This is a genomic window from Aeromonas sp. SG16, from assembly GCF_024436135.1.
GTDB classification, from domain to species: Bacteria; Pseudomonadota; Gammaproteobacteria; order Enterobacterales; family Aeromonadaceae; genus Aeromonas; species Aeromonas jandaei.
The window spans coordinates 1-459073 of sequence record NZ_JANFNW010000002.1 but is presented as its reverse complement, the minus strand read 5'-3'; the positions used below and the strand labels follow the sequence as shown (position 1 = coordinate 459073).

The 459073-nt window shown below is 59.1% G+C and carries 417 protein-coding genes, 6 tRNA genes, 3 pseudogenes, 1 riboswitch and 1 other annotated feature; of the genes and pseudogenes, 210 read left to right on the top strand and 216 right to left on the bottom strand.

Going from position 1 to position 459073, the window contains the following annotated elements; genetic code table 11:
* Positions 1–67 precede the first annotated feature (67 nt).
* From NOM67_RS09230 to NOM67_RS09175, 12 genes and pseudogenes are all read right to left on the bottom strand, one after another.
* Positions 68–388: a hypothetical protein gene (locus NOM67_RS09230; RefSeq protein ID WP_255936264.1), complete on the bottom strand. Its 321-nt coding sequence runs from the start codon at positions 386–388 to the stop codon at positions 68–70.
* Positions 389–456: 68 nt separating this feature from the next.
* Positions 457–705, bottom strand: a complete 249-nt coding sequence (locus NOM67_RS09225) for a hypothetical protein (RefSeq protein WP_255936262.1) — start codon at positions 703–705, stop codon at positions 457–459.
* Between the two features lie 103 nt (positions 706–808).
* The gene (locus NOM67_RS09220) at positions 809–1165 is read right to left on the bottom strand and encodes a hypothetical protein (RefSeq protein WP_255936260.1); all 357 of its coding nucleotides are present in this window, start codon (positions 1163–1165) and stop codon (positions 809–811) included.
* A gap of 115 nt (positions 1166–1280) precedes the next feature.
* A complete protein-coding gene (locus NOM67_RS09215) occupies positions 1281–2231 on the bottom strand; it encodes a transposase (protein ID WP_255936258.1) in 951 nt (316 codons plus the stop codon).
* A gap of 94 nt (positions 2232–2325) precedes the next feature.
* The gene (locus tag NOM67_RS09210; RefSeq protein ID WP_255936256.1) at positions 2326–2628 is read right to left on the bottom strand and encodes a hypothetical protein; all 303 of its coding nucleotides are present in this window, start codon (positions 2626–2628) and stop codon (positions 2326–2328) included.
* 1119 nt (positions 2629–3747) lie between these two features.
* Positions 3748–4131, bottom strand: a complete 384-nt coding sequence (locus NOM67_RS09205) for a hypothetical protein (RefSeq protein WP_255936254.1) — start codon at positions 4129–4131, stop codon at positions 3748–3750.
* Positions 4132–5117: 986 nt separating this feature from the next.
* Positions 5118–5483, bottom strand: a pseudogene (locus NOM67_RS09200) (transposase); the annotation flags it as partial.
* Between the two features lie 541 nt (positions 5484–6024).
* The gene (rluB, locus tag NOM67_RS09195; RefSeq protein ID WP_042032448.1) at positions 6025–6948 is read right to left on the bottom strand and encodes a 23S rRNA pseudouridine(2605) synthase RluB; all 924 of its coding nucleotides are present in this window, start codon (positions 6946–6948) and stop codon (positions 6025–6027) included.
* Entirely contained in the window at positions 6941–7528 is a 588-nt protein-coding gene (scpB, locus tag NOM67_RS09190; protein ID WP_033113297.1) for an SMC-Scp complex subunit ScpB, read from the bottom strand. Before scpB ends, rluB begins: the two co-directional genes overlap by 8 nt.
* 24 nt (positions 7529–7552) lie before the next feature.
* Positions 7553–8422, bottom strand: coding sequence for a ScpA family protein (locus NOM67_RS09185; protein ID WP_041208297.1), 870 nt, complete (start codon positions 8420–8422; stop codon positions 7553–7555).
* Complete coding sequence (locus tag NOM67_RS09180; RefSeq protein WP_041208296.1) at positions 8415–9035, bottom strand: L-threonylcarbamoyladenylate synthase; 621 nt, start codon at positions 9033–9035, stop codon at positions 8415–8417. The genes NOM67_RS09185 and NOM67_RS09180 overlap by 8 nt, the downstream gene beginning before the upstream one ends.
* Before the next feature lie 110 nt (positions 9036–9145).
* A complete protein-coding gene (locus NOM67_RS09175; RefSeq protein WP_255936251.1) occupies positions 9146–10027 on the bottom strand; it encodes a PHP domain-containing protein in 882 nt (293 codons plus the stop codon).
* Between the two features lie 448 nt (positions 10028–10475).
* Here NOM67_RS09175 and NOM67_RS09170 point away from each other — a divergent pair, with 448 nt between their 5' ends.
* The 7 genes from NOM67_RS09170 (at position 10476) to NOM67_RS09140 (ending at position 18490) form a co-directional block, all read left to right on the top strand.
* Complete coding sequence (locus NOM67_RS09170) at positions 10476–12110, top strand: anthranilate synthase component 1 (protein WP_255936249.1); 1635 nt, start codon at positions 10476–10478, stop codon at positions 12108–12110.
* Positions 12103–12717, top strand: a complete 615-nt coding sequence (locus NOM67_RS09165; RefSeq protein WP_100646427.1) for an aminodeoxychorismate/anthranilate synthase component II — start codon at positions 12103–12105, stop codon at positions 12715–12717. The genes NOM67_RS09170 and NOM67_RS09165 overlap by 8 nt, the downstream gene beginning before the upstream one ends.
* 15 nt (positions 12718–12732) lie before the next feature.
* Positions 12733–13761, top strand: a complete 1029-nt coding sequence (gene trpD / locus NOM67_RS09160) for an anthranilate phosphoribosyltransferase (protein WP_042032441.1) — start codon at positions 12733–12735, stop codon at positions 13759–13761.
* Positions 13761–15269, top strand: coding sequence for a bifunctional indole-3-glycerol-phosphate synthase TrpC/phosphoribosylanthranilate isomerase TrpF (gene trpCF / locus NOM67_RS09155; RefSeq protein WP_255936243.1), 1509 nt, complete (start codon positions 13761–13763; stop codon positions 15267–15269). The genes trpD and trpCF overlap by 1 nt, the downstream gene beginning before the upstream one ends.
* Positions 15270–15345: 76 nt before the next feature.
* Positions 15346–16554, top strand: coding sequence for a tryptophan synthase subunit beta (gene trpB, locus NOM67_RS09150; RefSeq protein ID WP_159163166.1), 1209 nt, complete (start codon positions 15346–15348; stop codon positions 16552–16554).
* Positions 16551–17357, top strand: a complete 807-nt coding sequence (gene trpA / locus NOM67_RS09145) for a tryptophan synthase subunit alpha (RefSeq protein WP_042032437.1) — start codon at positions 16551–16553, stop codon at positions 17355–17357. Before trpB ends, trpA begins: the two co-directional genes overlap by 4 nt.
* Positions 17358–18022: 665 nt before the next feature.
* The gene (locus tag NOM67_RS09140) at positions 18023–18490 is read left to right on the top strand and encodes a hypothetical protein (RefSeq protein WP_255936237.1); all 468 of its coding nucleotides are present in this window, start codon (positions 18023–18025) and stop codon (positions 18488–18490) included.
* A 173-nt stretch (positions 18491–18663) separates the two neighbouring features.
* Here the strand turns inward: NOM67_RS09140 and NOM67_RS09135 are convergent, their stop codons facing one another.
* Positions 18664–19197, bottom strand: a complete 534-nt coding sequence (locus NOM67_RS09135; protein ID WP_255936235.1) for a metal-dependent hydrolase — start codon at positions 19195–19197, stop codon at positions 18664–18666.
* Positions 19198–19412: 215 nt separating this feature from the next.
* On the opposite strand from NOM67_RS09135, the gene NOM67_RS09130 reads away from it, so the two are divergent.
* Together NOM67_RS09130 and NOM67_RS09125 are read left to right on the top strand one after the other, a co-directional pair.
* Positions 19413–20189, top strand: coding sequence for a BPL-N domain-containing protein (locus NOM67_RS09130; RefSeq protein ID WP_255936233.1), 777 nt, complete (start codon positions 19413–19415; stop codon positions 20187–20189).
* A 447-nt stretch (positions 20190–20636) separates the two neighbouring features.
* A complete protein-coding gene (locus tag NOM67_RS09125; protein ID WP_255936231.1) occupies positions 20637–22736 on the top strand; it encodes a hypothetical protein in 2100 nt (699 codons plus the stop codon).
* Positions 22737–22813: 77 nt separating this feature from the next.
* Here NOM67_RS09125 and NOM67_RS09120 read toward each other — a convergent pair whose 3' ends face one another.
* From NOM67_RS09120 to NOM67_RS09090, 7 genes are all read right to left on the bottom strand, one after another.
* Positions 22814–24022: a NupC/NupG family nucleoside CNT transporter gene (locus tag NOM67_RS09120; protein ID WP_021230483.1), complete on the bottom strand. Its 1209-nt coding sequence runs from the start codon at positions 24020–24022 to the stop codon at positions 22814–22816.
* Positions 24023–24380: 358 nt separating this feature from the next.
* On the bottom strand, positions 24381–24806 hold the full coding sequence (arsC, locus tag NOM67_RS09115) for a glutaredoxin-dependent arsenate reductase (RefSeq protein WP_255936221.1): 426 nt from the start codon (positions 24804–24806) through the stop codon (positions 24381–24383).
* A 75-nt stretch (positions 24807–24881) separates the two neighbouring features.
* Positions 24882–25946 (bottom strand): ACR3 family arsenite efflux transporter, encoded by a 1065-nt coding sequence (arsB, locus tag NOM67_RS09110; RefSeq protein WP_255936219.1) that lies wholly within the window; start codon positions 25944–25946, stop codon positions 24882–24884.
* Positions 25947–26054: 108 nt separating this feature from the next.
* Entirely contained in the window at positions 26055–27818 is a 1764-nt protein-coding gene (arsA, locus tag NOM67_RS09105; RefSeq protein ID WP_156852233.1) for an arsenical pump-driving ATPase, read from the bottom strand.
* 27 nt (positions 27819–27845) lie between these two features.
* The gene (arsD, locus tag NOM67_RS09100; RefSeq protein ID WP_156852234.1) at positions 27846–28214 is read right to left on the bottom strand and encodes an arsenite efflux transporter metallochaperone ArsD; all 369 of its coding nucleotides are present in this window, start codon (positions 28212–28214) and stop codon (positions 27846–27848) included.
* Between the two features lie 4 nt (positions 28215–28218).
* On the bottom strand, positions 28219–28587 hold the full coding sequence (locus NOM67_RS09095; protein WP_156852235.1) for a helix-turn-helix transcriptional regulator: 369 nt from the start codon (positions 28585–28587) through the stop codon (positions 28219–28221).
* Between the two features lie 196 nt (positions 28588–28783).
* Complete coding sequence (locus tag NOM67_RS09090) at positions 28784–29182, bottom strand: META domain-containing protein (RefSeq protein ID WP_156852236.1); 399 nt, start codon at positions 29180–29182, stop codon at positions 28784–28786.
* A gap of 157 nt (positions 29183–29339) precedes the next feature.
* On the opposite strand from NOM67_RS09090, the gene NOM67_RS09085 reads away from it, so the two are divergent.
* Positions 29340–29819 carry a hypothetical protein gene (locus tag NOM67_RS09085; protein WP_255936215.1) on the top strand — a complete coding sequence of 160 codons (480 nt, stop codon included), beginning with the start codon at positions 29340–29342 and terminating at the stop codon, positions 29817–29819.
* A gap of 1 nt (position 29820) precedes the next feature.
* On the opposite strand, the gene NOM67_RS09080 is transcribed toward NOM67_RS09085, so the two are convergent.
* Both NOM67_RS09080 and NOM67_RS09075 read right to left on the bottom strand, forming a co-directional pair.
* Positions 29821–30300: a putative 4-hydroxy-4-methyl-2-oxoglutarate aldolase gene (locus NOM67_RS09080; protein WP_041208276.1), complete on the bottom strand. Its 480-nt coding sequence runs from the start codon at positions 30298–30300 to the stop codon at positions 29821–29823.
* A 42-nt stretch (positions 30301–30342) separates the two neighbouring features.
* Positions 30343–30750: a DUF3293 domain-containing protein gene (locus tag NOM67_RS09075; protein ID WP_255936532.1), complete on the bottom strand. Its 408-nt coding sequence runs from the start codon at positions 30748–30750 to the stop codon at positions 30343–30345.
* A gap of 394 nt (positions 30751–31144) precedes the next feature.
* Between NOM67_RS09075 and arcA the strand changes: the two genes are divergently transcribed.
* Positions 31145–31864 carry a two-component system response regulator ArcA gene (gene arcA / locus NOM67_RS09070; RefSeq protein WP_005338193.1) on the top strand — a complete coding sequence of 240 codons (720 nt, stop codon included), beginning with the start codon at positions 31145–31147 and terminating at the stop codon, positions 31862–31864.
* A 146-nt stretch (positions 31865–32010) separates the two neighbouring features.
* Here the strand turns inward: arcA and NOM67_RS09065 are convergent.
* Positions 32011–32085 (bottom strand) — tRNA-Gly (locus NOM67_RS09065).
* Between the two features lie 15 nt (positions 32086–32100).
* Positions 32101–32174, bottom strand: a tRNA-Gly gene (locus NOM67_RS09060).
* Positions 32175–32375: 201 nt separating this feature from the next.
* On the opposite strand from NOM67_RS09060, the gene cydD reads away from it, so the two are divergent.
* From cydD to NOM67_RS09040, 4 genes are all read left to right on the top strand, one after another.
* Positions 32376–34145: a cysteine/glutathione ABC transporter permease/ATP-binding protein CydD gene (gene cydD / locus NOM67_RS09055; RefSeq protein WP_255936212.1), complete on the top strand. Its 1770-nt coding sequence runs from the start codon at positions 32376–32378 to the stop codon at positions 34143–34145.
* On the top strand, positions 34138–35868 hold the full coding sequence (gene cydC, locus NOM67_RS09050; RefSeq protein ID WP_255936210.1) for a cysteine/glutathione ABC transporter ATP-binding protein/permease CydC: 1731 nt from the start codon (positions 34138–34140) through the stop codon (positions 35866–35868). Before cydD ends, cydC begins: the two co-directional genes overlap by 8 nt.
* Before the next feature lie 162 nt (positions 35869–36030).
* Positions 36031–36402: an Rcs stress response system protein RcsF gene (rcsF, locus tag NOM67_RS09045; protein ID WP_033113362.1), complete on the top strand. Its 372-nt coding sequence runs from the start codon at positions 36031–36033 to the stop codon at positions 36400–36402.
* A gap of 6 nt (positions 36403–36408) precedes the next feature.
* Positions 36409–36795 carry a DUF488 domain-containing protein gene (locus NOM67_RS09040; protein ID WP_255936208.1) on the top strand — a complete coding sequence of 129 codons (387 nt, stop codon included), beginning with the start codon at positions 36409–36411 and terminating at the stop codon, positions 36793–36795.
* A 97-nt stretch (positions 36796–36892) separates the two neighbouring features.
* Here NOM67_RS09040 and NOM67_RS09035 read toward each other — a convergent pair whose 3' ends face one another.
* Entirely contained in the window at positions 36893–37873 is a 981-nt protein-coding gene (locus NOM67_RS09035; protein WP_255936206.1) for an NAD-dependent epimerase/dehydratase family protein, read from the bottom strand.
* A 227-nt stretch (positions 37874–38100) separates the two neighbouring features.
* On the opposite strand from NOM67_RS09035, the gene tsaA reads away from it, so the two are divergent.
* Both tsaA and NOM67_RS09025 read left to right on the top strand, forming a co-directional pair.
* Complete coding sequence (gene tsaA, locus NOM67_RS09030) at positions 38101–38805, top strand: tRNA (N6-threonylcarbamoyladenosine(37)-N6)-methyltransferase TrmO (RefSeq protein WP_043851404.1); 705 nt, start codon at positions 38101–38103, stop codon at positions 38803–38805.
* Between the two features lie 282 nt (positions 38806–39087).
* Complete coding sequence (locus NOM67_RS09025) at positions 39088–39636, top strand: cytochrome b (RefSeq protein WP_139396253.1); 549 nt, start codon at positions 39088–39090, stop codon at positions 39634–39636.
* 60 nt (positions 39637–39696) lie between these two features.
* On the opposite strand, the gene NOM67_RS09020 is transcribed toward NOM67_RS09025, so the two are convergent.
* Positions 39697–40371, bottom strand: coding sequence for a polymer-forming cytoskeletal protein (locus tag NOM67_RS09020; RefSeq protein ID WP_370689161.1), 675 nt, complete (start codon positions 40369–40371; stop codon positions 39697–39699).
* Between the two features lie 212 nt (positions 40372–40583).
* Between NOM67_RS09020 and NOM67_RS09015 the strand changes: the two genes are divergently transcribed.
* The 3 genes from NOM67_RS09015 to NOM67_RS09005 all read left to right on the top strand — a co-directional run bounded on the left by NOM67_RS09015 (position 40584) and on the right by NOM67_RS09005 (position 43470).
* The gene (locus NOM67_RS09015) at positions 40584–41258 is read left to right on the top strand and encodes a response regulator (protein WP_033113361.1); all 675 of its coding nucleotides are present in this window, start codon (positions 40584–40586) and stop codon (positions 41256–41258) included.
* Positions 41258–42643: an ATP-binding protein gene (locus NOM67_RS09010; protein ID WP_255936530.1), complete on the top strand. Its 1386-nt coding sequence runs from the start codon at positions 41258–41260 to the stop codon at positions 42641–42643. The genes NOM67_RS09015 and NOM67_RS09010 overlap by 1 nt, the downstream gene beginning before the upstream one ends.
* 146 nt (positions 42644–42789) lie before the next feature.
* Complete coding sequence (locus tag NOM67_RS09005; RefSeq protein WP_255936199.1) at positions 42790–43470, top strand: hypothetical protein; 681 nt, start codon at positions 42790–42792, stop codon at positions 43468–43470.
* 93 nt (positions 43471–43563) lie between these two features.
* On the opposite strand, the gene NOM67_RS09000 is transcribed toward NOM67_RS09005, so the two are convergent.
* Entirely contained in the window at positions 43564–43908 is a 345-nt protein-coding gene (locus tag NOM67_RS09000) for a DUF805 domain-containing protein (RefSeq protein ID WP_033113334.1), read from the bottom strand.
* A 506-nt stretch (positions 43909–44414) separates the two neighbouring features.
* On the opposite strand from NOM67_RS09000, the gene NOM67_RS08995 reads away from it, so the two are divergent.
* The 4 genes from NOM67_RS08995 to NOM67_RS08980 all read left to right on the top strand — a co-directional run bounded on the left by NOM67_RS08995 (position 44415) and on the right by NOM67_RS08980 (position 46149).
* A complete protein-coding gene (locus tag NOM67_RS08995; protein WP_215803379.1) occupies positions 44415–44882 on the top strand; it encodes a hypothetical protein in 468 nt (155 codons plus the stop codon).
* A gap of 145 nt (positions 44883–45027) precedes the next feature.
* A complete protein-coding gene (locus tag NOM67_RS08990; RefSeq protein WP_239104606.1) occupies positions 45028–45306 on the top strand; it encodes a putative quinol monooxygenase in 279 nt (92 codons plus the stop codon).
* Positions 45307–45351: 45 nt separating this feature from the next.
* Positions 45352–45783 (top strand): N-acetyltransferase, encoded by a 432-nt coding sequence (locus NOM67_RS08985; protein ID WP_255936192.1) that lies wholly within the window; start codon positions 45352–45354, stop codon positions 45781–45783.
* Positions 45784–45900: 117 nt separating this feature from the next.
* Positions 45901–46149, top strand: coding sequence for a DUF3297 family protein (locus tag NOM67_RS08980; RefSeq protein ID WP_005347440.1), 249 nt, complete (start codon positions 45901–45903; stop codon positions 46147–46149).
* 90 nt (positions 46150–46239) lie between these two features.
* On the opposite strand, the gene NOM67_RS08975 is transcribed toward NOM67_RS08980, so the two are convergent.
* Both NOM67_RS08975 and puuR read right to left on the bottom strand, forming a co-directional pair.
* A complete protein-coding gene (locus NOM67_RS08975; protein WP_033113332.1) occupies positions 46240–47517 on the bottom strand; it encodes an FAD-binding oxidoreductase in 1278 nt (425 codons plus the stop codon).
* 45 nt (positions 47518–47562) lie between these two features.
* Entirely contained in the window at positions 47563–48096 is a 534-nt protein-coding gene (puuR, locus tag NOM67_RS08970; protein WP_370689162.1) for an HTH-type transcriptional regulator PuuR, read from the bottom strand.
* Between the two features lie 422 nt (positions 48097–48518).
* Here puuR and NOM67_RS08965 point away from each other — a divergent pair, with 422 nt between their 5' ends.
* The 5 genes from NOM67_RS08965 (at position 48519) to NOM67_RS08945 (ending at position 55498) form a co-directional block, all read left to right on the top strand.
* Positions 48519–49982 carry an NAD-dependent succinate-semialdehyde dehydrogenase gene (locus NOM67_RS08965; protein WP_255936183.1) on the top strand — a complete coding sequence of 488 codons (1464 nt, stop codon included), beginning with the start codon at positions 48519–48521 and terminating at the stop codon, positions 49980–49982.
* 254 nt (positions 49983–50236) lie between these two features.
* On the top strand, positions 50237–51526 hold the full coding sequence (gene gabT, locus NOM67_RS08960) for a 4-aminobutyrate--2-oxoglutarate transaminase (RefSeq protein ID WP_255936181.1): 1290 nt from the start codon (positions 50237–50239) through the stop codon (positions 51524–51526).
* A gap of 366 nt (positions 51527–51892) precedes the next feature.
* Complete coding sequence (locus NOM67_RS08955; RefSeq protein ID WP_041208437.1) at positions 51893–53236, top strand: APC family permease; 1344 nt, start codon at positions 51893–51895, stop codon at positions 53234–53236.
* A gap of 775 nt (positions 53237–54011) precedes the next feature.
* Complete coding sequence (locus tag NOM67_RS08950) at positions 54012–54152, top strand: hypothetical protein (RefSeq protein ID WP_167334751.1); 141 nt, start codon at positions 54012–54014, stop codon at positions 54150–54152.
* On the top strand, positions 54152–55498 hold the full coding sequence (locus NOM67_RS08945; protein ID WP_041208258.1) for an APC family permease: 1347 nt from the start codon (positions 54152–54154) through the stop codon (positions 55496–55498). Before NOM67_RS08950 ends, NOM67_RS08945 begins: the two co-directional genes overlap by 1 nt.
* 93 nt (positions 55499–55591) lie before the next feature.
* Here the strand turns inward: NOM67_RS08945 and NOM67_RS08940 are convergent, their stop codons facing one another.
* On the bottom strand, positions 55592–55966 hold the full coding sequence (locus NOM67_RS08940; protein WP_225315422.1) for a hypothetical protein: 375 nt from the start codon (positions 55964–55966) through the stop codon (positions 55592–55594).
* Between the two features lie 249 nt (positions 55967–56215).
* On the opposite strand from NOM67_RS08940, the gene NOM67_RS08935 reads away from it, so the two are divergent.
* Both NOM67_RS08935 and NOM67_RS08930 read left to right on the top strand, forming a co-directional pair.
* Positions 56216–57364, top strand: a complete 1149-nt coding sequence (locus tag NOM67_RS08935; protein ID WP_209298109.1) for a Na/Pi cotransporter family protein — start codon at positions 56216–56218, stop codon at positions 57362–57364.
* 172 nt (positions 57365–57536) lie between these two features.
* Positions 57537–58007, top strand: a complete 471-nt coding sequence (locus NOM67_RS08930) for an FKBP-type peptidyl-prolyl cis-trans isomerase (RefSeq protein ID WP_033113327.1) — start codon at positions 57537–57539, stop codon at positions 58005–58007.
* Positions 58008–58193: 186 nt separating this feature from the next.
* On the opposite strand, the gene rdgC is transcribed toward NOM67_RS08930, so the two are convergent.
* Positions 58194–59105: a recombination-associated protein RdgC gene (rdgC, locus tag NOM67_RS08925; RefSeq protein ID WP_201930168.1), complete on the bottom strand. Its 912-nt coding sequence runs from the start codon at positions 59103–59105 to the stop codon at positions 58194–58196.
* Positions 59106–59285: 180 nt separating this feature from the next.
* On the opposite strand from rdgC, the gene NOM67_RS08920 reads away from it, so the two are divergent.
* From NOM67_RS08920 to NOM67_RS08910, 3 genes are all read left to right on the top strand, one after another.
* Complete coding sequence (locus NOM67_RS08920) at positions 59286–59714, top strand: GNAT family N-acetyltransferase (RefSeq protein WP_041208255.1); 429 nt, start codon at positions 59286–59288, stop codon at positions 59712–59714.
* A gap of 103 nt (positions 59715–59817) precedes the next feature.
* On the top strand, positions 59818–61044 hold the full coding sequence (locus NOM67_RS08915) for an exonuclease SbcCD subunit D C-terminal domain-containing protein (RefSeq protein ID WP_255936167.1): 1227 nt from the start codon (positions 59818–59820) through the stop codon (positions 61042–61044).
* Positions 61041–64793: an AAA family ATPase gene (locus tag NOM67_RS08910; RefSeq protein WP_255936165.1), complete on the top strand. Its 3753-nt coding sequence runs from the start codon at positions 61041–61043 to the stop codon at positions 64791–64793. Before NOM67_RS08915 ends, NOM67_RS08910 begins: the two co-directional genes overlap by 4 nt.
* Positions 64794–64858: 65 nt before the next feature.
* On the opposite strand, the gene NOM67_RS08905 is transcribed toward NOM67_RS08910, so the two are convergent.
* On the bottom strand, positions 64859–65623 hold the full coding sequence (locus NOM67_RS08905) for a class III extradiol ring-cleavage dioxygenase (RefSeq protein ID WP_255936163.1): 765 nt from the start codon (positions 65621–65623) through the stop codon (positions 64859–64861).
* 218 nt (positions 65624–65841) lie between these two features.
* The gene (locus tag NOM67_RS08900; protein ID WP_255936161.1) at positions 65842–66087 is read right to left on the bottom strand and encodes a hypothetical protein; all 246 of its coding nucleotides are present in this window, start codon (positions 66085–66087) and stop codon (positions 65842–65844) included.
* A 308-nt stretch (positions 66088–66395) separates the two neighbouring features.
* Here NOM67_RS08900 and pykF point away from each other — a divergent pair, with 308 nt between their 5' ends.
* From pykF to NOM67_RS08885, 3 genes are all read left to right on the top strand, one after another.
* The gene (gene pykF / locus NOM67_RS08895; protein WP_042033075.1) at positions 66396–67808 is read left to right on the top strand and encodes a pyruvate kinase PykF; all 1413 of its coding nucleotides are present in this window, start codon (positions 66396–66398) and stop codon (positions 67806–67808) included.
* A gap of 150 nt (positions 67809–67958) precedes the next feature.
* Positions 67959–71294: a mechanosensitive channel MscK gene (mscK, locus tag NOM67_RS08890; protein ID WP_255936158.1), complete on the top strand. Its 3336-nt coding sequence runs from the start codon at positions 67959–67961 to the stop codon at positions 71292–71294.
* Positions 71295–71699: 405 nt separating this feature from the next.
* Positions 71700–72638: a sensor domain-containing diguanylate cyclase gene (locus tag NOM67_RS08885; protein WP_255936524.1), complete on the top strand. Its 939-nt coding sequence runs from the start codon at positions 71700–71702 to the stop codon at positions 72636–72638.
* Between the two features lie 107 nt (positions 72639–72745).
* Here NOM67_RS08885 and crr read toward each other — a convergent pair whose 3' ends face one another.
* The 4 genes from crr to cysK all read right to left on the bottom strand — a co-directional run bounded on the left by crr (position 72746) and on the right by cysK (position 76738).
* Positions 72746–73255 (bottom strand): PTS glucose transporter subunit IIA, encoded by a 510-nt coding sequence (gene crr / locus NOM67_RS08880; RefSeq protein WP_005303134.1) that lies wholly within the window; start codon positions 73253–73255, stop codon positions 72746–72748.
* 42 nt (positions 73256–73297) lie between these two features.
* Entirely contained in the window at positions 73298–75025 is a 1728-nt protein-coding gene (gene ptsI, locus NOM67_RS08875; RefSeq protein ID WP_041208245.1) for a phosphoenolpyruvate-protein phosphotransferase PtsI, read from the bottom strand.
* 44 nt (positions 75026–75069) lie between these two features.
* Positions 75070–75327, bottom strand: coding sequence for an HPr family phosphocarrier protein (locus NOM67_RS08870; RefSeq protein ID WP_005303128.1), 258 nt, complete (start codon positions 75325–75327; stop codon positions 75070–75072).
* Between the two features lie 442 nt (positions 75328–75769).
* Positions 75770–76738 (bottom strand): cysteine synthase A, encoded by a 969-nt coding sequence (gene cysK, locus NOM67_RS08865; protein WP_005347490.1) that lies wholly within the window; start codon positions 76736–76738, stop codon positions 75770–75772.
* A gap of 159 nt (positions 76739–76897) precedes the next feature.
* Between cysK and NOM67_RS08860 the strand changes: the two genes are divergently transcribed.
* From NOM67_RS08860 to exeN, 18 genes and pseudogenes are all read left to right on the top strand, one after another.
* On the top strand, positions 76898–77740 hold the full coding sequence (locus NOM67_RS08860; RefSeq protein WP_156852256.1) for a MoxR family ATPase: 843 nt from the start codon (positions 76898–76900) through the stop codon (positions 77738–77740).
* Positions 77741–77743: 3 nt separating this feature from the next.
* On the top strand, positions 77744–78907 hold the full coding sequence (locus NOM67_RS08855; protein WP_156852257.1) for a VWA domain-containing protein: 1164 nt from the start codon (positions 77744–77746) through the stop codon (positions 78905–78907).
* Positions 78908–78961: 54 nt separating this feature from the next.
* Complete coding sequence (locus NOM67_RS08850) at positions 78962–80083, top strand: beta-ketoacyl-ACP synthase III (protein WP_255935992.1); 1122 nt, start codon at positions 78962–78964, stop codon at positions 80081–80083.
* Between the two features lie 56 nt (positions 80084–80139).
* Complete coding sequence (locus NOM67_RS08845) at positions 80140–81585, top strand: HD domain-containing phosphohydrolase (RefSeq protein WP_255935991.1); 1446 nt, start codon at positions 80140–80142, stop codon at positions 81583–81585.
* Between the two features lie 249 nt (positions 81586–81834).
* On the top strand, positions 81835–83403 hold the full coding sequence (locus NOM67_RS08840) for an ExeA family protein (RefSeq protein ID WP_255935989.1): 1569 nt from the start codon (positions 81835–81837) through the stop codon (positions 83401–83403).
* Positions 83403–84089 carry a GspB family T2SS assembly factor variant ExeB gene (gene exeB, locus NOM67_RS08835; protein WP_255935987.1) on the top strand — a complete coding sequence of 229 codons (687 nt, stop codon included), beginning with the start codon at positions 83403–83405 and terminating at the stop codon, positions 84087–84089. The genes NOM67_RS08840 and exeB overlap by 1 nt, the downstream gene beginning before the upstream one ends.
* Positions 84090–84359: 270 nt before the next feature.
* Positions 84360–85202 carry a GspC family type II secretion system variant ExeC gene (gene exeC, locus NOM67_RS08830; protein ID WP_255935984.1) on the top strand — a complete coding sequence of 281 codons (843 nt, stop codon included), beginning with the start codon at positions 84360–84362 and terminating at the stop codon, positions 85200–85202.
* A gap of 22 nt (positions 85203–85224) precedes the next feature.
* Positions 85225–87255, top strand: coding sequence for a GspD family T2SS secretin variant ExeD (exeD, locus tag NOM67_RS08825; RefSeq protein WP_198506422.1), 2031 nt, complete (start codon positions 85225–85227; stop codon positions 87253–87255).
* On the top strand, positions 87255–88760 hold the full coding sequence (gspE, locus tag NOM67_RS08820; protein ID WP_219270071.1) for a type II secretion system ATPase GspE: 1506 nt from the start codon (positions 87255–87257) through the stop codon (positions 88758–88760). Before exeD ends, gspE begins: the two co-directional genes overlap by 1 nt.
* A gap of 1 nt (position 88761) precedes the next feature.
* Positions 88762–89982 (top strand): GspF family T2SS innner membrane protein variant ExeF, encoded by a 1221-nt coding sequence (exeF, locus tag NOM67_RS08815; RefSeq protein WP_042033052.1) that lies wholly within the window; start codon positions 88762–88764, stop codon positions 89980–89982.
* A gap of 96 nt (positions 89983–90078) precedes the next feature.
* Positions 90079–90510, top strand: coding sequence for a GspG family T2SS major pseudopilin variant ExeG (exeG, locus tag NOM67_RS08810; protein WP_033113031.1), 432 nt, complete (start codon positions 90079–90081; stop codon positions 90508–90510).
* 44 nt (positions 90511–90554) lie between these two features.
* Positions 90555–91127, top strand: coding sequence for a GspH family T2SS minor pseudopilin variant ExeH (gene exeH / locus NOM67_RS08805; protein WP_255935958.1), 573 nt, complete (start codon positions 90555–90557; stop codon positions 91125–91127).
* Complete coding sequence (exeI, locus tag NOM67_RS08800) at positions 91124–91483, top strand: GspI family T2SS minor pseudopilin variant ExeI (RefSeq protein WP_033113033.1); 360 nt, start codon at positions 91124–91126, stop codon at positions 91481–91483. Before exeH ends, exeI begins: the two co-directional genes overlap by 4 nt.
* A pseudogene (gene gspJ / locus NOM67_RS08795) lies at positions 91480–92118 on the top strand (type II secretion system minor pseudopilin GspJ); the annotation flags it as partial. The gene exeI and the pseudogene gspJ, both read left to right, overlap by 4 nt.
* A gap of 121 nt (positions 92119–92239) precedes the next feature.
* Entirely contained in the window at positions 92240–93247 is a 1008-nt protein-coding gene (exeK, locus tag NOM67_RS08790) for a GspK family T2SS minor pseudopilin variant ExeK (protein ID WP_255935951.1), read from the top strand.
* A 114-nt stretch (positions 93248–93361) separates the two neighbouring features.
* The gene (exeL, locus tag NOM67_RS08785; RefSeq protein ID WP_255935949.1) at positions 93362–94546 is read left to right on the top strand and encodes a GspL family type II secretion system protein ExeL; all 1185 of its coding nucleotides are present in this window, start codon (positions 93362–93364) and stop codon (positions 94544–94546) included.
* Positions 94543–95034, top strand: a complete 492-nt coding sequence (gene exeM, locus NOM67_RS08780; RefSeq protein ID WP_041208225.1) for a GspM family type II secretion system protein ExeM — start codon at positions 94543–94545, stop codon at positions 95032–95034. Before exeL ends, exeM begins: the two co-directional genes overlap by 4 nt.
* The gene (exeN, locus tag NOM67_RS08775; protein WP_255935944.1) at positions 95031–95798 is read left to right on the top strand and encodes a GspN family type II secretion system protein ExeN; all 768 of its coding nucleotides are present in this window, start codon (positions 95031–95033) and stop codon (positions 95796–95798) included. The genes exeM and exeN overlap by 4 nt, the downstream gene beginning before the upstream one ends.
* 63 nt (positions 95799–95861) lie before the next feature.
* Here the strand turns inward: exeN and NOM67_RS08770 are convergent, their stop codons facing one another.
* The 4 genes from NOM67_RS08770 to NOM67_RS08755 all read right to left on the bottom strand — a co-directional run bounded on the left by NOM67_RS08770 (position 95862) and on the right by NOM67_RS08755 (position 99637).
* On the bottom strand, positions 95862–96506 hold the full coding sequence (locus NOM67_RS08770; protein WP_043851370.1) for a 3-keto-L-gulonate-6-phosphate decarboxylase UlaD: 645 nt from the start codon (positions 96504–96506) through the stop codon (positions 95862–95864).
* A gap of 125 nt (positions 96507–96631) precedes the next feature.
* Entirely contained in the window at positions 96632–97324 is a 693-nt protein-coding gene (locus tag NOM67_RS08765) for an L-ribulose-5-phosphate 4-epimerase (RefSeq protein ID WP_139406016.1), read from the bottom strand.
* Between the two features lie 40 nt (positions 97325–97364).
* Entirely contained in the window at positions 97365–97841 is a 477-nt protein-coding gene (locus NOM67_RS08760) for a PTS sugar transporter subunit IIA (protein ID WP_255935940.1), read from the bottom strand.
* A gap of 44 nt (positions 97842–97885) precedes the next feature.
* Positions 97886–99637: a PTS ascorbate-specific subunit IIBC gene (locus NOM67_RS08755; RefSeq protein WP_021229098.1), complete on the bottom strand. Its 1752-nt coding sequence runs from the start codon at positions 99635–99637 to the stop codon at positions 97886–97888.
* 512 nt (positions 99638–100149) lie between these two features.
* Between NOM67_RS08755 and ulaG the strand changes: the two genes are divergently transcribed.
* The 4 genes from ulaG to ulaR all read left to right on the top strand — a co-directional run bounded on the left by ulaG (position 100150) and on the right by ulaR (position 103905).
* On the top strand, positions 100150–101217 hold the full coding sequence (gene ulaG, locus NOM67_RS08750; RefSeq protein WP_021229099.1) for an L-ascorbate 6-phosphate lactonase: 1068 nt from the start codon (positions 100150–100152) through the stop codon (positions 101215–101217).
* Positions 101218–101337: 120 nt separating this feature from the next.
* Complete coding sequence (locus NOM67_RS08745) at positions 101338–102162, top strand: Cof-type HAD-IIB family hydrolase (protein WP_255935930.1); 825 nt, start codon at positions 101338–101340, stop codon at positions 102160–102162.
* A 14-nt stretch (positions 102163–102176) separates the two neighbouring features.
* Positions 102177–103049: an L-ribulose-5-phosphate 3-epimerase gene (locus NOM67_RS08740; RefSeq protein WP_255935927.1), complete on the top strand. Its 873-nt coding sequence runs from the start codon at positions 102177–102179 to the stop codon at positions 103047–103049.
* 97 nt (positions 103050–103146) lie between these two features.
* Positions 103147–103905 carry an HTH-type transcriptional regulator UlaR gene (gene ulaR, locus NOM67_RS08735; RefSeq protein WP_021229102.1) on the top strand — a complete coding sequence of 253 codons (759 nt, stop codon included), beginning with the start codon at positions 103147–103149 and terminating at the stop codon, positions 103903–103905.
* Between the two features lie 114 nt (positions 103906–104019).
* Here the strand turns inward: ulaR and NOM67_RS08730 are convergent.
* A tRNA-Ser gene (locus NOM67_RS08730) sits at positions 104020–104107 on the bottom strand.
* Between the two features lie 198 nt (positions 104108–104305).
* Between NOM67_RS08730 and NOM67_RS08725 the strand changes: the two genes are divergently transcribed.
* From NOM67_RS08725 to NOM67_RS08715, 3 genes are all read left to right on the top strand, one after another.
* Complete coding sequence (locus NOM67_RS08725; RefSeq protein WP_033113039.1) at positions 104306–104962, top strand: Bax inhibitor-1/YccA family protein; 657 nt, start codon at positions 104306–104308, stop codon at positions 104960–104962.
* 164 nt (positions 104963–105126) lie between these two features.
* A complete protein-coding gene (gene yccS, locus NOM67_RS08720; protein ID WP_255935922.1) occupies positions 105127–107292 on the top strand; it encodes a YccS family putative transporter in 2166 nt (721 codons plus the stop codon).
* 24 nt (positions 107293–107316) lie between these two features.
* Entirely contained in the window at positions 107317–107667 is a 351-nt protein-coding gene (locus tag NOM67_RS08715; protein ID WP_019446869.1) for a TusE/DsrC/DsvC family sulfur relay protein, read from the top strand.
* Positions 107668–107731: 64 nt separating this feature from the next.
* Here the strand turns inward: NOM67_RS08715 and NOM67_RS08710 are convergent, their stop codons facing one another.
* The 3 genes from NOM67_RS08710 to NOM67_RS08700 form a co-directional block, all read right to left on the bottom strand.
* Positions 107732–108472 (bottom strand): hypothetical protein, encoded by a 741-nt coding sequence (locus tag NOM67_RS08710; protein ID WP_255935920.1) that lies wholly within the window; start codon positions 108470–108472, stop codon positions 107732–107734.
* Positions 108473–108638: 166 nt separating this feature from the next.
* On the bottom strand, positions 108639–109544 hold the full coding sequence (locus NOM67_RS08705) for a Gfo/Idh/MocA family protein (RefSeq protein WP_255935918.1): 906 nt from the start codon (positions 109542–109544) through the stop codon (positions 108639–108641).
* A gap of 208 nt (positions 109545–109752) precedes the next feature.
* A complete protein-coding gene (locus NOM67_RS08700) occupies positions 109753–110139 on the bottom strand; it encodes a hypothetical protein (RefSeq protein ID WP_043849411.1) in 387 nt (128 codons plus the stop codon).
* A 729-nt stretch (positions 110140–110868) separates the two neighbouring features.
* Between NOM67_RS08700 and NOM67_RS08695 the strand changes: the two genes are divergently transcribed.
* On the top strand, positions 110869–111513 hold the full coding sequence (locus NOM67_RS08695) for a hypothetical protein (protein ID WP_255935915.1): 645 nt from the start codon (positions 110869–110871) through the stop codon (positions 111511–111513).
* 178 nt (positions 111514–111691) lie between these two features.
* Here NOM67_RS08695 and NOM67_RS08690 read toward each other — a convergent pair whose 3' ends face one another.
* Positions 111692–112873: a M28 family metallopeptidase gene (locus NOM67_RS08690; RefSeq protein ID WP_108614072.1), complete on the bottom strand. Its 1182-nt coding sequence runs from the start codon at positions 112871–112873 to the stop codon at positions 111692–111694.
* Positions 112874–113496: 623 nt separating this feature from the next.
* Here NOM67_RS08690 and NOM67_RS08685 point away from each other — a divergent pair.
* Entirely contained in the window at positions 113497–115608 is a 2112-nt protein-coding gene (locus NOM67_RS08685; RefSeq protein WP_255935910.1) for an AAA family ATPase, read from the top strand.
* 84 nt (positions 115609–115692) lie between these two features.
* Here the strand turns inward: NOM67_RS08685 and NOM67_RS08680 are convergent, their stop codons facing one another.
* The 3 genes from NOM67_RS08680 to NOM67_RS08670 form a co-directional block, all read right to left on the bottom strand.
* Complete coding sequence (locus NOM67_RS08680) at positions 115693–118092, bottom strand: YgiQ family radical SAM protein (RefSeq protein ID WP_255935909.1); 2400 nt, start codon at positions 118090–118092, stop codon at positions 115693–115695.
* Positions 118093–118286: 194 nt separating this feature from the next.
* Entirely contained in the window at positions 118287–121415 is a 3129-nt protein-coding gene (locus NOM67_RS08675) for an efflux RND transporter permease subunit (protein ID WP_041208206.1), read from the bottom strand.
* Positions 121415–122464, bottom strand: coding sequence for an efflux RND transporter periplasmic adaptor subunit (locus tag NOM67_RS08670; protein ID WP_201910285.1), 1050 nt, complete (start codon positions 122462–122464; stop codon positions 121415–121417). The genes NOM67_RS08675 and NOM67_RS08670 overlap by 1 nt, the downstream gene beginning before the upstream one ends.
* A gap of 200 nt (positions 122465–122664) precedes the next feature.
* Here NOM67_RS08670 and NOM67_RS08665 point away from each other — a divergent pair, with 200 nt between their 5' ends.
* Both NOM67_RS08665 and NOM67_RS08660 read left to right on the top strand, forming a co-directional pair.
* Positions 122665–124218 carry a sensor domain-containing diguanylate cyclase gene (locus tag NOM67_RS08665; RefSeq protein ID WP_255935908.1) on the top strand — a complete coding sequence of 518 codons (1554 nt, stop codon included), beginning with the start codon at positions 122665–122667 and terminating at the stop codon, positions 124216–124218.
* Between the two features lie 33 nt (positions 124219–124251).
* Positions 124252–125124: a patatin-like phospholipase family protein gene (locus tag NOM67_RS08660; protein WP_071912094.1), complete on the top strand. Its 873-nt coding sequence runs from the start codon at positions 124252–124254 to the stop codon at positions 125122–125124.
* A gap of 71 nt (positions 125125–125195) precedes the next feature.
* Here NOM67_RS08660 and NOM67_RS08655 read toward each other — a convergent pair whose 3' ends face one another.
* Together NOM67_RS08655 and NOM67_RS08650 are read right to left on the bottom strand one after the other, a co-directional pair.
* Positions 125196–126536: an APC family permease gene (locus NOM67_RS08655; RefSeq protein ID WP_071912096.1), complete on the bottom strand. Its 1341-nt coding sequence runs from the start codon at positions 126534–126536 to the stop codon at positions 125196–125198.
* Between the two features lie 204 nt (positions 126537–126740).
* A complete protein-coding gene (locus tag NOM67_RS08650; protein ID WP_026456659.1) occupies positions 126741–127007 on the bottom strand; it encodes a DNA-binding transcriptional regulator in 267 nt (88 codons plus the stop codon).
* Positions 127008–127265: 258 nt separating this feature from the next.
* On the opposite strand from NOM67_RS08650, the gene NOM67_RS08645 reads away from it, so the two are divergent.
* Both NOM67_RS08645 and NOM67_RS08640 read left to right on the top strand, forming a co-directional pair.
* On the top strand, positions 127266–127862 hold the full coding sequence (locus NOM67_RS08645) for a hypothetical protein (protein ID WP_255935905.1): 597 nt from the start codon (positions 127266–127268) through the stop codon (positions 127860–127862).
* A 303-nt stretch (positions 127863–128165) separates the two neighbouring features.
* On the top strand, positions 128166–129194 hold the full coding sequence (locus tag NOM67_RS08640) for an OmpA family protein (RefSeq protein WP_156852288.1): 1029 nt from the start codon (positions 128166–128168) through the stop codon (positions 129192–129194).
* A 47-nt stretch (positions 129195–129241) separates the two neighbouring features.
* On the opposite strand, the gene NOM67_RS08635 is transcribed toward NOM67_RS08640, so the two are convergent.
* On the bottom strand, positions 129242–129544 hold the full coding sequence (locus NOM67_RS08635) for a hypothetical protein (protein ID WP_255935903.1): 303 nt from the start codon (positions 129542–129544) through the stop codon (positions 129242–129244).
* On the opposite strand from NOM67_RS08635, the gene ompA reads away from it, so the two are divergent.
* Positions 129531–130529 (top strand): porin OmpA, encoded by a 999-nt coding sequence (ompA, locus tag NOM67_RS08630; protein WP_255935901.1) that lies wholly within the window; start codon positions 129531–129533, stop codon positions 130527–130529. The genes NOM67_RS08635 and ompA overlap by 14 nt on opposite strands.
* Positions 130530–130702: 173 nt before the next feature.
* Complete coding sequence (locus tag NOM67_RS08625) at positions 130703–131524, top strand: alpha/beta fold hydrolase (RefSeq protein WP_255935898.1); 822 nt, start codon at positions 130703–130705, stop codon at positions 131522–131524.
* A 68-nt stretch (positions 131525–131592) separates the two neighbouring features.
* Here NOM67_RS08625 and NOM67_RS08620 read toward each other — a convergent pair whose 3' ends face one another.
* The gene (locus NOM67_RS08620) at positions 131593–133287 is read right to left on the bottom strand and encodes an NAD-dependent malic enzyme (protein WP_041208193.1); all 1695 of its coding nucleotides are present in this window, start codon (positions 133285–133287) and stop codon (positions 131593–131595) included.
* A 69-nt stretch (positions 133288–133356) separates the two neighbouring features.
* Positions 133357–134214, bottom strand: coding sequence for a helix-turn-helix transcriptional regulator (locus NOM67_RS08615; protein WP_255935895.1), 858 nt, complete (start codon positions 134212–134214; stop codon positions 133357–133359).
* 120 nt (positions 134215–134334) lie between these two features.
* Between NOM67_RS08615 and NOM67_RS08610 the strand changes: the two genes are divergently transcribed.
* Positions 134335–135714, top strand: a complete 1380-nt coding sequence (locus tag NOM67_RS08610; RefSeq protein WP_005338381.1) for an MATE family efflux transporter — start codon at positions 134335–134337, stop codon at positions 135712–135714.
* Between the two features lie 123 nt (positions 135715–135837).
* Positions 135838–136086: a YciN family protein gene (locus NOM67_RS08605; RefSeq protein WP_005338382.1), complete on the top strand. Its 249-nt coding sequence runs from the start codon at positions 135838–135840 to the stop codon at positions 136084–136086.
* Positions 136087–136119: 33 nt separating this feature from the next.
* Here NOM67_RS08605 and NOM67_RS08600 read toward each other — a convergent pair whose 3' ends face one another.
* Positions 136120–137241, bottom strand: a complete 1122-nt coding sequence (locus NOM67_RS08600; RefSeq protein WP_255935866.1) for a diguanylate cyclase — start codon at positions 137239–137241, stop codon at positions 136120–136122.
* Between the two features lie 248 nt (positions 137242–137489).
* Between NOM67_RS08600 and NOM67_RS08595 the strand changes: the two genes are divergently transcribed.
* Positions 137490–138887 carry a nucleobase:cation symporter-2 family protein gene (locus tag NOM67_RS08595; protein WP_255935864.1) on the top strand — a complete coding sequence of 466 codons (1398 nt, stop codon included), beginning with the start codon at positions 137490–137492 and terminating at the stop codon, positions 138885–138887.
* Between the two features lie 78 nt (positions 138888–138965).
* Here NOM67_RS08595 and NOM67_RS08590 read toward each other — a convergent pair whose 3' ends face one another.
* The gene (locus tag NOM67_RS08590) at positions 138966–140342 is read right to left on the bottom strand and encodes a sodium:alanine symporter family protein (protein ID WP_255935862.1); all 1377 of its coding nucleotides are present in this window, start codon (positions 140340–140342) and stop codon (positions 138966–138968) included.
* Positions 140343–140449: 107 nt separating this feature from the next.
* Positions 140450–140560, bottom strand: a riboswitch (glycine riboswitch).
* 507 nt (positions 140561–141067) lie between these two features.
* Here NOM67_RS08590 and NOM67_RS08585 point away from each other — a divergent pair.
* Complete coding sequence (locus NOM67_RS08585; protein WP_185227522.1) at positions 141068–142219, top strand: type III PLP-dependent enzyme; 1152 nt, start codon at positions 141068–141070, stop codon at positions 142217–142219.
* Between the two features lie 70 nt (positions 142220–142289).
* On the opposite strand, the gene NOM67_RS08580 is transcribed toward NOM67_RS08585, so the two are convergent.
* Complete coding sequence (locus NOM67_RS08580) at positions 142290–143258, bottom strand: calcium/sodium antiporter (protein ID WP_255935859.1); 969 nt, start codon at positions 143256–143258, stop codon at positions 142290–142292.
* A 125-nt stretch (positions 143259–143383) separates the two neighbouring features.
* Positions 143384–143857 (bottom strand): peroxiredoxin, encoded by a 474-nt coding sequence (locus tag NOM67_RS08575; protein ID WP_255935857.1) that lies wholly within the window; start codon positions 143855–143857, stop codon positions 143384–143386.
* Between the two features lie 142 nt (positions 143858–143999).
* On the opposite strand from NOM67_RS08575, the gene NOM67_RS08570 reads away from it, so the two are divergent.
* On the top strand, positions 144000–144926 hold the full coding sequence (locus NOM67_RS08570; RefSeq protein ID WP_255935854.1) for a phenylacetate--CoA ligase family protein: 927 nt from the start codon (positions 144000–144002) through the stop codon (positions 144924–144926).
* 53 nt (positions 144927–144979) lie between these two features.
* Here the strand turns inward: NOM67_RS08570 and yfcD are convergent, their stop codons facing one another.
* On the bottom strand, positions 144980–145462 hold the full coding sequence (gene yfcD, locus NOM67_RS08565) for an NUDIX hydrolase YfcD (RefSeq protein ID WP_255935851.1): 483 nt from the start codon (positions 145460–145462) through the stop codon (positions 144980–144982).
* 197 nt (positions 145463–145659) lie between these two features.
* On the opposite strand from yfcD, the gene NOM67_RS08560 reads away from it, so the two are divergent.
* The gene (locus NOM67_RS08560) at positions 145660–145878 is read left to right on the top strand and encodes a DUF1107 family protein (RefSeq protein ID WP_033115747.1); all 219 of its coding nucleotides are present in this window, start codon (positions 145660–145662) and stop codon (positions 145876–145878) included.
* A 53-nt stretch (positions 145879–145931) separates the two neighbouring features.
* Here the strand turns inward: NOM67_RS08560 and NOM67_RS08555 are convergent, their stop codons facing one another.
* The 12 genes from NOM67_RS08555 to NOM67_RS08500 form a co-directional block, all read right to left on the bottom strand.
* Entirely contained in the window at positions 145932–146246 is a 315-nt protein-coding gene (locus tag NOM67_RS08555) for a DUF2845 domain-containing protein (RefSeq protein WP_041208180.1), read from the bottom strand.
* A gap of 190 nt (positions 146247–146436) precedes the next feature.
* Positions 146437–147048, bottom strand: a complete 612-nt coding sequence (locus NOM67_RS08550; protein WP_033115749.1) for an FKBP-type peptidyl-prolyl cis-trans isomerase — start codon at positions 147046–147048, stop codon at positions 146437–146439.
* Between the two features lie 171 nt (positions 147049–147219).
* Positions 147220–147942 carry a copper homeostasis protein CutC gene (locus NOM67_RS08545; protein ID WP_104015411.1) on the bottom strand — a complete coding sequence of 241 codons (723 nt, stop codon included), beginning with the start codon at positions 147940–147942 and terminating at the stop codon, positions 147220–147222.
* Positions 147943–147983: 41 nt separating this feature from the next.
* Positions 147984–148886 (bottom strand): ROK family protein, encoded by a 903-nt coding sequence (locus tag NOM67_RS08540; protein ID WP_201911841.1) that lies wholly within the window; start codon positions 148884–148886, stop codon positions 147984–147986.
* Between the two features lie 103 nt (positions 148887–148989).
* Complete coding sequence (locus tag NOM67_RS08535; RefSeq protein ID WP_255935842.1) at positions 148990–149496, bottom strand: GNAT family N-acetyltransferase; 507 nt, start codon at positions 149494–149496, stop codon at positions 148990–148992.
* Positions 149484–150290, bottom strand: coding sequence for a M48 family metallopeptidase (locus NOM67_RS08530; protein WP_042032971.1), 807 nt, complete (start codon positions 150288–150290; stop codon positions 149484–149486). The genes NOM67_RS08535 and NOM67_RS08530 overlap by 13 nt, the downstream gene beginning before the upstream one ends.
* Positions 150291–150468: 178 nt before the next feature.
* Positions 150469–151443 (bottom strand): PstS family phosphate ABC transporter substrate-binding protein, encoded by a 975-nt coding sequence (locus NOM67_RS08525; protein ID WP_215803331.1) that lies wholly within the window; start codon positions 151441–151443, stop codon positions 150469–150471.
* 177 nt (positions 151444–151620) lie between these two features.
* Positions 151621–152916, bottom strand: a complete 1296-nt coding sequence (phoR, locus tag NOM67_RS08520; RefSeq protein ID WP_255935835.1) for a phosphate regulon sensor histidine kinase PhoR — start codon at positions 152914–152916, stop codon at positions 151621–151623.
* Between the two features lie 8 nt (positions 152917–152924).
* On the bottom strand, positions 152925–153614 hold the full coding sequence (phoB, locus tag NOM67_RS08515; RefSeq protein ID WP_033115756.1) for a phosphate regulon transcriptional regulator PhoB: 690 nt from the start codon (positions 153612–153614) through the stop codon (positions 152925–152927).
* Positions 153615–153709: 95 nt separating this feature from the next.
* Complete coding sequence (locus NOM67_RS08510; protein WP_041208172.1) at positions 153710–154129, bottom strand: VOC family protein; 420 nt, start codon at positions 154127–154129, stop codon at positions 153710–153712.
* Between the two features lie 62 nt (positions 154130–154191).
* A complete protein-coding gene (locus tag NOM67_RS08505) occupies positions 154192–155472 on the bottom strand; it encodes a GGDEF domain-containing protein (protein WP_104015415.1) in 1281 nt (426 codons plus the stop codon).
* A gap of 132 nt (positions 155473–155604) precedes the next feature.
* A complete protein-coding gene (locus tag NOM67_RS08500; protein ID WP_255935817.1) occupies positions 155605–156432 on the bottom strand; it encodes a helix-turn-helix transcriptional regulator in 828 nt (275 codons plus the stop codon).
* Positions 156433–156646: 214 nt separating this feature from the next.
* Here NOM67_RS08500 and NOM67_RS08495 point away from each other — a divergent pair, with 214 nt between their 5' ends.
* Positions 156647–157546: a DMT family transporter gene (locus tag NOM67_RS08495; RefSeq protein ID WP_033115760.1), complete on the top strand. Its 900-nt coding sequence runs from the start codon at positions 156647–156649 to the stop codon at positions 157544–157546.
* A gap of 81 nt (positions 157547–157627) precedes the next feature.
* Here NOM67_RS08495 and NOM67_RS08490 read toward each other — a convergent pair whose 3' ends face one another.
* From NOM67_RS08490 to NOM67_RS08470, 5 genes are all read right to left on the bottom strand, one after another.
* Positions 157628–158320: a response regulator gene (locus NOM67_RS08490; protein ID WP_041208165.1), complete on the bottom strand. Its 693-nt coding sequence runs from the start codon at positions 158318–158320 to the stop codon at positions 157628–157630.
* A 3-nt stretch (positions 158321–158323) separates the two neighbouring features.
* On the bottom strand, positions 158324–159889 hold the full coding sequence (locus NOM67_RS08485; protein ID WP_071912140.1) for an ATP-binding protein: 1566 nt from the start codon (positions 159887–159889) through the stop codon (positions 158324–158326).
* Between the two features lie 17 nt (positions 159890–159906).
* Positions 159907–161457 (bottom strand): NAD-dependent malic enzyme, encoded by a 1551-nt coding sequence (locus NOM67_RS08480; RefSeq protein ID WP_255935813.1) that lies wholly within the window; start codon positions 161455–161457, stop codon positions 159907–159909.
* A gap of 23 nt (positions 161458–161480) precedes the next feature.
* Positions 161481–162797: a 2-hydroxycarboxylate transporter family protein gene (locus NOM67_RS08475; RefSeq protein WP_071912144.1), complete on the bottom strand. Its 1317-nt coding sequence runs from the start codon at positions 162795–162797 to the stop codon at positions 161481–161483.
* Positions 162798–163296: 499 nt separating this feature from the next.
* Entirely contained in the window at positions 163297–163479 is a 183-nt protein-coding gene (locus NOM67_RS08470) for a hypothetical protein (protein WP_236764995.1), read from the bottom strand.
* Positions 163480–163786: 307 nt separating this feature from the next.
* Between NOM67_RS08470 and slyA the strand changes: the two genes are divergently transcribed.
* The 5 genes from slyA (at position 163787) to NOM67_RS08445 (ending at position 167759) form a co-directional block, all read left to right on the top strand.
* Positions 163787–164293: a transcriptional regulator SlyA gene (slyA, locus tag NOM67_RS08465; RefSeq protein WP_041208161.1), complete on the top strand. Its 507-nt coding sequence runs from the start codon at positions 163787–163789 to the stop codon at positions 164291–164293.
* 1 nt (position 164294) lies between these two features.
* Positions 164295–165350: an HlyD family secretion protein gene (locus tag NOM67_RS08460; protein WP_201930217.1), complete on the top strand. Its 1056-nt coding sequence runs from the start codon at positions 164295–164297 to the stop codon at positions 165348–165350.
* A complete protein-coding gene (locus tag NOM67_RS08455; RefSeq protein ID WP_050490033.1) occupies positions 165340–166407 on the top strand; it encodes a DUF2955 domain-containing protein in 1068 nt (355 codons plus the stop codon). The genes NOM67_RS08460 and NOM67_RS08455 overlap by 11 nt, the downstream gene beginning before the upstream one ends.
* A 99-nt stretch (positions 166408–166506) precedes the next feature.
* Positions 166507–167265, top strand: a complete 759-nt coding sequence (locus NOM67_RS08450) for an ABC transporter substrate-binding protein (RefSeq protein ID WP_255935791.1) — start codon at positions 166507–166509, stop codon at positions 167263–167265.
* A 137-nt stretch (positions 167266–167402) separates the two neighbouring features.
* On the top strand, positions 167403–167759 hold the full coding sequence (locus NOM67_RS08445) for an MliC family protein (RefSeq protein WP_042032947.1): 357 nt from the start codon (positions 167403–167405) through the stop codon (positions 167757–167759).
* A 50-nt stretch (positions 167760–167809) separates the two neighbouring features.
* Here NOM67_RS08445 and NOM67_RS08440 read toward each other — a convergent pair whose 3' ends face one another.
* The 3 genes from NOM67_RS08440 to nrdD all read right to left on the bottom strand — a co-directional run bounded on the left by NOM67_RS08440 (position 167810) and on the right by nrdD (position 171120).
* On the bottom strand, positions 167810–168202 hold the full coding sequence (locus tag NOM67_RS08440) for an energy transducer TonB (RefSeq protein ID WP_041208157.1): 393 nt from the start codon (positions 168200–168202) through the stop codon (positions 167810–167812).
* A gap of 190 nt (positions 168203–168392) precedes the next feature.
* A complete protein-coding gene (gene nrdG / locus NOM67_RS08435; protein ID WP_255935782.1) occupies positions 168393–168902 on the bottom strand; it encodes an anaerobic ribonucleoside-triphosphate reductase-activating protein in 510 nt (169 codons plus the stop codon).
* 100 nt (positions 168903–169002) lie between these two features.
* Positions 169003–171120 carry an anaerobic ribonucleoside-triphosphate reductase gene (gene nrdD, locus NOM67_RS08430; protein ID WP_041208156.1) on the bottom strand — a complete coding sequence of 706 codons (2118 nt, stop codon included), beginning with the start codon at positions 171118–171120 and terminating at the stop codon, positions 169003–169005.
* A gap of 445 nt (positions 171121–171565) precedes the next feature.
* On the opposite strand from nrdD, the gene NOM67_RS08425 reads away from it, so the two are divergent.
* Positions 171566–172540 (top strand): ABC transporter substrate-binding protein, encoded by a 975-nt coding sequence (locus tag NOM67_RS08425; RefSeq protein ID WP_104015425.1) that lies wholly within the window; start codon positions 171566–171568, stop codon positions 172538–172540.
* A 61-nt stretch (positions 172541–172601) separates the two neighbouring features.
* Here NOM67_RS08425 and ligA read toward each other — a convergent pair whose 3' ends face one another.
* The 3 genes from ligA to NOM67_RS08410 form a co-directional block, all read right to left on the bottom strand.
* A complete protein-coding gene (gene ligA, locus NOM67_RS08420) occupies positions 172602–174608 on the bottom strand; it encodes an NAD-dependent DNA ligase LigA (RefSeq protein WP_255935777.1) in 2007 nt (668 codons plus the stop codon).
* Between the two features lie 98 nt (positions 174609–174706).
* Positions 174707–175855 (bottom strand): cell division protein ZipA, encoded by a 1149-nt coding sequence (gene zipA, locus NOM67_RS08415; RefSeq protein WP_255935775.1) that lies wholly within the window; start codon positions 175853–175855, stop codon positions 174707–174709.
* Positions 175856–175870: 15 nt separating this feature from the next.
* Positions 175871–179245: an AAA family ATPase gene (locus tag NOM67_RS08410; RefSeq protein WP_255935773.1), complete on the bottom strand. Its 3375-nt coding sequence runs from the start codon at positions 179243–179245 to the stop codon at positions 175871–175873.
* A gap of 110 nt (positions 179246–179355) precedes the next feature.
* Here NOM67_RS08410 and cysZ point away from each other — a divergent pair, with 110 nt between their 5' ends.
* Positions 179356–180120 (top strand): sulfate transporter CysZ, encoded by a 765-nt coding sequence (gene cysZ / locus NOM67_RS08405; RefSeq protein ID WP_104015429.1) that lies wholly within the window; start codon positions 179356–179358, stop codon positions 180118–180120.
* A gap of 144 nt (positions 180121–180264) precedes the next feature.
* Positions 180265–180879, top strand: a complete 615-nt coding sequence (locus tag NOM67_RS08400; protein ID WP_033115777.1) for a trimeric intracellular cation channel family protein — start codon at positions 180265–180267, stop codon at positions 180877–180879.
* Between the two features lie 85 nt (positions 180880–180964).
* On the opposite strand, the gene NOM67_RS08395 is transcribed toward NOM67_RS08400, so the two are convergent.
* The 3 genes from NOM67_RS08395 to NOM67_RS08385 all read right to left on the bottom strand — a co-directional run bounded on the left by NOM67_RS08395 (position 180965) and on the right by NOM67_RS08385 (position 183460).
* A complete protein-coding gene (locus NOM67_RS08395) occupies positions 180965–181216 on the bottom strand; it encodes a lipoprotein (RefSeq protein ID WP_255935767.1) in 252 nt (83 codons plus the stop codon).
* Positions 181217–181266: 50 nt separating this feature from the next.
* Positions 181267–181812: a YcbK family protein gene (locus NOM67_RS08390; protein WP_208738152.1), complete on the bottom strand. Its 546-nt coding sequence runs from the start codon at positions 181810–181812 to the stop codon at positions 181267–181269.
* A gap of 163 nt (positions 181813–181975) precedes the next feature.
* On the bottom strand, positions 181976–183460 hold the full coding sequence (locus NOM67_RS08385) for a murein L,D-transpeptidase (RefSeq protein ID WP_255935764.1): 1485 nt from the start codon (positions 183458–183460) through the stop codon (positions 181976–181978).
* Positions 183461–184117: 657 nt separating this feature from the next.
* Here NOM67_RS08385 and NOM67_RS08380 point away from each other — a divergent pair.
* The 5 genes from NOM67_RS08380 to NOM67_RS08360 all read left to right on the top strand — a co-directional run bounded on the left by NOM67_RS08380 (position 184118) and on the right by NOM67_RS08360 (position 189586).
* Positions 184118–184663: a hypothetical protein gene (locus NOM67_RS08380; RefSeq protein ID WP_033115781.1), complete on the top strand. Its 546-nt coding sequence runs from the start codon at positions 184118–184120 to the stop codon at positions 184661–184663.
* Between the two features lie 53 nt (positions 184664–184716).
* Positions 184717–185724, top strand: a complete 1008-nt coding sequence (locus NOM67_RS08375) for a glycosyltransferase family 2 protein (protein ID WP_042032891.1) — start codon at positions 184717–184719, stop codon at positions 185722–185724.
* Positions 185724–186095 carry a GtrA family protein gene (locus NOM67_RS08370; protein ID WP_033115783.1) on the top strand — a complete coding sequence of 124 codons (372 nt, stop codon included), beginning with the start codon at positions 185724–185726 and terminating at the stop codon, positions 186093–186095. Before NOM67_RS08375 ends, NOM67_RS08370 begins: the two co-directional genes overlap by 1 nt.
* Positions 186095–187261, top strand: a complete 1167-nt coding sequence (locus tag NOM67_RS08365; protein ID WP_033115784.1) for a hypothetical protein — start codon at positions 186095–186097, stop codon at positions 187259–187261. The genes NOM67_RS08370 and NOM67_RS08365 overlap by 1 nt, the downstream gene beginning before the upstream one ends.
* 213 nt (positions 187262–187474) lie before the next feature.
* Positions 187475–189586 (top strand): alpha-amylase, encoded by a 2112-nt coding sequence (locus NOM67_RS08360; RefSeq protein ID WP_255935759.1) that lies wholly within the window; start codon positions 187475–187477, stop codon positions 189584–189586.
* Positions 189587–189654: 68 nt separating this feature from the next.
* Here the strand turns inward: NOM67_RS08360 and NOM67_RS08355 are convergent, their stop codons facing one another.
* Complete coding sequence (locus NOM67_RS08355) at positions 189655–190281, bottom strand: glutathione S-transferase (RefSeq protein WP_156852317.1); 627 nt, start codon at positions 190279–190281, stop codon at positions 189655–189657.
* A gap of 168 nt (positions 190282–190449) precedes the next feature.
* On the opposite strand from NOM67_RS08355, the gene NOM67_RS08350 reads away from it, so the two are divergent.
* The 4 genes from NOM67_RS08350 to NOM67_RS08335 all read left to right on the top strand — a co-directional run bounded on the left by NOM67_RS08350 (position 190450) and on the right by NOM67_RS08335 (position 193971).
* A complete protein-coding gene (locus NOM67_RS08350) occupies positions 190450–191094 on the top strand; it encodes a response regulator transcription factor (RefSeq protein WP_033115787.1) in 645 nt (214 codons plus the stop codon).
* Positions 191095–191181: 87 nt separating this feature from the next.
* The gene (locus NOM67_RS08345; protein WP_033115788.1) at positions 191182–191763 is read left to right on the top strand and encodes a TetR/AcrR family transcriptional regulator; all 582 of its coding nucleotides are present in this window, start codon (positions 191182–191184) and stop codon (positions 191761–191763) included.
* Positions 191764–191834: 71 nt separating this feature from the next.
* On the top strand, positions 191835–192713 hold the full coding sequence (locus tag NOM67_RS08340) for an alpha/beta hydrolase (RefSeq protein WP_255935756.1): 879 nt from the start codon (positions 191835–191837) through the stop codon (positions 192711–192713).
* Positions 192714–192825: 112 nt separating this feature from the next.
* On the top strand, positions 192826–193971 hold the full coding sequence (locus NOM67_RS08335) for a patatin-like phospholipase family protein (protein ID WP_043849361.1): 1146 nt from the start codon (positions 192826–192828) through the stop codon (positions 193969–193971).
* 6 nt (positions 193972–193977) lie between these two features.
* Here NOM67_RS08335 and NOM67_RS08330 read toward each other — a convergent pair whose 3' ends face one another.
* Positions 193978–195930, bottom strand: coding sequence for a monovalent cation:proton antiporter family protein (locus tag NOM67_RS08330; RefSeq protein WP_165791375.1), 1953 nt, complete (start codon positions 195928–195930; stop codon positions 193978–193980).
* A 120-nt stretch (positions 195931–196050) separates the two neighbouring features.
* Between NOM67_RS08330 and NOM67_RS08325 the strand changes: the two genes are divergently transcribed.
* Positions 196051–196953 carry a GGDEF domain-containing protein gene (locus tag NOM67_RS08325; protein WP_033115791.1) on the top strand — a complete coding sequence of 301 codons (903 nt, stop codon included), beginning with the start codon at positions 196051–196053 and terminating at the stop codon, positions 196951–196953.
* A 54-nt stretch (positions 196954–197007) separates the two neighbouring features.
* Here NOM67_RS08325 and tilS read toward each other — a convergent pair whose 3' ends face one another.
* Positions 197008–198366, bottom strand: a complete 1359-nt coding sequence (gene tilS / locus NOM67_RS08320) for a tRNA lysidine(34) synthetase TilS (protein ID WP_255935752.1) — start codon at positions 198364–198366, stop codon at positions 197008–197010.
* Between the two features lie 221 nt (positions 198367–198587).
* Between tilS and NOM67_RS08315 the strand changes: the two genes are divergently transcribed.
* The 3 genes from NOM67_RS08315 (at position 198588) to NOM67_RS08305 (ending at position 201836) form a co-directional block, all read left to right on the top strand.
* The gene (locus NOM67_RS08315) at positions 198588–200621 is read left to right on the top strand and encodes a M13 family metallopeptidase (protein WP_255935750.1); all 2034 of its coding nucleotides are present in this window, start codon (positions 198588–198590) and stop codon (positions 200619–200621) included.
* Between the two features lie 50 nt (positions 200622–200671).
* Positions 200672–201343, top strand: a complete 672-nt coding sequence (locus tag NOM67_RS08310) for a hypothetical protein (protein WP_255935748.1) — start codon at positions 200672–200674, stop codon at positions 201341–201343.
* Positions 201344–201404: 61 nt separating this feature from the next.
* The gene (locus tag NOM67_RS08305; protein ID WP_156852321.1) at positions 201405–201836 is read left to right on the top strand and encodes a PliI family lysozyme inhibitor of I-type lysozyme; all 432 of its coding nucleotides are present in this window, start codon (positions 201405–201407) and stop codon (positions 201834–201836) included.
* A gap of 80 nt (positions 201837–201916) precedes the next feature.
* Here NOM67_RS08305 and pdxY read toward each other — a convergent pair whose 3' ends face one another.
* The 4 genes from pdxY to cadC all read right to left on the bottom strand — a co-directional run bounded on the left by pdxY (position 201917) and on the right by cadC (position 208747).
* Positions 201917–202780 carry a pyridoxal kinase PdxY gene (gene pdxY / locus NOM67_RS08300; RefSeq protein ID WP_255935746.1) on the bottom strand — a complete coding sequence of 288 codons (864 nt, stop codon included), beginning with the start codon at positions 202778–202780 and terminating at the stop codon, positions 201917–201919.
* 71 nt (positions 202781–202851) lie between these two features.
* A complete protein-coding gene (locus tag NOM67_RS08295; protein ID WP_005349824.1) occupies positions 202852–204984 on the bottom strand; it encodes a lysine decarboxylase CadA in 2133 nt (710 codons plus the stop codon).
* Positions 204985–205061: 77 nt separating this feature from the next.
* A complete protein-coding gene (gene cadB, locus NOM67_RS08290) occupies positions 205062–206396 on the bottom strand; it encodes a cadaverine/lysine antiporter (RefSeq protein WP_041208134.1) in 1335 nt (444 codons plus the stop codon).
* 818 nt (positions 206397–207214) lie between these two features.
* The gene (gene cadC, locus NOM67_RS08285) at positions 207215–208747 is read right to left on the bottom strand and encodes a lysine decarboxylation/transport transcriptional activator CadC (protein ID WP_255935742.1); all 1533 of its coding nucleotides are present in this window, start codon (positions 208745–208747) and stop codon (positions 207215–207217) included.
* Between the two features lie 630 nt (positions 208748–209377).
* Here cadC and NOM67_RS08280 point away from each other — a divergent pair.
* Both NOM67_RS08280 and NOM67_RS08275 read left to right on the top strand, forming a co-directional pair.
* Positions 209378–211111 carry an ABC-F family ATP-binding cassette domain-containing protein gene (locus NOM67_RS08280; protein WP_255935740.1) on the top strand — a complete coding sequence of 578 codons (1734 nt, stop codon included), beginning with the start codon at positions 209378–209380 and terminating at the stop codon, positions 211109–211111.
* 64 nt (positions 211112–211175) lie between these two features.
* On the top strand, positions 211176–211712 hold the full coding sequence (locus tag NOM67_RS08275; RefSeq protein WP_255935738.1) for a GNAT family N-acetyltransferase: 537 nt from the start codon (positions 211176–211178) through the stop codon (positions 211710–211712).
* A 42-nt stretch (positions 211713–211754) separates the two neighbouring features.
* Here the strand turns inward: NOM67_RS08275 and yjeH are convergent, their stop codons facing one another.
* Together yjeH and NOM67_RS08265 are read right to left on the bottom strand one after the other, a co-directional pair.
* Positions 211755–213032 (bottom strand): L-methionine/branched-chain amino acid transporter, encoded by a 1278-nt coding sequence (gene yjeH, locus NOM67_RS08270; protein WP_255935735.1) that lies wholly within the window; start codon positions 213030–213032, stop codon positions 211755–211757.
* A 101-nt stretch (positions 213033–213133) separates the two neighbouring features.
* Positions 213134–214033 carry a LysR family transcriptional regulator gene (locus NOM67_RS08265; protein ID WP_005347867.1) on the bottom strand — a complete coding sequence of 300 codons (900 nt, stop codon included), beginning with the start codon at positions 214031–214033 and terminating at the stop codon, positions 213134–213136.
* 156 nt (positions 214034–214189) lie between these two features.
* Here NOM67_RS08265 and NOM67_RS08260 point away from each other — a divergent pair, with 156 nt between their 5' ends.
* The gene (locus tag NOM67_RS08260; RefSeq protein ID WP_255935730.1) at positions 214190–215212 is read left to right on the top strand and encodes an MBL fold metallo-hydrolase; all 1023 of its coding nucleotides are present in this window, start codon (positions 214190–214192) and stop codon (positions 215210–215212) included.
* 91 nt (positions 215213–215303) lie between these two features.
* A complete protein-coding gene (locus tag NOM67_RS08255) occupies positions 215304–216023 on the top strand; it encodes an ABC transporter substrate-binding protein (protein WP_208736794.1) in 720 nt (239 codons plus the stop codon).
* A 79-nt stretch (positions 216024–216102) separates the two neighbouring features.
* On the opposite strand, the gene NOM67_RS08250 is transcribed toward NOM67_RS08255, so the two are convergent.
* Positions 216103–217395, bottom strand: coding sequence for an HAAAP family serine/threonine permease (locus tag NOM67_RS08250; RefSeq protein WP_041208124.1), 1293 nt, complete (start codon positions 217393–217395; stop codon positions 216103–216105).
* A gap of 494 nt (positions 217396–217889) precedes the next feature.
* Between NOM67_RS08250 and NOM67_RS08245 the strand changes: the two genes are divergently transcribed.
* The gene (locus tag NOM67_RS08245) at positions 217890–218828 is read left to right on the top strand and encodes a LysR family transcriptional regulator (RefSeq protein ID WP_255935727.1); all 939 of its coding nucleotides are present in this window, start codon (positions 217890–217892) and stop codon (positions 218826–218828) included.
* A 73-nt stretch (positions 218829–218901) separates the two neighbouring features.
* A complete protein-coding gene (locus NOM67_RS08240; protein ID WP_255935725.1) occupies positions 218902–220314 on the top strand; it encodes an MATE family efflux transporter in 1413 nt (470 codons plus the stop codon).
* A gap of 87 nt (positions 220315–220401) precedes the next feature.
* Here NOM67_RS08240 and alsS read toward each other — a convergent pair whose 3' ends face one another.
* The gene (alsS, locus tag NOM67_RS08235; protein ID WP_033115810.1) at positions 220402–222072 is read right to left on the bottom strand and encodes an acetolactate synthase AlsS; all 1671 of its coding nucleotides are present in this window, start codon (positions 222070–222072) and stop codon (positions 220402–220404) included.
* An 18-nt stretch (positions 222073–222090) separates the two neighbouring features.
* The gene (budA, locus tag NOM67_RS08230) at positions 222091–222885 is read right to left on the bottom strand and encodes an acetolactate decarboxylase (RefSeq protein WP_255935723.1); all 795 of its coding nucleotides are present in this window, start codon (positions 222883–222885) and stop codon (positions 222091–222093) included.
* Between the two features lie 108 nt (positions 222886–222993).
* Here budA and NOM67_RS08225 point away from each other — a divergent pair, with 108 nt between their 5' ends.
* Complete coding sequence (locus tag NOM67_RS08225) at positions 222994–223905, top strand: LysR family transcriptional regulator (protein WP_255935722.1); 912 nt, start codon at positions 222994–222996, stop codon at positions 223903–223905.
* Positions 223906–223927: 22 nt separating this feature from the next.
* On the opposite strand, the gene tyrS is transcribed toward NOM67_RS08225, so the two are convergent.
* On the bottom strand, positions 223928–225127 hold the full coding sequence (tyrS, locus tag NOM67_RS08220) for a tyrosine--tRNA ligase (protein ID WP_041208119.1): 1200 nt from the start codon (positions 225125–225127) through the stop codon (positions 223928–223930).
* 109 nt (positions 225128–225236) lie between these two features.
* Between tyrS and NOM67_RS08215 the strand changes: the two genes are divergently transcribed.
* Both NOM67_RS08215 and NOM67_RS08210 read left to right on the top strand, forming a co-directional pair.
* A complete protein-coding gene (locus NOM67_RS08215; RefSeq protein ID WP_042032862.1) occupies positions 225237–226574 on the top strand; it encodes a peptidoglycan DD-metalloendopeptidase family protein in 1338 nt (445 codons plus the stop codon).
* 124 nt (positions 226575–226698) lie between these two features.
* The gene (locus NOM67_RS08210) at positions 226699–227817 is read left to right on the top strand and encodes an anhydro-N-acetylmuramic acid kinase (protein ID WP_255935717.1); all 1119 of its coding nucleotides are present in this window, start codon (positions 226699–226701) and stop codon (positions 227815–227817) included.
* Between the two features lie 81 nt (positions 227818–227898).
* Here the strand turns inward: NOM67_RS08210 and NOM67_RS08205 are convergent, their stop codons facing one another.
* The gene (locus NOM67_RS08205; protein ID WP_033115814.1) at positions 227899–228360 is read right to left on the bottom strand and encodes an N-acetyltransferase; all 462 of its coding nucleotides are present in this window, start codon (positions 228358–228360) and stop codon (positions 227899–227901) included.
* 912 nt (positions 228361–229272) lie between these two features.
* On the opposite strand from NOM67_RS08205, the gene NOM67_RS08200 reads away from it, so the two are divergent.
* Positions 229273–230538, top strand: a complete 1266-nt coding sequence (locus NOM67_RS08200) for a RidA family protein (protein ID WP_255935714.1) — start codon at positions 229273–229275, stop codon at positions 230536–230538.
* A gap of 72 nt (positions 230539–230610) precedes the next feature.
* On the opposite strand, the gene NOM67_RS08195 is transcribed toward NOM67_RS08200, so the two are convergent.
* The 3 genes from NOM67_RS08195 to NOM67_RS08185 form a co-directional block, all read right to left on the bottom strand.
* Complete coding sequence (locus NOM67_RS08195; protein ID WP_255935712.1) at positions 230611–231333, bottom strand: PA1136 family autoinducer-binding transcriptional regulator; 723 nt, start codon at positions 231331–231333, stop codon at positions 230611–230613.
* Entirely contained in the window at positions 231330–232193 is an 864-nt protein-coding gene (gene hchA / locus NOM67_RS08190; protein ID WP_255935710.1) for a glyoxalase III HchA, read from the bottom strand. Before hchA ends, NOM67_RS08195 begins: the two co-directional genes overlap by 4 nt.
* A 145-nt stretch (positions 232194–232338) precedes the next feature.
* The gene (locus NOM67_RS08185) at positions 232339–233211 is read right to left on the bottom strand and encodes a LysR family transcriptional regulator (protein WP_255935709.1); all 873 of its coding nucleotides are present in this window, start codon (positions 233209–233211) and stop codon (positions 232339–232341) included.
* A gap of 134 nt (positions 233212–233345) precedes the next feature.
* Between NOM67_RS08185 and NOM67_RS08180 the strand changes: the two genes are divergently transcribed.
* Entirely contained in the window at positions 233346–234374 is a 1029-nt protein-coding gene (locus NOM67_RS08180) for an NAD(P)H-quinone oxidoreductase (RefSeq protein WP_255935707.1), read from the top strand.
* A 221-nt stretch (positions 234375–234595) separates the two neighbouring features.
* On the opposite strand, the gene NOM67_RS08175 is transcribed toward NOM67_RS08180, so the two are convergent.
* Both NOM67_RS08175 and tkt read right to left on the bottom strand, forming a co-directional pair.
* A complete protein-coding gene (locus NOM67_RS08175) occupies positions 234596–235222 on the bottom strand; it encodes a hypothetical protein (protein ID WP_255935705.1) in 627 nt (208 codons plus the stop codon).
* A gap of 180 nt (positions 235223–235402) precedes the next feature.
* Positions 235403–237394 (bottom strand): transketolase, encoded by a 1992-nt coding sequence (gene tkt, locus NOM67_RS08170; RefSeq protein WP_139396297.1) that lies wholly within the window; start codon positions 237392–237394, stop codon positions 235403–235405.
* Positions 237395–237744: 350 nt separating this feature from the next.
* Here tkt and metK point away from each other — a divergent pair, with 350 nt between their 5' ends.
* From metK to gshB, 5 genes are all read left to right on the top strand, one after another.
* Positions 237745–238896, top strand: coding sequence for a methionine adenosyltransferase (metK, locus tag NOM67_RS08165; RefSeq protein WP_042030287.1), 1152 nt, complete (start codon positions 237745–237747; stop codon positions 238894–238896).
* A gap of 68 nt (positions 238897–238964) precedes the next feature.
* Positions 238965–239504 (top strand): SprT family zinc-dependent metalloprotease, encoded by a 540-nt coding sequence (locus tag NOM67_RS08160; RefSeq protein ID WP_255935702.1) that lies wholly within the window; start codon positions 238965–238967, stop codon positions 239502–239504.
* 73 nt (positions 239505–239577) lie between these two features.
* Positions 239578–240282: an endonuclease gene (locus tag NOM67_RS08155; protein ID WP_255935699.1), complete on the top strand. Its 705-nt coding sequence runs from the start codon at positions 239578–239580 to the stop codon at positions 240280–240282.
* Positions 240283–240409: 127 nt separating this feature from the next.
* Positions 240410–241141, top strand: a complete 732-nt coding sequence (rsmE, locus tag NOM67_RS08150) for a 16S rRNA (uracil(1498)-N(3))-methyltransferase (protein ID WP_005343824.1) — start codon at positions 240410–240412, stop codon at positions 241139–241141.
* A 182-nt stretch (positions 241142–241323) separates the two neighbouring features.
* The gene (gene gshB, locus NOM67_RS08145) at positions 241324–242277 is read left to right on the top strand and encodes a glutathione synthase (protein WP_255935686.1); all 954 of its coding nucleotides are present in this window, start codon (positions 241324–241326) and stop codon (positions 242275–242277) included.
* A 108-nt stretch (positions 242278–242385) separates the two neighbouring features.
* Here the strand turns inward: gshB and NOM67_RS08140 are convergent, their stop codons facing one another.
* Complete coding sequence (locus NOM67_RS08140) at positions 242386–244011, bottom strand: methyl-accepting chemotaxis protein (RefSeq protein ID WP_255935684.1); 1626 nt, start codon at positions 244009–244011, stop codon at positions 242386–242388.
* 118 nt (positions 244012–244129) lie between these two features.
* On the opposite strand from NOM67_RS08140, the gene NOM67_RS08135 reads away from it, so the two are divergent.
* Together NOM67_RS08135 and ruvX are read left to right on the top strand one after the other, a co-directional pair.
* Entirely contained in the window at positions 244130–244684 is a 555-nt protein-coding gene (locus NOM67_RS08135; protein ID WP_043849418.1) for a YqgE/AlgH family protein, read from the top strand.
* A gap of 37 nt (positions 244685–244721) precedes the next feature.
* Complete coding sequence (gene ruvX, locus NOM67_RS08130) at positions 244722–245144, top strand: Holliday junction resolvase RuvX (RefSeq protein ID WP_033116074.1); 423 nt, start codon at positions 244722–244724, stop codon at positions 245142–245144.
* A 56-nt stretch (positions 245145–245200) separates the two neighbouring features.
* Here the strand turns inward: ruvX and dtpB are convergent, their stop codons facing one another.
* The 5 genes from dtpB to NOM67_RS08105 form a co-directional block, all read right to left on the bottom strand.
* Complete coding sequence (gene dtpB / locus NOM67_RS08125; RefSeq protein ID WP_255935677.1) at positions 245201–246706, bottom strand: dipeptide/tripeptide permease DtpB; 1506 nt, start codon at positions 246704–246706, stop codon at positions 245201–245203.
* Positions 246707–247186: 480 nt separating this feature from the next.
* On the bottom strand, positions 247187–248152 hold the full coding sequence (gene yidZ / locus NOM67_RS08120) for an HTH-type transcriptional regulator YidZ (protein WP_255935675.1): 966 nt from the start codon (positions 248150–248152) through the stop codon (positions 247187–247189).
* Between the two features lie 451 nt (positions 248153–248603).
* Entirely contained in the window at positions 248604–248954 is a 351-nt protein-coding gene (locus tag NOM67_RS08115) for a Bor/Iss family lipoprotein (RefSeq protein ID WP_156852341.1), read from the bottom strand.
* Positions 248955–249369: 415 nt separating this feature from the next.
* Complete coding sequence (gene yidZ, locus NOM67_RS08110; RefSeq protein WP_041208095.1) at positions 249370–250341, bottom strand: HTH-type transcriptional regulator YidZ; 972 nt, start codon at positions 250339–250341, stop codon at positions 249370–249372.
* An 18-nt stretch (positions 250342–250359) separates the two neighbouring features.
* Entirely contained in the window at positions 250360–251532 is a 1173-nt protein-coding gene (locus NOM67_RS08105; RefSeq protein WP_255935672.1) for an MdtL family multidrug efflux MFS transporter, read from the bottom strand.
* Between the two features lie 117 nt (positions 251533–251649).
* Here NOM67_RS08105 and NOM67_RS08100 point away from each other — a divergent pair, with 117 nt between their 5' ends.
* Complete coding sequence (locus NOM67_RS08100) at positions 251650–251829, top strand: hypothetical protein (protein WP_255935670.1); 180 nt, start codon at positions 251650–251652, stop codon at positions 251827–251829.
* On the opposite strand, the gene ampC is transcribed toward NOM67_RS08100, so the two are convergent.
* Positions 251826–252974, bottom strand: a complete 1149-nt coding sequence (ampC, locus tag NOM67_RS08095) for an FOX/MOX family class C beta-lactamase (RefSeq protein ID WP_255935668.1) — start codon at positions 252972–252974, stop codon at positions 251826–251828. The genes NOM67_RS08100 and ampC overlap by 4 nt on opposite strands.
* Before the next feature lie 212 nt (positions 252975–253186).
* Between ampC and NOM67_RS08090 the strand changes: the two genes are divergently transcribed.
* Genes NOM67_RS08090 through NOM67_RS08080 form a run of 3 tightly spaced genes read left to right on the top strand, consistent with a single transcriptional unit; the run spans position 253187 to position 257044 of the window.
* Complete coding sequence (locus NOM67_RS08090; RefSeq protein WP_255935667.1) at positions 253187–254107, top strand: AAA family ATPase; 921 nt, start codon at positions 253187–253189, stop codon at positions 254105–254107.
* On the top strand, positions 254104–255087 hold the full coding sequence (locus NOM67_RS08085; protein WP_255935666.1) for a DUF58 domain-containing protein: 984 nt from the start codon (positions 254104–254106) through the stop codon (positions 255085–255087). The genes NOM67_RS08090 and NOM67_RS08085 overlap by 4 nt, the downstream gene beginning before the upstream one ends.
* The gene (locus tag NOM67_RS08080; RefSeq protein ID WP_255935664.1) at positions 255074–257044 is read left to right on the top strand and encodes a DUF3488 and transglutaminase-like domain-containing protein; all 1971 of its coding nucleotides are present in this window, start codon (positions 255074–255076) and stop codon (positions 257042–257044) included. Before NOM67_RS08085 ends, NOM67_RS08080 begins: the two co-directional genes overlap by 14 nt.
* 71 nt (positions 257045–257115) lie before the next feature.
* On the opposite strand, the gene NOM67_RS08075 is transcribed toward NOM67_RS08080, so the two are convergent.
* Positions 257116–258546: a sodium:alanine symporter family protein gene (locus tag NOM67_RS08075; protein ID WP_156852347.1), complete on the bottom strand. Its 1431-nt coding sequence runs from the start codon at positions 258544–258546 to the stop codon at positions 257116–257118.
* A gap of 711 nt (positions 258547–259257) precedes the next feature.
* Between NOM67_RS08075 and tal the strand changes: the two genes are divergently transcribed.
* Both tal and NOM67_RS08065 read left to right on the top strand, forming a co-directional pair.
* On the top strand, positions 259258–260208 hold the full coding sequence (gene tal, locus NOM67_RS08070; protein ID WP_043849330.1) for a transaldolase: 951 nt from the start codon (positions 259258–259260) through the stop codon (positions 260206–260208).
* A gap of 159 nt (positions 260209–260367) precedes the next feature.
* A complete protein-coding gene (locus NOM67_RS08065; RefSeq protein ID WP_005338547.1) occupies positions 260368–260550 on the top strand; it encodes a DUF3545 family protein in 183 nt (60 codons plus the stop codon).
* 150 nt (positions 260551–260700) lie between these two features.
* Here the strand turns inward: NOM67_RS08065 and accA are convergent, their stop codons facing one another.
* The 17 genes from accA to rpsB form a co-directional block, all read right to left on the bottom strand.
* A complete protein-coding gene (gene accA / locus NOM67_RS08060; RefSeq protein ID WP_033116084.1) occupies positions 260701–261651 on the bottom strand; it encodes an acetyl-CoA carboxylase carboxyl transferase subunit alpha in 951 nt (316 codons plus the stop codon).
* Between the two features lie 15 nt (positions 261652–261666).
* Positions 261667–265146 carry a DNA polymerase III subunit alpha gene (dnaE, locus tag NOM67_RS08055; protein WP_156852550.1) on the bottom strand — a complete coding sequence of 1160 codons (3480 nt, stop codon included), beginning with the start codon at positions 265144–265146 and terminating at the stop codon, positions 261667–261669.
* A gap of 68 nt (positions 265147–265214) precedes the next feature.
* Complete coding sequence (gene rnhB, locus NOM67_RS08050) at positions 265215–265805, bottom strand: ribonuclease HII (RefSeq protein WP_255935657.1); 591 nt, start codon at positions 265803–265805, stop codon at positions 265215–265217.
* 75 nt (positions 265806–265880) lie between these two features.
* A complete protein-coding gene (lpxB, locus tag NOM67_RS08045) occupies positions 265881–267020 on the bottom strand; it encodes a lipid-A-disaccharide synthase (protein WP_255935655.1) in 1140 nt (379 codons plus the stop codon).
* A complete protein-coding gene (lpxA, locus tag NOM67_RS08040) occupies positions 267013–267804 on the bottom strand; it encodes an acyl-ACP--UDP-N-acetylglucosamine O-acyltransferase (protein WP_041208083.1) in 792 nt (263 codons plus the stop codon). The genes lpxB and lpxA overlap by 8 nt, the downstream gene beginning before the upstream one ends.
* 5 nt (positions 267805–267809) lie before the next feature.
* On the bottom strand, positions 267810–268271 hold the full coding sequence (gene fabZ, locus NOM67_RS08035) for a 3-hydroxyacyl-ACP dehydratase FabZ (protein WP_005338559.1): 462 nt from the start codon (positions 268269–268271) through the stop codon (positions 267810–267812).
* A gap of 24 nt (positions 268272–268295) precedes the next feature.
* The gene (gene lpxD / locus NOM67_RS08030; RefSeq protein ID WP_005343790.1) at positions 268296–269315 is read right to left on the bottom strand and encodes a UDP-3-O-(3-hydroxymyristoyl)glucosamine N-acyltransferase; all 1020 of its coding nucleotides are present in this window, start codon (positions 269313–269315) and stop codon (positions 268296–268298) included.
* A 3-nt stretch (positions 269316–269318) separates the two neighbouring features.
* A complete protein-coding gene (locus NOM67_RS08025) occupies positions 269319–269831 on the bottom strand; it encodes an OmpH family outer membrane protein (RefSeq protein WP_033116088.1) in 513 nt (170 codons plus the stop codon).
* Positions 269832–269980: 149 nt separating this feature from the next.
* A complete protein-coding gene (bamA, locus tag NOM67_RS08020) occupies positions 269981–272521 on the bottom strand; it encodes an outer membrane protein assembly factor BamA (protein ID WP_156852351.1) in 2541 nt (846 codons plus the stop codon).
* A 34-nt stretch (positions 272522–272555) separates the two neighbouring features.
* Positions 272556–273908, bottom strand: a complete 1353-nt coding sequence (gene rseP / locus NOM67_RS08015; RefSeq protein WP_156852352.1) for a sigma E protease regulator RseP — start codon at positions 273906–273908, stop codon at positions 272556–272558.
* Positions 273908–275104 carry a 1-deoxy-D-xylulose-5-phosphate reductoisomerase gene (gene ispC / locus NOM67_RS08010; RefSeq protein ID WP_255935645.1) on the bottom strand — a complete coding sequence of 399 codons (1197 nt, stop codon included), beginning with the start codon at positions 275102–275104 and terminating at the stop codon, positions 273908–273910. Before ispC ends, rseP begins: the two co-directional genes overlap by 1 nt.
* Positions 275104–275961, bottom strand: a complete 858-nt coding sequence (locus tag NOM67_RS08005) for a phosphatidate cytidylyltransferase (protein ID WP_041208079.1) — start codon at positions 275959–275961, stop codon at positions 275104–275106. The genes ispC and NOM67_RS08005 overlap by 1 nt, the downstream gene beginning before the upstream one ends.
* Before the next feature lie 27 nt (positions 275962–275988).
* Positions 275989–276765, bottom strand: coding sequence for a polyprenyl diphosphate synthase (gene uppS, locus NOM67_RS08000; RefSeq protein ID WP_033116093.1), 777 nt, complete (start codon positions 276763–276765; stop codon positions 275989–275991).
* 72 nt (positions 276766–276837) lie between these two features.
* A complete protein-coding gene (gene frr / locus NOM67_RS07995; protein WP_041208078.1) occupies positions 276838–277395 on the bottom strand; it encodes a ribosome recycling factor in 558 nt (185 codons plus the stop codon).
* A gap of 48 nt (positions 277396–277443) precedes the next feature.
* Positions 277444–278178 carry a UMP kinase gene (gene pyrH / locus NOM67_RS07990; protein WP_041208077.1) on the bottom strand — a complete coding sequence of 245 codons (735 nt, stop codon included), beginning with the start codon at positions 278176–278178 and terminating at the stop codon, positions 277444–277446.
* Between the two features lie 71 nt (positions 278179–278249).
* A complete protein-coding gene (tsf, locus tag NOM67_RS07985; protein WP_041208076.1) occupies positions 278250–279131 on the bottom strand; it encodes a translation elongation factor Ts in 882 nt (293 codons plus the stop codon).
* A gap of 104 nt (positions 279132–279235) precedes the next feature.
* Positions 279236–279964 carry a 30S ribosomal protein S2 gene (gene rpsB, locus NOM67_RS07980; RefSeq protein ID WP_005303470.1) on the bottom strand — a complete coding sequence of 243 codons (729 nt, stop codon included), beginning with the start codon at positions 279962–279964 and terminating at the stop codon, positions 279236–279238.
* Between the two features lie 371 nt (positions 279965–280335).
* On the opposite strand from rpsB, the gene map reads away from it, so the two are divergent.
* The 4 genes from map to NOM67_RS07960 all read left to right on the top strand — a co-directional run bounded on the left by map (position 280336) and on the right by NOM67_RS07960 (position 285358).
* On the top strand, positions 280336–281124 hold the full coding sequence (map, locus tag NOM67_RS07975; protein WP_041208075.1) for a type I methionyl aminopeptidase: 789 nt from the start codon (positions 280336–280338) through the stop codon (positions 281122–281124).
* 85 nt (positions 281125–281209) lie between these two features.
* Positions 281210–283846 (top strand): bifunctional uridylyltransferase/uridylyl-removing protein GlnD, encoded by a 2637-nt coding sequence (gene glnD / locus NOM67_RS07970; RefSeq protein WP_255935635.1) that lies wholly within the window; start codon positions 281210–281212, stop codon positions 283844–283846.
* Between the two features lie 173 nt (positions 283847–284019).
* On the top strand, positions 284020–284847 hold the full coding sequence (dapD, locus tag NOM67_RS07965; protein WP_033116099.1) for a 2,3,4,5-tetrahydropyridine-2,6-dicarboxylate N-succinyltransferase: 828 nt from the start codon (positions 284020–284022) through the stop codon (positions 284845–284847).
* Between the two features lie 127 nt (positions 284848–284974).
* Entirely contained in the window at positions 284975–285358 is a 384-nt protein-coding gene (locus NOM67_RS07960; RefSeq protein ID WP_033116100.1) for a DUF3461 family protein, read from the top strand.
* Between the two features lie 172 nt (positions 285359–285530).
* On the opposite strand, the gene ptsG is transcribed toward NOM67_RS07960, so the two are convergent.
* From ptsG to NOM67_RS07930, 6 genes are all read right to left on the bottom strand, one after another.
* Positions 285531–286961: a PTS glucose transporter subunit IIBC gene (gene ptsG, locus NOM67_RS07955; protein WP_041208073.1), complete on the bottom strand. Its 1431-nt coding sequence runs from the start codon at positions 286959–286961 to the stop codon at positions 285531–285533.
* Between the two features lie 420 nt (positions 286962–287381).
* A complete protein-coding gene (locus NOM67_RS07950; protein WP_198037932.1) occupies positions 287382–288353 on the bottom strand; it encodes a MalM family protein in 972 nt (323 codons plus the stop codon).
* Positions 288354–288444: 91 nt separating this feature from the next.
* Positions 288445–289776, bottom strand: coding sequence for a maltoporin (locus NOM67_RS07945; RefSeq protein ID WP_156852357.1), 1332 nt, complete (start codon positions 289774–289776; stop codon positions 288445–288447).
* Positions 289777–290302: 526 nt separating this feature from the next.
* Positions 290303–290737: a flavodoxin domain-containing protein gene (locus NOM67_RS07940; protein ID WP_255935628.1), complete on the bottom strand. Its 435-nt coding sequence runs from the start codon at positions 290735–290737 to the stop codon at positions 290303–290305.
* A 77-nt stretch (positions 290738–290814) separates the two neighbouring features.
* Positions 290815–291588 carry a tRNA pseudouridine(65) synthase TruC gene (truC, locus tag NOM67_RS07935; protein WP_041208070.1) on the bottom strand — a complete coding sequence of 258 codons (774 nt, stop codon included), beginning with the start codon at positions 291586–291588 and terminating at the stop codon, positions 290815–290817.
* Positions 291585–291920 carry a YqcC family protein gene (locus tag NOM67_RS07930; protein WP_033113715.1) on the bottom strand — a complete coding sequence of 112 codons (336 nt, stop codon included), beginning with the start codon at positions 291918–291920 and terminating at the stop codon, positions 291585–291587. Before NOM67_RS07930 ends, truC begins: the two co-directional genes overlap by 4 nt.
* 259 nt (positions 291921–292179) lie before the next feature.
* Between NOM67_RS07930 and NOM67_RS07925 the strand changes: the two genes are divergently transcribed.
* The 5 genes from NOM67_RS07925 (at position 292180) to NOM67_RS07905 (ending at position 295388) form a co-directional block, all read left to right on the top strand.
* On the top strand, positions 292180–293220 hold the full coding sequence (locus NOM67_RS07925) for a DUF3549 family protein (RefSeq protein ID WP_255935622.1): 1041 nt from the start codon (positions 292180–292182) through the stop codon (positions 293218–293220).
* A gap of 110 nt (positions 293221–293330) precedes the next feature.
* On the top strand, positions 293331–293630 hold the full coding sequence (locus tag NOM67_RS07920) for a DUF3301 domain-containing protein (protein ID WP_041208068.1): 300 nt from the start codon (positions 293331–293333) through the stop codon (positions 293628–293630).
* 341 nt (positions 293631–293971) lie between these two features.
* Complete coding sequence (locus tag NOM67_RS07915; RefSeq protein ID WP_043849317.1) at positions 293972–294208, top strand: DUF2789 family protein; 237 nt, start codon at positions 293972–293974, stop codon at positions 294206–294208.
* A gap of 94 nt (positions 294209–294302) precedes the next feature.
* Positions 294303–294599, top strand: a complete 297-nt coding sequence (locus NOM67_RS07910; protein WP_255935619.1) for a DNA-binding protein — start codon at positions 294303–294305, stop codon at positions 294597–294599.
* Positions 294600–294602: 3 nt separating this feature from the next.
* Positions 294603–295388 (top strand): Zn-ribbon-containing protein, encoded by a 786-nt coding sequence (locus NOM67_RS07905; protein WP_255935618.1) that lies wholly within the window; start codon positions 294603–294605, stop codon positions 295386–295388.
* A 128-nt stretch (positions 295389–295516) separates the two neighbouring features.
* Here NOM67_RS07905 and syd read toward each other — a convergent pair whose 3' ends face one another.
* Positions 295517–296065 (bottom strand): SecY-interacting protein, encoded by a 549-nt coding sequence (gene syd / locus NOM67_RS07900; protein ID WP_033114237.1) that lies wholly within the window; start codon positions 296063–296065, stop codon positions 295517–295519.
* Positions 296066–296247: 182 nt separating this feature from the next.
* Here syd and queF point away from each other — a divergent pair, with 182 nt between their 5' ends.
* The 7 genes from queF (at position 296248) to NOM67_RS07865 (ending at position 305387) form a co-directional block, all read left to right on the top strand.
* Positions 296248–297096 (top strand): NADPH-dependent 7-cyano-7-deazaguanine reductase QueF, encoded by an 849-nt coding sequence (queF, locus tag NOM67_RS07895; RefSeq protein ID WP_203977284.1) that lies wholly within the window; start codon positions 296248–296250, stop codon positions 297094–297096.
* A 135-nt stretch (positions 297097–297231) separates the two neighbouring features.
* Entirely contained in the window at positions 297232–299505 is a 2274-nt protein-coding gene (locus tag NOM67_RS07890) for a hypothetical protein (protein ID WP_203977286.1), read from the top strand.
* A gap of 88 nt (positions 299506–299593) precedes the next feature.
* Positions 299594–301210 (top strand): diguanylate cyclase, encoded by a 1617-nt coding sequence (locus NOM67_RS07885; RefSeq protein WP_201909578.1) that lies wholly within the window; start codon positions 299594–299596, stop codon positions 301208–301210.
* Between the two features lie 151 nt (positions 301211–301361).
* Positions 301362–302717, top strand: a complete 1356-nt coding sequence (ppnN, locus tag NOM67_RS07880) for a nucleotide 5'-monophosphate nucleosidase PpnN (RefSeq protein WP_033114234.1) — start codon at positions 301362–301364, stop codon at positions 302715–302717.
* A gap of 131 nt (positions 302718–302848) precedes the next feature.
* Positions 302849–303649, top strand: a complete 801-nt coding sequence (gene xni / locus NOM67_RS07875) for a flap endonuclease Xni (RefSeq protein ID WP_156852365.1) — start codon at positions 302849–302851, stop codon at positions 303647–303649.
* 158 nt (positions 303650–303807) lie between these two features.
* Positions 303808–304815 carry an isocitrate dehydrogenase gene (locus tag NOM67_RS07870; protein WP_033114232.1) on the top strand — a complete coding sequence of 336 codons (1008 nt, stop codon included), beginning with the start codon at positions 303808–303810 and terminating at the stop codon, positions 304813–304815.
* A gap of 116 nt (positions 304816–304931) precedes the next feature.
* A complete protein-coding gene (locus NOM67_RS07865) occupies positions 304932–305387 on the top strand; it encodes a hypothetical protein (RefSeq protein WP_225628279.1) in 456 nt (151 codons plus the stop codon).
* 74 nt (positions 305388–305461) lie between these two features.
* Here NOM67_RS07865 and rlmM read toward each other — a convergent pair whose 3' ends face one another.
* The 6 genes from rlmM to dinB form a co-directional block, all read right to left on the bottom strand.
* Entirely contained in the window at positions 305462–306556 is a 1095-nt protein-coding gene (gene rlmM, locus NOM67_RS07860; RefSeq protein ID WP_042030238.1) for a 23S rRNA (cytidine(2498)-2'-O)-methyltransferase RlmM, read from the bottom strand.
* On the bottom strand, positions 306549–306935 hold the full coding sequence (locus tag NOM67_RS07855) for a DUF423 domain-containing protein (protein WP_255935616.1): 387 nt from the start codon (positions 306933–306935) through the stop codon (positions 306549–306551). The genes rlmM and NOM67_RS07855 overlap by 8 nt, the downstream gene beginning before the upstream one ends.
* Positions 306936–306966: 31 nt before the next feature.
* Positions 306967–307605: an alpha/beta fold hydrolase gene (locus NOM67_RS07850; protein WP_255936519.1), complete on the bottom strand. Its 639-nt coding sequence runs from the start codon at positions 307603–307605 to the stop codon at positions 306967–306969.
* A complete protein-coding gene (locus tag NOM67_RS07845; protein ID WP_005338622.1) occupies positions 307598–308518 on the bottom strand; it encodes a transcriptional regulator GcvA in 921 nt (306 codons plus the stop codon). Before NOM67_RS07845 ends, NOM67_RS07850 begins: the two co-directional genes overlap by 8 nt.
* 283 nt (positions 308519–308801) lie before the next feature.
* Positions 308802–310943 carry a methyl-accepting chemotaxis protein gene (locus tag NOM67_RS07840; protein WP_255935589.1) on the bottom strand — a complete coding sequence of 714 codons (2142 nt, stop codon included), beginning with the start codon at positions 310941–310943 and terminating at the stop codon, positions 308802–308804.
* A gap of 67 nt (positions 310944–311010) precedes the next feature.
* Complete coding sequence (dinB, locus tag NOM67_RS07835; RefSeq protein WP_156852368.1) at positions 311011–312066, bottom strand: DNA polymerase IV; 1056 nt, start codon at positions 312064–312066, stop codon at positions 311011–311013.
* A 132-nt stretch (positions 312067–312198) separates the two neighbouring features.
* Here dinB and NOM67_RS07830 point away from each other — a divergent pair, with 132 nt between their 5' ends.
* Positions 312199–312405, top strand: coding sequence for a hypothetical protein (locus NOM67_RS07830; RefSeq protein WP_043849305.1), 207 nt, complete (start codon positions 312199–312201; stop codon positions 312403–312405).
* A 111-nt stretch (positions 312406–312516) separates the two neighbouring features.
* On the opposite strand, the gene NOM67_RS07825 is transcribed toward NOM67_RS07830, so the two are convergent.
* Both NOM67_RS07825 and NOM67_RS07820 read right to left on the bottom strand, forming a co-directional pair.
* The gene (locus NOM67_RS07825) at positions 312517–313077 is read right to left on the bottom strand and encodes a DJ-1 family glyoxalase III (RefSeq protein WP_156852369.1); all 561 of its coding nucleotides are present in this window, start codon (positions 313075–313077) and stop codon (positions 312517–312519) included.
* 31 nt (positions 313078–313108) lie between these two features.
* The gene (locus NOM67_RS07820; protein WP_071912276.1) at positions 313109–314050 is read right to left on the bottom strand and encodes a ketopantoate reductase family protein; all 942 of its coding nucleotides are present in this window, start codon (positions 314048–314050) and stop codon (positions 313109–313111) included.
* Positions 314051–314249: 199 nt separating this feature from the next.
* Here NOM67_RS07820 and NOM67_RS07815 point away from each other — a divergent pair, with 199 nt between their 5' ends.
* On the top strand, positions 314250–314732 hold the full coding sequence (locus NOM67_RS07815; protein ID WP_005303589.1) for a YajQ family cyclic di-GMP-binding protein: 483 nt from the start codon (positions 314250–314252) through the stop codon (positions 314730–314732).
* Positions 314733–314833: 101 nt separating this feature from the next.
* On the opposite strand, the gene NOM67_RS07810 is transcribed toward NOM67_RS07815, so the two are convergent.
* The 5 genes from NOM67_RS07810 to NOM67_RS07790 all read right to left on the bottom strand — a co-directional run bounded on the left by NOM67_RS07810 (position 314834) and on the right by NOM67_RS07790 (position 319710).
* Positions 314834–315706 carry an outer membrane protein OmpK gene (locus NOM67_RS07810; protein ID WP_156852370.1) on the bottom strand — a complete coding sequence of 291 codons (873 nt, stop codon included), beginning with the start codon at positions 315704–315706 and terminating at the stop codon, positions 314834–314836.
* Positions 315707–315863: 157 nt separating this feature from the next.
* Positions 315864–317237 (bottom strand): AmpG family muropeptide MFS transporter, encoded by a 1374-nt coding sequence (locus NOM67_RS07805; RefSeq protein ID WP_108571658.1) that lies wholly within the window; start codon positions 317235–317237, stop codon positions 315864–315866.
* Positions 317238–317401: 164 nt separating this feature from the next.
* The gene (locus tag NOM67_RS07800) at positions 317402–317977 is read right to left on the bottom strand and encodes a peptidylprolyl isomerase (protein WP_033114219.1); all 576 of its coding nucleotides are present in this window, start codon (positions 317975–317977) and stop codon (positions 317402–317404) included.
* 2 nt (positions 317978–317979) lie between these two features.
* Positions 317980–318564 (bottom strand): YajG family lipoprotein, encoded by a 585-nt coding sequence (locus NOM67_RS07795; RefSeq protein ID WP_033114218.1) that lies wholly within the window; start codon positions 318562–318564, stop codon positions 317980–317982.
* A gap of 12 nt (positions 318565–318576) precedes the next feature.
* The gene (locus NOM67_RS07790) at positions 318577–319710 is read right to left on the bottom strand and encodes a methyltransferase (protein WP_255935557.1); all 1134 of its coding nucleotides are present in this window, start codon (positions 319708–319710) and stop codon (positions 318577–318579) included.
* Positions 319711–319915: 205 nt separating this feature from the next.
* On the opposite strand from NOM67_RS07790, the gene NOM67_RS07785 reads away from it, so the two are divergent.
* The 9 genes from NOM67_RS07785 to nqrM all read left to right on the top strand — a co-directional run bounded on the left by NOM67_RS07785 (position 319916) and on the right by nqrM (position 327778).
* Complete coding sequence (locus NOM67_RS07785) at positions 319916–320230, top strand: BolA family transcriptional regulator (RefSeq protein WP_255935556.1); 315 nt, start codon at positions 319916–319918, stop codon at positions 320228–320230.
* A 437-nt stretch (positions 320231–320667) separates the two neighbouring features.
* Positions 320668–322011 (top strand): Na(+)-translocating NADH-quinone reductase subunit A, encoded by a 1344-nt coding sequence (locus NOM67_RS07780; RefSeq protein ID WP_041208046.1) that lies wholly within the window; start codon positions 320668–320670, stop codon positions 322009–322011.
* 3 nt (positions 322012–322014) lie between these two features.
* Positions 322015–323244 carry an NADH:ubiquinone reductase (Na(+)-transporting) subunit B gene (locus NOM67_RS07775; RefSeq protein ID WP_041208045.1) on the top strand — a complete coding sequence of 410 codons (1230 nt, stop codon included), beginning with the start codon at positions 322015–322017 and terminating at the stop codon, positions 323242–323244.
* A complete protein-coding gene (locus NOM67_RS07770; protein WP_041208044.1) occupies positions 323234–324022 on the top strand; it encodes a Na(+)-translocating NADH-quinone reductase subunit C in 789 nt (262 codons plus the stop codon). The genes NOM67_RS07775 and NOM67_RS07770 overlap by 11 nt, the downstream gene beginning before the upstream one ends.
* A complete protein-coding gene (locus tag NOM67_RS07765) occupies positions 324015–324647 on the top strand; it encodes an NADH:ubiquinone reductase (Na(+)-transporting) subunit D (RefSeq protein ID WP_033114212.1) in 633 nt (210 codons plus the stop codon). Before NOM67_RS07770 ends, NOM67_RS07765 begins: the two co-directional genes overlap by 8 nt.
* Before the next feature lie 3 nt (positions 324648–324650).
* Positions 324651–325247, top strand: coding sequence for an NADH:ubiquinone reductase (Na(+)-transporting) subunit E (nqrE, locus tag NOM67_RS07760; RefSeq protein WP_041208043.1), 597 nt, complete (start codon positions 324651–324653; stop codon positions 325245–325247).
* 32 nt (positions 325248–325279) lie between these two features.
* The gene (nqrF, locus tag NOM67_RS07755; RefSeq protein WP_033114210.1) at positions 325280–326503 is read left to right on the top strand and encodes an NADH:ubiquinone reductase (Na(+)-transporting) subunit F; all 1224 of its coding nucleotides are present in this window, start codon (positions 325280–325282) and stop codon (positions 326501–326503) included.
* A 3-nt stretch (positions 326504–326506) separates the two neighbouring features.
* Positions 326507–327544 (top strand): FAD:protein FMN transferase, encoded by a 1038-nt coding sequence (locus tag NOM67_RS07750; protein ID WP_255935555.1) that lies wholly within the window; start codon positions 326507–326509, stop codon positions 327542–327544.
* Positions 327545–327553: 9 nt separating this feature from the next.
* Complete coding sequence (gene nqrM, locus NOM67_RS07745) at positions 327554–327778, top strand: (Na+)-NQR maturation NqrM (protein ID WP_041208041.1); 225 nt, start codon at positions 327554–327556, stop codon at positions 327776–327778.
* Between the two features lie 74 nt (positions 327779–327852).
* On the opposite strand, the gene NOM67_RS07740 is transcribed toward nqrM, so the two are convergent.
* The 17 genes from NOM67_RS07740 to NOM67_RS07660 all read right to left on the bottom strand — a co-directional run bounded on the left by NOM67_RS07740 (position 327853) and on the right by NOM67_RS07660 (position 340915).
* Positions 327853–328416: a DUF3833 domain-containing protein gene (locus NOM67_RS07740; protein ID WP_255935553.1), complete on the bottom strand. Its 564-nt coding sequence runs from the start codon at positions 328414–328416 to the stop codon at positions 327853–327855.
* A gap of 14 nt (positions 328417–328430) precedes the next feature.
* Positions 328431–328973, bottom strand: coding sequence for a chalcone isomerase family protein (locus NOM67_RS07735; RefSeq protein ID WP_255935551.1), 543 nt, complete (start codon positions 328971–328973; stop codon positions 328431–328433).
* Positions 328930–329148: a TIGR02450 family Trp-rich protein gene (locus NOM67_RS07730; RefSeq protein ID WP_033114239.1), complete on the bottom strand. Its 219-nt coding sequence runs from the start codon at positions 329146–329148 to the stop codon at positions 328930–328932. Before NOM67_RS07730 ends, NOM67_RS07735 begins: the two co-directional genes overlap by 44 nt.
* A complete protein-coding gene (locus tag NOM67_RS07725) occupies positions 329148–329624 on the bottom strand; it encodes a DUF2878 domain-containing protein (protein ID WP_255935549.1) in 477 nt (158 codons plus the stop codon). Before NOM67_RS07725 ends, NOM67_RS07730 begins: the two co-directional genes overlap by 1 nt.
* 2 nt (positions 329625–329626) lie before the next feature.
* Positions 329627–330883, bottom strand: coding sequence for a cyclopropane-fatty-acyl-phospholipid synthase family protein (locus tag NOM67_RS07720; protein ID WP_255935547.1), 1257 nt, complete (start codon positions 330881–330883; stop codon positions 329627–329629).
* Complete coding sequence (locus NOM67_RS07715) at positions 330883–331665, bottom strand: DUF1365 domain-containing protein (protein WP_255935545.1); 783 nt, start codon at positions 331663–331665, stop codon at positions 330883–330885. The genes NOM67_RS07720 and NOM67_RS07715 overlap by 1 nt, the downstream gene beginning before the upstream one ends.
* Positions 331662–332921, bottom strand: a complete 1260-nt coding sequence (locus NOM67_RS07710; RefSeq protein WP_255935543.1) for an NAD(P)/FAD-dependent oxidoreductase — start codon at positions 332919–332921, stop codon at positions 331662–331664. Before NOM67_RS07710 ends, NOM67_RS07715 begins: the two co-directional genes overlap by 4 nt.
* Positions 332918–333652, bottom strand: a complete 735-nt coding sequence (locus tag NOM67_RS07705; RefSeq protein ID WP_255935540.1) for an SDR family NAD(P)-dependent oxidoreductase — start codon at positions 333650–333652, stop codon at positions 332918–332920. Before NOM67_RS07705 ends, NOM67_RS07710 begins: the two co-directional genes overlap by 4 nt.
* Positions 333649–334077, bottom strand: coding sequence for a nuclear transport factor 2 family protein (locus NOM67_RS07700; RefSeq protein WP_064337133.1), 429 nt, complete (start codon positions 334075–334077; stop codon positions 333649–333651). The genes NOM67_RS07705 and NOM67_RS07700 overlap by 4 nt, the downstream gene beginning before the upstream one ends.
* Position 334078: 1 nt before the next feature.
* The gene (gene phrB, locus NOM67_RS07695) at positions 334079–335500 is read right to left on the bottom strand and encodes a deoxyribodipyrimidine photo-lyase (RefSeq protein ID WP_255935534.1); all 1422 of its coding nucleotides are present in this window, start codon (positions 335498–335500) and stop codon (positions 334079–334081) included.
* Positions 335497–336384: a MerR family transcriptional regulator gene (locus NOM67_RS07690; RefSeq protein ID WP_255935533.1), complete on the bottom strand. Its 888-nt coding sequence runs from the start codon at positions 336382–336384 to the stop codon at positions 335497–335499. The genes phrB and NOM67_RS07690 overlap by 4 nt, the downstream gene beginning before the upstream one ends.
* A 69-nt stretch (positions 336385–336453) precedes the next feature.
* Positions 336454–337401 (bottom strand): DUF523 and DUF1722 domain-containing protein, encoded by a 948-nt coding sequence (locus tag NOM67_RS07685; protein ID WP_255935532.1) that lies wholly within the window; start codon positions 337399–337401, stop codon positions 336454–336456.
* A gap of 180 nt (positions 337402–337581) precedes the next feature.
* Positions 337582–338238 (bottom strand): autotransporter outer membrane beta-barrel domain-containing protein, encoded by a 657-nt coding sequence (locus NOM67_RS07680; RefSeq protein WP_071912309.1) that lies wholly within the window; start codon positions 338236–338238, stop codon positions 337582–337584.
* Positions 338239–338412: 174 nt separating this feature from the next.
* Entirely contained in the window at positions 338413–338985 is a 573-nt protein-coding gene (locus tag NOM67_RS07675) for a DUF3157 family protein (protein ID WP_255935529.1), read from the bottom strand.
* 97 nt (positions 338986–339082) lie between these two features.
* The gene (locus NOM67_RS07670) at positions 339083–339919 is read right to left on the bottom strand and encodes a 7-cyano-7-deazaguanine synthase (RefSeq protein WP_042032130.1); all 837 of its coding nucleotides are present in this window, start codon (positions 339917–339919) and stop codon (positions 339083–339085) included.
* Positions 339920–340006: 87 nt separating this feature from the next.
* Entirely contained in the window at positions 340007–340285 is a 279-nt protein-coding gene (locus NOM67_RS07665) for a DUF6482 family protein (RefSeq protein WP_033114194.1), read from the bottom strand.
* Positions 340286–340303: 18 nt separating this feature from the next.
* Positions 340304–340915, bottom strand: coding sequence for an HAD family phosphatase (locus NOM67_RS07660; protein WP_182927369.1), 612 nt, complete (start codon positions 340913–340915; stop codon positions 340304–340306).
* A gap of 169 nt (positions 340916–341084) precedes the next feature.
* Positions 341085–341206, top strand: a sequence feature (Phe leader region).
* A gap of 38 nt (positions 341207–341244) precedes the next feature.
* Between NOM67_RS07660 and pheA the strand changes: the two genes are divergently transcribed.
* The gene (gene pheA / locus NOM67_RS07655; protein WP_043851727.1) at positions 341245–342417 is read left to right on the top strand and encodes a prephenate dehydratase; all 1173 of its coding nucleotides are present in this window, start codon (positions 341245–341247) and stop codon (positions 342415–342417) included.
* A gap of 318 nt (positions 342418–342735) precedes the next feature.
* Here the strand turns inward: pheA and NOM67_RS07650 are convergent, their stop codons facing one another.
* Positions 342736–343161 (bottom strand): LPP20 family lipoprotein, encoded by a 426-nt coding sequence (locus tag NOM67_RS07650; protein WP_041208020.1) that lies wholly within the window; start codon positions 343159–343161, stop codon positions 342736–342738.
* Positions 343162–343171: 10 nt separating this feature from the next.
* Positions 343172–343792, bottom strand: a complete 621-nt coding sequence (locus NOM67_RS07645; protein WP_255935518.1) for a FlgO family outer membrane protein — start codon at positions 343790–343792, stop codon at positions 343172–343174.
* A 218-nt stretch (positions 343793–344010) separates the two neighbouring features.
* Between NOM67_RS07645 and NOM67_RS07640 the strand changes: the two genes are divergently transcribed.
* The 6 genes from NOM67_RS07640 to NOM67_RS07615 all read left to right on the top strand — a co-directional run bounded on the left by NOM67_RS07640 (position 344011) and on the right by NOM67_RS07615 (position 351305).
* On the top strand, positions 344011–345165 hold the full coding sequence (locus NOM67_RS07640) for a flagella assembly protein FlgT (protein ID WP_255935515.1): 1155 nt from the start codon (positions 344011–344013) through the stop codon (positions 345163–345165).
* 50 nt (positions 345166–345215) lie between these two features.
* Positions 345216–345292 (top strand) — tRNA-Arg (locus NOM67_RS07635).
* Positions 345293–345475: 183 nt separating this feature from the next.
* Positions 345476–346360 carry a DMT family transporter gene (locus tag NOM67_RS07630; RefSeq protein ID WP_255935512.1) on the top strand — a complete coding sequence of 295 codons (885 nt, stop codon included), beginning with the start codon at positions 345476–345478 and terminating at the stop codon, positions 346358–346360.
* Between the two features lie 117 nt (positions 346361–346477).
* Positions 346478–348415, top strand: coding sequence for a methyl-accepting chemotaxis protein (locus tag NOM67_RS07625; RefSeq protein ID WP_255935511.1), 1938 nt, complete (start codon positions 346478–346480; stop codon positions 348413–348415).
* Between the two features lie 500 nt (positions 348416–348915).
* Complete coding sequence (locus NOM67_RS07620) at positions 348916–350355, top strand: OprD family outer membrane porin (RefSeq protein WP_156852416.1); 1440 nt, start codon at positions 348916–348918, stop codon at positions 350353–350355.
* 122 nt (positions 350356–350477) lie between these two features.
* Positions 350478–351305, top strand: a complete 828-nt coding sequence (locus NOM67_RS07615; RefSeq protein WP_255935509.1) for an SDR family oxidoreductase — start codon at positions 350478–350480, stop codon at positions 351303–351305.
* Between the two features lie 34 nt (positions 351306–351339).
* Here NOM67_RS07615 and NOM67_RS07610 read toward each other — a convergent pair whose 3' ends face one another.
* Positions 351340–351672, bottom strand: a complete 333-nt coding sequence (locus tag NOM67_RS07610) for a DUF1904 family protein (RefSeq protein ID WP_255935508.1) — start codon at positions 351670–351672, stop codon at positions 351340–351342.
* Between the two features lie 86 nt (positions 351673–351758).
* Between NOM67_RS07610 and NOM67_RS07605 the strand changes: the two genes are divergently transcribed.
* The 4 genes from NOM67_RS07605 to NOM67_RS07590 all read left to right on the top strand — a co-directional run bounded on the left by NOM67_RS07605 (position 351759) and on the right by NOM67_RS07590 (position 355178).
* Positions 351759–352649: a TraB/GumN family protein gene (locus NOM67_RS07605; RefSeq protein WP_255935507.1), complete on the top strand. Its 891-nt coding sequence runs from the start codon at positions 351759–351761 to the stop codon at positions 352647–352649.
* A 134-nt stretch (positions 352650–352783) separates the two neighbouring features.
* A complete protein-coding gene (locus NOM67_RS07600; RefSeq protein ID WP_071912328.1) occupies positions 352784–352933 on the top strand; it encodes a DUF3149 domain-containing protein in 150 nt (49 codons plus the stop codon).
* A gap of 145 nt (positions 352934–353078) precedes the next feature.
* Complete coding sequence (gene smrA / locus NOM67_RS07595) at positions 353079–353660, top strand: DNA endonuclease SmrA (RefSeq protein ID WP_139394145.1); 582 nt, start codon at positions 353079–353081, stop codon at positions 353658–353660.
* A gap of 39 nt (positions 353661–353699) precedes the next feature.
* Positions 353700–355178 (top strand): carboxypeptidase M32, encoded by a 1479-nt coding sequence (locus tag NOM67_RS07590; protein ID WP_255935505.1) that lies wholly within the window; start codon positions 353700–353702, stop codon positions 355176–355178.
* A 70-nt stretch (positions 355179–355248) separates the two neighbouring features.
* Here NOM67_RS07590 and NOM67_RS07585 read toward each other — a convergent pair whose 3' ends face one another.
* Positions 355249–355650, bottom strand: a complete 402-nt coding sequence (locus NOM67_RS07585; protein ID WP_215807335.1) for a VOC family protein — start codon at positions 355648–355650, stop codon at positions 355249–355251.
* 207 nt (positions 355651–355857) lie between these two features.
* Between NOM67_RS07585 and NOM67_RS07580 the strand changes: the two genes are divergently transcribed.
* Both NOM67_RS07580 and NOM67_RS07575 read left to right on the top strand, forming a co-directional pair.
* A complete protein-coding gene (locus tag NOM67_RS07580) occupies positions 355858–357402 on the top strand; it encodes an AlkA N-terminal domain-containing protein (protein ID WP_255935501.1) in 1545 nt (514 codons plus the stop codon).
* Positions 357399–357893, top strand: coding sequence for a methylated-DNA--[protein]-cysteine S-methyltransferase (locus NOM67_RS07575; protein WP_255935498.1), 495 nt, complete (start codon positions 357399–357401; stop codon positions 357891–357893). Before NOM67_RS07580 ends, NOM67_RS07575 begins: the two co-directional genes overlap by 4 nt.
* Before the next feature lie 135 nt (positions 357894–358028).
* Here NOM67_RS07575 and NOM67_RS07570 read toward each other — a convergent pair whose 3' ends face one another.
* The 4 genes from NOM67_RS07570 to NOM67_RS07555 form a co-directional block, all read right to left on the bottom strand.
* Positions 358029–360050 carry a bifunctional 2',3'-cyclic-nucleotide 2'-phosphodiesterase/3'-nucleotidase gene (locus NOM67_RS07570; protein WP_255935496.1) on the bottom strand — a complete coding sequence of 674 codons (2022 nt, stop codon included), beginning with the start codon at positions 360048–360050 and terminating at the stop codon, positions 358029–358031.
* 752 nt (positions 360051–360802) lie between these two features.
* A complete protein-coding gene (locus NOM67_RS07565; RefSeq protein WP_255935494.1) occupies positions 360803–362662 on the bottom strand; it encodes a U32 family peptidase in 1860 nt (619 codons plus the stop codon).
* A 97-nt stretch (positions 362663–362759) separates the two neighbouring features.
* On the bottom strand, positions 362760–363368 hold the full coding sequence (locus tag NOM67_RS07560; protein WP_041207998.1) for a LysE family translocator: 609 nt from the start codon (positions 363366–363368) through the stop codon (positions 362760–362762).
* A 128-nt stretch (positions 363369–363496) separates the two neighbouring features.
* Complete coding sequence (locus NOM67_RS07555; RefSeq protein WP_255935491.1) at positions 363497–364438, bottom strand: LysR family transcriptional regulator; 942 nt, start codon at positions 364436–364438, stop codon at positions 363497–363499.
* Between the two features lie 227 nt (positions 364439–364665).
* On the opposite strand from NOM67_RS07555, the gene NOM67_RS07550 reads away from it, so the two are divergent.
* The 11 genes from NOM67_RS07550 to NOM67_RS07500 all read left to right on the top strand — a co-directional run bounded on the left by NOM67_RS07550 (position 364666) and on the right by NOM67_RS07500 (position 376910).
* A complete protein-coding gene (locus NOM67_RS07550; protein ID WP_255935489.1) occupies positions 364666–365754 on the top strand; it encodes a ketoacyl-ACP synthase III in 1089 nt (362 codons plus the stop codon).
* A 251-nt stretch (positions 365755–366005) separates the two neighbouring features.
* The gene (locus NOM67_RS07545; RefSeq protein WP_255935487.1) at positions 366006–367223 is read left to right on the top strand and encodes a methyl-accepting chemotaxis protein; all 1218 of its coding nucleotides are present in this window, start codon (positions 366006–366008) and stop codon (positions 367221–367223) included.
* A 9-nt stretch (positions 367224–367232) separates the two neighbouring features.
* Positions 367233–367601: a response regulator gene (locus tag NOM67_RS07540; protein ID WP_033114172.1), complete on the top strand. Its 369-nt coding sequence runs from the start codon at positions 367233–367235 to the stop codon at positions 367599–367601.
* 13 nt (positions 367602–367614) lie between these two features.
* Positions 367615–367941, top strand: a complete 327-nt coding sequence (locus NOM67_RS07535; RefSeq protein ID WP_255935484.1) for a lipid asymmetry maintenance protein MlaB — start codon at positions 367615–367617, stop codon at positions 367939–367941.
* A 22-nt stretch (positions 367942–367963) separates the two neighbouring features.
* On the top strand, positions 367964–370174 hold the full coding sequence (locus tag NOM67_RS07530; protein ID WP_255935482.1) for a chemotaxis protein CheA: 2211 nt from the start codon (positions 367964–367966) through the stop codon (positions 370172–370174).
* 10 nt (positions 370175–370184) lie between these two features.
* Positions 370185–372119 carry a methyl-accepting chemotaxis protein gene (locus tag NOM67_RS07525; RefSeq protein ID WP_255935480.1) on the top strand — a complete coding sequence of 645 codons (1935 nt, stop codon included), beginning with the start codon at positions 370185–370187 and terminating at the stop codon, positions 372117–372119.
* A 12-nt stretch (positions 372120–372131) separates the two neighbouring features.
* Positions 372132–372701: a chemotaxis protein CheW gene (locus NOM67_RS07520; protein WP_042032153.1), complete on the top strand. Its 570-nt coding sequence runs from the start codon at positions 372132–372134 to the stop codon at positions 372699–372701.
* 41 nt (positions 372702–372742) lie between these two features.
* Positions 372743–374497, top strand: a complete 1755-nt coding sequence (locus NOM67_RS07515; RefSeq protein WP_156852432.1) for a methyl-accepting chemotaxis protein — start codon at positions 372743–372745, stop codon at positions 374495–374497.
* A gap of 57 nt (positions 374498–374554) precedes the next feature.
* On the top strand, positions 374555–375358 hold the full coding sequence (locus NOM67_RS07510; protein ID WP_156852433.1) for a protein-glutamate O-methyltransferase CheR: 804 nt from the start codon (positions 374555–374557) through the stop codon (positions 375356–375358).
* Between the two features lie 5 nt (positions 375359–375363).
* A complete protein-coding gene (gene cheD, locus NOM67_RS07505) occupies positions 375364–375855 on the top strand; it encodes a chemoreceptor glutamine deamidase CheD (protein ID WP_042032155.1) in 492 nt (163 codons plus the stop codon).
* Entirely contained in the window at positions 375852–376910 is a 1059-nt protein-coding gene (locus tag NOM67_RS07500; protein WP_033114164.1) for a chemotaxis response regulator protein-glutamate methylesterase, read from the top strand. Before cheD ends, NOM67_RS07500 begins: the two co-directional genes overlap by 4 nt.
* A gap of 106 nt (positions 376911–377016) precedes the next feature.
* On the opposite strand, the gene pnp is transcribed toward NOM67_RS07500, so the two are convergent.
* From pnp to rlmE, 15 genes are all read right to left on the bottom strand, one after another.
* The gene (pnp, locus tag NOM67_RS07495) at positions 377017–379158 is read right to left on the bottom strand and encodes a polyribonucleotide nucleotidyltransferase (protein WP_104015564.1); all 2142 of its coding nucleotides are present in this window, start codon (positions 379156–379158) and stop codon (positions 377017–377019) included.
* Between the two features lie 169 nt (positions 379159–379327).
* Positions 379328–379597: a 30S ribosomal protein S15 gene (rpsO, locus tag NOM67_RS07490; RefSeq protein ID WP_005338797.1), complete on the bottom strand. Its 270-nt coding sequence runs from the start codon at positions 379595–379597 to the stop codon at positions 379328–379330.
* A gap of 145 nt (positions 379598–379742) precedes the next feature.
* Entirely contained in the window at positions 379743–380693 is a 951-nt protein-coding gene (truB, locus tag NOM67_RS07485; RefSeq protein WP_033114162.1) for a tRNA pseudouridine(55) synthase TruB, read from the bottom strand.
* Position 380694: 1 nt separating this feature from the next.
* Positions 380695–381132 carry a 30S ribosome-binding factor RbfA gene (gene rbfA, locus NOM67_RS07480; protein ID WP_033114161.1) on the bottom strand — a complete coding sequence of 146 codons (438 nt, stop codon included), beginning with the start codon at positions 381130–381132 and terminating at the stop codon, positions 380695–380697.
* 55 nt (positions 381133–381187) lie between these two features.
* Complete coding sequence (infB, locus tag NOM67_RS07475; RefSeq protein ID WP_041207983.1) at positions 381188–383890, bottom strand: translation initiation factor IF-2; 2703 nt, start codon at positions 383888–383890, stop codon at positions 381188–381190.
* Positions 383891–383914: 24 nt separating this feature from the next.
* A complete protein-coding gene (nusA, locus tag NOM67_RS07470) occupies positions 383915–385414 on the bottom strand; it encodes a transcription termination factor NusA (protein ID WP_041207982.1) in 1500 nt (499 codons plus the stop codon).
* Positions 385415–385428: 14 nt separating this feature from the next.
* Entirely contained in the window at positions 385429–385887 is a 459-nt protein-coding gene (gene rimP / locus NOM67_RS07465) for a ribosome maturation factor RimP (RefSeq protein WP_005343544.1), read from the bottom strand.
* 166 nt (positions 385888–386053) lie between these two features.
* Positions 386054–386130 (bottom strand) — tRNA-Met (locus tag NOM67_RS07460).
* Positions 386131–386221: 91 nt separating this feature from the next.
* Positions 386222–386306 (bottom strand) — tRNA-Leu (locus NOM67_RS07455).
* A gap of 7 nt (positions 386307–386313) precedes the next feature.
* On the bottom strand, positions 386314–386640 hold the full coding sequence (gene secG, locus NOM67_RS07450; protein WP_005343541.1) for a preprotein translocase subunit SecG: 327 nt from the start codon (positions 386638–386640) through the stop codon (positions 386314–386316).
* Positions 386641–387405, bottom strand: a complete 765-nt coding sequence (gene tpiA / locus NOM67_RS07445; protein ID WP_156852436.1) for a triose-phosphate isomerase — start codon at positions 387403–387405, stop codon at positions 386641–386643. It lies immediately after the preceding gene.
* Positions 387406–387536: 131 nt separating this feature from the next.
* A complete protein-coding gene (glmM, locus tag NOM67_RS07440) occupies positions 387537–388871 on the bottom strand; it encodes a phosphoglucosamine mutase (RefSeq protein WP_033114157.1) in 1335 nt (444 codons plus the stop codon).
* Positions 388872–388887: 16 nt separating this feature from the next.
* On the bottom strand, positions 388888–389733 hold the full coding sequence (gene folP / locus NOM67_RS07435; RefSeq protein WP_255935469.1) for a dihydropteroate synthase: 846 nt from the start codon (positions 389731–389733) through the stop codon (positions 388888–388890).
* A gap of 60 nt (positions 389734–389793) precedes the next feature.
* Positions 389794–391746 (bottom strand): ATP-dependent zinc metalloprotease FtsH, encoded by a 1953-nt coding sequence (gene ftsH, locus NOM67_RS07430; RefSeq protein ID WP_041207977.1) that lies wholly within the window; start codon positions 391744–391746, stop codon positions 389794–389796.
* Between the two features lie 45 nt (positions 391747–391791).
* Positions 391792–392421: a 23S rRNA (uridine(2552)-2'-O)-methyltransferase RlmE gene (gene rlmE, locus NOM67_RS07425; protein ID WP_255935466.1), complete on the bottom strand. Its 630-nt coding sequence runs from the start codon at positions 392419–392421 to the stop codon at positions 391792–391794.
* 97 nt (positions 392422–392518) lie between these two features.
* On the opposite strand from rlmE, the gene yhbY reads away from it, so the two are divergent.
* Together yhbY and NOM67_RS07415 are read left to right on the top strand one after the other, a co-directional pair.
* Positions 392519–392815 (top strand): ribosome assembly RNA-binding protein YhbY, encoded by a 297-nt coding sequence (gene yhbY, locus NOM67_RS07420; RefSeq protein WP_033114153.1) that lies wholly within the window; start codon positions 392519–392521, stop codon positions 392813–392815.
* A 103-nt stretch (positions 392816–392918) separates the two neighbouring features.
* Positions 392919–393503 carry a PilZ domain-containing protein gene (locus tag NOM67_RS07415; protein WP_104015571.1) on the top strand — a complete coding sequence of 195 codons (585 nt, stop codon included), beginning with the start codon at positions 392919–392921 and terminating at the stop codon, positions 393501–393503.
* 50 nt (positions 393504–393553) lie between these two features.
* Here NOM67_RS07415 and greA read toward each other — a convergent pair whose 3' ends face one another.
* The 3 genes from greA to pomA form a co-directional block, all read right to left on the bottom strand.
* Entirely contained in the window at positions 393554–394030 is a 477-nt protein-coding gene (gene greA, locus NOM67_RS07410; RefSeq protein WP_041207974.1) for a transcription elongation factor GreA, read from the bottom strand.
* A 146-nt stretch (positions 394031–394176) separates the two neighbouring features.
* The gene (locus NOM67_RS07405) at positions 394177–395070 is read right to left on the bottom strand and encodes a flagellar motor protein MotB (protein WP_104015572.1); all 894 of its coding nucleotides are present in this window, start codon (positions 395068–395070) and stop codon (positions 394177–394179) included.
* Between the two features lie 8 nt (positions 395071–395078).
* On the bottom strand, positions 395079–395837 hold the full coding sequence (pomA, locus tag NOM67_RS07400; RefSeq protein WP_208736885.1) for a flagellar motor protein PomA: 759 nt from the start codon (positions 395835–395837) through the stop codon (positions 395079–395081).
* Between the two features lie 209 nt (positions 395838–396046).
* Between pomA and xseB the strand changes: the two genes are divergently transcribed.
* Genes xseB through dxs form a run of 3 tightly spaced genes read left to right on the top strand, consistent with a single transcriptional unit; the run spans position 396047 to position 399079 of the window.
* Complete coding sequence (gene xseB, locus NOM67_RS07395) at positions 396047–396298, top strand: exodeoxyribonuclease VII small subunit (RefSeq protein ID WP_041207970.1); 252 nt, start codon at positions 396047–396049, stop codon at positions 396296–396298.
* Complete coding sequence (gene ispA, locus NOM67_RS07390; RefSeq protein ID WP_033114147.1) at positions 396299–397189, top strand: (2E,6E)-farnesyl diphosphate synthase; 891 nt, start codon at positions 396299–396301, stop codon at positions 397187–397189.
* 21 nt (positions 397190–397210) lie between these two features.
* Positions 397211–399079 (top strand): 1-deoxy-D-xylulose-5-phosphate synthase, encoded by a 1869-nt coding sequence (gene dxs / locus NOM67_RS07385; protein ID WP_255935454.1) that lies wholly within the window; start codon positions 397211–397213, stop codon positions 399077–399079.
* Between the two features lie 73 nt (positions 399080–399152).
* Here dxs and NOM67_RS07380 read toward each other — a convergent pair whose 3' ends face one another.
* From NOM67_RS07380 to glyA, 14 genes are all read right to left on the bottom strand, one after another.
* A complete protein-coding gene (locus NOM67_RS07380; protein WP_041207967.1) occupies positions 399153–400094 on the bottom strand; it encodes an ABC transporter permease in 942 nt (313 codons plus the stop codon).
* A 4-nt stretch (positions 400095–400098) separates the two neighbouring features.
* Entirely contained in the window at positions 400099–401073 is a 975-nt protein-coding gene (locus tag NOM67_RS07375; protein ID WP_041207966.1) for an ABC transporter permease, read from the bottom strand.
* A 99-nt stretch (positions 401074–401172) separates the two neighbouring features.
* Entirely contained in the window at positions 401173–402729 is a 1557-nt protein-coding gene (locus tag NOM67_RS07370) for an ABC transporter substrate-binding protein (RefSeq protein ID WP_042032165.1), read from the bottom strand.
* Positions 402730–402804: 75 nt separating this feature from the next.
* A complete protein-coding gene (locus NOM67_RS07365; protein WP_108571707.1) occupies positions 402805–404529 on the bottom strand; it encodes an ABC transporter ATP-binding protein in 1725 nt (574 codons plus the stop codon).
* Between the two features lie 486 nt (positions 404530–405015).
* Positions 405016–405510 carry a phosphatidylglycerophosphatase A gene (locus tag NOM67_RS07360; protein WP_104015577.1) on the bottom strand — a complete coding sequence of 165 codons (495 nt, stop codon included), beginning with the start codon at positions 405508–405510 and terminating at the stop codon, positions 405016–405018.
* Positions 405507–406466 carry a thiamine-phosphate kinase gene (gene thiL / locus NOM67_RS07355; RefSeq protein ID WP_041207962.1) on the bottom strand — a complete coding sequence of 320 codons (960 nt, stop codon included), beginning with the start codon at positions 406464–406466 and terminating at the stop codon, positions 405507–405509. Before thiL ends, NOM67_RS07360 begins: the two co-directional genes overlap by 4 nt.
* A 57-nt stretch (positions 406467–406523) precedes the next feature.
* Positions 406524–406937, bottom strand: a complete 414-nt coding sequence (gene nusB / locus NOM67_RS07350) for a transcription antitermination factor NusB (RefSeq protein ID WP_033114140.1) — start codon at positions 406935–406937, stop codon at positions 406524–406526.
* Positions 406938–406951: 14 nt separating this feature from the next.
* Positions 406952–407422, bottom strand: a complete 471-nt coding sequence (ribE, locus tag NOM67_RS07345) for a 6,7-dimethyl-8-ribityllumazine synthase (RefSeq protein ID WP_033114139.1) — start codon at positions 407420–407422, stop codon at positions 406952–406954.
* 199 nt (positions 407423–407621) lie between these two features.
* Positions 407622–408731 (bottom strand): bifunctional 3,4-dihydroxy-2-butanone-4-phosphate synthase/GTP cyclohydrolase II, encoded by a 1110-nt coding sequence (gene ribBA, locus NOM67_RS07340; RefSeq protein ID WP_043850107.1) that lies wholly within the window; start codon positions 408729–408731, stop codon positions 407622–407624.
* Positions 408732–408878: 147 nt separating this feature from the next.
* Positions 408879–409532: a riboflavin synthase gene (locus NOM67_RS07335; RefSeq protein ID WP_033114137.1), complete on the bottom strand. Its 654-nt coding sequence runs from the start codon at positions 409530–409532 to the stop codon at positions 408879–408881.
* A gap of 55 nt (positions 409533–409587) precedes the next feature.
* The gene (gene ribD / locus NOM67_RS07330; RefSeq protein WP_208736898.1) at positions 409588–410697 is read right to left on the bottom strand and encodes a bifunctional diaminohydroxyphosphoribosylaminopyrimidine deaminase/5-amino-6-(5-phosphoribosylamino)uracil reductase RibD; all 1110 of its coding nucleotides are present in this window, start codon (positions 410695–410697) and stop codon (positions 409588–409590) included.
* 304 nt (positions 410698–411001) lie between these two features.
* Positions 411002–411451: a transcriptional regulator NrdR gene (nrdR, locus tag NOM67_RS07325; RefSeq protein WP_033114135.1), complete on the bottom strand. Its 450-nt coding sequence runs from the start codon at positions 411449–411451 to the stop codon at positions 411002–411004.
* Between the two features lie 136 nt (positions 411452–411587).
* Entirely contained in the window at positions 411588–412064 is a 477-nt protein-coding gene (locus NOM67_RS07320) for a hypothetical protein (RefSeq protein WP_370689160.1), read from the bottom strand.
* Between the two features lie 79 nt (positions 412065–412143).
* A complete protein-coding gene (gene glyA / locus NOM67_RS07315; RefSeq protein ID WP_040068624.1) occupies positions 412144–413397 on the bottom strand; it encodes a serine hydroxymethyltransferase in 1254 nt (417 codons plus the stop codon).
* 324 nt (positions 413398–413721) lie between these two features.
* Between glyA and NOM67_RS07310 the strand changes: the two genes are divergently transcribed.
* The 5 genes from NOM67_RS07310 (at position 413722) to NOM67_RS07290 (ending at position 418211) form a co-directional block, all read left to right on the top strand.
* A complete protein-coding gene (locus tag NOM67_RS07310) occupies positions 413722–414018 on the top strand; it encodes a hypothetical protein (RefSeq protein WP_124241348.1) in 297 nt (98 codons plus the stop codon).
* Between the two features lie 27 nt (positions 414019–414045).
* On the top strand, positions 414046–414444 hold the full coding sequence (locus NOM67_RS07305) for a GFA family protein (protein ID WP_033114131.1): 399 nt from the start codon (positions 414046–414048) through the stop codon (positions 414442–414444).
* A gap of 135 nt (positions 414445–414579) precedes the next feature.
* On the top strand, positions 414580–415245 hold the full coding sequence (gene torD, locus NOM67_RS07300; RefSeq protein WP_198506519.1) for a molecular chaperone TorD: 666 nt from the start codon (positions 414580–414582) through the stop codon (positions 415243–415245).
* Positions 415246–415249: 4 nt separating this feature from the next.
* On the top strand, positions 415250–415618 hold the full coding sequence (locus NOM67_RS07295; protein ID WP_198506520.1) for a hypothetical protein: 369 nt from the start codon (positions 415250–415252) through the stop codon (positions 415616–415618).
* 187 nt (positions 415619–415805) lie between these two features.
* Entirely contained in the window at positions 415806–418211 is a 2406-nt protein-coding gene (locus NOM67_RS07290; protein ID WP_370689159.1) for an EAL domain-containing protein, read from the top strand.
* 56 nt (positions 418212–418267) lie between these two features.
* On the opposite strand, the gene NOM67_RS07285 is transcribed toward NOM67_RS07290, so the two are convergent.
* Positions 418268–418546, bottom strand: a complete 279-nt coding sequence (locus tag NOM67_RS07285; protein ID WP_043850100.1) for a hypothetical protein — start codon at positions 418544–418546, stop codon at positions 418268–418270.
* A 170-nt stretch (positions 418547–418716) separates the two neighbouring features.
* Between NOM67_RS07285 and acs the strand changes: the two genes are divergently transcribed.
* The 7 genes from acs to NOM67_RS07250 all read left to right on the top strand — a co-directional run bounded on the left by acs (position 418717) and on the right by NOM67_RS07250 (position 426641).
* Positions 418717–420663: an acetate--CoA ligase gene (gene acs, locus NOM67_RS07280; RefSeq protein ID WP_255935430.1), complete on the top strand. Its 1947-nt coding sequence runs from the start codon at positions 418717–418719 to the stop codon at positions 420661–420663.
* Between the two features lie 286 nt (positions 420664–420949).
* Positions 420950–421399, top strand: a complete 450-nt coding sequence (gene aroQ / locus NOM67_RS07275) for a type II 3-dehydroquinate dehydratase (RefSeq protein WP_255935429.1) — start codon at positions 420950–420952, stop codon at positions 421397–421399.
* 36 nt (positions 421400–421435) lie between these two features.
* Entirely contained in the window at positions 421436–421894 is a 459-nt protein-coding gene (gene accB, locus NOM67_RS07270) for an acetyl-CoA carboxylase biotin carboxyl carrier protein (RefSeq protein WP_033114124.1), read from the top strand.
* A 15-nt stretch (positions 421895–421909) separates the two neighbouring features.
* Positions 421910–423250, top strand: a complete 1341-nt coding sequence (accC, locus tag NOM67_RS07265) for an acetyl-CoA carboxylase biotin carboxylase subunit (protein ID WP_033114123.1) — start codon at positions 421910–421912, stop codon at positions 423248–423250.
* 163 nt (positions 423251–423413) lie between these two features.
* Positions 423414–423677, top strand: coding sequence for a YhdT family protein (locus NOM67_RS07260; protein ID WP_033114122.1), 264 nt, complete (start codon positions 423414–423416; stop codon positions 423675–423677).
* The gene (gene panF / locus NOM67_RS07255; protein WP_255935428.1) at positions 423667–425118 is read left to right on the top strand and encodes a sodium/pantothenate symporter; all 1452 of its coding nucleotides are present in this window, start codon (positions 423667–423669) and stop codon (positions 425116–425118) included. The genes NOM67_RS07260 and panF overlap by 11 nt, the downstream gene beginning before the upstream one ends.
* Before the next feature lie 95 nt (positions 425119–425213).
* A complete protein-coding gene (locus tag NOM67_RS07250) occupies positions 425214–426641 on the top strand; it encodes a PTS transporter subunit EIIC (protein ID WP_041207944.1) in 1428 nt (475 codons plus the stop codon).
* Between the two features lie 4 nt (positions 426642–426645).
* Here NOM67_RS07250 and NOM67_RS07245 read toward each other — a convergent pair whose 3' ends face one another.
* On the bottom strand, positions 426646–427518 hold the full coding sequence (locus NOM67_RS07245; RefSeq protein ID WP_215803140.1) for a LysR family transcriptional regulator: 873 nt from the start codon (positions 427516–427518) through the stop codon (positions 426646–426648).
* Between the two features lie 100 nt (positions 427519–427618).
* Between NOM67_RS07245 and NOM67_RS07240 the strand changes: the two genes are divergently transcribed.
* From NOM67_RS07240 to NOM67_RS07225, 4 genes are all read left to right on the top strand, one after another.
* Positions 427619–428635 (top strand): zinc-binding alcohol dehydrogenase family protein, encoded by a 1017-nt coding sequence (locus NOM67_RS07240; protein ID WP_255935425.1) that lies wholly within the window; start codon positions 427619–427621, stop codon positions 428633–428635.
* A 489-nt stretch (positions 428636–429124) separates the two neighbouring features.
* A complete protein-coding gene (gene prmA, locus NOM67_RS07235; RefSeq protein WP_041207941.1) occupies positions 429125–430003 on the top strand; it encodes a 50S ribosomal protein L11 methyltransferase in 879 nt (292 codons plus the stop codon).
* Positions 430004–430222: 219 nt separating this feature from the next.
* Positions 430223–431200 (top strand): D-2-hydroxyacid dehydrogenase family protein, encoded by a 978-nt coding sequence (locus NOM67_RS07230; protein ID WP_255935412.1) that lies wholly within the window; start codon positions 430223–430225, stop codon positions 431198–431200.
* Between the two features lie 66 nt (positions 431201–431266).
* Positions 431267–431830 carry a sugar O-acetyltransferase gene (locus NOM67_RS07225; RefSeq protein ID WP_043850094.1) on the top strand — a complete coding sequence of 188 codons (564 nt, stop codon included), beginning with the start codon at positions 431267–431269 and terminating at the stop codon, positions 431828–431830.
* Between the two features lie 368 nt (positions 431831–432198).
* Here NOM67_RS07225 and NOM67_RS07220 read toward each other — a convergent pair whose 3' ends face one another.
* Together NOM67_RS07220 and NOM67_RS07215 are read right to left on the bottom strand one after the other, a co-directional pair.
* Positions 432199–432747 carry an NAD(P)H nitroreductase gene (locus tag NOM67_RS07220; RefSeq protein WP_156852451.1) on the bottom strand — a complete coding sequence of 183 codons (549 nt, stop codon included), beginning with the start codon at positions 432745–432747 and terminating at the stop codon, positions 432199–432201.
* A 105-nt stretch (positions 432748–432852) separates the two neighbouring features.
* Entirely contained in the window at positions 432853–434880 is a 2028-nt protein-coding gene (locus NOM67_RS07215; protein ID WP_255935409.1) for an NADPH-dependent 2,4-dienoyl-CoA reductase, read from the bottom strand.
* 209 nt (positions 434881–435089) lie between these two features.
* Here NOM67_RS07215 and sppA point away from each other — a divergent pair, with 209 nt between their 5' ends.
* Positions 435090–436934 (top strand): signal peptide peptidase SppA, encoded by a 1845-nt coding sequence (gene sppA / locus NOM67_RS07210; protein WP_255935406.1) that lies wholly within the window; start codon positions 435090–435092, stop codon positions 436932–436934.
* 93 nt (positions 436935–437027) lie between these two features.
* Here the strand turns inward: sppA and NOM67_RS07205 are convergent, their stop codons facing one another.
* Positions 437028–437948, bottom strand: a complete 921-nt coding sequence (locus NOM67_RS07205) for a L,D-transpeptidase family protein (RefSeq protein ID WP_041207935.1) — start codon at positions 437946–437948, stop codon at positions 437028–437030.
* Between the two features lie 517 nt (positions 437949–438465).
* On the opposite strand from NOM67_RS07205, the gene NOM67_RS07200 reads away from it, so the two are divergent.
* From NOM67_RS07200 to NOM67_RS07185, 4 genes are all read left to right on the top strand, one after another.
* A complete protein-coding gene (locus NOM67_RS07200) occupies positions 438466–439491 on the top strand; it encodes an ABC transporter permease subunit (RefSeq protein ID WP_255935403.1) in 1026 nt (341 codons plus the stop codon).
* Positions 439492–439603: 112 nt separating this feature from the next.
* Entirely contained in the window at positions 439604–440641 is a 1038-nt protein-coding gene (locus tag NOM67_RS07195; RefSeq protein WP_041207933.1) for an ABC transporter permease, read from the top strand.
* A gap of 10 nt (positions 440642–440651) precedes the next feature.
* Positions 440652–441638, top strand: coding sequence for an ABC transporter ATP-binding protein (locus tag NOM67_RS07190; protein ID WP_255935398.1), 987 nt, complete (start codon positions 440652–440654; stop codon positions 441636–441638).
* Entirely contained in the window at positions 441635–442633 is a 999-nt protein-coding gene (locus tag NOM67_RS07185; RefSeq protein ID WP_156852457.1) for an ABC transporter ATP-binding protein, read from the top strand. The genes NOM67_RS07190 and NOM67_RS07185 overlap by 4 nt, the downstream gene beginning before the upstream one ends.
* Before the next feature lie 83 nt (positions 442634–442716).
* On the opposite strand, the gene NOM67_RS07180 is transcribed toward NOM67_RS07185, so the two are convergent.
* Positions 442717–443328: a YitT family protein gene (locus NOM67_RS07180; RefSeq protein ID WP_042031690.1), complete on the bottom strand. Its 612-nt coding sequence runs from the start codon at positions 443326–443328 to the stop codon at positions 442717–442719.
* 241 nt (positions 443329–443569) lie between these two features.
* Here NOM67_RS07180 and NOM67_RS07175 point away from each other — a divergent pair, with 241 nt between their 5' ends.
* From NOM67_RS07175 to NOM67_RS07155, 5 genes are all read left to right on the top strand, one after another.
* Positions 443570–444919 carry a UDP-glucose/GDP-mannose dehydrogenase family protein gene (locus tag NOM67_RS07175; RefSeq protein WP_255935391.1) on the top strand — a complete coding sequence of 450 codons (1350 nt, stop codon included), beginning with the start codon at positions 443570–443572 and terminating at the stop codon, positions 444917–444919.
* Positions 444916–445929, top strand: a complete 1014-nt coding sequence (locus NOM67_RS07170; protein ID WP_255935388.1) for an NAD-dependent epimerase — start codon at positions 444916–444918, stop codon at positions 445927–445929. Before NOM67_RS07175 ends, NOM67_RS07170 begins: the two co-directional genes overlap by 4 nt.
* Before the next feature lie 112 nt (positions 445930–446041).
* Positions 446042–446647: a DUF2076 domain-containing protein gene (locus NOM67_RS07165; RefSeq protein WP_071912423.1), complete on the top strand. Its 606-nt coding sequence runs from the start codon at positions 446042–446044 to the stop codon at positions 446645–446647.
* A gap of 204 nt (positions 446648–446851) precedes the next feature.
* Entirely contained in the window at positions 446852–447040 is a 189-nt protein-coding gene (locus tag NOM67_RS07160) for a hypothetical protein (RefSeq protein ID WP_255935383.1), read from the top strand.
* Between the two features lie 155 nt (positions 447041–447195).
* Positions 447196–448047 (top strand): lytic transglycosylase domain-containing protein, encoded by an 852-nt coding sequence (locus NOM67_RS07155; protein WP_041207925.1) that lies wholly within the window; start codon positions 447196–447198, stop codon positions 448045–448047.
* Between the two features lie 8 nt (positions 448048–448055).
* Here the strand turns inward: NOM67_RS07155 and NOM67_RS07150 are convergent, their stop codons facing one another.
* Both NOM67_RS07150 and NOM67_RS07145 read right to left on the bottom strand, forming a co-directional pair.
* Positions 448056–448619 carry a YgjV family protein gene (locus NOM67_RS07150; protein WP_255935379.1) on the bottom strand — a complete coding sequence of 188 codons (564 nt, stop codon included), beginning with the start codon at positions 448617–448619 and terminating at the stop codon, positions 448056–448058.
* Positions 448620–448676: 57 nt separating this feature from the next.
* Positions 448677–449252 carry a Crp/Fnr family transcriptional regulator gene (locus tag NOM67_RS07145; RefSeq protein ID WP_255935376.1) on the bottom strand — a complete coding sequence of 192 codons (576 nt, stop codon included), beginning with the start codon at positions 449250–449252 and terminating at the stop codon, positions 448677–448679.
* Positions 449253–449494: 242 nt separating this feature from the next.
* Between NOM67_RS07145 and ettA the strand changes: the two genes are divergently transcribed.
* From ettA to NOM67_RS07130, 3 genes are all read left to right on the top strand, one after another.
* A complete protein-coding gene (gene ettA, locus NOM67_RS07140; protein WP_139461202.1) occupies positions 449495–451162 on the top strand; it encodes an energy-dependent translational throttle protein EttA in 1668 nt (555 codons plus the stop codon).
* 126 nt (positions 451163–451288) lie between these two features.
* Positions 451289–451606: a hypothetical protein gene (locus tag NOM67_RS07135; protein WP_005349395.1), complete on the top strand. Its 318-nt coding sequence runs from the start codon at positions 451289–451291 to the stop codon at positions 451604–451606.
* Between the two features lie 267 nt (positions 451607–451873).
* Positions 451874–453217, top strand: a complete 1344-nt coding sequence (locus NOM67_RS07130; RefSeq protein ID WP_255935359.1) for an NCS2 family permease — start codon at positions 451874–451876, stop codon at positions 453215–453217.
* A gap of 170 nt (positions 453218–453387) precedes the next feature.
* Here the strand turns inward: NOM67_RS07130 and NOM67_RS21740 are convergent.
* Together NOM67_RS21740 and gltX are read right to left on the bottom strand one after the other, a co-directional pair.
* Positions 453388–453471 (bottom strand): annotated as a pseudogene (locus NOM67_RS21740) (glutamyl-tRNA synthetase); the annotation flags it as partial.
* 61 nt (positions 453472–453532) lie between these two features.
* Positions 453533–454948: a glutamate--tRNA ligase gene (gltX, locus tag NOM67_RS07125; protein ID WP_124930141.1), complete on the bottom strand. Its 1416-nt coding sequence runs from the start codon at positions 454946–454948 to the stop codon at positions 453533–453535.
* 276 nt (positions 454949–455224) lie between these two features.
* On the opposite strand from gltX, the gene NOM67_RS07120 reads away from it, so the two are divergent.
* From NOM67_RS07120 to NOM67_RS07110, 3 genes are all read left to right on the top strand, one after another.
* Positions 455225–457327, top strand: a complete 2103-nt coding sequence (locus tag NOM67_RS07120) for a methyl-accepting chemotaxis protein (protein WP_181364322.1) — start codon at positions 455225–455227, stop codon at positions 457325–457327.
* Positions 457328–457427: 100 nt separating this feature from the next.
* The gene (locus NOM67_RS07115) at positions 457428–458096 is read left to right on the top strand and encodes a LysM-like peptidoglycan-binding domain-containing protein (RefSeq protein WP_042031703.1); all 669 of its coding nucleotides are present in this window, start codon (positions 457428–457430) and stop codon (positions 458094–458096) included.
* A gap of 272 nt (positions 458097–458368) precedes the next feature.
* Positions 458369–458578, top strand: a complete 210-nt coding sequence (locus NOM67_RS07110; protein WP_005297820.1) for a cold-shock protein — start codon at positions 458369–458371, stop codon at positions 458576–458578.
* Positions 458579–459073 lie beyond the last annotated feature (495 nt).

Here is a 459073-nt window from a genome sequence, read left to right as displayed (position 1 = left end):
TGCCAGCATGGCTGGCCGATAAAATAAAACACCGGCGCTAGGCCGGTATCTGGTTATGACTATGTCTTTACACCCCGCTAATACGCGTTAACAACCATAATAAAAGAGCATAAAAAATGACACCAAGAAAGCCGACACAATAAGAAATAATTCGTTGATGAGGCTCACCATTAACCCATGACAAAGCTAATCCCATAGCACATGATATAAAAAAGAATATAGATGCCAGATTAGTCAGCCAACAAGACTTAAACATCACGCTATCCATAAACAAAAGCACAGCTCTAGAATCATTAAATTTTAATTTATTCCTAACATAAAAAACACCTGACAAAAAAATCAGCAAAGCAAGAAAAATTATCATTCCTGATGCAAACAATATCTTCATCTGGCCTTCCTTTTAATACGTATTAAAAAATATGGGCGCAAAATAATCCTCCTAATCGAGACTACGCCCTAGTCTTTCTGTTTTTGTCGCTCTTGTAATTTGTGTTTGAGCCAAAGACCAATACCCAACACGGTTCCTCCTGCGAGAGCTTTATCTAAAGAACCATATAAAAAAACATCCAAGTCAAATATAAAAACACCAGTTTTAAAATATACCATAACTAATACCAGCGCATTACCAAAAACATCAAGAAAAATCATAAAAACATTACTTGATATAATAAGTCTGATTAGATCCCAGAGGTTAATTTTTTTCATTTTTTCTCCGCACCATCAAACAAAAAGGTGGGTGTCCTGGATTTCCCCTGATTAATTAGCATGAAGGTGCGAGCAACTTTTTCGCACCTTCAGTAAGAAGGGTTTAGGCTCTACTGACCCTAAATAAAAGAATTATACAACCTGATATCCCAATAATCACACCGAGCGCAATGCCCTTGGATGCAAAAAATAAATACTCATCCAAAACATTAAAAGTGTGACCATATCCAAAATAGATATAAGTATCAATAACGATACCGGCAAACCCAGCCAATATAGGTGTAAAAAACATCGAAGTGGCAATCACCCCTATACACCTTGCAACAAAAATGAAAATTCTACTTTTTAAATTCATCTTTAATTTTTTCCTCAAAACGATTAGGACACCCACCTTTTGTAGCAAGCCACTATCGAACTGCTTGCAGGCATTATAAGGGTGTGTACATTCGAACTGATGCATGTAAAACTCGGCTGGCAGGAGAAATTTTCAGGTTTAGAAAGCAACACCCCCTGCACAACCATTTACTGGACTATATGCAATACCCGGAGCTATCAGCAAGGTAAATGCAAAGCAATCAAATCCGTGGTTGATGGCATCGCCACTGGCCACAGTGGCGGGCAAACTGCTGACATTGATCTCTGCCTCCCACCACTCTGATCCCTTGTCGCCTGAATAGCACCACCTGTTTCAACCAGAGAACACCATCAAGGCCCAACAGTTCCAGAATGGGTCCAAGTTGAGCCGGAATATGACCCCGTTTGTCGGGCCGAATAGCACGGCCTGTCCAATCAACCAGCATCAGGTAGTCGGTGAAGGCATAGGGTAGTTCTTCAGGCTTCCCCTGGCTGGCAAACGGCAATAACAGTGGTGGCAATACCTCAGGGGCAGCAGGCTCGTCAAGGCGCTGTTTGATACTGGTGTAGTCACTCTGCTCTGGCCGATCGGTCAACGCGGCTCGTATCGGATTGAGGTCAACATACGCCATACAGGCCAACAAGGCAGATTCGGTGAGCAAAGCCTGACTCTTGAAGCGGCCCTCCCAGAAATGGCCCTTGCAACCATCTTCCTGATTGGCCTGACGGGCCAGATTTTCATTGAGTAGCCGAATAAACCAGCTGATGGAGTGAAGCCGCTCTCGCCATTGGGTAAGCAATTGCTGCACAACAGCCAGTTCAGGCTCGATCAACATCTCCCCCTGATACCAACGCCTGACCAAATTCGGCCACTGGAAAAGCGCCGCCCAGCGCTCAGCCACCTCCCGCTCACTCCAGTTGGCCGCAGTATCTGGCTCCACCTTGAGCACCAGATGATAGTGATTGCTCATCACCGCGTAAGCACAAATGCCGATAGCAAACAGCCGCGACAGTAGCCCCAACTTGTCGACCACCCATTGGCGTCGATGCTCGTAACTCTGGCCGGAGTGGGAATCCTCTCCGCACAGAAAAGCTCGCCGCACACAGCGACTGACCACGTGGTAGTAAGGCGTATCCTGCAAGCTGATTTGACGTGAACGGGCAATGGTCATGGCACATCCCTCAACGGTGACCTCTCAAGGCAACAACAGCACTACGCCTCTGTTAAAAAGGTGGGTGTCCCGGATTTCCTTCATAATAATTTAGTTATTGATTGAAATTTAATTTCACCTGTTCACCATGTCTATAAGACATAATTAACGTTCTCCAATCCTCACCTCTAGAAATAGAATTCTCTTTAAGTTTAAGTATTATCCCAAACACTTCAGCATTATTAACACCCCTCTTTGCATCAGTAGTTACCACCCCTTCATTCTCCACAGTTAAAACGGCATCTATATATCCATCGCCAATATCAACCTTATAAGAGAAAAAATCATACCCATCAACAATCCCTTCATCAACAATTGTAAAAAGCCTGTTAGCCAAAGCAAAGTCTTCAGTTATCATTTTGATGTACCCGGCGGTTTTCCGGCCTCATTTAAAAAGGTTCTTTCAGTAACAACACCATCGATTTTAAATGTTGTCAAAAAGGTGGGTGTCCCGGATTTCAATAGCACTACGCCTCTGTCAAAAAGGTGGGTGTCCCAGATTCCCCCTTCAAATATCAGAATCCCTTTAGCTTTAATAATCGAGCCCCCCACATCACCACACCAACAAAGCTCCCAACACCAAAACTAATCTGACAGATTATAAAAACATTATCTATTGTAAAATTAACAGGTATACATCTAAAATAAAAAAACAATAGCTCGCCTGCAACATATAGAGTAAAAGAAGTCAAAAAAATAGAGGTGGCACTTAATGCAACAAAAAAAATCAGAAGCGTAAACGTATTGTTCTTCCTCATTGTTTGCCATCCTTTTTCGAAGATTTTTGTTCAATATATTTCCCGCTTAGCTCTGCCCCTAAGCCACCTCCAATATCACCTGTTGTCAAAAAGGTGGGTGCCCCAGATTTATTCCTGCTCATAAGAGTGGTTACCAGACGTAGCAACTACCACTGTCGTCTGTCTCATAACGCCAAGAGCGAATGACCCCTTTGTCATCAACCAGTACGGAGTATTTACACTTTTTCATCCAAGTAAGATAATATCTTTTCCATGAACTTTCATAGACTACTTTATCTGCAAACCTTTTTTCTTTATTAGAGTAAATTGGAGCCCAAAAAAGACTATGTGGATTTTTGTAATGTCTTTCAAAGGCATCTCCAATCACCTCATTCAACCCCCCTTCCCAGGTTGAATATGATGGAGCACATCCTGATAATCCAATGAAATAAAAAACATGACAACAAGTACTTTATTGATCACCAACATCCTGAGCCCCTTAAACCATATTGATTTACTTATCACACAACGCACTATATTTAATTAGTAACGCAGGGGGAATTGAACCTATATTTCCTAAACATTCATTTCCCCACCATTAAAAGCAATTAATTTATCCATGAATCATGCAAGGTAGCAAACAAAAAGGTGGGTGTCCCAGATTCCCATTACCCCTGAAAATAAATATTCCCCTTCCCTGTACATGAATCATGTATACGGTACTGTTCTTTACATATAAATCACCACCATTTAGGGAAACTTCTGAAAGCCATGCATATCTCCTCCTTATTATCGAAATTTAATTTTTCACTACCCTTTGATGAGATAATGCCACCATTAACATCGTCTTTTGCACATGACCATTCAAACTTTCCAATCGCCAGATCTAAGACCAATGCAAAACAATTATTCATATCTTTCAGGCAAGCGATCTTATCTCTACCAAGACATCTAACAAACTCATCAAAAAAATGACACTCTATCCATATTTGAAAGTGTACTTCCGAGCTATAGCCAAATTTTTTCACTATGATTGTGACATCAAAATTCAACGATGGAATATGCTCATCAATTCCGATGAGTTCAAACGTAATTTTTATCGGATTTTTAATCTCTATGTCCATTTAATGTGATCCTAGGTAGCGAGCATGGATGATTATAGGCGACTCACCTTCCGCACGAGGTGGCTTAATTTACAACGACCAACCCTCAACAGTTATTTTTTCACCATATGGCATTTTGTTTTTGGTCGCAGTGTTTACTGCAGCTTGAAAACTTCTTAGTTTTTCTTGGTTAACAACCCGCACAGCTTCAGGTGTATGCGTCACCACTACCATACTTATCTAACCAGTTTGTTATTTGTTTATTTCAAAATTCATATATACTTTATCTCACTGTTTTTTCACTTTTTTAAAAAGAGAGACAACAAAAACATATATTAATATCGATGTTCCCGCTATAAAGCCAAATATAACAGCCCGTTCAACCTCTCCTTTAGGAACAAGAAGCTCGCCTTCTTTAAAATAAAAAAATATGGAGTTTGTCCCTCCAATTAAAAAACATAAAAGGACACAAAAAAACATGAGTAAAGCCATAACCCAAGATAATACTTCATTTCATGACCTCTTTTTTCAACTCTCTCTAAAAGCAACTTATTAGAGTACCCAGTAAAAAACTCACCACGAAAACAACGATTAGGGCACCCACCTTTTGTAGCAAGCCACTATCGAACTGCTTGCAGGCATTATAAGGGTGTATGCATTCGAACTGATGCATGTAAAACTCGGCTGGCAGGAGAAATTTTCAGGTTTAGAAAGCAACGGCCCCTGCACAACCATTTACTGGACTATGTGCAATACCCGGAGCTATCAGCAGGGTAAACGCAAAGCAATCAAATCTGTGGTTGATGGCATCGCCGCTGGCCAAAGTGGCGGGCAAACTGCTGACATTGATCTCTGCCTCCCACCACGCTGATCCCTTGTCGCCTGAATAGCGCCACCTGTTTCAACCAGAGAACACCATCAAGGCCCAACCGTTCCAGAATGGGTCTAAGTTGAGCCGGAATATTACCCCGTTTGTCGGGCCGAATAGCACGGCCTGTCTAATCAAGCGAGTCGATAACCAAATCGGTAATACGTTCTTTTTGGGGGATACGATAAGCCACGGTCACCGTGCCTGCACGCTTGCTGGCATAGCTATAGTCCTGTGCGTACAACGGCACATTCATCAACTGGAGCAGAGAGTCGAGTAGTCCCTGAGTGACCCGCAAAGTGAGGTTGAAAATCCCCTTGAGCATCAGGAATGTACAGATGGTCTGGTCAGTATCAAGCTGGCTGCGGCCCCGTCGTCCGTAATGGCTTTGGTGAAACCAATTGTTCATTGCCTCGGTATCAACCCAGAAGGTGAGTGAACCACTGTTGAGCAAAGACTTGTTATATTGAGGCCAGTTGGTGATGGGGTGAAGCGACGCGCCCATAATGCAGACTTGAAGAGGATGGCGGGATCAGACCACCAAGTTATCAGTTAGTTCCATTCAAGCTGTATCGATTTGGGCAACAACGCCGCAAGCAGAGCTAATTCTAGCAAATAGCTACCGCAGTCCCTGAGCATATTTAATTGCTCGGCGACACTGCTGTAAGCCCAATAACAGTAAGACGACCCTTCGGCGCGAGTCATGTATCACTATTGGCAAGCAGAACTCTTCAACGAAAAACTCATGCATCCGGCATGAAAAGTCGCGCTTGGAACCCGGCCATATTATTCACCAATCCATCCGGTGTTGTGAATAAAAAAGAACCGTTTATCTGTTAACTGAGCCACAAAAAATAACCATGAAACAAGAAAAACGTTTTCTCATTGAGATCAACAAATAAGCGCCTTTATTGATAAAAAGCCAAATAAATATTTATTTGTCCAGGTAGTTATATTGTTAAGGATATAAAAAAGCCCGCACCAGTTGGTGCGGGCTTTTTGGCAAGTTTGCACGTCTATCAGTGTGCGTTACTGGCAAACGGCGCTTATTTGCTGCCGGTACCTGAGTTGCGGGTAGAGGCTTGCGGCTTGCGACGGGCGGTGGTGGCGCGAGCGCGGGGCTCCTTGCCCTGCAGCTCCTTGTGGCGCTTGACGGCGCGACGGATCTGGGCGGCCTGCTTGTGGCGGCTGCTCTTGCCATCCTGCTGCAGATCGACCTTGGATTCGGTCTCCGGCGGCAGGTTGACCAGACCGCGCAGGTAGTTCACTTCCGGCAGTTTCAGCTCCTGCCAGCCGCCGCGCGGGATGGCGCGATCCAGCTTGACGTCGCCGTAGCGGATCCGCATCAGGCGGCTCACCTGCACTTCCTGGGATTCCCACAGGCGGCGCACTTCACGGTTGCGACCTTCGGTCAGGGTGACGTTGAACCACTGGTTCAGACCCTCGCCGCCAGCCGGCTTGATCTTGTTGAACTTGGCCATGCCGTCTTCCAGCTGCACGCCCTTGCGCAGGCGCTGCAGCATGGCTTCGGTGATCTCGCCAAACACGCGCACCGCGTATTCCCGCTCCACTTCGTGGCTCGGGTGCATCAGGCGGTTGGCCAGTTCACCGTCGGTGGTAAACAGCAGCAGACCGGAGGTGTTGACGTCGAGGCGGCCGACCGCAATCCAGCGGGCCCCTTCCATCTTGGGCAGGCGATCAAACACGGTAGGACGACCTTCCGGATCGTGACGGGTACACATCTCCCCTTCCGGCTTGTGGTAAGCCAGCACGCGGCAGATCACTTCCTCTGCGGCACGGGTCTTGACCTGGTGACCATCCACCCGGATCACGGCGTTCACTTCGACGCGATCCCCCAGTGTGGCGACCTTGCCATCCACACTGACCCGACCTGCGGTGATCAGGGCCTCCATCTCACGACGGGAGCCGTGACCCGCGCGGGCCAACACTTTTTGCAGTTTTTCACTCATCGGGGTTACCTGATTGTTGATCGCTGCCCGTAAACATGGCGGACAACGGGGGTTGCAGCTCGGGATCCAGCTCGGGGAGCTGCTCCAGACTCTGCAGATTAAAGTAATCCAGAAACGCTCTGGTGGTGGCGAGCAGCTCGGGGCGACCCGCCACCTCTTTGTGGCCTATGCTGCGCACCCAGCCACGATCTTTCAAGGTATTCACTATCTGGCTCGAGACCGCGACCCCGCGGATCGCTTCGATCTCGGCCCGGGTGATGGGTTGACGATAGGCGATCAGCGTCAGCGTCTCCATCACGGCGCGCGAGTAGCGGGGCGCCCGCTCGCTCCAGAGCCGCGAGAGCTCTTCGGCATAATCCTGACGAGCCTGAAAGCGCCAGCCGGAGGCCACTTCCTTGAGCTCGACGCCCCGTTCGCTGTAATCCTGTTTGAGCTCCGCCAGCAGCAGTTGCACATAGCGGGTGGTGACCGGATAGTCGGCCAGCACGCTGCCTTTGAGCTCGCTGACGTTGAGCGGACGCCCGGCGACAAAGAGGGCCGCTTCGATCAGCGTCTTTAATCGTTCAGCTGGCAGCGCCATTGGGCGTTCCTCACAAAAGCCATCTCAATGGGCAAGACCACGCTCCCCCTCCTCGCTCTGGCTGGCCAGGGCAAAATGGATCGGACCCAGAGGCTCTGCCTGCAAAATCCAGATCAGCTGCTCCTTGCACAGCTCCAGCAGCGCCAGAAAGGTCACCAGCACGCCCATGCGCCCCTCTTCGGCACGCAGCACCTGCTCAAGACGCAGGGTCTGGCCAAGCGAGAGCATGGCGAGGATCTCCGCCATGCGCACCCGGGTCGGGATCTGTTCGCGGCGGATCTGGTGATGCTCAAAATGAGTCGCGCGTTTTACCACACTTTGCATGTAAAGGGCGAGCTCAACCAGCGAAACATCGGGCGCCAGCGGCTTGAGATCGCCAAAATCGGGCGGCAGGGCGGCGGCGATAAAGATCTCCCGCTCCACCCGTGGCAACTCGCTGACCCGCTCCGCCCCTACCTTGTAGCGCTCGTACTCCTGCAGCCGACGAATAAGGGTGACGCGGGGATCTTCCCCCTCCTCTTCGTCCTCCAGCTCGGGGGCCTTGGGCAGCAACAGGCGGGATTTGATCTCGGCCAGCCAGGCGGCCATCAGCAGATATTCGGCCGCCAGCTCCAGATTGAGCCCCTGCATCAGCTCCACGTACTCCATGTACTGGGCGGTGATCTGCAGGATCGGCAGATTGAGGATATCGAGCTGCTGGCGCCGGATGAGGTAGAGCAGCAGATCGAGCGGCCCCTCGAAGGTATCGAGGAACACCTCCAGCGCATCGGGCGGGATGAACAAGTCCTGGGGCAGCTCGTGGTAGGGCTGCCCCAGGACTTTCGCGATGGGAGGTGTGACGCCCGCGCCGTTATCGCCGGTGCTGGTCGTCACAGGATCTGCGGTATCACTCAAACGGGGTCGGGTCTCCGGCACCACGACGGCGCACTACCGGGTCGTCGTCGGAGAAGTCCACGACAGTGGTGGGCTGCTCACCCAGATAACCACCGTTGACCACCAGATCGATCTGCTTGCCCAGCTTGTCGTAGATCTCCTCCGGGTCGAACTCCGCCATCTCTGAATCCGGCAGGATCAGCGAGGTGGAGAGCAGCGGCTCGCCGAGGGCTTCCAAGAGCGCCTGGGCAATCTTGTTGTCCGGCACCCGGATCCCGATGCTCTTCTTCTTCTCGTTCATCAGGCGACGCGGCACCTCTTTGGTCGCCTTGAAGATGAAGGTGTAGGCGCCCGGGGTGTTGTTCTTGATCAGGCGAAACGCGCCGTTATCGACCTTGGCGTAGGTGGCGATCTCGGAAAGATCGCGGCATACCAGAGTGAAGTCGTGGTTGGCGTCGAGCCGACGGATGCGGCAGATGCGCTCCAGCGCCCCCTTGTCACCCATGTGGCAGCCCAGCGCATAGCCGGAGTCGGTGGGATAGACGATAACGCCGCCGTTCTGGATGATCTGCACCGCCTGGCTGATCAGACGCGCCTGCGGGTTTTCCGGATGTACGTAAAAGTGCTGACTCATACCTTGTTCTCGCAATGGGGGCAGCAACATCTGCCCGCTTGATGGCCATGGAGCCGGGCTCCACGGCACTCACTTACTATTCTGCTTTAAAATTCGTCTCTTGCCGCCGGTCAGCGGCTGGCCACCAGAGCGGCATGCTCTTCCTGACTCAGCCCGAAGTGATCGGGAGAGACCAGCCAGAGCGGCGTCCCCTCTTTGGGTAGCCAGAGGTGGCGGCCCAGCTCGGTCCAGTTGGAGGGGAAGTGAAAATCGGACCCCACCGAAATGGCCAGACCATATTCGTTCGCCCACTGGCCCAGATTGGCCCGCACCTGCGGACTCTGCTGGGGCAACGAGACCTCCATGGCATCGCCGCCTGCCGCCTTGAAGGCCACCAGCAACCGCTTGATCCACTTGGCGGTGAGATCGTAACGGCTGGGATGGGCCAGCACCGCCAGCCCGCCCGCGGCGTGAATCGCAGTGATCGCGTCGCCCATCTCGAGCCACTGGGCAGGAGCATACCCCTTGTTGCCCCGGCTCAGGTACTTCTTGAATACCTTTTGCATGTTGTCGGCCACCCCGCGCGCCACCAGCACCCGGGCAAAGTGAGCCCGGGTCACGGCCGCATCACCGGCAAGCGCTTTGGCCTCTTCATAGGTGCCGGGGATGAGGCACTTCTCCAGACGGCGCCCGATCTCCTGCGCGCGCTCTTCGCGGCGGGCCTGCTGGCCGGTCAGAAAGTCGCTCAGCTGCGGATTTTTTTCATCCACTCCCAGCGCCACGATATGGATCTCGTGATGCTCCCAGCCGGTGGAGATCTCGACTCCGCTCACCAGTCGCAGCGGCAGTTGCTCGGCGGCGATGGTGCTGCGAGCCTCATCAAGGCCGGCAAGGGTGTCGTGGTCAGTGATCGCTAACACTTCGACCTCTTTCTCGGCGGCGCGGCGCACCAGCTCTGCGGGGCTCAGCACGCCATCCGAAGCGGTAGTATGACAGTGAAGATCGAATCTCATCGGGTTATTCCGCTCTCGTGGTCAGGTCACCATTCATGAAAAATCGGTGAAAGAAGGCTAAAAAGCGACTTGACTTGGCCGCGGCTTTATCGTTTTCTGTAGGCACTTCATTGCAAACATCTTTTTACAGGACTTTATCATGCAAACGACTTCCATCCTGACCATTTGGTGGTGGCACACTCCCTGACATGCGGGCGTGTGGTCGTTGCTGTACCTGTAAACTGACAGCAAATTAAGAACCCAAAGAAAAAGCCCGCTGACCCCAGCGGGCTTTTTTATTATCCGGCAAATGGAGCTGTGATGAAACCGAGAATTCAGACAAGCGTAATGACCAGGCGATGGCGCCCCTGCTGAAACCGCCAGAACCCACCTCATTTTCAAGGCACTTTTTCAAGGTATTAGACGTCATGAACATCGGTAACACGCATCACACGCAAGGGAACGCACTATGACAGCCACGCACCGCCTTCCTCTGGGTGAATTCGATACCCTCAAACTCAACGCCCCCTATGTGGCCGATCCGCTGGCACTCTACAGCGAGTTTTGCCAGCAGCGCCCCAACACCCTGCTGCTGGAATCGGTCGAGATCGACTCCAAGGCGGGCAAACAGAGCCTGCTGCTGGTCGATGCCTGTCTGCGCATCGAGTGCCGCGGCCGCACCGTGCGGGTACGCAGCCTCAATGACAACGGCGCCCAGTTGCAGAGCCTGCTGACAGAGCGCCTGCCCGCCGCCGTTATCCAGAGCCTGGTGGCCAGCGAGCTGCAGCTCGACTTCCCGGCCTCCGATCGGGAGCAGGATGAAGATAGCCGCCTCAAGGGGGTCAGCGTGCTGGACGTGCTGCGCACCCTGCAGCGGGAGATCGATTGCCAGCTCGGCAAAGAGGCGCTGTTTATGGCGGGCAGCTTTGCCTACGACCTCATCGCCTCTTTTGAAGATCTGCCCGAGGTGCCGGAAGGGAGCAACGACTGCCCCGACTACTGCTTCTACGTGGCCGAAACCCTGATCACCATCGACCATATCGAACGCACCACCCAGCTGATTGCCTGCATCTTTGGCGGCGACAGCGACGAGAGCCGGGTGGAGGACAGATACCACCGCCTGAGCGAGCGTCTCGCCCGGTTCAAGCAAGCCTGCCAACAGGCGCCGCAACAGGAGCCGGTCACGCCAGCCCTGAGTGGCGGCATCAGCGTGGACAAGAGTGACAAGCAGTTCTGCGCCGAGGTGGAGAAGCTCAAGGGCTTTATCCGCCGTGGCGACATCTTCCAGGTGGTGCCGTCCCGCTGCTTCTCCCTGCCCTGCCCCAGCCCCATCGCCGCCTATCGCCGCCTCAAACAGACCAACCCCAGCCCCTACATGTTCTACGTGCAGGATGAGGGCTTCACGCTGTTTGGCGCCTCCCCCGAGAGCGCAGTGAAGTTCTGCGCCACCAGCCGCGATGTGGAGATGTACCCCATCGCCGGTACCCGCCGCCGCGGCTTCAACCCCGATGGCAGCATCAACCGGGATCTCGATGGCCGCATCGAGCTGGAACTGCGTCAGGACGAGAAAGAGGTGGCCGAGCACCTGATGCTGGTAGATCTGGGCCGCAACGACATCGCCCGCATCTCGGAGCCCGGCACCCGCTACGTCAAGGAGCTGCTGAAAGTGGATCGCTACAGCCACGTGATGCATCTGGTCTCCAAGGTGGTCGGCACCCTGCGTTCCGACCTTGACGCCCTGCACGCCTATCAGGCCTGCATGAACATGGGTACCCTCACCGGCGCCCCCAAAATTCGCGCCAGCGAACTTATTCGCATGGTGGAAGGCAAGCGCCGCGGCAGCTACGGCGGCGCGGTCGGCTACATCAACGGCGCCGGCGAGATGGATACCTGCATCGTCATCCGCTCCGCCTTTGTCAAAGAGGGCGTGGCCCACGTACAGGCCGGTGCCGGGGTGGTCTATGACTCCAAGCCCCAGGCCGAAGCGGACGAAACCCGCGCCAAGGCGGCCGCCGTACTGGCCGCCATCGCCGCCAGCCATGGCACCTCCCTGCAAGCCCTGAGCGCCCAGCAGGAGCAACATAAGGACGTGAGCCATGACTAACATCTTCCTGCTCGACAACTTCGACTCCTTTACCTACAACCTCGTCGACCAGTTTCGCTCCCTCGGCTATCCGGTGCGGATCTACCGCAACAGCCTGCCGGCCAGCCGCATCATGAGCGAAATCGCTGCCTGTGAAGGAGACGCCGTGCTGGTGCTCTCGCCGGGCCCGGGCGCCCCCCACGAGGCGGGCTGCCTCATCGACCTCATCAAGCTGGCCCGCGGTCAGGTGCCCATTCTCGGTATCTGCCTCGGCCATCAGGCCCTGTGCGAAGCCTACGGCGGCACCGTCGGCGCGGCGGGCGAGATCGTCCACGGCAAGCGTTCGCTGATTGAGCACAACGGCCACGGCGCCTTCGCCGGTCTGCCGAGCCCGCTGCCGGTAGCCCGCTACCACTCGCTGGTTGCCACCTATGTACCGGAAGAGCTGACGGTGATTGCCCACTATCAGGGCATGCCCATGGCCATCGAGCAGCAGGATGAGCGGGTGCTGGGCTTCCAGTTCCATCCCGAATCCATCATGACCTCGGAAGGGGCCCGCCTGCTGACTCAGGCGCTCGCCCATATCACCCGTCCAGAAAGCATTTTTTCGACACGCGGCGCGCGGTAAGGTAAGGAGACCAACATGCATCATCATCTCAACACCCTCTATCAGGGTCAGTCTCTGAGCCGTGAAAGTACCCGCGACGCCTTCGGCCAGGTGGTACGTGGCGAAGTGGACCCCATAGTTCTCGCCAGTCTCTTGACCGCTCTCAAGATCAAGGGGGAGACCCCGGAGGAGATCGCCGGTGCCGCCGAGGCCCTCTTGGCTGAAGCGCGCGACTTCCCGCGTCCGGACTATGAGTTCTGCGACATCGTCGGCACCGGGGGCGATGGCCTCAACACCATCAACGTCTCCACCACTTCGGCGCTGGTCGCCGCCGCCTGCGGCCTGAAAGTGGCCAAGCACGGCAACCGCTCGGTCTCGAGCAAGTCGGGGTCGAGCGATCTGCTCGACAAGATGGGCATCAAGCTCGACATGAGCCCGGCGCAGGCGCGCCGCTGCCTCGATGAGCTCGGCATCTGCTTCCTGTTCGCCCCCCAGTACCACGCCGGGGTGCGCCATGCCATGCCGGTGCGCCAAGCCCTCAAGACCCGCACCCTGTTCAACGTGCTGGGGCCGCTTATCAACCCCGCTCGCCCCACCTATCAGCTGATGGGGGTCTATGCCCCCGAACTGGTGCGCCCCATCGCAGAAACCCTGCTGGCACTGGGGCTGAAAACCGGTATGGTGGTGCACGGTGCCGGGCTGGATGAAATTGCCATCCACGGCCCGACCCAGGTGGCCCAGATCCGTGACGGCGAGATCCGCGAATTTATGATCACCCCGGCTGACTTTGGCCTCGAGACCTATCCGGTCAGCGCCATTCAGGGCGGTGAGCCTGAAGAGAACCGAGCCATCACCGCCGCCATTCTGGAAGGGCGTGGCACCCCGGCCCACAACGCCGCCATCGCAGCCAATGTGGCGCCGCTGCTGCTGATGGCGGGCAAGGCGAAGGATCTCAAGAGCGCGGCAGCCGAGGTGCTGGCGGTGCTGGCGAGCGGCAAGGCAGCGGATCTGGCTGCTCGGCTGGCTACTCTGAGCCATCAGGAAGCGGGCCATCAGGAGGCATGATGTCAGCCACCACGTTGCACAACAGTCATTCAGAACGCCCACTGGGCAAGAGCCAGTTTCGCAAGGATAACGAGATGTCAGACCTTATTGCCCCCCATGCTTTTCTGAACATGGCCTCCATCAGCCAGACCATTCTCGGCAAGATCGTGGCGGCCAAGCAGGAGTGGGTCGCCGCCCGCAAACTGGCCCAGCCGCTGGAGAGCTTCCAGAGCGCGCTGACCCCAAGCGATCGGGATTTCGTCGGCGCGCTCAAGGCGGGCTCCACCCGCTTTATTCTGGAGTGCAAGAAGGCCTCCCCGTCCAAGGGTTTGATCCGCGACGATTTCAGCCCGGAGGCGATCGCCGACATCTATGGCAAATACGCCACCGCCATCTCGGTGCTGACCGACGAGAAGTTCTTTCAGGGGGATTTTGCCTTTTTGCCGCGGGTGCGCAGCCGCGTATCGCAGCCGGTGCTCTGCAAGGATTTCATGATTGACCCCTATCAGGTCTATCTGGCCCGCCACTATCAGGCAGACGCCATCCTGCTGATGCTCTCGGTGCTTACCGACGAGGGGTATCGCGCCCTGTTCGCGGTGGCCAAGGAGCTGGGTCTGGGCGTGCTGACCGAGGTAAGCAACGAGGAGGAGCTGACCCGCGCCATCGCGCTGGGCGCGCCGGTGATTGGCATCAACAACCGGGATCTGCGCGATTTGAGCGTCGATCTCGCCCGCACCAAACAGCTGGCTAAAGATATCCCGAGCGATCGGGTGGTGATCAGCGAGTCCGGCATCAACCACCGCGCTCAGGTGGCGGATCTGCGCCACCACGCCAAGGGCTTTCTGGTGGGCTCATCCCTGATGGCCGAGCCGGATTTGGAAGCGGCTGTGCGCAAGCTGGTACTGGGCCAGAACAAGGTGTGCGGCCTGACCCGCGCCGAGGATGCCGCCGCAGCCCATCAGGCGGGGGCGGTGTTTGGCGGCCTGATTTTTGTTTCCAAAAGCCCGCGCTATGTGGACATTCCCGCCGCTCGCGCCGTGATGGCGGGCGCACCGCTCTCCTACGTCGGGGTATTTCGCAACGCCCAGCCCGCCACCATCGTCAAGACGGTGGAAGCGCTGGGGCTCGCCGCGGTGCAGCTGCACGGGGATGAAGATGCCGCCTATATCGAGGGGCTGCGCGCGCTGCTGCCGGCTGGCTGCCAGATCTGGAAAGCGGTAGGCGTCTCTCTCGGCAAAGAAAGTGGCGAGCCGCTGCCTGCCCTCGACTATCCGGCCGATCGTCTGCTGCTCGATACCAAAGTGGGCAGCCAGAGCGGCGGTACCGGCCAGGCATTTGACTGGGCCATGCTGGCCACGCTCGACAAGAGCAAACTGATGCTGGCGGGCGGCCTTAATCCCGACAACGCCCTGCAGGCGGCGCAAGTGGGCTGCCTCGGTCTTGATTTCAACTCCGGGGTGGAGAGTGCCCCGGGCCAGAAGGATGCGCACAAGATTGCAGCCGCCTTCGGCGCTCTGCGCCAACTGTGAAAGAGCGCTACGAACCCGCTAAACACATGCACCAAATGAATGAATCGCTTAAGCCTATAAATACAAGGAATAGTCTATGACCCTGCTCAACCCGTTTTTCGGTGAATTTGGTGGCATGTATGTGCCCCAAATCCTTATCCCGGCCCTGCTCCAGCTGGAAAAAGCCTTTGTCGATGCCAAGGATGATCCGGCCTTTATCGCCGAGTTTCAGTCCCTGCTGACCGAGTATGCCGGTCGCCCGACTCCGCTCACCCTGACCCGCAATCTGACCAAGGGCACCAAGACCCGTCTCTATCTGAAGCGTGAAGATCTGCTGCACGGCGGCGCCCACAAGACCAACCAGGTGCTGGGTCAGGCGCTGCTGGCCAAGCGGATGGGCAAGAGCGAGATCATCGCCGAGACCGGTGCTGGCCAGCACGGCGTGGCGACTGCGCTGGCCTGCGCCCTGCTCGGCCTCAAGTGCCGGGTCTATATGGGTGCCAAGGATTGCGAGCGCCAGAAACCGAACGTATTTCGCATGAAGCTGATGGGCGCCACCGTCATTCCGGTGCACTCCGGCTCCAGCACCCTGAAAGATGCCTGCAACGAGGCACTGCGCGACTGGGCTGCCAACTACGAGTCGGCCCACTACCTGCTCGGCACCGCCGCCGGCCCGCACCCCTTCCCCACTATCGTGCGGGAGTTCCAGAAGATGATCGGCGAAGAGGCCAAGGCCCAGTGCTTCGAGAAAGAAGAGCGCTTGCCCGATGCGGTGATCGCCTGCGTCGGCGGCGGCTCGAATGCCATCGGCATGTTTGCCGACTTTATCGATGAGCCGTCGGTGCGCCTCATCGGCGTCGAGCCAGGTGGTCACGGCATCGAGAGCGGCGAGCACGGCGCACCGCTGGGTCACGGCAGCAAGGGGGTCTTCTTTGGCATGCACTCCTACCTGATGCAGGACAATCAGGGCCAAATTCAGGAGTCCTACTCCGTCTCGGCGGGTCTCGATTTCCCCTCCGTTGGCCCACAGCACGCCCATCTGGCCGCCATCGGCCGCGCCGAGTACCCCTCGGTGACCGACAAGGAGGCGCTGGACGCCTTCCAGGAGCTGGCCAAATCCGAAGGCATCATCCCGGCACTGGAGTCCTCCCACGCGCTGGCCCACGCCCTCAAGATGGCCCGCAGTGAACCGGAAAAAGAGCAGGTGCTCATCGTCAACCTCTCCGGCCGTGGCGACAAAGATATCTTCACCGTGGCTGACATCTTGGAAACAGAAAGCATCGAGAAAGAAGGAACCTTGTCATGAACCGTTACGCACAACTCTTCTCCCGTCTGGACGCGGCCAATCAGGGCGCCTTTGTGCCGTTCGTGATGCTGGGTGACCCCACCCCTGAACTCTCGCTGGCCATCGTCGATGCGCTGGTTGCAGGGGGTGCCGATGCCCTCGAGCTCGGCATTCCCTTCTCCGATCCGGTAGCGGATGGCCCCACCATTCAGGGCGCCGCCCTGCGCGCCTTTGCCAGCCACACCACTCCGGACGACTGCTTCGAGCTGCTCGGCCGCATCCGCGCCAAGTACCCGCAACTGCCCATTGGCCTCCTGGTCTACGCCAACCTGGTCTATGTGCGCAAAATTGACGGCTTCTACGAGAAGTGCCAGCAGGCGGGCGTGGACTCAGTGCTGGTTGCCGACGTACCGGTGCAGATGTGCGCCCCCTACAAGGCGGCCGCTGACAAGTTCGGCATCGACAGCATCTTTATCGCCCCGCCCAATGGCGACGCCGAGACCCTGAAACAGGTGGCGGAGCTCGGCAATGGTTACACCTATCTGGTGAGCCGCGCCGGCGTCACCGGTGCCGAGACCAAGGCCGGCATGCCGGTGGAGGGGCTGATCAATACCCTGCGCGAGTTCAACGCCCCCCCCGCCCTGCTCGGCTTTGGCATCAGCGAACCGGCTCAGGTGCGTGAAGCGATCGCAGCTGGCGCCGCCGGAGCCATCTCCGGCTCTGCCGTGGTGAAGATCATCGAGACCCACCACCAGAACCCGGAACATATGCTCACTCGTCTGAAAGAGTTTGTGGAAGGGATGAAGGCTGCGACCAACCGATAAGTGGCGGCATGGGTCACATGCCATTATCCGTAGTGATCCGGCTGCGTATCCACATTACGCATAGCAGCCATCGTTGCATCACCGCATCAAAGGGAGCCTGACCGGCTCCCTTTCTTTTTATCGCTTGTCCCAGCTTGCAGCTCTCGGCGTCTTGCCCCCTCTCCCTCCGGGAGAGGGCTGGGGTGAGGGCGGCTTTGCATTTCATGCCAAATGAGTTGCTCTCTCAACCCACGCCTTAATGACTAATTTATTGATCCAACACAGATTCCCGCCAAAACACGCTTCTCAACGCACCACCCTCCCCCTTAAGATACCCGAATGACAATCAACCTCTCGGAAGAACGCCATGACAGCGATTGTTGCTATCTCGCAGGTTAAAAGCAGCGGGCTGGGGGCTGAAACCCAGGGGCGGTAGCGTTGTAAATACTCACTATTACCGATACCTTCACTGTTTATTTAGGTAGTGCGTAGCAGCATTAGTAGTGATCGTGTTAAAAGAGGATATTTACCGAATATATTTATGTATTAAAGGGAGCTCGGTAATATTATTACTTGAATTTTCTCATGGTGAACCTTAGGGAAAATATAGTTATATTGAAAGCGATTTTCATAAAATTAACGGCACCTTCAACTCAATAAACCTCAAGAATAAAAAAGGAATGAATATGTCTGAACATATGACACAAATTTTTAATTTTGATAATATCATACAAGGAGCGCTTGGGTCTGGGCTATTTGCTTTAATACTCTACATACTCACAGTAGCTATACGATACTCTATCAAGCACACTATATTGTTCAGCAAAAAGACAAAACGAGAGTTACTAAGCAATGAACGCCTTAGATATCAAGGAATTACATCTGATGATATGAACTTTACGAACCTCACAACAACTGCACTAATCTATATTAGTCTCAATTTTTTCTTTAAAGCTGTCACTGCTCTAGTCTTAGGGTATTTTCTAAGCTATTTTAATGAAATGTTTAAACACATTAGTTGCTTGTTCTCACTATACTATTTATTTCTAGCTGTTGATTCAGTCAGAGACTTGCACTCCCAAGATAAAGATGAGTTATTGAAGCGACTAAAAGAAGTTAAGGCCAAGATTGCAGAACTTGATAAAGCCTCCTAGCAAATCACTCAAACTGTAGTACTCTAATCATCACTGATATCCTTTTAGGAAAAAATTTGGGACACCCACCTTTCTGAGCAAGGCGTCACATAGCCAGAATCAAAAAGATGGGTGTCCAATTTTTGATTTTTTACTCAACCACGATATATCCAGAACCCTTCCCAATCCCACGCCTACCGCCCCCTGCCCCACACCCGCCATCCCATCAACACCAGCATCAATACAATCCCCGGCAGCCAGACCCAGTAGAGCTCGGAGAGGATCACCGCCTCGCCCCGGGCGGTGAGATAGGCCTCCAGCTTGAAGGGGGCAACCCGGATCACCTGCCAGGGGGCAAAGAAACGCTCGTCCCGCCACGGCCAGAGCCAGCCAACCCCCTTGCCGCCGGTGGTGAGGGAATCGAGCAGGCTGTGGGAGAGTAGCGAGACCAGCAGAAACGACCAGACGGTGGCGGCGCTGGCCCTAAACTGGCGGTGAAACAGCGTGACCAGTGTGGGCAGGGCAAAGGCAAACAACAGGGAGTGGGTAAAGCCGCGGTGGCCAAAGACATGGCCGTAGGCGACCCCCAGTTTAAAGGCGAGCACGTCGGCATCGGGCAGCATGGCGATGGCGACACCGGCCAGCAGCAGGCGTGGCGGGATAATCCGGCTGCCAAGCCCCAGTCCAAGACAGAGAGGGACAGCGGCGTGAGTGACTATAGTGGGCATAGGATAAAGCTCCAACTGAAAACGTGAGCCTACCCTACCCCCGCTCGGTGAAGTGAAGGTGAAGTGCACCCACTGTATTGGTTCGCTGTTAGCTAAACGCAGCTCCCATAGCCTTGGTGCGTTAACTTGAAATGTTCATTTAACAGCGGCTGACATGCAGAACGGGATCGTGATAAGTAGTCTCTTCGATTCACATCACAGGGACAGTGGCAGCGATGAATGTACCAAAAAGCCTCGTGCGGATTGCGAGCGTTATCAGCCTTTGGTTAATGACAGGATGCATGGCAGAGGCCGCCTCTGCGCAGCCGCAGCAAGAGCCATACGCGCTGATCTATAACGGGCCGGTTTCTGATGGGGATAGCACGAAGGCGATTGCGGATGTGGTCAAGCAGGTGGGCTTGCCGGTCAGGTATATCTCCAATATCGGGGCGCTGCCTGCAGAGCTCAATAATGCCAGGGTGTTTATCGTTGGCGGTACTGAGGACGATGTGGAGCCGCTCCTCAAGGCGTTTACCCCGCAAGCGCGTTCGGCGTTAAAAACCTATTTGCTAAGCGGTGGCCGATACCTCGGGATCTGTGGGGGGGCATTTGTGGCATCCACCGGCTGGTCTGAAGAAGAGGGCTTTGTATCGGCGCTGGGCCTTGTTCCTGCGACATCCGATGATTATGACGGCGACTTTAGCGCCAGGATCTTCCCGATCAGCTGGCTTGGTGAAGAGCGCCAGATGTATTACCAGGCCGGCCCGCAATTTACGCCGGTGCCAAGCCCCGAGCAGGTCAAGGTCATCGCCCATTTTCAAAACCATCAGATTGCCGCGCTGATCAGCTCATACGGCAAAGGCAAGGTGGCCGTTTCCGGGCCACACCCCGAAGCCCCCGAATCGTGGAAAGAGAATGCGGTGGGCGGCGACAAGATGGAGTCGAATATTCATTTATCCGTTGGACTCGTCAACGAGTTGCTCTCCGAAGAGCCCGTTACCCATTCGAAGTAGGCGCATCCCTACGCCCCTGGATTTGCTCCCATTGCTCGGCCCGGAAGTCAGGGTACCCAATCAGCCGCGATCCATAAAAAACCACCGACCTGCAAAAGGTCGGTGGTTTTTTTATCGGTGGCAGATAACGGGTAGCCGATACAAAGGGTTCGCTACCTCAACTTTCGCCCGGGAGCGAGCACTACTCTTCCTGCACCTGCGGTTATCTCCTTGTGTGAACGCGTAAAGAGCGGCTAACGACGCGTTGACCAACCTTTAAAGGAAAATGCTGCGCCGTTGCCAAGTGAGGCGTACCGGCAGATTTGCGGGGTGTTGCTGTGCCCATGATCACACAGTCACAACTCTCACCCTCCTCTCACCGCGCCCCCGCTTTTTATCATCTAGAGTTAGCGGGCAGTCCAAAGCTGCTGATTTATATACATTCGCCGCCAAGAGGGATCTTTTTTCATGACCGAGCATATCGATCTGCTACCTATCAGCACGGATGATGAGCAGGACGCAGGCAACCGTTACCTCTACTACACCGAAGGGGATCTGGCCCGCATTCTCGCCAATCTGGAACAGCTGCGCCATGCGGTGTTTCCGGCCGCCATCGGAGAGAGCGAAACGGGCGCCGCCGTGCCCCACAACTTTCCGTCCGTCTGTCTGGTAGGGCTGGGACGCTGCGGCTCCAACATCGCGCAAGATGTGGCCTCGCTGGTCTACAACGCCCGCAGCTTTTATCTCAATGAGTTCAACAGTGAAGAGCAACGCAAGCGGGAAAAGGAGTTTGGCCCGGTGAGCTGGATCCGGCGCAATCTGCGACTGCCAAACAACGGGGCCCGGCCGGTCTTTCTGATCGAGCCCATGGTGATGCTGGGGGATCTGGACAAGGACATCGATGGCCGCATCCGCCACTCCAATCGCAGCGGCGAAGGTGGCTCCTTGCGTGACTACGCCAAGATGCGGGTGATGGACTTGTCAGAGATCCACGCGGGAGGCGCGGGTAACGCCCCCATCCTTGGCCAGTATCTGGCCAAGATCATCCTCAACAAGAGCCCCCACTACTTCGCCAACTCCGAGTGGCAGGCCATTCATACCTATCTGGTGGACTCCTGCGGCATCAAGGCCAACCAGTCCCGCCTCTATTTCTACATCTTCAGTGCCGGGGGCGGCACCGGTTCCGGCATGGCCTCCGAGTTCGGGCTGGCCCAGCAGTACTCCTACATGAGCAAGACCTTTTCACCCCCGTCAGAAGAGGAGGAGCACCTCTCCCTCGGGGAGCACTTCATGTTCGACCCCATCTTCACCAGCGGCATCTGCATCCTGCCCAATATCTGTGATCGGGGTATCGAGATCTCGGAAGCACTGCACATCAACGCCGGGCGCCTGCTGTGCAAGTATCTGGCCGAGGAGTGGGACTTCTCCTATCACTTTGACAACGAGCAGGCGTGCGATGCCAGTATGCTCAAGCGGATCAGGCCCTGGAATGCCATGATGCTCATCTCCAACGACATCATGCGCTACGCCGAAGAGAGCGACGATGGCGAGATCCAGCATGTTGATGTCAACACCATGGAGAAGTACGCCAACCAGTACATCTCCCAGCAGATCTTCAACATTCTTACCGCTCAGGCCGTCACCACCGACTACGATGAGAACTACTTTCGCCGGGCGGGCATCGACATCAGCGAAACCATTCGGCTCGATGCCAACGACCTCTTTATGAGTCTGGCGGGGCCGGTGGCGGTGGCATATGCCGAGTCCATCTCGCCCCCCGGCGGCCTGTTTGACAAGGAGGGCGGGCTCAATGTGGACGATCTCTTCACCCGTTCCATCGAGCTGCCTCACTTCAACAAGATGACCCAGGCCATCGAGGGGATCAGTCTGCTGCCCATCGAGGCGGGCAACTATCGGGAGTATCTGGACGACTATGTGAAAAGTGGCCATGACCCGGCCCACCTCAACGAGCTGCACTTCTTCAAGAACTGCTCCTCTGTGGTGTCGATCATCTCCCTGCCCAAGGAGTACAAGCTCTCCTATATGGATCTCAACCGGCTCAAGTCTCACCTCAACGGGCTCTTCCCCAACACCACCCTCAAGCGCTATGCACTGGTCATCGGGGCGTCGGCCAACATCTCCCTCACCACCCTGATCGTCAAGAGTCCCTGCCTGAGCGATGACTTCCTGACCCTGATCGTGGCCTTTATCAAGCGCTGCTTTGCCAAGGATCACTATCGCTTCGATGAACATCTGGACAAGGCGGTGATCGAGATGATCAGCAATGAGGAGTGGAACGACACACTGCTCGACAGCATGCTCAACGAGTTCGAGAATCCGGCCAAGATCCTCGACACCAACTGGTACGCCATCAAGCCCATGTATGAGAAGAAATATCGGGAGCTTATCCGCGAGAAGGAGAAGTTCGTCTCCATCAACGATATCCGCCTCAGTCGCGAATCGGTGAAAAAGGCGCTGCTCTATCTGCGGGAGATTTATCGCCACCGGGTCAGCAAGACCCGGATCCTCTCCCTCAACCCAAGGTTGGGGGAAGCGAACTCTCGCTAGCACCCTGCCCATAAAGCAAAGCGCCCGCCCCAGATGGGGCGGGCGCTTTTTTACTGGCGCAGCCTGGCTTTATCTCATCAGAGGGAGACAAAGATCCCGGCCAGGGTGGCGCTCATCAGGTTGGCCAGGGTCGCCGCCAACACTGCCTTGAAGCCCATATTGGCCACATCGTGACGGCGTTCCGGCGCCATGGTGCCGATGGAGCCAAGCTGCACCGCAATGGAGCCCAGATTGGCGAAACCACAGAGGGCAAAGGTGATGATGATCTGGGTGTGGGCACTCAGGTCAGCCTTGATATTGGCAAAATCCAGATAGGCGACGAACTCGTTCATGATCACCTTCTGACCAATCAGGGATCCTGCCGCCATCATCTCGCTGGCGGGCACACCAATCAGCCAGGCCACCGGAGCGAAGAGATAACCCAGCAACTGCTGCAGGGAGAGATCGGCCCAGCCAAACCACTCGCCAACCGTGGTGAGACCGGCGTTGATCATGGTGATGACGCTGACAAAGGCCAGCAGGATAGTACCGATGGCCACAGCGATCTTCATGCCGCCCATGGCGCCGCCCGCCAGTGCGTCGATGGCGTTGCTGTAGTCGCTCTTGTCGAGGGTGATCTCGGTCTGATCGCTCACCTGCTGCTGCTCCGGCACCAGCAGTTTGGCCATCAGTAGGCCACCCGGCGCCGCCATAAAGGAGGCGGCGATGAGGTATTTCAGATCCACACCCAGACCGGCGTAACCGCCCAGTACCGAGCCCGCCACCGAGGCCATGCCACAGGTCATCACTGCGAAGAGTTCGGAGCGGGTCATACCGGCGAGGAAGGGGCGAATAAGCAGCGGCGACTCCCCTTGCGACAGGAAGATATTGCCGGTGGCCACCAGTGACTCGGCGCGGCTGGTGCCGAGCAGGCGATGGATGGCGCCGCCCAATACCCGGATCACCCACTGCATGATGCCGAAGTGGTAGAGCACGGCGATCAGCGCGCTGATAAAGATCACCAGCGGCAGCACCCGCACGGCGAAGATAAAGCCGTTGCTGGCGAGATCGCCAAACACGAAACGGATGCCGCTGTCGGCAAAGCCGAGCAGGGCGGAGACGCCATTACTCATGGCACCGAGCATGATTTGTCCGGGGGGGAAATAGAGCACCAGAGCAGCAAAACCGGTTTGCAGGGCGAGCGCACCCAGCACGGTTCGCCAGCGGATGGCTCGGCGGTTTTCACTCGCCAGCCAGGCGATAAACATCAGGGCCAGCATACCGACCAGACTCAATAACAGTGTCATCTTGCACCTATGAAGAGAGGAGTTTCATATGGCAAGTCTGCAGACAGGCGTCGCGGGCGATCCGGCGGGAGAGGTGCCGACCCACGCGACACGCAGACCACAAACCTACAGGTTAGTGGCGGGTCCCATCCTGGGGTCATTCACGTTCCGGGTGACAGCATGTATCGGGTGACGCCAGCGCCGTCGCAGGGGGAGATGCGGCCGGGTGGCAGGTCGGGCGGCGATGGTACAGTGATCATCGTCACAGAAAAAGCGGTAAAACGATTGGCCGGAGTAACTTTTTCAACTTGTTCACACAACGAAACAGAGCCAGCGTGATGCTGGCCCTGTTTCAATCAGTACTTGAGTACTCAGATGATTACTTGAGGCGCTTGCCGCTCGCATCCACCACCTGCTCGCCATCCTCCTTGGCAAACGCTCCTTTTTGCTGATCGGGCAATATATCGAGCACCAGTTCCGACGGGCGGCACAGCTTGGTGCCGAGGGGGGTGACCACGATAGGCCGGTTGATGAGGATGGGGTGGGCCAGCATGGCATCGATCAGTTCATCATCGCTGAAACGATCTTCCGCCAGCCCGAGCGCCTCGTAAGACGGCACGTTCTTGCGCAGCAGATCCCGCACCGGCATGCCCATGGCGGCGATCAGCGCCACCAGCTGGTCACGGGAGGGGGGAGTCTCCAGATAGTGGATAACCGTGGGCTCGACGCCGCTGTTGCGGATCAGCTCCAGGGTGTTGCGGGAGGTACCACATTCCGGGTTGTGATAGATGGTGATTGCACTCATTTGCGTGTCTCTCATTAATCAAGTGAATAGAAAATGGATTGCATCAGTTCGCGGCCATCTGTTAGCGGCCATCTGTTAACTGCTCAGCCCCGCTTCGTACCAGGGTTTGCTGGCATTGACGATGCGCACCACCAGCAGCATGACCGGCACCTCGATCAACACGCCGACCACGGTGGCAAGCGCCGCGCCGGAATGAAAACCGAACAGGCTGATGGCGGCAGCCACCGCCAGCTCGAAGAAGTTGGAGGCGCCGATAAGGGCGGAGGGACAGGCGACCGAGTGCTTCTCCCCCACCTTGCGATTAAGCCAGTAGGCGAGCCCGGAGTTGAACAGCACCTGGATCAGGATCGGCACCGCCAACAGGGCGATAACCAGCGGCTGTTCAATGATGGCGTTGCCTTGGAAGGCGAACAGCAGCACCAGAGTGAGCAGCAGGGCCGCCACCGACCAGGGCTGGATGCGGGTCATAACGCCGTCAAAATGGGCCTCCCCCTTTTTCAGCAAGGCCTTGCGCAGCAGCTGGGCGATGATGACCGGAATGACAATGTAGAGCACCACAGAGGTGAGCAGGGTATCCCAAGGCACCACTATGCTGGAGACCCCGAGCAGCAGCGCCACCAGCGGAGCGAAGGCAAACACCATGATGAGGTCGTTCACCGCTACCTGCGACAGGGTGAAGTAGGGATCACCGTTGGTCAGCCGACTCCAGACAAACACCATGGCGGTGCAGGGGGCCGCCGCCAGCAGGATCAGCCCCGCCACATAGCTGTCGAGCTGATCCGCCGGCAGCCAGTCGGCAAACAGCACGCGGATAAAGAGCCAGCCAAGGAAGGCCATGGAGAAGGGTTTGACCAGCCAGTTGATAAAGAGGGTGACCCCAATGCCCTTCATGTGCCCCTTCACCTGATGCAGGGCGCCAAAATCGATCTTGAGCAGCATGGGGATAATCATCACCCAGATCAGCAGCCCCACCGGCAGGTTGACCTTGGCCACTTCCATGGCGCCGATGGCCTTGAAGAGATCCGGCAAACCCTGCCCAAGCCCAATCCCCACCAGAATGCAGAGGGCGACCCAGGCGGTCAGATAACGTTCAAAAAAGCCGATGGCAGGCACGGCCTTGGCATCACATGTTGCAGACATCACAGCTCCCGATACGGCGCAATCCCGCATCTTCTATTGTTTCAAAACAAAGGGTTATAACAAGTAACGGCATATTCAAGCCCCCCGGCAGCAGACCGGGGCGGCGACTCACTGGTGCTGGCAGAGGCGGCGCAGGGCATCGGGCCCCACCGGCTCCTCGGCGAGTAGCGGCACCACGGCGTAGCGGCTGGCATGTTGCTGCTCGACCGCCTCGATATAGGGCAACTGGCGCTCGGCCCGCAGTTGCAGCAGTGGCGAGCTGACCGCGGCTTGCTGCAAGCTGTGGTTGATGAGCCAGCCCCAGGGCTCGATGCCCGCGCGGCGCAGATCGGCCTGCAGATTGGCCGCCTCCTGCACCGGCGTCGGCTCGGGCAGCGTCACAATCAACACCTTGGTCTGCTTGGGGTCCTGCAACTGCATCATGGGGGTGGTGAAGTGCAGCCCCTTGCTTCCCATCTGGCGAGCGATCTCCCTGTGGTAGGCGCCGGTGGCGTCGAGCAGCAGCAGGGTGTGGCCGGTGGGAGCAGTATCCATCACCACGAAGCGCTTGCCCGCCTCGCGAATAATGCGCGAGAAGGCCTGAAACACGGCGATCTCCTCGGTACAGGGGGAGCGTAAGTCCTCCTCCAGCAGTGCTCGCCCCTGCTCGTCCAGCGCTGCCCCCTTGGTGGCCAGCACCTGGGCGCGGTAACGCTCGGTCTCGGCGTGGGGGTCGATGCGGCTCACCTCCAGATGGGGCAAACTAGCTGCCAGCGTCTCGCTCAGGTGCGCGGCGGGATCCGAGGTGGTGAGGTGCACCGGCAGGCCGCGGCTCGCCAGCTCCACCGCCACGGCGGCCGCCAAGGTGGTCTTGCCCACCCCGCCCTTGCCCATCAGCATGATAAGGCCGTGACCGTCGGCGGCCAGCTCGTCCACCAGCGAACTCAACTCGGGCTGGGCTGGCAGATGGGCTGACGTTGCCAGTGATACCTGCACACCTGCATCCTGTGGTTGCAGCAGCTGGCGCAGGCTCTCGACCCCCACCAGATTGGTGCCCAGCAGCGGGATATGATCCTGCGCCAGCCCCTTGATCCCTTGCGGCATCTGGGCGAGAGCCTGTTGCTCGCGCTGCCAGAGCGCCATTGCCAGCGGATCTCCGGCAATGGCGCCTTCGGGGAAGAGGCCATTAATCACCAGTTGCTGATTCAACAAGCCGATGGCGGCCAGCTCCTCGTGGGTGCGGGCCACTTCCCGCAGAGTGGATTGCTGGGCGCGCGCCACCAGCACCAAGCGGGTGCGGGCAGCATCAGCCAGGGCAGCGACCGCCTCGCCATACTGGCTGCGCTGTTTCTCCAACCCCGCCAGTGGGCCGAGGCAGGAGGCATCCCCCTTGCCCTGCTCCAAAAATTCGCTCCAGGCGCCCGGCAATTGCAGCAGCCGGATGGTGTGGCCGGTTGGGGCCGTATCAAAGACGATATGGTCATACTCGGCCAGCAGCGTTTGGTCGGTCAGCAGCGCAGTGAATTCGTCAAAGGCGGCGATCTCGGTGGTGCAGGCGCCGGAGAGCTGCTCCTCGATGCTGCGCACCACGCTCTCGGGCAACTTGCCGCGCACCGGCCCGACGATCCGCTCCCGATAAGCTTTGGCCGCCGCGGGGGGATCTATCTCCAGCGCCGACAAACCGGGCACAGCGGCGATGGCGGTGACGCGATTGCCGATCTCGGTGGCAAACACCTGCCCCACGTTGGAGGCAGGGTCGGTGCTCACCAGCAGTACGCGCTTGCCAATATCACAAAGAGCCACCGCACTGGCGCAGGCCAGCGAGGTCTTGCCCACCCCGCCCTTGCCGGTGAAAAAGAGAAACGGCGGTGGATTGGTCAGAAAATGGTACATAGCCTCTCCCGAATGGTGCGTCACGACTCAGCAGCAACCGCTGCCAGAGCAGCAGCCGCCCTTGACGATCCCCTTGATGGCCGCTTGCGGCGCAGGCAGCCCGGCATAACGAGCCAGCTCGCTGCGGCTCGGATAACGGCCGGTCAACACCACCTGCCCCTCTACCAGCACCAGCGGCAACCCCTCCTCCCCGGCGTGGGTCAGAAAAGAGCTGACGGCAGGCGTCTCGGCAAACTGCATCGGCTGCTGGGCCAGATTGAAACGCTCGATGGCAACGCCCTGCTCCTTGGCCCAGGCGAGGTCTGCTGCGAAGGTGACCAGTGCCTGATCAACCTCGGTACCGCAGACACCGCTGGAGCAGCAGAGGGCGGGATCAAAAATCTGAATGGAGGACATGGCATTACTCCTTGTTGCAGCAGGGCTGCGCAGGCAGAACATGGGGGGAGCAGGCTGACTCGGCACGCATCACGCCGCACGCCTCGGGATGACCGGCGCAGCACTCCTCGGTGAGGTAGGCGATCACATCCAGCATCAGGGGAATATTGGCGCGGTAGCGCAGAAAGCGCCCCTCCTGCTCCACCGACAGCAGACCGGTGTTGAGCATCGCCTTGAGGTGAAACGAGAGGGTATTGGGGGCAATATCGAGCTCGCTGGCCAGTTCACCGGCGACCAGCCCCTCCAGCCCGGCCTTCACCAGCAGCCGCCATACATCGAGCCGGATGCCGGATGCCAGCGATTCAAAGACCTTGGTGGCCGTCTCTTTGTTCATAGTTGCCTCTCGTTGGATGCTCTTTTATTTCAACTATACAAGAATTATTGAAATGATCAATTTACAGACTCTCATTTTGCAATGATGCGAGGGAAGAGCAAGGAATCGGAAGGAGAAGCCGGGAGGGGATTGCTGTGGGTAAAACAGAGACGCCCTCCGGCAGGGAGGGCGTCAGCCAAGGGTCTGCAACAGACTCTTACTTGGTCACGGGAACGGCGTTGAAGGTAAGCAGGGCCGCCTTGTTGGCGTCGCTCAGAGTCAGCTGGTTGCCGTTGATGGTGTAGGTGGCCACCTTCTCCAGCTTTTGCAGGAACTCAGTCTCTTTGTTCATGGCGTCACCGATGCACATCATGCGAGTGGAGCCCATGGCCCCCAGCGTCAAGACACCGTCACCCTGCTTGGTGATACCGCCAAAATAGCGGTTGCAGCCACCTTTTCCCGCCACCTTGCCGTCGGCAATGTGCAGGGTAAAGGTATCGCCAGTGGCACCTTGCAGTTGCCAGCCGGATGCCTGCAGTTGAGTCATGGTAGAACCGGTCGCCATGGCGCAGCCTCCCAGTGCCAGCGCGGCCAGCAGAGTCAGTTTCTTGTTCATGGATTCACCTCTTAATGATTGGACTCATCAATATGGCAGCCTGTTTAACATGGTCGGCGCCTCAGCCAAAGCGATTTATTGTGATCAGAGTTCACTTAACTCCGCTCTGGCATGTGCCATGCTTAAGCTCAGTTCCGGACCCAGGGAGGGGAAAAGAATGACCAAGGCGCTTCTCATCACACTGCTCGCATCCTGCACCAGCGTGGCCGCTCAGGCTGCCGACTGGGATCTCTTCAAGCAGCCAGCCGACCCCGCACTTTATGTCAAAAGTTACTCCGGGGTACTGCTCAACAGTCAGAACCATCACAGCGACAGTTTTGATCTCTGGCTGGTCAACAGCGGCTATCAATATCCGGTGATGGATGATGTGACCCTCTTTATGGAAGCGGGGCCGGCTGTTGCGGATCAGAACCGCCAATCAGGTTTCAACATGAGCTCGGGGGTACGTTATCAACTCTCCCCCGCCTTCAATGTCGGCAGCCAGATCCGCCATCTGGAACTCAATCAGGGCAGCACCCTGCTGGAGCTCAACTCCAGCCTGATGCTGACCCCCAGACTCTCCCTGACCGCCAATTACGGCGTCAGCGCCTCTACGGCCGATCAGGCGCTGAGCCTGGGGGTGGGTTTCAACTTCTGAATCAGATCAGCGGCGTGGCACTCACCACCACGCCGTTGCGATCCGCGTAGATGTAATCCCCTTCATGAATGGTCACGCCGGCGAAGTTCACTACGGCGCCAAGCTCGCCCTGCCCGCGCTTCTCGGTCTTTACCGGACAGGCCGCCAGCGCCTTGACCCCAAGCGCCAGCGTCGCCAGAGTGCCCACATCCCGCGCCGCACCGTGGATCAGGATCCCCTCCCACCCCTGCTCCACCGCCTTGATGGCCAGTTGATCACCAAGCAGTGCCCGGCGCAGTGAACCGCCACCGTCGATCACCATCACCTTGCCTTGGCCGGGACGATTCACCAACTCCCGCACCAGACTGTTGTCTTCGTAGCAGGAGAGGGTCACGGCGCGACCGTAGAAGATGGCTTTGCCACCGAAATCGTGAAAACAGGGTTCAGCCACTTGCAGCATATCGCCGTGCTGATCGCAGAGGTCGGGCAGAAGATCCAGCATGATTTGATTCCTTTCAGATGCATGAAGATGTTCATTCTTTCATCAACAATTGGCTCTGACAATCCAGAAAGCAGCGATATCTCCCAGACAAACTGCTGATTTATCGCTTAATACCGGCACCAGCCAGAGTTGCCCGCCTTCTATCCAGTAGATGGCATTCTGGCCAAAGCGGGCAGCCAGTGCGCAAGCCTCTGATAGGGGCAGCGCCACGGCGAGCGAGGACTCACGCCAGCTTTCGTCCGGTGCGGCTCCCCATACAGGGCCAGCCATATTGACGCCTGGCATGGACGCCAGATGACGCCAAAGTGCCCGCTCGCGACGCTGGTTGCGACGCTCTCCGACCCATTGGCTGGCAGGATTCCAGGCTGTAACGATGGCAAATTCGGGCCAGGAAGGCATTCCAAATGGCGCTAAAAAGCAAATTTTCTTGTAGTTTTCCCACAAAATCATGTCAATCACATGTTACATTCCATTACATTTTATAGGGGCGAAAACCCCGTTAAGGCCAAGTATGATGCTGTTGTGCCACGGTTTGACCTATATCAAAACAGAGTTAAAAAGTTGCTATCTGACGGCAAAGGGTGTTGTTATGCTCCTGTTAACTGATAAAATGCGGCAACTTCGTAATGGACGACCTTTCCAGGCTTGCTCGAGTAGTCTTCTCGGGAACCTATAAGTGGCACAGGGATATTTGCCGATACTGATGCCAAATTCACACTATGCCGACCTGACCTTCATACCCAGGATGACGTAATTAATTTTCAGGATCAGTCAGGAAATCGGCTTGAAACGCCAAGAAGTGTTAAATTTAAGATAATTAACTGATAAGAATCTGGGAATACTCATGCAAACACCACACATTCTGATCGTCGAAGACGAACTGGTCACTCGTAATACCCTGAAAAGCATTTTCGAGGCAGAAGGCTACATCGTACTCGAGGCCAACAACGGCGACGAGATGCATCAGGCCCTCACCTCTCACACCATCAATCTGGTGATCATGGACATCAACCTGCCGGGCAAGAACGGCCTGTTGCTGGCCCGCGAGCTGCGCGAGAACGACAACATCGCCCTGATGTTCCTGACCGGTCGCGACAACGAAGTGGACAAGATCCTGGGTCTGGAGATCGGCGCCGATGATTACATCACCAAGCCGTTCAACCCCCGTGAACTAACCATCCGTGCCCGCAATCTGCTGAGCCGCACCATGAATGTGGCCGCCGGTGGCGAAGAGAAGAAGCTGGTTGAACGTTACCTGTTCAACGGCTGGGCGCTGGATATCAACAGCCGCGCGCTGGTCAGCCCCACCGGCGACATGTTCAAGCTGCCGCGCTCCGAGTTCCGTGCCATGCTGCACTTCTGCGAAAACCCGGGCCAGATCCAGACCCGTGCCGAACTGCTGAAGAAGATGACCGGCCGCGAGCTCAAGCCCCACGACCGTACCGTCGATGTGACCATCCGTCGTATCCGCAAGCACTTCGAAAGCGTCAACGATACCCCGGAGATCATCGCCACCATCCACGGCGAAGGTTACCGTTTCTGCGGCGAGCTGGAGCAGGAGTAATTCCGTACCGCTTACCCATCCGAAGAGGCGCCTGTGGCGCCTTTTCTTTTTTCTGGCTCCCGATGCGCCATCAAGAGTGACAAAGAGAAGCAAATCGCGGACAAACAAAAAGCCCACTCGCAGGAGTGGGCTTTTTGCTTTGAAGCTGGAGCGGGCAGCGGGAATCGAACCCGCATCATCAGCTTGGAAGGCTGAGGTAATAGCCATTATACGATGCCCGCCTGGCATCTGAAATTTGGAGCGGGTGATGGGAATCGAACCCACGTATGCAGCTTGGGAAGCTACCGTTCTACCATTGAACTACACCCGCGTCAGGGCTCCTACTATATGCATTTTGCCGGTGAGCGCAATGCCGTCCTTGCCACTTTTTTCAATAAATCAATCTGTTCGGACAAGGATTGAACAGTCGGTTGCTTTTTCAAGCAAACATTTTCAACACAGATAATTTACAAGGTTGCCAAGGCCAAACGGCGAGGATAGTCTTGCGCCACTCGACGCGAGGATGGTGGTAATGGATAAAAAAACGCAAAAACGTCTCTATGGCTGGTTGCGCACGCAATCGAGTCACGGTCGCCGCTGGATCACGATTTCCATCGCCTTTGGCTTGGGTCAGGGCATTCTGATGGTGGCGCAAGCCTGGCTGCTGGCGACCCTGCTCCACGGCTTCATCATTGAGGGCAAACAGCCGGAACAATCCATCCCCCTCTTTATTACCCTGCTACTGGTAACCCTCGGCAAGGCGGCACTCGCCTACGGCCGCGAAGTGGCCAGCTTCAAGGCTGGCAGCGCGGTGCGCCAGACCATCCGCCAGCTGGTACTCACTCGCTTAAGCCGTCTCGGCCCTGCCTATATCCAGCGTCGCCCGGCCGGCAGCTGGGCCAGCCTGCTGCTGGAACAGATTGAAAACATGCAGGATTTCTTCTCCCGCTATCTGCCGCAGATGGCCATCGCGGTCTTTATTCCGATGGTCATTCTGGTGGCCGTATTCCCGGTCAACTGGGCGGCGGGCCTGATCCTGCTGGGCACAGCACCGCTTATCCCCATCTTCATGATCCTGGTCGGTGTCGGCGCCGCCGATGCCAACCGCCGCAACTTTCAGGCGCTGGCTCGTCTCTCAGGCCACTTCCTCGATCGCCTGAAGGGGCTGCGAACCCTGCAACTCTTCATGCGCACCCAGGCGGAAGGCGACGCCATTCGCGACGCCTCGGAAGATTTTCGCGAGCGCACCATGGAAGTGCTGCGCCTTGCGTTCCTCAGTACCGCCGTACTGGAGTTCTTCGCCGCCATCTCGGTCGCGCTGGTCGCCGTTTACTTCGGCTTCTCCTATATCGATCACCTCGATTTTGGCCACTATGGCAGCAAAGTTACTCTCTTTACCGGCCTGTTCGTGCTCTTCCTTGCCCCCGAGTTCTACGCACCGCTGCGGGAACTGGGTGCCCACTACCATGCCAAGGCACAGGCCATCGGCGCAGCCGAACAGCTGCTCGAATTCCTCGAAGCCGAGGTGAGCGAGCCAGCCGCAGGCAGCACCTCTTTCAACGCCGACAGCCCCATCAAGGTAGAAGCCAAAGGTCTGGAAGTACTGAGCGCCGAGGGCAAGGTGCTGGTCGGCCCCATCGACTTCACCCTTGCAGCCGGTTCACGCACCGCCCTGGTCGGCATCAGTGGCGCCGGCAAAAGCTCGCTGGTCAACGCCCTGCTCGGCTTTACCCCCTATCGCGGCGAGCTCAAGGTAAATGGTCAGGAGCTGGCCACCCTCGACATGAGCCAGTGGCGTCCGCAACTGGGCTGGCTCTCGCAAAACCCGCAACTGTTCCACGCCTCTCTTCGCGACAACCTGCTGCTGGCCAAGCCAACAGCCAGTGATGCCGAGCTGGAGGAGGCTCTGAAACGGGCGCAGGCATGGGAGTTTGCCATGGAGAAGGGGTTTGACTATCCGGTTGGCGATCAGGCGGGCGGCCTCTCGGTCGGTCAGGCCCAGCGCCTCGCACTGGCGCGCACCCTGCTCAAGTCAACCCAGCTGATGGTGCTGGATGAGCCGACAGCCAGTCTGGATCGCCACTCGGAGCGGGCCATCATGGCCACCCTTGAAGAGGCGATGGCCAACCAGACCCTGCTGATGATCACCCACCGCCTCGACCAGCTCGGCCAGATGGATCAGATCCTGGTGCTGGAGCGCGGTCAGCTGGTGGAACAGGGCAACTTCCAGCAACTTTGTCAGGCAGAGGGGCCCTTCGCCCGGCTGCTCTCCCAACGTTCCGAGGGCTCTCTCGATGACTGATCTCTTGCCGTTTTTGCGCCTCTACCGTCAGCACTGGCTCAGCCTCTCCCTCGGCCTGCTGCTGGCACTGGTCACCCTGATCGCCGGGATGGGGCTGCTCTCCCTCTCCGGCTGGTTCCTCTCTGCCGCCGCCGTTGCCGGGATGGCAGTCGCCAGTCGCGACAGCTTCAACTACATGACGCCGGCTGGCGGGGTGCGCTTCTTCTCCATCATCCGCACCGCCGGTCGCTGGGGTGAGCGGGTGGTGAGCCACGATGCCACCTTCCGGGTACTGACCCGGCTGCGGGTCTGGTTCTGGCAAAAGCTCTCGCCACTCTCCACCGGTACGCTGGCAGGCTTTCGTCAGGCGGATCTGCTCAACCGGCTGGTGGCCGACATCGATGCGATGGACCACGTCTACCTGCGCCTGCTCACCCCCATCGGTGCCGCACTGCTGGGCACGGGTGCCATGGTACTGTTCCTCTCCCTGTTCGACAGCCGTCTCGCCCTGATCCTTGGCGCCATTCTGCTGTTTGGCATGATCGCCCTGCCGCTGGTGTTCTACTTCCTCGGCCGTCGCCCCGGTCAGGCACTGATCGCCGAAAAGGCCAGCCTGCGCACCCGCATGGTGGACTATCTGGATGGTCAGGCCGAGTTGCAGATGTTTGCCGCCGCCCCCAAGGCGCTGGGTGAACTGCAACAGGCCGAGCAGGCACTGCTCACTGCCCAGGCCCGCATGGCCAAGGTGAGCGGGCAGGCCAACTTCTCGGTGCAACTGCTGAGCGGCTGGACCCTGACCCTGATGCTCTGGATGGCAGGCCACGGCGTTGCGGGAGCTGCGCCCGATCCCGTTACCGCCCTGATGGTATTTGCCACGCTGGCGAGCTTCGAAGCGCTGATGCCGCTGGCAGGCTCCTTCCAGCACCTCTCCACCAGCCTCACCTCGGCACGCCGCCTGAACGAGATCCTGCAAGAGGCCAAGGCGCCCGAGTGGGGCAGCGAGCAGGCTCACGCCAGCCAAGGTTCGCTGCAGATCAATGACCTCTACTTCGGTTATCCCGGCAATCCGCAGCCGGTGCTGCGCGGCTGCACCCTGCAACTGCATGCTGGCGAGAAGCTGGCGCTGCTGGGCCAGACCGGCTGTGGCAAATCGACCCTGATGGGCCTGCTGACCCGCGAGTGGAGCCCGCAGGCGGGCAAGATCCTGCTGGGTGGCAAGCCGCTGGCCGACTACAGCGAAGGGGCGCTGCGCGCCTCCATCTCGGTGGTGAGCCAACGGGTACACCTGTTTGCCGATACCCTGCGCGGCAACCTCAAGTTGGCTGCACCGACCGCCACTGACGAGCAGCTGATCGAGGTGCTGACCCGGGTTGGCCTTGCCACCCTGCTGGAAGATGAGGCGGGTCTGGATGCCTGGCTCGGCGATGGTGGCCGCCCGCTCTCCGGTGGCGAGCGCCGCCGTATCGGCATTGCACGCGCCCTGCTGCACGACGCGCCGCTCTGGCTGCTCGATGAGCCGACCGAGGGGCTCGACAGCCAGACGGAGCGGGAGATCATGGCGCTGCTGTTCACCCTGGGGGCCGACCGCTCCATGCTGCTCATCTCCCACCGTCTGCTGGGACTGGAGCAGATGGATCGCATCGCCCTGATGGAAGAGGGGCAGATCCGCCTCTGCGCCCCTCACGATGAGCTGCTGGCGGATGAGTACTATCGCAGCCTGCATCAGCGGCTGGCACCGGTCTGATATCCGCCTGATGGCGGTCACACCCTGACATTCGAGGTCAAAACGGGGCTGGCCGCCACAGGCGACTGGCCCCTATAATGGCCCCTCATTATTCAACAAGATGCCGACATGGAGCGCCTGCGCCTTTCTACTGTCCTCATCACCGACACAAGATACGAGATGATGAAACGCCTGATCCTGATGATGCCCCTGATTGCCTCCGGCTGTGCCAACTACGCCTTCAACAGCAATCTGGATAAAGAGAACTTCGACGACTACTTCAAACCCGGTAGCGTGCGGATTTACGAGCAAGCTCAGCTGGCCGATCTCAACTACCTCTACCTCGGCACCGTCGAGGGGGAATCGTGCCAGGCCGATGCCAAGCAGCCGGTGCCCAACGCAGGTGAAGCGCGCACCCTGGCTCGCCGCCGCGCTGCCGACATGGGCGGCAACGGCGTCACCTTCGACAAGTGCAGCGAATTCAGCGATACCCCCGGCTGCCTGAAGCAGGTCATCTGCTACGGTCAGGCGCTGAAAGTGGCTGAAGAGAAGTAACGGCTCATGGCGCTCGCCATCGTGCGTCTCGGCTCGCCCCGCCTCCCCGACGAGGGGCTGCGGATCGGCACGGTACGTCGCCCGCCCCGCGGCGTGCCAAAAACCGAGTTTGCCAGCCAGAACTGGTATGACGTCTGGTTCCCAAACCTGGCCCCTAGCAGCGAAACCATGAAGCTGGGGCAGGCCGCGGAGACCCCGGCCCAGTGGGCTGCCTTTGGCAAGGCGTACAAGGCGGAGCTGGCGACCCCGGCAGCCAAACACGATCTGGCGCTGCTGGCCGCCCTCTCCCACACCACCAACCTGTCGGTAGGTTGCTACTGCGAGCAGGAGTCCCGCTGCCACCGTGCCATTTTGCGGAAGTTGCTGGCGGCCGCAGGTGCGGACATCCGCTAGCACCCGCATGCCATGCGGGTAAAAATAAAAACAGGAGGGCATCATTACGATGCCCTCCTGTTTTCAGGTATTGCATAACGCGCCAGTTCGCTATGCGCTATCGCACCTGCTGGCGCAGCAGCATCTCTTGATCAATGGTCATCCCTTCGGCCACCGCCGCATCCGGCGTCCGTGCCAGCCACTCGGCCAGATCGGCGGCCGTCTCCTCCAGCGGCCGGAAGTTGAGACCGTGCACGATGGCCGCCTCGGCGCTGATGCGGCCATAACCGGCATACTCCGGCAACATATTGGGCAGCAGGGTCGGATAGCTCAGCCAGGGCTCGACCCCGGCCGCCAGCAGTACCGGCCAGGGCACCCAATCAGCCTCTATGGGGGAGGCAGCTCCCACTCTCGCCGCCAGCCGCTCGACCCAATCTGCCAGCGCAATGCCCGGCTTGACCAGATTGAAAACTCCCGTCAACTGCTGCTCGGCAGCCCGCAGCACAAACTCGGCGCAGTCGCGCACATCCAGATATTGCAGTCGATCCTGCCCCGCCCCCGGCAGCAGCCAGCGCCCGCCCTGCTGCACCCGCGTCACCCACCAGGCCATGCGGCCGGTGTGATCATGGGGGCCGCACAATACGCCCGGGCGCAGAATGCAGAGCCGATCCCCCCAGCGGGCGCGATACACCTCTTCGCACAACACCTTGAGCGGGCCATACTCCTCGGGCTGCTCGCCCGCACCGATGACATGCAGAGGCGCCGATTCATCCATTCCGGGTTGGGCGAAGTCGCGATAGACGCTGATGGTGGAGATAAAGATGAGCCGCTCGCAGCGCCCGAGCAGGGCCGCCGACAGGCTCGCCGCCTGCTCTGGCCGATAGCAGCAGGTATCGATAACGAGATCCCACTGCCGCCCCTCTCCCTGCAGCGCACCCAGATCGCCATTGCGATCGCCGATGAGCTGTACCAGCTCCCGCCAGTCGGGATGCTGGTGATGGCCGCGATTGAACAGGGTCACCTCGTGCCCCCAGTCAAGCGCCAGCGCAGTCAGGTGGCGCCCCAAAAATCCGGTACCACCGATAATCAGCAGTTTCATCCCTCTCCCTCCCCATCCGGCTTACTGTTGCGGTCTTCGCACCGTGGCGAGCCAGCACCGCTCCTCCTGTTTGTCCCACCCTACGCAACTTGGCGCCAAGGCACAGCCCTCGGTATACCGGGATGGGACGGGGATCACGGCAGTCGACGGCGAGGGCGCCGCACGGGGAAGCCTGCGTTTTGGGGCCGCATGTGCTAAATTGCCAGGGTTTTCAGCCAGGATCCGCCATGAAGTTCGAAATCGACACCCTCGGAATTATCCGCTCTCCCTACAAGGAGAAGTTCGCCATTCCGCGCCAGCCCGGCCTGGTCAAATCGGCCCGTGCCCGCCTCGAGCTGCGCCCTCCCTACGATCAGCCGGACGTGCTGCGCGGCATCGAGCAGTTCTCCCATCTGTGGCTCAGCTTCGTCTTTCACCAGACCATGGAGCAGGGGTGGAATCCGACGGTGCGCCCGCCGCGCCTGGGCGGCAACGAGCGGGTCGGGGTCTTTGCTACCCGTTCCACCTTTCGCCCCAATCCGCTCGGCCTCTCGGTGGTCGAGCTGCACGGGGTGGGCCGCGAGCGCGGCAAACTCTGGCTGGAGCTGGGTGCCGTCGATCTGCTCGATGGCACCCCCATCGTCGATATCAAACCCTATATTCCCTATGCCGACAGCCTGCCGGAGGCCCGTGGCGGCTTTGCCCCCGATGCCCCGACCCCGCCGCTGGCGGTGAGCTTCAGCCCGGACGCTGAGTTGCAGCTGCAAACGTGGAGCCAGCGCTACCCCGAACTGCGCCAGCTGGTGAGCGAAGTGCTGGCACAGGATCCACGCCCTGCCTACAAGAAGGGCAAGCCTGACGAGAAGGAGTACGGCGTGCGGCTGTTCAACTGCAATGTGCGTTTCCGGATCAGCGAGCCCGCCTGTCTGGTCATTGCCATCGAACCGGCCTGACCATCAGGGTCTGGCCGATCTTTTCACGGGCGCTTCACACTGCTCACGCTTTAATTAACCTGTAAATTGTGTGGTATTGATCAGCTCCTCAACGAGCCGGCAGTGATACCATCTCCATGGCAGTATCATGCGGAAAATACAGACGATTTTCCTCTAACAGGCGCTCCGGCCTGCACCTGTGTGCATCCGGCAGGCGTCGCCAATGGCACTGGCCTCCTCCGATCGTTTCGCTCATCGGGAGATGCCACACGGATGTGACTCTTTGACTGAAGGAAACCAACCATGCTGATGAACAGTGAACAACGCTACGGCACCCTGAGTCTCGGGCTGCACTGGCTGACCCTGTGGGCCATGATCGCCGTCTATGCCCTGATCGAATTTCGCGACATTTTTCCCAAAGGAGACCCGGGCCGGGACCTGATGAAGGAGTGGCACTTCATGCTGGGGCTGCTGATCTTCGCACTGGTCTTTATCAGACTGGCCCTGCGCTGGATGAGCCCGACGCCGCGTATCGTGCCCGAGCTCTCCCCCCTGATGCACAAGCTGGCCAAGCTGGCCCATATTGCCCTCTACGGCTTCCTCATTCTGACCCCGCTGTGTGGCTGGCTGCTGCTGAGCGCCGCTGGCAAGCCCATCCCCTTCTTCGGGTTTGAATTGCCTGCGCTGATAGCGCCTAGCCCTGACGCCAAAGGGTTTATCAAGGAGGTGCACGAAACCCTGGGCAATCTGGGTTACGCCCTGATCGCCCTGCACACTGTGGCCGCCCTCTTCCACCACCATGTGCTCAAGGACAACACCCTGACCAATATGCTGCCGCCGCGCCGCAGCTAAGACGTTGCAGACAGACAAAAGAGGGGGCCACCATGGCCCCCTCTTGCTATCCGGCATCCATCACGCCTGCTTGGCCAACGGCTCGCTGCCTTTGCCACGACCCTCTTTGGCCAGCGCCTTCACATTTCCTTTCCCTTCGACGGGCACGCTCTCCAGCTCCTGATTGGCTGGTACCGGTGCGGGAGAGCTGGCAGAACTCTCATCCGGACGAGAGTGACCGATAAAGTTGCCTCCCTTGCTGATGGAGAGACTGCCGCCCTTGAACGTCCCCTGCATGCGGCCACTCTCGAGTATTTCGACTTCGGCGGCAGAGCAGGTACCATCCAGCAGGCCATTGATGATGACGCGGGGAGCCTTCACCTCTCCCTCGACACGGCCACCCGCCATGATGCGCAGGATCCCGTCGCTCAGCACTATGGTGCCGACCAGCACTCCACGCACCTCCAGATCCCCCTCAAGCTGCAACTCCCCCTTGAAGCGGGCCCCTGCGGCGATCACCGTTGCCTTTCCCGGCACAGAGCCCTCGCCCTTGGCTTTTCGTCCAAACATTCCGAATCTCTCCCCCAACCAGACAAGCAGAACCAGCGGCATGGGCGCCACTGGCCATAAATAGGCATCCGACCCCAGTACATAGAGCAGCAGTGCCGCTCCCCAGCAGAGCCAGACCAGATAGAGAAGGTCGCTACGCTCCCGCTCCTGCAGGTGGCATCGCCACCTGATGGCCATCTCTCTCATCACCACACCCTTTGCAGCATGGCCAGTCAGCAAACGCCGATGCGATGGCCATCGATAACAACATGCTCGGGATAGACGACCAATCGGAGGAAACTCTGAAGCCCGGGTGATTCAGTCCCGATACAGGCGGGAGGCATTAGGATACGGATTGACTCCGCATAGCGAACACCTTCTAATTGACTGCTTGGATCCCTATGACCGCCGCACACACCATGAAAATTCTCCTGGTCGAAGACGACAAGCTGCTCAATCACCACCTCTCCTCTCTGCTGACCGAAGCAGACAATCAGGTCTACAGCACCGATCAGGCAGGGATTGCGCAGCACTATGCAACGGATTACCCCATCGACGTGGCCATCATCGATCTGGGTCTGCCCGATATGGATGGCCTGCAACTGATCCGCGAACTGCGCGAGAAGCAGATCCCCTTCCCCATCATCGTCCTCACTGCCCGTGGCAACTGGCAGGACAAGGTGGAAGGACTGGAAGCGGGTGCCGATGACTATCTGGTCAAACCGTTTCAGAAGGATGAGCTGCTGGCTCGCCTCAACGCGCTGGTGCGCCGCAGTGCCGGCTTTATCTCGCCGCGAGTAAAAGCGGGCGACTATGAGCTCGATCTCTCCCGCAAGGAGCTGACCATCGCCGGTGAAGTGGCCGTGCTGACCAGCTTCGAATACCTCATTCTGGAGTACCTGATGCGCAACGCCCGTCAGGTGGTCTCCAAGCAGCAGCTGCTCGACCAGCTCTACGGCGATGGTGAAGGGGATCCCAACACCATCGAGGTCATGGTGAGCCGCCTGCGCAAGAAACTGGATCCGGAGGGGACAATTCAACCCATCTCCACCATCCGCCGTCAAGGTTACATCTTCAACCTGTCGTGCAACTGATGCGATTCTGCCCGCTACTGCGGATGGTGTGGGTGCTGCGCCGCTCGCTGCACATCAAGCTGCTGCTCAGCTCTCTGCTGGTGATCGCCCTCAGCATGGGCTTTGCCGTCTATGCCCTCTACCTCGGCCATGTCGAGGAGCAGACCCAGAAGGCGAGCGCCCGGATGCAGGAGAACCTGGCCAAGCTCTTCTCATCGACCGAGCCGAGCAATGGCGGCCCGACCGATCTCAGCCACATCTCCCGCAATGCCGGGGATGCCGACCTCGATACCCTGATTTGCCGCGCCGATGGTGAACGGATCTGGTCGAGCCTGCACATGCCGGAGGTGATCAAGGCCAAAGAGAGTATCTGCGGCGACCTGATGCAGTATCTGGGGGGGATGGATCTCGACTACTTCTTCAAGAAGCACACCATCAAGAACGGCGAAAGCTACTTCGTCTACAGCCTGCGTTTTATCCGCAACCCCGGCACTGGGACCACCGCCTACTACGTGGTGATGATCGATTCGGCCAAGCGCTATCACGCAGAATCCCTCGCCTATCTCGGCCATATCGCCCGGCAGGCGGTGCTCGCCTACATGCTGCTGGCCAGCCTGCTGCTGCTCACCACCTACTGGAGCCTCGGCTCCCTGCGCACCATAGCCCGCCAGATCGATGACATTCGCTCCGGCAAGCTCGACTCTCTCTCCAGCGATTTTGAACAGGAGCTCACCCCGCTCACCGAGTCGGTCAACCAGCTGCTGGAGAACGAACGCCAGCAAACCCAGCGCTACCAGCACGCCCTGAACGATCTCGCCCACAGCCTGAAAACCCGGCTGGCGCTGATCCAGATGACCACCCGCGAGCTGGAGCTGGGCCGGGAGATCCACGACAACATCAACGAGCAGATCCTTACCATGGATCAGATGATCCAGTACCAGCTCAGACGCGCCGTCACCGGCCGTCAGCGCCTTGCCAGCAAGGGCACCGAGCCGGTGCCGCTCATCGAGAAGCTGCTCGCCAGTCTGACCAAGGTCTACCGTCACAAGAAGCTGCAAACCCACTTCACGTTCGATGATGATGCCCTGTTCCACGGCGAGCAGGGGGACTTGATGGAGTTGATGGGCAACCTGCTCGACAACGCCTGCAAGTTTGCCATCAGCGAGGTGCGGGTGACCCTGCGTCGCCATCTCGAGCGCCTGCGTATCGAGGTGGAAGATGATGGCCCCGGCATCGATGAGGCCAAATCCGAACAGATCTTCCAGCGCGGCGTGCGCGCCGACAGCTCCCCCGGTCAAGGCATCGGTCTGGCGGTAGTGACCGAAATCGTCCACAGCTACGGCGGCCAGATCCGGGTGGATGAATCTCCTCTAGGCGGTGCCCGTTTTACCCTGGACTTGCCCTGACTTCCGGCCAGCCTCCCTGCAAAACCTCTGCGTTGCGGCCCCTTTAGCGGCCCGCAACCCTTTGCTCATCAGACCACATATTGGTCGCATTCATGTCCCTCGATGTTACAATCCGGTCACAAAAAATCGGGAAAGGTAATGAAAACATGAAGATCCGAATGCTATTGCTGGCCGCCCTGCTCTGCCACGGCGCCGTACAGGCGCAAGAGAAGGCCCCCGATGGCTGGCAAGATGGCCCCATGACCCGTCTCAAGGCACAGGCCCTGCTGCAAACCCTCAACGCCACCTTGCTGAGCAACCCGAGTGCTACCGTCACCCTGCAAAACTGGTGCGCCGACCACAAGATGGCGGGCGAACCGCGCATTCGCGCCCTGCGTGACCAGACAACACGCAAACCAGCCGATGCCGCCACCCGCGAGCTGTTCAAGATCGGCGCCGATGAGCCGGTGGGCTATCGCCGGGTGCAGCTAACTTGCGGCGATCATATCTTCTCGGAAGCGGACAACTGGTATGTCAAAAGCCGCCTCACTCCGGAGATGAACCAGCTCCTCGACAGCAGCGACACCCCGTTCGGGCTCGCGGTCAAGGCGCTCAACTTCAGCCGCAAGACACTCTCCTCCACCCTGCTCTGGTCGCCCCTGCCGGCTGGCTGGGAGATGAAGATGCCCGTCATTGCCACCAGCAAGGCACCGCTGACCATCCCCGAGCAGGTATTGCAGCACCGCGCCCTGCTTTCACGGGAGGATGGCACGCCGTTCAGTCTGGTGGTCGAGACCTACCGCCGGGATCTGTTCGCCTTCCCGCTGGATGCGAACAACGGTCAATGATCCAGCGCTGGTAAGCGGCCAATAAAAGAGGCCGGACTATCTCATTTCGTCCGGCCTGCTTGCTACACGGGAGAGCTTTCTGTCGGTGTTTATTCAGATAAAAGGGACGGCACCATAGCGATTTGAATAGGGATTGCCGCGCTTTGCCTTGAAAAAAAGCACCATCAGCGGGCCGATAATCGGGATTAATCCCAGCAGCAAAAACCAGCCATTGCGACCAATGTCGTGCAGACGGCGCACGCTCAATGCCCAGCAGGGCACAATAATAAAGAGACCATATACGCCCATCAGTTTGTAGCCATAATCCAGCTGTTTGGTCAGCAGCGAGAGGATGACACAAATAACGGTATTGATAAGAACGAACATCCAATATTCTTTGCGCGAGGCCCGTCCTTTGAAATCAGCAAATTTCTGAAATGCACGAAAATACCAGTTCATAAAAACTCCAGCTTCTGCGTCTATGTTGATTTTGCACGAAGGAGACAGAAATAAGCGATAGCAAAACCATCAGTATTGGTATTGGTCGCTTGTCATAACCTGCTGCGGCCAGACAAAGATAATTGGACATTGTGATATTCAGCAAGACAATTAGGATTATAAAATATAAAAGAGAATACCCCGTTAATCGCCGATATGGCCAATGAGCGCCGCCAACGGTGCCAGCTCTGGCTTTGCGCAGTGTGACAGGCCGCGGGTTTTAAAGATTTTTGATAATTTTTGATAACTTTTCATCGTGCAAACACGCACAATAAGGGCTTTGCAGCAGAGCCATAGGCGGTGTTTCCGGCCGATACTGGTCCCGAAAGCTACAAAGGGAGTCAGAGTAAAGCATGGCAGCGGAAGAATGGAAGCTGGATAACGGCAGCCAACAGTGCGGTAACTGGATAAACGCTACGTTGGCAAACCAGGCTCAATAACAGCGCATGGATATCAGGGATGACCAGATGAACAAGACAGCGGCTATATTCTCCATTCTCTTCAGCATGAATCTCCATGCTGGCCAGAACCTTGTGACCATTAACAGCGATGCTCATCCGGTTATCGGGGTATGGCGCCTCAATTTTGCCGATACCAGCTGTTATGAAGAGTACGACTTCAGGGCGGATGGTCGTCTCTATACCTCGTCAAATCAACAGCAGATCGAATCATCCTATATTATTGAGCGCGAGCCATCAGCTTCCGGGTTTTACCGACTGGAAGAGCATATTCTCAAAGAAAATGGTGGCAAAGACTGCCTGGACATGTCCCAGAATGAGGATACCGACTACGTCTACTATCTGAAATTTTCGCCGTCGGAAGATCAGTTTTTAATCTGTCTCGATGAGAGCGATGAAGAGTGCATTGGTTATTTTATTCGCCAGTCCAGTCCGCACCAACAAAAAATACAGCAGATCGCGGCAACCACCATGTAGCCCCCTGGCTTTATGGATTTAATTTATTTGTTACTGGCCAGACCTTTAAAATATAAAAAGAGGTTGGGTGAGTTCACAGCAAATAAAAACATCCGACCTTGATTCGATAATACATCCAACAATGTTGCCCACCAAAGAGATAAATATGGTTGTGCTAACCGGTTATATCATTGTGCCCGCCTCCGATTTACCAGCCATCATGGAGGAGCTTGATAACCATATCCAGCTGACCCGACAGGAACATGGCTGCCTGCAGTTCGAGGTGACGCAAAGCAGACTCAACCCCGGCCGCTTCGAGGTCTGCGAGACCTTTCGCGATCCCGCCGCCTTTGCCGCCCATCAAGCCCGGGTCAAAGCCTCCCGCTGGGGGGATATCACGGTCAATGTCGAGAGACACTATACCGTGACGGGACTTGGCGAATAGCCATAGCCCCTCGCCTATTTTCCACCTTCAACAATTGAGAGACTTATGATCCGCCCATTATCCAAATCCGATCTCGATGCCGCAGTCGAGCTCTGGTATCAGGCCTCGGTCAAGGCCCACGGCTTTATTCCCGCTGAGTTCTGGCATGCGCAGCGTGCAGCGATGCGGGATATCTATCTGCCTGCCAGCGAGAGCTGGGTTTATGAGGAGCAGGGGCTGCTGGCAGGGTTTATCTCCTGGCATCAGGGCTCTGTTGCCGCCCTCTTCATCGCCCCGAGCTTGCAATCACAGGGGCTGGGTCGACAGCTGCTAGACCACCTCAAGTCACGGCATGAGCAACTTGAGCTCACCGTCTACGCCGAGAATGCGCAGGCGCGGCGCTTTTACACCCGCAACGGCTTTCACGAGGGGGAGCAGAGAATATGCGAGCATAGCGGCCACGCCGAGATCATCATGCAGTGGCAGCGGGGCATCTGACGTCAAAAACAGTGGCTGATTGCTGACATGCTGCGGCAGGGCAGGCAGGCGTTGCCTTGAATGCCATGACGCCATTCTCTACAATGCCCCACTTTATATCCATTTCGGGTCATAGCCATGAGCGATACCAGCACCAAGCCGGCACTGCCGGATCACCTCTCCTGCAATCCCCGCAGCCCCCACTATGTGGCGGCCTGCTTCGAGCATCCGATCGGTATTCGCCTGAACGGCAAAGAGCGCACCGACGTCGAAGAGTACTGCATCAGCGAAGGCTGGGTGAAGATCCCCTCCCCCAAGGCGCTGGATCGCCGCGGTCAGCCCATCCTGATCAAGCTCAAGGGCACCGTCGAAGCCTATTACAGCTAATTGCAGCTGCCCGCTTCGGTTAAAAACAAGGCCACCCTCGCGGTGGCCTTGTGGTTTGCGTCGGTCTGCACGACGACAAGCTGCTCGGGTTTATACCCCCAGCCGATCGCGCAGGGTGTACCAGGCGGCGCCCGCGGCGGTGAAGGGGATGCGGAACAACCGACCACCCGGGAAGGGGTAGTGCGGCAGTTTGGCAAAGGCATCGAAGCGCTCCGCCTGACCGCTCAGCACCTCCGAAAGCAGCTTGCCCGCCAGATGGGTGCAGGTGACACCGTGGCCGCTGTAGCCCTGCATGTAGTAGATGTTGGGGCCGATGCGGCCAAACTGCGGCAGGCGCGACAGGGTGAGCAGGAAGTTGCCGGTCCAGGTGTACTCCACCTTGACGTCGGCCAGCTGCGGGAAGGTCTTGAGCATCTTGGGGATGATCAGCCGCTCGATATCCGCCGGATCCCGCGCGCCATAGACCACGCCGCCGCCATAGATCAACCGGTGATCGCCGGAGGTGCGGTAGTAGTCGAGCAGGTAGTTGCAATCCTCCAGACAGTAGTTCTGCGGCAAGAGTGAACGGGCCCGCTCCTCTCCCAGCACTTCGGTGGCGATCACCTGGGTGCCGCAAGGCATGCTCTTGCTGGCCAGTTCCGGCACCAGATTGCCGAGGTAGGCGTTGCCGGCCACCACGATAAAGCGCGCCTTCACCGCCCCTTTGGCAGTCTTGACCAGCGCCGGCTGGCCCGGAGTAATGCTGGTGACGGCGGACTGTTCGAAGATCTGCCCTCCCTGGATGCGGATCGCTTCCGCCTCCCCCAGCGCCAGATTGAGAGGGTGAATATGGCCGCCGCTCTTGTCGAGCAGGGCGCCGACGTAGCGATCGCTCGCGACCACCTCGCGCACCCCCTTGGCATCGAGCAGCTCCAGCTGCTCATTGCCCCACTTCTCCCAGCGCGCCTTCTGCGCCTTGAGCTCGTGCAGCTGCTTCTCGGTCTCGGCGGCAAAGACGCCCCCCTCCTGCAGATCGCACTGGATGTTGTAGCGCTTGATCCGCTCGCGGATGATCTGCCCCCCCTCAAACAGCATGGAACCGAGCAGCCTGGCCTGATCCGGCGGGCAGTTCGCTTCTATGGTGTCAATGTCGCGGCTGTAGGAGTTGACGATCTGGCCGCCGTTGCGGCCGCTGGCGCCAAAGCCGACCCGCGCGGCCTCCAGCACCACCACCTTGTAGCCCTTCTCTACCAGATGCAGGGCGCTGGAGAGGCCGGTATAACCCGCCCCGATGACGCAGACATCGCACTCCAGCTGTTCGGTCAATGTCGGGTAGGGCGCGTGTTTATTGGCGCTGGCTGCGTAGTAACTGTTTACATGTTCGGTCATGATCCCTGTTTCCTTACCGGTTCTGTTGCCAAACTACTGTCAGGATTAAAAGCTCGCCGGGGTGTGGGCGCTGACGATGCGGCAGGTCTGCCCCGACGGATTGCTGAAACTGTGGGGCTCGCCGGTGTCGATCACATAGCTGTCGCCCGCTCCGAGTTGATAACTCTGGCCTGCCACCGTCAGGGTTACCGACCCCTCCAGCACAGTGCCGACCTCCTCTCCCTGATGCTTGACCTGCCCACCGGTGTCGGTGCCGGGGGGATAGGTCTCCAGCATAAAGCCGAGCTGGCGGCGGTTGTTGCCGTTGTGCACCAACTTCATCGAGACCCCCTGACTGCCCAGCTCGATAAGCTGTTCAGCCTTGATCACCACACTGCAGGGGCGGCTCTCCTCCTCGGCGAAAAAGCGCGACAGCGGCAGGCCATAGACGGTGAGCAGCTTTTGCAACGACGCCACCGAGGGGCTCACCTTGTCCTGCTCTATCATGCAGATGGCGCCGTGGGTCAGGCCGCTCAGCTCCGCCGCCCGCCGCTGGGAGAGCCCCAGCTGGTGGCGCACTGCCGCCAACCGCTCGCCCATGGTACGGGCACCACTCTGCGGCACCAGCTGCAGACGAGCCTCGCTCTCACTGCTCTGTGACCCGCTCATGGCAGGCCCCCTCTCATCTTCTGCCTGCACTCCCGCAACATGGGTCATCTCCCTCTTCCCTCTGGTTAAAATAGCGGACCAGCACCATCCCTGGCTGTTTGCGATGCTACACACGCATCGTTAATTATTTTGCACACCCCAACCATCACACCAAGCCACCGGATCGGGGTAAACTGCGCTACACAGCCCATTTTCTAGCACGCAGCACACCAACAATTCAAATATATTTAACACTTGAAAAACATTTCAGCTCAATTTATGGTCTCCCTGTGCTTATTATTTTATACGGCAGCACCACAGGATGAGCCGCATCATCGCCACCTTGCTGCCAGGTTTCACCATTGAGGCTTGCCATGTCCGCTACCAGCTCCAATCAAAGCTTGATCAAATCCCGCGCCTATATAGATGGTCAGTGGTGCGAGGCCGCCAGCGGCCGCACCTTCGAGGTCACCAATCCGGCTACCGGTGCCGTGATCACTCAGGTGCCCGACATGAATGAAGAGGATACCCGCCGCGCCATCGCGGCCGCCCATGCGGCGCAACCCGCCTGGGCTGCCCTCACCGCCAAGGAGCGCAGCAACAAGCTCTACGCCTGGTTTGCCGCCATCACCGCCCACAGCGACGAGCTGGCCCGCATCATGACCTGCGAGCAGGGCAAGCCGCTGGCGGAAGCCAAGGGGGAAGTGACCTACGGCGCCAGCTTTATCCAGTGGTTCGCCGAAGAGGGCAAGCGCGCCTATGGCCGCACCATCCCGGGCTTTAGCGGCGATCGCCGGCTGGCCACCATCAAGCAGCCGGTAGGGGTGGTCGCCGCCATCACCCCGTGGAACTTCCCGATTGCCATGATCACCCGCAAGGCCGGCCCGGCGCTGGCCGCCGGTTGCACTATCGTCATCAAGCCGGCCGCCGAAACACCGCTCTGTGCACTGGCGCTGGCGGTACTGGCCGAGCAGGCGGGGATCCCCGCCGGGGTCATCAATATCGTCACCAGCCACCAGCCGAGCGCGGTGGGCAACGAGCTGTGCAACAACCCGACTGTGCGCAAGCTCTCCTTCACCGGCTCGACCCGCATCGGCAAGCTGCTGATGCGCCAGTGCGCCGACACCATGAAGCGCCTCTCGCTGGAGCTGGGCGGCAACGCCCCCTTTATCGTCTTTGACGATGCCGATCTCGACGCCGCCGTGGCCGGGGCGCTCGCCTCCAAATACCGCAACGCCGGGCAGACCTGCGTCTGCGCCAACCGCATTCTGGTGCAGGCCAGCGTCTATGACGCCTTCGCCGAGAAGCTGACTGCCGCCGTCGCCGCCTTCAAGGTGGGAGATGGCATGAGTGAAGGTACCCAGATCGGCCCGCTCATCAATCCGGCCGCCGCCAGCAAAGTCGCCGAACTGGTGCAACAATCTGTTGCCGCCGGTGCCGAAGTGCTGCTGGGTGGCGAGCCCCACCCCGCCGGCCCCCTCTTCTACCACCCCACCATTCTGGGCAAGGTCGCCAAAGACAACCCCATCCTGCAGGAGGAGATCTTCGGCCCGGTCGCGCCGCTGGTGCGTTTCGAGAGCGAAGCCGAAGCCATCGCGCTGGCCAACGATACCCCCTATGGTCTGGCCGCCTACTTCTATGGCCGCGACATCGCCCGGGTATGGCGCGTCGCCGAGCAGCTTGAATACGGCATGGTCGGCATCAACGAGGGGATCATCTCGACCGAATTGGCCCCCTTTGGCGGCATCAAGGAGTCGGGTCTGGGTCGGGAGGGGGCAGCCGAGGGGCTGGAGGAGTATCTGGAGACCAAATACCTCTGCTTTGGCGCCATTCGCTAGGGCAGCAGAGGGCTAAAGCATCGTATTAATCGATGTTTTAGCCGCAAGATTCATCGCTTTTACAGATAGATGCAGACGTTCACCCGAGGCGGCAAGGGGCATAATTTGGCCTGCGCTGCCTCGCAAGAGGTCTTCTGCAACACACACCACACGCCGCCGATCTGGCCCGATGGGCTAATTGGCGGTGATGGGCGCCAGATCGCCCGCCACATTTTCAGGGAATATCCGGGGCTGCGGCCCCTCAGGGAGGAAAGATGAGTCAGTCAGAATCAAACAAAGCGTGGCAAGCGCGCCGCGAAGCGGCCGTGGTCAACGGCGTTGGCACCCTGCTGCCGGTCTTTATCGACCGTGCGCAAAATGCCGAGCTGTGGGATGTGGAGGGCAACCGCTACATCGACTTTGCCTCCGGCATCGCCGTGCTCAACACCGGCCACAACCACCCGAAAGTGGTGGCGGCGGTGCGCGAGCAGCTGGAAAAATTCAGCCACACCTGCTTTCAGGTCACCCCCTACCCGGGCTATATCGAGCTTGCCGAAAAGCTCAACGCCCTGGTGCCCGGCCCGACCCCGAAACGCACCCTGTTTCTCTCCACCGGCGCCGAGGCGGTGGAGAACGCCATCAAGATTGCCCGCGCCCACACCGGTCGCAGCGGCACCATCGCCTTCAAGGGGGGCTTTCACGGTCGCACCATGATGGGGATGGCGCTCACCGGCAAGGTGGTGCCCTACAAGACCGGCTTTGGCCCCTTCCCGGGCGAGGTCTACCACATCCCCTTCCCCGCCGACTATCTGGGGGTGAGTGAAGAGGATGCCCTGCATGCTCTCGACCTCTGCTTCAGCGCCGACATCGAGCCAAGCCGGGTGGGCGCCATCATCATCGAGCCGGTACAGGGCGAAGGGGGCTTCTATCCCGCCTCCCCGAGCTTTATGCAAAAGCTGCGCAGCATCTGCGACCAGCACGGCATTCTGCTCATCTGCGACGAGATCCAGAGCGGCTTCTGTCGCACCGGCAAGACCTTCGCCACCGAGTATGCCGGCATCGAGCCGGACATCATGACGTTGGCCAAGAGTCTGGCGGGCGGCTTCCCCCTCTCCGCCGTGGTGGGCAAGGCAGAGATCATGAACGCAGCCAAGCCGGGCGGCCTTGGCGGCACCTATGCCGGTTCCCCCATCGCCTGTGCCGCCGCGCTGGCGGTATTGCAGGTGATCGAAGAGGAAAAACTCAACCAGAAAGCACTGGATCAGGGTGAGCAGATCAAGGCGGGGCTGCAACGCATAGCCGAGCGTTTTGACTGCATAGGTCAAATTCGCGGACCCGGCGCCATGGTGGCCATGGAGCTGGTGAAACAGCGCAATGCCGACCAGCCCGATCCCGACCTCACCAAACGTCTGGTAGCCGAGGCGGGCAAACGCGGTCTGGTCCTTCTCTCATGCGGGGTGCGAGCAAATGTCATCCGTTTTCTCGCCCCGCTGACCGCCCCGGCGGCAGTGATTGACGAAGGGATGCAAATCCTTGAAAAATCACTGGAGGCCGCGCTGGCCTGACCAGCAGGAAAGTAACCGCTAACCTGTGCAAAAAAATGCAGTTTTGCCCCCTTTTTTTCTTGTCAAGGGGGCCCTGCAAATGCACAATGCGCCGCCACTGCAAGGACCGGTATTACCACATCTCACCGGTCCTTTTTTGTACAGTGAACAAACCCATAAACGAGGCCGGATCACCCCCGGAAAAGATAGCGAGATTGGCAGCAATCTCCCGACACCACATTCAGTGAGGAACAACATGGGGCATCTCAATGCTTTCCGACCGGCTCTGCCCGGTGCGCGCCACCCCGGCGCCCTTGATTCCCGGGCCTCTTTCCCGGTTTCGTTGATGGAGTGTGCCGCCCCGGCACCGCGTGAGGAACAGGCATGATGAACGCCCAACCGGTTGGTCTGAAAAAGACCCTGAAACTGTGGCAGGTCGTGGTCATGGGTCTTGCCTACCTCACCCCCATGGCAGTGTTCGACACCTTCGGCATCGTTACCGAGATCACCGAAGGCCATGTCCCTACCGCCTACCTCTTTGCCCTGATCGGCATGCTGTTCACCGCCCTGAGCTACGGCCATCTGGTGCGCAAGTTCCCGTCGGCAGGCTCCGCCTATACCTATGCCCAGAAGGTGTTCCACCCCTATGTCGGCTTTATGGTGGGCTGGACCTCCCTGCTCGACTACATGTTCATGCCGATGATCAACATGCTGCTGGCCAAGATCTATCTGCAGGCGCTCTTCCCGAACGTAGAGCCCTGGACCTATATCTTCGGTCTGGCGGCGGTGATGACCGCCCTCAACCTGCGCGGCATCAAGCTGGTTGCCAACTTCAACAGCGTCATCGTCATCATGCAGTTCAGCATCATCGCCGTCTTTATCGGCCTGATCGCCTGGGGCGTGCACAATGGCGAGGGGCTGGGCACAGTGGCCAGCAGCCGTCCCTTCTTCTCCGAGCAGATCAACATCTCGCCGCTGCTGATGGGGGCCTCGATCCTCTGTCTGTCGTTCCTCGGCTTTGATGCCATCAGCACCCTGTCGGAAGAGACCCCGGATGCGGATCGGGTGATCCCCCGCGCCATCGTGCTGACGGCGCTGATCGGCGGTGTGCTGTTTGTCACCACCTCCTACTTCCTGCAGCTCTTCTTCCCGGACATCTCCCGCTTCCAGCATCCGGATGCGGTGCTGCCGGAGATCGCCCTCTATGTCGGTGGCAAGCTGTTCCAGGCGGTGGTGCTGGTCTGCACCACAGTAGCGGTACTCGCCTCCGGGCTCGCCTCCCACGCCGGCGTATCGCGCCTGCTCTACGTGATGGGACGGGATCGCGCCCTGCCGAGCCGCTTCTTCTCCTATGTGCATCCGAAGTGGCAGACTCCGGCCTGCAATGTGCTGCTGGTCGGCCTGCTCGCCCTCTCCGCCGTTTCGTTCGATCTGGAGATGGCGCTGGCCCTGATCAACTTTGGCGCCCTGGTGGCCTTCACCTTCGTCAATCTGGCGGTGATTGCCCACTTCTATGTGAAGCTCGGCCGCAACAAGAGCCTCAAGGATCATCTGATCTATCTGCTGCTGCCGCTCTGTGGCGCCGCCTGTATCGGGGTGCTGTGGCTCAACCTTGAGCCCTCCTCCTTCGAGCTGGGGCTGATCTGGGCGGCGCTCGGTGCCATCTACCTCTTCCTGCGCCTGACGGTGTTCCGCATTCCGCTGCGCACCAGCGAGGAGATGGCGCAATAAGCCAGCCGCGCGGATAAAACGATAAAGGAGCCTGCGGGCTCCTTTGTTTTTACTCTGTCATGCTGATTGTTTAGCGCGTTGCTCTCCGTTTTAACGCTTTGCGGTTGCTCTCCTTCATCGCGCTGGCGATCCCCTGATCTGCTGTATGTGATGCGGTTATGGCCGCCACCTTTTGATAGCCACGCATGTTTTGCCATTGCGCTTTTTGCTGAAAATGTGACTGATTTCAAATCGGCGCCCACCACTATTGCCCTCCGTGATTTTGATCCGACTCAGTAAACCACTTTTACCAGTCATTTTAATGACTAAGTATGCAACTGCTATTTTCTCCCGCCAACCCCCTTATTCCCGCCAGCAAAGCCCCCAGGAGGTTGGGCTACAGTCCGGGGAATGGCGGCAAATATGATCAGGATCAATCTTGAGGCGCAATGCGCCCTGCAGGGACAATCAGGACAAATTTCGCACAGCAGGAAAATAGTGCGTCGCCCCCCTCTATGCCCCCGTAAAGAGGGGGGCGGCACGGGGTCGGCCACAGGGGGCGAGTGACCACTTACCTTCGCTGCGATTATGCAAAAAAATGCGATATTGAGCCGATTATTGCTTGTCAAGGGGGAATCCCGAATGCACAATACGCCGCCAATAAAGGACCGATGTTCACTGCGACATCGGTTTTTGTATTTTGAAGAGCAGTGCAAACCCACCACAAGAGGCCGGAAACGTTCCGGAAGTGATACCCGAGATTGCCAACAATCTCCCGACGTTAATGAGGAAAAACATGGGGCGTTTCAATGCTTTCCTGCCGGCTAATACCGGTTTGCGCCTCCCCGGCGCCTTTGATCTGCAGGCCTGCGAATCCACCGCGATCCTGTACTCGTTGCAAGCACGTGCTGCGGCACTGATTGAGGAGAAAGCGTAATGGCATCTCAAGGCGCCAAGCTGCTCAAAACCCTGACCCTGACCCAAGTGATCGTCATGGGTTTGGCCTACCTGACCCCCATGGCTGTATTCGATACCTTCGCCATCGTCGGTGACATCACCGAAGGCCGGGTCGCCACTGCCTATCTGCTGGCCCTCGGCGGCATCCTGCTGACCGCCTTCAGCTACGGCCATCTGGTGCGCAAGTTCCCCTCTGCGGGCTCTGCCTATACCTACGCCCAGAAAGTGTTCAACCCCTACATCGGTTTCATGGTCGGCTGGTCCTCCCTGCTCGACTACATGTTCATGCCGATGATCAACATCCTGCTGGCCAAGATCTACCTGACCGCCATGTTCCCGGGTGTCGAGCCCTGGGTGTTCATCTTCGGTCTGGTGACCGTGATGACCTTCCTCAACCTGCGCGGCATCAACCTGGTAGCCAACTTCAATGGCCTCATCGTGGTGATCCAGCTGGCCATCATCACCATCTTCATCGGTCTGATGGCATGGGGCATCTATCACGGCGAAGGCGCCGGCACCCTGATGAGCAGCCGTCCGTTCCACTTCGAGTCAGCACAGCTGGTACCGCTCTTCACCGGCGCAACCATTCTCTGCTTCTCGTTCCTGGGCTTTGACGGCCTGAGCTCTCTCTCCGAAGAGACCCCGAACGCCGGCAAGGTGATCCCCAAGGCGATCGTGCTGACGGCCCTTATCGGCGGCATCATCTTCGTGGTGGTCTCCTACTGCCTGCAGCTCTACTTCCCGAGCCTCTCCCGCTTCCAGCATCCGGATGCGGTACTGCCGGAGATCGCCCTCTACGTCGGCGGCACCTTCTTCCAGTCAGTGGTACTGGTCTGCACCACGGTCGCGGTACTGGCCTCCGGCATGGCGGCTCACGCCGGTGTGTCGCGCATTCTCTACGTGATGGGTCGTGACCACATGATCCCGGAGCGGGTATTTGGCTACATCCACCCGAAATACCGCACTCCGGCCATCAACGTGCTGATGGTTGGTGCGCTGGCTCTCTCCGCCGTGTCGTTTGATCTGGATACCGCGCTGGCGCTGGTCAACTTCGGTGCGCTGGTGGCATTCAGCTTCGTCAACCTGTCGGTGATCGGTCAGTTCTGGGTGCGCGAGAAGCGCAACAAGACCCTCAAGGATCACATCGTCTATCTGCTGATGCCGCTGCTCGGTGCCGCCACCATCGGCGCCCTCTGGATCAACCTGGAGCAGAGCTCCCTCGAGCTTGGCCTGATCTGGGCTGGCCTCGGTGTGACCTATCTGTTCCTGCGTCTGGCGGTGTTCCGTATCCCGTTCCGTCAGTACGAAGAGGCGGCCGACGCCTGATCGCCTGCGGATAGCGCATAACAAAAGGGGAGCCATGGCTCCCCTTTTTGCTGCCGGTCTGTTGCCGGTCACACGGGCTTGTGCCCGGTCTGCTTACTGCTTATCCAGCACGGCGGTCGCCGCAGCCTTGAGCGGATCGCGAGCGATGGTCTTGGCATCCTGCTCCGCCTTGTGCAGTTGCTGGTTTGCCTTGTCCATCTTCTGCTGCATACCGTTGCCGCTCTCCTTGAGGTCGGCGCGCTTCTCGCCCAGCAGGTCGGTGCGGCCTTTTTGCACCTCGGCTTTCACCTTCTCTTTCTCCTGCTTCACCAGCTTGCTGGTATCACAGTTGCCCTTGACACCCAGAGTGGCATTCACCGCTTCGTTCTTGAGTGCCTTGTCGAGGTTGCAATCTGTTTTCAACAGGCTGGCCTGTGCCCCTGCCGAGAGCAGCCCCAGCGACAGAGAGAGGATCCATGCACGCATCATCTTGTTTACTCCTGCTTGCCAATAAAGGGGCGCAGTGTAGCGATCACGTCCCGACTGGCAAGGCGGCAGTGCCTTCATTCCCCCTTTTGTCACCCCAGAGCCAACCGGCTCGGTCAGCGCCTGTCGCCGCAGCTCGTCGTCATAAAAACATCATCGAAATGTCACGTTGTCATATTTCTGTCATTAACCACTGATTAAATGCGCGAGTCATCAACAACCCAAGACGGCACGGCCGTCCCAAGAGGCTTTATGCAACAGAGTGACTCCCAACAGCAGCAGTCAGCGACCCGCGCCCTGTTCAACTGGATGAGTGTCATCGCCCTGGTTTACCTGATCCTGGTAGCCGTCGGCGCAGTCTCCCACGGTTTCAAAGGTTTCTCCGGCGGCGCCGAGGGCGCAGCCCAGATCTTCGCGTTTGCCAACAACCCCTTCGTCGCCCTGCTGCTCGGCATCCTGGCGACCGCGCTGGTGCAATCCTCCAGCACTGTGACCTCGGTGATCGTCGGTCTGGTTGCCGGCGGCCTGCCCATCGGCATGGCCATCCCCATGGTCATGGGTGCCAACCTCGGCACCACCATCACCAACACCATCGTTTCGCTGGGCCATGTCCGCGACCGTACCGAGTTCCGCCGCGCCTTCGCCGCCGCCACCGTACACGACTTTTTCAACCTGCTAGCCGTGGTCATCTTCCTGCCGCTGGAGCTGATGTTCGGTCTGCTGCAGCATAGCGCCGAATGGCTGGCCAACATGCTGGTGGGCTCTGCCAACATGTCGATGAAGGGGATGGATTTCATGAAGCCGCTCACCGCACCGGCTCAGCAGCTGATCGACAGCGCCGTCGCCTTCCTGCCAGGCAAGGGTGCCGCCATCGCCACCATCGTCATCGGCATCCTGCTGATCCTTGCCAGCGTCACTTATCTGGGCAAAGTGCTGCAGAAGGTGCTGGTTGGCCGCGCCAAAGAGGTGCTGCACAAGGCGCTGGGCCGTGGCCCGCTGAGCGGCATCACCTCCGGTGCGCTGGTGACCATCATGGTGCAGTCCTCCTCCACCACTACCAGCCTGATGATCCCGCTGGCCGGCGGCGGTGTGTTCAGCACTCGCCAGCTCTACCCCTTCACTCTGGGCGCCAATATCGGTACCACCATCACCGCCCTTCTGGCTGCCACCGCCATCAGCGGAGCCGGTGCCCAGCTGGCCCTGACCATTGCGCTGGTCCACGTGTTGTTCAACGTCTTCGCCGTGGTGTTCATCTATGGCCTGCCGTTCCTGCGTGACCTGCCGGTGCGCGCCGCCGAGGGCTTGGCCCGGGTAGGCAGCGAGAACAAGCTGCTGGCTCTCGGTTATGTGGCGGGTCTCTTCTTCGCCCTGCCAGCTCTGATGATGGTGGCCGCCAAGTAAGCGCTGCCGCCATGACAAGGGGCGAGTCACCGACTCGCCCCTTTTTACGTCTGCGCTACCCTGCTTTGCCTGCCCGCTCACATCCTCCCGCCCTGTGGCTCGCCATGAGGAGCGGTGCGCGATAAGATGGCCCCTCATTGCACACTTTGTCTTTCTTGGAATAGGAAAACCGATGAAATTCATACTGATCGCGCTGCTGGTTGCCGGTGTCGCCTACTACTTCTACTCCAGCAGCAATAACAAGAAGCTGGCCGAAGATAATGTTCGCAAGGGGGCCGAGTTCCTCGCCAGCAACAAGGAGAAACCGCTGGTGACCACCACCGCCTCCGGCCTGCAGTACGAAGTGCTGACCCCGGGCACCGGCACGGTTCACCCCACCGCCACCAGCAAGGTGAAGGTGCACTACGAGGGCAAGCTGCTGGACGGCACCGTCTTTGACAGCTCGGTCGCCCGTGGCGAGCCCATCGAGTTTGGCCTCAACCAGGTGATCAAGGGGTGGACTGAAGGAGTTCAGCTGATGGTGGAAGGGGAGAAGACCCGCTTCTATATCCCGGCCAACCTCGCCTACGGTGACCGCGCCGCCGGCAAAATTCCGCCGGGATCCGTGCTGATCTTTGATGTGGAGCTGTTGGGTATCAAATAATCCCCTGTGGCGAAATCCCACGCCCGAGTTGATCTTCAACGTGGAGCTGCCGGGTATCCAGCCAACCGCCGCTCGGATAGGGCCGACCATTATCGGCCCTCTCTGTTCGGGATTGCCTCCGGCCATCAGCGCCCATAAAAAAACCGCCCTCGGGCGGTTTTTTGCAATCAGGCTGAATCAGTTCGCCTAGATGGACTGCTCTTCACCACCCAGGGCGGCAAACAGCGCCGGAATGAACTGGGAGAGCTCGGCGGTCACCAGCGCAAAGTCTGCATCCAGACGGGCGGCCGGATCTTCGCTGGTCACGTCGTCGTTCTGCTCGCGCAGCTCTTCGCTGAACTTCAGGCGCTTGATGGAGAGGTCATCCCCCAGCACGAAGCTGACGGTCTCGCCCCAGTTGAGGGCCAGCTTGGTCACCAGCTTGTCGTTGGCCAGGTGGTTCTTGATCTCGTCCGTCATCAGATCCTGCTGCTTGCAGCGGATGATGCCGCCGTGCTCCATGGCACTGCGCAGCTCGGCTTCATCTTCCAGGGCGAACGAAGCTGGCAGATTGCCCTCGTTCAGCCACTCGGTCATGGTGATTTCGGGCGGGTTCTTGAGCGCCACCGGCACCACTGGCAGGGAACCGATGGATTTGCGCAACAGTGCCAGCAGGTCATCCGCCTTCTTGGCAGAGCCCGCATCCACCACCATCAGGTTGTCGGCCGGGTTGATCCAGGCGAAGGTCTGGCTGGTACGGCTGAAGGCGCGCGGCAGCAGGGTGTGGAGGATCTCCTCTTTCAGCGCTTCCTTCTCTTTCTTCTTGAGGGCGCGGCCCTGCTCGAACTCGATCGCCTCTACCTTCTCCGCCAGCATCTCCTTGACCACTGTACCGGGCAACATCTTCTCCTCCTTGCGGGCGCAGATGAGGATGTGGCCAGAGGCGCTGTGGGTCAGGGTTGAGCCGAATTTGCCAAGGGGCTTGACCCACCCGAACCGGGAGATGTCCTGACTGCCGCAAGGGGTGAAGGCACAGGCCTCCAGCTGGGTTTCCAGCTGCTCCACAGTCAGGTCGAAGGGGCGGGTAAAGCGATAAATCTGCAGGTTTTTAAACCACATGGCGTCCTCGGTCTCGATAGATTGTCCGGCGGGCATTGTACTAGAGAGGCGCTTTGTGATCAGCCAATCATTCTTGCTAAATAAAGGGCGATCGACTTCACAGGGTGCCATCCCGGTTACCGGAACTGCCATCAAGTTCCCCTAGACTGCGAAGGTGAAGTTGTTAACAAGGATGAAGATATGTTGCGGCCCAGTCGCCCCGAAGACATGGACGAGATCGTCGAAATCTGGTTGCTGGCCTCCCTGCAGGCCCACGATTTCGTCGATGCCTCCTGCTGGTGGCAGGCTCAGGAGGATCTGCGTACCCGCTACCTCGATCACGCCCATATCTGGGTGTTCGAGGAGCGCGGTGACCTGCTCGGATTTATGGCGCTGGTAGACAACTACCTCGCCGCCCTCTTTGTGCGCCCCGACCGACAGGGACGCGGCGTCGGCCATGCCCTCTTGCAGGAGGCGAAGCGTCAGGGCGCGTCGCTCCACGCCAGAGTCTTCGTGGAAAATTCCCAGGCGGTGCGCTTCTACCGCCGCCACGGCTTTGTCATCGAGGCGGAGGAGTCCGATCCCCTCACCGGCCACCCCCAATACAAGATGTGCTGCGAACCCGCATGAACTGACGGCAGCCCCCTGTTTTACTTGAAAAAAGCATGGGGCATCCTCATCTTGTCACCATCGGGTGCCACCGGCACCATCCCAGGATCCGGGTTGCTTTCTCATGAAAATCCTCCATACCGCCGACTGGCATCTTGGCCATCAACTCCATGGTCACGACCGCCGTTTTGAACACGATGCCTTCCTCGACTGGCTGACCGACACCCTCAAGGCGCGCGAGATCGACGCCCTGCTGGTGGCGGGTGATCTGTTCGATACCGCCAATCCGCCCGCCAGCGCCTGGCAGCAGCTCTACCGCTTTCTGGCGCGGCTGCGCGCCGAGCTGCCTCACCTCAACATGGTGCTGATCGGCGGCAACCACGACTCCCCCTCCAAGCTGGATGCCCCCCACGAGCTGCTGCGCGCCTTTGATCTGCATCTGGTAGGCAGCATCAGCCGCGACAGTGAGGGCAAGCTCGAGACCGACCGTCTGCTGGTACCACTGCAAGACCGTGAGGGCAAGATTGCCGCCTGGTGCGCCGCCGTGCCGTTCCTGCGCAGCAGCGACTTGCGGGTGGAGCAGCTGGCAGAGGGGCAAGACAGGCTGATCGAAGGGGTGCGTCAGGTCTACGCCGAGGTGCTGACTGAAGGGCGCGCTCGCTGCGGCGAGGATCTGCCGCTCATCGCCATGGGCCACGCCTATCTGGCGGCGGGCCAGCTCTCCGAGCTTTCAGAGCGGCGGGTGCTCGGCGGCAACCAGCACGCCCTGCCTGCCGAACTCTTTGCCGGTGCCGACTACACGGCACTCGGTCACCTCCATCTGGCCCAGAGCCCGGCCGAGGGGGTGCACTACAGCGGCTCGCCGCTGCCGCTTTCGCTCGCCGAAGCCAACTACAACCATCAGGTGCTGGAAGTGACCTTTGCGGGGGGGAAACTGGCCGAGCTGGAGCGGATCCCGGTGCCCCGTGCAGTTGAGATGATCCGCCTGCACCAGAGCCCTCTCGACGAGGCACTCGAAGCAATCGAGGCACTGACGCTCCCCCCTTGTCCACAAGAAGCACAGCCCTTCCTCGAAGTGCGGTTGCGGCTGCCCAAGCCAGAGGCCCGCATCCGCGAGCGGATCCTCGCTGCCATCGCCGACAAACCGGTGCGGCTGGCCCGCATCAGCACCCAGTATCAGGGATCGGGCGAAGGACTGGCCGATGGTCGCGAGCGGCGCAGGCTCGATGAGCTCTCCCCCACTGAAGTTTTCCGCCTCTGCTATCAGCGCCAGTTCGAGGGGGAGCCCGAGGCACAGCTGGTCGCCTCGTTTGAAGAGATCCTGGAGCAGGTGAAGGAGTCTAACCAATGAAAATCTTGTCTCTGTCTGGTGAGAATCTGGCCAGTCTGACCGGCGCCTTCACCATCGACTTTACCCGCGGGGCACTCGGCGCCGCGGGCCTGTTTGCCATCACCGGCAATACCGGCGCCGGCAAGAGCACATTGCTCGACGCCATTTGTCTCGCCCTCTACGACGAGATGCCGCGCTTTATCGCCAATCGCAAGAACGTGGCCGAAGTGGGCCGCATGGATGACGAAGAGAAGCTCAAGGCCAACGACGTGCGCGGCATCCTCAGTCGCGGCCACGCCAGCGGCTTTGCCGAGGTGCAATTTCGTGGCTGCGATGGCCGCATCTGGCTGGCCCGCTGGGCGGTGCGCCGTGCCCGCAACCGCGCCGAAGGGCGCTTTCAGGCACAGGAGCGCACCCTGACCGATGTCGAATCGGGGCAAGTATTCAGTGCCAGCAAGCGGGAGCTGCAGGATCGCATCGACGAGCTGGTGGGTCTCTCCTGGGAGCAGTTCCGCCGTGCGGTGATCCTGCCGCAGGGGGAGTTTGCCGCCTTCCTCAAGTCGGATGCCAACGAGCGCTCCGCCCTGCTCGAACGGATGACCGGCACCGAGCTCTACTCCGCCATCTCCATCCAGACCTATGAACGGGCGCGGGAGGAGCAGCAGAAGCTGGCCGCCATCACTCAACGCCTCGGCGACGTGGCGCTGATGGACGAGGCAACCCGCGAGCAGTGGGTAAGCCGGCAGGTGAGCCTCGCCACCACCCTCAAGCATGAGCAGCAACAACAGCAGCTGATGCAGGATCTGCGTGACCTCAACGGTCGCATCGCCACCCAGCAGCAAGGTTGCAGCGAGGGTGAAGCCGCGCTGGAGGCCGCTCTGCAGGCCCACGGCGCCGCAGCTCCCGAGCGCGAGGAGTTCGCCCGCGCCGAGCAGGCACAGGTGGCCCGCGCCGATCACGACGAGCTGGCCCGCCTCACTCTTGAGGTGCAGCAGCAGGAGAAGGTGATCGCCGAGCTGGGGCCGGAGCTGGGCAAACTCGAGGAGCAGACCCAGCAGAGCGCCCTCACCGAACAGCAGCTGCTGGCAGAGAAGATCGCCGCCGAGCGCGAATGGGGCGCCCTGCAACCCGAACTCAAGCGGGCACAGGAGCTGGACACCCGCATTCGGGAAAAGCTGCAGCAGTTACAGAAGATCCAGCAGGAGGGAACCCAGGAGCGGGAAGTGCAGCTCACCCTCGAGCAGGGGTGGCGCGAACAGAGTCAACAGGTGGAACAGCTCAGACGCCAGCACCAGCAGTGGAGCCTCTGGCTGGAAGAGAACAAGGAGCTGGAACCGGTCGCGCGCCAGTGGCAGCCCCTGCTCACCGCCATGCAGGATTGGGCCGGGGATGCCGACAAGCTGCAGCAACTGCTCACCCTGCGCGATCACAAGCTGCGCGCCCTGCAGCAACTGCAACGCCAGCTGGAACAGGGCCAGCAGGAGCGCGACTACTGGCAGCGCGAGCAGGAGCGGCTGCAGCAGCAACAGAATGAGCTGCAGGAGCTGCAGTGGGAGAGCCGCCTCGCCAAAGCGCAGGAGCAGTGGCAGCAACAGACCGAACAGTTGGGCCAGCTGCGCCAGCTGCTGGAGCTGGCCGACTATGGCCGCAATCACGGCGAGCAGCATACCCGCTTGCAACAGGAGATTGCCCAGCTGGAGCAGGCGCTCGGCAAACTCGCCACCCTTGGCGACGAGCTGGCGCCAGCCCGCGAGCGGCTCGCCCTGCAGCGGGACGAGGCGCGCCACGCGCTGGAGCAGTCCCGGGCGGTGGCCACGTTCGAGCAGTATCGCCATATCCTGAGCGATGGCACCCCCTGCCCGCTCTGTGGCGCCGAGGAGCACCCCTACAGCCAGAGCCAGCCACAGGTGGCGGGTATTCTCGGTCAACTGGCGGAGCGGGCCCGCAGCCTGGAGCTCGAATGGGAGCGGCTCAACCACCAATACATTCAGTGCGAGAGCGAGCGTCAGGAGCTGGCTCGCCAGCTGGCAGTGCGCCAGCAGCACCTGCCGGAGCTGGAAGCGCGCGCCGAGCAGCTGACCCAGCGCTGGCTGCAGCTGGGAGGCGATACCCTGCTGGGCCATCCGCTGCCGCTGCGCCAGAGCCCCATCGAGTGGAACGAACTGATGAGCACCCTGCTCGGCCACGGCCAGACGCTGGAGCAGGGGCTGGCCCAGAGCCAGCAGCTGCTGCGTCAGGCCCAGCTAGGCCAGCAGCAGTTGCAGGGAGTGCGTCAGCAGCTGAGCCAGCTGGGCGCCCAGCACCAGCAGTTCGAGCAGCAGTGGCAGGAGGCCGACCGTCATCGCATCGCGCTGGAAGGGGAAGTGAAAGCAATGGGCGAGCAGGAGGCGACCCTGCGCCAGCGCCTCGAACAGGGGGGCAACCGTCTCGATGAACAGATGGCTGGCCAACCCTGGCGCCAGTGGCTCGGCAGCCAGCAGTGGCGCGAGTGGCAGCGGGCCTGCGAGGCCTGGCTGCACGGCCAGAGCGAGTGGGAGCGGCTGGCCAGCGAGATCGCCAGTCTCACCCCGGCCCTGAGCGCGCAGGAGGCGCGTCTGCAGACCCAGCGCGAACTGCTGCACAAGCTAGAGCGGGACTACAAGGAGCACGAGCAGCAGCGGCAGGGACTGCTCACCAGCCGCGCTGCCTGTCTGGGTGGCGAGGAGATCGCACTGGTAGAGAATCGCTGGCAACAGCGGCTGCAGCAGCTCGCCAGCGAACTGGATGCGATGCAACAGAGCGCCCGCGCCCTGCGCGAGCGGCAAACCGAGCTCAAGACCCGCCTCACCCATGTGGAGCAGGAGAAGCAGGTGAGCAGCCGCCGCAAACGGGAGGTGCTGGGTCGCTGGGCTGCCCACGCCAGTACCCTCGGCATCGCCGAATATGACCTGCGCCGCCTGCTGGCCATCAGCCCCGATGAGCTCAAGGCGCGCCGCGCCGCTCTGCAAGGGCTGGAGGATGCAGTTGGCGAGGCGCGCACCCGCCTTGCCGAGCGGCAGCGGGCACTGGCGCTGGAGGAGAGCAAGCGGGAACGCTATCGCGAACATCACCCCGAGCTGGCCGCCCTGCCGCAGGAGGAGCTGCTGCTGCGGCTCACGGCGCTGGAAACCCACTGCCGCGAGCTCGACGAGCAACTGTTCGAGTGCAAGAGCACGCTGGCGCAAGCCGAAGCGGCCGCCCTCAAGGCGGGCAGCCTGCAGCAGGAGCTCGCCAACCAGCAGGCTGTTGCCGATCACTGGCAGCAGCTGTGCGATCTGATCGGGCAAGCCAACGGCGCCAAGTTCCGCACCTTTGCCCAGAGCCTCACCCTCGAACGTCTGTTGCTGGAGGCCAACGCCCAGCTCGCCGAGCTCTCGCCCCGCTACCGGCTGGAGCGGGTACCCGGCACCGATCTGGCGCTGCAGGTGGTGGATCTCGATATGGGGGACGAGGTGCGCTCGGTGGACTCCCTCTCCGGCGGCGAGAGTTTTCTGGTGTCGCTGGCGCTGGCGCTGGCCCTCTCCAGCCTCTCGTCGCGGCAGACCCAGGTTGAGTCGCTGTTTATCGATGAAGGGTTCGGCACCCTGGATCCGGACAGCCTGGATCTGGCGCTCGCCAGCCTCGACTCCCTGCAGGCCGCCGGTCGCCAGATCGGGGTTATCTCCCACGTCCAGACCCTGGTGGAGCGGATTGGCGTCCAAGTCAGGGTCGAAGCCCTCGGTGGCGGCGAAAGCCGGGTTATCGTCCCCTGACCGTAGCCAATCCCCAAAACGACAAGAGCCCGCCAATTGGCGGGCTCTTGCTTGCACGGCGTTCGTTAATCGAAGCGGTAAGCCCCCATGTAGAGGCTGCCGCCATCCCAGCTCTCGTGCAGCAGGGTCGGTGCTTTGCCCTGCGCGGCTCCCAGCGCCACAAAGAGCGGGCGCAGGTGATCGTCATGGGGGTGGGACTCCACCGCCCCGGGGGCCAACCGACGATAGTCGAGCAGCGCCTCCCGCTCCCCTGCCGCCATCGCCCCTTCCAGCCAGTCGACAAACTGGCTCGCCCAGCGCGGCACCGGCGACCCCTCGGGCCCCAAGGCCCGCAGGTTATGGGTGATGGCGCCGGAGGCGAGGATGCCTATCCCCTGACTGCGCAATTCGGCAAGCGCCTCCCCCAGCTGCCAGAGCTGGTTCGGGGTGAAGCTGGCAGGGATGGAGATCTGCACCAGCGGGATCTCGCTGTCCGGGTCGATCAGGGAGAGCGGCGACCAGACCCCGTGGTCCAGTTCGCGCCGCACCGGGGTAGTTGCCAGCCCCGCCAGCGTCAGCTGATCGCCCACCGCCTGCTGTAACCATTCGGGGCTGCTGGCTGGCCAGCGCATCCGGTAGAGCGGCTCGGGGAAGCCGTAAAAGTCGTACATCAGCGCCGGTTTGGGCTCGACGTTGATCTGCAGCTCGCGACTGAACCAGTGAGCGGAGATGACCACCAATCCCTTGAGCCCCCCCAGCCGCAGGGTGCTCAGAAAACGGGTGGCAGGTTGATCACGCAACACCAGATCCGGTGCGCCGTGAGAGATAAACCAGACAGGGGCGAGGGACATAACAGTGACTCCAGCAAGGGTTTGGATGGCGATTTTTGCCGCAAGGCAACGCCGCTGAACTCATTATCAGCCCGCCTAAACAGGTTAACAATCAGGCTAAATGGATAAGCACTATCAACCTATTTTTGATAATCAGATGACCAGCACCACCACTGTCAAAAGAGGGCAGCCCGGCTGGTTAGCCCGCTTTGCGGTTCCCCCCGCCACCTGATGACCTTTCAATGCCTCTCACCGGAAAGGGCTATGCCGGTCGCTGCCCCCTGCGCCTGCCACTCCTGTAACAGCAGTCGCTCTGCGGCCACCTCTGCCGAGACAGGTGCCGCACCTTCGGCCGAGTGGTTGCCGGTAAAAGATGAGCGCCAGTGGTGATTGCCCGGCCAGCTGGCGTCAGGCATGGCATGGGCCAGCAACAGTGCCCCCGCCAGCAAAAGCAGTACCGGGCCACCCCATGGGCTGTTTTCCATCTGTTTCCCCTTCACAAGCGCGCCAATGGGCTAACATCTTTGCGCAAGCTGGTGACAAGACGGTGACAGTGAGCAGGTGGTCATTTTACAACATCTGAACCTTCTCTCCGCCAATAAGACACAGATGGCAACATTTGTCGTCAATCAGCTCAGACCAGTGGATGCATGCTCTAAAAAGTGACCAACAGGAAAACGTTATCCCTGAAAAGAAAACGTTATCTGGTCAAAACGTTGTTTCTGGATCATAAAAAGAATCCAAAAACTGGTGTATATTGCTCGGCGGAAACTCCTTAACCATGAAGACTGACATGAAAAAGACCAAAATCGTCTGCACCATCGGTCCCAAGACCGAATCCAAAGAAATGCTGGCAAAAATGCTGGACGCCGGCATGAACGTCATGCGCCTGAACTTCTCTCACGGTGATTACGAAGAGCACGGCACCCGTATCCGCAACCTGCGCGAAGTGATGGCCGAGACCGGCAAGCGCGCAGCTATCCTGCTGGATACCAAGGGTCCGGAAATCCGTACCATGAAGCTGGAAGGTGGCAATGACGTAGCACTGGTTGCTGGCCAGACCTTCACCTTCACCACCGACCAGACCGTGGTTGGCAACAAAGACAAAGTGGCCGTGACCTATGCAGGTTTCGCCAACGATCTGCGCGTCGGCAACCGCATCCTGGTTGACGACGGCCTGATCGGTCTGGACGTCATCGAAATCACCGAGCGCGAAGTTGTTTGTAAAGTACTGAACAACGGCGATCTGGGCGAGAACAAGGGCGTCAACCTGCCGGGCGTCTCCATCAAGCTGCCGGCCCTGGCCGAGAAAGACAAGCGCGACCTGATCTTCGGTTGCGAGCAGAGCGTTGATTTCGTTGCTGCTTCCTTCATCCGCAAGAAAGAAGACGTACTGGAAATCCGTGAGCACCTGAAAGCCCACGGTGGCGAGAACATCCAGATCATCTCCAAGATCGAAAACCAGGAAGGTCTGGACAACTTCGACGAGATCCTGGCTGTGTCCGACGGCATCATGGTTGCTCGTGGCGACATGGGTGTCGAGATCCCGGTTGAAGAGGTTATCTTCGCCCAGAAGATGATCATCGCCAAGTGCAACAAGGCCCGCAAAGTGGTTATCACTGCCACCCAGATGCTGGACTCCATGATCAAGAACCCGCGCCCGACCCGCGCCGAAGCCGGCGACGTGGCCAACGCCATCCTGGACGGTACCGATGCAGTCATGCTGTCCGGTGAGTCCGCCAAGGGTAAGTACCCGCTGGAAGCCGTGACCATCATGGCCACCATCTGCGAGCGTACTGATGCCGTGATGCCGTCCAACCTGTCTGCTTCTAACGACAGCAACAAGCTGCGCATCACCGAAGCCGTATGTAAAGGTGCGGTAGAGACCTCCGAGAAGCTGGATGCCCCGCTGATCGTGGTTGCCACCGAAGGCGGCAAGTCTGCCAAGGCTATCCGCAAGTACTTCCCGAAAGCCTGGATCCTGGCTATCACCACCAACAAGAAGACCGCTGCCCAGCTGGTTCTGACCAAGGGTGTGGTTGCTCACGTGGTTGACAGCATCGCCTCTACCGACGATTTCTATCGCATCGGTAAAGAAGCCGCGCTGGAAATCGGCATGGGCCAGAAAGGTGACGTGGTTGTGATGGTCTCCGGTGCTCTGGTACCGAGCGGCACCACCAACACCGCTTCTGTTCACGTTCTTTAATCGGAACTGAACAAGCTGAAAACGGCGCCTGCGGGCGCCGTTTTTTTTATCCCTCCCCCCTGCTTCGCAAAGAGTGCCGGTGTTAGAATCCCCGCGGATTTAATCCAGGTGGGAAATTTCCCAATTACCGCGCAATAACCCGGAAGTTATATGCAATCAACACCCTTCAAGAGAGCATCGGCCATCCTGTTGCCGCTGCTCTGCCTACTCGTCAGCCTCTGCGGTGCCCCGCAAGCCATGGCGCAGGATGTTCCATCCCGCGCTTCCGTCCAGCGGGCGCTGGACAATCTGGGCAAATCCGAGACCCTGACCGTCAGCCAGCAGGCCGACCAGAAGTTTCTGACCGACACCCTCACCCTGCTCGACAGCATCGACAAGGAGGAGGCGAAAGCCAAGGCGCAGGCCCAGCGCATTCGCAATCTGCCGGGTGAGCTGCGCGACATCAGCGCCAAGCTCAACGACCTGACCCAGGGCAAGAGCCCGGAGCAGATCAAGAGCGAGTACGCCAGCATGAGTCTGGCCGAGCTCGACAACCGCCAGCCCGATGTGCTGGCCAACATGCAGGCCGCCCAGGAGGCGCTCGGCGCCATCGGCAGCCAGCTCACCAACCTGCAGACCCTGCCGGAGCGCGCCCAGAGCAGCATGAGTCGCGCCTATCAGCGTAGTCAGGAGATCCGCAGCCGCCTTAATGCCGGCGAGAGCGTCAGCAGCGCCGAGAAGATGAAGCTCAACACCGAGCTGGCACTGCTCGACCTGCAACTTTCCCAGTTGCAAAAGGATCTGGACAACCGTACCAGCATGCAGGATCTGGCGGTCAAACAGCGCGACTACCAGAACGCCCGCCTCACCAGTGAAGAGCAGAAGCTGCAACTGTTGCAGGAGCAGAGTAGCGCCAAGCGCCTCGGCGACACCGAGAAGACCGCCGAACAGACCGGCGAGCTGGTAGCGACCGAAGACAGCCCGCTGGTACAAAAAGAGCAGGTTCTCAACCACCAGCTCAGCCAGCAACTCATCAGCGCCACCACCAACCTCAACTCGCTGGTCCAGAAAAACCTGCAGGCCAAGAGCTGGCTGGAGCGCGGCACCCAGACCGAACGCAACCTCAACGAACAGGTGCAGATGCTCAAGGGCAACCTGCTGCTGTCACGCATCCTCTATCAGCTCTATCAACAGCTGGAAGCGGCGCCCACCATCGCCGTGAAAAACCTGGAAGAGCAGATCGCCGATCTGCATCTGGCCCAGTTCGAGCTGAGTCAGCAGCGTGACCAGCTGTTCCAGAAGAACCTCTATCTGGACAACCTGATCGCGAGCAGCAAGGAGCCGGTCAGCGAGGAAGACAAGGAGAGCCTTGCCAAACTCATCGATACCCGCATCAACCTGCTCGATCAGCTCAACCGCCAGCTCGACAGCCAGCTCACCAACGCCATCAGCCTGCAGCTGACCCAGCAGCAGCTGGCGCGGGTCTATGCCTCTATCGAATTTACCCTGCAACAGCACATCTTCTGGGTAAGCAGCAACAAACCGATCGACTTCAAGTGGTTTATCAGCTGGCCCGCCCAGGCCTACAAACAGGCCTCCGACTGGGTGCTGAAACCGGACTGGAGCCAGTGGCGCGAAGAGCTGCTGGGGATCTCCCTGCTCGCCTTCCCGCTGCTGCTGATCGGCGGCCTGCTGATGTGGAAGCGTCCGGCACTGGCCGAACGCCAGAAAAAGATTGCCAAGGATCTGGGCCGCTTCCGTCAGGACAGCCAGTGGCACACCCCGCGCGCACTCTTCTTTACCCTGTTGCAGCGCCTGCCGGGCAGCCTGTTCATTCTGGCGGGCGGCCTGCTGCTCACCTACTGTGGTTTGCTGAGCCCCAAGCTCATTTTCCAGATCACTCTCAACCTGGCACTCAGCTATCTGGTCTTCAGCATCTACATGGCGGTAATGCGCCCGGGCGGACTCGGTGAATCCCACTTCCGCATCCCGCGCGCCGAGCTGCAGGCCAAGCGCAACAGCATGCGCTACCTCTGGTTGCCGCTGCTGCCCCTTATCATGCTGTCGACCAAGGCGGTGGTAGAACCCTCCTCTCTGGGCAACGACGTGATCGGTCAGGCTCTCACCCTGATCCTGCTGGCGCTGGCCGCCTATCTGGTGTTCCCCATCTCCCGCGCCCGCATCAAGGGTGAGGCGAGCATGGCCCAGACCATGACCGCCATTGCGCTGGCCCTTGCCCCGGTGGCGCTGATCGTGCTGGCGGTGCTCGGCTACTACTACACCGCGCTCAAGCTCACCGGTCGCCTGATCGAATCCTTCTATCTGCTCATCATCTGGAGTCTGGTCTACCGCACCGCCCTGCGCGGGCTGGAGCTGGCGGCCCGTCGTCTGGCCTACCGCCGCGCGGTGGCCAAACGTGAGCACAAATCTTCGGAAGATGCGGAAGGTGGCGAGTCCATCGAAGAGCAGCCGATGGATCTGGAGGATGTCAGCCAGCAGTCCCTGCGTCTGACTCGCACCGTGCTGATGCTGATCTTCGGCGTCGCCTTCTACTGGCTCTGGTCCGATCTGGTCGCGGTATTCTCCTACCTCGACAGCATGGTGCTGTGGCACCGCACTGAAGGCACCGGCGCCAATGCCGTGCTCTTCCCCATCAGCCTGAGTGACGTGCTGATCGGCCTCCTGCTACTCGGCGGCGCCTGGTCGCTGGCGCGCAACCTGCCGGGCTTGCTGGAGGTGCTGGTGCTCTCCAAACTCAATCTGGCTCAGGGGACGGCCTACGCCATCACCACCATGCTCAACTACGTACTGATCGGCTTCGGCTCGCTGACCGCCCTCTCCATGATGGGCGTGCAGTGGGACAAGCTGCAGTGGGTTGCGGGTGGTCTGTCAGTCGGTATCGGTTTTGGCATGAAGGAGATCCTCTCCAACTTCGTCTCCGGCATCATCATCCTGTTCGAGCGTCCGGTGCGGATCGGTGACACCGTCACCATCGGCTCTTTCTCGGGTACCGTCTCGCGGATCCGCATTCGCGCCACTACCCTGACCGACTTCGATCGCAAAGAGGTGATCATCCCCAACCAGCAGCTGATGACCGAGCGGCTGATCAACTGGTCGCTCAGTGACACCGTGACCCGGGTCATCGTGCGGGTAGGCGTGGCATACGGTTCCGATCTGGAGCTGACCCGCACCCTGCTGAAACAGGCGGCGGACGAGAACAGCCGGGTGCTGAAAGACCCGGCGCCCATCGTCTACTTCCTCACCTTCGGTGCCAGCACTCTGGATCACGAGCTGCGCTTCTTCGTGAGCGAGCTGGGGGATCGCAACCCGGCGGTGGACGAGTTGAACCGCAAGATCGACCAGCTGTTCCGCGAGAACGGCATAGAGATCGCCTTCAACCAGATGGATGTCTACATCAAGAACATGCAGGGAGAGGAGCAGAAGGTCGAATCCAACTCCGGCGCCCTGCCGCCACCTCCTGCCGAAGAGGGCAAGCAGCCCGCTTAAGGGAAGAGAAACCAGCAAAGCCGCTCACCTGTGTGAGCGGCTTTTTTATTGCGTTCACATGATCGGTCAGCGGATCGGAGAAAGCTCGGCAAGCCCCGGGGAGATGGCCACCCGGCAAGTGTTGCCCTCTGTGGCGCCAGAATACCGTTATTTTATAAACAAAAAAGTTTATAAAATAAGCTGCTAAACGCGTTGAATCATTGCCGCAAGCCGCTCTGGTGACATCGGCAGACACCCAGCAACCCCCTCCGAACCGGTGCAACATGCTGCTCCAGCCCCCTTTTCCCCTGCTTTCAGATGAGACGATAGCTCTCCCCCGCCGCGCCCCAGAAATCCATTTACCACCTGCGCTGGCTAACCTATGTTAGAGAAAGTGACAAAAGGATCAGGGAGCACCATGTGACGATGGAAGAGAGAGAACTGCAGCAGATCCTGTTTCGCTCCTTTGACGTGATACCGCTCCCCATTCTGGTGTCAGAATCGGTGGCGCGCCGCGAGGGTCTGCCCGATACCGGTGACAGCATCCCTGTGCGTCGCCATCGCTTTCTCAACCGCGCCTTTCGCGAGCAGCTCGGGTATGACCTGGCCGATCTGCCCGATATGGCCAGCTGGTTCCGCCTCGCCTATCCGGATGCAACCTACCGCAGCGCGATCATTCAGGCCTGGCACACCGAGGTAGAGCGCTCTTTGCAAGAGGGGCGAGAAGTGGCGGAGATGCCAGCCCTGATCCGCTGCAAGAATGGCCAGCACCGCTGGTTCGTGGTGACGGCCCAGCTGGGGGCCGATGCCATCCCGAATGGCCATATCGTCACCTTCCGCGACATTCACGACCTGCAGTGCATGGTGGAAGAGGTGAGCCGCCTCTCCTGTACCGATCCCCTCACCGAGCTGTGCAACCGTCGTGGTGCCGAGCAGCAGCTGCAATCCCACCGGATGCAGGGCGATGCCTTTGCCCTGGTTCTGGGCGATATCGACCACTTCAAGCAGATCAACGACCGCTACGGTCACCCTGCCGGGGATGCGGCGCTCTGCGCCGTTGCAGAGACCATGGCAGAACTGCTGCAACCGGGGGAGTGCCTGGCCCGCTGGGGCGGCGAGGAGTTTCTGCTGATCTTGCCGGATCACACGCTGGAACAGGCCGCCTGCCGGGCAGAACGGCTGCGCCAGCAGGTCAGCGAGCTGGCCATGCCATGGCAGGGACAGACTATCACTCTTACCATCAGCCTTGGCTGCGCCGCTACCCGGGGCGATCAGAGCATCGACTACCTGCTGATGATGGCGGATCGGGCGCTTTACCTCGCCAAGGAGCAGGGACGTAACCGGGTAGTGGTCGCGAAAGAGTAAGAGAGGAGGAGAGGAAACAGGTTCTGGGCCGGATCGCAGCCATAAAAAAACCGAAGCACAAGGCTTCGGTTTTTTATTGCAGTAACAGGCACTTGGCCCGTCACGGCTTATTTCTTGATGCGGATCACCGGGGTCTCGCCCACAGTCACGGCACCAGTCATCTTCACCAGCTCTTTGATCTCGTCCATGTTGGAGATGACCACCGGAGTCAGGGTAGATTTGGCTTTCGCTTCCAGAACGGCCAGATCGAACTCGATGATGGTGTCGCCGCGCTTGACCTGCTGGCCTTCCTGAGCGATACGCTTGAAGCCTTCGCCTTTCAGTTCAACGGTGTCGATACCGAAGTGAACGAACAGCTCGATGCCGGAGTCAGATTCCAGAGAGAACGCGTGGTTGGTCTCGAAAATCTTGCCGATGGTGCCATCGCACGGAGCAACCATCTTGTTGCCAGCCGGCTTGATGGCGATACCGTCACCAACGATCTTCTCGGCGAAGACGACATCAGGCACATCTTCGATCGGCACGATTTCGCCAGACAGCGGAGCAAAGATTTCGATGCCACCGGTGTCAGAGCTATCGTCGGAAACCAGTTTCTTCAGTTTGTCGAACAGACCCATATAAAGCTCCTAGAGATGATTTGTCGCTGTTTGCAGCCGATCTTAGCAGACTGCCTTCTGCTTAATAAAGTTATCTACGCATGCTTCGATTTCAGCAGCGGTGGCAAAGCTCAGTGCTTGATCAGCCATTGCCTTCACATCTTCGAAGTTGGTGTTGCGGATAAGCTTCTTGATACGCGGTACAGAGATGGCGCTCATGGAGAACTCATCCAGACCCATACCCAGCAGCAGCAGGGTGGCACGCTCGTCACCAGCCAGTTCACCACACATACCGGTCCACTTGCCTTCGGCATGGGATGCATCGATAACCATCTTGATCAGGGTCAGGACGGAGGGTGACAGCGGGTTGTACATCGCGGAGATCATCTCGTTACCACGGTCGACAGCCAGGGTGTACTGGGTCAGGTCGTTGGTACCGATACTGAAGAAATCCACTTCCTTGGCAAGATGATGAGCCATGACGGCAGCAGCCGGGGTCTCGATCATGATACCCACTTCGATGGATTCATCAAAGGCTTTGCCTTCAGCGCGCAGTTCGGCTTTCAGCGTCTCTACGGTAGCTTTCAGGCTACGGAACTCTTCGACAGAGATGATCATCGGGAACATGATGCGCAGTTTGCCAAAGGCAGACGCACGCAGAATGGCCCGCAGCTGAGCGTGCATGATGTCTTCGCGGTCGAAGAAAATACGCACGGCACGCCAGCCCAGGAAGGGGTTCATCTCTTTCGGGAAATTCATGTACGGCAGCTCTTTATCGCCGCCAATGTCCATGGTACGCACGATGATCGGCTGATCCGGCATCGCTTCGGCCACTTCTTTGTAGGCTTTGAACTGCTCGTCTTCGGTCGGCAGCGCGTCACGATCCATGAACAGGAACTCGGTACGGTACAGACCCACGCCTTCGGCGCCATTGCGGATGGCACCTTCGGTATCCTTGACGGTACCGATGTTGGCGCACACTTCGACCTGATGACCATCCAGAGTGATGGCAGGCAGATCTTTCAGCTTGGCCAGCTCGTCCTTCTCGGCCTGATAACGGGCCTGAGTCTCTTTGAACTGGGTCAGCTCGGCTTCGCTCGGATTGATCACAACTTTGTTGTTGATGGCGTCGAGCAGGATCATCTCACCGTTCTTGACGCGATCGGTGATGTCGTTGGTGCCCACGATGGCCGGCAGCTCCAGGGAGCGAGCCATGATGGAGGTGTGGGAGGTACGGCCACCGATGTCGGTAACGAAACCCAGCACATATTTCAGGTTGATCTGAGCAGTTTCGGACGGGGTCAGGTCTTTGGCGACCAGAATCACCTCTTCGTCGATGGTGCTCAGGTTGACAACGGCGATGCCCAGTACGTTCTTGACCAGACGGGTGCCGATGTCACGGAAGTCGGTTGCGCGCTCGCGCAGATAAGGGTCGTCCAGCTCGGCCATCATCTTGGCGTACTGTTCGATCACCTCGTAGATGGCTTTGTCGGCGGATGCCTTGTTATCTTTGATGAAGGATTTGATATCCCCTTCCAGCTCTTCATCTTCGAGCAACATGATGTGGCCTTCGAAGATGGCCTCTTTTTCTTCGCCGAAGGTGCGACCGGCCATCTCTTTGATGGCTTCCAGCTGTGCAGCTGACTTGGTGCGGGCTTCGAGGAAGCGGTTGATCTCGGCATCAATCTGGTCAGCAGAGATCTTGCCCTGATTGATAACGATTTCATCTTCTTTCAGAAGAAGCGCCTTACCGAATGCGATACCGGGGGACGCAAGAATGCCAGATATCATAATCCTTCCTATTAAAACGACTGTGGGGGAGGAGTAAAGCTGGATTACTCCAGCTCGTCCATCAGGGCAACCAGCTTCTCAACGGCTTTCTGAGCGTCCGGGCCGTCAGCCTGGATGGTCACGTTGGTGCCTTTGGTCAGACCCAGAGTCTGCAGCTTGAACAGGCTCTTGGCGCTGGCGGATTTGCCACCGGAGACCACAGTGATCTCGCTTTGGAATTCTTTGGCTTCTTTCACGAACTGAGCTGCCGGACGGGTGTGCAGGCCGTTTTCAGCAGTAATAACAACAGACTTCTCGTACATGGTTTCACCCCATATTATTGATATTTTTTAGTGAGCTGGTCGCTTTTCAGACAACCTGACCCACCGTGTCAGTATGGATATGTTGTAAAGTAACGAAAGCAGACCCGCAATGGTTTAATCCAGGTCAATTTTCTGTGCAGTATTTCGGTGTCTTGGTCGGGATTTTTCCGTTATTGGGCTACAAGCCGCATCAGGACTGGCCTGAAATTATTTTATAACGAAAAATAACACTTTGTTACTTTGTGATACCTGACCATCAGACACCGCGTGACGCCGCACAGGATATGAGATTTATCACAGAATGTCTGCTTTTTTTCTCGCTCCGGAGCTTGTTATTTTACCCCAAAAAATAAGGGCCCGAGTGGCGCTGGGCGATGCAGAGTCTAGTCCATAAAAAAACGGCGCTCCTGGGAGCGCCGTCTGGTCAATGCAATCTTGTTGTTTACTGCTGCAATTCCTGTTCGCTGAATACGCCGGCAAACAGGGCGCTGGAGAGGTAGCGCTCCGCGGCGCTCGGCAGGATGACGACAATCGTTTTTCCTTCAAACTCCGGCAGCTCGGCCAGACGGCTGGCAGCCACCACAGCAGCACCGGAGCTGATACCTGCCAGGATCCCCTCCTCCTCCATCAGGCGGCGAGCCATCTCGATAGCTTCGTCACTGGTCACCTGCTCGACACGGTCAATCAGGGAGAGGTCGAGGTTGCCCGGAATAAAGCCGGCACCAATACCCTGGATCTTGTGGGGGCCCGGTTTGATCTCTTCACCGGCCAGCTTCTGGCTGATGACCGGCGACTCGGCAGGCTCAACGGCGACAGAGACCACCGCCTTGCCCTGAGTCTTCTTCAGGTAGCGGGAGACGCCGGTAATGGTGCCACCGGTACCAACCCCGGCCACGAACACATCCACCTCACCGTCAGTGGCATCCCAAATCTCGGGGCCGGTGGTCTTTTCGTGGATCTCCGGGTTGGCCGGGTTTTCAAACTGTTGCAACAGCACATACTTGCCCGGCTCGGACTCGAGGATCTCGTTGGCCTTGGCAATGGCCCCTTTCATGCCGAGCGGCCCTTCGGTCAGCACCAGATTGGCACCGAGTGCCTTGAGCAGCTTGCGGCGCTCCAGACTCATGGTGGCCGGCATGGTCAGGGTAATGGGATAGCCGCGAGCAGCCGCGACAAAGGCCAGAGCAATACCCGTGTTGCCGCTGGTGGGCTCGATGATCTCCTTACCCTTGGTCAGGATGCCGCGCTTCTCGGCATCCCAGATCAGGTTGGCACCGATACGGCACTTGACGCTGAAGCTGGGGTTGCGGCTCTCAATCTTGGCCAGCACGCGGCCTTTGGTAACACGGTTGAGACGAACCAGCGGGGTGTGACCGATAGTCTGGCTATTGTCCTCAAAAATTTTGCTCATGGTGCTATCCCTGTGTTTGTTACGACGATGAAACAAGATTACCCTGTGGTTTCTGAATGAGAAGTGACTATTCGTTATAACCATATGGTATTACAACATATAGAGCTTATTCTCTCTGGCCCCTGACTCCGGGAGCCAATCGTCAAAGGAACCGACGTTATGGGATTTTCAGGAAGCAGCCAGTATCTCGCCTCCGATGCATTGAAGATGGCGGTCAATGCCGCCATCACCCTCGAAAAACCGCTGCTGATCAAAGGGGAGCCGGGCACCGGCAAGACGGTGCTGGCGGAAGCGGTCGCCGACCATCTCGGCACCAATCTCATTGCCTGGCATATCAAGTCCACCACCAAGGCCCAGCAGGGACTCTACGAATATGATGCTGTTGCCCGGCTGCGCGACTCCCAGCTCGGCGACCCCAGAGTGGCCGATATCAGCCACTACATTCGCCAGGGCAAGCTTTGGCAGGCCTTCAGCGCCGAGCAGCGACCGGTGCTGCTGATCGACGAGATCGACAAGGCCGACATCGAATTCCCCAATGATCTGCTGCTGGAGCTGGATCGGATGGAGTTCGACGTCTATGAGACCGGCGAGCGAGTCAGGGCGCGCCAGCGGCCGGTGGTCATCATCACCTCCAACAACGAAAAAGAGCTGCCGGATGCCTTCCTGCGCCGCTGTTTCTTCCACTACATCCGCTTCCCCGACAAGGCCGAGATGCAGGCCATCGTCAAACTCCACTACCCCGACCTCAAGGAGAGCCTGCTTGGCGAGGCGATGGATCTCTTCTTCGAGCTGCGCGAGGTAGAGGGGCTGCGCAAGAAGCCCTCCACCTCGGAGCTGCTGGACTGGATCCGCCTGCTCCTGGCCGACGATATCGCCCCCGAGGCGATGCGCGCCCGCGAGCCCGGCAAGCTGGTGCCCGCGCTATATGGCGCTCTGCTCAAGACCGAGCAGGATCTGCATCTATTCGAGAAGCTCGCCTTTCTGGCCCGGCGCGGCAGCTGACTCATGCTGATCGACTTTTTTACCCATCTGCGCCGCCACAAGCTCCCCTGCAGCCTGCGCGAACTGCTGGACTTGCACGCTGCACTGGCTGCCCGGTTGGTCACCATCGATATGGACGAGTTCTACCAACTCTCCCGCTGCCTGCTGGTAAAAGACGAGGCTCACTACGATCGCTTCGATCGCGCCTTCGCCGAATACTACGAGGGGCTGGAAGCCATTCCCCTGCTGCCGGAGAGCCTGCCCGAGGAGTGGCTGCGCAAGGAGTTCGAACGGCTGTTGAGCCCAGAGGAGAAGGCGTTGCTCAAATCCCTCGGCGGACTCGACAAACTGCTGGAGACCCTCAACCAGCGGTTAAGTGAGCAGAAAGAGCGCCACGCCGGTGGCAACAAGTGGGTGGGGACCGGTGGCAGCAGCCCGTTTGGCCACGGCGGTTTTCACCCCGAGGGTGTGCGCATGGGGGGAGAGGGGCAGCACGGCAAGGCGGCCAAGGTGTGGGAGGCCAGACATTATCGCAACTTCAGCGACGACTCGCCGCTCGGCCAGCGCGCCATTCAGCTCGCACTGCGCAAACTCAGGCGTTGGGTGCGCAAAGGCAATCCCGACGAGCTGGATCTCGACGACACCATAAAAACTTCGGCCCGCCAGGGCTGGCTCGATGTGAAGCTGCGGCCCGAGCGCCACAACGGGGTGAAGCTGTTGGTTTTCTTCGATGTGGGAGGCTCCATGGATGCCCACGTGGCCGAGGTACAACGCCTCTTCTCCGCGTTGCGCCACGAGTTCAAGCATCTGGAGTACTTCTATTTTCACAACTGCCTCTACGACTTCGTCTGGAAGGATAACGCCCGCCGCTTTGAGGAGCGGTTCGATACCCTGCGCCTGCTGCGCACCTATGGCAGCGACTACCGGGTAATCCTGGTGGGGGATGCCACCATGGGCCCCTACGAGATCACCTGGCCGGGCGGCAGTGTCGAGCAGTGGAACGAGGAGTCGGGTCAGGTGTGGCTCACCCGCCTGCAGCAGCACTTTCCCAAACTGGTGTGGATCAACCCCACCCCGCGCCGGGAGTGGCTCTGGCACCCCTCCATCAAGCTGATGAATGATGTGGTTGGCGGACGGATGCATCCGCTGACTCTGGCGGGTCTCGCTGCGGCGATCGACCAGCTCTAACCCTCTCTACCCTATAAACCGACAAGCCGGGAACGCACCCGGCGAGGAGCAAAGATGACCTCTATCGTGATCAGTGGCTCAGGCCTATATACCCCACCCTTTGCCGTCAGCAATGAAGAGCTGGTGGCCGCCTTCAACCAGTATGTGGATCTCTACAACGAGGAGAACGCCTCCGCCATCGACGCCGGCCAGCTCCCTGCCAAGCAGCACTCCAGCTGCGAGTTCATCGAGAAGGCCTCCGGCATCAAGAGCCGTTATCTGGTGAGCCGCGAGGGAGTGCTCAACCCCGACATCATGCAGCCGCTGCTGGCGGAGCGGCCCGATGAGATGCCCTCCATCATGGTGGAGATGGCGGTGGCCGCCGCCGAGCAGGCGCTGATCGCCGCCGGCCGCGAACCGGGAGAGATCGATCTGGTCATCGTCGCCGCCTCCAACATGCCACGCCCCTATCCAGCGCTGGCCATCGAGCTGCAGCACTATCTGGGGGCGAGCGGCATGGCCTTTGACATGAACGTGGCCTGCTCGTCTGCCACCTTCGGTATCAAAACAGCCGCCGACATGCTGGCGGCAGGCAGCGCCAAACTGGCGCTGGTGGTCAATCCGGAGATCTGTTCGGGGCACCTCAATTTTCGCGATCGGGATAGCCACTTTATCTTCGGTGATGCCTGCACCGCGGTGCTGCTGGAGCGGGAGGCCGATTGCAAGGTGGCCAATCCGTGGCAACTGGTAGCCAGCAAGCTGGTGACCCGGTACTCCAACAACATCCGCAACAACTTCGGCTTTTTGAACCGGCTGAGCCCGCGTACCCGCTACGGCGACGACAAGCTGTTTCGCCAGCAGGGGCGCAAGGTGTTCAAGGAGGTGTTGCCGCTGGTGTGCGACCAGATTGCCGGCCAGCTCGACGAGCAGGGCTGGCCCGCCGAGAGCCTTAACCGGCTCTGGCTCCATCAGGCCAACCTCACCATGAACCAGTTCATCGGCCGCAAGCTGCTGGGCCACGATGCCAGCCAGCAGGAGGCGCCGGTCATTCTCGACAGCTATGGCAATACCAGCTCGGCGGGTTCCATCATCGCGTTTCATCTGTACAATCGCGACCTTCCTGCGGGGGCGCGCGGCGTTCTCTGCTCGTTTGGCGCCGGCTACTCCATCGGTAGTCTGCTGCTGCAACGGTGCTGAGGATGGTGCGCCTGTCGCGGCGGCCATAACAACAAAAATGCTGTTCAGGTGAAATCATGATGAGAATCTCGGGGCGCTGCGTCCTGCACTACGGGGTAACCCTGTCACTCTTTTGTCTCTATGGCTGGCAGGTCTGCCCGTTTCTTGAGAGCCTCACCCTGCCCCAACTGCTGGGGCCGACGCTGGTGACGTTCGCCATCATGTTCGCCGTGCGCAACCGGCTGCTCTCAAGGTGGCCCCTGCCGCGTAACGGGCTGGACGGGTTCGGACTGGAGGTAGGTTTCTACCTGCTGGGAGCACTGCTGCTCTCGGGCTACAACGCTCTGGCCCACGACTTTCCGCTGGAGAGTCACCTCAAGGTATTGCTGGGGATGACCACCCTCGGCTTTCTGGTGGCGGCCGACCTGACTCTGGAGCGGGATTGGCATCGGGCCAGAGCACGGCAAGCCGAGCAGAGCCTGGCACTGAGCCATCCGCTGGCCATGCCGCTGCCACGCAAGTTCACCCTCTTTACCCTGGCAACCCTCACCTTATTGGGGTGCGTATTCTTCTTGCTGTTCAACAAGGATCTGGAGTGGCTGGTGACGGTGGAGCGCAGTCTGCCGAGGGTCGATGCCCAGCACTACATCCTGTGGGAGATCGCCTTCGTGATGACGGTGACCTTCAGCTATCTCGCCCTCATCATTCACGGCTACGGCCGCAACCTTGGCCTCTCCCTACGCCACCAGACCAGCACCATGGCCAGAGTGCAATGCGGTGACTTCGATGCCCGGGTGCCGGTCACCCGGGATGACGAGTTTGGCCTGATTGCCGCCAGCACCAATCAGATGATCGGCGAGCTGAAATCGCGCAGCGACGAGCTAAACCTGACCCGCGACGTGGCTATCCTCGGCCTCGCCTCGCTGGCGGAGACCCGGGACAACGAGACCGGCGCCCATATCATCCGTACCCAGCACTACGTCAAGGCGCTGGCGGAGTATCTGAGCTTCAGCGACTGGGATCGCTATCCACTGGATGACGCCACTATCGATCTTTTGTTCAAATCAGCCCCGCTGCACGATGTCGGCAAGGTGGGCATTCCCGACGCCATCCTGCTCAAGCCGGGCAAGCTGACCGATGAGGAGTTCGCCATCATGAAGCGCCACCCGCAGATCGGTGCTGATGCGCTGGCGAGCGCCGAGGCGCAGCTGGGCTCCAACTCCTTCCTGCGGCTGGCGCGGGAGATATCCCTCACCCACCACGAGAAGTGGGATGGCAGCGGCTATCCGGCAGGGCTGGCGGGTGAGGCTATTCCCCTCTCCGGGCGGCTGATGGCGGTGGCGGATGTCTACGATGCCCTCATCTCGAAACGGGTCTACAAACCCGCCTTCAGCCATGAGGAAGCGAAGGAGATCATTGTGAAAGGAAGCGGCAGTCACTTCGACCCGAATATAGTCAAGGCGTTTCTCGCCTGCGAGGCGCAGTTCAAGGAGATAGCGGCCAAATTTAAGGACCATCGCTGAGTCGGCAAACCCGTTAACGAACCGACAGGTGAAAACTTCGCCTCCCCAAGCTGTTGACAATAAACTTATTTTTGCAAATCACCGCTATTTTTTGACCGTTTGAGCGGCACAATCCCGACTCTGGATCACAAGATGAAGGGAAAGTGCCGTCATTTGTCTCTTGTCCACTCGGATAGCTTCCAATGAATGCGAGGTTTGCTATCATCCGGAAATATTTTTTACCTGTAACTGGTCACAAAAGAATCCCTCATGTACACACAGTTCTTTGGCCTCTCGGAACACCCGTTCTCCATCTCGCCCAATCCCAAATATCTCTATATGAGCGAGCGGCACGGGGAGGCTCTGGCCCATCTCAGCTATGGATTGCAGGATGGCGGCGGCTTTGTGCTACTGACCGGCGAAGTAGGCACCGGCAAGACCACCGTCTCCCGCTGCCTGCTGCAACAGCTGCCCACCGAGACCGAGATCGCCTATATCCTCAATCCCTCGCTGACCGAGCGGGATCTGCTGGCGGCCATCTGTGACGAGTTTCAGCTTGCCTACCCGACCGAGGCGGGGATCAAGCTGCTGTTCGACCTTATTCGCGACCACCTGCTGGCCAATCTGGTGGCAGGCAAGCGCAGCGTGGTGCTGGTGGATGAGGCCCAGCATCTGCTGCCAGAGGTGCTGGAGCAGCTGCGCCTGCTGACCAACCTCGAAACCGACGAGAAGAAGCTGCTACAGGTGGTGCTGATCGGTCAGCCAGAGCTGCAGCAGATGTTGCGCCAGCCCCTGCTGCGCCAGCTGGCCCAGCGCATTACCGCTCGCTACCACCTGCTGCCCCTGGTTGCCAGCGATGTCGATGCCTATGTTCGCTTCCGGCTGCAGGTCGCCGGCTGCGTGCAGCCCATTTTTACCCCCAGGGCAATCCAGACCCTCCACCGCCTGAGCGGTGGCATCCCCCGTCTTATCAACCTCATCTGCGACCGCGCCCTGATCGCCGCCTTTGCCCGTGGCAGCTACAAAATTGTCCATGGCGACATCAGTCAGGCCGCCTTTGAGGTGAGCGGGATCCGCGACGAGGGGAGCTGGCTCTCCGGCCTTGCGGTCGCGCTGGCTGGCGCCCTGCTGGTGGCGGCTGGCTGGTGGGGCTGGCAGTTCTTCGGCGTCTTCCCCACCCGCCCGGTGGTCAAGGTCGAGGTACCGGTTACCGTCGATGAGACTGCCGAGCAGCAGGAGCAGCTTACCGAGGCGATCAATCAGGCGCTCGACCCCGAGGGCGCAATGCAGAATCTCTACCGGGTCTGGGGCTACGAGCCCGAGCTGGAGGATGCCACCTGCGACAACGCCCCCCGCGCCGGCCTGCGCTGTCAGGAGGGGGAAGCGAGCCTCGACGAGCTGCGTAATCTGCAATACCCCGCCATGGTCAGCCTTACCGACGAGACGGGCGGCATCTACTACGCCACCCTGGTCACTCTCGGCCCCAAGCAGGCACGCCTGATGATCGGCAACCAGAGCTGGCAGGTTGAGAGACAGTGGCTCAGCGACAACTGGGGCGGCAGTTACACCCTGCTCTGGCGCATGCCCAAGGGGGGCGCCAGCCTGATCGGCAACAATGCGGGGCAGGCCCAGATCCAGTGGCTCGACAATGCCCTGAGCCGCGCGCTGCAACAGCCCGAGCGCAAGGTGCGCCGCTTCGATGGCGAGCTCAAGAACAAACTGCTGCAGTTCCAGCGGGATCAGGGGCTCAACCCTGACGGCATCGCCGGCAGCAATACCCTGCTCCGTCTCAACGCTCTCTCCGGTGAACCCATGCCCAGACTGGAGGAGGCCTCCTGATGTCTACCCTGCTCAAGGCGCTGCACCGTGCACAGCAACCGCAGCCACAAACCTGTATCCCCGCCATGGGGCTTGCCATGCCCCGCGAAGAGGCGCGGACATCCCGCCGCCTCGTCTGGCTGCTCGCTCCGCTCGCCCTGCTGCTAGGTGCTGGCGCCAACTATGGCTGGCACCTGATCCATCTGCGCCCCATCGAGGAGAAAGTCGAGGTGAAAGAGGTGGTCACCCCGCCCTTCGTGCGAGTGGAGCCCAAGGCGATGGTGACACGGCCGCTGCCGCCTCCCCTGCCGGAGCCGGTGGTGCAGCAGCCCAAGGTTGCAGTCGCCACCAGTAACCCGGCCGCCAGTCGACCTACCCTGGCCGAACAGCTGATGCGCGCCCTCAACGAAACACCGCTGCAACAGGAGTCGGGTACAGTGCCCCAGAGCGTGCAGCCGGCCCAGCTTATGCCGCTTAATGCCGCGCCGCTTTCGATCCGCCAGCAGGTGCCTGCATTCAGCTATGGCTCCCATGTGTTCTCATCCAACCCTGCCAAACGGGCGGTGGTGCTCAATGGCCGTGAATACCGGGAGGGGAGCGAGATTGCCCCCGGAGTGCGCCTCGCTACCATCGCTCAGGAGTACATGGTGCTGGATGTGGGTGGCCAGAGTGTCACCCTCAAGGCGCTGCAGGATTGGCAGGGGTAAGCGCGTCATGGCGACGGATTGCCTGACCCCAATCGATGCAGAGAGCTTCCCCAAAGCCTCTGATTCACGGCTCGTAGCCCATTTCATGCAATGGCGAAATTGGTGTTTTTATCACCACAGCTGCCTGCCGGCTGTGATGAATTATCCAATTTTGCCCATTGGCGGTTTCAGAAAGTTGTATCCATACGAACAGCCGTACACAATAACCAGCCGCACCAGAACACATGAAACATGTTGATTTATATGAGCCGACTATCCAGGGATGAGATATTGACCAAGCTGCAGGCCCAGTGCCGGCAGCTGCCCATGGCCCGCATTACTCAGGCGCTCTTCCTGATATTGCTGATCCTGCTAGCCCAGCAGTGTGCCAATCTCACCTGGCGTCTGGTCACACTTGCCACACCTCTGGCCAACGAACCCTGGCAACCCTCCATGATTGCAACTGTCGGTCAAAGTGCCCCCCGCCTTGAACTGGGTGAAGTGAGCAGTCTCTCCCTGTTTGGCAAGGCCATAGCCAAGGCGCAGCAGAGCAAGGAGGTCGCCGCCAACGCACCGCGAACCCAGCTCAATGCCCAGCTCAACGGCGTGCTGGCAAGCTCCGATCCGGCCAAATCGATCGCCATCATCGCCATGTCGGGGATCCAGAACTCCTACAGCGTGGGGGATCTCATCGACGGCACCCAGGCTCGGATCCGTCAGGTCTACCCCGACCGGGTCATCATAGAGCGCGATGGCCGCGACGAGACCCTGATGCTCGATGGCGAAGAGTACGGCAAACCCCTGCCCCAACAAGGCGGGAGCGCGCAGCTCTCTTCCGTGCGCAGCGAGCTGATGAGCGATCCCGGCAAGATCACCGATTACCTCACTATTTCACCGGTTCAGGTGGATGGCCGCCTGGCTGGCTATCGCCTCAATCCGGGCAACAATCCGGAACTCTTCAACCAGAGCGGGCTGCAGGCCAATGATCTGGCCCTCAGCATCAACGGCCTGGATCTGCGTGACAACATGCAGGCCATGCAGGCGATGCAGCAGCTGGCTGGCGCAACCGAATTGACAGTGACCGTCGAGCGACAGGGTGAACAGTTCGATGTCTATGTTCGCTTGTCAGAATAATGATTTTGGAGTCGTACCAAGAATGACCAATAAAGGGAAAGGCTGGCGTCTGGCCACCATAGCGGCGGCACTGATGATGGCAGGATCAGCCTGGGCCACCGAGTATTCGGCCAGCTTCAAGAACGCCGATATCGAAGAGTTCATCAACACGGTGGGCAAGAACCTCAACAAGACCATCATCATCGAGCCCTCGGTGCGCGGCAAGATCAACGTCCGCAGCTACGACCTGCTCAACGAGGAGCAGTACTACCAGTTCTTCCTGAGCGTGCTCGACGTCTACGGTTTTGCCGTGGTGCCGATGGATAACGGCGTGCTCAAGGTATTGCGCTCGCGCGATGCCAAGACCTCCGCCATTCCGGTGGTGGATGGCAGCAATCCGGGCATGGGCGACGAGATGGTGACCCGGGTAGTACCGGTGCGCAACGTCTCGGTGCGCGAACTGGCCCCCCTGCTGCGTCAGCTCAACGATAACGCCGGCGGTGGCAACGTAGTGCACTACGAGCCCTCCAACGTGCTGCTCATCACCGGCCGCGCCGCCGTGGTAAACCGGCTGGTGGAAGTGGTCAACCGGGTCGACCGCGCTGGCGATCAGGATGTGGACATCATCAAGCTCAAGTTCGCCTCAGCGGGTGAAATCGTGCGGCTGGTGACCAATCTCAACAAGGATAATAACCCGCAAGGGGGCACCACCAGCCTGCTGTTGGCCCCCAAGGTGGTCGCCGACGAGCGCACCAACTCGGTGGTGGTCAGTGGTGAACCGAAAGCGCGCGCCCGCATCATCCAGATGGTACGCCAGCTCGACCGCGACCTGCAGAGCCAGGGCAATACCCGGGTCTTCTACCTCAAATATGGCAAGGCCAAGGACATGGTCGATGTGCTCAAGGGGGTCAGCTCCAGCATCGAAGCGGACAAGAAGGGGGGCGGCAACGCCGCCATGGGCGGTGGAGCCAGTATCGGCGGTGGCAAGCTGGCCATCTCTGCCGACGAGACTACCAACGCGTTGGTCATCACCGCCCAGCCCGATGTGATGGCAGAACTTGAACAGGTCATCGCCAAGCTCGATATTCGCCGCGCCCAGGTGCTGGTAGAGGCAATCATCGTCGAGATGCAGGATAGTGATGGCCTTAATCTCGGCGTCCAATGGAATCATGCTGACTATGGCTCGATCCAGTTCCCCGATACTGGCGTCCCCATTACCGCAAAAGTGGCGGCAGACAAGCTCAATAAAAATGGCAACCCCGAGCCGATCACCAAGCTGATGTCCTCGGTAAACGGCATGGCCGCCGGTTTCTATCACGGCGACTGGAGCATGCTGGCTACGGCCATCGCCTCCAATACCAAGAACGATATTCTCTCGACCCCGAGCATTGTCACCATGGACAACAAGGAGGCGTCGTTCAATGTGGGTAAAGAGGTGCCAACCCCGACAGGTAGCCAGAGCTCGACCAGTACCGACAGCATCTTCAACACCATCGAATACAAAACGGTCGGTACCAAGCTGACGGTCACTCCCCAGATCAACGAAGGGGATTCGGTGCTGCTCACCATCGAGCAGGAGGTCTCCAGCGTCGCCAAGCAGGCCGATGGCACCGCCGGACTGGGCCCGACCTTCGATACCCGTACCGTAAAAAACGCAGTCCTGATCAAGAGCGGCGAGACCGTGGTGCTGGGTGGTCTGATGGATGAACAGACCAAGGAAGAGGTCTCCAAGGTACCGCTGCTCGGCGATATCCCCGGGCTGGGTTACCTGTTCCGTTATACCTCCAACAGCACCTCGAAACGCAACCTGATGGTCTTTATCCGGCCAACCATCTTGCGCGATGCCAACGTCTACTCCGGTATCTCCAGCAACAAGTACTCCTTGTTCCGTGCCGAACAGCTAGATGCGGCCGCTCAGGAGGGCTATCTCACCTCGCCCAAGCGTCAGGTACTGCCGGCTTATGGCCAGGATGTGATGGTGTCGCCTGAACTGCAAAAACAGCTGGAGCAGGTGAAGGTTCGCCAGCAGAGCGCGGTAGAAAGCACCACTCCCTTTGTGCAGAGCCGCCCCTGATGAGTGCCTATCATCTCGACGGGAGCAGCCTGCCTCCCCCGCTGCCCGAGCTCCCCTTTGCGTTTGCCCGCAACTTCGGGGTGATCCTCAGCGAACGTGACGGCGCACCTGTGCTGCAGTGCCGTACCGGCGTTACCCCACAGACCCTGCTGGAAGTTCGCCGGGTGGCGGGCTGTGCCTTTGCGGTGGAGCAACTCGACAACGACGCCTTCGAAGAGCTGCTGATGGCCCACTATCAGCGTGACTCCTCCGAGGCGCGCCAGCTGATGGAAGATCTCGGCAACGAGATGGACTTTTTTGCGCTGGCCGAAGAGCTGCCCCAGAGCGAAGACCTGCTGGATGCCGATGACGATGCCCCCATCATTCGCCTCATCAACGCCATGTTGAGCGAGGCGATCAAGGAGGAGGCTTCCGATATCCATATCGAGACCTTCGAGCGGGCGCTGGTGATCCGGTTTCGCATCGATGGGGTGCTGCGGGAGATCCTGCGTCCCCATCGCAAGCTGGCCTCGCTCCTGGTCTCGCGGATCAAAGTCATGTCGCGGATGGATATCGCCGAGAAGCGGGTGCCACAGGATGGCCGCATCTCGTTGCGCATCGGCGGTCGCGCCGTCGATGTGCGGGTCTCCACCATGCCTTCCAGCTACGGCGAGCGGGTGGTACTGCGTCTGCTCGACAAGAACACCATTCGCCTCGAGCTCAAGCAGCTCGGCATGACGGCGCGCAACCGCAGCATCATCAGCGAGCTTATCCGCAAGCCCCACGGCATCATTCTGGTCACCGGCCCGACCGGTTCCGGTAAATCCACCACCCTCTATGCGGCGCTCTCCGAGATCAACTCGCGGGATCGCAACATTTTGACGGTGGAAGATCCCATCGAATATGACCTCGAAGGGGTGGGCCAGACCCAGGTCAACAGCAAGGTGGACATGACCTTCGCCCGCGGCCTGCGCGCCATTTTGCGTCAAGACCCGGATGTGGTGATGGTGGGGGAAATCCGTGACCTCGAGACCGCCCAGATCGCGGTGCAGGCATCGCTCACCGGTCATCTGGTGATGTCGACCCTGCACACCAACACCGCCATCGGCGCCATCACCCGGATGCGGGACATGGGGATCGAGCCCTTCCTGCTCTCCTCCTCCCTGCTGGCGGTACTGGCCCAGCGGCTGGTGCGCACCCTCTGCCCCGATTGCCGCGCCTCGCGTCCGGCCACCGAGCAGGAGCGCCTCTCCATGGGGATCAAACTGGAGCCGGATCAGCATATCTGGCATGCGGTGGGCTGCGAGCAGTGCAACCACACCGGTTATCGCGGTCGAACCGGCATCCATGAGCTGGTGGTGGTCGATGAGGCGGTTCGCGAGGCGATCCACGGCGCCAGCGGCGAGATGGCCATCGAGCGGTTGATCCGCGGCCACACCCCCAGTATTCGCCGCGACGGTATCGACAAGGTCCTCAAGGGGCAGACCAGCCTCGAAGAGGTGCTGCGCGTGACCCGGGAAGATTGAGATGGCGGCATTCGAATACAAAGCCCTCGACGGCAAGGGGCGCAGCAAGAGCGGCGTGATGGAGGGGGATTCGGCCCGTCAGGTGCGCCAACTGCTGCGCGAGCAGGGGCTCACCCCGCTCGAGGTGAACGAGACCACCGAGAAGGCGAAACGGGAGGCGACCCGCTTCGCCCTGTTTCGTCGTGGCGCCTCCACAGCCGAGCTGGCCCTGATCACCCGTCAGCTGGCGACTCTGGTAGGCGCCGGTCTCACCATTGAAGAGGCGCTCAAGGCGGTGGCCGAACAGTGCGAGAAAGCCCACCTGCGCAGTCTGGTCGCCACCGTGCGCAGCAAGGTGGTGGAAGGGTATTCGCTGGCCGACTCGCTGGGGGCCTTCCCCCATGTGTTCGACCAGCTGTTTCGCTCCATGGTGGCGGCCGGTGAAAAGTCGGGTCATCTGGAGAAGGTGCTCAACCGCCTCGCCGATTACACCGAACAGCGCCAGCATATGCGTACCAAGCTGCTGCAGGCGATGATCTACCCCATCGTGCTCACCTGCGTCGCCATCGGGGTTATCTCAATCCTGCTTACCGCCGTGGTGCCCAAGGTGGTGGCCCAGTTTGAGCACATGGGCCAGCAGCTACCGGGCACCACCCGTTTTCTCATCGGTACCAGCGAGCTGATGCAGGCCTATGGCCTCTGGTTCCTGCTGCTGCTCTTTATCGCCAGCTTTGTCTGGCGCTGGTGGCTCACCGACGAGAAGCGCCGCCGGCGCTGGCATCAGGTGCTGCTCGGCCTGCCGGTGATTGGCCGGGTCAGCCGCGGTCTCAACACCGCCCGCTTCGCCCGTACTTTAAGCATCCTCAACGCCAGCGCGGTGCCGCTGCTGGAGGGGATGAAGATCGCCGGTGAAGTGCTCTCCAACGACTTTGCCAGAATGCGCATTCTCGAGGCCGCCGAACGGGTGCGCGAGGGGACCAGTCTGCGCAAGTCGCTGACCGAGACCAAGATTTTCCCGCCCATGATGCTGCACATGATCGCCTCCGGCGAACAGAGCGGCGAGCTCGACAGCATGCTGGAGCGGGCGGCAGACAACCAGGATCGGGAGTTTGAATCCCAGGTCAATATTGCCCTCGGGGTGTTCGAACCCATGCTGGTGGTCTCCATGGCCGGGGTGGTGCTGTTTATTGTGATGTCGATCCTGCAGCCGATCCTCGAGCTCAACAACATGGTGAATATGTAAGTTTCCGGCGTTCGGCGACCCGTTGGCGGCCCGTCGAATCCACCCAGTAATCACTCTCTGATGGGCCATCCCATCTCATTCGTTACGGAGCAACTCATGAACAAACGTCGTCAATCCGGTTTTACCCTGCTGGAAGTTATGGTGGTCATCGTGATCCTCGGCATTCTGGCCAGTCTGGTGGTGCCCAACCTGATGGGCAACAAGGAGAAAGCTGACCAGCAGAAAGCGGTCTCCGATATCGTGGCGCTGGAAAATGCCCTCGACATGTACAAGCTGGACAACAATCGCTACCCGACCACCGAGCAGGGTCTGGAAGCACTGGTGACCAAACCCTCCATCGACCCGGCGCCGCGCAGCTACCGCGATGGCGGCTACATCAAGCGTCTGCCGCAAGATCCCTGGGGCAACCAGTATCAGCTGCTGAGCCCGGGCCAGTACGGCAAGATCGACATCTTCTCCATGGGTCAGGATGGCGAAGCCGGTACCGATGACGACATCGGCAACTGGAACCTGAAGGATTTCCAATAAGTGATTAGCCGCCGCGTGCACTCTGCTTTGCTGGAGCAGTCCGAATGAGGGCTGCACCATCTGCCCGTCGCCAATCCGGCTTTACCCTGCTGGAAGTGTTGCTGGTCGCCATGCTGATGGGGCTGGTGGCCACCGCCGTCACCCTCAGTATGGGTGGCGCAAAAGGTGACAGGGAGCTCGACAAGCAGGCGCGCCGCCTGATTGCAACCCTGCAGCTGGCGCAGGAGTACGCGGTGATGGATGGCCGGTTGGTGGGCATTCGCATCGAGGAGAATGGCTGGCAGTTTATGCAGCGCCAGGCAAAGGATCGCAAGTGGCTGGCCCTGACCGGTGACAAGCAGCTGGGTCAGGTGCAACTACCGGAGAACATGGCGCTGACCCTGGAGCTGGAGGGATTTGGCTGGCAACCCGATCCCGATGAAGAGCGCGAAAAAAAGCGGGATGACAAGGAGCGCACCCCGCAGCTCCTTATCTTCCCCGGTGGCGAGCTGACTCCCTTTACCCTCACCTTCAGCCAGCAGGATGACGAGGTGCGCTACACCCGCATCGTCAAGGGGGACGAGTTCGGCCGCCTGACCCTGCTCACCGGCGATGAGGATGAAGAGGTGAGCGAATGAACGCCCGAGGCATGACACTACTCGAAGTCATGGTGGCGCTGGCCGTCTTTGCCATTGCGGGTCTCGCGGTGATGAAGACCGCCAGCGAGCACCTCTCGGCCCTCAACTATCTGGAAGAGAAGACCCTCGCTACCTGGGTGGTGGAGAACCAGCTGGTGCAGCAGAAGCTCGAGAACAAGTGGCCCGGCGACAGCTGGGTAGAAGGGGATGAGCAGATGGCCGGGCAGACCTGGTACTGGCGCTATCGCGGCGTCGCGACCAGCGACAGCAACTTCAAGGCGCTTGAGATGGAAGTGCGCACCGAGGCCAAGGCCGAGAACCCGATCGCCATGATGCGGACCTATATCAACCGATGATCCCGAGCAACACCCGCCCTTCCCGTCACCGTGGTTTTACCCTGCTTGAGATGCTGGTGGCCATCGCCATCTTCGCCACCCTCAGCATGGGTGCCTATCAGGTGCTGCAAGGGGTGCTCACCAGCGACGAGGTAGCCAAGCGCAAGGAGGCCCGCCTCTCCGAGTTGCAGCTCGCCTTCACCCTGCTGGAGCGGGATGTCACCCAGATGGTGCCGCGCAGCGGCCGCATCGAGGGAGAGAACAACAAGGTGCTGCTGGCCGCTTCCCGTTTTGGCCAGCAGAGCGATGACTGGGGCATGGCCTTTATGCGCAGCGGCTGGCTCAACCCGGACGGCATGCTGCCCCGCTCTCATCTGCAGCGGGTCGGCTGGCGACTCAAGGATCAGAAGCTGGAACGTCTCAGCTACCTCTATCCGGATCCGGTGATCGGCACCGAGCCTCGCACCCAGCCGCTTCTGACCGGCGTCACCGCGTTTCGCCTCTACTTCTACGACAAGGGGAGCTGGAAGGAAGAGTGGACCCAGCGCAGCGTGCTCCCCTACGGGCTCGCGGTCGAGCTGGATCTGGAAGATTACGGCACCATTCGCCGGCAATTTCTGATTGGCGCCGGCGGCCAGCGCGCCGAAGAGAACAGCCAGAGCGGCAATCCCAATCCGGGCGGCGACAGCAATAACGGCAACAACGGCGGCAACGGCGGCAACGGCAATAACAGTGGTAACAACAGCAATGGCGGCAACCAGAACGGGGGGAGCGCCAATGCGAACTAACCCTGTACGCCCCGGCCGCCAGAGCGGTATGGCCCTGCTGGTGGTGCTGCTGATCCTCTCGGTGATGGTGATCATCGCCAGCAACATGAGCGGCCGCCTGCAGCTGGAGCTGCGCCGCACCAGCAATGTCACCGCCGGCAAGCAAGCCTGGTGGTATGCCCTCTCGGCGGAGGCGCTGGTGAGCAAGGTGCTGGCACAGGATTTCAAGGATGACCCCGAGGTGGTGAGCCTCGGCCAGAAGTGGGCCAGCAAGAACACGGTGTTTCCGGTCGATGATGGCCAGCTCAAGGGCGAGGTGACCGACCTGCAATCCTGCTTCAACCTCAACAGCCTGAGCGTACCCAATCAGGCGGGCAACAACGGGGAAGAGCTGGAGCAGCAACCCTATCCGGTGCAGGTGTTTCGCGCCCTGCTCAAGGAGCTGGCGATGGATGATTACGAGGCGGCCCAGCTCACCGACGCCATTCGCGACTGGACGGACAAGGATACGGTGCTGGTCTCCAGCCTCGGCGCCGAGGATGCCTACTACGAGGGGCTCAAGCCTCCCTACCTCACCGCCAACCAGTGGATGCTGGGCAAGGATGAGCTGCGGGCGGTGCGCGGCGTAACGGCCAGGGTCTATGCCAAACTGGCCCCCTATGTCTGCACGCTGCCAAGCGACAAGCTGAAGATCAATATCAACACCCTGCTGCCGGAACGCCCCGAGCTGCTGGCTGCGCTCTATCTGGGCAAGATTGGCAGCGATGACGCCAAGCGGGTACTGACCGAGCGGCCAAAAAAGGGGTGGAAAGATAGCAAGCAGATGACAGATCAGCTGCCCGTACCTCTTGAAACCGTCAAGGGGCTCAAGGAGGCGCTGGTGGTCAAGAGCGACTTTTTCGAGGCCCGCGTGGTCGCCGAAATAGGCGACAGTCGTGCCTGGCTGGAAAGCATCTTCCAACGGGGCAAGGACAACAAGCTGGTCATGCTGCGCCGCCTCAACAGTGGCGCCGAATAAACAAGCGCTGGCGGGAGCGACTCCCGGCAGGGCAAACATTGGATGCAGCCTGCGGGCTGCGCACCGGTTGCGTCGGTCTGGCCCGTACGAACCGGTATCGCTGGAGAGAGATGCGTGAGCGAGAGTCTGGTCATCCGTCTGGGGACCACCAAACAACAACCGGTCGCCTGGCTGGTCTGGTCGAGTCAGGAGCAGGAGATCATCGCCTCCGGCGAGCTCCCCTCAGCTGACGCGCTGGGCGAGCTGCAGGAGCGCGCTGGCGGCCGCCCCGTGGTCACCCTGGTGCCGGGCAGCGATCTGATCTTCCGCCGCGTCACCCTGCCGGGGCGCTACAACCGCCAGTCGGCGGCGGCCCTACCCTATCTGCTTGAAGAGCAGATCGCCTCCGACGTGGATGAGCTGCATCTGGTGGTGCTGGCCCACGACGGCCCGCAGGTCGACCTGATGGCGGTGGATCGCCAGAAGATGGCCGAGTGGCTCGGCTGGCTCGAGGCTGCCGGCCTTAGAAGTCAGCAACTGCTGCCCGATGTGCTGGCACTGCCGCAGGCGGCTGATGGCTGGTCTGCCCTGCAGCTCGGCAGCGAGTGGCTGATCCGCCAGAACGCCTGTCAGGGGATTGTGGCCGACGAGTCGCTGCTGGCCATCTTGCTGGCCGCCGAAGCCGACCCCGTCACCATTCACAGCCATACCCCGGCGCCCGCCATTGCGGCGGCCAACTGGCAGCCGGCCGAGCCCGAGCTCCCCATGCTGCTGCTGGCCAGGGGTGCCCTCACCTGCCGCGCCAACCTGTTGACCGGCCCCTACCGGCCACAGACCGAATATGCCCGCTACTGGTTGCAGTGGCGCAAGGTGGCGATTACCGCCGCCCTCTTGCTGCTGGTGGCCCTCGTCCAGCGCGGTGTCCAGCTGCATCAACTGGCGGAGCAGGACAAGGCGCTCAAGGCGGAGATCCGTCAGGTCTACAGCCGCATCTTCCCTAACGAAAGCCGCATCGTGAACGTGCGCAGCCAGATGACCCAGCACCTGCGGCTGATGGGGCAGGCACCGCAAAACGGCATGCTGCTGATGCTCACCGAACTGGCCCCCACCTTTGCCGAAGTACCCGGCCTCAAGCCGCAGGTAATGCGCTTTGATGCCAGCCGCCGCGAGCTGCGGCTGCAGGTGACCGCCCCCGGCTTTGCCGAGATAGAGCGGTTCCGCGAACTGGCGGGCAAGCGCTTCGAGGTGCAGCAGGGCGAGGTGCGCAGCACCGATGGCAAGGTTGAAGGGGCGCTGGTGCTCAAGGGTAAATCATCATGATGGAAAAATTGCAGAGCTGGTGGCAGGGCATCACCGCACGAGAACAGCGACTGGTGGTGGCAGGCAGCATCCTGCTGCTGGTCGGCCTCTTCTACTGGAGCGTCTGGCATCCTCTCGACAACCGCATCGCCGAGCGCGAACGTCAGGTGCAAAACCAGCAACAGACCCTCGCCTGGCTCAAGGAGAAAGGGGAAGAGGTGCTGGCCATGCAGGGCGGTCAGGGTCGCCAGATAGACACCAGCGGCACCCTGGAGGGGGTCGTCAACCGTACCGCCTTCAACCACAAGATCAAGATTGCCCGCCTGCAACCACAGGGGCAGGAGCTGCAGGTGTGGATCGATACGGTTCCGTTCGATGATCTGCTGCTCTGGCTCGCCACCCTGGTAGAACAGCACGGCATTCAGGTTCAAATCATCGAGCTGGCCCGCGAGGAGCTGGCCCCGGGTCTGGTCAAGGTCAGACGTTTGCAGTTGAGTCGTCCCCAATGAAAAAACGCATCCTGATTGCCAGCCTGTTTCTGGCAGCCTACTTCGTCTTCCTGCTGGCGACCCTGCCTGCGGCGCTGGTGGTGCGCTATCTGCCGCTGCCCGCCAACGTTGCCAGCCTGCTGAAGATGGAAGGAGTGAGCGGCACCCTGTGGAGCGGCCAGATCGCCCGGCTGCAATATGCCAGCGAATCCATCAGCCAGCTGCGCTGGGATCTCAATGGCTGGTCACTGCTGCGCTTCGCCCCCGAAGTAGCCATTCGCTTTGGCGAGCGCAACGGCCTCAACGGTCAGGGCGTTGTCGGCTGGAATGGTGCCGCCTTCGGCCGCGACCTGACCCTCAATGCCCCGGCCCCCTGGGTAATGGCGCGCATCCCGCTGCCACTCCCCTTCCCGGTCACCCTCACCGGTCAGCTGCAACTCAAGGTGGATCAGTTTGCCCAGGGCACCCCTTGGTGCGACAACCTCTATGGCAACCTCGACTGGTACAACGCCAGCGCCGATACCCCGGCGGGCAAGCTGGATCTGGCCGACCCCGAGGTGAAACTCACCTGCCTCGACTCCAGACTGGTGGCCGAGCTCAAGCAGGGCTCGGATGCGGTACAGACCAGCGGTCGCCTCGAGCTGCAACCCAATGGCCAATACCTGTTTCAGGGCAATATGAAACCCGGCCCGGCCATGCCAGAGCAGATGCAGCAGCGGCTCCCCTTCCTCGGCCAACCCGACAGTCAGGGCCGCTTCCCCCTGCGCTATCAGGGGCGGATCTAACCCCTTCAACGACAAGGCCCCGGACTATTTCCGGGGCCTTTATTCGCTAATAACCAGCACCTGTTACCAATATTTGCTTATCTCTCGGCGCAACGCTTCTGCGGTTGCCTGACCGCTTTCCGATGCCAGTGCCCGTCCGGCGATAAAAGTCTTGGCCCTAATCCCTTCAAACAGATGGATATCCTCCGGCACGATACCGCCGGTGATCGACAGCTCCAGCCCCAGCTCGGAGAGTGCCCGCATCTTGCTCAAATCGGCCTGGGTCCAGCTGACCCCGGCCAGCTCGGCATCCCGCGAGCGGTGATAGATAGCCTGGGTGATCCCCATATCGGCCCACTGTTTGGCATCATCCAGCGTCCAGTTGCCATAGATCTCGATCTGGATCTCCCCGCCAAACTCATCCGCAACTTTCTTGCAGGCAGCAATGGTAGCAACATGTGCGGCGGCCGATACCGTGATCCAGTCAGCTCCGGCCGAGAAGGCCATGCGAGCCAGAATGGCACCACCATCCGTGGTCTTCATATCACACACGATTATGTGATCAGGGTGACGCTCGCGCATGGTGCGTACCGCAGACATCCCTTCTGCAAAAGCCAGAATAGTGCCGACCTCGATCACTTCGACATAACTGGCGACGCGATCGGCAATATCTACGGCGGTAGCAAGATCGGTAGAATCCAGAGCAATCTGTAACATGGGTTTGGTCATACTATATTTCCTCAATTTAAAACCTTGGCAGAATGGATTGGCCCATTGATTTAAAGTCGATAAAGGGCCGTAACCTGACGTCACTAACATAAATAGATGGGCAATTTAAATAACGGGTCGACTAATTAGCGCTGGCCGTAATAGGCATTCTCACCATGTTTTCTGAAATAGTGTTTATCAGACAACTCCTGCGCAATATGGATGGCCGGATTCAATGCTCTGGTTGCCAGCGCCATGGTGGCAACCTCCTCCAGCACCAGCGCATTGTGCACCGCATCCACCGCACTCTTGCCCCAGCAAAACGGGGCATGACCGGTAATGACCACGCCTGGCAAGGCCTGTGGATCCAGATCCCGTCGCTGAAATTCTTCGACAATGACCTTGCCGGTATTTTTTTCATAGTCAACGCGAATTTCATCTTCGGTCAGCGGACGGGTGCAGGGAATATCGCCATAGAAATAATCGGCATGTGTGGTACCCAAGGCGGGAATATCCATTCCCGCTTGCGCCCAAATAGTGCCATGACGGGAGTGGGTGTGCACAATACCGGAAATGCCTTTAAACGCTTTATATAAAACCAGATGGGTTGCGGTATCACTGGACGGGGATAAATGCCCATCGACGATCTGGCCAGCCAAATCAACCACCACGATATCGTCAACGGTCATATTGTCGTAAGAGACCCCGGATGGCTTGATGGCCACCACGCCCAAGCTGCGATCTATCTGGGATACGTTGCCCCATGTCAGGGTAACCAGACCGTATCGGGGCAACAGCAGGTTGGCCTCCAGTACCGCCTCTTTCAATGAGTTGTACATTTCGTTCTCCTGGGCCCCTTGCGGGGCCGCGTTGGGTGCCTCAGACCACTTGCGCCAGCGCCTGATCAATGACGTTGAATACATCTGCGGTGCTCTGGCACGCTCGCAGCTTGTCGAGGTTGATCCCGCTCTCGCTGTTTTCATCCTCCAGCACCTGAGTCACCTCCATCAGCCCCTCCATGTGTTCATCCGAGGTGCTGCCCGCCAGCGTCACCAACACGTCCACCGGCTCCTCTTCCCCCTCAAACTTCACCGGCGTGGTCAGGGTGACCAGTGCAAACGCCGTGCGATTGACTCCATCCTCTGGCCTCGCATGGGGCATCGCGAATTGGGGGGCAATCACGATATAGGGCCCCATCTTTTCAATGCTGCCGATGATTGCGTCATGGTAACGCGGCTCCACGGCACCGGAGCGGATCAGCATGTCGGTGCCCAGCTTGATGGCGCTGCGCCAGTCGCTGGCGGCCACATTGAGCAATACAGAGTTGTTTTCCATCAGAGATTGTTTGAATTTCATCTTGTTCTCCTTGCCCGCGGCCACATGCCGCGAGGCTCATCGGCTTAATTTGCAAAGTTGTTCTTGATGATGCCCAGCAGTTCATCACCAAACGAATTGGGGTTGAGCATGTTCTGCACGCCCAGCACGAATTTGCCCTCACCGGGGCTCATCTCGCCGGCCAGATGCTTGGAAGAGACGATGATGTCGGTGGTCTGCAGCTTGGTTTTGTAATCGGCCACGGCGCAGGAGTCCATGATATGGGGCACGCCACGCTGTTCGAGAAACTTGCCGATCTTCATCTTCATCATCATGGATGAGCCCTGACCATTGCCGCATACCGCCAGGATCCGCACTGCATGTCCCCCTTTGGCACTCTCGACTGGCGAGGCTGGCTGATCGGCCGCTTCTTCTGCCACGGCGGCACTCGGGACAGCCATATCCTCTTCCATCCGCAGGGTGCGGGAAGCGAAGTACATATAGAGCCCGGCGCCAGCCAGTAACACCACGAAGAACAGGGAAGATAACGAGAGGCCCTGCATGATCACCGGGAATACCAGCGCCCAGTCAGCCATCCCCATCCAGCCGTTGAAGCTGGTGCCATTGACCGCGAACAGGTGGATAGCCCAGGCAGAGCCAAGCACCTCGATGATCCCCATGACGAAGCAGATCTTCATCACTGCGCGCCAGCCGCCAAAGTGGTTGGCGAACACCCCTATGGTGGCGTTGGAGAAGAACATGGGAATGAAGCCCGGGATAATCATGATGGGCGCCTGGAATGCCAGCAGGGCAAGCACCGCCAGAAACTGACCGATAGCCCCCCACATGAAGCCAAAGACCATGGCATTCGGCGAGTAGGCGTAGATGGCGGCGCAATCGATTGCCAGGACGGCGTTGGGAATGACCCGTTCGGAGATCCCCTTGAAGGCCTCGGAGAGTTCGGCAACGAACATCCGCACCCCCACCACGATGACCTGAATGGCGACCGCAAACTTGAGACCGGTTTCGAGAATGTAGATGGACCAGTGAGTCTGACCCGCCATCTGTTGCAGATTATCGAGGCCAAACGAGAGCAGGATGATACCGAAGAAAATGGTCATCACGATGGCGGTCGCCGTGATGCTGTCGTGGAAGATGTGCAGCCACTTTGGCAGCTTCAGGTGATCGACGCTCTCTTCCTTGTTGCCCAGTTTCGGCGCCACCTTGGTGGCAATCCAGGAGGCGACCTGTTGCTGGTGACCGATGGAGAACCCCGCGCCACCAGTTACTTCCTGAGTCGGCTTGAACATGATGTTGGAGGAGATCCCCCAATAGAGCGCCATGATAACGGCGGAATAGAGGATGGTTTCCCACATCGAGGCCCCCATCACCATATAGAAGACCGCGATGAGGCCCACCTGCTGAAACATGATGTGACCGGTCAGCATGATGGTGCGGATCCCGGTATAGCGCCGCAGCAACACCAGCAGAATATTGAGGGCAAGGGCCAGCAATACCGCATAGCCGACCCAGGAGTAGTTCTCTCCCATGGTTTCCATGGTCGCCATCATGGTGGTGTAGGGATCAATCACTGAACCGGTGAGGTGATGATATTCCGCAATTTTGTCCACCACCGGCTTGAAGCCTGCCACCAGCGTACTGGCGCCCACCTGCACCAGCATGAAACCGACGATGGTCTTCACGGTGCCCTTGACGACCGTCGTGCCATCCTGCTTGAGCAACAGGTAGCCAATACAGGTCACCAGCCCCAACAGCAGGGGTGCCTTGGTCATCACCTGACTGTAAAAGATGTAAAAAGCGTTGTAGAGGGTTTCCATATTTATGCTCCGTCCAGATGAGGACAACTCATGGCTATTGGATTGGTGCGGACATCTCACCATTCATATGGGCATTGCTTTACCTGACGCCCCGCGAGCAGATTCAACTGCCACCACTCACTATCAAATCCAAAATAATCATACATAATCACATTGTGATTTATTGTGATGAAGATCGAGGTCGGGAGAATCTCTTTTTTCCACCATCCGGATGTGAAATTTCGGTTAAAAGGGTACTCAAAGCTGCATGAAAGGATTCAAAGAATCCCTTGAAATAGGCAGCAAATAAGTAAACCCAATAAATACAACCACTTAAAAACATGCTCACCTCTTGATTGTGATGTGCCGCAATTAATCTCACAAAACAATCACCACAATCATTGATAATCACAAAAGCGAGTAATATAGTCACAACCAATCAAAGCAAATCACTGGCTCGCAACCATGCAAGTCATGTCATCACCCGATGAATCACCACTGTGTGAACCATCCAAATCAGAAAGGTATGTGAGATGAGCAAGATTGAAGAAATCACCCGTGAATCGTGGATCCTCAGCACCTTCCCCGAGTGGGGCACCTGGCTGAATGAAGAGATTGAGCAGGAAGAGGTCAAACCGAATACCTTCGCCATGTGGTGGCTGGGTTGCACCGGTATCTGGCTGAAGTCTGCTGGCAATACCAACATCTCCATCGACTTCTGGTGCGGCACGGGCAAGCGAACCCATGGCAATCCCTACATGAACAAGCAGCACCAGATGATGCGGATGGGGGGCGTGCGCAAGCTGCAACCCAACCTGAGAACCTCACCTTTCGTGCTCGATCCTTTCGGGATTAAAGATATCGATGCAGTGCTCGCTACCCACGATCATGCCGACCATATCGACGTCAATGTGGCGGCTGCCGTGCTGCAAAACTGTGGGGAGCATGTGAAGTTCATCGGCCCGAAAGCCTGTGTCGACCTCTGGTTGCGCTGGGGGGTGCCTGCCGAGCGTTGCGTGGTAGCCCGCGTAGGTGACGAGATCCCGGTGGGCGATATCGTGATCCAGGTACTCGATGCCTTTGACCGTACCGCGCTGGTCACCCTGCCGGCGGGGGTCTCCTCCACCGACAAGAGCATTCTGGATGGCATGGATGATCGGGCAGTGAACTATCTGGTCAAGACATCCGGGGGCAACCTCTACCACTCGGGTGATTCTCACTACTCCAACTACTACGCCAAGCATGGCAATGACTACCAGATCGATGTGGCGCTGCTCTCTTATGGCGAGAACCCCCGCGGCGTGACCGACAAGATGACCTCATCAGACATCTTGCGGGCCGGGGAGTCCCTCAACACCAAGGTGGTGATCCCGTTCCACCACGATATCTGGGCCAACTTCCAAAGCGATCCCCGCGAGATCGAAGTGCTCTGGAACATGAAAAAAGATCGCCTCGGCTATCGCTTCAGCCCCTTCTTCTGGCAAGTCGGTGGCAAATACACCTTCCCGACCGACCAGAGCAAGCTGCACTACCAGCACCCGCGCGGGTTCGATGACATCTTCATCGATGAGCCGGAGCTGCCTTACAAATCCTTCCTGTAAGCACGCCCTGTCAGACGTCGGGTAATACGAGGGATGGTGATGGAGATGGGCCAGCAAAGCTGTCATCTCAATCACCCCCTCTATTACCCCCACCTCACCGGATAACAAGAAGATCAGACGATGCGCTATCACGCCCTGGCCCTCGATCTCGATGGCACCACCCTGACCAGTGCTCACACCATCATGCCGGCCGTCAAAGAGGCCATCATGAGGATCAAGGAGCAGACCACCGTCATGCTGGTCACCGGCAGACACCACACAGCCGCCCACCCCTATCACCACGAACTGGGGCTGACCACTCCCATCATCTGCTGCAACGGCACCTACGTTTACGACTACGACCGGCGCGTAGTGCTGGCAGAGAACGCCATTCCCCATCAGCTGGCACAGCGATTTATCGCGCTGGCAAGGGAGTACCGGCTCAACCTCGTCATGTATGTCACTGACCGCATGGTCTACTCCGCTCATCAGCCGGTGCGCTACGTGGCGGCCCTGCAGCAGTGGGCCAGTGGCTTTGCGCCGCCGATCCAGCCGCAGGTAGCCAGTGTTGACTCGTTTGAAGAGGAGCTGGCCAACAGCAGCCATGTCTGGAAGTTCGTGGCCGAGGGAGAGATCACCGCCATTCAGGCCTTCTCACATCACCCTTGGGTACGCGAACACTTCAGTGGCGAGCAGTCATGGGCCAATCGGGTCGATTTTGCCCGCCGCGGCAACAGCAAGGGAGCGCGACTGCAGGATTATCTGGACCAGCAAGGGATCAGCCCGGCTCGACTGGTCGCCATCGGCGACAACCACAACGACACCTCCATGCTCTGCCTCGCGGGGATGGGCATCGCCATGGCCAATGCCGAGCCGGAGATCAAGCAGATGGCCAACCGGGTCACCAGCGAGAGCAATGACGAGGGCGGGATCCTCGAGGTATTGAACCGCTATTTCCCTATCTGACTGCAGGAGCTTGTATGCACCACTTTGACCATGCCTTACGCCTCGGCCTTTATGAAAAAGCGATGCCCTCCGCGCTGGAGTGGCAAGAGAAAATTCTGTCGGCCAAGGAGCTTGGCTTTGATTTCATCGAGATATCCATTGATGAATCAGATGAAAAACTACAACGGCTCGACTGGTCAGATAGCGAAATCTATCAGCTCAGACGCTTGTGCGAGCAGCACAGCTTGCCGTTGCACTCCATGTGCCTGAGCGCCCATCGCCGCTTTCCGTTTGGTTCGCAGGATCCGGCCATCCGCGCGCAGGCGGCCATCATCATGGAAAAAGCGATCGATCTGGCGTACAAGCTCGGCATTCGCTGCATCCAGCTGGCGGGCTACGACGTCTATTACGAACCGCAAAGCGACGAGACCCACCGCCACTTCATCGACGGGATGAAGGCGGCAGCCAAAATGGCGGAACGGGCAGGCATCATGCTGGGTGTGGAGATCATGGATACCCCCTATCTCAACTCCCTCAGCAAATTCGAGGTGCTGAAAAAGCAGATCCCCTCCCCCTACTTCATGGCCTATCCGGATGTCGGCAATATCACCGGCTGGAACTATGACACCTGCACCGAGCTGCAATTGAGTGCAGACCATATCGTGCAGATCCACCTCAAAGACACCCGCAAGGTAACGGCCAGTTGCAGCGGGCAGTTCCGTGATCTGGTCATTGGCGAAGGAGAGGTCGACTTTGCCGCCATTTTCCACACTCTGGCAAAAATCGGTTACAACGGCCCCTTAGTGCTGGAGATGTGGGCCAGGGATGAAGAGTGGGCCAGCAACCTGAAAACGGCCAAGGGGCGACTGGCCGAACACGCGCGGCAAGCCGGTCTGGCGATCGCCTGAACGCCCATTATCAGAAGAGTTAACAAGGTTGCTGTCATCGACACCTATGCGCGATATAATCACCACCCAATCAGATTCAATCATCATCAGGCATGATATGACAGAAGCACATCGCCATAACGCCATTTTGGAACTGCTCAATCAGAAACGTCATCTGTCGGTCAACAGCATAATGCAAGCCTTTGATATTTCTCCGGCTACTGCGCGCCGCGATATCAACAAGCTCAATGACTCCGGCAAGCTGCGCAAGGTGCGCAACGGGGCCGAAGCCCTGATGCAGGCCAGAAAGGCCCACTGGTCTCCTCTCGACAGCAATGAAAGCCTCAATCACAGCGAAAAGGTGCGCATCGCCCAGGCGGCGGCTGCGCTGATCAAACCGGGGGAAAGCGCGGTCATCAACTGTGGCTCCACCGCCTTCGTGCTGGGTCAGGAGATCTGCGGACAGGATGTTCAGGTCATCACCAACTACTTCCCGCTCGCCAACTACCTGATCGAGAATGACCATGACGGCGTGGTGATCATCGGTGGTCAATACAACAAGTCGCAATCCATCACCCTGGCACCGCAGGACGAGATCTCCTCCCTCTATGCCGGGCACTGGATGTTTACCAGCGGCAAGGGTGTCACCGCCGATGGTCTCTACAAGATGGATATGCTGACCGCCATGGCGGAGCAGAAGATGCTCAACCACGTCGGCCGGCTGGTGGTACTGGCTGACAGCAGCAAGGTGGGACAGCGGGCAGGCATGCTGTTTTGCGCCGCCAGCAAGATCGACATTCTGATCACCGGCAAGGATGCGGATAAAGAGGTTATCGAGCAGATCAAAGCCAAAAATGTGCAGGTCATTCTGGTCTAGGACATAAAGAGCCAGGGCGCTTTGTCGGCGCCTTCATTCAAGGCCATTTTCGGCCGGAAATCGCAGATACGAAAAAGCCCAAGCGGGTGACCGCTTGGGCTTTCTCTTTGAATATGGCGGAGGAGGTGGGATTTGAACCCACGGATGGTCGCCCATCGCCGGTTTTCAAGACCGGTGCATTCAGCCGCTCTGCCACCCCTCCGAACGGCGAGCATACTACGTCAAGCGCTTGTTCATATGCAATACATATTTCCTGTGGGATAGTGTGCGGGAGCAAAATGGCAGGTGGCTTGAAATTGTTCCTCGTCATCCCTATTTGTTCTTCATAGAATGCTTAGGCTTTAAGTGATGACGAGACGGCCGCTCGCCGCCTCAACAGGACACCAAGAGGACACCCAAGATGGATACCCGTTCTATCTACACCGGCACCCAGAGTGCCGCACGCGATACCAACAAGGTGCTGCGTAACACCTATATGCTGCTCTCCCTCACCCTCGGCTTCTCTGCCGTGGTGGCGGGCATCGCGACCGTAATGAACATGCCGCCGCTGCACTGGGCCATCTTCCTCATCGGCGTATACGGTCTGATGTTCCTGACCGAGAAGAACCGCAACAACAGCATGGGCCTGGTATTCACCTTCGCCCTGACCGGTCTGCTGGGCTATAGCCTGGGGCCCATCATCAACATGTATATGAACAATGGTGGTGGCGAGATCGTGATGACTGCCCTTGGCGGCACCGCGCTCACCTTCTTCGGTCTGTCGGCCTACGCCCTGACTACCAAGCGTGACCTCTCTTTCATCGGCGGTATGCTGTTCGTCGGTTTCTGGGTACTGCTGGTGGCCATGATTGCCAACATCTTCCTGCAGATGAGCGCCCTGAGCCTGGCTCTTTCCGCCATGTTCATGCTCTTCTCCTCCGGGGCCATCCTGCTTACTACCCAGCAGATCGTGCGCGGCGGCGAGACCAACTACATCTCCGCCACAGTCACCCTGTATGTCTCCATCTACAACATTTTCCTGAGCCTGCTGAGCCTGCTTGGCGGCAACCGCAACTAATCAAAAACCCCGCTTCGGCGGGGTTTTTATTGGCTCCTGTTTCTGTCAGGATAAGTTGCAAATCAAGGATATGATGCGAAGCGGCCCTGATCCAAATCAGGGCCGCTTCTCGCTTGGCGGGGTAACATCCTGCCCTCGTTTCGTTCAAGGGTTGTTCCTGTTTCATGCCGATGGATCTCTCTGGCCTGCTGCGCCGACTGCTGACCGATAGTCACATCTACTTCGCCCTCAAGGTGCTGCTGGCCATTCTCGGTCTGCTCGCCTTCACCCTGGCCACCGGCAATATCCAGCTCACCGTGCTGCTCTCCCTCGGGGTAGTGGCCGGCGCCATCGCCGAAACCGACGACAGCCTGTGGGGACGCCTTAAAAACCTCGCCATGACGCTTATCTGCTTCATGTTTGCGTCCCTGTGCGTGCAGTATCTCTACCCCACCCCCTGGCTGTTTGCCATCGGGCTCGCCAGCTCCACCTTTATCTTCGTGATGGTGGGGGCGCTCGGCGCCCGCTATGCCACCATCAGCTTCGGCTCGCTGCTCATCGCCATCTACACCATGCTGGGCGCCGCCAAGGCGCCGGACCTTTTCTACCAACCGCTGGCGCTCGGCGCCGGCGCCCTCTGGTACGGGCTGGTCTCGTTTATCTGGCTCTGGCTGCTGCCCTACAAGACCCTGCACGAGCAGCTGGCCCAGAGCTACTTCGCCCTTGGCCGCTACCTGCTGGAAAAATCCCGCTTCTTCCCGGCGGACGAGCACGGCGCCCAGGCCATTCGCCACAATCTGGCCCAGCTCAACATCAATCTGGTGAGCGCGCTGACCCTCACCAAATCGGCCCTCAACGCCCGCCTGAGCCGCCGCCATCCGGCGAGCCCCGAGCTTGCCAGCCTGCTGCGTCTCTACCTGCTGGCGCTGGAAATTCACGAGCGTGCAACCTCCAGCCACTACCCCTACAGCCGGCTGGAAGCGGAGCTCAAGCAGGGCATCGTACTGGAAGGATTTCAGGAGGTGTTCCTGCAGCTCTCCGAAGCATGCCAGCGGCTCGGTTACGCCATTCTGGTGCACAAGCCCTACGCCCATAACAAGCGCATTCACTGGACGCTGGAGGCCCTCGGCGATCAGCTGGAGTTCACCAATCTCAAGCAGCACTACCCGAAAACCCTGCTGACGCCGATGAAGTTCCTGCGCCGCAATCTGGCCAGCATCAACCAGCTGCTCGGCAGCGCCGAAGTGCTGCAAAATCCCGGGCAGCCGGAGCAGGAGCTGCCCGCGCTGGCGCGCCCGCCCCGCCTGCCGCTGCTGACCCAGCTCAAGCAGCACCTCACCTTGCACTCCATGGTGTTTCGCCATGCGCTGCGCCTCTCCTTGGGGCTGGTGATCGGCTACGGCATACTGCAAGCCTTTGATCTGGAAAAGGGCTACTGGATTTTGCTGACCGTGCTGTTTGTCTGCCAGCCCAGCTACAGCGCCACCCGCCGCCGACTGGTGCAGCGGATGCTCGGCACCTTCGCCGGTATTCTGGTGGGTATTCCGGTGCTCTGGCTCTTCCCCGAGCTGCACGTCCAGCTGGTGGTGATGGGGCTGGCCGCCTTCCTGTTTTTCACCCAAGTGCGCAACAACTACAGCGCCGCGGTCTGCTTTATCACCCTCTACGTGCTGATGGCGTTCAACCTGCTCGATGGCATCGGCTTTGCCATTCTGGGGCCCCGTCTGCTCGATACCCTGCTCGGCTGCCTCATCTCTTACGGGTTGGTGGCCTGGCTCTGGCCGGACTGGCAGTACAAGCGGCTGCCGACCCTGATCGCCAACTCGCTCTCGGCCAACGCCCGCTACCTCTCGGCGGTGCTGGCGAGCCTCAAGCAGCAGCGGGACGAGTCCATCGACTATCGGGTGGCGCGCAAGAGCGCCCATCTGGCAGACAGCGAGCTGGCCACCGCCTGGCAGAGCATGCTGGTGGAGCCGCAAAAGCGCCGCCGCTTCCTCGATCTCTGCTTTACCCTCACCTGGCGCAACCACGCCCTGCTCTCCTACATCTCGGCGCTGGGAGCCCATCGCGACAAGCTGGAGGCCATCAGCGGGCTGGATGAGGTGCGCCACCACATCTGCCACACCCTGGAGCAGGCCGCCGGTCATCTGGCGGGCAACCCCTCCAGCTCCATCGGTGGTCAGTGTCCGATTCTTTGCACGGACAGCAGCCCGGATAGCAGCGAGGAGCAGCTGATGCTGACCCAGCAGCTCAACCTGATCAGCGAGCTGGCGGATCAGCTGCTGCATCTGGCCAACGAGAGCCGGTTGCTCACCGGGGATCAAGGCGCTACCATGCCCGCCCAATCCTGATAGCCCCATTAGCGAGGAGCCCTCATGTCTGCGTCCGAAAAACATCAGCTGGAATTCAACGGCCAACTCATCGAGACCGATGCCAAGGGCTATCTGCTCAACAGCAACGACTGGAGCGAGGAGCTGGCGCTGGTACTGGCCGCGCAGGAGGGGATCACGCTTGAGGAGCCGCACTGGGAAGTGGTGCGCTTTGTGCGCGCCTTCTATCTGGAGTTCAACACCTCCCCCGCCATCCGCGCGCTGGTCAAGGCGATGGAGAAGCAGTACGGCCCCGAGAAGGGCAACAGCCGCTACCTCTACAAGCTGTTCCCGGAAGGCCCAGCCAAGCAGGCAACCAAGATTGGCGGCCTGCCCAAACCGGTCAAATGCATCTGATCCCATAAAGCGGGCGGAGCAAAAGCACCGCCCATTCCATTCGTTGTTGGCAACCAAAAGCCATTTATCTACCAAACAACCTTGCAAAGAATCCCTTCTTTTTTTCTTGTGTTACTGGCTCAGTCATACTTTCTATCTGAGCAAGTTGTTCAAGGCTCGCCTCTGCATACAGCAAGGCTCCATCAGGATAACAATTAAATAAATTTGTCAAACTTCGAGTTGAGTTCAAATCTAGTGGATTCGGCTCAACTATTTCTGTCGCCTCAACCAGTGCCAGGTCATTTTCTATAGCGTCATCAACTGCACGCCAAAATATATCCAGACGACCATGAGAAAAAACATCGTCCAGTTTGTCACGAACTGCAGAGTTACAACTGTAATCACTGCGTAATGCTTTCAGTGCCTCGTTGGACAAGAAAACACCTCCACAGTAATTTTCTGTCAGGCGATTATCAAATACGCAGTTTTTAAAATCTTCTGGCACTAATTGTTTCCAGTCACTAACATAGCGTGACATTAATTTATCATCAGCTAAAAATGAAAATCCAGCTCCTCTGAGGTAATGATGTTTGCGTAAAAACCCAGAAATAATTGCTATATAAAAGGCATGACCTTTGTTAAAAGGCAAATCTTTTTCGATAGTTCTCGCTTCTTCGAATCTTGACTTTAATTGTTCAGTATAAAAATCATCCACTCCAAATTGCGAAGCAATGGTCTTGTAATGCTCAAGATCTTGCAGACCTTTAAAATAAATTGAATGAACTTCTTCTTTACTGATTGGGTGATAAGTAATATCCCATCCCATAACACCGCCTCGAATAATAACTTTTATTCACCTTGAGATGAATTTGAGTGTAACAAAGAACCAAGTATCCTGTCCGATATGGAATATGATTCTTGCCAGTGCAATAAAACTACCAAGGATGTCATATCACTCAGCATGGTAGTTATCATTTTTCCACCTCTATTCGTTAAACCGCAAGCGCGACCAGTTGCTCTGCCAGCCGGTGACCGTGCAGGTAGGAGGCGATCAGCTCGCTATCTGCCTTGCCGATCTCAATCTGCTGATACCAGTGCTCCAGCATGGCGGCAAAGCCGCGCTGGGCCAGCACCGGCTGCCAGTCGTTGGGACTAAGCATCTGTGCCTGCTTGTCGCGGGCGATGCTGCCGCGGGTACAGTTCTCAAGGTGCAGGGAGAGGTTGTCACCGTAGGCATCGATGCGCTCCTCGGTGATCCCGGTGCTGCGGTTCATGCTGCCGCTGATGGCGCGATCGCCGCTCTGCCAGCTGATGCTCACCCCGGCCAGCAAGCTGTTGTCCTGCGCACAGGGGCGCAATACAGCATGAAAGTCGCCGCCCGGCACGCCGCCATAGAAACAGAGGCTGTCGAGCACATGGATAAAATCGTCGAACATAAAATCCCGCGCCTTACCCGGCAGGGCGAAGCGGTGTTTCTGCCAGTTAAGCTCGGTGAGCGGCTGGGCGCGCGCCTCGGCCATGGCGGGCAGATAGCGGCGGTTGAAACCGGTAAAGAGGGCGCAATCTTGCGCGATGGCGAGATTGGCCAGCGCCTCGGCCTCGGCCAGATTGTCGCACAGGGGCTTGTCGACAAAGGTGGGGATCCCTGCCCGCAGGCACTGCTCGGCCAGCTCGCGATGGACGGCGGTGGCGGCGTGGATCATCACGGCGTCGGGGCGGCTGGCCAGCATGGCCGCCACATCGGTAAAGCACTCGGCGACCCGATACTGGCGGGCCAGCTTTTCCAGCACCGCTGGATTGCGGGTGCAGAGCAGCGGGGTGACCCGCTCATCGCTGGCAAGCAGCGGCAGATAGGCTTTTTGGGCGATATCCCCCAGACCAATCATGGCAATGCGCATGACAACTCCTTGTTTTATATGGCAAGCGTGTGAAGGGGCTACGGCAACGACTCTTGCGGCAACCCGGCAATGCAAACTGGCCGACAGGGTAACACTCCCCTCGGGCCGCCTCCATCGGCTGCACCAAAAACAGCAGGGGCGACCCGCTGGTCGCCCCCGTCTCTGCATCTGTTGCATGCACTACACGCCGCGCGGCGGCCTGCGGGCATCAGCCCCGTGACAGCCCCTTGAGGGACTGGCAGTCGTAGTAGGTGATGCGCGGCTTGTCGTTGTAGTTAAGATCGATCACCCCGAACAGCATCTTCTGCGCCGGCAGATAGATGTGAACGTAGTTGGCCTGCTTGGCATCGGCGACCTTGAGACTCTCCTGACTGTTGTTCATGTAGGAGTTGAGCATGCCGGCGGTGCTGTAGCGCTCCAGCAGGTTCATCGGCATCTCTTCGTTGTGCTTGAGGGTGCAGTTGTTCTCCGGCTTGGGCGGGAACTGACCAATAACCACTTTGCGCCCTTCCGGGCTGGTCTTGTCAACAGAGGTCATGCTGCCGGCACAGGCCGTCAGCAGCAGAGCTGGCAATAACAGAAACAGTTTTTTCATGGAACCTGAACTCACAAAATGAGGCCATCCCGGCCCGGGTTTTCGCCGCGGTGGGGGCCGGAGCGTCTGCCGCCAGCCTCACCGCCGTCGCTTGTTATATAGGTCTCGCCAAGGCAAGTGGCGCGCATCTTCACACCCCGCCCGTCGATATTCAATCACTATTCAATCAATAGGGCGGGAAGAGTGTAACCAGATATTTCATGGGGTTATCCAGCCCGCGCAGGACGCGCTTTGCCGCCCTTTTCCGCCAACCAGCCGATCGGCGCCAGGCCCCACCCTTGCTGGTCTTGGGGCCGACTCCCCTTGCCTCTTTTGGCCGCTGTTAGCCGATGATCGGGGGGATAATTTACCTCGCCCCTCCCCCTTGGTTCGCCCCTGCCTGCGGCCAATCGTTTCACCTATGTAACGCTTTAAGTGATTTGTGTTTCACCTGCGCAAAAATCAGGGTTTGGCTACTAGCGGCGGTTGGCTGGCATGGGCTGCGGGTAGATGCCCGCCAAGAGAGCTTTTCAGGCTCTTATGGTGTCCAGCTCACAGTCATGATGGCTTCGTTTGGCTTACCATGGCGCTCTTGTCCCTGCTGCCGTGCAAAGGGCTGTTGCAGGCTATTTGCCGGAATGGATTACCGCTGACCAAGCCCTGTTTGGCTGCTGCCGTTTATTGGCGACGGCCATGATGGCCTGTGCGCTATCAGCCCCTATAAGACGCGTTATTTATGGATATATAGCGATGAAATCATCAATTGCTGTCAGGGCCCTGTCGCCCTATATATTCGCCATTTTGTCAGCTGGGCTGATATCCAGCGGATACAATGCGCTGCCGATCTATTGCGGCCTCGCCGTGGTGCTCTATCCGGTGCTGGTTGCCATGCTGGCCAACGACTGGGAAAAAGCGGGGCTGGTCTATCGCGAATCAACTCAGGTCGAGGTGGATGTCAATGTGCGCGGGATCCTTATCACGGAGCAGAGACGGCATCTGGAGAACCTCTACTTTGTCTCGCCGGAAATAATGCAGGGCAAGCTCACCCGCCTCGCCCGTATCAAACTGTTGCTCTGCGGCGCCATGTTTGCCGTGTCGCTCTATGAACTCGCCCTGCAAGCCGAGGCTCAATTTGCCCTGCCCGCCGTCAATCTGCTGGATATCAATCTGCTGGATATCTGCGGCCTGATGATCGGCCTTGGCGCCGTGCTGTTTCTCGGCCACTGCGCGAGAAAAAGCCTCTCCCTCTATGAAGCCTGTCGCCACAAAAACTATCTGGTGCACTCTTATGACGAGCCCGGTGCCCAGCTCTATAGCGCCACCATTGCGCTCAAGGTGGACAACCTGCAGGTGCGCCATACCCGCATATTCGATGCACTGCTGGCGTGGTATTGAGCAAGCGTTACCTGAAATAAGGACGACTGGGGATAACGACCTTGCGGGTTTTTTCCTCATCCCCAAAAGCGCCAGCTCTCGGGGCTTTTTGTATGACGGGGGCAAGGCCGCACAGAAGATAGAAAAAAGGAAGGAAGTCGAGACGTCCCTCCTTTTGGCTTGCGCAGCGGCCTGTGTCTCAGTTTATCTTGCCCATTTCGACGGCAAAGCTGGTCGCCAGCTGGGCAAACTTGAGTGCGTGGCCAGCCGAGGGATCCGAGTTTTGCAACGTATCCTGCGCCGTGTGGATCCTGGGGTTGTATTCGCTAAAGCGTGACTCGAACGGCATGGCGGCGGGGTAGCCCTGATTGTGCCAGGAGGCGTGATCCGAGCAACCATAGCCACAGCTGTCATAGCCATAGCTGACTTGCGGCAGGTAGGCATCGATCAGCTGGGTGAGGTAGCCGGTCAGCCCCTTGTCGGTGTAGTCGGTCATAAAGACGATGTCGTTCGCCGAGCCCTTGTAGTTGGTCATATCCAGCTGGAGCGCGGCCAATACCCTGGTGTTGGCCGCCTTGTAGCGGCTGGCGATATCCTTGGAGCCCCGCAAGCCTACCTCCTCTGCCGCATAGCCGATAAATTGCAGGGTACGCTCCGGCTGGCGGCCCTGTTCGGCGATGACCCGCAGCACCTCGGTCAGGGTAGCGATGCCGGAGGCGTCATCATCGGCGCCGGGGGCCAGCGTCTTGCTGTTGGGGGCCGAGCCTGCGGTGGAATCGAGATGGCCACCGAGCACCACCACTTCGTCAGGATAGCGGCTCCCCTTGAGGGTCAGCACCACCGATTGTTGCGGGTAACCGCTATGTTTGACCCGGCTGACGCTGGCCCATGGCAGGGTGCTGCCGAGGCTCTGCCACTGGCTGGCTACCCAGTCGGCGGATTGCGTGCCGGTGGGGGTGGTGTAGTAGCGGTTGCGCCAGCCGGATAGCTTGCTGATGGTGCTGGCGATATTGCCTTGATCCAGATGGGGCAGCAGCCGGTTGACACTGGCCCCCTGGGTCAACGGCGGTGCACTGAACAGGTTTTGGCTAAGGGGCTGGGCCATGCTCTGCAGCGCATCGGCCAGGGTCGTGTGCACCACATAGCCACCGCAGCGCTGGTGCCCTTCGTGCATCAGGTGCGAGAGGGATCCAAGCTCGCTTGCCTCAATCTGGGCCAGCTGGACGGGCGCCCCGCTGGCACTGAACAGGGGGGAGAGCTTGGCATTGACCTGCTTGAGTTCAACCCCGCTATCGGCCCCAATCGTGATCCACACGGGCGCCCCCGCCTGAACGGCAAGGGGAATCAGGGGGAGTAAAAGGGCTGCAGTCATCGCTTTCATGTCGGATCCTTCCGGTTATGGTTAACAGTAAACAGATTTAATAGGTCTCATAAGAAGACCAAGCTAGTCTAGTCACCCACTGCCATTAAATCGACCACTCCCTGCACCAAATGGCACCACCTGATGTAAAGCGCGCCAGCCGGGGGTTTTAACTCTACCGGACTTCCTGCTTTTCCCTCCCCGCCCCTGTTGCCCTGCTTGTACAGACCCTTGATTGTTCCGCCTGCGCAACAGCTGCTCGCTGATTCGTTGCACCAGTAAAACAATTTAAGGGGTGCCAGCACCCGGCCATAACCGCAGAATGGCCAGCAGCCAGCGCCCGATCACTGTCCGGTTAGCGCAAGGTCGCAGAGAATGAAGAGTTTGATAGAGGTCAAAAAACGAGACGTTTCTGATAGTTACATCATTTTAAGGCTCGCCTCGGCAGTTTCGTTTGGCTTACCATGGCCATCCAGAACCTGTTGAGTTGCGATGGGTTGCTGCCAGCGCAGGTCAACGGAGCAAGTAATCCATGAGCAGTAGCATGATATTTGGTGGCGTTACGCCTTGCTCAAAAAGGTGGATGTACCAGATTCCCCTTACCAATAAACTGTATTTAGTTAAAATATTATGGGGATATTTATATGCAGATACAAATAAGAAACTGTAATAGCATTGACAATGCTGAACTAACTATCGTAGAAAAAAAGCTTAACATAAAGTTTGCGCCTAATGGCACAGGTAAAAGCACTATAGCAAAAGCGATTCTTTATAGTGCAAACAGCGTAGATAGAATATCGGAATTACTTCCATTTAAATTAAGAAAAGAAAACCCTGATTCTTTGAAACCAGAAATAAATAACACATCGGCAATCAATGGCGTTATGTGTTTTAACGAAGAGTATGTAAATCAATTTACATTTCAAAAGGATGAATTGATTAGCAATAGCTTTGATATCTTCATTAAAAATGAAGCCTATCGTAAAACAGAATCAGAGATAGAAGAGATAGTAAATAAAATTAAAGTGCTATTTCTTGATAATGTTGATTTAGATACTTTCATAAAAAATCTCACTGAATTAAGCGATGCATTTAAAATAACTAAATCAGGACTTTCAAAAAGCTCCACAGGAATGAAAGCTCTATCTGCAGGGAATAAAATACAACATATTCCACAAGGGCTTGAAGCATACAAACCATTTATATCTAGCACAAATAATGTCAACTGGATTGACTGGCAAACAAAGGGGTTAAAGGATTTCTATAGTCTTTCTGAATGCTGCCCATTCTGTACCGAACAAATATCAGGTAAGAAAGATACTATCGAGCTAGTAGGTAAAGAGTATGATAAGAATGTAATTAAAAATCTCGTTTCCATAATTAATGTAATTGGAAAACTAGGTGAGTATTTCTCTGATGAGGCAAAAGAAAAATTAAACATCATAACAACATTGCCTAATTGCTTAGAGGAAGAACATGAGGATTTTCTTAAAAATATTAAAAAACAGATTGATCTGCTAGTTAATAAATTACATAAATTGAAACAGTTAAATGGCTTTGACTTTAAAACTGGTGATAAAGTATCCGAAATACTAGATGGCTATAAACTAAATTTACAGTTCTTTTCTGATATTGACTCAGAGAAAACAAGGGTATCATTGGCATCAATAAATAATTCTATTGATGAGGTATCTAAGCAAGCAGGTCACCTTCAAGGGAAAATTGCAATTCAAAGAAGTGGCATGCAGAAATTAATTTATAAGCATCAATCTGATATTAATAACTTTCTCGCATATGCTGGTTATAAATATTCAGTTCAACTAAATGGTGATGATGAAAAAGCACAGCTTAGATTAATGCACGTTGATCATGATGAATTTCTTAGTGGTGGAGATCAACACTTAAGTTTTGGTGAAAGAAATGCTTTTGCTATCGTCTTGTTTATGTATGAATGTTTAGCAAAAAAACCGGATTTAATTATTCTAGATGACCCAATATCATCATTTGATAAAAATAAAAAATATGCCATTTTAGAGATGTTATTCCGACGTGAAACGAAAGACTGTTTGAAAGGCGAGACTGTTTTAATGTTAACTCACGATGTTGAACCAATTATTGATACAGTAAAATCAGTCTCTTCTCAGTTTTCTAATCAAGTTAATGCTTCTTACTTAAGATATATTGATGGTGAAATAAAAGAACAACACATCACTAAGTCAGACATTAAAACATTTACCCAAATATGTAAAGGTATCTTAGCGTCAGAAAAAAGCATAATCCTAAAGTTAATTTATTTACGTCGATATTATGAAATCACTGACAATATAGGCGATGAATATCAAATTCTTTCCAATCTATTACATTTGAGAGAAAAGCCTATTGATACAAGGGAGTCTCTGAATGCAGATGAGAGCTCACCAATAATGGATGAACAAAAATATGAATCGGGGTGTTTAAATATCAAAAATTTGATACCTCAATTTGATTACCCTACTTTACTTTCAAGTATTGGCGATATTTCTAAACTTACTGCATTATATAAAGATTGTAGTAATAACTATGAAAAGCTGCAAGTGTTTAGATTATTTGAACCATTTGGTTTAAATACTAGCAATTCTGTAATTAGAAAATTTATAAACGAAACATATCATATTGAAAATGAATATATATGTCAGTTAGACCCATCTCAATTTGATTTAATTCCAGACTATGTAAGGCATGAATGTGATAAATGTTTAGCTAGTGTTCTTCAATAAATAATCACAGACTGAAAATATAACTATATAAAAAGGCGACCATCCTGTCGCCTTTTTATTTAAATCGCTTTCCAATCAGGAAACTCACCGAGCCGGTCGCTTGGCACCATTGCCTTTGGCCGCAGGCTTGCCGCCTTGAGTGGCGGGTTTGGCAGAACCGGCGCGGGTCGGCGCCTTGCCCTTGTGGGCGGGTTTACCGGTCGGTTTGCCCTTGCCTGCACTCTTACCAGCACTATGACCTGCGCCTTGTCCGGCGGGCTTGCCGTTCCCCAGCTTGAGCTCGGAGCCCAGCGGCTTTCCGTTACCCTTGCCGCTCTTGTTGGCGCTGCTGTTGGCGTGCTGGCCGTTGCTCTGGCCCGCAGCCTTGTTGCCTGCGCCGTTGCCACGCTGATGGGCAATGTTACTGTGGCGAGTCAGGGCCGGTTTCAGCCCCTTGCCGCTGGCAGCGCGCTCGTTGCGCCCTTCCGGCGGCACCAGACAGCCGGGACCGTTGCCAATCAGGTGGCCCTTGCCCATGGCGAGCAGGGCTTCGCGGATCATCGGCCAGCCAGCGGGGTCGTGGTAGCGCAGCAGCGCCTTGTGCAGGCGGCGACGGCGCTCGCCCTTGGCGACAAAGACATCGCCCCCTTCGCGGCTCACCTTGTTTAACGGGTTTTTCTCCGTGTAATACATGGTGGTGGCGTTGGCGAGCGGCGACGGGTAGAAGTTCTGCACCTGATCGAGCTTGAAGCGGTTCTCTTTGACCCAGAGCGCCAGATTGACCATGTCTTCATCTGTGGTGCCCGGGTGGGCGGAGATGAAGTAGGGGATCAGGTACTGCTGCTTGCCCGCCTCTTTGGAGTATTTGTCGAACAGCTCCTTGAACTGGTAGTAGCTGCCCATGCCCGGCTTCATCATCTTGGAGAGCGGTCCCTCCTCGGTGTGTTCCGGCGCGATCTTGAGGTAGCCGCCGACGTGGTACTTGGCCAGCTCCTTGATATAGCGGGGATCTTCGACCGCGATGTCGTAACGCACGCCGGAGGCGATGAGGATCTTCTTGATCCCCTTGAGGTCGCGCGCCTTGCGATAGAGGTTGATGGTCGGGCTGTGGTCGGTGTCCATGTGCGGGCAGATGGTGGGCCAGACACAGGAGGCGCGACGGCAGGTCTGCTCGGCCTTGGGGCTCTTGCAGCGCAGCTTGTACATGTTGGCGGTGGGGCCACCGAGATCCGAAATGACGCCGGTAAAGCCCGGCACCTTGTCGCGGATATCTTCGATTTCCTTGAGGATCGACTCTTCCGAGCGGCTCTGGATGATGCGCCCTTCGTGCTCGGTGATGGAGCAGAAGGAGCAGCCGCCAAAGCAGCCGCGCATGATGTTGACCGAGGTCTTGATCATGTCGAAGGCGGGGATCTTCTCCTTGCCATAGGCGGGGTGCGGCACCCGCTGGTAGGGCAGGCCGAAGACGCCGTCCATCTCCTCGGTTTCGAGCGGGAAGGCGGGCGGGTTGACCCAGACGATGCGATCGCCGTGAGCCTGCGCCAGGGCGCGGGCGCAGCCGGGGTTGGTCTCGTGGTGCAGAATGCGCGAGGCGTGGGCGTAGAGCACCTTGTCCTCTTTGACCCGCTCATAGGCGGGCAGCTTGACGTAGGTCAGCTCCCACGGCTTGGGCTTGGCCGGCTGCACCAGCACGGGTTTGGCCTCTTGCGCGGCGGGTGCCGCTTCGCTGGCGTCATCGGCGCAGGGCGCCCCTTCCATATAGGGGTTGGGGATGGGATCGATGCGGCCAATCTGGTCGAGCTTGCTCGAATCCACCCCTTTCCAGCCCGGCAGCGGCTCCTTGCGGATCACGGCGGTGCCGCGAATATCCTGCATGGTGTCGATGGTCTCCCCCGCTGCGATGCGGTGGGCGACTTCCACCAGCGGCCGCTCGGCGTTGCCGTAGATGAGGATATCGGCCTTGGCATCGAGCAGGATGGAGCGGCGGATGGTCTCGGACCAGTAGTCGTAGTGGGCGATGCGGCGCAGGGATGCCTCGATGCCGCCGATGACGACCGGCACCTCCTTGAAGGCCTCCTTGCAGCGCTGGGTATAGACCAGTGTGGCGCGATCCGGCCGCTTGCCGCCCACATCCCCCGGGGTATAGGCGTCGTCGTGGCGCAGCTTTTTGTCGGAGGTGTAGCGGTTGATCATGGAGTCCATATTGCCCGCGGTCACCCCGAAGAAGAGGTTCGGTTTGCCCAGACGCATAAAGTCATCCTTCGATGACCAGTCCGGCTGGGCGATGATGCCGACCCGAAAGCCCTGCGCCTCCAGCATGCGGCCGATGACCGCCATGCCGAAGCTCGGGTGATCCACGTAGGCATCCCCCGTCACCAGAATGACGTCGCAGCTGTCCCAACCGAGCTTGTCCATCTCTTTGCGGGACATGGGCAGGAAGGGCGCCGTGCCGTAGCACTCGGCCCAATAGCGGGGATAGGAAAAAAGGTTGGTAACCGGCTGCATTTTAACCACCTGGAACAATTCGGGTCGCGCATTATACCGGTTGCGGCCAAGGGGGGCGATGGCTTTTTGCCCCCAGAGTTCGCACGGGATAAGGGCTGGCCATCCATTCAGCCAGCAACTCCACCTGCAATCGGCCAAAAGCAAGGGCGCCCGCAGGCGCCCTTGTTGGCAACGCTCACCCCTGACGGCAGTCGTCAGTGGGCCGGGGTCTGTTCGTCCCCCTCCCCTTTGGCGGTCAATTTGGCGGCCAGCGCCTCGTCTACCTGCTGATCCCGCTGCCCGGTCATACCGGCGTGGCGGGCAATCAGGTGGTAGGTGGCGGGCACCACCAGCAGGGTAACCAGAGTCGCCAGCGACAGTCCAAAGAAGACCACGGTCCCCACCGCCATCCGGCTCTCGTAGCCCGCCCCCATGGAGAGCATCAGCGGCACCGCGCCGATAATGGCGGTGAGCGAGGTCATCAGGATCGGCCGCAGGCGGCGCACCGAGCCTGCGATGATCGCCTCTTCGAACCCCTCCCCGCGCTGGCGCAGCTGGTTGATGAACTCGACGATGAGGATGCCGTTCTTGGTCACCATGCCGATCAGCATGATCATGCCGATCTGGCTGTAGATGCTCATCTCCTGCCCCGTCAGCCAGAGGCCGAGCAGGCCGCCGAAGATGCCGAGCGGCACCGTCATCATCACCACGGTCGGGGTGAGGGTGCTCTCGAACTGGGCCACCAGCACCAGATAGACCACCAGCAGGGCGAGGCCAAAGACCATCGCCATCTCCCCCTGATTGTCGCGGTAATCCTTGGAGTCACCGGCGTAATCAACCGTCATGCCGCTCGGCAGATGCTCGTTGGCCCAGCCGTCGAGGAAGTCGAGCGCCTCGCCCAGAGTGTGATCCGGTGCCACGTCGGCGGTCAGGGTCACCGCCTTCTGGCGCTGGTAGTGGTTGAGGCGGTTGGCGGTCGCCACCTGCTTCACCGTCGCCAGCGTCGAGAGGCTCACCATCTCGCCATTGGCCGCTTTCAGGTAGATGCGGCCAAGATCGGAGATACCGTTGAACTCCTTCTGGTTGGCGCGCAGGTAGACGTCATACTCCTCGCCCCTGTCCACATAGGTGGTCTTGCTCACCCCGCCCAGCATCGCCTGCAAAGTACTGGCGACGGTGGAGACCGGAATGCCGAGCTGGCTGGCGCTGTCGCGCGAGACGGTCACCTGCAGCTCCGGGGTCTTCTCGGCGTAGTCGAGATCCGGGCTTATCATCAGGCCGCTGGCCTGCGCCGCTTTTTGCAGCTCCAGCCCCTGCTGGTAGAGCTCGGCATAGTCGTTGCCCTGCAGCACGAACTGCACCGCCGCGGTGGAGCCGCCCCGAAAGCCCGGCTGGAAGGTGCGGATCATTACGTCGGGAATGCCGGCGAGCTTGGCCCCGAGCGAGCGGGAGAACTGGGTGGCGGTGATGTCGCGCTCGGCCCAGTCGGTGAGCTGGATGATCACCATGCCGGTCTGATCACCGCCACGGCCAAAGGCGGGGGTGCTGAAGCTCATCGCCTTGACCACCCCCTTGCCCAGCATCGGCATGATGGCGGACTCCACCTGCTGCATGTTGCGCTTCATCCGCTCGATACTGGTCCCCTCCGCCCCCTTGACGAAGACGAAGACCACGCCGCGATCCTCGGTCGGGGTGAGGCTGCTCGGCAGCTGGGTAAAGAGGGCGCCGATACCGGCCAGACAAAGCAGCAGCGCCAGCGGCATCCAGCGCGAGCGGCGCAGCAGCCCCTGCAACAGGCGGCGATAGTGCCCCTCCACCCAGCCAAGGCCGCGATCGAGGGCCGCCGTCAGCCGGTTTGGCTTGTCGAGCGGGCGCATCAGCCAGGAGCCCATGGCCGGGGTGAGGGTCAGCGCCACCAGCGAGGAGCAGAGCACCGCCAAAGAGAGCAGAATGGCAAACTCGGTAAAGAGCCGGCCCACCATGCCATCCATAAAGGCGATGGGAATAAAGACCATCACCAGCACCGCAGTGGTGGCGATGACCGCAAAGCCCACCTCGCGGGTGCCGTGCCAGGCCGCCAGCAGAGGGGGCTCACCCCGTTGCAGATGGTGGTGAATGTTCTCCACCACCACGATGGCATCATCCACCACCAGACCGATGGCGAGAATAAGGGCCAGCAGGGTGATGAGGTTGATGGAAAAGCCGAGATACCAGGCGCCGATAAAGGCTGAAATCAGCGACACAGGTACCGTGATGGCCGGAATAAGGGTGGTGCGCCCCTGACCGAGGAACAGATAGAGCACCGCCACGACCAGCACGGCGCAGATGGCCAGTGTTTCATACACCTCGTCGATGGCCTGCTTGATAAAGATGGTGGAGTCGTAATCGACCTCCAGCTTGGCCCCCTCCGGCAGGAAGCGCTGCATCTCCACCAGCTTCTTCTCCACCCCCTGTGCCACCGCCAGCGGGTTGGCGGTGGACTGGGCGACGATGCCGATACCCAGACTCTCGCGGCCGTTGCGCTGGTAGGCGCTGTCTTCGTTCTTGGCCCCTACCTCCACATCGGCGATGTCGGAGAGATAGACGCTCTGGCCGTTGGCGGCGGTGCGCACCTGCAACTGCTGGAAATCTTCAGCCGTGTGGTAGAGCCGGGCAATCTGCACCGACATGGTCATGGAGTTGTTGCGGATCTCGCCGCCCGGCAGCTCGATGTTCTCGCGCTTGAGGGCATCCTGCACATCTGCCACCGTGACGCCGCGCGCCGCCATGTCAGCGGGGCGCAGCCGCACATACATCACCTGGGTGAGATCGCCGGAGAGCTCCACTTCGCTCACCCCGTCCACCAGACTGAGGGGGTCGACCAGCACCCGGTTGGCGTAATCGGTCATGGCGGTGCGATCCATCTGGCTGCTGCTGAAGTTGAGCCAGACCGCCACATCGCCACTGCCGCTATCCTTGGTCACCAGCGGATCGTCGGCATCCTCCGGCAGCTTGCTCTTGGCGCGGGTCAGGGCATCGCGCACATCGGAGACCCCCTCCACCATGTTCCAGCCGAGCTTGAACTCCACCGTGATCATCGAGCGACCCTTGCGGGTCACCGAGTTGATGTTCTTGATGCCGCTGATGCCGGAGAGCTGATCCTCGATGGGTTTGGTGACCTGGCTCTCCATCACCGCCGGCGCTGCCCCCTCATAGGTGGTGGTGATGGTGACCGACGGAGTCTGTACATCGGGCATCTCCCGCACCGTCAACTTGCTGAAGGCGACCAGACCGAACACGGTGAGCAGAGCGCTGAGCACCACCGCCACCAGCGGGCGGCGCACTGAAATATCGGAGAGCCACATCAGCCGTTTACCTCCGCCAGATCGCGGACCTTGGCGCCATCACGCAGATTGACCAGCCCCTCGACCACGATGCGATCGCCGACTTTCAGCCCCTCGGTGACCCAGACGGTCTCCCCCTCGGTCTCGCCAAGCACCACCGGCACCCGCTTGACCCGGCCATCGGCCTCGAGGCGGTAAACGAAGCGCTGCTCGCCGGCATACTCCACCGACTGGGCAGGAATAAGGGTGAGCTGGCGGGAGGGGAGCGAGAGCTCGACGTTGAGCAGCATGCCCGGGCGCAGCTGGCCGTTGTGATTGGGCAACTCGACCCGTGCCTTGATGTTCTGGGTCTCGTTGGAGATGCGGCTGTCGAGGGTGGTGAGGGTGCCGTTGAAGTGCTGATCCGGCCAGGCTGCGCTGGTCGCCGTCACCGCCATGCCGGGGCGCAGCAGGGCGAGGTAGCGCTCCGGCACCGCCAGATCGAGGCGCAGGGTGTCGATATCGTCGAGGTGCAGCAGGGTATCGCCGCTATTGACCAGCGCCCCTTCGCTGAGATCAATCAGGCTGACAGTACCAGCAAACGGTGCTTGCAAGTTACGCAGGGAGAGCTCGTAGCGGGCGGCATCGACGCGCGCCTGCACCTGATCGACGGTAGCCTCCTGCCCCTCCAGCACCGACTGGGTGACGGCGCCACGGGCGACCAGCTTGCGCATCTCGTTAAGCTTGCGGTGCTCGTCGCGCAGGCTGGCGCTCTGCTCGGCCAGCTCGGCGCGCTGCTTGCCGTTGTCGAGGGCGATCAGGGTCTCCCCTTTGGCGACGCCCTGCCCGGACTTCACGGCGATGGTGACGATGCGACCGGTCACCTCGGGACTGATAACGACGGAGCGGTTGGCCTCCAGCTTGCCCACCAGCTTGAGGGTCGGCTCAGCCAGACTCTGCTTGACGGTCTGGGTGCGAATATTGATCTCGCGGGTCGGGGCCTTGGCTGCCGGTTGAAAGTGACCCACCGCCCACCAGATGGCAGCCACCAGAGAGAGCAGGCCGAGGCCCAGCCAGATACGCATTTTCATCGAGCAATCCATGAAGAGTTGAGAGAGGGAAATCTGATTGGGGGCCATTTTAGCCCCAGACTATGCCGTGACTATGTATAAATGTGACAAAACGTAACAGGAGTGGCGCAAGATCACTGCAATCATGCCTTTTCGATCCCTTTTTCAGCAGAGTCGCATACACTAGCGACAGTTTTCTTCGCAATATAGCCAAATCGCCTATGCCAAATGTGTCTGACCGACGTTTCCTCTCACGCCTGACCTGGCTGCTGTTTGCCTCCGTCATCCTGCTGGTTGGTCTGACCCTGCGGCAAAGTCTGAAACAGATAGAGGACCTCTATCTTAGCGATACGGCCAACAGCGCCATTCGCCTGCGCGATCAGTTCAAGCAGACCGAGACCTTTCTCGAGGCGATGCGCGGACAGGCCGAAGAGCGACTGCGCAGCGATCCCCAGTCGGTACTGACCCGCCAGCTCTATCGCCATCTCGAACAGCTGCCGGAGGGACTGGCACTCGATCACCCGCCAGCCGACCTGCCCGCAGGGCTGGTCGGCAACCTGACCGGATTTGGGCCCCTGCCCCCCCGTGGCAGCGAGCGGGAAGCTCGCATTCATCTGGCCCTGAGTCTCTCGCCCCTGCTCTCCACCGCCAGCCAGCGCCTCGGCAAGGAGATCGCCTGGGTCTACTTCACCGGCGCAGACAACTTTGTCTACCTCTACCCCTGGCGCCCCTCCAGCCAGTACCGTTTTACCAATGCCATCTATGAGAAGTCTTACTGGCAGGATGCACAGGCAACCCCCAATCCGGGCCGCACCACCATTCTCTCACGCCCCTATGAGGACTTTGCCGGCCTTGGCACCATGATCACCATGTCGCAACCCCTCTACAAAGGCTCGACACTGGTGGGGGTCATCAGCATGGATGTGCTGCTCTCGCGGCTGCACCAGCAGTTGCAGGCGCTCACCCCAAAGCTCGGTGGTTACCTGCTCATCAATCAGTACGATCAGGTGCTGGCCTGCAGCAATTCGGATCCCCATCCCCAGCAGCATCTGGCACCGGACGATCAGTACCGCTGGAATCAGGGAGGCTTTCAACTTACCCAGGCGCTGAGCGATACACCGCTGCGACTGGTGCATCGCATCCCCCTGTTTGAGCTGCTCATTGCACTGACCTGCCAGTCGGCACCGACCCTGCTCGCCATCGCCTTCATGTTGCTGGCGGCCCTCTCCAGCCTGAGATCTCGCCGTCTCAACCTGCAGCTCAACTACCTCTCCTGCCACGATGCGCTCACCGGCGCCTTCAATCGGCACTATCTGACCCAGCAGGAGCAGAGTGGCCAGCTGGCAAAACAGATGCCTGTCGGGGTGATCCTGTTCGATGCGGATCACTTCAAACGGGTCAACGACCGCTTCGGCCACGGAGTGGGTGATATCGTGCTGATCCGGCTGGTGCAGATCTGTCAGCAGCAACTCAGCCCATCGGATTGCCTGATCCGCTGGGGTGGCGAGGAGTTTTTGCTGCTGGTCGCCCGCTGTGACGACGCTCGTCTCGCAGCGCTGGCCGAACAGATCCGCCTCGAGGTAGAGCATTATGACTGGCGTGCCATAGTGCCCGAGCTGGCCGTCACCATCAGCCTCGGTTACCACCCCCACGCAGACTCCATCCCGCTGCACGAGGCGATCCGCCGCGCCGATGTCGCCCTCTATCAGGCCAAAGGCAATGGCCGCAACCGCTCGGAAAGATGGCAGGGTGACGAGACCCAGCTCACAGAGTAAGCTGGGCCCTCCACACTTTTCAGGAGTCACTTCGTGCCACGAAAACCCCGCGTAGGGCTCGCTCTGGGGAGCGGCGCCGCCAGAGGATGGGCCCATATCGGCGTCATCCGCGCTCTTGAACGACTCGGCATCAAGCCCGATCTCATCGCCGGCTGCTCCATCGGCAGTTTTGTCGGCGCCGCCTATGCCGCGGGCGAACTGGACAGACTGGAGAGCTGGGTACGCGGCTTTACCCGCCTGCAGGTGGTGAGCCTGCTCGATCCGGCCCTCTCCGGCGGCCTCTTTCGCGGCGAAAAGGTGTTTGGTATTGCCGCCAACCATCTCGGGGATCCCGAGCTGGAGAGTCTGCCCATCCCCTTCGCCTGCGTGGCGACCGAACTCGATACCGGCCGCGAGATCTGGCTGCAACGGGGGCCACTGCGCCAGTCGGTGCGCGCCTCCTGCGGCATGCCGGGGATCCTCACCCCGACCCGGGTCAACGACCGCTGGCTGGTGGATGGTGCCGTGGTCAATCCGGTGCCCATCTCGCTGGCGCGCGCCATGGGAGCCGAGGTGGTTATCGCAATCAACCTCAACACCGACATGCACCAGCCCTGGACCGACGAGCCGGATCAATCCGGCGGCGGCCTGCTCAGCCAGTGGCTCAATCGCGGTGAGGCAACCCCGGCCACGCCCGGTATGTGGAGCGTGATGAGTGGCTCCATCAACATCATGCAGGAGCGGATCACCCGGGCGCGGATGGCAGGGGATCCCCCGGAAATCCAGCTCTGTCCGCGCCTTGGCAGTTTCTCCATCATGGACTTTCATCGCGCCAGCGATGCCATCGAGGAGGGTGAGGCCTGCGTCGAGCGCAACCTCGACCAGCTCAAGGATGAACTGGGCCGGCTCGGGGTGCTGGGCAATTAGTTCTCGACATGCTGCGGTTTACAAATGAAAAAAGCGCCATTCGGCGCTTTTTTTTCAACTTCCTTACCCGGTCACTCCTTACGGTAGAAGAGCAACCCGAGCAGAATCACCCCCACAGAGACCAGCAGATAGAGCCCCAGACTGGGATTGGTGATACCGCCATACAGAATGATGAGCGCGCCCAAGGTGGCGCAGGTCGGGATCACAAACCGCTTTATCCAGCCCAACTCGCTAAAGGTGCGCATGTACCAGACATAGAGGAACAGATAGAGGCCATAAATCAGCACGATCGGCATCTCGTCCAGGGCGATGTAACGACCGAATGTCTCGTTGATGCTGCAGTACCACAGCACTGAGTAGATCACCGACAACAACGCTGCCGCGAGGGCCGAGTTGATTGGCATGTGGTGATGCGGTTCGATACGGCTCATCCACTTGGGAGCTGGCCCCTGATTGCGGATCGCCAGCGAGTAGGGAATACGCATGGTCGCCAACACCAGACCATTGAGGGTTCCGAGGCAGGAGATAATCACGAACACGGTCAAAATAGTCGAGGCAGTCCCGCCAAACAGGCTGGTTGTCGCGAGATTTACCGCGTTATCCCCTTGCGCCACTATCTCGTCCGTCGGCAAGACGCTGGCGATCCCCAGGAAATAGGTGACGTAGACCACAAAGACTATCAGGGTGCCAATCACCAGCGCTCTGGGCAGATTCTTCTTGGAATCGCGAATTTCGCTGTTGATGGTCACGGCGGCAATCCACCCCTCATAAGCGAAGGCGGTGGCAACCACGGCCGTAGCCAGAGTGCCTCCGGTGCTTCCTATCCCATCCATTGCCTGCACAAAGTTGGTCACGGTGACACCATTGAGCAAGCCTGAAATGGTGCCCACAATGGCAACCAGGATCAGCGGGATCAACTTGATCAGGGTAGAACCCACTTGCAGCTTGCCCGCCAGGACCGGGGTATAGAAGTTGATCAGATAGGTGACCGTCATATAGACAGCCGCCAGTATCCAGGTCGCACCAGAGTTGGTCGGATTATCACTGCCGAGCAAGATCATTGTGTACAGAGCGGCGACCCAGGCAAGGATGGCGGAAAGAGGGGCGTAATAGAGTACGCCTTTAAACCACCCCACCAGATAACCAAACATTTTGCCGTATGCCGCTTCGGCATAATCGACGATACCGTTGGACTTTTCGATCCTCTGGGCAAACTCGGCAAACACCAGCGCGCCGAAGATCATCGAAAATGCCCCCAGCGCCCATGCCAGCAGCGCAATGGCCAGATTACCGCCAGTCAGACGCAGTACATCATCGGCCTTGAAGAAGACACCGGAGCCGATCACCACGCCGACCACCATCGCAATGGCAGTCATCAGGCCATAGCGTTTATCCAACTCGTTACTGCTCATACCCATACTCCATACCGATTGCTCATATCATCCTGAATGTAATAGTGTTCGGGTGGCCAGATACCACCAGGGGGCCCACTTTTCGGGGCCGCTTATTCTCGTTGGCCTGCATGGATAATTCAAAGCGTGTTAAATCAAAATATCGATCAGCGACCCAAAAAAATACCGCCCGAAGGCGGCATTTCCTATCTGTCACAGTGACGATTACGCCTTGGCGAGATCGTCCGGACCAATCTGGCCGATTTCGGCGACTTTTTTGTCAGCCAGCAGCCAGAGAGTGAACTTGTGCAGTTCCGGGTGATGAGCCAGGGCAACCAGGAAGGCACCACCGACTTCACGATAACCCAGTTCGTAGTTCTTCAGGGTTGTGGGGGGAACACCCAGCAAATCAGCAAACTTCGGACGGCTCAAACCAACCGCTTCACGGATCTGACGGATCTTCTTGCCAACAGTGACGATATTTGAATTCATATTGTTCCATACTCCGTTTGGCGGATTTAATCCGCCTTTATTTTTCGCGACGACTCGTAGTCAAGTGTATCAGTTTTGTTCGGACTCGTTATGGTCGAGCCTCTATCTTTATGAGCGCCTTTCGGCGACAACCCTTGCCTTCAAGGGGGGATGGTAATCGCTCAGCCGCCTCAGGTAAACAGTCTCGAAAAGAAACCTTTATTGTTGCCATCCCAATAAACCGTATAATTCGCCGGCTACCCATTAAGAGGAATAAGTATGGCGTTTCCCGGCATTATCTCTCGCCTGCACACGGTTTCCAGCGACATAGAATTGCAACTGCAGCTCCAGCAGGGAGCGCAATATCGCGCCGAAGCATTCTGGCTTCCCGCCTCACTGAGCGATCAGAGCGGCACCATTCTGACAACCCTGTCAGAGAAATGTTCACTCTTTCTGGAGCAGGATGAACCAGCCCTTCAACTGCGCAGTCATGACGGCGTGTTGCAGCAAAATGGTCTGCTGCTCACCGGCAATGGTCAGGAGATGATGCTGGCCGTCACGCCGGGAGATAAAGGTGTAGTGCCGGAATCAGAATTGGCTGACATGGCCAAATGGCTGGAAGCGGGCCACCTGCACTTTGTCTGCCCGGCAGCCATCCAGCCGGTCGCCCGTGCCATCCTCAATATCTGGCCACTGGATCCCTATCTGGCCCGCCATTTTCTGGCCAGTCTCACTCCACTGCTGCAAAACGCGACCGAGCAGGATTATCTCGCCGTCTTTGCCGCCAGGGCGAATCCGGCCAACCCGCAGCCAGACTGGGTTCAGGCCTATATGAAGCTCGAAAAGCGCCTGCACAGGGCCTATCTGGATCACTAATTAATCTGGATAAACAGCCAGTTATCGACACGACACAATTTGCCATCAGGTTCATTTGTGAGCTTGATCATGTTTCAAAATCGGCATAGAGTGCGCCTCGTCATCGGAATGACATCGTTGCCTGGCTGCGGTTTTTCACGCTCAGCGTGCCCTGCCAGCGCATCTGACACACCAGGAGAGTGTGCGACCCGACACCGGGTCACTGCCAGACTCGACGCCAGCAGTACGGCGGAGCCTGCAGCTTACATAAATTCAATAGTGCGAAGCATGTGAACAACGTGCGATCTCAACGAGGATTTTTTTATGATGAAAATGGCTCCTTCCCTGATTGCCATCACCATGGCTGCTCTGGGTGCCACCGCTGCTCACGCCGCTGACGACATCTACTTCGGTGCCGGTGTTGGTGCTGCTCACTTCAACGGTCTGAACAAGATCAACGGTGGCGGTTACGAAGGTACTGAAGATGCTGCTGCTGTAAACGCATTCGCAGGCTACAACTTCAACGAAAACTTCGGTACCGAGTTCGGCTACCAGTATGCTGGTCGTGGCAACACCGAAGGTGAGCGTTACGAGAACCAGGGTGCCACCCTGTCCGGTATCGCCCGTCTGCCGGTTGGCAACGGCTTCTCCCTGTTCGCTGAAGGCGGCGCCTACTGGGCCCACACTGACGGTCTGACCGTTAGCGACACCAAAGTATCCCCGCTGGCTGGCCTGGGCGTGACCTACAAGGTTAACGACGCTCTGGATCTGCAAGCTCGCTACCGCTACATGTGGGACGTGGCTGACCTGCACCCGGCTGACGACGTACGTTACAAGTCCAACCAGAGCGTTGCTACCCTGGAAGCCGTATACCACCCGTTCCGTTCTTCCTACGTAGCTCCGGCTCCGGCTCCGGTTGTTGAAGAAGCTCCGGCTCCGGTTGCTCCGCAGATCGTTGAGAAAAACTTCGCTCTGAACTCCGACGTCCTGTTCGCCTTCGGCAAAGACAGCCTGAAGCCGGAAGGTGTTGCTGCCCTGAACGCTCTGTACCAGCAGATCGTTGAGTTCCAGCCGAAAGATGGCAACGCTGTTGTTGTTGGTTACACCGACCGTATCGGTTCCGACGCTTACAACCAGAAGCTGTCTGAAGCGCGTGCCCGCACCGTTGCCAACTTCCTGGTCAGCAAAGGTATGGCTGCCAGCAAAGTTGCCATCGAAGGTCGTGGCGAAGCCAACCCGGTTACCGGCACCAAGTGCAACGGCGTGAAAGCTAAAGCTCAGCTGATCTCCTGCCTGGCTCCGGACCGTCGCGTAGAAGTTCGCGTATCTGGCGTACAAGAAGTTCAGAAGTAATCTGACTCTTGTGTGCGAAAAGGGGGAGCCAAGGCCCCCCCTTTTGTTTATCCCCTGTCATTTTTCCCCGCTTCATACTTCCCTTCTGCTTCTGACAATCCTGTCACCTTTTCCCGTGAACTTGCCTGCTCAGAGTCAAAGGCATACAGTAGTTGCGCCTGTAAGGGATTGGATAAGCGCGAGATAACGCTTCCCTTCCGGCCTGTTGTCCATGATGCCAATGCCTCATGAGTGTCCCGAAGCCATCCGCTATCCACTTTGCTGGCGAATTTTTCGCAGCTAATAAGAACGACTGTTTCGAATGCCCGCAAGGGCTGATGCAACGAGGATAATTCGATGAAAATCAACATGGCACCAACTCTGATCGCACTGGCGCTCGCCGCCGCAGCTACCACGGCACAGGCCGCCGATGACTGGTACGGCGGTATGGGCGCAGGCTGGGCCTATGCCCACAATCTCGACGATTTCGGCAAAGATGCCGACAAGGATGCCACCGCGCTGAACCTGTTCGGTGGCTACAACTTCAACCAGAACTTCGCCGCCGAGCTGGGCTATCTCTACGCTGGCAAAGCTGGCGTAGACGGTACCGACTTCAAGACTCAGGGGGGCACTTTATCCGGTATCGCTCGCCTGCCGCTGGGCGATATCTTCTCCGTATTCGCTGAAGGTGGCGCCTACTTCAACCACGTCAACGGTAACGGCAACGACGCCAACGGCACTGCGCCGCTGGCAGGCCTTGGGCTGACAGCCAAGCTCTCCGACCTCATCGATGTGCAGGCTCGCTACCGCTACCTGTGGAATCTGGGTGACAAGCAGAAAACCTGGGAGAGTGACATGAGCGTCGCCACCCTGGAGCTGGTGCTGCACCCCAACCGGACATCTTATGTCGCACCGGTTGCTGCTCCAGCTCCTGAACCCGTTCCCGAGCCCGTGGTCGTCGACAAAAACTTTGCCCTGAGCTCTGACGTGCTGTTTGCCTTTGGCAAATCCAGCCTCAAGCCAGAAGGTGTCGCAGCGCTCAATACCCTGTATCAACAGATCGTCGACGTGCAGCCGAAAGATGGCAGCGCCGTGGTGGTCGGTTACACCGACCGCATCGGCTCCGATGCCTACAACCTGAAGCTCTCCGAAGCCCGTGCCCGCACCGTGGCCGACTTCCTGGTGGGCAAGGGTCTGCCGGCTGGCAAGGTCTCCATCGAGGGTCGTGGCGAGGCTAACCCGGTCACCGGCACCCAGTGCGACGGCATCAAGGCCAAAGCCAAACTGATCGCCTGTCTGGCCCCGGATCGCCGCGTCGAAGTGCGCGTCACCGGCGTCCAGCAAGTAACCAAGTAACCAAGTTCTGTTTGCGTAGCGAACGCTCTATTACCTGAATCAAGGGGGGATGTCTGGGCATCCCCCTTGTTATTTATCCTTCGCTTCCACACCGCTCAAACCAGCTTGCCGTCGTTGCCTTGCCAGCATAAAGGCTGCACTCCCGACCGGTTCAAATCATAGATAAATTCACAATGCATGACGTGCGTTATACCCCCTCCCGCATTCGCATGAGATGCGTCTCGCGCTCGGCAGGCAAATACAACTGGCTGCTGCTTCCAGGTGGTCCGGGGCTCGGCTCGGAAAGCCTGCAGATGCTGGCAGAGCAGCTGACGGTCAACGGCACAGTCTGGCTAATTGATCTGCCCGGCGATGGCAGCAATACCGACATGATCGATCATACGACTGCGTACGAGCGCTGGCCGGATGTACTCATAGAAGCCGCCGATGCACTTCCCAACCCCGTTTTCATTGGTCATTCAACCGGTGGCATGTATCTGCTCTCGGTATCTGAACTGGCTACGCGGCTGGCTGGGCTGGTGTTGATAAGCTCGGCCCCCTCTGCTCGCTGGCAGGCCGACTTTGCAAGCATGTGTGAACAGCACCCCTTGCCCGAGAGCGAGACTGCCGCGCACGCTTTTTCCCGCGAACCAAATGTCGCGACCCTCAGGGCGCTCGTCATGGCAAGTGCTCCCTGGAACTTTTCGACGCACACATTGGCCATGGGGCGGGCCATGCTGGCGAGCCTCCCCTTCAACCTTGCGGCCATGAGCTGGTCGGCAGACCACTTTGATGAAACGTACGAGGCCCGCTGGTGGCCAGCGACTATCCCGGTGCTTATTATTTCCGGTGGTGATGATCGAGTAATCGCTCAGCAGCAGTGGCAGGATCCCCGCTATCAGGGGGATAACGTTCGACAGGTAACCATCCCCAACGCAGGCCATTTCCCTTGGTATGAAGCACCAGATGAGGTCATGGAAGCAATCATTCAGTTCGAGCACTCACTATCGCAATAACTCACCGGATGCAAAAAGGGATGCCTGGGCATCCCTTTGTTTTTATAGCTATTTAGCGCTGAGCTGTATCAGAAGGAGGTGCGGCGGTAGCGGCGATACTCCGGATGCCAGAAGTTCGCTTCGATGGCCTGATCGATCACCTCGTCCGGGGTCTGCACCGCCTTGCCCTGCAGCATGGCGGTCTTGGCCACCATCTTGGCGATGTAGCGGGAGACCTGATGGATATCCGCCAGATCCGGCAGCAGGGAGCCCTCCTCCCCTTTCACCAGCGGCGAGCACTCCGCCAGCGCACGGCTGGCCGACATCAGCATGGCATCGGTCACCCGGGTGGCGCCAGAGGCGATGACGCCAAGGCCGATCCCCGGGAAGATGAAGGAGTTGTTGCACTGGGCGATGACGTAGCGCTTGCCCTTGTACTCCACCGGTGCAAACGGGCTGCCGGTTGCCACCAGCGCCTGACCGTCGGTCCAGCGGATGAGGTCTGCCGGCGTCGCCTCGACCCGGGAGGTGGGGTTGGAGAGCGGGAAGATGATGGGACGGGCACAGTGCTTGTGCATGGTCTTGACCACCTCTTCGGTGAACAGCCCCGGCTGGCCGGAGACCCCGATCAAAATGTCCGGGCGACCGTGCTCCATTACCTCCAGCAGGGAGATATTGTCCCCCACCGGCCAGTCGGCAATGCGCTCCACCGGCTGGGAGAGGCGGCGCTGGAAATCGAGCTGGTTGGGGATCTTGTCGGTGATAAGACCGAAGCGGTCCACCATAAAGACCCGGCTGCGTGCCTGCGCATCGGTCAGCCCTTCGGCCTTCATCTGCGCCACGATCTGCTCGGCGATGCCGCAGCCGGCGCTGCCTGCGCCGAGGAAGGCAACCCGCTTCTCGGAAAGCTTGGCGCCGGAGGCCTTGCAGGCGGCGATCAGGCTGCCCAGGGTCACGGCAGCAGTACCCTGAATATCGTCGTTGAAGCAGCAAAGCTCGTTCTTGTAGCGGTTGAGCAGCGGCATGGCATTGTTTTGGGCGAAGTCCTCGAACTGCAGCAGGATATCGGGCCAGCGGCGCTTGACCGCCTGAATGAAGGCATCGACGAACTCGGCATACTCTTCACCGGAGATGCGCGGATTGCGCCAGCCCATGTAGAAGGGGTCGTTCAGCAACTGCTGGTTGTTGGTGCCCACATCCAGCACCACCGGCAGGCAGTAGGCGGGCGAGATGCCGCCACATGCGGTGTAAAGCGACAGCTTGCCGATGGGAATGCCCATGCCGCCGATGCCCTGATCGCCGAGGCCCAGGATCCGCTCGCCGTCAGTCACCACGATCACCTTGACGTTCTGCTTGGTGGCATTTTGCAGCATGTCATCGATCCTCTCCTTATCCGGATAGGAGATGAACAAGCCACGGGCGCGGCGATAGATGTTGGAGAACTCCTCGCACGCCTTGCCGACGGTCGGGGTGTAGATGATGGGCAGCATCTCGGTCAGGTGGTTGTGCAGCAGCCGGTAGAACAGTGTCTCGTTGGTGTCCTGGATGTTGCGCAGGTAGATGTGCTTGTCCATGTCGTTGCCAAACGCCATGAACTGGCGATAGGCACGCTCGGCCTGCTCCTCGATGGTCTCGATATTCTGGGGCAGCAGCCCCTCGAGGTTGAAGTTGCTGCGCTCTTCGCTGGTGAAGGCGCTCCCCTTGTTGAGCAGCGGGGTCTCCAGCAGGGCGGGACCGGCGTAGGGAATGTAGAGAGGACGTTTCTGGTTATTATCTTCAAACATGGATCTTGATACCTAAACGGTTAGCTAGACGCAGGAACCCGCCGATCCTAGGGGCTTGTGTCATTAATTTCAAAGAGTTTGCATATCCGTTGCAAAAGGTTTGCGACCGAGTCGACGAAATGTCCCCGGGGTCTGACCAGTCAGGCGTCGAAACGAGTTGGCAAAGTTGGCGCCATCGCTATAACCGACCCGGGCGGCCAGCTCGCTGAGCGGCCAGTTGGTGTAGAGCAGCAACTGGCGTGCCTTGTTCATTCTGAGCTCGGTCACCCTTGCCATCGGCCCCATGCCAAAGTGCTGCTGACAGAGGCGGTGCAGATGGGGCACCGAGCAGGCCATCTGGTCGGCGAGCTGGGCCACACTCCAGGGCTCGTCGAGACGCGCCTCCACCCGGCGAAACAGCGCCTGCAGGCGCAGCTCCGGCGTGCCACGCACTTCCCCTTGCAGGGTGCGCTCCAGCAGTGCCAGCAGCAGAGTGAGCAACTGGGGCTGGAGCGGGGAACGAACCCCTTCGAGCTGGATCAGGCTGAGCAGATGATGCAGCTGATCACCGCCATCCCCCAGCCAGATACGATGACCAAGCCGGTGTAGATGCTGCCAGCGCGGCACGTCATCGAGCAAAATCCAGCTCATCTGCCACTGCTCCCCCACCAGCTTGAGGCCACCGGGCACGGCGGCGGGCAAAAAGATGAGCGAACCGTTCGGGACAGGCTGCTCGCCCCGGTCGGTGAGCAGCGCCCCCCCCTCGCTGTGGCTCGCCATCAGAATGTGAAACTCGGGCCGATTGCGTCGAATGAGGTAGTGCTCCCGAATGGTCGAGAGGCCGGTCAGAAAGATACCGGCCTCGCCGAGCAGCGGCAGCCCTTCGCGCCCCAGCATTCGCTCATCGCAGGAGGGCGCTATCTCCAGACACTCGCTGACAAAGGGCATAACACCTCAACAGGATAGTTTCACACAATAAACCCGAGAGAGCCTCACAGTGAAGCCACTCGCAACTCCCCCTATCATACCCATGACAAACCTTGCTTTTCTCATACCCGGTTAACACTAATGAATTATTGGCAAGCGATTTTAAAACAAACCACCGATCGCGAGTTCATGACCCGATTGTGGCGGCTGGCCCTGCCGGTTTCGCTGCAATCCATGATGTTCTCCCTGCTTGGTCTCATCGACATCATGATGGTGAGCCAGCTTGGCACCACGGCTGTGGCGGCGGTCGGCTTGGGTAACCGGGTCTTCTTCTTCAATCTGCTGGTGATAGCGGGCCTCGCGGGCGGGGTCTCGGTATTGGCAGCACAATACTTCGGGCGCGGGGAGATGGCCGGGGTACGCCGCTCCCTGGCGCTGGCAATAGTGGGCGCCCTGCTGGTCACCCTACCCTTTGCCTTCATCTATGTGTTATCACCGGGCAGCGTACTGGGTTTTGCCAGTCAGGATCCGGCGCTGCGGGCTCTGGCGGATCAATTCTTGATGATCACCGGCGCCACCATCCTCTGTACCGCCATCGTAGTGCCGCTGGAATCAGCCCTGCGCTCGGTCGGCAATGCCGCCGCGCCAACCCGCATCGGCATTATCGCCATCATCGCCAACGTCATCCTCAACTACGCCCTCATCTTCGGTCACTTCGGCTTCGAGGCGATGGGGGTCGCCGGTTCGGCCTGGGGCACCACCATTTCCCGGCTGCTGCAGACAGCCCTGCTGCTGCTCTACGTAAAGCGTTATGAGGCGCGCCTGATCCCGCGTGCACCAGACTGGCTGGCCGCCTTCAAGCGCAAGGAGGTGGTGCGCTTTACCCTGATCGCCCTGCCGCTGCTGTTCCATGACGGCCTCTGGGCCTTCGGCATGCTGATTTACGGCTTTCTCTATGCCCATCTTGGCACCGATTCGCTGGCCATCATGACCACCCTCGGCACCCTGGAGAGCATCCTTATCTCCCTCTTCTTCGGACTGGCGGTGGCCTGCTCCACCCTGCTCGGCCACCGGCTCGGGGCCGAGGAGTACGAGGTCGCTTGGCAGCACTCCCAGCTGTTCCTGCTGCTGGCACCGATTGGCGCGCTGCTGGTGGGGATCATCGTCTGGCTGCTGCAAGCCAACCTGCTGCAGTGGGTCGGCAACCTGCCCCCCGAGCTGATGACGGAAGCGGGTCAGGTGCTCGGCATCATGTGTCTCGGGATGCTGCTCAAGGTGTTCAACATGGTGGGGATCATCGGAGTGCTGCGCTCTGGCGGTGATGTGAACTACAGCATCTTTATCGACATCGTCGGCATGTGGTGCATCGGCATCCCGCTCGCCTGGGTGGCTGTCACGCTGCTCGGCTGGCCCCTCTCCTGGGTGGTGGCGGTGGTCTTGCTGGAGGAGCTCAGCAAGGTGTTGCTGGTGCAGCGCCGTATTCGCCAACGCTGCTGGTTGAAGAATCTGGTGATCGGATAAACAGCCACAAATCGGGGTCATATCAATGACAGAAAATCCCCGTTTGCAGTATGCTGGGCGCCTCTTCAATCAGAGGCAGGGATCCACGGTTTCCCTGTCCAGTAGTCGTTTAAGGAGACGAGCATGCAACCACAGAAAGAGCTGATCACCGAGACGGCCCTGCTTGAGATGGCCAACAAGATCATCAAGGAGCATGAAGACTTCATCCACGGTATGCGCGCCGATTCGGTGGAGCAGAAGGGGGATATTCTGGTGTTCAAGGGGGAGTATTTCCTGGCCGAAGACGGCACCCCGACCGGCAAGACCATGGCGGTCTTCAACATGTTCAAGCTGCTGGCCCAGCAGCTCTCCGGCAAGTACAAGCTGGCCTGATCTCGCCAGCTCATTGCCAACAGGATGCCGCCCTCAGGCGGCATCTGTTTTTGCGCGGTTTTGCCCCTCGACCACCACGCAGTTGCGTCCCGCCATCTTGGCCTGATAGAGACACTCGTCGGCACGGTTGATCAGAATATCGATGGTGTCATCGGAACGAGCCATGGCAATCCCGATACTTACCGTCACCTCCAGCAATTCGTCCGAAGTGGGGCTCTTCACCAGCCGCGCCTCGACGGCAATGCGCAGCCGCTCGGCCATTTTGCTCGCCAGTGCCGGATCGGCGCAGTTGTGCATCAGGATGGCAAACTCTTCGCCGCCATAGCGCCCCAGCACCATATCAGGCTCAAGCTGCTCCCCCAGGGTGGTAGCCACCTCCTTGAGCACCGCATCCCCCGCCAGATGGCCGTAGATATCGTTGATCCGCTTGAAGCGATCGAGATCCAGCAGCATCACCGCAAAGGGCTTCTTCTTGAGTTGCAGCCGGATTCTGGCCTGCTCCAGCTGCTTCATCAGCAGGCGGCGGTTCATCATGCCGGTCAGCTCGTCGGTGGTGGACTCCCGATAGAGCCGCAGCAGCATATTGAGCTGACCGCACTGCACCCAGCAGCTGGCCAGGGTAAACATGCCAAGCACCCAGATCTGGTTCAGAGTGGCCTGGCTCCAGAGACTCTGTCCCACCAGCAACCAGTACCCCAGCAGCATGGTCACCAGCACCACGCCAGCCAGCTGTAGCCCAAGGGAGAGCGGGATGGGAAAGATGGCAAACAGGGTGATGAGCAGATAGGGGAAGACGGCATAACCGGCCTGCAACTCCTGCTCGCTGCCAAAACTGTGCAGACAGAAGAGGGAGAAGATCATCATCACCATCATCAGGTAGCCGAGCGCCAGCTTCATCCGCTCGCGACGAAAGTGAATAAGGTAAGAGAGGGGGATCAGCGGAGAGAGCGCCAGAGTGCAGAAGATGCGGGCCTGAAACAGCTGCTCGAAATGGGGGGCAGGCAGGGTAATCCAGTCCACCACGGCCCAGGCTGGCAACCCGGCCATCAGCAGACAGGTCAGCAGGCGCAACCGCACCGTCATAAAACCCATACGGGTACGGGTAAAGTCTTCGGAGTGAACCCTCGCACTCCAGAACTCTGACAACTTAAGCATCCAGAGTCTCCACGATTAATTACCGAGGGCTCATTCTACACCTACAAAGTGGTAAAAATGTCATTAGCGAGGGGAATAAAAAGGAGAGGACGATCACACAAACCGACAGATGATAACGACACTGCGCAAACGTTTCAATATGCAGAAAAATAAACCTTTTTTCTCTTCATTAACGCTGGTCATCCCCCTCTCGATCACTACAATAGCGCCCAATTTTTCCCCCCTCCCCCCACACAGTCGAGGTACATATGGAACAGGCAGCAGTCACACGCGCCAATCGAGAGGCACATCCACCCAGGCGAGCCCATAGCGAACTGGTCTATGGCATAGAGGATGTCCCGCCTCTGCCCCAGACGCTGTTCGCCGCCCTGCAGCATATGCTCGCCATGTTTGTCGCCATCATCACCCCCCCTCTCATCATCGCCAATGCCCTCGGCCTCCCTGCCGCCGACACTCGCTATATCGTCTCCATGTCGCTGGTCATGTCCGGCATCGCCTCCTTCATCCAGACCCGCCGCTTCGGCCCCATCGGTTCCGGCCTGCTCTCGGTACAGGGCACCAGCTTCAACTTCCTCGGCCCCATCATCGCCTCCGGTCTCGCCCTCAAGCAGGCAGCCATGCCCACCGACGATCTGCTGGGCACCCTGTTCGGCACCATGCTGGCGGCCGCCCTCACCATAGTGGTGATGAGCCGCTTCCTCCATCTAGTGAAACGGATCATCACCCCGCTGGTGACCGGCATCGTCGTGCTGCTCATCGGCCTGACCCTGATCAAGGTGGGGCTCATCAGCATGGGTGGTGGCTACGGCGCGCTGGCGGACGGCAGCTTCGCCAGCCACACCAACCTCTTCCTCTCCCTGCTGGTGCTCGGCCTTATCGTGTTGCTGCAGCGCAGCCGCAACCCCTGGTTGCGCCTATCCGCCATCATGATCGCCATGCTGGCGGGCTATGCCGTCGCGCTGCTGCTGGGCAAAGTGAGCGCCCCCACCTTCGATGGCCCGCTGGTGATGGTGCCCATTCCGCTCCACTACGGTCTCGGCTTTGACTGGCAGCTGTTCGTACCGCTCGCCATCATCTTCGTGGTGACGGCGCTCGAGGCTATCGGTGACATGACCGCCACCTCGGACATCTCCGGCGAACCGCTGGAAGGGCCTGTCTATATGGAGCGGATCAAGGGCGGCGTGCTGGCCGATGGCGCCAACTCCATGCTGGCAGCGCTCTTCTCCACCTTCCCCATGTCCACCTTCGCCCAGAACAACGGCGTTATTCAGCTGACCGGCGTCGCCAGCCGCCATGTCGGCCTCTTTATCGCAGCCATGCTGGCCCTGCTCGGCCTGTTCCCGGCTGTCGCCAGTCTGGTACAGCAGATCCCCGAACCTGTGCTGGGCGGCGCCACCATCGTCATGTTCGGCACCATTGCCGCCGCGGGTGTGCGCATCATCTCCCGCGAGGAGCTGGATCGCCGCGCCCTGATGATCCTGGCGGTGTCGCTGGCCATGGGCCTCGGGGTAGCGCAGGTGCCGGAAGTGCTACAACACCTGCCTGAACTGGCCAGAAGCGTGCTCTCCTACGGCGTCGCCACCGGCGGCATCACCGCCATCGTGATGAACCTGCTGCTGCCCAAGCGCAACAAACCGCCTCTCTGATCCCGCGACGAACAGAGCGCAATAAAAAAGCCACGACCCGGGTCGTGGCTTTTTCCGTTTAAATAGATTGTTGCAGGATCAGGCGGTCTGCGGTTCCGGCTCGGCTTCGCCATCCTGTTCGCGGCTAAAGTAGGCGCGGGTCTCAGCGATCACCACATGGCGCAGACCGATCAGGCCGATGAGGTTGGGCACCGCCATCAGGCCGTTGACGATGTCGGCCAGCAGCCAAATCATGTCCAGATGCAGGAAGGCACCGCTCGCCACCAGCACCAGATAGATGAGGCGGTAAGGTTTGATCGCCTTCACCCCGAACAGGTACTCGGTGCAGCGCTCGCCGTAGTAGTTCCAGCCAAGGATGGTAGTAAAGGCGAAGAACAGCAGGCCAATGCTCACCAGATACTGGCCGATATGGGCATCAAGCCCCTGGGCAAAGGCCTGACTGGTCATGGCGGCGCCGCTCACATCGCCGCTCCACACCCCGGTCACCACCAGGGTCAGGCCGGTCATGGTGCAGATAATGATGGTGTCGATGAAGGTACCGGTCATGGAGACTAGCCCCTGCTCCACACAGGAGTCTGTCTTGGCCGCCGCCGCCGCGATGGGCGCCGAGCCCAGTCCCGACTCGTTGGAGAAGACCCCGCGCGCCACCCCGGACTGAATTGCCAGCATGATGCTGGCACCGACGAAACCGCCGGTCGCCGCATGGCCGGTGAAGGCACTCTCGATCACCAGCGCGATAGTCTCCGGCAGAGCAGCAGCATTGTTCACCAGCACACCGAGGCAGGCGACGATGTAGAAGATTGCCATGAAGGGCACTACCTTGCTCGACACGCTGGAGATGGACTGGATGCCCCCCAAAGTCACCAGCGCCACGATCAGGGTCAACACCACGGCAGTCGCTTCACGGGGCACCGAGAAGGAGAGGCTCATGGCATCACTGATGGCGTTAACCTGCGGGAAGGTGCCGATGCCGAAGAAGGCGACACCGATGCCAAACAGGGCAAACAGCTTGGCGAGCGGTTTGGAACCGAGCCCCTTCTCCAGATAGTACATGGGGCCGCCCGCCATCTGGCCGTTGGCGTCCTGCTCGCGATATTTGACCGCCAGCAGGCACTCGGCGTACTTGGTCGCCATACCAAACAGCGCTGCCATCCACATCCAGAACAGGGCTCCGGGGCCGCCGAGCTTGATAGCGGTGGCGACCCCGACGATGTTGCCGGTGCCGATCGTTGCCGAAAGTGCAGTACAGAGGGCACCGAAGCTGGAGACATCCCCCTGCTTGCCCTGGCCCTGATCGCGGCCAAAGACCAGACGCAGAGCGAGCGGCAAGCGCACGACCTGAAGCAGACCCAGACGAAGAGTGAGGTAGATACCGGTCCCGACCAGCAGGATCAGCAGGGGTGGCCCCCAGATAAAGCTATCGATGGCGGTTAACGCCGATTGAATTGATGACATGCATCCTCCTTAAGAAACAAAAATTAAGGAGGAGAAGGATGATCTTCCCATAGGTGTCGCGATCGGCCATGGGCGATCGGATGCGGGCCAAGCCCAGGTACAACCATCCCATCCCCTCTGTCCTTTTGCCTGAGAGTTTCCGGCGCCAGATTGCGATGCAATCATGGTGCCTTGCTCCTTCGGCGCCCGATTAAACGGGTCTCTCCAGAGTATCGTCCAGTAGCAGTCCACACCGGTTGCCCGGTACCTGAAAGATTCACTTCTTCGGTGGATGGTTGCCCATCACTCTCCTGCTACCTTCATCCGAACTAATTTGGATTAGGAAGCGGGCATGTTAATCCAAAAAATGTGAGCTGTCTCGCACTTGGAACCCCGCTGCCGCACTTTTTTGTCCTGCGCTCAAACCCTCGCCAACATGTTAAATTTTAGTTAACCATCAACAAGTTAAGCCCGAACGGCAGCGAAACGGTTCGATCAGGAAAGTGGCTGAATTGATAGCAATCCTCTCAATCGTTTCGGCCAGAAAAACTTGCCAACATATCCAATCAAATCGCTTGCACACAGAGTCAATAAGCAGATAATCCGACGCATAACCAAGCACTTTGTCATCAATTTATGCACTGTGTTCGGTTGGTCCCACCGGACCGCTCGCCTGACCCGGCCGTCGCCGGTTCAATCGCATATGGCTTGGGCATATCACGCCCCCTAAGGATGACCAAAAGAGAATGAACGAGACCCTGGTAGCACAAGATTACCGTCAGCTGGTTGAACAATTCGGCTCCCCCCTGCTGCTGCTCGACAAGGCAGCCGTCCGCAAACAGTATCGGGCCCTGGCCGCCGCCCTGCCCGATGTACGATTGCACTATGCACTCAAACCCCTGCCCCACGAGGCGGTGGTCTCTGTCTTGAAGGAAGAGGGGGCCTGTTTCGATCTGGCCACCAATGGCGAAGTGGATCTGGTGCGCAGTCAGGGGGTTCGCCCGGGACGCTGCATTCATACCCATCCCATCAAGCGCGACAGCGATATCCGGTATGCGCTGGAGTTCGGCTGCACCGTGTTTGTCTACGACAACCCGCTGGAGCTGGAGAAGTTCATTCCCTACAAGGACGAAGTGAAACTGCTGCTGCGGGTCAGCTTCCCCAACCCCGAGACCAAGGTCGATCTCTCCAAGAAGTTCGGCTGCACTCCTGAGCAGGCGCTGCCACTGTTGCAACTGGCGCACGCCAAGGGGATCAAGGTGATGGGGCTGTCGTTCCACGTCGGCTCACAAGTGCCTCACGCCCGTCGCCATGTGCAGGCCATCGACGCCTGCCGCGAGATCATGGAGCAGGCCTGGGCGCTCGGCCTCAAACCCTGGGTGCTGGATATCGGCGGTGGCTTCCCGGTCGATTATGAGGGTGGCGAGTTCGATATCGACGGCTTCTGTGCCCCGATCCGCGAGGCGCTGGCCAAGCTGCCCGCCACCGTACAGAAGATTGCCGAACCGGGCCGCTTTATCAGCGCACCGGCCATGACCTCGGTCGCCAGCGTGATGGGCAAGGCCCACCGCGGTGACAAGATCTGGTACTACCTGGATGACGGCCTCTATGGCAGCTACAACGGCCAGCTCTACGACCATGTCACCTATCCGGTGAGTACGCCCTATGCCAGCGGCGAGCTTCACAACTCGGTGCTCTCCGGCCCCACCTGCGACAGCGTGGATGTGATCCGCGAGGGCATCATGCTGCCGGACCTCGAGCTTGGCGAGCTGGTAGTGGGCAAGGTGATGGGCGCCTACACCTGGGCCTCCGCCTCCACTTTCAACTTCTTCCCCAAGGCGAGCATCCTCATTCTGGACAGCAGCCAGAAGGGCCAGAAACTGGTGGCTGTCGCTTAAGGGCCGTCAACCGAATGCAAAGAGGGGAAGCCATGGCTTCCCCTCTTTCGTTGCATCATGCCCGATATGGCTAGACGAACTGGCTACCCAGTAACCAGCCGGTGTAGGCGACGAAGCAGGTGAGCAGCACGCCCCCCTCCAGCCGGTTGATGCGGCCCAGCCCCTTGCGGCCCAGACACATCACCAGCAGCAGCAGGGTCAGCCCCATCATGATGCTCCAGTCGCGGGAGAGCACTTCCGGCGCTACATCGAGCGGGTGAATACCGGACGCAATCCCCACCACAGCCAGGGTGTTGAACAGGTTGGAGCCGAGCACGTTGCCAAGGGCCAGATCGTGCTCATTCTTGCGAATGGCGATAAGGGACGAGGCCAGCTCCGGCAGGGAAGTACCGATAGCGACGATGGTGAGACCAATCACCAGATCGCTGATACCAAGCGCCTGAGCGATGGTCACCGCCCCCCAGACCAACAGGCGGGAAGCGCCGATCAGCAACACCAACCCAACCACCAGCCAGAAGATGGCGCTCTTGAGGGACATCCCCTCACTCGCGATATCCTCTTCGGTCTCTACATCCAGCGCATCTCCCTTGCCATTCATGCCAGCCCAGATGGACCAGCCCATCAGGCCAACAAAGACGACACCCAGAATGGCGGCATCCATCCGGCCAAGATGACCATCCAGCAGCAGGGCACCGGAGAGCAGGGTAATGCCGAGCAGGATCGGGATCTCCTTGCGCACCACCTGAGAGGCGACCGCGATGGGGCTGATAAGCGCCGTCAGACCCAGGATCAGCGCAATATTGGTGATGTTGGAGCCATAGGCGTTGCCAAGGGCCAACCCGGGATTACCCTGAGAGGCTGCCAGCGCCGACACCACCATCTCGGGGGCCGAAGTGCCGAAACCGATGATCACCATGCCGATCAGCAGTGGCGGCATGCCAGCATAACGGGCGGTTGCCGCCGCCCCGTCCACAAACTTGTCAGCACTCCAGACCAGCAGCGCCAGTCCGGCAATCAAGGCAACAAAAGCCAGGGTCATACAGTCTCTATCCCATCGCCAGTAAACAGGAGCGCCAGCAAAAGCTGCTGGCGCCATTGGAAAGTGGCGCCCAGTGTAACGGCGCCGCCTGTCAATTCAAGGGAAAATCAAACAACGATTAATCGCTACAGTCTGCTCAGCAGACTCGCCGCATCGGAGACCTCGAACTTGCCGGGCTCCTCCACAAACAGCTGCTCTACCACGCCATCGTTGGCGATCAACGCAAAGCGCTGGGCACGAACGCCGCCAAAGGCACCGGTATCCTTGGCAAGTCCCAGCGCCTGGGTCCAGCTGCCGTCGCCGTCGGCCAGCATGGTGATGGCCCCGGCGTTTTGGGCATCCTGCCACGCCTTCATCACGAAGGCGTCGTTGACCGACAGACAGCAGAGGGTATCGACCCCCTTCTCCTTGAACTTGTCCGCCAGCACCACGTAACCCGGCAGATGGGCGTTGGAGCAGGTGGGGGTAAAGGCGCCGGGCACAGCAAACAGCACCACCCGCTTGCCGCCAAACAGGCTTTGGGTATCTCGCTGCTGCTTGCCCTCGGCGGTGATGAAGGTGAATTCGCCCGCAGGCAGGGTCTGACCAATCGCGATCATCGTGCTCGTCCTGTAGTTGAGGGGGGATCTGTGGATGAAACGAGCCCCAGTCTACCTCACGCCTGCCATGTGACACAGGCCCCTCTCTGCCGGGGCCATTTGAACTAACCTTGAGCAGGATCTGCCGACTCAGGAGGCCTTCATGCATAACCATTACGACGGGCTGGAAATTCGCCCTCCCGCCCTGCGCTCACAACAGCAGCTGGATCAGCTCAATCATCAACTCGCCCATGTCAGCCAGTATTGCTCCGGCTACTCCAGCGCCTATCGCCACTGCCGTCTCGACGATTTGGAGCAGCTCGCCTCCCTGCCGCTGCTCGACAGCACGGATCTCTTTGCCGCCCAGCAAGCCTATCCCCCCTTTGCCGGACTCACCGGTCGGCCAGCCAGTCAGGCGTTGCGGGTCTTCTCCTGCCCCGGGCAGCTGGCCATTCCCGAATATGCCGGGGCAGACTGGTGGGGCGCCGCTCGAGCGCTCTTTGCCGCCGGCTTCAAGGCAGGAGAGGTACTGCTCAACTGCCACGACTATCACGCCGGCCCCACCGCCTTCATCTTTGACAACGGGGCTCGCCAGCTTGGCTGCCCCGTGGTGCCCTGCGGCCCCGACGACACCCAGCGCCAGCTCGAAGCACTGCGGCGCTATCAACCCACCGGGTTCGTCGGCCCGCTGGTCACCCTGCTCGATCTGCTGGAGGCCGCCGAGCTGGCCGAGACCCCCACCGAGTGTCTGCGCCACGCCCTGCTATGCGAGGTGACCCACCCCGAGACAGCACCGCTCGAAGCTATCCACGGCATTGCCGCCTTCAACTGTCTGGTGTGGCAGGATGTCGGGGTGGTTGCCTACGAGAGCCGCCCCGGTCAGGGCTTTATCGTCAACGAGAGCTGCATCGTCGAGATCATCGACCCGGCCAGCGGCAAGCCGGTAACGGGGGAAGATCCGGGACAACTGGTGGTGACCAGGCTCGATCTGGAGTATCCGCTGCTGCGCCTTGCCACCGACTGGCAGGGCTACTGGCTGGCCAGACCCAGCCGTTGCGGGCGCACCAACCGTCTGCTCAAACTTGTCTAGCCCGCAACAAAAACGGGCAGCCCGAAGGCTGCCCGTTTTTTGTGGCGGCGCTCTTAACGCCGCGCCTGCCAGGTGGCGATAGCCAGCAGGGAGTCGGGGGTAAACTCGGCGGCGCAGGCCGCTATCTCGGCCAGGCTCATCCACTGCACCTCGCTCACCTCTTCAGCCTGCAGTTGCAGCGGCCCCTGATAACGGCAGCTGAAGAGACCACCCCAGACCCGATACCCCTCCCCTTCGGCATAGAAGTCACCGAATGCCTCGAGCGGCACATCGCGGATCCCCAGCTCCTCGGCCAGTTCGCGCCGCGCCGAGGGTTCCATCTCCTCCCCGGTGGTGACCACGCCGCCGGCGCAGGCATCCAGCATACCGGGGCAGAAATCCTTGCTGAGGGTGCGCCGCTGCACCAGGATGCGGTTCGCCTCGTCGAGCACCAGAATGTAGCTGGCCCGATGGCAGAGATTCTCGCGCCGCACCCTGGCTCGCTCGGCCACGCCAATCACCCGGTTATCCGCATCCACTACATCAACCCATTCCACGCGCAGGCCCTTTTGCTCATCCAGTCAAAGTGCTCGCAGTATATCGGGGCCGGGCCGCTGCACCGCACAACTTTTTCATGGCCGCATTGCCGCGCGTGACCGTGACCGGATTAATTGAACGCGTACAAAACCGTCATCAGTATGTCACATAAGAGTCCCATTATCTCCCCCGTCCGGTTCAATCAGGGTTTGTTGTGATGAAGGTGTTCAAGCAGTTATCCCCGCGCCAGATCGCTCGCTACATCAAGAGCTTTCACCGAGGTTACTTTGCCATCGAGGCATTGGGGACATTTGAATTCAACGCCGGCAGGATCAGCCTTCACGGCCTGACCTGTCGCCAGCGACTGAGGCTGGCCCGCCAGATCAATCTGGCGGTCAGACAACTTGGTCACCGCGATCCCTTGCCGGACATGTGAGTCAAGGGACTTGCCCTTCTGTCTGTTGTGCATCCATGCCTTTCGCCCGCCGGCTACTCGCCGCGCGGGCCATTTTCGATGTCAATCACCTTGCCGTTGCGAACGGTGACAAAGCGCATGAACTCGTTCTTGCCGAAGTTGTAGGTCCAGCGTTCGCCATATTTGACCTCGACCACGTTGCCGTACTGATTCTCCTCGTTACGGGTAATATCTTCCCGCAACATCGGCTCGCCGCACTTGAGCAGCATCTCGGCGGTGCTGTCCCCTTCGGTTATGAGCGCATTCTTGCAGCGCATGGCGTCGGCACTGGCCGGAATGCTGAGCAGCAGCAATGCGGTCAGCACGGCGTTGTTCATGTATCTGTTCATCCGGGGTTCCTCGATTTGATCTGACGGTTTGCAGTATGCCTGCTGCCAGAGTGAAAAAATCAATCAAGAGTCGAAAAAGCTGGCTGGCACACTCCCCGATTTAATCTGATCGCGACAACCGGTGTCTATTGAGGGGCCCCAAAAAACAGACGGCGACCCGAGGGTCGCCGTCTGTTTCATGCCAGCCGGATTACAGGATATCCAGCAGCTCGACTTCGAATACCAGTGCGGAGTAGGGCGGGATGGAACCGGCACCACGGGCACCGTAGGCCAGATCGTGCGGGATGTAGAGCTTCCACTTGGAGCCAACCGGCATCAGTTGCAGCGCTTCAACCCAGCCAGCGATAACGCCGGTCACCGGGAACTCGGCCGGCTGACCGCGCGCAACGGAGCTGTCGAACACGCCACCGTGGGTGAAAGTACCGTGGTAGTGCACACGCACGGACTGACCGGCTACCGGAACGGCACCATTGCCTTCTACCAGCACTTCGTACTGCAGACCGGAGTCGGTCACAGTCACTTCGTCGCGCTTGGCGTTGTCGGCCAGGAAAGCTTCGCCAGCAGCAGCAGCGGCCTTGGCAACCGCTTCCTGCTCTTCCTGCATGCGAGCGGTGATGACCTGGAAGGCATCGTTGATATCGTCACGGCTGACCGCGAACTCCAGACCGTTCAGGGCATCTGCCAGACCTTGCTGCAGGGCCGGGATATCCAGACCGGCGAAGGCTTGCTGCGCCAGCTGATCACCCATGTTGCGGCCGATGCCATAACTGGCTTTCTGTTCGATAGAGTCGTATTGGGACATTGAGATGTGCTCCGGGTCCAGATGATAAAAGAGACGGGATGATATCAGACTTTTTCGCGAGGTGCTGCCGACCTCGCACCTGATTTCCCCGAGTGTGGGAGAGAGTTCACACAAGCAAAAAGAGGGGCGCCAGCAAGTGGCGCCCCTCTTTTGTCCGTTTTGTCCGAAAGGTTATCGATCCAGCAGGGCCCGCACCGCAGCTACCTTGGCGCCATCGGTGATATTGACCCGGCCATCATCCGAGGTGCCCATATTGACGCCATGGGGCACCATGCCGCCGCGCCAGCCCATGCCGGACATATGCACTTCGCTCACCCCGGTAAACTCGATGATGGTGCGCACGTTATCGGCATTGACCCCCGCCCCCGGCATCAGGCTGGCTCGCCCCGCCAGCGCCTGTTGCATCGCCTGCAGATTTTCCAGTCCGGCCAGCGCGGTCGGTGCATGGCCGGAGCTGAGAATACGCTCGCAGCCGGCAGCGACAATGATCTCCAGATCGAGCCGCCAGTCAGAAGAGAGATCGATGGCGCGGTGGAAGGTGACACCCAACGGTCCGGCGGCATCCACCAACTGTTTAAGTTTAGCGGCGGGGACCCGCCCCTCCTCATCCAGCAGACCGACCACGACCCCTTGCAGACCGGCAGAGCGGGCCGCCGCGATATCTTGCAGCATCATCTCGAACTCACCGTCGTTGAAACAAAAATCTCCGGCGCGCGGCCGGATCATGGCATAGACAGGGACGGTGGCGTGACGAGCGGCCAACTGCATGAAGCCATAGGAGGGGGTCAGCCCCCCCAACCCCAGCGCAGAGCAGAGCTCGATGCGATCGGCGCCAGCCTCCTGGGCAGTGAAGAGGGATTCCAGATTGTCGATGCAGATTTCAAGAGAGGTCATGAGGACTCCTTTTATCGGGGAGATCAGACCTGCATCTGATCTCATAGATTGAGCAAGGCTGCGCCCCGCACGCCACCGGCACCGCCAAAACGGGCTTCGCGGATTTCGGGCACTGCCACCCCGGGCAGCAGATGGCCGGGCAGGCGCAGCGGCAACTGTTCGTAAAGGGCAGGCAGGCCGCTCAGGCCGCCCCCCAGCACCACCACCTCGGGATCCATCACCGAAATGGCGGTAGCAAGTCCGGCCGCCAGGATCTCCAGCCAGCAGTCGATGGTGGCAACGGCATGGGGCTCATGAGCCTCAAAGCGCGCCACAATCTGATGGCCGGTGGCCCGGTGGCCGTGAAAATGGTAGTAGAGGCGCTCAAGGCCTGTACCGGATCCATAGGTTTCAAAACAGACCAGACGGCCACAGCCGCAGCGGGGACGAGGCAAGTCGGGATACTTCATCAGGATGGTCGCCGGCAGCGGATAGTGGCCGATTTCGCCAGCCAGCCAGTTACGCCCCTGGATCAGGGTACCTGCCAGATAGATGGCACCACCTATGCCGGTGCCAATGGTCATACCAAGCGCACTGCTGGCCCCATCGGCTGCCCCCTTGTGCACTTCCGACCAGAGGAAGCAGTTGGCATCGTTGTCCACCTTGACCGGCCGCGCCAGCAGCTCGGCCAGATCAGCCCCCAGATGGCGACCATTGATGGATGGGAGGTTCGCCGCCACTATGCTCTGGTCGTGACGATTTAGAATGCCGGGAAAACCGATACCGACCGCCCCTTTGACACCAAAGCGGGTATCGGCCTGCTCGACCCGGGAGCGAACCAGCTGCAACAGCCCCTGATAGTCATCGCCGGGCGTACTCATGCGCTCTTCATGGCAGAGGTTCAGGGCGCCGTCGTAGACAGCGAACGCAATCTTGGTACCACCGATATCAAAGCCGTAATACATGCCGCACTCCCTGTCAGCGAGTTCTCATCCCATCTGTTTCGGGTGACATTGTATTAATTCGCTAAAAAAATAAAGTGACCGGGGGCGAAAAACGGGAGAGAGATCAGAGCAAACGGGACATTTCCCGCTGCAGACAGGGGTGGCCAAGGCTCATCAGGGTGCGCTCCTGACCATCAAACATGAAACCGCGGCGCAGGTAGAAGCCCTCGCCGATGTGGTTGCCATCGAGCAGCCACAACTTGACGCAACTGCAACCGGCGCGGCGCATCTGCATCGCCACCGCCTGCCACAGCCGCTTGCCATAGCCCTGCCGCCAGTGATCAGGGTGAAGATAGAGTGCGCGGATCCAGGCAATGGTCTCATCACCCTCCTGCACCGGTTGCCAGTAGAGCAACCCGATAACGACGTCGTCGAGACAGAGCAGCATGGGCCTTGGCCCAGCGTCAGCCAGCCGCTGCTGCCAGATCTGCAGATGGGAGGTCACCGCCAGCTGCTCCAGCAGATCCGGGCCCAGCACCTGACCATAGGCAGCGAGCCAGCTGGCTCGCTGCATCACCGTCATGGCGGCAGCATCCTCGGGCCGCGCCATGCGCAGGCTTATGCCTTGCATTGGGGCACCAGACCCGACGCGCGAGCCTGTTGATAGAGCGGCTCGACCTCAGCCTGCTGCGCCTGCAACTCGGCAATCCGGCTCTCGTTGCTCGGGTGGGTGGAGAGCAGCTGAGGCGGATTGTTGCCACCGGAGGCTGCGCTCATGTTTTGCCACAGCGGAATCGCTTCAGCCGGGTTGAAACCGGCACGCGCCATCAGCTCCAGCCCCAGCCGGTCCGCTTCGCTCTCCTGGGTGCGGCCATAGGGGAGCATCACCCCCACCTGCATGCCAAGGCCTAGCGCCGCCATGGTGGCGCCGCGGTACTCGCTGCTGCCGAGGGCAACATCGGCGGCCGCCATACCAATACCGGCCAGCTGGCTGCGGGAGAGGCGCTCGTTGGAGTGCTGGGCCAGCACGTGGGTCAGCTCGTGACCGATAACGGTCGCCAGCTGATCCTGATTCTTGGCCACCTTGAGCAGGCCGCTGTAGACCCCGATCTTGCCGCCGGGCAGCGCAAAGGCATTGACCTGCTTGGAGTCAAACACCACAACTTCCCAGTTGGTGATGCCGTAGCTGGCGGGCACCTGGGCTGCGACCGCCTTGGCGACGCAGGAGACATAGGCGTTCATTTTGGCATCCGTGCTCACCTTCTCCTGCTGCTTCATCTGGGCAAACGAGTCGGCACCCAGCTGGTTCATCTGCTGGGGAGAGTAGAGCAGCATCTGGCTGCGGCCGGTCGGTGACTGGGCACAAGCGACCAGCAGGGAACTGCAGAGGGCTACCAGGCCAAACTTGGAGAGAGACGCAATCATGAAGGGGTCCTTTGCCATAACGTTGCCCTATTCTCGGAAATGCCGCCCTGCTCTGCAAGGGAGCCGGAGCCATGCCGATGCAAAAAGATCCCGCGCCAACTATTAACAACATTGACAGTCACCAAAAACAAAACGAGCCCCGCAGGGCTCGTTTTTACACTCTCTGGATATCGAACTGTCAGTTGATACCCAGTTTTTTCAGGTCAGCCTGTACAACCTTGGCCGGTACCGGTACGTAGCCATCTTTGGCAACGATATTCTGGCCCGCCTTGGAGAGCATCATCTTGACGAACTCTTGCTCCATCGGGGAGAGCGGCTTGTTCGGGTGCTTGTTCACGTAAACGTAGAGGAAGCGGGAGAGCGGATACTTGCCGGTGATGGCGTTGTCAGCGTTCGCTTCGATAAAGGTCTTGCCATCCTTGGAGAGCGGAACAGCACGCACGCCGGAGGTGACGTAGCCGATGCCGGAGTAACCTATGCCGTTCAGGGAGGCAGAGACGGACTGCACCACGGAGGCAGAACCCGGCTGCTCGTTCACACCGCTCTTGAAGTCGCCGTTACACAGGGCGTGCTCCTTGAAGTAACCGTAAGTACCGGATACGGAGTTGCGACCGAACAGTTGCAGATCCTTGCCGGACCAGTTACCGGTCAGACCCAGATCAGACCACTTGCTGGCCGCCTTGGCTTCACCGCACTTGAGGGTGCTGGAGAAGATGGCGTCGATCTGCGGCATGGTCAGCCCCTTGATGGGGTTGTCCTTGTTGACGAATACGGCCAGGGCATCGACTGCAACGCGGATGGCAGTCGGCTTGTAGCCGTAGCGCTTCTCGAATGCTTCCTCTTCACCGGCTTTCATGGCGCGGCTCATCGGGCCAAACTGGGCAACACCCTCGGTCAGGGCAGTCGGCGCGGTAGAGGATCCGGCAGCCTGGATCTGCACGTTGACGTTGGGATACATGCGCTTAAATTCTTCAGCCCACAGGGTCATCATGTTGGCGAGGGTATCCGAGCCGACAGAGGACAGGTTGCCCGAGATGCCGCTGGTCGGGGTGTATTCCGGCAGGTTTTTATCGACACCATAGGCCAGGGTGCTGGCAGAAAAGAGGGTTGCTGCGGTGAATCCGATTACACCAGCCAGTTTGTTGAGTTTCATCCAATCTCTCCAAAGTTACAGAAGGTCCGTTCTTAAAACGGCGCCAGTATCTGACCTGGCAGTGACAAATTTATGGATTTAATGTGACACTTTAATGACATGGCGGCGCTTTTGTCCAAATGGCAAAGGGCTGCCAACGCAGCCCTTCCCGTATATCTAACACCTTGTCATAAAAGACTATTTTATCACCACCATCCGGCAGGGGATGAGAAAGCTGAAGCGACTGCCAAAGCCGACCCGGCTCTCGATATCGAGCTGGCAGTCGTGGTGGCTCAAAGCATGCTTGACGATGGCAAGGCCGAGGCCGGAGCCACCGGTGTGGCGCGAGCGCGCCTTGTCCACCCGATAAAAACGCTCGGTGAGCCGGGCCAGATGCTCGGGCGGGATCCCCTCCCCCTCATCCTGCACTGAAAACAGCGCCATCGCCCCCTGCTTGCGCCACTCCACGGTAATTTTTCGCCCCGCCGGGGTGTAGTGAATGGCGTTGTAGACCAGGTTGGAGACGGCACTGCGCAGCTGCTCCTGATCCCCGCGCACCAGAAGATTGGGCTGCACCACGAACTCGATCTGATGGGCCCGCTCGCCCGAGAGCGCCCGCGCCTCCTGCTCCAGCAGCCCCAGCATGGCGGGCATGTCCACCAGATGGGAGAGATCAACGCTCGGAGCCGCCTCGATGCGTGACAGGGTGAGCAGCTGATTGACCAGATTGTCCATCCGGATGGTCTGCTCCATCATCACCCGATGTGCCTTGGCCCACATGGCGGGCGGCGGCGGCTCCTCGGTCATCTCCAGATAGCCCTTGAGCACGGTGAGTGGCGTGCGCAGCTCGTGGGAGACGTTGGAGACAAAGTGTTTGCGGGTCTTCTCCAGACTGCGCAAGCGGGTGACATCGCGCACCACCAGCATCGCCTGATCGGAGGCGTAGGGCATGATGCGAAACTCGAGAAACTTCTCCTCGTTGACCGGGGAGTGCATCTCCAATGGCTCGTCAAAAGCCTGTTTCGCCAGATAGGCGGTAAAAGCCGGATTGCGGATCAGGTTGCCGATATGTTGACCGGCATCTTCCGGCCAGCGAAAACCGAGCAGCTGCTCCGCCAGCCGATTGCACCAGAGGATGCTGCCATCATCGCGCAATACTACGGCCGCGTCGGGTAGCGCCTCGGCCCCTTCCCGAAAGCGGCGGATCAGGCCCGCCAGCTCGCGGCGCCGGGCGCGGTGGCGCTGCTGCAACTTGTAAATGCCGTTGAAGATGTGCTCCCAACTGCCTTTGCCGTTGGGAGGAACCAGGCTGCGATCGTGCCACAGCCAGTCCGACAGCCGCTTCTGGAAGCGGTAGTGCCAGCCAAGATGGAGCAACGCAGCGACCAGCAGAGTGAGCGAAAGGTGATCAATCAGCCAGCCAACCAATGCGAAGGGCGCGTAAAAAAATGCCATTCGCCACAACTGTCGCCGCCAGGCGTAGGGTTGCAACATAACAGCCTCTAGAGACGGGTTGAGAAGCGGTATCCGGCTCCACGCACCGTCTGGATCAATCTATCGTGCCCTGTCTCTTCGATCGCCTTGCGCAGGCGGCGAATATGGACATCCACGGTTCTGTCCTCGACGTACACATTGGTACCCCAGACATTGTTGAGCAACTGCTCGCGGCTGTAGACCCGCTCCGGGTGGGTCATGAAGAAGTGGAGCAGCTTGAATTCGGTTGGCCCCATGTCGAGGGCTCTCTCTTCGGCGCTGACCCGGTGCGAAACAGGATCCAGCTTGAGCCCCTGCACCTCGATCACCTCGTCCACCGAGGTGGGAGAGACGCGGCGCATCACCGCATGGAGGCGGGCAGTCAGCTCCTTGGGAGAGAACGGCTTGGTGATATAGTCATCGGCCCCCGCTTCGAGGCCGCGGACCTTGTCCTCCTCCTCGCCGCGGGCGGTCAGCATCACCACCGGGATCTGGCGGGTCACTTCATCCTGCTTGAGCTGCTTGATGAACTGGATGCCGCTGCCACCGGGCATCATCCAGTCGAGCACGATGAGTTCCGGGTAGGGTTCGCGCACCTTCGCCAGTCCATCGGCAAAATCTTCCGCTTCAATCGTCTCATATCCCTTCTGTTCCAGCACGAAACAGAGCATTTCGCGGATCGGTGCTTCGTCCTCGACCACCAGAATTCGCTTAGCCATTCCCTTCTCTCTCCTCTGTGAAGATGGGTGCGCCAATTATTAGAATTTTCTGTGACACTTTTATGACTTTGTGACAGACGGGATGATAAACGTTTTCAAATGCCACTGGCAGATATCCGTTGCAGCAGATCCCAGCGGTTGCCACTGATATCTTCAAATACCACTACGGTGCCGTAAGGCTCGTCACGGGGCTGTTCACAAAAATGGACACCATACTGCTGCATCCGCCGGTAATCCCGCCAGAAGTCATCGGTCTCGAGAAACAGAAATACCCGCCCGCCGCCCTGCTTGCCGATGGCGGCACGCTGCTCTTCACTGGCGGCGCGGGCCAGCAACAGCGCAGAGCCTTGGCTGCCAGCCGGAGCGACCCGTACCCAGCGCTTGCCCGGTTTGCCCGGCTCGTCGAGCCGGGTATCTTCCAACAGCGCAAACCCCAGTCCCTCGGTGAAAAAAGCGATGGCCTCGTCGTAATCTGCCACCAGCAGGGTCAAGGCCCCGATGGTTTGTCCTGTCATAGGGTTCTGCCCGTTTTATAAGAAGTTGTCGAATGGTGATCTACACGGCGTGCTGCCCGCTCTCACTGCGCTTCCACCCGATTGCGGCCACGCTTCTTGGCCTGATAGAGCGCCTCATCGGCCCGCTTGAGCACCCGCTCCGGGCTATCTCCCGCTCGTTCGGCCACCCCGAACGAGGCGGTCACCTGCAGGGAGGCGGGCCAGTGGGGATACTCTTCGAGCCGGGAACGCAGCCGCTCGGCCAATGCACAGGCCCGCAGCAGGTCGTAATGGAGGCAGAGCAGCACGAACTCCTCGCCCCCCCAGCGCACCAGATGGCAGAGCGCATCGCTGTTTAGCTGGATTTCGCTGACCAGATGCTTGAGCACTTCGTCCCCCACCGGATGACCGTGGGTGTCGTTGATCTGCTTGAAGTGATCCACGTCGACATAGATGAAGGCAAACGGCAGATCGCCGATATCGGCCAGCAGCCGCTCCCCGCCTAGACGGTTGAGGGCGCCGGTGAGCGGATCGTAACAGGCCAGCTCGCGGGAGCGGCGGCTCTCTTCGCTCAGACTGCGGTTGAGCGCCTCCACCTCCTCTTTGGCGCGATTGGCGTGGCGCAGCCGCTGCTTCATATGCAGGTGGTTGACCATAAAGGTGGCGCAGCCATAGAGAAACCAGACCAGCAGGATCAGGCGGTAGAAGAGGGTGGCATCCAGCCAGTCACCATGAAACTGCAGCTCTTCAATCACCACGCCGTGCTCGCCCGCCGACATGTCGGACCCCGCCGCAATCTCGATGGCGTAGACCCGGCTCAAATCAGGCCCCTGCAATTGCAAGGGCACCTTGTAGCGCTTGATCCACCAGGTGGCCGGGGTAAACACGTCGAGCGGCACCTCATGGCTTCTGCCGTAGTCGGCGGGGCGGAAGATGATTTCGTTGAACTTGGACGACATGGGATCGCCGGGGATATTGGATGCCCGGTTGTAGTTGCGCAGATAGAAGCGCCAATCCTGCTGGCCATCGCCGGTCACGCTCAGACGCACATGGAGGGTCTTGAAACGCCCGAGATTGAGCCCCTGCTCGGGAGCAGAAAGCGTCAGGATCAAACCGCAGCCGGGATAGGTGTTGGGCTCGTCAGAGCGCGTGCAGCTCACGCCGGGCTCTCCTTCCAGCGAGGGGGCATAGCGGGCCGATGCTTCGCTCGCACCGGGAGCCCGCGTCACTTCGACGGTGTGGGGCCAGTTTTTGATATCCAGTACCCGCTCGGGGCCGAACTCAAACAGCAGAATGGAACAGCCTGTCAATGCCAGCAGATACCAAAAAACGGACTCGGCAAAACGGGAACCGGAAGCGAGCATGCTTACCCCATGGCATCAGGATGGATACACAAACCTCAGGATCAAGCCGGGCAACATAGCCCGCGCCTCATCGTGGAATCTCGAAACAAGCCACTATGATACCCTCGATAACGACAATAAACATGTAGCTTATCAAGATGTTCGCGACTCTTTGCCCGGCACTCCCGCCAGCGAACTGCCTCGTGATTGCTGCCGATAGCGCTGGGGCGAGCAGCCCAGCTCCCGGTTGAACATGGCAATGAACGCGGAGGTGGAGCCATAGCCGAGCCGCCAGCTGATCTCCTGAATGGGCAGCTCCCCCTTGAGCCAGGCCAGCGCCTTGATAAGCCGCAGCCGCGCCCGCCACTGGCCGAAGTTCATCCCGAGCTCGCGCAGACAGCGGCGCGCCAGAGTGCGCTCTGTGGTGTGCAGCTGCTGCGCCCACTGGGCCAGCGTGCGGGGATCGGCCGGATCGTTGTGCAGCACTGCCAGCATGGGGGCCAGCAGTTTGTCCTGACTCATCGGCAGGTAGCTCTCCTGACAGCGGGTACGAGTCAGCTTGGCCACCAGCAGCTCGGCCTGACGCTGATCCCACTCATCCATCATATGGCCCACCTTGCGCTCGCAAAAATCGGCGAGCAGGGCGCGGATGAGCGGCGTCATCAGCAGCAGGCGTGGCTCGGCCGGCAAGCGGGCGGCCAGCTCGTGACTGACATAGATGGAGGTGTAGTCGAGGGCCTGCTCGTTGTAGGCGGCGTGATCCAGATCTGCCGGCACCCAGATCAGGTAGTCGGCAGGCACCTGCAAGCGCTGGTTGGCCAGCCCCATCTCCATCACCCCCAGACTGATCATGCTGAGCTGCCCCCAGGGGTGGGAGTGCATCGCCATGACGTTCTCCGCCTGCAACTGCTGGTAGCGAAAGTAGAGGGGATTGGGCGCTGGCAGCTCGCTGTCTGCCGGATGGTAGTGCCGGTTTGTCATGGTCTCTTCGTTCTCCTCTCGATGCCTGCCTCTATACCCGCCTGATGTTCAATCTCGGCCCGTATCAGGCCGGCGCCATACCCTAACCGGTGGCGCTGGCCTTGCAACAGATAACGGGGAGTTGTCTTTTCTGCGGGATAGTTTGTCAGTTTTACGCTACTTGACAACATACAGACAAGGTTAAACTTGTCGCATCTACTCCAAGGAGCCTTTGATGCGACTCTTCTCCCCCCTCCTGTTTCCGCTGATGGCGGTACTGATCTGGGCCACCAATACCGTGGTTTCCAAAGCGGCGGCCAGCGTGCTCGACCCCGCGGCCATCTCCTTCTATCGCTGGGTGATCGCCGCCCTGGCGCTGACCCCCTTCTGTCTGCCCACCCTCTGGCGGCGACGCAGCGAGGTTCGACCCTGGCTCGGCAAGCTGCTGGTGCTGGCGGCGCTCGGTATGGTGCTCTACCAGTGTCTGGCCTACTACGCTGCTCACAGCACCTCCGCCACCAACATGGGGGTGATCGGCTCCCTCATTCCACTGCTCACCCTGCTGCAAGGGGCGCTCTTCTTCGGCCAGCGTCCAGGCAAACAGGCGCTGCTCGGCATGAGTCTCTCCCTGTTCGGGGTGCTCTGGCTGCTGGGCAAGGGCGAGCCGCTGGCTCTGCTGCACAACGGCATCAACCCGGGGGATGGCATGATGTTGCTCGGCTCCGCCAGCTATGCCCTCTACGGTCTGCTGATCCGCCGCTGGCAACCCCCCTTCGGCCCCTGGCTCAACCTCTACATGCAGATCCTGCTGGCCGTACTGCTGCTGGTGCCGCTCGCTCTCAGCGCCGACTCGATGGCGGTGCCGGCCGAAGGGTGGGGACTGGTGCTCTTCGCCGGGCTCGCCTCCTCCCTGCTGGCGGCCTACTGCTGGATGCGCGGCCTCGCCTGCATGGGCGCCGAGCGCACATCGGTCTTTATGAACCTGATGCCACTCTGTACGGCGCTTATCGCCGTCGTCGGTCTGGGTGAGCCGATCCACGGCTACCACCTGCTGGGCGGCGGCCTTATTCTGGGGGGCGTGATGATCTCCCAGCTGAAAAAGCGTGTCCCACTGCCGGAGCGCAATGCGGCCTGACGGGCAACATGCCAAAAACAACAAGGGAGCCGCTGGCTCCCTTGTTCATTTCTATCGTGTTCTGGCGACTGTGAACCGGCTTCACCCCGCCCGGCGCCAACGGTAGCGCCGCTCCGGTCGCCCTCGCTGGCCGTAGTTGAGATCCACATCCACCCGATCTTCCGACTCCAGATACTCCAGATAACGGCGTGCCGTGGTGCGACTCAGCGACAACCGCTGCGCTACCGTATCGGTCGAGAAGACGCTCTCGGGCTCCGCAGCAAGCAGATCGAGCACCTGACGCAGGGTAATGCTGTCGATCCCCTTGGGAGTAGTACGTACCTCCTTGGGTTGGGCACGGCCCTTGCCGAGCAGGCGATCGAGATCCTCCTGCTCCAGCCGTCCCGGCTCGGAGAGCTTCTGATGCAGTTGCAGGATTTCGTCGAGACTCTGCTGAATGCGAAACAGCCGCAGCGGCTTGATGATGTAGTCATGCACCCCGAGATTGAGCGCCTGCTGGATGGTCTCCACATCACGCGAGGCAGTCACCATGATCACATAGGCCTCGCGGTTGTGGCTGCGCAGGCGGCTCACCCACTCAAGGCCGGAGCCGTCAGGCAGGGAGATATCCACCAGCAGCAGCTGCGGCACCACGCCGGCCATCATGGCATCGGCCTGGGCCAGCGTACCGGCCCGCCCCAGCAGGGAGAAACCGGAGGTGGAGGCCACCAGCTCGGACAAGATGGCACCAATCCGATCGTCATCTTCAATAACAAGGGTGAGTATTGGATCCATGGCTCACATTAATTTGTTTTTATTCAGGTAGATGCCAAACAGGGTGGTCTGCTCGACAGTTCGGCGCCATTCTATCACACCCTCGTAGCGCCCCACGGTTTCCTTGACCAGAAAGAGTCCTACGCCATGATCACCGCTCTGGCGGCTCACCCCGTAATCGAACAGGTGATCGGCCAGATCCTCGTCCACCCCCTCGCCGCTATCCTCCACCTCGATCACCAACCGGCGCCCCACATCGCACAGCGAAAGCAGTACCCGCGGCGGACACTGCTGACGATTGCGCCAGGCCGCCTGCAGACCGTTGTCCAGCAGGTTGCCGATGAGGGTGATGAGATCGGCCGAGACGGCGGCCGGATACTCGCCGAGCGCCGAATCGGGATCGAGCTCAAGCGTGACCCCCAGTTCGCGCGCCCGGCTGAACTTGCCGAGGATAAGACCGGCCACCGGCTTGTTGTCGATAAGTTCCAGCAGCTCCTGCAGCAGGGTCTGGCACGCCTCGTTCTCCTGCTGGATAAGCTCGACCGCCTGATCCACATGGCCCAGTTGCAGCAGGCCGGAGAGACTGCTCAGCTTGTTGGCAAACTCGTGGCTCTGCATCCGCAGCATCTCGGCGTACTGGCGCAGGTGGGTGACCTGCACCCCCAGACTGGTCGCCACTTCGGGACGACTGAAGATCAGGAGACGCCCTGGCTCCTTGCCATGCACCACCTGCCAGCGACCGACGAACGATTCGCCCTGAATGGTGAAGGCCACCTCGCCCTCCTGCTCGAGTACGGGCGCGAGCGGTGGCACCAGCTCGGCCAGCGCCTGCCCTTGCAGGGCGTGACGACCGGTGGCAGGCAGCCGCAGCTGATAGATGGCGGTGCTGTTGATCATGGCGATGTGGCCGCGGCCATCCAGCGCAATCACCCCTTCGGCGATCTGCTCGAGCACCAAATCCTGCAGGGTGAAGCGGCGGACGATCGCCTCCGGCTCCAGATCAAGCAGAGTCTTGCGCAGCAGATATTGCACCCAGAGCGCCAGCAGCAGGCCGCAACCAAAGACGGCGCCGATGGCGCTGATGAGCAGGGCAATTCGCTCCATGTAGATGCCCTCCACCTGCTGCATCAGGTAGCCGACCACCACGGCCCCCATGGCGCGCCCGTCAGCCCCCACCACCGGGGAGAAGCAGCGGATCGCCGGCCCCATGGTCCCCATGTCGCGCGAGCAGTAGCTGCGCCGCTCGTGGATCGCAGGCCAGAGATCCTCACCGCGAAACTGTCCCCCCACCAGAGCGGAGTTGGGGTGGCTGAGACGACGGCCATGCTCGTCGGTCACCACCATATAGGCGGCATCGGTACGGCGGCACACCTCCTCCATGTAATCGCGCAGCGCAGGCTCGCTCCCCTGATGCAGCGCCGCCACCACCCGGCTGTCAGCCGCCATGATGCGGGCCAGATCGCCCCCCTTCTCCTCCAGATTGCTCTCCAGCAGGTGGCGGATAAAGAGCGCGAGCAGGCTGCCCAGAATGATGATGAGCAGCAGGGAGAGCCCAAGGGAGAGGGTAACCAGCTGGTGGCGAAGTTTCATGCACGGACCTTGCAACGTCAGGAAGCCACCCAATAGTGCGGATGCCACCAGGTCTGGTCAATCAAAGGTGCCGGATCACCGGCAAAATCTGCCAGCCCCTCCTCACGGGCGCAGAGCGCTACCGCTCTGGCGACGGCGCGAGCCACCTCCCCCACCTGTTCGATGGGAGGCAGCAACCGACCCGCCAACAGCGGATAGGCACCGACCGCCCGTACCGCGGCCAGCAACATGCCATCGCTGATACGGCGCGCCTTCACTGCGCAGGCCCCGAGACCAATCCCCGGGAAGACATAGACGTTGTTGCACTGGGAGACCACCCGCCGCTCACCGGCCACCGTCACCGGCGCAAACGGGCTGCCGGTGGCCAGCAGGGCGCGGCCATCTGTGGCGGCCCACACCTGCTCGGGGGTGGCCTCGGCGCTGCGGGTCGGGTTGGAGAGCGGCAGGATCACCGGCTGATCGCACACCTCCCCCATCGCCTGCAACACCTCGCGGGTAAAGAGGCCCCCCTGACCACTCACGCCAATCAAGACCGCCGGTCGCACCTGGCGGATGGTCTCCAGCAGCGAGCTGTTACCCTCCTCCACGGCGCGGGCAAACGGCTGCTGGGCGCGGGTCAGGTTGGGACGATCGCAGCAGACCACCCCATCCTGATCAAACAGCCAGACGCCGTCATGACTCCCCGCCAGCTGGGCCAGCATGGCGGCAATGCCGCAACCGGCCGAGCCCGCCCCGACGATCAGCACCGGGGCATCGCACAGGGCCGTGCCCGCCTGTTGCAACCCGGCCAGCACGCAGGCGGAGGCTACTGCCGCCGTCCCCTGAATGTCGTCGTTGAACATGCAGAGCTCGTCGCGATAGCGGGCCAGCAGGTTGGCGGCGTGCTTGCCGGCAAAGTCTTCAAACTGCAGCACCACCTGCGGCCAGCGCTTGCGAATGGCGGCCACCACCTTGTCCATGAAGTGGTAGTAGCTCTCGCCGTCGATGCGCGGGGATTGCCAGCCGAGGTAGGAGTCATCCTCCAGCAGCTCGGGATTGTTGGTGCCCATATCGACGCAGAGCGGCAGGGTCCGTGCCGGGTTGATGCCACCCGCGGCGGAGTAGAGCGCCAGCTTGCCGATACAGATCCCCATGCCGCCGATACCGAGATCGCCGAGCCCCAGCACCCGCTCACCGTCGGAGATGACTATCACATCCACCTCCTGCTCCACCGACTCAAGGATGTCGTCAAGATCGTCCCTGTCGTGCCAGGAGAGGTAGAGGCCGTGGCTGCGCAGATAGAGGTCGCTGTGGCGCTGGCACGCCTCCCCCACCACCGGGGTGTAGATGATCGGCAGCAGCTCCGGCAGGTGGTGGCGCACCAGATCGTAGAAGAGCACCGGGTTGTCCTCCTGCAGCTGGCGCAGCAGCAGATGCTGGTCAAACGGACTCTGCATGGCGCTGACCAATCGGTAGATCCGGCGCCGCTGCTGGGAGAGGGACTCCTCCTTGTGCGGCATGCGGCCGCGTACACCCTGACGCTTGCGTTCGGCATAGGGCAGGCTGGTGCCCATCATGATGTCGTTCATCTTGTTTGTTCCTCAATCCGGTATCAGGCAAGCAGGGAGATAAGCGCGGTCGCCAAAATCAGCATCACGGCACCGCCGAGACGGGAGGAGATCTGGGCAAAGGGCATCAGCTTCATGCGCTGGGCCGCCGAGAGCACGGCCACATCGCCGGTGCCCCCCATGTTGGCCATGCAGAGCCCGCCTGTGATGGCCGCCTCGATGGGATAGAAGCCGATCAGCTTGCCGACCAACGCAGCACCGAGGGCGCCGCCAATCACGGTGACCATGACCAGCACGAAGTAGCTGATGGAGAAGGCGCTGATGAGCTCGGGAATACTGGTATAGGCGACGCCGATCCCCACCAGCAGTGAGGGGGTGAGGTTGCTCACCACAAACTGATACCAGTCGGCTGCCGCCTGCTCATAACGGCGCGGCAGCAAACCGCTCACCTTGATAAAGGCGACAGCCAAAATCATCAGGGCGAAGGGGTGCATGGGGATAAAGTTACCAAGCAGGGAGCCCAGCACAAACATGCTGGAGCTGATGAAAAGGCCCATACCGAGACTCTGCAGGGTCGGCGCTTCGGCCTGCTCGTCAGCAATGCTCTGACTATTCTCTTTGACCATCAGCTTGCCGTTGCCGGTCAGGGAAGGGTAACGGCGACCAAGGCGCGCCAGCAGGGAACCCACCAAAATGGCCAGGGTATTGGCGATCACCACCGCCGGTACCATGCGTGACAAGAGATCCGCACTGGACATCTGCATCGGGCCGGAGAGGATCTCCACCAAAGGCACCGCGCCAGCGCCCATGCCACCGCCCATGATGGGCAGGCCGATCAGCAGCACCGCATTCTTGAAGCCATATCCCATCAGGGAACCGACCAGCCCCACGCTCAGCAGCGCCAGTGCGACGCCACCAAGAATGACCGGCAGGTAGCGCATGGCGGCATTTTTCAGCAAAGCGCCGCTCATGCCGAACACCGAACCGGTCACCAGACTGGCGATAAAGAAGTTGAGAAAGCCCCCCTCCTTCATGAAGTTGGTGATGACCTGCCCCGCCTGCACCGGCAGCAACTGATATTCAAACAGGGCGGCACCGCCGAAGATGGCGAGGATAGTGCCACCACCCAGATATTCGCGGATCGGCATGATCCGCTCGCCCAACTCGGTCAGCAGGGTGCCCAGCACAAACATCAGCGCCAGCGCACCGACCATGCCGAGCGGCAGCGAGCCGTTCCAGCCGGAAAAGAGAACGCAGGTCGCCAGCCCGAGAAATATAAAGAGCGGCATACCGGCAATTTGGTGGCCACCCATAAAAGCGGCCTTTTCTTGTGTGGTTGGTAGGGTAGAGAGGTTTTTCATTGTTATGGACTCTGCGTGTGATTGTGGCCGCTACTTTATTGATCCCCCTCACCCCTGTCGGTTAGCCAGACTGCAAAGCCATATAAAAACATTAAAAACTTAAACGTCACGCCTCGAACAAATGTCATACATCCTGTATGGCAAGCGGGCGTTATATGAAGCTCAAGCGAACAAACCGGACAATTATTTTCCAGCCCATCCCGGCTTGTGGATCGGGATAAGCAGAGGAGTCGGTGAAAATAGCAGAACCGGATGACAAACCCTGTGGGCAAATAATCTACGCTGGCAGTGAAACATATGGTCGGGGTCGGAGCCTGTCGACCAGCCTCGCCGCAGTCATCCGTGGCTATGGCCACAGAGACGCAGCAAGAGCAAGGCATCGCAAAAACTGGCGGCTTGGCCAACATCAGGAAAGGGGAATATCGATATAGAGTGATGAGCCAAGCCAGTGCATACATCGGCACCGGCTTGAACTCACAAGGACTACACGTGGTCAGATCTATTCCATCAGCAGCAATGGAATATTGGCAGGGTCAAAATCATGGCAGATATCGACATGCTTGCTGGCGCCCTTATTGGGCCCCTCCCGACTCACACCATAATGGGACTCTGCACCATATTCTCCATCACTCAGCAGAGCTTCTATTGCCAGATATACACATCCACTGTCATAGCCATCCACAACCCGTCTCTCCCTGTTTTATAACCTCATCAATATTAGCGGATAAAAAATACGCTGCGCGAGCGGTACAGATATTTTCTGAAAATAGCCTCGAAATTATTACGGTATTTCGTCACATATTTTCGCTCTTCCCCTTTTCCCCCGGCTCCGGTCACGCCACAGCCAAGAAGTTCCAATCAAGCCCCACCCGTTCACGATTTGCTGTCATCAGCTGAAAAAGAGATCTGCATCACACTATTTACTTAGCCTGCTAAACAAACGATAATGGTTAGCATGCTAACAATTTTATGTGAGTGAGGAACAAGGGATGACGGATCTGGAGAGGTTGCGCGAACTGTCGCTCGCCGAGCAAATCGCACGCATGCACCGGTTGTGGCGTACCGCCGCCGATCTGGAACTGGCCCCCCTTGGCCTGACCCACCCGCGCTGGACTGCGCTCTGGAAGCTCTCCCGCATGGGCAACCATGTCAGCCAGAAGACCCTTGCCGACGCCCTCGAAATCGAGCTCCCCTCCCTGATGCGTACCCTCGGCCAGCTGGAAGAGCAGGGGCTGATCGAACGCCACTGCTGCAGTCAGGACAAACGGGCCCGCATCGTCTCGGTCACTCCCACCGGCCAGACCCTGCTCGACCAGATCGCCAACCGCATCATGAATATTCGCAGAGAGCTGCTGGCCGGTATCGACGAAGAGACTCTAAGTCTGTTTGAGGCGACGGTGCAGCGCATCTCGGCCAATGCCCTGAGCAAGATTGAAACACACAACGAGAACGGTGGGCAGAGCACCCCGCCCGATGCACAACCCGCAGAGGAATAAAATGACCCCGGATCAACAATTCAGCCGCTGGATCAAATGGTCCATGGCCGGCTTTACCGCCCTCTTTGCCTACTTTCTGATGGCAGACCTGCTGATGCCACTCACCCCGCAGGCCATGGCCACTCGGGTTGTCACCAAGCTGGCCCCGCAAGTGAGCGGCAAGGTGGTCGAAGTAGCGGTACACAACAACCAGCAGGTCAAAAAAGGCGACCTGCTCTTCAGGCTGGACCCGGTTCCCTTCGAGCTGGCGGTCGAGCAGGCCCGTCTTGCCCTGGCGCAAGCAGAGCAGCAGAACAGCGAGCTGGATGCGGCCCTCAGTGCCGCCAATGCCGAGCTCTATGCCAAGGAGACGCTGGCCAGCCAGAAGTGGCGTGAAGCTGAGCGGATCAATGCTCTGTTCCAACGTCGCATGGTCTCGCTGCAGCAAAAAGATGAGGCAGACAGTGCCCTGCGCAGTGCACAGGCCAGTCTGCGTGCCAGCAAGGCGAAGCTGACCCAGCTTGAGACCAGCCGTGGCTTGACCGGGGATGACAACCTGCTGCTGCGCCAGGCTCGCAACAAGCTGGCGCAAGCCGAGCTGGCACTGGCTTACAGCCAGGTACATGCGGATCAGGACGGTACCATCACCAACCTGCAACTCAAGCCAGGCAGCATCGCCAGTGCAGGCAATCCACTGCTGGCGCTGGTGTCGGAACAAGTTGATGTCATTGCCGATTTTCGTGAAAAGAGTCTGCGCCACGTTGGTGACCAGACCAGGGCGCTGGTCGCCTTCGATGGCGAACCGGGCCAGCTCTATCCCGCCCGCGTCAGCAGTCTCGATGCGGGTGTGAGCGCCGGTCAGTTTGATGCCAACGGTCGGCTGGCCGCTCCGGTCGAATCGGATCGCTGGGTACGGGATGCCCAGCGGATGCGCCTGCATCTGGAGCTGGATGATCTCCCATCCCATCTCCCCGCCGGTGCCCGGGCCACGGTACAACTGCTGCCGGACAACCCGCTGACCGCCATGCTGGCTCGTGCCCAGATCCATCTGCTCAGCCTGCTGCACTATGTCTACTAATCAAGCTGCGTCACCCAGTCCAGCCACAACCCATCTGTGGCATCGCCCCCTGACCGGTAACGAGCTGCGCCAGTGTCTGCGTATCGCCTTTGGCTGCACCACCGGCTTTCTGCTCTGCAAGCTGTGTGGCTGGAATTACGGGGTCTTCTACACGGTTACCCCCGTGCTGCTGCTTGGCATGGTGCCGGTGATGAATGGTCATGCCGCGCGCCAGCTGATCGCTGCGGCAGCCATCTGCGGGGTGGAGGTGGCTCTGTTGGGGGGGCTGTTCGGCAGCCACCCCGGGCTGATGACCCCCATCGCCTTTCTGCTGTTTCTCTACCGCTTTGCCGCCATGTCGCGGGGCAGCCTGTTCCTGTTTGGTGCCAACGGTGTGCTGAGCCTCAGCATCATGCTCCACTTTGCCAGCTATCCGCAGACCGACCTCAACGACCTCATCTTCAATAACCTCTTGGCCAGCGTGCTGTCGGTGTTGATCGCCTACCTGATGACGGCCCTGATACCGGATGTGGAGGCGCGCCCCAAACCAGCCCCTGCCCCCAAGGCACCGCACCGGATGCGCCATGAGGCTCTGCTGGGAGCAACGGTCGCCACCCTCTCGTTTCTGGTGTTTCAGGTGTTTGATCTGCGTGACTCCATGTCGGCGCAAGCCACCACCCTGCTGGTGCTCTTTCCCATGCACTGGAACGGGGCGCTGAACTACGCCCGCAAACGGGCCATGGGCACCTTGCTCGGTGTCACCTTCGGTCTGCTTGGCCAGTTGCTGCTCTATGACTGGTCGGGTCAACTGCTGCTGGTGGCTCCGCTGCTCTGGCTCGGCGCCATGCTGTTCAGCCATGCCCATGTGAAGGAGGCGAGCGGTTCCGGCGTCGGTTTTGGTGCCCTGACCACCCTCGGCATCCTGTTCGGTCAATATCTGACGCCGGGAAACGATCTGGTATTCAGTGCGCTCTACCGGGTCAGCAGCATCCTCTTTGCCATCGTGGCCACCCTGCTGATCTGCTATCTGGTGCACCAATTACTCAACCGCTTTGAGGCAACCCGCTTCGGCTGCTGACGGTTGGCGTACTCGAACGCCACTAACCACCTTGACCAGGCGGAGCAAGGACGCTAGCTATGCTTGTAGAGCTGCAATGTATGGGTGAGGAGCCGCGCTATGGTCGCAGGGTGGGGAAAATGGTTGGCAGGGGGGCTCTGGCTGGCGGCAAGCCAGACCGGCGCAGCACCATTGCTGATTGGCGCCGAAGATGACTGGGCCCCCTACAGCGTGCTGAACAGGGAGACGGGTCAGCCGCAAGGGCTGGCACCCGAGCTGGTTCGGGCGGTATTCGCCACCGAAGGTATCGAGGTCGCCTTTCGAACCCTCCCCTTTGCCCGCTGCATGCACGATGCCAAGAGCGACCAGCTGGCAGGCTGCTTCGATGCCACCATCACGGATGAGAATCGCGACCAGTACTTTTGGCACAAGACTCCCATGTTCAGCGAGGATCTCGCCATCTTTGCCCTTGCCAGCGAGCCACGTCGGGACCTAGACCTCGCCTCTCTCAAGGGCAAACGGGTCGGCATCACCCTTGGTTACACCTACCCCACCAACTTTATGACAGATCCGCAGATTGCCCGTTTTCAGGCCAAATCCGACGCCCAGATCCTCGATATGCTGGCACGGGGCCGAGTCGACTACATCCTGATGAACGGCATGCCGGGCTATCTCAAGATCCGGGAGAAAGCGCTGACGGGGCAGGTGGTCAAGGTTGGCAAGCTCTCTACCGATGGCTTCTGGGTCGCCTTCTCTCGCCAGCACCCTCAAGGGGAAGAGATGGCCAGACGGTTCGAGAAGGGGCTGCAGAAGATCAAAATGAACGGCACCTACGAGGCACTAATGCAGCAGTTTGAAACCCGGCTCGGGGCACGCTGAAAGGCGCTCCGGCCACATTCTGCCCCAGTCAGACATCAATCGACGCAACCCTCGCACAAAGTGATTACAGCAGAGCGTTGAGCTGTTAGGCTCACGCCCGTATGACACCACCGTATAACATCAGGGGAGCTGTAACCATGAACAAGGTCCATATGATGAGCGCGGGGGCACTGGCTCTCTCGCTGCTTGCCGGCTGCAATCAGGGCAATACCCTCACCGTTACCGGCGGTAACCCCGTCAGCTATCAGTGTGAACAGGGCAAGAAGGTGCAGGTGCGCTACTTCTCCCTCTCCGACGAGAGCCTCAGCTTTATCAAGTTGTCTCTACCGGACGGCAAGGATTACACCCTGCCGCAGGCCATCTCGGCCTCCGGCGCCCGCTATACGGATGAGCGTGAAGCCGTCTGGTGGAACAAGGGGGATGAAGGGTTTGTCGAGATGCGTGGTCAGGACGATGATTGGCAGATCGTCTACAACAACTGCAAACAGCAGTAAATAGAAGAGACCCCGGCCAGGCCGGGGTCTCTCTTTTGGTTGTTCGGGGATCAGTTGAGCTCTATTTCAAAGCGGTTGGTCACCACCACGGGAATGGCATCCGGATTGCTGTCCGCCGGACTGTAGCGCAGCCGTGAGAGGGTTGCCAACGCGCTCTGCTCCAGCTCTCCGGGCGGCTCGGCGGCGACGATCTCTGGTTTTATCGGGTTACCATCGGCATCGATCTGGTAGCGTACATCCACATATCCCCTGACCGGTTTGGCAGGCACAACGACAGGCACGTCATCACCAAAGAATGAACGGCGGTTTTCCTGAATCCAGTAACTGGAGAGCTGCTCGAGGGGAATCGCGATCGGTGTACGGTTAGCGGCGACCTCCTGCCGGGAGCTGCATCCTGCCAGCAGCAACACGGCACACCCCAACCACAATGCTTTCCATCCCATGCCAAGCTCCTTTTCGTCTCTCATGCTGGTTGTTTATTGTTCTGCTCTTGGTCAGCAGACTGGCCGTCCACTGGTCAGTGACCCATCCTAGCGAAAAAGACCCGAGCTGGACATAAACAAAGGGCCAATCTGTGAAGATTGGCCCTGAAAACATCAAGTTGGCGAAAGTTAACCCGGCATAATGCCGGACTCAGGAGGCAAACAGACAGGGGATGTGCTCCCCGCCCTCACGCCAGGCATTGAGGTTATGGATCTGCTGGTTGCTGCTGCCACGCCAAAGCAAACCGGGATCCGCCAACTCCTTCTCAAACTTGCCATCCACCAGCACATCAAGCAGAGCTACCAGCTCCCGTTGAGCTGCAGTGAGTTCGCCCAGCAGGTAACCGGTCCAGCACCAGATATCCTTGCCGGGACACTCGCCACGCACCCGTTTCACCAGCGCCAACACATCAGGAACGTTGGCCGGGTGGAGCGGATCGCCGCCGGAGAGCGAGAGCCCGCGCCGCTTGATGCGGCTGTCGTTGAGATCCGCAATGACGCGATCGCTCATCGCCTCATCGAACGGCTTGCCGCCGTCAAGGCGCCAGGTGCTCTGGTTGTAGCAGCCGGGGCACTGATGTTCGCAGCCCGAGACAAACAGGGTGGCACGGGTGCCGGGGCCGTTGATCACATCGACCGGATAGTATTGGTGGTAGTACATCGCTTGTTTCCTGCCTTGTTCACGGGACTGCGGCATGACTGCCGCCCTCCAATGAAAATGGCCCCTTGAGTCAGGGGCCAGCTCTTCATCATTGCAGCGCTTACATATGTTTGACGCGGCGCTTCACCTCTTCCTGCTTGCCCGCATTGAAGGGGCGGGCATCCGGGCTGCCGAGGTAGCCGCAGACACGGCGGGTCACCGACACCTTAGCGGGGTCGTGGTTGCCGCAGCGCGGGCAGGTAAAGCCCTTGGAGGTGCACTCGAACTCGCCGGTAAAGCCGCAGTCGTAGCACTCGTCGATGGGCGTATTGGTACCGTAGTAGGGCACCTTGTCATAGCTGTAATCCCAGACGTTTTCGAGCGCTTCCAGATTGTGCTGAATGTTGGGGTACTCGCCGTAGCAGATGAAGCCGCCGCTGGCGATGGGCGGATAGGGCGCCTCGAAGTCCAGCTTGTCGTAGGGGTTGACCTGCTTCTCCACATCGAGGTGGAAGCTGTTGGTGTAGTAGCCCTTGTCTGTCACACCAGGCACCACGCCAAACTCTTTGGCATCGATGCGGCAGAAGCGGGAGCAGAGGTTCTCGCTCGGGGTCGAGTAGAGGCTGAAGCCGTAGCCGGTCTCCTCCTTCCACTCATCGGTCGCGGCCTTGAGGCGCTCGATGATGGCGATGGCCTTCTGTTGCAACTCGGCGCTGTCGAACAGGTGTACCGAGTCACCAAACAGAGCGTTGATGGTCTCGTGTACCCCGATGTAGCCAAGGGAGATGGAGGCGCGGCCGTTCTTGAAGATCTCGCTGACGTTGTCATCGGCCTTGAGACGCACACCGCAAGCACCTTCCATATAGAGGATGGGAGCGACCCGAGCCTTGACCCCGTCAAGACGTTCGATGCGATACATCAGCGCCTTCTTGGCCACCCGCAGGGCTGCGTCCAGCTTGTCCCAGAAGTCCGCTTCATCGCGGGATTTCAGGGCAATGCGTGGCAGGTTGAGGCTCACCACGCCGAGGTTGTTGCGACCTTCGTGGATCAGCTCGCCATTCTCCTCGTAGGCACCGAGGAAGGAGCGGCAGCCCATGGGGGTCTTGAAGGAGCCGGTCACCTTCACTACCTGGTCGTAGTTGAGGATATCCGGGTACATCCGCTTGGAAGCGCACTCCAGCGCCAGCTGCTTGATGTCGTAGTTGGGATCGCCCTGCTTGTGGTTGAGACCATCCCTGATGGCGAACACCAGTTTCGGGAACACGGCGGTCTTCTTGTTCTTGCCAAGGCCGGCGATGCGGTTGCTGAGGATGGCGCGCTGGATCATCCGCGACTGCCAGCTGTCACCCAGGCCAAAGCCGAAGGTAACAAACGGGGTCTGACCGTTGGCAGTGTGCAGAGTGTTGACTTCATACTCCAGCGACTGGAAGGCGTCGTAACACTCTTTCTCGGTGCGGGCCATGGCATAGGCTTCTACATCGGCAATGCCCCACTCTTCGGCCACTTCACGGTGCTTCTGCCAGCTGATGGTCACATAGGGGGCCAGCACTTCATCGATGCGGTTGATGGTGGTGCCACCATAGATGTGGCTCGCCACCTGAGCGATGATTTGGGCGGTGACCGCAGTGGCGGTGCTGATCGATTTCGGGGTATCGATCTCCGCATTGCCCATCTTGAAGCCGTGAGTCAGCATCCCCTGCAGATCGATCAACATGCAGTTGAACATCGGGAAGAAAGGGGAGTAGTCGAGATCGTGGAAGTGCAGATCGCCGCTCTCGTGGGCCTGAACCACATCACGGGGCAGCATGTGGCTGGTGGCATAGTGCTTGGCGACGATACCGGCCAGCAGGTCGCGCTGGGTCGGGATCACCTTGGAGTCCTTGTTGGCGTTCTCGTTGAGCAGGGCCGCGTTGGTCTGCTCGACCAGACCACGGATCTCCTGCGCCAGACGACCGCGCGCCTCGCGGGCCTGATCCCGATCGTGACGATATTCGATATAGGCGCGGGCAATGACCTTGTCATCGGAGGCCATCAGGTGGTTTTCAACCAGACGCTGGATCTCGTGGATATCAACCTCACCACGCCCCTCCAGCTCCTGACTCACCGCGCTTGAGATACGCTGTGCCAGTGCCGGATTGGCCTGATTGACCGCTTCCGCAGCACGACTGACCGCCTCGCTAATCAACTGGGCATTGAATGGTGCGCGACAGCCGTCACGTTTGATCACAACCGGTTTCATGAATTTTCCCCGTTAAAAGGCCAGGCAATCTGCTCTGGGCTTACCCTTGTTGGTTCCCCTCCAACGTCTCGTCCTAGACGCAAACAAATTCAGCCGAGGCTTGACAAGCCTGGGCTGAAGAGAGGAAGGGAACAGCTTATACACAGCTTAATAACACAACATATAGGTATTTAAAATGAATGCAGCCCTATATGTGGTGTCTATTAGGCACCAAAGCAGGTAGTCATTTATTGATCCAAAACAGGTTTTACAGCGAGTGGGACAGTTCACGACCAACCAATAAAAGCCTCAAACAAGGCCATCCTCAACGGTGGTGCGGGCTGGCGTCCGATCTGCCCAAGCAGAAAAAAATTCGCAATAAACACTCTGGATGGCGGCGTGACAGTGCCAAGCAAAACCACTCATACTGAGCGGGTAGAGACGACGGTTCGACACAGGACACCCTATGCGTAAATCCCTCTTGCTGCTACTGCTGACTACCCTCTCCCTGCCTGTGTGGGCAGCCCGCATACTGGTGATCAGCAGCTACCACCCCGACTATCTGTGGGACATCAGTTACAACCAGGGGCTGGTAGATGGTCTCAAGGAGAAACACCAGATCAACCACTTCTACATGGATACCAAGCGCCGGCCACGGGAAGAGTTCGACGGGATCGCCCAACAGGCAATCGCTTTCTACCTCAAGAGCAAACCGGATATTGTGGTGCTCGGCGATGACAACGCCATCAACTATCTCGCCAGCGAGATCTCGTCCCTCGGTACCCCCGTCGTCTTTCTCGGCATGAACGAAAATCCCCGGCTCAAGGGCTTTGTCGGCCACCCCAAAATCACCGGAGTGTTGGAACGCCCGCTGCTCAAACGCAATATCAGCGAGATGAGCCAGATGATGGGCGGTCTCAGCAAAGCACTGGTACTGTTTGATTCCAGCAATGTGGCCCTCACCGCCATCGAGGATGAGTTCAAAACCCAGACCGAGCTGCGCGTCGGCCAGACCCGGGTCTACAGTCAGCTGCTCGGCGAGTATGACCTCTGGCAGGAGGCGGTACTCAACAGCAAGAAAAACGGCTATGGCGCCATCTTCCTCGGTCTCTACCACACGCTGCTGGATGAAAATGGCAAGCATGTGAATGAGAAAACGGTACTGGAGTGGACCAGCCGGCACAGTCCGGTGCCGGTTTTCTGCTTCTGGGAGTTCACCGTCGGCAAAGGGATGGCCATCGGTGGTCTGGTGCTCGATGGCAAGGATCAGGGGTTACAGGCGGCGGCGCTCATCAACAACATACTGGCGGGAGCGCTGCCTAAAACCCTCTCCCCCCGGGCGGCCCTGCGTGGCGAGTATGTCTTCAGCAAGAGCGAAGTCGCCCGCTGGCACCTCACAGTGCCGGAGAAGTGGCGCAACAAGATCCTCTGGCGTGAATAACACCCAATAAAAGAGAACCCGGCCATGCCGGGTTCTCTTTTTATCTCAGCTTGCGGGCCACTCAGCCCTGCAACGCCTGTTGCAGCTCCTCTTCGCTCCAGACGGTGATCCCCAACTCCTGCGCCTTGGCGAGCTTGGATCCAGCCGCCTCCCCCGCGACCAGCACATCGGTCTTGGCAGACACAGAACCAGCTACCTTGGCGCCCAGCGCCTGCAGTGCCGCCTTGGCATCGTTGCGCGACAAGGTGGTCAAGGTGCCGGTCAGCACGAAGGTTTTGCCGGCAAAGGGTTGCTCCGCGGCCTCTTTCTTCTCGATAGCTGGCCAGTTGATGCCGGCAGCCAGCAAGGCTTCCAGCACCTCCACGTTATGGGGCTGACGCAAGAAGTAGTAGACATGCTTGGCCACCACATCGCCCACATCGGCCACTTCGAGCAGCTGCTCCACCGAGGCTGCACGCAGGGCATCCAGGGTAAGGAAGTGGTTGGCAAGATTGAGCGCAGTCGCCTCCCCTACTTCGCGGATCCCCAGAGAAAACAGGAAGCGCGGCAGGGTGGTGCTGCGGGCCGCATCGATGGCGGCTACCAGATTGAGGGCCGATTTTTGCCCCATCCGCTCAAGACCTGCCAGCTGGATGGCATTGAGGCTGAACAGATCTGCGGGAGTCTTCACCAGCCCCTTGTCTACCAGCTGCTCGACAATCTTGTCGCCAAGGCCGTCCACATCCATGGCGCGACGGGCGGCAAAGTGCTTGATCGCCTCCTTGCACTGCGCCTCGCAGAACAGGCCGCCGGAGCAGCGGGCAACCGCCTCTCCTTCCAGCCGCTCTACTGCCGAGCCACAGACAGGGCACTCGGTCGGGAAGCGAATTTCCCGCGCATCAACAGGGCGCTGTGCCTCTACCACGGCCACGATCTGCGGGATCACGTCCCCTGCCCGGCGCACGATCACGGTATCACCGACCATGACGCCAAGGCGCTCGATCTCGTCGGCGTTGTGCAAAGTGGCGTTGGAGACAGTCACGCCGCCGACAAACACCGGTTTGAGCTTGGCCACCGGCGTCACGGCGCCGGTACGGCCAACCTGAAACTCGACGTTCTCAAGCAGGGTCATCTCCTCCTGCGCCGGGAACTTGTGGGCGGTCGCCCAGCGCGGCGCGCGGGCCACAAAGCCGAGCTCCTCCTGCAGAGCGATGGCATCCACCTTGTAGACCACGCCGTCGATCTCGTAAGGCAGCTCGCCACGGCGGGCCAGAATGTCGTCGTGGAACGCCTGACAACCGGCAGCCCCCTCTTTGAGTTTCACCTCGGGACTAAGCGGTAGCCCCCACTCCTTGAGCTGATTGAGGCGACCGAAGTGAGAGCCACCGAGCTGCTCGCCGCCGACACCGACGCCGTAGGCGTAAAAGCTCAGGGGACGGCTGGCTGTGATACGTGAATCGAGCTGACGCAGGCTGCCGGCGGCGGCGTTACGCGGGTTGACGAACACCTTCTCGCCTGCGGCCAGCGCCTTGGCGTTCATCGCCTCGAAACCGGCTTTGGGCATAAAGACTTCGCCACGCACCTCAAGCCGCTCGGGCCAATCAGAGCCCCGCAATGCGAGCGGAATGGCCTTGATGGTACGCACGTTCTCGGTGATCTCCTCACCGGTCGCGCCATCGCCCCGGGTAGCGGCCTGCACCAGCTGACCATTCACATAGAGCAGGCTCACCGCCAGGCCATCCAGCTTGGGCTCGCAGCAGAACTCGAAACGCACTTCACGCTTGAGGCGATCGCTCATCCGCTGTTCAAAGGCCAGCAGCTCTTCGCTGCTAAAGACGTTATCCAGACTCAGCATGGGGATCTCGTGACGCACCTGCCTGAAGGCAGTCAGCGGCTGGCCACCGACCCGCACGCTCGGGGAAGCCGGGGTTTTCAGCTCGGGGTGGTCAGCCTCCAGCGCGATCAGCTCGCGCATCAGACGGTCGTATTCGGCATCCGGTACCGTCGGGTTATCCAGCACATAGTACTGATGACCATATTCGGTAAGCAGCTCACACAGTTGACGGTGGCGGGAGAGGATATCGCTCATGAAAAAGTCTCGAAGTGTGATTGAAAATCCGGTCGGGGTAGAAACAAAAATGCGGTACCAGGGTACCGCACTTTGATTCATTCGACCCGCATGGCGTATTAGTCGCGGCTGGCCTCGTAGGCAGCCAGCTCATGACGGTAACGGGCGATAGTCTCGTCACTCAGCGGGCTGCGCTCCATATCGGTGAGCATCGCATCGAGATCGCTGGCCAGCTGATCGGCTGCCTGCAGCATGTCCTCGAAGGCAAACGCGGCATTGCTGCGCAGGGGCAGCTGCATGAACAGGGAGACACCCGGCGTGGTGAACTGCTCCATCCGATAGGGATTGAAGGTGCCCGGCTTGACCATGTTGATCATGGAGAAGAGCACCTCACCCTTGCCGTTGGCATCTTCGTGACGGTGGAAGATATCCATCTCGCCAAACTTGAAGCCAAGCGCCATCAGGGAGGAGAGCAGGGTCGCCCCTTGCAGCTCATGGCCCGGACGTCCCATCAGGTTGATGACATAAACATCCTGCCAAATCTTCTCGACCGGCTGGGCAGCAACGCGCGGCTCTTCGACCGGCGCTTCGTAGACCGGCTCCTCATACACGGGCTCGGGAGCGACGTGACGGGCCTGCGGCTTGTATTCGGGTTCGGCAGCACGCACCGGCTCGGCACGCACGCTCTCGTTGCGCACGCCAAAAGTCGGCGCAGTTGCATAGGCTGGCTCGACCAGCGGCTCGTCATCCTGAACCTGCATGACAGGCTCACGCTGGGGACGGGAGCGGTAAACCGGGGTACGACGATTGACCTGCGCCGGCTTGCGCACGGGTGCAGCAGGCTCTTCCTCTACCACTTCGGGCTGAGGCTCATCGTATGCTTCCTCTTCTTCATAGACAGGAGGCGGCGGGGGAACCGGACGGGCAGCAGGCTTGCGCACAACGGGTGGCGGCAGATCGTCCTCGTCATCTTCATCATCAAAGGCGGGCAATGAGGAGCGACGGCTGAGTTCCGGCTGGCGGCTCTCTTCGTCACGATGGAGCTTGGGCTCGGCGCGACGACCACTGCTGACCACACGCACCTGACCGATGCCATCGCTGTCGAACGCATCATCGTCACGATTACGTGACTTGGACTCCATCCGGCCAAGCGGTTTCTCTTTGATCGGTGCCTGACGATTCTTTTTGTTGCTCCACAACCCGTGAATGAGCAATGCCGCAATAGCAATACCGCCCAGGGCAACCAAGATGTAACGCAATTCCTGCATTAGCTGCTTCTCTTTCTAGTTTTGCTCAGCCAAAGCGACGGCTTCACCGATATCGACCGACACAATGCGAGAAACTCCGGGCTCTTGCATTGTGACGCCAACCAGCTGCTCAGCCATCTCCATGGAGACCTTATTATGACTGATGTAAACGAACTGTACTGTGCTCGACATCTCTTTGACAAGAGAACAGAAGCGACCGACGTTCACTTCATCGAGCGGTGCATCCACCTCATCCAGCAGACAAAAAGGTGCTGGATTGAGTCTGAAGATGGCAAAAACCAGCGCAAGTGCGGTTAACGCCTTCTCCCCCCCGGAAAGCAGGGCAATGGTAGCATTCTTCTTACCCGGAGGTCTCGCCATGATGCTCACTCCGGCCTCCAAAAGATCATCGGAGGTAAGCTCAAGCCAGGCACTGCCCCCACCAAACACTTTTGGAAAGAGGGATTTTAAATCTTCGTTGACCTTATCGAAAGTGTCCCGGAAGCGTATTTGTGTCTCTTTATCAATTCTTTTAATGGCTTGGCTCAAGGTTTCCAGCGCTTGCTCAAGATCCTGGCACTGGTTTTCCAGATAAGTTGCTCGCGTTTTCGCCTCTTCGTACTCTTCCAGCGCAGCCAGGTTGATGGCGCCAAGTGCTTCCACTTGCGTCTCCAACGTCTGGATCTCCTGGCGCAGCTTGCCGCGATCAGCGGCAATCAGCACAGCCTGATCGAGATCCACCAGTCGAACACCCAGCTCTTCGAACTGTTCGTGCAGCCCTTGCCGGCGGGTGAGGTTGCGCTCGCGCTCAAGGCGCAGGGTCGCCAGCTTCTCCTGCAGCACCACCAGCTGCTTGTGATCGGCGCTGCGCGCCTGATCCAGCTCGCTCAATTGACGTTCCAGCTCCGCCAGCCGTTGATGGCAGGCCAGTTGCTGCGCCTCCAGATTGCGCTGCTCCGCCAGCAAAGGGGCGAGATCAGGAATCGCTTCATTCTCCGGGTTCTTGAGTCCGGCCAGCTCCAGCCCGAGCCTTGCCAGCTCCTCCTCACCAAGCGCAATCAGCTGATGCAGGTTGCCAAGCTCAAGCTGCAAACGCTGACAGATCGCCTGCTGCTGCTCGCGCCGCCCGCGCGCCTCTTCCTGCGCTCGCTCGCAGCGCCCCACCAAATCCTGAGCCGCCTGCAACGCTTCGCTCAGGGGCTCGCCCTGCTCCTGCAACTCGGCCAGACGCGCCTCTTCAAGCGCCAGCTGTTGCTCAGTCTCGGCCAGCCGCAGCGCCTCTTCGGCCTGCTCTTTATCGAGGCGGATCAGCTCTTCGCCAAGCTGGCCGAGCCGCAGCAGCCGCTCTTGTCGCTGACCTTGCTGCAAGCTCCAGGCTTCGCGCAGTTGCTGCCATTTTTGTTCCTGCCCGCGCAGGGTTCGCTGCGACAACTCCTGCGCATTAACGATGCGAGCCCGCCGTTCATCGGCGGCTGCCAGCTGCTCGCTCAATTGTGCCAGTGCGTCGGCTGCAGCGCGTTGCTCGGTGTGCAACCGCTCACGTTCACCCAGCAGCGCCATGGTACCGAGCGCAGCGCCCTGTCCAATATCCGCCCAGTTCGGCCCCAACCAATCGCCGGCAGGAGTCAGTACCGACTCACCGGCCAGCAGGGTTGGCTGGCGAGCCAGTGCCTCTTCCCTGTCATCGGCCAGCCAGATGGCGTTGAGGAAGGCGGGAACGTGATCACCGCTGATCAAGGAGGCTAGCGTGCCGGCAACGGCTGGCAGTGCCGGGCCAATCCAGAGTCCGTCCAAAGCCGGATTGCACTCGTCCGCAGGGGTCGCGGTAAGCCAGCGACCCAGCACCTTGTCGAGCGCCTGTGCCCATTCGGGGACAACTTGCAGCCGATCAGCCAGAGTCGCCCCCTCCATCTGCTCGCCAAGGATCTGATCCAGCGTCGTTAGACGCGCCTCCAGTTCCCGCAGCAACCCCTGCTGCTGGCTGTGGGCGAGTTTGAGCGCTTCATGCTCCTCAATGGCCTGCGCAAGCTGCGCTGCCAGCTCCTCGGCCGCCGCCCGGCCCAACTCCAGTTCGCCCCCCAGCATATCGAGGGCCGGTTGCAGATCTGCATCCTCTGCGCCGATGGGGCCGGAGCGCTCATCCTCCAGCTTGAGGCGGGCAAGTCGGGTTTTGGCTTGCAGCTCATGCAGGCCACCGAGCCGGGCCCGGGTCTGGTTAAGCTCGCCCTGCAGTCGGGTCACCTGCTGCTGCCACTGTTGCTGCTGCTGGCGGGTCTGCTCAAGCTGCTCGCTGGCCCGCAGTCGCGCTTCCTGTTGCTCGGTGAGCAACTGCTCACACTGCTCCAGCCGCGCCTCTTCCAGCTCGCCTCTCAACACGCCTTCGGTCAGCTGCTCCTGCTGACTGGCCAGCTGCGCCTTGCGGCTGGTGATGCGCTCCCCGAGAGCCTGGGTTCGCGCCTGCAAGTCACGGCCAAGCTCGCTCTGGTGCAGCTGTTGCTGTTCAAGACGGGCTATGGCCTGCCCGCCAAGGAAAATCTGTTGTTGCCGATTGGCTTGCTCGGCCTGCGCCTCTTGCCGGGCCACCGAGAGGGTGACGTGGCGTCCCTCGTCGGCGGTACGCTTGGCATCGAGCGCCGCCAATGCCTGTTCGACCTGCGCCAGCTCGCTCTTGGCCTCGCCAAGACGAGTCTCCAGCGCCCACAGCTCGGAGCCAATCAACTCGGCGCGAGCGGCGCGTGAACGGCTCTTGAGCTGTTTGTAGCGCTCTGCGGTTTCGGCTTGGGCCTTGAGGTGGTCGAGACGGGAGCCCAGCTCGCCGCGGATATCGCCCAGACGCTCCAGATTCTCCTGGGTATGGCGAATGCGCTGTTCGGTTTCGCGGCGCCGCTCCTTGTAACGGGAGACGCCGGCCGCCTCCTCCATAAAGAGCTTGAGATCGGCGGGACGGGACTCCACCAGCCGGCTGACCGTGCCCTGCTCGATGATGGCGTAGCTGCGGGGCCCGAGGCCGGTACCGAGGAAGAGGTCGGTCACATCCTTGCGGCGGCACTTCTGGCCATTGATCTGATAGTGGTTGGTGCCGTCACGCAGCACTTCGCGACGCACCGAGATCTCGGTAAAGCGACCGAACTCGCCGGGCACCCGGTTATGGGGATTGTCGAACACCAGCTCGACCGAGGCGCGGGCATGGGCGGTGCGGTTGACGGAGCCGTTGAAGATGACATCCGTCATGTTCTCGCCGCGCAGATGGCGGGCCGAGCTCTCGCCAAGCACCCAGCGCACTGCGTCGATCACGTTGGATTTACCACAGCCATTGGGCCCGACCACTGCGGTCATGTCGGCATTGAGCTCGATGCGGGTCGGCTCGACAAACGACTTGAAGCCGGCGAGTTTGATCAGTTTCAGACGCATGGCGACCTGTATCAGTGGCTAAATAAAGGGGAGGCGGGCAGGCGACTTTACCAAATCAAAAGCTTGTTTGTAATATGCTGACTGTCTTCCCATGCACAGATGGAGCTCATATGAGCCAATCACCCCATATGGTCAAAGCGTCAATCAGCGGTGCAGATTACTTCCTGCGCGGTTTTTCCCTCATCCGCCAGCCCGGCATCCGCACCTTCGTGCTGATCCCCCTGCTGGTCAACTTCGTGCTGTTCGCCGGCGCCTTCTATGCTCTGCTGTTGCAACTCGACAGCCTGTTCGCCTGGCTGCACCAGCAGATCCCGGCCTGGCTCAACTGGCTGGACTACCTGCTCTGGCCAATCGCCCTCATCACCATACTGGTGGTCTTCTCCTTTATCTTCAGCTCGGTCGCCAACTGGATTGCCGCCCCCTTCAACGGGCTGCTGGCTGAAAAGGTGGAGCAGATCCTGACCGGCGAGACGCCCAACGACAGCGGCATGCTCGATATCATCAAGGATGTGCCACGCACCTTCGGTCGCGAGTGGAAGAAGCTCAAGTACTATCTGCCCAAGGCGATCGGCTGTCTCATCCTCTTCCTTATTCCCGTGGTCGGCCAGACTTTAGCCCCTGTGCTCTGGTTCCTGTTCAGCGCCTGGATGATGGCGATCCAGTACATCGACTATCCGTTCGACAACCACAAGATCGACTTCATCACCATGCGCGATGCCTTGAAGCAGCGCCGTGGCCAGTGCCTCAGCTTTGGCGCTTTGGTGACCCTCTTCTCCGCCATTCCGGTGGTGAACCTGTTCGTGATGCCGGTCGCCATCTGTGGCGCCACCGCCATCTGGGTCGATCACTACCGGCAGGAGCAGCTGCGCCGCTGATCCTCAAACAGTGATTAAAAAGGCACCTATTAAGGTGCCTTTTTGCTTTTTCGCATGAATTAAAATAATGGATATATTGCTTTGCTTGTCCCATATAGTCCGAGTTGTTAGGATGCTCGCCTTTCTCGTACCCTGGGATATCTCATGTTACATGCACTCTTCTTGCTGGGCCTGGTGGCCGAAGGGATGACTGGTGCGCTGGCAGCGGGCCGGCGACGGATGGATCTGTTTGGTGTGGTAATCATCGCCTCGGCAACCGCCATCGGCGGCGGTACCATCCGCGATGTGTTGCTGGGGCACTATCCCCTGCTCTGGGTCGAGCATCCGGAATATGTGCTGCTGGTTGCGGGCTCGGCCATGGCCGGGGTCATCTCGGCGCCGCTGATGCGCTACCTCGGCAAGCTCTTTATGGCACTCGATGCGCTGGGTCTGGTGGTCTTCTCCATTTTCGGCGCAGCAAGGGCGCTGGAGATGGGACATGGCGCCGGCATCGCCTGCATCATGGCGGTAGTGACCGGGGTCTTTGGCGGGGTGCTGCGGGATCTGCTCTGCCAGCGCATTCCACTGGTGTTTCGCCGCGAGCTCTATGCCGCCATCTCCCTCATCACGGCAGCACTCTACTGCCTTGCGCTGGATCAGGGGCTGCCGACCAACTGGGCGGCCTTTGGGGCGATTGGCATCGGCTTTGTGTTGCGCCTCCTGGCGGTTCGCTTCAAGTGGGGATTGCCCACCTTCAACTACCAGTACGCAACCCACTGAGTACGCCAGTTTTTGACGAGACAGTCCGGATTGCGGACAACAAAAAAGCGCCGGTATGGCGCTTTTTTCATGGGCTCTTGCAGCCTCAGTTAATCCCTTCAGAACTGAAGAAGGTCGCCTTGTCGGCGATGAAGCGGATCTTGATGTTCTTGCCATCACTACCCCAGATGCAGCTGGTGGTACCCAGTGCATCATCACAACGCTCTGCTTTGCCCAGAATAGCGCTGGCCTCGGCGTAGCTCATCCCCATCTTCAGTTTGTCGTAGTTGTTGCGGTTGAGCTTGCTGCAACCGGTCAATGCCAGGGCGATCAGAAGCCCCGTTACCAGACGTTTCATCTGTCTCTCCTCTCTACAATCATTGGAGCCTAACAGGTTGGCCCGGGTGATCACCAGCTTCGTACAGGGCCGGTATCGAGGTGAACAAAGTTGTCATGGGGGTAGTAGCCGACGCCACCGACCTTGAGATGGAGCGCAGCCTTGCGCAGATTGGCCAGCTGAACGCCGGGAATGCGCACATCGACCGCCTGTCCCAGGGTGTGGTAGCTATGCTTGGCAACCCCGCGGCTTCTGCGGTGCTTCTGGCGATTGGTCGCTGGCGCCCGATAACCGGAGATGAGCTGGATCTCCCCTCGCCGCCCCAGCTTGTGCTGCAGCAGGAAGAGCTGATCGAACAGCTTGGTATCGATGTCGAACACTTCATTGCGACGATAGTCGCGGAAGATATGGTTCAGTTCGGCCAGCCCGTCATTGAGATAGCGGCCATTTTCCCAATAACTGACCCTTGCCCGCTCACCGGTGTTGAGATTGAAAAAGCTCAGTTCACGACCAGTGGTACTGCGGCTTGCCAGCGCCGGGAAAGAGACCAGCGAGCTGCCCAACAGGCAACCGGCTCCCAGCAACAGGCGACGACGACTTATCTCTTGTTCCAGCATAAGGGGTCCGTCCATCGCAGATTCAAGCGACATGGTTGAATAAAGATTGTTCAATGAATTCGGTTCAGGCGCTTGAAACTACCTCCCGACCGGGATCATGTCAAACCTCTCTCGCCCATGAAAAAGCCCGGCTATGGCCGGGCTTTTCACTCTGTGGCAGGGATCACAGCAGACGGCTCTGGAAGCTGACTCGATCAAATCCGTAGATGTCGTTGCGAAGTTGCTGACGACCATCTTCGTCAATCCAGCTGCTCCAGTAGACAGTAAACACCGGGATCGGCTTGGTCAGCGGCAACCACTTGGTCTCGCTCTCCTTGAGGATCGACGCCACCTTGTCCGGCTGGTAGCGGGAGTCAGCCAGCAACAGTTCGGCCAGATCATCGGCATGCTCGACCCGGATACAGCCCGAGCTAAAGGCGCGAGCCCCCTGCTCAAACAGGGATTTGCGTGGGGTCGAGTGGAGGTAGATGGCCTCGTTGTTGGGCAAGTAGAACTTGTAGCGACCGAGCGCGTTGTGATCGCCCGGCTTTTGCCGCAGACGATAAGGGAAACCGGCGGCCAGCGCCTGACGCCACCCCTCTTCGGTGAACTGGACCGGATTGCCCTCGCCATCGATCACATCGAACTGCTCACGACTCAGATAGGCAGGATCGCGACTCAGCTTGGGCAGAATATCCTTGCTCAGAATGGAGCGCGGCACATGCCAGGAGGGGTTTAGCACGATGGAACGAATTTCGCTGGCGAGGATGGGCGTAGCGCGCTGCTCCTTGCCGACGATGACCCGGCTGGTAAAGACCTCGTTACCGGACTCCACCACGCTCAGACGATAGTCAGGAATGTTGACCAGTACATAACGGGGCTTGCTCAACTGATCGACCAGATCACGGCGCCAGAGGTTACGCAGCAGCAGGCTGGCACGTACTTGCGGCCCGGTATTGAGCCAGGAGCGGGTCTGACGGCCGATCACGCCATCGGCGGTCAGACCGTGACGACGCTGGAATTGCTTGATGGCCTGCTCGGTATCGGCGTCATAGATGGCATCGCCATGCCTGGGCGCGCTATCTCCCAGCTCGTTGAGCATGGTACGGATCTGGCCAAGCTCGTCCGAGCTCTCGCCGGCACGCAGGGTCGGCATGTCGAGGGTGGGCCACTTGTTGGCCATTGGCATCGCCAAAAGCTTGTGGACCTTATCCCGAACCGCATCATATTCAGCCACCTGAGGGCGCAGCGATTTCACCTGAGTGAGCAGGTCATCATCGCTCGGTTTGGTGACCACGGGACGGTTCAGATCGAACTTGAGCGTCTTCATCTGTTCCCGGGAGACCAGATCCATCGAGCGCCAAGCATACTGAAAGCGACTCAGCTTGGCGAACGCTTCATCATAGATAGCGCCCCGCGCCGCAGCAGGGGTTGCCTGCATCCGTCGCCAGAGCTTGAAAAAATCGGGATGGAGCTGGGCAAGTACTGCTTCCTGCAGCTGCTGCTCCAACTCGATACGGGCCTGTTCGGCCTTGCTGCCCTGATACCAGTCATGCTGGGTTTTGCTGGCAGCGACTACCACCTGTGCCTCGGCCGCATGCACTACTCCGGCAGGCAAACAGCCAAACCAGACCAGATTGGCAAGGGCCAGCCAATACTTCATCCCCATGGATACCTCAAAACGATGTGTTCACTCTGTCAGACCCTCTGGTCCGGCTGCTCATGATGCGTGAATGGCTATCACTTTGCCAGCACCCCGGAACATAGCGCCACCAGATAATTTTATTGTCATTGATTGAATCGCAATCGGCCAATTCACCCGTTGCTGCGAGCGGAAGAGCCAGCATCCGACCGCCAATTGCCAAATAAAAGCAAGGTGCTCACCAGTGCTGCACCGACATGCGTAAAGCCGCTACAGAGCAGGTGGTCAGCCGGTGTGTGATAACCACGCCCTGGCTAATGAGGTCAGCCCGAAACGCTCCAGGTTTATCGACTGCCACCTCGACTGACTGAAGGGGTAAACCGGTAAAAAGGGGCTCATATCAGTGCTATTGAAACTATCAGTAACGCCAGTAACGCCATCCGCAAGAAAATGACGCAGCAAAGAGCACCCTTTTCTTATGCCAAAGAGAAGCATTCCTTTGTAATCAGCCACTTCCATAATGTTTGTTTTATCAACAAACAGTCGAGTAAGGTTTGGCGCATCGAGCAAAAGGGGTTAATATGTGACCAAATATTTTTTTGTGATCCACTATGCTTTTTTTGCAATTGGATTAGCATATGCGCGAGATCTGCCTACCAATTTCAGTCAGGCGTAGAGAGTGATATGACGTATAAAAAGTTTGGTTTTCTGACCGCCATCCTGGCGCTGAGCGGTTTCTATCTTTACACCCTCTATCTGGCGGCTCACCCCAACGTGAGTCTGGCCTACCGACTCTATTATCTGGAGGGGAAAACCCGTTTCTGGGAACACAACTCCAGCATGACCTATCTGCCGGGCAACGAGCTCAACCTCACCAAGCCGAGCCGTTTCCTGTCGAGCGAAGGCTGGGCTAAAAAGCCGAGCGAGGAAGGCACCCAGCTGAGCGGCAAGGGCGGCCTCTACTTCGTGCTGCCCAAGCAGGCAGCCAATCCGGAAGAGCTGACCATCCACGCTCGCGTCAATAGCCCGCAAGCGGGGGCTCTGCTGCAGGTGGCGCTCGGTCACGACTTTACCACCACGGTCAAGCTGGCCAAGGCCGGGATTAACGAAATCCGTCTCAGCCTGCCGGGGGACTCACTCACCGCAGATCCCAAGCGCCCAAATTTTCTGGCGCTCTCGGCACCAACCCCCATCAACGTTCAATCAGTGCGCCTGACCGTTGCCCAGTGATATTTGCCCTGAACACCGTTTTATAAAAACTACTATCCAATAAGGACGTTCTTATGTCGTATCCAGATTTTCGACTCTCTCTGGTCGTTCCCGTTTACAACGAGGAAGAGAGCATCGATGCCTTCATCAACGCGATAGACAACGAACTGGCCCCGCTGAAAGACCAGCTTGAAATTGTATTCGTCAACGATGGCAGCCGTGATCGCACCCGTGAAGTGGTCGAGCAGGCCATCGCCCGCGATCCCCGCGTAACCCTGGTCAACCTGGCCCGCAACTTCGGTAAAGAGGCTGCCCTCACCGCCGGTCTGCATCAGGCCAAAGGGGACGCCATCGTGCCGATGGACGTGGATCTGCAGGATCCTCCAGCCCTGATCCTGGAGTTCGTCAAACTGTGGCAAACCGGTGACTACGACACTGTCTACGGCATCCGCGTTGATCGCAGCGCCGATACCCCGATGAAACGCCTGACTGCCGGTGGCTTCTACCGCTTCTTCAACGCCCTCTCCACCAGCACCAAGCTGCCGGAGAACGCCGGTGACTTCCGTCTGATCGACCGCAAGGTGGTTGAGGCTATCAAGCAACTGCCCGAGCGCAACCGCTTCATGAAGGGGCTGTTTGCCTGGGCCGGTTTCCGTGCCGTTGGCGTTCCCTACGAGCGCCCTGCCCGTCACGCTGGCGAGACCAAGTTCAACTACTGGAAACTGTGGAACTTCGCCCTCGACGGTCTGCTCAGCTTCTCCAGCTGGCCGCTGCGGGTGTGGAGCTACGTGGGCGTGAGCGTCTCTCTGGTTGCCTTCCTCTATATCCTGAAAATCATCACCCAGGTGCTCTTCTTCGGTATCGACGTACCGGGTTATGCCTCTCTGATGTCGGTGGTGCTGTTCCTCGGCGGTATCCAGCTGCTGTCCCTCGGTATCATCGGCGAGTATATCGGCCGCATGTTCGTCGAAGTGAAACAGCGCCCTGTCTACCTTATCGAGGGAGTCTACGGCCAGTACGCCAAGGAGGCGGGCAACAAGCAGGATGACGAGCAACAAGAGCAGCAGGAGCAAGCGTCCTGATGATCTCCCGCGAGGAATTCTGGCGGCTGGTTCGTTTCGGTTTTGTCGGCGGGGGGGCTACCCTCGTCGATCTGGGCACCTCCATCGCCCTGTTTCACACCTGGCCAACCATCTCCGAACATCTGGTGACGACACTGGCTTTTGCCGTCGCCTTCTGGTTTTCGTTCTTCGGTCACCGTTACATCACCTTCCAGAAGCAGGGAGCCGCCAGCAAGTTTCTGCTGGTCGCCCTCTTCTCGCTGGCGGTGCGTAACCTGATCCTGAGCGGTCTGCTGTTTGCGGGTCTCTCCGGTCTCGTCCCGGTGGTTATTGCCACCCTGACCGTCACTGTACTCACCTACATCCTCTCTCGCGTCTGGGTTTTTGCCTGATGAATGACATGACCAATACCGCTTCCCTACCCGGGGACAGCCTCCCCTATCGCCCGTCACTGCGCATCAGCGGCCGTGACTGGCTGATGATCATCGCCGCCTTCGTGCTGAGCCGCGTGGCCCTCTATGGCATGGGTTACTTCGGTGTCCAGCTCTATGGCACTCCCGGTATCGGGCCACTGCAAGCCTATTGCCAGTTCGACTGCGTCTGGTTCCAGCGCATCATCGAAAACGGCTACGACCTCTACCCGCGCTGGCTGAGCAAGGGCAATGCGGCCAACTGGGCCTTCATGCCGCTCTATCCGATGGTCTCCGGCGCCATCTCCAACCTGCTCAATGTCGAGAGCCTGATCGGCCTCATCATTGTCGCCAACGCCTCCTTCTTCGCCAGCCTGCCGCTGATGCTGCTGGTGCTGCGCCAGCTCAAGCTGGGTGATGACACCGCCCGTTTCGGCGTCTGGCTGCTGGCCTTCTCCCCCTTCTCCGCCTACTTCGTCTCCGGTTATACCGAGTCAACCTTTATGGCGCTGATGCTGGGGATGTTCCTGTTTGCCTACCGGCAGCAGTGGCTGATGGTAGCGCTGCTCGGAGTGTTCATCTCCGCCACCCGCAACCTGGGTGTGATGATGGTCTTCCCGGTGCTGATCCTGGCGCTGCAGGCTTACGGCTGGCGCGAGTTCTTCCGCTTTACCGAGCGCGCCTTCAAGGTGGTGTTCACCCTCTGGATGATCCCCTTTGGCCTGTTTGCCTACATGCTCTACCTCTATCACCTCACCGGTGATGCGATGGCCTTCAAGCACATTCAGGTGGCATGGGGCCGTTATATGGACAGCCCGCTGGACTGGTGGCTGAGCGGTTTCGAGCTGGGTGGTCGCAAGGCCTACCTCTCCATCATGGTGATCTTCGGCTGGGGTCTGAACCTCTACCTGTTCAGCCAGAAGCGCTGGGCCGAAGCGACCCTGATGTTCATCTGCTGCACCATTCCGCTGATGACCGGCCTCAACGCCATGCCGCGTTACATGTTCGGTCTCTACCCGACCATGCTGGCGCTGATCCTGCTGACCCATCGCTGGCCCGCCATGCGCCCGGCTGTGCTCTGCATCAGCGGTATGGTCGCCTCCTTCATTGCGGTGGCCTTCGTCAATTTCAAGTTCTTCACCGTCTGATATAACGGCGATGTCTGAAACCTAAAATGCCGGTCAACTGACCGGCATTTTTTATGGCCAAACCTTGTCATCCGGTCGCCGTCACACTTTGCTCTGCTTGAAAACGTAACCATTTGAACTGATGTCACAAATCGGCATTTTGCCGATCCAAGGCTCTCTTTGCTCCTCCTAGAATGGGCCCTTGTCCGAACTGCCCTGCTCAAGGAATGGCTTATGCGTCGCGCTCCCAACTTGTCCCCTCTCTGGCTCACCCTGCTGGCCAGCCCTCTGCTGATCGGTCAGGCCATGGCCGCTCCCGAGGTTCACCTCTATGTGGATGGCCAACCGGTAGCGACCCCGATCGCGCTGGACAAGGGGGCGGTCGAGCTGACCCACACCCTCACCAAGGGGAGCCACCAGATCCGCATCAGCGACGCGGGCAACAGTTGTGGTACCAGCTTCGGCCCGAGCGAAAGCAAGCCTCTCCCCTTCGGCACCGCCCAGCCCATGGACAAGTGCAGCAAGGGGCAGAGCTTTAACCTGCGAGTGATGCTGGCGGGGGATTATCAGTTCACCTTCAACCCGGATACCCCCAGCCTCAAGGTGCTGCGGGCGACCAAGAAGAGTGAATTCAAACGCCAGCCGCCGGAAGAGCCCTGCATCAGCTGGGATGGCGGGCCGGTCACGGTGTCGCTGAAAGGAGTCTGGCCCGACGGCACCCAACTGCGGGATGCCTACTCCGGTCAGGAGAGTGTGGTCAAGGGCGGCAAGCTGACCCTGACGCCGAGCAAAGAGAGCGGCGGCCTGCTGCTGCTTGAGCCGGTCAAGGCGGCCAAGCCAGCGCCATTCAGCTGGGATCAGGCGAGCGTCTATTTCCTGCTGACCGACCGCTTCAACAACGGCGATCCCGCCAACGACCACAGCTTCGGCCGCCAAAAGGATGGTCAGGATGAAGTGGCCACTTGGCACGGCGGCGACTTCAAAGGGCTGACCGCCAAGCTCGACTACATCAAGCAGCTCGGCATCAACGCCATCTGGATCACCCCCATGGTGGAGCAGGTGCACGGCTTCATTGGCGGCGGCGAGCAGGGCAACTTCCCCTTCTACGCCTATCACGGCTACTGGGCGCTCGACTTCACCAAAATTGACCCCAACTACGGCGACGAAGAGAGCCTCAAGACCCTGGTGGACGAGGCCCACAAGCGCGGCATGCGCATCATCCTCGACGTGGTGATGAACCACGCTGGCTACGCCACCCTCGCCGACCTGCAGGATTTAGGGCTCACCGATCTCACCCGGAACACAGACAAGCTGCCGACCGTCTGGAACCAGTGGCACCCGAGCGGTGGCCTCAACTGGCATGGCTACAACCAGTTCATCGACTACCAGTCGCCGAAGTGGGACAAGTGGTGGAGCGGTGACTGGGTGCGTGCCGGTCTGCCCGGTTATCCGCAACCTGGCACCGACGACGTCACCGGCTCGGTGGCGGGGCTGCCGGACTTCCTGACCGAATCAACCAAGCCGGTGGGGCTGCCGCCGCTGTTGGCGGCGAAAAAAGATACCAAAGCCAAGCCGCTGCCCAACGCTACCGTGAGCGACTATCTCATCGCCTGGCACACCGACTGGGTGCGCCGCTTTGGCATCGACGGTTTTCGGGCCGACACCGTCAAGCATCTGGAGCCCGAGGTGTGGGCAAAGCTAAAACAGGCGGGCACTGCCGCACTCAAGGAGTGGAAGGCAGCCAACCCGGCCAAGAAGCTCGACGACCTCCCCTTCTACATGGTGGGCGAGGTGTGGGATCACGGGGTCGCCAAGGATTTCTGGTATCAGAACGGCTTCGATTCGCTAATCAACTTCGACTACCAGCGCGAGTTCGCCCTGCCCCAGGCCCAGTGTCTGGCCAGCGCCGAGCCCACCTATGCCAGCTACGCCAGCCGCATCAATCAGGATCCCGAGTTCAACGTGCTGAGCTACATCAGCTCCCACGACACCAAATTGTTCTTCGGCGACTATCAGGACGTACCGCTACAGCGCCGGGTCGCCAGCAGCTTCATGCTGCTGCCGGGCGGCATCCAGATCTACTACGGCGATGAGTCAGGGCGCGGACTCGCCAGGGATGGCGGCGTGTTCGATCAGGCACTGCGCTCGGACATGAACTGGCAGGAGCTGGCCGGCGGCGACAAGGCCGATCTGGTCAAGCACTGGCAGCGGCTCGGCCAGTTCCGTGCCGCCCACCCGGCGGTGGCGGCGGGCAGTCACAAGAAACTGGCCGACAGCCCCTATGCCTTCGTGCGGGAGAAGGGGGAAGACAAGGTGGTTATCGTGTTCGCCGGCCGGCAAACATAGAGGCGAAGAGGCTGAGAAAACAAGAGAGGGGAGCCAGTGGCTCCCCTCTCTTTTGCTCGTCTATCGGCTTACTGCGTCTGGCGTACAGCCGCCGGCCACTGCAGGCGCGCTTTGACCAGGGTCTCCTGCCACAACGGCCAGGCCAGCAGTGCCTGCTGATAGACCCCCGCCTGACCGGGCAACTGGATGCCATAGCTGGCCAGCCGATAGGCCATCACCGCATAGAAGGCGTCGACAATGCCCGCCTCGCCAAAGTAGAAGGGGCCCCGCGCCTGCGACCAGACCTCCTGCAAACGGGCCAGCTCGCCCACCGCCTCAACCGGCGGCTCGCTGCGGGTGGGAGCACCGAGGAAGAAGGGGAGCAGAGTGCGGAGCTGGCGAAAACCGGCGTGCAGCTCGGCGCAAAGGCTGCGAGCCACTGCCCGCTCGGCCTGAGATGCGGGATAGAGCTGGCGATCGGGACACAGCTCGTGAACATATTCGGCGATAGCCAGCGAGTCGTGTACCCGCACGCCATCGTGTTCGAGCCAAGGCACCAGCCCGGCCGGCGCCACCCGCTTGAGCCGCGCCAACGACTTGGCATCTTCCAGATCGAACACCTGCTCCTGCCATGTCAGGCCGCTCATGGCCAGCACCAGTGCCGCCCGCATCGCCCAGGTGGAACCCGTGCCCACCGTCAATACCAGAACTCCCATCTTTGCCTCCTGCAGGGACTTGCGCTTTACGCCCCGTCGGCCTCTTGGCACGACATCCGGCGCCCGCTTCACATTTGCGCACAGGCAGGTTTGACCCTCCCGATGAGCGATGCTAGTTTGATTTTTCAAAACAATCAGTTAGCAACCATGTGAGCCATTAACTGAGATATGGACAGCCAATTTACCATCGTCATCGCAGATGACCACCCCCTGTTTCGGGGCGCCCTCTATCAAGCGGTGCACATGGCCATCAACGATGCCCATCTGCTGGAAGCGGACTCCATCGACAGCCTTACCCACCTCCTCGGCGAGCATCCGGAGGTCGACCTGCTGCTGCTCGATCTCAAGATGCCGGGCGCCAACGGCTTTGAAGGGCTGGCTCACCTGCGCGGCCAGTATCCCGACCTGCCGGTCGTGGTGGTATCCGCCTCGGAAGATCCCGCCATCATCCAGCAGGTGCTGCGCCTTGGCGCACTCGGCTTCATCCCCAAATCAGCGCCGATGAAGGAGCTGGTCACCGCCCTCAATACGGTGATCGGGGGTGATAACTGGGTGCCGGAGGGGATCTCGCTTCATCCCGAATCGGAAGATGGCCCCGATTTCGCCAGCAAGCTGGCAAGCCTCACCCCCCAGCAGTACAAGGTGCTGATCATGCTGCGCGACGGCAGCCTCAACAAGCAGATTGCCTGGGAGCTCAATGTCTCCGAGGCCACTATCAAGGCCCATATCACGGCGATTTTCCGAAAACTGGGCGTCAAGAACCGTACTCAGGCGGTCATCGCGTTGCAGCAGATGGATATCAAGGAGGGTTGAGCCCTCCCATCCAGCCCGCCACTTATCTGCCGCTCGACAAATAGCACGATCGTACTTTATGCTGCCACCAGCCATGAGGAGATCGTGATGAGCAAGGGGCGCCTGACCCGGGAAAACATTTTGCAGACAGCCTTCGAGCAGGCGAGCCAGCAAGGGCTGGAGAGCCTGACCATCGGCTCGCTGGCCAATGCCTGCGAGATGTCGAAAAGCGGCCTGTTCGCCCACTTCCACTCTCGCGACAATCTGCAGATCGCCGTGCTGGAGTACGCTGCCGAAGTGTTTCGCGAGCGGGTGATCCAGCCGGTGCGCCAGCAGGAACACCAGAGCCAGCACGACAAGCTGATCGCCCTGTTGCAGGCCTGGCTCGCCTGGAACCAGAGCTTTGCCGGACGCTGCATGTTTCTCGATGCCTGGACTTCGGCGCAGGAGGGCGAGGTACAGCAGGCCGCCCGCCAGCTGGTGCGCTTCTGGCTCGACTATCTGGCTCGTCAGGTCGCACAGGGACAGCTGGAGGGGGAGTGGCGCGAGGGGATGGATCCCTGGCGTGCCGTCTACCGCCTCTATGGCCTCTATCTGGCGGATCAGGTGTTCAACGCCCTCAATCTGTGTCAGGATCCGGCCCGCCACTTCTGGCCCGAAGTGGAAGATCTGCTCGCCAGCTGGTGCTGATCTCCTGGCAATCCTTTTTTAAAACCGACAAAAAAGCACGACCGTTCGAACATAAAAGCCACAGGATGACCATGAGCAGCAAGATCTACTTCAACACCCGCCGCTTCAGCCCGAGCAAATGGCTGCTGGGGATCGGCACCCGATTGCACCATACCCTGGCCCCCGGCCATGCCAAGCGCACCGCCAGCAAGTTGCTGCTGACCCCCCAGCGCAACCAGCGGGACAACGCAGCGCCAGCCGGTCTGGTCAAGCAGGCCGTCCATACCAGCGAAGGGACGCTGATGAGCTACCAGCTCGGTCAGGGGCCGCTCTGGCTGCTGATGCACGGCTGGTCAGGCAGTGCCAGCCAGTTCTATCCGCTGATGAGCCATATCGCCGCGCAGGGTTTTACGGCCATTGCCTACGATCACCCTGCCCACGGCCACAGCGCCGGCCATACCGGCCACCTGCCCCGCTTCGTGCGCGCCTTCGACGAGTTGACCGCCCGGCTGGCTTCGGAAGTGGGCCCTGTCCATGGGGTTATCGCCCACAGCATGGGGGGCGCCGTCACCCTCTCCAGCCGCCAGCAGGATCTTGACGGGCTGCCGCTGCTGCTCATCTCGCCAGTGCTCGACTATGTGCCCCAGCTCTACGGCATGGTGGCACGCTCCGGCTACTCCATCCGGCTGTTCGATGCGGTGGTCAAGGAGATTGAACAGGAGTATCAGCACCCATTGAGCACGGTCGATCCACTGGGTCGCCTTGCCAGCCGCAGTGGTGAGGCCATCATAGTGCATGACGAAGAGGACAGATTCGCACCGCATAGCGACTCCCTGCGGGCCAGTCAGGATGGTCATACCCGGCTGGTAAGCACCCGGGGTCTGGGCCATGGTCGCATTCTTGCCAGTGCGCCGGTATTCGCCGCCTTCGATCAGCTGGCACGACCGGAAAATCCGCTCCGGGCCCTTTGATCGGGGGTCATGAAAAAAACGGGCAAGCGCCCGTTTTTATATTTGATACAGCGCCTTATAGTTAATTTGTCAGTGGGAGCATCCTTGTCAGAACACTATAAGGCGCCAGCATATGGCCAGACCCAATACAGCGTTGTTGCTCACCGGAGGCGGAGCGCGCGCCGCCTATCAGGTCGGCGCCCTCAAAGCCGTGGCGGAGCTCTACCCGCGTAATCTCGGCATCCCCTTTCCCATTCTGTGCGGCACCTCGGCCGGGGCCATCAACGTCACCGCGCTCGCCTGCTACGCCTCCAGCTTTCATCTGGGCGTGCGCAAGCTGGAGTGGGTCTGGCGCCGCTTCGAAACCCACCACATCTTCGATTTTCACCCGGGGCGCCTGCTGTGGCGACTGATGTACGAAGGCTCGGCTGGCCTCATCAATCCCGACACCAACCACGCCTTTCATCTGTTCGACAATGCGCCGCTGCGCCGCCTGCTGGATCAGCTCATCGACTATCACCGCATCGATGACAACATCCTCTACGGCAGTCTGGAGGCGCTCGCCATCACGGCATCCGACTACGACGACGGCCTCTCCACCACCTTCTTTCAGGGGCGAGCCGACCACCATCCCTGGGAGCGGGCCAGACGGCGCGGGGTGCGCACCCTGCTTACATCGGATCATCTGCTCGCCTCCTCGGCGCTCCCCTTTGTCTTTCCGGCAACCCATATCGGCGACAAGTTCTACGGCGACGGCTCCATCCATCAGCTGAGCCCGCTCAGCCCCGCCATCCATCTGGGGGCGGAGCGGATCCTGCTGATCACGCTCGATCCACCAGCGCACTCGGCACCGACCCATCATCACGGCCATCTCACCAGCTCCAATATCGCCAGCCATCTGCTCGATACCGTCTTTACCGACACCCTCAACTCCGATCTGGAGCGGCTGTGGCGCATCAACCAGACTCTGGACCTTATTCCTGAGCGGGAGCGCAATCGCCTCAAGCTGAAGCGGGTGGAGACCTGCGTGCTCAAGCCAAGCGAAGATCTCGATGCCATCGCGCTGGCCTATCTGCGCAAGCTGCCGGTGCAGTTGCGCCGCCTGTTACGCGTGTTGGGGGTAAAGGGGGATGAGACCAGCAGTCTGGCCAGCTTTTTGATGTTCTATCCGGGCTACTGCCAGCAGCTGATCAAGCTGGGCTATCGGGACACCCTGAGGGAGCAGGCCCGGGTGATCGACTTTCTCGGAATCGAGCCTCAGCCGAGGGAGAGAGAGTAACCCTTCTCAGCGCCCCTCCAGCAGGCGCTGCTCCGCCTGCTCGATGGCGACCGCGGTACCAAACAGGATCAGCCGATCACCAGCCTGCAGGGTCAGCTCATCCCGAGGCTCCAGCATCTGATCGCCACGCTGAACCTCCTTGATCCTCACCTCATCCAGCGGCAACTCCCGCACTTCGCGCCCCACAGCCCACGCCTGATCATGCAGCATCAATGGGTGGAGGCGCTCCAGCAGCTGGTCAGCTTCCAGATTGTTGGCGCTCTGATCCCCCCAGTAGAAGCCGTGCAGAAAGCGGTACTGGCTGCTGCGCTCATGCTCCATGCGCCGGATCACCCGCCCGAGGGGAATATCGCAATTGACCAGCAGATGGGAAACCAGCATCAGAGCCCCCTCCTGGGATTCCGGGATCACCTCGAAGGCCCCCGCCTGCTTGTACTGCTCGAGGAAGCTGTCATCCCGGGTGCGTACCAGCACCTTGAGCTCCCCCGCCAGCTCGCGGATCAGCGCCAGCATCGCCTCCACCCGCTTGCGATCGTCGAAGGTGATGATCACCAGTCGGGCCCGCAGCAGACCGGCAGCCAGCAGGATGTCGCGCCGACTGGCATCGCCAAAGGCCACCTGCTCCCCTGCCTGCTTTGCTTCGCTCACCCGCTCGGGGTCAAGGTCGAGCGCCAGAAACGGGATCTCCTCGAGCTTGAGAAAACGGGCGCAGGTCTGCCCCGCCCGGCCAAACCCGGCGATGATGACGTGCTGGCTCTTGCTGAGCCCCGACTGGGCGACTTCGGAGCGGGTCAACAGCGCCGGATCGGTCAGACTGCGGGCCAGCGAGTGGGCCTGAGTAACCAGCCAGGGGGTCATGGCAATGGAGATGATGCCGATGCCGATCAACCGGGAGACCAGTTGCGGATCCAGCAGGCCGTGGTGGAGTGCCAACGCCAGCAGCACAAAGCCGAACTCTCCCACCTGACTCAGCATGATGCCGGCCGCCATGCTGTCGCGTTTGCGCTCCCCCATCAGCCGGCCGGCCAGCAGCACCAGCAGGGATTTGCATAGCACCAGCACCACCACGCAGAGCAACACCTGCCACCAGGCCTGCGCCACCAGCACCCAGTCCATATTCATCCCGATGGTGATGAAGAAGAGCCCCATCAGCACATCGCGAAAGGGCTTGATGTCCACCTCAAGCTGATGGCGATAGTGGGACTCCCCCAGCATCATGCCGGCCAGAAAGGCTCCCAGCGCCATCGAAAGACCGAGCGAATAGGTCATGAAAGCGGCCAGCAACGCCACCAGCAGGGCGCTCAGCACGAACAGTTCATCGGAGCGGGCCCGCGCCACCTCGTGAAACAGCAGCGGCAACAACCACTTGCCCACCGCCAGCAGGCTCAGGAGGGCGAAGAGCCCCTTGAGAATCGCCCAGGCGATCTCGGCAGCCAGCGCGCTGCCCTGCACCTGTGGCTCGGCCAGAATGGGGATCATCACCAGCAGGGGCACCACCGCCAGATCCTGAAACAGCAGCACACTCACCCCCAACTGGGCACGACGGGTGTGGAGCTGCTTCTGCTCGCCCAGCTGCTTGATCACCACCGCCGTAGAGGAGAGCGCCAGCGTGCCCCCCACCACCAGCGCCTGCGCCAGACTCAGCCCCAGATGCCAGCCAAACCAGAAGAAGAGCAGCGAGGTGAGCAGCACCTGCAAGCCGCCTACTCCCAACACCAGATAGCGCATAGCCAGCAGCTTGGGGAGGGAGAACTCCAGCCCCAGCGAGAACATCAGAAAGACGATCCCGAGCTCTGCGATGGTCTGCATGATCGACTGGCCGGTGATCACCGCCAGTCCGTGCGGGCCCAGGAGTACGCCGGCAATCAGGTAGGCGAGGATCACCGGCAAGCCAAAGCGTCGGAAAATTGCCACCAGCAGGACGGCGGCGAAGAGCAGGATCAGCAGGTCTGTGTACAAATTTTCCCCTCCTTTTTATCAACTTAAGTCTAGTCAGCCGATCCTTGGCTCAGGAAACATATATTGGGCATGCCAATTGCAGGTGAAGGGGAGCAGTCAAGTGGTTACAGGTGGAAGACCATGGAAAACAGATCGTCACTCAATGGCTTTAGCCATGGCATCGAGCAGTGGGTTCGCCAGATGGAGCGGCTCACGCCCTTGCCCAGCGTAGAACGCAATCAGTTGCTGGAGCAGTTGCTGGGGCAGCACGAGCTCGGCGGCCTGCTGACAACTTTTGCCGATCGAGCGGCAAAAATTGTCAGGATCCACAGTCTCTATATGGACGGTAGCCACCCCCATGTACTGATCCAGCACCCACCGATGGCCACCCTCAACCTGCACAGCTACCTGTTCGAGCTGCGCGGCCAGCATGAGCAGCTGCTCGGCCAACTCCACTACGAGCTGGAACACCCGCTCAGCGGCAGCCAACAGCGTGTGCTGCTGCAGTACCATCAGCTGCTCAGCCTGTTGCTGCCCCTCTACATGCGACTGGAGAAACTGGATCAGCAGGTGCGCCTCGATCACCTGACCGGCCTTGGTAACCGCTCCTATTTTGACGAAGCCATTGGCCGCGCCATCGAGCAGCACAGCCGCGAGCCCCATGGTCTGGTGCTGGTGCTGCTGGATCTCGACCGCTTCAAGCAGATCAACGACACCTGGGGCCACCCGGTCGGGGATCTGGTGCTGAGCCGCTTCGCCCAGCTGCTCAAGGGGTGCATCCGCAGTACGGATCAGGCCTTCCGGCTCGGGGGGGATGAGTTCGCCCTGCTGTTGCAACCGGCCGAACCCGAGGCGTGGCGTCCGGTCTGGCTGCGCCTGCAGCACATGCTGATGACCAACAAGGAGCTCAGCACCTTCTCGGTCGGTTGCAGTCTGGGGGCCGCCAGCTGGCAATCAGGCGTCAGTGTACAAGCTCTTTACGAGGCGGCAGACAGCCACCTCTACGCCCGCAAAAAAGCCGGCAAAGCCGGCCTCGCGGAATAACCGGGTACTCTTCTTTGCTCCGGCACATGCAGTCATGTGACCGGAGCCCTTTTTTTACTCAGTTTCCTGCTCAGGCAACAGCAACCCCTCTTGCGTTGGCAACCATTGATATGAAAGCCCCTCCTGCTCTGCCATAAATCCGTCGCAGACAAAGAGTCCGACCACAGCAGCTACCTGCTCGCCATAGTAGAGGATAGGGATCCGCCCCCGCTGCCACGAAGGAACGCCGTACTCCTGCAGCAGCTTCTTCAAGCGGCGGCTGCCACCACGTCCCACCGGCTTCAGCATGGCGCCCGGCACCACGCCAAAGCGCACCGACAGAGGCTCCTCTGGTCGGGGCAAACGCAGCAACCCCTCTCCCGCTTTCTCCATACGCACCACCAGCTCACCCAACCCATCCGGCAGGGTCAGCGGCTCGCCCGGCGTCAACGGCAACACCTGATGACAAGGTTGCAGATCCGGGGCAACCAGATAGAGGCGCTCCTGAAAACGGCGGCAACTCAGGTCGCCCCAGTTGAGCTGCGGATTGGCATCGGGCCGCGCCAGCGCTACCTCCTGCCACAGCCGGGCAAGCTGCTCGCGCGATGGCATCTCCCCCCCCTGACGGCGGATCCAGTAGCGCAGCAGGTTGTTGCGCCGAGTCGGCGAGAGTGCATGCAGCGGGCCGATATGGAGCGCCTCCCCTTCGCCGGCCAGCTGCCAGTCGCTCTCGGCCAGCTCGTCCAGCAGCGCCTCCTGCTCGGCGCACAGCGCCATGCTGCGGACGGCTGTGCGGGCAATGGCAGGCCAGCGCGCCTTGAGCTGGGGGATAAGCGTCTGGCGCAGAAAATTGCGGTCATAACTCACATCCTGATTGCTCTCATCCTCGACCCAACCATAAGGCAGGGTAGCGGCAACCTCGGCCAGTTCGGCCCGGCTGATATCGAGCAGCGGCCGCAGCAGCAGACCGCCAGCAAAGGGTTGGCTTGGCAGGATGCCGGCCAGACCGCGCAGACCGGCGCCGCGCTTGAGGGCCAGCAGCAGGGTCTCCAGCTGATCATCCTGATGGTGGGCGGTGAGCAGCCACTCTCCCTCCGTCATGTGCGCCATCAGCTGCTGGTAGCGGGCGGTGCGTGCCTGCGCTTCCAGACTCTCACCATTGCCGCGGGCAAGGGTTACCCGCTCGACAATGAGCGGCACCGCCAGCTGCTGGCAGACCGACTCGCAGTGAGCCACCCACTCATCGGCATGGGCGCTGAGACCGTGGTGCACGTGCAGCGCCCGAAGCGGCAAGCCGTGCTCACGGGCAAACTGCGCCGCCAGCACCAGCAGCAGGGTGGAGTCGAGGCCACCGCTGAAGGCCACCAGCAGGCGAGTGGAACCTTCCGGCTCTGGCAGAGTCTGACAAAAGCGAGAATAAAGATGAGAAATCATAGGCTTCCCCAAAACGGACCGGCCGATCTTAGCAGAGTCGCGGCTGGCAAGCTGCACTGTGGCGACTCGGGGCTCGTTCGGGAGCATTCATCCTGACGACGCCGCTTGCGCCGGCACGGCAACCCACCCTAGAGTAGGGCTCGCCTGTGCAGACCCGAAAGTCACCAGTTCAAAAGAGGCGCAGGCAGGGAAGCAAACAACCCGATGTGGAATCAGATCCCATGAACAACAAGAAAAGCATTCTGGCCGGCCTTATCGGGCTGGCCCTGTTGGCTGGTTGCAGCCAGGCGCCCGAGAGCGCGCCGAAACACTCCGGGCTGGCGCTGGCCAATATGGACACCCGGGTCAAACCCGGCGATGACTTCTTCCGCTACGTCAACGGCAAGTGGCTCGCCACCGCCAAGATCCCCGACGATCGCCCCGCCGATGGCGCCTTCTACATGCTGCGGGACAAATCCCTCGCCGATGTGCGGGTGCTGGTCGAGGGGCTGGCCCATCAGCAGGCTGCCACCGGTACGCCGACCCAGCAGATCCGCGATCTCTACGCCAGTTATCTGGACCAAGCGGGCCGTGATGCCAAGGGGCTCACCCCGCTGGCACCGGCGCTGGCCGACATCGACCGGATCGGTGATCAGGCGGCGCTGGCCCGCGCTTTTGCCCAATCAGGCCGCATGGGCGGCGGCGCACCGTTCGGTATCTGGATCGATGCCGACGCCAAGGCGCCGGATCGCTATGCGGTCTACCTCTATCAGGGCGGGCTGGGGCTGCCGGATCGCGACTACTACCTCAAGCAGGATCCCGACAGTCAGGCGCTGCGCCAGAAGTACCAGCAACATATCGCCGCCATGCTGAGTCGCCTCGGTGAATCTGATCCGAGCGGCAAGGCCAAGCGAATTCTGGCCCTCGAAACCCGGCTCGCCACCATCCAGTGGGACAACGTCGCGCTGCGGGATCGGGAGAAGAACTACAACAAACGCCCCGCCAGCGAGCTGGTACGTTTAGCCCCTCACCTCGACTGGCAAGCCTATCTCGATGCGGCCGGCATTGCCGCCCAACCGGAGCTCGTCATCGGTCAGCCGACCTATCTGAGCGCGCTGGATCAGGTGATGGCCCAGACCCCCATCGCCGACTGGCAGGCCTACCTCAAGTGGCAACTGCTGACCGACTACGCCCCCTATCTCGATAGCGAAACCGACCGGGCCAACTTTGCCTTCTACGGCACCACGTTGAGCGGCACGCCCAAACAGCGCGCCAACTGGGAGCGTGGACTGGGGGTGTTGAACGATCATCTGGGTGAGGCGGTTGGCCAGCTCTATGTGGCCAGCTACTTCCCGCCTGCGGCCAAGGAGCGGATGGAGCAGCTAGTGGAGAACCTGCGCACCGCCTATCGCCAGAGCATCGAAGAGCTCGACTGGATGTCGCCGGAGACCAAGACCCAGGCGCTCGAGAAGCTGGCCAAGTTCCGACCCAAGATCGGCTATCCGGACAAGTGGAAGGATTACAGCGCCATCGCCATCAAACCGGACGATCTGGTGGGCAACCTGCAGCGCTCGCAGGCCTTCGAGTATGCCGACAATCTGGCTCGCCTCGGCAAGCCGGTCGATCGGGACGAGTGGCACATGTCGCCGCAGACAGTGAACGCCTACTACAACCCGAGCAACAACGAGATCGTCTTCCCGGCGGCCATTTTACAGCCCCCCTTCTTCGACATGACAGCGGATGACGCAGTCAACTACGGCGCCATCGGCGGGGTGATCGGCCACGAGATGGGCCACGGTTTTGATGATCAGGGGGCCAAATCCGACGGCGACGGCATGATGCGCGACTGGTGGACGCCACAGGATCTCAAGGAGTTCCGCTTCCGCACCAGCCGGCTGGTGGCCCAGTACAATCGCTTCGAGCCCATCAACGGTCAGTTCGTCAACGGCCAGTTCACCCTGGGGGAGAACATCGGCGATCTGGGCGGCCTCACCATCGCCCACAAGGCCTACGAGCTGTCGCTGGATGGCAAGGAGGCGCCGGTGCTGGACGGCTTTACCGGCGAGCAGCGCTTCTTCCTCGGCTGGGCGCAGGTGTGGAAAGGGATGTATCGTCCCGAGCTGATGCAGATGTTGCTGCGCTCCGACCCCCACTCGCCGCCCGAGTACCGGGTCAACGGCGTGGTGCCGAACATTCCCGCCTTCTACGAGGCATTCAACATCCAGCCGGGGGACAAGCTCTATCTGCCGCCCCAGAAACGGGTGAAGATCTGGTAATGATAAAAAAGCAGGGCCCAATCATGGGCCCTGATACAAAAGAGAAAAATATGAACAAGACGCTTCTGGCTCTGGGACTTCTTTCCCTATGTGCGAGTTCTACTGAAGCTTGGGCCAGTACCATAAAACAGCGAGAGTGCTATCCCTCACAGGATCTTCGTATTTGTCTGTATCAGGATTCTCGCGTTGCATCGGATCCAAATGCGGGTTTTTATTCTGAAGCAGAAGGCCCTTGGGAACCACCTCTGGTCAACGCAGAAATACGCATTTTTGGCACAAACAATGAACAACTTGCTCGATTGAAAGTATTTCGTTTAGCAAAAATCAGTCCTACCAAGTTGATAGATCAAACAAAACCAGTTTTTCTTCTGGATGAAGATCGCTCTATGGGAGCCGGAGGATTTAATGGTGTGGAATCACGACCTTTTACTGCATCACCCAAAGGCATCCATTTTTTACCGCTAAAAGGATCTGATATAAACAAAACATGGACACTTTTATCAGCACTCAGGGCTAATTGGCGCGAAGTTCCCTCCGGTTTTTTGGTAGTAAGTTCTTTCCCAGATATCCCTAAACAAGGTGAGTGGGATGGCGAGTCGACCAAAACCATATTTAGCAGACTAACTCTGGACAAAGGCATATTTACTATTTCAAGTAGAAGCGAACCCATATATTGGGAAAGTGAAAGTGATTTTCCAGAAGAACAGTTGTTTCCAAAGTAGTGAACTCAAGAAACAAATGAATACCTTTCATCCAAATAGCCAACACATGACAGGAGCTGCCATGAAGCGAGCATTATTATTTCTTTTGGTTATTGGTACATCAGTTCAAGCCGAAGAGGGATTTAGCAAACAGCTGACACTCCCCTCCGGTCAGGTGATCACGGTGGCCGAAGGACGCGGTGAACCCGCCTCCATCGGCAGCTACGATGTGCGCCTCTACTCCGGCGCCAATCCCCAGTTCCCGCTGGATCAGTTCATCGACGGCAAGGTGCTGCCGCGCGATGGCTCCATCAAGGAGCTGAAATTGCTGGATCTCAACGGTGACAAGCAGCCCGAGCTGGTGGTCATCATGGAGAGCGCCGGCAGCGGCAGCTACCTGAGTGCGGATGCCTTTACCATCAGTGCGCAGGAGGGGCTCGATACCTTCAACCATGTCGAGGGACTCGGGCCCAAGGAGGATGTGATCGAAGCGCTCAAGGATCCCAAGGATTAAGGCGCGACTGCCCCCGTGCTTCAGAAATAGAAAAAGCCCTGACCAGCAGGGCTTTTTTGTATCCAGAATCGGCGACGCTTCTACTCAAGGCGAGTGGCCCGGGTACGCACCAGCGGCAACGCCATCTCGTGCTGGGCCGCCACCAGTTGCAACTCATAGGCTCCCATCAGCCAGGTGCGAGCCAGCACCGCATCGACACTGGCATTGGTGCGCTCGAACGCCACCACCGGAGTGAAACCGGCCAGCAGATTGGCCAGCATGGTGGCGCTCAACAGATCCCCGACTCCGATGGGATGGCGAGCAAAGGGGTAGAGCGGACGCGAGAGGTGAAACGCCCCCTCCTCGCACACCAGCAGCATCTCGAAGCGATCCATGGCAAAGCCGGCCTTGCCCAGATGTTTCACCAGCACCATTTTGACCCCCAGCTCCCGCAGCTGCTGGCACGCCGCCAGCGCCTGCGAGACATTGCCGATGTCGCGACCGGTCAGCTGCTCCAGCTCCAGCAGGTTGGGGGCCAGCAGGTCGGCACGGGGCAAGGCCCGCTCCCGGAAAAAGTCGGTGACGCCGGGCGCCACTATGCACCCCTTGTCCGGGTGACCCATTACGGGATCGCAGAAGTAGAGGGCGCCGGGATTGCATGCCTTGAGCCGGGCCACTGCCGCCAGGATCTCCTCCCCCTGCTCGGCCGAGCCTAGATAGCCGCTGAGCAGCGCATCGCACTGGGCCAGCACGCCGATCTCCGCCAGCCCGTCCACCAGCTGGGCGATATGGCCCGCCGGCATCACCATCCCCTGCCACCCCTCACTGTACTGGGTGTGGTTGGAGAACTGCACCGTGTTCATCGGCCACACCTCGATGCCGAGGCGACGCATGGGAAAGACGGCGGCACTGTTGCCGGCACAGCCAAAGACCACATGGGATTGAATGGAGAGCACTCGCTTCATGATGACTCACGCAAGAAAAGAGAAATTCCGGAGGGAAAAACGGGCCTTGCGGCCCGTTGTTGTCACTGTGATTAACGCAGCACCTTGACGGTGTAGCTGCCATCGGCCTGACGATAGAGGCCGTGGATGTCGGTCTCGAAGCCCGGGTAGTGGGCACCGATCTCGCACAGCATCTCGAGGAACTCGAGCACCGGCAGAGAATCCTGGGTCACCATCTCGCCCGGCAGAACCAGCGGTACTCCCGGCGGGTACGGCAGGATCATGTTGGCGCTGATGCGGTCAACCATGTCACGCAGCGGTACTTCCACCACGTTGCCGGCCAGCTCTTGCTGCCATGCGGCGTGCGGAGTCATCTTCATTTCCGGCAGTACGTCGAACGCCTTGAACATCAGCTCCGGCAGACGGTACTTGCTGGTCAGCTCGTGAATGCGCTGCGCCAGCTCCTGGATACGCATCCCTTCGTAGAAGCTCGGGTCTTCACGATAGAGGCTCGGCAGGATGCTCTTGATGGTCAGGTTCAGGTCGTAGCCACGCTTGAACTCGGTCAGGGCGCGCAGCAGCTGCATCGCCTTGGACTGATCGATACCGATGGAGAAGAGGAACAGCATGTTGTAGGGGCCGGTCTTCTCGACCACGATGCCGCGCTCGTCCAGGAACTTGGAGACCAGAGAGGCAGGGATGCCCTTCTCCAGCAGCTGGCCGTCACGGCCCATACCCGGAGTCAGCAGAGTGACCTTGATCGGATCCAGGTACATGTGGTTGTCATCGATGTCCTTGAAGCCGTGCCAGTCATCTTTCGGATCCAGCTTCCAGCACTCGACGGTGTCGATGTTGTCCGGCTGCCATACGTCGAAGAACCAGCCTTCGCTCTGATCACGCAGACGCTTGATCTCTTTGCGGAAGGAGATGGCGCGATCGATGGAGTCCTTGATCAGACGCTTACCGGTGTTGCCACGCATCATGGCAGCAGAGATCTCGGTAGAGGCCACGATGCCGTACTGCGGCGAGGTGGAGGTGTGCATCATGAAGGCTTCGTTGAAGGTCTCTTCCTCCACGTCACCCTTGATGTGGATCATCGAGGCCTGGGAGAAGGCTGCCAGCAGCTTGTGGGTGGACTGGGTTTCGTAGAACACCTTGCCCGGCATGGCTTCGCCGCTCATGCCGCATTTGCCTTCATAGATCGGGCTGAAGTTGGTGTAAGGCACCCAGGCACTGTCGAAGTGGATGTAAGGGGTATCCAGACTCTCCTTGATGAAGCCGGTGTTGTAGAGCAGGCCATCATAGGTGGAGTTGGTAACAACGGCGTAACGGGGAGCCTGGGCACCCGGTGTCGCGGCGACCTTGGCAGCGATGGTGTCGCGGCTGAATTCGCTCTGCGGGATACCACCCAGAATGCCGTAGGCGTTGCGGGTCGGACGGAAGTAGATCGGCGTCACGTCGTTCATCATCATCAGGTGAGTGAGCGACTTGTGGCAGTTACGGTCAACCAGCACTGTGCTGCCGGCCGGCGCGGAGTACATGCCGACGATCTTGTTGGCAGTGGAGGTGCCGTTGGTAACGATGTAGGAGCGATCGGCGTTGAAGGTACGGGCGATGTACTCTTCGGCTTCCTTGTGCGGACCTGAGTGATCCAGCAGGGAGCCCAGCTCCGGCATGGAGATGGAGACGTCAGCCTTGAACGCGTTCGGGCCGTAGAAGTCATAGAAGATGCTGCCGGCCGGGCTCATCTGGAAGGCGGTACCGCCCATGTGACCCGGAGTACAGAAGGTGTATTTGCCCTCTTCCACGTATTTGAACAGTGCCTTGGTGAACGGCGGCAGGATGGCGTCCTGATACTCCTGAGTGGCCTGACCCATCTTGAGGGCGATGTCGTCAGCCATGCCGAGACGGTACTCGAAGAAATGGACGTTCAGACGCAGGTCGGTCAGGTGAATATCCAGAGTGGACTGGTCGTTGGCGAAGGCGAAGATCGGCAGCTTCTCGTTGCGATCGTGGATCTCCTTGCACAGACCCAGAGAGTATTTGTCCCAGTCGAAGATGGCGCCGCAAACGCGCGGGTTCTTCTCAATCAGTTTCAGCAGGTCGGCGACGTCGACCGGATAAACAACCTCGAAACCCTTGCGCTCGAGGGAGGCTTGCAGCTGGCGAATGGGTTCTTCTTTAAAGAAAACGCCGAGGTGGTTGAGGATGGCAATGATATTCATCGTAATGCTCCACACGTAAAGGGGCGCTCTCCATCAGGGATGGTGAGTGAAGAGCGCTCGGAAGATAAAAGGGGAAATCAGTTGCTGGGTTGTTCGTTCAGCAGGGCATCGTGCTGACGCAGACCCAGTTTTTTGGCGTAGAACATCAGGATGATGAGCGACACCACGAAGGTAGCTGTGAGGTTGGAACCCTTGGCACCCATCAGGGCTACCAGACAGAAGACGCAGGCCACACCGGAGAAGATCATGGCGCCGATGCTGCGGGAGGTCATGCCTTCAAAACGGATCAGGTTAATGCTGGAGTAGAAGTAGGGCAGCATGGTCAGCAGCACCGCATCGGTAGTCAGCACGTTGAAGAGATCAGCTGCGTGAGCGGACTGGGAGGTGAAGGCGGTCAGGCCAATCATCAGGGCAGTCATCTTCAGGGAGCCCAGGATCAGACCCTTCTTGGCCACGCCGTTCTTGTCCACTTCACCGTAGATTTTCGGGAAGTTGCCGTCGTTGGCGGCACGCTTGCCCGCCTCGCCTACCAGCATCATCCAGGAACCGAGCGAGGTGAAGCAGGCCAGAGCGGTGAAGGCAGAGACAAACGGTGCAGACCAGCTACCGAAGATGGCGGAAGAGGCCATGGCAAACGGGGCGCCGGAAGCAGCCACTTCACCGGCCGGGAACATGCCGCTGATCACCTGGGTAGAGAGGATGTAGATAACACCCGCGATACCGGTACCCAGCATGGTGGCGAGCGGTACGGTGCGCTTGGGGTTCTTCACCATGCCGGAAGAGACGGCGGCAGATTCAACACCGACGAAAGACCAGAGGCAGATCAGCACGGCGCTGATCACTGCATGCAGGTCACTGCCACTGGTGGTGTTCCAGTTCTGGCTGTAGACGGCGCTGTCAAAGTGAGTCCAGCCCACCAGAGCGGTACCCACCACCGGCAGCAGGATCAGTACCAGACCCAGAGTACAGAGTCGGCTCACCCAGCTACCGCCAAGCAGGTTGACGAAGGTGAAGATCCAGACGGCGGCGATGGTGGCCGCAGCGGCCGGGATCGGGCTGTTGAGAATGGGGAAGAAGACGGAGAGGTAGGAGACGCCGGTAATGGCGATGGCCAGGTTACCGATCCAGTTGGCGTGGTAGTAGAGCACACCGGTCTGGAAACCGAATACCGGAGAGATCTCACCGGCGTAGGCGATGGGGCCACCCTCTTGCGGGTTCTTGGTAGCGAGGCGGGCGAAAACGAAGGCGAGGCCCATGGCGCCTACCAGACAGATAGCCCAGCTGAATACAGAAATGGAACCTATGTTGGCCAGTGCCGAAGGCAGCAGTGCGATACCGCTCCCCATCATGTTGCCGGCCACTACACCTGTACAGGCGATAAGGCCGATCTTCTTGCTCGTATCTAGGGACATAAGATCTCCGGGTCTTTAAAAAGGTCGGGTCGTCACATACACAGTTGGCACAACGTCCGGCCAACGAATGGGCACAGACTAGGCCTCTCGTCCCCGAAAAACATAAGGAGCAGCTAACGGATAAAAATATGAGGCAACTTTTTTCACCCTCCTCGCCAATTCGATAAAAAACCTTTAAAAACAGTAAATTGATGATGATACGTCGAGCTTTCTTTATAAAACCTTGATATCCGGCTGCCCGTTTTTTTCGCCTTGATAACCCCTTTATCTCGCCGTCTTGATATTTTTCCGCGATAACCCCGGGATAAAGGGGCTCGCACAGAACCTCCCTGCTCTCGCCTGCCCTGTCCATCTCATCGACCCGACCAATCCCATCGCCGTAAGTGCCATCTGCTATGGAATTTGCCCTCCCCCTGAATGGCAACAGCTCTGCCGCTCTGGGTGATCGGCTCGCTCAATTCGCTGTTGGCAACCAGTGCAGCGCCATGGCCACACACGCTAAATGACGTAACAGGAAGAAGTTCGCTCCGGCTGGACATAGCAGGAAGCACGGGAATGCAGGAACGCAGGAACGCAGGAACGCAGGAACGCAGGAACGCAGGAAATGGATGATGCATAGAAACAACTAGCACCAACGGTGTATCCGGCACGGTTCGCCGGAAGATCACCCGGGGTAGCTCCCCACGATATGGCGTGCAGATAGCCTCTTTTCAGGAGCCTCAAGCCTGATAAAAGGCGGCCAGAAACGGCTCAGGCCACCCGAAGGTGGCCTGAGCGAAGGGCCGGATGTCATGCCGGCAGCAACAAAGGGGGCGGGATTAGAAGAGTTTCACCTTGCTCTGACCCAGTGCATCGAACAGCGCCGGGGTGAGGGTCTCCATGTTGCTGTAGAAACCGAGCTGCTGGCAGAGCAGATAGGTCTGCTCGGTCGCCTCCATCAGGAAGGCCTGACTGTAGGCATCACCGGCCTCTTCCGGGCGGCCATCCAGCTCCGCCAGCTTGCCCTGCAGTATGTAGTAGAGCACCGAGCGCCCGCGTTTTGCCGCCTGCTCCAGCAGATAGTTGGCCTGCTGCTGCTCGCTGTTGAGCACCGCCTGCAGCGCCAGCGCCTCCCACACCCGGGATGGCATTGCGCCACCGTTTTGCACCACGCGGGCGAGATGGGTTCCCACCTCCTGCAGCCGCTCGCTCTCGGACTTGCCAGCCAGGGTAGCCAGCACCTCACCGGCCAGATAGCGCTCCGCCAGCAGCAGCGGCTGGTCAGGCTGGAGCGCCAGCGCCTCCTCCAGCAGCTCGATACCGCGCTTGAGGGCGACCGGATCCCGGCTGTTGGTGTAGTAGTGAGCCTCCATCATCGCCATCAGGGAGGCGTCATCGGTCGGCCACCCCACGCCCGGCTCGGCATCCGGCTGGTCGAGGGCGCGCAGCAGATCCTGACTGCTCTCCTGCAGCACGCCATGCACGTTGTGGCGACTGAGCTGGTACTGGTGGCTGAACAGCACCCGGTTGGTGTTGATATTGCGGTACTCCAGATCGAGGTAGGTGCCGCGCGGCTGGCGCGAGACCCGCACGCTCAACTCCTTGCCAGGCATAATGCCCCCCATCAGAGTGGTGGCACCATACTGCACCCGCAGTGGCGTCGCCGCCGCCACCTCGGCCATCAGGGCACGAGTGATGCCGTCGGCAAGGCGGACGTTCTCGTTGTTGTCATCCATGCCGGAGTGGAAACGGAACACCAGCAGGTTGGGATCCAGCATGGAGTGCACCTGTGGCGCCGTGTGCTGGTAACTGAGCAGGCTGACAATGGCAACCAGAATGACGGCCACGAAGATATCGAAACTCACCATCTTCCAGCGGCTGCGGGCATCCTTGGCATGGTTGGAGATGGCGCGGGTCAGGGGCCCGGCGGGAAAAGGGGCCACATTGGAGAGCGGCTCATCCTCAGCGGGCGGACTGAGGTCGGAGAGGGTCGGATTGAGCTGGGAATTGGCAGAAGAGACCGCATGCTCCTCGGCAGCAACCAGCTCCTGCTGCGGCCGTACCGGCGCAACCAGCTTGTAGCCACGCTTGGGCACGGTGACGATATAGTCGGTCGCATCGGTGCGACCATCTTTGAGGATCTTGCGCAGTTCGAAGATGGACTGGGTCACTACCTGATCGGTCACCTCGGCGCCATCCCACACCTCGTTGATCAGGGCGTCGCGGCCAAACACGGTGCCGGCATTGCGGGCCAGAAACCGCAACAGGTTGACCAGCCGGGGTTCGAGGTAGACCTCGCGGTCGGGACGGCAGAGCGTGTTGTCGTCAACGCTCAGGGTCCAGTCATGGATCTCAAAAACCGATTCGCTCATGATTCACTCGTAGCAGATGGAGACAATGCTCGATGAGAGTGACGCAGGACCTGGGCTGACTGAACGGAACGAAGCGCTGTCACGCAAGGGCGACAGAGAAGAAGAGAACCGAAGCAGTAACATCTCTGTGAGCCAGTCTGGCCAGGCCATCCTGTTGACGTCTGAAGGGCATCCTTGCGGGCATTCCGGGCTGAGCCGGAAAAGAGCCACTTTAAGCAAAACGAGAGCCGGATCCCACTTTTTTTGCCGACAAATCACCGATGAGTTGATCCAACAGGGGGTTTGGGACCAGGGATAAGAGAATAGCGGGCCCATATGGGCAACCTCTCCATAGCCCTTTTCACAACGATGATGAATTGTTGAACCGGATCCGGCTCTCTTCTTATAATCGCCGCACCGTGCCATAACGAAACACAAGGAGGTAAAACATGGTTATCCAAGCGTGCCCGATCATTTCGGCCCGCCTGTTCGGCACATTTGCCTGCTCTTGCCTGCATACCATCGCGCTGCGATAGCGGGTTCGAGCAAAGCCGACTCCCCTCCATACCGAGACCTTTCTCGACTCTGCCGTTGTCGCCAGCGCTCCTGATGACAGGGATTTCCGATCCCGCGATTTAAGAGAGCAAGAGCATGACAACCCTGATGAGTACCCATTCCCTGCAGATGAGTGCGGGGCACCTTCCGTTATTTGACAATCTCGAACTCGGCATCCGCGCAGGTGACAGGCTCGGCCTGATTGGCGCCAACGGCTGCGGCAAGAGCACATTGCTGGCGCTGCTGGCGGGCGAGCGCACGCCTCAAGCCGGCCGTGTCGTGCAGGCCACAGCCTGCCGCTGCGAGTTCGTGGCCCAGCAACTACCCGCCGGGCTATCTACCCTCAGCACCCGCGCCGTGCTGTTTGACGTGCTGGGCAACGACCCCGCCGCCGAATGGCAGGTGGACAAGCTGCTGACCGAGTTGCAGCTGGAGGCGCAGGCCACGCTACCGGTCAGTACACTCAGCGGCGGCCAGCACAGCCGGCTGCAGATAGGCCGTGCCCTGCTGCGCCAACCCAATCTGCTGCTGCTCGATGAGCCCAGCAACCATCTGGATCTGCCCGCCCTGCTCTGGCTCGAGCAGTTTCTGCTGGGCTGGCGCGGCGCCTTCGTGCTGGTCTCCCACGATGGCCGCCTGCTGGATCGGGTCACCGAGCAGACCCTGATCCTGCGCGATGGCGAGCTGCACCGCTTCGCCCTGCCCTGCAGCGAGGCGCGAGCGGCGCTGGCCGCCGAGGATGAGCAGGCCCGCCTGCGTCGGGCTGACGAGCAAAAAGAGATCGACCGCCTGAGCGCCAGCAGCAAACGCCTCGCCATCTGGGGGCGAGAGCATGACAACGAGAAGCTGGTGCGTCAGGCCAAATCCATGGAGAAGCGCATCGCCCGCCTGCAGGAGGAGCAGAGCCAGGTGGCAGCGCTGGCCCCCTGGCGGCTCGAGCTGCGCGGAGTGAGCCTGCCTGCCGACACGCTGCTGCGACTGGAGACCCTCGACGTATCGCCAGCGCCAGCATTGACGCCGCTGCTGCGCGCCGAAGGGCTCTGGCTGCGGGCAGGAGACAAGGTCGCCCTGCTCGGAGCCAACGGCACCGGCAAGTCATCCCTGCTGCGCCAGTGCTGGCGCGAACTGGCCGCGCAGAGCCCGCAGGCCGGCTGGTACTGCCACCCCGGCGCCAGCATCGCCTATTACGATCAGTCGCTGCAGCAGCTGGCTGACGACGACACCCTGAGCGACGCCCTCTACCCGCTGGCTCCTCTGCCGGAGACGACCCGGCGTCAGGCGCTGATCCGGGCGGGCTTCCCCTATGCCCGTCACGGCCAGCAGGTGCGTACCTTGAGCGGGGGCGAGCGGGCACGGCTGCTGTTTCTCGCCCTGTCCCTCGGTAGCCACCACATGCTCTGGCTCGACGAGCCCACCAACCACCTGGATCTGGCAGGCAAGGAGGAGCTGGCCGAGGCGATTGCAGCCTTCCCGGGGGGCGTGCTGCTGGTCTCCCACGATCGGGAGCTGATCGAGCGCAGCTGCAACCGCTTCTGGCTGATCAGGGAAGGGCAGATCCGGGAGGCCCACAGCGCCGAGCGGGCCTATGCCGAGCTGCTCGGCGATGCGCCCTCGCCGACAGCAGACAAGGCAAGCCTTGCCGCCCCCGCCATGGGGAAGGCCACGGCCGGCCAGGCGGATGACGAAGAGGCGCAGCTGGCACGCTGGTATGAACTCGATGCCCTGCTCGCCGCCGATCTGGCCCGCAAGCCCAAGCACCAGACCCCGCGCCTGCAGCAGCAGTGGCGTGACGAGCTGGCGCGCCTTGCCGAGCGGCTCGGCTTTGCCTGATGCCAGCATCATCCATTACTACTCAACTCACGCGGCCAACCCGGATTGGTCGCAAGGAGTCATCATGACAGCAACGCAACCCGACATCAGACTGGACCCCGTCACCGATGCCGACCTGCCCCACATCTTCCGCGGTCTGTCGGATCCGCGGGTCGTCGCCTACTACGGCGTCAGCTACGACAGCCTGACAGCGTGCCAGGCCCAGATGACGTGGTATGCAGAGTTGACCCGTACCGGCAGTGGCGCCTGGCACCTCATTCGTGACCGGCACACGGGCGAACCACTCGGCGCCATCGGTTACAACGATGCCGACCCGACTCACCAGCGGGCCGAGCTGGGCTACTGGCTCTATCCCGAGCATTGGGGCAAGGGGATGATGAGCGCGGCGCTGCAACTGTGGCTGCCGCTCACTTACCGCACTACCGACCTGCACCGGCTGCTGGCGGTGGTGGAGGAGCCCAACCTCTCCTCCGCCCGTCTGCTGGAGCGGGCCGGTTTTCACTACGAGGGCACGGCGCGGGAGTGCGAACGCAAGGGGGATGGCTTCATCTCCCTGCGCCACTACGCCATCTTGCGCAGCGACCTGCCCGCCAGCCGCTGACAGGCAACAACAAGCCCCGCACTGCGGGGCTTTTTTCGGGGGCTACTTGATGGCGCAAATATCGTCAGAGGTCAGCAGCCGGCGTCTGCGTCGCCACAGGGAGAAGCAGCCGTAGCCAAGACTCAGCACCACCGCATAGAGCACCTGGGAGGCGAGTGCCACCAGCACCAGAGCGCAAAGCAGCACGCTCACCCCCGCCAGCGCCTTGCCCACCCCGCCAAGCAGGCGCCAGCCCGCCGCCATGCAGAGCAGGTAGACCAGCACGAAGTTGCCGTTGGCGTAGCGGATCAGCTCATCGAGCGGCAGTCGCAGCCAGATGATCAGGGTGATGCAGAGCAGGCAGATGGCGAGCACCAGAGTGAGCGCCCGCAGCGGTGCGCCGCGCGCGGTGAGCACGGCCAGCGAGGGGGGCAGCTTGCCTTCGCGCGCCATGCTCCAGATCAGCCGGGCAAAGCCCTGAATGTAGATATTGATACTGGCAAAGCAGGAGAGGTAGCCGAGCACCGCCACCAGCCACTTGGCAGTGGGGCCGAACAGCAGCGCCAGCAGGGAGGGGATGGCGGTGGCATTTTTCGCCTCATCGCCGTAGAGGCCATATTTGAGCACCACCAGCGAGTGTACCCAGTAGATGAGCCCCGCCAGCAGCACACCGCCGAGCAGGGCGATGGGGTAGTCCCGCTCCGGCCGCTTGAACTCCTCCCCCATATGGGCGAAGGCTTCCAGCCCGACGAAACACCAGAACATCACCGCCAGCGCGGTGGCCATAGGGGGCCACTCGTCCGCGCTCGGAAGCGGTCGCGCTACGTCGCGCCAGCTCACCTCCCCCTTGAACCAGATGAGCAGGGTCAGCCCCAAAATGGCGAGCGCAATCAACAGTTGCAGGTTGCCGGAAGAGCGCGCCCCGCGCAGCCCCAGCAGAAAGACCCCGAGCAGGGTCAGCAGCTGGATGGCCCAGAGGGTCCACTCCCCCATCTCGAACAGGGCGTGCCAGAAACCGGCGGCAATCATCAGGGCGGCGGGCAGGCCCACCGGCAGCACAGCCAGGAAGAGGAAGGCGGAGAAGCGCTCGGCGCCGTTGCCAAAGGCGAGGCCGATGAGGTGCGGCGCACCGCCGGCATGGGGATAGCGGCGGCCGAGGCGGGCGAAGGTAAAGGCGATGGGCAGCACCAGCGCAATCAGCAGCAACCAGGCCCAGAGCGAGGCCCCGCCCGCCAGCGAGGCGGCAGTCGCCGGTACCACGAAGATCCCGGTGCCGAGCAGCGAGGTGGCGAGCAGCCCCATCCCCTGCCAGAGCCCGAGATCCTTTTTCAACCCAGACATATCCTTTTGTCCTGACTAAAAAAACATCCCGCCATGTTAGGCCTGCCCCGCTCCTTTGTTAAGTACGATGGTTAAGCTCGGTGGCGAAAATATGCAGCCTTTTATTCAGGCTCGGGCTCAGCTTGCAGGGATTCGGCCAGAAAATCCCCCAGCAGGGTGATCTTGAGCACCTGCCGCCGCGCCGCCGGATAGATGAAGTAGAGGGTCTTGGCCGGGCTCTGATAGTTGCCAAGCAGCGGCAGCAGACGCCCCGCAGCGATATGGTCACGCACCTGTTCGGCGGGCTGCAAGGTGATGCCGGCCCCCGACAGCGCCGCCGTCAGCAGCGCCGGCCAGTGGTTGATGCGCAGGCGCGAGGCGACCCGCACCTCCTCGCTCTGGCCATCGCCCCCGACAAACTGCCAGCGCTCGTGCTCGCCCCAGTTGCCGTGCAGACACTGGTGGCGGGCGAGATCGGCCGGATGACGGGGCACCCCGTGACGATTGAGGTAGTCGGGCGCAGCGCAGAGGCGGTAGTGCTGGGTCAGCAGCGGGCGGGCAATCAGCGCCTCATCCTGCGGGCGCAGGGTACGGATGGCGGCATCGAACCCCTCCTCCACCAGATCGACCCAGCGCGGGGTAAGCTGCAGATCCACCTCCAGCTTGGGGTAGCGATCGAGAAAAGCGGGCAACAGCGGCACCAGCCGGTGATGGCCAAAACTGAGGGGGGCGGCGATGCGCAGCCGTCCGGCCGGCTCGGCCAGCAGGTTCTGGGTAAGCGACTCGGTCAGAGCCAGCTCCTCCAGCACCCGCTGGCAGCGAGCGAGAAAGAGCTGGCCCAGCTCGGTGAGGGTCTGCTGACGGGTGGTCTTGTGAAACAGCTTGCCCCCCAGCCACTGCTCCAGCCCCAGCACATGCTTACCCACCATCTGGGCGCTGATCCCCTCTTCGCTCGCCACCGCGCTGTAGGAGCCGAGATCCACCACCCGGGTGAAGATACGCATGCTGGTCAGTCGGTCCACAACCCCTCCTTTTTGCCCGTTTCAAGGCCATTTGGCCTGCGACAAGGGCTCAGATTCACAACCAAAAGTTTAGTAAGAAATGATTTTTAGCCAATTTATCGCACTTTTGGTTACCAATATAGTGGCCAGCAACGCCACCAAACAGGACATATCCCCATGAAAAGCACCTATCTGGCCGCCCTGCTGGTCGGTCTGCTGGCCACCGGTGTCAGCCAGGCGGCCGAAAGCAGCTTTATCAGTAACCTCGATCACGCCCCGGCCACGGCAACTCAAGCCCAGCCCGATATCTTCCGGGTCAGCCTGCTCGGTACCGGCACCCCGGTGCCCCAGATCAGTCGCGGCGGCTACAGCACCCTGGTCGAGGCGGGCAACCAGAAGCTGGTGTTCGACTTTGGCCGCAACTCCGCCACCCGCCTGTGGCAGCTGCATATCCCCATCGGCCGGGTCAACGCCTTCTTCCTCACCCACTTCCACTCGGATCACACCAACGGGCTGGCGGATCTCTGGCTGACCGGCTGGCTGCAACCGGCCTATGGCCAGCGCCACGCGCCGATGGAGCTTTACGGGCCCAAGGGCACCGATGCCCTGGCTCACGGCCTGCAGCAGGCCTACGCCACCGATATCGCTACCCGGGTCAAGGATGAGGGAACGCCGCTGGACGGGGTGAAGATCAACAGCCACGAGGTGACTGCCGGGGTGGTCTACGACCGGGATGGGGTCAAGGTAACCGCCTTTGACAACGATCACGGGGTCAACATCAAACCCTCGTTTGGCTATCGCATCGACTACCACGGCCACAGCGTGGTGCTCTCCGGCGATACCCGCTACAGCCCGCAGGTGGTGAAAGAGGCCAAGGGAGCGGATCTGCTGGTGCACTGCGTCTCCATGACCTCGGCCGAGCAGATGAAGGCCAACCCAGGTTACAAGGCGATCGCCGGTCACCTCGCCTCCCCCGAGCAGGCCGCCCGCGTGCTGAACGAAGCCAGACCGGCCCTGACCGTGTTCAGCCACATAGGGCTCAACGGCAAGATCACGGTCAAAGATCTGGCGCAGGATCTGCGTGCCCGCTACACAGGCCCCTTCGTCATCGGCAATGACCTGATGCAGATTGACCTGCCCACCACGCCGTCCGGCAAGGGCTACGCCCTCTGGCAGGCGGAGAACATCGACAACAAATAGGTGATGTGGATGCCGGTCAGTCATGACCGGCATCCGCAATCGGCACCACAGGGCTATCTTTAAGAGGTGTTTGACCACAAGGAGTTATCTCATGAGTCTGAAATGGAAGCACCTCGCCCTGGCCACCCTTCCCCTGCTCGGCATGTCGGCAGCTCAAGCGGCGCAGTTGACCAGCCTTGAATGGCCCCCCTACACCAGTGCCAGTCTGCCTGAACAGGGTAAGACCAGTCAGGTGGTGACCGCGGCCTTTGCCCTGGCCGGCGACCCGCTGACCATCAAGTTCTACCCCTGGCAGCGGGCGGTGGACGAGGCGACCAACAACCCCGAAGTGCTCGGCTATTTCCCCGAGTATCTCGATCCCAAGAGCAGCTGCCTCTTCTCCGATCCCATCGGCCACGGCCCTCTCGGCTTTGCCCAGCGGGCCGATCAGCCGGTGAGCTGGCAGAGTCTGGACGATCTGAAGGGCAAGAAGATCGGGGTCGTCAGCGGTTACGTCAACACTACCGAGTTTGACCAGAAGGTGGCCAGCAAGGCGCTCTCGGCCGATGCCACTACCTCGGATAGCCAGAACCTGCTCAAGCTCGGTAACGGCCGGCTCGATCTGGCGGTCATCGACCAGAACGTGATGACCTATCTGCTTGAGAGCGATCCCCATCTCAAGGGGGTCGCCGCCAACCTCGCTTTCAACAGCAAGATCCTCGAGGACAAGTCGCTCCATGTCTGCTTTACCAACTCCGCCAAGGGCAAGGAGGCGCGGGACAAATTCAACAAGGCGCTGGCCAGCGACGAGGTGAAGAAGCTGATGAAGTAGCGCTCTTCGCCGCAAACAGCCATAAAAAAAGCCGCCTCTTGCGAGGCGGCTTTTTCATTCAACAGATTGACCGGCGTTATCAGGCAATCAGCTTGTAGATGATACCGGACATGGCGATCAGGCCGATGATGGTCACGAAGCCGTTGCTGATGTTGCCAGCGTATTTGCGCATGGCAGGAACCTTGGCGATGGCGTACATCGGCATCAGGAACAGCAGCATCGCGATGATCGGGCCGCCCAGATCTTCGATCATGCCGAGGATGCTCGGGTTGATGGTAGCGATGGCCCAGGTGGTCAGGATCATAAAGATCGCGGTCACTTTGTTCAGCTGCTTGACGTCAACATTCTTGCCCTTCTCGCGCAGAGCCTTGGCCATCAGGCCGTTCATGCCCTCTTGCGCACCCAGGTAGTGACCCAGGAAGGATTTGCTGATGGCAACCATGGCGATCAGCGGAGCCACAGTGGCGATAACCGGGTTGTCGAAGTGGTTGGCCAGATAGGACAGGATGGAGATGTTCTGTTCTTTGGCAGCAGCCAGGTCAGCCGGGGAGAGGCTCAGTACGCAGCTGAATACGAAGAACATAACGGTCATCACCATCATGACGTGGGCGCCCAGCAGGATGTTGCTGCACTTCTTCTCGGCGTTCTCACCGTAACGACCTTTGTTGTCCACCGCGAAGGAGGAGATGATCGGGGAGTGGTTGAAGGAGAACACCATTACCGGGATAGCCAGCCACAGGGTCTTGATGAAGTCGCCGTTGAAGGCATCACCCAGCGCCGGAGCTTCAGTGATGATGGCACCGTTCCAGTGCGGGATCAGGTAGAGCGCCAGGCCCATCAGGGTGATCACGAACGGGAATACCAGCACGCTCATCGCTTTGACGATAACCTGGCCGCCGAGGCGAACGATCGCCATCAGACCGAGGATCAGCGCCAGAGACAGGATGGCACGGGGAGGTGCAGTCATGCCCAGCTGGTGAACCATCAGGCTCTCGACGGTGTTGGTGATGGCTACTGAATACATCAGCAGGATCGGGTAGATGGCAAAGAAGTAGAGCAGAGTGATGAACTTGCCTGCGGTCTTGCCGAAGTGCTCTTCTACTACTTCAGTGATGTCGCCATCACGGGTAGAACCGGACAGCACGAAGCGGGTCAGGCCACGGTGGGCGAAGAAGGTCAGCGGCAGGGCCAGGATCAGCATGGCAACCAGCGGCCACAGGCCACCTACACCGGCGTTGATCGGCAGGAAGAGCACACCGGCACCGATTGCGGTACCGTACAGGCCCAGCATCCAGACCACATCGGCCTTGTTGATGCCACGAGCGGCGTTGCTGGCTACACGACCATCAGCTGCAATATTCATGTCAGACATAAGTTGTTCCTGTCATCTAGGAAAAATGGGATTCTTGTTCATTCGGGCCTTGGCCCGGTTCCATCTCCCTGGAACGCCTGCTCTTCTTCCCTGTAGCTCTCACGCCCCGGCAATCTGGTCATCACTCCATGTAACAACAAGAATGCAACAAACAACGGCATGAGTTTTTGACTCTGAGGGGGGACACCTGCCTGCCTTAACAACTCGACAACATGCGTCTCTCTCGATGGGGTGACTTTAATTAAATGACCTTATTAATCACAGCGTTTTTTTGAATTAATCAACCAAAGTTTGATTCGAGTCGCCTTTCGGACGACTAAGATCACACTCAAGGCGCCTTGTTGTGAGTTTTTTTTAACATTTAAAATTAGTTTCACTGGATTCAATGAATTTTGATGATTTACACTTTTAAAACAAACAGCCATTTTCGGGTGGATTGTATGCAGCATCCCCTTGGCGTACCCTTGTGACTCACGCCTTTTTGTTGACTCAAGATGACCATAACCCGTACCGATCTCGCCGAACTGGCGGTGTTTGCCGCCGTCGCCCGCCACCGCAGTTTCAGCAAGGCCGCCCTCGAACTCGGTGTCTCCGCCTCCGCCATCAGCCACAGTCTGAAGGGGATGGAGGAGCGACTGGGGGTGCGGTTGCTCAACCGCAGTACCCGGGCCGTGGTGCCGACCGAAGCGGGCCAACGGCTGCTCAAGCAGCTGCTCCCCACCCTCAATACCCTGGAAGAGGCGCTTGCCGAGCTGGCCCGCAACAGCGATGAACCGGTGGGCAGGCTCAAGCTCTGCGCCCCGCGCAATGCCATCGACAGCCTGCTGGCACCGGTGCTCATCGACTATCTGGCCCGTTATCCGCGGATGCAGGTGGAAGTGGTGGAGCAGGAGCTGATGCCGCGCATGATCGAGGATGGCTTCGATGCCGCCCTCTTTTACGGGGATCTGCTGCCCAAGGAGATGATCGCCATTCCGCTCGGGCCGCCCCAGCGCTATCTGGTGGTGGGCTCCCCCGCCTATCTGGCGCAAAACGGCACGCCGGAGCACCCGAGCGAGCTGAGCCGCCACGCCTGCATCGGCTATCGCCTCACCCCGCACCACCACTACCGCTGGGCCTTTGCTGCCGATGGCAACCTGCTGGAGATCGAGGTAACCGGGCCGCTCACCACCAGCACCCCGGCTCTCTATCTGGGCGCTGCCGAAGCGGGTTTGGGACTGGCCTACTGCCTTGAGGAGGAGGTGAGCCAGAAGGTTGCGGAGGGGAGACTCATCACGGTGCTGGAGCCCTGGAGCCCCACCTTTGCCGGCTTCTATCTCTTCTATCCGAGCCGCCATCAGCTCGGCAGCGGGCTGCGCATCCTGATCGACATGCTCAAGGCGCACTATCAAAACAGCGAATTGCTGAGTAATACTCAGCAATTCATCAAGTAGAAACCGGATTATCACCAAAAAAGTATTAATCTAGACTAACTGTTCGATAACCGAGCAAATCGAGAGAACAGATATGTCTGCCTACTTCACATTACGGCAACGGGCCATGACCCGTCGCTTCTGGGCCTATGCCCTCCCTTCGATCCTTGCCATGCTGGTGTCCGGTGCCTACTACCTGGTCGATGGCATCTTCGTCGGCCACTATGTGGGGGCGGCCGGTCTTGCCGGCATCAATCTGGTCTACCCGGTCATCATGGTGCTGCTCGGTCTGGCCGCCATGATCAGCATGGGTGCCGCCACCGGCATCTCCTACCAACAGGGCGCCCGCAACTTCGCGCTGGCGCGCAAGACGCTGGTCAATGCCCTCTGGCTGCTGCTGGTGCTCGGTATTACCGCCCCCATCCTGCTCTATTACCTCCACACCGATATTCTGCTGGGGCTCGGCATCGAGCAGGGTACCGAGACCTGGAAGCAGGCGAGCGACTATCTGCTCTGGATTGGCGGCGGTACCCTGCTGCTGGCAAGCAACCTGGCGGTGCCCTACTTGCTGCGCAACGACGGTCGCCCGAAACTGGCCATGGTGCTGGTGAGCAGCGGCGCCGTGCTCAACATCCTGCTCAACTACGTGATGGTGGCCAGACTGGGGCTGGGACTGATCGGTACCGCCCAGGCGACCCTGATGGCGGAAGGGGCGGTGAGCCTGATCGGCCTTGGCTACTTCTTTACCCCCTGGGCCCGACTGCGCCTCGGTTGGCGCGACATGGTGCCGAGCCTGCCTACGGTGCCGAACCTGCTCTTTACCGGTCTGCCGAGCCTGATTGCCCAGTTCAACCTCGGCCTGCTGCTGATGCTGCACAACAGCCAGCTGATGGTGTATGGCAATGTGAAGGATCTCGCCGGCTTTACCGTGGCCGGTTACACCGAGGCGGTCTTTATCGTCATCCTGCAGGGGCTGGCCTTCGGCATTCAGCCGCTCATCAGCAAGGCGGCGGGGGCCAAGCGCAATCGCGACCTCAAGTATCTGATGGAGATGGGGCTCAAGTTCACCTTCATCTACGGCATGCTGGTCTGGATCACCATCCAGCTGCAGCCCCAACAGGTAGCCATGCTCTATACCGGCGATGACGACCCCGAGCTGCTGGCCGCCGCCGTCAGCAGTCTGCTGCTCAATCTGGGCGCTATTCCGCTGGAGGGGATCATCATGTTCGGCATCGTGCTGCTGCAATCCATGGCCCGTACCCGTCAGGCGCTGGTCATCTCGATTGCCAAAACCTTGCTGCTGCTGCCGCTCATCTTCCTGCTGCCGCTGCTGTGGGGCCGTGATGGGGTACTGATGGCCCAGCCGGCCACCGTGCTGCTGCTCACCCTGCCGCTCTGCTGGCTGCTGTGGCGTGAATGGCTGCGCCTCAAGCGCGCCTGCGCCCCCACAACCAAGCGCCGCACCAAGCCGGTCAGGGCCGACGGGGCCATTCAACTGGCTCGCTAAACTCTGCCCAAACCCTGCCTGCAATCGGCATAAAAAAAACCGGCATCCCTGATGCCGGTTTTTTCATCTCTCAGCGCCCGAGCCAACTCAAGCCATCACTTCCGGCCTGAGCTGAGCCATCAACCCGGGGTTGTCGCTGTAATCCACCGGAATGGCCACCACGGCCGGCCCCTCCACCGCCAGCGCAGCGCGCAGGGTGGCGCGCAGCTCGTCGGCCGAACGCACCGCAAAACCGGCCGCCCCGAACGACTCGGCGTAGCGCTTGAAGTCGATGGCACCGAACGACACGCCGGAGGTGCGGCAATACTTCTGCTGCTCCTGGATCGCCACCATGTTGTAGCCGTTATCGACCCAGATGATGTGGACGATATTGCTCTTGAGCCGCACCGCCGTCTCCAGCTCCATGCTCGACTGCATGAAGCTGCCATCCCCCGATACCGAGATCACCTTCTCCCCCGGCCGCACCAGCGCGGCGCCGATGGCCCACGGCAGGGCGACCCCCATGGTCTGCTGACCGTTGGAGATAAGCACCTGACGGGCGCGGAAGCTGTAGAGGTAGCGAGCGATCCAGATATGGAAGCTGCCCATGTCGACGCAGAGGGTCATGTCATCGCGCACCAGATCCTGCAGCTCGCGCACGATCCGCAGCGGATGCACCGGCGTGCCGTGCAGATCGTCGGCCCGCATCGCCAGCCGCAGCCGCTGCTGACGCACCCCTTGCAGCAGGCGATCTACCTCGGGGATGCGCAGCTTGGGCGAACCCATCCGGCGGGTCAGTTGCAACAGGTTGGCGCGGATCGACCCCAGCAGCTCCGCCGCCGGGCAGTAGCAACTGTCGATATCGGCGGGCAGCACATCGATATGGAGGATGCGGCGCACCCGGTCGCCATTCCACAGCACGGGGTCGTACTCGATGGGGCTGTAGCCGATGGCAATCACCAGATCGGCCCCTGCCAGCAGCTGATCCCCCGGCTGGTTGTTGAACAGCCCCACCCGCCCGGCGAAATCATCGAAGTGGCAACTGTCGACCACCCCGGCCGCCTGATAGGTGCCGGTCACCGGCAGCCGCGCCTTGTCGAGAAAGGCGCGTACCGCCTCCGCGTTCTCCGGCCGGCTCGCCATCAGGCCGAGCAGCACCACCGGATTTTCCGCCTCGCGAATGAGCTCGAGCGCCTGTGTCATGCTCGCCTCGTCGGCGGCGCCGGGCTCCGGCATCTCGCGCGGCACCAGCACCTCCCCCTGCACCGGCTTGTTGATGATGTCCATCGGCAGGCTGACAAAGGCAGCACCCGGGCGGCCAAACTCGGCGGCCCGAAAAGCATTGGCCATCACCTCGGAGAGGGCGGCCCCGCTGTTGACCTGAGCGCTGAACTTGGTCACCGGACGGCAGAGGTTGACCGTATCCATGCTCTGATGGGTGAGCTTGAGGCAGTCGGCGCGGCGCACCGCACCGCCCAGCGCCACCATGGGGTCCCCCTCGGAGGTGGCGGTCGCCAGCCCGGTAATAAGGTTGGAGCAACCGGGGCCCGAGGTGACCAGCGCCACCCCGGCCTTGCCGGTCAGACGCCCCACCGCGGCAGCCATAAAGGCGGCGTTGGCTTCGTGGCGCACCACTATGGTCTCGATGGGGGAGTCCTCCAGCGCATCGAACACCCGGTCAATCTTGGCACCGGGAATACCGAACACCTGCTTGACCCCCTGCGCCTCCAGATGGCGCACCACCAGCTCGGCGCCGCACTTCCACTGTCTGTTTTCCATGATATTGCTCCTTCTATATCAGCCTTCTGCGGCCTGAATGGCGCGATCGAGATCGGCGGGGTTGAGGTCGGCCTGCCGGAAAGCGGGATCCGATGGCAGGGCTAGATTGAGATGACGCACCACGGAGAGACGCAGGGTGCCGTGGGCCATGGTGTAGTCGAGCAGATGACCGCCGCCGCTGCGATCGGCGGTGATCATGTGCTCGTGAAAGCCCGCCACATTGATCCCCTGCACAAACGGCGGGCAGCGAAAGCCCACCAAAGTCCCCGACACCGCGGCAAAGCGGAACAGCGGCTGCTGCTCGATGGCCTCCAGCATGGGGCGATAGGGCGGCTCCTGACGCGGTACGGTACGCACCTTGGCCGACTCGAACTGGCCATCGAGGCGCATGGCGACGAAGACGTTGTCGGAGCCCACCAGCCGGTCAACCCACTGGTGAATTTCGTCGCGGCTGAGGGGATGGTCGAAACGGCGCTCCAGACAGGGGCGAAAGTGGGTCATCACCGCAAAGGGGGTCTTCTGATCGGCGCGGGCGGGCCGGGCCGAGCCATCGGCCCGCAACTGGTGGATCTGGCGCTCGAAGGCGATCAGCTCGCCATCGAGGTGGTTAAAGGTACCGAGACCAAAGTCGCCGTGGCGCAGCAGCTCGCTCATGGTGGTCTCCCCTTCGTAGACCCCCGCCAGCAGGGCGCTCATCAGCGAGCTTTGGTAGATCTCGCCGCCATCGTGCTGCCTGCGCCAGCGGGAAAACTGCTGGCTCACTTCGAGGGCACACGCGCATCCGGCACTGTCAGATGTTGCAATACGTTCCATTCGGGTTTCACCTCCGGCCTGAATCCTGTTAGCGTTCGGATTCAATGGTGACCCGGATCACATTTCAACGCCAATACACCGATCCCGCGACTTTGAGACTCTTTCGATATGGAACTGCGAACCCTGCGCTACTTCATGGCGGTCGTCGACAAACAGAACTTCACCCGGGCAGCCGAGGCGCTCAACATGGCCCAGCCGCCCCTGAGCCAGCAGATCCGCAAGCTGGAGGAGAGCCTCGGCACCCCACTGCTGCGCCGTCTCACCCGCGGCGTCGAACTGACCGAGGCGGGCGCGAGCCTCTATCGGGATGCCACCCAGATCCTGACGCTGGCCGATGCCGCCAAACAGAAGGTGAAGCGGATCGCCCGCGGCGAGCAGGGGGCGCTGCGCATCGGCTTTGCCGGCTCCACCGTGCTCCACCCCGCGGTGCTGACCCTGTTGCACGACTATCGGGAACGCTACCCCGAGGTGGCGCTCACCCCGCAGGAGGGCACCATGCCGGCACTGGTAGAGGCGCTGTGCCACGACCGGCTCGATGCCGCCATCCTGCGCCTCCCCTGCAGCGGCAGTCAGGGGCTGGATCACCACCTCATCGAACAGGAGCCGCTGCTGATCGCCCTGCCCACCAGCCACCCCAAGGCCAAGCTCGGCCCCATCGCTCTCGCCAGCCTGCGCGATGAGAGCTTTATCCTGTTCCCCCGCGAGATTGGCCCGGGCCTTCACGACGGCATCATGGCCCTCTGCCGGGAGGCGGGGTTCGAGCCGCAGCTCGGCCCCGTCTGCCCGCAGGTGATCTCCACCGTCGGCATGGTGCAGGCGGGCTTTGGCGTGACCCTGGTGCCAAGCTCGGTGGCGGCGTTGCGCCCGGTCGGGGTGAGCTATCACCCCATCGCCGGCAGCGGCCTGATGACCGCCATCAGCCTCGCCACCCGCCCCCACCCCGGCAGCGCCGTGCTGCGCCGCTTTATCGCCCAGATACAAAAAAGGCCTCCCGAAGGAGGCCTTTTGCGGCAATCTTGATGCCTTGCTTGACGGTCGCGGTTTACTTGACGGTCACGCGGGCGAACTTGCGCTTGCCGACCTGATAGACGGCGGTACCGGCACCGATGAGTGCCTTGCCATCTTCCAGCTTCTCGCCATCAACCTTGACCGCGCCCTGCTTGATCATCCGCAGCGCTTCGGAGGTGGTGGCCACCAGATCGGCATCTTTCAGCAGGTTGGCAATGGCCAGACCTTCACCTTCCAGAGCCAGCTCGACTTCCGGCATTTCGTCCGGAATGGCGTTCTTGGAGAAGCGCTGGGTGAAATCTTCGTGGGCCGCCTCGGCTGCCGCTTCGTCGTGATAGCGGGCGATGATCTCTTTGGCCAGCCAGATCTTCACGTCGCGCGGGTTGAGAGTGCCGGCAGCGATGCCCGCCTTGAACTCTTCAATTTCAGCCAGCGGACGGAAGGAGAGCAGCTCGTAGTAGTTCCACATCAGATCGTCGGTGATGGACATGATCTTGCCGAACATCTCGCCCGGAGCGTCGTGAACGCCGATGTAGTTGCCTGCGGACTTGGACATCTTCTTGACGCCGTCCAGACCCACCAAGAGCGGCATCATCAGCACGCACTGGGTCGCCATGCCGGCATCTTTTTGCAGCTCGCGGCCCATCAGCAGGTTGAACTTCTGGTCGGTACCGCCGAGCTCAACGTCCGCCTTCAGCGCGACCGAGTCATAGCCTTGCAGCAGCGGATAGAGGAATTCGTGAATCGCGATGGACTGGCCGTTGCTGTAGCGCTTCTTGAAGTCGTCGCGCTCCATCATGCGGGCCACGGTCTGCTTGGCCGCCAGCTTGATCATACCGGTCGCACCCAGCTCGCTCAGCCAGCTGGAGTTGTACTCGATGCGGGTCTTGGCCGGGTCGAGGATCTTGAACGCCTGCTCGGCATAGGTGAGGGCGTTGTGCTTGATCGCCTCTTCGGAGAGCGGCGGACGGGTGGCGTTCTTGCCGGAGGGGTCACCCACCATGGCAGTGAAGTCACCGATCAGCAGGATCACTTCATGGCCCAGATCCTGGAAGGTTTTCAGCTTGTTGAGGATCACGGTGTGACCCAGGTGAATGTCGGGGGCCGTCGGGTCCATGCCCAGCTTGATGCGCAGCGGGCGCCCTTCTTTCAACTTGGCAACCAGTTCCTCTTCAACCAGAATTTCTTCCGCTCCGCGCTTGATCTCGGCTAGCGCCACCTCGAGCTGGGACATTTTTTGACTCTCCATCACGATTCCACAGGGCCAAACATATTACTGGAATGGCGGGCCAATTGGAAAGGCTGTAAAATCCGTCCATTCTGCCCGACTTCATCTGCATCTCATGGTTATTTGGCACGCCTTCAACTCTCTCCCTCACTGGCACCGCAAGATGGTGCTGATTTTGAGCATCATGATCATGATGCTGGCGGCCTGGCCCAGCGAACAGGCGGTCGCCACCCGGGTCGATGAAAACGGCAACGAGATTGCCCTGCGACAGCAACAGGAAGAGAACAGCGACGACAATCTGCCCCAGGACGACATCACCGCAGATGCCGTGCAACCGGCCACCCCGCCCAAGCCGAGCTATGTCACCAAACATGTGAAGGTGCGTCGCGGCGACAACATGGGGGTGATCTTCCAGCGTCTGGGGCTCAGCACCACGGATCTGCACCTGATCGACCAGCTCGATGACAGCAACCCGCTGCGCATGTTGCAGCCGGGGCAGGAGCTCACCTTCAAGCTGACCGAAGATGGCCAGCTGCACAGCCTCTACTACCCCCACAGCTTGGAGCAGGCGCTCAAGGTGAGCCGAAAGGATGACACCTTCGTCGCCCGCAGCGTCAAGATCGCCCTCGACACCCGTGAACAGGTGACCAAGGGGGAGATCCGCTCCAGCTTCTGGAGCTCCGCTGTCGAGGCGGGCATGACCGAGGATCAGATCATGGACTTGGCCGCCATCTTCGGCTGGGACATCGACTTTGCTCAGGACTTGCAGCCGGGCGACAGCTTCCGGGTGGTCTACGAGGACAAGTTCCGCGATGACGAGCGGGTTGCCTCCGGCGATATTCTGGCCGCCGAGTTCGTCAACCAGGGCACCGCCTACCGCGCCGTGCTCAATGAAGATGGCAACTACTACACCCCGGAAGGCAAAGCGATGCGCAAGAGCTTCCTGCGCGCGCCGGTCAACTTCAAATACATCAGCTCCAACTTCAACCCGCGCCGCCTCCATCCGGTGACCGGCAAGATCCGCCCCCACAACGGCATCGACTATGTGGCGCCGGTAGGCACCCCCATCATGGCGGCAGGCTCCGGCAACGTGGTGGCGGCAGGCTACAACCAGTTCAACGGCAACTACGTCTTTATCAAACATGCCGGCAACTATGTGACCAAGTACCTGCACCTCTCCAAACGCACCGTCAACAAGGGGCAGCGGGTCAAGCAGGGGCAGACCATCGGCCTGTTGGGTGGCACCGGTCGCGTCACCGGGCCGCACCTGCACTATGAATTTGTGGTGGGCGGCGTACACAAGAACCCGCGCACCCTCAACCTGCCGCAGGCGGAGTCCCTGAGCGGACGCGAGCTGGCCAACTTCAGAAAACTGGCGACACCGCAACTGGCCAAGCTCGACAGCCCCGAGCTGCAGCTGGCCCAGAACAAGCGGGAGAGTCGCGGCAACTAAAGCCTTCAGGGCTGGCGGGGTAGCAGCCCCGTCAGCCCTTTTTATTTTGCCTGCGCATGGCTCTGCGCCATGCAGCATCGGTGTCGGGAAGCGGACTATCCCGACCAGCAAGTGAGGAGAGCCAATGGCTGAACGCTATATCGGATTGATGTCAGGCACCAGCATGGACGGCATCGACGCCGTACTGGTGGTGATCGACGGGGATCAACTGCGGGTCGAGGCGGCCATCAGCCACCCCTGGCCCACCGCGCACGAGCTGCATGAGCTCTGCACCCCGAGTGACAACGAGATCGATCGCATGGGGGTGGCCGACAATCTGGTGGCGCGCGAATTTGCCGCCGCCACCCACGCCCTGCTGGCCAAGACGGGGCTCACGCCCGCCGATATTCGCGCCATCGGCAGCCACGGCCAGACCATCCGCCACCGCCCCCAGCTTGGCTTCACCCTGCAGATCGGCAACGCGGCCCTGCTGGCGGCACTGACCGGCATCGATGTTATCGCCGACTTTCGCACCATGGACATGGCCCTCGGCGGTCAGGGGGCGCCGCTGGTGCCCGCCTTCCATCAGGCCTTCTTTGCCCGCCCCGGCGCCCTGCGGGTGGTGCTGAACCTTGGCGGCATCGCCAATATCTCGGTGCTACCGGGCCATGCCAACGGGGTCTATGGCTTCGATACCGGCCCGGCCAACACCCTGCTCGATGGCTGGTATCGCCGCCATCACCCCAAGGGTGCCGGCTATGATGCCGGCGGCCAGTGGGCGGCCAGCGGCCAGCTCATCCCCGAGCTGCTGGAGCAGCTCTTGGCCCACCCCTACTTCGCCGCCCCCCACCCCAAGAGCACCGGACGGGAGATGTTCACCCTCGATTGGCTCGATGGTGAGCTGGCTGGCCGCCCCTATGCTCCGGCGGATGTGCAGCGCACCCTGCAGGCGCTCACCTGCCACAGCATCGCCCGCCAGCTGCCTGCGACTCCCGAGGCTTTCGGGGCCAGCCAACCCAAGACCGAGCTCTTTGTCTGCGGCGGCGGCGCCTACAACACCCCGCTGCTGGCGGAGCTGGCCAGCCTGCTGCCCGGCTGGCGCATCGCCAACACCGCCGAGCTGGGGATTGCTCCCGACTGGATGGAAGGGGCAGCCTTTGCCTGGCTGGCGGAGCGCTTTATCAAGCGCAAACCCGGCAACCTGCCCGCCGTCACCGGCGCCAGCCGTCCGGCGGTGCTCGGCGCCCTCTATCCGGCGGGCTGACAGGCCCATACCCGGCCTTGCTATCGCCTGCTAGCCCGCGGCTGGCAGGCTTGTTCCCCCTCCCCGGTTCACCTGCGCCAGTTAATGCAGCCCCTCGATATTGAGGCTGTAGTAGTGCTCATCCTTCTCGATCTTGCCGGTAAAGCGAAAACCGAACGAGGCGTAGAGCTCTTTGGCAATCCGGTTATCCTCGTCGATCATCAGCAGCACCTCCCGATACCCCTCGCGGCCAAAGTGGGCCAGCAGCTCGCCAAAGACCTGCCGCCCCAGCCCCTGCCCCATAAAGCGGGCATCCAGCATAAAGCGGAAGATCTCGACCATGTCGCCCGGCGCATCACACCCCTTGTACATGACAAAGCCCACCAGCTCCTCCCCGCGATAAATCGCTCTGGGCTCAAAGCCCGGGAAGTAGGCTGCCTCCACCAGCGAGATGGCATTGCAGCAGAGATACTGCTCAAACAGGGTGCCCACCCCGTCCTTGTTGGTTGTCAGCTCGCACACCTCGAAGCAGTTCGAGGCGTCGATCTTCTCGATCCTGATCATCTATATCCTTCCGTTGTATCCGGCCCGCTGGCCACGATAAATAAACCCTCTCCTCTCTCTGCCCCGTAATAACGCAGCACCGTCATCACGGGCAAAACCAGAGGGGAAGCCTGCCACAACAACACAGGGTTGTGCGCCCGATGGCAGGCTCAAATTGTTTCACTTGAGTAACAAAGAACAGAGACACCATTTCACTGGTGCAAAAATAGCGGGGAGCCCTGACAACAACCGATCGGGAAACCGGAGTCAGGGCTGGTGGCCGATCCTGACATGCAGGGGTGAAGGGAGTCTGAACGAGCCCGTTTGCCCGGCTCGGCGCTGCTGAAAATTCATGGCATAAGGCTGATGCGGTGGGCTCCTTGCAGCGGCGTGCCACGGGATATCCGGAAAGCCTTTTCACCGGCCCCATGCAAAAGCGCTGAATTATATTCCCGTTACATCTTTGCAGGGGCCTGAATATCCCGCGGCTACCATATTTTTGCTCTGCCAGATAGTGCTTATAAAAATGCAAAAATAGATATTTATGCGGCAAAAAATGAATGCGCTGCCAGCAAGCCTGAATAATTTGAAATTATCCTGAGTGCCAGCCCCCCCTATTTCTGGCGCCAATACCGTCGGCGCGGGCCTCGCCCTGCAGGGCGCTAAAAATGGCCGCCAGATGCTTCTTATCATCCCTGAATTGATCCGCACCGGAGATATATTTCAGGGCGTTGAGCCATCTCATAGAAACGCGATCCCGGTTTGCATCGCTATTTTGCGGTTCATAGAATCGCGCTTGTCTGAACCCTCTCCCCCTCTGGTGCCGCAATGGTTGCCGGGCGCGTTATATCGCCGCGCTCTGCCCACATTTTTTGTCGCTGGCGGGAGGAACCCCTGACCCCAATAACGATGATTACAACGAGGTGTATCCCAATGAGTGGCACTATTATCAAGTCGGCCCGCAATACCCCCAATGCTCCGCAGCATATCGGCCCCTATACCCAGAGCGTGGCCTTCTCCCACTACAACAATATCTCCGCCCAGCTGCCGGTCGACCCGAAGAGAGGCGCCCTGATCGAGGGTGATATCAAGGCGCAGGCCAGACAGTGCCTCACCAATATCAAGGCCATCGTCGAGAGCATCGACCATGTGATGGACGACGTGGTGAAAGTGACCCTCTTCCTGCAAGAGATGGCTGACCTCGAGGCAGTCAACGAGGTCTATCGCGAGTTCTTCCCGCGCAACCTGCCGACCCGCACCGTACTGGCCGTGGCGGCTCTGCCGCTGCATGCCAAAGTGCAGATGGATGCGCTCATCTCCAACGGCGAAGGCACCTTCCCGCAGGCGCCCTGCCCGCTGGTGAAGCTCGCCCGCAACAGCGCCCGTGCGCCGCAGAACCCGCTCTCCACCCAGACCGTCGCCTTCTCCCACTACAACAACATCGGCGCCCAGCTGCCGGTTGAGCCCGCATCCGGCGCCCTGATTGGCGGCGGTATTCGCGAGCAGGCGGCCCAGTGTCTGCACAATATCAAGGCGGTGCTGGAGGGGATCGACGTGCCCTTCGACGATATCGTCAAGGTGACCGTCTACCTGACCAATCTGGCCGATCTGGATGCCGTCAACGAGGTCTACACCACCTTCTTCCCCGACTCCGCCATTGCCCGCGCCGCCGCCTATATGCCGGCCCGCAGCGTGATTGCCGCCTCCGCCCTGCCCATGGGTGCGCTGGTACAGATGGATGCGGTCATCTCTCACGGTGACGGCACCCCACCACAACTGGTGGAAGACAGACACAATCTGGTGATCCGCCCGCGCAATACCGACAAGGCACCGCGCAGCCCGCTGCACACCCAGACCGTCGCCTTCTCCCACTACAACCATATCGCCGGTCAGCTGCCGGTTGATCTGGCCACCGGCAAGATCCTGACCGGTTGCGTGCGGGAGCAGACTGCCCAGTGCCTCAGCCATATCAAGGCAATTGTGGAGAGCATCGGCCATGTGATGGACGATATCGTCAAGGTCAATATCCAGCTCGCCAATATCGCCGATCTGGCCGAGGTGGATGCCATCTATACCAAATACTTCCCGGCCTACCTGCCCGCCCGCACCGTGATCGCGGTGCGCGAACTGCCCGCTGGCGCACGCATCCAGATGGATGCGGTGATGTCCAACGCGGAAAGTACCCCGCCGCAGGTGTAATGTTGCGGTAAATAAAAAAGAGACCGGCTGATGGCCGGTCTCTTTTTACATGCCAGACAAAAGGATGGCCCCTCAGCCCTCGATATCGCGGTTCCTGATCGCCACTCTGACCGCCTCTGCCGTGGTGGCCACACCGAGTCGACGGCGGGCACTGCGCAGATGGTTCTCGACCGTGCGCACCGAGAGCTTCAGGGTGGTGGCGATATCGGCATGGCGCCAACCCCGGGAGACCCACTCCAGCACTTCGCGCTCGCGCCCAGTGAGGCCACGCTCGTGACCCGCTACCGGCATCTCCATCAGGCGACGGGCGGCATGAAAAGCCGCTGCCGCGATCAGCGCAAGGCCAACCCGAGTGGGAGCGCTGGCATCGATCTGATCGCCGCCAAAGCTCATCGCCCCCTCCAGTCCCAGCGGCCCATAGACGGGTACCTGCAAGCCATATCGGCCCGGCCCCTCAGGCTGGCGAACGATACGGTACTGCTCGCCAACGGCGCCAACCGTTTTGCTCCAGAAGAAGGGCTGGTCTCGCTCCCTGATATGCATCGCCATCGGGCACTCGCGCATATAGGCATGCAGGTCGACCGCCTCGCCACTCTCCAGCCACTCCCCCTCCAGCCAGTAGAGGTGCTCGACCACCCCCTCCTCGCTGGCACTGATGGAGAAGAGCGCAAAGCGGTGATACCCCAGCGAGGTGGCAAAAGCGCGCACCAGCTGCTGGATCTCCTCCAGCCGCTGACACCCTTCCAGCGCCACCGCGACCTGCAGCGCATTCGCTGGCGATGACGACAACCTCATCGCTTGGCAACCGCCTCCAGCAAGGTGGTAGCAGCCAGCTTGCCGAGGTTATTGCCCGCCAGCGGGCTGTCACCGGTCAGCAGATTGCGATCCCGGCACACCTCTCCCGAGATGCCGTTGTTGACGATCTCAAAGCCAATCTCTTTGAGCTTCTCGCCAAACTTCCAGGTGAGGTGGCCCGGCATATAGCCAATTGCCGGGGTCTGGGCATCCAGCTCATCGGGGAAAGCGCAGATCTTGTAGCCCGCGAAGGTCTCTGGATTGGCCACCGCCAGCAGCGCAGCAGGCCCGTGACAGAGGGAGATGATGAAGCGATCGTTGGCCATCGCCCACTCCAGCAGCGCTTTCACCTCGGCACTCTGCGGCAGCCCCATCAGGGCGCCGTGCCCGCCGGGAATAAAGACGCCGATATAGTCCGAGTCGGCGGCCAGCGCCTGCTTTAGCAGGTCGGCCAGCTTGGCCGGTTGGCGGAACTGCGCCTGATATTTGGCATAGAGCCCCAGCACCTCTTCGTCTTCGCCGGGCATGGCCCACCACTCGAACTTGACCGGATTGCCGGAGAGGGTGGCCACATCAAAGGCAAAGCCCGCCTTGTCGAGGTGATACATGGGCAGCAGGGTTTCGACCGGATGGTTGCCGGTGGAAAACAGGCTGCCGTTGTCGGTGGGCAGATAGCGCTCATCGGCCCCGATCAGCAGGATCTTCCAGCGCCCCTCCCGATAGGGAGCGGGATAGTCAGCCCCGGCAAGGTCAGACTTGCGCGAGGTGAACTGGCTCAGGGAGTAGGGCGACGGGAAGAAGGCATTCTGCTCCGCCGGATCCGGGGTCGGTTGTTTATCGTCAACAAGCATATCGGTCATGGGTCAGGCTCCAGTAGTGGTGGACTCGGTCTCACAGTATTGACTGTCAGAGACCAAGTAAATGAGGGTTTTCCCTCAACCGCCATGACTATGGCAAGGGATGTGACAGTGCTGCGACAAAACCTGAACAGAGCGCCCGCCAGGGTTAGTCCATTGCGGCAAATGCCCTGACGATGGCATCCATGACCGCTCTGACCCGCGCGGCATGCTGCACATCCTGATGGGTCACCAGCCACACATCGTAGGATTGCTCTAATTGCCGCTCGGGCCAGACCCGCACCAACCCGGCTTGCTCGGCGAGCGGAACCGCCACCTCGCCAAGCCCCAGCCCCATCAACAAGGCCTGACGCAGCATCAGGCTGGTATTGACCCCCGCGGCGACCGTGGCCCCCTTGACCGCCTCTTCGAGCATCATGGGCGAGCGAGCGCTCTGCCAGTGGGGCTCATACACCACCAGCGAATGGCCCGCAAAACCGGTGCCCGCTTCGGGAATGCCATGGCGAACCAGATAGTCGGCGGAGGCATACAACCCGACCGGCCAGGAGGCCAGCTTGCGAATAATCAGGTCGGGATTGTCCGGCTTCACCGTCCGGATCGCGATATCCGCTTCCCGCAGGGACAGATTGACCACCTGGGTCGAGGTATTGAGGATGACCCTGATATCGGGATAACGCTGATGCAGCTCGGTCAGAGCCGGTATCAGGAAATCCATCCCCAGGGTGTCTGTGGTCGCCACGCTGACCTCCCCAACCAGACGGTTGTCGACCCCTTGCGCCGCCCGCACAAAATCAATGGCCGCCAGCTCCATCTGCTGGGCGCTGGCCAGCACGATCTCCCCGACATGGGTCAGCACATACCCTTTGGATGTGCGGAGAAACAGCGTGGCCGCCAGACGATGCTCCAGTGCGGCAATCCGTCTGCCAATGGTGGCCTGATCGACCCCGACCACACGGGCGGCGCCCCTCAGGCTACCTTCCCGATGCAACGCCAGAAAAATTTTCGCATCATCCCAGTTCATCACGACTCCCGGTTGGAATGCATTTTTGCATTACAGGTGAGGGATAATACTGCGTTTATTCATCAACAATCTCCACTATCTTGGTGCTCATCCCACTCGGGGAACCTCATATCACCTCGTTACAGGAGCCGCTGATGCATAACGCCTATTCCATTCCCGCCACCATGAGCGCGGTAGAAATTACCCAGCCAGGTGGCCCCGATGTCTTGCAACTGACCACCCGCGCCACACCAGCGCCCAAGCCCGATGAGGTTTTGATCCGGCACTATGCGACCGGCATCAATGGGCCGGATGTGATGCAGCGCAAAGGGCTCTACCCGCCTCCGGCAGGGGCATCGGATATTCCCGGGCTGGAGGTCGCCGGGGTCGTGGTCGCCAAGGGGGAGCAGGTAACCCATCTCAAGATTGGCGACAAGGTCGCCGCGCTGATTTCGGGTGGCGGCTATGCCGAGTACAGCGTCGCCCACCAGAGCAATGTCCTGCCCCTGCCACCCGGATTGAGCTTTGTAGAAGCCGCGGCGCTGCCGGAAACCTTTATGACGGTCTGGTCAAATATGTTTGAACGGGGTCAGTTCAAAAAAGGGGACATTATCTTGATCCATGGCGGTGCCTCCGGCATCGGCACGACCGCTACCATGCTGGCCAAGGCATTTGGCGCCGCCAAAATCATCACCACGGTCGGCTCACCCGAGCAGCAGGCCGCCAGCATCAAGCTGGGCGCGGATGTGGCCGTGCTCTACAAGGAGGAGGATTTTGTCGAGGCAGTGCATGCAGCCACCGATGGCCATGGCGCTGACATCATTCTCGATATCATTGGCGGGGAGTATGTCGCGCGCAACTATGCGGCGGCGGCCATCAATGGCCGCATAGTCCAGATCGGCATTATTGCGGGCGCCGCCCCCAATCTCGATCTGTTTCCCATGCTGCAAAAGCGGCTGACCCATATCGGCTCTACCCTGCGCTCGCGTACTCCGCAGGAAAAAGCCGATCTGATCGCCCAGCTGCAAACTCATGTCTGGCCATTTATCGAAAGGGGCGATGTCAAACCGCAGGTTTACCAGACCTTCCCGCTGCATGAGGCCGCCGCCGCCCACCATTTGCTGGATTCAGGCCGTCATATCGGCAAGCTGGTATTAACCATGGCGCCGTTGTCGTCAGATTGATAAAGCCCATCGTGGAGCAGGCCAAGATGGATGCGGTGATATCCAACGCCGAAAACATCCCACCGCAGGTGTAAGGTTTGTTGAAATAAAAAAGAGACCGGCGATATGTCGGTCTCTTTTTTAGGTAACAGCAAGGGATATTATTTTTATGGCATCGTCTTAAAGAACGCGAGCGTCCGATTACGCTTCGCTAATCGAACCTACGAGCTATTTAGATAGCTCTACTGCAATTTTTTGTTAAAAATATATGTGAAACCGCTTTTCCCATCAGTACGACAAAAATGCAAACTATCCAAAGCCACACATATTTCAAAGCTGAGTAATGCAACTAGCTTTTGCTTTGAAGATGCCAATGTCATTTTAAATAATGAATCATCAACCGCTGATAGCCCTATTAATACAGGGTATATAGCCTCCCATATATCAAGTGCCTGTGGCATTACCTTATGAATATCAATGGCAATATTCTTCATATCCGTTGAACATAGATTTTCATGGCTACAAAACATAAACTTTTCGTGCAGTACAGCCCTCAATGGCACATTGCCGACCAGTGATTCATCAAGAATATTAGATAACTGCGATGCATAAAACTCGATATCTTCTCGTGCTTGCTGTAAATAATACTGGTCATTCATCTGTTTCTGTAAAGAAAGCTGACGAATCAAAACTACTAACGTAAAAAATCCGAGTATTGGTGCATAGATACCTCCAATTGCCGAGCCAAATTCAGCCCATCGAGAGTGGTCTTGTGACAAATCTCCGCCAAATGTATTTACATATAAAGCAACAGGGGAAAATAAAAGTGCAAAAACAACAACTATAATAACCCAACCTCTTATAACCATAGCTTAGCCTTTATTAAGACAATGAAGATTAATCATCAAGAGAAAGTACTATCAACTCTCAGGCATTGAAATATATTTTTAATTTATTATTTTCCTTTGCCAATAAAAACGCCCCCCATCTTGCGATGGAGGGCGCTTTATTTTCCGGCTATTGGGCCAGAGTGGCCCAATGGTCAGCTATTACAGGGACTCTGCGGTCGCAACCACGTTTTCCACGGTAAAGCCGAATTCCTTGAACAGCAGCTCGGCCGGAGCAGACTCACCGAAGGTGGTCATACCGATGATCTTGCCGCCAAAGCCCACGTACTTGTACCAGTAGTCGGCGATGCCGGCTTCGATGGCCACACGCTTGGTGACGGAGGCTGGCAGGACGGACTCTTTGTACTCGGCAGACTGGGCATCGAACACGTCGGTAGACGGCAGAGAGACCACGCGCACGGCACGGCCCTTGGCAGTCAGCTGCTCATAGGCAGCAACGGCCAGTTCCACTTCGGAACCGGTGGCGATCAGGATCAGCTCCGGAGTACCGGCGCAATCCTTCAGCACGTAGCCACCCTTGGCGGTGTCGGCCAGCTGCTGGGCAGTACGGTCCATCTGGGCCAGGTTCTGACGAGAGAAGATCAGCGAGGTCGGGCCGTCGGTACGCTCGATGGCGTGTTTCCAGGCGATGGCAGATTCAACCTGGTCACACGGACGCCAGGTGCTCATGTTCGGAGTCAGACGCAGGGAGGCGATCTGCTCAACCGGCTGGTGAGTCGGGCCATCTTCACCCAGACCGATGGAGTCGTGGGTGTAAACGAAGATGGAACGCTGCTTCATCAGAGCGGCCATGCGCAGTGCGTTACGGGCATACTCCATGAACATCAGGAAGGTGGCGCCGTAGGGGATGAAACCACCGTGCAGGGCGATACCGTTCATGATGGCGGACATGCCGAACTCGCGGACACCGTAGTGGATGTAGTTGCCGGAGGCGTCGTCGTTGGTCAGGGACTTGGAACCGGACCACATGGTCAGGTTGGACGGAGCCAGGTCAGCTGAGCCACCCATGAATTCCGGCAGCAGCTTGCCGAACGCTTCCAGTGCGTTTTGGGACGCTTTACGGGTTGCGATCTTGGCCGGGTTGGCTTGCAGGGTTTCGATGATCTTGGCGGATTCAGCAGCCCAGTTGGCCGGCAGTTCGCCAGCGGTACGGCGCTTGAATTCGGCAGCCAGAGTCGGGTGAGCAGCTTCATAGGCAGCGAACTTGGCAGCCCAGTCGGCTTCCAGTTTGGCGCCCTTCTCCTGACCGTTCCACTCGGCAGCGATGTCGGCCGGGATAACGAACGGAGCATGGTCCCACTTCAGGAAGGCGCGAGCAGCGGCGATCTCGTCGTTGCCAAGCGGTGAACCGTGGCAGTCGTGAGAACCGGATTTGTTCGGAGAACCGTAACCGATGATGGTGCGGCAGCAGATCAGGGTCGGCTTGCCGGTCTCGGCCTTGGCGGCTTCGATGGCAGCGTTGATCGCTTCCGGGTTGTGGCCGTCAACAGCCGGGATAACGTGCCAGCCGTAGGCTTCGAAGCGCTTGACGGTGTCGTCGGTGAACCAGCCTTCTACGTGACCGTCGATGGAGATGCCGTTGTCATCCCAGAACGCGATCAGTTTGCCCAGTTGCAGGGTACCAGCCAGAGAGCAAGCCTCGTGGGAGATACCTTCCATCAGGCAGCCGTCGCCCATGAAGGCGTAGGTGTAGTGGTCAACGATGTCGTGACCCGGCTGGTTGAACTGGTCAGCCATGGCCTTCTCGGCGATCGCCATACCCACGGCGTTGGTGATGCCCTGACCCAGCGGGCCAGTGGTGGTTTCAACGCCCGGCGCGTAACCGTACTCCGGGTGACCCGGGGTGCGAGAGTGCAGCTGGCGGAAGTTTTTCAGATCGTCGATGGAGAGGTCATAACCGGAGAGGTGCAGCAGGGAGTACAGCAGCATGGAGCCGTGGCCGTTGGAGAGGATGAAACGGTCGCGGTCGGCCCACTTGGGGTTGTTCGGGTTATGTCTGAGGTGGCTGCGCCACAATACTTCGGCGATATCCGCCATTCCCATGGGGGCGCCCGGGTGACCGGAGTTGGCTTTTTGAACGGCATCCATACTCAATGCACGAACGGCATTGGCAAGCTCTTTACGAGAAGGCATCTGTATCTCCTGCGATTGCTTCATTTGATGGCCAAGATGTAAGGCGCGTTATTGTCCCAGCAGGGCGCGCGGCGTGCAAATGTTATCTGGACGAATAAAGCCGCTTTGGGAGGACAATCGCTTTTCTTGGCGGCGTTTGACCAGACAGAACAACCGCAAACGTTTGATTTCCATCCCCTTGGGGATAGTAAGGAGCCAATAGTGGCCTTCTTGCGACAGAGCGACAAAATAGTGCTGGCAATCAGGGGGGGCGCTAACTAAAATAGACGTCCAGATGTAGATACCTCTACACCGTCCTATTCATCCGGTTATTGCCGTGGCGATAACCCAGACAAGCTGAGATTAAAATCATGGCAAAGCTGTTTACTTCCGAGTCGGTCTCCGAAGGCCATCCCGACAAGATTGCGGACCAGATCTCCGATGCGGTACTGGACGCCATCCTCAAGCAAGATACCAAGGCACGCGTTGCCTGCGAGACCCTGGTCAAGACCGGTATGGTCATGGTGGCCGGTGAAGTAACCACCTCTGCCTGGGTAGACATCGAGCAGATCGTGCGCGATACCGTGCGTGACATCGGCTACACCCACTCCGACATGGGCTTCGATGCCGACTCCTGCGCCGTGCTGAACGCCATCGGCAAGCAGTCCCCGGACATCAACCAGGGCGTTGACCGCAGCGATCCGCTGGAGCAGGGCGCGGGCGACCAGGGCCTGATGTTCGGCTACGCCACCAACGAAACCGACGTGCTGATGCCGGCCCCCATCACCTACTCTCACCTGCTGGTGAAGCGTCAGGCTGAAGTGCGCAAGAACGGCACCCTGCCGTGGCTGCGTCCGGATGCCAAGAGCCAGCTGACCTTCGCCTACGACGACGCCGGCAAGATCATCGGTGTGGATGCCGTGGTGCTGTCTACCCAGCACGCCGAATCCATCAGCCACAAAGATCTGGTTGAAGCGGTACGCGAAGAGATCATCAAGCCGGTGCTGCCGGCCGAGTGGGTCAACAAGGACACCAAATACTTCATCAACCCGACTGGCCGTTTCGTTATCGGCGGCCCGATGGGTGACTGCGGTCTGACCGGTCGCAAGATCATCGTCGACACCTACGGCGGCATGGCCCGTCACGGTGGTGGCGCCTTCTCCGGTAAGGATCCGTCCAAGGTTGACCGTTCCGCAGCCTACGCCGCCCGCTACGTTGCCAAAAACATCGTTGCCGCCGGTCTGGCCGATCGCTGTGAAATCCAGATCTCCTACGCCATCGGCGTGGCCGAGCCGACCTCCATCAGCGTGGAAACCTTCGGTACCGCCAAGGTCGCCGAGGATCTGCTGGTCAAGCTGGTACGCGAGCACTTCGAACTGCGCCCGTATGGCCTGATCCAGATGCTGGATCTGAAGCGCCCGATCTACCAGGCTACCGCTGCCTATGGTCACTTCGGTCGCAACGAGTTCCCGTGGGAGCAGACCGACAAGGCCGAACTGCTGCGCTCTGCCGCTGGCCTGTAAGGTTCACGGTTGTGATAAAAGGGGAGCCTGGCTCCCCTTTTGCTTATCCGCCATTTGACGAGAACCCGATGTCAGCCACCCCTACCCGCCTCGACCCCGCCCTGCACCAGCAGCTGCTCGCACGCGTCGATGCCTGCTTTGCACAGGCCGAAGCGCGCCTTGGCCGCACCTTCCCCCGCCCGCAAGTCCATTGCAACATGCGCGGTCGGGCGGCGGGATCTGCGCGGCTGCAAACCTGGGAGCTGCGCTTCAATCCCGCCCTCTGTCAGGCCAACCAGCAGGCGTTTCTGGCCGAGGTGGTGCCCCACGAGGTGGCTCATCTGCTGGTCTATGCACTGTGGGGGGAAGGTCGTGGCAAAAACAGGGTCTTACCCCACGGCAAGCAGTGGCAGTCGGTGATGCGGGAAGTGTTCAGCCTTGAGCCCAGAACCACCCACAGCTTCGATCTGGCGGTTCTGGCCCAGCGCACCATCCCCTATCGCTGCCTCTGTCAGCAGCATCAGCTGTCGGTACGCCGCCACAACAAGATAGTGCGCGGCGAGGCCCGCTATCACTGCCGCCGCTGCAAGCAGCTGCTGGAGCGGGAACGGCTGGAGCCCGAACAGTAAGCCAGCCGGTGTCGCGCTCTTGTGGTAGGGTGCCCGCCATCGTTCGTCAATCATCCCGTTTGCAAGGAATCCCATGCGTTTCATCTCCTCCCTCGCCCTGACCCTGCTGGCCGGTTTGCCGCTGCTCAGCGCGCCTCTGCACGCCCAGACCTTTCGCGAAGCCAAGCAGGATCTGGTGAAGCTCTACCGCAGCCAGCCAGACGCGACCACCTTCTACTGCGGCTGTGACATCAACTATCAGGGCAAGAAAATGAGCCCGGATCTCGCCAGTTGCGGTTACGAACCACGCAAGCAGCCCAAGCGGGCCGCCCGCATCGAGTGGGAGCACGTGGTCCCCGCCTGGGAGTTCGGCCACCAGCTGCAGTGCTGGCAGGATGGTGGGCGCAAGAATTGCGAGAAGATAAGCCCGGAGTTCAACAAGATGGAGGGGGACATGCATAACCTCTTCCCCGCCATCGGCGAGGTGAACGGCGATCGCGCCAACTTCCGCTTCTCCGACTGGAACGGCAAGCCGGATCAGTACGGCCAGTGCCAGATGCTGGTGGATTTCAAGGAGCGCCGGGTGCAGCCGCCCAAGGGGCCGGTGCGGGGTCAGATCGCCCGCGCCTACCTCTACATGAACGAGCAGTATGGGCTGCGTCTGGCTGCGCAACAGCGTAAACTGTTCGAAGCTTGGGATCGCCAGTACCCGGCAGAAGGCTGGGAGTGCGAGCGCAACCGCCGCATCGGCAAGCTGCAGGGCAATACCAATCCCTTTATTGAAAAGCAGTGCCAATAACCCCATTTGACCAGGGAGGGGGATCACCCCTCCTATCATGAAGCCCTTCCCTATTGCCGCGTGAGCCTTGCTTGCCGCCTCGCAGCAGGATATGAAGGGTTTCCAAGCAAGAGACTGACAAGCAGCCATGCGCATTCCACGTATCTATGAACCGGCCACCCTGCAAGTTGGCCAGACCATCGCCCTGTCGGAAGACGGCGCCAACCATATCGGCCGGGTACTGCGCATGCAGCCGGGCCAGCAGCTCGAGCTGTTCAACGGCGATGGCAATCAATATCCCGCCACCATCGCCAGCGTCGGCAAAAAGTCGGTGGAGGTGACCATCGACAGCTGCGACGTCCAATCGGTGGAGTCACCGCTGGCCATCCACCTCGGTCAGGTGATCAGCCGGGGCGACAAGATGGACTTCACCATCCAGAAATCGGTTGAGCTGGGCGTCACCTGCATCACCCCGCTCTTCTCCGAGCGCTGCGGCGTCAAGCTGCCAGCCGATCGACTGGAGAAGAAGCGCGAGCAGTGGCAGAAGGTGGTGATCAGCGCCTGCGAACAGTGCGGTCGCAACGTGGTGCCCGAAGTGCGTATGCCGATGGAGCTGGATGCCTGGCTGGCGGAAGAGACTAAAGAGCTCAAGCTCAACCTGCACCCGCGCGCCGAGTACAGCATCAACACCCTGCCCGTTCCCGAGCACGGCGTGCGCCTGCTGATTGGCCCGGAAGGGGGATTGTCGAGCGACGAGATCGCCCGTACCGTGCAGGAAGATTTCAAAGAGATGCTGCTGGGGCCGCGGGTGCTGCGCACCGAAACCGCCGCCCTGACTGCGATTACTGCGCTGCAGTGCCGCTTTGGCGATCTCGCTTGAAACCAGTCCAATGTCTTACTGCGAGGTCGTGATCAAGGCTCATGCGCTGCTCGGAATCCTCACGTATGTCTATACGCTCCGGTTCCTGCGCTGCTCTTTACCTTGCTGACGACCTCTCGTGACAGACTTTGAACAGGTTTTAAGAATCTCACTAGCAATCGAGCCACAAGAAGGATATTCGGATGACCATTAAACTCGGCATCGTGATGGACCCCATCTCGGCCATCAACATCAAGAAAGATTCCAGCTTTGCCATGCTCGAAGAGGCGCAAAAGCGCGGCTATGAGCTCTTCTATCTGGAGATGAAGGATCTCTACATGGAAGCCGGTCGCGCCTTTGGCACCATGCGCCCGCTCACTGTCAAATATGACTATGCCGACTGGTACACCCTGGGCGAGGTGGTGGATCAGCCCATCTCCAACCTCGATGTGATCCTGATGCGCAAGGATCCGCCGTTCGACACCGAATTTATCTATGCCACCTACATGCTGGAGCGGGCCGAGGATGAGGGTTGCCTTATCGTCAACAAGCCGCAGAGCCTGCGCGACGCCAACGAGAAGCTCTACACCGCCTGGTTTGCCGAGCACACCCCGACCACGCTGGTGACCCGCCGAGCCGACAAGCTGCGCGCCTTCCACGCGAAGCACAAAGACGTGATCCTCAAGCCGCTGGACGGCATGGGCGGCGCCTCCATCTTCCGCATGAAGGAGGATGACGCCAACGTCGGCGTGATTATCGAAACCCTGACCGCCCACGGCAGCCAGTACTGCATGGCGCAGACCTATCTGCCCGCCATCAAGGATGGCGACAAGCGGGTACTGGTAGTGGACGGTGAGCCGGTTCCCTACTGTCTGGCGCGCATTCCGGCGCAGGGGGAAACCCGTGGCAATCTGGCGGCCGGTGGCCGTGGTGAAGCACGTCCCCTGAGCGAAGCCGACTGGGCCATCGCCCGCGCAGTGGGCCCGACGTTGAAAGAGAAGGGGCTTATCTTCGTTGGCCTCGATATCATCGGCGACCGCCTGACCGAGATTAACGTCACCAGCCCGACCTGCATTCGCGAGATTGAAGCGGCCTTCGACGTGCACATCACCGGCATGCTGATGGATGCCATCGAGCGCCGACTGGCCAAGGCCTGAGCCAGCCACAGTTAAATTGCAGCTCGATGTAGTGAGCGAGTGTTAATGCAAAGAGGCGGCCCCGGGGCCGCCTCTTCTATTTCATGCCTTGCTCATTGGTATGAAGGCTTAACAACGGAACTGCCCCACCTTCAGCTTGAGATCGCTCGATAGCTGCTCCAGCTCGTGACAACTCTGGTTCATATCGGAGGCAGCTGCCGTCGACTCGGTCGCAATCTGGGCAATATTGACCACGTTGCGGGTGATATCCTCGGCCACCTTGCTCTGCTCCTCGGCGGCGGTGGCGATATGGGTATTGAGCTCGTTGATCATCTCCACCGAGGTGACGATCTCGCCGAGCGCCTTGCCACAGGCAAGCACGGTGCGGTTGGACTCCTCGACCTGCTCCAGCCCGTGCATCATGCTGTTGGCGGCCTCGCTCGCCCCCTGCTGCAGCTTGACGATGGTCTTGCCGATCTCTTCAGTCGAGCGCTGGGTACGCTGGGAGAGTGTACGCACCTCATCCGCCACCACCGCAAAACCGCGCCCCTGATCCCCTGCCCGCGCCGCTTCGATGGCGGCGTTGAGCGCCAGCAGGTTGGTCTGCTCGGCAATGCCGCGAATGGCATCCATCACGCTGCTGATATCGCGGCTGTCATCGGCCAGCTGGGTGATCATCGCCGCCGTGGTCTGGATATGGGAAGAGAGGGAAGACATGTGCTGGATGGCATCTTCCACCACTTCATGACCGTGACGGGCACTCTGGTCGGCCACCCTGGCCGCATCGGCCGCTCCGGACGAGCTGTTAGCCACCTCGGCCACGGTCGCGCTCATCTGGTTCATGGCCGTCGCGCTCTGATCGGTCTCGGCCTGCTGCTGGGCAAAGCGCTGGCGGCTTTCTACGCCGATATGGGCAAGGCGGGCCGACTCTCTGGCCAGATGCTCTGCCATCTCGTTGATCTGGTTAATCAAACCGCGGAAGTGGCTGATCACCTGATTAAGCGATTGGGCCAGCGACCCCATTTCGTCCTTGCGCAATACCGGCGCCTGTTGGCTCAAATCAAGATCGGTCTGCATACCACGCAGCACCTGACTCATGGCCGCCAGCGGCTGACTCACGCTGCGGCCGGCCCACATGCCGAAGAAGAGCACGCAACCGCCCCCGATCAGAAACAGCAGGAGAAAGAGCTGGAAGAGACGATCCTTGAGCTGGGTCAGCTCGGTCATGCTCTGTTCGGCAGCGGTCAGCTGATACTGCACCAGAGCGCTGACCGCATCGCTGAGGGGGTCGATGGCACCATAGAGGGGCATGATCCGGGCACCAAGATGCGCGCGTACCTCCTCCGGCCCGCCATCAAGCACCTGCAATACGGCGGCAATCTGCTGATCGGCCGCAGCGAAGAGCATCTGCACCCGATCCGCCTCCTGCGTCTCCCCCTGATCCATCGCCATGTTGCGGTAATTCTGCCAGCTCTGGGTGACATCATGCTGAGCCTGCATGATGGCCGCTTTCGCCTTCTCCGGCGTAAAGCCGCCCACATTGGCCTTGTTGGTGGCATCAATGACGTTGACGGCGTAGAGATCGGCAATGTGCTTGAGCTCTTTCAGTTGCACCACCTCCCCCTGATACATAGCGTTCATGCCTGCCATCAGCTGGGACATCGCCTGGGTTGCCCCCACCAGCAAGGCCAATAGTGCCAGCAGCGGCACCACACAACCCAGAATCAACTTCTGCCTGATTGAAATCCCTTCCATGGTTTTCTCTCCCTACCCGGATAAATGGCGGGCCGGCACGCCTTCGATAAAAAGCGGTTTTGCCCACAGAGTCGAGCTGCCATAATTGCCGCAAATACCTTTGCAATATCTGGCCCATATGCAAACACTGCAAAATCACTTTCTTCTTGCCATGCCAAGCCTCTCGGACCCCTACTTCGAGCGTTCGCTGGTCTACTTGTGCGAACACAACGAAGAGGGCGCCATGGGGCTGGTCGTCAACATCCCGGTCGACATGTCCGTTGAGGCCATGCTGACCCAGCTCAAGCTCACGCCCCCGACCGTTGCGGAACTCAAGCAGCCGGTGGTGCAAGGGGGGCCGGTGCATGCCGATCGTGGCTTTGTACTGCACAGCTTCCGCCCCGGTTTCGGCTCCACGATGCAGGTGGGGGACGAAATGATGGTGACCACTTCAAAGGATATACTGGAAACCCTGGGTACGAGTGAGGCTCCCGATCATTGGCTGGTGGCGCTTGGTTACGCTGGCTGGAGTGCCGGACAGCTGGAACAGGAGCTGGTTGATGGCGCCTGGCTGGTGATCCCGCCCAATCCTGACCTTATCTTCAAAACCCCTATCCACAAGCGGTGGCAGCAAGCTGCCGCCAGCATCGGGGTTAATCCGATCCATCTCTCCAGCGACGTCGGCCACAGCTGAGCCGCTGGCGAACCCCGTTTTATTTCGAGGATTTTTCATGTCATCACGCAGCATCATGGGCTTTGACTACGGCACCAAGAGCATTGGCGTTGCCATCGGCCAGGAGCTGACCGGCACTGCCCGTCCCTTGCGCGCCCTCAAGGCCAATGACGGCATCCCCAACTGGGACGAAATCGAGAAGCTGCTCAAGGAGTGGCAACCGGATCTGCTCATTGTCGGCCTGCCCCTGAACATGGATGGCACCGATCAGGAGATCACGGTTCGTGCCCGCAAGTTCGGCAACCGCCTGCACGGTCGCTTCGGCAAACCGGTCGAGTTCAAGGATGAGCGGCTCACCACCACGGACGCCCGTGCCCGCCTCTTCGAACAGGGTGGATATCGCGCGCTGGAGAAGGGCAGCGTGGACGGCGTATCGGCACAGCTGATCGTCGAAGCCTGGATGGAAGAGCAGTACAACTAAACTATCAACAACAAGGCAGGGGCTGTGCCCCTGCCTTGTTTGCATCTATCTCCCCGTCACACCTGTGACTGCGGCGCCAGCAACCCCTCTTCCTCCTGCGGTGCGGCATTCATCATCCGGTTCAGCCAAGGCACCATCAGGCCCATCACCACAGCGATAATCAGGGTCGCTATCCCAATCTTGCCAAACACGCCGGTGTAAATGGGCAAAGTCAGCAGCGGATCCGTGACCCCTTGCGGTACGGCGGTGAAGGTAGCGACATAACCCCCGAGCAGCGATGCCATCGCCTGGGTCAGGAACCACATCCCGAGGATAAAGCCCATCAGGCGTTGCGGCACCAGCGCAGCCACCATGGCCAGACCCAGCGCACTGATCATCAGCTCGCCGATGCTCTGGAACAGGTAAATAAGCACCATAAACCAGGGCGAGGTGAGCCCCTGCTCATCGGCAAACCACCAGCCGGAAGCTGCGGCAGTCAGAAAACCGAGCGAGCAGAAGAACATCCCTAGGGTAAATTTGAGCGGCATGGTGAGATCCCGCCCCTTGCTGCCCATCCGGGTATAGATCACCGCCAGCACCGGGCTACCCACTACCACCCAGAAGGGGTTGAGCGCCTGGAAGCTGACCGGGTTGACGCTCATGCCCAGCATTTCGTGATGCATGTTGTTGATGGCAAAGAAGTTCAGCGAAGTCGGCATCTGGGCGTAAAGCACATAGAAGAGCACCGCCTCCAGCATCAGCACGAAGGCCACATACATCTTGTTGCGACCCACGCTGTCGAGCTTCAACGCCTCGCGGAAAAAGACAATTACCACGGCGATAGTCACCGTCATCAGCACCATGTTGGCGATCACTACGTGGTGCATCAACCAGGCACAGAAGAAGACCATGACCACCGAGCCAGCCAATACCATCAGCAACTTACCGTAGTTGAGGGGCAGATGATCCGGCTCGGAGCCAATGTCTTTCACCATATTGCGGCAGGCAAAGAAGGTGAGCAGCGCAATCACCAGCCCGACACCGCAGAGGTTGTAGGTGACGGTATAGCCGTAGTGTTCGGCAATGACCGGAGCCAGCGACAGGGAGATAAGCGAACCGATATTGATCGACATGTAGAAGAGGGTAAAGGCACCATCCAGCCGCGGATCCTTCGGGGCATAACATTTGGAGAGCAGACTGGCCGGGTTGGCCTTGAACAGGCAGTTGCCGACCGCGATGGTACCGAGCGCATAGAAAATCAGGTCAGGATTGTAAATCGACATGCCGGTCATGAAATAGCCGATAACCAGTACAACCGCCCCCAACACCATGGTGCGCTTGGTACCGAGAATATGGTCGCCAACATAACCACCGATCGAGATAAGGCCATACACCAGCGCCGAGAAAGCGCCGAAGGTGATAAACGACTGCTCCTGGGAAAAACCCAGTTGCTGTACAAAGAAAACTGCCAGGATCCCCTGCACGCCGTAATAACCGAAGCGCTCCCAGAGTTCGACAAAAAATATCATGAAGAAGGGTTTGGGCTGTTGTAACAACCCGGTCGGTGCTGTTGCTGGACGCATAGTAACCTGCCTTGATAGCTGCTTATTGTTATAAATCTGATGGCGGTGAGCCCATGAAATGAAATACCTGCCAAGCCACCCGACTGCGGCCCTGCCCTGTGCCGGCAAGCCGCCGCTCGATATCTGGCAACAGATGTTTCATTCGTCATCTTCAAGGTGATAAGTGGGGCAAGAAGCGACACTGATACACCGCAAAGGGGCGAGCAGAAATAAGGGGGCACGCCCCGTTATTTCAAGGTGAGGCATGTTATGTCACTGGCGATTAACTGACTTAATGGTTGATCACACTTTAAAATCCGACTTTCATGATGTTTTCTAATGAAACAGGATTACAAATTCTCTTGCAAAGAGTGTCACTCGAGACGTGATTTATCTTCAATTCTATGTATTGAACGACAGCAAATGGCTCTCTTCACAGCCATCGCAGACTCAGGACAACTGGCAGGCACAAAAAAGCCGGCGCAGATCCGCCGGCTGAATTCAGGTAGCCCCCCGGGCTGGCGCTTGCTGATAGAGCCGCCTTATCTCCTGCAGTAACCACCTAACCTTTGAGTCCTGATTATGCCGCTTGTGCCAAAGCAGGATAAAAGTGAGTTCCAGCTTGCTGTAGAGACGCTCGGGCAGAGGTAGCGGCAGGGTAACGAGATTGGGATGATATTTGGCCGCAAACGCGGTGCAGTAGGAGGGCGCAACCGCAATAAGCTCCTGCTGCGACTGGGCAGCCATATACAGCGCCTGCTCGAAGCTGGATACCATCACGGATACATTTCGCTTGAGACCTTCATCTTCCAGCAACATATCCAGACTCCATGTCTCTTTGACCTCCAGCACCACACTGCAATGGAAACAGGCCAAAAAGTTCTCCAGCGACCACAGTTGCCGAAGCAGCAGATGATCTCTGCGCAGAAAGACTACGGGCCTGTCGCAAAAGAGCTCTTCATGATCGATGTAGTAGGGAAGATTACCCAGTTTGAGCAGAGAGCGGTCGTAACTTTCGCGCACACAGACACCCAGATCTGCGTCGCCATTGACAAGGTCGCCAAGGGAGTGGCGATTCCATGCCAGCATCTTGACTATCGAGTTGGGGTACTTCTCATGAATTTTGATGGGCAGGTCACTGAGTAGATAGAAAGGGGATTGCACCATCAGACTGAAGCGAGCCCCATCGGGGATAGCATCACGATTAAGCGAGGCGATCACCCCGGTAAGCTGAAACCAGAGTTCCAGCTCATCCCCCAACGTCAAGGCAAGATTGGTAGGTTGCAACCCCCTGCGCCCTCTCACAAAAAGCGGATCGGCAAACCACTCCCGCAACCTGGCCAATCCCTTGCTCACCGTGGAAGGCGTCACATTGAGCAGCTTGGCCGCACCGGCCACACTGCGCTCAGCCAGCAGGTATTTGAAAAGCACCAGCAGATTCAAATCAAGATCTTTGAGCGCACGCATATCTCTTCTCGTCAGGCATTAGCCATAGCTGCCTTGATACAATAGCGGCCCGTCATAACGCTTGCCATCGCAGCGTAATGACGGGCCGATAGAATGGCTTGCCGTTGAACCTCAACAGCAAGAGACTAATTCCCGCACTGCCATCAATCTGATTTGTGACGACGACCGAAACTTTGCCTAGCTCTTTGGCACCACAAAGAAGAGACCTTCCAGAGTCGGGAAACCAATCATCAGCATCTCTGTCCCCCCGTCATTTTTAAATGATTGCGATATAAGCAACCACACCATCCATCTATATTAGCCAATTGCTCTGGAGTATTTTGGTTTTTATTTTTACTACAACAACCTTATATTCATTACAACTACAAATATAAAAATTCCCTACACCAAAAAAAACCGACAATATAATATTCTGTTTTAACACCCTCGGTATCCTCTCTTTGTCATCTTGTCATCCTGCGCAATCAATTCTTGTCGTACGAGGCGCATACAGGCCTGCGCTCAAACTGCCAAACACAGAGTCCCAAAAACCTCGCTTTGTCTCTATCTGCACGACATTTTCTGCACCGTGACAAATAGCTGCCGCATCAATTTTGTCATTTAGACCGAAGTCGACATCAGAAAAGAAGAAATGGCTGGTAATCTCTTCTGAATGGATAATCGCACCTTTATTAAGTGCAATAGTCTGTGAGCCATCAGAGTGAACAGTATTCTTGGCGCAGCCACAGAGTAATACGGTCAATAAACTGGTGACCGTTATAGTTTTGCAATTAATCATATAAACAACCTTTTTCAGTTCCACTCACCAACTACATCGAACCTTTACTGCTATAACCAAGGGATCAAATAGAGCTTTTCTGGTATAAATAAAAGTCGTAATGATTTATTTCATGAGAATTCAAATACTAATAGACGCCCCCTGAATAAACATCCAGATGTAAAACAGGGCAATAATGTCAAACAAGTCAATATTATTAATATTGTAATTACTGCGTAGCCTCTGGCATACACAGAAAACAATATTTTCAGTGCAATGCAGAGGCGTTTATTATAAGTGGCAGTATCTAACAGAGTGGGTATCAGCGTCTACAGCAAAACAGGAAGTCAGCACCTTCCATTATGGAATCTGTGTTAATGAAATGTACCAATGCGAATACATTTTTATCAGTATCAGCTATTCAACGCGCATAAAAAAACCGGAGCAAACGCTCCGGTTTTTATCCATTCGATTGTTCCGACTCGCGATTGTAGAGCCGCCTTATCTCGTTGCGCAGCCACATTACCTTGGCATCCTGATTGTGCCGCTTGTGCCAGAGCAGGATAAAAGCAATTTCAAGTTGCTGGTAGAGTTTCTCCGGCAGTGGCAACGGCATGGCAATGAGGTTGGCATGGTGCCTGGCCGCATACCCCCCGCAGTAGGAGGGCGCCACCGCGATAAGCTCGTGACTAGACTGGGCGGCAATATGCAGCGCCTGCTCGAAGCTGGAGACCATGATGGGCACCTCCCGCTTCAGCCCCTCGTCCTCCAACAGACTATCAAGAGCCCAGGTATCATTCGCTTCCCACACCATGCTGACCTGGGGACAAGCCAGAAAATTCTCCAACGACCACTTCTGCTGCAGCAGGGGGTGATCCTTACGCAGAAAAGCGACTGGACGATCGCTGAACAACACTTCGTGATCGATGTAATAGGGCAGCCGGTTTACCTTGGCCCGGGAGCGGGAATAGGTCTCCCGGGCACAAAAACCGAGATCGGCATCGCCATTGACGATGTCGTTGAGCGAGTGATGATCCCAACCCAGCATCCTGACCACCGAGTTGGGATACTTTTCGTAGATGGTCATCGGCAGATCGCTCAGGAAGCTGATGTAGAAGGGGGACTCCATCACCAGACTGAAGCGGGCACCATCAGGGATCGCCTCGCTGTTGAGCGAGGTGATGCTGTCGGTCAGCTGATACCAGACCTTGAGCTCCTCTTCCAGCGTCAGGGAGAGATTGGTCGGCTGCAGCCCCTGTCGTACCCGGACAAAGAGGGGATCGTCAAACCACTCCCGCAGCTTGGCCAGCGCCTTGCTAACCGCCGACGGGGTGACGCAGAGCCTCTTGGCTGCACCGGCGACACTGCGCTCCTGCATCAGATACTTGAATACAATCAGCAGGTTCAGATCGAGCTCAACCAACGTACGCATATCCCTCCTCATTCCCGTTTATCCCCGCGATTGCGCTTCGCGAACAGCAAGCCATGGTACCAGCCCTTTCACTCCCAGGTAACTGAGCAACGTCAGCAGCAGGGAGCAGAAAAGCATAGCCAGCGGGGAAAAGCCCAACTGCCCCGTCAACCAAATATAGAGACCGGACAAGCTGATCTGCATGACGCAGAGCACCGCACTGGCGAAGGCCACATTGTGCTGGCAGCCATCCAGCGCTTTTCCCATGGCCACCCCGAAGCCGCAGGAGAAGCCGACACAGACCAGTGCAAAGCCGGCCAGCAGCAGTGCGACATCATTGCCACGCAACCAGCTGCCCAGCAGCAGGCATGCCGCCAGCAGGTAGGCAAGGTGGGAGAGTGCCAGCACTCGCTGCTTGCCCAACCAACGCAACAGCAGTGGCGTCAGGAAGGAGGTCGACATGCTCACTCCTGCCATCACCATCATGACGACGGAGTACTGCTCGGGGGAGAACCCATACTCCTGCATCAGGATCAGGGGAGAAACGCTGACGTAGACCAGAATGGCGGTCACGCTGGTGCTGGTCAGCAGCGAAATCAGCATAAAGCGCGGGGAGCGCAACAAGGCAAATGGCAAACCTCCAGCGCTCTCCTGCCTGTTTGCCGGCCGGGTCTCCTTGAGCATCAAGAAGTTGATCAGACCGGTCAATGCCGCCACCAGAGCCATCGTGACGAAGATCCCCTGCCATTGAAAACGGGAGAGGATGAGGTAGCCCAACACCGGCGCCAGTACCGGAATGACGCAGATAACCCCGTTGATCATGGAGAGTGCCATCGCCAGCCGCTCTTCGCTCAGCACATCCCGTAACACGGTAAAAGTCATGATATAGAGTGCCCCCGCCCCGACCCCCTGCCAGAATCGCCCCAGATAAAACTGGGTGACATCGGTTGAATGGGCTGCCACCAGCGAGGCGGCAAGAAAGATGATGGCTCCGCCCAGCACCACGGGGCGACGGCCATAACGATCGGCAATCATGCCTCCCAGCAGGACTGTCGCAGCCATGCCAAAGAGATAGATGGAAAAGGCGGTGTGGATCTGCGCCTCATTGGCCTGCAGGCTCTCGGCAATCCGGGGGACGGCGACCAGATAGAGATCAATGCCGACCGGATAGATGATGATCATCAGAAAGGCGCACAGCAGAAAAGTTCTCATGGAGGCTCCGTAACAGAAATCTAGCCCCTGTTCTGCCAAAAGCGCGGCAAACAGCAGGCAAGCAAGTGACTATGCGGAGCACTATAGGGGGGGGCTACCACCACACCTAGTGAAGAGATGGCGATCGATACATTCCAAAATGGAAATATTGTTTCTGCCGATGTGCGATTAAGGCAACTGGATGGACAAGCCGCCAGGCAGAAGCTCACCGTGAGCGGAGTAAAAATAAACGCGATAAAAAGTGCGCCGGGCAATCCCGGCGCACTTGCTTGCGGTAAAACGCTGCCCCGTGATTAGTCAGCCAGCTTGCTCAAAATGGCGTAGGCCGCCTTGACCCGGACATCATTGGGATAGTTGCGGTTGGCCAGCATGACGATGCCAATCCCCTTGGCCGGGACAAAGGCAACATAGGCGCCAAAGCCGTTGGTCGAGCCGGTCTTGTTGTAGAGTCGCGCCCCCCCCGTCTCTTGGGACGCGGCAACAGGTTTGACCGGGTTGGCATTGTAAATCACCGCCGAGGAGTTGCCCGCCAGCAGCGTCTGCTCGCTGACGGGATAGGCGTAACTCTCCCAGCCCAGTCCCTGGGTCATCTCGCCTACCGAGTAGCGCCCTTGGTGGGTCAGGGAGATGGCCTGCTGCAACGCCTTGTCATCAACACCGCTGATATTGGCCTTCACGAAGGCGAGCAGATCCGCCGAGCTGGTCTTGATGCCGTAGGCCTCGTCGGCCAGCATGCCGGGATTGACCCTGATGGGCTTGTCCTCTTTCGAATAGCCATAGGCGTAGTCCCCCATGGCCTGCTTCGGCACCTCGAGATAGGTGTGGTGCATACCCAGCCCAGGCAGCAGGGTCTGTTCCATCAAGCGGGCAAATGGCTGCTGCAGGCTGCTCGCCGCCAGATAGCCGAACAGACCGATGCTGGGGTTGGAGTACTGGCGATGGCTGCCCGGCTGATAGGCCGGCGTCCACTGGCGATAGTAAGCCTGCATCTGCTCGATCGATTCCACCTCATCGGGGAACTGCAGGGGCAAGCCGCCTGCGCTGTAGGTGGCGAGCTCGGCCATGGTGATGCCATCAAAGGCGGAGCCCTTGAGCCAGGGCGCGTGCCGGCTCACCTTGTCATCGAGCTTGAAGCCCCCCTTGACCACGGCGTAGGCGCCGAGGGTGGAGGTATAGGTCTTGCTGACCGAACCAATCTCGAACAGGGTCTGCTCGCTGACGCGCTGACCGTGCTCCCGGTTGGCAACGCCATAGTTGAAGTAGTGGGCCTTGCCATCTTTCAGTACGGCAACCGCCATTCCCGGGATCCGGTACTCCTTGAGCACGGGTTGAATGGTGCCGTCCACGATGGCGGTGAGAGGAGCATCCTGTGCGGCAGAAGCGAATGAAGAGATCAGCAGGGAACCCAGAGTCAGCAGCGAGAGTGTTGTTGGTTGTTTCATGACATCTGTCTTGTGGTGAGTTGAGAAGTGCATCATAAGGACGCTTGGTGAGCTGAGCGTGAACAACTGTGAAGTCGGTGTGAAGTCATTGAAAAAACGGGCCATTTCAATGGTTTTACGGCGTACTGAGCCCGCCCTGAGCGACTGGCGTATAAGCTGTAGGTGCCAAAAGAGAGAAGCAAGATACGGGCAAGCCGAAAGCGGGAGGAGTTGTGAAATCACAGGAACAGATCACGGCGGTGCTGAGAGCGCTGGAACAGGTGATTCTGGGTAAACCGCTGCAGCTCAAGGTTGCACTGGTCACCCTGCTGGCCCGTGGCCACCTGCTGATCGAGGATCTGCCCGGCATGGGCAAAACCACTCTGGCTCAGGCGCTGGCACAGGTATTGGGACTGAGCTGCCGCCGGATGCAGTTTACCGCCGATCTGCTACCTGCCGATTTGCTGGGCCTGCAGATCTTTGATCCCCTCCAGCAGCACTTCACCTTTCACCCCGGCCCCATCTTCACCCAGGTGCTGCTGGCCGACGAGATCAACCGCGCCAGCCCCAAGGTGCAGAGCGCGCTGCTGGAGGCGATGGCCGAGCAGAAAGTGAGCATCGAGGGCCACACTCACCCGCTGCCAACTCCCTTCTTCGTCATCGCCACCCAGAACCCGGCCGATCAGGCGGGCACCTATCCCCTGCCCGAATCCCAGCTCGACCGTTTTGCCGTGCGGCTTTCACTCGGTTTCCCTCCTCGCGAGGCGGAGCGCAGACTACTGCGCGGCCAGCAGCTGAGCCAGCCTCTCCCCTGCCTGCTGGACGCCGATGCCCTGGCCCTGTTGCAAGCCGAAGCCGAGGCCATTCACCTCTCGGATGCCACCCTCGACTACCTGCTGGCACTGGTACAGCAGAGCCGCTTTGATGGCGAGCTGCCGCAGCCCCTCTCCCCCCGTGCGGCCCAGACCCTGCTGGCGGTGAGCCGGGCCTGGGCGCTGGTGGCCGGACGACGCTTCGTCACGGTGGAGGATGTGCAGGCGGTCTTTCCCTATGTGGCGGAGCATCGGCTGCGGGGCAGCTTTGGCGTGCAGCACGGCGAAGCCTGCCCCCTGAGCCAGCGGCTGCTGGCCAGCGTCGATCCGGATCGGCCATGACTGACTGGCGCCGGCTAAGGGAGCGCTGGCAGCTGCGCTGGCTTGATCGCCGCATCCCCCCGTCACGCCAGATCACGCTGGGACCGCGCAGCCTCTTCATCCTGCCCACCCGCATGGGGTTGCTCTATCTGCTGGTACTGCTTGCCATCTACCTGCTCGGCACCAACTATCAGAACAATCTGGTACTGCTGGTTGCCTACTGCCTCGGCAGCCTGTTTATGACGGCCATGTGGCTCACCCATCGCAACCTGCTGGGTCTGGCCTTGATGGGCGGGCCCACAGCTACCGGCGAGGCGGGCAGCCAGCTCCCCATCAGAATACGGGTACAGCGCTCGCGCCCGCTCTACGGCGTTCAGTTCACCCTTGGTGATGGCGCGCTCTGGCAGTCCGAGATAGGCCCCACCCCCCTCGAACTGCTGTTGCCGGTCACGGGTCGGCGCCGCGGTCGCCTCCCCCTTGGCCGGCTTAAAGTCGAGAGCCGCTATCCCCTCGGCCTCTTTCGCTGCTGGTCGTTGCCGGATCTGCAACTGGAGGGGTGGGTCTACCCCAAGGCTGTCTATGGCCCGCTGCGGGAAGGTGAGAGCACCGCAGCCGACGAACAGCAGGGGGATATGTTGCCAGCCGCCATTGGCGACTTTGATACTCTTCGGGCTCACCAGCAGGGCGAAGCCATGAGCCGGATCGCCTGGAAGCAACTGGCACAGGGGCGCGGCCTGCTCAGCAAACAGTTTTGTGAGCCGCATCGGGCTGGCCGCCATCTCAGCCTCTCGCGGGTAACAGGTGGCGATCTGGAGCAGCGGCTGGCGGTACTTGCCTGGTGGTGCTGCGACTATGGCAAACAAGGGCTCCCCTTCTCCCTGACGCTGGCCCGGGAGACGCTGGGGCCTGATAGCGGCCCCGCATTTGTGCAGCGCTGCCTGCTGGCACTGGCGCAACTGGATAACCCGGCAAACGAGGGCAGAACGGATGTTGCTCGATAACCGGCGCCTGCTGCCCCTCATCGCCCTGCAACAGCTGCTGATCATTGCCGCACTCTGGCCCCAGCTACAGCTCTGGGTCATGGCGGTGGGCGCCATCACCCTGTTTACCCGCACCATGATGCTGTGGAGGGGCTGGCGTCCTCCACCGGCACGAGTGCTGGCGATACTGGCCATCGGCTGTTTGCTGATGCTCCTGCTGCAGTGGCGGGGATTGGGCACCCTGCCCGCGCTGGTCAACCTGCTCTGGCTCGGCTATAGCCTCAAGCTCATCGAGGTTCGGCGCGATCGGGATGTCGAACAGGTGCTGCTGCTCGCCTTCTTTCTGATTGCGCTGGCACTGGTGCAGCGTCAGAGCATCGGCTGGGCGCTGTTGCTGGCACTCTCGCTCTGGCTGGCGGTCACTGTACTGGTCAATGCCGCGGCCCCGCAGCAGAAGCGCCCATGGCACAGCGCAGGCGGCGCCCTGCTGCTCGCCCTTCCCCTGCTGCTGACCCTCTTTATCGTGCTGCCAAGGTTGCCACCACTCTGGCAGATGCCGACCGCAAGCCGAGCCCTGACAGGCCTCTCGGAAGAGGTGGCCCCCGGCGACATCAACGAGCTGGTCAGCTCCTCCGAGCTGGTGTTTCGCGTCACCTTTGCCGATGGCCCGCCCCCTGCGCAGGAGCGCTACTTTCCGGTCATGCGGCAGGAGTATTTTGACGGACGGCGCTGGCAACTGAGCACCGAGGTGAAAAGATGGCAGCAAACAGTCCCCTTGCTGAACGTGACATCCACGTTGTCAGATAGCCCGCTGCCCGCGGGGAGCTATGAGGTGCTCGCCGAGCCGCAGCGCCATCGCTGGGCCTTCGCCATGACGGCTCCCCGTGTGGTGGCGGGGCCGGTACAAGCCACTCCGATCGCGACCCTCTACCGACAAGGAAGCAACGAGCTGGCCATCCGCTATCGGGCAAGCACAGCAACGCTCCCCGACGCTACAGAGCGTGAACGGCAGCGCAACCTCCAGCTACCAGTCAAGGGCAATCCGCAGGCGCGGGCCTATGCCCGGGAGCTTGCCACCCGTTATCCCGAACCGAGCGCGCTGGTCGGCGCCCTGATGACCCGATTTCGCAGCCAGCCTTACACCTATACCCTGACGCCGCCGCGGCTTGGCCCGGATGGGGTGGACGATTTCCTGTTCGATACCCGGCGGGGATTTTGCGGCCACTACGCCATGGCGACGACCTTTGTGCTGCGGGCAGCCGGTATTCCGGCACGACTGGTGACCGGCTATCTCGGCGGCGAGTGGAACCCGCAGGGCAGCTATCTGGCAGTCCGCCAATTCGATGCCCACGCCTGGGTGGAGTATCTCGACCGGCAGCAGCATTGGCAGCGCATCGACCCGACTGCAGCCGTCGCACCGGAGCGTATCGAGGGCAATATGGCGCAGGCGCTCGGCGAGCAGTTTGCCGCCGCCGACCCCCTCTCTTTGCAGCGCTATCGCAGCTGGGCCCTGCTCAACCAGTTGCGTTGGTGGGGCAACAATCTCGACTACCAGTGGAGTCGCTGGGTATTGGGACACGATGCCAGCCAGCTCTGGCAACAGGTTGCGCAGCGCTGGCCATCGCTGGCCGGGCAGAGCCCCTGGCTTATCCTGCTCAGTTTGCTGCTGGTCGCTCTGATGGTAAGCCTGCCGCTCCTCTGGCCTGCCCGCGAACCCGCCCCCCTGCGGATCTGGCAGCCACTGCTGCGCCGGGGCAACGCGGCCGGCTGCACAGTGCAAGCAGGCGAGACGCTGGGCCAGTGGTGTGAACGACTGGCAACGCTGCGCCCCGCTCTATCCCGACCCTTGCTGCAGGCGGCCTGGCTCTACCGGCGCTGGCGTTACGGGCCGCTCACCGCCCATCAGCAGAAACGCTGCCAGCGACAGCTGAAACGGCGAGTACGCCAGATTTGCCAGAGCTGGGATCGCCAGCCATAAGCGCATCACACAAGGCATAAAAAGAGAGGGGAGCCACCGGCTCCCCTCTCTTGCACATCATGCAACACGGATTACTTTTTGACGGGATTATCCCAGATACCCTCTTCCAGCTGGGAGCGGATCTCGGGGTACTTGTTGGCATCAAAGGTAGGCACCTTGCCCAGCCTGAGCTGATCGTTGTAATCCTTCGCCAGCTTGATGGCGACGCCGGAGAGCAGCAGGATGGCCACCAGGTTGACGATGGCCATCAGCCCCATGGAGACATCCGCCATCGCCCAGACGGTCGGCAGCTCTCCTACCGAGCCGAACATTACCATCCCCAGCACAAACATCCGGAACAGCATCAGGCCGCCCTTGTGGTTGTGCTCGAGGAACACCAGGTTGGTCTCGGCATAGGAGTAGTTCGCCACGATGGAGGTAAAGGCGAAGAAAAAGATGGCCGCCGCGATGAAGATATTGCCGCCATGACCAATCTGGGAGGAGAGCGCTCGCTGGGTCAGCTCCACCCCGGTCACGCCGGAGCCCGGCTCAAACTGGCCTGACATCAGGATGATGGCTGCGGTACAGGTGCAGATGATGATGGTGTCCATAAAGACCCCCAGCATCTGCACATAACCCTGTGAGGCCGGGTGCGGCGGATAAGGAGTGGCGGTGGCCGCTGCGTTGGGGGCCGAGCCCATCCCCGCTTCGTTGGAGAAGAGACCGCGCTTGATACCGTTGATCATCGCCTGGGAGATGGCATAGCCGAGCGCCCCCGAACCTGCCTGCTCAATGCCGAAGGCAGATTTGAAGATCAGCATCATCACGTGGGGCAATTCGCTGATATTCATGGCTACGATGACCAGCGCCAGCAGGATGTAGGCCAGCGCCATGAAGGGTACCACCAGCTCGGCAAAACGGGCGATGCCACGAATGCCGCCGAAGATGATGAGACCGGAGAGCACCACCAGTGCCAGGCCGCTAACCCAGTCAGGAATGCCGAAGGCCACCTTCATCGCCAGACTGATGGAGTTGGCCTGCACCGCATTGAACACCAGACCAAACGCCAGAATGAGGCAGAGCGAAAAGAGCACCCCCATCCAGCGCATGCCAAGCCCCTTTTCCATGTAGTAGGCAGGGCCGCCACGGTAGTTGCCATCCTCATCCTTGACCTTGTAGAGCTGGGCCAGAGTGCTTTCGACGAAGGCGGTCGACATACCGATAAAGGCGATCAGCCACATCCAGAAGATGGCGCCGGGGCCACCCAGATAGATGGCAACGGCCACACCGGCCAGATTGCCGGTACCGACCCGGGCGGCAAGGCTGGTGCAGAGTGCCTGGAAGGAGGAGATGCCGGCGTTGTCCGATTTGCGGCTGTTTTTCAGCACGGAGAACATGTGGCCGAAGTGGCGGATCTGGATAAAACCCAGGCGGAAGGTGAAGAAGATACCGACCCCGATGAGCAGGTAGATGAGCACAGCTCCCCACATCAGGTCGTTTAGCATCGCAATCAAGGTGTCCATAATTCTCTCGTTGTTATTCACATCCATGGCCAGTGCAAATCTGCGTACACAGGCCGCTTTCTGTCTGTTGTTTAATTATCGTGTCGCTAAAGGGGCGGAATCTAGCACAGCGGAAGAACCCAGAATAGTGATCCCGATCACCCTGGACACAAAAAACGAACGGAAAACGCCACTAAAGCTCCATTTAAATCGCAAACTTTCAACAAATCCAATAATTTAATCAGACAAACGCGAATATAGCTCCATAGGAGTATTTTTCTGCCGGCCTATTTCTCTCCGTCAGAAACAGGCAAACGCTTGCATGAAACGGCTTTCAAGAGGGGATATTTCGCAAAACGTTTTCGCTGTAAGAAAATTTCAAGTATGCAACTCAACAATTTATGTGATCGGCTACGCAAATATGAATATTGGCTAAAAAAAATGGCTTGGCGGCAAACCGGAAACAGTCTGCCGAAAAATATAAAAAACCTTATTAATCAGTATGTTTTGCGCATTAAAACGGAATTTCTCAACAGCCTGAATATTTAACAGCCAAGTGCCCCTATTGCAGGAAGCACCACATAAGTATTAATTAGGCAGGCAATGATGATGGGTCATACCCATCGCGCTTTTCTGAGCCTGAGGCATCAAGATCCTGTAATTTTATTTCAGAACCACCGTCTCAAGCCCGCAACCCAGGGATTACTCCCTCATTAAGAGATGACATTCGCTATGGCCGATAAATTAACCCAGCTGAAAGCCCTGACCACTGTTGTTGCCGACACCGGCGATATCGAAGCGATCAAACGCTATCAGCCCATCGATGCCACCACCAACCCCTCTCTGGTTCTGAAAGCCTCCGAGATCCCCGAGTACGCACCGCTGATCGAAGACGCCATCAAGTGGGCCAAATCCCAGAGCCAGGACAAGGCACAGCAAATCATCGACGCGGGCGACAAGCTGGCAGTCAACATCGGTCTGGAAGTGCTGAAGATCGTTCCGGGCCGCATCTCCACCGAAGTGGATGCCCGTCTCTCCTTCGATACCGACGCCAGCATCGCCAAGGCCCGCAAACTGATCCGTCTCTACAACGAAGCCGGCATCAGCAACGACCGCATCCTGATCAAACTGGCCTCCACCTGGGAAGGGATCCGTGCCGCCGAGGTGCTGGAGAAAGAGGGTATCCAGTGCAACCTGACCCTGCTGTTCTCCTTCGCCCAGGCTCGCGCCTGTGCCGAAGCCGGCGCCTTCCTGATCTCCCCGTTCGTGGGTCGCATCCTCGACTGGTACAAGGCCAAAAATGGCCGTGATTACACTGCCAGCGAAGATCCGGGCGTGGTCTCCGTTACCTCCATCTACAACTACTACAAGCAGCACGACTACCCGACCGTGGTCATGGGCGCCAGCTTCCGCAATACCGGCGAGATCCTGGAGCTGGCAGGCTGCGACCGTCTGACCATTGGCCCGGCCCTGCTGGAAGAGTTGAGCAAGACTGAAGGCGCCGTGGTACGCAAGCTGGACTACACCGGTGAGCGCAAAGCCAAGCCGACCCCGATGACCGAGGCCGAATTCCGCTGGGAACTGAACCAGGACGCCATGGCTCACGAGAAGCTGGGTGAAGGTATCCGCATGTTTGCCATCGACCAGGGCAAGCTGGAAACCATGCTGGCTGGCCGCCTGTAATCGGTTAATTTTTCTACGAAAAACCGGGCTCCCCTAGGGGAGCCCGGTTTTTTTGTACCCGACTTTTAGCACGGTCATAGAGCTGTAACGAAAACGTTTTATTTTCAACCTCGTTATGTTATACGGATGGTGAAAACGATAAAAACCAAGGAGGGAGCCATGGAAATGTTCAACTTCGATTATGACGAGGTAGTTGAGCTCGGTTCACGTAGCCGCGGGACAACGGGAAAAAAACGCAAATGGCGCGAGATTGAGGCGTTGAAAGACAAGCACCGCCTGCAGAAAGAGCTGCAATCAATCGATATCGCCTATGAAGGTCTGACCGACGAGATTGAGCTGTAACCGAGTCAATCTTGGCAAAAGCGCCCCGCTCACCCGGGGCGCTTTTTTGTTGCCTCCAACCGGCGTTCAGAAACACGCCAGACAGTTTGTTAAAGGGCCATAAAACAAAAGCCCCCGTATCGACGGGGGCTTGGTGCAGAGCAAGCAGACTTAGCAGTAGCCGTAGCCCAGCAGACGCTGGTAACGCTGCTCCAGCAGCTGCTCGCTATCAAGCGGACGCAGGGCATCCAGATCCTGCTTGATGCGCGCCTTGAGGTTTTTGGCCATCTTGGCGACATCACGGTGAGCGCCACCAAGCGGCTCCTCGACGATGGAGTCGATGAGCTTGAGTTCCTTCAGACGCTGGGCAGTGATCCCCATCGCATCAGCCGCCACGGAGGCCTTGTCGGCACTCTTCCACAGGATGGAAGCACACCCTTCCGGCGAGATGACGGAGTAGGTGGAGTACTGCAGCATGTTGACGCGGTCACCCACGCCGATAGCCAGTGCGCCGCCGGAGCCGCCTTCACCGATCACGGTGCAGACTACCGGCACGGTCAGACCGGCCATCACCTTCAGGTTGCGGGCAATCGCTTCGGACTGGCCACGCTCCTCGGCACCCACGCCCGGGTAGGCGCCCGGAGTGTCGATAAAGGTGATGATCGGCATCTTGAAGCGCTCGGCCATCTCCATCAGGCGCAGGGCCTTGCGGTACCCTTCCGGGCGCGGCATGCCGAAATTGCGCTTGATCTTCTCCTTGGTCTCGCGACCCTTCTGGTGACCAATCACCATCACCGGCTCGCCGTCGAGACGGGCGATACCGCCGACGATGGCCTTGTCGTCGGCATAGGCGCGATCGCCAGCCAGCTCGTCAAAATCGGTGAAGATGTGCTCGAGGTAGTCGAGAGTGTAAGGGCGCTGGGGATGACGCGCCATCTGGGATACCTGCCAGGCACCCAGATCACCGAAGATCTTCTTGGTCAGCTCTTCGTTTTTCTTCTCCAGCCGATGGATCTCGTCTTTAAGATCCACGGCACGATTGCCTTCACTCACATGCTTGAGTTCATCAATCTGCGCCTGCAACTCGGCAATCGGCTGTTCAAAATCCAGAAAAAGACTCATAGGGCCTTAGAACCTCTAATCAAAAACCAACTCGACCCGCTCTCGCCCAAGCAGGACGCGCAAGTCATCTAACAGTTGATCGGTGGGCGTCACCCGCCACTCGGTACCGAGCGTCAATCGCACCCGGGAACCGGGGCGACGATAGTTTACCTGAACCGGACAGACTCCGGCACGGGCGGGCTCCAAAATCTCGCACAAACGCGGAAAAAAGCGATCATCGATACGCTGTTCATCAAGGGAGATGCGAATTGCTCTGGCAAAACGCTCCCTCGCATCGTTGATATCCAGTAATTCACGGGCCGACATTTTAAGGCCACCGGAGAAGTCATCAAAGCTGACCTGTCCAGAAACCACCAAAATACGGTCTTTTTGCATCAACTCTTCGTACTTTTCCAACGCTTCGCTGAAAAGTGTCACATCGAGACGGCCGGAGCGGTCGTCCAGAGTGAAGATCCCCATCTTGTTGCCGCGCTTGGTCACCATGCTGCGGGCGGCAATCACCAGCCCCGCCGCAGTGGTCACCGTATCGCGGGAGGTAGGGTGCAGATCGCACAACCGGCCCGACGTATAACGACGCAATTCGCCGCTGTACTGGTTTATGGGGTGGCCGGTGAGATAGAGCCCGAGGGTCTCGCGCTCCCCTTCCAGCCAAACCTTGTCAGGCCAGTGCGGGACATTGGCGAACGCCTTCTTGACGTCGTCGATCTCCTCGGTGAGGACGCCGAACATGTCGACCTGCCCCACCGCCTGCGCCTTGGCGTGCTGCTCGGCGGCGCGCATCGCCTCCTCCAGGGTCGCCATCAGGGCGGCGCGGTGGGGGCCGAGCCGATCCATGGCGCCGGAGAGAATAAGCTTCTCCATCACCCGCTTGTTGAGCTTCTTGATGTCGACCCGATTGCAGAAGTCGAACAGATCGCGGAACGGGCCGTCCCGATCCCGCGCGTCCAGAATCGCGTCGATGGGGCCTTCACCGACCCCTTTCACCGCGCCGATACCGTAGACGATGTGACCGTCTTCGTTGACCGAGAAGCGATAGCGGCCGGTGTTGACGTCCGGCGGTATAACGGTCAGCCCCATCCGCTGGCACTCGTCCACCAGTGTCACGATCTTGTCGGTGTTGTCCATATCGGCGGTCATGACCGCCGCCATGAACTCGGCCGGGAAGTGAGTCTTGAGCCAGAGGGTCTGGTAGGAGACCAACGCATAGGCGGCGGAGTGCGACTTGTTGAAGCCGTAGCCCGCAAACTTCTCCACCAGATCGAAGATCTTCATCGCCAGTTCGCCGTCGACGCCATTCTTGACGGCGCCCTCCTCGAAACCGGCCCGCTGCTTGGCCATCTCCTCGGGCTTTTTCTTACCCATCGCCCGGCGCAGCATGTCTGCGCCACCGAGCGTGTAGCCCGCCAGGGTCTGGGCGATCTGCATCACCTGCTCCTGGTAGAGGATGATGCCGTAGGTCGGTTCCAGAATCGGTTTCAGGCTCTCGTGCTGCCACTTCTCGTCCGGATAGGAGATCGCTTCATTACCGTGCTTGCGGTCGATGAAGTTATCCACCATGCCAGACTGGAGCGGGCCCGGTCGGAACAGTGCCACCAGTGCGATCATGTCTTCGAAACAGTCGGGCTGCAGCCGCTTGATGAGATCCTTCATACCGCGGGATTCAAGCTGGAATACTGCAGTGGTCTCGTAGCGCTGCAGCAGGTCGAACGAGCGCTTGTCATCGATTGGGATGGCGGCGATGTCGACCGGCGGCTTGCCCTCTTTGGCAAGACGCGGGTTAATCATGCCGAGCGCCCAGTCGATGATGGTGAGCGTTCGCAGACCCAGGAAGTCGAACTTCACCAGACCGGCGTATTCCACGTCGTTCTTGTCGAACTGGGTGACCGGGTGATGCCCCTCGTCATCGCAGTAGAGCGGTGCAAAGTCGGTGATCTTGGTGGGCGCGATCACCACGCCACCGGCGTGTTTACCGGCGTTGCGCACTACCCCTTCCAAGCGGCGGGCCATGTCGATGAGGTCTTTGACCTCCTCGTCCTGCTCGTAGAGCTCGGGCAGCTTGGGCTCGGCCTCGAACGCCTTGGCCAGCGTCATGCCGGGATCCGGCGGAATGAGCTTGGAGATGCGATCGACAAAACCGTAGGCGTGGCCCAGCACCCGGCCCACGTCCCGCACCACCGCCTTGGCCGCCATGCTGCCGAAGGTGATGATCTGTGACACCGCCTCCCGGCCATACATGTCGGAAACGTGCTCGATCACCTCGTCGCGCCGATCCATGCAGAAGTCGACGTCGAAGTCGGGCATGGATACCCGCTCGGGGTTGAGGAAACGTTCGAACAGCAGGTCAAATTCCAGCGGGTCGAGGTCGGTGATCTTGAGGGCGTAGGCCACCAGAGAGCCGGCACCCGAGCCACGGCCCGGGCCAACGGGGATGCCGTTGTCCTTGGACCACTGGATAAACTCCATCACGATGAGGAAGTAACCCGGGAACCCCATCTGGTTGATTACTTTCAGCTCGATATCGAGACGCTCGTCATACTCGGGACGGCGCTCGGCCCGCACCGCCGGATCCGGGAACAGGAACTCGAGACGCTCCTCCAGACCCTCTTTCGATTTGGCCACCAGAAAATCTTCGGTGGTCATGTCGCCGGTCGGGAAGTTGGGCAGGAAATATTCGCCGAGACGCACCGTCACGTTGCAGCGCTTGGCGATCTCCACCGTATTCTCCAGCGCCTCGGGGATGTCGGCAAAGAGCTCGCACATCTCCTCCTGGCTGCGCAGATACTGCTGCGGGCTGTAGCGACGGGGACGGCGCTTGTCCATCAGGGTATAGCCATCGTGGATGGCGACCCGGATCTCGTGGGCGTCAAAATCATCGGCGTTGAGGAACACCACCTCGTTGGTGGCCACTACCGGCAGCGCGAACTCGGTGGCAATGGCCACCGCCATGTGCAGATAGACCTCCTCGTCGGAGCGACCGGTGCGCAGCAGCTCGAGGTAATAGGCATCCGGGAAGTGGGTCTGATAGAAGGCGACACACTGCTCGGTCATCTGGCGGTTGCCCTTGAGCAGGAACTTGCCCACATCCCCCTCGCGCCCGCCAGAGAGGACGATCACCCCCTTGGCGTGTTCGGCAAGCCAGGCCTTGTCGATAACCGGACGCCCCTGCACATGGCCGCGCTGATAACCGCGGGAGATGAGCAGGGTGATGTTCTGGTAGCCCTCGTTGTCCATGGCAAGCAGGGTGAGGCGGAACTGCTCGTCGCCAAGCTCGTCACTCTGCACCCAGAAGTCGGCGCCGACGATGGGTTTGATCCCCTTGCCGTGGGCGGCACCATAGAAGCGCACCAGACCGCACATGTTCATCTGGTCGGTCAGGGCAATCGCCGGCATGTTGTCGGCCGCGGCAGCCCCGACGATGGGATTGATCTTCTGCAGTCCATCCACCATGGAGAAGTCGGTGTGGACTCGCAAATGGATAAAACGGGGGTCAGCCATCGTCATGCCCTCTCATTACGCAAGCAGAACCAGCCAAGGCAGAAATCGTTCAGACAGATCAGCATGGATTATTCGAGCCCCAGTGCGCGGCGCACCGGCTTGAAGCTTTTGCGATACTCCGGCAGCGGGCCGCGCTCAGCCAGAATGGCGAGGTGCTCTGCAGTCGGATAACCCTTGTGGCGGGCAAAGCCGTATTCGGGATGACGGCTGTCCAGCTCGGTCATCTCCGCATCACGGGTCACCTTGGCGAGGATCGAGGCGGCGCTGATGGCGGCCACCAGACTATCACCCTTGACCACGGCGCGCGCCTCCATCGGCAGAGCCGGGCAGCGGTTGCCATCGATAAAGACCAGCTCGGGCGTCACCTTCAGCCCCGCTACGGCGCGCTGCATCGCCAACATGGTGGCATGCAGGATGTTGAGCTCGTCGATCTCCTCCGGGGTGGCACGGCCGATGGCGAAGGCCAGTGCCTTCTCTTTGATCTCGTCAAACAGGGCGAGACGTTTCTTCTCGGAGAGCTTCTTGGAGTCAGCCAGCTCGGCAATCGGATTGGCCGGGTCGAGAATGACCGCGGCGGTGACCACGTCACCCACCAGCGGGCCGCGGCCCACTTCGTCCACACCGGCAACCAGCTTGTCGTCAGGAATATCGATCATCATCTTGTAGCCTTGAATCAAAACAGGCCCCGCAGGGCCTGACGTCGCGTTGGCACAGCCCCTGCGGCCGCCCGGGCACTATTTGCCGAGCAGCTCGGCTACCGCCTCGGCAGCCTGCAGATCGGCGTTGCAGCGAATGAGTTGATGGAGCTCGGTGAAGGTGTTGACCAGCGCACTGTTGTCGTGCTCGAAATACTTGCTCACCTCTTCCACCAGATTCTCCGGGGTGCACTCGTGCTGGATGAGTTCCGGCACCAGCATGCGCCCGGCCAGCAGGTTGGGCAGGGAGACAAATTCAGTCTTCACCAGCCGCTGGGCCAGCCAGTAGCTGAAGGGCTTGAGCTTGTAACCCACCACCATCGGCTTTTTCACCAGCATGGCTTCGAGCGCCGCGGTGCCGGAGGCGAGCATCACCACGTCGGCGGCGATCATCGCCTCGCGCCCCTGCCCTTCCAGCAGCACCATCTCGAGATCCGGTGCCACTTCAGCCTTGATGGCCATGAATTGCTCACGCCGTTTCTGGTTGACCAGCGGCACGATAAAGCCGAGATCCGGATAGCGCACCGTCAGGTGTTTGCACGCTTCGAGAAACAGAGGGGACATAAAGCCCACTTCCGCCGTACGGCTGCCCGGCAGTACCGCCAGCCAGCGGCGGTTGGCATCGATGCCCAGCTTGCGACGCACGGCAGCCTGATCCGGCACCAGCGGAATGTCATCCGCCATGGTGTGGCCGACAAAACGGCAAGGGGCCTCGAAACGGTCGTAGAAAGCTTTCTCGAACGGCAGGAAGGCGAGCACCATGTCGGTGGCGGCCTTGATCTTGTGAATACGGTTCTGACGCCATGCCCACACCGAGGGGCTGACATAGTGAACCGTCTTGATACCGGCGCGGCGCAGTTTAAGCTCCACCCCGATATTGAAATCCGGTGCATCCACGCCGATGAAGATATCGGGCGGATTGGCAATAAAGTGGCGCAGCAGTTCGCGACGAACCTTGAGGATACGCGGCAGACGCCCCAGCACCTCGGTGATCCCCATGACGGAGAGCTCTTCCATCTCGAACAGGGCCTTGACGCCCAGAGCCTGCATGCGCGGCCCGGCGATCCCTTCGAACTGCGCGTCCGGGTAGCGGGCCTGCAGCTCGCGCACCAGGCCGGCAGCCAGAATGTCGCCGGAAACCTCTCCGGCGACGATACCGATACGAACCGGATCAGGCACGGATGATCCCGCGCTCATTGTCTTTGAGGAAGTCCACATAGAGCTGGACGGCCGGTTCGGCTTGCGCCATCTCGATCAACACCGGCAGCACCTCTTCGATGGTCTTGCCAGAGCGGAAGATCTCTTTGTAGGCACGCTTGACGGCGGAGATAGCCTCGGCGCTGAAACCGCGGCGACGCAGGCCTTCGGAGTTGACCCCGAACGGCTTGGCGTAGTTGCCAGCGGCCATCACGTAGGGCGGCACGTCCTTGTTCAGGGCAGCGCAGCCACCGACGAAGGCGTGGGAACCGACACGGCCAAACTGGTGAATGGCAGAGAGACCACCGAAGATCACGAAATCGCCGATCACCACGTGGCCCGCCAGGGTCGCGTTGTTGGCGAAAATGCAGTTGTCACCGATGATGCAGTCGTGGGCAACGTGAACGTTGACCATGAACAGGTTGCCGCTACCGACCTTGGTCAGGCTCTGATCCTGGATGGTGCCGCGGTGCACGGTGCAGTTCTCGCGAAAGACGTTGTTGTCGCCAATCTCGAGGAAAGTGCGCTCGCCGGCGTACTTCTTGTCCTGGCAATCCTCACCGATGGAGGTGTGCTGGAAGATCTTGTTGCCGCAACCAATCTTGGTCGGGCCCTTGATCACCACGTGGGAGCCCACCCAGGTGTTGTCGCCGATTTCTACCTCGGCGCCGATGACAGAAAAGGGGCCGATTTCAACCCCTTTACCGATCACGGCAGACTCATGGACGATAGCAGTATCGTGAATGGTGGCAGTCTGGTCGATCACGTGTGTTAAACCTCGCGTTTGGCGCACATCAGCTCGGCGGTACAGACCACTTCACCGTCGACGGTGGCGACACCGGTGAACTTGGCAATACCGCGACGCTCTTTCAGGAACTCCACGTCGAGCACCAGCTGGTCACCGGGGCCGACCGGACGCTTGAAGCGAGCGTTGTCGATTGAGGCAAAGTAATAGAGTTCATTGGGGGACGGCTTGCCCACCATGGTAAAGGCCAGGATACCGGTGGCCTGCGCCATCGCTTCCAGGATCAGTACGCCCGGGAACACCGGCTTGGCCGGGAAGTGTCCCTGGAAGATCGGCTCGTTGAAGGAGACGTTCTTGATGGCGCGCAGGGTTTTGCGCTCATCGCTGATCTCGTAGTCGTCTACACGATCCACCATCAGAAACGGATAACGGTGGGGCAGCAGATCCATGATTTCCTGGATGCCCAGGCTCTTTTTTTCAGTAGTCAAAACAGTACCCTATACCAATCGTGATTATTCTTGATCCAGCTTCTTCTCAAGCTTGCTTAACCGCTTGTGCATCTCTTCGATACGCATCACCCGGGCGGCGGTCTTGCGCCACTCTTTATTGGTTTGCAGAGGGATGCCGGAAGAGTAGACACCGGGCTCGGTAATGGGTCGCATCACCATGGCCATACCGGTAACGGTGGCCTGGTCGCAGATCTCCATATGCCCGTTAAAGACGGAAGCGCCGCCAATGATACAGTATTTGCCGACCTTGAGACTACCTGCCATCACGGTGGAGCCCGCCACGGCGGTGCCGTAGCCGATCTCGACGTTGTGAGCGATCTGGCACTGATTGTCGATGATGACGTTGTCAGCGATGCGGGTATCTTCCAGCGCACCGCGGTCGATGGTGGTGCAGGCACCGATCTCGACCCGGTTGCCAATGGTCACGCCGCCGAGCTGGGGGATCTTGATCCACTCGCCACGTTCGTTGGCATAACCGAAACCATCGGCACCGATCACTGTACCGGATTGAACCAGACAGTCGGTACCCATGGTCACATTGTGATAGAGGGTGACGTTGGCCCACAGCCGGGAGCGAGCTCCCAGCCGGGTATTCTTGCCAACGAAACAACCCGGGCCAATGCGGACATCGTCACCCAGCACGACGCCGGATTCGATCACTGCATTGGCACCGATGGCCACTCTCTCGCCCAGCTGGACGTCGGCCGCGATGACGGCACTCGGATGGATATCCATGGCCGGCTGCGGGGTGGTGTCCAGCAGTTGGGCTACGCGGGCAAAACCCACGTAGGGATCCTTGAGCACCAGCGCATTGGTGGGACAGAAAGGGAGATCCGCCTCTGTGATGAGCACGGCAGTCGCCTTGCTCTGCTCCAGATAAGAGCGGTACTTCTTGTTGGACAGGAAGGTAATCTCACCCTCCCCGGCCTTTTCCAGTGTCGCTACCTTGCGGATTTCCAGGGTTCCGTCGCCATGGACCTGGGCTCCCAGTTGCTGGGCCAGCTGTGCGAGAGTAAATGCCATCAATTAGTTGCTCTTGCTTACCTGAGAAATAACCTGGCCGGAGATGTCCAGCTTGCTGGCGGCATACGGGGCGGCATTGCGCTCCAGCACCAGATCGTAACCATTGCTCTTGGCGATGGAGTCGATGGCAGCTTGTACCTTGGTCAGGATCTTGTTGCGCTCTTCAGACTGACGACGGCCATTGTCCTGCTCGAATGCCTGGCGCTTCTGGTTGAACTCCATCTGCAGCTTGGCCAGCTTCTCCTGGCTCTGCTTCTTCTGCTCGGCGCTCATGAAGGCTTCATCCTTGCGGAACTTCTCGACCAGCTTCTGGCCTTCCTGTTCCAGCTTCTGCAGCTCGCGCATGCGCGGCTCGAATTCGCCTTTCAGCTTGGCGGCAACGGCTTCACGCTGGGGCAGCTTTTGGAAAACTTCGCCCATGTCGACCACGGCAATCTTGGTCTCAGCGAAGGCAGAACCCATGCCGGCAGCCATCAGTGCAAAGCTCAAACCAGCTACTTTCAACGCTTTATTCACACTTACTCCTTGTTCCCTCATGGCGAGGGCTACCTGATTTACCCGATTATGCAAGCGGCATTGACACCGTCTTGTTACCTGGTGAGGCACGCAAGCTGCGCGTCCCATCATTGAATACCCCCACCGCATGGGTGGGGGTGAAACACTCATCAGAAGGTACGGCCGATGTTGAACGAGAAGAACTCGGTACGGTCACCCTCATATTTCTTGATCGGCTTGGCCAGTGCGAATACCAGCGGGCCCATCGGTGAGAGCCACTGCAGGGAGACACCGGCAGAGACCCGGATGTTACCCGGGCTGGAGTAGTCCTGGCTCAAGTAGTTGCAATCCGCCCCGGAAGCACAGGGGTAGGCACCATTGGCAAAATCGGTGCTCCAGACAGTACCGGCATCAATAAAGGCGGTAGAGCGGATCTGCGGACGATAGGTCTCGGAGACGAACGGAGTCGGGAAGACCAGTTCGAACGAGGCCACTGCCAGAGCGTTGCCACCGACCGAGGTATCGGAACCTTCGTACAAGCAAGAACCGTCAGCATTTGTCTGACAAGTCGGACTTTGTCCAGCAACAGTTGGCTTGTTATAGACCTTGTAGATCGCCTTGGGACCGATGGTATTGCTCTTGAAGCCACGCACCGTATCGAAACCACCGGCATAGTAGTTCTCGAAGAAGGGGAGCATAGAGTCATTGCCATAGCCATTGCCGTAGGAGACGCGCCCCTTGCCGATCATTACCCAGTTGTGATCCGCATCGAGCGGGAAGTAGTGGGCATCTTCGGCGGAGAGCTTGTAGTACTGCAGCTCCATGCCCGGCACGGTCACCTTGGCGTTGACCCGCTGGCGATCACCAGCAGTCGGGAACATTCCCTTGTTCAGGGTGGAGCGTGTCCAGCCTGCGGTCAGGTCGACGGTCACGAAGTCGAGGTTGGAGCCATCCTGCGAGTAGAGGTTCCAGAACTGATCCATCTGCACCGACTGGCGGTTGTCGTTCCACTGATCCCAGCAGTAGGTGTTGCCGTCGGTATCCGGGTTGTCTTTCAGACACTCCTGATAGTTCTGGGCATTGAATGACGGACGGCTCAGTTTGGTGCTCTCGACACCGGTACTGAAGTCGAGACGGTTGAACTCGTTGACCGGGAAACCGCTGGAGAGACGGAAACCGATGGTTTCGTTTTCGTAATCAACGATATCAGCATCATCGGCGCGGAACTGGTTGTAGTAGACCCGGCCACCCAGGCTGACGCCATCGACGGTGAAGTAGGGGTCGTTGTAACTCAGATCGACGTTCTTGGAGTAGTCGTTGGTGCTGGCGTTGATGGCAACCCGCTTGCCGGTTCCCATGAAGTTGTCCTGGGAGATCCCCGCCTGCAGGCTCAGGCCCGATTCGGTACCGTAACCCACACCCGCGTTGATGGAGCCGGCCGGCTGCTCCTTGACCTTGAAGTCGAGATCGACCAGATCCTCGTTGCCCGGCACCCGCTTGGTGTCCACTTCCACGCTCTCGAAGTAGCCGAGGCGGTTGAGGCGGCTCTTGGACTGCTCGATGTTGTCGGAAGAGAGCCAGGTGCCCTCCATCTGACGCATCTCGCGGCGCAGCACCTGATCTTCGGTGGTGGCGTTGCCGGTGAAGTTGATGTTGCGCACATAGACGCGCGGCCCCGGCTCAACGTTGACGATGAGCTCGACTTCCTTGGTCTTGTCGTTGATTTGCGGGAACGTGACCACTTTCGGGTAGGCGTAGCCATAACGACCGAGGAACTTGGAAAGCACCTCTTCGGTGTGGGTGACCTGGCTCGCGGAGTAGGTGCTGCCCGCTTCGATGGGGATCAGCCCCTTCATCTCGCCGCCGCGGTCGATCAGGTCGCCCTTGAGCTGGACGCCGGAGACCTTGTACTGATCCCCTTCCTTGATGTTGAGGGTGACGTAAACGCCCTTCTTGTCCGGGGTCATGGAGACCTGGGTGGACTCCTGCTGGAAGCGGATATAACCGCGATCCATGTAGTAGGAGCGCAGGGTTTCGATATCACCGGCCAGCTTCTGCTTCTGATAGCGCTGATCCGCGGTGAAGTTCCACCAGGGCACCTCGTCACGCAGGGAGAGCTGGGCAATCAGCTTGTCTTCCGGGAAGACGCTGTTGCCGACGATGTTGATCTGCTGGATCTTGGCGGCCTGACCTTCGACGAAGGTGAACTTCAGGTCAACCCGGTTGCGCGGCAGCGGGGTGACGATAGCCTTGACCTTGGCGGAGTACTTGCCCACGCCATAGTAGAAATCTTCCAGCCCTTTTTCGAGGGAGGTAAGCACGGTGCGATCCAGCGGGTCGCCGACACGGATGCCGGAGGACTCCAGACTCTGGGTCAGCTGCTCCTCTTTGATATCCTTGTTGCCGGAGAACTCGATGCTGGAGATGGTCGGCCGCTCCTTGACCATGACCTGCAGCACCTGACCATCACGGTAGACCTTCACATCCTCGAAGTTGCCCGAGGAGTAGAGCTTCTTGATGGCATTCGCCAATGCGACGGAGTCGACAGAGTCGCCAACCCGGATCGGCAGGTTCAACAGTGCCGCACCCAGGGTCACCCGTTGCAAACCTTCGACCTGGATATCTTGCACCACAAAAGAGGCAGGGGCCGCCTGGGCCAGGAAACTGGCGCCCAGCAGGCAACTCAACACCAATGCTTTTTTAACAGCCATTTTGTTCTTATGTGTCCTTGTTGATGCTCTGGCCTCAGAGGCGAGCGAAATCGTTAAACAGCGCAATGCCCATCAATAACATCAGAATGGCGGCACCGATCCTGAAACCCACTTCCTGAATTCTCTCCGACACAGGTTTGCCAGTGACCGCTTCGATAAGGAAATAGACCAGATGGCCACCATCGAGCACCGGCAGGGGGAACAGGTTGATGATCCCCAAGTTGACGCTGATCAGCGCCAGAAAACTCAAGAAATAGACCAGACCATAGTCCGCACTGCTGCCCGCCCCCTTGGCAATGGAGATGGGGCCGCTCAGGTTATCCAGCGACACTATGCCAGCAACCAGCTTGCCGATCATGTCAAAGGTGAGCGTGATCAGGCTCCAGGTCTTCTGGGCTCCCTGCCACAGGGCCTGCAAAGGGCCATACTGTAACAGAATTCGGTATTCATCCGGTAATGGAACCAGTTGCGGCGAGAGACCGACAAAACCAACCAGTTTGCCCTGCACCTTTCTGGTATCCGGGGTCAGGGTCACATCAAGGTCGCTGTTGTTGCGCTCGACCACCACCTGCAACGGTGCGCCCGGTGCGTGCTGCACCAGCTCGACGAACTGGGCCCACTCGGTGATCTCCTGCTCGCCGACCCGCTTGATGCGATCGCCAACCTGCAAACCCGCCTTTTCACTGGCACTCTTGGCTACCACGGCCGACACCACTGGCAATACCTTGCCACCAAGGGGGACAATCCCCAAGCTGCCGATCGGGGATTCCCGGTCCGGATCAAACTTCCAGTTGTCCAGCGACAGATTCTTGTCGGTGGCATAGCTGGTCTGGGGGGCTTTCACCTTGAGGGTGACCGACTGATCGCCCAGATGGCTCAGCAGGGCGTAAGTGACGCTCTCCCAGTCGCCGGTCTGCTCATCACCGACCCCGACAATCTCCATGCCCGGCTGGATACCCGCCTCGGCCACGATGGACGCAGGGCGCACCTCGCCAATCACCGGTTTTACCGCCGGCACACCGATCATGAACATCAGCCAGAGGGCAAACAGGGCAAAGACGAAGTTGGCCATGGGGCCAGCCGCAACGATGGCCATCCGGGCCCATACCGATTTGTGGTTGAAGGCGTACTGCTCGTCGCCGGGTTTGAGCTCATCCACCCGGCCATCCAGCATCTTGACGTAACCACCCAGCGGGATCAGGGCCAGCACGTATTCGGTGCCGTCCTTGCCAAGACGACGCCAGATCGCCTTGCCAAAACCGATGGAGAAACGCTCAACCTTTACCCCGCAACGGCGGGCAACCCAGAAGTGACCAAACTCGTGCACTGCGACCAGCAGGCCAAGGGCAACGACAAAGGCCCCGATATTCCACAACACACTGCCCATCAGCCAAGCTCCTCAATCAGGTGGCGGGCACGGGCACGCGCGACGCCATCCAGGGCAAACAGATCCTCGAGGGAGCTCACGGCACTGCTCTCCAGCGCCAGCATCACCGCCTCGTTGATCCGGGCAATATCCATAAAGCCAATCCGCTCGGCCAGGAAGGCGGCAACCGCCTCTTCATTGGCCGCATTGAGCGCAGTGGTTGCTGCCTGCCCCTTGTGGCAGGCATTGATGGCCAGCGCCAGGCAGGGATAGCGTTCGTAATCAGGCCGGATAAAGCTGAACTCTCCGACACTGAAGAAATCCAAAGGTTCCACGCTGGAAGGGATGCGATTGGGATAGGCCAGCGAGTGGGCGATAGGAGTGCACATATCGGGATTGCCGAGCTGGGCCAGCACGGAGCCATCCTTGTACTGCACCATGGAGTGGATCACCGACTGCGGATGGATCACCACCTGGATCTGCTCCGGCGCCGCGTTGAACAACCAGCGCGCCTCGATATACTCCAGCCCCTTGTTCATCATGGTGGCGGAGTCGACCGAAATCTTGGCCCCCATCGACCAGTTGGGGTGAGCGATGGCTTGTGCCGGCGTGACATGGGCCAGCTCGCCAACCTCGGTATAACGGAACGGGCCACCGGAACCGGTCAGCAGGATCTTGCTGATCCCCGCCGCCGCCAGATCGCAGAAACCGGGTTGGCGCTGCACCTCGGTCGGCAGGCACTGGAAGATGGCGTTATGTTCGCTGTCGATGGGCAGCAGCTCGGCACCATGCTCACGCACGGCCTCCATGAAGAAGGCACCGGACATCACCAGCGCCTCCTTGTTGGCCAGCAGAATGCGCTTGCCGGCACGTACCGCAGCCATGGTGGGGGCGAGTCCGGCCGCCCCGACGATGGCCGCCATTACGCTGTGGGCATCGGGGTGAGCGGCTACGTCGCACAGGGCGGCGGCACCAGACATGACCCGAGTCGCACTGCCGTGCGCTTGCAGACGAGCAGCCAGCTCACGGGCGGCCTCCTCATCGACCATCACGGCAAAACGGGGGGAGAATTCGAGACAATCCCGCAACATGGCATCCACGTTGCGGGCGGCGGTCAACGCCAATACTTGCCAACTGCCCGGATTGTGGCGCAGCACCTTCAGGGTACTCTGACCAATGGAGCCGGACGCTCCCAGAATAACCAGAGACTTGTGCATCAGAACTCCTGGCTGAGTAGCAGATAACTGAGCAGGAACACCGGCAGGGCGGCCGTCAGGCTATCGATCCGGTCGAGAATGCCGCCATGGCCCGGCAGCAGGGAGCCGGAATCCTTGATACCGGCTTCACGCTTGAACATGCTCTCGGTCAGATCGCCGAGCACCGAGGCGAGCACCGCCAGCAGCGAGCAGAACAGCACGATCCCCATCTTGGCGGGCACGAAGCCCATGAACCAGGTCACCCCCACCGCCAGCAGGCTGGCAGTAAAGAGGCCGCCACACATCCCTTCGATGGTTTTACCCGGACTGACGGCGGGTGCCAGCTTGTGTTTGCCGAACGCCTTGCCGAAAAAATACGCGCCAGAATCTGCCGCCCAGACCAGACCCATCACGAACAGCAGGATCCAGGCCCCCATCATGGGGTCGTGATAGAAGTTGTAACCACGGATGGCCACCAGTGACCAGAAGAAGGGAACCAGAGTCACCAGACCAAACAGGGACTTAAGCCAGACCGACTCTTTCCACAGCTTGGCACTTTGGGGATAGCGCAGCACCAGCAGCAAGCCGAGCAGCCACCAACTGACAGCGGTCCAGAGCACGCCCATCACCAGCGGGTGCAGATGGGGAGTCCAGAGCTGCTCCACCGGCAACCAGAACAGGCTGGCCCCGAGCAGCAGACAGAATACGATGGGTAACCATTGTTGCGGAGCGGCAGAGACAAAGCCGCTCCATTCACGGCTGGCCAGCAAAAAGACCAGCGCAGCCAACAGGGCAAAAAACTTCAATGGCAGAAAGAAAAGCGCCCCCAACACCAGGGGGATCAACATCAAAGCAGTAATAATTCGTTGTTTTAGCAAAAGAAACCTCTCTCTTGGGAGCGGGGTTTAGCCGGTCTGCTGCTCGGCGATCAATTCCCGGATCTGTTCACCCGTGCAGCCGAAGCGGCGTTCGCGGGCAACAAAGGAGGCAACGGCCTCACTGAACTCGGCCTCGTTGAAATCGGGCCACAATACCGGGGTAAAGTAGAGCTCGGCATAGGCGAGCTGCCATAAAACAAAATTGCTGATGCGATGGTCACCACCGGTACGGATCAGAAGATCCACCGGGGGCAGATCGGCCATGCATACCTCGCGGCCAAGCATGGACTCATCAATCTGGTCGGCCGACAATTCACCGGCCGCCACGGCAGTGGCCAGCTTGCGGGCCGCCTGGGCGATATCCCACTGCCCGCCATAGTTAGCCGCAATGTTCAGGGTCAAACCCTTGTTGTTGGCGGTCAGCGCTTCCGCCTTGGCGATCTTGGCCTGCAGCCGTTCGCTGAAGCGGGCGGTATCGCCGATCACCTTGAGCCGGATGCCGTTGCTGTGAAGCTTGCTCACCTCACGGCCCAGCACGGTAATGAAGAGCTCCATCAAGGCACTGACCTCCCCTTCCGGGCGACGCCAGTTCTCGCTGGAGAAGGCGAACAGGGTCAATGCTTCGATCTTGGCCCGGGCGGCAAAGGTCACCGCCTCACGCACCGACTTGACGCCAGCCTTGTGCCCATAGACCCGCATCTTGCCACGGTTCTGGGCCCAGCGGCCGTTGCCATCCATGATGATGGCGACGTGACGGGGCAAAGAGGTGTTGGCGCAATCACCCAACGCAGCCAAAAGCGACATGGTTTTCTCCCACAAAGACAAAAGCGCCGTGCAGGGGCACTACACGGCGCTCGTAATATACCTTTCAGGCGCTTAGATTTCCATTAGCTCCTTCTCCTTTGCAGCAAGGGCCTCATCGACCAGCTTGATGTAGGAGTCGGTCAGTTTCTGGATCTCTTCCTGGGCGCGACGGTCGTCGTCTTCGGAGATCTCTTTGTCCTTCAGCAGCGCTTTCAGATCGGCGTTGGCATCGCGACGGATGTTGCGCACGGCAACACGGGCGTTTTCCGCTTCACCACGAACAACCTTGGTCAGGTCGCGGCGACGCTCTTCGGTCAGCGGCGGCAGCGGCACACGCAGGCTCTGGCCGTTGCTGGAGGGGTTCAGGCCCAGATCGGAAGTCAGGATCGCTTTCTCTACCGCCTGGATCATGGAGCGGTCAAATACGGAGATGGAGAGGGTGCGAGAGTCTTCGGCTACCACGTTGGCCAGCTGCTTCAGCGGAGTGGCCGCACCGTAGTACTCAACCTGGATACCGTCGAGCAGGCTCGGGTGAGCACGGCCGGTACGGATCTTGGACATCTGGGTCTTGAGTGACTCGACACTCTTGCCCATGCGCTCCTTGGCGTCGTTTTTAATCTCGTTGATCACAGCGGTTTTCCTTTTGGCGAACGAGCCGCCTCGCGGCTCGCATCTATCTTATTTGCTGACGTGATGGATCAGGGTACCTTCCGGCTCACCCATGATAACCCGGCGCAGGGCACCCGGTTTGTTCATGTTGAACACGCGGATCGGCAGATCATGGTCACGTGCCAGAGTAAAGGCAGCAAGATCCATCACCTTGAGCTCTTTTTCAAGAACTTCATCATAACTCAATTCATGGTACAGCACGGCATCCGGATTCTTGACCGGATCTTCGTTGTATACACCATCGACCTTGGTGGCTTTCAGCACCACGTCGGCTTCGATTTCGATCCCGCGCAGACAGGCCGCAGAATCGGTAGTAAAGAAGGGGTTGCCAGTACCGGCAGAGAAGATCACCACTTTGCCTGCACGCAGCTGGCTGATGGCTTCGGCCCAGACGTAGGAGTCACAGATCCCCTGCAGGGAGATGGCAGACATCAGACGGGCATTCACATAAGCACGATGCAGGGCATCACGCATGGCCAGACCGTTCATCACGGTTGCCAGCATACCCATGTGGTCGCCCACCACGCGGTTCATACCCGCTTTGGCAAGACCGGCACCACGGAACAGGTTGCCGCCACCGATGACCAGACCGACCTGAACACCCAACTCAACCAGCTCCTTGATCTCTTGGGCCATCCGATCCAGCACCGCCGGATCAATGCCGAAACCCTCGGCGCCTTGCAGGGCTTCACCACTCAACTTCAGAAGAACACGTCTGTATGCAGGTTTGGGATTGGTACTCATGTCACTGATTCCTGGTCATATAAAGACCGCGACATAAGTCGCGGTCTGGGGAAACGGAAAAACCGGTTCGATTAAGCCTTCTGAGCGGCCGCGATTTGAGCTGCAACTTCAGCAGCGAAATCGGTCTCTTGCTTCTCGATGCCTTCGCCCACTTCGAAACGGGTGAAGGAGACAACGTCAGCACCTTCTTTCTTCAGCAGCTCGGCAACGGTCATGGAAGGATCTTTCACGAACGGCTGACCAGTCAGGGAAACCTCACCGGTGAACTTCTTCATGCGGCCTTCAACCATCTTTTCGGCGATCTCTTTCGGCTTGCCGGAGTTGATGGCGATGTCGATCTGGATTTCGCGCTCTTTGGCAACGACGTCAGCGGAAACATCTTCCGGCTTGACGAACTGCGGGCTGTTGGCAGCTACGTGCATAGCCAGATCTTTGGCCAGCTCGTCGGTACCGCCAGTCAGCTTGGTGATAACACCAATGCGGGAACCGTGAACGTAGGTACCCAGGTTGTCACCTTCAACCAGCATCACGCGACGCAGGTTCATGTTCTCACCGATCTTGGCGATCAGGTTGGTGATGGTCAGCTCTACGGACTCACCGTTGCCGAAGTCAGCGGCTTTCAGCGCGTCAACGTCAGCAATCTTCTGGGTAGCAGCGATCTCGACGATCTTCTGACCCATGGCCAGGAAGCCGGCATCCTTGGAAACGAAGTCAGTCTCGCAGTTCAGCTCGATCATGACGGCAACGTTGCCTTCGGTACGGGCGAAGATCACACCTTCAGCGGCGATACGGCCAGCTTTCTTGGCGGCTTTGGCCTGACCGGATTTGCGCATGTTCTCAATTGCCAGCTCGATATCACCAGCAGCTTCTTCCAGTGCTTTTTTGCAATCCATCATGCCAGCGGCGGTGCGCTCGCGCAGTTCTTTTACCAGGGCGGCAGAAATGTTTGCCATGTCCAGTATCCTCGGTCTTGAATTGACAAGAAACAGGGGCCACAAGGGCCCCTGCTAACCAATTACATCAGCTTGGTTAATAAGGGCTTTGCAGTCCTTATCAATTACTCAGCTTCAACGAAGCCATCTTGTTCAGCTTGAACAACGATGTCCTGAGCGCGAGCTTCCAGTACGGTGTCAGCAGCAGCATTCAGGTACAGCTGAACAGCACGGATAGCGTCGTCGTTACCCGGGATAACGTAATCAACGCCGTCCGGGTTGGAGTTGGTATCAACGATGGAAACTACCGGGATACCCAGGTTGTTGGCTTCTTTGATAGCGATGTGCTCGTGGTCGGCATCGACAACGAACAGAACGTCAGGCAGGCCGCCCATGTTCTTGATACCACCCAGGCTCTTCTCCAGCTTTTCCATTTCGCGAGTACGCATCAGCGCCTCTTTCTTGGTCAGCTTGTCGAAGGTACCGTCCTGGCTCTGGGTTTCCAGATCTTTCAGGCGCTTGATGGACTGACGAACGGTTTTCCAGTTGGTCAGCATGCCGCCCAGCCAGCGGTGGTTAACATAGAACTGGTCGCAACGCTCAGCGGCTTCTTTTACGGCTTCAGACGCGGCACGCTTGGTACCTACGAACAGTACCTTGCCTTTCTTGGCAGCTACGGAGCTGATGAAGTTCATGGCATCGTCAAACATCGGAACGGTTTTTTCCAGGTTGATGATGTGAACTTTGCTGCGGGCACCGAAGATGTAGGATTTCATTTTCGGGTTCCAGTAACGAGTCTGGTGACCGAAGTGAACGCCGGCTTGCAGCATGTCGCGCATAGAAACTTTAGCCATTTTATACCTCTGTATTGGGGTTAGGCCTCCACACATCCCATATAACCGACCCGTTAAGGCACCCCGGCATATGTGTCGATGTGTGTGTGTTGTTTAAGTAAGGGTGATGAAATCGGGACGCAAGTTCCCCATTCCGGCGCGCTTTATATCATAACTTTGGCCACGACACCACCGGAGCGAGGCTAAACGAGCGCTAAATATGGATCCCGTCAACGGAGGTTGCGACTGCCATTTGACGTTGTGATGACAATCACACTGGAAGTACGAAGGGGTTGCGGATAAAATTTTGGCCTGATTGCAAACGCATCTATTTTTCATTACCTGTCCAGCCTGCCCTCGCAGGCCCGGTGGCAGGCCGCAAGAGAGATCCCATGTCCATTAAAATCAAGACACCGGAAGAGATTGAAAAGATGCGCGTTGCCGGCCAATTGGCCGCCGATGTGCTGGTCATGATTGCGCCCCATGTCAAAGCAGGCGTCACCACTGACGAACTGAACACCCTTTGCCACAACTACATCGTTGACGTGCAGCAGGCTATCCCGGCTCCGCTCAACTACCACGGCTTCCCCAAATCCATCTGCACCTCGGTGAACGATGTGATCTGCCATGGCATCCCGAACCACAAGAAGCTGCGTGATGGCGACATCATCAACCTCGACATCACCGTCATCAAGGATGGCTACCACGGCGACACCTCCGCCATGTTCATCGTGGGCGAGACCACCCCGCTTCGTCGTCAGCTCTGCAAGATTGCGCAAGAGAGCCTCTACGCCGCCATCAAGAAGGTACGCCCGGGTGCCTGCATCACCGAGATCGGCGCCGTGATCCAGCCCATCGTCGAGAAGGCCGGTTTCTCCGTGGTGCGTGACTACTGTGGCCACGGCATTGGTGCCGAGTTCCACGAAGAGCCGCAGATCCTCCACTACCGCAACGGCGGCAAGCTGGAGCTGAAAGCGGGCATGTGTTTCACCATCGAGCCGATGGTCAACAGCAAGAAGTACCACTGCAAGGTCAATCCGAAGGATGGCTGGACCGTCACCACCAAGGATGGCGGCGACTCCGCCCAGTGGGAACACACCCTGCTGGTGACCGAGGATGGCTGCGAAGTGCTGACCCTGCGCCCCGACGACACTATCGACCGCTTCATCAAACACAGCTAACATCGAACCCCGGCCCTTAGCGAAAAGCGCCGGGGTTTTTACTGCCCGTTTCAGCCATATGCCTGCCACTTGTGTGTGAGATGCCATGGACGCCAGCCTGCTTTCCCCCCATCTGTTACCCGACGACCAGCTCACCCGCGACAACTGCAAAGAGTACCTGAGCCGCTTTCTCGGCTGGCTGCACGCCCGCTTCGATGCCGGTGACAACATCATCGAGCTGGTTGCCACCCGCTCCGAATATATGGATCAACTGCTCTGCCGCCTCTGGCAGAAGTTTGGTTTCGACAAGAGCGACCTCACCCTCATCGCGGTGGGTGGTTATGGCCGAGGCGAGCTGCACCCCCACTCCGACATCGACCTGCTGATCCTGTATGACGGCGACGAGCTGGACGAGGTACTGGGGCTGCGCATCGGTGAGTTCATCACTCTGTTGTGGGATCTCAAGCTGGAGGTGGGTCAGGCGGTACGCAACGTGGCGGAGTGCATCGAGCAGGGCAAGGCCGACATCACGGTCGCCACCAACCTCATTGAGGCGCGCTACATCACCGGTCGCAAGGAGGGTTTCCGGCAACTCAAGGAGGCGACCGGCCCCCAGCACTTCTGGCCGAGCGAAGCCTTCTTTCGCGCCAAGCGCCAGGAGCAGGCCGAGCGGCACCAGCAGTTTCTCGGTACCGCCTACAAGCTGGAGCCGGACCTCAAGTGCAATCCGGGCGGTCTGCGCGACATCCAGACCCTCGCCTGGGTCGCCCGTCGCCACTTCGGTGCCACCACCCTGTTCGAGATGACCAGTCACGGCTTCCTCAACCGCGCCGAGTATCGCGAGCTGCTCGACTGCCAGAATTTCCTCTGGAAAGTACGCTTTGCCTTGCACATGGCCATCAACAAAGGCGACAACCGCCTGCTGTTCGACCGCCAGCGCACCGTGGCCCAGATGCTGGGCTTCGAGGGGGAAGGCAACGCGCCGATCGAGCAGATGATGAAGCGTTTCTACCAGACGGTGCGGCGGGTCGCCGAGCTCAACGAGATGCTGCTGCAACTGTTTGACGAGGCGATTCTTGGCAACAGCGCCATGGATGTGCGCCGCCTCTCCGACGAGTTCCAGCTCCGTGGTCGCCTCATCGATGCCGTAGATGCCGAGCTGTTCGCCCGCGAGCCTGCCGCTATCCTGCGCCTCTTCTACCAGATGGCCCAGCATCCCGAGATTGCCGGTATCCACTCCGCCACCCTGCGCCAGCTGCGCGAAGCGCGGCGAAAGCTCAACTGCTGGCTGCAGGATCTGCCGGAGTGCCGTCGCCTGTTCATGGCGCTGCTGCGCCACCCCAACGGCATCGGCCTGCCGATGAGCCTGATGCACAAGTACGGCATTCTAGCGGCCTACTTGCCGCAGTGGAACCTCATCGTCGGCCAGATGCAGTTCGACATGTTCCACGCCTACACGGTCGATGAGCACACCCATCGCCTGCTCAAGAACATTCACGGCTTTCCCAACCCGGCCAACCGCCAGAGTCACCCGCTCTGCCACGAGGTGTTCACCCGGCTGCGCAAACCGGAGCTGCTCAGCATCGCTGCCCTGTTTCACGATATAGCCAAGGGGCGGCGTGGCGATCACTCCGAACTTGGCGCCGTCGATGCGCTGGAGTTCTGCCAGCTGCACGGCCTCGATCGCTACGAGAGCCGGCTGGTCGCCTGGCTGGTGCGCCACCATCTGCTGATGTCGGTCACCGCCCAGCGCCGCGACATCTACGACCCTGACGTAGTCACCGACTTTGCCCAGAAGGTGCGCGACGAGCAGCATCTCGACCTGCTTTACTGCCTCACCGTGGCCGATATCTGCGCCACCAACGACACCCTGTGGAACGACTGGAAGGGCACCCTGCTGCGCGAGCTCTACTTCGCGACCCAGAAGGCGCTGCGCCAGGGGCTGGAGAACCCGCCCGACATGCGGCTGCGCATTCGCGAAAACCAGCGTCAGGCCAAGCAACTGCTGGCACAGCGCGACGTGCCGGAAGAGGCGATCAACCAGCTCTGGGGCGACTTCAAGGCTGATTACTTCCTGCGTCACAGCCCGGAACAGATCGCCTGGCACTGCCGCCACATCATCGAGCATGGCGACAACCCGGCACCGCTGGTGCTGATCGGCAAACACCCGACCCGCGGTGGCAGCGAGGTGTTCATCTACTGCCGCGACACGCCGAACCTGTTTGCGACCGTCGCCTCGGCACTGGATCAGAAGAACCTCAACATTCACGATGCCCAGATCATGAACTCGCGCAGTAACTTCGTGCTCGATACCTTTGTGGTGCTGGAACCCAACGGCGAACCCATCAGTCCGAACCGCACCGCCACCATCAAGAAGGCGCTGGAGAAGGCGCTGCAGGAGCCGGGCAAACTGGTGCTGCGCAACAAGCCACTGTCACGGCGCCACCGCCAGTTCAGCGTACCGACCCGGGTCGTTTTTCTACCGCACAAGGGGGAGAGCCGCCACACCCTGATGGAGCTGACCGCCCTCGATACTCCCGGCCTGCTGGCGCGGATCGGCGCAGTGTTCCAGCAGTGCGGCCTGTCGCTGCACGCCGCCAAGATCGCCACCTTTGGCGAACGGGTCGAGGACTTTTTCAGTCTGACCAGCCTCGATGGCGAGCCATTGACACCGGAGCAGCAACTGCTGCTGGAAGAGCGACTGGTACATCAGCTCAATCCGCAGCAATTTGCTATGGAATGAGTGCAATCTGATTCGAAAGAGGCTGTTTTCACCTCCATTTTCCCATACCAAACAAATGGTTGGCTGGGAAATATGAAAGAAATGGTCGCTGGCCGGAAGAATTCCGGTCAGCCACTTAAAAACAGTCGGAAAAGTGTGATACAACAAACAGAATTTTTTAAAGGAAACCTGTCATGACCGAGTTGCAACAGATCATTGAAGCGGCCTTCGAGCGCCGCGACACCATTACCCCGAGCACTGTGGACAGCGCTACCAAATCCGCCATCCTGCAAGTCATCGAACTGCTGGACTCCGGCAAGGCCCGGGTTGCCGAGAAGATCGCCGGTGAGTGGGTTGTTCATCAGTGGCTGAAGAAGGCGGTACTGCTCTCGTTCCGTATCAACGACAACGGCATCATCAAGGGCGACGACGCCCAGTACTACGACAAGGTTCCCCTCAAGTTCTCCAACTACACCGAAGAGCAGTTCAAGGCTGCCGGTGTACGCGTGGTGCCGCCGGCGACCGCCCGCAAAGGCTCCTTTATCGCCCCCAACACTGTGCTGATGCCCTCCTACGTCAACATCGGCGCCTACGTTGACGAAGGCACCATGGTCGACACCTGGGCCACCGTCGGTTCCTGCGCCCAGATCGGCAAAAACGTGCACCTTTCCGGCGGCGTCGGCATCGGCGGCGTACTGGAGCCGCTGCAGGCCAACCCGACCATCATCGAAGACAACTGCTTTATCGGTGCCCGCTCCGAAGTGGTTGAAGGGGTGATCGTCGAGGAAGGTTCCGTTATCTCCATGGGCGTCTTCATCGGCCAATCCACCCGCATCTATGACCGCGAAACCGGCGAAATCCACTACGGCCGCGTACCGGCTGGCTCCGTAGTCGTCTCCGGCTCCCTGCCCTCCAAATGCGGCAAGTACAGCCTCTACGCTGCCGTGATCGTCAAGAAGGTGGATGCCAAGACCCGCGCCAAGGTCGGCATCAACGCCCTGCTGCGCTCCATCGACGAGTAAGCCGTTTTACCGTGATTTAAAGGGCGCCTGATGGCGCCCTTTTGATTTTGGCGCCGCTGTCACAGGCAAGCAGCACAAGCTCGGTTAAGATAGATGGGACAGGATCGTTTCAAACCGAGGAAGCCTGATGTACGAGAATCTCAAGAGCCTGGGGATCCAGGATCCCGCCTCCGTCGACAGCTACACCCTGCGCCAGGAGGCCAACCACGACATCCTCAAGATCTACTTCAAGAAGCAGAAAGGCGAGTTCTTCGCCAAGAGTGTCAAATTCAAATACCCGCGCCAGCGCAAAACCATGCTGGTTGACTCGGGCACCCACGAGTACAAGGATGTCACCGAGATCAACGCCAACCTGAAATACGTGGTGGACGAGCTCGACAGCCTGACCCAGGGTGTGCATGTTCATGCCGACCCGGACATCAAGCAGAAGATCCTGCGCGATCTGCGTCATCTGGAGAAGGTGGTACAGAACAAGATCAGCGAGATTGAGCGGGATCTGGAGAAACTCTAACCCTCCCCCTCTTGCTTAAAGAGCGCCCGATGTGGCGCTCTTTTTATTGCCGCGTACCAGCAATACCGGTCAAGTGTTTCATGGCAGACTCAGTTCCCAGTCACCAAACTGTACAAAAAGAAGAGGGAGGCTTGCGCCTCCCTCTTCCGGAACCTGATGTCAGGCAACTGAATTAGTTGCTCTTCATCCAGATGTCCATGTCGGTTTTCAGGTTGTCGGACTTGGTACCGAAGATGGCTTGTACGCCGGAACCAGCCACTACCACACCGGCAGCACCCAGTTTCTTCAGACCAGCCTGGTCAACCTTGGCTACATCTTTCACGCCAACACGCAGACGGGTGATGCAGGCATCCAGAGAAGCGATGTTCTCTTTGCCACCGAAGGCAGCAACCAGAGCGGCGGACATTTCGTCTTTACCTTGGCCAACAGTGGACTCGGTGCTCTCGTCTTCACGACCCGGAGTTTTCAGGTTCATGGCACGGATAACGAAGCTGAATACCACGTAGTAGATGGCAGCGTATACCAGACCCAGACCAACCAGCAGCATCATGTGGCTGGCACGCGGGGACTGAACAACGAAGTCGATGAAACCGTTGGAGAAGGTGTGACCGTGTACGATACCCAGGGTGTTGGTCAGCACGTAAGCCAGACCAGCCAGTACAGCGTGGATGGCGTACAGAACCGGAGCAACGAACAGGAAGGAGAACTCGATCGGCTCGGTAATACCGGTCAGGAAAGAGGTCAGGGCTGCAGAGGCCATGATACCTACTACCTTGGCGCGGTTTTCCGGCTTGGCGGCGTGAGCGATGGCAAACGCGGCGGCAGGCAGACCGAACATTTTGAACAGGTAGCCACCAGCCAGCTGACCGAAGCCGTTACCGGCAGCGCGGGACGCGTCATCAGCGGTCAGGAAGCAGGTCATGATACCGTGAACAGTTTCACCGGCACCGTTGACGCAGGTACCAGCCTGATAGAAGAACGGTACGTTCCAGATGTGGTGCAGACCGAACGGGATCAGAGAACGCTCAACCACACCGTAGATACCGAAGGCCAGTACCGGGTTCTGGTTGGCAGCCCAGTCAGAGAAGGCACCGATAGCGCCACCTACAGGCGGCCAAATGACGGAGAGGATGACACCCAGACCGATAGAGAGGAAACCGGTGATGATGGGTACGGCACGTTTGCCGGCAAAGAAACCCAGATACTCGGGCAGCTGGATTTTGTAGAAGCGGTTGAAGGCCCAGGCAGCGATACCACCGGCCAGGATACCACCCAGCACACCGGTCTCGATGCTTTCAACACCCATGACAGGTGCCATTACCTTCAGAGTGGCGACCATGATGCCGTAGCCAACGATAGCTGACAGACCGGATACACCGTCGTTATTGGTAAAGCCAAGGGCGACACCCACTGCGAACAGCAGGGCCATCTGGCCAAATACGGAACCACCGGCCTGTTCCATCAACTGGGAAACAATTTCCGGCAGCCAGCTGAAGTGGGCAGCACCCACCCCCAACAGAATACCTGCGACTGGCAGGACTGATACTGGCAGCATCAGCGCCTTACCAACCTTTTGCAGATTAGCGAAAGCATTTTTCAACATTGTGTGCGCTCCTGAATGGATTGTCGTCCCTGAACGATTTATTAGGATGAACCAACGACTCTTCATCGAAATATTATCGAATGGGGTTTGCTTATTTTGACCATCAGAATATAACCCAGCGGGTCGTAAATTTCTGCTTTCGATGGGAGTGGAATATTGATTTTGGAGGGAAGATCACAACTTGTTCTGGAGGGAGAATTGTACATATTTTTAGAATGCAATTCTGCACAGTCACTCTATTACACTTAAATATAAACTACAGTTTCACTTTGTATTTTTATCATTCAAAACAATTCATTCAGAAACAATGTGTAACCCAGTGTAACAAGCTTGTTCTCTATTATTACAGTCTACCGATTAAAAAGGCCTCCAACAAGGGAGGCCTTAATAAATATAGTGATCACTCAAATTTGCTTGAGCTTATTTTTGCGAGCGCTTCACCGCATCGACAAATACCTGTTTCGCTTTGGTCGAACCGGCACGTTCGGCTTCATTGACCAGCTGCATAGCCTTGTCGATATCGCCCGCTTTCACCGCCTTCTCGATCTGGGATTGATAGAAGGCTTCGGTTTCACTCAGCATGGCAGGAGCAGGTGTGGCTGGTGCTGCCACCACAGCTGCCGTGACACTACCAGCAGCAACAGCAGAGGTCACCGCTGGTGCGCCTTTACCCATCGCAACCTTGTCTGCATATTCAGGCTTGAATACTGCCTCCAGTCCCTGGCCTTTGGCCATATCCACAACCTTGATCTGTACAAGACCCCATGGGGAATGAGGGATCACAGGATCCTTGATATCCGGCTCGACCGAGCCATTCGCTCGGGCAAACGCTTTAGAAGGGTGCAGTATGGTTGTACTATCGGCCAATTTGCTGGCTGGTGCATAAATAATCATGTAGGTTTCTGCCGCAGGGTTACCCGGCATACTGCGATCAACAAAAAGCTTGCCCTCCACCCGATCATTATCCAGCAGGTGTGCTGGCTGATAAGTGAATACCGAATCGCCCAGCACACGAGTCACCTTGAACTGGGCATCCAGCATGATGACTTGCGGGATCAGCACTGTCTTACCTACTTGGGACGCAATATTGATAGCCAAATTGCCAGTGTTGGCCGGCAGGCGATAAGCTGCGAAGTAGCTCATCCCCTCATCAAACTGAAAAGTGGGTTGCTTGCCATCGATGGTCAGCAGAGTATCGCCTTCGGGCAAAGCTACATAATTGAAATCTTTGAACCCATTGCAACAGCTGCTCACCATTGAAAGAGCCTGTTTGGCCTGTTCGGCATTACTCAGGATGGATGCATGCTCTTGCACGGGTACAACCATGCTACCGGCACAACCAGCCAGCAGCGCAGTAACCACTGCTGTGATAGATATCTTTACCAGTTTCATTCTTCTTATCTCCATAACCCGGTTGCCGTCACACGGCGAAACAAAACTGCCCCCATACGGGGGCAGTCACTAACTTAACTGAAACTACGGTTTACCACCAAGCTTCTGCCTGAACACCAAAGTTCCAAGTATCTTTAGACAGACCACCATCGAACGCATACTTATCCTGACCAACATTAACGCTTGTTGCATCGAATTTGTCTGATGTCTTGTCTTGTTTCAAGTAGGTAGCAAATACACGAATCTCCGGTCGAGCCCAGAAGCTGGAACCAGCAGACCATGCTTGAGCCAGTGTCAGCTTGTAACCAGAATCTTTAGCCGTCGTGCCACTGGTAGACTTATTATTGTCTTTGAAATAACCGCCCTCAAAGATTGTCTTGTTGAAATCATCCCATTTGAACATGGGGCGAACAACAGCGGACATGGCTTCATACTTGTCGTTGCCGACCCACATGTCGTTACCTACACCGTAGACCAGCTGGTGACCCATCTCCCAGGAGTTACCCATCGGGATGACACCGTGGTTGATGATACGGAAACCATCAGCCCCATCTTTGGCTTCAGCACCATACCAGGAACCATCACCGTAGAAGGCCATTGTCTTGGCGTAACCTTCAGTACCGTACTGCAGCACGGTCTTGTTGAAGCCACCCAGAACACCTTGGGTCATTTCAGCAGTCAGCATTACGCCATCTTTGGCATTTTTATACTGGCTATTGGAAGAGCTCTTCTGGGCATCGGTTGGATTAACGATTGCGTAATCAACACCCATTTCCAGAGAGGCATCTTGCCACAACGGAATACCTGCATAACGCAGATCAAGGGTGTTTACATCCATACTGCTGAATTTGGTCCAGCCATCCTTACCATCCCAGCCGCGATCATTGCGGATCCAAGCAAAGGATACTTTGCCCGGGCCGGCCTGGATGCCTTCGATACCGGCACCAGCACCGGAAATGTTCCAGTAGTAGAAATCTGAGATGTGAATGTCGTGACGTTGATAGTAACGTTTACCTGCCCAAAGAGTGGCTTCCGGAGCAAAGCCCAGCAGCCCCTTGGCCTGAACGTTGAACTGGCGCAGAGCGAACTCGGAATCGTTACTGCATTGTTTTTCATCGAAGTTACATACTGTGCCAGTACCTTCCCAATCGTTGGAACCATTTGAAGTCATGGCGACCATAGAATCAACGTAGAAAGTCTTGCCATCCTTGTTAAATACTTCTTGGCCAAGCTGCACTTCACCATAGGTATCGTCTTCGTTACCCAAACGGCCTACCTTTTGTTTGCTCCAAGTCTGCATGTCACCATCACTGGAAACACCAACACCGGAACGGAAGTAACCGTGGAAATCTACGGCAAAGGCGGCTTGGGAAGCCAGGGCGGCAGTAACAGCTGCAGCAATCGGGAGCCACTTCATTTTCATTGTCATATTCCTTATTTCCCGCTGTGAGGAGTGTGATCCTGAATATTTATCACCGGGCAATCCTGCTGGTGATAACCGAGGTCGATTATAGGGAGCACATATCGCGACAAATATGAACCGACTCACAAAATGGCGACAAATCGCTCGGCAAACGGTCGCCTCACACCAATGACGCAAAAAACCCAAATAAAAAGCAATAACTAACCAATCAAGTCAAAAATGAAGCGATCAAGATCAACCTGAAACCGCTCTCATTGATTAATTCGCGACGAGATGAAAGTGAATATTTGATCACTCATTGGCAAAAACATGACTGAAATCGCTTTCATGATTGAACTTTTATTTGCCTGATATGTCTTGCTGCCTTTTGGAACAGCACAAACAAGAAAACGGTGTCAGTGAGAAATATGTCGTTATTGTCAGTGCGGATATTTGATGGGTATGGGGAGAATGGCGCACAAATAATAATCCCCTGCCGAACCGGGCAGGGGACTTATATGAAGCAAATTACAGCGTAATTTTGCGACTATATATGCCAGCTTTTTAGCCAGGCCAGAGCGACCCGCTCCGGCTCATCGTGCAGGGTCGCATCCAGTTCAAGGCGCGGGACAACCGCTGTTGCCCCCAGCTCCTGCAACTGACTATCCAGCCGACGGCCAGCGCCGCAAAAATGGTCGTAGCTGCTGTCCCCCATGGCGACCAGAGCGTACCGCAACCCCTTGAGCCAGGGGGCGCGCTCAGCCAGATCGGTGGCAAAGGGCTGCAGATTGGGGGGAATATCCCCCAGCCCCGTGGTGGCGCTGACCAGCAATAAAAAACGGCCGAGGTCGATATCCTCCAGCCGTGCCTCTTCATAAAGCGCTGTCTTGTGCCCTTGCCGTGCCAGCTCATCTGCCAGCGTCTCGGCCACCAGCATGGCTGCACCATAGACGCTCCCTACCACGATATCGATCTGTGCCATCACCTGCTCCCTGCCATTTCAGTCGGATGATGAGTCACTTTATCGACAAGCTGGCGCCAGATGCAACCTGATGCGGATCAGTAGTCACTCTCGCTGGCAGGCCAGCCCAACTCGGCAAACAGGCGCAGCACATCCTGGCCAAGCGGCGCCTGGATCCGCATCGGCACCTTGAGGATCGGGTGGGTAAAGCTCAGGGTGCGGGCCACCAGCAGCAGGCGCTCGCAGCCATAGTGCTCGCGGAAGAAGCGGTTATGGCGGCCATCGCCGTGGGTGGTGTCGCCCACAATCGGATGGAACAGATGATCCATATGGCGGCGCAGCTGATGCTTGCGGCCGGTTTTCGGGAACAATCTGACCAGACTGTAGCGACTGGTGGGGTGTTTCTTGGAGACCGCATGGGGCAGCTCGACCCGATGCAGCCGGCGGAAGGTGGTGACCGCCTCCTGCGCCGGACGATCCGGGTCGCTCATGGCGTCGGCAATCTTGTCCAGCTGCTCCTTGAGGGGGTAGTCGATCACCCCCTGCTCGGGCGCCCAGCCGCGCACCAGCGCCAGATACTCCTTGTGCACCTGACGGTTGGCAAACGCCTCGGTCAGGGTACGAGCCACCGCCGGATCGAGGGCAAACAGCAGCACCCCGGAAGTGGGCCGGTCGAGACGATGAACCGGATAGACATGGCGACCGCCGATCAGATCCCGGGTCATCTGCATGGCAAAGCGGGTCTCGGCCTTGTCGAGCCAGCTGCGATGCACCAACAGGCCGGAGGGCTTGTTGACCGCCACCAGCCACTCATCCTGATAGAGCAGGGTGAGCTGCAGCGCTTTCTCTTCTTTACTCTGCTCGTCCATCATTGCTCGACCACTTTGCCGGAGAGCAGCAGGTCGAAGCGGGCGATCAGCCGCAGCAAGGCCTCCACCTCGGCCAGCTCCTCTTTATAGACTTCGCTGGCCATGGGGTAGAGGGAGACGCTGCTCGGCAACGGCGCCTGCATCACCACCAGTTGCTCCATGCGCGGGATCAGCACGAACTGCAACCACTGGTCAAAGCTCAGGGTATCGACACAAAAAGGCAGGGTACTGGCCAGTGCCTCCTCGCCCGGATGCTCCGCCTGCCAGCGCTCGAGACGCTGCAGCTCGGCCGTGAGTTCCCCCAGCAAGCCGGCGACCAGCAAATATTGATTCATATCGTGCACTTCCTCATCACCACAGGTTGATCCGGGATGGCCGCGCGCTTGCCGAGCAAGGCAACAACAAGACGCCAGCCAGAGCGGCAGCCTTCGCAGCCAACCGCCCGTAAAAAAGGGCGATACTATACACCTCCTCCCGAGCGGCTGCCATGCAGAGATCCCGCCGCAGACTCGCCATCAGGGCCGGAGCCAACGCTGGCTATCCGTGGCCATGGCCTTATAATCGGCCCGCATCATATTCAAGCCGGAGCTCTCCATGTCTGCGACGCCGACCGCCATCAATACTCTGACCGACTTTCTGACCCAGGCTGGCACCCAGTTCCAGCTGTTTGACATGGGCCGCCAGGTGCAGCCGCTGGCCAGCGACACCTTTGTGCGCATCGAACAGCAGCAGGAGCCCTACCCCTGGCCGCTGCAGCAGCACGCCTGGCTCGGCGTTCACTTTTTCCAACCGAGCGAGTCGCGCCACTACCTCTGGTTCCTCAAGTTTGCCCTCGACGAGCGCGGCCTGCTCATCTCGAGCGGCCCCAAGCACTTCATGGATCAGGTGGTGGAGACGCTGGGCTACAAGCTGACCGGCGAGCTCGACGAGGAGAAAGCCAAGCGACTGGCTGACAACCCCTACACCTTCCGCCCGGCCGAAGCCAAGATGGCGAGCCTGCACGCCAAGCTGGCACGCCAGCTGGAGCAGGCCCCGTCTGCCTATTACGAAGCGCTCTGCCACTATCTGGCAGCCCCCAACGACACCGGCTGGCAGACGCTGGGGCTGCAGGGTTTTGCCGATCTGGCGGAGCGGCTGCATGATGAGCGCAATCTGGCGCTGGTCTGCAAGGCGCTGCCCAAGTTGCCGCAAGAGCCGCTCTACGCCCTCTGCCAGAGTCTGGAGAGCGCCCCCTTGCCACCGGCCGTGCAAGGCGCCCTGCTCGAGCGGATCGGCAAGGAGCAGGAGTGTGCCGCGCCCAACCCGGAGACTCTGGCCTACCTCTGCCGCGCCATGGCCTCCTGCCCCGGCAGCGCGCTGCGCACCAACAAGCTGCTGACCCTGCTGCAAACCCAGCCGAGCCCGGCGCTGCTGCTCGCCGTCGCAGGCCGACTCTGGCCCGATCTGCAGGATGCCAGACTGCTCGGCGACTATCTGGAACAGCTCGCCCTGCAACCGACCCAGTTCTTCAATCAGGTTTTTGCCGAGCTCGTCACTTTACCGGCCCTGCGCAATGATATGCTGGCCAGACTGCGTGACCCGGAGCGCAGCGAGGAGCTGGGCAAGGCGATTGGCCGCCTGTTTGCCTCTGCCTGATCTGCAGGCCCATTGGCCACGGTTTGGGAAACAAGGGGGTCTGACCACAGGCTCCCGCTATCTGGCTGACAGCCGACTCTGACAATGATCCGACAACAAGGAAGCTGCCTATGGGAGAGATGCTCGGAATTCTGGCGCTGATGGCGATAGCCGGCGCGTTCTGGCTGCAACGCCGTCAGGCCGAACTGGCGTGGCAATATATGCGCCGCTACTGCCAGCACCACGACCTGCAACTGCTGTCGCTGGCCCGCAGCCGCCGTGAAGTGGCCGGCAAGCCGCTCAGGCTGCTCACCCACTACCAGTTCGAGTTCTCCAGCGATGGCGAGAGCCACTATCAGGGCACCCTCAAGATGCAGGGCCTGCACGTTATCGGCGTCGAGCTGCCGCCCCATCGCATTCCCACGGTTTGACATCCCCTTGCTTCATTACCCGGCCTGCTTATCCCCCTCCCCATCCGGGGCGGGGCCGGCAAGCCATATGACAGAGATCGGGCGAATGCCTTTGATGAGCACAAACGGTATGGGGAATGCTGCCAGCTGCGCGCTCTCTTCGGTATAAGCTGAAGCTGAGTCATTTTCCTAAAACCCATAAATTTCGTTTATAGCGGCCAAGCCGGGCCATCTCCCGCCTCTCCAACCCTCGTCATCAGCGGCGCAATGCCCCCTCCGCCATGTGAATGAACCCCCGACATGCAGCGGGGGAAGAAATTCGCCTGTCTATAATCTCAGGGATTAGCCAAGGGAGAGACGAGATGGACCCCCTGCACCACGATTTGCCCGCCCTGTTCGCCCAGCTCGGCATGGCCAACGACGAGCTGAGCCTCTATCGCTTCGTCCACGAGCATCATCTCGACAACGAGACCCTGCTGCCGGAAGCGCAGTTCTGGAGCGCCGCTCAGGCCAGCTTTCTGCGCGATGCCCTGTGGCACGACTCCGACTGGTGCGAGGCGATCGACCAGCTCGACCTGATGCTGCGCCAGCCCCGCTGAGCCCTCCCCTTTTATCCCCTGCGGGCTTTGGTTAAGATCCTGCCCCGACCAGCCACTTCGGCCCCCCTATCCATCCATTCAGCAGAGCACGCTTATGTCCGCCCACGAGATCATCCGTATCGCCAACGAACTGGCCGCCAAGGGGATCCCCCCGACTACCGCCATGATCAAGGCTCGCCTGAGCCAGCCGGTTGCCATGGCCGAGCTGCTGAAGGTGCTGAGCCAGTGGAAACAGCAGCCCGCAGGTGCCCCGGAAGCGGCCAGCCAGGAGCAGCAAGCCCCTGCCCCCGTTGCCGAGCCCACCCTGTTGCAGCTTGCCGAACAGCTCAATCGTCTTGAGCGCAAAGTGGATCGGCTGACCGACCTGCTCATCCAGCAGGGGAAAAACTGAGCCATGTATATCGTCGAACTCTGCTTTGAGTGCTATCGCGACACCTCCCTCGGTGAAGCCGAGCGGGCCATCATCAACTATCTGGACATGCTGCGCTATCAGGGCCAGATCCTCGGCCGCGAGTTTCCCACCAGCATGCACGAGGGCTATTTCGTCAGCCGGGTGGTCTGCCCGGAGCAGGACAGCCTCCACCCGGACAACCAGAGCGAGCAGGTCAAGCTGGCCGAGCAGCAGCTCAATCAGGCGGGGCTGCTGGCGCCGAAACTCCATCTGCAGGGGGCGGATCTGCTCTCCGACAGCACAGATCCTTGCGGCCAGCAGGGCGAGCGCCCCTGCTGGATGATGCTCTACACCAGCTTCCTGCACACCTGCTCGCCACTGCGCTGCGGCGACCACTTCGCCCCCATCCCGCTCTATCAGGTGCCGGCCGTCGCCAACGGCGATCACAAACAGATCATCAAGTGGCAGGAGGATTGGGAGGCGTGCGACCAGCTGCAGATGAACGGCTCCATCGCCGAACATGCGGCGCTGCACGAGATTGGCGAGGTGGGCAGTCGTCTCTACCGGCGTGGTAGTGATCTCGCCAAGCGGCTGGAGGTGCTGACCGGCATCCCCACCTACTACTATCTCTACCGGGTGGGCGGCGTGAGCGCGGCCGAGGAGAAGGCGCGCCCCTGCCCAAGCTGTGGCGGCGAGTGGGCGCTGGCAGCGCCACTGCACGAGATCTTCGACTTCAAGTGCGACAGCTGCCGGCTGGTCTCCAACCTCTCCTGGGATTTCAAGGATTAAGCGTGACCTGCCCGTGACCCCATAAAAAAGAGCCTTGCCGCGTGGCAAGGCTCTTTTTAGTTGCGATATTCGTTTCGGCATTTCGTTTCGAGATCTGTTCCGCCAAGCGACATTAGCTCGAACAGGCGCTATTGCGGCAGGGTCTCCAGCCGCTCCAGAAACGCCGGCAACGAGGGAGCCAGCGGCAGCCGGCGGCCTGAGTCGAGCCACTCCAGCCACACCTGACCGCTCTCGTTATCAAGGGAGATGAGGGTCATCTCGTTGCGGGTGGTGGCAAGGAAGATGGAGGGGGTGCGCTTGAGCTTGCGCAGCATCAGCAGGTGGCCGATGAGGTTCTCCTTGAGCAGGTCGAGATCCGCCTCGTTCCACGGCAGGATCAGCTCAAGGCGCAGCCCCTTGAAGAGGCAGGGGACAGGTCGGCTGAACCAGTGGCCAAACAGGGTGGTCGCCGCAGGATGAAGCTGCAGCTCCAGCGCCTCGTTCATGGCGGTGAAATCGCCGGGCTCGCTGCGCAGATGGGGGCGCCAGCTGATCTGGCCGTCGACCGGTTCGCCAAGCTGACAGGGGGAGCGCCACTCCGACTCCCACTGACACAGGGGCAAGCCTCGTCTGGCCTCGCCGTCACGCTGCCAGCGGGTAAAAAAGTGCTTCAGGGCAGACAAAACTTGATCCGACATCGAAAATCCCCACAATTGCTGGCAAAGTCCGCTATTGCACCATCAAACCGGGTGACAGACAAGGTTGCCAGCGCCCCGTTGCATCTCGGGGTTATCCCCGCTGGCAAGGCTGCGAGCACGCTCTGGCCATGCAATGGCCCGCTTCCTCCCAATCATGATGAACACATTAGGTGAGCAAACCTGTGAGCAAACAAGATAGATACGCCGGCGCCAGCGCCCTCAAGGGCTTGAGTCTGGGTCAGCAATCCGACTACATCAGCCAGTACACCCCCTCCCTGCTGCAACCGGTTCCCCGCAGCCTGAACCGGGATGATCTGAAACTCGGTGACGACCTCCCCTTTACCGGTTGCGATGTCTGGACGCTCTATGAGCTCTCCTGGCTCAACAGCAAGGGCAAGCCGATGGTGGCCGTGGGCGAAGTGACCATTCCGGCCACCAGCCCGAATCTTATCGAGTCCAAATCGTTCAAGCTCTACCTCAACTCCTTCAACCAGACCCGTTGCGACTCCATCGATGCGGTAGCGGCCATGCTGGAGCAAGATCTCGGCGCTTGCGCCGGCGAGCCGGTCAAGGTGACCCTGTTCCCGCTCGATCGCGCCCCGCACCAGATCGCCACCCTGCCCGGCGAGTGCATCGACGAGCTGGATATCGAGGTCGACCACTACGAGTTTGATGCCGACCTGCTGCAGGGCGCCGCCAGCAGCGAGCTGGTCGAGGAGACCCTGCACAGCCACCTGCTCAAGTCCAACTGTCTGGTCACCAGCCAGCCGGACTGGGGCTCTGTGGTGATCCGCTACAAGGGGCCGAAACTCGATCGGGAGAAGCTGCTGCGCTACCTCATCTCGTTTCGCCAGCACAACGAGTTCCACGAGCAGTGCATCGAGCGCATCTTCATCGACCTCAAGCACTACTGCCAGCCGGAGCTGCTCACCGTCTATGCCCGCTATACCCGTCGCGGCGGCCTCGACATCAACCCGTTCCGCTCCGATTTCGAGGCGGTACCCGCCAATCTGCGGCTGATCCGTCAGTAAAGCGGGCGGATAATAGAAATGAGAGGGCGTCGGTTGGACGCCCTCTTCTTATCTGCAGGTGAAGCATGAGTAAACTCTGGACGCACAGGGGGGCGTTGGATAACATGCCCTCACCCCTGTGCCGTCCTTAATCCAATGAATCAACTGTTTTTTCTGGCCATGATGATGTCCTCCCTGTCCGCTCCGAATCTGGATCTGGACAAGGAGCAGCTCTCTGTCGACCTCCAGCAGGCTCAGTCGCTGGTTCAGACCGATCCCGCCAGATGCGTCCAGATCACCTCCGCCTTCCTGACGCGCGCAGCCAACAATCCCCAGCAGATCATCAGCAACCGGCAGGAGTTCGGCTATCGCGAGCCAATCCTGAACTACAGCACCATCGCCCAGTCCGTCGGCGCCTATCTGCTCAAGGGGGAGTGCCTGTTGCAGCTGGGCCAGTATCAGGCTACCCAGCAGGCGCTCGACAAGGCGATGGTTCTGGCAGACAAGGAGAATCTGCCAGAGCTCAAGGCACACGGCCTCTATCTCAAGATCCGCAGCCAGCTGCTCAAGCCTGACCACCAGAGCAGCAGTCGCCCCTTGCTCAGCGAGCTTGAGGAGCAGCTGACAGCCCCCAATCTCAAGCAGAGCCAGCTGCAGATCTATAGCCGGCTGCTGCATACCAGCTATGACATCGACAATCAGCAGCTCGAAGATGCCAAGGTGCATCTGGCCGAGGCACGCAACTGGGCAGCGAAAGCGGGCTATCCGCTGGCCAGCGCCTGGGTCAGCGCCATCAGTGGCGACCTCTATCGTGCCCTGCAGCAACCCCAGCTGGCCCTTGGCGAATATATCGATGCCCAGCAGCAGGCGAGAAACCTCAACGATCCACTCTTCCTCGGCCTGCTCTCCAACCAGATCGTCAAGCTCTACCAGCAGGAGCAGGAGCCCCAGAAAGCGCTCCAGTATGCCAATGAAGCGGCCAACTACTTCCACTCCATCGGCAATCCTTCCCTGCTATGCGACTCGCTCATCGTGCTGGCGCGCCTCAACCGGGATCAGGGAGACCTCAATCTGGCGCTGGTCTACTTCTTCAATGCCCTCGACCTCATCGATGAAGGGAGCAACCGGCCACAGTCCTCCCTGCTCAAGTACGAGATTGGCAAGACCTACCTGCAAAGCGGCAACCTCTCGCTGGCCAGCAACTACCTCAATGCGGCACGCCAGTCCCATGAGCTGAACGATGCCAAAGAGCCGCTGATCGATACCCTGCTGCTGCTCGGCGAGCTCTATCTGAAAAAGCAGGAGGCCGCCATCGCCATCCTGCAGCTGGAGAATGCCCGGGCACTGGCCGACCAGATTGGCGATACCCGCCGCCAGTACGAAGTGTTCCGTCTGCTCTCGCTGGCCTACGAACAGAAAGGATTCCTGCGCCAGGCGCTGGACAGCTACAAGCGCTTCCACCGACTGGGTGAGGAGGTGCGACAGCAGGAGATCGCCCAGGAGCAGGCGGCGATCCGCGACAACTATGTCCACGTCGAACGGGTGCAGCACATCAAGGAGCTGGAGCAGCAGCTAGGCCAGAGTCAGCACCAGCAGGAGCGCTATCTCTGGTCGAGCATCACCACCAGCCTGCTGCTCGCCCTTTTTATCTATCTCTTCTTTACCCTCTGGCTCAAGCTGCGCACCGCCCGTCTGCAGGCCAAGCGCACCGGTGAAGCCCTGCTAATCGAGCCCCGCTCGGGACTGGCCAACTGGCAGCGTCTGATGAACCGCTGGCCGCGGGAGATGGCCAAACGCCAGCTCAAATCGGAGCGCTGGTATCTGAGCGAAGAGCCCACCAGCGAATTTGACGACAAGCTGCACTATTTGCTGTTTCGGGTTCCCTTCCTGCTCAATGTGCGGGAACAGCACGGCTATCAGGCCAGCAGCGAGATTGAACAGGCCTTTGGCGCCTATATCGAGACACTGACTCCGCAGGATGGCCGCATCTACGATTTGCGCGAAGGGCACCTGCTCTATGTGGTGCCGCAGCGGCATGTGGCCAATCTACACCAGCTGGCCGGCGATCTGCTGATCGCCATCGCCGCCTTCCCCTGCGATTACCCTATCGATCGCCGGGTCAGCCTTGGCATCGTCAGCCACCCCTTCCTGCCGAAGGCGGCGACCGCACTCGATCACCATGGCTTGTTTGACCTCTGTTATCTCGCCCTGTCGGGAGCCATTCAGCTCAGTGAAAAACACCAGCAAAACGTCTGGCTGGAGCTCGCCGCCATCGATTGCCAACAGGCAGCATTTTTTAATGGGGATGTGTGGCAATGCGCCCTGATGGCAATTGACAAGGGACTGGTAAAAGTCAATTCTTCTCATGAAAAGCAATGGGTTAATTGGCTCCAGCTTGCAAGGAAGCAAGACACCGGCCCACAACCGTAAAATAGATAACAGACGAGGCTCGATCACGGGTTCGGTCACTGTTGCTATCTGACACGAAAAACAATAATGACAACAGGGCGACCTGATAATGAATGATATCGCTGCCGTAGCAGGACAATTGGCAAGGCTAAGGGAATCCCTTCAGCAGAAACAGCTGGAGCTCGACGGAGTACTCTCATTCTCCGATGCCGAGCGTGCCCGCGGCATTCAGTTTATCAACAAGCTGATGCTCTCCTGCCGTGGCTTCGACCGTGAGCTGGACAACCGCTTCGCCAAACTCAAGCAAAAACTGGATAATAATCCCGCTTTCACCGCCCTTGACGCCGATCTGCTGGCGATCGAAAAACTGCTGCAGCAGCACAGCAATGCCATCGAAGAGTCGATGACCCTGACCCAGGCTGCTATCGATCTGGGCTCCAGGCAGCTCAAAACCATCAAAGGCTTTCCGGAAGAGACCCGCAAATCCCTCAAGGAGTTTTTGGCCAGTCCCGCCGGTTACGGCATTGCCGACCATCAGAAGAAGGTGATCCGGCTGCTGGAGTTCTACCAGCAGGCCATCAAGATCCAGCTGCTGCCAAGCCAACCCCTGCAGGTCAATCCGGAGCAACCCGCAGCCGAGAGTGAAGCGAACCCCAGCGAGCCCCAAACAGAAAACGATGCCTTCGATCTCAAAGAGCATGTCCGTCTTGCCGACGAGTTGCAGCGCCTTATCACCGAGCTCGATTTTGCCGGTTCCATCGGAGAGAGCCTGAGTGACATTCGCCGCCAGCTGCTGATCGGGATCAACCCCGCTCTGTTGGCCGAAACCAGCCTGCAGGTGATCGAACTCATCATCGAGGGCACCCGTGAGGAGCGCAAAGCCTCCCGCGCCTTCCTGAGCACCCTCAACGAAAGCCTTTCCGCCGTTCACGTCGGTTTTACCGAGTCGCTGGATGAAGGGCGCGCTCTGCACAACGAGACCAAAGAGACCCGCGAGGCACTGGTGAACGAGTTGCAGGCCATCGATCAGACGCTGGCCAGCCACAACACTCTCGATGCGCTTAAAGAGGCGATTTCCGGCCATATGGGCGCCATCAACCAGCTGCTTCAGGAGCGCGAAAACACAGCTGCAAGGGAGCGCCATCTGCTCACACGCCTCTCCACCATGGAGTCCAAGCTCAGGTTGATGAAGGAGGAGACCGCCGAGTACAAGAAGCGGCTCACCATCCAGAAGCACAAGCTGTTCCTCGACAGCCTGACCCAGGTGCACAACCGGGCTGCCCTCGACGAACGGCTGGAGCAGGAGTACAAACGTTGGCTTCGCTATCGCACGCCACTCTGCATGGCCATTATCGACATCGATCACTTCAAGAACATCAATGACAACTACGGTCATATGGCGGGCGACAAGGCGCTGAAAGTGGTTGCCAAGGCGCTGCAAAGCGCACTGCGTGACACCGACTTCATCGCCCGTTTCGGCGGCGAGGAGTTTGTGGTGCTGCTGCCCAACATCAATCCGGACAAGTTCCAGAAGCCCCTTGAAACATTGCGCCAGACCATCAAGAGCATTCCGTTCCGCTTTCGGGATGCCAAGGTGGAGATCACCATCTCCATCGGTGCCACCCTGTTCAAGGAGGGGGACAACCCGTCCGATGTGTTCGAGCGGGCGGACAAGGCACTCTACCACTCCAAGCATACCGGTCGGGATCAAGTGACTCTGGCCTGACGAGCGGTCAAAAAAACAGCGAACAGTCGTCCCCCCTATTTCCCTCCCCCCTCTGTTACCACTACTATCGAAGTCAGGGGATGCAAGAAGGCATCCCCTTTTCTCCCCAGGGAAAAGCACAACGATAACAAGATGAGTAAAGGGGAACCCTATGATTACGCATATAAATCCGGTCGGCAGCATGGATTTGCTGTCACAGCTCGAGGTCGATCGCCTCAAGCAGACAGCCTCTAGCGATATCTATCAGCTGTTTCGCAACTGTTCGCTGGCGGTGCTCAACTCTGGCAGCCATACCGATAGCTCCAAAGAGATACTTGAGCGTTTCAAATCGTTTGATATTCACGTGATCCGGCGCGAGCGCGGGGTCAAACTCGAGCTGTTCAACGCGCCGGAACACGCCTTCGTCGATGGCGAGATCATTCGCGGCATTCAGGAGCACCTCTTCTCGGTGCTGCGCGATATCCTTTATGTCTCCAACCAGCTCGAATCGAACCGTCAGGTCAATCTGACCAATTCAACCCACATCTCCAACGTGGTTTTTGCCATCCTGCGCAATGCCAAGGTGATCCAGCCCGGCGCCGATCCCAACCTGATCGTCTGCTGGGGTGGCCACTCCATCAACGAGATCGAATACCAGTACACCCGGGCAGTGGGCAACGAGCTGGGTCTGCGCGAGCTCAACATCTGTACCGGCTGTGGCCCTGGCGCCATGGAGGGCCCGATGAAGGGCGCTGCAGTTGGTCACGCCAAGCAGCGGGTACGCAACGGCCGCTACATCGGCCTGACCGAACCCTCCATCATCGCCGCCGAGCCGCCCAACCCCATCGTCAACGAGCTGGTTATCCTGCCCGATATCGAGAAGCGACTGGAAGCCTTCGTACGCCTCGGCCACGGCATCATCATCTTCCCGGGTGGGGTAGGTACGGCAGAAGAGCTGCTCTATCTGCTCGGTATCATGATGAACCCGGCCAACGAACGCCAGCCGATGCCCATCATCCTGACCGGCCCGAAAGAGAGTGCGGACTACTTCCGTGCCATCGATGACTTCGTCAAGGCGACCCTGGGTGAACCGGCCACTCGCCTCTATCGGATCATCGTCGGCGATGCTCCGGAGGTGGCGCGGGTGATGAAAGAAGCAATGCCGAAAATTCGCGAATATCGCAAATCGGTCGGCGATGCTTACTCCTTCAACTGGTCTCTCAAGATTGAGCCGGAGTTCCAGCTCCCCTTCGAGCCGGATCACGCCAACATGGCCAGTCTGGATCTGCACCGCAACCAGCCGCCCCAGCTGCTGGCAGCCAACCTGCGTCGCGCCTTCTCCGGCATCGTCGCGGGCAACGTGAAAGAGGGCGGCATTCGCGCCATCGAGAAGAAAGGCCCCTTCAAGCTGCACGGCGACAAGGAGCTGATGCACCTGATGGACAAGCTGCTGGAGAGCTTCGTCAAGCAGCAGCGGATGAAGCTGCCGGGCAGTCAGTATGTGCCTTGCTACGAAATCGTACGCTGACGGGTACAGCAGGTAAATCGAGGGGCGCAATGCGCCCCTCTCTTTTGCCACTCAGCTGCCAACGGCCATCAATCCCCCATCAGACCCGCGGGTTTGTTACAATGGGGCGTTCCGACTGCCAAGAGTGCCCCATGTCAAATCCAAGGCCACACCTGCTTATCATCGATGCCCTCAACCTCATCCGCCGTCTGCACGCGGTGCAATCACAGCAGGCGCTGACTCCTGCCCAAGCGCTGGTCGCCACCCGCGCCAACCTCGTCAATACCTGCCGCAAGTTGCTGACCAATAGCGAGCCTAGCCATGTCATTGCCGTGTTTGATGGCGAGGTGCATAGCTGGCGCAAGGAGATCTATCCGTCCTACAAGGAGGGACGCACACCCATGCCACCGGAGCTGCGCGAAGGGCTGGGCACACTGCAGGATGCCTTCTGGGAGTGCGGTGTCGATGCCTTGCTCTCCGAGACCGATGAAGCGGATGACCTTATCGCCACCCTCGCCAGCGGCATCGCCAGCCATGGCCATCAGGCGACCATCATCTCCACCGACAAGGGGTTCTGCCAACTGATCTGCCCGCAGATCCAGATCCGCGACTACTTCAACAAGCGATGGCTGGATGCCGCCTTTGTCGAGCAGCAATACGGGGTTGCGCCGACACAACTGGTCGATTTCTGGGCGCTGACCGGTATCGGGAGCTCCAACATCAAGGGTGTTCCGGGGATTGGCCCCAAGACCGCTACCCAACTGCTGCAGCAATATGGCGAGCTGGCCACCATGCTAGCTGCCAGCGAGCAGGAAGAGGCAGCGAAAGCGCTGCTCAAGCTGCGTCAGCACAGGGAAGAGGCGCTGCTGGCCCAGCGATTGGTGCGGTTGCAACAGGATATTCCGCTGGGATTCAACCTGCGGGACATCCGGTACCCGCCCCAGCCCGAATAACGCCCGAACAAAAATGCAGGCAAGGGCGCGAACCATGACGAGACTCACCCTCGTCGTTGATGAAAATGAGTAGAATGTAAAGGAATGTGGTTGGATTGCTAAGTAAATGATATAAAGCAGCCCCATCCTCCCCTATACCCTGGAAGTGGAACCCTCTCATGTCCAAAAGAACAATTACCGTTATCCCAGGCGACGGCATTGGCCCCAGCATCATCGAATCAGCCATCCAGATCCTGACCCACGCAGGCTGTGATTTCGAATATGAGTATGCAGATGCGGGTCTGGTTGCCCTTGAAAAGCATGGCGAACTGCTGCCACAGGCAACGCTGGATCTAATCGAGAAGAACAAGGTCACCCTGAAAGGGCCGCTCACCACTCCGGTTGGCGGCGGTTTTACCTCTATCAACGTCTCCCTGCGCAAGAAATTCAACCTCTACGCCAACGTGCGTCCGGTCATCTCCTTCAAAGGCACCAAGAGCCGTTACGAAAACATCGACATCATCACGGTGCGCGAAAATACCGAAGGGATGTACTCAGGCGCAGGCCAGAAACGCAGCGATGACAACAAGAGCGCTGAGGCGATGAGCATCATCACCCGCGAGGGGGCCGAGCGCATCGTCAAATTTGCCTTCGAGCTGGCCCGTCAGGAGGGGCGCAAGAAGGTCACCATCATCCACAAGGCCAACATCCTCAAGTCGACCTCCGGCCTGTTCCTCGAAGTGGCTCGTGAGATCGCCAGCCACTACCCGGATATCCAGAGCGAAGAGATGATCGTCGATGCCGCCTGCATGAATCTGGTGATGTATCCGGAGCGCTTCGATGTGATGGTCACCACCAACCTGTTTGGCGACATTCTCTCGGACCTGTGCGCCGGTCTGGTTGGCGGTCTCGGCATGGCGCCGGGTGCCAACATCGGCGATGGCGCCGCCATCTTCGAAGCGGTGCACGGCTCGGCGCCGGATATCGCAGGCAAGAATATCGCCAACCCGACCTCGGTGATCCTCGCCTCCATCCAGATGCTGGAGTACCTTGGCATGCAGGATAAAGCGGAGCGGATCCGCGAGGCGGTACGCGCCACTATCGAATCCGGTGATCGAGTTACCCGGGATCTGGGTGGCAGCGCCTCTACCAGCGAGTTTACTCAGGCCATCATCGATCGGTTATGAGTTAATCCATTGATATTGAAAGGGAGCTGCGGCTCCCTTTTTTATCTTCGCAATGACCTCACCCAGCCGTCTGTTGCCGTCTATTTTCATAGGAGAGGTGACAGGGAGGGTCTCCGATGCGTACTACCGGAATGGTATTTTTGACAGGGTTGTTACTCTTGACTGACCGGGCTGTCGCATTGGAAAACAGCACCAATCCGGGGGCAATGCTCCCGCGCCAGCAGGCGCTGACCAGTCGCGAAGTGTGGCGCTCTACGCTGGATACCAACGATCTGCTCAAAGCCCCCAAACCGCTTTCGTTCGGCATCGAAGTCACCACCGATAACTACGGCAACCAGCAGATCACCTCCTATCCGCAGCTCAATCTCACCCCGGAAAAGAGTGTCAGCCTCTCTTTCGAGCGCTACAAACCCAAGGTCAAGTTCAGAACCGGCACCATGAATACGGCAATCAAACTAAGAGGAAACGGAGTAAAACTGCAGCTCAATCCGGTCGACAAGAGCATTCCCCTCGAGATCGAGCTGAAGGTCACCAATGACGAATCCTCCCTGCGCGTCGATTATCGCTTCTAGTCGGTGCCAGATACCAAAAGACCGGTGAGTTTCCTCGCCGGTCTTTTTACTATCTCGGATGTGCGTCCTGTCTATCAGGCCTTGGGTTGCAGTTTGGAAACCCAGTACTTGTTGTAGACATGCACGGTGATCTCTTCACGATCGTGGTAGAGCTGCTTGGCCTGGATCACGAACGCGTTGTCGATCTCCTTGAGCATCTCGCGCAATACCTCGATATTGTGCACCGATTCGGCATAACGCTTCTTCATCGGCAGCTTGAGGTTGAACATCGCCTCCTGGCAATCATTCTCCCGGAACCAGTCCGCAATCATGTGAACGACACGCGCCGGTTTATCGACCATGTCACACACCAGCCAGTAGGTGTTCTTCTTGCTCGGACGCCAGACAAAGCCGTCATCGCGCACATGTTTGACCTGACCTGTATCCATCAGAGATTGCGCCATCATGCCGTTGTCGACCGCCGTCACCATCATGCCACGACGCACCAGCTGATAGGTCCAGCCACCCGGGCAGGCACCCAGATCCACCGCCTTCAGGCCGGAGCAGAGACGCGTATCCCACTCTTCCCGAGGCACGAACACGTAAAACGCCTCTTCCAGCTTGAGGCTGGAGCGGCTCGGCGCATCGGCCGGGAAGCGCAGACGCGGGATCCCCATATGGAATCCGGAGTTATTGAAGGAGTAGGAGTAACCCAGCAGCACGTGATCATTGGCCATGAAGAAGGCGTGGAACACCGGGCGGTTCGGCGTCTCCTTCTTGGTGAGGATTTCGTTGTTGCGCAGCGCCTGACGCAGCGGCACGGTGAACTTGCGGCAGAAGGCCGACAGCTCTTTCGCTTCGTTGGTGTCAGCAGTCTCGACCCGCAGATCGCCGCAAATGGTGTATTCGCGAACAGCGTCGATGATGGGGGTGATCCGATCCGCAACATCCAGATCCTTCAGATCGTGGGTGACCACCAGCATCTGACGGATAAAGATAAGCTCGCGGAACGGCAGCTTGCGAGCCAGCAGGTCCGCCTGCTCCTCGTCATACAGTTCGAATATCACATAGCCACTGTCGTCCTTGACCCGGGCGAAACCGTAGCACTGCATGTTACCGGCACGCTCGGTGATCTCTGCAGCCGCCTCTTTCTCAAAACCGGGGCGGCAATAAAGCAGCAGATTATTCATTTTTTCCTCCAAGACGACAGCCAGCCCATATCAGAGCCGCCCATCCCAACATAAAACAGAGGCCACCGGCCGGGGTAATGAGTCCCAGCCCCTTGCTGCCAAGCAGCACCATGGCGTAAATACTGCCGGAGAATCCCAGGATCCCCAGCACAAATGCGGTGCCGGCAATGGTAATCACCTTGCTGCGCACCCCGCACCAACCCAGTACCAACAGGGCCAGTGCGTGAAAAAACTGATACTGCACGGCGGTATTAAAGGCCGCCAGACGCTCGGGAGCAATGCCGGTGGCGGCCAGTCCGTGGGCGCCGTAAGCCCCCAGCATGGTTGCCGTCAGCCCGAAAAAACCGGCCAGCACCAGCCAGTGTCGATGGATACTCATCCTGACTCTCCTTCTGTAATTCCCCTGCGCGTCAAATCGGCACCGGCACAACACCAACGAATTGCCGTATCCGGTTGGCGGCCTGTTGCAGATTGTCCTGCTCGCAAAGACCACTGCTCTTTCTCGGCTTGAAACCATGATCACCATCGGTCAGCCAGTGGACCGATACGGCGGATGAGAAAGGAAAATCGGCCAGTTCGACGCGAGAACCGAAAGTGTCGCGCTCCCCTTGCAGCAGCAGGGTCGGCGTCTTGATCTGCTTGAGAGCCTCGCCCCGCCAACGGTCGGGCCGAGCCGGGGGGTGGAAAGGATACCCGAGAATGAGCAAACCTGCAGCATTCATCTCGCAATAGATCTCGTCACTGATCTCGGCCGCCATCCGCCCTCCCATCGACTTGCCAGCCAGAAACAGCCGGGTATGGGCAAATTCCCGCACCATCTCGCGCCAGTGGGCAAGCAAGACGGGTTGCCGGTCTGGCGGGCGACGCTTGCCATCCAGAGCCCGCTTGCTCATATAGGGAAAGTTGAAGCGCACCACCTCGATATCCGGCCCGGCCAGCAGACGCGACAGCTTGGCGAGAAAGGCGTGTTCCATTCCGGCGCCGGCACCATGTGCCAATAAAATGCGAACGGGGGCATCAACTGCCCCCTCACGGATCACCTCATGCATCGGCGAGTCGCGCTCTGCGGCGGGCCTCTTCCTGTTCAACCAGCTCCAGCATCCAGTCGCGGAAGGCTACGATCTTGCCCTGATCGGACTGCTGTTCCTGACAAACCAGATAGAAGGCATTTTTGCTCACCAGCACCTGCTCGAACGGACAGATGAGGCGGCCAGCCTCAATCTCGGGCTGAGCCAGCACGCTGTGACCAAGCGCCACTCCCTGACCGTGGATCGCCGCCTGGATCACCATGGTGGAGTGGCTGAAGATGGGGCCCTGATTGACGTTGGGAGCATCGATGTCGAGCTGGCGGAACCACGCCTTCCAGTCGCGGCGGGAAGTGTCGTGCAACAGGGTGTGCAAGGTCAGATCCTGCGGAGTGCGCAGTGGCTTCGGGCCAGTCAGCAGCAAGGGGGAGCAGACGGGGATCAGGTATTCGGTGTGAAGTTTGTCCGAGCGCAGACCCGGCCAGTTGCCGCGACCGTAGTAGATGGCCACATCAACATCATCGGTCAGGGAGCCTTCATCCAGATCGACCGCCTTGATCCGTACATCGATGTCAGGATGGCGCTCGCTGAACTTCACCAGCCGCGGCACCAGCCACTGGATGGCAAAACTCGGCTGCAGGCTCACCGTCAGCGCCCCTTTGGCGCTGCGCGCCAGCAGCTTGTCGGTCGCTTCCGAAATGGAGGCAAAGATATCCTTGATATCGAGGAAGTAGCCCTGCCCCTCTTCCGTCAACAGCAGGGAGCGGTTCTTGCGGCGGAACAGCTTGATGCCAAGATACTCCTCCAGCGCCTTGATCTGATGACTGATGGCAGCCTGGGTAACGAACAGCTCTTCCGCCGCCCGGGTAAAGCTTAAGTGACGAGCCGCAGCTTCGAACGCCTTGAGGGCATTGAGCGGGGGTAAACGACGAGACATGACACCAGCCGACGATGAGTTTTTCTAATGGGGCGCATTATAATTTGTCGGTTGCGGGTCGACCAGTGAATAAACATAATTCGCCCAGCAATCAGTCGCCATATGGCTCACATTTTCTACTACATGTTGGTTTGCATGGGTTTTTCGTGAGTCGTTCGACTGTGATTGTGGTGTTGTGTTTCTTCCTCTGCGGGAAGAGGGGTTTAAATCTTATCGATTTGACCCAGTCTGTCATCTGAATGTGTTTGGCGCCTCCTGTCGGATGGCGCCTTTTTTCATTCCCCTACACCTTGAACTGACCCACCAGCTGCTGCTGCTTGTCGGCCAACGCCGACAATTCGCGACCGTTTTCGGCGGAAGTCGCAGCCTCGGCGCGGATGGTGTGGCTCACATCGCGAATGTTGCTGACGTTGCGGTTGATCTCGTCTGCTACCCTGCTCTGCTCCTGCGCCGCCCGGGCAATCTGCTCGTTCATCTGGTGGATGGTGGAGACCGACTGGATGATCTGCTCCAGCACCCGCACCGAGAGATCGACCTTGCCAAGGGTCTGGTCAGCCTGACCATGACCATCGTGGATCGCCTTGACCACGGCTCCGGTGCCGGACTGCAGCTCGCTAATCAATTTCTGGATCTCGACAATCGCATTCTGGGTTCGGCCCGCCAGATTGCGCACCTCATCCGCCACCACGGCAAAACCACGGCCCTGTTCACCGGCCCGCGCTGCCTCGATGGCCGCATTGAGCGCCAGCAGGTTGGTCTGCTCCGCAATCCCCTGGATCACGGTGAGAATATCGTTGATGTTGTCACTGTTGGCGGAGAGCCGTTCAACCACCGGCAGCGCATTGTTGATGATGGCCATCAACTTGCGCATCGCCTCCTGGGTATCGGCCACTACATATTTGCCCTCTTGGGCGGCAGCATCGGTTTCATTGGCTGCAGCAACCGCCGAAGAGGCGTTGCCGGAAACCTGCAGAGCCGTTGCGCTGAGCTCTTCAAAGGCAGTAGCGACCAGATCGACCTCCTGATACTGGGTCTGCATGCCGCTACTGGTGCGCTCGGCAACGTGAGCCGCCTGCTCGGCACTGGTACGCGTTCCTTCTACCGTGGTAATGACCTGACTGATGGTCGATTGCAGCTTGTTGAGGAAGCTGTTGAACCACTTGGCCAGCTCGCCGATCTCGTCCTGACGATGGATTTCGATGCGCTGGGTCAAATCCCCTTCACCAGTGGCAATATCCTTGAGTCGGGCAACCACGGCACGGATGGGGGCAACGATTTGACGGGCCATCAGCCAGATAAAGCTCAAGGCCAGCAAGGAGATAAGCGCGCCAATCCCGAGCTGGGTGGCGACGCTGCGGCTCGATTCACTGGCGAGCGCCTCTTGCAGTTGCTGGGCCGATGCGAGCACCACGGCTCGGGGCAATTCGATATAGATGCCCCACTTGCGATCGGTACCACGCATGGTCACGGGGACAAAGGTTTGCAGTATGGAGCCGTCGCTGCTCCAGCGGCTCAGCTCCTGCCCTTGGTTGAGCCACCCTTTCAGGTCAGCAGCCAGCCCCTGATACTTCTGATCCAGTGCTCGCCCCAGCGTGACATCGAATTGATCAGCCCCTGCCACACGCCCTTCATGGCTGACCAGCAAGATCCTGCCTTTGCCGTCATAGAGCTCCTTGTCCATGGTGGAAACCAGATTCTGCAATGCAGTCAAAGAGATGTCGACGCCCACCATCCCCAGCAAGTTGCCGTTCTCCAATAGAGGGGTGCTCACAGATGTGATCAGAACCTTTTTATCGCCGACGTCATCCAGATATGGTTCAAGCAGGCAGAGCGCCTTGGTGCGGATGCTGCAACGATACCACTCGTTTTCAACGCCGCCAGATGCGGTCGGCGTTTCGTCAGCCAGCACATCCTCGTTTTGCACTTCAGGTACCAGCTTGCCGTTGTCATAGGCCCAATAGGTTGAGAAACGCCCTTTGTCATTGGAGCCAATCTCGCTGGAGCCCTGATAGTTGCTGTCCTCTCCGTCCAGCTGATCGGGTTCAAACACAGCGTAAACGCCGAGCAGATTGGTGGAAGAGGCTGCGGCATCGTGCAGCTGCTGGTTGATAGCACCTCGCAGCGCCTCGGAGTGAACAAAGTTGTCGGCCGCATTCTTGCGTTGGAAAAGCACATTTTCAGCGAGCAGAGTCGCCCGGAAATAGGCCTCGTCCAGATAACTGGTCACCTTGGCAGCCTGCTCAGCACCCATCGCTTTCATCCAGTTTTCTGCCGATTGCTGCGCCTCGTGCATTGTTGCTTGTCGCACTTGCTCCTGCATCTTGTTGGCATTGTAAAGAGATGAAGCAACCAGTGCGGCAGCGGTAACCAACAAACAACAACCGGCAATCAGGGTGATCCGACCCTGGACAGAAAGAGCACTCATGCCAATATTCCTAACGTCATAGCGATATGGATAGTTTATCGACTTTATAAACAAAAACTTAACTATCTCAGAGCAAATCCAGCGATAGTTGGTTAACTTCTCCCTCTTTCGGCAAACCCACCACCAACCCCAGCAGACGTACCGATCGCCCTTGCGCCCGCAGCAACCCCTCTTTCAATAAGGGTATGAACAACTCGGCCTGATATCCTCCCTGACTGCGATAAACTGTTGTCTGGTGAAAATCGGCAAATTTCAGCTTGATCCCCTGCCCCATAAGCTGTTCTGCCGGGCAGACCTGCTGGAAGCGGCGCTCCAGCTCGGGCAACAGTCGATTTAGCACCTCCATGCAGGCCAATTCATCACAGAGATCGCTTGCTAGTGTGGTTTCCACGCCCACCGTTTTGCGGACCCGCTGTGCCTGCACCGGCTCTTCATCCAGACCCCAGATGCGGCTCGTCAGCATCTCTCCCAGCTTGCCAAACCGGCTTTGCAACTCCTCAGGTTCCAGTGCGCGGGCATCTTCACAAGTGAACAGACCTTGTGCCTCCAGCCGTTCTGCCGTCTTGCGCCCGACGCCGGGCAACTTGCCAAGAGGAAGCAGGCAGGTAAACGCCTCCACCTCGTCAGGGCGGATAATGAACAGGCCATCCGGTTTGCGCTGCTCCGAGGCGAGCTTGGCCAGAAACTTGTTTGGCGCGACCCCAGCCGACGCGGTCAGCCCCAGTTCGGTGACGATGGCATGCCGGATCTCCCTGGCCATCAGGGTGGCACTACTGCCGCAGCAACGACTGTGAGTGACATCGAGATAAGCCTCATCCAGCGACAAGGGCTCCACCTGATCGGTATAGCGATGAAAAATGGCTCTCAACTGACGGGAAATATCCTTGTAGAGCGCCATCCTTCCCGGCAACAGCACCAGCGGCGGACAGAGCTTTTTCGCCAGCGCGGTGGGCATGGCCGAGCGCACACCAAAGCGACGGGCAACATAATTGCAGGTCGAAATGACGCCACGCCGCTCGGACGCCCCCCCTATCGCCAGCGGTACTTCCCGCAATGCGGGGTTATCCCGCATCTCCACCGCGGCAAAAAAGCAGTCCATGTCGATATGGATGATTTTGCGCATACCACTGTATAAATAAACAGACATCTCATCATATTACTGCAAGCCCGGGAGGAGCTCTATCTCAATCAATGGCTGCGTTCCTGTTAGACTCCAAAGAGACCTCATCAATCACTGCAACAAGGAGTGTTGGCAATGAAATACCTCTGGTTGGGACTCTGTCTGCTGCCACTCGCCGGGATCGGCAAAAACAATCCGACCGCCGAGTGCCGTTGGCTCTACGATCGCATCGCGGCACTGGAACAAGCCATCAAGAAGGGGGACAAGCTGGGCACGCAGGAAGAGCTCTCCCGCTGGCGCACCGAGTTCAAAGAGAAACAGTGCAAAGAGTACGACTACTGACCCGGGGTATCGTTCGTGCATAGAAAAACGGGCCCCTGCCGATATGGCAGGGGCCCGTTGTCAGACAAGATGAGAGCGCAGCTAAAGGCTCATGAAGCAGATAACCCTTGGCTAAGGCAACACCATGGGCGCTGCAACCGCCGCAGCCAGCTCATCACTACGCAGCACCCGCACCAGTTCGAGGGCAAACTCGATGGCGCTGCCCGGCCCCTGACTGGTGATCAGGCGATGCGCCTCATCCCTCACGACCCGGGCAGTAGAGAGCTGCGTTGCCGGTAACCGAGCCTGAAAAGCGGGGTGACAGGTCACGCAAGCCTCATCCAGCAAGCCATGGTGGTGCAGCACGACGGCAGGAGCCGCGCAGATGGCAGCTCGCCAGCGCCCCGCGCTTGCCTGCGCTCTGAGCAGCTCGATAGCAAGCGGGGTATCGCGGATCACTTCGCTGCCAGGCAGGCCACCCGGCACCACGATAGCCTCGAAATCACGAGGAGCCAGCTCATCGATATGGCTGTCGGCCACCAGCTGCACCCCGCGCGATGCCTTGATCTGGCGCTCGCCAAACGGGCAACAGGAGGCCAGTACCACCTCCAGCTGGGCACGCACCAGGGTATCAACAATCGCCACCGTCTCGATCTCTTCCGATCCGGGCGCAACCAGAACCAGTACGCTCATCTTTGCCTCCTTGCAGTTGACCTCGTCAGAGTCAGGCTGTCTGACTTTTCTCTTTGACCGCCTGATAGAGTCCCTGATTGACCGGTACCGCGATGCCATGCTCGGCCGCTTTGGCCAGGAGGAATCCGGTGATCGCTTCAATCTCGGTCTCTCGACCCAGCTCCATATCCTGACACATGGAGGAGTAGTTGTCGGCTGTCAGCTCGACCACTGTCATCACCCGGCGCAGCAACTCTTCAGCGGTCGTCGCAATGCCTTGTGCGCTCATCACATCGGCCACCTCGACGCAAACCTGCTGCAGTGCATCAGCAAAACGGGGGCCTGCCAGCTCGCCATTTTTCAGCTTGTGCAGCGCAGTCAGCGGGTTGATGGCGCAGTTGATGGCCAGCTTTTGCCACTGACGCTGCAAAATCTGCTCATCCCAACCGGCCTGACCGAGCGCCAGTGCCAGTTCGTCAGCCAGAGCGGCATGTGCCCTGGCGGCCTCATTGACCGGCCCGAGCCAGGTTTCGCCCTTGCCGGTGTGGCGAAACACGAAATGGCCCAACTGCATGGCACCATGGCTGGTCACACCGGCAATAACCGGATTGTGGGGGAACATGGCAACAACCTGCTCGGCAATCCCCATGCCGTTGTGCAGCAATATGATGGGCACTCCGGCATCCAGCTTGCCAACCAGCGGCGCCAGGGCGGCCACCACCTGACTGGCTTTGGTCATCACCAGCAGACGCTTGATCTTGCCCGGTTTGCTGGCAAAACCACGCTCGATATTGAGCAGCTGAACGTGCCCTTCCAGCGAGGTGAAATCAAACCCCGGATGCAGGGTGGATTGATGATGCTCGCGCAACAACACTCGGGTTGACTGACCGCTTTGGGTCAACAGGGAGGCAAAAACGCCGCCGAGAGCACCGCAACCCAATATGGACCATTGAGTGGTGGCAGGCTGTCGGGAATTCTTTAATCCGCTTGGCATGGTGTGACTCTGTCAGGGTAAGGGTTGCAATCCTCTCAACCTGTTACCGGGGATAAGTGAAGCTGTCGCTGGCGGACACTATCGGGTCCACCCATCCTGTGCGCACAGGATTCTAGCAGAGCAGCCCCATCAAAATCAGCAAATTTGCCTTATTTCTGGTAGATTTGGCCCCCGATAACGCAACATGAGGAGCCCGGCTATGCCGTCATTCGATATTGTCTCTGAAGTCAAAATGAACGAGGTGTTGAACGCCGTCGACAACGCCAATCGTGAACTGGCCACCCGTTTCGATTTTCGTGGGGTAGAAGCCAGCTTCGAGTTGAACAAGGAAGAGGTCAAGCTGGAGGCGGATGCCGATTTCCAGCTCAAGCAGATGGTTGAAATCCTGCGTGGCGCCCTGCTCAAGCGCAATATCGAAAACAGCTCGATGGACGTGGGCGATTCCGTTCACTCCGGCAAGCGTTTCCACCTGACCGTAAAGTTCAAGCAGGGGATCGACAAGGAAGTGGCCAAGAAGCTGGTCAAACTGATCAAAGATTCCAAGATCAAGGTGCAGGCTGCCATCCAGGGTGATGAAGTGCGTGTCACCGGCAAGAAGCGTGACGATCTGCAAGAGACCATGGCACTGGTTCGTGGCGCCGAGCTGGGTCAGCCGATGCAGTTCCAGAATTTCCGCGACTAAATAATGCTGTTGCGTGGCGCCGCTACCGAGCACGTCACGCAATAAGCGCGAAAATAAAAAACCGGAGCCAAGGCTCCGGTTTTTTTGTACCTCAAGTTTGATTAGAACTTGTAGGTAACGTCGAAGTAGTGGCTGAAGCCAGAGCTCTTCCACGGAGTACCGTCGAATGCAGTGGAACCATCTTTGGTACCATAGGCATCCATGAAGTACTTCAGGCCGTAACCGACAGCGAAGCGATCAGAGTGCCAGTAGATACCGTGGAAGGTAGCCAAGTTGTCACTGGTACGATCTGCACGGTTGTGAGTATCCAGATCGAACTGATAGTCCAGGTAACCCTGGTAGGAGACGAAGCTGCCGTTACCGAAGGTGTAGAAAGGTTTGAACCAGTTCATGGAGAACTGATAGCCGTTCCAGCTGTTCTCTTCTTGTTGGAAGAACTTGTTCTCATTGGAGTAACGAGCGTACAGGTTCATACCCATTTTGCCGAACCAGGGAACCATGACATCAGCGCCCAGACCGATCTGGTTTTCCATCTGACCGTCAGCAATGTTGTTCAGGTTGGCAATGTAGAGCTCTTGCACAGGACCAAAGGAGAGATCTTTACCAGTCAAGGCATCCAGAGACAGACGCGGAGCAAACTTCATGAACAGGTTCTGGTTGTAGTTGGTAGAACCGTCCGCATTTTGGGTGTTGTGCTTGTCGCTGTGCTTGTTGTCGAAAATGTCGAAGATATCAACATAGCCATACAGATCAAACATGCCGGAACGACCACCAAATTCCATTTCCAGATAGGTATCGTTGTAATTGCCTTGGCCAGCAGTAAACGGACGCTGGTCGATGGTGTGCATTACGTTGAACTGCATCCACTTGAAGTCGTTCTTGTGGATGTCACCGCTGTAGTCAGCAGCGAAGGCCGGAGTGGCAGCAGCAGCCATCAGGCCGGCAGCGATCAGAGTCTTGGTAAATTTGGCCATTTTTATTGGTCTCTTGTGCGTTAGTTGAGGTTTTCCGTAGCCTGCCCACAAGGAGCGAGAGGAATTCTAATCAAATAAAATAGGGGGAGAAACAACTTCTCGGGAACTTTATCCGGAAGTGTGAATCTAATCACCCCCGATTTTACGCAAACGCTTGCTATTTGTCAGCCGCTGAGAGCAACGCACTCCCCTTTCTGGCTACCAGCACAATCAACAACAACACAGGCAAGCCCAATAAACTGGTTCCGACAAAGAAGGCACTGTAGCCAATCTGCTCCACGATTTGTCCGGAAAAACCGGCCAGCAGTTTGGGCAACAGCAACATCACCGAGCTGAACAGGGCGTACTGGGTCGCCGAAAAGGCGACATTGGTAAGGCTCGAGAGATAGGTGACAAACGCAGCAGTCGCGATACCGGCGCTGAGGTTGTCGAGGGAAATGATCAGCGTCAGCAGCTCCAGATTGTGGCCTACCTGGTGGAGCAGCGCGAACAGCAGGTTGGTACTGGCTGTGAGCAGCGCGCCAAGAAACAAAATGCGCAAGGTGCCAAACCGCATCACCAGCACGCCACCCACGGCTGCCCCCACCAGCGTCATGATCACCCCGAACACCTTGGTGATGGTGGCCACCTCGGTCTTGCTGAACTGCATGTCTACATAGAAGCTATTGGACATCACCCCCATCACCACATCGGCAACCCGATAACAAGCAATTAGCGCCAGGATCAGCATTGCCGAGTGACCGTAGCGACGGAAGAAGTCGGCAAAGGGGCTCCAGACCGCCTCATAACCCCAGGCTCCGGCACTGGCCAGCGGTGCAGGCCAGCCACGGGCCAGCAACAGCGCCTTGCGCTCCCCCTGCTGCTGGCTCTGTCCCGCCAGATCGATTTCCGGTTCGTGACACAAGAGGGTTGTAATCACCCCGAGGGACATCAGCGCAGCCATCAGCAGATAGGTCACCTGCCAACCGTGATAGTCATACCCGCTGTTGCTGCCAAACCAGGCCGCCAGCGCCAGTGCACCGGCACCGGCGATGATCATCGCCAAGCGGTAGCCGGTCATGTAGGAGGCCGCCATCGCAGCTTGCAGCCGCTCCGGTGCCGACTCGATTCGATAGGCGTCGATCACGATATCCTGCGTCGCTGAAGCAAACGCCACCAGCAGGGCGAATAGTGCCAGCTGGGTCAAACCGCTCTTGGGATCGCAAAACGCCATACCGACCAGCGCCCCGGCGATCAGCAGCTGGGAGAAGAGCATCCAGCTGCGGCGACGCCCCAGCAGGGTAGAGAGCAGTGGCAGCGGCATGCGATCCACCAGTGGCGACCACAGCCACTTGAAGCCATAGGCCAGTGCCACCCAGCTCATGTAACCGATATCGGTCAGGCTGACATCCGCTTCCCGCAGCCAGTAAGAGAGGGTGCCAAAGACCAGCAACAGGGGCAGACCCGATGAGAAGCCCATGGCAAAAAGGATCAGCACTCTGGGTTCGAGATAAACGGCGAGGGATTCTCGCCAGCTCGGCTTGCGGATCATGTTGAACTACCTGACGAATCTGGGAAAAGTGCGCCATTTTGGCAGGTTGGAGCGCGATAGCCAAGGCAGGGAGATAGATGAACAAAAGGCTCACCCCGAACGGGATGAGCCTTCAAAACAGTTACCGGACCAGCCAAAGAGAGCGTGGCAGGGAAAACTGGCACCTACTTCTTGGCTTTCTTCTCTACCGGGGGTTCAGCCAGCAACACCACCTTCTTCAGGATGATGGGACTGGTCGGCACATCGTTGGCACGCAGAATGGGGCTGTAGCCAGTCTGCACCTGCGCCAGCTTGTCGAGCACTTCCATCCCCTGCACCACCTGACCAAATACCGTGTAACCGGCACCGCCATCGGCGTTGAGGTTGTTGTTGTCGACCAGATTGAAATAGAACTGACGCGTGGCGCTATCGACCGCCTGGGTACGGGCCATGGCGATGGTACCGCGCTTGTTGGGCAGGCCGCCACGGGATTCGTTGACTACCGGTTCATAGGTCGGCAGCTGCTGGAACTGCTGGTTGTACCCGCCGCCCTGCACCACGAAATCCTGGATCACCCGGTGGAAGATGCTGCCATCGTAGCTGCCATCCGCCACGTAGCGTAGGAAGTTCTTCACCGTCTGCGGTGCCTGTTTGGATGCCAGCTCCACCACGATATTGCCGTGGTTGGTCTCCAGCTTCACTTTCGGACCAGCGAACGCCAGCGGGGCGATCAACATGGCCAGCAACCAGAGTTTTTTCATCTTTACACCCCTGTGGTCGCTGGCTGACCTTTCAGATAACCACGCAGCGCCTCGTCGGCCATGATCTGCTGCAGTGCGCTACCCAGTTGCAGGTTGAGGGTAGATTCCAGATCCGCCATGCCTGGCTCGCTCGGGCTCTCCTTGCTGGAGGACATGTTGAACTGCTTGGTCAGACGGTTACCCTGAAAATCGGCGATCACCTGCAAGCTGACACGGGACTTGGTGACATAGGTAAAGGTCTTCTCTTCCACATTGACCGCGGCGTTGGAGATGACCAGGGTCAGGTTGGTGGTACCGCTGTTGCCCACTTCTAGCCCCTGACTGCGCAGCCCTTCCGCCAGCCGTTCGGCCATCAGCAGGTTGAGCGGACGTTCGCTGTTGACCAGCACCGGCGCTTTCTCCTTGTACTTGATGGAGAAGACATAAGCGGCTTCACGCTTGTCCACCCCTTCCATGGTGATGCGGTTACCAGAGTAGACTTGCTGGTTGGCGGGGATCACCTGCGGGTTGAGCATCGCCGTCTCCGGCCAGTGAGTGGCACACCCGCCCAGCATCAGGGCGGCCAGCAGCAAGAGTGACTTTTTCATCATGGGTTTCCTTTAGCGTTTGATGGCTTTCAAAATAACGAATTTGCTGTTCGACGCAACGACTTGTGCGTTGGCAAACAGACGCTTGAGCTTGTTGTGATAGTCCAGATGACGGTTGCCTACTATCCAGAGTTCGCCCCCCCGAGGCAACACCCGGTGCGCATCGCAGAACATCTGCCAGGCGATATGATCGGTGATTGCCTGCAATTGATGGAAGGGAGGATTGCAGAGGACCCTATCCGCCGAACCGGCCGCGACACCGTCGAGACAGTTGTTGACCATAAAGCGGGCGCGCGGCAACGCATCGGCCAGATTCTGTTCCACATTGAGCCGGGCCGAGGCAACCGCCATGTAGGACTCATCGATAAAGGTCACCTCCACCTCGGGATCCCGCGCCAGCAGCGAGAGTCCCAGCACGCCGTTGCCGCAACCGAGATCGATCACCTGACGGGCGCTGTGGATGGGCAAGTTGTCCAGCATAAAGCGGGCACCGATATCGAGACTGGTGCGCGAGAAGACGTTGGCGTGATTGTGGATGAGCATGTCGGTGCCTTCCAGCGGCCAAACGGTCGGAAAGGGGTTGGCCAGCGCCGGCAGGTCAGCCTGCGGCTCGCAGTGAATGAGACGCGCCTTTTTCCAGGCCAGCGAGGTACGAGTCGGCCCCAGATACTTTTCGAACAGCTTGAGGGTCGAGGTATGAATATCCTTCGCCTTGCCGGCTGCGATGACGCGGGTCGCCGGTGTCACCACCTCCCGCAGCGCTAACAGTTGCTGCTCCAGCAGCGCCTGATATTTGGAGACCTTGATTACCACCAGCGCGGGGGCAACCGGTAGCGGCGCCAGCGCATCCTGCAGGGTGATCCCGCCAACATCCAGTCCGTTCTCGGCCAGATTGGCCAGGATCCCGCGCTCGCTGATGTAGGAGTCGGTCACGCAGCAGGGAGCATGGCCATACAGAAAAGCTGTCAGCGCTCCGAAGCTGTCATTCATGATGATGACGGGGCCAGCCTGCTCGGGCGGCGCCTCCGCCAGCGTGTTGATCAGATACTCGTCTGCCGCATCCCATGCTTGCAGGGTCTCCTGGCTCAGGCGCGGATAACGGTAGAGCGTGAGCTGGCAATGGGGCGTCTCGAGAAGGGTTTGCATAGGATGGGTCCAACCTCGGCTTGATTCGGATAACAGGCGCCAGGGACGACGCAAAGTGGCGCTATTCTAGCGAGGAGCAGGAATTTCACCAGTTGCAAGCGCGTCAGAGCGCGCTGCTGATGGATGATTTCCCTCACAAGGGGGTTATTCAGCCCCGCAACTGCCGATAGAATGGCTCGACATTCACGTTTCGGAAACAACACAGATGACCATGCAACAACTGATCGAAGCCAAGCTGACCGCAGCCCTCTCCCCCAGCCTGCTGGAAGTGATCAACGAAAGCCACATGCATCGGGTTGAACCGGGCTCGGAGAGCCACTTCAAGGTCATCATCGTCAGTGAGCAGTTTGCCGGACAGCGCCTGCTTGCCCGCCATCGCCAGGTCAACGCCATTCTGGCCAACGAGCTGGCAGGCCCGGTTCATGCGCTGGCGCTGCACACCTACACCGGCAGCGAGTGGCAAGAGAAAGGCAATGCCCCGCGTACCCCGAGCTGTGTGGGCAAACCGTCGCTCTCCTGACACAATTGACCTCCCGATAACCTGAACATCGGCAAATAGCCATAAATTAAACAAATCCTGTGCATTTCCAGCCTTTTTGACGGGTTGGAAATGCAATTTTCCCGGACGATGTTCAAGGCTGCTCCATCCAGGTCTCCCCCTCCGGTTTCCTCGACAAAGCGCAAATAAAAAACCTTTAAAACCACGAGTTACAAGGGGTTTGGCGATTATTCATTGCAGGTTAATTTTGTGATGCCACGGGGATTTTGCCCATTTGGCATGGAAAAAAATGCACCTTGAGTGGTAAACTCAGGCGCTTTTGAATGACCTCGCATGTTTAATAATCGTTGTGTCAGCCCGCCTGGCACGGCTGCAATGCCGATTCATTCAACCACCCGTCGTGATGTATTTCTCGGCGCTAACCAACCTCTCTTCCCGTAACGGTAGTGCAATTAAGTATGATTACAATCAAAAGAGGACTGGACATCCCCGTGCTGGGTGCGCCAGAGCAAGTAATCTACGATGGCCCCGCCATCACCCGTGTTGCTACACTGGGCGAGGAGTTCGTGGGGATGCGACCTACTATGTTCGTCAAAGTAGGTGATCGCGTCATCAAAGGTCAGGAGCTCTTCGAAGACAAGAAGAATCCGGGCGTTAAATTCACAGCTCCCGCCACCGGTGTGGTCTCAGAGATCAACCGTGGTGCCAAACGTGTTCTCCAGTCCGTGGTCATCGACCTGGACGGCTCCGATGAACAGGTTACCTTCGAGCACTTTGCCTCTGCCGAGCTGGCCAAGCTCGAGCGCAGCAAAGTACAGGAGATCCTGCTTGCCTCCGGCCAATGGACCGCGCTGCGCACTCGTCCCTTCAGCAAAGTTCCCGCGGTAGGCACAGCCCCGCGCGCCATCTTTGTGACCGCCATGGACACCAACCCGCTGGCCGCCAACGCAGAGCTGATCATCAAGGAGCAGTCTCAGGCGTTCCTTGACGGTCTGGCCGTGCTGACTCGTCTGACCGACGGCACCGTCTATGTCTGCAAGGGCGAAGGCAGCCTGCCTCACTCTCCTCTGGCCAAGGTCAAGGAAGAGATCTTTGTTGGCCCGCATCCTGCCGGTCTGCCAGGTACCCACATCCACTTCCTGGATCCGGTCAGCAGCACCAAGGTGCAGTGGCACATCAACTATCAGGACGTGATCGCATTCGGCAAGCTGTTCACCACCGGCCAGATCTTCACTGACAAGGTGATCGCTCTGGCAGGCCCGAACGTGCTCAAGCCGCGTCTGCTGCGTACCCGCATGGGTGCCTGCATTAGTCAGCTCACCAACAACGAGCTGCGCGCTGACGAAAACCGCGTCATCTCCGGTTCTCTGCTGAGCGGTGCCAAGGCTGACGGTGTTCACGACTATTTGGGTCGCTACCACAATCAGGTTTGCGTACTGGGCGAAGGTCGTGAGAAAGAGTTCCTGGGCTGGATCAACCCCAGCGCCAATAAGTTCTCCATCACCCGCACCACCCTTTCTCATCTGATGAAGGGCAAGCTGATCAACTTCACCACCACTACCAACGGTAGTGACCGTGCCATGGTGCCTATCGGCAACTATGAGCGGGTGATGCCACTCGACATCCTGCCGACCCTGCTGCTGCGGGACATGATCTCCGGTGATACCGACGGTGCCCAGGCACTGGGTTGTCTGGAGCTGGATGAGGAAGATTTGGCCCTCTGTACATTCGTCTGCCCCGGCAAGACCGAGTACGGCCCCATCTTGCGTGAGTGCCTGACCAAGATTGAACTGGAAGGTTAAGCGATGAGTTTCAAGCAACTTCTTGAAAAAATGGAACACCACTTCGAACCGGGTGGAAAGTACGAGAAGTACTACGCCCTGTTCGAAGCGGCGTACACCCTGTTCTATACCCCGGGTTCCGTAACCCGCAACGCCTCCCACGTTCGTGATGCGCTCGATCTGAAGCGCATGATGATCATGGTGTGGCTGGCCGTGTTCCCGGCCATGTTCTGGGGCATGTACAACGTTGGTAACCAGGCCATTGCCGCGATCGCCCATATGGGCTCGGCAGCCGGTGCCAGCAGCTGGCAATATGCGCTGGCGACCATGCTGGGTGCCTCCCTCGATCCCGCTGTTGCCGGTATTGGCAGCAAGATGATGATCGGTGCCGCCCACTTCTTCCCCATCTACCTGACCGCCTTCCTGGTCGGTGGTTTCTGGGAAGTGCTGTTCGCCATGGTACGCAAGCACGAGATCAACGAAGGCTTCTTCGTGACCTCCATCCTGTTTGCTCTGATCGTGCCGCCCGAGCTGCCCCTGTGGCAAGCTGCGCTGGGTATCACCTTCGGTGTGGTGATGGCCAAGGAAGTGTTCGGTGGTACCGGCAAAAACTTCCTGAACCCGGCGCTGGCCGGTCGTGCCTTCCTGTTCTTCGCCTACCCGGGCCAGATCTCCGGTGACGCCGTATGGGTTGCCGTCGATGGCTACTCCGGCGCAACCGCGCTGAGCCAGTGGGCACAGGGCGGCCAGATGGCACTGATCAACGGTGCAACCGGTCAGGCTATCAGCTGGATGGACGCTTTCCTGGGGAACCTGCCGGGTTCCATCGGTGAAGTTTCTACCCTGATGATCCTGCTGGGCGCAGCCATGATCGTCTACATGCGCATCGCCTCCTGGCGCATCATCGCCGGCGTGATGATCGGTATGATCGCCACCTCCCTGCTGTTCAACGTCATCGGTTCCGATACCAACCCCATGTTCAACATGCCGTGGCACTGGCATCTGGTGCTGGGTGGCTTTGCCTTCGGTATGGCCTTCATGGCAACCGACCCCGTCTCCGCCGCCTTTACCAACAAGGGCAAGTGGTGGTACGGCGCCCTGATCGGCGTGATGGTCGTGCTGGTTCGCGTAGTCAACCCGGCGTTCCCGGAAGGCATGATGCTGGCCATTCTGTTTGCAAACCTGTTTGCTCCCCTGTTTGACCACTTCGTCGCTCAGGCAAACATCAAGCGGAGGATTGCTCGTGGCGTTTAATAAAGACTCAACCTTCGGCACCATCAGCGTGGTAACCGGCCTCTGCCTGGCCTGTTCCATCGTGGTATCCGTTGCTGCCGTTGGCCTGCGTTCTACCCAAGAGGAGAACAAGGCGCTGGACAAGCAGAGCAACATTCTCTCCGTAGCCGGCGTGGACATCAGCGATGTGGCCAAGCGCGATCTGGCCAAGCTGTATGGCGACAAGATCGAAGCCCGTCTGGTGGATCTCGCCACCGGTAACTTTGTTGACGGCGATGCCGACAACTTCGATACCAAGCAGGCGGCCAAAGATCCGGCGCAAAACATCCGTCTGGCTGCTGCCGACGACAAGGCTGGTCTGCGTCAGATCTCCAAGCTGGTTCCGGTGTTCTTCGCCAAGGATGCCGAAGGCAAGATCGACAACATCATCCTGCCCATCTACGGTCAGGGTCTGTGGTCGACCATGTATGCCTTCGTCGCGGTTGCCGCTGATGGCCAGACCATCAAGGGCATCACCTACTACGACCACGGTGAAACCCCGGGTCTGGGCGGTGAAATCGAGAATCCGGCCTGGCGCGAGCTGTTTGTTGGCAAAAAGCTGTTCGATCAGGATGGCATGCCGGCGCTGCGCGTCATCAAGGGTCACGCTCCGGCGGGCTCCGAGCACGAGATCGACGGTCTCTCCGGTGCCACTCTGACCGGTAACGGCGTACAGCATACCTTCGACTTCTGGATGGGTCCCAAGGGCTTCGGTCCTTTCCTGGCCAAGGTTCGTGCAGGAGAAATCAACAATGGCTGACAAGAGCGAAATGAAAAAGTTGCTGTTGACCCCTGTGCTGGGCAACAACCCCATCGCCTTGCAGGTGCTGGGTGTCTGTTCTGCACTCGCGGTTACCAGCCAGATGAAGACAGCGTTTGTAATGACCCTCGCGGTCATGGCGGTCACCGCCTTCTCAAACCTGTTTATCTCTCTGATCCGCAACCAGATCCCGAACAGCGTGCGGATCATTGCCCAGATGGCCATCATCGCTTCGCTGGTTATCGTGGTTGACCAGGTGCTCAAGGCCTATGCCTATGACATCTCCAAGCAGCTGTCGGTCTTCGTCGGCCTCATCATCACCAACTGTATCGTGATGGGTCGTGCCGAAGCCTACGCCATGAAGAGCGCGCCGCTCCCCTCCTTCCTGGATGGTATCGGCAACGGTCTGGGCTATGGCGCCATTCTGCTGAGCGTCGCTACCGTGCGTGAACTGCTGGGCTCCGGCACCTGGTTCGGCATCGAGCTGCTGCCGCTGGTGAACAACGGTGGCTGGTATGTACCCAACGGTCTGCTGCTGCTGCCGCCGAGTGCATTCTTCATCATTGGTCTGATCATCTGGGGCGTTCGCACCAAGGATCCCAAGCAGGTGGAGGCGAAGGATTAAGGTATGGAACACTATCTGAGTCTGTTGATTAAATCGATCTTCATCGAAAACCTGGCACTCTCCTTCTTCCTGGGGATGTGTACCTTCCTGGCAGTGTCCAAGAAGGTCAAGACCTCTATGGGTCTTGGTATTGCCGTTATCGTGGTGCAAACCATCGCCGTACCGGTCAACAACCTGATCTACAACTACGTGCTGAAAGCGGGTGCCCTCTCCCCTGACCTGGATCTGAGCTTCCTGAGCTTCATCACCTTCATCGGGGTGATCGCGGCGCTGGTGCAGATCCTGGAGATGGCGCTGGACAAGTACTTCCCGGCACTCTACAACGCCCTGGGTATCTTCCTGCCGCTCATCACCGTGAACTGCGCCATCTTCGGTGGCGTCTCCTTCATGGTGCAGCGTGACTACAACTTCATGGAGTCTGTGGTCTACGGCGTGGGTTCAGGTGCAGGCTGGATGCTGGCGATCGTTGCGCTGGCAGGTATCCGCGAGAAGATGAAGTACTCCGATGTTCCGGAAGGCCTGCGTGGTCTGGGCATCACCTTCATCACTGCCGGCCTGATGGCCCTGGGCTTTATGTCCTTCTCTGGTATCTCCCTGTAATCGGCTTTCCTGCAATCAGAAAGGAACGATAGATGGAAATTATTTTGGGTGTGGTCATGTTTACCGTGATCCTGCTGGCACTGGTGGCAGTCATTCTGTTCGCCAAGTCCAAGCTGGTGACCGCGGGCGACGTGACAATCAGCATCAACGGTGACCCGGCCAAGGCTGTGACCAGCCCGGCCGGTGGCAAGCTGCTCGGCGTTCTGGCCGGCAACGGTATCTTCGTCTCCTCCGCCTGTGGCGGCGGTGGCTCCTGCGGTCAGTGCAAGGTGCGGGTGAAGTCTGGCGGCGGCGACATCCTGCCGACCGAACTGGATCACATCAGCAAGGGCGAAGCCCGTCACGGCGAGCGTCTGGCCTGTCAGGTCACCGTTCGTGGCGACATGGACATCGAACTGCCGGAAGAGATCTTCGGGGTGAAGAAGTGGGAATGTACTGTTATCTCCAACGATAACAAGGCCACCTTCATCAAGGAGCTCAAGCTGCAGATCCCCGATGGCGAGAGCGTACCGTTCCGCGCCGGTGGTTATATCCAGATCGAAGCGCCGGCTCACCACGTCTACTACAAGAACTTCGATATTCCCGAGGAGTATCGTGGTGACTGGGATCGCTTCAAGATTTTTGAGCTGGAGTCCAAGGTCGATGAGCCGATCATCCGTGCCTACTCCATGGCCAACTATCCGGAAGAGTTCGGCATCATCATGCTGAACGTGCGTATCGCTACGCCGCCGCCCAGCAACTGGACTGCCCCTCCGGGACAGATGTCCTCCTACATCTTCAACCTGAAAGCGGGTGACAAGGTGACCATCTCCGGTCCGTTCGGCGAGTTCTTCGCCAAGGATACCGATGCCGAAATGGTATTCATCGGTGGTGGTGCGGGTATGGCGCCGATGCGCTCCCACATCTTCGACCAGCTGCGTCGCCTGAAGTCCAAGCGCAAGATGAGCTTCTGGTACGGTGCCCGTTCCAAGCGCGAAATGTTCTATGTCGAAGACTTCGACATGCTCGCCGCCGAGAACGAGAACTTCACCTGGAACGTCGCCCTGTCCGATCCGCAACCGGAAGACAACTGGGACGGCTACACCGGCTTCATCCACAACGTGCTCTACGAGAACTATCTCAAGAACCACGAAGCGCCGGAAGATTGCGAGTTCTACATGTGTGGTCCTCCCGTGATGAACGCAGCCGTCATCAACATGCTCAAAGATCTGGGCGTTGAAGACGAAAATATCCTGTTGGATGACTTTGGTGGTTAATCCATGCACAGTGTTGTAAAGACCTGGCTAGCCTTCGGGCTAGCCTTTTTCTTGACTGGGTGCGGTCAGGAAACGGTCCAATCCAAACCGGAGATCCACATCACCGGTAGCACCATGGGCACTTACTACTCCATCAAGGTGGCGGACAGCGTCATCACAGATCCGGCCAAGCTTCAGGCCGAGGTGGATGTGTTGCTGGAGCGGGTCAACGATCAGATGTCCACCTATCGTCCCGACTCCGAGCTGTCGCGCTTCAACCAGCATCGCGGCTCCACGCCGGTGGTGGTCTCGCGGGATACCGCCCGGGTAGTCACAGAGGCCATTCACATTGGCCGTGAGAGCCAGGGGGCGCTGGACGTCACCGTCGGCCCCTTGGTCAATCTGTGGGGCTTTGGCCCGGACAAGCGACCAACCAAGGTGCCGTCCGACGAGCTGATCACCCAGACCCGTCAGAAGACCGGTCTTGGCAACCTGCACGTCATCACCTCGGTGGATGCCGATACCCTGCAAAAGGATATTCCCGACCTCTACGTCGACCTCTCCGCCATCGCCAAGGGCTTTGGCGTAGACAAGGTGGCCGAGTATCTGGAATCCCTGGGTGCGCGCAACTATCTGGTGGAGATTGGCGGCGAACTGCGGATCAATGGTGTCAACGGCAAGGGTCACCCCTGGCGCGTCGCCATCGAGAAGCCGACTGTCAATGCCGGCTCGGTGCAGGAGGTTATTGTCCCGGGTGACAATGGCGTTGCCACCTCCGGCGATTACCGCAACTACTATGAGCTGGATGGCCAGCGCTTCTCCCACACCATAGACCCGCGCACCGGCAAACCGATCCAGCATCGTCTGGTGTCGGTGACCGTGATCCACCCCTCCTGCATGACCGCAGACGGGCTGGCGACCGTGTTCATGGTGATGGGTACCGAGAAGAGCCTGGCCTATGCCAACGAGCGAGGTCTTGCGATCTTTGTCATCACCAAGACCGACAAGGGCTATGAAGAGGCCTACTCCGAGGCCTTCAAGCCTTATCTGGTCAAGAAGTAAGAGGTAGAGATGCAGATTTTTCTGATCACCTTCGGGGTATTCATGCTGGTGATTGTGGCCATGGCCATTGGCTACATCTTCCAGAAGAAGACAATCTCGGGCTCCTGTGGCGGCCTGGGTGGCGTCGGCATCGAGAAGGAGTGCGACTGCCCCGAACCTTGCGACAATCGCAAGAAGAAGATGGCCAAGGAAGAGGCCCGTCGCAAGATGCTGGAGGAGAACCGGATCATCTGATCTGCCTGCCTTGCGATAGACAAAAGCGCGCCATCGGCGCGCTTTTTTATTGGCTTGAATGCGAAGCACACCGGTCAGGATGTTCGCTCGATGTAGAGGATCACCTCCCCCAGATGGATGCCGAACTTGCTGATGGCGGCGCGATTGATCAGGCGATCCTCATCCAGCAGATACATCCAGTCATCGAAGCTCACCCGCACCACCTCGCCGTCCGGCAGCGCCAGATCGAGTTGATAGCGCCAGTTGAGGGCAAACCCTTCACTCTTGCCCACTGCTTCCCCGACCACATCCGATGCTGTCCCACGCCAGTGGCCATCAGCCCCCTTGCTCAGATGCCAGGTACGGGTCTGCTGGCGGCCATCGTCAAAATAGAACTGCTCGAACAGCTCGCCCTTGCCGTTCTGCCAGTGCCCGGTCATCTCGACCCGAAAGCGGCTGGTCACTTCGCCGCTGCGGTCGGTCACCAGACCATGGGCCACCAGCTTGCCATTGAAGAAACGGGCGAGATCCCAGTTCGGCCCCTGCCCCCGATAACTGTCGAGACTGGCACCGCAACCACTGAGCAGCAGGGCGAGGCACAATACAAATAGCCGCCGCCCGGATAGCAGGGAGCGTAGCAACAACGGGATACACAGCATGGCAGACTCCACTATCAGGATTGGCCGCGCAGACGGCGGGTCAGTGCAGGATCCAGACTGTTGTCAGCCAGCCAGATGGCGAGAAAGGCGGCCGAAAATCGGGGATCGTCGAGGGAGCCAATAGGTTTGTCTTGCCACCAGAAGTGGCCATGCCCCGCCTCATCGACATAGAAGGTGAGCCGATCGCCCGCAGCGACATCCGGCCAGATTGCGGCGAGTTGCTCCAGCCACAGCTTGCGCTCGGCATCGCTCCCCACCCCGAGGCGCTGCCACTCGGACGAAGTGGCGCCGAGCAGATCGTCCCGCTCGATGGCTCTGGCATAGGTGAGGATAAGCGCTTGTGGATAGTGGCCCGGCTGGTAGCGACCACTCTCGCTCAACAGGGTGGCGTCATAGAGCTTGAACCAGAGCCACTGCATCTGACCCTGACCGACCGGACGCAGCTTCTGCCAGGGGAGTGTTGCCGCATCGCTGGTAGTCGCAACCAGCAGGCTAAGGGCGGCAAGGTGGAGGCTAATTCCACCCCATATGCCAGTGATTGGGGTCTTCGAGTTCATGCCAGTCCATCTCCTGTTCCTGCAGGGTATTGATATCCTGCATCACCACCTGCACCAGCTGTCCCTGCGCATTCCGCTGGCAGGCAACCACCAGATAGAAGCGATCCGTCAGCTCGTGCTGGCTCTCTTTGGTCCACTTGGAAAAAAGCAGCGTGTCGGTCGAAAAGGAGTTCATCATGACTCACCCTCCAGCTTGACCATTACCCACAGGAGTACGGGTAACCACCACATCCAGATCACTGCCAGCAGCGCCGCACTGATCCCGATGCCCCAAGGTAAGTGTACTGCCCCCATGGCGGCTCCCGCCACATAGGAGGAAGTGCCGCCAACCACGCCGAACAACCCCTGCTGCCAGCGGGGCAGACGCAGCAGCCAGCGCATGCCATGAGCAAGCGTCAGGGCAAAGCCGAGCCAGAGAAGTACCAGCCAGAGGGGAAAACCGGAAGCAAATCGGAACAGGCCGAGCTGCCAGAGCAGGGCATCCAGCAGACCGCCGGCCACCGCGATGGGGAGCAGCCGCCAGTCACGCCGGCGGCTGGGCGAGAAGAGAAAGTGCAGCAGCAAGATTGCCAGCAGCGGGCCCGGCTGCTGCCACTTCACCGCCAGCAACCAGTAGAGGTTGAACCCCAGCAGGTGAGCCCACTGCCACATGGTCAGTGACCGCTTACTGGCAAATCACCTGACCAGCCAGCCGGCCCCGGCTTGGCGGCCTCCAGCTGCACCAGACTGATGGTGCGCTCCCAGAATCCCCCCTCGCAATAGGCGAAGTAGAAGTGCCAGAGCCGGATGAAATCCTGGCTGTAACCGAGCTTGGGCAGCTCGGGTGCCAGCGCCAGAAAGCGCTCGCACCAGTGAGCCAAGGTTCGGGCATAGTGATGACCGTGATCGTGCAGCCGCACCAGCTGCATGTCGGTCTCCCGCGCCAGCAACCCCGCCATCTGGGTGACGCTCGGCAGGCAGCCACCGGGGAAGATGTAGCGCTGGATAAAATCGACCCCGCGCAGATACTGGGCGTGTCGCTGATCGGCGATGGTGATGGCCTGAATGAGTAGGCGGCCACCCGGCTTGAGCAGCCGCGACAGCTGGCGGAAATAGTCGGGCAGGAAGGCGTGGCCCACCGCCTCGATCATCTCGATGGAGACCAGCTTGTCATACGTCCCCTCCAGCTTGCGGTAATCCTCCAGCAGCAAGGTGATGCGCTCCCCCAGCCCCTCCCGCGCAATCCACTCCTTGGCATAGTCATGCTGAGCCCGGGAGATGGTGGTGGTGGTCACCCGGCAACCGTAGTGGCGCGCGGCATAGACAGCGAGGCCACCCCAGCCGGTGCCGATCTCCAGCAGATGATCGTCAGGCCCCAGCTCCAGCCGCTCGCAGATGGTGTGCAACTTGGCTTGCTGACCCTCTTCGAGAGTGGCCTCGGCGCTCGGATAGATGGCGCTCGAGTACTGCATATGGCTGTCGAGAAAGCCCTGATAGAGGGTATTGCCGAGATCGTAGTGGGCGGCGATGTTGGAGCGCGAGCCGGTCAGGGTATTGCGATTAAGCCAGTGGCGCACCTTGTTAAACGGGAAGCTAAGCCAGCCGAGACGCCGCTCGAGGGAGTCAAGCAGAGTCAGGTTGCGGGCCAGCAGCCGCACCAGCGCCACCGGATCCGGGCTGGTCCAGAGCCCCTCCACCCAGGTTTCTCCGGCGGCGATGCTGCCCCCCAGCAGCAGGCGACGATAGAAGGCCGGATCCTGCACCACCAGTTCGGCATGCAGATCTGTGCCCGCGACGCCAAAACTGTGGCGCTCACCGCCATCCCACAGCAGCAGTTGGCCATGTTCGAGGCGACCCAGCAGATTGAGCAGCAGTTGTCTTGCCCCCTTGTCGATGAAAGAGGCAGAGAGGGTTGATTGAGCAAGTTCCATTAGCGGCTCTCCGGATGGGTAAAAATCGGTGTTCGTTTGATAAAAAGACGCAGGGCCTGCCAGTAGATCCCGAGCAGCACCTTCATGGTCATCCATGGCCAGCGGGCCAGCAGGGCCACCAGCCCTTTGCGCGACAAGGGTTCGCGAGTGAGCGCCAGGGTGGCGTCAAACAGCTTGGCTTCACCGGATACGGGATGACTCTCGATGTGGATCAGTGTCTCCCGCGCGGGCGGCCTGATCCGCCAGTGATAACGCATCGCCAGCCCCATAAAGGGGGATACGTGAAAATCCTTGTCATGGGGTGCCAGCGCCGCCAGATCCAGCAGGTAGTAGTGACGCTCGTTCCAGGGGGTGTTGGAGACCTCTGCCAACAGATAGCGCGCCTCGCCCTGCCGGTAGCAGAAGTAGAAGTTGACCGGGCTGAAGTAGAAGCCCAGACAGCGCACATTGCCGAGCAGTAGCACCCGCCCCTCAGGGTCAGCATCGCCACCCAGCTCGCTCACCTTCTGCCACACCGCCTGCTTGAGGCTTCCCTCACTGCCTTTGAGATAGTCATGGCGGTGAAACGAGAGCAGCCCCGAGCGCTCCACCCCGAACCAGCGCCCCTGATCGAGCTGCGGCAATTCGTCGAGATCCAGTCCCAGCATAAAGAGGCTGTAGGAGAAGGCGTGGGCCCGCGGTGCAAAACGGCGGTGGCGCACCGAGCCCTGCCAGATGGCGCTGGTGACTCCGGCCAGTTCGTTGGCCCCCTCATGTTCGGTGGCCACAGTGGCGCCGTTCATAGCTCGGCACCGAAGCGCCTGGCGACATCCAGCGCGCTGCGCACCCCATCCTCATGAAAGCCGTTGTACCAGTAGGCGCCGCAGAAGTGGGTGTGCTGCTGGCCGCAGATCTCCGCGCGGCGCTGCTGGGCAGCGATGGAGGCCTGATTGAACACCGGATGGTGGTAGACGAAGCGGCGCAGTACCTTGCTCTCATCCACCTTGCCCTTGGGGTTGAGGCTGACGCAGAAGGGCTCTGGCGAGTTCACCCCCTGCAGGATGTTCATGTTGTAGCTCACCAGCGGCCTCGCCTCGTCATTGCCATCGAGCTGATAGTTCCAGCTGGCCCATGCCTTGCGGCGGGTGGGCAGGCAGCGCGCATCGGTATGGAGCCAGACATCGTTGGCCTGATAGGGCATGTCGCCGAGAATGGCCTGCTCCAGCTCGCCGGGATCCGCCAGCAGCGCCAGCGCCTGATCGCTGTGGCAGGCAAAGATCACCTCGTCAAACTGCTCCTCGCCGTAACTGCTCTGGATCACCACACCATCCGCGTCCCGCCGTACGCTCTGCACCGGACAGGCGAGTCGGATCTGCGACTGCCATCCGGCGGTGAGTGGCCCGATATATTCCCGCGAGCCGCCCGGGATCACGTACCACTGGGGGCGATTGGCCACATCCAGCAGGCCGTGGTTGGCAAAAAAGCGCAGAAAGAAGCCAAGGGGGAAGGCGCGCATATCGGCCAGGGTCGATGACCAGATCGCCGCTCCCATCGGCAAGATGTAGTGTCGGGCGAAGTAGTCGCTAAACTCCCCCGCCAGCAGAAAGTCCCCCAGGGTCAGCTCGGGGCCAGCCCCCTGATGCTGACCATCCGCCAGCCAGGCCCGCGCCTCCCGGTTGAACCGCAAGATCTCGGCGACAAAGCCATAGAAGCGCGGACTCAGCAGATTGCTGCGCTGGGCAAATAGGGTATCGAGATTGTGGCCGTTGTACTCCAGCCCCTCCGGGCTCTTTACCGAGAAGCTCATCTCGGCCGGTTGGCGCGCCATGCCGATCCGCGCCAGCAACTTCAAGAAGTTGGGGTAGGTACGATCGTTGAAGACGATAAAGCCGGTGTCGATGGCATAGCTGCGGCCAGCCTGATTCACATCGACGGTGGCGGTGTGACCGCCCAGGGTCGGCGCCGCTTCGAACAGGGTGATGTCATGGAGTTTGTGGAGCAGAAAACCGGCGGTGAGCCCCGAGATCCCTGAACCGACGATGGCGATCTTTTTCTTCATGAATGGCTTCCTTTCGATACGAGTGCGCGGCCAAGGCGCAGCCAGAGCCCCACCGGCAGCGCACCAAGCAGGCGCAGCAACCAGATGAAATGGCGGGGAAAGTGGATCTGGTGACGACCAGCGGTCAGCCCGTCCATGATGGCACGGGAGGCCTGCTCCACCGTCACCAGACAGGGCATGGGAAAATCATTTTTGGCGGTGAGCGGCGTCTGGACAAAGCCGGGGCGGATCAGGGTCACACCGATCCCTTTGCTGGCCAAATCGAGGCGCAAGGTATCCGCCAGATAGTCGAGGGCCGCCTTGGAGGCACCATACGCCTCGGCTCGCGGCAGCGGCAGCCAGCTCACCGACGAGCTGACGATGGCCAGCCGAGATCCCGCACCGAGCAACGGCAAGAAGGCGGCCAGCGCATGACCGGTGGCGGTCAGATTGGTTTCAATCACCCGGGCAAACAGCTCGCTGTCAAACCCCTCGCCGACATCCATGTACTCGCAGTTGCCTGCGTTGAGGATCAGCAGATCGAGGGATGGCAGCGTAGCAGCCACCCCGCTCATTGCGGCCAGATCCCGGGCATCGAACTGCAGCGGCGTGACGCCTGCCAGCCCCAGTGCCTGCAGCCGTTCGCCATCGCGACCACAACCCCACACCTGCCAGCCTGAGCGCCGGTAATCCAGCGCCAACTGGCGACCGATACCGGAGGTCGCCCCGGTGATGAGCACCCGGCCGCTCATGCGCCGAGTCTCCCCTTGATGGCGCGCACCACGGGCCCGAGCAGCGGCAACTGCTCGTAGAGCATGGCGCCCAGGTCAAAATAGTCCCGGTGCTGGCACACCTTGCCCGCCTCGTCGAACTCGAGGCGGGTGGCCCCCTCCACCGTCACCGGCTCACCACCACGCAATCTGGGGTGCGAAAAGGTCATGGTCCAGCCGAGCCAGGCCTGCGGCCCTTGTTGCTGCTGACTGGTGATGACGAAGCGACAGTAGGCGAGGCGCTGATAGAGAGCGGCAAAATAGTCGCCAAGGGCCGCCAGCCCCTCGATACGGTGGGCCGGATCGGTAAAGACCACCTGTTCGGCATAGACTTCGGGCAAACGGTGCAACTGCTGTTTGTCCAGTTGCTGATAGAGGCCAATAAAGCGGGCCAGCGGCTCGTTCATCCTATTTCTCCAGAGAGCGAAACATCTCGATGGCTCTCACCCGGGCAACGGCGTGATCCACCATGGGTGCCGGATAATCCTGTCGCCCCTTGACCCGCAGCCAGTCGTGGGGCTGATGCACATAAGCGGCGGGAATATCGGCAAGTTCAGTTACCCAGGTACGGATAAACTCCCCTTGTGGATCAAATCGTTGCCCCTGAGTGGTGGGGTTGAAGACCCGAAAATAGGGCGCCGCATCGGCGCCGGTACCCGCAGCCCACTGCCAGCCGCCGTTGTTGGCCGCCAGATCGCCATCGATGAGCCGACTCATGAAGTAATCCTCCCCGAGCCGCCAGTGGATGTGGAGATCCTTGGTGAGAAAGCTCGCCACTATCATCCGCAGCCGGTTGTGCATCCAGCCGGTGGTGTTGAGACAGCGCATCGCCGCATCGACAATGGGGTAGCCGGTACGTCCCTCGCACCAGGCGGCGAAGGCATCCGGATCCCAACTCCACGGCAAGTCCGCCGTCTCGGGCTTGAAGGGGCGATTCATGGAGAGGGTCGGGATCAGTACCAGCAGGTGGCGATAGAACTCGCGCCAGATGAGCTCATTGAGCCAGACAAAGCCGGGCTGGGCTTTCGACTGGGGTCGATAGCCCAGCCGCTGCTGGAGCGCCGCCACGCACTGACGCGGGCTGATGATGCCCGCCGCCAGATAGGGGGAGAGCACGGACGTGCCTGCGATGGCAGGAAAATCCCGGGTCTCGCCATAGTCGAGCACCGCCTGCTCCAGAAAATCGTTCAAACGACGCCGGGCTTCCGCCTCCCCCACCGGCCAACGGGGGTCTGCCGTCAGCTCGCCGAGCGCCTCATCAACCCACGCCCGCTCGGCCAGCGGCTGCCACGGCAGCGGCTCGCCACGAGGCGCAGGGGCGCGGTGAATGACAAACCCCTCCTCATCGAGTGCTTTGAGCCAGGCTCGACTGAAAGGAGTGAATACCTTGAACATCTCCCCCGAGCCGGTCAGCACCCGCCCCGGCGGCAATACGCAACAGCCGTTGAGCCAGTGGCAACCCACCGCCTGCTCTGCCAGCGCAGCGCTGACGGCATGGTCGCGACGCTGCTCGTCGATCTCGATAGCCTGATTGGCGTAGAGCTGGGTCACCCCCTGCTCGCGGCAGAGGTCTGCCAACGCAGCGGGCGCCTCGACAAAAGTCTCCACTCGCAGCAGATGGAGCGGGATGCCGAGGGCCGCCAGCTCGCGGCCCAGCACATCGACCTGCGCCAACATAAAGCGCTGACGGATGGGGGCCATTTTGTGCAGCCGCCACTGGGTGGGAGAGATGATAAAGAGCGCGGCCACCGGCTCATCACCGGCGCAGGCATGCCGCAGTGCCGGGTTGTCGGCAAGGCGCAGATCATTGCGCAACCAGACCAGCTTCATGATTTTTTCCTCCCCCGTCCGCTGGCGCCAGCCGCAGCAGGTGCGTCTGCCATCAGCTCGGCAAGGCTCGCCTGCCAGCCGTGGGCTTTAAGCCACTCATCATCGTAGAGGCGCCCCAACTCGCCAAACAGACGCGTACCGGCTGGCCACCCGGCGGCCAGCTCCTGTTTGCCAAGACCGGCTCCCAGCAATACCACCCAGGGGGTAACGGCACGTCCTTCCAGCAGGCTGACATGGCGGGGCTCCACCGCCCCCAGCAGTTGCACCTCATAGCCCTGACCGATCAGCTCGTAGGCGGCCCAGACCAGATCGAGGGGGCCAACCTGTCCCCAGCTCGCCAGCGTGATCGGCACGCCCTTCTCCTGCTCGATCAGGTGGCGGGCGAAGCGGGTATGGAGCCAGCCCAGCCACACCTGTTGCAGCAACTCGCCATCGGGCCGCTCGCGCCACAGCCCCAGCAGCCGCTCCACCAGCGGTTGCAGTATCCGGCTGCGCACCAGCTCGAACGGGTAGCTCGCCAGCAAATCGTTGAGCTCGGCCTCCGCCTTGCGCTGGTTGAAGGCGAGCAGCGCCTGACTGAACTGCTCCAGGGTCTGCTGCCAGTGATCGCTCACCGGCTGGGCGTGGGGTTCGCTCAAGAGCCCCTTCACCTGCCCGATGCTCACCCCCCGCTCCAGCCAGCTCAGGATCTCGCCGATCTGGCGAATATCCTGCTCGCTGTAGAGGCGGTGGCCCTTTTCGGTACGGGCCGGCTGCACCAGACCGTAGCGACGCTGCCAGGCGCGCAGGGTCACGGCGTTGACGCCGGTGAGGCGGGAGACCTCGCGAATGGGGTAGATCCCCTCATCAGCCAGAGGAGCAACTTCTTGCGGTAAATCAGACATAACAACGTCCATCAAACAGAGGGGTGAAGCGCCCCGGCGCAAGCCATGCGCCGGGGCAACAGAACGGATTCAGAGCCCGTAACGCAATTTGAGCGTATCGGGGTGCGGATTGAGATAAACCTGCTCGGCAAGGTAGGGATTGGGGTACTCGCGCAGGTAGTGGCGGATCAGGGTGAGCGGCACCAGCAAAGGGAATATGCCGGTGCGGTACTTGTCGATGGTATCGGCCAGCTCCTGCTTCTGGGCCGGGGTCAGCACCCGCTTGAAATAGCCCTGCAGGTGCATCAGCACATTGGTATGGCTGCGGCGGTTGGCCCGCAGGGTCAGCGCCGCCATCAACCCCTTGATGTAGTTGTCGGCCACCTCCTGCAGGTTGGCGGACTTGCCCAGATTGCCGAGCAGCTTGCCAAGCGCCCGGTAGTGGGTGGTGGCGTGGGAGAGCACCAGATACTTGTAGCGGGAGTGGAAGCGGATCAGCGCAGAGGCGGTGATGCCGCGGGCGCAGAGCTGCTGCCAGTCGTGGTAGGCAAAGACCCGCAGCACGAAGTTCTCGCGCAGGATGGGGTCACACAGGCGGCCATCCTCTTCAACCGGCAACAGGGGGTTGGCCTCCATCAGCGCTTTGGCAAAGAGACCGATCCCCTCCTTGGCGCTCCCCTCGTTGTTGGCACCATAAATTCTCACCCGCTCCATACCGCAGCTGGGGGATTTGGCACAGAGGATATAGCCGGAGATAAAGTCGAGCTGGCGAGCCTTCTGCTCGCTGAAAGCAATCAGCTTCTGGGTGACATCGAAGCTGCCGTTGCTCGCCTCGGCGCGGATCTCGCCGTGACGCTTGACCAGCCGGATGGCGGCACGGGGCGCCCCGAGACCGATAGCCATCTCGGGACAGACAGGGTGATAGTCAAAGTGGGCGCCAAGATCCCGTTCGCAGAAGCTGGAGCGCTTGTGGCCCCCGTCGAAACGCACCTCTTGTCCCAACAGGCAGGCACTGATACCGACTTTAATCTTGTACATGATGGAGATCCTTGTATAAGAATTGATTCAGTTATAGCAGTTATACAAAAAAATGGAAGTTGTATAACTATTGCCAACTGATACGACACAAGGAGAAAAAGAGGATCACCGGAAAAAGAAAAAACCCATGGCAAACGCCATGGGTAAAAATCAAGACACTACGGACTACGGGAAGGGAGATTAGAAGCTGTACTTCACACCCAGGCTGGAGATGGAACCCTGTTGCACATCCCACTTGCGGTAGGTGTAGTCGGCAGTCAGTGCCCAGTTCTGGTTGAGCTTGTAGGCGCCGCCCACTTTGAAGTCGTGCATATCGCCGGTCATGTTGGCGTAGCGGTAGGCAGTGGAGAGCTCGACATTGCCGATGTCGTAGCGCAGACCCACTTCGCCGTACATGCTGCCGCTGTTTTTGCGCACGATTGCATCCCAACCCTTGTTGTCAACGTTGCTCATTACCTCTCGCTCCAGGGTATAACCCATCACACCGGTTTCACCGTAGAGGTTCAGGCCAGTGCTGAGCGGGGTAAAGACACCAACACCCAAGCTGCCAATGCCCATGCTGTCATTGCCGCCCTGGGCAGAGGTACCCTCGGAAAGCAAACGGCCGTAGAAGTGATCGGCAAAGGATTTGGACAAGTCCAGAGTCAAACCGCCAAAATCACGTGAGCCGCCATTATCCCGCGAGAAGTCCCCGCCGAATTGATCGGACTTGAGAAAATCGGACTTGGTGTGAGCCCAGGTAGCCGCGCCCTTGGCGTAGCTGAAAGCATCCTGTGCCAGTGCAGAGGTAGAAGCAAAACCGGCCAGAACCAGAAGGGAAACAGCGCTCTTTTTCATCTCATTAACTCCATTGATAAGCTCGTCGAGCTGGTATGGAGTCATTGTGCGGCGAGGTTCCCTGCTTGCCGAGCGGCAAGCTGTTGCCAAATCATGTCAGATGTAAGCAGATATTGCGGATGATGACAGGAGTTACAAATGGCTGGCGTGAGGCTCACGCCAGCCGGTAAACATTCAGCGGAAGACCACCTCGTCGATCTCGACTCGCACCAGCGGCTGACCGGTCAATCCGGCCGGACGGGCAACCTCGAGGGGCAGTGATGGACGCTCCTGTCCCTTGCGCAGATAGGTCTCCGGCAGACGGTTCTCGGCGACCCAGAAACGGGCCTCCTGACGGGAGAGCTGTACCCCCTCCTGACTGAAGAGCGTGACCCAGCCACGGACACCGACCACATTGCGGGTACCGGTATTGCCCACCATAAAGGTAAGCATCAGGGGATCTGTCCCCTCAACCTTGTCGAGCTTGACCACGATCCCGTCGCGCGCTGCCTGTGACAGCAATTCGGGGTGTGCCTTGGCCTGATCGGTCAGCACGGGTGCCGCTACCGCGACCACAGCCCCCGCTTTCGCCCCTTCGGCCAGCGCCTTGACGGGCTCGGCCGGCTTGACCACCAGATATTCCCAGGTGAAGTCATCGTTCAGTTGCACCTGACGACCATCAGGCAGGGTCACCTGGGTAACAGGAGCAGCCTGCGCCAACACGGGCGAGAGACAGAGAGCAACCAGCAGACGGGAGAAAGATTTCATGGCATGAACACTCGGTAACGGGTGAAAGGGCGACAGTATAAACAGTCGCCCCCCTCCTTGCCTATGACGGGACTCACGTTCCCGCTGTCACAGGAGCCTAGATAGCCAGGTCGTGGCGCTCTTCCTGTACCATGTCGAGGGTCACCAGATCGAACTCGGTTCCTTTGAGCGCCATCAGGATGTCCGGCTGGAGATCAAAGGCCTGCGCCCGCTGGTGTTCGGGCAGACGCACCCGGGCCAGGGTCATGCCGCAATCGGAGAGGGTGTGAAAAAACACCTGCGCTTCGTCCAGCCCCATGTCGGCCAGCATCTGCTCGGCTTGATCCACCATCCGCAGATAACGCTGCTCAAGCAGCCGTGGATTGGTGAAGCGATGGCTCAGGCAGCCATTGCCCCCCTTGCCCCAGCGACCAAGCTGGCGCTTGTTGAAGCCATAGCGAAAATCCCGCCGGGTCATCTGGTTGTCGGCAAAAAACCAGATAGTGTGGTCAGGCAGAGAACCGAATTCAGCCAGATACTCATCCCGCTCTTCCAGTGCCGCCGGCACCAGCAGGGGGAGATGGTTCCACTTTGGATGTGCCCCCACATGTTCACGCAAGCGGCGCACCGGATCGATCAGCCCCTCCATATGGGGCAGGCGATCGCAGAAGATCATTTCGTCGGTCTTGATAATCCAGTGATCGATACCGTAGCGCTGGCAGTAACGGCGGGCTCGCGCCACTTCGCTACGGCTGCGGGTCGGATTGTCAAAGGTGATGGCATGGATCTTCACGCCGCTGGCACGGCACATGTCGATGCTGTAACAGGACTCCAGTCGCCCGGAAAAAGAGACCACGACCTCCTCAAACCCGGCCAGCCGCTCAAGCATCTGCTGCTCGCGGGCCAGGAACGCATGATCATATCCCTGATTCAATAGAACGACATTGGCACCCATGACAACAGCTCCGGCGGATCAACAACAGGTTCCGGTATTGTGCAACGGGCAAGCTGAATAGACCCTTAAAAAGGTCAGGATTTGTGGTTAAAACTTGATAATGATCTCTTGCGATTCGGCCCCGACATCCTCGTTCTGGGCATCATAAACCCGCAGCCGGGCCTGATGGATCTGGTGAGCGCGAAGGAAACCTTCCGCTTGTTCCAGCGAGGTGAAGGTAAGCCGCCCTCCCTCGCTGTCGGTCAGGCAGAGGCACTCCCCTTCCGCTTCGATGCATAGTTGATAACCGCTGCCATCCTTGCAGGCGATCAGCAGGCTCGACTCAGGATAGTGACTGAGCCAATTGCGAAACCGGCCATGCTCCATAACGCTCCCAAAGGGGCATTACCCCTTGCCGGTGGCGGGCAAACAGCCCAGCTCAACCAGCTGCTGGCGGCAACTCGCCGCGTCGGTGAAGACCATGCCCCTGATGCCAAGGGCCTCTGCCGCCGCTACGTTGGCGGGGCTGTCATCGATGAAGATGCACTCTGCCGGTTTGAGATCGAACGACACCAGCAGGTAGCGATAGATATCCGGCTCCGGCTTCATCATCCGCACCCGCGCCGAAACCACCTTGCCACTGAAAAAGCGCCAGAAATCCTGATGCTGCTCCAGCCAGTCGATGCTGGCGTGCCCCATGTTGGAAAGGGCATAGAGCGAATGGCCTGCTCCGTGCAGCTCGGCCATCAAGGTTAGCATAGCGGGATCTGGCAACAGCGACGGAGGCACCGCCTGCAAAATCGCCAGGTTTTCTGCGGCGCTCAGCCCGGTTCTGCGCTCTGCCTGACGAGCCATGGTGTGCAGTGACATTGTGCCTCTGTCCACCTCCAGCCAGTCCTGATGATTAAACAGCCGTTCCGCCAGCTGCTCGGCCCCTTCTGGGCCACGCACCGAGCTCACTATGCCGACCGGATCCCAGCTCACCACCACCCGTCCCAAATCGAAAATAATCGCCATCACAACCTCCTGCAGCTCTGAATCGCGGGCAAAAATTCAGCTTCATATAAAGCCGTTTATACACCTGCCACTTGACCGGATACCCTGCCCCCATCTTGCGGTGCGGGCAAGTTTTACTTGCATCACAGCGGCAAATCCCTTAATGGTTATGACGTTACTTCAAGGACACACTTATGCACGCACCATTCTTCTTTGCTTTCTCGTTTATCCGGCCCGCTTGAGGGAAGGCCTGTCGTCGTGTGAACAGAAAGCAAAGACGAATCAAGCCTCCCCTCGCGGAGGCTTTTTTTTGCATCAATATCAATCGATTAATTGGATAGGGAACCATCATGGCAACGCTCGACGAGATCAGACAAGACATCACCCGGTTGGATCAGGAGCTGCTTGCCCTGCTGGCAAAACGCAAGACCCTCAGCATCGAGGTAGCCCGAGCCAAGCAAGCCAACCCACGCCCCATCCGTGACCACCAGCGGGAGCAGGAGCTGCTGGTCGCCCTGATCCAGCAAGGGCGCGTGCTGGGGCTTGATGCCCAGTACATCACCCGCATCTATCACACCATCATCGAGGACTCGGTGCTCTCCCAGCAGGCCTATCTGCAGAGCCTGCTCAACCCGGAACAGCAGGAGCCGATGACCAGCGTCGCCTATCTGGGGCCACGCGGTTCTTACTCCAGCCTGGCCGCCCGCAAATATCTGGCGCGCTACAAGGATCAGGTGATCGAGGTGAACTGCCAGAACTTCCGCGAAGTGCTGGATGCGGTGGAGTCGGGTCGCGCCGCCTTTGGCGTGCTGCCCATCGAGAACACCAGCTCGGGCTCCATCAACGAAGTCTATGACGTGATGCAGCACACCAGCCTCTCCATCGTCGGCGAGCTCACCTACCCCATCGAGCACTGCATCCTCACCGCCGTGCCGACCGAGCTTGGCCGCATCAAGACCTTCTATGCCCACCCGCAGGTGTTCCAGCAGTGCTCCCACTATCTGAGCAAGCTGGAAGGGGCGCGCCACGAGATCTGCGACTCCTCCTCCAGCGCCATGATGAAGGTGAAAGAGCTGGCAAGCCCGGAGGCCGCCGCCATCGGCAGCGCGGCTGGTGGTGAACTGTATGGTCTGGACGTGCTGGCCGAACAGCTCGCCAACCAGAAAGAGAACTACAGCCGCTTCATCGTGGTGGCGCGCAAGCCCATCGACGTGGCACCGCAGATCCCGGCCAAGACTACCCTCATCATGTCCACCTCCCAGAAGCCGGGTTCACTGGTCGAGGCGCTGCTGGTGCTGCGCAACCACGAGATCAACATGACCAAACTCGAATCCCGTCCGGTGCAGGGCAACCCGTGGGAAGAGATGTTCTACCTCGACGTCTCCGCCAACCTCAACACCCCGGCGATGCAGGCTGCACTGGTGGAGCTGACCAAGATCACCCGCTACATCAAGGTGCTGGGCTGCTACCCGAGCGAGGATGTCAAACCGACCGCAGTGCCACCGGTACTGATGGGCAAATAATCGAGCCAATCGGCAAGAGGCGGGCATCATGCCCGCCTCTGTTTTTTCTGCCACCTGCCCACCTGAAGCGCTGAACAGGCTGTAGCCAGGTGCCAAAACTCGCCACCACGGGCTATTTATTGTTCATCAAAACTAAATGACTACTCCCCATCATCAAGAAAAAATTGACGACATAACCCGCTAAAAAGGCCCTTGCCGCAGCTAAATGGCCTGTCCAGAGCCATTTTTCCCTGCCGGGCCCCGGATCCTGACTCTTCCCGATAACAAAAAGGCGAGCCGCTGGCTCGCCTTGAACACTCCACTTTTGACCGGTTCACATCAGAACTGACCGGCCATCAGCTGGTTGATGTTGTAGAGGGCGCGGGTATCGAGCTCCATCTCGGTGGCATAGGTGTTGCCGCGGGGATAGGAGGCCACCACCCGGGCACCACGCACCACACCGGCGACCGACACATCGAGCGAGTTGGAGGTCTGGGTCAGGTCACGATAGCTGCTCTGGCCGCGCACCTGCTGGCCATTGAGCTGCTCGGCCAGCTCGCGATAGGCATCCATCTTGGAAGCGCGGATCGCCTGCAGCATCTTCTCCGACTGGGAGGGGCCGGGCTGGATGTCGATCACCGCATAGCCCACCGCCTTGAGCACCGGAAAATCATCGGGCTTGCCACCCTGGGTGTAATCCGTCACCCGGTTGTAGCTGCAACCGGTGAGCAAGAGTGCCAGCAGGCAACCAAACAACATCTTCATGACTTGCTCCTTATGGGGTCAGGTTGACCAGATGACCACCCGGTCGGGCCTGACTGTCACGCATCAGATAACCGCGGTTAATCGATGCCCGACCAAACGAGTTGTTGGCACCGAACAGATATTTCTGCGGGATCAGGCTCTGGGCCGTGGTCTCAACCATCTTGGTACGCATGTCGATGATGCGGGCGTTGACCAGGATCCCCTTGCTGTTGCGACTGAAGGTGCCGACCAGAATGCGCGAGATAGGGAGACGGGGAGAGAGCTCCTTGTAGTTGCGGCTCAGCACAAAATCCCCCTGCGGCGTTACCTTGATGCTGCCGGTCAGCTTGAAGTCCACCACCACCTCGCCGCGGCGGTTGAGCTCGTAGATAAAGCTCTCCTCAATCTGCTGCCCCATCCAGTTGGTATCCTGCAGGGTATCGAGATCGACAAAAGAGGCTACCGCGATGGGATCGGTCAGAGTGGAGAGCGATTTGCGCTCCATCAGCTGATCGGTCATGCGTGCCACCAGCCAGTTGAGCTCCATCCCCTGCGCCGCCTGACGCGGATCACCCAGATCCCGATTTATAGGGTCGGAGCCGCAGCCGGCCAATGCCAGAGCGAGCGCCAACGCCGTGATGAATTTGTTCATGGATACCTTTCCTGTATCTGCACCTGATTTGTTATCGGACGCGTCGGCCAAACCTTGAGCCGGGAATGAGGCATGATTCTTGCTGAAACATTCGCTGTTAAGCCAATCTCTGGCGGATGGCCAGAAAAACGCCATCTAACAACTGTTGTGATCCATGTCGGCCCGCCATGCCCTCTTCAAGAGAAGAGGCTGCGAGTCGCCTAATCAAGGTATCTGCTATGAAATTACCGCTGCTGTTGACCCTGCTGCTGGCCAGCCTGAGCGCCCGCGCCGAGCTTATCGAAGCGCAGGGCAGTGCTGCCATTCTGGGGGGGGATGAAGTCTACGCCCGTGAACAGGCGACTCGCGATGCCCTGCGTCAGGCGCTGCTGGCCAGCGGCGCCGCCGTCTCCAGCGTACAGCGTCTGGAAAATGGCAGCCTGCGATCCGAGCAGATCCAGATCCGCTCCGGCGGCGACATTCGCCAGTACCGCCTCAAACGGGAAGAGGTGCGCAACGGCCGCATGTACATCACGCTAGTGGCCGACATTCAGGCCGAACGCCAGATCTGCCAGACCCAGCACTTCGCCAAGGATTTGACACTGGTCAGGCTGCGCCTGCGCTACCCCGATCAGGCCAGCTACGGCGCCATGGACGACATGCCGGAAAACCTCTCGCGGCGGTTGTTCGAAACCCTCGCCAACGCCCCGCAAGGAGTTGCGGTGCGTCAGTGGCTGGATGAAAACCTGCGCATCGACCCGCTTCACCTGCAACAGGGGGATCGCAGTGCCCTCGAGGAGATCAAGGCGCTCAGCCTGCGCACCGACAGCCAGTATCTGGTGCTCGGCAGCATCGACGATCTCTCCATCGAACCGCAGGGCAACCAGCTGACCAGCTGGTATCAGGATCCCGTCCGCAATTTTCGCATGCAGCTCTACCTGTTCGACGGCATCAACGGCAGCCTGATCAACCGCAAGGTCTATGAAGGGCGCGCCACCTGGACCTTTGGCAAGCGGGATCTGGTGGGCAGCAACAGCGGCCAGTTCTGGCAGTCGAGCTACGGCCAGGAGGTCAACTACCAGCTGCAGCAGGCCGCTCAGGATCTGGTGGCCCAGCTCACCTGTGCCCCGGTCACCGCCCGGGTGGTCGGCCAGAACGAACGCGGCCCCTACATCAATCTGGGGCGGCGCAACGGCGTCAAGCTCGGCGACCAGTTCCGCATCCAGCACAACGCCGACTTCATCGACCCCTACGGCAAGTCCCGCATGATGCGCAACCCGGCCGACGGTCTGTTCGAAGTGGTGCAGGTGTTCGACGACGGTGCCATCATTCGCAGCCAGAACAAATATTCACCATTCAACATCCAGAACGGGGATTTGGCAGTATTGGAATAGGAATCAAGGGTTTAAAAGGGAGTTGCTTCTTGTATAATGCCCGCCACAAGGCTCCCGTAGCTCAGTAGGATAGAGCGGTCCCCTCCTAAGGGACAGGCCACTGGTTCGACTCCAGTCGGGAGCGCCATACAAAACAAGGGGTTGGCATCATCATGGTGCCAAGCCCTTGGTCGTTTTTGATGGTGGTCAATCCCGCCTCCTCTCATCTGTTATCACCCTCAGCATCCCGGGCTCTCTCTCTGATAGACTGACTCTCTTTGGCTGGGACCTGCGCCCAAGCCAGCAGCTTCATCTTGCAAAGGAGTGTTGGATGTCCGGTTGTTCCTGGTGGGATAGATCCACCGGTTTTGCCTTGCTGACCATTGTGCTGTGGGCCTCGCTGGCCGCACTGACGTCGCGCATTACCAGTGTTTCGCCACTCGTTCTGGTGGGGCTGGTGCTGTTTTTCTGCGGGGCCGGGGCATTACCCTTTTGGCGCCAGTGGCGGGCCAGCCCGCTCACCTGGCTGATTACCATCACAGCCCTGCTCTTTTATCATCTGCTGCTTTTTATGAGCTTTCGCCACGCCCCGGTGCTTGAGGCCAACCTCATCAACTACCTCTGGCCGCTCTGCATCATCCTCTTCACCCCGCTGTTGCTGCCAAATCATCCCCTCCACCTTCGCCACATTCTGGCGGGGATCTGCGGACTGGCTGGCTCCATGCTGGTAATGGTTGATGGCGAGTTGCAACTGAAGCAAGCCTATCTGCCCGGCTATCTGCTGGCGCTGGGTGCCGCCATCATCTGGGGCGCCTACTCGGTACTGTCGCGCCGTCTGCCACCGGCGCCTGCCGTGGTCACTGCAGCAGCCTGTCTGCCCGCCGGCGTGCTGGCGCTGCTGCTCGCCCGTCTGCTGGAGGGGCCTCTGCCACTGACACAGATCCCGGCCAGCGACTGGAGCCTCATCATCGGGCTGGCTCTTGGCCCCATGGGGGCCGCCTTTGTTACCTGGTATCTGGCGCTGCGAGACGGCGATCCACGCCGGATCGGTGCCCTTGCCTACCTGACCCCACTGCTGAGTACCTTGCTGCTGGTGACATTGAACGGAGAGGAGCTGACCTCTCGCCATCTGCTGGCCGGTGCCCTGATCATGGGCGGTGCCCTGCTTGGCATGCGGAGCAAAAAAGCCCCTCCAGCCATCGCCGCCGCAAGCTAACCCCTGCTGCACTGGCAAAAATCGATGCGTTAAAGATGGTGTCATAAAAACGCCATCTCTCCCCGTTAGGCTCAGGCCATGCCCCATGGATGGCCTACCGCTGACAGGAACCACATCGTGAAAATTGCCCACTACGTCACTCTCTCCTCCCTCGTTCTATTGCTGGTCGCGGGAGGCGAGGCGCTGGCGCTCTACCGGGGGTGGCAACAGCTGGCGCAAACCGAGCAGACTCAGCGACAGCATGAGGCGTTGCAGCAACAGGTCACGGTCGCGTTGCAAAACAGCTTGCGTGACTACCTCGCCGCAGGTGATCCCCAACAACTGGCCGCCGCAGAGAAGATCCGCACACGAGTTCTGGTTGCGCTGGAAAATCAGCCACAAGAGATAGCCGCCCCTCTGCAGCATCAGCTGGAGGAGATGGGCAAGCGCATCGAGCACGACTATCAGGCGGCGGGCAAGCTCTCCGGCAACAGCCAGTTGCTGTTGCAAAATGCCGAGAACGAGATCGCCAGTCAGGCGCTGGCTCTGCTGCACTACGGAGAACAGGGTGAAAGTGGTGAACAGGCCAATGCTGCCCGGCAATACCGCTTGGCAGCCTCGGAGATTCTCGCCAGCCTGTCGCAGCTCGGCCACCAGCGTCAAAGCTACATGGAGCAGGGAAGCAGCAAACTGCTGGAAGGGCTCACTCTCGAGCTGGAAGAGATGGCGAAGCAGGCAAACCAGCTGCAAGCGCTGCCACTGCTCGGCATCTATGAACAGCCAGCAGCGGACGAATTCACTCTGGGAGAGCCTGAGCGCAAGGAGATAGGTGATCAGCCGCGCAGCGAGGTGCAATCACTCATCAAGCGCTATCCACAGGAGCTCGCCAACAGCCGCATGGCGCTGCAGCAACAGCAGGCTGCCCGCCATGCCGTGCAGCAGGATATAACCCGGATGGTGCAGCTCACCCGCGAGATGGGCGACACGATTGCCAGCGAACGGCAGGCCGTCAACCAGAGACTGGCCACCATACTCGGCACGCTGGCGCTGATCCTGGTGGCGGTGGCCCTCCTTTTTGCGCTGGTGCAGCGCCGCTGGCTGCTTGCCCCCTTGTTGCGCTTGCGTCACGCCTTTTTGCAGCTGGATAACACCGGACAAGCGGAGCCCCTGCCTGCTGCTCGCGAGCGCAACGAGCTGGGGGACATAGTCACCAGCTACAACCGTCTGATTGGCCGCCTACAACAGGATCAACAGCAGAAAGCGGGGCAACTCTCGGCGGTCTCCACCAGCCTGCAGGGAATGGTGAGCCAGGTGGAGGAGATCCATCAGAGCACCCGCACCACCGAGCAGGTCGTCGATGAAAGCGGCCAGATGATGGGAGAACTCAATCAGCTGGCTGGCGAGGTGCATCAGGTAGCTGCGGAGATAGCCCGCCATGCCAGCCACAACGAACAGGCCATGAGCCAGAGTGAAGGGCTGGTTGGCAACATGCTGCATGCGACCACCCAGACCGGGCTTGCCATCGACGAGAGCGGTGAAGCGCTGCAGGCTCTCAAACGCTCGGTCAGCGATGTGACCGCCATCGTCGACGTGATTGGCCACATCGCCCAGCAGACCAACCTGCTGGCCCTCAATGCCGCCATCGAAGCCGCCCGTGCCGGCGAGCAGGGGCGCGGTTTTGCCGTGGTAGCCGATGAGGTGCGCCATCTCTCAGCCAACACCCAGCGCTCGCTCAACCAGATCACAGAGATCCTCGGACGACTGACCCAGTCAGGCGACCAGCTTGGAACCGTGCTCGATCGCATCACCAGCGAGGCAAACAGCCAGCGCGAGCAGGCCGAGCGACTGCGGGAAACAACCCAGGCGGTGCGGGAGATCGCCCGCAATACCGCGGTGATCGCCCTGCAGGGCGCCGACAATGCCAAAAGTCAGGAGCACAAACTGGCCAGCTTTGCCGACCTGATCGCCCGCATTCATCAGCATGCCCGTCAGGTCAACCAGCTCTCGGTGCAGGTCTCCTCCCATATTCACCATCAGGCCCGCCAAATCCCGCTGATCCTGGGCCAGCCAAATTGAATATTGCGCGCTAACAGCCCCGCACCCTCTCTCGCCTGTCAGCGGGAGAGTTTTTTTGTTGCGCAAAATTATCTGTTGCCTGCAGGTTAATATTGACCACGGACAGGCCGTCGCCCTGCTCGCTCCCCACCTCCTTCTGCAACCCATTGAAAACGCTCTCATGGCCGCATGACGTGGAATGAGAGCCCTTCACCTTCACGCAATGAATATTTGCACTCTGTCATACTTTTGAAACTTGGCGGGAACTTTTCATTGATATTTCGCACCGCGAACGTACTCTTGTGATTGTCCGATAGCCAAGAATCGGAACATAAAAAACAAAGAGTGATGAACAGAACTGCACTGCCACAGATGTGCCAAGACATCGGGGTTGCAGAGATCAAACTGAACGATTTTTTGCCCTGCGGGGTTTTGATTGCAATGCCAATACCGAGCGGTGGGCCAGATGCCGACTGCCGGAACAAAAAAAGCTAAGTCCATAAAATCAGGAGCAATACAAAATGGAAAAAGTGATCTTCAAGCGCGCCGCGTTGAGTGCCGCTGTGGTAGCCGCTCTGGTAGCACCCGGTATGGCATTGGCAGCTCAGGACATGATGAGCCCAACCTACGGCAAATCCTACGAAGCCTTCGTCAATGATTCCAAGCTGACAGGTGGTGTTTTCTACTTCCAGCGTGAGCGTGACCGCAAACAGGGCCAAGAAGCCCACTACGATGACGATGGCAAATACGTACCAGCCCAAGATGGCAAGTACCATAGCAACCTCAGCCACTCTACTGCACAGGTAGCACTGAACTTCAACTCCGGTTATGCATGGGACATGATCGGTGTCGATGTGGGTGGTTTCGCTGCTGCCAACCTTGCCGTTGACGAAAGCAACGGTGTCAACGAAGAGAACGAGTTCTCCTTCTGGGGCAACAGCTGGTCGCAAGGGGATGGTCTTTCCGAAAATGGTGCCAGCCTCTCCAACGCAGCTCTGAAACTTAAATTCCTGGATGGAGCTCTGACTGCCAAGGGTGGTTTGACCCAGCTCTATGTTCCGGGCGTAATGGGTGTTAACTGGTCATATCAGCCAGGTACCTATCGTGGTGGCCAGATTGAAGGCAACTTCGGCGGCCTCTACCTGACCTATGCTATCGCTGACGAGTACAAGGCCCCCTGGTTCAAAGATACCAACGGCTTCTCCAAAGCAGGCAACTACGCCGGTGCAGCTACCCAGTATTCTGATGAAAACCAGATCGACTACATCCACGCCCTGGCTGCTCGCTATACCTTTGAGAATGGCACTGCCATTACCGGCTCTTTCGGTCAGTCCGAAGGCTATATGGACAGCTACCACTTCAAACTGGCTCACAAGTTTGACGTGTTGGGTGGCCTCACCACCAGTTATCAGTTCTACGGTTCCGAAACTGACAACACTGACTATGACGGTCTTGCATGGCAGCAAGCTCTGACTGCCGCTTGGGCCATGGGTCCTTATGGTTTCCGCCTGGAAGGCTTGTGGACTAAAGCTGAAGGTGACATGGGGAACTACCTGCCCCGTCTGACCAAAGGCTACGGCAACTCCCAGGGTGCCAACGAAATTTGGTGGGATTCCCGCTCTGACTGGAACGAAAACAACGAGAAAGCACTGTTTGCCGGCGTAACTCGCTCTCTGGACGATCTGGTTGGTGCCCCTGGCTGGTCTGTCGGTGTATCCGGTGCCTATGGCTGGGATGCCGAAAATGGCAATAGCACACGTGTGGATGGCAAAGAGTGGGCCGCCAACTTTGACGTCATGTATACCGTGCAGGATGGCAAGCTGAAAGGCACTCTGTTCAAACTGCACTATACCGATTACAACAACATGCAGGATGAGAAAGGAAACTGGTACTATCCGAACATGTTCCAATCCGAACACGACGTCAAGTTCCACATCATCATGCCGTTTACCATCATGTAATCAGGCAACACGATGTCAGCAAACCGGGCCACTTGGCCCGGTTTTCTTTTCCCCGATCAGCAGGTTAACATGCTGACAGACTCCCACTTTCCATCCGCCCCCCCTCTCACAAGGATCTCTCTATGCCCCGATTTGTTCTTGTCACCGGATGTTCCAGCGGAATCGGTCTGGCTGCCGCCCAGGTGCTGGGTCAGCACGGCTTTACCGTGATCGCCTCGGCACGCAAGGCAGAGGATGTGGAGCGCTTGCAGCAGCAGGGGTTGCTGGCAGTACAGCTGGATCTGGCGGATCCCGCCTCCATCGAACTCGGAGTCAGTGCGGCGCTCCATCTTGCTGGTGGTTGCCTCTATGGCCTGTTCAACAACGGCGCTTATGGCCAGCCGGGGGCGCTGGAAGATCTGCCCACCGAGGCGCTGCGCGAGCAGTTCAACACCAACCTGTTTGGCTGGCATCACCTCATTCGTCAGGTGCTGCCCGCCATGCTGGAGGCCAGAGAGGGGCGGATCGTGCAAAACAGCTCGGTGCTGGGGCTGGTCGCCATGAAGTATCGCGGCGCCTACAACGCCAGCAAGTTTGCACTGGAAGGCTATTCGGATACCCTGCGTCTCGAGCTGGCCGGCAGCGGCGTCCATATCAGCCTGATTGAACCCGGCCCCATCGATACCCGCTTTCGTGCCAACGCCCGCGCTGCCTTTCTGCGCCATATCGACCCGACCAAGAGCCGCCATCAGGCGGCCTACCAACAGACCCTCAAACGGCTGGAGCGAGAGGGCGGCGCCCGTGGCTTTACCCTGCCAAGCGAAGCCTGTCTGCCGCCGCTGATCCATGCACTGAGCAGCGCTCGCCCCAAGACGCGCTATCCGGTCACCACCCCGACCAGAGTTTTTGCCCTGCTAAGACGGATCCTGCCCACTCGTTGGCTCGACAAGCTATTGGCAAAATCAGCCTGATCCCTTGCACTGACGACGACCTGCGTCGCCTCGTTCAATAGTGCTCGCCATTGCTGTAGTAGGCGCTTTTATCGATGGGGAAAACCTGCACCACCACATAGGTTTGTTCCCCCAGCGCCGCCTTCAGATGGCGGGTGATAAGGACTGCCGTCTCATCCTGAATCTCCTGCGGCCTGGCAAACCAGTGCAGCTCGACAAACGGAAAACCGGACTCCAGCTCACCGTCACGAACCCAGTGGCTCTCGACCCGCTCCATGGTGACGAACTCCGGCTTGCCACCGGTCAGGGCACAGAGATCCGCAAGCAGCGGCGCGCTGATCTCCTTGAGGGTATCGAGTGAAACGGCGCGAAAACGAAGATGGGGCATGGCAAACCTCTTGGCTATCAGAAATGAGCACTTATCATAGAGTCTCCTGCGATGAAAAGAAGTCACCAGCCCGGATAAGGATCACCATGAAATTCCAGCGCTCCCTGTTTGCCTTTCTGCTCTGCCTGCTGCTGCCGCTCAGCGCCTTTGCCGATCCCGCCTTCTACAAAATCAGCAAGGGCAACCAGCAACACTGGCTGCTGGGCTCCATTCATGCGGGCAAGCCCTCCCTCTATCCGCTACCGGAGCCGGTCGAACGGGCCTGGCTGCAGAGCCGCGCACTGGTGATGGAGGTCGACATGAACAGCATCACGCAGGCGCAGTGGCAAGAGATGGGTTCTCTCACCCGCTTGGTAGATGGCAAGGCCCTCAAGGAGCATCTGCCTGCCGAGCTCTACCAGCGCACCCTGATGGCTGGCGCGCGTCTTGGCCTCAATGAAGCTGCGCTCGCCCCGCTGCGCCCCTGGTTTGTTGCCATCACCCTGACTCAGGCCGCCATGGCCCGCTCCGACTTCAAGAGCGAGCTCGGGATCGATCAACACTTTGCCGCACTGGCCGCCAAAGAGGGCAAACCCGTGGTGGGCTTCGAGACCCTGCTGGAGCAGCTCGGCTATCTTGCCAGCGTGGGTGACAACCAGACCCTGATGCTCTCCAGCACCCTCGACGAGCTGCCGATGCTCGACACCGGCTTCGCCGCCGTGATGAAGGCATGGCAGCAAGGGGATGAGGCAACGCTTATCAATCTGCTCAAGGAGGAGATGGCACCGCCCGCTCTGCAGAGCTGGATGGAGCAAACCCTGCTGGCCGAACGCAACCACAACTGGCTGGCCAAGTGGCAGACCCTGCCCAACGAGAGCTTTATTGTGGTCGGCGCGCTGCATCTTTATGGCGAGCAGGGACTGCTGGCGCTGCTGGAGCAGCAGGGGTGGCGCGTCACTCTGCTGACCACGCCCACCGTGCTGCAAAGCACCAAATAAGGATTCGAGTGAGATTCATCACAGTTTGTGACTGGTCATAAAACAATCTCATGGGGAGTTGATCGGGATCATCTCCCTGCAGATAAAGGGGTATTTATGATGCCTGTCATCCACCGGGTGACAGGAGCAATGGAATGGACTTTTGGCTGGATCTGATGTTTGGCAACAGCGTGGGCTTGATGTCGATGATGGTGATTATCGGCACCTTCATCCTGATCAGCTCTTACGCTGCCTACTTCATCTACAAGGTGATGCACTCGCAGCCACCCAAAGCAGAGAAGTAATCCCCACAGGCGGCAGCAACTGGCCGCCTGTTTCGTCTCCGCCCCCCGGTTCATCCCTCCCTGCGCGATTGAACCGGACGATCGTTTTGCGGATCGGCTCGCACCGCTATAATGGCCCCACTTTGTTTCATATGGGGAGCCTGCCGTGTCACATAGCGACGAACTCTCGCTTTTTCTGAATGAAGTGGCCGATGTCAGGCCCATTCGCAGCGACAATATCCATCCCCAGGGGGTGAAATCCGCCCCGACAGAAGCCCAGCTGGCCCGCCGTCAGGCCGCCACTGCCGAGCAGCTGGCGCTCGATCACCTCACTATGGAGGCGATCGAGATGCTCGACCCGCACGAGATCACCGGCTTCAAGCGCGATGGCGTACAAGAAGGGGTCTACAAGAAGCTGCGGCTCGGCAAGTACGAGCTGCAGGCAAGCCTGGACTTGCACCAGAAGACGCTCAATGAAGCGCGTCAGACGCTGGTGCAGTTCATCACCGATTGCGAGCAGCGCGATATCCGCTGTCTGCTGATTCTGCACGGGAAGGGGGAGCGCAGCACGCCGCGCGCCCTGCTGAAAAGCTATGTCAGCGCCTGGCTGCCGCAGTTGCCGGCGGTGATGGCCATCCACAGCGCCGAGCGCCGCCACGGCGGCAGCGGCGCCCTCTATGTGCTGCTGCGCAAGAGCGAACGCAAGAAAGCGGAAAACCGCGAACGCCACCAGAAGCGCCTCGGCTGATGCCTAGCGCCCGTCAGGGACGATCACAAGGACAACACCATGTCATACCAGAAACTTGAACAGCACCAGCAACAGCTGCACCGCCTCAACCACCTCTCCGCCATCTGTGGCTGGGATCGCGCCGCCATGATGCCGGAAGGGGGCAATGAGGCGCGTGCCGAAGCGTTGGCCGAGCTCGGCCTCATCATCCACCACAAGCGCACCGCCCCCGAACTTGGCGACTGGATTGCCAAGGCAGAGAGCGAGCAGCTGGATGAGGTGCAGCGCGCCAACCTGCGCGAAATCAAGCGCCAGTGGCAGGATGCCAGCCTGCTGCCCGGCGAGCTGGTCGAGGCGCTGTCGCTTGCCGGCAGCAAGTGCGAGCACGCCTGGCGCAGCCAGCGCAAAAACAACGACTGGGCCGGTTTTGCCCCCAATCTCGAAGAGGTGGTGAAGCTCTCCCGCGAGGTGGCACGTTTGCGGGCAGACAAGCTTGGCGTGCGCCCCTACGACGCCATGCTGGCGCTCTATGAGCCGGGCATGACCAGCGAGCGGCTGGATCAGATCTTCGGCGATCTCGCCAGCTGGCTGCCGCCCCTTATCCAGCAGGTCAGCGAGCGGCAGAAGGAAGAGTCCCTACTGCTGCCGCAAGGCCCCTTCCCCATCGCGGCCCAGCAGGCACTCGGTCAGGAGGTAATGGGGCTGCTCGGCTTTGATTTTGCCCACGGCCGGCTCGATGTGAGCAGTCACCCCTTCTGCGGCGGAGTGCCGACCGACGTGCGCATCACCACCAGATACAACGAGCAGGAGTTTATCTCCAGCCTGATGGGCATAGTCCATGAAACCGGCCATGCCCGTTACGAGCAGGGGTTGCCACGCCAGCTGTCGGGGCAGCCGGTTGCCGAGGCGCGCTCCATGGCGATTCATGAGAGCCAGAGCCTGTTTTGCGAGATGCAGCTCGGCCACGATCCCGCTTTCCTCTCGTTGCTGGCGCCCCATATTCGCGCCCATTTCGGCGATCAGCCGGCCCTGAGCCCGACCAATCTCGCCAGACTCTACAGCCGGGTCGAACCCGGTTTTATCCGGGTCGATGCGGATGAGGTGACCTATCCTGCCCACGTCATCCTGCGCTACGAACTGGAGCGCGACCTGATAGAAGGGCGGATCGAAGTAGCAGACATCCCCGAACTGTGGGATGCGAAGATGCAGCAGTGGCTGGGACTCTCCACCAGGGGCAACTACCGCAATGGTTGCATGCAGGATATCCACTGGACTGACGGTTCGTTCGGCTACTTCCCGAGCTACACGCTCGGCGCCATGTATGCCGCTCAGCTGCGCTTTGCGCTGGAGAAAGAGCTCGGCAGCATGAGTGAAGTGATCGCCGCAGGCCGCCTGCCGGAGATCTTCGCCTGGCTCGGCCGCCATATCTGGTCGCAGGGTAGCCGCTACAGCACGGATGAGCTGATCAGCCGCGCTACCGGCGAGGCGCTGAACCCGCACTGGCTGCGCCAGCATCTGGAACAGCGCTATCTGAAGTGATCCGTGCAATACGGGTAAAACATGACGGGGCCATGACAGGCCCCGTTTTTTTATTGGTAAACGATCCGTGTCAGAGCGGATCCTGCACGCTTAAAAACTCGCGCAGTTGCAAGATATTGCCCTCCGGGTCAAACGCATTGCGCACCACGAAACCGGGCCCGGACCACTGCTGCGGCAGCAGGCCGCCACCGAGATCCGCCGCTTTCGCCTCCGCCCACGCAAGGCTTGGCACGGTAAAGAAGAGCTTGATGGCCCCCTGCTCACGCAGCGCCGGTGGCGTCGTGACAACGATCTGTCCGATATAGGGCTCGGGGATGGCATGCACAAGCAGCTGGATGTCGCCGTTCTCCAGCACGATCAGCTGCTCGCTCTGACTGCGGATCTCCATCTGCAGCAAGGTTCGGTAAAAGTGGCTCAGCAAGCCCGGCTCCCTGGCGTAGATCAGGGCGCCGGCACGGGCGGGACCTGGCATAGTGCAATCCTCGGTGATAAAGGCTTATCCACCTTCGCACAGTTGCGCACGACCTTCACCTTTTTCAGCGCACATTCCGCGCAAACTTAATTGCTATCCCTGTCCGTTTCTGGCTAGTCATCCCTCGCGATCCTGCTTAGTCTCTCACTCATCCCTTTTGTGCCGCATCAGCACACACCCGGCACCTACCAGCAAGAGAGCCATGCCATGACGCCGCAGCACGAGCGTGACCAGCCACAGGGTCACCAGATCAACGCCCTCAGCCGCGAGCAGTGCCACACCGCGCGGCTCGCCCGCGACGCGCGCTTCGATGGCCGCTTCTTTACCGGCGTGCTCTCGACCGGTATCTACTGCCGGCCTGTTTGCCCGGCACGGCCACCGCACGAGCACAACGTGCGTTACTTCCCGAGCGCCGCTGCCGCCGAGCAGTATGGCCTGCGGCCCTGCCTGCGCTGCCGCCCGGAGCTGGCGCCCGCTGCCCGTGGCGATCTGCCGGTTGAGCTGACACGGCTGCTGGCGCGAATCGATCGCGGCGAGCTGGCAGACAGCACGCTCGCCGAACTGGCGGCGGAGAGCGGTATCAGTGAGCGCACGCTACGCCGCCAGTTCGAGGCATACCTTGGCGCCTCACCAAAGCAGGTGGAGCAGACGCGCCGCCTGCTGCTCGCGAAACGGCTACTGACCGAGACCCGGCTCCCCATCACTGATATCGCGTTTGCCGCCGGTTTTGCCAGCATCCGTCGCTTCAATGACGCCTGGCTCAACGCCTATGGGCTGGCCCCGCGCACCCTTCGCCAGCAGGAAGGTTGTGACGATATGGCCGACTACAGCGTTTCAGGCCAGCGTGGGGCAACGTTGACGCTGCAACTGCCCTACCGCCCTCCGTATAACGTGGCGGCCATGCTGGCGTTCTATCGGCTGCGGGCGATCCCCAGGCTGGAGCGGGTTGATGGCGAAGTGTACGAGCGGCGCTATCTGGTTGGCGATCAGGTTGCACTGGTGCGCATCGCACAGGGCAAGGGGCACAGCCTGCAGCTCACCGTCCATGATCTGCCGCTCGCCGCGCTGCCGGATCTGCTCTATCGGGTGCGCCGGATGTGGGATCTCGATGCCGATATGCAGCGGATCGGCGATCTGCTCGGTCGGGATCCGCTACTGGCCCGTTTGCAAGCGCGCTGGCCCGGCGTGCGCCTGCCGGGGGGCTGGGACGAGTACGAGGTGATGCTACGCGCCATCGTCGGCCAGCAGGTCTCGGTCAAGGGAGCCATCACCATACTCGGGCGACTGGTGGCGCGCACCGAGGCCCAATTCGGGGTGGCGCAACTACCGCCCCCCGCCCAGTTGTGCAAACTCGATCTCGACGGGATTGGCATGCCCGGCAGCCGCATTCGCACCCTGCGGGGCGTGGCGCAGGCACTGGCTAGCGGCGAGCTAACCCTCACTACAGCCAGTGATGAACAGTTGCTGGCTCTACCGGGCATAGGCCCCTGGACGGTCGCTTACTGGCGGCTGCGCTGCGGGCTCGATACCGATGCCTTCCCCGCCTCCGATCTGGTGCTGCAAAAAGCGCTGGGAGGCGGTGCCAAGCTGCCGGTGAAGGATGTGTTGGCGCAAAGCGCCGCATGGCAACCGTGGCGCAGCTATGCGGCAAGCTGGCTGTGGCACGCCATGAGCGAAGCGCCCGATTTGCTGCTCCGTGCCACTGGCAACGAAAACCAGCCGGATAACCAACAACAGGAGATAACCCCATGATCCGCTACGATATCCTGCCGACCCGCTGCGGCGATCTGCTGGTTGCCATCAACGAGTATGGCTTGGTGCACGTGGACTTTGTCGCGGGACTGCGGGCACTGCCCGATATGAGCGGCTGGCTGCAAGACCCCGCAGCGCTGGCCCCCTTCCTCGCCGAGTTTGACGCCTATTTTGCCGGTCGCTTGCAGCGCTTCTCCCTGCCCCTTGCCGCCCGTGGCACCGCTTTTCAGCAGGCAGTGTGGCAAGCGCTGTGCGACATCCCCTATGGCGAAACCCGCAGCTACAGCGATATTGCTCGCGCTATCGGCAAGCCCGAGGCGGTTCGGGCTGTGGGCGCAGCAAATGGCCGCAATCCGCTCTCGATCATCGTCCCCTGCCATCGGGTGATCGGCCAAAACGGCAGTCTGACCGGCTATGCGGGGGGATTGGAGATTAAAAAAGTGCTGCTGGCGCTGGAGAAGCAAGAGAGGGAGCTAGCCACGGCGCAATAGTGCACAGGCCGACCGAAGAGGGATATCAACCACCACCGCCCAATCGGGTCGAGAAAAAATATGCCCCCGAAGCGGGGGCATAAGGGTTCTGCCATGACAGCGATGCATCACTCATGGCGATGCACCGCTCGCAGCCTATTCAACCAGCTGATAGATCGCGTGGTTGACGAACTTGGGATCATTCGGCTTGACCCCTTCGACTCGCTTCAGCTTGCTCCCCGCCAGTTTTTCAGCTTCCGGGTTGGTTGAGGAGTAGAAGTACACCTTGGCTCCGGCCGGCAACGCAGCAAGACTCCAGTTGTTATCCACTTTCTGCTCAAACCCTTCCGGATGCTGCTTGGCCATCTCCTTGACGTAAGCAGAGAGCACTTCGCGGGTCTCCATGGGATCTTCATGCACCACCGCTTTGCTATCGATGCCCGGGAAATTGCCGCCACCGCTGCCGCGATAGTTGTTGGTGACCACATAGAAGTTCTGCTTCAGGTCGATCGGTTTGCCCTGATAGGTGAGGTCGGTGATCCTGTGCTTATCGCTGATCTGCTTGCCATCCTGGTCATAACGGGCTGGCTGGGTAATATCAATCTTGTATTGCACCCCTTTGATCATGTCGAAGTTATAGGGGCGGAAGTCATCGACCACCAGCCATTGCGCCTTGCTGGCATCGGGGACGATCTGGTTGTACTGGCTGACGCTCTTCTCTAGCCACTCTTTCACCGTTGCACCGTTAACTTTGGTTACTTGCAGGGTGTTGGGGAATACATAGAGATCCGCCACGTTGCGCAGGGAGATCTTGCCTGCCGGTACCCAGGTAAAATCGTTCGGGCCGTTGCGGCCACCACGGAATGGCGCCACCGCCGACAGAACCGGCAGATCCTCGTTGAGGGCACAGTTCACCCCGTTATGGCTCAGACAATCCGCCTTGACCTGATCAATATGCCACTTCTGGGCATCGCTCACGATCTGGAGGGAGGCATCGTCCTGCACCACCGAGAAGAAGCTGTAGATCGGCTTGGCGATTTCGCTGATGGGGTCGGCCAGCCACTGATTGGTCGCATCATGGGTTTTGTCGACCAGCGCCTCGATTTGACTATCTCCCGGCACATCCATGCTCTTGTCGACCAGCCGCACTTCCGAGTGGCTGGAAGCCACCTGCCAGCGACCATCCTTCTGAGTCAGTTTGAGGTCGATAACCCCAAGATGGTTACCCGCAACCCCCGGCATGACGGCAGGCACGCCGGCAATTCGGCCCTGGGCATTATCAACCTGAGCGACATCCGGATACTCGCCCGGAAAAGCCTTGTGGGCATGGCCCAGCAACAGAGCATCAACCCCTTTCACCTGCGCCAGATAAACCGCGGCGTTCTCCATAAAGGGCTCCTGCGGAGTCCCAGTGATACCGGTGTGAGCTACTACAACTACCAGATCAGCCCCCTTGGCTCGCATCTCGGGGATGTAGTGCTCAGCCGTCTCGACCATATCGGCTACGATCACCTTGCCTTCCAGATTACGGCGATCCCACTGCATGATCTGGGGTGGATTCACCCCCAGAACCCCTACCTTGACCGTCTGCACGTTGCCATTGACGTCCTTCACCTGACGGTCGAGCAGCACATAAGGCTTGAAGCGGTTGGGCATGGCATTCCAGTCGATCTTGCCATTGCTATCACGTTTGAAATCGCGGGCATCGAACACGTTGGCATTCAAGACCGGATAATTGGCTCCCGACAGCGCATCGGCCAGATAGTCGAGGCCATAGTTGAACTCGTGGTTACCGAGGTTGCCGACATCATATTGCAACTGGTTGAGCGCATTGATGGCGGGATGCCCCAGCTTTTTCAGGTAATCCGGATTGCCCTTGTATTGCGCAAACACGTAATCCGACAACGGTGTGCCCTGGATCAGGTCGCCATTATCGATCAGCAGGTTGTTGCCATTTTCCTCACGGGCTTTATGGATCAACAGCGCAGTACGGGAGAGCCCGAGAGAGTGGTCGACCTTGTTCTGGTAGTAGTCAAAACCAAGCAGATTGGAGTGAATATCGGAGGTCTCGATCAGACGCAGATTGACATCTCCGGAGGCGGCTTTTCCATTATCGCTATTGCAACCGGAGAGCAACAGCAATACGGCTACCGAGCTCAACGTGAGGGTCGTCTTCATTGGAATTGTCATGAGTTGTTTCTCACTTTATGTTGTGTTTATCGTTAGTGCCAGCTCGCACATTCTACCTGCAAACCAGACAGATTCATGTGAGCGAAATTGCATAAATGGCTCATACCACTATCTGCCTTTCATATGCTCTGACAGCGAGACAGAACTTAAAACAATGCCAATTAATGATGTTCGCAGCACCACGGTCATTTTTCAGCAGCGATACAACTTCAAAACATTACCTCGACATGAATGTATAACCACTTGAAATGGAGTTTATTTTCCCGTTCCGAACGGTCAAACTTGATTACTACAAACTTCCATTTAATTATTTTTAATATAGTACCGACAAAAATAACCATTGTATAAGCACCAGTGATAAGCATATTTAGTGAATGAAATCACCAACAGCACCTTAATAATGCGCATCGACTCAAAACAAGAATATCAGAGTAAGAACACTGACTGATTGAAAAATAATTTTTTAAAAATCAAATGATGGAGCAAAACCTTATTTCTATATACTGACTTTATTAAATCTTTATATTGCATTGGGAATAAATGTATTACTCAAAATAGGTGATGACGTAGTTACCGAATTAATCTTATTCAGCGAATAGGTGTGCAAAGGCGCCATTCCGGGCTGGGAAGAGAGCGAACAGTTCCAACCGTAATTGCCAAAAAAAGCCCCGGAGCCATGCTCCGGGGCTTTTTCATTGCTTCCCAGCCAGCTCTGACTTAACAGAGCCGCGCTCCGGCAATTACTTCTTCAAACTGCCCATCACATGCATTTCGCAGCGGTTGCAGTCAAAGCGCAGGCGGAAGGTATCTTTACCCATCTTGAGCTCCAGCGGCTCGGCCTTGAGACCGGGCACCTCGTTCGGGCAGAGGTTCTGGCTGTAGCGGATGCAGTGCTTGGTGATCATCAGCACCACTTCCCGCTCCTCCTTGTTCGCCTCATAGGCAGGAGCAATGCGCTCCACCCCGTGCTCATGGAAGAACTTTTCAGCCGCGCTGTTCAGCACGTTGCCAAGGTAGGAGAGACGGTGCTGGGGATAGTGGATATCCCGCAGCGCGATCCGTCGCTCGGGGCGCAGGTAGCTGGCCACGCGAGCCGCCTCCAGCGCTGCGATACCATCCCGGCGCAAGCCGTTGAGCTGTGATGCGGCGATAAATAGCGGCCTCGTTACTACCAACTCAATCTTGCGCGCCACAAACAGGGTATTGCCGAGTTTACCGAGCTGATCCCGCGCCTGTTGCAGCGCCCGCTCCGGATTGTCGGCAGGTTGTTTGTCACAGGGAAGCGTCACCGCGGCGCTGATGCCCTGCTCGTCGGTGAGCGTGAGGCTCACGCCCTCATCGCACTCTGCCAGCACCATATCGACCCGGATACGGCGATCCGCGCTCGCCTTCTCCAGCATCTTGCTGAACGCCTGATCGTGGTTGCGGTAGATTTCGGTGCCCACCTTCAACCCCGGCATACGTTCTGACAGGAGTAACTGCTTACCTTCGACTTTGTTGAGGCGCATCCCCACTAGCTCGTTATTCGGCTTGAAGAAGCCCAGCCCGTCGCCGTTGTTGAGGGGGACCTGTTTGCCATCGATCTCGATGCCATCCTTGGTGACTCTGGTGACCCGCCCCAGCGGTTCGCCCACATATTTCGGGCTCTTGGTGGAGTCGATCCCCTGCTGGCGGCCATGGAGGAAGTAATCGGTGCTGCCGCGGTTGAAGCTCTTTTTGGGATCTGGCGTGAAGCTGTAGCTGCAACGGCCAGCAGAGGCAGCCACCAGATCGGAGCGGCTATCCAGAATGGCGTCCAGCTTCTGCCGATACCAGGCTGTGACGTTTTTGACGTAGTCGAGCCCCTTGAGACGCCCTTCAATTTTGAAGGAGCGGATCCCCGCCTCGATCAACGCCTCCAGGTTGTCGGTCTGATCCATATCCTTAAGGGACAACAGGTGGCTGTCGGCCACCAGCACTTCGCCATCCGGCTTTTGCAGCGAGCAGGGCAGACGGCAGAGCTGGGCACACTCACCACGGTTAGCACTGCGGCCGGTACGGGCATGGCTGATGTTGCACTGGCCGCTGTAGGAAACGCAGAGCGCGCCGTGGATAAAAAACTCCAGCTGCACATTGGTCGCCGCACTGATCTCGCGGATCTGCGCCAGCGACAGTTCGCGCGCCAGCACCACCTGAGAGAAGCCCACATCCTGCAGAAACTTCACCTTCTCCGGCGTGCGGTTGTCGGTCTGGGTACTGGCATGGAGCGCGATGGGTGGCAGATCGAGAGCCAGCAGCCCCATATCCTGCACGATCAGCGCATCGGCACCGGCTTCGTAAATTTGGTGGGTCAGGCGCCGGGCCTGCTCCAACTCGTGATCGTGCAGCAGGGTGTTGAAGGCGACAAAGACCTGGGCTCCGAAGCGATGAGCGTGGCGCGCCAGCGCTTCGATATCTTCGATGGTGTTGCCCGCAGCGCTGCGGGCGCCAAAGGCAGGGCCGCCCATGTAGACGGCATCGGCGCCATGGTTGATGGCTTCGATGCCGTAGGCGAGGTTCTTGGCCGGAGCCAGCAGCTCCAATCGGTTGTTGTGGCTTAACGGGTGCTTGTTCTGGTGCATGGTCTCGGGATCAGGGCGGACAGCAAATGGGCGCTACTCTAGCCCATTCACCACCCACGTGCCTTGATCCCGCTTAAGGTATCTGCGAAATACAGGATTAGATAACCACCTTGAGCGCCAGCCCGAGCAGCACCAGCCCGCTCACCTTGTCGATGACAAAGGATTTGGCTTTAAGCCACGCCAGCACCGGCCCGCGCGAGAGCACCAGCGCCACCAGCACGTACCAGACGGCATCGATCCCGCCAGCGGTGAGCATCATGATGCCCCCTTCGCTCCAGCCGGTATCGGCCCGCACAAACTGGCTGAACAGGGCGATGAAGAAGACCGCCAGCTGGGGATTGAGGAAGGCCACCATAAAACCTTCAAAGGCCCCTTGCCGACCGCGCAACTGGTGCACCTCTTCACTCGCTTCACCACTGGCTGGTTTTGCCAGCAGGGCTTTCACCCCGAGCCAGGCGAGAAACGCAGCACCGCCGTAGCGGATCAGATCAAACAGGATCGGGGTCTGGGTGATCAGGATCGAGAGGCCAAGCGCGGTAACCAGCGCATAGATACCAACCCCAAGGCCATGACCGAGTGCGGTGGCAACGCCGTGCCCCTGCCCGCCCTGCACCGTGTTGCGGATGATCAGAGCCAGACTCGGCCCCGGGCTGATGGCCCCCATCACGCAGATTGCGGCCAGTGCCAGCCAACTCGTCAGTTCCATGCATTTCCTCTTTATATGCTCGATATGATGACCTGCATTCAGGGTACGGGCTGAGCCATTATGCCAGTAGTGAAAGTTATGAATAGATTCCATAACCAATGGCTATGGCACCACACAACTGACTGCGGCTAACCGCCGAGATCGAGCAGCTTGCGACTCTCGCCGACGGTACGTTGCAGGTGATCCCGCAGGAATGGGTAGGCCAGCTCGCGAAACCAGCGGTGGGCCGGATCCTGATGGTGGCGCTGATGCCACAGCAGATGATACTGCTGGTCGCGGGTAGCAAATGGCAGATCGACAAAGGTGAGCTCATGGTCGCAGGAGAGCTGCCAGGCGATATGGGCCGGGGTTGTCATCAGACAATCCGTACGCAGCAACACCTCCACTGCGGCCTGGAAGAATGGGACTCGGGCAAACCAGCGCCGACGCAGTCCCTGCGGCGCCAACACCTGCTCAACCGGACTGTCCTTGTCGCCTCCCCCACTCACCTGCAAGTGAGGCCAAGCGAGATAGTCATCGAGACTCAGCGCCTTGCCCGCCAGCGGGTGATGACGTCCCATCAACACCGCCAGCCGATCTTCCCCCTGATGCAGGCCGCGTATCTGATCCGGCACCTGTTCGGTGATGGTGGAGACCAGATCAAGCTCGGACTGCCACAGTTGCGGTAGCTGACGTTTGTCCCACAGGCTGTACTCCAGCGCCGCCAACGGCGCCTCTTTGGCGAGCGAGGCGCAGATATCGGGCAGGATATGCTGGGCCACATAATCAGAAGAGGCGAGCCGAAATACCCGCTCACAGCGGCTCGGGTCAAACCCGGGCGCCTCGTAGAGACGTTCCAGCGCACCGAGAGACTCCGCCAGCTGGGCTGCCAGCGCTTCAGCCCGTGGCGTCAGCAGCCAGCGTTGTCCCTCCCGCACCAGCAGCTCGTCGTCAAACTCACTGCGCAACTGGGCAAGCTGCTTGCTGATGGAGGGCTGACTCAGGTGCAGCAGCTCGGCGGCTCGGCTGATATTGCGGGTCTCCAGCAGCACCTTGAGGGTGGGCAGCAGGTTGAGATTGGCTCTGAGCAAGGAGATACCTTCATCGGTGGGGAAACGCCTATCTTAGGGCAGGCAAGCATCTCGTTTTAAGCAAAATTTCCAGCCATGTTCCGCACGTTGCGACCCTTTCCTGCCAGATGGCGCAGCCACTTGCCCGGCACATAACCATGACCACAAGATGACAGTGGTTGTATCGTGCGGCATAATTGCACGATTTTCCGCCCGCGGGGCGCTCCACTTTGAGAAGCGGTAACAAGATGAAATACGCCAATATCACAGGCTGGGGAAAATGCCTGCCCCCCTCCGTGCTGACCAATGACGACCTCAGCACCATCATGGATACGTCAGATGAGTGGATCTATCCCCGTACCGGCATCAAGCAGCGTCGGGTCTCCCATGTTAGTACCTCAGACCTGGCGACTCTGGCTGGCCGTCGCGCGCTGGCCTGTGCTGGTCTCGAAGCGAGCGACCTCGATGGCATCATCCTGGCTACCGCCACTCCGGACAACCTGCTGCCAAGCGCCGCCTCTGCGGTGCAGAAGAAGCTGGGTGCCGTCAACGCTGCCGTGTTCGACCTCAACGCCGCCTGCACCGGTTTCGTCTACTCCCTCTCGGTCGCTACCTCGCTGGTACAGACCGGCATGATGAAGAAGGTGCTGGTGATCGGCGCCGAGCGCCTCACCTACCTGCTGGACTGGGCCCGTCGCGATACCGCGGTACTGTTTGGCGACGGTGCCGGTGCCGTGGTGATCGAGGCAAGCGAGCAGGAGTGTGGTCTGATTGCCAACAAGCTGGGCTGTGACAGCGAAGCGAGGGAGATCCTGCACGTTCCGAACTTCGGCACCGATCGGGTTCGTTTTGCCGATATCGACGGTCTGTTCACCTTCAACTTCGAAGGTCAGGAGATCTTCAAGCGTGCCGTGCGCGGTATGGGCGAAGCGACTGCTACCGTTTTGTCTCAGGCTGGAGTGACCCCCGAGCAGATCGACCTGATCGTCCCCCATCAGGCCAATATCCGCATCATCGAAACCCTCGCCAAGCGGATGAATGCGCCGATGGAGAAGGTAATGGTCAACATCGAAAACTACGGCAACACCTCGGCCGCCACCGTGCCCATCGCCCTGTGCGAAGCGCTGGAGCAGGGCCGTGTCCAGCCAAACTCCTATCTGCTGACCGCCGCCTTCGGTGCCGGCCTGACCTGGGGCGCCGCTATCATCAAGTGGGGCGATCGCGTCACCCCCATCAAGGCGTGCGATGCCGAGCTGCCCCCCTGTGACAAGAGCGCACTGGAGCTCATCGCCCATGCAGTGGAAGGGTGCCAGAAAGCCCACCTCAACGAAGCCTGACAGCTATTGTTTTCAACAAAAGAGCCTGCAACTGCAGGCTCTTTTGTTATCCAGCTCACCCGACTCCTGCTCTTGTCCCCTTAACAGCGCCTCTGGCTACCGGCCATAACAGACCAATTTGCAGCCAAGTATTTTTTTTACGCTACCCTTATTGTGCCAACTATAAATAAAGAAAGAGATTCAAGAGACCCTCACATTAAAACCATCGGCTCTTGAACCCCAAAAAATTTTGCACTGGGATAAAACTTCAAATGACACAACCAAAAAGTGGCGTAAACACACCGCTTTGGGAACCGGTTTGCTGGTTCTGCGGTATCGGTCTTGGCGTGCTGAGCTGCCTGCTGTTACAGCTTGCTGGTGCCCTTTCGCTCATTTACCTGCTTGTTATCGTGCTCTTCTCCTGCGGGGCCTCGCTCTGGACATCCCGCCATTTCCATCAGCAGTTGCACCACCAGCAAACTCGCGCAGCTGATTCTGCGACCATAGATAACAGCGTACATACCCACTCCATCGCCGGTCTCGAGCAGGTATGTGGAAAAGTTCTCCCCATCTGGTCAAAACAGATTGAAAACTCTCGCCAACAGACCGAGGAGGCAATGATCGATCTGACTCAACGCTTCAGCGGATTGGCCACCAAGCTGGAAGAAGCCGTCAATGCCTCTCAACTTGCTGCAGGGGAACTGGGAGATGCCAACTCTCGCGGCATGGCAGGAGTTCTGAGCGAAAGCCAACAACAGCTCAATGAAGTCGTGGCCATCTTGCACTCGGCGCAAGCCAATCGGGATGCCATGCTGGCCGAGATAAAGAGCCTGACAACCTACACTATCGAACTCAATGCCATGGCGATGGATGTTGCCAAGATTGCCTCCCAGACCAACCTTCTGGCACTCAACGCAGCCATTGAAGCAGCACGGGCTGGCGAAGCCGGACGTGGTTTTGCCGTAGTAGCGGATGAAGTGCGCAACCTGTCACGCCTCTCCAGCGAAACAGCCCAAAAAATGACGGATAAAGTCGACACCATCAACACAGGGATCAGCCGTGCATTTCAGATTGCCGAAAATGCCGCGGCACGGGATCACGCTTCGGCCCTCAATTCCGAGCAAACCATCGAGCAGGTGCTGAGCCGCTTTCGTCATGCCACCGACAGTCTGGCTGAGTCAGCGTCTTTACTGCAAAACGAAAGCACCGAAATCCATCGCGAGATCTCCAGCGTTATTGTCTCACTGCAATTTCAGGACAGGGTTAGCCAGATCCTGAGCCATATCCGGAAAAATATGGAGAACCTCTCGAACCACCTGCAATCGGAGCAAAACAACCAGCAATCTGGCCCCATCCAGATCGATGCCAACCGGTGGTTGGCTGATATGGAGCTCTCATACGCAACCGATGAGCAACGCAATATTCACCATGGTCGCACTACCCGTACAGTCCAAGCGCAAACAAGCAGCGCTGACATCACATTTTTCTAGGAGAGATATATGGGCAAAACGATCCTGATCGTGGATGACTCGGCAACCATTCGCCAAGTCGTAGGCATGACGCTCAAAGGCGCCGGTTATGAAGTCATGGAAGCCTGTGATGGCAAGGACGCGCTCAAAAAACTCGACGGCAAGAAGATCAACCTGATCATCAGCGACGTCAACATGCCCAACATGGATGGCATCACCTTTGTCAAAGAGGCGAAAAAGCTGGCCAGCTACAAATTCACTCCCGTCATCATGCTGACGACTGAGTCGCAGGATAGCAAAAAGCAGGAAGGCCAGGCTGCAGGCGCCAAAGCATGGGTAGTCAAACCGTTCCAGCCGGAACAGATGCTCTCCGCGGTATCCAAACTGATCATGCCATGATCCCGGAGCTCATATGACATTGCAAAGCGAGATGCTGGATAACAAGACAGTGGTCACTCTACCTGACGAGCTCACCATATACACAGTGGGCGAAATCAAAGAGGCACTCACCCCCTTGCTCTATCAAGGACGGGAACTGGAACTCAATCTGGCAAATATTGCCGAGATAGATAGTGCGGGACTCCAACTGCTGATCGCAGCCAAAAAAAGTGCACAGCAACAGGGTTACGCCCTCTCGCTGGTCTGGCATAGCAACGTCGTGCTGGAACTTCTGGAACTTTGCCAATTATCCGGATTCTTTGGCGATCCAACTCTCATCACTCATGACGAGCGGCCCTGAGCCACCATGACAAGGAGTCACTGTGAGTATCGATCTTGATCAGGCTTTACAAACCTATATTGCCGAGGCGCGTGATCTACTCGAAGAGATGGAATCCGCTCTACTCTCACTGGAAGGTGAGCCAGATAATGGCGAACTGATAGGTGCCATCTTCCGTGCGGCTCACACAATCAAAGGCTCCGCAGGGCTGTTTGGGCTGCAGCCGATCGTCGGGTTTACCCACATCGTAGAGGATCTGCTCGACCAGATAAGAAACCAGCAACTTGTTGTCACCTCTCCCCTGATAAAGGATCTGCTGGAGAGTTGTGACCACATCCAGCTACTCATCAGCGTCGTGGCCGAACAAGGCTCAGCATTGAGCGATAGCGACGAAATGCAGGATCAGCGCTTGCGGCTTGCTCTCACCCGTTATCAATGTGTACCGCAAACCACCTTGCCAGACACTGTGCCCACTCCCGAAGCTAAAATTGAAAAAGAGGGAGCGGTCACCAGCTCAGCATCGCTATGGCATATATCTCTGCGCTTTGGTTCGGACGTGCTGCGCAACGGCATGGATCCTGCGGCCTTTCTCCGCTATCTCTGCACGCTCGGTACTATCAGTGCACTGGAGACCATTCACCAGGCCATACCGGATTGGGAACATTTTGATCCGGAAAACTGCTATCTCGGTTATGAAATTGATTTTGACTCCCAAGCAGATAAAGCTGCCATCAGCGACGTCTTTGAATTTGTCAGAGATGACTGCCAGATTGCCATTCTCCCCCCCCACAGCAAGATCACCGAGTTCATCAATCTCATTGAATCGCTGCCGGAAGATAACGCCATGTTGGGGCAACTGCTGGTCAACACCGGAGCCCTTACCGCAGAAGAGCTGGCCGCAGGACTACACACCCAGCAAGCGACATCCAATGAAACCGCACCCAAGCTTGGCGAAATCCTCATCGCGCAAGGCGCTGTCAATGAAGCCGTTGTCGATGCGGCACTGAAAAAACAAAACCAGACCAAAGAGAGCAAAAACAAGGAGGGGCGCTACGTCAGGGTGCATGCCGACAAGCTGGATGACCTTATCAATCTGGTTGGGGAGCTGGTAGTCGCCAGTTCAGGGGCAAACTTGCTCGCACAGCGCATCAGGGAAGCCCAGCTACAGGAAGCCACATCGGTGATCGCCATGCTGGTGGAAGAGATCCGCGATAACGCATTGCGCCTGAGAATGGTCCCCATTGGTGATACCTTCAACCGCTTTCAACGAGTTGTACGAGATGTAAGTCAGGAGCTAAACAAAGAAATCACCCTAGTAATATCAGGTGCAGAAACCGAACTGGATAAATCCGTCGTAGAGAAGATCGGCGACCCGCTCATGCATCTGGTCAGAAATGCGATGGATCATGGTATCGAATCGGCCGAGCAACGCCTACTTGCAGGCAAACCTGCCAAAGGAACGTTGAACCTCAACGCCTACCACGACTCGAACAGCATCGTTATCGAGATCAGGGATGATGGTGCGGGCCTCAATAAGGCAAGGATCCAACAAAAAGCCATTGAACGCGGTTTGATCAGTACCACCAGTACGCTGACAGACCAGGAGATTTACCAACTCATTTTCGAGCCCGGCTTCTCCACTGCCGAAGCAATTACCAATCTCTCCGGCCGCGGCGTCGGTATGGATGTGGTCAAACGCAACATTACGGCATTGAGGGGCACAGTTGAGCTCGACAGCATCCCAGGCAAGGGCACCAGAGTGCAAATCCGCCTTCCGCTGACACTCGCCATCATCGACGGTTTTCTGGTCAGGGTCTGCGATACCCACTATGTCATCCCGCTGGATATGGTGATCGAGTGCGTGGAATTAACACCGAGCGCTCTGGCCGATACACAAGGACGAAATTACATCAACTTGCGAGGTGAAGTGCTGCCCTTTATTCGTCTGCAGCACTACTTTGATACCCAAGGCATCAAGGGACGTCGTGAGAATATTGTCGTGGTGAGTTATGCAGGGAAAAAGTCTGGACTGGTAGTCGATGAGCTGCTGGGAGAGTTTCAAACTGTCATCAAACCTCTGGGTAAATTATTCCAGCGGCTGCAGGGAATAAGCGGATCAACCATTTTGGGAGGAGGAGAAATTGCTCTTATCCTCGATATTCCATCGCTTATTCAGCACGCAATAAACCAGGAATCAGGGCAATTTAGCCGATTAATCCCCCCATCAATCCAACCCCAAATCAGCATCAACTGAGGAGTCACATATGTTTAAAAACTCCACCATAAAATTACGCCTCATTGTTCTGCTTTGCCTGCTTTGCACACTTCTGCTCGGAGTTGGCAGCCTTGGCTTATATAATATGCAGAGCAGCAATACAGGGTTGCAACGGGTATACAACGACCGGGTGGTTCCACTCAAACAACTGAAAACTATCTCTGATCGCTACGCCGTCTCGATCATCGACAACGTCAATAAAGCCAATGCAGGTCTGATCCCGGCAGAAGAGGCTCTGACCCAGATTCAGCAAGCGCAAAAAGAGATCAAGGATGTATGGCAACAATATCAATCAACCACTCTTACCAGGGAAGAGCAGCGTCTATCTGCCGAAGTCACAAGCCTGTTTAATGCAGCCAACCAAGATATTGGCAAGCTGGAAAAGTATCTGGCAACCCAGCATGGCACGATCTCTGGCATGCTCAGCAACTTCGACGGGGCTCTGTACAACTCGATAGACCCCATAGGTAACAAGATAACCGAGCTGGTAACCCTGCAACTCGATGTAGCCAAAGCGGAATACACTGCGGCCCAATCTTGGTACCACATCATGCTCATCACCATGGCCAGCGTTGTCGCTGCAGGCATGATCCTCGCTGCCTGGTTGGGAGCCATGCTGATCAAAAGCATCATTGCCCCGATTGAACAAGCACTGCATGTGGCCAACAGTCTGGCTGCAGGCAACCTGGATGTGTCTATCAATGTTGCATCAAATGACGAAGCAGGACAGTTGCTGCTCGCCATGGACAATATGGTCAAAACGCTGGGAGCACTGATCACCGACATAGAGACTCTGGTTACCGCCGCCGTTGAGCAAGGGGATTTCAGCCATAAAATTTCACTGGAGGATCGCCAGGGCTATATCAAGCGGGTATCCGAGTTGCTGAACCGTCTTTCCCATGTAACAGATACCAGCCTTGAGGATGTGATGCGCATTGCAACCTCTCTCTCCAAGGGAGACCTGACACAACGTATTGACGAGCCCTACCCCGGGATTTTTGGTCAGACAAAAGATGGCCTGAACCAAACCATAGTGGCACTGACACACATCATTGAAGAGGTACGCAACGCCGCAGATAACCTCACCAATGCATCCAACCAGGTGAGCAACACAGCACAAGCCCTTAGCCAGGCAACCAGCGAACAAGCAGCCAGCGTCGAGGAGACAAGTGCATCCATCGAGCAGATGAGTGCCAGCATCAATCAGAACACAGAGAATGCCAAAATCACCGACAGCATGGCCAGCAACTCGGTAAAAGAGGCAACCGAAGGTGGGCGTTCTGTTCAGCAAACAGTGGCTGCCATGCAGCAAATAGCCAAGAAAGTCAGCATTATCGATGATATTGCCTATCAAACTAATCTTCTGGCACTGAACGCCGCCATCGAAGCTGCTCGTGCCGGAGAACACGGTAAAGGTTTTGCTGTAGTCGCGGCTGAAGTTCGAAAACTTGCTGAACGCAGCCAGGTCGCCGCACAGGAGATTGGTGAACTATCTTCCGACAGCGTCAGCAAGGCTGAATGTGCCGGCAGTTTGCTGGAAAAAATTGTCCCCTCGATCCGCAAAACATCCGACCTGGTTCAAGAGATTAATGCGGCCTCCTCTGAACAAGCCAGTGCAGCCAACCAAATCAGTCTGGCAATGAGTCAACTTAATCAGGTAACACAGCAAAATGCGGCCAGCAGCGAAGAACTGGCAGCCACTGCGGAAGAGATGAGCTCGCAGGCAAGTGAACTGCAGCAGACCATGTCCTTTTTCTCGTTGGAGAAAAATCCGCAAACCAGCGTCAGTCAGTATGAGCAGAGCCATAAAAACCATAAAGCATCTCCTCCGAGAGGAAGCTTTATTGCCCCACCACAACGGGCTATTCCGCCACATCAGCCCCCATCTTCATCCGTGAATGAAGCGGATTTTATTCACTTTTAACCGGAGGACCGCATGAACAGTTCAACCAATATCACGCTGCCGCCGGCAACATTGAACGAACAATCAGGCGACGCCCAGTACCTGACATTCCTGATTAACAACGAGATGTTTGCCATCAATATTTTGGGCGTCAAAGAGATCATCGAATACGGCAACATTACTCCCATTCCCATGATGCCAAGCTTTATCCGCGGGGTGATCAATCTGAGGGGATCCGTGGTATCTGTCGTGGATCTGAGTGCCCGCTTTGGCTGCGCCCCCTCAAACATTACGCGCAGAAGTTGCATAGTCATCATTGAAGGCATGCCGCAGCAAGGCGATGAGCCGGCTGGTCATGACATCGGTGTTGTAGTCGATTCAGTATCTGAAGTACTAGGCATCCCCCCATCCGACATCGAACCGCCCCCCAGTTTTGGCGCAAAAATCAGAGCTGACTTCATCAGCGGAATGGGCAAGGTGAATGGCAAGTTCGTCATTCTGATCGACACCGAAAAAGTCCTGTCACTGGAAGAGATGGCCCAGCTCAACGAAATAACCCAGCCGCAGGCTCGTTTACCGCAGAGTAATCTGCAACTTTCCTGAACCGGTATCTAAACCATGACATGCAGCAAAAGGACACGCTCATGACTCAATCACTCTTTGGCAAACTCTTCGGCGACAGTGCAGCAGAAACGCTCAAGCATGCCCAACTACTGGCATCTATCAAAAGGCTCCAGCAAGCACTAATCGATGATGCGTCACTCCACCCGATCGATCTCTCCGGATTCGATGGTTCACAACTAGAGACTGGCCACAGCATCAATGAACTTGTCACTCTGATGAATGACAAGCTGGAGAGCTACAGAGAAGAGCTTCATAACAACCAGAGGCTCCTCCATGAAAATCGGCTGGTTCGCAAAGCACTCGATTGCGCCACGACCAATGTGATGATCGCCGATACCAATTTCGACATTATCTACATGAACGAAGCCGTGACCGAAATGCTCAATACAGCTGAATCTGATATCAAAAAAGAGCTATACAGCTTCAATGCCAATCAGCTGATGGGGGCAAACATCGACAGCTTTCACAAGCATCCCGGTCACCAGCGCGCCATGCTGGCCAAATTGAGCAGCACCTATCGTACCCAAATTAAGCTCGGTGGACGCACCTTCGCCCTGATTGCCAATCCGGTCTTCAATGACAATGGCGAACGGCTTGGTGCCGTTGTCGAATGGGCAGACAGAACCAAGGAGGTGACCATCGAGAGAGAGATGTCTGATCTCGTGCAAGCTGTCATCAACGGCGAACTGCACCACCGCATGGACCTGGCCGGAAAGAGCGGATTTTTCCAAACTATGGGGGAAGGGATCAATCAGATTGCCGAAGTGATCGACTGTACGCTAAGCGATGTAATCCGGATAGTTCAGTCTTTGGCTAAAGGAGACCTGACCCAGCACATTGAAGCCGATTACCCCGGCATATTCGGTACCACCAAGGATGCTCTCAACCAAACCATTGCCTCCCTGACCAATATTGTGACAGAGGTGAGAAGTGCCTCGGATAACTTATCCAGCGCAGCCGAACAGGTTAGTGCAACAGCTCAATCCATCAGCCAGTCGAGTAGTGAACAAGCAGCCAGCATGGAGGAGACCAGCGCATCAATAGAACAGATGAGTGCCAGCATCAACCAGAACACCGACAACGCCCAAGTCACCGATGGCATGGCCAGCAAGGCCGCGAAAGAGGCGATAGAGGGTGGCGAGGCTGTCAAACTTACCGTTGATGCAATGAAGCAGATAGCCAAACGGATTGGCATCATCGACGACATCGCCTATCAAACCAACTTGCTGGCACTCAATGCGGCAATCGAGGCCGCCCGGGCAGGCGATCATGGCAAAGGCTTTGCCGTAGTTGCAGCTGAAGTTCGCAAGCTGGCCGAGCGCAGCCAGATCGCGGCACAAGAGATTGGTGAGCTCGCGTCCAGCAGTGTAGATATGGCAGAGAAAGCTGGGCATCTTCTGGATCAAATGGTGCCCTCTATCAACAAAACATCGGATCTTGTTCAGGAGATCAGTGCGGCATCGACTGAGCAATCAACCGGCGTCAGCCAGATCAACCTCGCCATGAACCAGCTCAGCCAGGTTACCCAGCAAAATGCATCCTGTAGCGAAGAGCTGGCGGCAACAGCGGAGGAGATGAGCACTCAGGCAGAACAACTACAACTCGCTATGGAGTTCTTCACTCTGGAGGAACCACACAAAGAGAACAAAGCCAACGGCAAGTCTGCGCATCACCATACCAAAGGGCATTTCGTTACCGAGGGGAATAACAAAAACCAGGATCGATTAGCCGGTCAATCGCGTCCACTCAATGATTCTGATTTCGTCCGGTTTTAACCATGAGAAGAGAGGCATTGCCTCTCTTCTGAATATCTCTGGTGGAGGCATAGGCACTTGTACCAAATCCAGTTACATGATGACGAATTCTCCCGTTTCCAACGCTGGCTGCATCAGACGGCGGGGATTGATATGTCCCCTGCCAAAAAAGCGCTGGTCGCCAGTCGGCTGGCAAAGCGGGTATGTCACTACGGGCTGGAAAGTTATGACGATTATTTTCAGTTCATCATGGCCGACAGGAGTGGCGAACTGCAACTGGCTCTCGATCTGCTCACGACCAATGAAACATACTTCTTCAGAGAACCCAAGCATTTTGATTTTCTGACCCAGCAGGTTCTCACCCACATACCTGCAGATCGCTCATTGAGGATCTGGAGTGCTGCCAGCTCCTCTGGTGAAGAGCCATACAGCCTTGCCATGACCCTGGCTGAGAAGCGGAACACACTAGGCTGGGAGATCCTGGCCTCGGATATCTCATCACGGGTGCTTGAGCAGGCGATGAGCGGACGCTATCCAATAGAGCGTGCCCATAACATACCGCTCTCATTTTTGATGAAATATTGCCTCAAGGGCATCGGCCTGCAGGAGGGCATTTTCATCATTGATCGTAAGTTGCGGGAAAAAGTCCGTTTCATGCAGATAAACCTCAATCAGGAGCTACCCGACATTGGCATGTTTGACGTCATCTTCATCCGCAATGTCATGATCTACTTCAACAAGGAGACCAAAGCACAAGTGTTGCAACGGTTGGAGCCCAAGCTGAAACACGGCGGCTATCTGCTGGTCAGCCATGCAGAAAGCCTGCACGGCTTGCCGCATGGTTTACAGCTTGTCTCTCCCTCCATCTACCAGAAGAGATAACCGGCATGGTACGGGAGGTGATCCTGCAACCGGGTGAGCTCTTCTTTGGCAAGGAAGATGTGCACATAAAAACCTTCCTTGGCTCGTGCGTGGCCATCACCTTGTGGCATCCGGAGCAGAAACAGGGCGGTATGTGCCATTACATGTTGCCAACCCGGGGAACCCCCTCCACAGAGCTGGATGGGCGCTATGCCGATGAGGCCATCACCCTGCTGCTAAAGGCGATTGCCCAGTATCCAGCCCCCATTCATGAGTACGAGGTGAAGTTGTTTGGAGGGGGCAACATGTTTGACACACCAGAGTACATCCAGAGCGACAACAATGTCGCCACCAGAAATATTCAGGCAGCCTGGCAGCTGACCAAACACCTGGGACTTGATATCAAGGCTCATCATCTTGGCCACTATGGTCACCGGAGTCTGATTTTCGAGCTCAATAGCGGTAGTGTCTGGCTGCGCCATCATCGTCTGCCACATCAACGGGAGTCGCGAGAATGAAACAGATCCGGGTCATGCTGGTGGATGATTCCGCCGTGGTCAGACAGGTCTTGCAAGCAGTGTTGGAGCAGGAGCCAGATATCAAGGTTATCGCAACAGCCTCAGACCCGATTTTTGCCCAGGACAAGCTGAAGAAAGAGTGGCCCGATGTCATCATCCTCGATGTGGAGATGCCACGAATGGATGGCATCACCTTTCTCACCAAGATCATGGCAGAGCACCCAACCCCAGTAGTTATCTGCTCCTCTCTGACCGAAAAAGGAGCTGAAACCACCCTGCAGGCAATGGCGGCCGGAGCGGTCGATATCATCACCAAACCAACCATGGGAATAAAGAGCTTCCTGCAGGAGTCAGCCCATGATCTGGCTATGGCGGTACGAGCCGCTGCGCAAGCCAACATCAAGCGGCTCGGCAAACCGGCGCCCCGCACGACCAATCCCAAACTGAATGCCGATGTCATGTTGTCCCCCAACCAGCACGCCATGGCACAAACCACCGAGCGGCTCATCGCAATCGGTACCTCCACGGGAGGCACCCAGGCGCTTGAGGCTGTCCTGACAGCCCTCCCCCGGGTCAGTCCCGGCATCGTGATCGTGCAGCACATGCCGGAAAAATTTACCGCCATGTTTGCCGAGCGTCTCAACGGGGTATGTCAGATAGAGGTAAGAGAAGCCAAGAACAATGATCGAGTGATCCCTGGACTAGCACTGATCGCGCCGGGCGGCAAACACATGATGCTCAAGCGCAGCGGTGCTTATTACCACGTCGAAGTGGTTGATGGCCCTCTTATCAACCGTCATCGCCCTTCAGTGGATGTGTTGTTTCGCTCTGTGGCCAAATATGCCGGCAAGAACGCCACCGGCATCATCATGACCGGCATGGGGGATGATGGAGCCCGGGGATTACGCGAAATGCTGGAAGCGGGAGCCAACACCTATGCCCAGGATGAAGCTTCCTGTGTGGTCTTCGGCATGCCCAAGGAGGCGATCAAACTCTCGGCTGCCCGCCATGTACTTCCTCTGCAGGAGATGCATCATGCCATCCTCGGCAGATAACTCCCTTGACCGGGATCTCCGCCATTGCCCATAAAAAAATCCGGCTCCCCAAGGGGAGCCGGATTTTTTACTGCAACCGGAATTCAGTCCGGTTTCAGGCAGCAGATTACTCTGCAGCAGGTGCTTCAGCAGCAACCGGGGCATCGGCAGCCGGAGCAGCTTCGGTCGGGGCGTTCGCTTCCTTGATGGAGAGACGTACGCGGCCCTGACGGTCCACTTCCAGTACCTTCACCTTCACCACGTCACCGATCTTCAGGTAGTCGGCTACGTTCTGCACGCGAGCGTCGGTGATCTGGGAGATATGAACCAGACCATCCTTGCCCGGCAGGATGTTGACGAAAGCACCGAAGTCTGCCAGACGAACAACCTTGCCTTCGTAGATGCGGTTCACTTCGATCTCGGCGGTGATGGCCTCGATACGGCGGATCGCTTCTTTGGCAGCGTCACCGTCAACGGCGGCGATGCGGACAGTACCGTCATCATCCAGCTCGATGTTGGTGCCGGTCTCTTCGGTCAGGGCACGGATCACGGAGCCACCTTTACCGATGACGTCCTTGATCTTCTCCGGGTTGATCTTGATGGTGTGGATGCGCGGAGCGAAATCGGAGATCTCGGCACGCGGCGCCTGGATGGCTTCGTCCATCACTTTCAGGATGTGCAGGCGAGCACCACGAGCTTGCTTCAGGGCAATCTCCATGATCTCTTTGGTGATGCCTTCGATCTTGATGTCCATCTGCAGTGCGGTCACACCTTCGGTGGTACCGGCAACCTTGAAGTCCATGTCACCCAGGTGATCTTCGTCACCCAGAATGTCGGACAGCACAACGAAACCTTCTTCTTCCTTCACCAGACCCATGGCGATACCGGCAACGGAGGCCTTGATCGGCACACCCGCATCCATCAGCGCCAGAGAGGAGCCACACACGGAGGCCATGGAGGAGGAACCGTTGGATTCGGTGATTTCAGAAACGACACGAACCACGTACGGGAACTCGTCGGCGCTCGGCATAACAGCCGCAACACCGCGCTTGGCCAGACGGCCGTGACCGATTTCACGACGCTTCGGGCTACCCATCATGCCGGTCTCACCGACGCAGTATGGCGGGAAGTTGTAGTGCAGCATGAAGCGATCGGCACGGTTGCCGGTCAGCTCGTCGATGTTCTGGGCGTCACGCTCGGTACCCAGGGTCGCAACGACCATTGCCTGAGTTTCACCACGGGTGAACAGGGCAGAACCGTGAGCACGCGGCAGAACGCCGGTAGCAACGGACAGGGCGCGGATCATCTCAGGATCGCGACCATCGATACGCGGCTCGCCACGTACGACACGACCACGAACGATGCGGCTTTCCAGGCTGTGGAACTCTTCACCGATCTTCTTGGCATCTTCTTCCACGCCGGAAGCTATCACCTGTTCAACCACGCGACCTTTGATGGCAGCGATGGTTTCGTAGCGAACAGCCTTCTCGGTGATGCGGTAGGCTTCACCCAGCTCGGCAGTGGCCAGCTCGGCAACCTTGGCTTTCAACTCTTCGTTGACGGCAGGAGCAGCCCAATCCCACGGCTTGGTGCCGACAGCGGCAGCAAACTCGTTGATGGCAGAGATCACGGTCTGCATCTGCTCGTGACCGTATACCACGGCGCCCAGCATTACCTCTTCAGAGAGGATGGCAGCTTCGGATTCAACCATCAGCACGGCGTTGGCAGTACCGGCAACAACCAAATCCAGATCGCTCTGCGGCAGTTCGGTTGTGGTCGGGTTCAGTACGTACTGACCGTTCATGTAACCCACGCGAGCTGCACCGATCGGGCCGCCGAACGGGATACCGGAGATAGCCAGCGCTGCAGAGGCACCGATCATGGCAACGATATCGGGGGAGACAGCCGGATTCACGGACATTACGGTCGCAACGACCTGAACCTCATTGAAGAAGCCTTCCGGGAACAGCGGACGAATAGGACGGTCGATCAGGCGGGAGATGAGGGTTTCACCTTCGCTCGGACGACCTTCACGACGGAAGAAACCACCCGGGATACGACCAGCAGCATAGGTACGCTCCTGATAGTTAACGGTCAGCGGGAAGAAATCGCGGCCGTGATCAGCCTCTTTCTTGCCGACAACGGTCACAAATACGCAGGTATCGTCCATGCTGACCATAACGGCCGCAGTGGCTTGACGGGCCATCACACCGGTTTCCAGTGTGACGGTGTGTTGACCGTACTGGAATGACTTTACAATAGGATTCACGTGAATTTCCTTTTTACAATTTGGCTCTTTAAATTCGCGCACAAGTATACTTGATTCGATGCAAAAGGTAAGCGGCGACACGAATTCTGTGAGGGCGGCGACAACCTGCGAAGAGCAATAAAAAAGGGGAACCCTGAGGTTCCCCTTTTTCGCGAAATCTGATGGTCGATTAACGACGCAGACCCAGCTTGGCGATCAGAGCAGCATAACGCTCGGAATCTTTACGCTTCAGGTAGTCCAGCAGCTTACGACGCTGGGAAACCATGCGCAGCAGACCGCGACGACCGTGATGATCCTTGGAGTGCTCCTTGAAGTGACCTTGCAGATGGTTGATCTGGGCAGTCAGCAGGGCAACTTGCACTTCGGGGGAGCCAGTGTCGTTGGCGCAACGAGCGTTGTCAGCAACGATTTGAGCTTTGATCTCAGCATTTAGAGACATGGTAATACTCCAGTAGAGTGTTTAAAGGTTCACAGCCAATCTCTAATTCAGCCGTGAAATGAGGGCGGTATAATAATCGTCCCCGTCCCTTTTCGCAATGATAAAGAGGCGAAACGGGAAAGAGATACCCTATACCGCCAGAGGATCACTCCTCGTCGTGATAACGCACCAGTCGCTTGGGCGCGACACGGCCATCATCATCAATCTCGCCGACACCGATGAACTCGCGCTCCGGGCCGACTGTCATGCGAACCTGACCGCTGGCCGGAGCCCCCGGTACCTGCACCGCCTGCCCCTGATTCACATAGGCAGCGACTACCGCCAGCATGTTCACCTCGGGCAGGGATGCCACGGCTGTATCCATCGGCAGCAGCAGCGGATCGAGCACTTCGCGCGGCGGAATGGTCTCGTTCTTGGCCTGCTCGAAAATGCACTCGAGCTGCTCCAGGGTCAGCATCCGCTCATAGGGATAGCTGGCAACCTGGGTGCGGCGCAGCTGGGTGACGTGAGCGCCACAACCCAGTACCTCGCCCAGATCATCGACCAGAGAGCGAATGTAGGTACCCTTGCTGCAGTGCACTTCCAGCTTCACCTCGTCCCCTTCGAAGCTGATCAGTTTCAGCTCGAAAATGGTGATGGGACGGGCTTCACGCTCAATCTCGATCCCCTCGCGGGCATACTCGTAGAGCGGACGGCCGTTGTGCTTGAGCGCGGAGTACATGGAGGGTACCTGCATGATCGGGCCGCGGAACTGGTCCAGCGCCTCAATCAAGGTCCCCACAGCCACATTGACCGGACGGGTCGCAACCACTTCACCATCGGAATCGCTGGTATTGGTGCGCTCACCCAGTTTGGCCGTCACTTCGTAACGCTTGTCGGCATCCAGTAGATACTGGGAAAACTTGGTGGCCTCGCCGAGGCAGATCGGCAGCATGCCGGTCGCCAGCGGATCCAGCGCACCGGTATGACCGGCCTTGGCGGCGTTATAGATACGCTTGACCTTCTGCAACACATCGTTGGAGGTCAGACCGGTCGGTTTGTCCAGCAGCAGAATGCCGTGAACATCACGGCCCTTGAAACGACGTCTTCGAGTCATCTCAGCCTTTATCCTCAGCGTTATCATCCGCAGCCACGTCGGACTCTTCGTCACGACCCGACTCCGCCATGCGGCGCTTGTCTTCACGGATGGTATTGGTCACCAGGTTGGAGAGACGCATCCCCTCAACCAGCGTCTGATCATAGAAAAAGCGCAGCTCGGGCACCACGCGCAGACGCATGGCACTGCCCAGCAGGCTACGGATGTAACCGGCCGCTTCGGTCAACGCCTTGAGCCCTTCACTGATGCGCTCGGCATCATTTTCCAGCTGCAAGAAGGTGACATAAATCTTGGCGTAGTTAAGGTCACGGGACACTTCCACATCGGAAACGGTCACCATGCCAATGCGCGGGTCTTTCACCTCGCGCTGCAGGATCAGCGCGATTTCACGCTGGATCTGCTGTCCGACCCGACGGGTCCGGCTGAATTCTCTGGCCATATTCTATCCTGCGATAAAAGGGGGCCATGGCCCCCTATTTTGTCTGACTCTCGGCTTACAGAGTCCGTTGGATTTCAACGGTCTCGTAAACTTCGATCTGGTCGCCTTCGCGTACGTCGTTGTAGTTCTTGACCGCGATACCACACTCGTAGCCGTTCTTGACTTCGTTGACGTCATCCTTGAAGCGACGCAGGGATTCCAGCTCGCCTTCATAGATAACCACGTTGTCGCGCAGAACGCGAATACGGTTGGAGCGCTTGACCACACCTTCGGTAACCATACAGCCGGCAACTGCGCCAAACTTCGGTGATTTGAAGACGCTGCGCACTTCGGCCAGACCGATGATCTCCTGACGATACTCGGGAGCCAGCTTGCCGCTCATGGCCTGCTTCACTTCGTCGATCAGGTCATAGATGACGGAGTAGTAACGCAGATCCAGGCTCTCGGCTTCGATAACCTTGCGAGCAGAAGCATCGGCACGCACGTTGAAGCCAACCAGGATGGCGCTGGAGGCAGCAGCCAGAGTCGCGTCGGTTTCGGTGATACCACCTACGCCGGAACCCACGATCTTCACCTTCACTTCGTCGGTGGAGAGCTTGACCAGCGCATCGCAGATCGCTTCCACAGAACCCTGTACGTCGGCCTTGATCACCACATTCACTTCGGAGACTTCGCCTTCGGTCATGTTGGAGAACATGTTCTCCAGCTTGGCCTTCTGCTGGCGAGCCAGTTTGACTTCGCGGAACTTGCCCTGACGATAGAGAGCCACTTCGCGGGCTTTCTTCTCGTCACGAACCACAGTCGCTTCGTCACCGGCAGACGGAACACCGGACAGACCCAGGATTTCCACCGGCAGGGACGGACCCGCTTCCTTGATTTCGCGGCCCAGTTCGTCACGCATGGCACGGACACGACCGTATTCGAGACCACACAGAACGATGTCGCCCTGACGCAGAGTACCTTCCTGAACCAGCACGGTCGCAACCGGACCACGGCCCTTGTCGAGGAAGGATTCGATGACCACACCGTTGGCCATGCCGTCGACCACGGCTTTCAGCTCCAGCACTTCGGCCTGGATCAGAATGGCTTCCAGCAGGTCGTCGATGCCCTGGCCGGATTTGGCAGAAACGTGCACGAACTGGCAGTCTCCACCCCAATCTTCGGACATGACGTTGTAACGAGCCAGCTCGGTCTTGACGCGGTCCGGATCTGCTTCCGGCTTGTCGATCTTGTTGACGGCAACAACCAGCGGCACACCGGCAGCCTTGGCGTGCTGGATAGCTTCGATGGTCTGTGGCATCACGCCGTCGTCAGCTGCAACAACCAGAACAACGATGTCGGTCGCCTTGGCACCACGAGCACGCATGGAGGTAAACGCCGCGTGACCCGGAGTATCCAGGAAGGTGATCATGCCGCTATCGGTCTGAACATGGTAAGCACCGATGTGCTGGGTAATACCACCGGCTTCGCCAGCAGCAACCTTGGCCTTACGGATGTAGTCCAGCAGCGAGGTCTTACCGTGGTCAACGTGACCCATGATGGTCACAACCGGCGCGCGCGGCTTGGCTTCGGAGGTCTCGTCACGATCGGACAGTACCGCCTCTTCCAGCTCGTTCTCGCGACGCAGCACAACCTTGTGACCCATCTCCTCGGCGACCAGCTGAGCGGTCTCCTGGTCGATCACCTGGTTGATGGTGGCCATGGCGCCCATCTTCATCATCGCCTTGATGACTTCAACACCCTTGACGGCCATCTTGTTGGCCAGCTCGGCCACTGTGATGGTCTCGCCGATGATGACGTCACGGTTGACGGCAGCAGCAGGTTTGTTGAAGCCGTGCTTCATGGCGTTCGGGGTAGCAACCTTGCCACGCTTGCCCTTGCGAGCGCGCGGATCACGGGAGTTGCGGTCGTTGCGATCATCGTCGCGACGGCCAACTTTCTTCGGACCTTTAGCGGCAGCGGCAGTACGACGGCTGCTCTCTTCCTTGCGATCCAGCTCATCTTCAGCAGCCTGGGCGTGCTTGGAGGTGGTCACATGGTAGTCGCTGCTCTCTTTGGCGCGGGCTGCTTCTTCTTCAGCCCAGCGGGCTGCATTCTGCTCTGCCATGACACGAGCCTCTTCGGCTTTCTTGGCGGCGAGCTCTTCAGCTTTTTGCAAAGCTGTCTGTTCCTGTTGGCGCTTCAGTTCTTCTGCTTCGCGCTTGGCCATCTTTTCTGCCTCTTGCTGAGCTGTGCTACTGGCTGCTTTGGCGGGCTGTTGAGCCTGTCGAGCCTTTTGTTGTGCCTCGATTCGCGCCTTTTCCTCAGCTTCACGACGAGCCTGCTCAGCCTCACGGCGAGCCTTCTCTTCCGCTTCGAGACGGGCCTTGTCTTCGGCCTCGCGACGAGCTTTTGCTTCTGCTTCCAAACGCGCTGTTTCCTCGGCTTCCGCCTGACGCTGTTCTTCTTCCAGCGCCGAACGTCTTACATAGGTGCGAGATTTGCGTACTTCTACCTGCACTTCTTTGTTCTTGCCGCCAGTACCCTGCACACTGATGGTGCTTTTGGTCTTGCGCTGCAAAGTCATGCGAGCAGGAGCGGCAACCTCGTCACCACCGTGCTGTTTCTTCAAGTGTGCCAGCAGAGTCTGCTTTTCAGACTCGCTAACCATGTCGTCGGCCTTGCTCTTGCTGATACCGGCATCGACAAATTGCTGGAGAAGACGATCAACCGGTGTGTCGATGTCAGTGGCAAGTTGTTTGACTGATACTTCTGCCATTCATTTTCCTCCGTTTGATCTTACTTAAGACTGCTCTTCTCCGAACCAACAGATATTGCGAGCAGCCATAATGAGCTCACCAGCCTTCTCGGCAGTCAGCCCTTCAATACCAGCAAGGTCATCAATACCTTGCTCAGCCAAATCTTCCAGGGTACCAACACCACGACCGGCCATCGCGTAAGCCAGTTCGCGACTCAGACCGTTCAGATTGAGCAGGTCTTCAGACGGCTCGACGCCATCGAAGGACTCCTCTTTGGCCAGTGCCTTGGTGGTCAGGGCATCTTTGGCACGCTTGCGCAGCTCTTCGACCATGTCTTCATCCAGACCGTCGATAGCCAGCAGCTCGTTAACCGGTACGAAGGCGATCTCTTCCAGAGTGGAGAAGCCCTCTTCCATCAGCAGGCCGGCGAAATCGTCGTCGATGTCCAGAGTGCTGGTGAACAGGTTCATGATGCGGTCGTTTTCAGCCTGGTGCTTGGCACGCATGTCCTCGACGGTCATCACGTTCAGCTCCCAACCGGTCAGCTGGGAGGCCAGACGCACGTTCTGACCGTTGCGACCGATGGCCTGAGCCAGGTTGGCGGCTTCCACGGCGATATCCATGGTGTGGTTGTCTTCATCAACGATGATGGAGGCCACATCGGCAGGCGCCATGGCATTGATCACGTACTGGGCGGGGTTGTCATCGTACAGCACGATGTCAGCGCGCTCACCGCTCAACTCGGCGGAGACAGCTTGCACACGGGCGCCACGCATACCGATACAGGCACCGATCGGGTCGATACGACGATCGTTGGTCTTCACCGCAATCTTGGCGCGGGAACCCGGATCACGGGCAGCGCCCATGATTTCGATCATCTCTTCACCGATTTCCGGTACTTCGATGCGGAACAGCTCTTTCAGGAAGTCAGGGCTGGAGCGGCTGACGAACAGCTGGGAACCACGCGCTTCCGGACGTACTGCATACAGCAGGCCGCGCACGCGGTCACCCGGACGGAAGGTTTCACGCGGCAGCATGTCGTCGCGGAAGATCACGGCCTCGGCATTGCTGCCCAGATCCAGGATCACGTTGTCGCGGTTGCTCTTCTTGACCACACCGCTGATGATGGTGCCTTCTTTGTCCTTGAACTGGTCAACGACTTGTGAACGCTCGGCTTCGCGCACTTTCTGCACGATAACCTGCTTGGCAGTTTGGGTAGTAATACGGTCGAAGGTGACAGAATCGATCTGGTCTTCAACGTACTCACCGATCTGGATCTCCGGCTGCTCGATTTGGGCTGCTTCCAGAGTGATCTCGGCGTAAGGGTTCTCCATTGCGGCTTGATCCGCAATCACCACCCAACGGCGATAGGTGTCGTAGTCACCGGTCTTGCGATCGATTTCAACGCGCACTTCAATCTCGCCTTCATATTTCTTCTTGGTCGCAGTCGCCAGCGCAGTCTCCAGAGCCTGGAAGATCTTCTCGCGGGGTACAGCTTTCTCGTTGGATACTGCGTCAACGACCAGCAAAATCTCTTTATTCATATCCGATAGCCTCGTTAACCAAAGTTCGGCACAATGTTCGCTTTTTGGATATTGGTGAAAGCCAACACTTCGTCCTTACCATCTACCGTCAGAGTGATCATGTCGCCCTGTACGGCTTTGATTACGCCTTTGAACTTGCGGCGGTTGTTTGTTGCCATCCGAAGCGTTACCGCCGCCTCTTGGCCAACGTATTTTTCGAACTGGGCAACCTTGAACAGGGGGCGATCCAGACCCGGGGAAGATACCTCGAGGTAATACTCCTCGGTGATAGGATCTTCTACGTCCATAATGGCGCCAACCTGATGGCTGACCTCAGCACAGTTCTCAACGGTCACGCCCTGCTCGCCGTCGATATAGACGCGCAAGGTGGAGTGTTTACCCGCGCGGATAAACTCAATACCCCAAAGTTCAAAACCCAAGGCAACGACCGGAGCCTCGAGCAGATCGGTCAAACGTTGTTCCAACGTAGCCAAAGTCACCCTCCGAAAAACAAAAAAAGGGCATAAAGCCCAGATAGAGATCGATTCAGAATAAATCGCACATAACAAAAAGCCCCGATGTCAAATCGGGGCTTGGCGCTTTACCCTGATTGTCGCCTCGCAGCGACCGCCTTCCTGAGCGTAGGAAATGCGTGAAATTTGGTTGCGGGGGCCGGATTTGAACCGACGACCTTCGGGTTATGAGCCCGACGAGCTACCATGCTGCTCCACCCCGCGTCCGAAATCGTGCGAGATTATAGCCACTTCATTCTTTCTATACAAGACTGACTTGGCTATAACATCCCGGTTACCCGGGTCACTGCTTAATTGGTGCCGTGGGCGGGACTCGAACCCGCACACCCTAGAGCACTACCCCCTCAAGATAGCGTGTCTACCAATTCCACCACCACGGCAAAACTCTTACTCGGGAACGTCAGTATCTTTCTTCACTGGCGCTTTGGTCTGCTCAACCTGTTGGGTTTGTTGCAGATTTTCCCATTCACTGCCCTGTTTGACCTTGTTGCTGGACATAGATCCAAGCACCAGGCTTATTACGAAAAACAGAGTAGCCAAAATTGCTGTTGTTCGGGTCAGGAAGCTACCTGAACCACTGGAGCCGAATACTGTGTTCGATGCCCCTGCGCCAAAGGAGGCGCCCATATCAGCCCCTTTACCTTGCTGAATCATCACCAGACCAATGAGAGCCAGTGAAACCAGCAGATAAACGACCAAAAGAATCTCGTACATTTAACTTGCACCCTTTGCCGCTTCAACAATTCCTAAAAACGCATCGCTATCTAGACTCGCTCTGCCAATCAATCCGCCATCTACGTCGGGTTGGGCAAACAAATCTCTCGCATTGGTCGGCGTCACGCTCCCACCATAGATGATTCTGATCTTCTCACCTATTACCGGAGTATCCTCCGCCAAGCGACCACGAATAAAGGAATGAACCTCTTGTGCCTGCTCGGGTGTGGCGCATTTACCTGTACCTACAGCCCAAATCGGCTCGTAGGCGATGATAGCATTATCGAAAGCCATCGCGCCATTTTTCTCTATGACGATGTCCAGCTCTTCTGCGATGACCTCGAAGGTTCTTCTCGCTTGCCTTGCTGCACCTGACTCACCCAAACAGAGGATGGGAATCAGACCTGCCGCTCTGGCAGCCGCAAACTTCTCTGCGACGATAAAGCTGGTCTCACCAAAGAGACGCCTGCGCTCGGAGTGCCCTACCAATACGTATCGACACCCTGCCTCGACCAGCATCTCACACGAAACTTCACCCGTGTAAGCGCCCGTCGCGTGCTGGCTCACATTCTGAGCCCCCAACCTTATCACCTTCTGCTCATTGAGCATTGAAGCGGTAAAGTCGAGATGCACATGGGATGGACAGAGAACAACATCTACATCACCATCAACACCTTTCAGGCACTGACTCGTAAACTGCTCTAACTGCGACCTACTACCGTGCAACTTCCAGTTGGCTGCTACAAACGGCTTGCGATGTCCCATCGGCAACTCCCTTGCGAAAGCGGGGCTGATAATATCCAGAGGATTGTCAGCTGACAAGTGCTATTTTCATTTTTTTGAATCGATTGAACAAGATACAACCAGGGCGGCTAAAAAGCCGCCCTGAGCGCTCATTAAAACGCCGATTCGACCTGATCGGCAATGCGCTGAGCCATATCACGCACCTGTTGCTCGTGCTCCCCTTCCACCATGACCCGGATTAGCGGTTCGGTACCTGATTTACGCAACAGCACTCGGCCACGACCGCCCAGCTCCTGTTCCACCTTGGCGACCTCCTGCTTGACTGCTTCTGCAGCCAGCGGATCCTTGCCTTCGGCAAAGCGGACATTCACCAGTACTTGCGGGAACTTGCTCATGCCGGAGCGCAACTTGGCCAACGGCATCTCGGCACTGCGCATGGCAGTGAGCACCTGCAGGGCGGCCACGATGCCATCACCCGTGGTGGTCTGATCAAGACAGATGATGTGACCGGAGTTCTCGCCACCGATACGCCAGCCCTTCTCTTCCATCATTTCCAGCACGTAGCGGTCGCCCACCTTGGCGCGGGCAAACGGGATACCCAGTGTTTGCAACGCCAGTTCCAGACCCATGTTGGCCATCAGGGTACCGACGACACCGCCCTTGAGACGACCGTTGCGCAAGGCGTCCCGTGCGATGATATAGAGGATCTCGTCACCGTCGATCAGGTAGCCGGTGTGATCCACCATGATTAGGCGATCACCGTCACCATCGAATGCCACGCCGAGATCCGCCTTGCACTCCAGCACCTTGGCAACCAGAGCCTCGGGGGCAGTCGAGCCAACACCATCGTTGATATTGAGACCATCCGGAGAGCAGCCCATGGTGATCACTTCGGCCCCCAATTCGCGGAACACAGAAGGCGCGATATGGTAGGTTGCCCCATGACCACAATCGACCACCATCTTCAACCCGTCCAGATTCATATTGGAAGGGAAAGTGCTCTTGCAGAACTCGATATAGCGGCCAGCAGCATCATCGATACGCAGCGCTTTGCCGAGCTCGGCGGATTCGACACACTTGAGTTCATGATCGAGTTCAGCTTCGATTGCCATCTCGACTTCGTCAGGCAGCTTGGTGCCGTCTGCGGAGAAGAACTTGATGCCGTTGTCATAGAAGGGGTTGTGCGAGGCGCTGATAACGATGCCGGCCTCGGCACGGAAGGTGCGGGTCAGGTAGGCAACGGCCGGAGTGGGCATGGGGCCCATCAGTATGGCTTTGAGACCGGCGGCAGATAGACCCGCTTCCAGCGCTGATTCCAACATATAGCCAGAGATTCGGGTATCTTTGCCAATCAGCACCTTCTTGGTGCCCTTCTTGGAGAGCACCTTGCCCGCGGCCCAGCCCAGCTTCATTACAAAATCAGGAGTAATGGGATATTCGCCGACTTTGCCGCGCACACCATCTGTGCCGAAATACTTTCTTGCCATTGTCTGTTCTCTTTTATTATCTGGAAATAAAATCTTGTCCCGTCATGGCCTGCCAGCCAACCCGCAACGCATCCATGGTCTCCCGCACATCGTGAACCCTGATGATCCTGGCTCCGTGCTGCATGCCGATAAGGGCACAAGCCAGACTGCCAGCCAGACGTTCACCCACAGGGCGGTTCAGCAGGTTGCCTATCATAGACTTTCGCGACATTCCCACCAAGAGCGGAAGACCGTAGTCAAGCAACTCTCGCTGGGCGGCCAGCAGCTGATAGTTGTGTACCAGCGTCTTGCCAAAACCGTAGCCCGGATCCAGCAACAGCTGCTCACGGGCTATCCCGGCGGCCAAGCAGGCTGCAATCCGTTCGTCAAAGAAGGCTTTCACCTCCCCCACCAGATCGTCATAGTACGGCTCGACCTGCATGGTTCTCGGCTGCCCCTGCATGTGCATCAAGCAAACCGGAACGCGCGCTTCAGCGGCAGCATCGAGCGCTCCCGGCTCCAGCAGCGCCCTCACATCATTAATCAAATGAGCCCCAGCCTTGCAGCCTTCTCTCATTACTACCGCCTTGGAGGTGTCAAGCGAGAGCATCACATCACATTCGCTCACCAGTCGTTCAACAACCGGGATAACCCTGTCCAGCTCCTCCTGCTCACTCACATCCGGCGCTCCCGGACGGGTCGACTCGCCACCGATATCGATAAGGGTCGCCCCATCCGCCACCATTTGACGGGCATGGGCCACAGCCCGTTCAATCTGGTTGAAATGGCCACCATCGGAGAAGGAGTCGGGAGTCACATTGAGGATCCCCATCACCTGGGGACGTTCGAGGGAGAGGCTCAGCCCCTTGCTAATCAGCTGCATCTTCACTTCCATTCGCAAAATAAAAACCCCGGGCAAGCCCGGGGTTTTCAACAACAGGATTTATTTAGCCGGGATGTCATTGGCCTTGTCGATATTGGCATCCGCAACCGGCGCACTCTCGTCCGCAGCTGCCGGCTTGGGCTCGGCAGCAACAGTTGATCCGCCTTGTGGCGTATCTCCGTGCTCGTCGTGCCAGTTGCTCGGGGCACGAACCTCGCGACGGGCCATCAGATCATCGATCTGCTTGGCATCGATGGTTTCGTACTTCATCAGCGCATCTTTCATGCTGTGCAGTACATCCATGTTATCCAGCAGGATCTGCTTGGCGCGGTCGTAATTGCGATCAATGACCTGCTTCACCTCGGCATCGATGATGCGGGCTGTGTCATCGGACATGTGCTTGGCCTTGGCCATGCTGCGACCGAGGAACACCTCGCCATCTTCTTCCGCGTAAAGCATCGGGCCAAGACGCTCGGACATACCCCACTGGGTCACCATCTTGCGTGCGATGTCGGTAGCACGCTCGATGTCGTTGGACGCGCCGGTAGATACCTTCTCGGCTCCGTAGATCAGCTCTTCCGCCAGACGACCGCCATACAGACTGGAGATCATAGACTCCAGATGCTGCTTGGAGTGGCTCCAGCGATCCTGCTCAGGCAGGTACATGGTCACACCCAGCGCACGACCGCGCGGAATGATGGAAACCTTGTAGACAGGGTCATGATCCGGCACCACGCGACCGATAATGGCGTGACCCGCTTCGTGATAGGCCGTCATCTCCTTCTCGGACTCTTTCATCACCATGGAGCGGCGTTCTGCGCCCATCATGATCTTGTCCTTCGCCTTCTCGAACTCAGCCATGGAGACCACACGGCGGCTCTCGCGAGCGGAGAAGAGCGCAGCTTCATTGACCAGGTTGGCCAAGTCAGCACCGGAGAAGCCGGGAGTACCACGGGCAATCAGTGCCGGGTTGACATCATCAGCCAACGGAACCTTGCGCATGTGCACTTTCAGGATCTGTTCACGGCCACGAACATCCGGCAGACCAACTACAACCTGACGGTCGAAACGGCCCGGACGCAGCAGTGCCGGATCCAGTACGTCAGGACGGTTGGTGGCAGCAATGACGATGATGCCTTCATTGCCCTCAAAGCCATCCATCTCGACCAGCATCTGGTTCAGAGTCTGCTCACGCTCATCGTGACCACCGCCCAGACCGGCGCCACGCTGGCGACCGACTGCGTCGATCTCATCGATGAAGATGATGCAGGGGGAGGATTTCTTGGCCTGCTCGAACATGTCGCGTACCCGGGAGGCACCGACACCGACGAACATCTCCACGAAATCGGAACCCGAGATGGTGAAGAAAGGCACCTTGGCCTCACCCGCAATGGCCTTGGCCAGCAGGGTTTTACCGGTACCGGGAGGGCCTACCAGCAGTACGCCGGTCGGGATCTTGCCACCCAGTTTCTGGAATTTGCTCGGGTCGCGCAGATAGTCGACCAGCTCCTTCACCTCTTCCTTGGCTTCATCGCAACCTGCAACATCGGCAAAGGTAGTCTTGATCTGATCTTCACTCATCAGGCGAGCCTTGCTCTTGCCAAACGACATGGCACCTTTGCCACCGCCGCCCTGCATCTGACGCATGAAGAAGACCCAGACACCGATCAGCAGCAGCATCGGGAACCAGGAGATGAAGATAGAGGTCAGCAAAGACGGCTCTTCCGGCTTCTCGCCCATCACCTTGACGTTGTGATTGAGCATGTCGTTGAGCAGCTGGGGATCCGGCGCCGGAATGATGGTGGTGAAACGCTCACCAGTACGCTTGACGCCATTAATGACCTTACCGTCCATCCGCACTTCACGGATCTGCTCTTGGGTCACCTCTTTAACGAAGCTGGAATAGTCCAGCTGGCGACTTGAGGTATCGCTGGGGCTGAAGCTATTGAATACCGACATCAACACGACGGCGATGACCAGCCACAGGATTAAATTTTTCGCCATGTCACTCAAATCAGTAACCTCGCAGACTGACAGTTAACGATGAAGGTTAGGGTACTACAGTTTAAAACCGGTAGCCACAATGTAGACTTCCCGTGAACGAGCGCGGGACGAGTCTGGTTTACGAATCTTGACAGAGGTAAAAAGTTGACGAATTTCATTGAGATAGGCATCAAACCCCTCTCCCTGAAACACTTTCACCACGAAACTGCCGTCACCGCGCAATACCTGATTGCACATGTCCAGCGCCAGTTCGACCAGATACATGGAACGGGCCTGATCCACCTGCTGGGTACCGCTCATGTTCGGCGCCATGTCGGACATGACGACATCCACCTTGTCCGGGCCAACCCGTTCTAGCAGCGCGCCCAGTACAGCTTCCTCCCGAAAGTCGCCCTGAAGGAAATCGACACCGGCGATGGAATCCATCGGCAGAATATCGCAGGCGATCACCCGCCCCTTGTCACCGACCTGATCGATGGCGAACTGGGACCAGCCACCGGGGGCCGCCCCCAGATCCACCACCGTCATGCCCGGCTTGAGCAGTTTGTCCTTGCCCTGGATCTCGTCGATCTTGAACACGGCACGGGATCTCAGTCCCAACTTCTGGGCTTTTTTGACGTATTGATCGTCAAAATGCTCTTTTAACCAGCGGGTTGAACTGGGGGAATGTTTTTTCTGGGTCATGATAATCGACTTTAAAAAACCACAAGGGTTATTAGTATTAAGGGCTAAGTGGGGGTAGAATACGCCCCTTTCAACCCTGACTTATGAAGAAATTGCGATGATTCTCAACAACAAACAGAAACAGTACCTCAAGGGCCTTGCCCACAGCCTCAAACCTGTCGTCCTGCTGGGTCAGCATGGTCTGACCGAAGGCGTACTGGCCGAGATCGATCTGGCACTGAACCATCACGAGCTGATCAAGGTTAAGGTTGCGTCTGAAGATCGTGAGATGAAACAACTGGTTATGGATGCCATCGTCCGTGAAACCGGTTCAGTCAAAGTACAGAGCATGGGCCATGTGCTGACCATTTATCGTCAGGCCAACGAACCCAAGATCCAGCTGCCCCGCAAATAAAAGGAAAGAGCGCTGCTCTTTCCTTCTTCCACTTCTTCCCGAGTCGCTTGCCAAAGTAGTCGCCAACCCCTTAACCTGCGATGAATACTTCCGGACACGCGCTATGGCTCACCATCAAATTCTAACCGACGATGAGCTGGCCATGCTGCGGGACTTGGGGAGCAATCAGGAGAGTCATCTCCTGAGTGGTCACCTCGACGGCCCCATGCTTGGCTTGCTGCAAAAAGCCGACAACCTCGTACTCGAAGCCCGCTTCGCAGGACACCAGCTACGCTTTCCCCTCACCTTTACCCAAAGAGAAGATGGCTTTATCGAGCCATGTCTATCTGCTCCGGTGATCAGGGAGCTGGGGTTTGCCCGTCCTCGCGCCTGGCGACTCAGCCAGAAAGCGCGCTTGCGTACCGAGCAAGGGCACTATCAGGTGCTCAGCCTCTCCCTCAACGGGCTCATCGTCGAGAACATGCCTCTCGGCATGGTGGCGGATACACAGCTCAACGGCGAACTCTGTCTCGATGAGGAGGAACCTCTGCCACTGCAGGGACGATTGGTCAGGTTAATCAAATCCAACCCGGCCAGCGCCACCTGGGCACTCAGCTTCCAGATGAGCGAAAGCGACATAGAGCGCCTGCGCCACTGGTTGTTTCAACGTCATCAGGATGCCTTTACCGAGGCCTATCAGGCCGGGTAAAGAGAAACAGGGGAGCACCAGCTCCCCTGTCCAATCAAATACTGCAGCGCTTAGAGATAAGCGACTTCCAGCACTTCGTACTCCACGTCACCAGCCGGAGTCTTGACGATGGCCACATCGTCTACTTCCTTGCCGATCAGGGCGCGGGCAATCGGTGAATTGACGGAGATAAGGTTCTGTTTGATGTCGGCCTCATCATCACCCACGATGCGGTAGACAACCTCTTCCTCTGTCTCGCTCTTGAGCAGGGTCACGGTCGCGCCAAAAATGATGCGGCCATTGTTGGTCATCTTGGTGACATCGATCACCTGGGCATTGGAGAGCTTGGCTTCAATCTCCTGAATGCGGCCTTCACAGAACCCCTGCTGCTCGCGGGCAGCATGGTATTCGGCGTTTTCCTTCAGATCACCGTGCTCACGGGCATCGGCAATCGCTTCGATAATCTGGGGACGCAGCTCGGTCTTGAGATATTCGAGCTCTTCGCGCAGCTTCTCAGCACCGCGAACAGTCATCGGAGTATGGTTCATAGTCGAAACCTGGGTTGCTTGAAAATAGAAGCTGCGGCGATCAGCAAGAAAGCCGCAGCAGTCGGTTCGGATGAGGCATCTTAATATGAAGCCGGCACAAAATCCATGTCAGCTCCCTGATGCAGATCTCGCTTTGCTACTCATCATCACTCTGCTTTCGGCACCGAGATGGGAGTCGAGACAGTGGGCTTGCCCTGCATGATGGAGATCTCCACGCGCCGGTTCGCCCGCCGGTTCTCCGGGGTATTGTTGGGCAGCAGCGGCTGGGAATCTGCCATCCCCTGCACCACCAGCCGCCCCTGATCAAAACCGGGCACCTTGATCATCTGGTGAGCGACCGCTACCGCACGCTGGGTTGAAAGCTCCCAGTTTGACTGGAACAGCTCGTCATGGGTTGCCACGTTATCGGTGTGGCCAGAGATGGTGATCTCCCCCGGCACATCCTTGAGCAACTCGGCAACTTTACGGATAACCGGCCAGAACTGAGGCTGCAGAAAAGCCGATCCGGCAGGAAATGACGCCTTCTCCCGGATCCTGATGATGATCTGCTGACCCAGCGCCTCGATCTCAATCGCCCCATCCTGGATCTGGGACTTCATCTGTTCGGCGAGCGCTTTAGCCAGCTCATTGGATTGTTGCTGCGCCTGGTGCGCATCCTGAGCCGTATCACCACCGGTCTGCTTGCCATCGGTTTTGTCCTGCCCGCCAGCCTGATCCGACTCGCCGGGCAGAAACTCCAGCTCGGTCTGGGTCATGTCGATGGTCTGCTGCATGATGGTATCTATGGGGGTCGGCTCCGGCCGGCCCGGTCGAAACTCCTGGGCAATCACCGAGGTTCCCTTGGGAATATCCTTCACTTCCAGAATATTCTGCACGCCGAATGCCTTCTCCATGGAACCGGCAATCTGCTTGAACTTCTGTACATCCATCTCGGCAAACGAGAGCAGCAGCACGAAGAAGCACATCAATAGCGACATCAGATCGGCGAAAGTCCCCATATAACCGGGCAACCCCGGTGGCGGACATTTGCATTTGGACATAACGCCCCCTACTCCGCGCCGTTATTGCGTTTGGATTGATGCAAATAGTTCTGCAACATGGCCTGGATCACCCGCGGATTCTGACCATCCTGAATCCCCATAATGGCATCGAGGATCAGCGTGCGGCAGAGCCGCTCCTCGCCACTGCGCAGCTCCAGCTTGTCGGCAATCGGGATCGCGATCATGTTGGCCTCGATAGCGCCATATAAGGTCGTGAGCAATGCCACCGCCATGGCCGGGCCGATAGACTTGGGATCGCTCATGTTTGCCAGCATTGCCACCAGCCCCACCAGCGTACCTATCATCCCCATGGCCGGGCCGAGATCCCCCAGAGTGCGGAACACCTTGATGGCGATGACATGACGCTCGGAGGTCAGCTCGATATCCTTCTCCAGCACGCCACGCACCACATCGGCATCGTGACCATCCACCAGCATATCGATCCCTTTTTTCATGAAGGGATTGGGGATTTCCGCCGCTTCCAGCGCCAGAAAGCCCCCCTTGCGGGATGCATCGGCCAGTTCAACCGCCTTGGTAATGAGATCTTCCAGCTTGTCGCCCTTGTACATAAAAGCTTTGCCGGCCACCTTGAACGCCATCAGGAACTGGCCAAGGTTGAACTTCATCATGGCGATAAAGATGGAGCCCAGAATGGTGATATAGACGGAGGGCATGTCCACATACATGGTGACGGGGCCACCAAGCAGCATGCCGTATATCACCACCCCGAAGCCCAGCACTATGCCTATCAGACTACCTAGATCCACGTCCTACTCCTGTCATCTGTGCTGATGCACTATTATACGCCGTTGAATTTTCTGCTATTGCGGCCCCGGCGGCAAGTTTCCATCCGAAGGGGGAGAGAGCTCATTATCGACCGATTTGTCGAGAGTTTGCGGCTCTGGCGTTTTCAGCCTCCCCCCGCTGGGCGGTCGATGTTAATATAAGCCGTTTTTTTCAATCCCCGAGGATGGACATGGCCAGTAAAAAAATCGACCGTCTGAGTTTTGATGCCACTCTGGAAGAGCTGGAAACCATCGTTCATCAGCTGGAGCAAGGTTCCCTCCCGCTGGAAGAGGCGCTCAAGCAGTTCGAGCAAGGGGTCCATCTGGTGCGTGCCGGCCAGCAGAAGCTGGAACAGGCAGAACAGAAGATCCAGATCCTGCTGAGCAAAGCCGATGGCAGTGACCAGCTTGCCCCCTTCCAGCCAGAACAAGGAGAAGAGTGAGTGGCGCTGGACCATTTTTCCCGTCTGCATCGTCAGCGTATTGACGACTGTCTGTCAGCACAACTTGAATCCTTGCCCGCCATGGCGCCGCGCCTGCGCGATGCCATGAAATATGGCTTGCTGCTGGGCGGCAAGCGGGTTCGTCCTTTTCTGGTCTACGCCGTCGGCGAGATGCTGGGGGTAAAGAGCGAACTGCTCGATGGCCCTGCCGCTGCGGTGGAGTGCATCCACGCCTACTCGCTGCTGCACGACGATCTGCCCGCCATGGATGACGACGATTTGCGTCGCGGCCAGCCGACCGTCCACAAGGCCTTTGATGAAGGTACCGCGATTCTGGCGGGTGATGCGCTGCAGACGCTGGCATTCTCCATTCTGGCCGATCACCCCATGCCAGAGACACTGCTGGCCAACCGAGTGCGGATGCTGAGCACCCTCGCCCGCGCCTCCGGCTATCTCGGTATGTGCGGCGGTCAGGCGCTGGATCTGCAAGCGGAAGGACGCCGGATCACGCTCGCCGAGCTGGAGCAGGTACACCGCCACAAGACGGGGGCACTCATCGAGTGCGCCGTCACTCTTGGCGCCCTGTGCAAGGAGAATGTGGATGAAGCGACCCTGACGGCACTGCAAACCTATGCCTCCGCCATCGGCCTCGCCTTCCAGGTGCAGGATGACATCCTCGACATCACAGGTGACACCGCCACCCTGGGCAAACCGCAAGGCTCCGATCTGGCGCTGGAGAAGAGTACCTATCCGGCCCTGCTTGGACTCGAAAACGCCCGTGAGCTGGCTCGCGAACTGCACGGTAAAGCCTTAACAGCCCTGCAATCCTTGCCCTACAATACCGACATTCTGGAAGCGTTCGCCGATTACATCATCGAGCGAACCCACTAAACGCTGGATAACAGTTAAAAAATGAGCGTTGATATTAGCAATTTCCCCAATCTGGCCCTCGCGGACACCCCGATAGAGCTGCGTTCCCTGCCCAAAGAGCGGCTACCGGTGCTGTGCAACGAGCTGCGCGAATATCTGCTGCGCTCCGTCAGCCGCTCCAGCGGACACTTTGCCTCCGGTCTCGGCACGGTCGAACTGACCGTGGCCCTGCACTACGTCTACAACACCCCGTTCGATCGGTTGATCTGGGATGTGGGCCATCAGGCCTATCCCCACAAGATCCTGACCGGACGCCGTGACCAGATCCACACCATCCGTCAGAAGGATGGTCTGCACCCCTTCCCCTGGCGTGGCGAGAGCGAGTATGACGTGCTATCCGTCGGCCACTCCAGCACCTCCATCGGAGCCGCTCTCGGTATGGCGGTTGCCGCCGAGAGTGAAGGGCTGGGCCGCAAGGTCGTTGCGGTGATCGGTGATGGCGCCATCACGGCGGGGATGGCTTTTGAAGCGCTCAACCACGCCGGCGACGTCCATAAAGACATGCTGGTGATCCTCAACGACAACGAGATGTCCATCTCCGAGAATGTCGGCGCGCTCAACAACCATCTGGCCCGGGTCATGTCCGGCAAGCTCTACACCACTATCCGCGAAGGCGGCAAGAAGGTGCTGGCCGGTCTGCCGCCAGTCAAGGAGCTGGCCAAGCGGGCCGAAGAGCACCTCAAGGGGATGGTGGTGCCCGGCACCCTGTTCGAGGAGTTCGGCTTCAACTACATCGGCCCCATCGACGGTCACGATATCGAGGCTCTGGTCGAGACCCTGCGCAATATGCGCAATCTCAAGGGCCCGCAGCTGCTGCACGTCAAGACCAAGAAGGGCAAGGGCTACGAGCCAGCCGAAAAAGACCCTATCGGTTATCACGCCGTGCCCAAGTTCAATCCGGACGAGTGCGCCCTGCCCAAGGCGAGCGGTGCCAAACCTACCTTTTCGGCCATCTTCGGCCAGTGGCTGTGCGACATGGCCGCCAAAGACGAGAAGCTGGTCGGCATCACCCCTGCCATGCGCGAAGGCTCCGGGTTGGTGAAATTCAGCCAGCAGTATCCGGATCGCTACTTCGATGTGGCTATTGCCGAGCAACATGCTGTCACGTTCGCTGCCGGTCTTGCCATCGCCGACAAGAAGCCGGTGGTCGCCATCTATTCGAGCTTCCTGCAGCGCGCCTACGATCAGGTGATCCACGACGTGGCGCTGCAAGAGCTGCCGGTGCTGTTAGCCATCGACCGGGCCGGTCTGGTGGGCGCTGACGGCCCAACCCATCAGGGCGCATTCGACATCAGCTTCCTGCGCACCGTGCCCAACATGGTGATCATGACCCCCTCCGACGAGAACGAATGCCGTCAGATGCTCTATACCGGCTATTGCCATCAGGGGCCAGCCGCAGTGCGCTACCCACGTGGCAGCAGCCTGAGCGATGCCCCCATCTCGCAGGAGATGCAGGCGCTGGCGCTTGGCAAGGGACGCATCATCCGAGAGGGCAAAGGTACCGCTATTCTGGCGTTTGGCACTCTGCTGCAACACGCCAAAGCGGCGGCCGAAGCGCTCGATGCCACCCTGGTGGACATGCGCTTCGTCAAGCCGATGGATGAGGCGCTGGTGCTGTCGCTGGCGGCTAGCCACGATCAGTTTGTCACCATCGAAGACAATGCCATCATGGGCGGCGCCGGTTCAGCGGTGAACGAGCTGCTGATGCGCAATAAACAGTGCAAGCCGGTGCTCAACCTCGGCCTGCCGGATCGCTTCGTGGAACAGGGTACCCAGCAGGAGATCTATGCCCTGCTCGGTCTGGACGATGCAGGCATCCAGCGCAGTATCGAAAGCTGGCTGCAAGCCTGATAACGCTTAAAGCTATCAATAAAAGAAGGGCGCCTCATTGGCGCCCTTCTTATTTTTGCGTTTCTAACCCGGATTACCCTTTATAGATCTTGGGGTTAAACACATCCCGCAGCCAGTCACCCAGCAGGTTGATGACCAGCACCAGCACCACCAGACAGATGCCCGGGAAGGCGGTGATCCACCAGGAGCCGGAGAAGATGTAGTTGAAACCGACGCTGATAAGCGAACCGAGCGAGGGTTGATCAACCGGCATCCCCAGACCGAGGAAGGAGAGCGCCGCCTCACTCATGATGGCGTTGGCCACCTGCACGGTGGAGATAACCAAAATGGGCGACAGGCAGTTGGGCAGAATGTGGCGGAACATGATGCGCGGGGCGCGGAACCCCATCACCTTGGCCGCTTCCACATACTCCTTCTTCTTCTCCGCCAACACAGAGGCGCGCACGGTACGGGCGTACTGCGGCCACTCGGCGATCCCGATGATCACCACCAGCATCACGATGGCAAAGCGCGAGTAGAACTCGGAGCCAAAGGTCGCCTGAAAGATGGCGGAGATAATGATCGCCACCATCATGGTGGAGAACGACAGCTGCACGTCGGCAAAGCGCATCAAGAGGTTATCGATGCGACCGCCAAAGTAGCCGGCGATCAAACCGATGACGATACCCAGCACCAGCTGCAGCCCCACCGCAAACAGACCAATGGTGAGGGAGATACGGGCACCATAGAGGATGGTGCTCCAGATATCCCGCCCCTGGTTGTCGGTGCCGAGCCAGAAGCGCTCCTCGCCGCCATCCAGCCATGAAGGAGGCAGTTCGGCATCCATCAGGTCGAAGCTGGTCTGGTCATAGACGTTGTGCGGGGCGATCCAGGGGGCCAGCAAGGCAGCCACCACGAACACCACGAACACCGCAAAGCTGAACATGGCTACCTTGTCCCGCAGGAAGTAGTAGACGATGTCGGAGTTCTTGAAACGTGCCCAACGGCTTGGGCTTGCAGTTACAGCATTAGTCATGTGCTTACCCCTTGGCAGTCAGGTTAACGGTCGGGTTGATCAACCCGTAGAGCAGGTCGACCAGAGTATTGGTCACCACGAAGATCAAGCCCACGAAGATGACGTAGGCGGTGATCAGCGGGGTATCGACCCGGTGGATCGCCTCGAGGAACAGGAAGCCGGTCCCCGGCCACTGGAATACGCTCTCGGTCAGGATGGTGTAGGCCACCATGGTGCCGATCTGCACCCCACCGACGGTAATGACCGGCAGCATGGTGTTCTTCAGGGCGTGCTGATAGTAGACCTTGTTGTTGTCCAACCCCTTGGCACGGGCGAACTTGACGTACTCGGAGGAGAGCTGCTCCAGCATTTCGGAGCGCACCAGCCGGATAAACAGCGGCAGCATGATGGAAGAGAGCGACACCGCCGGCAGGATCAGGTGTTTGATACCGTCCCAAGTGAAGAAGCCCGACTCCCAACCCAGCAGGTTACGGGTCTCGCCGCGACCATAGGCCGGCAGCCAGCCCAGCTGGATGGAGAAGAGATACATCAGCATGATGGCGGTCAGGAACACCGGGATCGAAATGCCGATACTGCTCCCCGCCATGATGATCTTGGTGGGAATGCTGCGCGGCCGGATCGCCGAATAGACACCGAGTGGAATGGAGACCACGACGATGATCAGTGCGGCGGCAAAGACCAGCTCAAGGGTAGCTACCAGCTTGTCGAGGATCACCTCAAGAGCCGGTCGCTTGAAGAAATAGGAAGTACCCAGATCCCCGTGCACCGCATTTTTCAAAAAGCGGCTGTATTTGACGAGGAAGGGATCGTTGAGGCCCATCTTCTCGCGCAATTCGTGACGCTGGGCTTCGGAGACGGATTGTCCCACCAGCTCGCGCAACGGATCCCCCAGGTTGTCCTGGATGGAGAAGGCGACCAGGCTGATGACGAACATCACTATCACGGCCTGATAGAACCGTTTCAGCAGGAATGTAAACATGCTTGTCCTTCTACGTGGCCTGTGTCGTGGCACAGGCTTCTGTTAGCAGGCGGAGTGGCCAGCTGACCACTCCGCCCCGTCCTTCCTTGTGACGTTCGCTTACTTGCCGACCACCAGATCGCCGAAGTAAGGGAAGTTCATCACGTTGACCACCGGCTTGATGTCGACGTTCTTCTTGGCGCCATAGGCCAGATCTTCCCAGTGCAGCGGCACATAAGCTGCATCCTCGATCACCATGGCTTCCACCTTCTTCAGCATCTCGGCACGCTTGGCCGGGTCGGTCTCGGCGTTGGCCTGCTCGACCAGCTTGTCAGCCTCTGCATTGGCATAGCCGGCGCAGTTGTACTGACCCATACCGGTCTTGGCATCCTTGGTGAAGGTCAGGAACTCGAAGAAGTTCGCGGTATCTTCAGTGTCGGAGTGCCAGCCGATCATCTGCATGTCGGCAGCGCACTTGTCAAACTCCGGCCAGTACTGGGCCACCGGCATGGTCTTCAGATCCACCTTGATGTTGATCTTGGCCAGCATGGCGGAGACAGCCTGGGCAATCTTGACGTCGTTGACGTAACGGGCTGCCGGGGCGATGAAGGTCATCTTGAAGCCCTTCTCCTGACCGGCTTCTTTCATCAGCTGCTTGGCTTTGGCCAGATCATACTGGGGCACCAGCGCTTCGTTGTGACCGGCATAGCCTTTCGGGCTCAGCTGGCCGGCAGGGGTACCGAAGCCCTTGTTGATCTTCTCGACGATACCCACCTGGTTGATGGCGTAGTTGATCGCCTGGCGCACACGCTTGTCTTTCAGTGCCGGGTTGGTGTTCTGGTTCAGCTCGATGATGATGGCGCGGGTACCGGACAGGGTGACCAGCTGGGAGTCCTTACCATTTTTCACCCGCTCCAGATCGTTCGGCGCAACCGGGTAGATCACGTCCACGTCACCACCCAGCAGCGCGGCTACGCGGGTCGCGTCTTCCTTGATCGGCACCACGGTCAGGTTCTCGACGTTACCCTTGGAGGCCTTGTCCCAGTAGTTGGGGTTGCGGGCATAATCGAGCTTCACGCCCTGCTCGCGGAACTTGACGGTGAACGGGCCAGTACCGGAGACATGGGTAGATGCATAGGAGTCACCGTTCTTGACGATCTCGGCCTTGTCTTTGCCCGCTTCGGTCTTGCCGGTATAGAACTTGGAGTCCATCGGGAAGATGTAGGTGACGGTCTGCAGGATCAGCGGGAACGGCTTCGCGGTGATCAGATCGACGGTGTAATCATCTACCTTCTTCACTTCGACGATAGGGTCGAAGATCGCCTTGAAGTCGACAGAGGACTTCAGACGGTTGACGGTCCATACCACGTCATCGGCGGTAAAGTCGTTACCGGAGTGGAACTTGACGCCTTTGCGCAGGTGGAAGCGGACGGTCTTGTCGTCAACACGCTCATACTTCTCGGCCAGACGCGGCTCGAATTTCAGATCCTGGGTGTAACGCATCAGGGGATCGAATACCAGGTGCGACATCTCCAGGGTCTGACCGGAGAGCTGCTCCTGCGGATCCAGCGAGGTGGCATCGGAGGCGACACCTACCTTGATATCAGCGGCAGAGACGCTGAAGGCGAAACCGGCGGCAAACAGCGCCAGGGCAATCTTGGAAAATCCTTTCTTCATCTTTTTCTCCATGCTTTTGGCTTTTTTATTAACGAACAACGGGTTTGAGCGACCATCCGGCGCACCGGCGCTCTCCTAGCTTGCGATTTCCAGCCCCTCACGGGACATTCCCTTGAACTCCGGCATGAGGGAGATCAGCTTGCGGCTGTACTCATGCTCGGCATTGGTAAACAGTTTCTCGGTCTCGGCCACTTCCACCAGATGACCGTGCTGCATCACCCCGATGCGGTCGCACATCTGGCGGATCACCGGCAGATCGTGGCTGATGAACAGCATGGTGAGCTTGAGCTCCTGCTGCAGATCCTTGAGCAGGTTGAGGATCTGGGCCTGTACCGACACATCCAGCGCCGAGGTCGGCTCGTCGCAGATGAGAAAACGGGGGCGGGTCGCCAGCGCACGGGCAATGGAGATGCGCTGACGCTGACCACCGGAGAACTCGTGGGGATACTTGACCCCGGCTCCGCGGCCAAGACCGACGTGATCCAACAGATCCCCGACAATCCCCTCGATCTGGCTCTCGCTGCTCGCCAGCTGATGGAAGCGGATCGGCTCGGCGATGATGTCGCGCACCTTCATCCGCGGGTTCATCGAGGAGTAGGGGTTCTGGAACACCATCTGCATCTGGCGACGCAGAGGGCGGCGCTCGCGCTCGCTCTTGAGGGCTGTCAGATCGATCCCCTCAAAGACGATTTTGCCTGTATCAGGCGGATAGAGACCGGTGATGGCGCGGGCAATGGTCGATTTACCTGAGCCCGACTCCCCCACCAGACCGAAGGTTTCACCCTCGAAGATCTCGAAGCTGATGTTGTTGCAGGCACGCACATACTGGCGGCGACTCGGGAAGATGGAGTCCTTGGTGACAAACTTCAGATCGACGTTCTCCACCCGCAGCAGCGCCCCTTCATAGGCACGCTCGTCCTGACTCTGACCGAGCCAGTGGGTCTTTAGGTCGATATTGGTATCCGGCGCGCTGGCATCCTCGATATATGAGACCAGCGGGAAGCGCACCAGCTTCACATCCGAGCGGGGCACCGCCGAGATGAGGCTGCGGGTATAGGGGTGATTGGGGCTGCCCAGCACCTGTTCGGTGCGGCCAAACTCCACCAGATCGCCGCGATACATCACCGCCACCTTGTCGGTGACGTTGGAGACCACGCCCATGTCGTGGGTCACCAGCATGCAGCCCACCTGACGCTCCTTGCAGAGGGTGCGGATAAGCTGGAGGATCTGATCCTGGATGGAGACGTCCAGCGCCGTGGTCGGCTCGTCGGCGATGATGAGTTCAGGATCGCCGGAGAGGGCGATGGCAATCACCACCCGCTGGCGCATGCCACCGGAGAACTGGTGCGGATACTGCTTGATGCGCAGCTCCGGGCTCGGGATCCCCACCGCCTTCATCAGATCCAGCGCCTTGGCAAAGGCCGCTTCGCGTGACAAATCGGTGTTGGCCAGAATGGTCTCGACCAGCTGATGCTCAACGGTGAACAGCGGGTTGAGGGAGGTCATCGGATCCTGAAAGATAAAACCGATGCGTGAACCACGGATAGCCCGCATCTCGTTCTGGCTCTTGCCGGAGATAAGCTCGCCATTGAGGTAGATATCGCCGCGGGCGATGCGACCGGGCGGGCTCAGGAGATCGATGACGGCGTTGCCGATGGTGGATTTGCCAGCACCGGACTCACCCACGACGCCGACAATCTCCCCTTTTTCGATGGAGAAAGAGAGATCCTTCACTGCGGCCAGTACCCCGTAGCGGGAGGGATACTCGATCCGCAAGTTCTTTACTTCGAGCAAGGACATGTTTACCTCTGCGGGGGACATCCGTCCCAAATAATTCGTCCATAAATCGGCCGCAGATGCCGGTGCTGCTCAGGGCAATTAATGCTCAATCCGTGTAGCAGTTAAACCAGCGATCCGGGCGGGTTTTTTGCATTTTTTTGGAATAACCCGCGAGTAAATTAGACGGTTTGCCCACGGGTGTAAATGATTGAGTTATACAATTCCGCAATGTTTTGCGCAGATAACCACCATTTCCATAGCGAAAAATGATGACTATAGTCACAAAAACGGCCCGCATATCCATATACCTACCGCTAGCATTACTTTAATTTCAACAAGAACGCAACAAGCAGCATTTATCACTATTCTCCATTCGCGGTAAGGCCCCGAATGAGTAGTGAATATTTATGTGAAATGGATGATATGCGGCAGCATATGCCGATGAATGAAAATTAGGCAGATATAAATCGGGGAGTGCTGTAACAGTCACTCCCCGGAAGAGGGCAATCAAGCGAGCCAGGCGGCCAGTAATTGCATACAAATGAGGGCGAACAGAGCGGCGATCAGATCGTCCAGCATGATGCCAAGGCCGCCGTGGATACGGCGATCAAACCAGGAGATGGGCCAGGGCTTGAGCACATCGAACAGGCGAAACAGCAGGAAGCCCGCCAGTACCCACTCCCAACCGGCCGGCGCAGCTATCATGGTGACGCCAAAGCCGATCACCTCGTCCCAGACGATGGCGCCGTGATCCGGCATGCCGATGGCATCGGTGGCGCTCTGGCAGATGCGGATACCGATCAGGAACCCCACCACCAGCAGGGCGATAAACCAGGAGGTCGGCAGCCCACTCACCAGCAGGTAGAGCGGGATGGCGGCGATCGTTCCCATGGTACCCGGCGCTTTGGGGGAGAGACCGGAGCCAAAGCCCACCGCCAGAAAGTGGAGCGGGTTCTTCAGATCCAGTCGTTTCAGCTCGGGCTTTATCATGAACAGACTCATGCGAAGTGATCCCACCCTTTCAGTTGCAGCTCGACCGGCTGCTCGCCACGCAGGTACTCGATGCCCGGTTCACCCGCCACGATGCGGCCGATACGGGTAAACTTGACCCCGCTGTGGGCCAGCGCGGTATCAAGCGCACCGTGATGCTCCTGCGGCACGGTAAAGCAGAGCTCGTAGTCATCGCCGCCGGCCAGCGCCAGCTGCCACGCATCCTGCTCGCTCACCGCATCCTGCAGCACCGGCGAGAGCGGCAGCAGATCGAGATCGATCTGGGCCCGCACACCGGACGCCTTGAGGATATGGCCGAGATCCGATGCCAGCCCGTCGGAGAGATCCAGCGCACTGCCCGCCAGTCCGCGCAGTGCCTGTCCGGCCAGAATGCGGGGATGGGGGTGGTCGAGGCGCGGCAGCACGGCCGCCAGCTGGTTCTCGTTGAGGGTGCGTTTGCCCAGCAGGTGGGAGAGCGCCAGGGCGGCATCCCCCAGAGTGCCGGTCACATAGATGCCGTCACCGGCTTTGGCACCGCTGCGCATCAGGGCGCGACCGGCAGGCACCGATCCCTTGACCGACACCGTGATGGAGAGCGGCCCGCGGGTCATGTCCCCGCCCACCAGCGCCACGTTGTAGTACTCGGCGAGCTCCAGGAATCCTTCGGCAAAGCCGGCGACCCAGCTCTCGTTGATGGCCGGCAGGGTCAGCGCCAGCGAGACCCAGCGCGGTTCGGCGCCCATGGCGGCGAGATCGGAGAGATTGACCGCCAGCGCCTTGTAGCCGAGATCGACAGGATCCATGTCGGGGAAGAAGTGCACGCCGCTGACCAGGGTATCCGTGCTCACCGCCAGCTGGGTGTCGGGGGGCAGGGTCAGCAGGGCGCAGTCATCTCCAGGGCCCATCACCACGTCCTTGCGGGCGTGGGGAACCTTGAAGTACTTATCAATCAGCTCGAATTCACCCATACAGTAAAAAGCCAGCGATAAGCTGGCTCCTCTATTAGATGCTGATGAACGCAGCTATCAGCGCTTGTCCAGCGACTTGATCACCTTGTCCAGTACACCGTTGACAAACTTGTGGCTGTCATCGGCAGCAAAAGCTTTGGCCAGCTCGATCGCTTCGTTGATGACCACGCGCGGCGGCACATCATCACGACGGGTCAGCTCGTAGGTCGCCAGACGCAGGATCGCCTTGTCCACCATGTCCACTTCTTCCAGCGGACGGGAGAGGAAAGGTGCGAAGACCTTGTCCAGCTCGTTGCAGTGGAGCGATACCCCGAACAGCAGATCGCGGAAGTAGTTCAGGTCTACACCCTTGGTGTCCTGATCAATCTTGAACTGCTCTTCGATGTCACCCACGTTGGCCTTGGTCATCTGCCACTGGTAGATGGCCTGGGTGGCGCAATGACGGGCTTTACGGCGCTCAGACGGTTTCAATGCATTTCTCCTCGTTACACGTCCAGTTCTTTCAGGACGTTGATCATTTCAAGCGCTGCCAGTGCAGCCTCTGCACCCTTGTTACCCGCCTTGGTACCTGCACGCTCGATGGCTTGTTCAATGTTTTCGGTAGTCAGCACGCCGAAGGCGACGGGGATTTCATACTCCATCATCACCTGGGCCATGCCTTTGCTGTTCTCGTTTGCCACCAGATCGAAGTGGTAGGTGCCGCCACGGATGACAGTACCGACCGCCACGATGGCGTCATATTTGCCGCTCTTGGCCAGCTTCTTGATAACCAGCGGCATTTCAACTGCGCCCGGTACTTTCACCAGAGTCAGATTGCTGTCCTGCACTTGACCTTGACGCTTCAGTACGTCTACTGCACCACTCACCAGGCTGTCGTTGATGAAGCTGTTGAAACGGGCAACGACAATGGCAACGCGCGCCTCGGGAGCGGCAATGTTTCCTTCGATAACCTTCATTGGAAATCCTGTATCTGTGAAAGCAAAAGGGCCGGAGTCAAAAGTGCGCACATTCTAGCACAACAGACCCACGACAAAAACCATGGCCGCAACGAGCGGCCATGATCGCCAATTCAACGGGCCGGCGTGGTCATGCGCCGGCATACGCCACGGCTTGCCGAGGACGGATAACGCCCTCTGCAAGCCGAAGCTGTAGCGTTTATTCGCCTATGTATTCAACCACTTCCAGACCGAAACCGCCGAGGGCATGGTACTTCTTCGGCGAGCTCAACAGGCGCATCTTGCTTACGCCAAGGGCCTTGAGGATCTGGGAACCAACCCCCACCCGGCGCGAAGTCCCCTGCCACTTGGCTCCTTCCGGCGCCAGCCCCTTGTCGGCGGCTTCAAAACCCTTGACCCGGGCCAGCAGCTCGGCGCCATGGGCTTCCGCCCCCAAAATCACCAGCACACCGCCCTCGTCAGCGATGCGGGCCATGGATTTGGGCAGCGGCCAGCTGCGGGCAGCGTGGCGATCGGTCAGCAGCAGATCGCTCAACACATCGTGCAGGTGCACCCGCACCAGGGTCGGCTGATCGGCCTGTACCTCACCCTTTTTCAGGGCAAAGTGCACCTGATTGTCGATGGTGTCGCGGAAGGTGATGAGGTCAAACTCGCCAAACTCGGTGGGCAGCTTGCACTCGGCCACCTTCTCGACCGTGGTCTCGTGCTGGTTGCGGTACTCGATAAGGTCGGCGATGGTGCCGAGCTTGATGCCGTGCTCCTCGGCGAAGATCTCCAGGTCAGGACGACGCGCCATGGTGCCATCTTCATTGAGGATCTCGACGATGACGGCGGCAGGCTCGAAACCGGCCAGACGGGCCAGATCGCAGCCCGCTTCGGTGTGGCCGGCACGGGTCAGCACGCCGCCATCCTGCGCCATCAGCGGGAAGATGTGGCCCGGCTGCACCAGATCGGCCGCCTTGGCATTGGCCGCCACAGCGGCCTGCACGGTCACCGCGCGATCGGCGGCGGAGATACCTGTGGTCACCCCTTCTGCCGCCTCGATGGAGACGGTGAAGGCGGTGGAGAACTGGGCATTATTGCGATCCACCATCAGCGGCAGCGCCAATTGCTTGCAGCGATCCCGGGTCAGGGTCAGGCAGATGAGGCCACGGCCGTAGCGGGCCATGAAGTTGATATCCTCCGGACGGACACAGGAGGCGGCCATGATGAGGTCCCCTTCGTTCTCCCTGTCTTCGTCATCCATCAGGATCACCATCTTGCCAGCCTTGATGTCGGCAATGATTTCCTGGGTTGTGCTCAGCGCCATGGGCTACTCCATCTGTCTATTTGGGGATTGAGCCCGCAGGCTCAACGGGAATGCGAGATATGCTGCTCTAGATTGGGGCGCATGGCCCCATTTCAATCGGAGCGGGATCACAGAAAATCGTTTTGGTCGGGGCCAACACCCCGACCATCAGAGAAAACCGGCCTTGGCCAGCTTGTCCAGAGTCAGGGTGGAGGCGCTGCTCTCCTGACTCTTGCCCATCATCAATCGCTCCAGATAACGGGCGATCTGATCGACCTCGAGGTTGACCTTGTGACCCGGCTTCCAGCTGGCGATGGTGGTCTCCTGCGCGGTGTGGGGCACGATCGTCAGGCGGAACAGGTCGCCCTGCACCGCGTTGACGGTGAGGCTGATGCCATCCACCGCAATGGAACCTTTCTCGGCGATGTAGCGGGAGAGCTCCCCCGGCGCCTTGATCCAGTACTCGATGGCGCGGCCGCTGCTGGAGACGCTTTTCACTTCCCCTACCCCGTCCACATGGCCGGAGACCAGATGGCCGCCGAGACGGGAGGTGGGCATCAGCGCCTTCTCGAGGTTGACCCGATCGCCCACTCTGGCGGCGGCAAAGCCGGTACGGGAGAGGGTTTCCAGCGACACATCGGCGGTATAGCTCTTGTCGCCCAGTGCCACGACGGTGAGGCAGACGCCGTTGGTGGCGATGGAGTCGCCCAGCTTGACGTCGCTAAAATCCAGGCCCGGGGCATGGACGGTGAGGGCCATGTCCTCCCCCTGACGACGCAGTTCGGCCAGGGTCCCCACCGCTTCGATAATTCCGGTAAACATGCAGATCACCTTGCTGATGACGGGGGCAGCTGCTGCCCCCTTGAACATTGAAAGATCAGGCTATTTTGGCGGTAATGCGAATATCTGGCCCCACCATGCGCACATCCTTGATGGCGAGCTTGGGCGCCTGGAACAGCCGGGTCAGGCCGGGCAGATGGAACAGGCCACGCCCCTCGTCGCCCATCAGTTTGGGCGCCTGATAGAGCACCAGCTCATCCACCAGCCCTTTTTCCAGCAGAGCGCCGCACAGGCGCGGCCCCGCCTCGACCAGTACCGAATTGACGTTCTGCTTGGCCAGCAGCATGAAGAGGCTGACCAGATCCAGCTTGCCATCCAGCAGCGGCAGCTCCAGCTGCTGCACCCACGCGGGCCACTCGCCGGATGCCTTGTGGCGGGCCAGCAACACCGGGCTCTCGCTCTGGAACAGCGGCAAGTCGGGGGTGAGCCGGTTTTGCGAATCGACGATAACTCGCAGCGGCTGGCGCAGGGTCTCTTTGGGGTAGCTCGCCTTGACCGAGGGGGGCAGCTCGTCCCAGCGCACGGTCAGGGATGCGTTATCGGCCAGCACCGTCTCGGCGCTGGAGAGCACCGCATCGTGACGGGCCCGCAGTCGTTGCACATCGCGGCGCGCATCCGGGGAGGTGATCCACTGGCTCTCGCCGCTGGCCATGGCGGTGCGGCCATCGAGACTGGCCCCCAGCTTGACGGTCACCCGCGGGAAGGCGGTCCGCATCCGCTTGAAAAAGCCCGGGTTGAGCGCTTCCGCTTCGCTCGCAAGCAAGCCGAAATCGGTCTTGATGCCCGCTTCGGAGAGCATGCGCAGGCCACGTCCACCCACCTGGGGATTGGGATCGACCATGGCCGCCACCACCCGGGCCACTCCGGCGTTGATCAGCGCTTCGGCGCAGGGAGGAGTACGGCCGTGGTGGGAGCAGGGTTCGAGAGTCACATAGGCGGTGGCGCCACGGGCGTTGTCACCGGCGGCGCGCAGGGCGTAGACCTCGGCATGGGGCTCGCCCGCCTTCTGATGCCACCCTTCGCCAACCACCACACCATCTTTCACCAGCACGGCGCCGACGCAGGGGTTGGGAGCCGTGGTGTACCGGCCGCGACGGGCCAGCTCGAGGGCCCGACTCATCCATTGGTAATCATCTTGACTAAACATCCGGGCTCCTGTTTCCAGCAACGTATCCCGTGTGGTGCAGCAATCTGATGAGTTGCGTTCTCTTATCTCTTGCAGCTCACCAGCTTCTCGCCAACAACATCGGGCAGATCGGCCATGGCATTTCCCGCCATGACGGCAGGCGCCGACTCGCAGGTTGCGGTCACACGCCCTCAAATTTTTTCACCAGCGAAACAACGCTAAGCTTGGATGTTTCACTGGCGTAACAGTCCATTTGCCAGCCGGCAGCCAGCGTGGCGGCACCGGCCGGTCATACCCCCTCCGATCCGGGAGGGGCATGCAGTCGTTACTTCTCCAGCTTGGCGATCTCTTCGCCAAACTCGCGGATATCTTCAAAGCTGCGATAGACGGAGGCAAAGCGGATATAGGCCACCTTGTCCAATCCCTTGAGCTCATCCATCACCAGATTGCCCACCAGCTGGGAGGCAACTTCCCGCTCTCCGGTGGCGCGCAGGCGTGACTTGATGTGGTTGACCGCCTTTTCGATGGCTTCCATGCTCACCGGACGCTTCTCCAGCGCCCGCAGGATACCGGCCCGCAGCTTGTCCTCGTTGAACGGCTCGCGCGAGCCGTTGGACTTGATGACCCGTGGCATCACCAGCTCAGCCATCTCGAAGGTGGTAAAACGCTCGTGACAGAGCAGGCATTCGCGACGGCGGCGCACCTGATGGCCTTCGGCCACCAGACGGGAATCGATCACCTTGGTATCAACGGCACTACAGAAAGGGCAATGCATCTGACCTCCGGCGTTAACAAAACGGGGCACCCGCCAACAGGTGCGGGTGTTAGGTCGGCCAGTGTAGCACGGCCATCCAACCGCGGTAAAAAGCGCAAAAGCGTGATTTTTCTGGTCGTTATCGCCAGGGGGCAGCTCAGTCGTCATAAGGCAGGCTATCGGGATCGCAATCCTGATAATCGGGGGCAGGATCGACCACAAACCGCACCGCATCGATATGGCTGTGGCCCAGCAGCAGCGCCTTGCCGATCCTGTGCATGCCATCCATCACCCGACCGGCGCTGTCGAGAATGATCGGATAGGCGAGATCCGCCGCCATGATGAGCTGGCAGTGCTCGACCACACTGCGCACCGTGGGAGTGGCGCTGCCATGACCGTACCAGTGATCGCGGTCGAGCTCGGCAATGTCGCTCAATGCCACCGCCTGCCGCGGCAGATCACGGCTCAGTCGCACCAGCCGCCGCACATCCCATGCCAGCAGCCCCTGCTCACTGGCGCGAAAGTGATACTGGGCGCGGATTGCCAGCCGAAGCTCCGCCTCCTGCGCCTTGTCCCGCTCTGTGCAGGAGTGAGCCTCTTCGCTCTGCATCTTCTCTTCACGGTTCAATCTCATCCCTCCCCTGTTGCCCAACGCCATAAAAAACAATGCCACCCGAGGGTGGCATTGGTCTCAAACCGGATGGTCTGACTTATCAGCCATAGACCGGGAAGCGGCGGCAGATATCCAGCACCTTCTCGCGTACGGTGGCCAGCACGGCATCGTTGTCGTGGTTGTCCAGTACGTCGCAGATCCAGTGGGTCAGCTCGATGGACTCGGCTTCCTTGAAACCGCGGCGGGTGATGGCCGGGGTACCGATCCGCACACCGGAGGTGACGAACGGGGAGCGCGGGTCGTTGGGCACGGAGTTCTTGTTGACGGTGATGTTGGCTTTGCCCAGCGCAGCGTCAGCATCCTTACCGGTCAGCTCGCGACCGATCAGGTCAACCAGCATCAGGTGGTTGTCGGTACCGCCGGAGACGATCTTGTAACCGCGCTCGATGAAGGTAGCGGCCATCGCCTTGGCGTTTTTCACGACCTGAGCCTGATAGGTCTTGAACTCGGGCTCCAGCGCCTCTTTGAAGGCAACGGCTTTACCGGCGATGACGTGCATCAGCGGGCCACCCTGACCACCCGGGAAGACGGCGGAGTTGAGCTTCTTGTAGAGCTCCTCGTCGTCAGCGGCGGAGAGGATCAGACCACCGCGCGGACCAGCCAGGGTCTTGTGGGTGGTGGAGGTGACCACGTGAGCGTGGGGCACCGGGTTCGGGTAGACGCCAGCGGCGATCAGACCAGCCACGTGAGCCATGTCGACGAACAGGTAGGCACCGACCTTGTCGGCGATTTCACGCATGCGGGCCCAGTCAACGATGCCGGAGTAGGCGGAGAAGCCACCGATCATCATCTTCGGCTTGTGCTCGACAGCCTGACGTTCCATGTCGTCGTAGTCGATCTTGCCGGACTCATCGATACCGTAGGGGATGATGTTGTACAGCTTGCCGGAGAAGTTGACCGGGGAGCCGTGGGTCAGGTGACCGCCGTGGGCCAGGTTCATCCCCAGCACGGTGTCGCCCGGTTGCAGCAGGGCCATGTAGACGGCGCTGTTGGCCTGGGAGCCGGAGTGCGGCTGCACGTTGGCGTAGGTGGCACCAAACAGCTCTTTGGCGCGCTCGATAGCCAGGGTTTCAACCACATCCACATACTCGCAACCACCGTAGTAACGCTTGGAGGGGTAACCTTCGGCGTACTTGTTGGTCAGCTGGGAGCCCTGGGCTTCCATGACACGGGGGCTGGTGTAGTTCTCGGACGCAATCAGCTCGATATGCTCTTCCTGACGACGGGTTTCGTCTGTGATGGCCTGCCACAATTGCGGATCATAATTGGCGATGGTCATGTCACGTTTCAACATCCGTTTCTCTCCTGAAAATCGTTTGCGCGATAGGTGAAGTGGGCCCGCGCATTGTAACGTGAGCTGGATCAAAGAGACAGTCCAACCACCTAAAAAAATGTTGAATTTATGTTGTAAAAATCAGGAGTGTCTGCCTGCCCCAGCCTGCAATCGTGACTCAAAAAGTCTCATTCAACCCTGCTCTTTGACTGGGCAAAACCCGAAGGGGATCACAACGATCCCGTTAGCCTTCCGGTAACATCTTCATTCGAAACAAATTTCATCATGATGGAGCTGATTGCAGCCATGCATCCGAGGGGCTGCACCTAACCGGAGGAATTGAAGATGGACCATCTGCTCACCTTTCTGATCCTGGCGATCTTTTTTCTGTTTTACTGGGTCTACTACACCAGCCAGCGCAAGCATATCCCCACCAGCGCGTGGGAGGAGCTCCCGACAAAGATGGAGTATCTGGCGATCCACCCGGAGGCGGTCGATGGCGACATCATCTTCTGTCACCACTGCGGCCATCACGAATTGATGGAAGTGGGGCTGGTACATCTGGCAGATTATCGCCGCGAATGGGTCTGCGCCAAGTGCAAGCAGGTGCTCTTTCGCGATGACGATCCCCACTCTCTCTGATGTGCCAAATGGCACAAGGAACAGATAATGAAACAGTTACACGCCAGCTGCCTCTGTGGAGCCATTCACCTCACCCTGCCTGACCAGTTCGACTACATGGGCAACTGCCACTGCTCGGAGTGCCGCAAGTTTTCCGGCTCCGACTATGCCTCCGTCGGCGGACTGGATGGCAGCAAGGTCACCGTCACACAGGGCGAGGAGGCGCTGACCCGCTACCGCAAATCGGCCGAAACCACCCTCGCCTTCTGCCGCAATTGCGGATCCAGCCTTTTTAGCGAAAAGCAGAGCAGCGGCAAGATCAACTTGCGGCTGGGGATCCTCGACGATGTGCCGACCCAGAGCCCCAACTTCCACATTTTTGTCGGCTCCAAAGCGCCCTGGCATCAGATTGGCGATGATTGTCCGCAGTTCGAGACCCGCCCCTGAACAGAACCGCCAGCCTGCACCCTCTGTGCCCGGCTGGCTGGAGTCACCGAAACCACCCCATGAAGTTTCCTTTATTTTTAAAGTCGTTAGAATCGGGGGCCATCAAGGCTCCCGATTGCCATCCACGGAGGAAAAATGCAGGACTTTATGGCTACCAGCGAACGCCGGGCCGAACTCTACTGGTGGTTCTCCACCCTGTTCGCCGCTGAACTCAGTGATGAGCAGATCGCCGAATATGACACCTATGATGTGCGAAGCTTCCTGAAAAGCCTCTCGACCCTGGATCCGATGCGCGAAGCAGTGGCCGAACTCAATGATGCCATCGCCCGCCTGCTGGTGCGCCCGGCTCGCCAACAGGAACTCGCCGCCGACTTCGCTGGCCTGTTTTTGGTGGATCCCAAGCTGGGTGCCCTGCCCTACGAGTCTCTCTACCGTGGCGAGGCCAAGTTGCTGATGCAAGCCCCGATGGCCGAGATGCAGGCCCGCCTCGATCGCCTCGGCATCAATGTCAGCGACAAATACAAAGAGCCTGCCGACCATCTCGCCATCGAGCTGGATCTGATGGGCAATCTCATCATCCGCGCGGCCGAAGCAAAGAGTGCAGCCGAGCGGGAAAACTGGCTCGACGAACAGGAAGCGCTGCTGCACGGCCACCTGCTGGGCTGGTTCGACAAGTTCGAGAGTGCCTGTCGCGCCGCCGACCAGTTTGGCTTTTACGGCGCCAGTGCCCGTCTGCTGGGAGTATTCCTCAAGATGGATGCCAACTACCTGACTCTGGTCAAGCCGGCCCAGGCCAGCTAAGCCGATGAAAACAGCCCTGCTTCTCATTGCATGCTGGCTGTTGGCCCTGATCCCGCAGGATCAGGGCATTACCCCTCTCGTTGCCCTGCTGTTCAATCCGGATCGCGAGCTCTACGGTACTGCCCAGCTCACCGGCTTTGCCGGCATCCTGCTGACCCTCTACCTCTCCAACCTCGGCGTCGAAGTGGTGCTGCGCCGCCGCTTCCAGATCGCTGGCATGCTGGCCCTACTGGCCGCCTGGATTGACTTCATCCAGAGCAGCGGCAGCAGTGCCCACTGGCTGCAACTCTATGCGCTGGCCCTGCCTTTCCACCTGCTAGGCTGGCTGGTGTTTGTGCGCGGCGTTCAGGCCTTTGGCCGCCAGAAGGGATAAACCTTTTTCTTTCAATAACCTGCCTCTATTTCTGTCAATCCCCTTGCTCGTTGTATGGCTGTAACTATCTCGCCTGGCTCCCCGTCAGAGAGTTCGTGCCATACTCAAAGACGATGTTAATGACAGATAAGTCAATGTCGGGGCCATCATGGACAGAAAACCTCTCAGCAACGATACCGATGCTCTCATGACACAGCTCTCCGATCATTCGGTACTGGAGCAGCTCATGGGCACAGCCCCGCTGGGTATCGGCGTGTTCGATCGGGAGTTCCGCTATCGCAAGGTCAATCAGGTGCTGGCCGACATCAATGGCAAAACCATCGAGGAGCATCAGGGCAAACACCTGCGGGAGGTCGTTCCGAAACTGGCACCGACTCTGGAGCCCATGTTTCAGCAGATCATGCGCAGCGGCATTCCCTACGTCGATATCGCCATCACTGGCCAGACTGCAGCCCACGACAGCAACTATCGTCGCTGGCAGGCCACTTACAGTCCGATGCGCGATGAGCAAGGAGAGCTGAGCGGCATTCTCGCCATTGTGCGCGACATCACCGAGCAGTACGAAACCGAGCAGCGTCTGCAACTGGCGATGCGAGCTGCCCAGATAGGAGTGTGGGAGTGGCATGTAGAAGAAGATCGCATGCTGTTTGAAGGTCAGATTGAGACTCTGCTCGGTATTCCGGCCAACCGCTTTCGCGGGGGCTTGCAGACATTTGTCGACTGCTTTGAACCTGAATCTGCACGCCAGCTCAAGTCGGCCCTGCTGGGGCGGGAGCCCATCCACCTCACACTGAGTTATCTCAACCCCCAGCAAGAGCGTCACTGGGTCGATATTCATGCCGACCATGTGCCCGCCACCGAGTCAGTCGGTCAACGAGTGATGGGTGTGATCCACAATGCCACTGCCCGTCGTCGCCAGGAGGAGCGGCTTCATCAGGCCAACGTGGTGTTCGATACCACGGCTGAGGGGATCATCATCCTCGACAGCGAGCAGCGTATCATTTCGGTCAACCCGGCCTTTACCATGCTGACCCAGTATGATGCCGAGGAAGTGACGGGACGAACGCCAGACATCATCATGCACCCAAGGCGCTACATGGAGCATGACTATCCCTGGCATAACCTGCGTCCCGGCAACCACGCCTGGCATGGCGAGATGGTCTGCCTGCGCAAGGATGGCAGCTACTTCTCCTCCTGGCAGCAGATCAGCGCCGTCTATGACAGTTTCAACAACACGACGCATTATGTGATTGCCCTCTCCGACATCAGCGCTATCCGCAAGGTAGAGGCGGAACTGAACCACCTTGCCTATCACGATACGCTGACCGAACTTGGCAACCGCCATCTGCTGCAAGAGCGGCTGGCCCTTGAACTCAAAACAGCGCAACTCAATCACACTCGCCTCGGGCTGCTTTTCATCGATCTTGATGGCTTCAAGCTGATCAACGACAGCCTGGGCCATGGGGTCGGCGATCAACTGCTCAAGCGGCTGGCCGAACGGATCAACGGCTGCCTGCAGCAAAACGATCTGGCGACCCGGCTGGGAGGTGATGAATTTCTGGTACTCATTCCCTATCTGGAACATCCCGACGAACTGTCTGCTCTGGCCAATACGCTGCTCGCCGTGCTGCGCGAACCGGTAGAGCTGGACCATGAACTGGTCGCCATTTCGGCCAGTATCGGCATTGCCATGTATCCGGATCATGCGGAAACACCGGAAAATCTGGTCAGCGCGGCAGACAGCGCCATGTATGAAGCCAAAAGCCAGGGACGCAACGGTTATCAGTTTTACACCCCGAGCATGGCGGCGCGGGCCCGTGAACGGATGCAGATTGAACAGGGGTTGCTCAAGGCGATGGAGCTGGAACAGCTCTGTATCTTCTATCAACCCATGACAGATCTGAACGATGGTCACCTGAGTGGTCTGGAGGCCCTGCTACGCTGGCAACACCCGAATGAAGGGATGATCAACCCGGCCCGTTTTATTCCGGTTGCCGAGGAGTGCGGCCTCATCGAAAAAATTGGCGAGTGGGTGATGCGCCATGCCTGCGAGCAAGGCCAGGCTTGGCTGGCCGCCGGCCTGCCAGTCCCCCGGATGTCAGTCAACGTATCCGTGCGGGAGATGCGATCTCCCGGCTATGTGGAGCGGGTAGCGGCCATTCTGAGCGAGACGGGATTTCCGCCACAGCGGCTGGAGATCGAGGTGACAGAGAGCATTATCCAGCGGGTCGAACAGAGTCTGGATCTCTTTACCCGTCTGAAAAGCCTCGGCGTGCAGATTGCCATCGACGACTTTGGTACAGGCTTCTCGTCACTGAGTTTGCTGAAAACCCTGCCCATCGATCGCATCAAGATCGACCGGGCTTTCGTACAGGCCTTGCCGGAGGACAAAAATAGCCGGGAACTCTGCCGCACCATCATCAATCTGGCCGACAGTCTGGATATGGAGGTCACCGCCGAGGGTATCGAGACGCGGGCCCAGTATACCTTCCTGCAATCACTCAACTGCGGCGAGGGACAGGGTTATCTGTTCAGCAAACCGCTACACGTCAACCATATGGGTGACCATCTGCATCAACGCATGCACTCATAGTGCAGACAGTCATTATCGCCAACCGGGAGGCATCCGCCTCCTGGCAGCCAACCGGATTACCACTCAATCTGCAAGCGGGACTCCCAACCATCATCACGGTCATTGAGCATGCGTGTCAGCGGTGATTCGCCAGCATAACGGGGGGCAGGTTCACTGAAGGTGAGTCTGGTGCCGGGATCTTTGGCCTGCCATGCATGACCAAGCTGATCGGCCACCCGATCCCGCAGCGCAGGTGAAGCCTCCTGATGGGTGATCTCGAACTCTTTCAGAGGTTCGCCAGCAGGAACTGGCGCATCAAACTGCCAAAGGGATGCACAGAGCAACAGGGAAAACATAACAACCTCCAATTAATCAACCAGCCCCTTTTTACCGACGCGTTGATTAATTGTCATCGACTTCCCTGTAACCAAATATTGCCGTCTATCCAAAAGTCTAATTGCCCCCACCCGCCAAAGGTATAAGTTGTTACTTAATCATTAAAAGAATGTATTCAAAGGAGTGAGTGATGAGCGAGAGCAAGGTCTACCCGGTCAAACCCCATATCAGCAAAAGTGCCCTGCTCGACAAGGGCGACTATGCCGCCATGTATCAGGCCTCCGTCGAGGATCCCGATACCTTCTGGGGTGAGCAGGGCAAAATCCTCGACTGGATAAAACCCTACACCAGGGTAAAAAACACCTCCTACGATCCGGGCCATGTCTCCATCAAATGGTTTGAAGATGGCCAGCTCAACGTCTCCGCCAACTGCCTCGATCGCCACTTGGCAGAGCGTGGCGACAAGGTCGCCATCATCTGGGAAGGGGACAATCCGGCCGAAGATCGCAAACTCACCTACCGTGAGCTGCACGCCGAAGTGTGCAAGTTTGCCAACGTCTTGAAAGCCCAAGGGGTGCATCGCGGTGACGTGGTCTGCCTCTATATGCCCATGGTGCCCGAGGCCGCCATCGCCATGCTGGCCTGTACCCGTATCGGCGCGGTACACAGCATCGTCTTTGGCGGCTTCTCGCCGGAAGCGCTGGCCGGCCGCATCATCGACTCCGGTTCCCGCATCGTCATCACCGCTGACGAGGGGCTGCGCGGTGGTCGCGCCGTGCCGCTCAAGAAAAATGTGGATGAAGCGCTTACCAACCCGGATACCCAGGTCAGCAAGGTGATCGTGCTCAAGCGCACCGGTGGCAATGTTGCCTGGCACAACCATCGCGATGTGTGGTGGCACGAAGCGACCGCCGCCGTCAGCAGTGACTGCCCGCCGGAGGCGATGAACGCCGAAGATCCGCTCTTTATCCTCTATACATCCGGATCCACCGGTAAACCCAAGGGGGTGCTGCACACCACCGGCGGTTATCTGGTCTATACCACCCTCACCTTCAAATATGTGTTCGACTACCACGAAGAGGACATCTACTGGTGTACCGCCGATGTGGGCTGGGTCACCGGTCACTCCTATCTGGTCTACGGGCCGCTTGCCAACGGTGCCACCACCATCATGTTCGAAGGGGTGCCCAACTACCCGGCTACCAACCGCATGAGTCAGGTGGTGGACAAACACCAGGTCACCATTCTCTATACAGCCCCCACCGCCATCCGTGCCCTGATGGCCAAAGGCACCGAGGCCGTGACCGGCACCTCGCGCCAGAGCCTGCGCATCATGGGCTCGGTAGGTGAGCCCATCAACCCGGAAGCCTGGGAGTGGTACTACCGCACCATAGGCGACGAGCGCTGCCCCATCGTCGATACCTGGTGGCAGACCGAAACCGGCGGCATCCTGATTACGCCGCTGCCCGGTGTGACCGACCTCAAGCCTGGTTCAGCCACCAAGCCGTTCTTCGGCATACAGCCGGCGCTGCTCGACAATATGGGCGAGCCGCTGGAAGGCGCCACCGAGGGCAATCTGGTGATCACCGACTCCTGGCCGGGTCAGATGCGCACCGTGTTCGGTGATCACGAGCGCTTCGAGCAGACCTACTTCTCCACCTTCCCCGGCCGCTACTTCACTGGCGACGGTGCCCGTCGCGATGCAGATGGCTACTACTGGATAACAGGACGGGTGGATGATGTACTGAACGTCTCCGGCCACCGCATGGGTACCGCCGAAATCGAATCGGCGCTGGTTGCCCATCCCAAGATCGCCGAAGCGGCGGTGGTGGGGGTGCCGCACGAGATCAAGGGTCAGGGTATCTATGCCTATGTCACCCTGATTGCCGGCGAGGAGCCGAGCCGCGAGCTGCATAAAGAGGTGAAGGAGTGGGTTCGCAAGGAGATCGGCGCCATCGCTACCCCAGACGTGATCCACTGGGCCGAGGGGCTGCCAAAAACCCGTTCCGGCAAGATCATGCGGCGAATTCTGCGCAAGATCGCCACCGGCGAGACCGACAGTCTGGGGGATATCTCCACCTTGGCGGATCCGGGAGTGGTGGACAAGCTGATCCGCGAGAAGTCGGAAGCGGCCTGATCCCTCTGCCAACTCACTTGCAAAGCCGGCCTTGTGCCGGCTTTGATGTTTTCAGAACGGTGCAAACAGCCTGCGTCACCGGAACCTCGCACTCAGGGCGAGAAAGCTCAATAAATAGGCAGATGTAGAGATTAGACCAGTAAAATGCTGCTAATTTTCACGAAATCAATATAATTGCGAAATCTGTGTGCCAGGGCACACCGATTTGCGCAGAAAATGGCTAGATTTCTGGTAGTCCACAAGATAGCTGATAGATAGCAGCATTATCATCGAGGATGTACTCAATATGTCGCAAAATCACCGCATTCTCTTGCTCAACGGACCGAATCTGAATCTGCTGGGCAAGCGGGAACCGGGTATCTACGGCAGCAAGACGCTTGATGAGATCGTCGCCGATCTGACGCTCAACGCCAGCGAACTCGGTGTAACTCTGGAACATCTGCAATCCAACGCCGAACACGAATTGATCAGCCGCATCCATCAGGCCATGGGCCGGGTGGATTTTATCATCATCAATCCGGCCGCCTTCACCCACACCAGCGTCGCCATCCGCGATGCATTGCTGGGTGTCGCCATCCCCTTTATCGAAGTGCACCTGACAAACGTCCATGCCAGGGAGCCGTTCCGTCATCACTCCTATCTGTCTGATGTCGCCAAAGGGGTCATTTGTGGCCTGGGGGCCGATGGCTACCAATTCGCTTTAACCGCGGCCGTGCGCCATCTGCGCGCGGCTTGATAATCACTGATCAGATAAAGAAGAAAGAGAATGCTAATGGATATCCGCAAAATCAAGAAGCTGATTGAACTGGTTGAAGAGTCCGGCATCGCCGAACTGGAGATCTCCGAAGGTGAAGAGTCCGTTCGCATCAGCCGCAACTTCGCAGGTCAGGTAACTGCCGCACCGCAGATGATCATGCCGCAGGCCGCTGCTCCGGTTGCCGCCCCTGTTGCTGCTGCTCCGGCTGCCGCTGCACCGGCCGCAGATGCCACCCCGAGCGGTCACCTGATGCGCTCCCCGATGGTCGGCTCCTTCTACCGCTCCTCCAGCCCGGATGCCAAGCCGTTCGCGGAAGTGGGTCAGCAAGTCAATGTCGGCGACACCCTGTGCATCGTCGAAGCCATGAAAATGATGAACCAAATCGAGTCTGACAAGGCCGGTGTGATCAAAGCGATCCTGGTTGAAAATGGTCAGGCCGTCGAATTCGACGAGCCGCTGTTCATCATCGAATAAGGGATATCGCCACCCATGTTGGATAAAGTAGTCATCGCCAACCGCGGTGAAATTGCCCTGCGGATCCTGCGCGCCTGTAAAGAGCTCGGGATCAAGACAGTGGCCGTTCACTCCACCGCCGACCGGGAGCTCATCCATGTGCTGCTGGCCGACGAATCCATCTGTATCGGCAAGCCGGCCAGTACCGACTCCTACCTCAACGTGCCGGCGATCATCGCTGCGGCCGAGGTAACCGGTGCCGTTGCCATCCACCCGGGTTACGGCTTCCTCTCCGAGAACGCCGACTTCGCCGACATGGTCGAGAAGTCCGGTTTCGTCTTCATCGGCCCGCGCGCCGAGACCATTCGCCTGATGGGTGACAAGGTCTCCGCCATCGAGGCGATGAAGAAGGCTGGCGTACCTTGCGTACCGGGCTCTGACGGCCCCGTCGACAACGACGCCAAACGCAATGCAGCCATTGCCAAGCGCATCGGCTATCCGGTGATCATCAAGGCCGCCGGTGGCGGTGGTGGTCGCGGCATGCGCGTAGTGCGCAACGAAGCGGAACTGGCGGGCGCCATCGCGCTGACCAAATCCGAAGCGGGCCAGTTCTTCAAGAACGACATGGTCTACATGGAGAAGTACCTGGAGAATCCGCGCCACATCGAGATCCAGGTGCTGGCTGACGGTCAGGGCAATGCCATCTATCTGGGCGAGCGCGACTGCTCCATGCAGCGACGTCACCAGAAAGTAGTGGAAGAGGCGCCGGCTCCGGGCATCACCGCCGAGATGCGCAAGTTCATCGGCGAGCGCTGCGTACGCGCCTGTATCGAGATCGGTTACCGCGGTGCGGGCACCTTCGAGTTCCTCTACGAAAACGGCGAGTTCTACTTCATCGAGATGAACACCCGTATCCAGGTGGAGCATCCGGTGACCGAGATGGTCACTGGTGTCGATCTGATCAAGGAGCAGCTGCGCATCGCCGCTGGCCAGCCCCTGTCGATCACCCAGCAGGATATCCGCATCCATGGCCACGCCATCGAGTGCCGGATCAACGCCGAAGACCCGGCTACTTTCATGCCCTCTCCGGGCCTGATCAAGAGCTTCCACGTTCCGGGTGGTCTGGGCGTGCGTTGGGACTCCCACATCTATGCAGGCTACAAGGTTCCGCCCCACTACGATTCGATGATCGGCAAGCTGATCTGCTACGGCGAGAATCGTGACATCGCCATCGCCCGCATGCGCCATGCTCTGGACGAACTGGTAGTCGAGGGCATCAAGACCAACGTGCCGCTGCAAAAAGAGATCATGAAAGACGAAAACTTCCAGCACGGTGGTACCAATATCCACTACCTGCACAAGAAGCTGGGTCTGTAAGATCTCGCAGGCAGAACAATCACTTCCGGCCGGATAGCAGCCCGCTGCTTATCCGCAATCCAGCCGGGAGGCGGCTTCGCAAGAAGCCTCTGCTGAAAAAGGGCCATGGCGACATGGCCCTTTTTTGTTATCCTTGCGCCCCTCAAATTTGTCGGAGGCCAAGGTGAACCGTTTCGCTCTCGCCCGCCGGGAAGCTGCTTTTTGTCTGCTGCTGACCCTGCTCTACTTCTTTGCCTGGTATGGCACCGCCTATTTCATCCCAGTCCATCTGGAGCTGTGGGACATCCCGCTCTGGTTCCTGCTCAGCTGCATGGTGATGCCGCTCATCTTCATCATCCTCTGCGCCCTGATGGTCAATCGCCTCTTCGTGGATATCCCGCTCGATACCCACGCCAGCCCGCAGAAGGAGCCCCCCCGTGAATCTTGAGTTGATGCTGCCGCTCTTCATCTATCTGGTGCTGGTGCTGGGGGTCGGTTTCTGGGCCAGCCGCCACCGCGCCGGCGGCAACTTCGTGCAGGAGTACTTCATCGGCAACCGCAGCATGGGTGGGCTGGTGCTGGCGATGACCCTGGTGGCGACCTACACCTCGGCTTCCTCGTTCATCGGCGGGCCGGGCGCGGCCTACAAGATTGGTCTGGGCTGGGTGTTGCTGGCGATGATCCAGCTGCCCACCGTCTGGCTGACCCTGGGGGTACTGGGCAAGAAGTTCGCCATCATCGCCCGCCGGGTCAATGCGGTGACCATCAACGACATGCTGTGGGCACGCTACCGGAGCAAGGCGGTGGTGGTGCTGGGGTCGGTCACCATCATCCTCGCCTTTATCGCCACCATGGTGGTGCAGTTTATCGGTGGCGCCCGTCTGCTGGAGACGGCCACCGGCCTCTCCTACCAGCAGGGGCTGATGCTGTTTGCCAGCTGCGTGCTGCTCTACACCATCATCGGCGGTTTTCGCGCCGTGGTGATGACCGATGCCCTGCAGGGGATCATCATGCTGATCGGCACCTGTGCGCTACTAGCGGGAATTCTGGTCGCCGGTGACGGCCTGCCAAACCTTATTCACCAGCTCAAGGTGATCGATCCCAAACTGGTGAGCCCGCAGGGGGCCGGCGACATGCTGACCCAGCCCTTCATGCTGAGTTTCTGGATCCTGGTCTGTGTCGGGGTGGTAGGGCTGCCCCACTCGGCGCTGCGCTGCTTTGGCTATCGCGACAGCAAGGCGCTCCATCGCGGCATTCTGATCGGCACTGTGGTAAGCGCTCTGCTGATGTTCGGCATGCATCTGGCCGGAGCTCTGGGACGCGCCATCCTGCCCGGCATGGACAGTCCGGACAAGATCATGCCCTCCCTGATGATGGAAGTGCTGCCCCCCTGGCTGGCCGGGGTCTTTCTGGCGGCACCGATGGCGGCCATCATGTCTACCATCGACTCCCAGCTGATCCAGGCCTCCGCCACTCTGGTGAAGGATCTCTACCTCAACTATCTCAATCCGAAACAGGAGAAGCTGGAGGTGCGCATTCCGCGCCTCTCCCTGCTCTGTACCCTGATCCTCGGCACTTTGGTGCTGCTGGCGGCACTGCAACCGCCCGAGATGATCATCTGGCTCAACCTGCTCGCCTTCGGTGGCTTGCAGGCGGTATTCCTCTGGCCGCTGGTGCTCGGCCTCTACTGGTCGCGGGCCAACGGCCCCGGCGCACTGGCCAGCATGGTCAGCGGCATCGTCAGCTATGGAGTTCTGAGTCAGTGGGAGATCAAGCTGGCCGGCCTGCACGCCATCGTGCCGAGCCTTGCGCTGGCACTGGTGATTTTCGTGGTGGTCAGCCTGTTCACAGCCGCCCCCACGCGGGAAGTTCGGGCCCTTTTCGAGTAGCAATAACAAAAAGATAAATAAAGGGTTCCAAAACTATCCCCAAATGGGTGGTTTCCGGTTAAACTGTGCGCCAAGTCACAAAAGATTGCCGCAGTATGCCCGTTAAAGCCACTCGACAACTGATTACCCACTCCCTGCAGCGGCTCGGTTATGCCTTGCTGCTGCCGGTCTCCATCCTGCCGATGGCGGCCCTCATCTATCGGCTGGGGCAGCCGGATGTACTGGATCTGGCGGTACTCTCTCTCACCGGACAGGCGATCTTCAGCCAGATGCCGCTCATCTATGCGGTGGCCATCGCCTTTGGTCTGAGCCGGCAAGAGCTGGGCGGGCAAACGCTGGCGGGAGCGGTCAACTTTCTGCTGCTCAGCACGGCGTTCAACACGCTGGCGCCCAACCTGCACGCCGATATGATCTGCGGTCTGCTGGCGGGGCTCACCACCGCGATTGTCTACCCCTGGGTGCATCAGCAAAAGCTGCCCGGCTGGCTGCAGATGGCCAGAGGGGAGTTTCCCAGCGTGCTGGCTTCGGCGCTGGTCTGCCTGCTGCTCGCGGTTCCCCTCTCGCTACTCTGGCCACCGCTGGAGCGCGGCTTGACCCTGCTCACCTCGGATCTGCTCACCACCCCCTTCGGCGCCTTCTGTTTTGGCACCCTCAACCGCCTGCTCATTCCGCTTGGCCTGCATCAGGTGCTGGGCAGCGTGGTGGGGCTTGGCGAGAGCAACCTGCAGGCACTGGCTGCCGCCCAGCCGTTGCACGAGGGGTATATGGCTGGCCTCTACCCCATCATCATGTTCGGCCTGCCGGGCGCCTGCTTCGCCATCTGGCTGCACCGCCAGCGGATGCAACGGCTGCCGCAGGGGGGCTTGCTGCTTACTCTGGCGCTCACCTCGGCGCTGGTGGGGATCACCGAACCCATCGAATTTCTGTTCGCCTTCACCGCCCCCTGGCTGTTTCTGGCTCACGCCCTGATGACGGGGCTCTCGCTCGCCGTTTGCAGCGCGCTCGGCATCAAGGTGGGCAGCTACTTCTCCGCCGGCCTGCTGGATCTGGTGCTGAGCTATCAGGCGGGGGAGCACAGCTTCTGGATCATTCCGGTCGGTATCCTGTTCTTCGTCGCCTACACCCTGCTCTTTTATCAGCTGCTGGAGCGCGCGCCCCTCAGCATGCCGAGCAAGCCCATCGCCAAGGAGCACCCGCGCCTTGCGAGCGTGGTACCCACCGATCCGCAGATGCTGGCGATCCAGTACCTCAAGGTATTGGGCGGCATGGACAACCTGCAGGCGATGAGCGTCTGCCTGACCCGTCTCAGCCTGCGGGTGCGCGACATCAGCCGGGTCGATCAATCCCGCCTGCTGGAGCTGGGCTGCCTCTCCTGGATCGTGCTCAATGACCACCAGCTGGTACTGGTGCTGGGCCCCAGCGCAGGGCTTATCGAGGGGCAGATCCGCATGCTGGCAGAGCGCCAGTCGGTGCCGCTCGGTCTCAAGCCCAATCAGGAGTCGGCCAGCCAGAGCAGCTGGTAACAACTCAGGCAAATGGCAGCCGTTCGGCCACAAAGTCCATCAGGGTTCGCAAGGCGGGAGCGAGATGCTCCCGGCTCGGATAGATGAGATAGAAGGGGTTGGGCGGCACGGCGAGCTCCGGCAGCACCTTCTGCAATCGGCCACTCGCCAGATCCCCCTCGCAGACATGATGGGGCAGCAAGGCAATCCCCCCTTCGTTGATCGCCAGCTCCCGCAGCGCCAGCAGGCTGTTGCTGATGCAGGCACCCTGCGGCCGCCAGCCTCCCTCCTGCAGCGGCCAGAGCGGCAGCGCCGAGTGCACCAGACAGGCATATCGTCCCAGATCGCTCAATTGCTGCGGCATGCCGTGGGCCGCCAGATAGGCGGGTGCCGCCACCAGATGGCGCGGCACCTGACCGATACGCCGGCAGATCAGGCTGGAGTCTTTCAGCGGCGCTGCCCTCAGCGCCAGATCGTAACCCTCGCCCACCAGATCAAGCTGTTCATCGCTCAGGGTCAGCTCCAGTACCACCTCGGGGTAAAGCGCACGAAACTCGGCCAGGATCCGGCCAAGCAGCAGGGTACCGGTCGCCTCGGGGGCGGTGATCCGCACCCGACCTGCCGGGGCCGAGCGCAACCTTGCCATCGCCAGATTGGCGCTGCGAGCCAGCGTCAGCAGCCCCTGACAATGTTCCACATAGATCTCCCCCTGCGGGGTCAGGCTCAGCCTGCGGGTGGTGCGCTGCAGCAGCCGCACGCCGAGCTGAGCTTCGAGTCGCGAGATCTTCTGGCTTACCGACGATTTCGGCATCCCCATCAGCTCGGCCGCCCGGGTAAAGCTCCCCTGCTCCACCACAGTGGCAAACAGTCCCATCAACTCCAGATCGACATTGTTCATATATTCAAACAGTCTGTACCAATTACCCATCTTAATCAGGATAATTAACCAGACTAGAGTGAGTGGCAATCCCGAACACACCGATTTGGAAGGAACAACCATGAAAGCCATTGCCCTGACTCACTATCTGCCGAGCGACCATCCCGACTGCTTTATCGCCGCCGAGCTGCCCGACCCCACGCCGGGCCCGCGGGACCTGCTGGTGCGGGTCACCGCCACCTCTATCAATCCGGTCGACACCAAGGTGCGCGCCCCCAAAGCCAAGGTCGAAAACAGTCCGCGCGTGCTGGGTTGGGATGCGGTCGGTGAAGTGATCGCCACCGGCAGCGAAGTCTCCCTGTTCAAGGCCGGCGACCGGGTATGGTATGCTGGCGACATCAGCCGCCCCGGCAGCAACAGCGCCCTGCAACTTGTAGATGAGCGCATCGCCGCCCTCGCCCCCACCAGTCTGAGCGACGTGGAGGCAGCCGCTCTGCCGCTCACCGCCATCACCGCTTGGGAGACCCTGTTCGACCGCTTTGGCCTCACCCGCGAGAGCCGTGGCAAGCTGTTGATCATCGGCGGAGCTGGCGGAGTGGGCTCCATCGCCATCCAGCTGGCTCGCCAGCTCACGGGTATGGAGGTGATTGCTACCGCTTCCCGCCCCGAAACCCGTGAGTGGTGCCTCGAGATGGGTGCTCATCAGGTCGTGAACCATCACAAGCTGCAGGAGGAGTTGACCGCCCTTGGCATTACTCAGGTCGATGCCATCTTCTGCACCAATGCCACCGCCGAGCACTGGGCCACCATGGCAGGGCTGATCCGCCCGTTTGGCCATATCTGCACCATCGCCGAGTCCAAAGAGCCCTGGGATCTCTCCCTGCTCAAGAGCAAGAGCGTCACCTTCAGTCAGGAGTTCATGTTCACCCGATCCCTGTTCCAGACCCCAGACATGATCGAACAGCACAAGCTGCTGACACAGGTTGCCACTCTGGTTGATCAGGGCGTACTGCAGAGCACCCTGACCAAAACCCTGCCGGCCCTGACCCCGACCTCACTGGCAGAGGCCCATGCCGAGGTAGAAGCAGGTCGCATGGTGGGCAAGCTGGTGATCGACATGAGCGGCTTCTCCCGCTAATCCCTTGTGGGTAATTGCTGCACCATAGTGGTGTGAACTCACCAGTGCCACGCCCCAACAGGGGACGCAGCAACCAGAGAGCCAGACAATCACCACGCAGAACCTCCATAAAAGCCCCATAAAAGAGGGCCATCCCGTCGGGATGGCCCTAAATACCTGAACATTGGGGTAACAATCACACACATATCCTTCAGCAGGACATCAGGCTTTTGCAGCTGGCGTGCCAACTATGCCGGTTGCCTTGCAACTTCCCATCTTTGAGCCAAAAAAAATGCCACCTGACGGTGGCAGTGAAAAATGACGGAACTTGAGCAAAGCGTTCGGCGAAAACCGGTCATCTTCGCCGCTACAGAGCAATACAGAAACCGTGCCAATTCGGCAAAGCCTCCTCATGACACCGCCATCGCCCGCTCCGTACGGGCAAACCACGACAGCACACGCCCATGATGATAGAATCGCGCGGTTTCACATTTATGAAGAGTCGACGCCATGCCCTGGATACAAATTCGAATCAACGCCACTGCCAAGACCGCAGACAAGGTGAGCAACATGCTGCTGGGGCGTGGTGCCCAGGCGGTGACCTTTATGGATGCCAAGGATGTGCCCGTCTATGAACCCATGCCCGGTGAAACCCCGCTCTGGGGCGAGACCGAAGTAATGGGTCTGTTCGATGCCGAAACCGATCCGGCCCCCACCATCGCCTTCTTCCAGCAGATCTTCGGCGAAAACGTCGGCTACAAGGTCGAGCAGCTGGAAGACAAGGACTGGGTGCGCGAATGGATGGATCACTTCCACCCCATGCAGTTTGGCGAACGCCTCTGGATCTGCCCGAGCTGGCGCGATGTGCCGAACCCCGATGCAGTCAACGTGATGCTGGATCCGGGTCTGGCCTTCGGTACCGGTACCCACCCCACCACAGCGCTCTGCCTGCAGTGGCTGGACGGGCTGGATCTGGCCGGTAAAACCGTGGTCGACTTTGGCTGCGGCTCCGGCATCCTCGGCATCGCCGCCCTGAAACTGGGTGCTGCCCGCGTTATCGGTATCGACATCGATCCGCAGGCGATTCAGGCCAGCCGCGACAACGCTGCACGCAACGGCGTCGCCGACCAGATTGAGCTCTACCTGCCGGCCGACCAGCCGCAAGATGTCGAAGCGGACGTGGTAGTCGCCAACATCCTCGCTGGCCCGCTGCGCGAACTGGCACCGCTGATCGCCGGCCACGGCAAAGCGGGCAGCCTGATGGCCCTCTCCGGCGTGCTGGAAAGTCAGGCTCCGGAGCTGGAAACCATCTACGGCCAGTGGTTCGAGATGGACCCGACCGCCGTCAAGGAGGAGTGGTGCCGCCTCTCCGGCCGCAAGCACGGCTAAGCGCGGTCAGCTTTGACGCCCACCTCATGCAATCAGGGCTCCCGTTCGGGAGCCCTGATTGTTTTGGCCTGCCAAACCCACCGCCGTTGATGCTCCCTGTTGATACGAAGAGGTTTGAAGGCGATATGGCACTTCTCGAACACCCCCATTCGAAGGCACTACTCACCCAGTTTCCGTTAAGATGGATCCCCAACTACACGCTATCGAGAGGGATTTCTTATGCGGATTGCCATTCTGGATGACTATCAGGATCAGGTGCGTCACCTCCCCTGCTTTGCGCTGCTGGCAGCTCATGACGTCATTATTCTCAACCAGAGCGAACCCGATCCGGCGAGACTTGCCGCCAAGCTGACAGGCGTGGAAGCGCTGGTGCTGATCCGCGAGCGCACCTGCATCGACGAACAGCTTCTGACTCAACTCCCCTCCCTTAAACTCATCAGCCAGACCGGCAAGATCAGCCAGCATATCGATCCCGCTTTATGCCAACGCTATGGGGTAGCCATTGCCGAAGGCATCGGCAGCCCGGTAGCACCTGCCGAGCTCTGCTGGGCACTCATCATGGCTGCCTCGCGCCATATTCCCGCTTACAGTCACGCTCTGAGCCAAGGCCAGTGGCAACAGTCCGGAGATCTGGGCCTGGGCCGTACCCTGCAAGGGTTAACCTTGGGTATTTGGGGCTATGGCAAGATAGGCCAGCGGATCGCCCGCTACGGCAAGGCATTTGACATGTCGGTGTTGATATGGGGCAGTGACGCTTCGCGCAAGCAGGCCGAACTGGATGGCTATGCCAGCGCCTCCAGCAAGGAGGCGTTTTTTAGTCAGGCCGATATCCTCTCACTGCATCTGCGCCTGAGCGAGGCTACCCGCGGCTGTGTTAACCTGGCCGATCTCGCCCTGATGAAAGCGGACTCCCTGCTGGTCAATACCAGCCGGGCCGAACTTATCGAGCCGGGCGCGCTCTATGCCGAGCTCAGTAACCATCCGGAGAAGCGGGCCGCACTCGATGTCTTTGACACCGAACCGGCCACACAGGAAAACGAGCCCTTGCTGCGCCTGCCAAATGTACTGGCGACGCCTCATCTGGGCTATGTGGAGCAAAACAGCTACGAACTCTACTTTCGCGTGGCTTTCGAGAATGTGCTGGCCTTTGCCGAAGGCAGACCCACCAATCTGGTTCTGCCCGTATCGGGCGGGTGATCACGTTACTTCTGCCGCATTGGCGCCAATATCCAACCTTCCGGCAGATAAAGGAAAGTAACCGCCATGAACGAATATCAGAAGATGATCAGCAGCCAGCCCTATAACTGCATCGACCCGGAATTGATAGCGATACGGCGCGAGGCGGCGGCACGCTACCGCCGTTTCAATCGGGCAGAGGAAGAGGATGCACAGCGGGCACTGTTGCAGGAGCTGGTCGGCGAGCTGGCAGAGGGAGCCTTTATCTGTCCGCCCCTCTACTGCACCTATGGCCGCCACATCCACCTTGGCAAAAACAGCTACATCAACATGGGTGCCACCCTGCTGGACAACGCCCCCATCCGTATCGGGGCCGAGGTGATGATCGGGCCAAACGTGCAGATCTATACAGCGGCCCACTCACTGGAGGCCGATGAGCGGGTGCAAGGGGTCGAGACGGCGCTGCCCATCACCATAGAAGACCGGGTCTGGATCGGTGGTGGGGCCATCCTGCTGCCCGGGGTCACCATAGGACGGGAGGCAATTGTCGGCGCCGGAGCAGTGGTCACCAAAGATGTGCCGGCAGGCGCCAGAGTGGCGGGCAATCCAGCCAGGATCCTGCCAGCCAGGAGAGTGGAACGAACCAGCTGACGCATCACTGCAAACATACGCTGCCCGTGCCAGCAAACGCATAACCCCATAAAAAATAAAGCCCAATGTCACGAAGACGTTGGGCTGTTTAAAAAGGTGCTACGGAATTGCGACTCTCATCGCAGAAAAATTAGAAGGAGTGCCCTTCTAAACTGGCAAGAGGGATATTAATAGATGCGAAAACGTTTTACATAGCGAAATACACCAGGATTGAGAGGCGTATCTCACTATTTAAATAATTACCTGCTACGCCCCGCCGACCCCCTTGGAGCCGTTTATTTTCTCCTGCCACTCTGGTTACTATTCACGGTTAAACAAAAAGCCCCTGCACTGAGGGGCTTTCTCTTTTGGACTATTTACCGAGCAACCTAGAAGTGGCGGACAAACTGCTCGATAGGCAGTTCACGCAGCTTGCGCGCTTCCAGCATGGGGGTACCGAGGTAGAGGAAACCCACCAGCTGATCTTCTGCCGCCAGTCCCAGCCCCTTGTTGATCTGCTCGTCGAAGATAAACCAGCCGGAGCGCCAGATGCCGTTGAAACCCTGCGCCAGTGCCGCCATCTGCATCGCCATCACGGCGCAACCGGCAGAGAGCTCCTGCTCCAGCTTCGGCACTTTGGGGTGCTCCTGATAACGGGTTGCTACCGCGATGACCAGCGGTGCCCGCAGCGGCGCCTCGCTGCACTTCTTGATGCTCTCTTCATCCTCACCACGAGCACGGGCCGCCTCGGCCAGCAGCTTGCCCAGCCGCTCGCGGCCTTCCCCTTCAAACAGAATGAACTGCCAGGGAGTCAGGGTGCCGTGATCCGGCGCGCGCAGCCCCGCCTTCAAAATATTGTCGAGCACCTCGCCAGCAGGAGCGGGATCGGCGAGACGGCCACAGGAGTGGCGGTTGAGCAGCAGGGTGAGGGCATCCATGGGCAATTCCTTCTTGGGCAATGATGGCGCTACCTTAGCACAGCGCCGAATGAAGAAAACCCCTGAGGCTCAGGGGTTTATCTCCTTCATGATGGCGGGGAGAGATTAGATGACCGCCGCCAGTTCGGCGCCCTGTCTGATCGCCCGCTTGGCATCCAGCTCGGCAGCTACGTCGGCACCGCCGATGATGTGTACCGGCTTGCCAGCGGCCTGCAGACCGGCCTGCAGCTCCTTGAGGGGCTCTTGTCCGGCGCAGATGATCACCTGATCCACCGGCAGACACTGCTGCTTGTCACCCACCTGGATATGAAGCCCGTCGTCATCGATGCGCAGGTACTGCACGCCGGAGAGCATCTGCACCTTGCGGTTCTTGAGCACGGTACGGTGGATCCAGCCGGTGGTCTTGCCAAGGCCGTCGCCGACCTTGCTCTCCTTGCGCTGGAGCAGCCAGATCTGGCGCTCTGGCGCATCTATTTCAGGGGTGGTGAGGCCACCGCGCTCGCCGAGATGCTTGTCGATACCCCACTCCTTGAGCCAGTGATCACGGTGTCCATCGGCATCCATCTCCACCTTCTTCTCGACCAGATACTCAGCTACATCGAAACCGATGCCGCCAGCGCCGATCACCGCCACCTTCTGGCCAACCGGCTTGTGATCCCGCAATACATCGAGGTAGTTCAATACCTTGGGATGCTCGATCCCCGGAATATTGGGAGTACGCGGGCGGATACCGGTGGCGAGGATCACCTCGTCAAAACCGCCGCCGAGCAGGCTCTCGGCACTCTGGCGCTGACCGAGGTAGAGCTCGACGCCGCACTTCTCCAGCCGCTTGGCGAAATAGCGCAGGGTTTCGTGAAACTCCTCCTTGCCCGGGATCTGCTTGGCGAAGTTGAACTGACCGCCAATCTCGCTCGCCTGATCAAACAGGCTCACCTGATGGCCGCGCTCGGCAGCGTAGCAGGCAAAGGCCAGCCCGGCGGGGCCCGCCCCCACCACCGCCAGCTTCTTGGGCTGGGGCACGCGGCCAAACGTCAATTCGGTCTCGAAACAGGCTCGGGGATTGACCAGACAGGAGGCCCGCTTCTGCTTGAAGACGTGGTCGAGGCAGGCCTGATTGCAGGCGATGCAGGTGTTTATCTCGTCCGCCCGGTCCTCGGCGGCCTTGATGACAAATTCAGGATCAGCCAGGAAGGGGCGCGCCATGGAGACCATGTCCGCCTCGCCGCCTGCCAGAATGCGCTCGGCCACCTCGGGAGTGTTGATCCGGTTAGTAGTGATAAGCGGTACCTTGAGGTGCTTTTTCAGCTCGGCGGTCACCCAGCTGAAAGCGCCGCGCGGCACGCTGGTGGCGATGGTAGGGATACGCGCCTCATGCCAGCCGATGCCGGTATTGATCAGGGTCACCCCCACCGCTTCCAGCGCTTTGCCAAGGGCGATCACCTCTTCCAGGGTCGAGCCCTGCTCTACCAGATCGAGCATGGAGAGGCGGAAGATAATGATGAAGTCAGTGCCAACCCGCTCGCGGATGGCGCGGACAATCTCCACCGGGAAGCGCATCCGCTTCTCGAAGCTGCCACCCCAGCCATCGTTGCGCTGGTTGGTGCGCTCGCAGATGAACTGGTTGATGAGATAGCCTTCCGAACCCATCACCTCGACGCCATCATAACCGGCCGCTTTGGCCAGTGCTGCGGTGGCAGCGAAGTCGCGGATGGTGCCGCGGATCTGCCGCTCGCTCATGGCGCGCGGCTTGAAGGGGGAGATGGGCGCCTTGAGGGAGCTTGGCGCCAGACTGAACGGATGGTAGGCGTAGCGGCCCGCATGGAGGATCTGCAGCGCTATCTTGCCCCCCTCCTTATGCACGGCACTGGTCACCTTCTTGTGCTTGCTTACCTGCCAGGGAAAGCTCAGCTGGGAGCCGTGAGGCACCAGCCGTCCACGCAGGTTGGGGGCGATGCCGCCGGTGACGATAAGGCCGACGCCGCCGCGAGCACGCTCGGCATAGAAGGCGGCCAGCTTGTCAAAACCGCCCTTCTCCTCTTCAAGGCCGGTATGCATGGATCCCATCAAGACGCGGTTGCGCAGCTGGGTGAAGCCGAGATCGAGCGGGGTCAGCAGGGTTGGGTAACGACTCACGACGCCTCCAGTTAATTTTTTGTTATCAAACTGCAACTAGAGTAAAGAATCAAAAATGCTTTTTCAAACAATTGTTTGGATGATTTTTCAGCGAACAGCCGTGCCCTGAACGAAGTTAAGCGGTAACTCTTTGCGGGAAATGGCAATTGAGGGGCCAACTGGTTAATAATGAGCCCTCTTTAACCCATTAACAGGGCGATAACTCGACTATGTCTATCTTCAAAGGTCTGGGTTGGCTGTTCCGCACGCTGTGGCGCCTGCTCAATTTCACCCGGCTGATGCTGGTCAATCTGCTGTTTCTCGCACTGGTGCTGGTCATCGTCTACAGCGTTGGCCAGAAAGAGGCTCCGGAGACGCCCATCGAAGGCGCTCTGACCCTCAACCTAAACGGCGTACTGGTGGAACAGCGCAGCACGACCGATCCTACCTCGCAGCTGCTGCGCCAGATGGACAACAGCGACGAGCAGCCGAGCGAGATCCTCCTCTCCGACCTGCTGTGGGCCATTCGCAGCGCCAAGGATGACGATCGCATCAAGGCGCTGGTGATCAAGCCGCAAGGGCTGCAGGGCACCAGCTTCTCCAAGCTGCAGGAGGTAACTGCCGCCATCGACGAGTTCAAGGAGAGCGGCAAACCGGTTATCGCCATGGCCGACTTCTACAGCCAGGGCCAATACCTGCTGGCTGCCCACGCCGATCACGTGCTGCTCAACCAGAGCGGCGCCGTGGTGATAGAGGGGCTCGGCGTCTACCAGACCTACTTCAAGTCGGCGCTGGAGAAGCTCAACATCACCCCGCATGTGTTCAAGGTCGGCACCTACAAATCCTTCGTCGAGCCCTATACCCGCGACGAGATGTCCCCCGAGAGCAAGGAGGCGAACCAGCGCTGGCTGGATCAGCTGTGGCAATCCTATGTGGCCGATGTAGCCGAACAGCGGGAGATCGAACCGGATGCCGTGGCACCGGGCAAGGATCGCTTCCTCGAGCTGCTGCGCAAGGCCGGTGGTAACGCCGCCAACTACGCCCTCGACAACGGGCTGGTGGATCAGCTGGCGACCCGCGACGAGATGACCCAGGCGGTCATCAAGGAAGTGGGCGAGAGCGACGACCACGGCTGGAAAGGGGTTGGCCTGAAAGAGTATCTGGCCGCCATCCCGGATCAGTATCCCCAGAGCGGCAAGGATGAAGTGGGTCTGGTGGTCGCCAGCGGCGCCATCATGGATGGCGTCCAGCCTGCCGGCACCATCGGCGGCGATACCCTCTCCGACCTGCTGGCCGATGCTCGCCGCGATGACAAGGTGAAAGCCGTGGTCCTGCGGGTCGACAGCCCGGGCGGCAGCGCCTTCGCCGCCGAGCAGATCCGCGCCGAGCTGCTGGCCCTGAAACAGGCTGGCAAGCCGGTGGTGGTCTCCATGGGCAGCTACGCCGCCTCCGGTGGCTACTGGATCTCTGCCGATGCGGACAAGATCTTTGCCTCCCCGACCACCCTCACCGGCTCCATCGGGGTGTTCGGCATGTTCGCCACCATCGACAAGGCACTCTCCCAGTACGGCGTGCACACTGACGGCGTCGGCACCACCGACTATGTCGGCGTCGGCCTGACCCGCGCCCTGCCGGAGCACGTCGGTCAGGCGATCCAGCTGAACGTCGAGGATACCTACCAGCGCTTCGTCGGTCTGGTGAGCAAGGGCCGCGGCCTGAGCCCGGAAGAGGCGGAGAAAGCGGCTGAAGGTCGGGTCTGGACTGGCGAGGATGCCAAGGAGCTCGGTCTGGTGGATGAGTTCGGCAACCTCAATGACGCCATCAAGGCCGCCGCCGAGCTGGCTAACCTCAAGGAGTGGCAGGTCACCCCCATCGAGCAGGAGGAGTCCACCAAGGACAAGTTCCTGCGCCAACTGTTTGACAGCAGCGCTCGCGTGCTCACCCCGCAGCTGCAGAGCTGGCTGCCGGCCGGCTTTGGCAAGGCACTGAGCGAGGTGAACCGCTCTCTCGACCCGCTGACCCGCTTCAACGACCCGCAAGGCACCTACGCCTTCTGCCCGGTCTGCATGCCATAAGCGGTAGCAAACGAAGCAATAAAAACGGCGACCAGATGGTCGCCGTTTTCTTTGCCTGCCTTGCCAGTGCCTCTGCGCTGGCAGAGTGTTCAATCAGGGATTGAGACGGGTTGGCAGGCCGGTACGCTGCTCCAGCACCTGCTTGACCACGTTGGAGTCAGACTCGGCGTGGGCGATGAAGCGGGTGATGGCCGGGGTCATCGGGAGCGGCACGGCGGCGGTGGAGTTGAACTCCTCCTCGTTGCGCGACAGCGGCTCGTGCACTTCCATGTAGCGACCGCCATCCGGCTCGACCGAGGTCTTGACCGGCTGGTTGACGAACTGGACGCGGGTGCCGACCGGCACGTTGTCGAACAGATACTTGATGTCGTCGGCGCGCAGACGCACGCAACCGCTGCTCACCCGCAGACCGATGCCGAAGCTGGCGTTGGTGCCGTGGATGGCATAGAGGTTGCCGATGTAGAGGGCGTGCAGACCCATGGGGTTATCCGGGCCAGCCGGCCATACCGCAGGCAGGGTCACGCCTTGGGCGGCATAACGGCGACGGATGTTCTCGGTCGGGGTCCAGGTCGGGTTGGCGCGCTTGCGCTCTACCTTGGTGATCCAGTTCTCCGGGGTGTTGACCCCCAGCTGGCCGATGCCGATGGGCAGCACTTCCACCACGTTCTTGCCTTTCGGGTAGTAGTAGAGGCGCATCTCGGCGACGTTGATGACGATCCCTTCGCGGGGGGCGTTGGGCAGGATCAGCTGATGGGGGATGATCAGGGTACTACCCGCCTTCGGTAGATAGGGATCAACGCCCGGGTTGGCTTCCATGATGTTGGTGAGACCCAGCTGGAAGTCAGCGGCGATCTGCTCCAGCGGACGGTTGTCCGCGGGCACCACGTATTCCTGGTTCTCGCCGATCAGGCGGCTGTTGGCCGCAGGCAGAGTGTATTCAACGGCAGCGGCCTGCTGGCTGACCAGGGCAAGTGTGCAAAAAAGCGCCGAAGCGGCAGTGCGAAGGGGATTCATAAAATTCCTGTGTGGTTTCCTGTACCAAATGGGCCGGAGGCCGTCTCATCCTCGGTCTGCCGGTGGCGGGTAAACCTGCACCACGGCGCCAATAACCGAGCGCGCATTCTTTCCCGAGTCGGCCAAAATTTCAACTTTGTTGTCCCGCTTTTGTTGTTAAAAAGCGTCGTTTGTGCGGCAATCGCGCTCAAGCTGGCAAAAGCCACTGTGACACAAGGCAGCCAAACGGCGGATGAACAGGATCGGGAGGGCATGGAGAAAGCACCAGGTCACCCCGCAAACAGGGGAGGCACAGGCAAATTGTTTCGCTCATGAAACGGATATAAAAACGTTTGTTTCACCAGCAGATGCAATCTCATTTGCAGCGGGGCCGACAAAATGGCGTAAAGCGCAGCCATAGCACCGCCCGACACGATTATTTGATTGATCTGGCTCGGGTTTATGTTTACCAATGAAGCATTGCGGCCAATCAGGGAGATGAGGGGCCGCCAGCAACCACCAAGGACGAGGTTTCGCCATGCTGTCGTATCTGCTGCGCCGCACGCTGCTCATCATTCCGACCTTTCTTGGCATCACCCTGCTGGTCTTTACCGTCACCCGATTTGTGCCGGGCGGGCCGGTGGAGCGGATGCTGATGCAGGCGCAGGTGTCGCAGCATGAGGGGGGCCGCTCCGGCGGCAGCAAGGGGGCGCAGGCCCTCTCCGACGAACAGATCGAGGAGCTCAAGGCCTTCTACGGCCTCGACAAGCCGATGCTGGTCGCTTACTGGGAGTGGCTGCAGAAGCTGGCGGTGCTCGATCTCGGCGATTCGACCCGCTACTACGAACCGGTGTGGGATCTCATCAAGGAGCGGCTGCCGGTCACCGCCTTCTTCGGCGTGGCTACATTCGTGCTGAGCTACGCCGTCTCCATCCCGCTCGGGGTGGCCAAGGCGCTCAAACACAACAGCCGCTTCGATTCCCTCAGCTCCATGCTTATCTACATGGCCTATGCTCTGCCCGCCTACGTAGTGGGGATCTTTCTCATCACCGTCTTTGCGTTTCATCTGGAGTGGCTGCCCATGGGGGGCTTCCCGGGGGACGAGTACGACTCGATGACCAGCAGCTGGGAGCAGATCCGCCCCCTCTTTGCCCATGCCCTGCTGCCGCTTATCGCCTACGCCATCGGTGATTTCGCCATCCTCACCATGACCATGAAAAACAGCCTGATGGAGAACCTGTCGGCCGATTACGTGCGTACCGCGGTAGCCAAGGGGCTGCCATTTCGCCGGGCCGTCACCGACCACGCCATGCGCAACAGCTTGATCCCCATCGCCAGCCACCTGGGCTCTGTGCTCACCGTCTTCTTCGGTGGCTCCTTCCTTATCGAGACCATCTTCAACATCGACGGCATCGGCCTGCTCGGTTACGAGGCGATCGTCGAGCGGGACTACCCCACCGTGATGGGCATTCTTGCCATCACCTCCATGCTGATGCTGGTGGGCAATATCGTCTCCGACATCTGTGTTGCCATCGTCGATCCCCGCGTGCGGTTTGGAGAGTGAAGATGAGCCCTCTTTCTCTTTTTACGGTCAGATTGAAACAGCGCCATATCGCCCCCGCTATCTGCGTTGCAATCCGGTTAGTCGACCCCCGCGTACGGTTCGGAGAGTAGCCATGAACCCGGTCACCCTGAAAAAACTGAAGCGATTCAAGTTGGTCAAGCGCGGCTACTACTCCTTTATCCTGTTCACCCTGCTGGTGCTGGTCTCCCTGCTGGCGGAGCTTCTGGTCAACAGCCGGGCGCTGGTGGTGAGCTATCAGGGCACCCTCTACTTCCCCACCTACAGCGCGGTGATCCCCGGTCGTCACTTCGGTTTCGACTACGACTACGAGACCAACTACCGCCAGCTCAAGAGCCGCTTTGCCCATGAGCAGAAGGGGGATTGGGTGCTGCTGCCGCCGGTGCCATGGAACCCCTATGAGCAGGATTTCAAGGAGGATGCCTACCCCCCTTATGCCCCCAGCCTCGCCGATCGCCACTTCTTCGGTACAGATACCGGCGGGCGCGACGTGCTGGCGCGGCTGGTCTATGGCTTTCGCATCGCCATCGGTTTCGCCTTTATCGCGCTGGTGGCCAGCTACACCATCGGGGTCACCGTCGGCTGCCTGATGGGCTTTCTCGGCGGCCGCTTCGACCTCATTCTGCAGCGTTTTATCGAGATCTGGTCACAGGTGCCGTTTCTCTACGTCATCATGATCCTGGTGTCGCTCACCAAGCCCGACTTCAGCCTCTTTGTCGCCATCAACGTGCTGTTCGGCTGGATGGGGATCACCTGGTACATGCGCACCCTCACCTACAAGGAGCGGGCGCGAGACTATGTGATGGCGGCACGGGCGCAGGGAGCGAGCACAGGACGCATCATCTTCCACCACATTCTGCCCAACACCCTGATGATGATCGTCACCCTGGCCCCCTTCTCAGTAGTGGGCAACATCTCCACCCTGACCGCCCTCGACTATCTGGGCTTTGGCCTTGCGCCGCCGACCCCGAGCTGGGGGGAGCTGCTCTCGCAGGGGATCAACAATCTCGACGCCATCTGGATCGTCAGCTCGGTGGTGGCGGCGGTGAGTCTGGTGCTGATCATGGTCTCCTTCATCGGCGAGGCCATCCGCGAGGCATTTGACCCGCGCCCCTTCACCCGTTATCAGTAGGAGCTTCGCCATGTCCTCCCCCATGCTCACCGTACGCGACCTCGAGGTCACCTTTACCGTCGACGGGGACGAGCTCAAGGTGCTCGATGGCGTCAGCTTCAGCGTCGCACCGGGACAGACCCTCGGTCTGGTCGGCGAATCGGGCTGCGGCAAGAGCGTCACCGCGCTGGCCATCATGGGGCTGCTGCCCCGTCCCCACGGTCGGGTGGTAGCTGGCACCATCGATTTTGAGGGGGAGGATCTGCTCGCCCTCCCTCCCGAGCAGATGCACAGGGTGCGCGGCAACCGCATCTCGATGATCTTTCAGGAACCGATGACCGCCCTCAATCCAGTGCAGACGGTGGGGGAGCAGCTGATGGAGGTGTTTCGCCTCCATCGCCCCGAGTATGACAAGGCCCAGCGCAAAGCCGCGGCCATCGCCATGCTGCAGAAAGTGGGTATCCCGGAACCGGCCCAGCGCTTTGCGGTCTATCCCCACAACCTCTCCGGCGGCATGCGCCAGCGGGTGATGATCGCCATGGCGCTCGCCTGCGAGCCCAATCTGCTCATCTGCGACGAGCCGACCACGGCGCTCGATGTCACCATTCAGGCCCAGATCCTCGACCTGATGAAGGAGCTGCAAGCCGAGACCAGCATGGCCATCCTCTTTATCACCCACGACCTTGGCGTGGTGGCGGAGCTGTGCGATGAGGTGGTGGTGATGTACGCCGGACGGGCGGTGGAGCAGGCCGATGTCTACACCCTGTTTGCCAACCCGCGCCACCCCTATACTCACGGTCTGCTGGGGGCCATTCCGCGCCTCGATGGCCAGCCCAAACAGCTGCTCAATACCATCAGGGGGCAGGTGCCTGCCCTGCACGAGATGCCGGCCGGCTGCCGCTTCGCCAACCGCTGCCCCCACGCCAGCGAGCGCTGCAGCCGCGAAGTACCGGCTGTCGAACAGCTGGCCCAGCACCACGGCGTGGCCTGCCACCACTGGAAGGAGTTGACCCCATGAGCACGCTGTTATCGGTAAGGGGACTGACTCAACACTTTCGCCTCGGCGGCCTGCTGCGCAGGGGCTACACGGTACACGCGGTGGATGACATCAGCTTCGACCTCAAGCAGGGAGAGACGCTGGGGCTGGTGGGGGAATCGGGCTGCGGCAAGTCGACTCTGGGGCGCACCCTGCTCAAGCTGTTCGAGCCAAGCGGCGGCACCATCACCTTCGAGGGGCGCGACATCACCCGCCTCAGCCCTCGCGAGATGCGCTCCCTGCGTCAGGAGATGCAGATGGTGTTTCAGGATCCCGCAGAATCCCTCAACAGCCGCCACACGGTGGGGCAAATTCTGGAGGAGCCCTTTATCATCCACGGAAAAGGCAACACTGAGCAGCGGCGCGCCTGGGTCGATGAGTTGCTGGCCAAGGTGGGGCTGCCCACCAGCGCGCGGGATCGCTATCCCCACGAGTTTTCCGGCGGCCAGCGCCAGCGCATCGGTATCGCCCGAGCCATCGCCCTGCGCCCCAAGCTGCTGATCTGTGACGAGGCGGTCTCGGCCCTCGATGTCTCGGTGCAGTCGCAGATCATCAACCTGCTGCTCACCCTGCAGCGGGAGATGCAGCTCGCCATCATCTTCATCGCCCACGACCTGTCGGTGGTGAAACATATCTCGGATCGCATTGCGGTGATGTATCTGGGCAGGATCGTCGAACTGGCGGATGCCCAGTCGCTCTATCTGGCGCCGCGCCACCCTTATACCCAAGCGCTGATCTCGGCCATTCCGGTGCCGGATCCACGCAGGCGCAGCCAGCGCATCCTGCTGACCGGCGATGTCCCCTCCCCCATCACCCCTCCCGCCGGCTGCCATTTCCATCCGCGCTGCCCCCATGCCACGGCGCACTGCAAAAACGTGGCGCCAACCCTCGAAGGGAAGGATGAGAGCAGTCATCTGGTGGCGTGCCACACCCCGCTGACGGTCGGCAGCGATGCCAGAGAGGAGCCTACAAGCTGATTGCCCTGGAGTGAGCTGTGAGGATAAAAACCGACGAGGCGGCCATCTGGCCGCCTCGTGCTATCGGGTCAATCTGCCAACCGTCAGGCAATCTGGTAACGGCCCGGCTTGTGGTTGAGTGTCAACACCAGATTACAGATAACCGCCGCCACGATGGAGAGGGCCAGAATCCAGGGTTGCACCACGAAGAACGAGGCGATGACGATGGCACAATCGAGCCCCATCTGCAGCTTGCCCGCCCGGATGCCAAAGCGATCCTGAATAAAGAGCGCCAGAATATTGAAGCCCCCCAGACTCGACTTATGGCGGAACATGATAAGCAGCCCCATACCGATCAGGGTGCCACCGATCAGCGCCGCATAGAGGGGCTCTATCTTGCCGATCTGCAACACGCCGTTGAGGTGATCGGTCATGTAGGAGACCGCCGCCACCGAGACGAAGGTGTTGAGGGTAAAGCGCGGCCCCATTCTGAGCCAGGCGAGCGCGTAGAAGGGCAGATTGATGCCGAAGAAGAGCAGGCCAAAGCTGATGCCCGTCACCTGTTGCAGCAGCAGCGCCAGCCCGGCGGTGCCGCCGGTGAGCAGGCCCACCTGATGAAACAGGAAGATGCCGAGGGAAACAAAGCCTGCCGCGGTCAGCAGGGCCAGCACATCCTCATAGACGGGATGGGCAGTACGAGTCGAGGTGTTGTCCATAACCTGTATCCAAGCGAAGTAAAGAGAGAGTGTCTGTCGCCTGCCCTATTCGGCAGGCTGCGAGCCCTGTCGGCAGGGCTTCGTTATGAAGCCCAGTCTATTTTTTGTGAAAATGATCACAACAAGGGGGCTGCACGCCCCAATCTGGTGCCTGTCATCCGGCATTGACACTCGCTGCACCAAGATGCAGCATGCCGCCCTCTGATACCCCGCATCCCATCCGCAGCAAGAGGCGTTTTCCATGAAGGTCACCATTTTTGGCACAGGCTATGTCGGGCTGGTTCAGGCCGCCGTTCTGGCCGAGGTGGGCCATCTGATCTGCTGCATCGATGTGGATGAGGGGCGGATCGCCGCGCTTCGGCAGGGCCAAATCCCCTTCTACGAGCCGGGGCTGGCCCCGCTGGTCGAGAGCCATCTGGCCAGTGGTCGTCTGCACTTCTCTGCCGACCCCGCCGTCGGAGTCGAGCACGCCGACCTGCTGCTCATCGCCGTAGGCACACCCGCAGATGAGGATGGCTCTGCCGATCTGCAACATGTGCTGACGGTGGCCGACACCATAGGCCGGCTGATGAGCCGCCCCAAGCTGGTGGTGACCAAGAGCACTGTGCCGGTCGGCACGGCGCAGCAGGTGCGGCAGCACATTCAGGCGCAGCTACTTGAGCGTGACGTAGCCCTCGAGTGCGACGTGGCCGCCAATCCCGAGTTTCTTAAGGAGGGGGCAGCTGTCAGCGACTGCATGCGGCCGGATCGCATCATCATCGGCTGTGACAGCGAGACGGCGCTGGAGCAGTTGCGCGCCCTCTACGCCCCCTTCAACCGCAATCACGACCGGATCGTGGTGATGGATTTGCGTAGTGCCGAGCTAACCAAGTACGCCGCCAACGCCATGCTGGCCACCCGCATCTCCTTTATGAACGAGATGGCGGCACTCGCCGAGGAGCTGGGGGCCGATATCGAGGCGGTGCGCCAGGGGATGGGGGCCGATCCCCGCATCGGTTACCACTTTCTCTACCCGGGCTGCGGCTATGGCGGCTCCTGCTTCCCCAAGGATATCCAGTCCCTGCTGCACACAGCCCGCCGCGTCGACTGCGATGCCCCGTTGCTCGCCGCGGTCGAACAGGTCAACCAGCGCCAGCAGCAGAAGATGGCCAAGCGGCTGCTGAGTCACTTCGGCCCGGATCTGCGCGGCCGCTCGTTTGCTCTGTGGGGGCTGGCGTTCAAACCCGGCACCGACGACATGCGCGAAGCGCCGAGCCGCCAGCTGCTGGCCGCCATCTGGGCCGCTGGCGGCAGGGTGCAGGCGTTTGATCCCAAGGCGATGGCACGCGCCCGTGAACTTTACGGCGAGCGACCGGATCTGCTGCTCTGCCCGACTCAGGAATCTGCACTGGAGGGGGCCGATGCCCTGCTCATCTGTACCGAGTGGCAATCCTTCCGCGTCCCCGACTTTGTCCGGATGAAGAGCCTGCTCGCCAGCCCCGTCATCATCGACGGGCGCAACCTCTACGATCCGGTGCGCCTGCACCAGCAGGGCTTTTGCTACTACGCCATCGGGCGCCCTCACCTCCCTCTCGCACAGGTGCAACCATGAACTGGCTGGTGACCGGGGCCGCCGGTTTTATCGGTTTTCACGTGGCCAGCCGGCTCTGCGCGGCAGGTCATCGGGTGGTGGGTATCGACAACCTCAACGACTACTACGAGGTGAGTCTGAAAGAGGCGCGACTGGCACAATTGGCCAGCTATCCCCATTTCCACTTCGAACGGGTCGATCTGGCGGATCGCGAAGCGATGGCGACTCTCTTTGCCCATCATGGCTTCGAGCGGGTGATCCATCTGGGGGCGCAGGCGGGAGTGCGCTACTCGCTGGAAAACCCGTTTGCCTATGCCGACAGCAACCTCACCGGCATGCTGACGGTGCTGGAGGGGTGCCGCCAGCACGGTATCCAGCATCTGCTCTACGCATCCTCCAGCTCGGTTTATGGTCTGACCGACCAGATGCCCTTCACCACCGAGCAGCCGGTGGATCACCCGGTCTCCCTCTACGCTGCCACCAAGAAGAGTGGCGAGCTGATGGCTCACGCCTATTCCACGCTCTATGGCCTGCCCACCACAGGGTTGCGCTTTTTCACCGTCTACGGCCCCTGGGGCCGGCCCGACATGGCCATCATCAAGTTCACCCGCGCCATCCTCGCGGGCGAACCTATCGACGTCTATAACCACGGCGATCTCAGCCGCGACTTCACCTTTATCGACGACATCGTCGAAGGGATCCTCGCCGTGGCCGACCTGCCGCCCCGTCCCAATCCCGATTGGCACGCCAGCGAGCAGACTCCTGCCGAGAGCGCCGCGCCCTATCGCATCCTCAACATCGGTCATGGTCAGCCGGTGCGGCTGCTCGACTTTATCGAGGCGCTGGAAGAGGCCCTCGGCAAACCCGCCATCAAGCGGATGCTGCCGATGCAGGCGGGCGACATGCACGCCACCTGGGCCGATAGCGAGCCCCTCCATACCCTCACCGGCCTGCGCCCCGCCACTTCCATCAAGGAGGGGGTCGCCGCGTTCGTGCGCTGGTATCTCGACTACTACCAACCCGGCGCGTGAAATTGTCGGGCTGCAGCCCTTGGTCGCCGATGAGTTAATCCGGTACCACTGGCTTGCCACGCGTTTTAGGATGGCTGAACGCACTGTCTGCGCACCATAGCGAGGATTTGAGATGCAACAGCAGGAACAGGGTCTGATCGATGGACTGTTCGACCGCCTCAAGCAAGCGCAAGCCAGGGATAGCAAGCGAGACCAACAAGCGGATCAGCTGATCCGCCAGCATCTGGCCCAGCAGCCCGATGCCCCCTACTACATGACCCAGGCGCTGCTGATCCAGCAGGCTGCCCTTACCCGCCTCAACGAGCGAGTCAAGGAGCTGGAGGCAAGCCAAAGCAGTTCGAGCGGCGGCAGTTTTCTCTCCGGCCTGTTTGGTGGCGAGAACACTCCGCCCCCGCGCTTCACGCCGCCACCGGCAACGGCGCCTGCCCAACCCGCTTCCCGTACCAGCTCCTTTCTCGGTGGCGCCCTGCAAACCGCAGCCGGGGTTGCCGGCGGAGTCATGCTGGCCGACATGATCGGCGGACTGTTTCACAGCAACCGGCCCGAGGAGATCATCGACATCATAGAGCCAGCGCCCATTACCAATTCGGTCGATGCGGAACCGGTACGCTGGGACGGCTGGGATTCACCTCCCGATGATGGCGGCAGTTTTCTCGACGACGATAGCCAGAGTGGCGGCTGGACCGACAGTGACGATAACAACGGCGGTTTCTTCTAACCGTCAAACCATTACTGGCCCCGCATCTGGCGGGGCCCAACTTGATACGAAACCCATGACTATGGAAAGTGTGATGACACCACGGACCGGCAGCGGCATGACGCGATATACTCACTTCGCTTCGTGCCACCCGGGAGATACTCCCGACCCCAGGCGCTCTGTCCGTGGCCACGCAACACCCCCATGACGACAAGGAGCCACCTCATGATCCGAACCCTTCTCCTGATTGGCGCCGCCATCGCGGCCTATGCCCTGACCCAGAACCACAACCTGCTTCCCCTTATCAGCATGTTGATCCTGCTTTCGCTCTGGGTTGTTAGCGAAATTGGCAGCTTCTATCGCGCGCTTCCTCCCGCCGACCTGGATGAGCATGAGTATCACCACGACTTCTAACCCGATGAAAAATGGTATGAAACTCTCGCAATGCTGTTAGTTCCATACCATTTTGCTCTCTGAAATCCCCCCGCTATAACAACAGGATCCACTGCTTTCATGGCGATGGCAGCCATGTTCCTCTATATCTTCTCTACTCAAGCAGGAGATAAACGATGGGGAAGATCAGCGAAAACGGACTGTTTTTGCTGCTTTTTTTGTCGTCGCTACTGGCGGGCATTCCGCAGACGGCACAGGGCAGGGATTTCAGACAAGCCCCTAGGGCAATGACGGCGCTCAGGCAGGGGCAGGCAGCCCAGCACAGCGGCAATCTGCAAAAGGCGATTGCCCTCTACTGCGTAGCCGCCAGCACCGGCAATCCCGAAGGTTACTTCCGGATCGGGCGTCTGCTCGCCACCGGCCCCGCCTCGGTGCGCAGCGCGAAAATGGCCAACAGCTATCTCGCCATGGCGATGCGCCTTGGCAACCAGCAGGCCAGCCGCTACTACAACCCGCGGGTCGGCAATGCTCCCATGGGCGATCAGTGCGGTGTCGGCATGCGCGGCGGACAAGGGAGTTATTTCGCCCTGCCCAGCACACCGTTCAATGTCGAGGCCTATCTGGCGCGCCAGTCACCGGGCAAACAGAAGCTGGCCACCATGCTGCGCCACGCAGCCAAGCGCCATCAGGTCGATGTGCGGCTGGTGCTGGCCATCGCCATTGCCGAATCCAACCTCGAAAGCCGCGCCGTCTCCGCCAAGAATGCGCAGGGGGTGATGCAGCTGATCCCCGAAACCCAGCAGCGTTTTGGTGTCACTCAACCCTTTGATCCGGCACAGAACATCAAAGGTGGCGTCAGTTATCTCAAGTGGCTGGATCGCCGTTTCGATGGCGATTGGGTACTGATCTCGGCAGCCTACAACGCAGGCGAGAAGGCAGTTGAGCGCTATGGCGGTATACCGCCCTATGACGAGACCCGGGAGTATGTCAAACGGGTGCTCTACTTCGCTGGCCACAAGCAGCCCTGAGCGAAGTCTCAGTTGCCAGTCCGCTCGGAAGGCTGCTCCGGATTGCGACAACTATGGTTATGACCGCTACCGGCCGAATAGTGGAAGCCATAGTGGCGATAGTAGCCCACCAGATTGCTGACCAGAAACAGCCCCTCCATCAGTGCGGCGACCGGAGAGCCCACCAGCAGGTTGTTGGCCAACCAGCAGAGGGTGCCGAGCAGCATCCAGCGCCGCAGTTGGCGATCATCCGGGCAAAACGCGGCCCGGGTTTGCAGCAGGCTGGCCAGCAGCCCGATCAATGAGAGTACGCCCTGATAGGTCGCCAGCGCAGCCGCACAGGCCAACCCCATGAAAAACCACATCAAGATGCGCCTAACCAGCCAGATACTCACCAGAAAGCGCACGCTGGCCAGCAGCAACAGGCAGGCGGCCGACCACTGCCCGAGCAGGGCAAAGTGACCGGCATTGAGGACACAGGAGAGGGCCAGACAGGCCAGGATCCTGCGGCGATCCCGCAACTGAAACGACAACAGATCGAGCATCAAGGCCAGGCTCACCACCAGTTGCGACCACAGAAACAGCGACATCATCCACCCCTCGTCCGTCATTTGGATGGCGCAGCATGAAGTGGCAACCGGCAGGTGGCATTAACCCGTGTTAATGCGCCTGCGGATCCGTGACAGGGTGACCGGGCTGATGCCGATGTAGTTGGCGAGCTGTACTTGGGTCAGTCGTGCCGGCCAGTGGGGGAAGGTGTGGCAGAGCTCCCGATAACGCTCTTCGGGGGAGTGGAGCAGCAAAAACGCCTCCTTGCACTCCTTGTAACCGAGCTGCTGACGCAACAGAGCCATGCAGACCGGCTGCCAGATGGGCTCATCCAGCAGGGCGATTGGCACCCGCACCACCTGCAGCTCCGTCAGCGCCTCCAGCTGGTAGCGGGCGAGCGACCCCGTGAGCCAGCTGTCATAGAGCAGGCAAAGCTCCCCTTCGAAGTAGAACTCCTTGCAGCGCTCCTGTCCGTCCCGGGTGTAATGGCAGGCGCGAGCGATGCCCGCTTCGATATAGAAGGCAGCCTCCTGTTCGGCCCCTTGCGCCAACAGCACCTGACCGGCGCGCAGCGTCTGCCGTGGCAAACGCTGACAGAGGGCTTCGCTCAGGGCGGCGTCCAATCCCATGGCACACAAAAAGGTGGCAAGCAGGGGGGCTTGAGGAGATGGGTTCATGACGGCTCCGGAACAAAACGGCAGCCCACATCATGCCCAAATTGCACGACTGATGCAGCAAGGCGTGACCCTGTTGGCAAAGGGGGGACATAGCCGGGTGCCGCCTTTGCCCCCCCTCGTCCGTTGGTTTACAATCGACGGGTTTTTTGGAACCCGGTTGACCTGTGTCGACCTGGCCCCACCACGACATCAGTCTGTTAATGCCAAGACATTAACCTGCTGAAAAGGAAGAGAATTAGCCAATGGCTCAATTTATTTACACCATGAACCGGGTCGGCAAGGTAGTGCCGCCCAAGCGTCATATTCTCAAGAACATCTCCTTGAGCTTCTTCCCGGGCGCCAAGATCGGCGTGCTGGGTCTGAACGGCGCCGGTAAATCCACCCTGCTGCGCATCATGGCAGGCATCGACACCGAGATCGAAGGGGAAGCCCGTCCGCAGCCCGGCATCAAGATCGGCTACCTGCCGCAGGAGCCGAAGCTGGATCCGGAGCAGACCGTACGCGAAGCGGTCGAAGAGGCCGTTGGCGAAGTGAAGCGCGCCATGGCCCGTCTGGACGAGGTCTATGCGGCCTACGCCGACCCGGATGCCGACTTTGACAAGCTGGCACGCGAACAGGGCGAGCTGGAAGCCATCATCCAGGCTCAGGGTGGCCACAACATGGAAAACCAGCTGGAGCGCGCGGCCGATGCCCTGCGCCTGCCGGCCTGGGATGCCAGGATCAAGCACCTCTCCGGTGGTGAGCGCCGCCGTGTGGCACTCTGCCGTCTGCTGCTGGAAAAGCCGGACATGCTGCTGCTGGACGAACCGACCAACCACCTGGATGCGGAATCCGTGGCCTGGCTGGAGCGCTTCCTGCACGACTACGAAGGCACTGTCGTAGCCATCACCCACGACCGTTACTTCCTCGACAACGTGGCAGGCTGGATCCTGGAGCTGGACCGCGGCGAAGGTATCCCGTGGGAAGGCAACTACTCCTCCTGGCTGGAGCAGAAGGACGCCCGTCTGGCGCAGGAAGCAAGTTCCGAAGCGGCCCGTCGCAAGTCCATCGAGAAAGAGCTGGAGTGGGTTCGTCAAAACCCGAAAGGGCGTCAGGCCAAGTCCAAGGCCCGTATGGCTCGCTTCGAAGAGCTCAACACCAACGACTACCAGAAGCGCAACGAGACCAACGAGCTGTTCATTCCGCCCGGACCGCGCCTTGGCGACAAGGTGGTGGAAGTGGCCAACCTGCGCAAATCCTACGGTGATCGGGTGCTGATCGACGATCTGTCGTTTGCCATTCCGAAGGGTGCCATCGTCGGCATCATCGGCCCGAACGGTGCCGGTAAGTCAACCCTGTTCCGCATGATGTCGGGTCAGGAGCAGCCGGATTCCGGCGCCATCACGTTAGGTGAAACCGTGGTGCTCGCCTCTGTCGATCAGTTCCGCGACAGCATGGATGACAAGAAGACGGTATTCGAGGAAGTCGCTGACGGTCAGGATATCCTGCGCATCGGCAACTACGAGTTCCCGAGCCGCGCCTATATCGGCCGCTTCAACTTCAAGGGTTCCGACCAGCAGAAGCGGGTTGGCGAGCTCTCCGGTGGTGAACGTGGTCGTCTGCATCTGGCCAAGCTGCTGCAGACCGGCGGCAACGTGCTGCTGCTGGATGAACCGACCAACGATCTGGACATCGAAACCCTGCGCGCCCTCGAGAACGCCCTGCTGGAGTTCCCGGGTTGTGCCATGGTCATCTCCCACGACCGCTGGTTCCTCGACCGTATCGCCACTCACATCCTCGACTATCAGGATGAGGGCAAGATCGAGTTCTTCGAAGGTAACTTTACCGAATACGAAGAGTGGAAGAAGAAGACCTACGGCGCCGAGGCCATCCAGCCGCACCGCGCCAAGTACAAGCGTATCGCCAAGTAAGCGGTCGGTCGGCGCAAGCCGTACCATCGCAGCTGCGACCAGCGTCACAAGGGGAGCTCCGGCTCCCCTTTCTGTTGCCTTTTGGCTTACAATCCAAGACGGATAACATTGCATGGATGTACTGAAATGACCAAAAAACTGACCATCCAGATCCGGGTTGAACCCGGCTGTCTCGGGCCGGATGGCAAGGAACACATCGAAACCTTCTGCGTTGCCGCCGCCAAGATCTTCGAAGCGGTCGAGCCGGAGCTGGTGAGCTGGGTGCTGATCCCCCGTTACGACAAGAAGCTGCCGGAGCAGGAGTTCTTTCTCAACGATCTCAAGCTGAGCGAGGAGCAGGCCAGCCTCTTTCTGCGCCGCTTCGGCCGCGAGCTGGGGGAAGTGCAGGATCAGCTCGATTCGGTGCTGGCCCAGCTGGTGGAGCGCTACTTCAAAACTCTCTGATCTCTGCCCTCTCTGCGCAAAAAAAGGTTCTCCGACGAGAACCTTTTTTGTTGGCGAAAAAGCAAACGTTTGATCTTTTGCTCCATTCATTGATCCGCTTCGCAGATCCGGGGTTTGTAAACGGCGCCGCCTGTGTAAAAATGTGCGCGCTGTCACGGTATCAGGACGAGTCTGGTTACTTCTCCACCAGAAACAGGGCCATCACTCCCTCATGGATGGGAGCCTGCTCGCCTGCTGCTTATTTCACGTCACCTATTGGAATCCAACATGAATCAACCACAACAGGCCCCCACACAGGCTGCCGGGCAAGGATTGCTTGAGCGTCTGTTTGCCCTGAAGGGCCATGGCACCAACGCCCGCACCGAACTGATCGCCGGCATCACCACCTTCCTGACCATGGTCTATATCGTGTTCGTCAACCCGCAGATCCTCTCTGCGGCCGGCATGGACACCCAGGCAGTCTTTGTCACCACCTGCCTCATCGCCGGTATCGGCAGCATCCTGATGGGCCTCTTGGCCAACCTGCCCATCGCGCTGGCTCCCGCCATGGGCCTCAACGCCTTCTTCGCCTTCGTGGTCGTGGCCGGTATGGGCTACTCCTGGCAAGTGGGTATGGGCACTATCTTCTGGGGCGCCATGGGTCTGTTGATCCTCACCCTGCTGCGGGTGCGTTATTGGCTTATCGGCAACATTCCGCTCACCCTGCGGGTCGGCATCACCGCCGGGATCGGTCTGCTGATCGCCCTGCTCGGCCTGCACAACGCCGGGATCGTCGTGGCCAGCCCCGCGACTATGGTGACCGTGGGCAACCTCACTTCCCTGCCCTGCCTGCTAGGTCTGCTCGGTTTCTTCCTGATCTGCATCTTCTCCGCCCGCGGCGTCCACTCTGCCGTGCTGATCGCCATCGTGGTTACCACGGCACTGGGCTGGCTGTTTGGCGATGTCACCTTCAAGGGCTTTGTCTCCATGCCCCCCAGCATCGAGCCGGTGTTCGGCCAGCTGGATCTGATAGGCTCGCTCGATATCAGCCTCGCCGGGATCATCTTCTCCTTTATGCTGGTCAACCTGTTCGACTCCTCCGGCACCCTGATCGGCGTCACCAACCGCGCCAAGCTGGCTGATGACAAGGGGCACTTCCCGCGCATGAAGCAGGCTCTGCTGGTCGATAGCGTGAGCTCGGTCGGCGGCGCCTTTATGGGCACCTCCTCGGTCACCGCCTTCATCGAGAGCAGCTCCGGCGTTGCCGTCGGCGGCCGTACCGGTCTGACCGCCATCGTGGTCGGTATCCTGTTCCTGCTGGCAATCTTCTTCTCCCCGGTCGCTGCCATGGTGCCGGCCTATGCCGCCGCTGGCGCCCTTATCTATGTGGGCGTGCTGATGTGCTCCGAGCTGACGCGGGTGAAGTGGGAAGACCTGACCGAAGCGGTACCGGCCTTCATGACTGCGGTGATGATGCCGTTCAGCTTCTCCATCACCGAGGGGATCGCCGTGGGCTTCATCTCCTACTGCGTGATGAAGGCGGGCACCGGCCGCTGGCGCGAGATCAACCCCTGCGTACTGGTGGTAGCCCTGCTGTTCGTCCTCAAGTTCTTCTGGGTAGACGGTCACTAAGTCAGGCTTTCGCCAACAAAAATGCCAGTCAGCTGACTGGCATTTTTTATCCCAAACTATTCTCGGCCTGTGCGATGGCCATAAAAAATCCGAAACCAGTGGTTTCGGATTTTTTCTATTCAGCATGTGGCAGAGCAGGGTTGTCCCCTCGCCTGCCACATCGGCAGCAGTTACTCGGCAGCCATGCGGGCTTCGATGTAAGCCAGCGCGCGGTCGATACGGGCTAGTACGCGCTCTTTGCCGACCAGCACCATCACGGCGTCGATGGCAGGGGGGATTTAACCAGAGCGGTGATGACGACCGGCAACGTCAGGCTTACTCAGCAGCCATACGGGCTTCGATGTAAGCCAGCGCACGGTCGATACGGGCCAGTACGCGCTCCTTGCCCACCAGCGCCATCACGGCGTCGATGGCCGGGGACTGACCCAGACCGGTGACGGCTACACGCAGCGGCATACCAACCTTGCCCATGCCCTGACCCAGCTCGGCAGCGGTCGCTTCAATCAGCTCGTGCAGCGCTTCGGTAGTCCAGCTATCCAGTGCAGCCAGCTTGGTTTTGGCCAGAGCCAGCGGCTCGGCAGCCACGCCACGCAGGTGCTTCTTGGCAGCCGCTTCGTCGATCGCCTCAAAATCTTCGAACAGGTAGCGGCTCTGGGCAGCCATCTCGACCAGGGTGTTGCAGCGCTCGGCCAGCAGGGTGACCACGTCGGCCAGCGCCGGGCCATTGCTGGTGTCGATCTTCTGGTTTTCCATGTGCCATGCCAGATGCTTGGCAACATAAGCCGGATCGAGGCTGCGCATGTAGTGGTTGTTCAGCCACAGCAGCTTGTCGGTGTTGAAGGCAGAGGCAGACTTGGAGATGGCATCCAGGCTGAACAGCTTGATCATCTCTTCCAGGCTGAAGATCTCCTGATCGCCGTGGGACCAGCCCAGACGCACCAGATAGTTCAGCAGCGCTTCCGGCAGGTAGCCATCGTCGCGGTACTGCATCACGGAGACTGCACCGTGGCGCTTGGAGAGCTTGGCACCGTCGTCACCCAGGATCATGGAGACGTGGGCAAACTCAGGTACCGGCGCGTTCAGTGCCTTGTAGATGTTGATCTGGCGCGGGGTGTTGTTGATGTGGTCTTCGCCACGCACCACGTGGGTTATCTCCATATCCCAGTCATCGACTACAACACAGAAGTTGTAGGTCGGCGCGCCGTCGGTACGGCGGATGATCAGATCGTCCAGCTCGGTGTTGGCGAACTCGATGCGGCCACGGACGTGGTCATCGAACACCACTGAACCTTCGGTCGGGTTGCGGAAGCGGATCACGTGCGGCGCATCGGCCGGGTGATCGTGGGCGTGGTCGCGGCACTTGCCGTCATAACGGGGCTTCTCGCCGTTGGCCATCTGGCCTTCACGCAGCGCTTCCAGACGCTCTTTGGAGCAGTAGCACTTGTAGGCGCGGCCGTCAGCCAGCATCTCGTCGATCAGGCCGTTGTAGCGATCGAAGCGCTTGGTCTGGTAGTAGGGGCCCTCATCCCAGTTCAGCTCCAGCCATTCCATGCCCTCAATGATGGCGTCGATGGCCTCCTGAGTGGAACGTTCCAGATCGGTATCCTCGATACGCAGCACAAACTCACCGCCCTGGTTCTTTGCAAACAACCAGGAATAGAGTGCGGTACGGGCACCGCCGACATGCAAAAAGCCGGTCGGGCTGGGAGCAAAACGGGTTTTGACTTTCATCTTTAAGCCTTGTGTAGAGGGCCTTGGGCCAATTCGTTAAAAAAACCGTCGCATTTTAGCACCGACAATCACGGATGGGAAAACCATGAAGCCGCAAAGGGCAAAGTAGCGGGTTTAATTTGCGCAACGCCGCCCTGCCCCCACTGATCTTTGAAGGGGATCGCAGAACAAAATCCCCATTTCCGATTTGCTATGCATAGCGCTGGAGAGCTGCCTCCTCCTGCCGATATCCAGACAACTCTCAACGCCCCACGCAACAAGAACAAGGAAGAGACGATGCAGTTCCGCTCAATCCAGACCCGAATACTGGTCATGGCCGGGATCGCCATGACGACAGCCCTGGTCATCCTGATCCTGCTCAACCAGTACTCCGGTCAACAGACCCAGAAGCTGACCATCAGCTCCAGCCGCGCCGCCCTGCAGCAGGAGGCATGGCAGAAGGTCAGCGCCAACGCCCGCGCCGAAGCGGCCACCATCACCCAGCTGTTGCAAAAGGGGCTCTCCTACACCCAGCAGATGGCCAGCGTCTTCGCCCAGCAACAGCAGGGCAAGCTGCCGCTCGATCGTCAGCAGGCCACCGACCTGCTCAAGGCCCAGCTCGCCCTTGAGCCCCAGCTCTACGGCGCCTTTGCCGGCTTCGAGCCCAACGGCTTCGACAGTCAGGATGCCAGCTTTGCCGGCCAGACTGCGCTCGGCAGTGACAGCAAGGGGCGCTTTGTCCCCTATTTCTATCGCGACAAGGACAAGGTCGGCACCGACCTGCTGCTCTCCATCGAGAAGAGCGAGACCGATAGCTTCGGCAACCCGGCCAACGACTACTACGCCTGCCCGAAACGGGAGGGGCGCTCCTGCCTCATCGATCCCTTCAAGGTGGATATCAACGGCCAGCAGGTGCTGGTGAGCACCATCACCACTCCCATCATGGTGGATGGCCAGTTCAGGGGGATCGCCGCGCTCGATCTGGCTGTGGACTCCATCAGCCGTCAGGCCCAGTCCCTCAACAGCAACATCTATGACGGCAAGGGGGAAACCCTGATCGTCAGCGCCGCCGGCGTCATCACCGGCACCAGCGGCGATGCCAGCCTGCTTGGCAGCAGCGCCGAGAAGGTGCTGGGCAGCCAGTGGCAGCAGTATCTGAAGCCGGAACTGCAGCGTCAGGAGCTGAACAACTCGTTTCGCATCTCGGTCCCCATCATGGTGCCGGGCATGAGCCGCAACTGGGCCATCATCGTCACCCTGCCCTATCAGGTGGTGCTGGCGGGAGCCGATCAGCTGGAGAACCAGCTGGGCGAGATGAACCGCACCGCCGTGACCCAACAGCTGGTCGGCGCCTTTGTCGTGCTGGTGCTGGCGCTGGTCACCATGCTGATGATCGCCCGCAGCATCACAGGCCCCATCCGCCAGATGGTCAGTCTGGTGGATGACATTGCCGATGGCGAGGGGGATCTCACCAAGCGCCTCAACACCCGCTCGGTGGACGAGCTGGGGGATCTGGCCAAGGGGATCAACCGCTTTATCGACAAACTGCAGGGGCTGCTCGGGGATGTACTGAAAACAGCCAGCGAAGTGAACCGCCATGCCGGCGATACCGACCGCATCGCCGGCCAGACCGACACCAACCTGCAGCATCATCAGGCCGAGATGGAGCAGATGCTGACCGCGGTGCAGGAGATGTCCTACGTCAGTCAGGAAGTCGCCACCCACGCCAACAACACCGCCGACTCGGCCAAACAGGCGCAAAGCGCCGCCGATCAGGGCAAGGAGCGCTTCCAACAGGTGATCCAGTCGATGCACAAGGTCGCGGCAGAAGCCGGTAAAGGGGCCGAAGTGGTGGAAGGGCTGGCCCACGACAGCGAGCAGATCACCAGCATCCTCACCGTCATTCAGGGGATTGCCGATCAGACCAACCTGCTGGCCCTCAACGCCGCCATCGAGGCAGCGCGGGCCGGTGAGCAGGGGCGCGGTTTCGCGGTGGTTGCCGACGAGGTGCGCAAACTGGCGGGCAACACCCAGCAGGCAGTGCAGAACACCCAGGAGCTGATCGAGAAGATCCGCCACAGCTCGACCAACGCGGTCAACGCCATCAACCAGAGCCAGCAGCTGACCCATCAGGCGGTGGGCGAAGCGGATCTGGCAGAGGAAGCGCTTGGCAGCATCTACAAGGCCATTTCCACCATCAACGACATGACCTACCAGATAGCCTCAGCCGCCGAAGAGCAGAGCTCGGTCTCCGAGACGGTCTCCGGCAACCTGTCAAAAACCAACGCACTGGCCAACGACATCGCTCAGGATGCGACCGAAACGGCCAAAGCCAGCCAGGCCCTGCGCCAGGCAGCCGACAAATTGCAGCAATTATTGGGACAATTTCGTCTCAGCTGATAATTTTCCGCCTCAGGACTCTCCCCCTCGGGGGCGAGTCCGTTTACCATAGGCGGCGAAATTTGCCTGATGGCAGGCAATGCAGTGAGAGGTAAATGCCGTGCCCACCCCGGACCGTCGCCCACGTGGCCATAACAGACGAGCCCAGCAGCGTCGCAAAGACGAATCACAAGTATCCCTGCTCCATCGTATCAATGCAGCAACAGAGTCCTTGCGCCAACGATTTGGCAAAAAAGAGCAGCAGCCCGCCCCGCGCAGCCAGAGTGCCAGCACCGGCAAATTCAAGCTGAGCAGCCCGCTGCCGCGCAAGAACACCATAGGTCTGCTGATCCTGATCCCGCTCTGGCTGCTGGTGCTGGCCTGGGAGCCCGCCCCGAGCGTGCCCAAAGCGCCGCCGTCCGGTTCGCTGGAAGTGCCGCTGGCGGTACCGGCACAGGCCATGACCGTTGGCAATGGCACCACGGGCAGTGCGCCTGCCGCCGCCAAACCGGTCGAAGAGAAGGTCAATGGCACCTGGCTGCAACACGATGTGCAGGCCGGTGAGACCCTCTTCTCCATCTTCCGCAAGTTCGAGCTGCCGGGCGCCGAGCTCAGTCGCCTGATCGCCATCGAGGGGCCGGATCGGCCGCTGACCCGCCTGCAATCGGGCCGCTCCGTCTTCATTCTGGTGGATGACAGCCGCCGCATTCAGCGGGTCGAGATCCGCTCCTACGGTCAGGCCATCTATCGCTATGACCGGCAGGGCGAAGGGTTCGTCCTCAAGGAGTAAAACAAAACGGGAGGCTGCGGCCTCCCGTTTTACATCCCGATCCCTGCCAAATAAGCTACTGACTTCACAATATTTTTAGCTTGTTCAAAAAACGACAGGGGTCAAATTGACAAGGATCGGCGCTAACGTACAATCGATTGTGCTTTAGACAGGGATTGTTCTGCGTGCTACTGGGACAAAGAGACGTGGTCAGTCATGAGCCAACCCCTGCTGCAAGGCAAATGCAGCCCCACAGGGCTTAGTTTCATTTTGTTATTGATAGGATTTTGCACATGTCTGACATTCGCACCGGCCAGGTAAAATGGTTCAACGAAACCAAGGGTTTTGGCTTCATCGAGCAATCCCAGGGTCCGGACGTATTCGTTCACTTCTCCTCCATCCAGAGCGCAGGTTTCAAAACCCTGGCTGAAGGTCAGAAAGTCCAGTTCACTGTGACCCAGGGCAAGAAAGGCCCGCAGGCCGAGAACGTCACCGTTATCTAAGGCCACGCCAGTGAACATGTAGGAGGTGCCATCGGCCCTCCTATTTTTTTGCCCGCTTTTTTGCCCGCAATGTCCCCTCCCCAATCGGCAGAGCTCTTGGCGGGCTTGCCATCCCCGCCTGCAAGCCGTTTATGGCCACCACCGGCCGCTATAAATCAAATTTATGGGTTTTGGTTAAATGCCCCGGTTTTAACTTATACCGAGCGAATGTCTGTCATTCAGGCCCTGCCATGTCTGTTAGCCGACCGCAAAGGGTTGTGCCCGATCTCCGGGATGGATTTTTAGCGGGAGATGCCGTTTGGTCATATGACTTGGGATGTGCAGGGGAGAGAGAAAGCGGGCAAACGCCGGATACGACAAGTCGTCGCAGCGCGATGTGATGGGCAATTCAAAGGGATTATGAGGACTTCGAAGAGAGATTGGAGCGGGAAACGAGACTCGAACTCGCGACCCCGACCTTGGCAAGGTCGTGCTCTACCAACTGAGCTATTCCCG

What these genes read in the sequence shown, in the direction of transcription:
- NOM67_RS09230 (WP_255936264.1), bottom strand. Translation starts at nt 388, where the DNA reads ATGAAGATATTGTTTGCATCAGGAATGATAATTTTTCTTGCTTTGCTG.
- NOM67_RS09225 (WP_255936262.1), bottom strand. Translation starts at nt 705, where the DNA reads ATGAAAAAAATTAACCTCTGGGATCTAATCAGACTTATTATATCAAGT.
- NOM67_RS09220 (WP_255936260.1), bottom strand. Translation starts at nt 1,165, where the DNA reads ATGCATCAGTTCGAATGTACACACCCTTATAATGCCTGCAAGCAGTTC.
- NOM67_RS09215 (WP_255936258.1), bottom strand. Translation starts at nt 2,231, where the DNA reads ATGACCATTGCCCGTTCACGTCAAATCAGCTTGCAGGATACGCCTTAC.
- NOM67_RS09210 (WP_255936256.1), bottom strand. Translation starts at nt 2,628, where the DNA reads ATGATAACTGAAGACTTTGCTTTGGCTAACAGGCTTTTTACAATTGTT.
- NOM67_RS09205 (WP_255936254.1), bottom strand. Translation starts at nt 4,131, where the DNA reads ATGGACATAGAGATTAAAAATCCGATAAAAATTACGTTTGAACTCATC.
- rluB (WP_042032448.1), bottom strand. Translation starts at nt 6,948, where the DNA reads ATGAGTGAAAAACTGCAAAAAGTGTTGGCCCGCGCGGGTCACGGCTCC.
- scpB (WP_033113297.1), bottom strand. Translation starts at nt 7,528, where the DNA reads ATGGCGCTGCCAGCTGAACGATTAAAGACGCTGATCGAAGCGGCCCTC.
- NOM67_RS09180 (WP_041208296.1), bottom strand. Translation starts at nt 9,035, where the DNA reads ATGAGTCAGCACTTTTACGTACATCCGGAAAACCCGCAGGCGCGTCTG.
- NOM67_RS09175 (WP_255936251.1), bottom strand. Translation starts at nt 10,027, where the DNA reads ATGAGATTCGATCTTCACTGTCATACTACCGCTTCGGATGGCGTGCTG.
- NOM67_RS09170 (WP_255936249.1), top strand. Translation starts at nt 10,476, where the DNA reads ATGACAGCCACGCACCGCCTTCCTCTGGGTGAATTCGATACCCTCAAA.
- NOM67_RS09165 (WP_100646427.1), top strand. Translation starts at nt 12,103, where the DNA reads ATGACTAACATCTTCCTGCTCGACAACTTCGACTCCTTTACCTACAAC.
- trpD (WP_042032441.1), top strand. Translation starts at nt 12,733, where the DNA reads ATGCATCATCATCTCAACACCCTCTATCAGGGTCAGTCTCTGAGCCGT.
- trpCF (WP_255936243.1), top strand. Translation starts at nt 13,761, where the DNA reads ATGTCAGCCACCACGTTGCACAACAGTCATTCAGAACGCCCACTGGGC.
- trpB (WP_159163166.1), top strand. Translation starts at nt 15,346, where the DNA reads ATGACCCTGCTCAACCCGTTTTTCGGTGAATTTGGTGGCATGTATGTG.
- trpA (WP_042032437.1), top strand. Translation starts at nt 16,551, where the DNA reads ATGAACCGTTACGCACAACTCTTCTCCCGTCTGGACGCGGCCAATCAG.
- NOM67_RS09140 (WP_255936237.1), top strand. Translation starts at nt 18,023, where the DNA reads ATGTCTGAACATATGACACAAATTTTTAATTTTGATAATATCATACAA.
- NOM67_RS09135 (WP_255936235.1), bottom strand. Translation starts at nt 19,197, where the DNA reads ATGCCCACTATAGTCACTCACGCCGCTGTCCCTCTCTGTCTTGGACTG.
- NOM67_RS09130 (WP_255936233.1), top strand. Translation starts at nt 19,413, where the DNA reads ATGAATGTACCAAAAAGCCTCGTGCGGATTGCGAGCGTTATCAGCCTT.
- NOM67_RS09125 (WP_255936231.1), top strand. Translation starts at nt 20,637, where the DNA reads ATGACCGAGCATATCGATCTGCTACCTATCAGCACGGATGATGAGCAG.
- NOM67_RS09120 (WP_021230483.1), bottom strand. Translation starts at nt 24,022, where the DNA reads ATGACACTGTTATTGAGTCTGGTCGGTATGCTGGCCCTGATGTTTATC.
- arsC (WP_255936221.1), bottom strand. Translation starts at nt 24,806, where the DNA reads ATGAGTGCAATCACCATCTATCACAACCCGGAATGTGGTACCTCCCGC.
- arsB (WP_255936219.1), bottom strand. Translation starts at nt 25,946, where the DNA reads ATGTCTGCAACATGTGATGCCAAGGCCGTGCCTGCCATCGGCTTTTTT.
- arsA (WP_156852233.1), bottom strand. Translation starts at nt 27,818, where the DNA reads ATGTACCATTTTCTGACCAATCCACCGCCGTTTCTCTTTTTCACCGGC.
- arsD (WP_156852234.1), bottom strand. Translation starts at nt 28,214, where the DNA reads ATGTCCTCCATTCAGATTTTTGATCCCGCCCTCTGCTGCTCCAGCGGT.
- NOM67_RS09095 (WP_156852235.1), bottom strand. Translation starts at nt 28,587, where the DNA reads ATGAACAAAGAGACGGCCACCAAGGTCTTTGAATCGCTGGCATCCGGC.
- NOM67_RS09090 (WP_156852236.1), bottom strand. Translation starts at nt 29,182, where the DNA reads ATGAACAAGAAACTGACTCTGCTGGCCGCGCTGGCACTGGGAGGCTGC.
- NOM67_RS09085 (WP_255936215.1), top strand. Translation starts at nt 29,340, where the DNA reads ATGACCAAGGCGCTTCTCATCACACTGCTCGCATCCTGCACCAGCGTG.
- NOM67_RS09080 (WP_041208276.1), bottom strand. Translation starts at nt 30,300, where the DNA reads ATGCTGGATCTTCTGCCCGACCTCTGCGATCAGCACGGCGATATGCTG.
- NOM67_RS09075 (WP_255936532.1), bottom strand. Translation starts at nt 30,750, where the DNA reads ATGATTTTGTGGGAAAACTACAAGAAAATTTGCTTTTTAGCGCCATTT.
- arcA (WP_005338193.1), top strand. Translation starts at nt 31,145, where the DNA reads ATGCAAACACCACACATTCTGATCGTCGAAGACGAACTGGTCACTCGT.
- cydD (WP_255936212.1), top strand. Translation starts at nt 32,376, where the DNA reads ATGGATAAAAAAACGCAAAAACGTCTCTATGGCTGGTTGCGCACGCAA.
- cydC (WP_255936210.1), top strand. Translation starts at nt 34,138, where the DNA reads ATGACTGATCTCTTGCCGTTTTTGCGCCTCTACCGTCAGCACTGGCTC.
- rcsF (WP_033113362.1), top strand. Translation starts at nt 36,031, where the DNA reads ATGAAACGCCTGATCCTGATGATGCCCCTGATTGCCTCCGGCTGTGCC.
- NOM67_RS09040 (WP_255936208.1), top strand. Translation starts at nt 36,409, where the DNA reads ATGGCGCTCGCCATCGTGCGTCTCGGCTCGCCCCGCCTCCCCGACGAG.
- NOM67_RS09035 (WP_255936206.1), bottom strand. Translation starts at nt 37,873, where the DNA reads ATGAAACTGCTGATTATCGGTGGTACCGGATTTTTGGGGCGCCACCTG.
- tsaA (WP_043851404.1), top strand. Translation starts at nt 38,101, where the DNA reads ATGAAGTTCGAAATCGACACCCTCGGAATTATCCGCTCTCCCTACAAG.
- NOM67_RS09025 (WP_139396253.1), top strand. Translation starts at nt 39,088, where the DNA reads ATGCTGATGAACAGTGAACAACGCTACGGCACCCTGAGTCTCGGGCTG.
- NOM67_RS09020 (WP_370689161.1), bottom strand. Translation starts at nt 40,371, where the DNA reads ATGAGAGAGATGGCCATCAGGTGGCGATGCCACCTGCAGGAGCGGGAG.
- NOM67_RS09015 (WP_033113361.1), top strand. Translation starts at nt 40,584, where the DNA reads ATGAAAATTCTCCTGGTCGAAGACGACAAGCTGCTCAATCACCACCTC.
- NOM67_RS09010 (WP_255936530.1), top strand. Translation starts at nt 41,258, where the DNA reads ATGCGATTCTGCCCGCTACTGCGGATGGTGTGGGTGCTGCGCCGCTCG.
- NOM67_RS09005 (WP_255936199.1), top strand. Translation starts at nt 42,790, where the DNA reads ATGAAGATCCGAATGCTATTGCTGGCCGCCCTGCTCTGCCACGGCGCC.
- NOM67_RS09000 (WP_033113334.1), bottom strand. Translation starts at nt 43,908, where the DNA reads ATGAACTGGTATTTTCGTGCATTTCAGAAATTTGCTGATTTCAAAGGA.
- NOM67_RS08995 (WP_215803379.1), top strand. Translation starts at nt 44,415, where the DNA reads ATGAACAAGACAGCGGCTATATTCTCCATTCTCTTCAGCATGAATCTC.
- NOM67_RS08990 (WP_239104606.1), top strand. Translation starts at nt 45,028, where the DNA reads ATGGTTGTGCTAACCGGTTATATCATTGTGCCCGCCTCCGATTTACCA.
- NOM67_RS08985 (WP_255936192.1), top strand. Translation starts at nt 45,352, where the DNA reads ATGATCCGCCCATTATCCAAATCCGATCTCGATGCCGCAGTCGAGCTC.
- NOM67_RS08980 (WP_005347440.1), top strand. Translation starts at nt 45,901, where the DNA reads ATGAGCGATACCAGCACCAAGCCGGCACTGCCGGATCACCTCTCCTGC.
- NOM67_RS08975 (WP_033113332.1), bottom strand. Translation starts at nt 47,517, where the DNA reads ATGACCGAACATGTAAACAGTTACTACGCAGCCAGCGCCAATAAACAC.
- puuR (WP_370689162.1), bottom strand. Translation starts at nt 48,096, where the DNA reads ATGGGCGAGCGGTTGGCGGCAGTGCGCCACCAGCTGGGGCTCTCCCAG.
- NOM67_RS08965 (WP_255936183.1), top strand. Translation starts at nt 48,519, where the DNA reads ATGTCCGCTACCAGCTCCAATCAAAGCTTGATCAAATCCCGCGCCTAT.
- gabT (WP_255936181.1), top strand. Translation starts at nt 50,237, where the DNA reads ATGAGTCAGTCAGAATCAAACAAAGCGTGGCAAGCGCGCCGCGAAGCG.
- NOM67_RS08955 (WP_041208437.1), top strand. Translation starts at nt 51,893, where the DNA reads ATGAACGCCCAACCGGTTGGTCTGAAAAAGACCCTGAAACTGTGGCAG.
- NOM67_RS08950 (WP_167334751.1), top strand. Translation starts at nt 54,012, where the DNA reads ATGGGGCGTTTCAATGCTTTCCTGCCGGCTAATACCGGTTTGCGCCTC.
- NOM67_RS08945 (WP_041208258.1), top strand. Translation starts at nt 54,152, where the DNA reads ATGGCATCTCAAGGCGCCAAGCTGCTCAAAACCCTGACCCTGACCCAA.
- NOM67_RS08940 (WP_225315422.1), bottom strand. Translation starts at nt 55,966, where the DNA reads ATGATGCGTGCATGGATCCTCTCTCTGTCGCTGGGGCTGCTCTCGGCA.
- NOM67_RS08935 (WP_209298109.1), top strand. Translation starts at nt 56,216, where the DNA reads ATGCAACAGAGTGACTCCCAACAGCAGCAGTCAGCGACCCGCGCCCTG.
- NOM67_RS08930 (WP_033113327.1), top strand. Translation starts at nt 57,537, where the DNA reads ATGAAATTCATACTGATCGCGCTGCTGGTTGCCGGTGTCGCCTACTAC.
- rdgC (WP_201930168.1), bottom strand. Translation starts at nt 59,105, where the DNA reads ATGTGGTTTAAAAACCTGCAGATTTATCGCTTTACCCGCCCCTTCGAC.
- NOM67_RS08920 (WP_041208255.1), top strand. Translation starts at nt 59,286, where the DNA reads ATGTTGCGGCCCAGTCGCCCCGAAGACATGGACGAGATCGTCGAAATC.
- NOM67_RS08915 (WP_255936167.1), top strand. Translation starts at nt 59,818, where the DNA reads ATGAAAATCCTCCATACCGCCGACTGGCATCTTGGCCATCAACTCCAT.
- NOM67_RS08910 (WP_255936165.1), top strand. Translation starts at nt 61,041, where the DNA reads ATGAAAATCTTGTCTCTGTCTGGTGAGAATCTGGCCAGTCTGACCGGC.
- NOM67_RS08905 (WP_255936163.1), bottom strand. Translation starts at nt 65,623, where the DNA reads ATGTCCCTCGCCCCTGTCTGGTTTATCTCTCACGGCGCACCGGATCTG.
- NOM67_RS08900 (WP_255936161.1), bottom strand. Translation starts at nt 66,087, where the DNA reads ATGGAAAACAGCCCATGGGGTGGCCCGGTACTGCTTTTGCTGGCGGGG.
- pykF (WP_042033075.1), top strand. Translation starts at nt 66,396, where the DNA reads ATGAAAAAGACCAAAATCGTCTGCACCATCGGTCCCAAGACCGAATCC.
- mscK (WP_255936158.1), top strand. Translation starts at nt 67,959, where the DNA reads ATGCAATCAACACCCTTCAAGAGAGCATCGGCCATCCTGTTGCCGCTG.
- NOM67_RS08885 (WP_255936524.1), top strand. Translation starts at nt 71,700, where the DNA reads ATGGAAGAGAGAGAACTGCAGCAGATCCTGTTTCGCTCCTTTGACGTG.
- crr (WP_005303134.1), bottom strand. Translation starts at nt 73,255, where the DNA reads ATGGGTCTGTTCGACAAACTGAAGAAACTGGTTTCCGACGATAGCTCT.
- ptsI (WP_041208245.1), bottom strand. Translation starts at nt 75,025, where the DNA reads ATGATATCTGGCATTCTTGCGTCCCCCGGTATCGCATTCGGTAAGGCG.
- NOM67_RS08870 (WP_005303128.1), bottom strand. Translation starts at nt 75,327, where the DNA reads ATGTACGAGAAGTCTGTTGTTATTACTGCTGAAAACGGCCTGCACACC.
- cysK (WP_005347490.1), bottom strand. Translation starts at nt 76,738, where the DNA reads ATGAGCAAAATTTTTGAGGACAATAGCCAGACTATCGGTCACACCCCG.
- NOM67_RS08860 (WP_156852256.1), top strand. Translation starts at nt 76,898, where the DNA reads ATGGGATTTTCAGGAAGCAGCCAGTATCTCGCCTCCGATGCATTGAAG.
- NOM67_RS08855 (WP_156852257.1), top strand. Translation starts at nt 77,744, where the DNA reads ATGCTGATCGACTTTTTTACCCATCTGCGCCGCCACAAGCTCCCCTGC.
- NOM67_RS08850 (WP_255935992.1), top strand. Translation starts at nt 78,962, where the DNA reads ATGACCTCTATCGTGATCAGTGGCTCAGGCCTATATACCCCACCCTTT.
- NOM67_RS08845 (WP_255935991.1), top strand. Translation starts at nt 80,140, where the DNA reads ATGATGAGAATCTCGGGGCGCTGCGTCCTGCACTACGGGGTAACCCTG.
- NOM67_RS08840 (WP_255935989.1), top strand. Translation starts at nt 81,835, where the DNA reads ATGTACACACAGTTCTTTGGCCTCTCGGAACACCCGTTCTCCATCTCG.
- exeB (WP_255935987.1), top strand. Translation starts at nt 83,403, where the DNA reads ATGTCTACCCTGCTCAAGGCGCTGCACCGTGCACAGCAACCGCAGCCA.
- exeD (WP_198506422.1), top strand. Translation starts at nt 85,225, where the DNA reads ATGACCAATAAAGGGAAAGGCTGGCGTCTGGCCACCATAGCGGCGGCA.
- gspE (WP_219270071.1), top strand. Translation starts at nt 87,255, where the DNA reads ATGAGTGCCTATCATCTCGACGGGAGCAGCCTGCCTCCCCCGCTGCCC.
- exeF (WP_042033052.1), top strand. Translation starts at nt 88,762, where the DNA reads ATGGCGGCATTCGAATACAAAGCCCTCGACGGCAAGGGGCGCAGCAAG.
- exeG (WP_033113031.1), top strand. Translation starts at nt 90,079, where the DNA reads ATGAACAAACGTCGTCAATCCGGTTTTACCCTGCTGGAAGTTATGGTG.
- exeH (WP_255935958.1), top strand. Translation starts at nt 90,555, where the DNA reads ATGAGGGCTGCACCATCTGCCCGTCGCCAATCCGGCTTTACCCTGCTG.
- exeI (WP_033113033.1), top strand. Translation starts at nt 91,124, where the DNA reads ATGAACGCCCGAGGCATGACACTACTCGAAGTCATGGTGGCGCTGGCC.
- exeK (WP_255935951.1), top strand. Translation starts at nt 92,240, where the DNA reads ATGCGAACTAACCCTGTACGCCCCGGCCGCCAGAGCGGTATGGCCCTG.
- exeM (WP_041208225.1), top strand. Translation starts at nt 94,543, where the DNA reads ATGATGGAAAAATTGCAGAGCTGGTGGCAGGGCATCACCGCACGAGAA.
- exeN (WP_255935944.1), top strand. Translation starts at nt 95,031, where the DNA reads ATGAAAAAACGCATCCTGATTGCCAGCCTGTTTCTGGCAGCCTACTTC.
- NOM67_RS08770 (WP_043851370.1), bottom strand. Translation starts at nt 96,506, where the DNA reads ATGACCAAACCCATGTTACAGATTGCTCTGGATTCTACCGATCTTGCT.
- NOM67_RS08765 (WP_139406016.1), bottom strand. Translation starts at nt 97,324, where the DNA reads ATGTACAACTCATTGAAAGAGGCGGTACTGGAGGCCAACCTGCTGTTG.
- NOM67_RS08760 (WP_255935940.1), bottom strand. Translation starts at nt 97,841, where the DNA reads ATGAAATTCAAACAATCTCTGATGGAAAACAACTCTGTATTGCTCAAT.
- NOM67_RS08755 (WP_021229098.1), bottom strand. Translation starts at nt 99,637, where the DNA reads ATGGAAACCCTCTACAACGCTTTTTACATCTTTTACAGTCAGGTGATG.
- ulaG (WP_021229099.1), top strand. Translation starts at nt 100,150, where the DNA reads ATGAGCAAGATTGAAGAAATCACCCGTGAATCGTGGATCCTCAGCACC.
- NOM67_RS08745 (WP_255935930.1), top strand. Translation starts at nt 101,338, where the DNA reads ATGCGCTATCACGCCCTGGCCCTCGATCTCGATGGCACCACCCTGACC.
- NOM67_RS08740 (WP_255935927.1), top strand. Translation starts at nt 102,177, where the DNA reads ATGCACCACTTTGACCATGCCTTACGCCTCGGCCTTTATGAAAAAGCG.
- ulaR (WP_021229102.1), top strand. Translation starts at nt 103,147, where the DNA reads ATGACAGAAGCACATCGCCATAACGCCATTTTGGAACTGCTCAATCAG.
- NOM67_RS08725 (WP_033113039.1), top strand. Translation starts at nt 104,306, where the DNA reads ATGGATACCCGTTCTATCTACACCGGCACCCAGAGTGCCGCACGCGAT.
- yccS (WP_255935922.1), top strand. Translation starts at nt 105,127, where the DNA reads ATGCCGATGGATCTCTCTGGCCTGCTGCGCCGACTGCTGACCGATAGT.
- NOM67_RS08715 (WP_019446869.1), top strand. Translation starts at nt 107,317, where the DNA reads ATGTCTGCGTCCGAAAAACATCAGCTGGAATTCAACGGCCAACTCATC.
- NOM67_RS08710 (WP_255935920.1), bottom strand. Translation starts at nt 108,472, where the DNA reads ATGGGATGGGATATTACTTATCACCCAATCAGTAAAGAAGAAGTTCAT.
- NOM67_RS08705 (WP_255935918.1), bottom strand. Translation starts at nt 109,544, where the DNA reads ATGCGCATTGCCATGATTGGTCTGGGGGATATCGCCCAAAAAGCCTAT.
- NOM67_RS08700 (WP_043849411.1), bottom strand. Translation starts at nt 110,139, where the DNA reads ATGAAAAAACTGTTTCTGTTATTGCCAGCTCTGCTGCTGACGGCCTGT.
- NOM67_RS08695 (WP_255935915.1), top strand. Translation starts at nt 110,869, where the DNA reads ATGAAATCATCAATTGCTGTCAGGGCCCTGTCGCCCTATATATTCGCC.
- NOM67_RS08690 (WP_108614072.1), bottom strand. Translation starts at nt 112,873, where the DNA reads ATGAAAGCGATGACTGCAGCCCTTTTACTCCCCCTGATTCCCCTTGCC.
- NOM67_RS08685 (WP_255935910.1), top strand. Translation starts at nt 113,497, where the DNA reads ATGCAGATACAAATAAGAAACTGTAATAGCATTGACAATGCTGAACTA.
- NOM67_RS08680 (WP_255935909.1), bottom strand. Translation starts at nt 118,092, where the DNA reads ATGCAGCCGGTTACCAACCTTTTTTCCTATCCCCGCTATTGGGCCGAG.
- NOM67_RS08675 (WP_041208206.1), bottom strand. Translation starts at nt 121,415, where the DNA reads ATGTGGCTCTCCGATATTTCAGTGCGCCGCCCGCTGGTGGCGGTGGTG.
- NOM67_RS08670 (WP_201910285.1), bottom strand. Translation starts at nt 122,464, where the DNA reads ATGAAAATGCGTATCTGGCTGGGCCTCGGCCTGCTCTCTCTGGTGGCT.
- NOM67_RS08665 (WP_255935908.1), top strand. Translation starts at nt 122,665, where the DNA reads ATGCCAAATGTGTCTGACCGACGTTTCCTCTCACGCCTGACCTGGCTG.
- NOM67_RS08655 (WP_071912096.1), bottom strand. Translation starts at nt 126,536, where the DNA reads ATGAGCAGTAACGAGTTGGATAAACGCTATGGCCTGATGACTGCCATT.
- NOM67_RS08650 (WP_026456659.1), bottom strand. Translation starts at nt 127,007, where the DNA reads ATGAATTCAAATATCGTCACTGTTGGCAAGAAGATCCGTCAGATCCGT.
- NOM67_RS08645 (WP_255935905.1), top strand. Translation starts at nt 127,266, where the DNA reads ATGGCGTTTCCCGGCATTATCTCTCGCCTGCACACGGTTTCCAGCGAC.
- NOM67_RS08640 (WP_156852288.1), top strand. Translation starts at nt 128,166, where the DNA reads ATGATGAAAATGGCTCCTTCCCTGATTGCCATCACCATGGCTGCTCTG.
- ompA (WP_255935901.1), top strand. Translation starts at nt 129,531, where the DNA reads ATGAAAATCAACATGGCACCAACTCTGATCGCACTGGCGCTCGCCGCC.
- NOM67_RS08635 (WP_255935903.1), bottom strand. Translation starts at nt 129,544, where the DNA reads ATGTTGATTTTCATCGAATTATCCTCGTTGCATCAGCCCTTGCGGGCA.
- NOM67_RS08625 (WP_255935898.1), top strand. Translation starts at nt 130,703, where the DNA reads ATGCATGACGTGCGTTATACCCCCTCCCGCATTCGCATGAGATGCGTC.
- NOM67_RS08620 (WP_041208193.1), bottom strand. Translation starts at nt 133,287, where the DNA reads ATGTTTGAAGATAATAACCAGAAACGTCCTCTCTACATTCCCTACGCC.
- NOM67_RS08615 (WP_255935895.1), bottom strand. Translation starts at nt 134,214, where the DNA reads ATGCCCTTTGTCAGCGAGTGTCTGGAGATAGCGCCCTCCTGCGATGAG.
- NOM67_RS08610 (WP_005338381.1), top strand. Translation starts at nt 134,335, where the DNA reads ATGAATTATTGGCAAGCGATTTTAAAACAAACCACCGATCGCGAGTTC.
- NOM67_RS08605 (WP_005338382.1), top strand. Translation starts at nt 135,838, where the DNA reads ATGCAACCACAGAAAGAGCTGATCACCGAGACGGCCCTGCTTGAGATG.
- NOM67_RS08600 (WP_255935866.1), bottom strand. Translation starts at nt 137,241, where the DNA reads ATGCTTAAGTTGTCAGAGTTCTGGAGTGCGAGGGTTCACTCCGAAGAC.
- NOM67_RS08595 (WP_255935864.1), top strand. Translation starts at nt 137,490, where the DNA reads ATGGAACAGGCAGCAGTCACACGCGCCAATCGAGAGGCACATCCACCC.
- NOM67_RS08590 (WP_255935862.1), bottom strand. Translation starts at nt 140,342, where the DNA reads ATGTCATCAATTCAATCGGCGTTAACCGCCATCGATAGCTTTATCTGG.
- NOM67_RS08585 (WP_185227522.1), top strand. Translation starts at nt 141,068, where the DNA reads ATGAACGAGACCCTGGTAGCACAAGATTACCGTCAGCTGGTTGAACAA.
- NOM67_RS08580 (WP_255935859.1), bottom strand. Translation starts at nt 143,258, where the DNA reads ATGACCCTGGCTTTTGTTGCCTTGATTGCCGGACTGGCGCTGCTGGTC.
- NOM67_RS08575 (WP_255935857.1), bottom strand. Translation starts at nt 143,857, where the DNA reads ATGATCGCGATTGGTCAGACCCTGCCTGCGGGCGAATTCACCTTCATC.
- NOM67_RS08570 (WP_255935854.1), top strand. Translation starts at nt 144,000, where the DNA reads ATGCATAACCATTACGACGGGCTGGAAATTCGCCCTCCCGCCCTGCGC.
- NOM67_RS08560 (WP_033115747.1), top strand. Translation starts at nt 145,660, where the DNA reads ATGAAGGTGTTCAAGCAGTTATCCCCGCGCCAGATCGCTCGCTACATC.
- NOM67_RS08555 (WP_041208180.1), bottom strand. Translation starts at nt 146,246, where the DNA reads ATGAACAGATACATGAACAACGCCGTGCTGACCGCATTGCTGCTGCTC.
- NOM67_RS08550 (WP_033115749.1), bottom strand. Translation starts at nt 147,048, where the DNA reads ATGTCCCAATACGACTCTATCGAACAGAAAGCCAGTTATGGCATCGGC.
- NOM67_RS08545 (WP_104015411.1), bottom strand. Translation starts at nt 147,942, where the DNA reads ATGACCTCTCTTGAAATCTGCATCGACAATCTGGAATCCCTCTTCACT.
- NOM67_RS08540 (WP_201911841.1), bottom strand. Translation starts at nt 148,886, where the DNA reads ATGTATTACGGCTTTGATATCGGTGGTACCAAGATTGCGTTCGCTGTC.
- NOM67_RS08535 (WP_255935842.1), bottom strand. Translation starts at nt 149,496, where the DNA reads ATGCAAGGCATAAGCCTGCGCATGGCGCGGCCCGAGGATGCTGCCGCC.
- NOM67_RS08530 (WP_042032971.1), bottom strand. Translation starts at nt 150,290, where the DNA reads ATGATTGCGTCTCTCTCCAAGTTTGGCCTGGTAGCCCTCTGCAGTTCC.
- NOM67_RS08525 (WP_215803331.1), bottom strand. Translation starts at nt 151,443, where the DNA reads ATGAAACTCAACAAACTGGCTGGTGTAATCGGATTCACCGCAGCAACC.
- phoR (WP_255935835.1), bottom strand. Translation starts at nt 152,916, where the DNA reads ATGTTGCAACCCTACGCCTGGCGGCGACAGTTGTGGCGAATGGCATTT.
- phoB (WP_033115756.1), bottom strand. Translation starts at nt 153,614, where the DNA reads ATGGCTAAGCGAATTCTGGTGGTCGAGGACGAAGCACCGATCCGCGAA.
- NOM67_RS08510 (WP_041208172.1), bottom strand. Translation starts at nt 154,129, where the DNA reads ATGACAGGACAAACCATCGGGGCCTTGACCCTGCTGGTGGCAGATTAC.
- NOM67_RS08505 (WP_104015415.1), bottom strand. Translation starts at nt 155,472, where the DNA reads ATGCTCGCTTCCGGTTCCCGTTTTGCCGAGTCCGTTTTTTGGTATCTG.
- NOM67_RS08500 (WP_255935817.1), bottom strand. Translation starts at nt 156,432, where the DNA reads ATGACAAACCGGCACTACCATCCGGCAGACAGCGAGCTGCCAGCGCCC.
- NOM67_RS08495 (WP_033115760.1), top strand. Translation starts at nt 156,647, where the DNA reads ATGCGACTCTTCTCCCCCCTCCTGTTTCCGCTGATGGCGGTACTGATC.
- NOM67_RS08490 (WP_041208165.1), bottom strand. Translation starts at nt 158,320, where the DNA reads ATGGATCCAATACTCACCCTTGTTATTGAAGATGACGATCGGATTGGT.
- NOM67_RS08485 (WP_071912140.1), bottom strand. Translation starts at nt 159,889, where the DNA reads ATGAAACTTCGCCACCAGCTGGTTACCCTCTCCCTTGGGCTCTCCCTG.
- NOM67_RS08480 (WP_255935813.1), bottom strand. Translation starts at nt 161,457, where the DNA reads ATGAACGACATCATGATGGGCACCAGCCTGCCCTATGCCGAACGCAAG.
- NOM67_RS08475 (WP_071912144.1), bottom strand. Translation starts at nt 162,797, where the DNA reads ATGAAAAACCTCTCTACCCTACCAACCACACAAGAAAAGGCCGCTTTT.
- slyA (WP_041208161.1), top strand. Translation starts at nt 163,787, where the DNA reads ATGACGGATCTGGAGAGGTTGCGCGAACTGTCGCTCGCCGAGCAAATC.
- NOM67_RS08460 (WP_201930217.1), top strand. Translation starts at nt 164,295, where the DNA reads ATGACCCCGGATCAACAATTCAGCCGCTGGATCAAATGGTCCATGGCC.
- NOM67_RS08455 (WP_050490033.1), top strand. Translation starts at nt 165,340, where the DNA reads ATGTCTACTAATCAAGCTGCGTCACCCAGTCCAGCCACAACCCATCTG.
- NOM67_RS08450 (WP_255935791.1), top strand. Translation starts at nt 166,507, where the DNA reads ATGGTCGCAGGGTGGGGAAAATGGTTGGCAGGGGGGCTCTGGCTGGCG.
- NOM67_RS08445 (WP_042032947.1), top strand. Translation starts at nt 167,403, where the DNA reads ATGAACAAGGTCCATATGATGAGCGCGGGGGCACTGGCTCTCTCGCTG.
- NOM67_RS08440 (WP_041208157.1), bottom strand. Translation starts at nt 168,202, where the DNA reads ATGGGATGGAAAGCATTGTGGTTGGGGTGTGCCGTGTTGCTGCTGGCA.
- nrdG (WP_255935782.1), bottom strand. Translation starts at nt 168,902, where the DNA reads ATGTACTACCACCAATACTATCCGGTCGATGTGATCAACGGCCCCGGC.
- nrdD (WP_041208156.1), bottom strand. Translation starts at nt 171,120, where the DNA reads ATGAAACCGGTTGTGATCAAACGTGACGGCTGTCGCGCACCATTCAAT.
- NOM67_RS08425 (WP_104015425.1), top strand. Translation starts at nt 171,566, where the DNA reads ATGCGTAAATCCCTCTTGCTGCTACTGCTGACTACCCTCTCCCTGCCT.
- ligA (WP_255935777.1), bottom strand. Translation starts at nt 174,608, where the DNA reads ATGAGCGATATCCTCTCCCGCCACCGTCAACTGTGTGAGCTGCTTACC.
- zipA (WP_255935775.1), bottom strand. Translation starts at nt 175,855, where the DNA reads ATGCAGGAATTGCGTTACATCTTGGTTGCCCTGGGCGGTATTGCTATT.
- NOM67_RS08410 (WP_255935773.1), bottom strand. Translation starts at nt 179,245, where the DNA reads ATGCGTCTGAAACTGATCAAACTCGCCGGCTTCAAGTCGTTTGTCGAG.
- cysZ (WP_104015429.1), top strand. Translation starts at nt 179,356, where the DNA reads ATGAGCCAATCACCCCATATGGTCAAAGCGTCAATCAGCGGTGCAGAT.
- NOM67_RS08400 (WP_033115777.1), top strand. Translation starts at nt 180,265, where the DNA reads ATGTTACATGCACTCTTCTTGCTGGGCCTGGTGGCCGAAGGGATGACT.
- NOM67_RS08395 (WP_255935767.1), bottom strand. Translation starts at nt 181,216, where the DNA reads ATGAAACGTCTGGTAACGGGGCTTCTGATCGCCCTGGCATTGACCGGT.
- NOM67_RS08390 (WP_208738152.1), bottom strand. Translation starts at nt 181,812, where the DNA reads ATGCTGGAACAAGAGATAAGTCGTCGTCGCCTGTTGCTGGGAGCCGGT.
- NOM67_RS08385 (WP_255935764.1), bottom strand. Translation starts at nt 183,460, where the DNA reads ATGGGGATGAAGTATTGGCTGGCCCTTGCCAATCTGGTCTGGTTTGGC.
- NOM67_RS08380 (WP_033115781.1), top strand. Translation starts at nt 184,118, where the DNA reads ATGACGTATAAAAAGTTTGGTTTTCTGACCGCCATCCTGGCGCTGAGC.
- NOM67_RS08375 (WP_042032891.1), top strand. Translation starts at nt 184,717, where the DNA reads ATGTCGTATCCAGATTTTCGACTCTCTCTGGTCGTTCCCGTTTACAAC.
- NOM67_RS08370 (WP_033115783.1), top strand. Translation starts at nt 185,724, where the DNA reads ATGATCTCCCGCGAGGAATTCTGGCGGCTGGTTCGTTTCGGTTTTGTC.
- NOM67_RS08365 (WP_033115784.1), top strand. Translation starts at nt 186,095, where the DNA reads ATGAATGACATGACCAATACCGCTTCCCTACCCGGGGACAGCCTCCCC.
- NOM67_RS08360 (WP_255935759.1), top strand. Translation starts at nt 187,475, where the DNA reads ATGCGTCGCGCTCCCAACTTGTCCCCTCTCTGGCTCACCCTGCTGGCC.
- NOM67_RS08355 (WP_156852317.1), bottom strand. Translation starts at nt 190,281, where the DNA reads ATGGGAGTTCTGGTATTGACGGTGGGCACGGGTTCCACCTGGGCGATG.
- NOM67_RS08350 (WP_033115787.1), top strand. Translation starts at nt 190,450, where the DNA reads ATGGACAGCCAATTTACCATCGTCATCGCAGATGACCACCCCCTGTTT.
- NOM67_RS08345 (WP_033115788.1), top strand. Translation starts at nt 191,182, where the DNA reads ATGAGCAAGGGGCGCCTGACCCGGGAAAACATTTTGCAGACAGCCTTC.
- NOM67_RS08340 (WP_255935756.1), top strand. Translation starts at nt 191,835, where the DNA reads ATGAGCAGCAAGATCTACTTCAACACCCGCCGCTTCAGCCCGAGCAAA.
- NOM67_RS08335 (WP_043849361.1), top strand. Translation starts at nt 192,826, where the DNA reads ATGGCCAGACCCAATACAGCGTTGTTGCTCACCGGAGGCGGAGCGCGC.
- NOM67_RS08325 (WP_033115791.1), top strand. Translation starts at nt 196,051, where the DNA reads ATGGAAAACAGATCGTCACTCAATGGCTTTAGCCATGGCATCGAGCAG.
- tilS (WP_255935752.1), bottom strand. Translation starts at nt 198,366, where the DNA reads ATGATTTCTCATCTTTATTCTCGCTTTTGTCAGACTCTGCCAGAGCCG.
- NOM67_RS08315 (WP_255935750.1), top strand. Translation starts at nt 198,588, where the DNA reads ATGAACAACAAGAAAAGCATTCTGGCCGGCCTTATCGGGCTGGCCCTG.
- NOM67_RS08310 (WP_255935748.1), top strand. Translation starts at nt 200,672, where the DNA reads ATGAACAAGACGCTTCTGGCTCTGGGACTTCTTTCCCTATGTGCGAGT.
- NOM67_RS08305 (WP_156852321.1), top strand. Translation starts at nt 201,405, where the DNA reads ATGAAGCGAGCATTATTATTTCTTTTGGTTATTGGTACATCAGTTCAA.
- pdxY (WP_255935746.1), bottom strand. Translation starts at nt 202,780, where the DNA reads ATGAAGCGAGTGCTCTCCATTCAATCCCATGTGGTCTTTGGCTGTGCC.
- NOM67_RS08295 (WP_005349824.1), bottom strand. Translation starts at nt 204,984, where the DNA reads ATGAATATCATTGCCATCCTCAACCACCTCGGCGTTTTCTTTAAAGAA.
- cadB (WP_041208134.1), bottom strand. Translation starts at nt 206,396, where the DNA reads ATGTCCCTAGATACGAGCAAGAAGATCGGCCTTATCGCCTGTACAGGT.
- cadC (WP_255935742.1), bottom strand. Translation starts at nt 208,747, where the DNA reads ATGAGCGAATCGGTTTTTGAGATCCATGACTGGACCCTGAGCGTTGAC.
- NOM67_RS08280 (WP_255935740.1), top strand. Translation starts at nt 209,378, where the DNA reads ATGACAACCCTGATGAGTACCCATTCCCTGCAGATGAGTGCGGGGCAC.
- NOM67_RS08275 (WP_255935738.1), top strand. Translation starts at nt 211,176, where the DNA reads ATGACAGCAACGCAACCCGACATCAGACTGGACCCCGTCACCGATGCC.
- yjeH (WP_255935735.1), bottom strand. Translation starts at nt 213,032, where the DNA reads ATGTCTGGGTTGAAAAAGGATCTCGGGCTCTGGCAGGGGATGGGGCTG.
- NOM67_RS08260 (WP_255935730.1), top strand. Translation starts at nt 214,190, where the DNA reads ATGAAAAGCACCTATCTGGCCGCCCTGCTGGTCGGTCTGCTGGCCACC.
- NOM67_RS08255 (WP_208736794.1), top strand. Translation starts at nt 215,304, where the DNA reads ATGAGTCTGAAATGGAAGCACCTCGCCCTGGCCACCCTTCCCCTGCTC.
- NOM67_RS08250 (WP_041208124.1), bottom strand. Translation starts at nt 217,395, where the DNA reads ATGTCTGACATGAATATTGCAGCTGATGGTCGTGTAGCCAGCAACGCC.
- NOM67_RS08245 (WP_255935727.1), top strand. Translation starts at nt 217,890, where the DNA reads ATGACCATAACCCGTACCGATCTCGCCGAACTGGCGGTGTTTGCCGCC.
- NOM67_RS08240 (WP_255935725.1), top strand. Translation starts at nt 218,902, where the DNA reads ATGTCTGCCTACTTCACATTACGGCAACGGGCCATGACCCGTCGCTTC.
- alsS (WP_033115810.1), bottom strand. Translation starts at nt 222,072, where the DNA reads ATGGAAAACAGACAGTGGAAGTGCGGCGCCGAGCTGGTGGTGCGCCAT.
- budA (WP_255935723.1), bottom strand. Translation starts at nt 222,885, where the DNA reads ATGGAACGTATTGCAACATCTGACAGTGCCGGATGCGCGTGTGCCCTC.
- NOM67_RS08225 (WP_255935722.1), top strand. Translation starts at nt 222,994, where the DNA reads ATGGAACTGCGAACCCTGCGCTACTTCATGGCGGTCGTCGACAAACAG.
- tyrS (WP_041208119.1), bottom strand. Translation starts at nt 225,127, where the DNA reads ATGTCCCAGCTCGAGGTGGCGCTAGCCGAGATCAAGCGCGGAGCGGAA.
- NOM67_RS08215 (WP_042032862.1), top strand. Translation starts at nt 225,237, where the DNA reads ATGGTTATTTGGCACGCCTTCAACTCTCTCCCTCACTGGCACCGCAAG.
- NOM67_RS08210 (WP_255935717.1), top strand. Translation starts at nt 226,699, where the DNA reads ATGGCTGAACGCTATATCGGATTGATGTCAGGCACCAGCATGGACGGC.
- NOM67_RS08205 (WP_033115814.1), bottom strand. Translation starts at nt 228,360, where the DNA reads ATGATCAGGATCGAGAAGATCGACGCCTCGAACTGCTTCGAGGTGTGC.
- NOM67_RS08200 (WP_255935714.1), top strand. Translation starts at nt 229,273, where the DNA reads ATGAGTGGCACTATTATCAAGTCGGCCCGCAATACCCCCAATGCTCCG.
- NOM67_RS08195 (WP_255935712.1), bottom strand. Translation starts at nt 231,333, where the DNA reads ATGAGGTTGTCGTCATCGCCAGCGAATGCGCTGCAGGTCGCGGTGGCG.
- hchA (WP_255935710.1), bottom strand. Translation starts at nt 232,193, where the DNA reads ATGACCGATATGCTTGTTGACGATAAACAACCGACCCCGGATCCGGCG.
- NOM67_RS08185 (WP_255935709.1), bottom strand. Translation starts at nt 233,211, where the DNA reads ATGAACTGGGATGATGCGAAAATTTTTCTGGCGTTGCATCGGGAAGGT.
- NOM67_RS08180 (WP_255935707.1), top strand. Translation starts at nt 233,346, where the DNA reads ATGCATAACGCCTATTCCATTCCCGCCACCATGAGCGCGGTAGAAATT.
- NOM67_RS08175 (WP_255935705.1), bottom strand. Translation starts at nt 235,222, where the DNA reads ATGGTTATAAGAGGTTGGGTTATTATAGTTGTTGTTTTTGCACTTTTA.
- tkt (WP_139396297.1), bottom strand. Translation starts at nt 237,394, where the DNA reads ATGCCTTCTCGTAAAGAGCTTGCCAATGCCGTTCGTGCATTGAGTATG.
- metK (WP_042030287.1), top strand. Translation starts at nt 237,745, where the DNA reads ATGGCAAAGCTGTTTACTTCCGAGTCGGTCTCCGAAGGCCATCCCGAC.
- NOM67_RS08160 (WP_255935702.1), top strand. Translation starts at nt 238,965, where the DNA reads ATGTCAGCCACCCCTACCCGCCTCGACCCCGCCCTGCACCAGCAGCTG.
- NOM67_RS08155 (WP_255935699.1), top strand. Translation starts at nt 239,578, where the DNA reads ATGCGTTTCATCTCCTCCCTCGCCCTGACCCTGCTGGCCGGTTTGCCG.
- rsmE (WP_005343824.1), top strand. Translation starts at nt 240,410, where the DNA reads ATGCGCATTCCACGTATCTATGAACCGGCCACCCTGCAAGTTGGCCAG.
- gshB (WP_255935686.1), top strand. Translation starts at nt 241,324, where the DNA reads ATGACCATTAAACTCGGCATCGTGATGGACCCCATCTCGGCCATCAAC.
- NOM67_RS08140 (WP_255935684.1), bottom strand. Translation starts at nt 244,011, where the DNA reads ATGGAAGGGATTTCAATCAGGCAGAAGTTGATTCTGGGTTGTGTGGTG.
- NOM67_RS08135 (WP_043849418.1), top strand. Translation starts at nt 244,130, where the DNA reads ATGCAAACACTGCAAAATCACTTTCTTCTTGCCATGCCAAGCCTCTCG.
- ruvX (WP_033116074.1), top strand. Translation starts at nt 244,722, where the DNA reads ATGTCATCACGCAGCATCATGGGCTTTGACTACGGCACCAAGAGCATT.
- dtpB (WP_255935677.1), bottom strand. Translation starts at nt 246,706, where the DNA reads ATGCGTCCAGCAACAGCACCGACCGGGTTGTTACAACAGCCCAAACCC.
- yidZ (WP_255935675.1), bottom strand. Translation starts at nt 248,152, where the DNA reads ATGCGTGCGCTCAAAGATCTTGATTTGAATCTGCTGGTGCTTTTCAAA.
- yidZ (WP_041208095.1), bottom strand. Translation starts at nt 250,341, where the DNA reads ATGCGTACGTTGGTTGAGCTCGATCTGAACCTGCTGATTGTATTCAAG.
- NOM67_RS08105 (WP_255935672.1), bottom strand. Translation starts at nt 251,532, where the DNA reads ATGAGAACTTTTCTGCTGTGCGCCTTTCTGATGATCATCATCTATCCG.
- NOM67_RS08100 (WP_255935670.1), top strand. Translation starts at nt 251,650, where the DNA reads ATGGCGATCGATACATTCCAAAATGGAAATATTGTTTCTGCCGATGTG.
- ampC (WP_255935668.1), bottom strand. Translation starts at nt 252,974, where the DNA reads ATGAAACAACCAACAACACTCTCGCTGCTGACTCTGGGTTCCCTGCTG.
- NOM67_RS08085 (WP_255935666.1), top strand. Translation starts at nt 254,104, where the DNA reads ATGACTGACTGGCGCCGGCTAAGGGAGCGCTGGCAGCTGCGCTGGCTT.
- NOM67_RS08080 (WP_255935664.1), top strand. Translation starts at nt 255,074, where the DNA reads ATGTTGCTCGATAACCGGCGCCTGCTGCCCCTCATCGCCCTGCAACAG.
- NOM67_RS08075 (WP_156852347.1), bottom strand. Translation starts at nt 258,546, where the DNA reads ATGGACACCTTGATTGCGATGCTAAACGACCTGATGTGGGGAGCTGTG.
- tal (WP_043849330.1), top strand. Translation starts at nt 259,258, where the DNA reads ATGGCCGATAAATTAACCCAGCTGAAAGCCCTGACCACTGTTGTTGCC.
- NOM67_RS08065 (WP_005338547.1), top strand. Translation starts at nt 260,368, where the DNA reads ATGGAAATGTTCAACTTCGATTATGACGAGGTAGTTGAGCTCGGTTCA.
- accA (WP_033116084.1), bottom strand. Translation starts at nt 261,651, where the DNA reads ATGAGTCTTTTTCTGGATTTTGAACAGCCGATTGCCGAGTTGCAGGCG.
- dnaE (WP_156852550.1), bottom strand. Translation starts at nt 265,146, where the DNA reads ATGGCTGACCCCCGTTTTATCCATTTGCGAGTCCACACCGACTTCTCC.
- rnhB (WP_255935657.1), bottom strand. Translation starts at nt 265,805, where the DNA reads ATGATGATCGATATTCCTGACGACAAGCTGGTTGCCGGTGTGGACGAA.
- lpxD (WP_005343790.1), bottom strand. Translation starts at nt 269,315, where the DNA reads ATGGCATTTACTCTCGCACAGCTGGCCCAGCAACTGGGAGCCCAGGTC.
- bamA (WP_156852351.1), bottom strand. Translation starts at nt 272,521, where the DNA reads ATGGCTGTTAAAAAAGCATTGGTGTTGAGTTGCCTGCTGGGCGCCAGT.
- rseP (WP_156852352.1), bottom strand. Translation starts at nt 273,908, where the DNA reads ATGGGCAGTGTGTTGTGGAATATCGGGGCCTTTGTCGTTGCCCTTGGC.
- ispC (WP_255935645.1), bottom strand. Translation starts at nt 275,104, where the DNA reads ATGCACAAGTCTCTGGTTATTCTGGGAGCGTCCGGCTCCATTGGTCAG.
- uppS (WP_033116093.1), bottom strand. Translation starts at nt 276,765, where the DNA reads ATGTCGCTTTTGGCTGCGTTGGGTGATTGCGCCAACACCTCTTTGCCC.
- pyrH (WP_041208077.1), bottom strand. Translation starts at nt 278,178, where the DNA reads ATGAGTACCAATCCCAAACCTGCATACAGACGTGTTCTTCTGAAGTTG.
- tsf (WP_041208076.1), bottom strand. Translation starts at nt 279,131, where the DNA reads ATGGCAAACATTTCTGCCGCCCTGGTAAAAGAACTGCGCGAGCGCACC.
- rpsB (WP_005303470.1), bottom strand. Translation starts at nt 279,964, where the DNA reads ATGGCTAAAGTTTCTATGCGCGACATGCTGCAAGCCGGCGTTCACTTC.
- map (WP_041208075.1), top strand. Translation starts at nt 280,336, where the DNA reads ATGTCCATTAAAATCAAGACACCGGAAGAGATTGAAAAGATGCGCGTT.
- glnD (WP_255935635.1), top strand. Translation starts at nt 281,210, where the DNA reads ATGGACGCCAGCCTGCTTTCCCCCCATCTGTTACCCGACGACCAGCTC.
- dapD (WP_033116099.1), top strand. Translation starts at nt 284,020, where the DNA reads ATGACCGAGTTGCAACAGATCATTGAAGCGGCCTTCGAGCGCCGCGAC.
- NOM67_RS07960 (WP_033116100.1), top strand. Translation starts at nt 284,975, where the DNA reads ATGTACGAGAATCTCAAGAGCCTGGGGATCCAGGATCCCGCCTCCGTC.
- ptsG (WP_041208073.1), bottom strand. Translation starts at nt 286,961, where the DNA reads ATGTTGAAAAATGCTTTCGCTAATCTGCAAAAGGTTGGTAAGGCGCTG.
- NOM67_RS07950 (WP_198037932.1), bottom strand. Translation starts at nt 288,353, where the DNA reads ATGAAACTGGTAAAGATATCTATCACAGCAGTGGTTACTGCGCTGCTG.
- NOM67_RS07945 (WP_156852357.1), bottom strand. Translation starts at nt 289,776, where the DNA reads ATGAAAATGAAGTGGCTCCCGATTGCTGCAGCTGTTACTGCCGCCCTG.
- NOM67_RS07940 (WP_255935628.1), bottom strand. Translation starts at nt 290,737, where the DNA reads ATGGCACAGATCGATATCGTGGTAGGGAGCGTCTATGGTGCAGCCATG.
- truC (WP_041208070.1), bottom strand. Translation starts at nt 291,588, where the DNA reads ATGATGGACGAGCAGAGTAAAGAAGAGAAAGCGCTGCAGCTCACCCTG.
- NOM67_RS07930 (WP_033113715.1), bottom strand. Translation starts at nt 291,920, where the DNA reads ATGAATCAATATTTGCTGGTCGCCGGCTTGCTGGGGGAACTCACGGCC.
- NOM67_RS07925 (WP_255935622.1), top strand. Translation starts at nt 292,180, where the DNA reads ATGTCTGCGACGCCGACCGCCATCAATACTCTGACCGACTTTCTGACC.
- NOM67_RS07920 (WP_041208068.1), top strand. Translation starts at nt 293,331, where the DNA reads ATGGGAGAGATGCTCGGAATTCTGGCGCTGATGGCGATAGCCGGCGCG.
- NOM67_RS07915 (WP_043849317.1), top strand. Translation starts at nt 293,972, where the DNA reads ATGGACCCCCTGCACCACGATTTGCCCGCCCTGTTCGCCCAGCTCGGC.
- NOM67_RS07910 (WP_255935619.1), top strand. Translation starts at nt 294,303, where the DNA reads ATGTCCGCCCACGAGATCATCCGTATCGCCAACGAACTGGCCGCCAAG.
- NOM67_RS07905 (WP_255935618.1), top strand. Translation starts at nt 294,603, where the DNA reads ATGTATATCGTCGAACTCTGCTTTGAGTGCTATCGCGACACCTCCCTC.
- syd (WP_033114237.1), bottom strand. Translation starts at nt 296,065, where the DNA reads ATGTCGGATCAAGTTTTGTCTGCCCTGAAGCACTTTTTTACCCGCTGG.
- NOM67_RS07890 (WP_203977286.1), top strand. Translation starts at nt 297,232, where the DNA reads ATGAATCAACTGTTTTTTCTGGCCATGATGATGTCCTCCCTGTCCGCT.
- NOM67_RS07885 (WP_201909578.1), top strand. Translation starts at nt 299,594, where the DNA reads ATGAATGATATCGCTGCCGTAGCAGGACAATTGGCAAGGCTAAGGGAA.
- ppnN (WP_033114234.1), top strand. Translation starts at nt 301,362, where the DNA reads ATGATTACGCATATAAATCCGGTCGGCAGCATGGATTTGCTGTCACAG.
- xni (WP_156852365.1), top strand. Translation starts at nt 302,849, where the DNA reads ATGTCAAATCCAAGGCCACACCTGCTTATCATCGATGCCCTCAACCTC.
- NOM67_RS07870 (WP_033114232.1), top strand. Translation starts at nt 303,808, where the DNA reads ATGTCCAAAAGAACAATTACCGTTATCCCAGGCGACGGCATTGGCCCC.
- NOM67_RS07865 (WP_225628279.1), top strand. Translation starts at nt 304,932, where the DNA reads ATGCGTACTACCGGAATGGTATTTTTGACAGGGTTGTTACTCTTGACT.
- rlmM (WP_042030238.1), bottom strand. Translation starts at nt 306,556, where the DNA reads ATGAATAATCTGCTGCTTTATTGCCGCCCCGGTTTTGAGAAAGAGGCG.
- NOM67_RS07855 (WP_255935616.1), bottom strand. Translation starts at nt 306,935, where the DNA reads ATGAGTATCCATCGACACTGGCTGGTGCTGGCCGGTTTTTTCGGGCTG.
- NOM67_RS07850 (WP_255936519.1), bottom strand. Translation starts at nt 307,605, where the DNA reads ATGCATGAGGTGATCCGTGAGGGGGCAGTTGATGCCCCCGTTCGCATT.
- NOM67_RS07845 (WP_005338622.1), bottom strand. Translation starts at nt 308,518, where the DNA reads ATGTCTCGTCGTTTACCCCCGCTCAATGCCCTCAAGGCGTTCGAAGCT.
- NOM67_RS07840 (WP_255935589.1), bottom strand. Translation starts at nt 310,943, where the DNA reads ATGAGTGCTCTTTCTGTCCAGGGTCGGATCACCCTGATTGCCGGTTGT.
- dinB (WP_156852368.1), bottom strand. Translation starts at nt 312,066, where the DNA reads ATGCGCAAAATCATCCATATCGACATGGACTGCTTTTTTGCCGCGGTG.
- NOM67_RS07830 (WP_043849305.1), top strand. Translation starts at nt 312,199, where the DNA reads ATGAAATACCTCTGGTTGGGACTCTGTCTGCTGCCACTCGCCGGGATC.
- NOM67_RS07825 (WP_156852369.1), bottom strand. Translation starts at nt 313,077, where the DNA reads ATGAGCGTACTGGTTCTGGTTGCGCCCGGATCGGAAGAGATCGAGACG.
- NOM67_RS07820 (WP_071912276.1), bottom strand. Translation starts at nt 314,050, where the DNA reads ATGCCAAGCGGATTAAAGAATTCCCGACAGCCTGCCACCACTCAATGG.
- NOM67_RS07815 (WP_005303589.1), top strand. Translation starts at nt 314,250, where the DNA reads ATGCCGTCATTCGATATTGTCTCTGAAGTCAAAATGAACGAGGTGTTG.
- NOM67_RS07810 (WP_156852370.1), bottom strand. Translation starts at nt 315,706, where the DNA reads ATGGCCAAATTTACCAAGACTCTGATCGCTGCCGGCCTGATGGCTGCT.
- NOM67_RS07805 (WP_108571658.1), bottom strand. Translation starts at nt 317,237, where the DNA reads ATGATCCGCAAGCCGAGCTGGCGAGAATCCCTCGCCGTTTATCTCGAA.
- NOM67_RS07800 (WP_033114219.1), bottom strand. Translation starts at nt 317,977, where the DNA reads ATGAAAAAACTCTGGTTGCTGGCCATGTTGATCGCCCCGCTGGCGTTC.
- NOM67_RS07795 (WP_033114218.1), bottom strand. Translation starts at nt 318,564, where the DNA reads ATGAAAAAGTCACTCTTGCTGCTGGCCGCCCTGATGCTGGGCGGGTGT.
- NOM67_RS07790 (WP_255935557.1), bottom strand. Translation starts at nt 319,710, where the DNA reads ATGCAAACCCTTCTCGAGACGCCCCATTGCCAGCTCACGCTCTACCGT.
- NOM67_RS07785 (WP_255935556.1), top strand. Translation starts at nt 319,916, where the DNA reads ATGACCATGCAACAACTGATCGAAGCCAAGCTGACCGCAGCCCTCTCC.
- NOM67_RS07780 (WP_041208046.1), top strand. Translation starts at nt 320,668, where the DNA reads ATGATTACAATCAAAAGAGGACTGGACATCCCCGTGCTGGGTGCGCCA.
- NOM67_RS07775 (WP_041208045.1), top strand. Translation starts at nt 322,015, where the DNA reads ATGAGTTTCAAGCAACTTCTTGAAAAAATGGAACACCACTTCGAACCG.
- NOM67_RS07765 (WP_033114212.1), top strand. Translation starts at nt 324,015, where the DNA reads ATGGCTGACAAGAGCGAAATGAAAAAGTTGCTGTTGACCCCTGTGCTG.
- nqrE (WP_041208043.1), top strand. Translation starts at nt 324,651, where the DNA reads ATGGAACACTATCTGAGTCTGTTGATTAAATCGATCTTCATCGAAAAC.
- nqrF (WP_033114210.1), top strand. Translation starts at nt 325,280, where the DNA reads ATGGAAATTATTTTGGGTGTGGTCATGTTTACCGTGATCCTGCTGGCA.
- NOM67_RS07750 (WP_255935555.1), top strand. Translation starts at nt 326,507, where the DNA reads ATGCACAGTGTTGTAAAGACCTGGCTAGCCTTCGGGCTAGCCTTTTTC.
- nqrM (WP_041208041.1), top strand. Translation starts at nt 327,554, where the DNA reads ATGCAGATTTTTCTGATCACCTTCGGGGTATTCATGCTGGTGATTGTG.
- NOM67_RS07740 (WP_255935553.1), bottom strand. Translation starts at nt 328,416, where the DNA reads ATGCTGTGTATCCCGTTGTTGCTACGCTCCCTGCTATCCGGGCGGCGG.
- NOM67_RS07735 (WP_255935551.1), bottom strand. Translation starts at nt 328,973, where the DNA reads ATGAACTCGAAGACCCCAATCACTGGCATATGGGGTGGAATTAGCCTC.
- NOM67_RS07730 (WP_033114239.1), bottom strand. Translation starts at nt 329,148, where the DNA reads ATGAACTCCTTTTCGACCGACACGCTGCTTTTTTCCAAGTGGACCAAA.
- NOM67_RS07725 (WP_255935549.1), bottom strand. Translation starts at nt 329,624, where the DNA reads ATGTGGCAGTGGGCTCACCTGCTGGGGTTCAACCTCTACTGGTTGCTG.
- NOM67_RS07720 (WP_255935547.1), bottom strand. Translation starts at nt 330,883, where the DNA reads ATGGAACTTGCTCAATCAACCCTCTCTGCCTCTTTCATCGACAAGGGG.
- NOM67_RS07715 (WP_255935545.1), bottom strand. Translation starts at nt 331,665, where the DNA reads ATGAACGGCGCCACTGTGGCCACCGAACATGAGGGGGCCAACGAACTG.
- NOM67_RS07710 (WP_255935543.1), bottom strand. Translation starts at nt 332,921, where the DNA reads ATGAAGAAAAAGATCGCCATCGTCGGTTCAGGGATCTCGGGGCTCACC.
- NOM67_RS07705 (WP_255935540.1), bottom strand. Translation starts at nt 333,652, where the DNA reads ATGAGCGGCCGGGTGCTCATCACCGGGGCGACCTCCGGTATCGGTCGC.
- NOM67_RS07700 (WP_064337133.1), bottom strand. Translation starts at nt 334,077, where the DNA reads ATGAACGAGCCGCTGGCCCGCTTTATTGGCCTCTATCAGCAACTGGAC.
- phrB (WP_255935534.1), bottom strand. Translation starts at nt 335,500, where the DNA reads ATGAAGCTGGTCTGGTTGCGCAATGATCTGCGCCTTGCCGACAACCCG.
- NOM67_RS07690 (WP_255935533.1), bottom strand. Translation starts at nt 336,384, where the DNA reads ATGTCTGATTTACCGCAAGAAGTTGCTCCTCTGGCTGATGAGGGGATC.
- NOM67_RS07685 (WP_255935532.1), bottom strand. Translation starts at nt 337,401, where the DNA reads ATGTACAAGATTAAAGTCGGTATCAGTGCCTGCCTGTTGGGACAAGAG.
- NOM67_RS07680 (WP_071912309.1), bottom strand. Translation starts at nt 338,238, where the DNA reads ATGAAAAAGAGCGCTGTTTCCCTTCTGGTTCTGGCCGGTTTTGCTTCT.
- NOM67_RS07675 (WP_255935529.1), bottom strand. Translation starts at nt 338,985, where the DNA reads ATGAAATCTTTCTCCCGTCTGCTGGTTGCTCTCTGTCTCTCGCCCGTG.
- NOM67_RS07670 (WP_042032130.1), bottom strand. Translation starts at nt 339,919, where the DNA reads ATGGGTGCCAATGTCGTTCTATTGAATCAGGGATATGATCATGCGTTC.
- NOM67_RS07665 (WP_033114194.1), bottom strand. Translation starts at nt 340,285, where the DNA reads ATGGAGCATGGCCGGTTTCGCAATTGGCTCAGTCACTATCCTGAGTCG.
- NOM67_RS07660 (WP_182927369.1), bottom strand. Translation starts at nt 340,915, where the DNA reads ATGGCGATTATTTTCGATTTGGGACGGGTGGTGGTGAGCTGGGATCCG.
- pheA (WP_043851727.1), top strand. Translation starts at nt 341,245, where the DNA reads ATGGCAACGCTCGACGAGATCAGACAAGACATCACCCGGTTGGATCAG.
- NOM67_RS07650 (WP_041208020.1), bottom strand. Translation starts at nt 343,161, where the DNA reads ATGAAGATGTTGTTTGGTTGCCTGCTGGCACTCTTGCTCACCGGTTGC.
- NOM67_RS07645 (WP_255935518.1), bottom strand. Translation starts at nt 343,792, where the DNA reads ATGAACAAATTCATCACGGCGTTGGCGCTCGCTCTGGCATTGGCCGGC.
- NOM67_RS07640 (WP_255935515.1), top strand. Translation starts at nt 344,011, where the DNA reads ATGAAATTACCGCTGCTGTTGACCCTGCTGCTGGCCAGCCTGAGCGCC.
- NOM67_RS07630 (WP_255935512.1), top strand. Translation starts at nt 345,476, where the DNA reads ATGTCCGGTTGTTCCTGGTGGGATAGATCCACCGGTTTTGCCTTGCTG.
- NOM67_RS07620 (WP_156852416.1), top strand. Translation starts at nt 348,916, where the DNA reads ATGGAAAAAGTGATCTTCAAGCGCGCCGCGTTGAGTGCCGCTGTGGTA.
- NOM67_RS07615 (WP_255935509.1), top strand. Translation starts at nt 350,478, where the DNA reads ATGCCCCGATTTGTTCTTGTCACCGGATGTTCCAGCGGAATCGGTCTG.
- NOM67_RS07610 (WP_255935508.1), bottom strand. Translation starts at nt 351,672, where the DNA reads ATGCCCCATCTTCGTTTTCGCGCCGTTTCACTCGATACCCTCAAGGAG.
- NOM67_RS07605 (WP_255935507.1), top strand. Translation starts at nt 351,759, where the DNA reads ATGAAATTCCAGCGCTCCCTGTTTGCCTTTCTGCTCTGCCTGCTGCTG.
- NOM67_RS07600 (WP_071912328.1), top strand. Translation starts at nt 352,784, where the DNA reads ATGGACTTTTGGCTGGATCTGATGTTTGGCAACAGCGTGGGCTTGATG.
- NOM67_RS07590 (WP_255935505.1), top strand. Translation starts at nt 353,700, where the DNA reads ATGTCATACCAGAAACTTGAACAGCACCAGCAACAGCTGCACCGCCTC.
- NOM67_RS07585 (WP_215807335.1), bottom strand. Translation starts at nt 355,650, where the DNA reads ATGCCAGGTCCCGCCCGTGCCGGCGCCCTGATCTACGCCAGGGAGCCG.
- NOM67_RS07580 (WP_255935501.1), top strand. Translation starts at nt 355,858, where the DNA reads ATGACGCCGCAGCACGAGCGTGACCAGCCACAGGGTCACCAGATCAAC.
- NOM67_RS07575 (WP_255935498.1), top strand. Translation starts at nt 357,399, where the DNA reads ATGATCCGCTACGATATCCTGCCGACCCGCTGCGGCGATCTGCTGGTT.
- NOM67_RS07570 (WP_255935496.1), bottom strand. Translation starts at nt 360,050, where the DNA reads ATGAAGACGACCCTCACGTTGAGCTCGGTAGCCGTATTGCTGTTGCTC.
- NOM67_RS07565 (WP_255935494.1), bottom strand. Translation starts at nt 362,662, where the DNA reads ATGCACCAGAACAAGCACCCGTTAAGCCACAACAACCGATTGGAGCTG.
- NOM67_RS07560 (WP_041207998.1), bottom strand. Translation starts at nt 363,368, where the DNA reads ATGGAACTGACGAGTTGGCTGGCACTGGCCGCAATCTGCGTGATGGGG.
- NOM67_RS07550 (WP_255935489.1), top strand. Translation starts at nt 364,666, where the DNA reads ATGAAATACGCCAATATCACAGGCTGGGGAAAATGCCTGCCCCCCTCC.
- NOM67_RS07545 (WP_255935487.1), top strand. Translation starts at nt 366,006, where the DNA reads ATGACACAACCAAAAAGTGGCGTAAACACACCGCTTTGGGAACCGGTT.
- NOM67_RS07540 (WP_033114172.1), top strand. Translation starts at nt 367,233, where the DNA reads ATGGGCAAAACGATCCTGATCGTGGATGACTCGGCAACCATTCGCCAA.
- NOM67_RS07535 (WP_255935484.1), top strand. Translation starts at nt 367,615, where the DNA reads ATGACATTGCAAAGCGAGATGCTGGATAACAAGACAGTGGTCACTCTA.
- NOM67_RS07525 (WP_255935480.1), top strand. Translation starts at nt 370,185, where the DNA reads ATGTTTAAAAACTCCACCATAAAATTACGCCTCATTGTTCTGCTTTGC.
- NOM67_RS07520 (WP_042032153.1), top strand. Translation starts at nt 372,132, where the DNA reads ATGAACAGTTCAACCAATATCACGCTGCCGCCGGCAACATTGAACGAA.
- NOM67_RS07515 (WP_156852432.1), top strand. Translation starts at nt 372,743, where the DNA reads ATGACTCAATCACTCTTTGGCAAACTCTTCGGCGACAGTGCAGCAGAA.
- cheD (WP_042032155.1), top strand. Translation starts at nt 375,364, where the DNA reads ATGGTACGGGAGGTGATCCTGCAACCGGGTGAGCTCTTCTTTGGCAAG.
- NOM67_RS07500 (WP_033114164.1), top strand. Translation starts at nt 375,852, where the DNA reads ATGAAACAGATCCGGGTCATGCTGGTGGATGATTCCGCCGTGGTCAGA.
- rpsO (WP_005338797.1), bottom strand. Translation starts at nt 379,597, where the DNA reads ATGTCTCTAAATGCTGAGATCAAAGCTCAAATCGTTGCTGACAACGCT.
- truB (WP_033114162.1), bottom strand. Translation starts at nt 380,693, where the DNA reads ATGACTCGAAGACGTCGTTTCAAGGGCCGTGATGTTCACGGCATTCTG.
- rbfA (WP_033114161.1), bottom strand. Translation starts at nt 381,132, where the DNA reads ATGGCCAGAGAATTCAGCCGGACCCGTCGGGTCGGACAGCAGATCCAG.
- infB (WP_041207983.1), bottom strand. Translation starts at nt 383,890, where the DNA reads ATGGCAGAAGTATCAGTCAAACAACTTGCCACTGACATCGACACACCG.
- nusA (WP_041207982.1), bottom strand. Translation starts at nt 385,414, where the DNA reads ATGAATAAAGAGATTTTGCTGGTCGTTGACGCAGTATCCAACGAGAAA.
- secG (WP_005343541.1), bottom strand. Translation starts at nt 386,640, where the DNA reads ATGTACGAGATTCTTTTGGTCGTTTATCTGCTGGTTTCACTGGCTCTC.
- tpiA (WP_156852436.1), bottom strand. Translation starts at nt 387,405, where the DNA reads ATGGGACATCGCAAGCCGTTTGTAGCAGCCAACTGGAAGTTGCACGGT.
- glmM (WP_033114157.1), bottom strand. Translation starts at nt 388,871, where the DNA reads ATGGCAAGAAAGTATTTCGGCACAGATGGTGTGCGCGGCAAAGTCGGC.
- folP (WP_255935469.1), bottom strand. Translation starts at nt 389,733, where the DNA reads ATGCAGCTGATTAGCAAGGGGCTGAGCCTCTCCCTCGAACGTCCCCAG.
- rlmE (WP_255935466.1), bottom strand. Translation starts at nt 392,421, where the DNA reads ATGACCCAGAAAAAACATTCCCCCAGTTCAACCCGCTGGTTAAAAGAG.
- yhbY (WP_033114153.1), top strand. Translation starts at nt 392,519, where the DNA reads ATGATTCTCAACAACAAACAGAAACAGTACCTCAAGGGCCTTGCCCAC.
- NOM67_RS07415 (WP_104015571.1), top strand. Translation starts at nt 392,919, where the DNA reads ATGGCTCACCATCAAATTCTAACCGACGATGAGCTGGCCATGCTGCGG.
- greA (WP_041207974.1), bottom strand. Translation starts at nt 394,030, where the DNA reads ATGAACCATACTCCGATGACTGTTCGCGGTGCTGAGAAGCTGCGCGAA.
- NOM67_RS07405 (WP_104015572.1), bottom strand. Translation starts at nt 395,070, where the DNA reads ATGTCCAAATGCAAATGTCCGCCACCGGGGTTGCCCGGTTATATGGGG.
- xseB (WP_041207970.1), top strand. Translation starts at nt 396,047, where the DNA reads ATGGCCAGTAAAAAAATCGACCGTCTGAGTTTTGATGCCACTCTGGAA.
- dxs (WP_255935454.1), top strand. Translation starts at nt 397,211, where the DNA reads ATGAGCGTTGATATTAGCAATTTCCCCAATCTGGCCCTCGCGGACACC.
- NOM67_RS07380 (WP_041207967.1), bottom strand. Translation starts at nt 400,094, where the DNA reads ATGACTAATGCTGTAACTGCAAGCCCAAGCCGTTGGGCACGTTTCAAG.
- NOM67_RS07375 (WP_041207966.1), bottom strand. Translation starts at nt 401,073, where the DNA reads ATGTTTACATTCCTGCTGAAACGGTTCTATCAGGCCGTGATAGTGATG.
- NOM67_RS07370 (WP_042032165.1), bottom strand. Translation starts at nt 402,729, where the DNA reads ATGAAGAAAGGATTTTCCAAGATTGCCCTGGCGCTGTTTGCCGCCGGT.
- NOM67_RS07365 (WP_108571707.1), bottom strand. Translation starts at nt 404,529, where the DNA reads ATGTCCTTGCTCGAAGTAAAGAACTTGCGGATCGAGTATCCCTCCCGC.
- NOM67_RS07360 (WP_104015577.1), bottom strand. Translation starts at nt 405,510, where the DNA reads ATGAGTCTGTTCATGATAAAGCCCGAGCTGAAACGACTGGATCTGAAG.
- thiL (WP_041207962.1), bottom strand. Translation starts at nt 406,466, where the DNA reads ATGGGTGAATTCGAGCTGATTGATAAGTACTTCAAGGTTCCCCACGCC.
- ribE (WP_033114139.1), bottom strand. Translation starts at nt 407,422, where the DNA reads ATGAAGGTTATCGAAGGAAACATTGCCGCTCCCGAGGCGCGCGTTGCC.
- ribBA (WP_043850107.1), bottom strand. Translation starts at nt 408,731, where the DNA reads ATGGCGCTGAGCACAACCCAGGAAATCATTGCCGACATCAAGGCTGGC.
- NOM67_RS07335 (WP_033114137.1), bottom strand. Translation starts at nt 409,532, where the DNA reads ATGTTTACCGGAATTATCGAAGCGGTGGGGACCCTGGCCGAACTGCGT.
- ribD (WP_208736898.1), bottom strand. Translation starts at nt 410,697, where the DNA reads ATGTTTAGTCAAGATGATTACCAATGGATGAGTCGGGCCCTCGAGCTG.
- nrdR (WP_033114135.1), bottom strand. Translation starts at nt 411,451, where the DNA reads ATGCATTGCCCTTTCTGTAGTGCCGTTGATACCAAGGTGATCGATTCC.
- NOM67_RS07320 (WP_370689160.1), bottom strand. Translation starts at nt 412,064, where the DNA reads ATGAGATTGAACCGTGAAGAGAAGATGCAGAGCGAAGAGGCTCACTCC.
- glyA (WP_040068624.1), bottom strand. Translation starts at nt 413,397, where the DNA reads ATGTTGAAACGTGACATGACCATCGCCAATTATGATCCGCAATTGTGG.
- NOM67_RS07310 (WP_124241348.1), top strand. Translation starts at nt 413,722, where the DNA reads ATGGACCATCTGCTCACCTTTCTGATCCTGGCGATCTTTTTTCTGTTT.
- NOM67_RS07305 (WP_033114131.1), top strand. Translation starts at nt 414,046, where the DNA reads ATGAAACAGTTACACGCCAGCTGCCTCTGTGGAGCCATTCACCTCACC.
- torD (WP_198506519.1), top strand. Translation starts at nt 414,580, where the DNA reads ATGCAGGACTTTATGGCTACCAGCGAACGCCGGGCCGAACTCTACTGG.
- NOM67_RS07295 (WP_198506520.1), top strand. Translation starts at nt 415,250, where the DNA reads ATGAAAACAGCCCTGCTTCTCATTGCATGCTGGCTGTTGGCCCTGATC.
- NOM67_RS07290 (WP_370689159.1), top strand. Translation starts at nt 415,806, where the DNA reads ATGACACAGCTCTCCGATCATTCGGTACTGGAGCAGCTCATGGGCACA.
- NOM67_RS07285 (WP_043850100.1), bottom strand. Translation starts at nt 418,546, where the DNA reads ATGTTTTCCCTGTTGCTCTGTGCATCCCTTTGGCAGTTTGATGCGCCA.
- acs (WP_255935430.1), top strand. Translation starts at nt 418,717, where the DNA reads ATGAGCGAGAGCAAGGTCTACCCGGTCAAACCCCATATCAGCAAAAGT.
- aroQ (WP_255935429.1), top strand. Translation starts at nt 420,950, where the DNA reads ATGTCGCAAAATCACCGCATTCTCTTGCTCAACGGACCGAATCTGAAT.
- accB (WP_033114124.1), top strand. Translation starts at nt 421,436, where the DNA reads ATGGATATCCGCAAAATCAAGAAGCTGATTGAACTGGTTGAAGAGTCC.
- accC (WP_033114123.1), top strand. Translation starts at nt 421,910, where the DNA reads ATGTTGGATAAAGTAGTCATCGCCAACCGCGGTGAAATTGCCCTGCGG.
- NOM67_RS07250 (WP_041207944.1), top strand. Translation starts at nt 425,214, where the DNA reads ATGCCCGTTAAAGCCACTCGACAACTGATTACCCACTCCCTGCAGCGG.
- NOM67_RS07245 (WP_215803140.1), bottom strand. Translation starts at nt 427,518, where the DNA reads ATGAACAATGTCGATCTGGAGTTGATGGGACTGTTTGCCACTGTGGTG.
- NOM67_RS07240 (WP_255935425.1), top strand. Translation starts at nt 427,619, where the DNA reads ATGAAAGCCATTGCCCTGACTCACTATCTGCCGAGCGACCATCCCGAC.
- prmA (WP_041207941.1), top strand. Translation starts at nt 429,125, where the DNA reads ATGCCCTGGATACAAATTCGAATCAACGCCACTGCCAAGACCGCAGAC.
- NOM67_RS07230 (WP_255935412.1), top strand. Translation starts at nt 430,223, where the DNA reads ATGCGGATTGCCATTCTGGATGACTATCAGGATCAGGTGCGTCACCTC.
- NOM67_RS07225 (WP_043850094.1), top strand. Translation starts at nt 431,267, where the DNA reads ATGAACGAATATCAGAAGATGATCAGCAGCCAGCCCTATAACTGCATC.
- NOM67_RS07220 (WP_156852451.1), bottom strand. Translation starts at nt 432,747, where the DNA reads ATGGATGCCCTCACCCTGCTGCTCAACCGCCACTCCTGTGGCCGTCTC.
- sppA (WP_255935406.1), top strand. Translation starts at nt 435,090, where the DNA reads ATGTCTATCTTCAAAGGTCTGGGTTGGCTGTTCCGCACGCTGTGGCGC.
- NOM67_RS07205 (WP_041207935.1), bottom strand. Translation starts at nt 437,948, where the DNA reads ATGAATCCCCTTCGCACTGCCGCTTCGGCGCTTTTTTGCACACTTGCC.
- NOM67_RS07200 (WP_255935403.1), top strand. Translation starts at nt 438,466, where the DNA reads ATGCTGTCGTATCTGCTGCGCCGCACGCTGCTCATCATTCCGACCTTT.
- NOM67_RS07195 (WP_041207933.1), top strand. Translation starts at nt 439,604, where the DNA reads ATGAACCCGGTCACCCTGAAAAAACTGAAGCGATTCAAGTTGGTCAAG.
- NOM67_RS07190 (WP_255935398.1), top strand. Translation starts at nt 440,652, where the DNA reads ATGTCCTCCCCCATGCTCACCGTACGCGACCTCGAGGTCACCTTTACC.
- NOM67_RS07185 (WP_156852457.1), top strand. Translation starts at nt 441,635, where the DNA reads ATGAGCACGCTGTTATCGGTAAGGGGACTGACTCAACACTTTCGCCTC.
- NOM67_RS07180 (WP_042031690.1), bottom strand. Translation starts at nt 443,328, where the DNA reads ATGGACAACACCTCGACTCGTACTGCCCATCCCGTCTATGAGGATGTG.
- NOM67_RS07175 (WP_255935391.1), top strand. Translation starts at nt 443,570, where the DNA reads ATGAAGGTCACCATTTTTGGCACAGGCTATGTCGGGCTGGTTCAGGCC.
- NOM67_RS07170 (WP_255935388.1), top strand. Translation starts at nt 444,916, where the DNA reads ATGAACTGGCTGGTGACCGGGGCCGCCGGTTTTATCGGTTTTCACGTG.
- NOM67_RS07165 (WP_071912423.1), top strand. Translation starts at nt 446,042, where the DNA reads ATGCAACAGCAGGAACAGGGTCTGATCGATGGACTGTTCGACCGCCTC.
- NOM67_RS07160 (WP_255935383.1), top strand. Translation starts at nt 446,852, where the DNA reads ATGATCCGAACCCTTCTCCTGATTGGCGCCGCCATCGCGGCCTATGCC.
- NOM67_RS07155 (WP_041207925.1), top strand. Translation starts at nt 447,196, where the DNA reads ATGGGGAAGATCAGCGAAAACGGACTGTTTTTGCTGCTTTTTTTGTCG.
- NOM67_RS07150 (WP_255935379.1), bottom strand. Translation starts at nt 448,619, where the DNA reads ATGATGTCGCTGTTTCTGTGGTCGCAACTGGTGGTGAGCCTGGCCTTG.
- NOM67_RS07145 (WP_255935376.1), bottom strand. Translation starts at nt 449,252, where the DNA reads ATGAACCCATCTCCTCAAGCCCCCCTGCTTGCCACCTTTTTGTGTGCC.
- ettA (WP_139461202.1), top strand. Translation starts at nt 449,495, where the DNA reads ATGGCTCAATTTATTTACACCATGAACCGGGTCGGCAAGGTAGTGCCG.
- NOM67_RS07135 (WP_005349395.1), top strand. Translation starts at nt 451,289, where the DNA reads ATGACCAAAAAACTGACCATCCAGATCCGGGTTGAACCCGGCTGTCTC.
- NOM67_RS07130 (WP_255935359.1), top strand. Translation starts at nt 451,874, where the DNA reads ATGAATCAACCACAACAGGCCCCCACACAGGCTGCCGGGCAAGGATTG.
- gltX (WP_124930141.1), bottom strand. Translation starts at nt 454,948, where the DNA reads ATGAAAGTCAAAACCCGTTTTGCTCCCAGCCCGACCGGCTTTTTGCAT.
- NOM67_RS07120 (WP_181364322.1), top strand. Translation starts at nt 455,225, where the DNA reads ATGCAGTTCCGCTCAATCCAGACCCGAATACTGGTCATGGCCGGGATC.
- NOM67_RS07110 (WP_005297820.1), top strand. Translation starts at nt 458,369, where the DNA reads ATGTCTGACATTCGCACCGGCCAGGTAAAATGGTTCAACGAAACCAAG.